This is a genomic window from Propioniciclava sp. LT294 (assembly GCF_059516005.1).
In genome coordinates this window covers 1-452,571 of record NZ_JCAKNG010000002.1, presented here as the reverse complement: position 1 = coordinate 452,571, position 452,571 = coordinate 1, and the positions used below count along the sequence as shown (strand labels likewise).

At 70.2% G+C, this 452,571-nt stretch carries 424 protein-coding genes, 8 tRNA genes, 1 other RNA gene, 1 pseudogene and 1 riboswitch (1 of these 435 only partly in view); of the genes and pseudogenes, 203 read left to right on the top strand and 231 right to left on the bottom strand.

Annotated elements, in window-relative coordinates; translation table 11 throughout:
• From AC5YDA_RS04790 to AC5YDA_RS04780, 3 genes are all read left to right on the top strand, one after another.
• Positions 1–801, top strand: the 3' portion of a protein-coding gene (locus AC5YDA_RS04790) for a nucleotidyltransferase family protein (RefSeq protein WP_496192812.1). The gene continues 126 nt to the left of window position 1, outside the view; 801 of the gene's 927 nt are visible here — the last part of the coding sequence; its start codon lies off the left edge, out of view; the stop codon is at positions 799–801.
• 74 nt (positions 802–875) lie between these two features.
• On the top strand, positions 876–1,073 hold the full coding sequence (locus tag AC5YDA_RS04785) for a hypothetical protein (protein ID WP_496192811.1): 198 nt from the start codon (positions 876–878) through the stop codon (positions 1,071–1,073).
• A complete protein-coding gene (locus AC5YDA_RS04780) occupies positions 1,070–1,726 on the top strand; it encodes an arsenate-mycothiol transferase ArsC (RefSeq protein ID WP_496192810.1) in 657 nt (218 codons plus the stop codon). Before AC5YDA_RS04785 ends, AC5YDA_RS04780 begins: the two co-directional genes overlap by 4 nt.
• A gap of 3 nt (positions 1,727–1,729) precedes the next feature.
• On the opposite strand, the gene AC5YDA_RS04775 is transcribed toward AC5YDA_RS04780, so the two are convergent.
• Positions 1,730–2,458, bottom strand: a complete 729-nt coding sequence (locus AC5YDA_RS04775) for an IclR family transcriptional regulator (protein ID WP_496192809.1) — start codon at positions 2,456–2,458, stop codon at positions 1,730–1,732.
• A 119-nt stretch (positions 2,459–2,577) separates the two neighbouring features.
• On the opposite strand from AC5YDA_RS04775, the gene leuC reads away from it, so the two are divergent.
• The 3 genes from leuC to AC5YDA_RS04760 all read left to right on the top strand — a co-directional run bounded on the left by leuC (position 2,578) and on the right by AC5YDA_RS04760 (position 5,272).
• Complete coding sequence (leuC, locus tag AC5YDA_RS04770) at positions 2,578–3,975, top strand: 3-isopropylmalate dehydratase large subunit (RefSeq protein WP_496192808.1); 1,398 nt, start codon at positions 2,578–2,580, stop codon at positions 3,973–3,975.
• A gap of 15 nt (positions 3,976–3,990) precedes the next feature.
• Positions 3,991–4,596, top strand: a complete 606-nt coding sequence (gene leuD / locus AC5YDA_RS04765) for a 3-isopropylmalate dehydratase small subunit (protein WP_496192807.1) — start codon at positions 3,991–3,993, stop codon at positions 4,594–4,596.
• A gap of 109 nt (positions 4,597–4,705) precedes the next feature.
• Entirely contained in the window at positions 4,706–5,272 is a 567-nt protein-coding gene (locus AC5YDA_RS04760; protein WP_496192806.1) for a hypothetical protein, read from the top strand.
• 161 nt (positions 5,273–5,433) lie between these two features.
• Here AC5YDA_RS04760 and AC5YDA_RS04755 read toward each other — a convergent pair whose 3' ends face one another.
• Positions 5,434–5,616: a hypothetical protein gene (locus AC5YDA_RS04755; protein WP_496192805.1), complete on the bottom strand. Its 183-nt coding sequence runs from the start codon at positions 5,614–5,616 to the stop codon at positions 5,434–5,436.
• A 163-nt stretch (positions 5,617–5,779) separates the two neighbouring features.
• On the opposite strand from AC5YDA_RS04755, the gene AC5YDA_RS04750 reads away from it, so the two are divergent.
• Both AC5YDA_RS04750 and AC5YDA_RS04745 read left to right on the top strand, forming a co-directional pair.
• The gene (locus AC5YDA_RS04750) at positions 5,780–6,892 is read left to right on the top strand and encodes a D-alanine--D-alanine ligase family protein (RefSeq protein WP_496192804.1); all 1,113 of its coding nucleotides are present in this window, start codon (positions 5,780–5,782) and stop codon (positions 6,890–6,892) included.
• Positions 6,892–7,851: a thiamine-phosphate kinase gene (locus tag AC5YDA_RS04745; RefSeq protein ID WP_496192803.1), complete on the top strand. Its 960-nt coding sequence runs from the start codon at positions 6,892–6,894 to the stop codon at positions 7,849–7,851. The genes AC5YDA_RS04750 and AC5YDA_RS04745 overlap by 1 nt, the downstream gene beginning before the upstream one ends.
• A 46-nt stretch (positions 7,852–7,897) precedes the next feature.
• Here AC5YDA_RS04745 and AC5YDA_RS04740 read toward each other — a convergent pair whose 3' ends face one another.
• The 3 genes from AC5YDA_RS04740 to AC5YDA_RS04730 are packed head-to-tail and all read right to left on the bottom strand — an operon-like array spanning position 7,898 to position 12,542.
• On the bottom strand, positions 7,898–8,863 hold the full coding sequence (locus AC5YDA_RS04740; RefSeq protein ID WP_496192802.1) for an MvdC/MvdD family ATP grasp protein: 966 nt from the start codon (positions 8,861–8,863) through the stop codon (positions 7,898–7,900).
• Between the two features lies 1 nt (position 8,864).
• Complete coding sequence (locus AC5YDA_RS04735) at positions 8,865–10,328, bottom strand: trypsin-like serine peptidase (protein ID WP_496192801.1); 1,464 nt, start codon at positions 10,326–10,328, stop codon at positions 8,865–8,867.
• Positions 10,329–10,364: 36 nt separating this feature from the next.
• Complete coding sequence (locus AC5YDA_RS04730; RefSeq protein WP_496192800.1) at positions 10,365–12,542, bottom strand: DNA/RNA non-specific endonuclease; 2,178 nt, start codon at positions 12,540–12,542, stop codon at positions 10,365–10,367.
• A gap of 203 nt (positions 12,543–12,745) precedes the next feature.
• On the opposite strand from AC5YDA_RS04730, the gene AC5YDA_RS04725 reads away from it, so the two are divergent.
• From AC5YDA_RS04725 to AC5YDA_RS04645, 17 genes are all read left to right on the top strand, one after another.
• The gene (locus AC5YDA_RS04725) at positions 12,746–15,289 is read left to right on the top strand and encodes an FtsK/SpoIIIE family DNA translocase (RefSeq protein WP_496192799.1); all 2,544 of its coding nucleotides are present in this window, start codon (positions 12,746–12,748) and stop codon (positions 15,287–15,289) included.
• Entirely contained in the window at positions 15,289–16,011 is a 723-nt protein-coding gene (locus AC5YDA_RS04720) for an SDR family oxidoreductase (RefSeq protein WP_496192798.1), read from the top strand. Before AC5YDA_RS04725 ends, AC5YDA_RS04720 begins: the two co-directional genes overlap by 1 nt.
• 133 nt (positions 16,012–16,144) lie before the next feature.
• On the top strand, positions 16,145–17,026 hold the full coding sequence (locus tag AC5YDA_RS04715; RefSeq protein WP_496192797.1) for an aldo/keto reductase: 882 nt from the start codon (positions 16,145–16,147) through the stop codon (positions 17,024–17,026).
• Positions 17,027–17,087: 61 nt separating this feature from the next.
• Positions 17,088–18,527 carry a 30S ribosomal protein S12 methylthiotransferase RimO gene (gene rimO / locus AC5YDA_RS04710; protein WP_496192796.1) on the top strand — a complete coding sequence of 480 codons (1,440 nt, stop codon included), beginning with the start codon at positions 17,088–17,090 and terminating at the stop codon, positions 18,525–18,527.
• The gene (gene pgsA, locus AC5YDA_RS04705; RefSeq protein ID WP_496192795.1) at positions 18,524–19,117 is read left to right on the top strand and encodes a CDP-diacylglycerol--glycerol-3-phosphate 3-phosphatidyltransferase; all 594 of its coding nucleotides are present in this window, start codon (positions 18,524–18,526) and stop codon (positions 19,115–19,117) included. Before rimO ends, pgsA begins: the two co-directional genes overlap by 4 nt.
• Complete coding sequence (locus AC5YDA_RS04700; protein ID WP_496192794.1) at positions 19,114–19,605, top strand: CinA family protein; 492 nt, start codon at positions 19,114–19,116, stop codon at positions 19,603–19,605. Before pgsA ends, AC5YDA_RS04700 begins: the two co-directional genes overlap by 4 nt.
• 63 nt (positions 19,606–19,668) lie before the next feature.
• Positions 19,669–19,956, top strand: coding sequence for a helix-turn-helix domain-containing protein (locus tag AC5YDA_RS04695; RefSeq protein WP_496192793.1), 288 nt, complete (start codon positions 19,669–19,671; stop codon positions 19,954–19,956).
• 3 nt (positions 19,957–19,959) lie between these two features.
• Entirely contained in the window at positions 19,960–20,154 is a 195-nt protein-coding gene (locus AC5YDA_RS04690) for a DUF3046 domain-containing protein (protein ID WP_496192792.1), read from the top strand.
• A gap of 211 nt (positions 20,155–20,365) precedes the next feature.
• Positions 20,366–21,439, top strand: a complete 1,074-nt coding sequence (gene recA, locus AC5YDA_RS04685; RefSeq protein ID WP_496192791.1) for a recombinase RecA — start codon at positions 20,366–20,368, stop codon at positions 21,437–21,439.
• Positions 21,436–22,035 (top strand): regulatory protein RecX, encoded by a 600-nt coding sequence (locus AC5YDA_RS04680; protein ID WP_496192823.1) that lies wholly within the window; start codon positions 21,436–21,438, stop codon positions 22,033–22,035. The genes recA and AC5YDA_RS04680 overlap by 4 nt, the downstream gene beginning before the upstream one ends.
• A 38-nt stretch (positions 22,036–22,073) precedes the next feature.
• A complete protein-coding gene (gene miaB / locus AC5YDA_RS04675; RefSeq protein WP_496189463.1) occupies positions 22,074–23,567 on the top strand; it encodes a tRNA (N6-isopentenyl adenosine(37)-C2)-methylthiotransferase MiaB in 1,494 nt (497 codons plus the stop codon).
• 48 nt (positions 23,568–23,615) lie between these two features.
• The gene (gene miaA, locus AC5YDA_RS04670; RefSeq protein WP_496189462.1) at positions 23,616–24,590 is read left to right on the top strand and encodes a tRNA (adenosine(37)-N6)-dimethylallyltransferase MiaA; all 975 of its coding nucleotides are present in this window, start codon (positions 23,616–23,618) and stop codon (positions 24,588–24,590) included.
• Between the two features lie 4 nt (positions 24,591–24,594).
• Positions 24,595–25,629 (top strand): YeiH family protein, encoded by a 1,035-nt coding sequence (locus AC5YDA_RS04665; protein ID WP_496189461.1) that lies wholly within the window; start codon positions 24,595–24,597, stop codon positions 25,627–25,629.
• 89 nt (positions 25,630–25,718) lie between these two features.
• Positions 25,719–26,561: a diaminopimelate epimerase gene (gene dapF, locus AC5YDA_RS04660; protein WP_496189460.1), complete on the top strand. Its 843-nt coding sequence runs from the start codon at positions 25,719–25,721 to the stop codon at positions 26,559–26,561.
• A complete protein-coding gene (hflX, locus tag AC5YDA_RS04655; RefSeq protein ID WP_496189459.1) occupies positions 26,554–27,990 on the top strand; it encodes a GTPase HflX in 1,437 nt (478 codons plus the stop codon). Before dapF ends, hflX begins: the two co-directional genes overlap by 8 nt.
• Positions 27,987–28,415 (top strand): DUF952 domain-containing protein, encoded by a 429-nt coding sequence (locus AC5YDA_RS04650; protein WP_496189458.1) that lies wholly within the window; start codon positions 27,987–27,989, stop codon positions 28,413–28,415. Before hflX ends, AC5YDA_RS04650 begins: the two co-directional genes overlap by 4 nt.
• A gap of 14 nt (positions 28,416–28,429) precedes the next feature.
• Complete coding sequence (locus AC5YDA_RS04645; protein WP_496192790.1) at positions 28,430–30,418, top strand: ATP-dependent DNA helicase; 1,989 nt, start codon at positions 28,430–28,432, stop codon at positions 30,416–30,418.
• A gap of 88 nt (positions 30,419–30,506) precedes the next feature.
• Here AC5YDA_RS04645 and lexA read toward each other — a convergent pair whose 3' ends face one another.
• Positions 30,507–31,322: a transcriptional repressor LexA gene (gene lexA / locus AC5YDA_RS04640; protein WP_496189457.1), complete on the bottom strand. Its 816-nt coding sequence runs from the start codon at positions 31,320–31,322 to the stop codon at positions 30,507–30,509.
• A 232-nt stretch (positions 31,323–31,554) separates the two neighbouring features.
• Between lexA and AC5YDA_RS04635 the strand changes: the two genes are divergently transcribed.
• The 3 genes from AC5YDA_RS04635 (at position 31,555) to AC5YDA_RS04625 (ending at position 35,619) form a co-directional block, all read left to right on the top strand.
• Positions 31,555–31,932 (top strand): hypothetical protein, encoded by a 378-nt coding sequence (locus tag AC5YDA_RS04635; RefSeq protein ID WP_496189456.1) that lies wholly within the window; start codon positions 31,555–31,557, stop codon positions 31,930–31,932.
• Between the two features lie 276 nt (positions 31,933–32,208).
• A complete protein-coding gene (gene nrdR, locus AC5YDA_RS04630) occupies positions 32,209–32,709 on the top strand; it encodes a transcriptional regulator NrdR (RefSeq protein ID WP_496189605.1) in 501 nt (166 codons plus the stop codon).
• A gap of 54 nt (positions 32,710–32,763) precedes the next feature.
• Positions 32,764–35,619, top strand: a complete 2,856-nt coding sequence (locus AC5YDA_RS04625) for a vitamin B12-dependent ribonucleotide reductase (protein ID WP_496189455.1) — start codon at positions 32,764–32,766, stop codon at positions 35,617–35,619.
• A gap of 133 nt (positions 35,620–35,752) precedes the next feature.
• Here the strand turns inward: AC5YDA_RS04625 and AC5YDA_RS04620 are convergent, their stop codons facing one another.
• On the bottom strand, positions 35,753–36,589 hold the full coding sequence (locus AC5YDA_RS04620) for an inositol monophosphatase family protein (RefSeq protein WP_496189454.1): 837 nt from the start codon (positions 36,587–36,589) through the stop codon (positions 35,753–35,755).
• A 132-nt stretch (positions 36,590–36,721) separates the two neighbouring features.
• On the opposite strand from AC5YDA_RS04620, the gene AC5YDA_RS04615 reads away from it, so the two are divergent.
• From AC5YDA_RS04615 to AC5YDA_RS04605, 3 genes are all read left to right on the top strand, one after another.
• On the top strand, positions 36,722–37,552 hold the full coding sequence (locus tag AC5YDA_RS04615) for an ABC transporter substrate-binding protein (protein WP_496189453.1): 831 nt from the start codon (positions 36,722–36,724) through the stop codon (positions 37,550–37,552).
• A gap of 93 nt (positions 37,553–37,645) precedes the next feature.
• Positions 37,646–38,473, top strand: coding sequence for an amino acid ABC transporter permease (locus AC5YDA_RS04610; RefSeq protein ID WP_496189452.1), 828 nt, complete (start codon positions 37,646–37,648; stop codon positions 38,471–38,473).
• Between the two features lie 5 nt (positions 38,474–38,478).
• Positions 38,479–39,381 carry an amino acid ABC transporter ATP-binding protein gene (locus AC5YDA_RS04605; protein ID WP_496189451.1) on the top strand — a complete coding sequence of 301 codons (903 nt, stop codon included), beginning with the start codon at positions 38,479–38,481 and terminating at the stop codon, positions 39,379–39,381.
• 28 nt (positions 39,382–39,409) lie between these two features.
• Here the strand turns inward: AC5YDA_RS04605 and AC5YDA_RS04600 are convergent, their stop codons facing one another.
• Both AC5YDA_RS04600 and AC5YDA_RS04595 read right to left on the bottom strand, forming a co-directional pair.
• Positions 39,410–39,907 (bottom strand): DedA family protein, encoded by a 498-nt coding sequence (locus AC5YDA_RS04600; protein WP_496189450.1) that lies wholly within the window; start codon positions 39,905–39,907, stop codon positions 39,410–39,412.
• Between the two features lie 42 nt (positions 39,908–39,949).
• Complete coding sequence (locus AC5YDA_RS04595) at positions 39,950–41,224, bottom strand: acyltransferase family protein (protein WP_496189449.1); 1,275 nt, start codon at positions 41,222–41,224, stop codon at positions 39,950–39,952.
• 34 nt (positions 41,225–41,258) lie between these two features.
• Between AC5YDA_RS04595 and AC5YDA_RS04590 the strand changes: the two genes are divergently transcribed.
• The 9 genes from AC5YDA_RS04590 (at position 41,259) to AC5YDA_RS04550 (ending at position 55,400) form a co-directional block, all read left to right on the top strand.
• Complete coding sequence (locus tag AC5YDA_RS04590; protein WP_496189448.1) at positions 41,259–42,188, top strand: AEC family transporter; 930 nt, start codon at positions 41,259–41,261, stop codon at positions 42,186–42,188.
• Positions 42,189–42,204: 16 nt separating this feature from the next.
• A complete protein-coding gene (locus AC5YDA_RS04585; RefSeq protein ID WP_496189447.1) occupies positions 42,205–43,125 on the top strand; it encodes a T3SS (YopN, CesT) and YbjN peptide-binding chaperone 1 in 921 nt (306 codons plus the stop codon).
• Between the two features lie 114 nt (positions 43,126–43,239).
• Positions 43,240–45,615, top strand: coding sequence for a phosphoketolase family protein (locus AC5YDA_RS04580; protein ID WP_496189446.1), 2,376 nt, complete (start codon positions 43,240–43,242; stop codon positions 45,613–45,615).
• A gap of 10 nt (positions 45,616–45,625) precedes the next feature.
• Entirely contained in the window at positions 45,626–46,024 is a 399-nt protein-coding gene (locus AC5YDA_RS04575; protein ID WP_496189445.1) for a pyridoxamine 5'-phosphate oxidase family protein, read from the top strand.
• Between the two features lie 109 nt (positions 46,025–46,133).
• Positions 46,134–48,251, top strand: coding sequence for a prolyl oligopeptidase family serine peptidase (locus AC5YDA_RS04570; protein ID WP_496189444.1), 2,118 nt, complete (start codon positions 46,134–46,136; stop codon positions 48,249–48,251).
• A 43-nt stretch (positions 48,252–48,294) separates the two neighbouring features.
• A complete protein-coding gene (gene hrpA / locus AC5YDA_RS04565; RefSeq protein ID WP_496189443.1) occupies positions 48,295–52,149 on the top strand; it encodes an ATP-dependent RNA helicase HrpA in 3,855 nt (1,284 codons plus the stop codon).
• 12 nt (positions 52,150–52,161) lie between these two features.
• Positions 52,162–53,586, top strand: coding sequence for a DUF2079 domain-containing protein (locus AC5YDA_RS04560; protein WP_496189442.1), 1,425 nt, complete (start codon positions 52,162–52,164; stop codon positions 53,584–53,586).
• Positions 53,587–53,635: 49 nt separating this feature from the next.
• Entirely contained in the window at positions 53,636–54,550 is a 915-nt protein-coding gene (locus AC5YDA_RS04555) for a PAC2 family protein (protein ID WP_496189441.1), read from the top strand.
• The gene (locus tag AC5YDA_RS04550; protein WP_496189440.1) at positions 54,534–55,400 is read left to right on the top strand and encodes an acyl-CoA thioesterase; all 867 of its coding nucleotides are present in this window, start codon (positions 54,534–54,536) and stop codon (positions 55,398–55,400) included. The genes AC5YDA_RS04555 and AC5YDA_RS04550 overlap by 17 nt, the downstream gene beginning before the upstream one ends.
• A gap of 68 nt (positions 55,401–55,468) precedes the next feature.
• Here AC5YDA_RS04550 and AC5YDA_RS04545 read toward each other — a convergent pair whose 3' ends face one another.
• Together AC5YDA_RS04545 and AC5YDA_RS04540 are read right to left on the bottom strand one after the other, a co-directional pair.
• On the bottom strand, positions 55,469–56,419 hold the full coding sequence (locus tag AC5YDA_RS04545) for a sigma-70 family RNA polymerase sigma factor (protein ID WP_496189604.1): 951 nt from the start codon (positions 56,417–56,419) through the stop codon (positions 55,469–55,471).
• A gap of 188 nt (positions 56,420–56,607) precedes the next feature.
• Positions 56,608–58,737 carry a S9 family peptidase gene (locus AC5YDA_RS04540; protein ID WP_496189439.1) on the bottom strand — a complete coding sequence of 710 codons (2,130 nt, stop codon included), beginning with the start codon at positions 58,735–58,737 and terminating at the stop codon, positions 56,608–56,610.
• A gap of 136 nt (positions 58,738–58,873) precedes the next feature.
• Here AC5YDA_RS04540 and AC5YDA_RS04535 point away from each other — a divergent pair, with 136 nt between their 5' ends.
• The 17 genes and pseudogenes from AC5YDA_RS04535 to AC5YDA_RS04455 all read left to right on the top strand — a co-directional run bounded on the left by AC5YDA_RS04535 (position 58,874) and on the right by AC5YDA_RS04455 (position 67,638).
• Entirely contained in the window at positions 58,874–60,364 is a 1,491-nt protein-coding gene (locus AC5YDA_RS04535; RefSeq protein WP_496189438.1) for an RNA polymerase sigma factor, read from the top strand.
• A 116-nt stretch (positions 60,365–60,480) separates the two neighbouring features.
• Positions 60,481–61,401, top strand: coding sequence for a tyrosine-type recombinase/integrase (locus AC5YDA_RS04530; RefSeq protein WP_496192789.1), 921 nt, complete (start codon positions 60,481–60,483; stop codon positions 61,399–61,401).
• Positions 61,401–61,832, top strand: coding sequence for a hypothetical protein (locus AC5YDA_RS04525; RefSeq protein ID WP_496192788.1), 432 nt, complete (start codon positions 61,401–61,403; stop codon positions 61,830–61,832). Before AC5YDA_RS04530 ends, AC5YDA_RS04525 begins: the two co-directional genes overlap by 1 nt.
• A gap of 88 nt (positions 61,833–61,920) precedes the next feature.
• On the top strand, positions 61,921–62,208 hold the full coding sequence (locus AC5YDA_RS04520; protein ID WP_496192787.1) for a hypothetical protein: 288 nt from the start codon (positions 61,921–61,923) through the stop codon (positions 62,206–62,208).
• 77 nt (positions 62,209–62,285) lie between these two features.
• Positions 62,286–62,483 (top strand): hypothetical protein, encoded by a 198-nt coding sequence (locus AC5YDA_RS04515; RefSeq protein WP_496192786.1) that lies wholly within the window; start codon positions 62,286–62,288, stop codon positions 62,481–62,483.
• Positions 62,480–62,632: pseudogene (locus AC5YDA_RS04510) on the top strand (DUF6011 domain-containing protein); the annotation flags it as partial. The gene AC5YDA_RS04515 and the pseudogene AC5YDA_RS04510, both read left to right, overlap by 4 nt.
• Before the next feature lie 3 nt (positions 62,633–62,635).
• The gene (locus AC5YDA_RS04505; protein WP_496192824.1) at positions 62,636–62,788 is read left to right on the top strand and encodes a hypothetical protein; all 153 of its coding nucleotides are present in this window, start codon (positions 62,636–62,638) and stop codon (positions 62,786–62,788) included.
• Entirely contained in the window at positions 62,782–63,069 is a 288-nt protein-coding gene (locus AC5YDA_RS04500) for a hypothetical protein (RefSeq protein ID WP_496192785.1), read from the top strand. Before AC5YDA_RS04505 ends, AC5YDA_RS04500 begins: the two co-directional genes overlap by 7 nt.
• 804 nt (positions 63,070–63,873) lie before the next feature.
• Positions 63,874–64,185 (top strand): hypothetical protein, encoded by a 312-nt coding sequence (locus AC5YDA_RS04495; protein WP_496192784.1) that lies wholly within the window; start codon positions 63,874–63,876, stop codon positions 64,183–64,185.
• A gap of 88 nt (positions 64,186–64,273) precedes the next feature.
• Positions 64,274–64,510, top strand: a complete 237-nt coding sequence (locus tag AC5YDA_RS04490) for a hypothetical protein (RefSeq protein WP_496192783.1) — start codon at positions 64,274–64,276, stop codon at positions 64,508–64,510.
• A complete protein-coding gene (locus AC5YDA_RS04485) occupies positions 64,507–64,980 on the top strand; it encodes a hypothetical protein (RefSeq protein ID WP_496192782.1) in 474 nt (157 codons plus the stop codon). The genes AC5YDA_RS04490 and AC5YDA_RS04485 overlap by 4 nt, the downstream gene beginning before the upstream one ends.
• Before the next feature lie 549 nt (positions 64,981–65,529).
• Positions 65,530–65,661 (top strand): hypothetical protein, encoded by a 132-nt coding sequence (locus tag AC5YDA_RS04480; RefSeq protein ID WP_496192781.1) that lies wholly within the window; start codon positions 65,530–65,532, stop codon positions 65,659–65,661.
• Entirely contained in the window at positions 65,658–66,038 is a 381-nt protein-coding gene (locus tag AC5YDA_RS04475; protein WP_496192780.1) for a hypothetical protein, read from the top strand. The genes AC5YDA_RS04480 and AC5YDA_RS04475 overlap by 4 nt, the downstream gene beginning before the upstream one ends.
• Positions 66,035–66,238, top strand: coding sequence for a hypothetical protein (locus AC5YDA_RS04470; protein WP_496192779.1), 204 nt, complete (start codon positions 66,035–66,037; stop codon positions 66,236–66,238). The genes AC5YDA_RS04475 and AC5YDA_RS04470 overlap by 4 nt, the downstream gene beginning before the upstream one ends.
• Before the next feature lies 1 nt (position 66,239).
• Entirely contained in the window at positions 66,240–67,001 is a 762-nt protein-coding gene (locus tag AC5YDA_RS04465) for a hypothetical protein (RefSeq protein WP_496192778.1), read from the top strand.
• A 74-nt stretch (positions 67,002–67,075) separates the two neighbouring features.
• Positions 67,076–67,417, top strand: a complete 342-nt coding sequence (locus tag AC5YDA_RS04460) for a hypothetical protein (RefSeq protein ID WP_496192777.1) — start codon at positions 67,076–67,078, stop codon at positions 67,415–67,417.
• On the top strand, positions 67,414–67,638 hold the full coding sequence (locus tag AC5YDA_RS04455; RefSeq protein WP_496192776.1) for a hypothetical protein: 225 nt from the start codon (positions 67,414–67,416) through the stop codon (positions 67,636–67,638). Before AC5YDA_RS04460 ends, AC5YDA_RS04455 begins: the two co-directional genes overlap by 4 nt.
• Positions 67,639–67,953: 315 nt before the next feature.
• On the opposite strand, the gene AC5YDA_RS04450 is transcribed toward AC5YDA_RS04455, so the two are convergent.
• The 5 genes from AC5YDA_RS04450 to AC5YDA_RS04430 all read right to left on the bottom strand — a co-directional run bounded on the left by AC5YDA_RS04450 (position 67,954) and on the right by AC5YDA_RS04430 (position 70,016).
• Positions 67,954–68,085, bottom strand: coding sequence for a hypothetical protein (locus AC5YDA_RS04450; RefSeq protein ID WP_496192775.1), 132 nt, complete (start codon positions 68,083–68,085; stop codon positions 67,954–67,956).
• Positions 68,085–68,306, bottom strand: coding sequence for a hypothetical protein (locus AC5YDA_RS04445; RefSeq protein WP_496192774.1), 222 nt, complete (start codon positions 68,304–68,306; stop codon positions 68,085–68,087). The genes AC5YDA_RS04450 and AC5YDA_RS04445 overlap by 1 nt, the downstream gene beginning before the upstream one ends.
• The gene (locus AC5YDA_RS04440) at positions 68,303–68,611 is read right to left on the bottom strand and encodes a DUF6907 domain-containing protein (RefSeq protein WP_496192773.1); all 309 of its coding nucleotides are present in this window, start codon (positions 68,609–68,611) and stop codon (positions 68,303–68,305) included. Before AC5YDA_RS04440 ends, AC5YDA_RS04445 begins: the two co-directional genes overlap by 4 nt.
• Before the next feature lie 276 nt (positions 68,612–68,887).
• On the bottom strand, positions 68,888–69,508 hold the full coding sequence (locus tag AC5YDA_RS04435; RefSeq protein ID WP_496189437.1) for a LysR family transcriptional regulator substrate-binding protein: 621 nt from the start codon (positions 69,506–69,508) through the stop codon (positions 68,888–68,890).
• The gene (locus AC5YDA_RS04430; RefSeq protein ID WP_496189436.1) at positions 69,501–70,016 is read right to left on the bottom strand and encodes an O-acetyl-ADP-ribose deacetylase; all 516 of its coding nucleotides are present in this window, start codon (positions 70,014–70,016) and stop codon (positions 69,501–69,503) included. The genes AC5YDA_RS04435 and AC5YDA_RS04430 overlap by 8 nt, the downstream gene beginning before the upstream one ends.
• Positions 70,017–70,065: 49 nt before the next feature.
• Between AC5YDA_RS04430 and AC5YDA_RS04425 the strand changes: the two genes are divergently transcribed.
• Entirely contained in the window at positions 70,066–71,046 is a 981-nt protein-coding gene (locus AC5YDA_RS04425) for an LLM class flavin-dependent oxidoreductase (protein ID WP_496189435.1), read from the top strand.
• An 85-nt stretch (positions 71,047–71,131) separates the two neighbouring features.
• On the opposite strand, the gene AC5YDA_RS04420 is transcribed toward AC5YDA_RS04425, so the two are convergent.
• Positions 71,132–71,323 carry a DUF7455 domain-containing protein gene (locus tag AC5YDA_RS04420; RefSeq protein ID WP_496188565.1) on the bottom strand — a complete coding sequence of 64 codons (192 nt, stop codon included), beginning with the start codon at positions 71,321–71,323 and terminating at the stop codon, positions 71,132–71,134.
• A 187-nt stretch (positions 71,324–71,510) separates the two neighbouring features.
• Here AC5YDA_RS04420 and AC5YDA_RS04415 point away from each other — a divergent pair, with 187 nt between their 5' ends.
• The 3 genes from AC5YDA_RS04415 to AC5YDA_RS04405 all read left to right on the top strand — a co-directional run bounded on the left by AC5YDA_RS04415 (position 71,511) and on the right by AC5YDA_RS04405 (position 74,934).
• On the top strand, positions 71,511–73,619 hold the full coding sequence (locus AC5YDA_RS04415; RefSeq protein WP_496188566.1) for a DNA gyrase/topoisomerase IV subunit B: 2,109 nt from the start codon (positions 71,511–71,513) through the stop codon (positions 73,617–73,619).
• A 27-nt stretch (positions 73,620–73,646) separates the two neighbouring features.
• Entirely contained in the window at positions 73,647–74,372 is a 726-nt protein-coding gene (locus AC5YDA_RS04410) for a GTP pyrophosphokinase (protein ID WP_496188567.1), read from the top strand.
• Between the two features lie 67 nt (positions 74,373–74,439).
• On the top strand, positions 74,440–74,934 hold the full coding sequence (locus tag AC5YDA_RS04405; protein WP_496188568.1) for a beta-class carbonic anhydrase: 495 nt from the start codon (positions 74,440–74,442) through the stop codon (positions 74,932–74,934).
• A gap of 10 nt (positions 74,935–74,944) precedes the next feature.
• Here AC5YDA_RS04405 and AC5YDA_RS04400 read toward each other — a convergent pair whose 3' ends face one another.
• From AC5YDA_RS04400 to AC5YDA_RS04390, 3 genes are all read right to left on the bottom strand, one after another.
• Positions 74,945–75,418 carry a hypothetical protein gene (locus AC5YDA_RS04400; protein WP_496188569.1) on the bottom strand — a complete coding sequence of 158 codons (474 nt, stop codon included), beginning with the start codon at positions 75,416–75,418 and terminating at the stop codon, positions 74,945–74,947.
• Positions 75,419–75,424: 6 nt separating this feature from the next.
• Positions 75,425–78,004 carry a DNA gyrase/topoisomerase IV subunit A gene (locus AC5YDA_RS04395; protein ID WP_496192772.1) on the bottom strand — a complete coding sequence of 860 codons (2,580 nt, stop codon included), beginning with the start codon at positions 78,002–78,004 and terminating at the stop codon, positions 75,425–75,427.
• 87 nt (positions 78,005–78,091) lie between these two features.
• Positions 78,092–79,126 carry an App1 family protein phosphatidate phosphatase gene (locus tag AC5YDA_RS04390; protein ID WP_496188571.1) on the bottom strand — a complete coding sequence of 345 codons (1,035 nt, stop codon included), beginning with the start codon at positions 79,124–79,126 and terminating at the stop codon, positions 78,092–78,094.
• Between the two features lie 54 nt (positions 79,127–79,180).
• On the opposite strand from AC5YDA_RS04390, the gene AC5YDA_RS04385 reads away from it, so the two are divergent.
• Genes AC5YDA_RS04385 through AC5YDA_RS04375 form a run of 3 tightly spaced genes read left to right on the top strand, consistent with a single transcriptional unit; the run spans position 79,181 to position 81,518 of the window.
• On the top strand, positions 79,181–79,741 hold the full coding sequence (locus tag AC5YDA_RS04385) for a DUF5998 family protein (RefSeq protein WP_496188572.1): 561 nt from the start codon (positions 79,181–79,183) through the stop codon (positions 79,739–79,741).
• A gap of 2 nt (positions 79,742–79,743) precedes the next feature.
• Positions 79,744–80,871, top strand: coding sequence for an alkaline phosphatase family protein (locus AC5YDA_RS04380; protein ID WP_496188573.1), 1,128 nt, complete (start codon positions 79,744–79,746; stop codon positions 80,869–80,871).
• On the top strand, positions 80,871–81,518 hold the full coding sequence (locus tag AC5YDA_RS04375; protein WP_496188574.1) for a thymidine kinase: 648 nt from the start codon (positions 80,871–80,873) through the stop codon (positions 81,516–81,518). The genes AC5YDA_RS04380 and AC5YDA_RS04375 overlap by 1 nt, the downstream gene beginning before the upstream one ends.
• A 21-nt stretch (positions 81,519–81,539) precedes the next feature.
• On the opposite strand, the gene sepH is transcribed toward AC5YDA_RS04375, so the two are convergent.
• Positions 81,540–82,634 carry a septation protein SepH gene (gene sepH, locus AC5YDA_RS04370; RefSeq protein ID WP_496188575.1) on the bottom strand — a complete coding sequence of 365 codons (1,095 nt, stop codon included), beginning with the start codon at positions 82,632–82,634 and terminating at the stop codon, positions 81,540–81,542.
• A gap of 174 nt (positions 82,635–82,808) precedes the next feature.
• On the opposite strand from sepH, the gene AC5YDA_RS04365 reads away from it, so the two are divergent.
• Positions 82,809–83,102, top strand: coding sequence for a DUF4193 domain-containing protein (locus AC5YDA_RS04365; RefSeq protein WP_496188576.1), 294 nt, complete (start codon positions 82,809–82,811; stop codon positions 83,100–83,102).
• Between the two features lie 21 nt (positions 83,103–83,123).
• Here the strand turns inward: AC5YDA_RS04365 and AC5YDA_RS04360 are convergent, their stop codons facing one another.
• Positions 83,124–83,414, bottom strand: a complete 291-nt coding sequence (locus AC5YDA_RS04360) for a DUF4235 domain-containing protein (protein WP_496188577.1) — start codon at positions 83,412–83,414, stop codon at positions 83,124–83,126.
• A gap of 45 nt (positions 83,415–83,459) precedes the next feature.
• Between AC5YDA_RS04360 and AC5YDA_RS04355 the strand changes: the two genes are divergently transcribed.
• Genes AC5YDA_RS04355 through AC5YDA_RS04340 form a run of 4 tightly spaced genes read left to right on the top strand, consistent with a single transcriptional unit; the run spans position 83,460 to position 85,512 of the window.
• A complete protein-coding gene (locus tag AC5YDA_RS04355; RefSeq protein ID WP_496188578.1) occupies positions 83,460–83,915 on the top strand; it encodes a DUF3093 domain-containing protein in 456 nt (151 codons plus the stop codon).
• Positions 83,912–84,418: a dUTP diphosphatase gene (gene dut, locus AC5YDA_RS04350; protein WP_496188579.1), complete on the top strand. Its 507-nt coding sequence runs from the start codon at positions 83,912–83,914 to the stop codon at positions 84,416–84,418. The genes AC5YDA_RS04355 and dut overlap by 4 nt, the downstream gene beginning before the upstream one ends.
• Positions 84,415–85,152, top strand: coding sequence for a DUF3710 domain-containing protein (locus tag AC5YDA_RS04345; RefSeq protein ID WP_496188580.1), 738 nt, complete (start codon positions 84,415–84,417; stop codon positions 85,150–85,152). Before dut ends, AC5YDA_RS04345 begins: the two co-directional genes overlap by 4 nt.
• Before the next feature lie 9 nt (positions 85,153–85,161).
• Positions 85,162–85,512 (top strand): OB-fold nucleic acid binding domain-containing protein, encoded by a 351-nt coding sequence (locus AC5YDA_RS04340; RefSeq protein WP_496188581.1) that lies wholly within the window; start codon positions 85,162–85,164, stop codon positions 85,510–85,512.
• On the opposite strand, the gene AC5YDA_RS04335 is transcribed toward AC5YDA_RS04340, so the two are convergent.
• Positions 85,513–86,226 (bottom strand): potassium channel family protein, encoded by a 714-nt coding sequence (locus AC5YDA_RS04335; protein WP_496188582.1) that lies wholly within the window; start codon positions 86,224–86,226, stop codon positions 85,513–85,515.
• A gap of 11 nt (positions 86,227–86,237) precedes the next feature.
• Positions 86,238–86,948 carry a potassium channel family protein gene (locus tag AC5YDA_RS04330; protein ID WP_496192771.1) on the bottom strand — a complete coding sequence of 237 codons (711 nt, stop codon included), beginning with the start codon at positions 86,946–86,948 and terminating at the stop codon, positions 86,238–86,240.
• A 30-nt stretch (positions 86,949–86,978) separates the two neighbouring features.
• Here AC5YDA_RS04330 and AC5YDA_RS04325 point away from each other — a divergent pair, with 30 nt between their 5' ends.
• The 7 genes from AC5YDA_RS04325 (at position 86,979) to dxs (ending at position 96,250) form a co-directional block, all read left to right on the top strand.
• Positions 86,979–89,009: an APC family permease gene (locus tag AC5YDA_RS04325; RefSeq protein WP_496188583.1), complete on the top strand. Its 2,031-nt coding sequence runs from the start codon at positions 86,979–86,981 to the stop codon at positions 89,007–89,009.
• Between the two features lie 4 nt (positions 89,010–89,013).
• Complete coding sequence (locus tag AC5YDA_RS04320) at positions 89,014–90,144, top strand: class I SAM-dependent RNA methyltransferase (RefSeq protein WP_496188584.1); 1,131 nt, start codon at positions 89,014–89,016, stop codon at positions 90,142–90,144.
• 72 nt (positions 90,145–90,216) lie between these two features.
• Entirely contained in the window at positions 90,217–90,399 is a 183-nt protein-coding gene (locus AC5YDA_RS04315; RefSeq protein ID WP_496188585.1) for a DUF6767 domain-containing protein, read from the top strand.
• 93 nt (positions 90,400–90,492) lie between these two features.
• A complete protein-coding gene (gene acnA / locus AC5YDA_RS04310; protein ID WP_496188586.1) occupies positions 90,493–93,168 on the top strand; it encodes an aconitate hydratase AcnA in 2,676 nt (891 codons plus the stop codon).
• Positions 93,169–93,245: 77 nt separating this feature from the next.
• Entirely contained in the window at positions 93,246–93,728 is a 483-nt protein-coding gene (locus tag AC5YDA_RS04305; protein WP_496188587.1) for a hypothetical protein, read from the top strand.
• Between the two features lie 69 nt (positions 93,729–93,797).
• The gene (locus AC5YDA_RS04300) at positions 93,798–94,268 is read left to right on the top strand and encodes a hypothetical protein (protein ID WP_496188588.1); all 471 of its coding nucleotides are present in this window, start codon (positions 93,798–93,800) and stop codon (positions 94,266–94,268) included.
• 71 nt (positions 94,269–94,339) lie between these two features.
• Positions 94,340–96,250 (top strand): 1-deoxy-D-xylulose-5-phosphate synthase, encoded by a 1,911-nt coding sequence (dxs, locus tag AC5YDA_RS04295; protein WP_496188589.1) that lies wholly within the window; start codon positions 94,340–94,342, stop codon positions 96,248–96,250.
• A gap of 38 nt (positions 96,251–96,288) precedes the next feature.
• On the opposite strand, the gene AC5YDA_RS04290 is transcribed toward dxs, so the two are convergent.
• From AC5YDA_RS04290 to AC5YDA_RS04270, 5 genes are all read right to left on the bottom strand, one after another.
• Positions 96,289–97,548 (bottom strand): HRDC domain-containing protein, encoded by a 1,260-nt coding sequence (locus AC5YDA_RS04290; protein WP_496188590.1) that lies wholly within the window; start codon positions 97,546–97,548, stop codon positions 96,289–96,291.
• Positions 97,545–98,135 carry a DUF3000 domain-containing protein gene (locus tag AC5YDA_RS04285; RefSeq protein WP_496188591.1) on the bottom strand — a complete coding sequence of 197 codons (591 nt, stop codon included), beginning with the start codon at positions 98,133–98,135 and terminating at the stop codon, positions 97,545–97,547. The genes AC5YDA_RS04290 and AC5YDA_RS04285 overlap by 4 nt, the downstream gene beginning before the upstream one ends.
• 55 nt (positions 98,136–98,190) lie before the next feature.
• Entirely contained in the window at positions 98,191–98,613 is a 423-nt protein-coding gene (gene msrB / locus AC5YDA_RS04280; RefSeq protein WP_496188592.1) for a peptide-methionine (R)-S-oxide reductase MsrB, read from the bottom strand.
• Between the two features lie 53 nt (positions 98,614–98,666).
• Complete coding sequence (locus AC5YDA_RS04275; RefSeq protein ID WP_496188593.1) at positions 98,667–99,479, bottom strand: sirohydrochlorin chelatase; 813 nt, start codon at positions 99,477–99,479, stop codon at positions 98,667–98,669.
• A gap of 235 nt (positions 99,480–99,714) precedes the next feature.
• Positions 99,715–99,787: transfer RNA gene (locus AC5YDA_RS04270), tRNA-Val, on the bottom strand.
• Positions 99,788–99,942: 155 nt separating this feature from the next.
• Here AC5YDA_RS04270 and AC5YDA_RS04265 point away from each other — a divergent pair.
• The 16 genes from AC5YDA_RS04265 to AC5YDA_RS04190 all read left to right on the top strand — a co-directional run bounded on the left by AC5YDA_RS04265 (position 99,943) and on the right by AC5YDA_RS04190 (position 113,414).
• Positions 99,943–100,015: transfer RNA gene (locus AC5YDA_RS04265), tRNA-Gly, on the top strand.
• A gap of 41 nt (positions 100,016–100,056) precedes the next feature.
• A tRNA-Cys gene (locus tag AC5YDA_RS04260) sits at positions 100,057–100,127 on the top strand.
• Between the two features lies 1 nt (position 100,128).
• Positions 100,129–100,204 (top strand) — tRNA-Val (locus tag AC5YDA_RS04255).
• Between the two features lie 44 nt (positions 100,205–100,248).
• The gene (locus AC5YDA_RS04250; RefSeq protein WP_496192770.1) at positions 100,249–101,730 is read left to right on the top strand and encodes a glutamate-cysteine ligase family protein; all 1,482 of its coding nucleotides are present in this window, start codon (positions 100,249–100,251) and stop codon (positions 101,728–101,730) included.
• A 67-nt stretch (positions 101,731–101,797) separates the two neighbouring features.
• Positions 101,798–103,852 (top strand): threonine--tRNA ligase, encoded by a 2,055-nt coding sequence (gene thrS, locus AC5YDA_RS04245; protein ID WP_496188595.1) that lies wholly within the window; start codon positions 101,798–101,800, stop codon positions 103,850–103,852.
• Positions 103,852–104,397, top strand: coding sequence for an HIT family protein (locus AC5YDA_RS04240; protein ID WP_496188596.1), 546 nt, complete (start codon positions 103,852–103,854; stop codon positions 104,395–104,397). Before thrS ends, AC5YDA_RS04240 begins: the two co-directional genes overlap by 1 nt.
• Positions 104,398–104,401: 4 nt before the next feature.
• A complete protein-coding gene (locus tag AC5YDA_RS04235; protein ID WP_496188597.1) occupies positions 104,402–105,226 on the top strand; it encodes a DUF881 domain-containing protein in 825 nt (274 codons plus the stop codon).
• A 12-nt stretch (positions 105,227–105,238) separates the two neighbouring features.
• On the top strand, positions 105,239–105,571 hold the full coding sequence (locus AC5YDA_RS04230) for a small basic family protein (protein WP_496188598.1): 333 nt from the start codon (positions 105,239–105,241) through the stop codon (positions 105,569–105,571).
• Entirely contained in the window at positions 105,564–106,313 is a 750-nt protein-coding gene (locus AC5YDA_RS04225; protein ID WP_496188599.1) for a DUF881 domain-containing protein, read from the top strand. Before AC5YDA_RS04230 ends, AC5YDA_RS04225 begins: the two co-directional genes overlap by 8 nt.
• A gap of 90 nt (positions 106,314–106,403) precedes the next feature.
• A complete protein-coding gene (gcvH, locus tag AC5YDA_RS04220; RefSeq protein ID WP_496188600.1) occupies positions 106,404–106,784 on the top strand; it encodes a glycine cleavage system protein GcvH in 381 nt (126 codons plus the stop codon).
• Between the two features lie 63 nt (positions 106,785–106,847).
• Entirely contained in the window at positions 106,848–107,345 is a 498-nt protein-coding gene (locus AC5YDA_RS04215) for an FHA domain-containing protein (RefSeq protein ID WP_496188601.1), read from the top strand.
• Positions 107,346–108,056 carry a transcriptional regulator FtsR gene (ftsR, locus tag AC5YDA_RS04210; RefSeq protein WP_496188602.1) on the top strand — a complete coding sequence of 237 codons (711 nt, stop codon included), beginning with the start codon at positions 107,346–107,348 and terminating at the stop codon, positions 108,054–108,056.
• Positions 108,057–108,108: 52 nt separating this feature from the next.
• Positions 108,109–108,582 (top strand): bifunctional nuclease family protein, encoded by a 474-nt coding sequence (locus AC5YDA_RS04205; protein WP_496188603.1) that lies wholly within the window; start codon positions 108,109–108,111, stop codon positions 108,580–108,582.
• Between the two features lie 112 nt (positions 108,583–108,694).
• On the top strand, positions 108,695–109,276 hold the full coding sequence (locus AC5YDA_RS04200; RefSeq protein WP_496188604.1) for a MerR family transcriptional regulator: 582 nt from the start codon (positions 108,695–108,697) through the stop codon (positions 109,274–109,276).
• Positions 109,277–109,380: 104 nt separating this feature from the next.
• Entirely contained in the window at positions 109,381–112,227 is a 2,847-nt protein-coding gene (gene gcvP / locus AC5YDA_RS04195; RefSeq protein WP_496188605.1) for an aminomethyl-transferring glycine dehydrogenase, read from the top strand.
• Positions 112,228–112,304: 77 nt separating this feature from the next.
• Positions 112,305–113,414: a YhjD/YihY/BrkB family envelope integrity protein gene (locus AC5YDA_RS04190; protein WP_496188606.1), complete on the top strand. Its 1,110-nt coding sequence runs from the start codon at positions 112,305–112,307 to the stop codon at positions 113,412–113,414.
• A gap of 95 nt (positions 113,415–113,509) precedes the next feature.
• On the opposite strand, the gene AC5YDA_RS04185 is transcribed toward AC5YDA_RS04190, so the two are convergent.
• A complete protein-coding gene (locus tag AC5YDA_RS04185; protein ID WP_496188607.1) occupies positions 113,510–114,736 on the bottom strand; it encodes a pyrophosphate--fructose-6-phosphate 1-phosphotransferase in 1,227 nt (408 codons plus the stop codon).
• A gap of 174 nt (positions 114,737–114,910) precedes the next feature.
• Here AC5YDA_RS04185 and AC5YDA_RS04180 point away from each other — a divergent pair, with 174 nt between their 5' ends.
• Positions 114,911–115,318: a hypothetical protein gene (locus tag AC5YDA_RS04180; protein ID WP_496188608.1), complete on the top strand. Its 408-nt coding sequence runs from the start codon at positions 114,911–114,913 to the stop codon at positions 115,316–115,318.
• A 10-nt stretch (positions 115,319–115,328) separates the two neighbouring features.
• Here the strand turns inward: AC5YDA_RS04180 and AC5YDA_RS04175 are convergent, their stop codons facing one another.
• Positions 115,329–116,456: a MalY/PatB family protein gene (locus AC5YDA_RS04175; protein ID WP_496188609.1), complete on the bottom strand. Its 1,128-nt coding sequence runs from the start codon at positions 116,454–116,456 to the stop codon at positions 115,329–115,331.
• A gap of 38 nt (positions 116,457–116,494) precedes the next feature.
• On the opposite strand from AC5YDA_RS04175, the gene AC5YDA_RS04170 reads away from it, so the two are divergent.
• Positions 116,495–117,118 (top strand): L-threonylcarbamoyladenylate synthase, encoded by a 624-nt coding sequence (locus AC5YDA_RS04170; RefSeq protein ID WP_496188610.1) that lies wholly within the window; start codon positions 116,495–116,497, stop codon positions 117,116–117,118.
• 13 nt (positions 117,119–117,131) lie between these two features.
• Here AC5YDA_RS04170 and AC5YDA_RS04165 read toward each other — a convergent pair whose 3' ends face one another.
• From AC5YDA_RS04165 to AC5YDA_RS04130, 8 genes are all read right to left on the bottom strand, one after another.
• Positions 117,132–118,634, bottom strand: a complete 1,503-nt coding sequence (locus AC5YDA_RS04165; protein ID WP_496188611.1) for an Hsp70 family protein — start codon at positions 118,632–118,634, stop codon at positions 117,132–117,134.
• 48 nt (positions 118,635–118,682) lie between these two features.
• Positions 118,683–119,633 (bottom strand): PAC2 family protein, encoded by a 951-nt coding sequence (locus AC5YDA_RS04160; RefSeq protein ID WP_496188612.1) that lies wholly within the window; start codon positions 119,631–119,633, stop codon positions 118,683–118,685.
• A 64-nt stretch (positions 119,634–119,697) separates the two neighbouring features.
• On the bottom strand, positions 119,698–120,396 hold the full coding sequence (locus AC5YDA_RS04155) for a DoxX family protein (RefSeq protein WP_496188613.1): 699 nt from the start codon (positions 120,394–120,396) through the stop codon (positions 119,698–119,700).
• Complete coding sequence (locus AC5YDA_RS04150; protein ID WP_496188614.1) at positions 120,393–121,316, bottom strand: transglutaminase family protein; 924 nt, start codon at positions 121,314–121,316, stop codon at positions 120,393–120,395. The genes AC5YDA_RS04155 and AC5YDA_RS04150 overlap by 4 nt, the downstream gene beginning before the upstream one ends.
• Entirely contained in the window at positions 121,313–123,895 is a 2,583-nt protein-coding gene (locus AC5YDA_RS04145; RefSeq protein WP_496188615.1) for a circularly permuted type 2 ATP-grasp protein, read from the bottom strand. Before AC5YDA_RS04145 ends, AC5YDA_RS04150 begins: the two co-directional genes overlap by 4 nt.
• A 13-nt stretch (positions 123,896–123,908) precedes the next feature.
• A complete protein-coding gene (locus AC5YDA_RS04140; RefSeq protein ID WP_496188616.1) occupies positions 123,909–127,379 on the bottom strand; it encodes a transglutaminase family protein in 3,471 nt (1,156 codons plus the stop codon).
• Between the two features lie 128 nt (positions 127,380–127,507).
• Positions 127,508–129,757 carry a maltose alpha-D-glucosyltransferase gene (gene treS, locus AC5YDA_RS04135; RefSeq protein ID WP_496188617.1) on the bottom strand — a complete coding sequence of 750 codons (2,250 nt, stop codon included), beginning with the start codon at positions 129,755–129,757 and terminating at the stop codon, positions 127,508–127,510.
• Between the two features lie 48 nt (positions 129,758–129,805).
• The gene (locus AC5YDA_RS04130) at positions 129,806–130,789 is read right to left on the bottom strand and encodes a metallophosphoesterase (RefSeq protein ID WP_496188618.1); all 984 of its coding nucleotides are present in this window, start codon (positions 130,787–130,789) and stop codon (positions 129,806–129,808) included.
• Between the two features lie 171 nt (positions 130,790–130,960).
• On the opposite strand from AC5YDA_RS04130, the gene AC5YDA_RS04125 reads away from it, so the two are divergent.
• The 4 genes from AC5YDA_RS04125 to AC5YDA_RS04110 all read left to right on the top strand — a co-directional run bounded on the left by AC5YDA_RS04125 (position 130,961) and on the right by AC5YDA_RS04110 (position 134,658).
• Entirely contained in the window at positions 130,961–132,451 is a 1,491-nt protein-coding gene (locus AC5YDA_RS04125; RefSeq protein WP_496188619.1) for a DUF1846 domain-containing protein, read from the top strand.
• Between the two features lie 101 nt (positions 132,452–132,552).
• Positions 132,553–132,810, top strand: a complete 258-nt coding sequence (locus AC5YDA_RS04120) for a DUF6458 family protein (RefSeq protein WP_496188620.1) — start codon at positions 132,553–132,555, stop codon at positions 132,808–132,810.
• Between the two features lie 83 nt (positions 132,811–132,893).
• On the top strand, positions 132,894–133,397 hold the full coding sequence (locus AC5YDA_RS04115) for a DUF2127 domain-containing protein (RefSeq protein WP_496188621.1): 504 nt from the start codon (positions 132,894–132,896) through the stop codon (positions 133,395–133,397).
• Positions 133,398–133,698: 301 nt separating this feature from the next.
• Positions 133,699–134,658 (top strand): peptidoglycan DD-metalloendopeptidase family protein, encoded by a 960-nt coding sequence (locus tag AC5YDA_RS04110; RefSeq protein WP_496188622.1) that lies wholly within the window; start codon positions 133,699–133,701, stop codon positions 134,656–134,658.
• A 70-nt stretch (positions 134,659–134,728) separates the two neighbouring features.
• On the opposite strand, the gene lpdA is transcribed toward AC5YDA_RS04110, so the two are convergent.
• Positions 134,729–136,126: a dihydrolipoyl dehydrogenase gene (lpdA, locus tag AC5YDA_RS04105; protein ID WP_496188623.1), complete on the bottom strand. Its 1,398-nt coding sequence runs from the start codon at positions 136,124–136,126 to the stop codon at positions 134,729–134,731.
• Positions 136,127–136,193: 67 nt separating this feature from the next.
• Here lpdA and AC5YDA_RS04100 point away from each other — a divergent pair, with 67 nt between their 5' ends.
• Positions 136,194–137,717 carry a UDP-N-acetylglucosamine 1-carboxyvinyltransferase gene (locus AC5YDA_RS04100; RefSeq protein ID WP_496188624.1) on the top strand — a complete coding sequence of 508 codons (1,524 nt, stop codon included), beginning with the start codon at positions 136,194–136,196 and terminating at the stop codon, positions 137,715–137,717.
• 65 nt (positions 137,718–137,782) lie between these two features.
• On the opposite strand, the gene AC5YDA_RS04095 is transcribed toward AC5YDA_RS04100, so the two are convergent.
• Together AC5YDA_RS04095 and pdxY are read right to left on the bottom strand one after the other, a co-directional pair.
• Positions 137,783–138,406 carry an alpha/beta hydrolase gene (locus tag AC5YDA_RS04095; RefSeq protein ID WP_496188625.1) on the bottom strand — a complete coding sequence of 208 codons (624 nt, stop codon included), beginning with the start codon at positions 138,404–138,406 and terminating at the stop codon, positions 137,783–137,785.
• A 48-nt stretch (positions 138,407–138,454) separates the two neighbouring features.
• The gene (pdxY, locus tag AC5YDA_RS04090; RefSeq protein WP_496188626.1) at positions 138,455–139,312 is read right to left on the bottom strand and encodes a pyridoxal kinase PdxY; all 858 of its coding nucleotides are present in this window, start codon (positions 139,310–139,312) and stop codon (positions 138,455–138,457) included.
• A gap of 127 nt (positions 139,313–139,439) precedes the next feature.
• Here pdxY and AC5YDA_RS04085 point away from each other — a divergent pair, with 127 nt between their 5' ends.
• From AC5YDA_RS04085 to AC5YDA_RS04075, 3 genes are all read left to right on the top strand, one after another.
• Positions 139,440–140,234 (top strand): glycerophosphodiester phosphodiesterase family protein, encoded by a 795-nt coding sequence (locus tag AC5YDA_RS04085; RefSeq protein WP_496188627.1) that lies wholly within the window; start codon positions 139,440–139,442, stop codon positions 140,232–140,234.
• On the top strand, positions 140,231–141,577 hold the full coding sequence (locus AC5YDA_RS04080) for an MFS transporter (protein ID WP_496188628.1): 1,347 nt from the start codon (positions 140,231–140,233) through the stop codon (positions 141,575–141,577). The genes AC5YDA_RS04085 and AC5YDA_RS04080 overlap by 4 nt, the downstream gene beginning before the upstream one ends.
• Before the next feature lie 72 nt (positions 141,578–141,649).
• The gene (locus AC5YDA_RS04075) at positions 141,650–141,982 is read left to right on the top strand and encodes an RNA polymerase-binding protein RbpA (protein WP_496188629.1); all 333 of its coding nucleotides are present in this window, start codon (positions 141,650–141,652) and stop codon (positions 141,980–141,982) included.
• A gap of 44 nt (positions 141,983–142,026) precedes the next feature.
• On the opposite strand, the gene AC5YDA_RS04070 is transcribed toward AC5YDA_RS04075, so the two are convergent.
• From AC5YDA_RS04070 to lnt, 3 genes are read right to left on the bottom strand one after another with little or no spacing between them, the layout of a single operon-like run.
• Positions 142,027–142,542, bottom strand: coding sequence for an FxsA family protein (locus AC5YDA_RS04070; RefSeq protein WP_496188630.1), 516 nt, complete (start codon positions 142,540–142,542; stop codon positions 142,027–142,029).
• Positions 142,539–143,405 (bottom strand): polyprenol monophosphomannose synthase, encoded by an 867-nt coding sequence (locus tag AC5YDA_RS04065; RefSeq protein ID WP_496188631.1) that lies wholly within the window; start codon positions 143,403–143,405, stop codon positions 142,539–142,541. The genes AC5YDA_RS04070 and AC5YDA_RS04065 overlap by 4 nt, the downstream gene beginning before the upstream one ends.
• 14 nt (positions 143,406–143,419) lie before the next feature.
• The gene (gene lnt / locus AC5YDA_RS04060) at positions 143,420–144,994 is read right to left on the bottom strand and encodes an apolipoprotein N-acyltransferase (protein ID WP_496188632.1); all 1,575 of its coding nucleotides are present in this window, start codon (positions 144,992–144,994) and stop codon (positions 143,420–143,422) included.
• A gap of 30 nt (positions 144,995–145,024) precedes the next feature.
• On the opposite strand from lnt, the gene AC5YDA_RS04055 reads away from it, so the two are divergent.
• A complete protein-coding gene (locus AC5YDA_RS04055; protein ID WP_496188633.1) occupies positions 145,025–146,362 on the top strand; it encodes a dipeptidase in 1,338 nt (445 codons plus the stop codon).
• Positions 146,363–146,368: 6 nt separating this feature from the next.
• On the opposite strand, the gene AC5YDA_RS04050 is transcribed toward AC5YDA_RS04055, so the two are convergent.
• Positions 146,369–146,815 carry an Lrp/AsnC family transcriptional regulator gene (locus tag AC5YDA_RS04050; protein ID WP_496192769.1) on the bottom strand — a complete coding sequence of 149 codons (447 nt, stop codon included), beginning with the start codon at positions 146,813–146,815 and terminating at the stop codon, positions 146,369–146,371.
• A 19-nt stretch (positions 146,816–146,834) separates the two neighbouring features.
• Between AC5YDA_RS04050 and AC5YDA_RS04045 the strand changes: the two genes are divergently transcribed.
• Positions 146,835–147,764 (top strand): 5'-3' exonuclease, encoded by a 930-nt coding sequence (locus AC5YDA_RS04045; protein ID WP_496188635.1) that lies wholly within the window; start codon positions 146,835–146,837, stop codon positions 147,762–147,764.
• Here the strand turns inward: AC5YDA_RS04045 and metW are convergent.
• From metW to thpR, 4 genes are read right to left on the bottom strand one after another with little or no spacing between them, the layout of a single operon-like run.
• Positions 147,740–148,351, bottom strand: coding sequence for a methionine biosynthesis protein MetW (gene metW, locus AC5YDA_RS04040; protein WP_496188636.1), 612 nt, complete (start codon positions 148,349–148,351; stop codon positions 147,740–147,742). The two genes, AC5YDA_RS04045 and metW, sit on opposite strands and share 25 nt — an antisense overlap.
• A complete protein-coding gene (gene metX, locus AC5YDA_RS04035; protein WP_496188637.1) occupies positions 148,348–149,511 on the bottom strand; it encodes a homoserine O-acetyltransferase MetX in 1,164 nt (387 codons plus the stop codon). Before metX ends, metW begins: the two co-directional genes overlap by 4 nt.
• Complete coding sequence (locus AC5YDA_RS04030) at positions 149,508–150,791, bottom strand: O-acetylhomoserine aminocarboxypropyltransferase/cysteine synthase family protein (RefSeq protein WP_496188638.1); 1,284 nt, start codon at positions 150,789–150,791, stop codon at positions 149,508–149,510. The genes metX and AC5YDA_RS04030 overlap by 4 nt, the downstream gene beginning before the upstream one ends.
• A 36-nt stretch (positions 150,792–150,827) precedes the next feature.
• Positions 150,828–151,424 carry an RNA 2',3'-cyclic phosphodiesterase gene (thpR, locus tag AC5YDA_RS04025; RefSeq protein ID WP_496188639.1) on the bottom strand — a complete coding sequence of 199 codons (597 nt, stop codon included), beginning with the start codon at positions 151,422–151,424 and terminating at the stop codon, positions 150,828–150,830.
• Between the two features lie 192 nt (positions 151,425–151,616).
• Here thpR and AC5YDA_RS04020 point away from each other — a divergent pair, with 192 nt between their 5' ends.
• From AC5YDA_RS04020 to AC5YDA_RS04005, 4 genes are all read left to right on the top strand, one after another.
• Positions 151,617–152,927 carry an ABC transporter substrate-binding protein gene (locus tag AC5YDA_RS04020; RefSeq protein WP_496188640.1) on the top strand — a complete coding sequence of 437 codons (1,311 nt, stop codon included), beginning with the start codon at positions 151,617–151,619 and terminating at the stop codon, positions 152,925–152,927.
• 120 nt (positions 152,928–153,047) lie between these two features.
• A complete protein-coding gene (locus tag AC5YDA_RS04015; protein WP_496188813.1) occupies positions 153,048–153,929 on the top strand; it encodes a carbohydrate ABC transporter permease in 882 nt (293 codons plus the stop codon).
• Positions 153,926–154,825, top strand: coding sequence for a carbohydrate ABC transporter permease (locus AC5YDA_RS04010; RefSeq protein WP_496188641.1), 900 nt, complete (start codon positions 153,926–153,928; stop codon positions 154,823–154,825). Before AC5YDA_RS04015 ends, AC5YDA_RS04010 begins: the two co-directional genes overlap by 4 nt.
• Before the next feature lie 39 nt (positions 154,826–154,864).
• Positions 154,865–155,329, top strand: a complete 465-nt coding sequence (locus AC5YDA_RS04005; RefSeq protein WP_496188642.1) for a GatB/YqeY domain-containing protein — start codon at positions 154,865–154,867, stop codon at positions 155,327–155,329.
• 72 nt (positions 155,330–155,401) lie between these two features.
• Here the strand turns inward: AC5YDA_RS04005 and AC5YDA_RS04000 are convergent, their stop codons facing one another.
• A complete protein-coding gene (locus tag AC5YDA_RS04000) occupies positions 155,402–155,542 on the bottom strand; it encodes a hypothetical protein (RefSeq protein WP_496188643.1) in 141 nt (46 codons plus the stop codon).
• 178 nt (positions 155,543–155,720) lie between these two features.
• Positions 155,721–156,647 (bottom strand): Gfo/Idh/MocA family protein, encoded by a 927-nt coding sequence (locus tag AC5YDA_RS03995; RefSeq protein ID WP_496188644.1) that lies wholly within the window; start codon positions 156,645–156,647, stop codon positions 155,721–155,723.
• Between the two features lie 91 nt (positions 156,648–156,738).
• Here AC5YDA_RS03995 and AC5YDA_RS03990 point away from each other — a divergent pair, with 91 nt between their 5' ends.
• Entirely contained in the window at positions 156,739–157,293 is a 555-nt protein-coding gene (locus AC5YDA_RS03990) for a dihydrofolate reductase family protein (protein WP_496188645.1), read from the top strand.
• Positions 157,294–157,387: 94 nt separating this feature from the next.
• Positions 157,388–157,903, top strand: coding sequence for a thermonuclease family protein (locus AC5YDA_RS03985; RefSeq protein WP_496188646.1), 516 nt, complete (start codon positions 157,388–157,390; stop codon positions 157,901–157,903).
• Positions 157,904–158,030: 127 nt separating this feature from the next.
• Here AC5YDA_RS03985 and thiD read toward each other — a convergent pair whose 3' ends face one another.
• Positions 158,031–158,936, bottom strand: a complete 906-nt coding sequence (thiD, locus tag AC5YDA_RS03980; RefSeq protein ID WP_496188647.1) for a bifunctional hydroxymethylpyrimidine kinase/phosphomethylpyrimidine kinase — start codon at positions 158,934–158,936, stop codon at positions 158,031–158,033.
• Positions 158,937–159,001: 65 nt separating this feature from the next.
• Positions 159,002–159,108, top strand: a riboswitch (TPP riboswitch).
• On the opposite strand from thiD, the gene thiC reads away from it, so the two are divergent.
• From thiC to AC5YDA_RS03895, 17 genes are all read left to right on the top strand, one after another.
• Positions 159,103–160,815 (top strand): phosphomethylpyrimidine synthase ThiC, encoded by a 1,713-nt coding sequence (gene thiC, locus AC5YDA_RS03975; protein ID WP_496192822.1) that lies wholly within the window; start codon positions 159,103–159,105, stop codon positions 160,813–160,815. It overlaps the preceding riboswitch by 6 nt.
• Positions 160,812–162,152, top strand: a complete 1,341-nt coding sequence (locus tag AC5YDA_RS03970; RefSeq protein ID WP_496188648.1) for an MFS transporter — start codon at positions 160,812–160,814, stop codon at positions 162,150–162,152. Before thiC ends, AC5YDA_RS03970 begins: the two co-directional genes overlap by 4 nt.
• On the top strand, positions 162,149–162,952 hold the full coding sequence (thiM, locus tag AC5YDA_RS03965; protein WP_496188649.1) for a hydroxyethylthiazole kinase: 804 nt from the start codon (positions 162,149–162,151) through the stop codon (positions 162,950–162,952). The genes AC5YDA_RS03970 and thiM overlap by 4 nt, the downstream gene beginning before the upstream one ends.
• Complete coding sequence (locus AC5YDA_RS03960; RefSeq protein ID WP_496188650.1) at positions 162,949–163,626, top strand: thiamine phosphate synthase; 678 nt, start codon at positions 162,949–162,951, stop codon at positions 163,624–163,626. Before thiM ends, AC5YDA_RS03960 begins: the two co-directional genes overlap by 4 nt.
• A 308-nt stretch (positions 163,627–163,934) precedes the next feature.
• Positions 163,935–165,113: a tyrosine-type recombinase/integrase gene (locus AC5YDA_RS03955; protein ID WP_496192768.1), complete on the top strand. Its 1,179-nt coding sequence runs from the start codon at positions 163,935–163,937 to the stop codon at positions 165,111–165,113.
• A 266-nt stretch (positions 165,114–165,379) separates the two neighbouring features.
• Positions 165,380–165,628 (top strand): helix-turn-helix domain-containing protein, encoded by a 249-nt coding sequence (locus AC5YDA_RS03950; protein WP_496192767.1) that lies wholly within the window; start codon positions 165,380–165,382, stop codon positions 165,626–165,628.
• A 5-nt stretch (positions 165,629–165,633) separates the two neighbouring features.
• A complete protein-coding gene (locus AC5YDA_RS03945; protein ID WP_496192766.1) occupies positions 165,634–165,912 on the top strand; it encodes a hypothetical protein in 279 nt (92 codons plus the stop codon).
• A complete protein-coding gene (locus AC5YDA_RS03940; RefSeq protein ID WP_496192765.1) occupies positions 165,909–166,256 on the top strand; it encodes a DUF6011 domain-containing protein in 348 nt (115 codons plus the stop codon). The genes AC5YDA_RS03945 and AC5YDA_RS03940 overlap by 4 nt, the downstream gene beginning before the upstream one ends.
• A complete protein-coding gene (locus tag AC5YDA_RS03935; RefSeq protein ID WP_496192764.1) occupies positions 166,253–168,244 on the top strand; it encodes an AAA family ATPase in 1,992 nt (663 codons plus the stop codon). Before AC5YDA_RS03940 ends, AC5YDA_RS03935 begins: the two co-directional genes overlap by 4 nt.
• Entirely contained in the window at positions 168,241–168,498 is a 258-nt protein-coding gene (locus tag AC5YDA_RS03930) for a hypothetical protein (protein WP_496192763.1), read from the top strand. Before AC5YDA_RS03935 ends, AC5YDA_RS03930 begins: the two co-directional genes overlap by 4 nt.
• Positions 168,495–168,665, top strand: coding sequence for a hypothetical protein (locus AC5YDA_RS03925; RefSeq protein WP_496192762.1), 171 nt, complete (start codon positions 168,495–168,497; stop codon positions 168,663–168,665). The genes AC5YDA_RS03930 and AC5YDA_RS03925 overlap by 4 nt, the downstream gene beginning before the upstream one ends.
• On the top strand, positions 168,662–169,018 hold the full coding sequence (locus AC5YDA_RS03920) for a hypothetical protein (RefSeq protein WP_496192761.1): 357 nt from the start codon (positions 168,662–168,664) through the stop codon (positions 169,016–169,018). The genes AC5YDA_RS03925 and AC5YDA_RS03920 overlap by 4 nt, the downstream gene beginning before the upstream one ends.
• Before the next feature lie 2 nt (positions 169,019–169,020).
• Entirely contained in the window at positions 169,021–169,392 is a 372-nt protein-coding gene (locus AC5YDA_RS03915) for a hypothetical protein (protein WP_496192760.1), read from the top strand.
• The gene (locus AC5YDA_RS03910) at positions 169,389–169,592 is read left to right on the top strand and encodes a hypothetical protein (protein WP_496192759.1); all 204 of its coding nucleotides are present in this window, start codon (positions 169,389–169,391) and stop codon (positions 169,590–169,592) included. The genes AC5YDA_RS03915 and AC5YDA_RS03910 overlap by 4 nt, the downstream gene beginning before the upstream one ends.
• A 2-nt stretch (positions 169,593–169,594) precedes the next feature.
• The gene (locus AC5YDA_RS03905) at positions 169,595–170,356 is read left to right on the top strand and encodes a hypothetical protein (RefSeq protein ID WP_496192758.1); all 762 of its coding nucleotides are present in this window, start codon (positions 169,595–169,597) and stop codon (positions 170,354–170,356) included.
• A gap of 73 nt (positions 170,357–170,429) precedes the next feature.
• Entirely contained in the window at positions 170,430–170,771 is a 342-nt protein-coding gene (locus tag AC5YDA_RS03900; RefSeq protein WP_496192757.1) for a hypothetical protein, read from the top strand.
• Positions 170,768–170,989 (top strand): hypothetical protein, encoded by a 222-nt coding sequence (locus AC5YDA_RS03895; protein ID WP_496192756.1) that lies wholly within the window; start codon positions 170,768–170,770, stop codon positions 170,987–170,989. Before AC5YDA_RS03900 ends, AC5YDA_RS03895 begins: the two co-directional genes overlap by 4 nt.
• A gap of 289 nt (positions 170,990–171,278) precedes the next feature.
• On the opposite strand, the gene AC5YDA_RS03890 is transcribed toward AC5YDA_RS03895, so the two are convergent.
• From AC5YDA_RS03890 to AC5YDA_RS03880, 3 genes are all read right to left on the bottom strand, one after another.
• Positions 171,279–171,887: a hypothetical protein gene (locus AC5YDA_RS03890; protein WP_496192755.1), complete on the bottom strand. Its 609-nt coding sequence runs from the start codon at positions 171,885–171,887 to the stop codon at positions 171,279–171,281.
• Between the two features lie 29 nt (positions 171,888–171,916).
• Entirely contained in the window at positions 171,917–172,213 is a 297-nt protein-coding gene (locus AC5YDA_RS03885; RefSeq protein WP_496192754.1) for a DUF6907 domain-containing protein, read from the bottom strand.
• Positions 172,214–172,315: 102 nt separating this feature from the next.
• A tRNA-Pro gene (locus AC5YDA_RS03880) sits at positions 172,316–172,389 on the bottom strand.
• A 193-nt stretch (positions 172,390–172,582) separates the two neighbouring features.
• Between AC5YDA_RS03880 and AC5YDA_RS03875 the strand changes: the two genes are divergently transcribed.
• Positions 172,583–172,804 (top strand): hypothetical protein, encoded by a 222-nt coding sequence (locus tag AC5YDA_RS03875; RefSeq protein ID WP_496188651.1) that lies wholly within the window; start codon positions 172,583–172,585, stop codon positions 172,802–172,804.
• A gap of 61 nt (positions 172,805–172,865) precedes the next feature.
• Entirely contained in the window at positions 172,866–173,480 is a 615-nt protein-coding gene (locus tag AC5YDA_RS03870; protein ID WP_496188652.1) for a class I SAM-dependent methyltransferase, read from the top strand.
• A gap of 2 nt (positions 173,481–173,482) precedes the next feature.
• Here AC5YDA_RS03870 and AC5YDA_RS03865 read toward each other — a convergent pair whose 3' ends face one another.
• From AC5YDA_RS03865 to AC5YDA_RS03830, 8 genes are read right to left on the bottom strand one after another with little or no spacing between them, the layout of a single operon-like run.
• On the bottom strand, positions 173,483–174,457 hold the full coding sequence (locus AC5YDA_RS03865; protein WP_496188653.1) for an EamA family transporter: 975 nt from the start codon (positions 174,455–174,457) through the stop codon (positions 173,483–173,485).
• Positions 174,457–175,509, bottom strand: a complete 1,053-nt coding sequence (locus AC5YDA_RS03860; protein WP_496188654.1) for an alanine racemase — start codon at positions 175,507–175,509, stop codon at positions 174,457–174,459. Before AC5YDA_RS03860 ends, AC5YDA_RS03865 begins: the two co-directional genes overlap by 1 nt.
• 16 nt (positions 175,510–175,525) lie before the next feature.
• Positions 175,526–176,812: an MFS transporter gene (locus AC5YDA_RS03855; protein WP_496188655.1), complete on the bottom strand. Its 1,287-nt coding sequence runs from the start codon at positions 176,810–176,812 to the stop codon at positions 175,526–175,528.
• Positions 176,812–178,134, bottom strand: a complete 1,323-nt coding sequence (gene der, locus AC5YDA_RS03850; RefSeq protein WP_496188656.1) for a ribosome biogenesis GTPase Der — start codon at positions 178,132–178,134, stop codon at positions 176,812–176,814. The genes AC5YDA_RS03855 and der overlap by 1 nt, the downstream gene beginning before the upstream one ends.
• Entirely contained in the window at positions 178,131–178,799 is a 669-nt protein-coding gene (cmk, locus tag AC5YDA_RS03845; protein ID WP_496188657.1) for a (d)CMP kinase, read from the bottom strand. Before cmk ends, der begins: the two co-directional genes overlap by 4 nt.
• Before the next feature lie 37 nt (positions 178,800–178,836).
• The gene (locus tag AC5YDA_RS03840) at positions 178,837–179,910 is read right to left on the bottom strand and encodes a prephenate dehydrogenase (protein WP_496188658.1); all 1,074 of its coding nucleotides are present in this window, start codon (positions 179,908–179,910) and stop codon (positions 178,837–178,839) included.
• Positions 179,907–180,089, bottom strand: coding sequence for a ubiquitin-like protein Pup (locus AC5YDA_RS03835; protein ID WP_496188659.1), 183 nt, complete (start codon positions 180,087–180,089; stop codon positions 179,907–179,909). Before AC5YDA_RS03835 ends, AC5YDA_RS03840 begins: the two co-directional genes overlap by 4 nt.
• 42 nt (positions 180,090–180,131) lie before the next feature.
• A complete protein-coding gene (locus tag AC5YDA_RS03830; protein WP_496188660.1) occupies positions 180,132–181,490 on the bottom strand; it encodes a proteasome accessory factor PafA2 family protein in 1,359 nt (452 codons plus the stop codon).
• 61 nt (positions 181,491–181,551) lie between these two features.
• Here AC5YDA_RS03830 and AC5YDA_RS03825 point away from each other — a divergent pair, with 61 nt between their 5' ends.
• Positions 181,552–181,971: a DUF3054 domain-containing protein gene (locus AC5YDA_RS03825; RefSeq protein WP_496188661.1), complete on the top strand. Its 420-nt coding sequence runs from the start codon at positions 181,552–181,554 to the stop codon at positions 181,969–181,971.
• A gap of 39 nt (positions 181,972–182,010) precedes the next feature.
• Here the strand turns inward: AC5YDA_RS03825 and arc are convergent, their stop codons facing one another.
• The 5 genes from arc to metH are packed head-to-tail and all read right to left on the bottom strand — an operon-like array spanning position 182,011 to position 190,239.
• Positions 182,011–183,606 carry a proteasome ATPase gene (gene arc / locus AC5YDA_RS03820; protein ID WP_496188662.1) on the bottom strand — a complete coding sequence of 532 codons (1,596 nt, stop codon included), beginning with the start codon at positions 183,604–183,606 and terminating at the stop codon, positions 182,011–182,013.
• A 33-nt stretch (positions 183,607–183,639) separates the two neighbouring features.
• Positions 183,640–184,575, bottom strand: a complete 936-nt coding sequence (locus AC5YDA_RS03815; RefSeq protein WP_496188663.1) for a tRNA (adenine-N1)-methyltransferase — start codon at positions 184,573–184,575, stop codon at positions 183,640–183,642.
• Positions 184,568–186,064 (bottom strand): ABC transporter substrate-binding protein, encoded by a 1,497-nt coding sequence (locus AC5YDA_RS03810; RefSeq protein ID WP_496188664.1) that lies wholly within the window; start codon positions 186,062–186,064, stop codon positions 184,568–184,570. The genes AC5YDA_RS03815 and AC5YDA_RS03810 overlap by 8 nt, the downstream gene beginning before the upstream one ends.
• Positions 186,057–186,752, bottom strand: a complete 696-nt coding sequence (locus AC5YDA_RS03805) for an HAD family hydrolase (RefSeq protein ID WP_496188665.1) — start codon at positions 186,750–186,752, stop codon at positions 186,057–186,059. The genes AC5YDA_RS03810 and AC5YDA_RS03805 overlap by 8 nt, the downstream gene beginning before the upstream one ends.
• On the bottom strand, positions 186,742–190,239 hold the full coding sequence (metH, locus tag AC5YDA_RS03800) for a methionine synthase (protein WP_496188666.1): 3,498 nt from the start codon (positions 190,237–190,239) through the stop codon (positions 186,742–186,744). The genes AC5YDA_RS03805 and metH overlap by 11 nt, the downstream gene beginning before the upstream one ends.
• Positions 190,240–190,324: 85 nt before the next feature.
• Here metH and AC5YDA_RS03795 point away from each other — a divergent pair, with 85 nt between their 5' ends.
• A complete protein-coding gene (locus AC5YDA_RS03795; protein ID WP_496188667.1) occupies positions 190,325–191,110 on the top strand; it encodes a PAC2 family protein in 786 nt (261 codons plus the stop codon).
• 58 nt (positions 191,111–191,168) lie between these two features.
• The gene (locus AC5YDA_RS03790) at positions 191,169–192,665 is read left to right on the top strand and encodes a carboxyl transferase domain-containing protein (protein WP_496192753.1); all 1,497 of its coding nucleotides are present in this window, start codon (positions 191,169–191,171) and stop codon (positions 192,663–192,665) included.
• Between the two features lie 213 nt (positions 192,666–192,878).
• On the opposite strand, the gene AC5YDA_RS03785 is transcribed toward AC5YDA_RS03790, so the two are convergent.
• The 24 genes from AC5YDA_RS03785 to AC5YDA_RS03670 all read right to left on the bottom strand — a co-directional run bounded on the left by AC5YDA_RS03785 (position 192,879) and on the right by AC5YDA_RS03670 (position 219,261).
• Positions 192,879–193,652: a lysophospholipid acyltransferase family protein gene (locus AC5YDA_RS03785; RefSeq protein ID WP_496188669.1), complete on the bottom strand. Its 774-nt coding sequence runs from the start codon at positions 193,650–193,652 to the stop codon at positions 192,879–192,881.
• A 7-nt stretch (positions 193,653–193,659) separates the two neighbouring features.
• Complete coding sequence (rpe, locus tag AC5YDA_RS03780; protein ID WP_496188670.1) at positions 193,660–194,331, bottom strand: ribulose-phosphate 3-epimerase; 672 nt, start codon at positions 194,329–194,331, stop codon at positions 193,660–193,662.
• A 22-nt stretch (positions 194,332–194,353) separates the two neighbouring features.
• Positions 194,354–195,718: an RsmB/NOP family class I SAM-dependent RNA methyltransferase gene (locus AC5YDA_RS03775; protein WP_496188671.1), complete on the bottom strand. Its 1,365-nt coding sequence runs from the start codon at positions 195,716–195,718 to the stop codon at positions 194,354–194,356.
• Positions 195,718–196,650 carry a methionyl-tRNA formyltransferase gene (fmt, locus tag AC5YDA_RS03770; protein ID WP_496192752.1) on the bottom strand — a complete coding sequence of 311 codons (933 nt, stop codon included), beginning with the start codon at positions 196,648–196,650 and terminating at the stop codon, positions 195,718–195,720. Before fmt ends, AC5YDA_RS03775 begins: the two co-directional genes overlap by 1 nt.
• Before the next feature lie 40 nt (positions 196,651–196,690).
• Positions 196,691–198,664 carry a primosomal protein N' family DNA-binding protein gene (locus tag AC5YDA_RS03765; RefSeq protein ID WP_496188673.1) on the bottom strand — a complete coding sequence of 658 codons (1,974 nt, stop codon included), beginning with the start codon at positions 198,662–198,664 and terminating at the stop codon, positions 196,691–196,693.
• Positions 198,665–198,711: 47 nt separating this feature from the next.
• Positions 198,712–199,902, bottom strand: a complete 1,191-nt coding sequence (metK, locus tag AC5YDA_RS03760; RefSeq protein WP_496188674.1) for a methionine adenosyltransferase — start codon at positions 199,900–199,902, stop codon at positions 198,712–198,714.
• Complete coding sequence (gene coaBC / locus AC5YDA_RS03755) at positions 199,899–201,119, bottom strand: bifunctional phosphopantothenoylcysteine decarboxylase/phosphopantothenate--cysteine ligase CoaBC (protein WP_496192751.1); 1,221 nt, start codon at positions 201,117–201,119, stop codon at positions 199,899–199,901. The genes metK and coaBC overlap by 4 nt, the downstream gene beginning before the upstream one ends.
• Before the next feature lie 18 nt (positions 201,120–201,137).
• A complete protein-coding gene (gene rpoZ, locus AC5YDA_RS03750) occupies positions 201,138–201,476 on the bottom strand; it encodes a DNA-directed RNA polymerase subunit omega (protein ID WP_496188676.1) in 339 nt (112 codons plus the stop codon).
• Between the two features lie 29 nt (positions 201,477–201,505).
• Positions 201,506–202,057 carry a guanylate kinase gene (gene gmk / locus AC5YDA_RS03745; protein WP_496188677.1) on the bottom strand — a complete coding sequence of 184 codons (552 nt, stop codon included), beginning with the start codon at positions 202,055–202,057 and terminating at the stop codon, positions 201,506–201,508.
• Complete coding sequence (mihF, locus tag AC5YDA_RS03740; protein ID WP_496188678.1) at positions 202,054–202,365, bottom strand: integration host factor, actinobacterial type; 312 nt, start codon at positions 202,363–202,365, stop codon at positions 202,054–202,056. The genes gmk and mihF overlap by 4 nt, the downstream gene beginning before the upstream one ends.
• 87 nt (positions 202,366–202,452) lie before the next feature.
• Positions 202,453–203,259 (bottom strand): orotidine-5'-phosphate decarboxylase, encoded by an 807-nt coding sequence (gene pyrF / locus AC5YDA_RS03735; protein WP_496188679.1) that lies wholly within the window; start codon positions 203,257–203,259, stop codon positions 202,453–202,455.
• Positions 203,256–204,326 (bottom strand): quinone-dependent dihydroorotate dehydrogenase, encoded by a 1,071-nt coding sequence (locus AC5YDA_RS03730; RefSeq protein WP_496188680.1) that lies wholly within the window; start codon positions 204,324–204,326, stop codon positions 203,256–203,258. Before AC5YDA_RS03730 ends, pyrF begins: the two co-directional genes overlap by 4 nt.
• Positions 204,323–207,691, bottom strand: coding sequence for a carbamoyl-phosphate synthase large subunit (carB, locus tag AC5YDA_RS03725; RefSeq protein ID WP_496192750.1), 3,369 nt, complete (start codon positions 207,689–207,691; stop codon positions 204,323–204,325). Before carB ends, AC5YDA_RS03730 begins: the two co-directional genes overlap by 4 nt.
• Entirely contained in the window at positions 207,691–208,830 is a 1,140-nt protein-coding gene (gene carA, locus AC5YDA_RS03720) for a glutamine-hydrolyzing carbamoyl-phosphate synthase small subunit (RefSeq protein ID WP_496188682.1), read from the bottom strand. The genes carB and carA overlap by 1 nt, the downstream gene beginning before the upstream one ends.
• A 14-nt stretch (positions 208,831–208,844) precedes the next feature.
• A complete protein-coding gene (gene nusB, locus AC5YDA_RS03715) occupies positions 208,845–209,291 on the bottom strand; it encodes a transcription antitermination factor NusB (RefSeq protein WP_496188683.1) in 447 nt (148 codons plus the stop codon).
• The gene (efp, locus tag AC5YDA_RS03710; protein ID WP_496188684.1) at positions 209,288–209,857 is read right to left on the bottom strand and encodes an elongation factor P; all 570 of its coding nucleotides are present in this window, start codon (positions 209,855–209,857) and stop codon (positions 209,288–209,290) included. Before efp ends, nusB begins: the two co-directional genes overlap by 4 nt.
• A 73-nt stretch (positions 209,858–209,930) precedes the next feature.
• On the bottom strand, positions 209,931–210,611 hold the full coding sequence (locus tag AC5YDA_RS03705; RefSeq protein ID WP_496192749.1) for an FMN-binding negative transcriptional regulator: 681 nt from the start codon (positions 210,609–210,611) through the stop codon (positions 209,931–209,933).
• Positions 210,611–211,690, bottom strand: coding sequence for a 3-dehydroquinate synthase (aroB, locus tag AC5YDA_RS03700; RefSeq protein ID WP_496188686.1), 1,080 nt, complete (start codon positions 211,688–211,690; stop codon positions 210,611–210,613). Before aroB ends, AC5YDA_RS03705 begins: the two co-directional genes overlap by 1 nt.
• Positions 211,687–212,196: a shikimate kinase gene (locus AC5YDA_RS03695; RefSeq protein ID WP_496188687.1), complete on the bottom strand. Its 510-nt coding sequence runs from the start codon at positions 212,194–212,196 to the stop codon at positions 211,687–211,689. Before AC5YDA_RS03695 ends, aroB begins: the two co-directional genes overlap by 4 nt.
• Positions 212,193–213,380 carry a chorismate synthase gene (gene aroC, locus AC5YDA_RS03690; protein WP_496188688.1) on the bottom strand — a complete coding sequence of 396 codons (1,188 nt, stop codon included), beginning with the start codon at positions 213,378–213,380 and terminating at the stop codon, positions 212,193–212,195. Before aroC ends, AC5YDA_RS03695 begins: the two co-directional genes overlap by 4 nt.
• 64 nt (positions 213,381–213,444) lie before the next feature.
• The gene (gene mltG, locus AC5YDA_RS03685; protein ID WP_496188689.1) at positions 213,445–214,623 is read right to left on the bottom strand and encodes an endolytic transglycosylase MltG; all 1,179 of its coding nucleotides are present in this window, start codon (positions 214,621–214,623) and stop codon (positions 213,445–213,447) included.
• Position 214,624: 1 nt separating this feature from the next.
• The gene (ruvX, locus tag AC5YDA_RS03680; protein ID WP_496188690.1) at positions 214,625–215,104 is read right to left on the bottom strand and encodes a Holliday junction resolvase RuvX; all 480 of its coding nucleotides are present in this window, start codon (positions 215,102–215,104) and stop codon (positions 214,625–214,627) included.
• Positions 215,101–217,776 (bottom strand): alanine--tRNA ligase, encoded by a 2,676-nt coding sequence (gene alaS / locus AC5YDA_RS03675; RefSeq protein WP_496192748.1) that lies wholly within the window; start codon positions 217,774–217,776, stop codon positions 215,101–215,103. Before alaS ends, ruvX begins: the two co-directional genes overlap by 4 nt.
• A gap of 114 nt (positions 217,777–217,890) precedes the next feature.
• Positions 217,891–219,261, bottom strand: coding sequence for a replication-associated recombination protein A (locus AC5YDA_RS03670; RefSeq protein WP_496188815.1), 1,371 nt, complete (start codon positions 219,259–219,261; stop codon positions 217,891–217,893).
• A gap of 190 nt (positions 219,262–219,451) precedes the next feature.
• Here AC5YDA_RS03670 and AC5YDA_RS03665 point away from each other — a divergent pair, with 190 nt between their 5' ends.
• Genes AC5YDA_RS03665 through AC5YDA_RS03655 form a run of 3 tightly spaced genes read left to right on the top strand, consistent with a single transcriptional unit; the run spans position 219,452 to position 223,067 of the window.
• Positions 219,452–220,510 carry an iron ABC transporter substrate-binding protein gene (locus AC5YDA_RS03665; protein WP_496188692.1) on the top strand — a complete coding sequence of 353 codons (1,059 nt, stop codon included), beginning with the start codon at positions 219,452–219,454 and terminating at the stop codon, positions 220,508–220,510.
• Positions 220,511–220,560: 50 nt separating this feature from the next.
• Positions 220,561–222,042 (top strand): ABC transporter permease, encoded by a 1,482-nt coding sequence (locus AC5YDA_RS03660; protein ID WP_496188693.1) that lies wholly within the window; start codon positions 220,561–220,563, stop codon positions 222,040–222,042.
• Positions 222,039–223,067, top strand: a complete 1,029-nt coding sequence (locus AC5YDA_RS03655) for an ABC transporter ATP-binding protein (RefSeq protein ID WP_496188694.1) — start codon at positions 222,039–222,041, stop codon at positions 223,065–223,067. Before AC5YDA_RS03660 ends, AC5YDA_RS03655 begins: the two co-directional genes overlap by 4 nt.
• 87 nt (positions 223,068–223,154) lie before the next feature.
• Here the strand turns inward: AC5YDA_RS03655 and aspS are convergent, their stop codons facing one another.
• The 4 genes from aspS to AC5YDA_RS03635 all read right to left on the bottom strand — a co-directional run bounded on the left by aspS (position 223,155) and on the right by AC5YDA_RS03635 (position 228,327).
• Positions 223,155–224,990, bottom strand: a complete 1,836-nt coding sequence (gene aspS, locus AC5YDA_RS03650) for an aspartate--tRNA ligase (protein WP_496188695.1) — start codon at positions 224,988–224,990, stop codon at positions 223,155–223,157.
• A 126-nt stretch (positions 224,991–225,116) separates the two neighbouring features.
• Positions 225,117–226,313, bottom strand: a complete 1,197-nt coding sequence (locus tag AC5YDA_RS03645) for an MFS transporter (RefSeq protein ID WP_496188696.1) — start codon at positions 226,311–226,313, stop codon at positions 225,117–225,119.
• Between the two features lie 2 nt (positions 226,314–226,315).
• The gene (hisS, locus tag AC5YDA_RS03640) at positions 226,316–227,638 is read right to left on the bottom strand and encodes a histidine--tRNA ligase (RefSeq protein WP_496188697.1); all 1,323 of its coding nucleotides are present in this window, start codon (positions 227,636–227,638) and stop codon (positions 226,316–226,318) included.
• A 2-nt stretch (positions 227,639–227,640) separates the two neighbouring features.
• Positions 227,641–228,327 carry an MBL fold metallo-hydrolase gene (locus AC5YDA_RS03635; RefSeq protein WP_496188698.1) on the bottom strand — a complete coding sequence of 229 codons (687 nt, stop codon included), beginning with the start codon at positions 228,325–228,327 and terminating at the stop codon, positions 227,641–227,643.
• Positions 228,328–228,392: 65 nt separating this feature from the next.
• Here AC5YDA_RS03635 and AC5YDA_RS03630 point away from each other — a divergent pair, with 65 nt between their 5' ends.
• Positions 228,393–229,637, top strand: coding sequence for a DUF349 domain-containing protein (locus tag AC5YDA_RS03630; RefSeq protein ID WP_496188699.1), 1,245 nt, complete (start codon positions 228,393–228,395; stop codon positions 229,635–229,637).
• A 95-nt stretch (positions 229,638–229,732) separates the two neighbouring features.
• On the opposite strand, the gene AC5YDA_RS03625 is transcribed toward AC5YDA_RS03630, so the two are convergent.
• From AC5YDA_RS03625 to hisD, 15 genes are all read right to left on the bottom strand, one after another.
• Complete coding sequence (locus AC5YDA_RS03625) at positions 229,733–231,922, bottom strand: RelA/SpoT family protein (RefSeq protein WP_496188816.1); 2,190 nt, start codon at positions 231,920–231,922, stop codon at positions 229,733–229,735.
• Between the two features lie 153 nt (positions 231,923–232,075).
• Positions 232,076–233,161 (bottom strand): potassium channel family protein, encoded by a 1,086-nt coding sequence (locus AC5YDA_RS03620; protein WP_496188700.1) that lies wholly within the window; start codon positions 233,159–233,161, stop codon positions 232,076–232,078.
• 10 nt (positions 233,162–233,171) lie between these two features.
• A complete protein-coding gene (locus AC5YDA_RS03615; RefSeq protein WP_496188701.1) occupies positions 233,172–233,705 on the bottom strand; it encodes an adenine phosphoribosyltransferase in 534 nt (177 codons plus the stop codon).
• A complete protein-coding gene (gene secF / locus AC5YDA_RS03610; protein ID WP_496188702.1) occupies positions 233,702–234,877 on the bottom strand; it encodes a protein translocase subunit SecF in 1,176 nt (391 codons plus the stop codon). Before secF ends, AC5YDA_RS03615 begins: the two co-directional genes overlap by 4 nt.
• Positions 234,877–236,439 carry a protein translocase subunit SecD gene (gene secD / locus AC5YDA_RS03605; RefSeq protein ID WP_496188703.1) on the bottom strand — a complete coding sequence of 521 codons (1,563 nt, stop codon included), beginning with the start codon at positions 236,437–236,439 and terminating at the stop codon, positions 234,877–234,879. The genes secF and secD overlap by 1 nt, the downstream gene beginning before the upstream one ends.
• A gap of 32 nt (positions 236,440–236,471) precedes the next feature.
• Entirely contained in the window at positions 236,472–236,888 is a 417-nt protein-coding gene (gene yajC / locus AC5YDA_RS03600) for a preprotein translocase subunit YajC (RefSeq protein WP_496188704.1), read from the bottom strand.
• A 78-nt stretch (positions 236,889–236,966) separates the two neighbouring features.
• Complete coding sequence (gene ruvB / locus AC5YDA_RS03595) at positions 236,967–238,004, bottom strand: Holliday junction branch migration DNA helicase RuvB (RefSeq protein WP_496188705.1); 1,038 nt, start codon at positions 238,002–238,004, stop codon at positions 236,967–236,969.
• A complete protein-coding gene (gene ruvA, locus AC5YDA_RS03590) occupies positions 238,004–238,612 on the bottom strand; it encodes a Holliday junction branch migration protein RuvA (RefSeq protein ID WP_496188706.1) in 609 nt (202 codons plus the stop codon). The genes ruvB and ruvA overlap by 1 nt, the downstream gene beginning before the upstream one ends.
• A gap of 13 nt (positions 238,613–238,625) precedes the next feature.
• Positions 238,626–239,192, bottom strand: a complete 567-nt coding sequence (ruvC, locus tag AC5YDA_RS03585) for a crossover junction endodeoxyribonuclease RuvC (protein ID WP_496188707.1) — start codon at positions 239,190–239,192, stop codon at positions 238,626–238,628.
• A 57-nt stretch (positions 239,193–239,249) separates the two neighbouring features.
• Positions 239,250–240,038, bottom strand: a complete 789-nt coding sequence (locus tag AC5YDA_RS03580) for a YebC/PmpR family DNA-binding transcriptional regulator (protein ID WP_496188708.1) — start codon at positions 240,036–240,038, stop codon at positions 239,250–239,252.
• 136 nt (positions 240,039–240,174) lie between these two features.
• Entirely contained in the window at positions 240,175–240,903 is a 729-nt protein-coding gene (gene priA, locus AC5YDA_RS03575; protein WP_496188709.1) for a bifunctional 1-(5-phosphoribosyl)-5-((5-phosphoribosylamino)methylideneamino)imidazole-4-carboxamide isomerase/phosphoribosylanthranilate isomerase PriA, read from the bottom strand.
• A 43-nt stretch (positions 240,904–240,946) separates the two neighbouring features.
• Positions 240,947–241,561, bottom strand: a complete 615-nt coding sequence (hisH, locus tag AC5YDA_RS03570) for an imidazole glycerol phosphate synthase subunit HisH (protein WP_496188710.1) — start codon at positions 241,559–241,561, stop codon at positions 240,947–240,949.
• Entirely contained in the window at positions 241,558–242,169 is a 612-nt protein-coding gene (hisB, locus tag AC5YDA_RS03565) for an imidazoleglycerol-phosphate dehydratase HisB (protein ID WP_496188711.1), read from the bottom strand. Before hisB ends, hisH begins: the two co-directional genes overlap by 4 nt.
• On the bottom strand, positions 242,169–243,266 hold the full coding sequence (locus tag AC5YDA_RS03560; protein WP_496188817.1) for a histidinol-phosphate transaminase: 1,098 nt from the start codon (positions 243,264–243,266) through the stop codon (positions 242,169–242,171). Before AC5YDA_RS03560 ends, hisB begins: the two co-directional genes overlap by 1 nt.
• Positions 243,260–244,579 carry a histidinol dehydrogenase gene (gene hisD, locus AC5YDA_RS03555; RefSeq protein ID WP_496188712.1) on the bottom strand — a complete coding sequence of 440 codons (1,320 nt, stop codon included), beginning with the start codon at positions 244,577–244,579 and terminating at the stop codon, positions 243,260–243,262. Before hisD ends, AC5YDA_RS03560 begins: the two co-directional genes overlap by 7 nt.
• A gap of 21 nt (positions 244,580–244,600) precedes the next feature.
• On the opposite strand from hisD, the gene AC5YDA_RS03550 reads away from it, so the two are divergent.
• Genes AC5YDA_RS03550 through AC5YDA_RS03540 form a run of 3 tightly spaced genes read left to right on the top strand, consistent with a single transcriptional unit; the run spans position 244,601 to position 245,828 of the window.
• Positions 244,601–245,338 (top strand): DUF554 domain-containing protein, encoded by a 738-nt coding sequence (locus tag AC5YDA_RS03550; protein WP_496188713.1) that lies wholly within the window; start codon positions 244,601–244,603, stop codon positions 245,336–245,338.
• Positions 245,338–245,511, top strand: coding sequence for a hypothetical protein (locus AC5YDA_RS03545; RefSeq protein WP_496188714.1), 174 nt, complete (start codon positions 245,338–245,340; stop codon positions 245,509–245,511). The genes AC5YDA_RS03550 and AC5YDA_RS03545 overlap by 1 nt, the downstream gene beginning before the upstream one ends.
• Positions 245,508–245,828 (top strand): aminoacyl-tRNA deacylase, encoded by a 321-nt coding sequence (locus tag AC5YDA_RS03540; protein WP_496188715.1) that lies wholly within the window; start codon positions 245,508–245,510, stop codon positions 245,826–245,828. The genes AC5YDA_RS03545 and AC5YDA_RS03540 overlap by 4 nt, the downstream gene beginning before the upstream one ends.
• Before the next feature lies 1 nt (position 245,829).
• Here AC5YDA_RS03540 and AC5YDA_RS03535 read toward each other — a convergent pair whose 3' ends face one another.
• The 3 genes from AC5YDA_RS03535 to dnaE are packed head-to-tail and all read right to left on the bottom strand — an operon-like array spanning position 245,830 to position 251,357.
• A complete protein-coding gene (locus tag AC5YDA_RS03535) occupies positions 245,830–247,275 on the bottom strand; it encodes a CYTH and CHAD domain-containing protein (RefSeq protein ID WP_496188716.1) in 1,446 nt (481 codons plus the stop codon).
• Positions 247,268–247,816, bottom strand: coding sequence for a hypothetical protein (locus AC5YDA_RS03530; RefSeq protein ID WP_496188717.1), 549 nt, complete (start codon positions 247,814–247,816; stop codon positions 247,268–247,270). Before AC5YDA_RS03530 ends, AC5YDA_RS03535 begins: the two co-directional genes overlap by 8 nt.
• Positions 247,817–247,826: 10 nt before the next feature.
• Entirely contained in the window at positions 247,827–251,357 is a 3,531-nt protein-coding gene (gene dnaE / locus AC5YDA_RS03525) for a DNA polymerase III subunit alpha (RefSeq protein WP_496188718.1), read from the bottom strand.
• Positions 251,358–251,523: 166 nt separating this feature from the next.
• On the opposite strand from dnaE, the gene rocF reads away from it, so the two are divergent.
• Positions 251,524–252,459, top strand: a complete 936-nt coding sequence (rocF, locus tag AC5YDA_RS03520) for an arginase (RefSeq protein WP_496188719.1) — start codon at positions 251,524–251,526, stop codon at positions 252,457–252,459.
• Here the strand turns inward: rocF and AC5YDA_RS03515 are convergent.
• The 12 genes from AC5YDA_RS03515 to hisI all read right to left on the bottom strand — a co-directional run bounded on the left by AC5YDA_RS03515 (position 252,428) and on the right by hisI (position 267,753).
• A complete protein-coding gene (locus AC5YDA_RS03515) occupies positions 252,428–253,825 on the bottom strand; it encodes a ferredoxin--NADP reductase domain-containing protein (protein WP_496188720.1) in 1,398 nt (465 codons plus the stop codon). The two genes, rocF and AC5YDA_RS03515, sit on opposite strands and share 32 nt — an antisense overlap.
• Before the next feature lie 31 nt (positions 253,826–253,856).
• Positions 253,857–254,969, bottom strand: coding sequence for an FUSC family protein (locus tag AC5YDA_RS03510; protein ID WP_496188721.1), 1,113 nt, complete (start codon positions 254,967–254,969; stop codon positions 253,857–253,859).
• 120 nt (positions 254,970–255,089) lie between these two features.
• Positions 255,090–256,556, bottom strand: a complete 1,467-nt coding sequence (locus AC5YDA_RS03505) for a glutamate synthase subunit beta (RefSeq protein WP_496188722.1) — start codon at positions 256,554–256,556, stop codon at positions 255,090–255,092.
• The gene (gltB, locus tag AC5YDA_RS03500; RefSeq protein WP_496188723.1) at positions 256,549–261,066 is read right to left on the bottom strand and encodes a glutamate synthase large subunit; all 4,518 of its coding nucleotides are present in this window, start codon (positions 261,064–261,066) and stop codon (positions 256,549–256,551) included. Before gltB ends, AC5YDA_RS03505 begins: the two co-directional genes overlap by 8 nt.
• Positions 261,067–261,280: 214 nt before the next feature.
• Positions 261,281–262,159 (bottom strand): prolipoprotein diacylglyceryl transferase, encoded by an 879-nt coding sequence (gene lgt, locus AC5YDA_RS03495; protein ID WP_496188724.1) that lies wholly within the window; start codon positions 262,157–262,159, stop codon positions 261,281–261,283.
• A gap of 15 nt (positions 262,160–262,174) precedes the next feature.
• Entirely contained in the window at positions 262,175–263,011 is an 837-nt protein-coding gene (trpA, locus tag AC5YDA_RS03490; RefSeq protein ID WP_496188725.1) for a tryptophan synthase subunit alpha, read from the bottom strand.
• Positions 263,011–264,255 (bottom strand): tryptophan synthase subunit beta, encoded by a 1,245-nt coding sequence (gene trpB / locus AC5YDA_RS03485; RefSeq protein ID WP_496188726.1) that lies wholly within the window; start codon positions 264,253–264,255, stop codon positions 263,011–263,013. Before trpB ends, trpA begins: the two co-directional genes overlap by 1 nt.
• A 46-nt stretch (positions 264,256–264,301) precedes the next feature.
• On the bottom strand, positions 264,302–265,099 hold the full coding sequence (gene trpC / locus AC5YDA_RS03480; RefSeq protein WP_496188727.1) for an indole-3-glycerol phosphate synthase TrpC: 798 nt from the start codon (positions 265,097–265,099) through the stop codon (positions 264,302–264,304).
• Positions 265,100–265,101: 2 nt separating this feature from the next.
• Positions 265,102–265,329, bottom strand: a complete 228-nt coding sequence (locus AC5YDA_RS03475; RefSeq protein WP_496188728.1) for an HGxxPAAW family protein — start codon at positions 265,327–265,329, stop codon at positions 265,102–265,104.
• Complete coding sequence (locus AC5YDA_RS03470; protein ID WP_496188729.1) at positions 265,326–265,874, bottom strand: Trp biosynthesis-associated membrane protein; 549 nt, start codon at positions 265,872–265,874, stop codon at positions 265,326–265,328. The genes AC5YDA_RS03475 and AC5YDA_RS03470 overlap by 4 nt, the downstream gene beginning before the upstream one ends.
• Positions 265,871–267,400 (bottom strand): anthranilate synthase component I, encoded by a 1,530-nt coding sequence (locus AC5YDA_RS03465; RefSeq protein ID WP_496188730.1) that lies wholly within the window; start codon positions 267,398–267,400, stop codon positions 265,871–265,873. The genes AC5YDA_RS03470 and AC5YDA_RS03465 overlap by 4 nt, the downstream gene beginning before the upstream one ends.
• Entirely contained in the window at positions 267,400–267,753 is a 354-nt protein-coding gene (hisI, locus tag AC5YDA_RS03460; protein WP_496188731.1) for a phosphoribosyl-AMP cyclohydrolase, read from the bottom strand. The genes AC5YDA_RS03465 and hisI overlap by 1 nt, the downstream gene beginning before the upstream one ends.
• 63 nt (positions 267,754–267,816) lie before the next feature.
• Here hisI and AC5YDA_RS03455 point away from each other — a divergent pair, with 63 nt between their 5' ends.
• A complete protein-coding gene (locus tag AC5YDA_RS03455) occupies positions 267,817–268,449 on the top strand; it encodes a TIGR03085 family metal-binding protein (RefSeq protein ID WP_496188732.1) in 633 nt (210 codons plus the stop codon).
• 133 nt (positions 268,450–268,582) lie between these two features.
• Here the strand turns inward: AC5YDA_RS03455 and AC5YDA_RS03450 are convergent, their stop codons facing one another.
• The 6 genes from AC5YDA_RS03450 to AC5YDA_RS03425 form a co-directional block, all read right to left on the bottom strand.
• Positions 268,583–269,656, bottom strand: coding sequence for a PfkB family carbohydrate kinase (locus AC5YDA_RS03450; RefSeq protein ID WP_496188733.1), 1,074 nt, complete (start codon positions 269,654–269,656; stop codon positions 268,583–268,585).
• A 35-nt stretch (positions 269,657–269,691) separates the two neighbouring features.
• Positions 269,692–270,093 (bottom strand): VanZ family protein, encoded by a 402-nt coding sequence (locus AC5YDA_RS03445; RefSeq protein ID WP_496188734.1) that lies wholly within the window; start codon positions 270,091–270,093, stop codon positions 269,692–269,694.
• Positions 270,090–271,577, bottom strand: coding sequence for an Asp-tRNA(Asn)/Glu-tRNA(Gln) amidotransferase subunit GatB (gene gatB / locus AC5YDA_RS03440; RefSeq protein WP_496188735.1), 1,488 nt, complete (start codon positions 271,575–271,577; stop codon positions 270,090–270,092). The genes AC5YDA_RS03445 and gatB overlap by 4 nt, the downstream gene beginning before the upstream one ends.
• A gap of 1 nt (position 271,578) precedes the next feature.
• Positions 271,579–273,096 (bottom strand): Asp-tRNA(Asn)/Glu-tRNA(Gln) amidotransferase subunit GatA, encoded by a 1,518-nt coding sequence (gene gatA, locus AC5YDA_RS03435; RefSeq protein WP_496188736.1) that lies wholly within the window; start codon positions 273,094–273,096, stop codon positions 271,579–271,581.
• Positions 273,093–273,389: an Asp-tRNA(Asn)/Glu-tRNA(Gln) amidotransferase subunit GatC gene (gene gatC / locus AC5YDA_RS03430; RefSeq protein ID WP_496188737.1), complete on the bottom strand. Its 297-nt coding sequence runs from the start codon at positions 273,387–273,389 to the stop codon at positions 273,093–273,095. Before gatC ends, gatA begins: the two co-directional genes overlap by 4 nt.
• A 72-nt stretch (positions 273,390–273,461) precedes the next feature.
• A complete protein-coding gene (locus AC5YDA_RS03425) occupies positions 273,462–273,890 on the bottom strand; it encodes an OsmC family peroxiredoxin (RefSeq protein ID WP_496188738.1) in 429 nt (142 codons plus the stop codon).
• A gap of 106 nt (positions 273,891–273,996) precedes the next feature.
• Between AC5YDA_RS03425 and AC5YDA_RS03420 the strand changes: the two genes are divergently transcribed.
• Complete coding sequence (locus AC5YDA_RS03420) at positions 273,997–274,635, top strand: ACT domain-containing protein (RefSeq protein ID WP_496188739.1); 639 nt, start codon at positions 273,997–273,999, stop codon at positions 274,633–274,635.
• 23 nt (positions 274,636–274,658) lie between these two features.
• Here the strand turns inward: AC5YDA_RS03420 and AC5YDA_RS03415 are convergent, their stop codons facing one another.
• Positions 274,659–274,865 carry a hypothetical protein gene (locus AC5YDA_RS03415; protein ID WP_496188740.1) on the bottom strand — a complete coding sequence of 69 codons (207 nt, stop codon included), beginning with the start codon at positions 274,863–274,865 and terminating at the stop codon, positions 274,659–274,661.
• Positions 274,866–274,982: 117 nt separating this feature from the next.
• On the opposite strand from AC5YDA_RS03415, the gene nhaA reads away from it, so the two are divergent.
• Entirely contained in the window at positions 274,983–276,329 is a 1,347-nt protein-coding gene (nhaA, locus tag AC5YDA_RS03410) for a Na+/H+ antiporter NhaA (RefSeq protein WP_496188741.1), read from the top strand.
• A gap of 4 nt (positions 276,330–276,333) precedes the next feature.
• Here nhaA and AC5YDA_RS03405 read toward each other — a convergent pair whose 3' ends face one another.
• The 4 genes from AC5YDA_RS03405 to AC5YDA_RS03390 all read right to left on the bottom strand — a co-directional run bounded on the left by AC5YDA_RS03405 (position 276,334) and on the right by AC5YDA_RS03390 (position 281,499).
• Positions 276,334–277,008, bottom strand: a complete 675-nt coding sequence (locus tag AC5YDA_RS03405) for a potassium channel family protein (RefSeq protein ID WP_496192747.1) — start codon at positions 277,006–277,008, stop codon at positions 276,334–276,336.
• The gene (locus AC5YDA_RS03400) at positions 277,001–278,341 is read right to left on the bottom strand and encodes a TrkH family potassium uptake protein (protein ID WP_496188743.1); all 1,341 of its coding nucleotides are present in this window, start codon (positions 278,339–278,341) and stop codon (positions 277,001–277,003) included. The genes AC5YDA_RS03405 and AC5YDA_RS03400 overlap by 8 nt, the downstream gene beginning before the upstream one ends.
• A 115-nt stretch (positions 278,342–278,456) precedes the next feature.
• Positions 278,457–280,520, bottom strand: a complete 2,064-nt coding sequence (ligA, locus tag AC5YDA_RS03395; protein ID WP_496188744.1) for an NAD-dependent DNA ligase LigA — start codon at positions 280,518–280,520, stop codon at positions 278,457–278,459.
• A gap of 10 nt (positions 280,521–280,530) precedes the next feature.
• Positions 280,531–281,499, bottom strand: a complete 969-nt coding sequence (locus AC5YDA_RS03390) for a uroporphyrinogen decarboxylase/cobalamine-independent methonine synthase family protein (protein WP_496188745.1) — start codon at positions 281,497–281,499, stop codon at positions 280,531–280,533.
• A gap of 130 nt (positions 281,500–281,629) precedes the next feature.
• Between AC5YDA_RS03390 and AC5YDA_RS03385 the strand changes: the two genes are divergently transcribed.
• From AC5YDA_RS03385 to AC5YDA_RS03375, 3 genes are all read left to right on the top strand, one after another.
• Positions 281,630–282,022: a DUF302 domain-containing protein gene (locus AC5YDA_RS03385; RefSeq protein ID WP_496188746.1), complete on the top strand. Its 393-nt coding sequence runs from the start codon at positions 281,630–281,632 to the stop codon at positions 282,020–282,022.
• Between the two features lie 70 nt (positions 282,023–282,092).
• Positions 282,093–282,761: a TRM11 family SAM-dependent methyltransferase gene (locus AC5YDA_RS03380; RefSeq protein WP_496188747.1), complete on the top strand. Its 669-nt coding sequence runs from the start codon at positions 282,093–282,095 to the stop codon at positions 282,759–282,761.
• A 123-nt stretch (positions 282,762–282,884) separates the two neighbouring features.
• The gene (locus tag AC5YDA_RS03375) at positions 282,885–283,442 is read left to right on the top strand and encodes an NYN domain-containing protein (protein WP_496188748.1); all 558 of its coding nucleotides are present in this window, start codon (positions 282,885–282,887) and stop codon (positions 283,440–283,442) included.
• A gap of 2 nt (positions 283,443–283,444) precedes the next feature.
• Here AC5YDA_RS03375 and mnmA read toward each other — a convergent pair whose 3' ends face one another.
• Together mnmA and AC5YDA_RS03365 are read right to left on the bottom strand one after the other, a co-directional pair.
• A complete protein-coding gene (gene mnmA / locus AC5YDA_RS03370) occupies positions 283,445–284,518 on the bottom strand; it encodes a tRNA 2-thiouridine(34) synthase MnmA (protein WP_496188749.1) in 1,074 nt (357 codons plus the stop codon).
• Between the two features lie 11 nt (positions 284,519–284,529).
• Positions 284,530–285,663: a cysteine desulfurase family protein gene (locus tag AC5YDA_RS03365; protein WP_496188750.1), complete on the bottom strand. Its 1,134-nt coding sequence runs from the start codon at positions 285,661–285,663 to the stop codon at positions 284,530–284,532.
• Between the two features lie 138 nt (positions 285,664–285,801).
• Between AC5YDA_RS03365 and glgX the strand changes: the two genes are divergently transcribed.
• From glgX to ppc, 6 genes are read left to right on the top strand one after another with little or no spacing between them, the layout of a single operon-like run.
• Positions 285,802–287,922 carry a glycogen debranching protein GlgX gene (gene glgX, locus AC5YDA_RS03360; RefSeq protein WP_496188751.1) on the top strand — a complete coding sequence of 707 codons (2,121 nt, stop codon included), beginning with the start codon at positions 285,802–285,804 and terminating at the stop codon, positions 287,920–287,922.
• A 27-nt stretch (positions 287,923–287,949) separates the two neighbouring features.
• Positions 287,950–290,034, top strand: coding sequence for an alpha-1,4-glucan--maltose-1-phosphate maltosyltransferase (locus AC5YDA_RS03355; protein ID WP_496188752.1), 2,085 nt, complete (start codon positions 287,950–287,952; stop codon positions 290,032–290,034).
• Positions 290,035–290,041: 7 nt separating this feature from the next.
• Positions 290,042–291,322, top strand: a complete 1,281-nt coding sequence (locus AC5YDA_RS03350; RefSeq protein WP_496192746.1) for a phosphotransferase — start codon at positions 290,042–290,044, stop codon at positions 291,320–291,322.
• Between the two features lie 2 nt (positions 291,323–291,324).
• The gene (gene glgB, locus AC5YDA_RS03345; protein WP_496188754.1) at positions 291,325–293,385 is read left to right on the top strand and encodes a 1,4-alpha-glucan branching protein GlgB; all 2,061 of its coding nucleotides are present in this window, start codon (positions 291,325–291,327) and stop codon (positions 293,383–293,385) included.
• Complete coding sequence (locus AC5YDA_RS03340; RefSeq protein WP_496188755.1) at positions 293,386–294,150, top strand: NUDIX domain-containing protein; 765 nt, start codon at positions 293,386–293,388, stop codon at positions 294,148–294,150.
• Positions 294,151–294,164: 14 nt separating this feature from the next.
• Positions 294,165–296,945: a phosphoenolpyruvate carboxylase gene (gene ppc / locus AC5YDA_RS03335; protein ID WP_496188756.1), complete on the top strand. Its 2,781-nt coding sequence runs from the start codon at positions 294,165–294,167 to the stop codon at positions 296,943–296,945.
• Between the two features lie 44 nt (positions 296,946–296,989).
• On the opposite strand, the gene AC5YDA_RS03330 is transcribed toward ppc, so the two are convergent.
• Positions 296,990–297,874: a tetratricopeptide repeat protein gene (locus tag AC5YDA_RS03330; protein ID WP_496188757.1), complete on the bottom strand. Its 885-nt coding sequence runs from the start codon at positions 297,872–297,874 to the stop codon at positions 296,990–296,992.
• 74 nt (positions 297,875–297,948) lie between these two features.
• Between AC5YDA_RS03330 and pgm the strand changes: the two genes are divergently transcribed.
• Entirely contained in the window at positions 297,949–299,577 is a 1,629-nt protein-coding gene (gene pgm, locus AC5YDA_RS03325) for a phosphoglucomutase (alpha-D-glucose-1,6-bisphosphate-dependent) (protein WP_496188758.1), read from the top strand.
• Positions 299,578–299,703: 126 nt separating this feature from the next.
• On the opposite strand, the gene AC5YDA_RS03320 is transcribed toward pgm, so the two are convergent.
• Together AC5YDA_RS03320 and AC5YDA_RS03315 are read right to left on the bottom strand one after the other, a co-directional pair.
• Positions 299,704–300,243, bottom strand: a complete 540-nt coding sequence (locus tag AC5YDA_RS03320; RefSeq protein WP_496188759.1) for a PH domain-containing protein — start codon at positions 300,241–300,243, stop codon at positions 299,704–299,706.
• Between the two features lies 1 nt (position 300,244).
• Positions 300,245–300,403, bottom strand: coding sequence for a hypothetical protein (locus tag AC5YDA_RS03315; RefSeq protein ID WP_496188760.1), 159 nt, complete (start codon positions 300,401–300,403; stop codon positions 300,245–300,247).
• Between the two features lie 144 nt (positions 300,404–300,547).
• Here AC5YDA_RS03315 and mce point away from each other — a divergent pair, with 144 nt between their 5' ends.
• From mce to AC5YDA_RS03300, 3 genes are all read left to right on the top strand, one after another.
• Complete coding sequence (mce, locus tag AC5YDA_RS03310; protein ID WP_496188761.1) at positions 300,548–301,000, top strand: methylmalonyl-CoA epimerase; 453 nt, start codon at positions 300,548–300,550, stop codon at positions 300,998–301,000.
• A gap of 133 nt (positions 301,001–301,133) precedes the next feature.
• Positions 301,134–302,297 (top strand): DivIVA domain-containing protein, encoded by a 1,164-nt coding sequence (locus AC5YDA_RS03305; protein WP_496188762.1) that lies wholly within the window; start codon positions 301,134–301,136, stop codon positions 302,295–302,297.
• The gene (locus tag AC5YDA_RS03300) at positions 302,294–303,571 is read left to right on the top strand and encodes an AI-2E family transporter (protein ID WP_496188763.1); all 1,278 of its coding nucleotides are present in this window, start codon (positions 302,294–302,296) and stop codon (positions 303,569–303,571) included. The genes AC5YDA_RS03305 and AC5YDA_RS03300 overlap by 4 nt, the downstream gene beginning before the upstream one ends.
• Positions 303,572–303,632: 61 nt before the next feature.
• On the opposite strand, the gene nucS is transcribed toward AC5YDA_RS03300, so the two are convergent.
• Complete coding sequence (gene nucS / locus AC5YDA_RS03295; RefSeq protein WP_496188818.1) at positions 303,633–304,319, bottom strand: endonuclease NucS; 687 nt, start codon at positions 304,317–304,319, stop codon at positions 303,633–303,635.
• Between the two features lie 39 nt (positions 304,320–304,358).
• Between nucS and AC5YDA_RS03290 the strand changes: the two genes are divergently transcribed.
• Both AC5YDA_RS03290 and AC5YDA_RS03285 read left to right on the top strand, forming a co-directional pair.
• Positions 304,359–304,631, top strand: a complete 273-nt coding sequence (locus tag AC5YDA_RS03290; RefSeq protein ID WP_496188764.1) for an Rv1322 family protein — start codon at positions 304,359–304,361, stop codon at positions 304,629–304,631.
• Positions 304,632–305,432 (top strand): alpha/beta fold hydrolase, encoded by an 801-nt coding sequence (locus AC5YDA_RS03285; protein ID WP_496188765.1) that lies wholly within the window; start codon positions 304,632–304,634, stop codon positions 305,430–305,432.
• Between the two features lie 15 nt (positions 305,433–305,447).
• Here the strand turns inward: AC5YDA_RS03285 and AC5YDA_RS03280 are convergent, their stop codons facing one another.
• Positions 305,448–306,155 carry a peptidylprolyl isomerase gene (locus tag AC5YDA_RS03280; RefSeq protein ID WP_496188766.1) on the bottom strand — a complete coding sequence of 236 codons (708 nt, stop codon included), beginning with the start codon at positions 306,153–306,155 and terminating at the stop codon, positions 305,448–305,450.
• A gap of 28 nt (positions 306,156–306,183) precedes the next feature.
• Between AC5YDA_RS03280 and AC5YDA_RS03275 the strand changes: the two genes are divergently transcribed.
• The gene (locus AC5YDA_RS03275; protein ID WP_496188767.1) at positions 306,184–306,852 is read left to right on the top strand and encodes a cob(I)yrinic acid a,c-diamide adenosyltransferase; all 669 of its coding nucleotides are present in this window, start codon (positions 306,184–306,186) and stop codon (positions 306,850–306,852) included.
• Here the strand turns inward: AC5YDA_RS03275 and AC5YDA_RS03270 are convergent.
• The 21 genes from AC5YDA_RS03270 to lysA all read right to left on the bottom strand — a co-directional run bounded on the left by AC5YDA_RS03270 (position 306,849) and on the right by lysA (position 327,473).
• Positions 306,849–307,292, bottom strand: a complete 444-nt coding sequence (locus AC5YDA_RS03270) for a DUF2550 domain-containing protein (protein ID WP_496188768.1) — start codon at positions 307,290–307,292, stop codon at positions 306,849–306,851. The two genes, AC5YDA_RS03275 and AC5YDA_RS03270, sit on opposite strands and share 4 nt — an antisense overlap.
• Before the next feature lie 18 nt (positions 307,293–307,310).
• Complete coding sequence (locus AC5YDA_RS03265) at positions 307,311–307,730, bottom strand: F0F1 ATP synthase subunit epsilon (RefSeq protein WP_496188769.1); 420 nt, start codon at positions 307,728–307,730, stop codon at positions 307,311–307,313.
• Positions 307,731–307,732: 2 nt separating this feature from the next.
• Positions 307,733–309,181 carry a F0F1 ATP synthase subunit beta gene (gene atpD / locus AC5YDA_RS03260; protein ID WP_496188770.1) on the bottom strand — a complete coding sequence of 483 codons (1,449 nt, stop codon included), beginning with the start codon at positions 309,179–309,181 and terminating at the stop codon, positions 307,733–307,735.
• 16 nt (positions 309,182–309,197) lie between these two features.
• Positions 309,198–310,109, bottom strand: coding sequence for a F0F1 ATP synthase subunit gamma (locus AC5YDA_RS03255; protein ID WP_496188771.1), 912 nt, complete (start codon positions 310,107–310,109; stop codon positions 309,198–309,200).
• A gap of 2 nt (positions 310,110–310,111) precedes the next feature.
• On the bottom strand, positions 310,112–311,749 hold the full coding sequence (atpA, locus tag AC5YDA_RS03250) for a F0F1 ATP synthase subunit alpha (protein WP_496188772.1): 1,638 nt from the start codon (positions 311,747–311,749) through the stop codon (positions 310,112–310,114).
• A 58-nt stretch (positions 311,750–311,807) separates the two neighbouring features.
• Entirely contained in the window at positions 311,808–312,602 is a 795-nt protein-coding gene (locus AC5YDA_RS03245; protein ID WP_496188773.1) for a F0F1 ATP synthase subunit delta, read from the bottom strand.
• A complete protein-coding gene (locus tag AC5YDA_RS03240; protein ID WP_496188774.1) occupies positions 312,599–313,138 on the bottom strand; it encodes a F0F1 ATP synthase subunit B in 540 nt (179 codons plus the stop codon). Before AC5YDA_RS03240 ends, AC5YDA_RS03245 begins: the two co-directional genes overlap by 4 nt.
• A gap of 13 nt (positions 313,139–313,151) precedes the next feature.
• Positions 313,152–313,382 (bottom strand): ATP synthase subunit C-like protein, encoded by a 231-nt coding sequence (locus tag AC5YDA_RS03235; RefSeq protein ID WP_496188775.1) that lies wholly within the window; start codon positions 313,380–313,382, stop codon positions 313,152–313,154.
• A 47-nt stretch (positions 313,383–313,429) separates the two neighbouring features.
• Complete coding sequence (gene atpB, locus AC5YDA_RS03230) at positions 313,430–314,254, bottom strand: F0F1 ATP synthase subunit A (protein ID WP_496188776.1); 825 nt, start codon at positions 314,252–314,254, stop codon at positions 313,430–313,432.
• 123 nt (positions 314,255–314,377) lie between these two features.
• Positions 314,378–314,827: a Cg1360 family ATP-synthase-associated protein gene (locus AC5YDA_RS03225; protein WP_496188777.1), complete on the bottom strand. Its 450-nt coding sequence runs from the start codon at positions 314,825–314,827 to the stop codon at positions 314,378–314,380.
• Positions 314,820–315,920, bottom strand: a complete 1,101-nt coding sequence (locus AC5YDA_RS03220) for a glycosyltransferase family 4 protein (RefSeq protein WP_496192745.1) — start codon at positions 315,918–315,920, stop codon at positions 314,820–314,822. The genes AC5YDA_RS03225 and AC5YDA_RS03220 overlap by 8 nt, the downstream gene beginning before the upstream one ends.
• A gap of 1 nt (position 315,921) precedes the next feature.
• On the bottom strand, positions 315,922–316,578 hold the full coding sequence (locus tag AC5YDA_RS03215) for an L-threonylcarbamoyladenylate synthase (RefSeq protein WP_496188779.1): 657 nt from the start codon (positions 316,576–316,578) through the stop codon (positions 315,922–315,924).
• Positions 316,575–317,423 (bottom strand): peptide chain release factor N(5)-glutamine methyltransferase, encoded by an 849-nt coding sequence (gene prmC / locus AC5YDA_RS03210; protein ID WP_496188780.1) that lies wholly within the window; start codon positions 317,421–317,423, stop codon positions 316,575–316,577. Before prmC ends, AC5YDA_RS03215 begins: the two co-directional genes overlap by 4 nt.
• Positions 317,416–318,492, bottom strand: a complete 1,077-nt coding sequence (prfA, locus tag AC5YDA_RS03205; RefSeq protein WP_496188781.1) for a peptide chain release factor 1 — start codon at positions 318,490–318,492, stop codon at positions 317,416–317,418. Before prfA ends, prmC begins: the two co-directional genes overlap by 8 nt.
• 74 nt (positions 318,493–318,566) lie before the next feature.
• On the bottom strand, positions 318,567–318,782 hold the full coding sequence (gene rpmE / locus AC5YDA_RS03200) for a 50S ribosomal protein L31 (protein WP_496188782.1): 216 nt from the start codon (positions 318,780–318,782) through the stop codon (positions 318,567–318,569).
• Positions 318,783–318,946: 164 nt separating this feature from the next.
• Positions 318,947–320,800, bottom strand: a complete 1,854-nt coding sequence (locus AC5YDA_RS03195) for a hypothetical protein (protein ID WP_496188783.1) — start codon at positions 320,798–320,800, stop codon at positions 318,947–318,949.
• A gap of 102 nt (positions 320,801–320,902) precedes the next feature.
• Positions 320,903–322,753 carry a transcription termination factor Rho gene (gene rho, locus AC5YDA_RS03190; RefSeq protein WP_496188784.1) on the bottom strand — a complete coding sequence of 617 codons (1,851 nt, stop codon included), beginning with the start codon at positions 322,751–322,753 and terminating at the stop codon, positions 320,903–320,905.
• 158 nt (positions 322,754–322,911) lie between these two features.
• Positions 322,912–324,144, bottom strand: a complete 1,233-nt coding sequence (locus tag AC5YDA_RS03185) for a glycosyltransferase 87 family protein (RefSeq protein ID WP_496188785.1) — start codon at positions 324,142–324,144, stop codon at positions 322,912–322,914.
• Positions 324,128–324,742 carry a bifunctional phosphoserine phosphatase/homoserine phosphotransferase ThrH gene (gene thrH / locus AC5YDA_RS03180; protein WP_496188786.1) on the bottom strand — a complete coding sequence of 205 codons (615 nt, stop codon included), beginning with the start codon at positions 324,740–324,742 and terminating at the stop codon, positions 324,128–324,130. Before thrH ends, AC5YDA_RS03185 begins: the two co-directional genes overlap by 17 nt.
• Position 324,743: 1 nt before the next feature.
• A complete protein-coding gene (locus AC5YDA_RS03175) occupies positions 324,744–326,045 on the bottom strand; it encodes a homoserine dehydrogenase (RefSeq protein ID WP_496188787.1) in 1,302 nt (433 codons plus the stop codon).
• A 6-nt stretch (positions 326,046–326,051) separates the two neighbouring features.
• Positions 326,052–327,473, bottom strand: coding sequence for a diaminopimelate decarboxylase (lysA, locus tag AC5YDA_RS03170; RefSeq protein ID WP_496188788.1), 1,422 nt, complete (start codon positions 327,471–327,473; stop codon positions 326,052–326,054).
• Between the two features lie 307 nt (positions 327,474–327,780).
• Between lysA and AC5YDA_RS03165 the strand changes: the two genes are divergently transcribed.
• Positions 327,781–328,653, top strand: coding sequence for an endonuclease domain-containing protein (locus AC5YDA_RS03165; protein WP_496188789.1), 873 nt, complete (start codon positions 327,781–327,783; stop codon positions 328,651–328,653).
• Positions 328,654–328,891: 238 nt separating this feature from the next.
• Positions 328,892–328,966 (top strand) — tRNA-Arg (locus AC5YDA_RS03160).
• A 53-nt stretch (positions 328,967–329,019) separates the two neighbouring features.
• On the opposite strand, the gene AC5YDA_RS03155 is transcribed toward AC5YDA_RS03160, so the two are convergent.
• On the bottom strand, positions 329,020–329,955 hold the full coding sequence (locus AC5YDA_RS03155) for a lytic transglycosylase domain-containing protein (RefSeq protein ID WP_496188790.1): 936 nt from the start codon (positions 329,953–329,955) through the stop codon (positions 329,020–329,022).
• 173 nt (positions 329,956–330,128) lie between these two features.
• Here AC5YDA_RS03155 and AC5YDA_RS03150 point away from each other — a divergent pair, with 173 nt between their 5' ends.
• Genes AC5YDA_RS03150 through galK form a run of 3 tightly spaced genes read left to right on the top strand, consistent with a single transcriptional unit; the run spans position 330,129 to position 335,242 of the window.
• A complete protein-coding gene (locus AC5YDA_RS03150) occupies positions 330,129–333,956 on the top strand; it encodes a multifunctional oxoglutarate decarboxylase/oxoglutarate dehydrogenase thiamine pyrophosphate-binding subunit/dihydrolipoyllysine-residue succinyltransferase subunit (protein WP_496188819.1) in 3,828 nt (1,275 codons plus the stop codon).
• A gap of 7 nt (positions 333,957–333,963) precedes the next feature.
• Positions 333,964–334,149 (top strand): DUF6104 family protein, encoded by a 186-nt coding sequence (locus AC5YDA_RS03145; RefSeq protein ID WP_496188791.1) that lies wholly within the window; start codon positions 333,964–333,966, stop codon positions 334,147–334,149.
• Positions 334,133–335,242 (top strand): galactokinase, encoded by a 1,110-nt coding sequence (gene galK / locus AC5YDA_RS03140; protein ID WP_496188792.1) that lies wholly within the window; start codon positions 334,133–334,135, stop codon positions 335,240–335,242. Before AC5YDA_RS03145 ends, galK begins: the two co-directional genes overlap by 17 nt.
• On the opposite strand, the gene AC5YDA_RS03135 is transcribed toward galK, so the two are convergent.
• Positions 335,226–335,597, bottom strand: a complete 372-nt coding sequence (locus AC5YDA_RS03135; RefSeq protein ID WP_496188793.1) for a hypothetical protein — start codon at positions 335,595–335,597, stop codon at positions 335,226–335,228. The two genes, galK and AC5YDA_RS03135, sit on opposite strands and share 17 nt — an antisense overlap.
• 154 nt (positions 335,598–335,751) lie before the next feature.
• Here AC5YDA_RS03135 and AC5YDA_RS03130 point away from each other — a divergent pair, with 154 nt between their 5' ends.
• Both AC5YDA_RS03130 and AC5YDA_RS03125 read left to right on the top strand, forming a co-directional pair.
• The gene (locus tag AC5YDA_RS03130) at positions 335,752–336,000 is read left to right on the top strand and encodes a WhiB family transcriptional regulator (protein ID WP_496188794.1); all 249 of its coding nucleotides are present in this window, start codon (positions 335,752–335,754) and stop codon (positions 335,998–336,000) included.
• A gap of 59 nt (positions 336,001–336,059) precedes the next feature.
• The gene (locus tag AC5YDA_RS03125) at positions 336,060–337,178 is read left to right on the top strand and encodes an ROK family protein (protein ID WP_496188795.1); all 1,119 of its coding nucleotides are present in this window, start codon (positions 336,060–336,062) and stop codon (positions 337,176–337,178) included.
• A 22-nt stretch (positions 337,179–337,200) separates the two neighbouring features.
• On the opposite strand, the gene AC5YDA_RS03120 is transcribed toward AC5YDA_RS03125, so the two are convergent.
• From AC5YDA_RS03120 to AC5YDA_RS03105, 4 genes are all read right to left on the bottom strand, one after another.
• Positions 337,201–338,676, bottom strand: a complete 1,476-nt coding sequence (locus AC5YDA_RS03120) for a sensor histidine kinase (protein ID WP_496188796.1) — start codon at positions 338,674–338,676, stop codon at positions 337,201–337,203.
• A 109-nt stretch (positions 338,677–338,785) separates the two neighbouring features.
• Positions 338,786–338,860, bottom strand: a complete 75-nt coding sequence (locus AC5YDA_RS03115; protein WP_372727394.1) for a 50S ribosomal protein bL37 — start codon at positions 338,858–338,860, stop codon at positions 338,786–338,788.
• A gap of 83 nt (positions 338,861–338,943) precedes the next feature.
• On the bottom strand, positions 338,944–339,216 hold the full coding sequence (rsrA, locus tag AC5YDA_RS03110) for a mycothiol system anti-sigma-R factor (RefSeq protein WP_496188797.1): 273 nt from the start codon (positions 339,214–339,216) through the stop codon (positions 338,944–338,946).
• Positions 339,209–339,835, bottom strand: a complete 627-nt coding sequence (locus tag AC5YDA_RS03105) for a sigma-70 family RNA polymerase sigma factor (RefSeq protein WP_496188798.1) — start codon at positions 339,833–339,835, stop codon at positions 339,209–339,211. Before AC5YDA_RS03105 ends, rsrA begins: the two co-directional genes overlap by 8 nt.
• Before the next feature lie 143 nt (positions 339,836–339,978).
• On the opposite strand from AC5YDA_RS03105, the gene AC5YDA_RS03100 reads away from it, so the two are divergent.
• From AC5YDA_RS03100 to AC5YDA_RS03080, 5 genes are read left to right on the top strand one after another with little or no spacing between them, the layout of a single operon-like run.
• Complete coding sequence (locus AC5YDA_RS03100) at positions 339,979–340,623, top strand: DoxX family protein (protein WP_496188799.1); 645 nt, start codon at positions 339,979–339,981, stop codon at positions 340,621–340,623.
• Positions 340,610–341,896: a 3-phosphoshikimate 1-carboxyvinyltransferase gene (gene aroA, locus AC5YDA_RS03095; RefSeq protein ID WP_496188800.1), complete on the top strand. Its 1,287-nt coding sequence runs from the start codon at positions 340,610–340,612 to the stop codon at positions 341,894–341,896. Before AC5YDA_RS03100 ends, aroA begins: the two co-directional genes overlap by 14 nt.
• Complete coding sequence (gene rsgA / locus AC5YDA_RS03090; protein ID WP_496188801.1) at positions 341,893–342,903, top strand: ribosome small subunit-dependent GTPase A; 1,011 nt, start codon at positions 341,893–341,895, stop codon at positions 342,901–342,903. Before aroA ends, rsgA begins: the two co-directional genes overlap by 4 nt.
• Positions 342,904–342,946: 43 nt before the next feature.
• Positions 342,947–343,768, top strand: coding sequence for an inositol monophosphatase family protein (locus AC5YDA_RS03085; protein ID WP_496188802.1), 822 nt, complete (start codon positions 342,947–342,949; stop codon positions 343,766–343,768).
• 8 nt (positions 343,769–343,776) lie between these two features.
• A complete protein-coding gene (locus tag AC5YDA_RS03080) occupies positions 343,777–344,634 on the top strand; it encodes a hypothetical protein (protein WP_496188803.1) in 858 nt (285 codons plus the stop codon).
• An 8-nt stretch (positions 344,635–344,642) separates the two neighbouring features.
• Here the strand turns inward: AC5YDA_RS03080 and serA are convergent, their stop codons facing one another.
• Genes serA through AC5YDA_RS03050 form a run of 6 tightly spaced genes read right to left on the bottom strand, consistent with a single transcriptional unit; the run spans position 344,643 to position 350,835 of the window.
• Positions 344,643–345,833 (bottom strand): phosphoglycerate dehydrogenase, encoded by a 1,191-nt coding sequence (gene serA, locus AC5YDA_RS03075; protein ID WP_496188804.1) that lies wholly within the window; start codon positions 345,831–345,833, stop codon positions 344,643–344,645.
• Between the two features lie 10 nt (positions 345,834–345,843).
• Entirely contained in the window at positions 345,844–346,638 is a 795-nt protein-coding gene (locus AC5YDA_RS03070) for an ABC transporter ATP-binding protein (RefSeq protein ID WP_496188805.1), read from the bottom strand.
• On the bottom strand, positions 346,635–347,465 hold the full coding sequence (locus AC5YDA_RS03065) for an ABC transporter ATP-binding protein (protein WP_496188806.1): 831 nt from the start codon (positions 347,463–347,465) through the stop codon (positions 346,635–346,637). Before AC5YDA_RS03065 ends, AC5YDA_RS03070 begins: the two co-directional genes overlap by 4 nt.
• On the bottom strand, positions 347,462–348,274 hold the full coding sequence (locus AC5YDA_RS03060) for an ABC transporter permease (protein ID WP_496188807.1): 813 nt from the start codon (positions 348,272–348,274) through the stop codon (positions 347,462–347,464). The genes AC5YDA_RS03065 and AC5YDA_RS03060 overlap by 4 nt, the downstream gene beginning before the upstream one ends.
• The gene (locus tag AC5YDA_RS03055; RefSeq protein ID WP_496188808.1) at positions 348,271–349,224 is read right to left on the bottom strand and encodes an ABC transporter permease; all 954 of its coding nucleotides are present in this window, start codon (positions 349,222–349,224) and stop codon (positions 348,271–348,273) included. The genes AC5YDA_RS03060 and AC5YDA_RS03055 overlap by 4 nt, the downstream gene beginning before the upstream one ends.
• A 6-nt stretch (positions 349,225–349,230) precedes the next feature.
• Positions 349,231–350,835 (bottom strand): ABC transporter substrate-binding protein, encoded by a 1,605-nt coding sequence (locus AC5YDA_RS03050; RefSeq protein WP_496188809.1) that lies wholly within the window; start codon positions 350,833–350,835, stop codon positions 349,231–349,233.
• Positions 350,836–350,950: 115 nt separating this feature from the next.
• Here AC5YDA_RS03050 and AC5YDA_RS03045 point away from each other — a divergent pair.
• From AC5YDA_RS03045 to AC5YDA_RS03035, 3 genes are all read left to right on the top strand, one after another.
• Positions 350,951–351,027: transfer RNA gene (locus AC5YDA_RS03045), tRNA-Met, on the top strand.
• Between the two features lie 88 nt (positions 351,028–351,115).
• Complete coding sequence (locus AC5YDA_RS03040) at positions 351,116–352,408, top strand: M16 family metallopeptidase (protein ID WP_496188810.1); 1,293 nt, start codon at positions 351,116–351,118, stop codon at positions 352,406–352,408.
• Positions 352,408–353,760 carry a M16 family metallopeptidase gene (locus AC5YDA_RS03035; RefSeq protein WP_496188811.1) on the top strand — a complete coding sequence of 451 codons (1,353 nt, stop codon included), beginning with the start codon at positions 352,408–352,410 and terminating at the stop codon, positions 353,758–353,760. Before AC5YDA_RS03040 ends, AC5YDA_RS03035 begins: the two co-directional genes overlap by 1 nt.
• A gap of 42 nt (positions 353,761–353,802) precedes the next feature.
• Here AC5YDA_RS03035 and AC5YDA_RS03030 read toward each other — a convergent pair whose 3' ends face one another.
• The 3 genes from AC5YDA_RS03030 to AC5YDA_RS03020 form a co-directional block, all read right to left on the bottom strand.
• Positions 353,803–356,679: a UPF0182 family membrane protein gene (locus tag AC5YDA_RS03030; RefSeq protein ID WP_496188820.1), complete on the bottom strand. Its 2,877-nt coding sequence runs from the start codon at positions 356,677–356,679 to the stop codon at positions 353,803–353,805.
• Positions 356,680–356,765: 86 nt separating this feature from the next.
• Entirely contained in the window at positions 356,766–357,284 is a 519-nt protein-coding gene (locus AC5YDA_RS03025) for a PPA1309 family protein (RefSeq protein WP_496188821.1), read from the bottom strand.
• Positions 357,281–358,330, bottom strand: a complete 1,050-nt coding sequence (locus tag AC5YDA_RS03020) for a YlbL family protein (protein ID WP_496188822.1) — start codon at positions 358,328–358,330, stop codon at positions 357,281–357,283. The genes AC5YDA_RS03025 and AC5YDA_RS03020 overlap by 4 nt, the downstream gene beginning before the upstream one ends.
• Positions 358,331–358,409: 79 nt before the next feature.
• Between AC5YDA_RS03020 and AC5YDA_RS03015 the strand changes: the two genes are divergently transcribed.
• On the top strand, positions 358,410–359,762 hold the full coding sequence (locus AC5YDA_RS03015; protein WP_496188823.1) for a zinc-dependent metalloprotease: 1,353 nt from the start codon (positions 358,410–358,412) through the stop codon (positions 359,760–359,762).
• A 9-nt stretch (positions 359,763–359,771) separates the two neighbouring features.
• Here AC5YDA_RS03015 and AC5YDA_RS03010 read toward each other — a convergent pair whose 3' ends face one another.
• Complete coding sequence (locus AC5YDA_RS03010; protein ID WP_496188824.1) at positions 359,772–360,299, bottom strand: SprT-like domain-containing protein; 528 nt, start codon at positions 360,297–360,299, stop codon at positions 359,772–359,774.
• A gap of 246 nt (positions 360,300–360,545) precedes the next feature.
• Here AC5YDA_RS03010 and AC5YDA_RS03005 point away from each other — a divergent pair, with 246 nt between their 5' ends.
• The gene (locus AC5YDA_RS03005; protein ID WP_496184151.1) at positions 360,546–360,707 is read left to right on the top strand and encodes a DUF5679 domain-containing protein; all 162 of its coding nucleotides are present in this window, start codon (positions 360,546–360,548) and stop codon (positions 360,705–360,707) included.
• Between the two features lie 460 nt (positions 360,708–361,167).
• Here the strand turns inward: AC5YDA_RS03005 and AC5YDA_RS03000 are convergent, their stop codons facing one another.
• From AC5YDA_RS03000 to AC5YDA_RS02990, 3 genes are read right to left on the bottom strand one after another with little or no spacing between them, the layout of a single operon-like run.
• Positions 361,168–361,980, bottom strand: a complete 813-nt coding sequence (locus tag AC5YDA_RS03000) for an AAA family ATPase (RefSeq protein WP_214514730.1) — start codon at positions 361,978–361,980, stop codon at positions 361,168–361,170.
• Positions 361,980–363,365 carry a TnsB C-terminal domain-containing protein gene (locus AC5YDA_RS02995; protein ID WP_214514731.1) on the bottom strand — a complete coding sequence of 462 codons (1,386 nt, stop codon included), beginning with the start codon at positions 363,363–363,365 and terminating at the stop codon, positions 361,980–361,982. The genes AC5YDA_RS03000 and AC5YDA_RS02995 overlap by 1 nt, the downstream gene beginning before the upstream one ends.
• 7 nt (positions 363,366–363,372) lie before the next feature.
• Positions 363,373–363,969 carry a recombinase family protein gene (locus tag AC5YDA_RS02990; protein WP_496192744.1) on the bottom strand — a complete coding sequence of 199 codons (597 nt, stop codon included), beginning with the start codon at positions 363,967–363,969 and terminating at the stop codon, positions 363,373–363,375.
• Between the two features lie 791 nt (positions 363,970–364,760).
• Here AC5YDA_RS02990 and AC5YDA_RS02985 point away from each other — a divergent pair.
• The 9 genes from AC5YDA_RS02985 (at position 364,761) to AC5YDA_RS02945 (ending at position 374,750) form a co-directional block, all read left to right on the top strand.
• Complete coding sequence (locus AC5YDA_RS02985) at positions 364,761–365,816, top strand: IS1595 family transposase (RefSeq protein ID WP_496192743.1); 1,056 nt, start codon at positions 364,761–364,763, stop codon at positions 365,814–365,816.
• Positions 365,817–365,957: 141 nt separating this feature from the next.
• Complete coding sequence (locus AC5YDA_RS02980; protein ID WP_158505502.1) at positions 365,958–366,836, top strand: MurR/RpiR family transcriptional regulator; 879 nt, start codon at positions 365,958–365,960, stop codon at positions 366,834–366,836.
• A gap of 27 nt (positions 366,837–366,863) precedes the next feature.
• Positions 366,864–368,981, top strand: a complete 2,118-nt coding sequence (locus AC5YDA_RS02975; protein ID WP_084603745.1) for an outer membrane protein assembly factor BamB family protein — start codon at positions 366,864–366,866, stop codon at positions 368,979–368,981.
• Complete coding sequence (locus AC5YDA_RS02970) at positions 368,978–369,847, top strand: carbohydrate ABC transporter permease (RefSeq protein ID WP_045245719.1); 870 nt, start codon at positions 368,978–368,980, stop codon at positions 369,845–369,847. Before AC5YDA_RS02975 ends, AC5YDA_RS02970 begins: the two co-directional genes overlap by 4 nt.
• Positions 369,847–370,689 (top strand): carbohydrate ABC transporter permease, encoded by an 843-nt coding sequence (locus AC5YDA_RS02965; RefSeq protein WP_158505497.1) that lies wholly within the window; start codon positions 369,847–369,849, stop codon positions 370,687–370,689. Before AC5YDA_RS02970 ends, AC5YDA_RS02965 begins: the two co-directional genes overlap by 1 nt.
• 81 nt (positions 370,690–370,770) lie before the next feature.
• On the top strand, positions 370,771–372,060 hold the full coding sequence (locus tag AC5YDA_RS02960) for an ABC transporter substrate-binding protein (protein WP_158505496.1): 1,290 nt from the start codon (positions 370,771–370,773) through the stop codon (positions 372,058–372,060).
• A 20-nt stretch (positions 372,061–372,080) separates the two neighbouring features.
• Positions 372,081–373,154, top strand: coding sequence for an ABC transporter ATP-binding protein (locus tag AC5YDA_RS02955; RefSeq protein ID WP_045245710.1), 1,074 nt, complete (start codon positions 372,081–372,083; stop codon positions 373,152–373,154).
• Positions 373,144–373,809, top strand: a complete 666-nt coding sequence (locus tag AC5YDA_RS02950; protein ID WP_045245711.1) for an HAD family hydrolase — start codon at positions 373,144–373,146, stop codon at positions 373,807–373,809. The genes AC5YDA_RS02955 and AC5YDA_RS02950 overlap by 11 nt, the downstream gene beginning before the upstream one ends.
• A gap of 401 nt (positions 373,810–374,210) precedes the next feature.
• Positions 374,211–374,750: a hypothetical protein gene (locus AC5YDA_RS02945; protein WP_496192742.1), complete on the top strand. Its 540-nt coding sequence runs from the start codon at positions 374,211–374,213 to the stop codon at positions 374,748–374,750.
• A 3-nt stretch (positions 374,751–374,753) separates the two neighbouring features.
• Here the strand turns inward: AC5YDA_RS02945 and AC5YDA_RS02940 are convergent, their stop codons facing one another.
• A complete protein-coding gene (locus AC5YDA_RS02940) occupies positions 374,754–376,805 on the bottom strand; it encodes an ATP-dependent DNA helicase UvrD2 (protein ID WP_496188826.1) in 2,052 nt (683 codons plus the stop codon).
• 30 nt (positions 376,806–376,835) lie between these two features.
• Positions 376,836–377,417: a nitroreductase family protein gene (locus tag AC5YDA_RS02935; protein WP_496188827.1), complete on the bottom strand. Its 582-nt coding sequence runs from the start codon at positions 377,415–377,417 to the stop codon at positions 376,836–376,838.
• Between the two features lie 103 nt (positions 377,418–377,520).
• On the opposite strand from AC5YDA_RS02935, the gene AC5YDA_RS02930 reads away from it, so the two are divergent.
• The 4 genes from AC5YDA_RS02930 to AC5YDA_RS02915 all read left to right on the top strand — a co-directional run bounded on the left by AC5YDA_RS02930 (position 377,521) and on the right by AC5YDA_RS02915 (position 386,225).
• Positions 377,521–380,631 (top strand): exodeoxyribonuclease V subunit gamma, encoded by a 3,111-nt coding sequence (locus AC5YDA_RS02930; protein WP_496188828.1) that lies wholly within the window; start codon positions 377,521–377,523, stop codon positions 380,629–380,631.
• Positions 380,628–383,939 (top strand): UvrD-helicase domain-containing protein, encoded by a 3,312-nt coding sequence (locus AC5YDA_RS02925; RefSeq protein WP_496192741.1) that lies wholly within the window; start codon positions 380,628–380,630, stop codon positions 383,937–383,939. Before AC5YDA_RS02930 ends, AC5YDA_RS02925 begins: the two co-directional genes overlap by 4 nt.
• The gene (gene recD, locus AC5YDA_RS02920; protein WP_496188830.1) at positions 383,936–385,594 is read left to right on the top strand and encodes an exodeoxyribonuclease V subunit alpha; all 1,659 of its coding nucleotides are present in this window, start codon (positions 383,936–383,938) and stop codon (positions 385,592–385,594) included. Before AC5YDA_RS02925 ends, recD begins: the two co-directional genes overlap by 4 nt.
• 103 nt (positions 385,595–385,697) lie before the next feature.
• Positions 385,698–386,225 (top strand): CarD family transcriptional regulator, encoded by a 528-nt coding sequence (locus tag AC5YDA_RS02915; RefSeq protein WP_496188831.1) that lies wholly within the window; start codon positions 385,698–385,700, stop codon positions 386,223–386,225.
• A 112-nt stretch (positions 386,226–386,337) separates the two neighbouring features.
• Here AC5YDA_RS02915 and nudC read toward each other — a convergent pair whose 3' ends face one another.
• From nudC to AC5YDA_RS02900, 3 genes are read right to left on the bottom strand one after another with little or no spacing between them, the layout of a single operon-like run.
• The gene (gene nudC / locus AC5YDA_RS02910; RefSeq protein ID WP_496188832.1) at positions 386,338–387,204 is read right to left on the bottom strand and encodes an NAD(+) diphosphatase; all 867 of its coding nucleotides are present in this window, start codon (positions 387,202–387,204) and stop codon (positions 386,338–386,340) included.
• A 10-nt stretch (positions 387,205–387,214) separates the two neighbouring features.
• Complete coding sequence (locus AC5YDA_RS02905) at positions 387,215–390,355, bottom strand: ATP-dependent DNA helicase (protein ID WP_496188833.1); 3,141 nt, start codon at positions 390,353–390,355, stop codon at positions 387,215–387,217.
• Between the two features lies 1 nt (position 390,356).
• The gene (locus tag AC5YDA_RS02900; RefSeq protein WP_496192740.1) at positions 390,357–393,428 is read right to left on the bottom strand and encodes an ATP-dependent helicase; all 3,072 of its coding nucleotides are present in this window, start codon (positions 393,426–393,428) and stop codon (positions 390,357–390,359) included.
• Between the two features lie 60 nt (positions 393,429–393,488).
• On the opposite strand from AC5YDA_RS02900, the gene ligD reads away from it, so the two are divergent.
• From ligD to AC5YDA_RS02885, 3 genes are all read left to right on the top strand, one after another.
• Positions 393,489–394,400: a non-homologous end-joining DNA ligase gene (ligD, locus tag AC5YDA_RS02895; protein WP_496188835.1), complete on the top strand. Its 912-nt coding sequence runs from the start codon at positions 393,489–393,491 to the stop codon at positions 394,398–394,400.
• A gap of 106 nt (positions 394,401–394,506) precedes the next feature.
• The gene (locus AC5YDA_RS02890) at positions 394,507–394,737 is read left to right on the top strand and encodes a DUF3107 domain-containing protein (protein WP_496188836.1); all 231 of its coding nucleotides are present in this window, start codon (positions 394,507–394,509) and stop codon (positions 394,735–394,737) included.
• Positions 394,738–394,888: 151 nt separating this feature from the next.
• A complete protein-coding gene (locus AC5YDA_RS02885; RefSeq protein ID WP_496188837.1) occupies positions 394,889–396,424 on the top strand; it encodes a DEAD/DEAH box helicase in 1,536 nt (511 codons plus the stop codon).
• A gap of 66 nt (positions 396,425–396,490) precedes the next feature.
• On the opposite strand, the gene AC5YDA_RS02880 is transcribed toward AC5YDA_RS02885, so the two are convergent.
• The 4 genes from AC5YDA_RS02880 to AC5YDA_RS02865 all read right to left on the bottom strand — a co-directional run bounded on the left by AC5YDA_RS02880 (position 396,491) and on the right by AC5YDA_RS02865 (position 404,288).
• A complete protein-coding gene (locus tag AC5YDA_RS02880; protein WP_496188838.1) occupies positions 396,491–397,369 on the bottom strand; it encodes a hypothetical protein in 879 nt (292 codons plus the stop codon).
• On the bottom strand, positions 397,369–398,514 hold the full coding sequence (trpS, locus tag AC5YDA_RS02875; RefSeq protein WP_496188839.1) for a tryptophan--tRNA ligase: 1,146 nt from the start codon (positions 398,512–398,514) through the stop codon (positions 397,369–397,371). The genes AC5YDA_RS02880 and trpS overlap by 1 nt, the downstream gene beginning before the upstream one ends.
• 152 nt (positions 398,515–398,666) lie before the next feature.
• On the bottom strand, positions 398,667–399,515 hold the full coding sequence (locus AC5YDA_RS02870; protein ID WP_496188840.1) for a PHP domain-containing protein: 849 nt from the start codon (positions 399,513–399,515) through the stop codon (positions 398,667–398,669).
• Positions 399,516–399,527: 12 nt separating this feature from the next.
• Positions 399,528–404,288: an NAD-glutamate dehydrogenase gene (locus AC5YDA_RS02865; RefSeq protein ID WP_496188841.1), complete on the bottom strand. Its 4,761-nt coding sequence runs from the start codon at positions 404,286–404,288 to the stop codon at positions 399,528–399,530.
• Positions 404,289–404,402: 114 nt separating this feature from the next.
• Between AC5YDA_RS02865 and AC5YDA_RS02860 the strand changes: the two genes are divergently transcribed.
• The gene (locus AC5YDA_RS02860) at positions 404,403–404,873 is read left to right on the top strand and encodes a DUF2505 domain-containing protein (protein WP_496188842.1); all 471 of its coding nucleotides are present in this window, start codon (positions 404,403–404,405) and stop codon (positions 404,871–404,873) included.
• Positions 404,874–404,889: 16 nt separating this feature from the next.
• Here the strand turns inward: AC5YDA_RS02860 and pruA are convergent, their stop codons facing one another.
• The 3 genes from pruA to AC5YDA_RS02845 form a co-directional block, all read right to left on the bottom strand.
• Positions 404,890–406,521, bottom strand: a complete 1,632-nt coding sequence (gene pruA, locus AC5YDA_RS02855; protein ID WP_496188843.1) for an L-glutamate gamma-semialdehyde dehydrogenase — start codon at positions 406,519–406,521, stop codon at positions 404,890–404,892.
• A gap of 122 nt (positions 406,522–406,643) precedes the next feature.
• Complete coding sequence (ku, locus tag AC5YDA_RS02850; protein ID WP_496188844.1) at positions 406,644–407,483, bottom strand: non-homologous end joining protein Ku; 840 nt, start codon at positions 407,481–407,483, stop codon at positions 406,644–406,646.
• A 5-nt stretch (positions 407,484–407,488) separates the two neighbouring features.
• Positions 407,489–407,947, bottom strand: coding sequence for a DUF6912 family protein (locus tag AC5YDA_RS02845; RefSeq protein WP_496188845.1), 459 nt, complete (start codon positions 407,945–407,947; stop codon positions 407,489–407,491).
• 82 nt (positions 407,948–408,029) lie between these two features.
• Here AC5YDA_RS02845 and AC5YDA_RS02840 point away from each other — a divergent pair, with 82 nt between their 5' ends.
• A complete protein-coding gene (locus AC5YDA_RS02840) occupies positions 408,030–408,515 on the top strand; it encodes an Rv3235 family protein (RefSeq protein WP_496188846.1) in 486 nt (161 codons plus the stop codon).
• A 25-nt stretch (positions 408,516–408,540) separates the two neighbouring features.
• On the opposite strand, the gene secA is transcribed toward AC5YDA_RS02840, so the two are convergent.
• From secA to hpf, 3 genes are all read right to left on the bottom strand, one after another.
• On the bottom strand, positions 408,541–411,210 hold the full coding sequence (gene secA, locus AC5YDA_RS02835) for a preprotein translocase subunit SecA (protein ID WP_496188847.1): 2,670 nt from the start codon (positions 411,208–411,210) through the stop codon (positions 408,541–408,543).
• A 79-nt stretch (positions 411,211–411,289) separates the two neighbouring features.
• Positions 411,290–412,492, bottom strand: a complete 1,203-nt coding sequence (locus AC5YDA_RS02830; RefSeq protein ID WP_496188848.1) for a winged helix-turn-helix domain-containing protein — start codon at positions 412,490–412,492, stop codon at positions 411,290–411,292.
• Positions 412,493–412,532: 40 nt separating this feature from the next.
• Positions 412,533–413,138: a ribosome hibernation-promoting factor, HPF/YfiA family gene (gene hpf / locus AC5YDA_RS02825; RefSeq protein WP_496188849.1), complete on the bottom strand. Its 606-nt coding sequence runs from the start codon at positions 413,136–413,138 to the stop codon at positions 412,533–412,535.
• A gap of 283 nt (positions 413,139–413,421) precedes the next feature.
• Here hpf and AC5YDA_RS02820 point away from each other — a divergent pair, with 283 nt between their 5' ends.
• A complete protein-coding gene (locus AC5YDA_RS02820) occupies positions 413,422–414,780 on the top strand; it encodes an ammonium transporter (protein WP_496188850.1) in 1,359 nt (452 codons plus the stop codon).
• A complete protein-coding gene (locus AC5YDA_RS02815) occupies positions 414,777–415,115 on the top strand; it encodes a P-II family nitrogen regulator (protein ID WP_496188851.1) in 339 nt (112 codons plus the stop codon). The genes AC5YDA_RS02820 and AC5YDA_RS02815 overlap by 4 nt, the downstream gene beginning before the upstream one ends.
• A 23-nt stretch (positions 415,116–415,138) precedes the next feature.
• On the opposite strand, the gene AC5YDA_RS02810 is transcribed toward AC5YDA_RS02815, so the two are convergent.
• The 7 genes from AC5YDA_RS02810 to AC5YDA_RS02780 form a co-directional block, all read right to left on the bottom strand.
• Positions 415,139–415,834 (bottom strand): ComF family protein, encoded by a 696-nt coding sequence (locus AC5YDA_RS02810; RefSeq protein WP_496188852.1) that lies wholly within the window; start codon positions 415,832–415,834, stop codon positions 415,139–415,141.
• A gap of 24 nt (positions 415,835–415,858) precedes the next feature.
• Positions 415,859–417,562, bottom strand: coding sequence for an LpqB family beta-propeller domain-containing protein (locus AC5YDA_RS02805; RefSeq protein ID WP_496188853.1), 1,704 nt, complete (start codon positions 417,560–417,562; stop codon positions 415,859–415,861).
• Positions 417,559–419,112, bottom strand: a complete 1,554-nt coding sequence (gene mtrB, locus AC5YDA_RS02800; RefSeq protein ID WP_496188854.1) for an MtrAB system histidine kinase MtrB — start codon at positions 419,110–419,112, stop codon at positions 417,559–417,561. Before mtrB ends, AC5YDA_RS02805 begins: the two co-directional genes overlap by 4 nt.
• On the bottom strand, positions 419,109–419,810 hold the full coding sequence (mtrA, locus tag AC5YDA_RS02795) for an MtrAB system response regulator MtrA (protein ID WP_496188855.1): 702 nt from the start codon (positions 419,808–419,810) through the stop codon (positions 419,109–419,111). Before mtrA ends, mtrB begins: the two co-directional genes overlap by 4 nt.
• Before the next feature lie 10 nt (positions 419,811–419,820).
• On the bottom strand, positions 419,821–420,396 hold the full coding sequence (locus AC5YDA_RS02790; protein WP_496188856.1) for a YqgE/AlgH family protein: 576 nt from the start codon (positions 420,394–420,396) through the stop codon (positions 419,821–419,823).
• Between the two features lie 66 nt (positions 420,397–420,462).
• Positions 420,463–420,833, bottom strand: a transfer-messenger RNA (tmRNA) gene (ssrA, locus tag AC5YDA_RS02785).
• 66 nt (positions 420,834–420,899) lie between these two features.
• Positions 420,900–421,469, bottom strand: a complete 570-nt coding sequence (locus AC5YDA_RS02780; RefSeq protein ID WP_496188857.1) for a DUF1707 domain-containing protein — start codon at positions 421,467–421,469, stop codon at positions 420,900–420,902.
• A 79-nt stretch (positions 421,470–421,548) separates the two neighbouring features.
• Between AC5YDA_RS02780 and AC5YDA_RS02775 the strand changes: the two genes are divergently transcribed.
• Positions 421,549–421,917 carry an FKBP-type peptidyl-prolyl cis-trans isomerase gene (locus AC5YDA_RS02775; RefSeq protein WP_496188858.1) on the top strand — a complete coding sequence of 123 codons (369 nt, stop codon included), beginning with the start codon at positions 421,549–421,551 and terminating at the stop codon, positions 421,915–421,917.
• A gap of 154 nt (positions 421,918–422,071) precedes the next feature.
• On the opposite strand, the gene AC5YDA_RS02770 is transcribed toward AC5YDA_RS02775, so the two are convergent.
• From AC5YDA_RS02770 to AC5YDA_RS02715, 12 genes are all read right to left on the bottom strand, one after another.
• Positions 422,072–423,928: a DUF2207 domain-containing protein gene (locus AC5YDA_RS02770; RefSeq protein WP_496188859.1), complete on the bottom strand. Its 1,857-nt coding sequence runs from the start codon at positions 423,926–423,928 to the stop codon at positions 422,072–422,074.
• A gap of 1 nt (position 423,929) precedes the next feature.
• A complete protein-coding gene (gene smpB, locus AC5YDA_RS02765; RefSeq protein WP_496188860.1) occupies positions 423,930–424,403 on the bottom strand; it encodes an SsrA-binding protein SmpB in 474 nt (157 codons plus the stop codon).
• Between the two features lie 75 nt (positions 424,404–424,478).
• Complete coding sequence (locus AC5YDA_RS02760) at positions 424,479–426,029, bottom strand: peptidoglycan DD-metalloendopeptidase family protein (RefSeq protein WP_496188861.1); 1,551 nt, start codon at positions 426,027–426,029, stop codon at positions 424,479–424,481.
• Positions 426,030–426,072: 43 nt separating this feature from the next.
• Positions 426,073–426,975, bottom strand: coding sequence for a permease-like cell division protein FtsX (gene ftsX, locus AC5YDA_RS02755; RefSeq protein ID WP_496188862.1), 903 nt, complete (start codon positions 426,973–426,975; stop codon positions 426,073–426,075).
• A gap of 22 nt (positions 426,976–426,997) precedes the next feature.
• Positions 426,998–427,684: a cell division ATP-binding protein FtsE gene (gene ftsE / locus AC5YDA_RS02750; protein ID WP_496188863.1), complete on the bottom strand. Its 687-nt coding sequence runs from the start codon at positions 427,682–427,684 to the stop codon at positions 426,998–427,000.
• 110 nt (positions 427,685–427,794) lie between these two features.
• Positions 427,795–428,913, bottom strand: a complete 1,119-nt coding sequence (gene prfB / locus AC5YDA_RS02745; RefSeq protein ID WP_496188864.1) for a peptide chain release factor 2 — start codon at positions 428,911–428,913, stop codon at positions 427,795–427,797.
• Between the two features lie 76 nt (positions 428,914–428,989).
• A tRNA-Val gene (locus tag AC5YDA_RS02740) sits at positions 428,990–429,062 on the bottom strand.
• 63 nt (positions 429,063–429,125) lie between these two features.
• Positions 429,126–430,352, bottom strand: a complete 1,227-nt coding sequence (locus AC5YDA_RS02735) for an MFS transporter (protein ID WP_496188865.1) — start codon at positions 430,350–430,352, stop codon at positions 429,126–429,128.
• 54 nt (positions 430,353–430,406) lie between these two features.
• Entirely contained in the window at positions 430,407–431,585 is a 1,179-nt protein-coding gene (locus AC5YDA_RS02730) for a Gfo/Idh/MocA family protein (RefSeq protein ID WP_496188866.1), read from the bottom strand.
• Positions 431,585–431,962: a DUF3052 domain-containing protein gene (locus AC5YDA_RS02725; RefSeq protein ID WP_496188885.1), complete on the bottom strand. Its 378-nt coding sequence runs from the start codon at positions 431,960–431,962 to the stop codon at positions 431,585–431,587. The genes AC5YDA_RS02730 and AC5YDA_RS02725 overlap by 1 nt, the downstream gene beginning before the upstream one ends.
• A gap of 186 nt (positions 431,963–432,148) precedes the next feature.
• Positions 432,149–434,911 (bottom strand): pyruvate dehydrogenase (acetyl-transferring), homodimeric type, encoded by a 2,763-nt coding sequence (gene aceE, locus AC5YDA_RS02720; RefSeq protein ID WP_496188867.1) that lies wholly within the window; start codon positions 434,909–434,911, stop codon positions 432,149–432,151.
• 99 nt (positions 434,912–435,010) lie between these two features.
• Positions 435,011–436,048, bottom strand: coding sequence for a PHP domain-containing protein (locus AC5YDA_RS02715; RefSeq protein WP_496188868.1), 1,038 nt, complete (start codon positions 436,046–436,048; stop codon positions 435,011–435,013).
• A 55-nt stretch (positions 436,049–436,103) separates the two neighbouring features.
• Between AC5YDA_RS02715 and AC5YDA_RS02710 the strand changes: the two genes are divergently transcribed.
• The 5 genes from AC5YDA_RS02710 to fabF all read left to right on the top strand — a co-directional run bounded on the left by AC5YDA_RS02710 (position 436,104) and on the right by fabF (position 441,004).
• Positions 436,104–437,285, top strand: a complete 1,182-nt coding sequence (locus AC5YDA_RS02710; protein ID WP_496188869.1) for a PucR family transcriptional regulator — start codon at positions 436,104–436,106, stop codon at positions 437,283–437,285.
• 111 nt (positions 437,286–437,396) lie between these two features.
• The gene (locus tag AC5YDA_RS02705) at positions 437,397–438,341 is read left to right on the top strand and encodes an ACP S-malonyltransferase (RefSeq protein ID WP_496188870.1); all 945 of its coding nucleotides are present in this window, start codon (positions 437,397–437,399) and stop codon (positions 438,339–438,341) included.
• Position 438,342: 1 nt separating this feature from the next.
• Positions 438,343–439,335 carry a beta-ketoacyl-ACP synthase III gene (locus AC5YDA_RS02700; RefSeq protein WP_496188871.1) on the top strand — a complete coding sequence of 331 codons (993 nt, stop codon included), beginning with the start codon at positions 438,343–438,345 and terminating at the stop codon, positions 439,333–439,335.
• Between the two features lie 74 nt (positions 439,336–439,409).
• The gene (locus AC5YDA_RS02695; protein WP_496188872.1) at positions 439,410–439,652 is read left to right on the top strand and encodes an acyl carrier protein; all 243 of its coding nucleotides are present in this window, start codon (positions 439,410–439,412) and stop codon (positions 439,650–439,652) included.
• Between the two features lie 95 nt (positions 439,653–439,747).
• Positions 439,748–441,004, top strand: a complete 1,257-nt coding sequence (gene fabF / locus AC5YDA_RS02690; RefSeq protein ID WP_496188886.1) for a beta-ketoacyl-ACP synthase II — start codon at positions 439,748–439,750, stop codon at positions 441,002–441,004.
• 9 nt (positions 441,005–441,013) lie between these two features.
• Here fabF and AC5YDA_RS02685 read toward each other — a convergent pair whose 3' ends face one another.
• The 11 genes from AC5YDA_RS02685 to AC5YDA_RS02635 all read right to left on the bottom strand — a co-directional run bounded on the left by AC5YDA_RS02685 (position 441,014) and on the right by AC5YDA_RS02635 (position 450,030).
• Positions 441,014–441,838, bottom strand: coding sequence for a PfkB family carbohydrate kinase (locus AC5YDA_RS02685; protein WP_496188873.1), 825 nt, complete (start codon positions 441,836–441,838; stop codon positions 441,014–441,016).
• A gap of 87 nt (positions 441,839–441,925) precedes the next feature.
• The gene (locus tag AC5YDA_RS02680; RefSeq protein WP_496188874.1) at positions 441,926–442,423 is read right to left on the bottom strand and encodes a DUF3145 domain-containing protein; all 498 of its coding nucleotides are present in this window, start codon (positions 442,421–442,423) and stop codon (positions 441,926–441,928) included.
• Positions 442,424–442,590: 167 nt separating this feature from the next.
• Complete coding sequence (gene recN / locus AC5YDA_RS02675) at positions 442,591–444,276, bottom strand: DNA repair protein RecN (protein WP_496188875.1); 1,686 nt, start codon at positions 444,274–444,276, stop codon at positions 442,591–442,593.
• Positions 444,266–445,219 (bottom strand): NAD kinase, encoded by a 954-nt coding sequence (locus AC5YDA_RS02670; RefSeq protein WP_496188876.1) that lies wholly within the window; start codon positions 445,217–445,219, stop codon positions 444,266–444,268. The genes recN and AC5YDA_RS02670 overlap by 11 nt, the downstream gene beginning before the upstream one ends.
• A 9-nt stretch (positions 445,220–445,228) precedes the next feature.
• Positions 445,229–445,981 carry a TlyA family RNA methyltransferase gene (locus tag AC5YDA_RS02665; protein ID WP_496188877.1) on the bottom strand — a complete coding sequence of 251 codons (753 nt, stop codon included), beginning with the start codon at positions 445,979–445,981 and terminating at the stop codon, positions 445,229–445,231.
• 1 nt (position 445,982) lies between these two features.
• Positions 445,983–446,198: a hypothetical protein gene (locus tag AC5YDA_RS02660; RefSeq protein ID WP_496188878.1), complete on the bottom strand. Its 216-nt coding sequence runs from the start codon at positions 446,196–446,198 to the stop codon at positions 445,983–445,985.
• Positions 446,199–446,207: 9 nt separating this feature from the next.
• The gene (locus AC5YDA_RS02655; protein ID WP_496188879.1) at positions 446,208–446,831 is read right to left on the bottom strand and encodes a CbiQ family ECF transporter T component; all 624 of its coding nucleotides are present in this window, start codon (positions 446,829–446,831) and stop codon (positions 446,208–446,210) included.
• A complete protein-coding gene (locus AC5YDA_RS02650) occupies positions 446,828–447,532 on the bottom strand; it encodes an energy-coupling factor ABC transporter ATP-binding protein (RefSeq protein ID WP_496188880.1) in 705 nt (234 codons plus the stop codon). The genes AC5YDA_RS02655 and AC5YDA_RS02650 overlap by 4 nt, the downstream gene beginning before the upstream one ends.
• Positions 447,529–448,155: a biotin transporter BioY gene (locus tag AC5YDA_RS02645; protein ID WP_496188881.1), complete on the bottom strand. Its 627-nt coding sequence runs from the start codon at positions 448,153–448,155 to the stop codon at positions 447,529–447,531. Before AC5YDA_RS02645 ends, AC5YDA_RS02650 begins: the two co-directional genes overlap by 4 nt.
• 37 nt (positions 448,156–448,192) lie before the next feature.
• Positions 448,193–449,185 carry an HAD-IIA family hydrolase gene (locus AC5YDA_RS02640; RefSeq protein WP_496188882.1) on the bottom strand — a complete coding sequence of 331 codons (993 nt, stop codon included), beginning with the start codon at positions 449,183–449,185 and terminating at the stop codon, positions 448,193–448,195.
• Positions 449,182–450,030 (bottom strand): tetratricopeptide repeat protein, encoded by an 849-nt coding sequence (locus tag AC5YDA_RS02635; RefSeq protein ID WP_496188883.1) that lies wholly within the window; start codon positions 450,028–450,030, stop codon positions 449,182–449,184. The genes AC5YDA_RS02640 and AC5YDA_RS02635 overlap by 4 nt, the downstream gene beginning before the upstream one ends.
• Before the next feature lie 6 nt (positions 450,031–450,036).
• Between AC5YDA_RS02635 and AC5YDA_RS02630 the strand changes: the two genes are divergently transcribed.
• Complete coding sequence (locus AC5YDA_RS02630; RefSeq protein ID WP_496192739.1) at positions 450,037–451,278, top strand: hypothetical protein; 1,242 nt, start codon at positions 450,037–450,039, stop codon at positions 451,276–451,278.
• An 11-nt stretch (positions 451,279–451,289) separates the two neighbouring features.
• Here AC5YDA_RS02630 and AC5YDA_RS02625 read toward each other — a convergent pair.
• Positions 451,290–452,571, bottom strand: a 1,282-nt coding sequence (locus AC5YDA_RS02625; RefSeq protein ID WP_496192738.1) for an IS1634 family transposase, incomplete at its 5' end; no start/stop codon positions are given.

Below are 452,571 nucleotides of genomic sequence, written 5' to 3'. Positions count from 1 at the left end.
CTGCTCGGGCGCCGGAGGGTCCTTGATCCCGCCACGGGTCAGCGGGAGTCGATCGTGGTGCCGCGCGCCAGTGTGGACGCGGATGTGCTCGTCAGGCCGAGCCACGTGAAGCGCTTCTTCGCGGCCATGGCCGCGCACCGGTGGACGATGGTCTACCGCTTCGAGGACGGCTCCGCCTTCGAGCACGCGTCGACTTGGATCCGCCCGGGGGTGTGCCACGCCGACATCCACCGGGCCTTCCCCGGCATCGAACTGCCGCCCGAGCCAGCCTTCGACCTGCTGTGGGCCGATCGGCGGATGATCCGCCTCGCCGGCCAGCCGTGCGCGGTGCCGAACCTTCCTGCCCAGCGCCTCATCCTCATTCTGCACGCCGTTCGCGGGGGAGACCTCGACAGCCCGGACATCGACCGCGCTTGGCGGGAGGCGTCCGCCGACGAACGCGCTGAGGTGGACGCGCTCGCGGCCAGCCTCCGCGCCGACGTGGCGCTCGCTGCCGGCACAGGACGGCTCGAGGGGCATCGGCGGCATCGGTCGTACACGCTGTGGCGCGCACTGGCGAGCCAGGAGACGTCCCGCACGACGTTGTGGTGGGCGCGGGTGCGAGCCCAGCCGGATCCTTGGCACGCGCTGCGGACGGCCCTCCACCTCGTGTCGCCCAAACCCGATCGGCTCGAGCGCGAACTGGGTCACAAGCCGGGACTCCTGCAGTGGGGCCGCGCCTGGGGGCACCAGGCGGGGTTGGTGGCGTCCGAGATCGGGCGCTTGGCCGGCCGCGCGGTTCGCAACGGGAGGACGCGTTGACGTATCGCATCCCAGCTCGACTGGGTCATGTCACCCTCCCCCCGGCGGAGGGCCGTCCGGTTTCGGTCTACCTGATGCAGTTGCCCGACGGCGACGCGCTGGCACTCCAGGAGACCTCGGCCCTCATCTGGAGCATCGCGGCCGAGGGCGAGCCGGATGTCCCGGGGGCTCTGGCCGAGCTGTTGGACGTTCCCGTCGAGGCCATCGCGGAGGAGACCCGGGCCCACTTGGGGTTCCTCGTGTCCCAGGGCCTGCTTGACTGGGTGCCATGACCGAACCCCCGAAGGGTCACCGCAGCCTGGGCATCCTCGCGCCGCTGAGGGTTCTCTTCGTCTGCACGGCCAACATCTCGCGGTCGCCCTACGCGGAACGCCGGACGCGCCAGGCCGTGGGCGAGGGGTTGGCCGTGTCCAGTGCGGGGATCCCGGGATTCCCCGGGCGCGGCATGGACGAGGCGATGGAACACCTGCTCCTCGAACGCGGTGGCGATGGCTCAGGCCACGTGAGCCGCGCGGTCGACCAGGACATGGTGGAGGACGTCGACCTGGTGGTCGTCTTCGAGTTCGCCCACTACGTGCGGTTGCTGGAGATGGACGCGGGGAACCGCACCAAGGCCGTCAGTCTCGGCCAGGTCGCCGCGGCGGCGGTGCGGCCGAGCACCCCCTCCGACGACTGGTCGATGATGGATGGCCCCGAGATCGTGGCCGCCGTGGTCGGGGCGGTCGGCCCCCATTCGATGAGCTTCGACGTCGAGGACCCGTACCGGCGTGGACCCGCGATCGCACGCCAGTGTGCGAACGAGATCGATGCATGCCTGGCGGTGCTCCTGCCGCGGCTGACGGGGCGGCCCCTGGTGCATCCGTTGGTGGGGCGACGGGTCGAGCCCGATCCTCGTGGACCGCTCGCCTGGTTCAGGAGGTCCTGAGGGTCAGGCGTCGCCGCTGCGGCGCAGAACCTCGGAGAGTCGCTCGGCGGCAGCCATGACGGCGGGGGCGTGCAGGCGTCCGGGCTGGCGAGTCAGGCGTTCGATGGGTCCCGACACGCTGACGGCTGCGATGACCTTGCCGTTGGGCGAGCGGACCGGTGCGGACACCGAAGCCACGCCGGCCTCGCGTTCGGCCACCGACTGGGCCCAGCCGCGGCGGCGGACGGTCGACAGCGCCACGGCGGAGAAGGTCGCGTTGGTGAGGCCCCGCTGGATCCGCTCGGGATCCTCCCACGCCAGCAGCACCTGGGCGGCGGAGCCGGCGTTCATGGTGAGCTGGGTCCCGACGGGTACTGTGTCTCGCAGGCCTGAGGGGCGCTCGGCGGACGCGGCGCAGATGCGGAAATCGCCCTGACGGCGGAACAATTGGGCGGACTCGCCGGTGATGTCGCGCAGCCGGGCCAGCACGGGGCCGGCGGTCGCGAGCAGGCGGTCCTCGCCGGCGGCAGAGGCCAACTCGGTCAGTCGCGGGCCGAGCACGAACCGTCCCTGGAGGTCACGGCTGACGAGGCGGTGGTGCTCGAGGGCGACCGCCAGCCGGTGGGCGGTCGGACGGGCCAGTCCGGTCGAGGTGACCAAGCCGGCGAGCGTGGTCGGGCCCTGCTCGAGGGCGGTGAGAACCTGGGCGGCCTTGTCGAGGACGCCGACTCCCGAAGAACTGGAACTGTCCATAATCTGATATTGCCGTCTCACGGGTTGATATGCAAGTTGTACGGTGGTGTCATTGGGCCCGAGAGTCGTGCAGAGCAGCCGGCTTGACTGGCTCAGCCGCCGAGTTCGGGAGGAAACCAATGGGCAAGACCCTGAGTGACAAGGTCTGGGAGGACCACGTTGTCCGCAGCGCCGCAGGCGAGCCGGACCTGCTGTACATCGATCTCCACCTCGTGCACGAGGTGACGAGCCCCCAGGCCTTCGACGGGCTCCGCCTCGCCGGCCGGCCGGTGCGACGTCCGGACCTCACCCTCGCGACGGAGGACCACAACACTCCCACCGAGAACATCACCCTGCCGATCGCCGACCCGGTGTCGCGCCTGCAGGTCGACACGCTGCGCAGGAACGCCCAGGAGTTCGGCATCCGCCTGCACTCGCTGGGTGACAAGGACCAGGGCATCGTCCACATCATCGGCCCGCAGTTGGGTGCCACCCAGCCCGGCATGACCATCGTCTGTGGCGACTCGCACACCGCGACCCACGGTGCGTTCGGGGCCCTCGCCTTCGGCATCGGCACCTCGGAGGTCGAGCACGTGCTCGCCACCCAGACCCTGAACCAGGCCCCCGCCAAGCGCATGGCCGTCACCATCGACGGCGAACTGCCGGAGGGTGTCACCCCGAAGGACGTCGTCCTGGCGCTCATCGCCAAGGTCGGCACCGGCGGCGGCCAAGGCTACATCGTCGAGTACCGCGGCTCCACCATCGAGAACATGTCGATGGAGGGGCGCATGACGATCTGCAACATGTCGATCGAGTGGGGCGCCAAGGCCGGCATGGTCGCCCCCGACGACACCACGTTCGCCTACCTCAAGGGCCGTCCCCACGCCCCCGAGGGCGCCGAGTGGGACGCCGCCGTCGAGTACTGGCGCACGCTGCGCACCGATGACGACGCGGTCTTCGACGCCGAGGTCGTCATCGACGCCACCCAGCTGACGCCCTTCGTGACCTGGGGCACCAACCCGGGCCAGGGTGTGGGCCTGGGCGACGCGATCCCGTCGCCGGAGGACTTCACCGATCCGGTCGGTCGTTCCGCCGCCGAACGCGCGCTGGAGTACATGGGGCTGACCGCCGGCACCCCGATGAAGGACATCAAGGTCGACACCGTCTTCCTCGGGTCCTGCACCAACGGCCGCATCGAGGACCTGCGCCTCGCGGCGTCCGTGCTGGAGGGCCGGAAGGTCGCCGACGGCGTCCGCATGATGGTGGTCCCCGGTTCGGCACGCGTCCGCCTGCAGGCCATGCAGGAGGGGCTGGACGCCGTGTTCACCGCGGCCGGCGCCGAGTGGCGCGAGGCCGGGTGCTCGATGTGCCTGGGCATGAACCCGGACCAGCTGAAGCCGGGGGAGCGCTCGGCTTCCACCTCGAACCGCAACTTCGAGGGACGCCAGGGCAAGGGGGGCCGCACCCACCTGGTCTCCCCGGCCGTCGCGGCCGCCACTGCCGTGCGCGGCACCCTCTCGTCCCCCGCCGACCTCTGAGCAGGAGTAGCTGACATGGAGAAGTTCACCTCGCACACCGGCGTCGGCGTCCCGCTGCGTCGCTCGAACGTCGACACCGACCAGATCATCCCCGCGGTCTACCTCAAGCGCGTGACCCGCTCGGGCTTCGAGGACGGGCTGTTCGCCGCCTGGCGCAGCGACCCCGAGTTCGTGCTCAACCAGGATGCCTACAAGGCCGGTTCCGTCCTCGTGGCCGGCCCCGACTTCGGTACGGGCTCCTCGCGTGAGCACGCGGTGTGGGCCCTGCAGAACTACGGCTTCAAGGTCGTCATCGGCTCGCGCTTCGGAGACATCTTCCGCGGCAACTCCGGCAAGTCCGGCCTGCTGGTCGCGCTGGTGGAGCAGGACGTCGTGGAGGCGCTCTGGGACCACCTGGACGCCAACCCGGGCGCGGAGATCACCGTCGACCTGGTCGCCAAGTCGATCGTCGCCGGCGACGCGCGCCACGAGTTCACCATCGATGACTACACGCGGCACCGCCTGCTGAACGGTTTGGACGACATCGGCATCACGCTGCAGAAGGACGCCGACATCGCGGCCTACGAGGCCAAGCGTCCGTCGTGGAAGGTGCGGACCATCCCCGCGAAGGTCGCCAACTGACCAACTGGTCCTCCCTGCCGGATCCCCCGGGAAACGCCGCCAGCAAGCGGTGTTCCTCGGGGGATCCGGCGTATGGGCGCCGTGACAGACCATGCTTGGTGTCAGGAGCGTGACGGCTCCGATCTTGCGCACGACGGCTCCGTTGCCCGCCGAGGAGGTGATCGACGTGGACGGCCTGCGCGTCACCTCCCTTGCCCGGACGGCCGCCGATCTGGCCCGAACGGCCGAGTTCACGTGGGCCGTCGTCGCGGCCGACCAGGCGCTGCGACGCGGCGTCCGGACGGAGGAACTGCTCGCCGGGGTCGACGCCGGTCCCAAGAGGAAGGGGAACGCTGCGCTCCGTGCTGTCGCCGCCTTCGCCGACGGGCGGTCCGGGTCGGTGGCGGAATCGGTCAGCCGCGTGACCATGGAGCGCGCCGGGCTCCCGAAACCGGTCCTGCAGTTCGCGGTGACCGGAGCCGAGGGGTGGAAGGGGTGCTCCGACTTCGGGCGGCCCGAGCACGGGATGGTCGGCGAGATGGACGGTGAGGCCAAGTACAAGGATCGACTCGAAGCGAAGAGACAGTCGCCGGGAAGGTGTTCGGCGCCGAGCGCGTCCGCGATGACGGGATCCGTCGTGCCAACTGGTGGGTCGTCCACTGGGGGTGGCGGACGGCATGGGACACGCGGGCCCTGAGCAACAAGATCCGCGAAGGTTTCGAGGACGCCCGCCGCTTCCGCCGCGACGGTGGACGTCGCTCCACCGGTTGAGGCCACCAAGGTGCCGGATGTCCCAGGAAACGCCGCTGGCAACCGGCGCTTCTGCGGGTATCGGGCGCCCGGTGCCCGGTGCCCGGATCAGGACAACGTGGCCCGATGGGGGACGCCGTCGACGGACTCCACGCGCAGGCGCTGACCCACGCGCAACTCGCGAAGGGTGGGGTCGATGACTCCCACCGGCAGGACGACGCGGCGTCCGTGGTCGTCGACGCACTCCCAGCCGTCGTCGACGCGACGCGCCACGGTCACTCCTGAGTGCATGGGTCGAAGCCTAGTCACCCATCCGCCCGTCGACCTGCATCTGCGCGCTGGTTCGACAGCGACGCAACGGGATTGCCCGCGCGATCGCGGCTCGGCCCCGGGCGTCCGTGACGCCGGTAGGGTGATCCCCGCACCCAGGCACGTTCGAAAGAGGGAACCCAGCATGGCCGAACGCATCCGCGTCGCGATCATCTTCGGCGGAGTCAGCTCCGAGCACGACGTGAGTTGCTTGACGGCGGGCGGCGTCACCCGCGCGATCGACACCGACCGGTTCGAGGTGATCGGCGTCGGCATCACGCCCAGCGGACGCTGGGTGCAGGTCGCTCCCGAGGACATGGCTGCGATGCAGGTCGTCGACGGCACGTTGCCCCGGCTCGACGAGGACCGTCCCGAGGCACTGTTGATGCGCCGCGACGGTGGGGGGCGCATCGCCACCCTCGACAACGACCGGCTCATCGACGCCCGCGACTTCGACGTTGCGTTCGCGCTCCTGCACGGCCCGTTCGGCGAGGACGGCACCATCCAGGGGATGTTCGAGATGCTGGGCATCCGCTACGTGGGGTCGGGCGTCGCGGCGTCCGCGAACGGCATGGACAAGGACCTCATGAAGACCGCCCTGGCGGGTGCCGGCCTGCCGGTCGCGCCGTGGGTGACCATCCACCGTCGCCAGTGGGAGTCCGAACGCGAGCACTTCCTGACCAAGGCCGAGGCCGACCTGCGGTTCCCGGTCTTCGTGAAGCCGGCGCGAGGCGGCTCGAGCCTGGGCATCACCCGGGCCAACACCCCCGCAGACCTGGTGCCCAGCATCGAGGAGGCCTTCGCCTTCGACGCGAAGATCATCGTCGAGGAGGGCGTCATGGGTGCGCGCGAGGTCGAGGTGGCCGTCCTCGACAACCTCGACGGCCCCCCGCGCGTCTCCCTGGCCGGCGAGATCCGCATGCACGGCGAGGGCACGTTCTACGACTTCGAGGCGAAGTACACGCCGGGCAACCAGGTGAGCCTGGACGTCCCGGCCGCCATCGACGGCCCGCTGTTGGCCCGCCTCCAGCGGATCGGTGCCCGGACGTTCCGGGCCATGGGTGCCGAGGGGCTGTCCCGGGTCGACATGTTCGTGACCGAGGACGAGGAGATCTTCGTCAACGAGCTGAACACCATGCCGGGCTTCACCTACATCTCCATGTACCCGCAGCTGTTCGAGGCGTCCGGGCTGAGCTACGCCGACCTCATCGCGGAGCTCGTCCGGCTCGCCCTGGAACGCCCCATGGGGCTGCGCTGATGGGTGGCCGTACCCTCGCCGACGAGGGGGAATTCGGGCTCATCTCCGCCATCACCGCCGGGCTCACCATGCCGGACGCGGTGACCGTCGGCCCCGGCGACGACTGCGCGGTCTTCGCGCCGCGGGGGCAGGTCGTGGTCTCGACCGACGCGATGTACGAGGAGGTCCACTTCAGGAAGGCCTGGTCGGGCCCGCGCGACGTGGGCCGCAAGGCCATCGCCTCGGCGTTGGCGGACGTCGAGGCCATGGGTGCCACGCCGCTGGGCGTGGTCGTGGCCCTCTCAGCACCGCCCGAGACCCCGACCGACTGGGCATTGGACTTCACCAAGGGCGTCCGTGAGGAGTGCGAACGGGGTGGCGCCGTGCTGATGGGCGGCGACGTCACTCGCGGCCAGGCGATCGGAATCGTCGTCACCGCCTTCGGTGACCTCGAGGGACGCGCGCCCCTGCTCCGATCCGGCGCGCGGGCCGGCGACGTGGTGGCCTACGTCGGACGCCTCGGCATGGCCGCCGCCGGGCTTGCGGTCCTGGCCCGCGGCTTCCGGTCGCCGGGCGCGGTCGTCCGGGCCCACCGTGTCCCGGAGGTGGCGTACGGCCAAGGTCGTGTCGCGGCGGAGGCCGGGGCATCCGCCCTGATCGACTGCTCCGACGGCCTGCTCGCCGACCTCGGCCACGTGGCCCGGGCGTCCGGGATGGCCATCGACCTGAACTCGGCCTCGCTCGACGTGGACGAGGCGCAGAAGACGGTCGCCGCGGCGATCGGCGGGGGAGACCCCCTCAACTACATCCTGACCGGAGGGGACGACCACGCCCTGCTGGGCACGTTCGCCGAGGGTGACGTCCCCGACGGGTGGACCGTCATCGGTCACGTGCGGGCACCCGAGCCGGACGCCGTGGCGTCCGTCACCGTCGACGGGGTCGCGTGGTCGGACGGCGCCGGGGGCTGGCGCCACTTCTGAGCGAGCGCGGTCGGGGAACCCGGCGGCCCTCGTGCCGGGGAGTGGGTCACGCCCGGGTGCCGGCTGCGTCCAGGTCGTGGAGCAGCCGTGCCATCGACGCCGTGATCGGCTGCCCGGTCGCGAGCTCGACGAACAACCACTGCCCGGCCGGGTTGACTTCGAGGAAGACGTAGTCACCGTCGGGGGCCCGCCGCAGGTCGATCGCGCCGTAGCGGAGGTCGACATGGTCCATGAGCGCGTGGAGGCGTCCCACCACCTCGTCCGGCAGCGTGTGCGGCAGGATCGGTGCGTTGGCGGTGTCCATCCGGAAGTCGTACGGGTAGGACGACTCGTGCGCGCGGATCTCGGCGGCGTGCACGTCCCGCCCGACGATCGTCACGCGGATGTCGATCCCACCGGGGATCAGCTCCTGGAAGATCACCGGCGCCAGCCGGACGTGGTCGAGCAGGTCGAGGTCGGACGCCTCGACCAGACGGGTCTCGGCCCACGCCTCCTCGAGGCCACCGAACGGCTTGAAGATCGCCCCCTCCGTCTCGCCGGCCAGGAACTCCCGGGCCTGGGCCGGATCGGTCGTGACGCACGTGCGGGGGATCCGCAGCCCCAGGGTTGAGGCGACCTTGAGCTGCCACAGCTTCCGGGACGCCGCGAGGTCGCGGTCCGGATCGTTGACCCACGTGGCGTCCGTGCACGACCACAAACCCCGGACTGCGGCGTCCACCTCGCCGTAGGCGAACCGCCGGTCGGTCGCTGTGCCCAGCTCGGCGTGCAACTCGTGGGGGAGTGGCCGGCGCCACCACATCGCGCGGAGCGCGGTGAGGTCCACCTCGACGCCGGTGGCCTCCTCGACCCAGGTGGCGGCCCACGGGGTCCGCGGTGAGTGGCGGCTGGTGATGCGCGCACGGGTGGGGACCGCCGCCGTGTCCAGGAACACTGCGGCGGACCCGAGTTCACCGAGGCGGGCGGCCACACCCTGGGCGTGGACGTCCGCCTCGCTCGCGACGATGCCGATCACGTCAGGCTTGCGGCCCGAAGGTCTCGGCGTAGCGGGCGTACACCTCCGTGTACTCCTCCTTCAACGCCTCCCAGTGCTCCTGGGCCGCGAGCAGGGCGGCTTCGTACTGCTCGAGGATCGCCTCGAACTCCTCCCGGTCGGGTTCCTGGGATCCCGTGCCCTCCGGCCCGAAGCGGTGGCCGCCCTGCAGCACGAACGGACGCAACCCCTCGGCGACCACCGGATCGCGCACGACCGCGGGGTTCACCACGGGATCGATCCAGCCCGGGTCGATGTGCTCCCGCAGCGAGTCGGCGACCGCGCCGGTGCCGACCGGTGGACGGTCCCCGAGGGGGCTGGTGGCGTTGTCGCGGAGGGGCTGGGTGACGATGGAGTCCCAGAGTCGGTTGGTGTCCAGCCAGGCCAGCGTGGCCAGGTCGTCGCGGGGGCTAGTGCGGAGCTGGTCGGCGACCACGCTGGTGTCGCGGAAGGCGGCTGTGCTGACGAGGTCGTCCCGCGGAGAGGTGGCGATCCGGTCAGGGATCGGAGCGGTGGCGGTGTTGAGGCCCTGCAGGGTGGGCGAGACGTTGCGGATCGTCATGATCGGCACGCCGAAGTTCGACCCGGTCCCCTGCGCGTTGCAGCCGCCATTGGTGTGGACGCCCACGAGGCTGCCGGCCGGACCGAGGATGCCGGAGCCGGAGTTGCCGCCGAGGGTGTCGATGTCGTTGTAGAGCAGCCGACCCGGTGCCAGTCCGGTGGCCGGACCGGCCTCGATGCGCTTGGGCCGTCCCGCCGGATGCCCGATGATGGCGATCATGGCGTTGAGAGCCACGTCCGCCGTGGCCACCTGCGTCCAGCCGTAGGTGTTGCCCGGCGACCCGCCGATGCGGCACACCGCCATGTCGACCCCGCCGAGGCGGTACTCGAGGAGGTGCGTGATCGGGAAGCTCGCCTCGGTCCTGAGGGTGCCCGAGGCGTCCACCTGGTAGTTGAAGTTCAGGTGCATGCGGGTGGCGATCTCCTGCGGGGAGATCGTCGTCGACGTCCCGTTGACCTGCGGCCGCGTCCAGCCGTTGCCCGTCTGGTCGAACAGGTGGCCGCACGTGAGGAAGAGGTCGGGGCTGATCATCGTGCCCGAACCCCAGCGCGCGCCGTTGACGTTGCCGGGGTTCGTGTAGTGGCTGGCCAGGTCGTCGTTCCACTGCACCTGGGCGACTGCTGACTGGTGCGCGTCGACGAAGGCCCTCGTCACACCGAGGGTGCCGTCGTACTGCTCGACAGCCTGGCTGTCGTCGGCCAGGCCACAGATGGTCTCGAGCAGGAGCGAGTACTCGTCGCCCCCGGCCTCGAGGCCGACCAGCTCCGGGAGGAGTTCGGGCGGCGCGGGGAACATCGCGTCGTACACGCGGGGGTCCAAACGGTCCTGGGCGGGGGTGGCCTCGTCTGATGCGGACTTGGTGGTGCGGCTCTTGCTCTCAGGCATGATGCCTCCTTCGAAGGGCGTTGCCCGGTGGGGGTGTCAGGTCACGATCTCGTCGAGGGAGTGCAGGGGGATCACGGTGCGGCCGTCCACCTCGAGGCTGCCGGGCGCACCGCCCGCCGCGAGGTGGTCGTTGTCCCGCAGGACACCGAACCTGAGTCCCGTCTGCTTCTCGACGTTCTCGATGGTTGTCTGGACGGCCCCGACGTCGAGGAACGCCTCGTCGAAGCCGGCCAGCGCGGTGATGTCGGCCTGTCCCAGGATGAAGGCGGTGGCCGACAACGTCCCGTCCTGCCGCACGAGCGCGCAGACCTTCCAGAACCCCAGGGGGATCCGGACGGGGGCGTCCATGAACTCGTTGCGGTACAGCGGGTCCGTGTCGCGGAACAGCGGCCCGGTCATCACGCTGATGCGGCGTGACTCCTGGGCGGCCTTCCGCTCGAGCAGGAACTGCTCGATGCCCTGCCAGCGCTCGGTTCGTTGGTTGAAGCCGTCCAGCTGCAGGCAGGCGTTGGTGAAGTGGAACGTGTCGGCGGCGGCGTCCCGGGCGGCCTCCGGTGTGCCCCAGGCGACATCCGCATACCGGGTGAGGTGGCCGCGATCGGTGCGCGTGGCCGCGTACAGGGCCTCCCCGAGCTGGACCTTGGGTGACCGTGGGTCATCGATCCGCGCATCGATGAACCACGCGTCCCTGCGCTTGGCGAGCTTGGGGCGCTCGCGACCGTCGATGTTCGCCGCGCTGTACCAGGCGAACCGGCGGTCGCGGTTCATCACCAACGAGTAGTGGTGGTAGGCGAGTTCGTACTTGTCACCGTGCACGCGATACTCCTCGGGCACCTCCGCCGACCGGCTCCTCATCGACCGCGACAGGGTCGGCAGGGGCACTTCGATACCGAGGAACTGCGGGTCGTAGCCCTGGCGCGTCGACCAGTCCGGGTCGATCCGGGTGCGTTCGACCACCAGCCCGCCCGCCGCAGCGGTCACGTCCGGCGCGGCGTCGGGCCCGCTGGTGGACGCGGACCGGAGGACGGGCAGGGCTCCCTGGCCCAGCGTGACCGTGATCGTGAGGGGCACCTGGAAGCTGACGTCGCCCCCGTCCGGCGGAGTGCTCAGGCCGACGGCGGGCACCGGGATGCCCGCGGGGGCGGGGGCCACGACAGCCTCCTCCGCGGTGCGGGCGAGGGTGACCGGGTTCGGCGGCGTCCCGGCGAGGGCTGTGTCGCGGAGCGCGGCGGCCGCTCCGTCGAGGGGGAACTTCTTGAGGGAGGCGACCATCGCCGAGACGCGGGCGCCCTCGTTGGCGATCCAGTCGACGAGGGCCGGGTCGTCGGTGGCCTCGTTCCAGGGCGTGCCGTCCTTCTTGAGGATGGTGTCCCCCTCCATCCGGGGCACGCCGGAGTGGTGGAGCGCGATGATCTCCCACTGGTCGTTGAAGCAGGGGGAGCCCGAGGAGCCCGGTTCGGTGTCGGTCGTGTAGTAGAGGAAGTCCGGCTTGCCGTTGGGGATCACGATGACCTCGTTGTTGCGCAGGGCCACCTGCTTCAGTCCACCGCGGGGGTGCTGGATGATGTTGATCGGGTCGCCCGCCTCGGCCTTGCCGAGGGTGGGGTTCAGGCGGGTCCACGGATAGCGGTCGAGCGGATGTCCCTTGGACGACGTCGGGGCCAGGGCGACGACCGTGAAGTCGAGCAGCCTGTCGGTGACGAAGAACGTGCTGGGCTCGAAGGCGAAGGCCTGAACCGGGAGCAGTTCTCCGGACGCGTTCTCCTGGTAGTCGAACTGGGCCTCGGCGCCCAGGGCCTGTTCCGGCGTCCGGAGCACATGGTTGTTGGTGAGCAGCAACCGCGGCCCGACCAGGACGCCGGTGCCCGCCCCCCGGCCGATCCGGATGCGGCAGACGGCCCGGGCGACCGCCACGGCCAGTTCGAGGTAGTTGATGTCACGCAGGTCGCTGGAGCCGATGATGCGCTCCTGGGCGAGCCCCGCCAGGGTGTCCGCGGCCGACCGGACTGCGCCCCGGGCCTCCGCGTCGGCGACGACGGCGCGGGCCTTCTCCTGGGTCAGGGACGCCTTGAGGTAGGCCTTGCGCCGGTCCTCCCCCTCGGGCGGTTCGATCTCGGCCCCCGACGGTGCAGGCCTCTCCTTCTCGTAGCGCTGCGCGGCCGTGCGCGCCTCGTGGGCGTCCAGCAGTTCGTCGCCGGGGTACGGGCTTCTCATAGCGGGTCCTTGCGGTGGGGGTGGTCGCGTGCGTCGACCGCGCTGCGCCCATCGTGCGCCCGTGGCCATCGACGGGTCAAGGGCCCCTGCGTGGCATTTCCGGGTGGAAGAACCCCAAGGATCCTTGGGGTTCTTCCACCCGGAAATGCAGTCGGCGGCGTGGTTGCTTGGGCCCGCCCGCACGGCTTGTTATGGTCAGCCTCATGGCGACCCGCGCGTCTTCCCCCTCGCGGAGCCGATCGAACGCGTCCAGCTCGCGTTCGTCGACTTCTCGTGGCGGAAGCTCATCCAGGAACTCACGGCGGGCCCCCGCGAAGAAGTCCGGGGGTCTCGGCGCCCTACTCGCTGCCCTCGGCGGGGGGCTCGCGTCGATCTGGCGCGCCCTCGCCGGGCTGCTGGGTGGGATCGTGCGCAGCTTGGGCAGCGGGGTCCGCGACCTCGACCCCGAGCAGCGACGCGACGGCACCGGGCTCCTGCTCGTCGTGCTGGGCATCCTGACCGCGGCGGCGTTCTGGTTCGTCATGCCCGGCCAGGTGGGGGACTGGCTGCGCATCGGCTTCACCACCATCGTCGGTGCCGCGAGCGTCGCGCTGCCACTGGCCTTCTTCGGCATGGCCTGGCGGACGCTGCGCGACCCCGCTGCGAATGGTCCGGCCGGACGCCAGCCGGTCGGCTGGCTGGTCTTCTCCCTCGGCGTGCTGGGTCTGGTGTCCGTCGCGAAGGGCATCCCCAGCCCGAGCCGTCCCGAGGAGATGCGCCAGGCAGGAGGCGCGCTCGGTTTCATCCCCAGTTCGTTCCTGACCGATCTGGGCACCGTGTGGGTGGCGGTCCCGGTGCTGGTCGGCATGGCACTGTTCGGTGCGGTGGTCATCACCGGCATCCCCCTGTACGAGGTCGGCCCGCGCTTGTCCGCGTGGCGTGGGAAGTACCGGCGCGAGGAGTCGCAGGACGCGTTGACCTACGGTGTCGACGAGGCCTACGACACGCCGCTGGTGCAGGAGGAGGAGCCGTCGCGCCGCGGCAGGCGGAACCGGGACGAGGAGGTCATCGACTTCTTCGCCGACACCGACACCGACGCCGCCGACGGCCCGGACGAGGAGATGATCGACCCGTTCACCGGCGAGGTCCACGGGGCCGCGCACCGTCCCCCCGTCACCGCCGGCAAGGCACCCGGCGCGCTCGAAGCGGGCGGCGCCCCGGTGCCCGTCGACCCGCCGAGGGACCTCCAACCGCCGACGCACTCCAACGAGCCGCTGCGGGCTGAGCAGACCGTGCTCACGGGCGACATCCAGTACCTGCTCCCCGAGCACCAGATCCTGAAGCCGGGGTCCGCCCCGAAGAGTCGTACCGAGGCGTCCGACGCGGTGGTGCACCGGCTCGCCGAGGTGTTCCGCGACTTCGACATCGACGCGACCGTGACGGGCTACACGCGCGGGCCGACGGTGACCCGGTACGAGGTGGAACTCGGTACCGGGGTGAAGGTCGAGAAGGTCACGGCGCTGGGCAGGAACATCGCCTACGCCGTGGCATCGGCGGACGTCCGCATCCTCAGCCCGATCCCGGGCAAGTCGGCGATCGGTGTGGAGATCCCGAACACCGACAAGGAGATCGTGTCGCTGGGCGACGTCCTGCGCTCCAACCGTGCGCGCGGGGACCACCACCCCATGACCGTGGGCCTGGGCAAGGACGTCGAGGGCGGCTACGTCGTGGCCAACATGGCGAAGATGCCCCACCTGCTGGTCGCCGGCGCGACCGGTTCGGGCAAGTCGAGCTTCGTGAACTCGATGATCACGTCGATCATGATGCGCGCGACGCCCGACGAGGTGCGGATGATGCTGGTCGACCCCAAGCGGGTGGAGCTGACAAACTACGAGGGCATTCCGCACCTGGTCACGCCGATCATCACCAACCCCAAGAAGGCCGCCGAGGCTCTGCAGTGGGTGTGCAAGGAGATGGACACCCGCTACGACGACCTGGCCGCCTTCGGCTTCCGGCACGTGGACGACTTCAACAAGGCCGTCCGCGCCGGTCAGGTGAAGCTCCCGCCCGGGTCCGAGCGCGTGTTGGCGCCCTACCCGTACCTGCTGGTGATCGTCGACGAGCTCGCCGACCTCATGATGGTCGCCCCCCGCGACGTCGAGGACTCCATCGTCCGCATCACCCAGCTCGCGCGTGCCGCCGGCATCCACCTGGTGCTGGCCACGCAGCGTCCCTCGACCGACGTGGTGACGGGGCTGATCAAGGCCAACGTGCCGAGCCGTCTCGCGTTCGCGACCTCGTCGATGACCGACTCCCGTGTCATCCTCGACCAGCCGGGCGCCGAGAAGCTGGTCGGCCAGGGCGATGGCCTGTTCCTGCCGATGGGCGCGTCCAAGCCGGTCCGCGTCCAGGGGGCCTGGGTCACCGAGGCCGAGATCCGCGAGGTGGTCAAGCACGTCTCCACCCAGCTCGGCCCGCAGTACCGCGAGGACGTGGCGGCGCCCCAGGAGGCCGCGAAGGTCGCCGAGGACATCGGGGACGACCTCGAGCTCGTGCTCGAGGCCGCGCAGCTGGTGGTCAACCTCCAACTGGGCTCGACGTCGATGCTGCAGCGCAAGCTGCGCGTCGGCTTCGCGAAGGCCGGACGGCTGATGGACATCCTCGAGACGCGCAGTATCGTCGGTCCGTCGGAGGGATCCAAGCCCCGTGAGGTGCTCGTGAAACCCGACGACCTCGACGACGTTCTCACCAATCTCTCGGAGGGCTGATGGCCAACCCGCGTGACCCGCGCCTGCGGCGGGCGATGCCCCGGCGCACCGTGCTCGTGACAGGGGGCACCAGGGGGATCGGCCGCGAGGTCGTGCGACAGCTGTGCGAGTCGTGGCGCGTCATCGTGGGTGGCACCTCGGCCGAGGCGGTGCAGGCGGTCGTCGACGACTGCCCGGCCGCCGAGGGCTTCGTCTGCGACCTCACCGACGCGGACGCCGTGGCCGCGGCCGTGGCGTCCATCGGCGCGTTGGACGCCGTGGTGCACTCCGCGGGGGTGGTCGGCTACGGGAGCGTGGAGGACACCACCCGCGAGGACTGGCGCCGTGTCCTCGAACTCAATGTCATCGCCGTGGCCGACCTGACCCGCCTGCTGCTGCCCCTGTTGCGCGCCTCCCGCGGGACCGTCGTCGTGATCAACTCCGGCTCGGGGTTCTCCGCCGGGCCCAACGGGGCCGTGTACGCCGCGTCCAAGTTCGCCGTGCGCGCGTGGGCGGACGCCCTGCGTGCCGAGGAGCGTGGCGTGGTGCGAGTGTCGTCGGTCCACCCCGGACGTGTCGACACGGACATGCAGCGCGAACTCCAGGCCGCCGAGGGGCGCGCGTACGACGCGTCCCTCGCGATGGGGGCAGCCTCGGTCGCCAAGGCCGTCGAGTTCGTCCTCGAGGCCGACCCGGACGCCTCGGTCGAGGTCGTCTCGGTGCGTCCGTCAGGTCGCCGCTGAGCATCGCCCGGGGGCGCTGTGGCTTGTGGCCCTTCGATGCATTTCCGGGTGGAAGAACCCCAAGGATCCTTGGGGTTCTTCCACCCGGAAATGCATCCGACCCACACGGACAACCGCCACGTAGGGTGATCCCATGACACGCACGATTGGACAGTTCACCGTCTCAGACCTGGGCCTCGGGGCCATGCCGTTCTCGCTCGGGGGTGACCGGGTCGTGTCCCGCGAGCAGGGCATCGCCACCGTGCACGCGGCCCTGGACGCCGGGATCACGCTCATCGACACCGCCGACATCTACGCCCCGGCGTGGAACCAGATGGGCCACAACGAGCGCATCGTCGCCGAGGGCGTCCGGACGTGGGGCGGTGATTCCAGCAAGGTCGTGGTGGCGACCAAGGGCGGCATCACGCGCCACGAGGGGGAGGGCTGGGGGCGCAACAGCTCCCCGGAGTACCTGCGCGGCGCGGCGAAGGCCTCCCGCGACCGGCTCGGCGTCGAGAGGATCGACCTCTGCTACCTGCACCGCCCCGATCGGACGCGGCGCTACGCCGACGCCGTCGAGGTGCTCGCCGGGCTGAAGTCGGAGGGCGTGATCGCCGAGATCGGCATCTCGAACGCCAATGTCGAGGAGATCCAGATCGCGATCGACGTCCTCGGGGAAGGTGGCCTCGCGGCCGTCCAGAACGAGTTCTCCCCGAAGTTCAACCACACCTCCTGGCAGGAACTGGTCTTCTGCGGCGAGCATGGCATCGCCTTCGTCCCGTGGTCGCCCCTGGGCGGTGTCGGGGCCGTCGCCGACCTCGGCGGCCGGTTCCCGGTGATCGTCGAGGTGGCGGACGCCCACGGGGTGAGCCCCCAGCAGGTCGTCCTGGCGTGGCAATTGGGCCTCGGGGGGCATGTCATCCCGATCCCGGGCGCGTCGCGTCCGGCCTCGATCACGGACTCGGCCAAGGCCATGTCCCTCCAACTCCACCCCGACGAGCAGGAGCGGCTCAGCGCGGGGCTGTTGCAGCGCTGACCGGCGGCGGCCGACGGTGGCGCCCGACGCGTCACGGTGCCGTCCCGGATAGGGTTGAGCGGTGACCACTCCAACCACCGTGCACATCGTCTCGCTGGGCTGCGCCCGCAACGACGTCGACTCCGAGGAACTCGCCGGACGCCTCGAGGCCGGCGGGTTCACCCTCGTCGACGAGCCCACGGAAGCCGAGGCCGTCGTGGTCAACACGTGCGGGTTCATCGAGTCCGCGAAGAAGGACTCCATCGACACCCTGCTCGCGGCGTCCGACCTGAAGGGGCACGGCCCCACCCAGCGCGTGGTGGCGGTCGGGTGCATGGCGGAGCGGTACGGCCGTGAGCTCGCGGACGCGCTGCCCGAGGCGGACGCGGTCCTGGGCTTCGACGACTACGCGGACATCGACGCCAAGCTGCGCCTCATCATGGCCGGCGGCCACCTCGAGGCGCACACGCCATCGGACCGGCGACGGCTGCTCCCGCTGGCTCCCGCGCAGCGGCAGGCGGCGGCGTCCGGGGTCGTGATCCCGGGGCTGCAGACGGCGGACCTCCCCCAGGGGGTGGCGCCGGCGTCCGGACCGCGTGTGGTGCGCAAGCGGCGCGGCAACGCACCCAGCGCCCCGATCAAGATCGCCAGCGGCTGTGACCGCCGGTGCGCGTTCTGCGCGATCCCGAGCTTCCGGGGCAGCTTCGTCAGCCGTCCCGCCGCCGACATCGTCGAGGAGGTGACCTGGCTGGCCGACCATGGCGTCCGCGAGGCGTTCCTGGTCAGCGAGAACACCTCGTCCTACGGCAAGGATCTCGGTGAGCTCGGCGCCCTGGAGACCCTGCTCGAACGGCTCAACGGCATCGACAACCTGGATTGGATCCGCGTCAGCTACCTCCAGCCCGCAGAGATCCGCCCGGGGCTGATCGAGGCCATCTGCTCGATCGACAAGGTGGTGCCGTACTTCGACCTGAGCTTCCAGCACGCCGCCCCGTCCGTGCTGCGGCGCATGCGGCGCTTCGGGGATCCGGACAGCTTCCTGGCGCTCCTCGAGCGGATCCGCACCCTCAAGCCGCAGGCGGGCGTCCGCAGCAACGTGATCGTCGGCTTCCCGGGCGAGACGGACGCCGACGTGCGGACCCTCGTCGACTTCGTCAGCGAGGCCCGCCTGGACGCACTCGGGGTCTTCTCCTACTCGGACGAGGAGGGAACCGAGGGGGCCACCCTGGGCGACCACGTGCCCCAGGAGGTCATCGACCAGCGTTACGCGGAGGTCAGCGACCTGGCCACCGACCTCGTGGACCAGCGGGCGCTGGAGCGTGTCGGCGAGCGGGTGCGTGTGCTGGTCGAGAGCCACGACGGGAACGTCGCCGTCGGGCGCGCCGAGCACCAGGGCCCGGAGGTGGACGGGACGACGAGCTTCGCTTCCGGCGCGCACCTGCGGGTGGGTGACCTCGTCTGGGGTAGGGTCACGTCCACCGACGGTGTCGACCTGATCGCGCGCGAGGATGGTGCTGCATGACCGATGCGAAGCCCAACAACTGGAACGTCCCCAACGTCCTGACCGCGGTCCGGATGGTGCTGGTCCCGGTCTTCGCATGGGTGCTCCTCGCCCACGCGCAGGACCCGCTGATGCGGTGGGTCGCCACCGTCATCTTCGTCGTCGCGATCGCCACGGACGCCGTGGACGGCCGCATCGCCCGCAAGTACGACCTGGTCACCAACTTCGGCAAGCTCTGGGATCCGATCGCCGACAAGGCCCTCACCGGCATGGCGTTCGTCGGCCTGTCGATCCTGGCCGAGTTGCCGTGGTGGATCACCATCATCATCCTCGTCCGCGAGTGGGGCATCACGGTCCTGCGCTGGGCGATCATGAAGTACGGCGTCATGGCCGCCAACCGCGGCGGGAAGCTGAAGACCGTCCTGCAGTCGGTCGCGCTCATCATGTTCCTCCCCGGCCTGCAGTTCATGCCCGCTCCGTGGGGGTGGGTCGCCTGGGCCGCGATGGTCGTCGCCTTCGCCCTGACCGTGCTCACCGGCCTCGACTACCTGCGCGAGGCCAACAGGATGAGGGCGTCCTGGCTCGCCGAACACCCGGAGGAGGCTCGATGAACGAACTCGCCGCCAAGGTCATCGCCACGTTGCGCGACCGGTCGGTGAACCTAGCCGTCGCCGAGTCGCTCACCGGGGGGCTGCTGAGCGCGACGCTGACCACGGTGCCCGGGGCGTCCCAGGTGTTCCTCGGTGGGGTGATCTCGTACGCCACCAGGCTGAAGACCGAACTGCTCGACATCCCCGCCCGGACCATCGCGGACCACACCGTCATCAGCGAGGAGGTCGCCATCGGCATGGCCGTCGGGCTGCAGCGCCGCGCCAACGCCGACTGGGTCATCGCGGCGACCGGCGTCGCGGGGCCGGACGGCCAGGACGGCCATGAGCCCGGCGAGGTCTGGATCTGCGTGCTCGGGCCCAGCATCGCGTCCACGCCGCAGTTCTGCCAGGTCGAACGGTTCGACTTCGAGGGCGACCGCGACGCGGTCCGCGTGCAGACGGTGGACGCGGCGTGCCGCATGCTGCTGCGCGTCGTGTCTCCCGTGTAGGTTGGGGGAACAAATCGTCCGCGCCGCTGCGTTGGGGATCATGATCTGAAGGAGGTGCTGGCCATGGCCATCGTGCTGATGCGCGAGATGGTGGGGGAGACCCTGCGCGAACTCCGTGTTTCCTCGGGCAAGACGCTGCGCGAGGTCTCCGGCGCGGCACGCGTGAGCCTCGGCTACCTCTCCGAGGTCGAGCGTGGCCACAAGGAGGCGTCCTCCGAACTGCTGAACGCCATCTGCGGAGCGCTCGGGGCCGACCTGTCCGAGGTCCTGTGGCTCACGAGCGCCCGCGTCCGGGCCCACGAGAACGTCACGCACCTGCCGATTCGGACGCCCCACGCGGCGGTCGCCTGATCCGTGCGCGAGCAGGAACTCTGGCGGCGGCTGAACGCCCACATCGGTTCTTCCCTGGTCACCATGTGGTCGCGCGATGTGGTGCTCACCGACCTGGGCGATCGCAGCGTCCGCGAGGCGTTGGACGCCGGCGTCCCGGCCCAGCAGGTGTGGCGCGCGGTGTGGGCCTTCCTGGATCTCCCCGCATCCGAACGCTGAGGCACGCCGAGGCGGCGTGTCGCGTGGCGCTTCGAACACGTGTTCGGTAATGTCTGGGGTGCCGTGAAGGTTGCGGGTCGGTTCTCCACAGGTCGCGAAGCTGCGTGACACTTTGTCGGAGGCGACGCCTAACGTGATCGGTGTCGGGGCCATCCAGCGCCCCACCACGCAGAACCACACGGCACGAGGCGTTCGAGAAGGAGTCACCACCATGGCGGTTGCAGATCGCGACAAGGCGCTGGCAGCAGCGCTGGCGCAGATCGAGAAGGCCCACGGCAAGGGGTCGGTCATGCGGCTGGGCGAGGAGACCCGGCAGCCGATCGAGGTGATCCCCACCGGGTCCATCGCGCTCGACGTCGCGCTCGGCATCGGGGGGCTGCCCCGAGGCCGTGTCGTCGAGATCTATGGCCCGGAGTCCTCGGGCAAGACGACGGTGGCACTCCACGCCATCGCCAATGCCCAGGCCGCCGGCGGCATCTGCGCGTTCATCGACGCCGAGCACGCTCTGGATCCCGACTACGCGGCCAAGCTCGGCGTCAACACCGATGCCCTTCTGGTCTCCCAGCCCGACAACGGCGAGCAGGCCCTCGAGATCGCCGACATGCTGGTCCGCTCCGGCGCCTTGGCGCTCATCGTCATCGACTCGGTCGCCGCGCTGACCCCGCGGGCCGAGATCGAGGGCGAGATGGGCGACAGCCACGTCGGCCTGCAGGCCCGCCTCATGAGCCAGGCGCTCCGCAAGATGACGGGCGCCCTCTCTGCCTCCAGCACCACGGCCATCTTCATCAACCAGCTGCGCGAGAAGATCGGCGTCATGTTCGGCTCGCCCGAGACGACGACCGGTGGCCGGGCCCTGAAGTTCTACTCGTCGGTCCGCCTCGACGTGCGTCGCATCGAGACGCTGAAGGACGGCACGGACGCCGTGGGCAACCGCACGCGTGTCAAGGTCGTCAAGAACAAGGTCGCCCCGCCGTTCAAGCAGGCCGAGTTCGACATCGTCTACGGCCAGGGCATCAGCCGCGAGGGCAGCCTGATCGACCTGGGTGTCGAGCACGGCATCATCCGCAAGGCCGGCGCCTGGTTCACCTACGAGGGTGACCAGCTCGGCCAGGGCAAGGAGAACGCGCGCAATTACCTGAGGAACAACCCCGACACGGCGAACGAGATCGAGCAGCGCATCAAGACCAAGCTCGGCATCGGCGTGAAGCCCGGCGAGGCCGCCACGGCCGCGAAGGCCGATGTGGCCGAAGACATCGATCCTGTCACCGGTGAGGTCAAGTTCTGAGCGGGTTCGGTGCCTCGGGGCCGCGGCGCAGGCCGCGGCCCCGCCCCGGTCGTGAGGAGCCGGATGACCGGGACGAGGAGCTCTCGCCCGCTGACCACGAGGCATTCGCCCGTGAGATCGCCCTGCGCCTGCTCGAGTCGCGTGCGCGTTCGCGGGCTGAACTCGCCCAGGCCATGGCGAAGAGGGCCGTGCCCGAGGAGATCATCGAGTCCGTCCTGGACCGGTTCGAGGAGGTCGGGCTCGTCGACGACGCCCAGTTCGCGGGGCTGTGGGTCGAGGGCCAGCAGCGGCGCCTGAAGTCGTCCCGGGCACTGCGGGAGGAGCTGCGGCTCAAGGGAGTGGACGCCGAGGTCATCGACGAGGCGCTCGCCGAGACCGCGGACGATGCCGACTACCGGGCGGCCCTGGCGCTGGCGCAGAAGAAGGCGCGTTCCATGGGCGACCTCGAGCCCCAGGTGCGTTACCGGCGGCTCGCCGGGGCGCTGGTGCGGCGGGGATTCGCACCGGGCCTGTGCCACCGCGTCGTGTCCGAGGTCACGATTGGCCCGGGTGACGGGGGCGACGAGGCCGGCGAGACGTGGGAGGGCAACAGCTGACCCCGGGTTGATGTTCCGTGACGTAGACTCATCCGGCCATGACTACGCACGCAGCGCCACGCACCTACGAGGTCATCACCTACGGGTGCCAGATGAACGTCCACGACTCCGAGCGCATCTCCGGGTTGCTCGAAGAGGCGGGCCACGTCCGCGCACCGGAAGGGGAGCGGGGCGACATCATCGTGTTCAACACGTGCGCCGTCCGTGAGAATGCCGACAACCGCCTGTACGGCAACCTCGGCCACCTGGCGCCCGAGAAGTCGAAGAACCCGAACATGCAGATCGCGGTCGGCGGATGCATGGCCCAGAAGGACCGCGACACCGTGGTGAAGAAGGCGCCCTGGGTCGACGTCGTGTTCGGAACCCACAACATCGGTTCGCTGCCGGTCCTGCTGGAGCGTGCGCGCGTGGAGCAGGCCAGCCAGGTCGAGATCGAGGAGGCGCTCACCCGCTTCCCGTCCACCCTGCCGACCCGCCGCGAGTCGCCCTACGCCGCGTGGGTGTCCATCAGTGTGGGTTGCAACAACACCTGCACGTTCTGCATCGTCCCGGCGCTGCGCGGCAAGGAGCAGGACCGCCGGCCCGGTGACATCCTCGCCGAGGTCCGCGCGCTCGTCGACCAGGGGGTCCAGGAGATCACGCTGCTGGGCCAGAACGTCAACAGCTACGGCGTCGAGTTCGGCGACCGGTTGGCGTTCGGCAAGCTGCTGCGGGCGTGCGGTGAGGTCGACGGGCTGGAGCGCGTCCGCTTCACCAGCCCGCACCCGGCGGCCTTCACCGACGACGTCATCGCCGCCATGGCCGAGACGCCCAACGTCATGCCGAGCCTGCACATGCCGTTGCAGTCCGGGTCGGACGCCATCCTCAAGACGATGCGCCGCTCCTACCGGAGCGAGAAGTACCTGGGCATCCTCGATCGGGTCCGGGCCGCGATGCCGGACGCCGCCATCACGACCGACATCATCGTCGGTTTCCCCGGCGAGACCGAGGAGGACTTCCAGGCCACCCTGGACGTGGTCGCCGCTTCCCGGTTCAGCGCCGCCTTCACGTTCCAGTACTCGATCCGCCCCGGGACGCCGGCGGCGACGATGGCGGACCAGGTGCCCAAGAAGGTCGTCCAGGAACGCTACGAGCGCCTGATCGACCTGGTCGGCGAGGTGGCCTGGGAGGAGAACAAGAAGTTCGTGGGCAAGACCGTCGAGGTCATGTTCGCCACCGGTGAGGGCCGGAAGGACGACGAGACCAGCCGCCTCTCGGGCCGTGCCCGCGACAACCGGCTCGTGCACGTCACGATCCCCGAAGGCATGGAGCGGCCGCGTCCGGGCGACGTCGCCGACGTGGAGGTCACCTACGCGGCCCCGCACCACCTGAACGCCGACGGTGCCGTCACCCATCTCCGGCGTACCGCCGGGGGCGACGCGTGGGCACGCTGGAACGACGCCCCGACGGCCCCGGCGGGTGTCGGCCTCGGCATGCCGCTGCGCCGGCCCGAGCCGATGGCCCCGGCTTCCGACGGGTGCGACAAGGCCTGACATCACCGTGGCGGGGCGGAGCGGCCCCCGACCCGGCAGAATGGACGGGTGCAGCAGATCCTCGCCCTGAACGGCCCCACGGCCAGCGGCAAGTCGACCCTCGCGGTCGACGTGGCCGTCGCGCTGGCGTGGCGTGGCCGGCCGGCGGAGATCGTGAACGCCGACTCGATGCTCGTCTACCGCGGGATGGACATCGGCACCGCCAAGCCGACCGCCGCCGAGCGTCGGGGCGTCCGGCACCACCTGGTCGACATCCTGGACGTCACCGAGACCGCCACGGTTGCGCAGTTCCAGGCCAGGGCGCGGGCGGCGATCGCCGACTGCAGGGCCCGTGGGATCCTTCCCATCGTGGTCGGGGGGTCGGCCCTCTACATGCGGGCGATCCTCGACCACTTCGAGTTCCCGGGGACGGACGCGGACGTCCGCGCCCGGTGGGAGGCCGAGCTCGAGCGCGTCGGCCCTGAGGCCCTGCACGCGCTGTTGGCCACCCGTGCTCCGGGCACCGCCGCGGAGATCCAGCCCAACAACGGACGCCGCACCGTCCGCGCGCTGGAGGTGCTCGACCTGACCGGCGGGCACGCACCCAACCTCCCGGAGTGGACGTATGCCCTCGAAGGGGTCACCAGCATCGGGCTCGACCTGGACCGCGCCACCATGGACGCCCGGATCCACCAGCGCGTCGACGCCATGTGGGCTGCGGGGCTGGTCGACGAGGTCCGCGCGCTGGAGCGGCGGGGCCTGCGGCAGGGTGTCACCGCCGTCAAGGCGATCGGGTACCGGCAGGTCCTGCAGTACCTCGACGGTGAACTGACCGAGGACGAGGCCCGCGCGGCCATCGTGAAGGCCACCAAGCGGTTCGCGCGCCGGCAGTTGTCGTGGTTCCGCCGGGACCACCGCATCGACTGGAGGGACGCCACCGAGCCCGATCTTGCCCAGTCCCTTGCGGACCAGTTGACGGGGCGGACGTCCGCGCCCGCGATGGGGCGTGCCGTCAAGCACACCCCGCCGACGATGGAACCATAGGGCTGTGAAATCCTCCGCTTGGGGCTACGCCCTGCCCTTCGTCGTCGGCATCGTCGCATGGCTGCTCGGCCAGCAGGTTCCCGTGATCGGGGCTCCCGTCCTGGGCATCCTGTTCGGGCTCCTCATCGGCCAGTTCGCCGGACAGCGCCCGGGGTGGAGGAAAGGCGTCCAGTTCAACGCCAAGCGCGTCCTGCAGGGCTCGATCGTGCTGCTGGGCGCCGGCATGTCCCTCACGGAGGTCGTGTCCATCGGCGGCGCCGGGCTCCCCGTGATGCTCGGCACGATCGTCGTGGCCGTCGCCGCAGGGATCCCGCTCACCCGGGCACTCAAGGTGGATCGTGAGACCGGCATCCTCGTGACCTATGGCACCACGATCTGTGGCGCGTCCGCGATCGCGACGATGAGCCAGGTCATCAAGGCGCGCGCCACCGCGATCGCCATGTCGATCGCCGTCATCGTCATGTACAACGTGCTCGCCGCGTTGGTCTTCCCCTCGCTGGGGATGGCGTTCGGGTTCACTCCGACCACCTTCGGGCTCTGGGCCGGGACAGCGGTCAACGACACCTCGTCGGTCGTGGCAGCCGCCACCTCGTTCGACGCGCAACTGATCGCCGCTGGGGTCGTCGTGGGCGGCATGTCGGCGTCCGCGTACGCGGTGGTGGTGAAGCTGGTCCGCACGCTGATGCTGGTGCCGCTGGCGCTGTTCCAGCAGTGGTTCGGCAACCGGGCCGTGGCCGAGTCCGATCGCACCCGGACCGTCTGGTGGAAGATGGTGCCCGGGTTCCTCGTGCTGTTCGTCCTGGCCGCCGGGCTGCGGACCATCGGCGCGATCCCCGAGGCGTTCGTCGGATGGCTGACGCTCGCGGCGCACTTCGGCACGACCGTTGCGATGACGGCTGTCGGCATGTCGAGCTCGCTGAGCGCCATCAAGGATGCCGGCTGGCGTCCGCTCGCGCTGGGAGGCATCCTCTGGGTCTTGGTGGCGACGGCGAGCCTCGCCATCCAGGCCGTCACGGGTCAGTTGACGTTCCTTCCCTGACGCCGGACGGCGCAGCCGGGTGGAGGCGTTCATCGGCTGCGGTGAGGGGCCATGATGCGCCGGTTGCCGACCGTGGGACAATGGGCGACGTGCTGCACTTCGCCAAGGGACACGGGACCCGCAATGACTTCGTCCTGGTGACGGACGCCGAGGACGCGCGCCCGCTCACCGAGGACGCGGTGCGCTTCCTCACCGATCGACGTTCCGGCATCGGCGGGGACGGCATCCTGCGCGCGGTGAGGGCCCGCCACATCCCCGGCTGGGACGGCGACCCTGACCTGTGGTTCATGGACTACCGCAACGCCGATGGTTCCATCGCCGAGATGTGCGGCAACGGCGTCCGCGTGTTCGCTCGTTACCTCGTCGAGGAGGGACTGGTGCCCCCGGGCACCACCGAGATCCCCATCGGCACCCGTGCGGGTCTTCGTGCCGCCGCGTTGCTCGATGACGGCCGCGTGCGCGTCTGGATGGGGCGCCCCCGGACGACGGATGCCGGCACGACCGTCCAGGTGGGCGAGGACAGCTGGGCGGCCACCAACGTCGACGTCGGCAATCCGCACGCCGTCGTCCTGCTGGGGCAGGGCGACGAGCTGAACCGGGTCGACCTGAGCCGGGCGCCGAGCTGGTTCCCGCTGGACGCCTTCCCGACCGGCGTCAACGTGGAGTTCGTGGAGCAGTTGGGCCGAGGCCACGTCCGCATGCGCGTGTTCGAGCGCGGCGTGGGGGAGACCGAGTCGTGTGGGACGGGGACGGTGGCCGTAGCGTCCGCCGTCGCCCGCGCCCACGGGGAGACGGACGGCCGCTGGACCGTCGATGTGCCCGGCGGGCAGGTCGAGGTCGACCTGCGCGGGGGAGAGGCCTGGCTGACCGGCCCGGCCGAGATCGTGGCCCGTGGCAGCGTTCGGCTGCCGGGCGAGGAGATTGATGACTGACACCTACGACGCCACCGTGGACCCCGAGCAGGGCGACCCCGAGTACGGCGACCACGACTACGACGGCGACCAGCTCGAGCTGGCCGAGCGCCTGAGCCTCCGCCGCGTCGCGGGCATGTCGACCCAGCTGACCGACATCAGTGAGGTCGAGTACCGCGAGCTGCAGTTGGAGCGCGTGGTGCTCGTCGGCGTGTGGACGTCCGGCAGCCAGACCGACCACGACAACGCGATGGCTGAGCTGAAGTTGCTCGCCGAGACGGCGGGCTCCGAGGTTCTCGATGGGCTGGTCCAGCGACGTTCGCATCCCGACCCGGCCACCTACATCGGCCGCGGCAAGGTCGACGAGGTGCGCGAGGTCGTCATCGCGACCGGCGCCGACACGGTGATCGCCGACGGCGAGCTCGAGCCGGCCCAGCTGCGCAACCTGGAGGACCGGATCGGCGTCAAGGTCATCGACCGGACGGCGCTCATCCTCGACATCTTCGCGCAGCACGCCAAGTCGGTCGAGGGCAAGGCCCAGGTCGAGCTGGCACAGCTCCAGTACCTCCGCCAGCGCCTGCGCGGCTGGGGTGGCAACCTGTCCCGCCAGGCCGGTGGCCGGGCGGCCGGTGGTGCCGGCATCGGTGGCCGTGGTCCCGGCGAGACGAAGATCGAGACCGACCGGCGGCGCATCCGCACGCGCATCGCGCAACTGCGCAAGCGCCTGCGCGACCTGGACGCCGTGCGTGACACCAAGCGGTCGGAGCGCAAGCGGAACCAGGTTCCGTCGGTGGCGATCGTCGGCTACACGAACGCCGGCAAGAGCTCGCTGCTCAACCGCCTCACCGGCGCCGGCGTGCTGGTGGAGAACGCGTTGTTCGCCACCTTGGACCCGACGACGCGTCGCACCCACACGTCCGACGGTCGCGTGTTCACGCTGACCGACACGGTGGGCTTCGTCCGGCACCTGCCCCACGACCTGGTCGAGGCGTTCCGGTCGACGCTGGAGGAGTCCGCGGACGCCGACCTGCTCGTGCACGTCGTGGACGCCTCCGACCCGGATCCCGCGGGCCAGATCACCGCCGTCCGGGCCGTCCTGAACGAGATCGGCGCACACGACATCGCCGAGCAGATCGCGTTCAACAAGATCGACCTCGTCGACGAGGCCACCCTGATCCCGCTGCGCACCCTCGCCCCGGACGCCGTCTTCCTCTCCGCCCGCACCGGGGCCGGTGTCTCCGACCTGCGCGACCGGATCGAGGCGCGCCTGCCGCGTCCGGCCGTCGACGTGGACGTGCTCATCCCGTACGCCCGGCACGACCTGGTCGACCGCATCCACAGGACGGGCGAGATCCTCAGCAGTGAACACACCGCGGAGGGGACGCGCGTCACGGCGCGGGTCAACCCCAACCTGGCCGGCGAGCTCGTCGAGTTCGGGGCGTCGACATGACGGACGCCGAGGGCGAGGCGGTCGACGGCCCGGACGGCCGGCCCGAGGCCGCGCTGCTGCCGTTGTGGCACATCGCCCGCCGCTCGGAGTGGGCGGAGGCCCGCGAGGTCGGGGTGTACCTGCACTCGACGCGCGGGCGCACGCTGGGTGAGGAGGGGTTCATCCACTGTTCGTACCCGCACCAGGTGGGGCTCGTGGCGCGTTCGTTCTACGCCGACGACCCGGAGCCCCTGGTCATCCTCGAGATCGACCGCGCCCGGCTGGGTCGCACCCGGGTGCGCCTCGAGAAGGTTCCCGGGGGCGATCAGGCGTACCCGCACCTGTACGGCCCGCTGCCGACCGCGGCGGTCGCGACGATCCGGGCGCTCGCGTTCGACGACGACGGTGCGCTCCTCCTCGGCGAGCCGGAGCGCCCCGAGGAGTGACCAGCCTCGGACGGGTGCCCAGCCGAACCGACCAGATCCTCGACGCGGCCGTCGAGGCGATCGGCGGTGCCCCGCGCGAGGGGCAGGTGGCCATGGCCCGCGCCATCGACCACGCGTTCGTCGAGAGGGAGCACCTGCTCGTCCAGGCCGGCACGGGCACCGGAAAGTCGCTGGGTTACCTCGCGCCGTCGCTCGCCTACCTGAAGGAGAACCCGAAGGGACGCGTCGTCGTCGCCACGGCGACCCTGGCCCTGCAGGCGCAGTTGGCGAGCAGCGACATCCCCGCTGCGGTCAAGGCGGCGGGCAAGGTGACCGGTGGCGAGGTCACGCACGCGATCCTGAAGGGCCGGACCAACTACGCCTGCCTCCACCGGGCGCTCGACGGCATCGGGAGGGAGCAGGAATCCCTGCTCGGCGGGGAGGACCTCGTCGAGGGCCTCCGTGCCGGTCGGGCGGACGCGGCCTCGGTGCTGGGCGCGGAGGTGCTCGCGCTGCGTGCGTGGGTCGAGGAGGAGCTCGAGGCCGAGGGCAGCGGCGATCGGGACGAGGCGCCCTCCCACACGGCCGCCGCTTGGGCGCAGGTCTCGATCCCCGTGCGTGAGTGCCTCGGTCCCACGTGCGGCTTCTTCACCCAGTGCTTCGTCGAGCGCTCCCGCGAGACCGCGCGCAGGTCGCAGCTGGTGGTCACGAACCACGCCCTGCTCGCGATCGACGCCATGCACGGCAACACCGTCCTCCCCGAGCACGACTTCCTGGTCATCGACGAGGCGCACGAACTGACGGCACGGGTGACGGGCGCCGCTTCGAACGAACTCAGCCCCCAGCAACTGGAGCGGGTCTCCCGCCGCTGCACGACGCACCTGACCGATGACGATCTCGCCCTCGAGTTCGCCGACCTGGGCGACGCGCTGGAGAAGGCACTGGCCGACGCGCCGCTGGAACGCATCGAGGACCCCGACTCACCGGTCCTCGCCGTCCTGGCCCGCGTCCGGGACGTGGCCCGCCAGGTCGTGAGCGCGCTCAAGTCGGACGACCCCGACACCAAGCAGGCGGCCGCCGCGGCCAAGGAGGTCTTCGACATCGCCGAGGCGATGGCGGCCCTCAAGGACACGGACGTCCTGTGGGTCAGCGAACGCGAGCGCCTCGGTCGCTGGCTGGTCGTCGCCCCCTTGAACGTCGCGGGCCTCCTGCGCGAGAAGGTCCTGTCGAACACCACGACGATCCTCACCTCGGCGACCCTGAAGCTGGGGGGCGACTTCGAGGCGGCCGCGGCCTCCGTCGGGTTGCGCCGCAACGAGCGCGTCCTCGACACCGAGCCCGAGGAACGCACCGGCCTGGAGTGGCGCGCCCTGGACGTGGGATCACCGTTCGACTACGCCCGTCAGGGCATCCTCTACGTCGCGCAGCACCTGCCCAACCCGGGCCGTGACGGCATCGGCCCCGAGGCGCTGGCCGAGGTCGCCGAACTGGTCTGGGCCGCAGGAGGGCGGACGCTGGGCCTGTTCGCATCCCAGCGCAACGCCGAGGCCGCCGCCCGGCACTGTCGCGCCGAACTGCCGAAGATGACCATCCTGTGCCAGGGCGATGCGCAACTCTCGGAGCTGACGAGGCGGTTCATCGAGGAGCCCGCCACCTCGCTGTTCGGCACGCTCAGCCTCTGGCAGGGCGTGGACGTGCCCGGCGAGACCTGCCAGCTGGTCATCATCGACAAGATCCCGTTCCCGCGGCCCGACGAGCCGCTCATGCAGGCCAGGCAGAAGGCCGTGGCCCAGGCGGGCGGCAACGGCTTCATGGCCGTCGCCGCCACGCACGCAGCCCTGTTGTTGGCCCAGGGATCGGGACGCCTCATCCGCCGGTTGTCCGACCGCGGCCTCGTGGCGATCCTGGACCCGCGGCTGCGGACAGCTCGCTACGGATCGTTCCTGCGCGCCTCGATGCCCGGGTTCTGGTCGACCAGCGACCGAGAGGTCGCGGTCAACGCGTTGCGCCGCCTCGCCGGCTGATCACCCACCTCGCGCGGCCGACTCCTGTCGCCGTTCGTGCACCGGCGGCCCTACCGACGTGGACAGGTGCCGCGGCCACGCTCTGGGATCAGAGGCGACGCAGGACGGCGGTGACCTTGCCCAGAATCGTCGCCTCGTTGCCGTCGATGGGCTCGTAAGCGGGGTTGTGGGGGAGCAGCCAGACCTGACCGGGCGTGCGCTTGAACGTCTTGACGGTGGCCTCCCCGTCGATCATCGCCGCGACGATGTCGCCGTTGTTGGCATCGGGCTGCTGGCGCACCACCACGTAGTCACCCTCGCAGATGGCCGCGTCGATCATCGAGTCGCCCCTGACCTCGAGCAGGAACAGCGTGCCCTCGCCCACCAGGTCGCGCGGCAGCGGCAGGATCTCTTCGACGCGCTCCTCGGCCAGGATCGGGCCGCCGGCCGCGATCCGACCCACCATGGGAACGTTGACCGACCGCGAGACGTGCACGTCGTCGCCGAAGTCGGACACCGCCGGCGCCGCCTCCTGCGTGGGGGCGGGGGGCTCGTGGGTGGCGGGCCTCGACGAGCCGGGCAGGTGCACCATGAGGGCGCGGGGGCGCTTGGGATCGCGCGTGAGGAAGCCCTTGCCCTCCAGGACCTTCAACTGGTGGGTGACGCTCGAGGGGGAGGACAGGCCGACGGCCTCTCCCATCTCGCGGATGGTGGGCGGGTAGCCGCGGGTCTCGATCGCCTCGCGGATCGTCTCGAGGATGAGCCGCTGGCGGATCGTCAGGCCCTGCGAGTCCTCCGGCCCGTCGGGGAGTTGGCGGACCTTGCCGATGTGCGCGATCTCGTCATCGGTCGGGCGTCCGCGCCGGGTCTGCTTGGGGATCGCGGGGCGCTTGCCGCCCCGCCGCTCGTCGTCCGTTGTCGCCATGCGTTCACGCTAGGGCAATCGAACGCAGCATTCAAACACCTGTTCGGGTGTGTTCGGAGGCGGCGGAGGCCCCGCCGCGGGGCGGGCGGGCTTCGTCCCAGAAAGTGTCGGAGGCGGCTGGGACGGTTCCTGGTGTCGCGGAAAGCGCCGCGAACATCGGTGCGAAGGGTGCTTGCAATCGCAGAGATGTTCGATAATACTGATCGAACAGACGTTCGAAGAAGGGGTCATCATGACTGCTGAGCTGCTGGAGTACACCTCCGACTCCGATGTGGTCGTGCGCCGCATCCGGGCGGCCCACTCCGCCGCTTCGGCGGTGGTCGAGCCCCGCCGCCCTGCTGCTGCCCGCGCCGAGGAGCGGTGGGTGGGTACGGACGTGCGCTCCCGCGAGGTCTCCCGCCCCCCGGTCGTCACGTACGCAGCCGGCCCGACGTCACGTCTGGAGTGGACGCCCCGGGGCCTCGCCGTGATGGTGGTCCTCGTCGCCCTCATCGCCGGCGTGATGCTGTCCACCCTGGTGGGCGCCTTCCTGTCGGTGAGTGATGAGCCGATCGATGTCGGCGCATCCCCGACCGTCCTGGCGATGGGGGTCGCGCAGCCCGGCCGCTGAGGGCTGTGGAGGTCTGCAGAGGGCCCCGGTGCCGCCTCGGGCGGTCGCCGGGGCCCTCGCTGCCCCCAAAGGTGCCTGCTGGGTGGCCCTGTCGGCGGCGACCCGCGGGCGGGGCTTGCATTGCGGCGGCGAGGCTCCTAACCTCTACATGTAGTAGTTACATCAGTGTGTTTCGTCCACAGATTGTGGTCAAGGACTCACAAGATGTGCACGGCTCATCCACATGTTCCTCCACAGCGGGGGAGCAGCACCACATCAGACGAGGAGGTGGGATCGTTGCACTGCCCTTATTGCCGCTTCACCGACTCCCGCGTCCTCGACTCGCGCGTCGCCGAGGATGGTAGCTCCATCCGCCGTCGCCGCGAGTGCCGCTCCTGTGCCAAGAGATTCACCACCCTGGAGCAGATGCAACTCGTGGTGGTCAAGCGCTCCGGCGTCGTCGAGCCGTTCTCGCGGGAGAAGGTCGTCAACGGCGTCCGGAAGGCCTGCAAGGGCCGCCCGGTCACCGAGGCCGATCTGGCCAAGCTCGGCCAGAAGGTCGAGGAGACCCTTCGCGCGAGCGGTTGCGCCGAGATTCCCGCCGACGACGTCGGCGTCGCGATCCTCGGCCCGCTCCGCGACCTGGACCCCATCGCGTACCTCCGGTTCGCATCCGTCTACCAGCACTACGAGTCGGTGGAGGACTTCGAGGCCGAGATCGCACGCCTCCGCGCCGTCGCGATCCGCGACGAGGAGCCGGCCGCCGTGTCGACCGCCACCGCCGACCAGCTGTTCTGAACCATTCCCGCCGGCGCGATCCGTGCCGACGACCATCACCTCAGGAGGAGAGAAGTGACCGAGACCAAGCAGGCCCCCCGCCGCTCGACGGCCAAGGCCAAGGGGTTGAGCGTCGACCGCGTCTACACCACCCAGGGTGTGCACCCGTATGACGAGGTCACCTGGGAGCGGCGCGACGTCGTCCAGACCAACTGGAAGACCGGCGAGAACGTCTTCGAGCAGCGGGGCGTCGAGTTCCCCGACTTCTGGAGCCTGAACGCGTCCACGATCGTCACCACCAAGTACTTCCGCGGTGCCCTCGGCACCGCCCAGCGCGAGAACAGCCTGCGGCAACTCATCGACCGCGTGGTCGGCAAGTACGCCGAGGCCGGACGCGAGAACGGCTACTTCGCCACGGACGCCGACGCCGAGATCTTCGAGCACGAGCTCACCTGGATGCTCCTCCACCAGGTGTTCAGCTTCAACTCCCCGGTGTGGTTCAACGTCGGCACGAAGAGCCCCCAGCAGGTCAGCGCCTGCTTCATCCTGAGCGTCGACGACTCGATGCAGTCGATCCTGAACTGGTACAAGGAGGAGGGCTTCATCTTCAAGGGCGGCTCCGGTGCCGGCCTGAACCTCTCCCGCATCCGGTCGAGCAAGGAGCTGCTGTCCTCCGGCGGCACCGCGTCCGGCCCGGTCTCCTTCATGCGTGGTGCGGACGCCTCGGCCGGCACCATCAAGTCGGGCGGCGCCACGCGCCGCGCGGCCAAGATGGTCGTCCTCGACGTCGACCACCCCGACATCGAGGAGTTCATCGAGACGAAGGCGCGTGAAGAGGACAAGATCCGCGCCCTGCGCGACGCCGGCTTCGACATGGACCTGGGCGGCAAGGACATCGTCTCCGTGCAGTACCAGAACGCCAACAACTCGGTCCGCGTGAACGACGAGTTCATGAAGGCCGTCGAGGACGGCACCGACTTCGGCCTGCGTGCCCGCATGACCGGTGAGGTCATCGAGACCGTCGACGCCCGCGAGCTGTTCAACAAGATGGCCAAGGCGGCGTGGGAGTGCGCCGACCCGGGCATCCAGTACGACGACATGATCAACGCCTGGCACACCAACCCCGAAACCGGACGCATCACCGCGTCCAACCCGTGCTCGGAGTACATGAGCCTCGACAACAGCTCGTGCAACCTGGCATCGCTGAACCTGCTCAAGTTCCTCAACGAGGACGACACGTTCGACGTGGAGAAGTTCGTGAAGGCCTCCGAGCTGATCATCACCGCGATGGACATCTCGATCACGTTCGCCGACTTCCCCACCGAGGCGATCACCCAGACCACCAAGGACTACCGTCAGCTGGGCATCGGCTACGCCAACCTCGGCGCGCTGCTGATGGCCATGGGCCGCGGCTACGACTCCGAGGGGGGCCGGTCGCTGGCCGCCGCCATCACGTCCCTGATGACCGGCGCCGCCTACCGCCGCTCCGCCGAGCTGGCCGCCGTCGTCGGCCCCTACAACGGCTACGCCCGCAACGCGAGCGCACACCAGAAGGTGATGCGCAAGCACCAGGCGGCCAACGACGAGCTCAGGATCGTGGAGGCGGCCGACACGCCGGTCCACGAGGCCGCGACCGAGCAGTGGGCCCAGGTCGTCGAGCTGGGTGCGAAGAACGGTTTCCGCAACGCGCAGGCGTCCCTGCTCGCGCCGACCGGCACCATCGGCTTCATGATGGACTGCGACACCACCGGCATCGAGCCCGACTTCTCGCTGGTGAAGTTCAAGAAGCTGGTCGGCGGCGGCTCGATGCAGATCGTCAACCAGACGATCCCGCGGGCGCTCAAGCGCCTGGGCTACCGCGACGAGGTCGCCGAGGCGATCGTCGCCTACATCGCCGAGCACGGCCACGTCGTGGGTGCGCCCGGGCTGAAGTCCGACCACTACGACGTCTTCGACACCGCCATGGGTGAGCGCTCCATCAAGCCGATGGGTCACGTCCGCATGATGGCCGCCGTCCAGCCCTACCTGTCCGGCGCCATCTCCAAGACGGTCAACCTGCCCGAGACGGCGACGGTCGAGGACATCGCCGACGTCTACATGCAGGGGTGGAAGCTCGGCCTCAAGGCGCTCGCCGTCTACCGCGACAACTGCAAGGTCGGGCAGCCCCTGTCCGACGGCAAGAAGAAGGGGGAGCCGAAGGCCGAGGAGGCGCCGAAGCCCGAGGTGCGTGTCGAGTACCGCCCGCGTCGCCAGCGCCTGCCGAAGACGCGCAACTCGCGCACGACGTCGTTCACCGTCGGCGGGGCGGAGGGCTACCTGACCTCCAGCCAGTACGACGACGGGCGGCTCGGGGAGCTGTTCCTGAAGCTCGGCAAGCAGGGGTCGACCCTGGCCGGCGTGATGGATGCCTTCTCGATCGCGATCTCCATCGCCCTCCAGTACGGCGTGCCGCTGGAGACGTACGTCCAGAAGTTCACCAACCTCAAGTTCGAGCCGGCCGGCATGACGGACGACCCGGACCTGCGGATGTCGCAGTCGATCATCGACTACGTCTTCAAGCGTTTGGCGCTGGACTACCTCACCTACGACGAGCGCGCGGAGCTCGGCATCTACACGGCCGCCGAGCGTGCCCGCTACGTCGAGACCGGCTCCTACATCTCGGAGGAGGACGAGGCGCAGCTGATCGAGTCCGACTCGCTGAGGAACGACCCCATCGACGACATGCGCTTCGATGAGTCGGGCCCGAACCAGCCCAGCCTGATCACCGCCACGCCCGACCTGTCGACCGCGCACACCACGGCCGAGCTGATGGAGCGCATCTCCGGGGTGTCGGTCGACGCGCCGCTGTGCTTCACCTGCGGCACCAAGATGCGCCCGTCCGGCAGCTGCTACGTCTGCGAGGGCTGCGGCTCGACCAGCGGCTGCAGCTGATCGACTCAGCGGTACCAGGCACGTGGGCCCCGGAACCTCGGTTCCGGGGCCCACGGCTTCCCTATGATGCTGGTCGGGTTGGGTTACGGAGCCCCAGGACGCGCTCAGCGGCGGCGGCCACGGGGCGAACCCCTCAGCCGACCTGGATCAGCGCTTCCACCTGGTCCAGGGTCGCCGGCCGTCCCGCCAGTGTGAGCGTGCGTGTGGGACGCCCCCCGTTCGGGCCCCGCACGACCAGCCCGGCCTCCTCGACGACGACCCAGGCGGCCGCGTGGTCCCACGGGTTGAGGCCGGACTCGTAGTAGGCGTCCAGCCGCCCTGCCGCGACCGCGCACAGGTCGAGAGAGGCGGCGCCGTGTCGGCGGATGTCCCGTATGTGGGGGAGGAGCCTGGCCACGGCCTCACCCTGGCGCGCGCGCACGGCGGCGTCGTAGCCGAAACCCGTGCCCACCAGCGATCCGGAGAGCTGTTCGGCGGGGGAGGCGCGCAGGACCCGCGACTCCTCGCCCCGCACGAGGTGAGCCCCTCCGCCCCTCCGGGCCGAGAACAGCTCCCCGCTGGCTGGATTGAAGACGGCACCGACCACGGGCCAGAACCCGCCGTCGTCCCGGGCATCGCCGAGCACGGCGGCCACGCTCACCGCGTACTCGCCGTTGTCGTAGAGGTAGTTCACCGTGCCGTCGATGGGATCCACGAGCCACGTGATGCCGGTCGTCCCCCGGCGGTCGGCGCCCTCCTCACCGACCACCCCGTCGTGAGGGCGCAGGTCGGCCAGCAGGCGGCGTGCGAGGTCCTCGCTGCGGCGGTCCATCTCGGTGACGATGTCGACGGCGCTGGTCTTGGTCCCGGCCACCTCCACGTGCGCGGGCCGTGCCTCGACCACCAGGCGCCCGCATGACTCGGCCACCTCGATGGCGACGGCGAGGAGGGCTTCGAGCTCGGAATCCGTGGGTGCCAGAAGTGGGTCCATGACGCCAACCTTGCCACGCGGTTGCATCGATCTGGTCACGTCTGCGTGTCGTCTTGGCGGGAACGCTGTGCAGCATGCCGGGACAGTGCAAAGATTCCCCATCGCTCCACCCGCACTGAAAGAGGATTTCGCGTGTCCAAGCTACGCACTGTCGTCCTGGCCGTCGCTGCCGGCGCCACCGCACTCACGCTGACTGCCTGCGCCAACAACTCCGCCCAGCCCGCGCCCGGCTCCAGTGCCGGTGGCGGCGCGAGCGAGTACTCGCTCATCACCCCGGGCAAGCTGACGGTCTGCACGCACCTGGCGTTCAAGCCCTTCCAGTACAAGGACTCGTCCGGCAAGATCGTCGGCTACGACGTGGACCTCATGGACCTCGTGGCCAAGGACCTGGGCGTCACCCAGGAGATCGTCGACATCTCCTTCGACCAGATCACCTCCGGGTCGGTCTTCGCGGCCAAGAAGTGCGATGCCGGAGCCGCCGCCATCACGATCAAGCCGGAACGCGCCAAGTCCGCCACCTTCTCCCAGCCGTACTTCGACTCGACGCTGGCCCTGTTGGTCAAGGCCGACTCGGGGATCACCAAGGCCGAGGACCTCAAGGGCAAGGTCGTCGCCGTCCAGACCGACACCACCGGCAAGGACTGGGCCGACGAGAACAAGGACAAGTACGGCTTCGAGCCGCGCGTCTTCGACGACATGCCCACCGGCACCAACTCGGTGCTGGGTGGTGTGACCGCCGGCACCGTCAATGACAACGGCGTGCTCTACGACTTCGCCAAGGACAACCCGAGCACGACGGTCGTGCAGGAGTTCGCCACCGGTGAGCAGTACGGCTTCAACGTCGGCAACGACAACAAGGCGCTGGCCAAGAAGATCGACGAGGTGCTGGACAAGGCCCGGGCCTCCGGCGAGTTCAACACGATCTACAAGAAGTGGTTCGGCGTCGACGCCCCCAAGAAGTAGCCTGATGCGCGCGGCGTCCGGATGGCCGACCCGCCATCCGGACGCTGTGGCGCGGGCGTGCCCGCATTCGAGCCTTTCCCCGACAGGAGCACCATGACGACCACGACGACGAGCCCGGCCAAGCCGCGCAAGAAGTTGTCTCCGCGCAAGCGTGCCCAGCGCATCCGCTGGGTCCAGTACGCGGTGCTGGCCGCCGTCCTGCTCATGGTGATCCTCACCGTCGACGGACGTCAGGTCCAGTCGGTGTTCTTCCGTACCGACCTGGTGCAGGTGACCCTGACGTCCGGCCTGCCACGCGCCCTGCTGAACACGGTGTTCTACACCGCCGGCGCCTTCGTGTTCGGTCTGACCCTGGGCACGCTGTTGGCCCTGATGCGCCTGTCGCAGGTCGCCCCCTACCGGTGGTTGGCCTCCATCTACATCGAGTTCTTCCGCGGCGTCCCCGCCCTGATCGTGCTCCTCGCCTTCGGTCTGCTGTCGGTCGCCTTCCCGGGCTTGCGCTTCCCCCTCGACCCGTACGGCACCGTCTGGACGGCGCTGGGCATGGTCAGCGCCGCCTACATGGCCGAGACCATCCGCGCCGGCATCCAGGCCGTGCCCAAGGGGCAGGTCGAGGCCGCCCGCAGCCTGGGCATGTCCTCGGGCATGGCCATGCGCCGCATCGTCCTTCCGCAGGCCTTCCGCATCATCACCCCTCCGCTGACCAACGAGTTGATCCTCCTGACCAAGGACTCCTCGCTCGTGTACGTGCTGGGCCTCACGGCGTCCGCGTTCGAGTTGACCAAGTTCGGCCGTGACATCTCCAACTCGAACGGGAACCTGACCCCGCTCGTCATCGCCGGCCTCTGCTACCTGCTCATCACCCTCCCGCTCACCTTCCTGGTGCAGCGCATGGAGGCCAAGTCGAAGAAGGCACGGTGACCGCGATGGCGACCCCCGCCCAGACCCCGGAGAAGATCCCGACCGGTGACCGCCGCGACGAGATCCAGATCTACGACCTGCACAAGAGCTTCGGCGACGTCGAGGTGCTCAAGGGCATCTCGTTGACCGTCCACACCGGTGAGGTGGTCTGCGTCATCGGGCCGTCCGGTTCGGGCAAGTCCACCCTGCTGCGGTGCGTGAACCTGCTCGAGCAGCCCACGGCCGGGCGCATCTTCATCCTGAACGAGGAGATCACCGACCCGGACGCCGATGTGGACGCCATCCGCACGATGATGGGCATGGTCTTCCAGTCGTTCAACCTGTTCCCGCACCTGACCGTGCTGCAGAACTGCACGATCGGCCCGATCCGGGTGAAGAAGGTCGCGAAGGCGGACGCCGAGAAGACGGCGCTGGAGTACCTCGACCGGGTGGGGCTCAAGCACCGCGCCGACGCCTACCCGGCCCAGCTGTCGGGTGGCCAGCAGCAGCGTGTGGCGATCGCCCGGGCGCTCTGCATGGACGTCGAGATGGTGCTGTTCGACGAGCCGACGTCGGCGCTTGACCCGGAGTTGGTCGGGGACGTGCTCGATGTCATGCGCCGACTGGCCGAGAGCGGCATGACGATGATGGTCGTCACCCATGAAATGGCGTTCGCCCGCGAGGTCGCCGACCGTGTCATGTTCATGGACGGCGGAGTCGTGGTCGAGCAGGGACACCCCGACCAGGTCATCGGGAACCCGCAGCACGAGCGAACCCGCGAGTTCCTGGACCGGGTCCTGAACCCGGTCCACGTGAACACCGGCGCCGAGGACTCCGCCTACGCGGCGCGTCATGCCGGCGAAGTCGTGGGGGAGCCCGGGGATGGGGACGGGCCGGAGATCCCCCAGCGGACGCGGGGCCTGCTGTAGGCCCGTCGAGGACCTCGAGCGTCCCAGGTCAGGCGACCGGCTCCGGACGCCGACGCTTGGACTCGCGGACCCGCCACGCGATGAAGAACGCCAGGGCGGCCACCGTGACCACGCCCAGGACCACGGCGAGGGCAGGATTGCGTTCCCACACCATCCCCAGCGCCTCGGCGCCGGCGGTGCCGGCCGTGCCGTAGAGGAAGGCCCACAGCCCGCTGCCCACCGTGACAGCCGGCAGGTAGCGGGTCATCGGCATGCGCATCGCACCCGCGGCGAGGTTGACCAGCGTCTGGAATCCGATCGTCAGGAACGACGCCGCCAAGATGGGTGGCCCCCACTGGTTGAGCTGCTGCACGGCCCGCTGGTAGCCGGGCGTGGACATCATCTTCGACGCACGCGTCCGCTCAGCGCCGCGGTTGATGAGGAGCCCGAGCCAGTAGGTGGCGCTCGCGCGCAGGAAGACTATGACGAACAGGGCCCCGACGATGGCGAGGTAGGGAGCGTCCCAGGTCATGGGGTTGAGGTTCACGCGGTTCCTTCCTGGTCGTGGCCAGCGGCGCGACGACGGCTGTCATTCCCGGACGGCAGCCTGCGAGGCGTCCGCCGCCCGCGTCATGAGCCAGGCTCCCAGGAGCACCGTCACGACGCCCAGGGTGGAAGCGGGACGTTCCCAGTGCACCACGCTACCCGTCTGCCAGACCAAGAGGGTGCCGAAACCCAACACGGCCATCGCCAGAACGGACAGGGTGAGGTCCTGGCGAGGACCCAGCGGCGGGATGAGCCGCAACTCCAGTTGCCCGAGCAGGGGGATCGCTCCCGCGACGACGGCCAGCGACGCGAGCGCCAGGACGGCGGGGGAGAGGAGCACCGGTGCCGCCGCCGGCCACGCCTGGGACACCAGGGCGAGCCCGCCGCCGGCGAGGGCGATGCACGGGATGTGCCACAGGTAGACGCTCACCATCACCACGTTGAGGATGCCGAGGACGCGCTCCACACGAGGAGGCAGGGTCGCCAGCGCGCCGGAGCGCTCGACCAACCCGAGGATGCCGCACTGGGCCAGGGCCAGTGCCGCCATGGCCAGCGTCGGGGGTTGGATGTTCGCGATCGGGAGGTCGGCGAAGCCGACCGATGTCGGAGGGTAGCCGAGGATGAAGACCATGGCGGCGACCGACAGGGCCCCGACGGCGAGGGACGCCCACGCGACCCGGACCGGACCCCGCCGCCACCAGCCCCGCTGGTACGCGATGCCGAATTGGTGCACCAGCGGCCACACCAGCGCCATGTTGAGGTTGCGCAGTTCCCACCGACCGCTCGCGAAGGACCAGGCGTCCACGCCGGCGGCCAGCAGCGCCAACACGACCATCGGCCAGGCTCCGTATCGGTCGTGCAGGCGGACGGCCGTGGGGGCGGCGACCATGATGCCGAGGTAGACGGTGATGAACCAGAGCAACTGCATGAGCAGCCGGGTGAGCTCGGACGCCTCGGCCAACCACCCGGCCCACGCGGCCAGGGAGGCCACCACCGCCCAGAACGACACGAACACCACCAGGGGTCCGACGAGGCGACGTCCACGGCTGGCGAGGTAGTGCGCCCGGCTGGTGCCCTCCCGCCGCATCCGGTCGATCGTGAGCGCGTGGGCGAAGCCGCCGGACACGAAGAACAGCGGCATGATCATGAACACCCAGGTCCACGGGTAGAGCCACGTCGGAGCGGCCCACGGCACCAGGGTGGGGCCGGCATCGGTCAGGACGATGCGGTACAGCAGTGTGTGGAACACCACCACCACGAGCACGGAGCAAGCTCGTGCCACGTCGATCACGTGGTTCCGCGCGGCACCCGACTTCACCGCGCCATGGTAGCGACGACTAGGCTGCTCGACTGTGCAGGGCGCGATCAGTGGCATCTCCACCATCTGGGTGGTCATCGCGGTGGGCTGGTTCATCGCCCACCGCGGCCTGGTCACCCAGCAGGGGCGCAAGCTCATGTCGATGCTCGCCTTCACCGTCGGTTCGCCGGCCCTGCTGTTCTCCCTGATGGTGCAGGCCGACCTCGCCCACGTCTTCTCCCGCACCGTCGTCGTCTCGATCCTGGCCGTGGTGGTGGCGGGTGGGCTCTACCTGGTGGTGGCCGTTCCGGCCTTCCGGCAGTCACCGGGTGAGGGGGTGATCGGGTTCATGTCGGCGAGTTACACCAACGCGGCCAACTTCGGTCTTCCGGTGGCCGTGGCGCTGCTCAACGACGGCACGTGGGTGGCACCGATCCTGCTCCTCCAGTTGGCGATCATCATGCCGATCTGCCTGACCGTCCTCGATGCGGCCAACGGCCGGAGGTCGGGCGTCCGCACCTCCCCCTGGCGCTACCTGCTGCTGCCCGTCCGCAACCCCATCACCATCGGCATCCTCGCCGGGCTCGCCCTCAACCTGGCCGGGGTGTCGGTGCCCGACTTCGTCATGCGCCCCATCGACATGATCGGCGGCATCGCGCTGCCGCTCATGCTGTTGGCGTTCGGCGTCTCGATGCGTCTGGACCCGCTGCCCGGGCGCGGCCCGCACCGCGCGCCCATGTGGTTCGCCACGCTCATCAAGGTGGTCGTGCACCCGTTCGCGGCCTGGGCGATCGGCGCGGCCATGGGGTTGAGGGGCATCGAGCTGTACGCCGTCACCGTCCTGGGTGCGCTCCCGGCCGCCCAGAACGTCTACGTGACCGCCAGCCGTTACGACCAGGGTGAGTTGCTCGCCCGCGACGCGGTCTTCTGGACGACCATCCTGTCGGTCGGATCGCTCCTGCTCATCGCCGCGTCGCTCGGCTGAGGCTAGGTTGGGCGTCGTGAGCGACGACCCCAGCCTGTCCTCCGACGTGTCCGACTTCGATTTCGACCGCTCGACCCTCGAGTCCTGGCGGCGGTTCAGCGACCGCCTCGCCGAGGTGCTGTCGGTGATGGACCCCGATGCCACCCTCGCCATCGGGTCGTTGGCCGAGGGCGGCGGGACCGCCCCCCACGTGCGGTTCCGCTGCGGAGAAGGTGGTGTCCTGGTGGCCCGGGCCACGACGGACGGGCTGGGGGAGGGCGCCGGGGTCGAGCTCACGGCGTCCGGCTGGACGGCCGTGGCGGACCGACCCGGGACCTACGAGCGGGTGGGGACGCAGGAGGATGCGGACGGCCTGGCGGCGGCGACCTCGGCGGCGCTGCGGGAGGTCCACGGGGTCCAGCACCCGGCGCTGCTGGCGCCCGACCACCTCGCGGAGATCCTCAACCCGGCACCGGTGGAGGGCCGACCCGGGGTGGTGGAGCCGCGACGCACCGAGCCGATCCTGGCGCGGACCGCCGAGGAACTGGACGCCGCCGTGGAGCGGGAACTCACCCGGGTTCTCGGCTTCGAACCCCTGCGGGACAACGCGGGCGACCTCGCCCTGCGCGTCGGCTCGACGATGGTGCTGGTGCGCGCCTCCCCGGACGCCCAGGAGGTCCTCGTCTTCTCCCCGTTGGTCCACGACGTGGAGGGGCGGACGCGGGCGATGGAGCTGCTCAGCGACCTGAACACCGAAGCGCGCTGGGTGCGCTTCCAGCTGATCCGCGACCGCGTCTACGTGAGCATGTCCGTGGCGGCCGATCCGCTGATCCCCGCACACCTGCAACGGGCGTTGCGGATCGTCTCCCTGATCAGTGACAACATCGACGAGGTGCTGGCCGAAAAGCTGCGCGGGCGGACGACGTTCGAGAGCGACGACGAGACGGGAAGCCCGTAGTCACGCCGCCCTTGTCGCTCGCCGTCGAGATACTCGACGGCGAGACTATTAGTCCTCATGACAAAATGTGGCAACACGCTCTGTGGCCCCGCCCGCTCGATTAGCGTTGGACTCATGGCAGAGCTACTCCCCAAGTTGGATGACTCCGAACTTGCTTCGATCGATGCGTGGTGGCGCGCGAACAACTACCTCACGGTGGGCATGATCTACCTCCAGGCGAACCCGCTCCTGCGTGAGCCCCTGAAGGCCGAGCACATCAAGCCCCGTCTGCTGGGCCACTGGGGGACCTCCCCGGGCCTGGCGTTCATCTGGGCGCACACGTCCCGCTTGATCAAGCGCACTGGTCAGCAGTGCCTCTACATCACCGGCCCGGGCCACGGAGGCCCCTCGATCGTCGGCGCCTCCTACCTTGAGGGCACCTACACCCCCGCGTTCCCGTACGCCACGCAGGACACCGAGGGCATGCTCAAGCTGTTCCGCACCTTCTCCGCGCCGGGCGGCATCCCCTCCCACGCGTCGGTGACGACCCCGGGCTCGATCCACGAGGGCGGCGAGCTCGGCTACGCACTCATCCACGCGTTCGGCTCCGTCTTCGACAACCCCGACCTGCTGACGGTCGCGGTCGTGGGTGACGGCGAGGCCGAGACGGGTCCGCTCGAGGGCTCGTGGAAGGGCGTCTCGTTCCTGAACCCCGAGCACGACGGCGCCGTTCTGCCCGTCCTGCACCTCAACGGCGGCAAGATCGCCGCCCCGACCGTCCTGTCGCGCAAGCCGCGCGAAGAGGTCAAGAAGATCTTCGAGGGCCACGGCTATGAGGTCATCGAGGTCGAGGGCCAGGACACGCCGGGCATGCACTACCGCTTCGCCGAGGCCATGGCCCAGGCCTACGCCAAGATCAAGGCCATCCAGGAGGAGGCCCGCAGCGGCAACTGGGACGGCGCGCGTCCGGTCTGGCCGATGATCATCCTGCGCACCCCGAAGGGCTGGACGGGCCCCGAGAAGCACAACGGGAAGCAGATGGAGGGCACCTGGCGTTCGCACCAGGTCCCGCTGTCGAACGTCAAGGCCAACGCGGACTCCCTCGCCGAGCTGGAGGGGTGGCTGCGCTCCTACAACATCGACGAGCTCTTCAACGAGGACGGCTCGCCGTCCGACTTGGTCCTCGCCGCGAACCCCGACGACCTCAACCTGACGATGTCGGGCACGCCCTACGCCAACGGTGGTCGGCTCATGAAGCCGCTCACCCTGCCGGATTACCGCTCCATGGCCGTCGAGGTCGCGGCGCGCGCCACCGACAAGGTCGAGTCCACCCGCAAGCTCGGCGAGTTCATGCGCGAGCTCTACCGGAACAACCCGGACAACTTCCGCCTGTTCTGCCCGGATGAGACGAACTCCAACCGCCTCGGTGACGTCTTCGAGGTCTCCGACCGCACGTGGATGGAGGCGGTCACGGCCGACGACGAGAAGCTGAGCCGCAGCGGCCGCGTCATGGAGGTCCTGTCCGAGCACCTCACCCACGGCTGGCTCGAGGCCTACAACCTCACCGGTCGTCACGGCCTGTTCGCCACCTACGAGGCCTTCGCCATGGTGTCGGCGTCGCAGACGATCCAGCACGGCAAGTGGCTGCAGGAGGCCGACGAGCTCTCCTGGCGCGAGTCCATCCCGAGCCTGAACATCCTCGTCAGCTCGACCGCGTGGCGCAACGACCACAACGGCTTCAGCCACCAGGGCCCGGGCATGCTCCAGCTGCTGCTCAACATGGGTCCCAAGGCCGCCCGCGTGTACCTGCCGCCGGACGCGAACTCGCTGCTGGTCACGGCCAACCACGTGTTCCAGTCCACCGACAAGGTGAACCTGATCGTCCAGGACAAGCAGCCGCAGCCGCAGTGGATGTCCATGGAGGAGGCCGAGGCCCACTTCGCCCAGGGCGCTTCCGTCTGGGACTGGGCGGGCAACGACGACGGCTCGTCGGATCCCGACATCGTCCTGGCCTGTGCCGGCGACATCATGACCATGGAGACCGTGGCCGCCGCCGAGATCCTGAAGCAGAGGCTGCCGGCCCTCAAGACCCGCGTGGTCAACGTGGTGAACCTGATGACGCTGCGCCGTCCGAAGGACCACCCGGAGGGCATGTCGCCCACGATGTTCCGGGAGCTCTTCACCGACACCCAGGACGTGGTCTTCGCGTTCCACGGCTACCCGGGTGGCATCCACCAGCTCGTGCACGGGCGTCCGAACCCCGACCGCTTCCGCGTGCGTGGCTTCATCGAGCAGGGCACGACGACCACGCCGTTCGACATGGTCGTCAAGAACCGGGCCTCCCGCTACCACCTCGTGATGGACGCCATCAACAACGCCAAGCGGCTCCCGCGCGGCGCTGAGGAGCTCAAGATGTGGTGTGAGTCGCAGCTCGAGCGTCACGAGGCTTACATCCGTGAGCACCTCGAGGACATGCCCGAGGTGCGCAACTGGCAGCTCGGGGAACTGTAAGCTCCCGTCCGTGACATCTCTTGGCTACATCGTGACGATCGACCCCGACGAGTGTCGCCGGCTCCTCGGCGACTCCGTCGTGGGTCGGGTGTCCTGGGTCTCGAACAAACAGGGCATCCAGATCCTCCCGGTGAACTACTCACTCGTGGGTGATCGGATCGTCTTCCGCGTGGCAGAGGGTGGTGTCCTGGAGGAGCTGACCAAACCCGTGGAGGTCGCGTTCCAGGTCGACGACCTGGATCCGGACACTGCCACGGGCTGGGCCGTCCTCGTCCAGGGCACGTCCGGCCCGTGGTCCGGTGAGGTTCCCGAGCTTTCGCCGTGGGCCCCCGGCTACCGTGACCTCGCGGTCGCCATCGAACCGAAGCGTTGGTCGGGCCGATCCGTCTCGGCCGACGACGAGGACTGACGACTTCCACTGCATTTCCGGGTGGAGAAACCCCTAGGATCGTGGGGGTTCCTCCACCCGGAAATGTGCTTGGGGGGCGCCGCACACCGCCTCTCCTAGAATCGGGTGCGTGCCCTACCCTGAGACCCGCCGCGATGACCTCGTGGAGACCCTGCACGGCATCGACGTGCCCGATCCGTACCGCTGGCTCGAGGGTGCCGACGATCCCGCGGTGACCGCTTGGGTCGGCGAACAGCAGGGGTACGCCGAGGCGGTGCTGTCCGAACTCCCCGGCCGGGCCTGGTTCTCGGACCTGATGGCGCGCATCGTGGCTCGGCCACGCGCCGGCGTCCCGGTCAAGCGGGGCGGACGCTGGTTCGTCAGCCGCAACGACGGCACCACGCCCCAAGATGTCTGGTCCACGGCTCCCACGCTCGACGAACTCGTCACCGGCGGAGAGGTCGTCCTCGACCCCAACACCTGGAGCGCCGACGGCACGGCGTCCCTCTCGACCTTCTCGGTGGCCCGCGACGGATCCCTGATGGCCTACGCACGCAGCGAGGGCGGCTCGGACTGGCAGCGCTTCCGCGTCCGGGACCTGTCCACCGGTGCGGACCTGGACGACGAGCTCACCGCCAAGTTCTCCTCGCCGGCCTGGCTGCCCGACCACCGCAGCTTCCTGTACACGACGTTCGACCAGGCCGCGGACGCCCGGGGCACGTCCACCGAGGGCCTCGGCACCGCACGCCTCATGGTGCACCGCCTGGACGGTGCCGACGAATTGCTCCTGAGCTTCCCCGACGAGCCGAACACCCTGGCGTACGGGCAGGTCAGCCACGACGAGGCGTGGCTGGTCGTGACGATCGTCAAGGGCACCGAGAACGTCAATCGCCTCTGGGCCTACCCGATCACCACCGAGGACGGTCGTTCCACGTTCGGCGAACCCGTCAAGGTCGTCGACGACCCGGACGCCGAATACGGCTTCGTCCGGACCGACGGGGATGACCTCTACCTGCAGACCGATCTGGACGCGCCGCTCGGCCGGGTCGTCAAGGTCGATCTGGCGTGGGCGGCTCGCGGCGACGTCCAATTCGCGGAGGTCGTGCCCGAGCGGCGCGCCACGCTCAGCGCCGTGGAGGCCGCCGGTCCCGGCCTGCTGCTGGCCTACCTCGACGACGCCCAGCCCGTCGTGGTCCACTGTTCCCTCGACGGCTCCGACGAGGAGCCGCTCGACCTGCCGGCCGGCACGCTGGTGGCACTGGACTCCTCCCCGCTGCGGGACGAGGCCTTCGTCGGCCTCAGCACCCTCGACACGCCCACGGCTGCGTTCCACGTCCGGCTCCCCGCCGCGGGCGAGCACGCCACGTTCGAGCGGGTCGAGCTGACGCCGCCCGACGCCGGGGGCTTCGCGCCCGCCCACACCATCACGCGCCGGCGCGCGCGCAGCGCGGACGGCACCGAGGTGCCCTACTTCCTCGTCGTCCCCGATGACGGGGGCAGCGGCCCCCGGCCGACGCTGGTGTGGGGGTACGGCGGTTTCAAGATCCCGATCCTGGCCGACTACCGTCCGGGTTGGTCGGCGTGGCTGGCGGCCGGGGGAGCGCTCGTGCTCGCCAACCTCAGGGGCGGCGGCGAGTTCGGGACGAGTTGGTACGACGCCGGCAGGCTGAGCCGCAAGCAGAACGTGTTCGACGACGTGATCGCCGTGGCGGAGCATCTGGTCGCCACCGGTGTCACCACCTCCGCCCAGCTCGGTCTCTACGGACGCTCCAACGGGGGCCTGCTGGCCGGCGCGGCCATGACCCAGCGTCCTGACCTGTTCGGCGCGGTCGTCCCGGGTGTCGGTGTCCTGGACCTGCTGCGCTTCCACAGGTTCACCATCGGAGCGGCCTGGATGAGCGACTACGGCGACCCGGACACCCCCGAGGGGTTCGCGGCCGCGTACGCGTACTCGCCGCTGCACCATGTCCGCGAGGGCACGCACTACCCGCCCACCCTCGTCCTGACCGCCGACCACGACGACCGGGTGGTCCCGCTGCACAGCTTCAAGTTCGCGGCTGCGCTGCAGCACGCCCAAGCGGCGGACGCCCCGGTCCTGCTCCGCGTGGAGTCGTCGGCCGGTCACGGGGCGGGGAAGTCGCTGGCGATGGTCGCGGCCGAATGGGCGGACGTCCTGGCCTTCCTCGCCCACCACACGGGTCTGGAACAGGCTGCCCGGCGCCCCGGGACGACGACGATCCCGGGCTGACCGACTCGGGTCCGCCGAGCCGTCCGAGTAGCATGGGCGGGCCATGCGCACTGCCGAACCGAACCTCGTCTTCGACCCCGCCCTCCCCATCACCGCGGCGGTGGACGACATCCGCGCGCTCATCGACGCCCACCAGGTCGTCGTGGTCGCCGGTGAGACCGGTTCGGGCAAGACGACCCAGCTTCCCAAGATCGCGCTGCTCGCCGGCCGGAAGCGCATCGCCCACACCCAGCCCCGTCGTCTCGCGGCCCGTACCGTCGCCGACCGCATCGCCCACGAGATGGGTGTCGAGCTGGGGGAGACCGTCGGTTACCAGGTGCGGTTCACGCGCAAGGCGACCCGGCAGACCCGGGTCAAGCTGATGACCGACGGCATCCTGCTCGCCGAGATCTCCCACGACCGGGACCTGCGCGCCTACGACACGATCATCATCGACGAGGCGCACGAGCGGTCCCTCAACATCGACTTCCTGCTGGGCTACCTCAAGCAACTGTTGCCGCGGCGCCCGGACCTCAAGGTGATCATCACCTCGGCCACCATCGACACCGCGCGCTTCTCCGAGCACTTCGGCGGCGCGCCCGTCGTGGAGGTCTCGGGCCGCACCTTCCCCGTCGAGGTCATCCACGAACCGCTGGACAACGAGAACGACCTCGTCGACGGCATGGCCCGTGCGGTCACCCGGCTGCACGCCCTCGGCGAGGGCGACATCCTCGTGTTCTGCTCCGGCGAGCGCGACATCCGCGACGCCGCCGACGCCATCAGCGCCCTGAAGCTCCGCAACACGGAGATCCTGCCGCTGTACGCGCGCCTGTCCGCCGCCGAGCAGGACCGCGTGTTCACGCCGCACCCCGGCACCATGCGCGTCGTGCTGGCCACCAACGTGGCCGAGACCTCGCTGACGGTGCCCGGCATCCGCTACGTCGTCGACCCCGGCTACGCCCGCATCAGCCGCTACTCCGCGCGCACCAAGGTGCAGCGCCTGCCGATCGAGGAGATCAGCCAGGCGAGCGCCAACCAGCGCGCCGGACGCTGTGGACGGCTGGGGCCCGGTATCGCGATCCGCCTCTACTCCGAGGAGAACTTCCTCGCGCGACCCGAGTTCACCGAGCCGGAGATCCTGCGCACCAACCTCGCGAGCGTCATCCTGCAGATGGCGGACGCCCGGCTGGGCGCCATCGAGGACTTCCCGTTCGTCGAACCGCCGGACCGCTCGCAGGTGCGCGACGGTGTCCGCCTGCTGCGCGAACTCGGGGCCCTGGAGGAGGAGAGCAAGGACCACCCGGGCCAGCGCCTGACCCGCACCGGCCGCATGCTCGCGCGCCTGCCCATCGACCCGCGCCTGGGCCGCATGCTCGTCGAGGCCGGACGCCGCGGTGTCCTGTGGGACGTCCTGCCGATCGTCGCGGCCCTCGCCATCCCGGACGTCCGCGAGCGGCCGAGTGAGAAGCAGGCCGAGGCGGATGCGCTGCACCGCCGGTTCTGGAGCGAGGACGGCGCCGCGAATGCCGCCCGGGGCGAGGCCCACGGCGACCGCGACCCCTCCGACGTCGCCGCTCTCTGGCGTCTGTGGGACCACCTGCGGCACCAGCGCAACGAACTCTCCGGCAACGCCTTCCGGCGGATGTGCCGCGACGAGTACCTGAACTTCCTGCGCATCCGGGAGTGGCAGGACCTGGTCTCCCAGCTGCGCGAGGTGGTCGGCGAGCTCGACCTCGACTCCAGCGCACCCGATCAGGACGCCGACAACCGCCGCCGCCGCGCCAAGGAGCCGCGCACGGCGTCCGGGCACACGCCGAACTGGGAGGCCGTGCACACCTCGGTCCTGTCCGGCCTGCTGTCCCACGTCGGCCTGAAGGACGAGAAAAGCCTCGCCAAGGCCCAGCCGGCGGCCAAGCGCGGCCGGCGTCCGCTGGCCGAGTACCTGGGTGCCCGCGGCGCCAGGTTCGCCATCCAGCCGGGCAGCGCGTCCGCCAAGGCCGAGCCACCGCTGGTGATGGCGGTCGAGCTCGTCGAGACCACCCGGCTGTGGGCGCGCACGGTCGCGCCGGTCACCGCCGAGCAGGTCGAGTCGGTGGGGGAGCACCTCATCACGCGCCAGTACTCGGAGCCGCGCTGGTCGGTCGCGGGCGGCCAGTGCGTCGCCGACGAGCGGGTCAGCCTGCTCGGCGTCCCGATCATCGCCGGACGCACCGTCAGCTACGGGAAGCTCGACCCGGTCGTCGCCCGTCAGGTGTTCATCCAGTCAGCGCTGGTGGAGGGGCAATGGCGCACCCGCCATCACTTCTTCGCGCGCAACGAGAAGGTCCGCGCCGAGGCGGAGGAACTCGAGGAGCGCACCCGGCGCCGCGACATCGTCGTCGACGACGCCGCGATCCACGCGTTCTACGACGAGCGCATCCCCGCCGGGATCACGTCCGTCGCCCACTTCGACCGCTGGTGGCGCGACAAACGACGCCAACAGGACGACTACCTCGACCTCGCCCTGGACGACCTCGTCGACGACACCGAGGCGGTGGACGCCGACGCGTTCCCCGACACCTGGACCATCGGGCCCGCCGACCTGCCCGTCAGCTATGTCTTCGAGCCGGGCGCCCACCGCGACGGCGTGTCCGTCGACGTGGACGTCAGCGTCCTCAACCAGGTCGACGCCGCCCCCTTCACGTGGCAGGTCCCCGGACTCCGCGACGAGTTGGCCACCGAGCTGATCCGGTCCCTGCCCAAGGCCGTCCGGACGCGCTTCGTGCCGGCCCCCGACTGGGGCCGCCGGGCGCTGACCTGGCTGGAGGAGAACCCGGCGGGTGCCCGCGGGGACGAGGAGGCGTTCCCGGACGCCCTCGCTCGCGCCCTCACGGCACTCACGGGGGACCCGTTGGACCCGGGTCTGTTCAACACCGGCACCCTGCCCGACCACCTCACCGTCCGCTACGTGATCACCGACGGACGCCGCGAACTCGGCGCCGGCAAGGACTTCGAGAGCCTCCGCAAGCAATTCGCCCCGCGCCTCAACAAGCGGCTCAACGCGGCGGCGTCCGATGTGGCGCACCCGGGCGCGACGACGTGGCAGTTCGGCACGATCCCCGCCACCAGGGTGGTCGACCGCGACCCGACGCCGCTGGTCGGCTACCCGGCGCTCGTCGACCAGGGCTCGAACGTGGGCGTCCGGATCGCCAACACGGCCGAGAAGGCGAGCCGCTGGCAGGCGCGCGGCCTGCGCCGCCTCGTGCTGCTCGGATCGCCCGATCCGACGCGCAGCGTCTTCATCCACCTGTCGAACACCGAGAAGATCGCGCTGGCCGCCGGCCCGTACGCGAACCTGAACGCACTGCTGGCCGACACCCGGCTCAAGGCCACCGGCGACCTGATCACCAGCCACCGGATCGAGCCCGACACGATCCGCGACGAGGCCGCCTTCCGCCGGGTGGTCGACACCGTCCGTCCGGACGCGGCGGATCGGATGCAGGCCATCACCCGCACCGCGGCACGCATCCTGACCCGGTGGGCCGAGGTCCGTGCCGAGCTGGCCCGCCGGGCCGACTCCGCCACCAAGGACGACATCACCGCGCAGCTGGGAAACCTGGTCTTCGACGGGTTCATCTCGGCGACGCCCGACCCGCACTTCACGCGTCTGGACAAGTACGTCCACGCGATCGACGTCCGGCTGCGCGGCTGGGCGACCAACCCGGCGCGCGAGGCGCAGAACCTCGACGTCATCACCGAACTCGAGGACACCTACGCCGCCGCCATCGCCAGGTACGAGGTGGGCGAACTGCCCCGGGCGGCCGTCGAGGTCGGCTGGCTGCTCGAGGAGTTGCGCGTCAGCCTGTTCGCCCAGTCGCTGGGGACCGCCCAGCCCGTGTCGGCCAAACGCGTCCGCAGTGCGTTGGCCCGGCTGGCCTGACGGGATCCCCGCATGCCGCCGTCGACAGCCAGCCGCCCGGACGCCGGCTTCAGGCGTCCGCGGCCGGCGGATCTCGGCGCGGCACCGTGGGCGGTCGGCCTGCTGTCGACGGCGGCCCACCTGCTGCTCTCCATGCTCCAGTGGTTCCGGCACGAGTCGCCGTCGTGGGACCTCGCCATCTTCACCCAGATCCTCCAGCGGTACGCCGCGCTGGAGGCGCCGATCGTCCACATCAAGGGTGCCGAGTACAACATCCTGGGGGACCACTTCCACCCGATCCTCGTGTTGCTCGCCCCGGTGTACGCGGCGTTCCCGTCCGCCTCCACGCTCCTGGTCGTGCAGGCCATCCTGCTGGGCGTGTCCGCGTTCTTCGTCGCGGCGTCCGCCCACCACCTGCTCGGACGCTCCGCTGCGTGGTTGGTCGGGCTGGCGTACGCGTTCAGCTGGGGAGTCCAGAACGCGGCGGCCGTCCAGTTCCACGAGGTCGCGATCGGGGCCCCGATCCTGACGGTGGGCCTCTGGTTCCTGGTCCGGGAGCGCTGGGTGGCGGCGACGGCCTGGCTCGGCCTGCTCGTGTTCGTGAAGGAGGACCTCGGCGCGACGGTGTTCGTCCTCGGCCTGATCGTGGCGTGGCGATCCCGCCGTTGGCTGCTGGGTGGGGGGCTCGCCCTGTGGGGGGTGCTGTGGTTGTTCCTCGCCCTGCGCGTGATCCTCCCGGCGATGAACCCGAAGGGACGATACGACTACGCCGGACACCTCGACCTGGCGGCTGCCCTCGCAGACCCGCTCGGAACCGTGGCCGAGATCCTCACCAATGAGCAGAAGGTGCTCACCCTGTTCATGCTGCTGGCCTGCACCGGCCTGCTGGCCCTGCGGTCCAACCTGGCCTTCGCGCTGCTGCCCACCCTGGGCTGGCGCTTCCTGTCGACGCTGAGTGGGCACTGGGGACCCACGTGGCACTACAGCCTGGTGCTGATGCCGATCGCGTACGTGGCCGCCGCCGAGGGGGCGCACCTCCTCGCCGCGTCGCGCCGCGCCGCATTCCGCGGCTGGGCGCGGAGCGGTCCGGCGATCCTGCTCACGTTCACCTTGGCGGTGTTGCCCCACCAGCCCCTGTGGCAACTGACCAGGGGCACGACGTGGGAGGTCGACGGCGCCCGCCAGCGCGCCGCCGTGGCGCTCCTGGACCGGGTGCCGCGCGGTGCCGTGGTGTCGGCCGACATCTCGCTGATGAACCAGTTGGTCGATCGTGCCGACGTGTACTTCATCGCCAACCAGGGCAACCCCCTCCCGGACTTCCTGGTCATCGACAACCTCGCGGGCGGGTGGAGCACCCGCGTCGAGGGCGTCCGCCACGGAGCGACGCTGTATCCCGGCACCCACTGGCGCCTGTCCTTCGACGAACAGTCCTACCAACTCGTGGAGCGCGTCGGCTGACCGTGTCTGGACGGCCTCCCCGACTGGGCGGCCCGGTAGTGTGGCGTCCATGTTGGATCCGGGCGCGCTGTACACGGTGGAGCAGGACGTCTGGGACAGCCTCGCCGGCACCCGGCCCGTGCTCATCCACCTCCTGGAGGGGTACGTCGACGCGGGTCAGGTCGCGCGCCAGTTGAGCGAACACCTCTTGGCCAGCCTCGACGGCGAGTTGCTGGTCCGGTTCGACCACGACCAGCTGCACGACTATCGCTCACGGCGTCCGCAGATGGTGTTCGACACCAACACGTGGGCGGCGCTGACCGACTACCGGCTCGCCATCCACAAGGTGATGGACGCGTCCGGGCAGCCGTTCCTGTTGTTGAGCGGCCCCGAGCCGGACACCCAGTGGAACCGCGCCTGCGCCGCCATCCTCGGCATCGCGGACGCACTGGACGTGTCGGTGCTGGTCACGGCCCAAGGCGTGCCGATGGGGGTGCCGCACACCCGGCCGATCCTGGTGACCGCCCACGCGAGCGACCCCTCGCTCGTCACCGACAATCCCGTGTGGATCGACCGGGTCACCGTGCCGGGGAGCTTCGCCTCGATGCTCGAGTACCGCTCCGGCCAGGCCGGACGCCTCGCTCGCGGCTTCGTCGCCCACGTGCCGCACTACCTGGCACCCGGATCGTACGTCCCCGGCGCCCTCGCGGTGCTGGAACGCATCCGTGCCGCCACCGGACTGGACCTGCCACCGGGGGAGTTGGCGACGTTGGCGCTGCAGACCCTGTCGCAGCTGGAGGGCGAACTCGAGTCCGATGGCGAACTGGGTCCGCTCGTCCAGGCTCTCGAGCAGCAGTACGACGAACTCCAGGCAACGGGCCGCCACAAAGTCCCCTCGGCCGACGAGATCGGGGCGGCCGTCGAGCAGTTCCTCGCCGAACAGGACGGCGACGACCCGGAGGCACCCGATGCAGCACATCAGTGAAGTCCTGGCCCTGCTCGAGCTCGAGCGGCACGGTGAACTCTTCGTCGGCGAGCACCCGGACACGGAACTGCAGCGCACCTTCGGTGGGCAGGTCATGGCGCAGGCGCTGGCTGCGATGTACCGGACCGTTCCCGACGACCGCTTGTGCCACTCCCTGAAGGGCTACTTCCTGCGCGCCGGATCCACCTCCAGCAGCATCGTCTACGAGGTGGAACGCATCCGGGACGGCGGGTCGTTCACGACGCGGCGGGTGAAGGCATCGCAGAACGGCCGGGAGATCTTCATGATGTCGGCGTCCTTCAAGACCTCGGAGGATGGGTTCGAGCACGCCGCGGTTCCGTTCAAGCCGCCTGCCCCGCCCCAGGAGTGCCCGCGGCTCGTCGACGTGCTGGCGGAACGCTCACCGCGCACCAAGGACGTCTGGGCGCGTGAGTGGGCCGCCCTCGACACCCGGTTCGTGGGTTTCAGCAACCGTGAGCTCACCCAGGGGCCACGCCTCCAGATCTGGCTGCGCGCCGTGGGGGACATGCCCGACGATCCGCGCCTGCACCAGATGGTGCTCGCCTACGCGTCGGACCTGACCCTGCTGTCGGTCTCCACGCTGGCCCATCCGGACGGCTTCGGGTCGCCGCGCCTGCAGATGGCGACCATCGACCATTCGATGTGGTTCCACCGGCACGTCCGCGCCGACCAGTGGGTCCTGTACGACCAGTCTTCGCCGAACGCCGCGAACGCGCTGGGATTGTCCTTCGGCAAGCTGTTCGACGCCGATGGCCAACTCGGGGCGCACGCGGTCCAGGAGGGCCTCATCCGGAAGGCCGACGATCGCGAGCGCCGCGGCCTGGTGTAGGACACCCGTGAACCAGCGCGCCCCCGAGCCGAGCTCGGGGGCGCGCCGCTGGGGTGCCGTCCTGGACGTCAGGCAGCGAGGGTGGTGTCCCGCAGCTTGGCGATGGCCTGGCGCTCGATCTGGCGGACGCGCTCGGCGGTGATGCCCCACACGCTCGCGATGTCGGCGAGCTTGGCCTGGCGTCCGTCCACGAGCCCGTAGCGGCGCCGCACCACGTCGGCGGAGCGTTCGTCGAGGCTGTCGAGGAGGTTGTCCAGACGGGCACGGTCCTCGGCGTCCAGCACGACCTCGTCGGGGCCTGGGGCGGTGTCGCGGGCGAGCAGGTCACCCAGGGCGGTGTCGCCGTCCTCCTCGACCGGGGCGTCCAGTGAGACGTGCTCACGGGCCAGACGGATCAATTCGACGACGCGTTCCTCCTCCAGGCCGAGCTCGTCGGCGATCTCGATGATCTCGGGCTCGCGACCGAGCTTGCGTTCGAGGTTGCGCCGGGTCGCCGACACCTGGTTGATCTGCTCGGCGACGTGGACCGGGAGACGCACGATGCGGCCCTGTTGGGCGATGCCGCGGCTGATCGACTGCCGGACCCACCACGTGGCGTACGTGGAGAACTTGAAGCCCTTCGTGTAGTCGAACTTCTCCACGGCGCGGATCAGCCCGGTGTTGCCCTCCTGGACCAGGTCGAGCAGCGGCATCTGCGAGCGGCCGTACTTGCGTGCGACCGACACCACCAGGCGCAGGTTCGCGGTCACGAAACGCTTCATGGCGGACCGCCCGTGCTCGGCCAGCAGCTCAAGCTCCTCGGTGGTCGCCTTCTTCGCCTTCCGGCCTCCGCGTTCCTTCGTGGTCACGGTGCCGCCGAGGATCTGTTCGGCGTACAGCCCGGCCTCGATCTGACGGGCGAGCTGCACCTCCTCCTCAGCGGTCAGCAGGGGGGTCTTGGCGATGCCATCCAAGTACAGCCCGACGGAATCCTTGCCGTCGATGCCATCGGTGGAGCGAGTGCGGTGCGAGGTCGAGATCATTCGTCGTCCTTTCGTCGTCAACCAGTACAACGCGAAAGTCGCCCGATTTGTTCGGTGCGCACCCCGATCGGGCCCTGAGACGGGCTCCCCCTTCGCAAATCAAGACCGTGGTCGTACACCCGTCATGCACGGCAGGAGGATGCGGTGCGAGCACCGAGCGCGACCGACCGTGCCCGGCCATTCCCTCAGGCGGCGCCCGCCTGGTCGATCAGCCAAGCCAACTCGAACGCGCGCTCCCGCCACGCCTTGTACCGGCCCGACACGCCGCCGTGCCCGGCCACCATCTCCGTCTTGAGCAGGATCGGGCGGTCCGGGGAGTTGGTGACCTCGTCGCGCAGGCGGGCCACCCACTTGGCGGGCTCCGTCACCTCGACCCGGGTGTCGTTGAGGCTCGTCGTGGCCAGGATCGCCGGATACCGGGTCGCCCTGATGTTCTCGTAGGGCGAGTAGGCCTTCATGCAGGCGTACACCTCGGCGTCCACCAACGGGTTGCCCCACTCCTCCCACTCCATGACCGTCAGCGGCAGTTCAGGATTCAGGATGGTGGTCAGCGGGTCGACGAACGGCACCGACGCGTGGACCGCCCGGAACAGCTCAGGCGCGAGGTTGACGGCCGCCCCGATGAGGAGGCCGCCCGCGGACCCGCCCTCGGCGAGGAGGCGGTCGCGGGCGACATGGCCCTCGTCCACGAGCACGCGCCCGCACGCGACGAAGTCGGAGAAGGTGTTCGGCTTGTCGAGCAACTTGCCGCCGTCGTACCACGGGCGTCCCAGTTCGCCGCCGCCGCGTACGTGCGCGATGGCGAACACGAAGCCGCGGTCCAAAAGGCTGATCCGACTCATGGCGAAGTAGGGCATCGTCGCGGCCTCGTAGGCCCCATAGCCGTACAGCAATCCGGGCGCCGTGCCGTCCACCGGGGTGTCCCGGTGCCGGACGAGGGAGACGGGGACGCGTGTGCCGTCGTGCCCGGTCGCCCACAGGCGTTCGCTGACGTAGGCGGTGGGGTCGTAGGCACCGTGGGTCGGGTGGTCCAGGACCGGGGTCTGCTTGAGCAGTCGGCGCGCCCCGGTGTCGAGGCGGTACTCCCACACGCTGGGCGGGGTGACCAGCGATTCGTACCCGAAGCGGATCCGGTCGGTGTCGAAGTCGGGGGCGTCCTCCGCTCCGACGTCGTAGAGGGCCTCGTCGAAGGTGAGTTCCGTGAGGACGCCGAGGGTTCCGTCCGCTTCGCGAGGCAGGATGCTGATGCCGGACAGTCCGTTGGTGCGGTGGTCGATGACCACGGCACCGGCGTACACGCTGACGTCGAGGAGGCGGGTCTCGGGGCGCTCCTCGATCACGGTCTCCCAGTGCTCGATGCCCGGCGTGGCCAGCGGGGCACGGCTCAGCTTGAACTGCGGAGCCCCGTCGTTGTGCAGGATCCAGATGCTGTCCGGCGCGATCTCGACGCCGTACTCGAGCCCCGGACGCCGCGGCTGCACCACCCTCAAGTCACCGGTGGGGTCGGACGTGCGGAGCAGGTGGGACTCGGTCGTGGTCTTGGAGGCCACGTCGACGAACAGCCACTCGTGGTCGCGGGAGTTGCCCACGCCCACCCAGAAGCGGTCGTCAGGCTCCTCGAAGGCGAGCGTGTCGGTCGCGGCGTCCGCCCCGACCTGGTGCCGCCACACCTGGTGCGGGCGCCAGGCGGCGTCCACGCGGAGGTAGAAGATCCAGTCCGGTCCGGCCCACGCGCCGCCGGCACCGATACCGGTCAGGGGACCGTCGATGGTCTCGCCCGTGGCCAACTCCACCACGTACAGGTCGTAGCGCTCGTCGCCGGAGGTGTCGACCGAGTACGCGATGCGGCGGCCGTCCGGGGAGACCTGGGCCTGGCCCAGGGAGAAGTACTCGTGCCCCTCGGCCAGTGCTTGGACGTCGAGGATGACCTCCTCCTCGGGTGCCGGCACCGTCACGTCGGGGATCTCATCCCTGGAAGTGGCGGGAAGACGACAGGACCTCCCGTAGTCGTGACCTTCCGTGGTGCGCCCGTAGTACCAGTAGCTGCTGCCATCGGTGTGGGTGACGTGCAAGGGCACGGACATGTCCGTCTGCTGGGTACGGGCCTTGAGGTCGCCGTACAGGTCCTCCACCAGCGGGTCGAGGTGCGCGGTGTGCTGCTTCGTCCAGTCGTTCTCGGCCTCGAGGTAGGCGATCAGTTCAGGATCGGACTTGTCAGCCATCCACCGGTAGGGGTCCGACACCTCATCACCGTGGACGGTGCGGGTGAAGGGGCGCTGGGGGGCGTCGGGAGGGCTCTGCAGGGCATCGGGCACGGCGGTCAGCGTAGCCGCGGTTGCCAAGCGCCCGTTTGGGTACGGCGAGTTGGCGTGCAAGAATGTGCGGTGCGCCGGACGTTGACAAGGCCCGGCTGCCGCACGCCCAGAAACCGGACGAGACGAGAGGGCCCACGTGACTCAGAGCTCCAGCGCTGCCAGCGCGTCCGACACGCCGAAAGCCACGACCAGCCGCACGCGCACCCGCAAGGCTGCCGCGCCCGGTGCGTCGGAGCAGTCGGCTGAGGAGACCAGGACCACCCGCGCTCCGCGACGCACCTCGGCAGCCGCCAAGGCGCCCGCCGACCCCGCCAAGGCACCGGCACGCTCGCGTGCGAAGGCGAAGCCGGAGCCCGAGGTGGACGAGGTCGAGGACGTCGAGGACGTCGAGGTCGAGGACGTCGAGGACGTCGAGGTGGAGGACGCGCCCGAGGAACTCGAGGACGAGGACATCGAGCTGGACGACGCCGAGGACGACACCCCCACGGTGGCCGAGGTGCTGGCACCCGAGAAGCTCAAAGAGGTCAAGTTCGAGCGCGACGGTGACGACGTGGTCCTGACCGTCGGCGGCAAGAAGCGTTCCTTGGACGAGGTCGACGAGGGCCAGTTCAACGAGGGTGAGACGGCCAAGGAGGAGAAGGAGCTCGTCGAGGACGGGGGCTTCGTCGTCTCCGATGCCGACGACACCGACGAGCCCGAGCAGCAGGTCATGGCCGCGGGCGCCACCGCCGATCCGGTCAAGGACTACCTCAAGCAGATCGGCAAGGTCGCCCTGCTGAACGCGGAGCAGGAGGTGACGCTCGCCAAGCGCATCGAGGCCGGGCTGTTCGCCGACGAGTCGATTGCCGAGGGCCACGTCAAGCCGTCCGACCTGGAGGACTACGAGTGGATCGCGGAGGACGGCAAGCGCGCCAAGAACCACCTCCTCGAGGCCAACCTGCGCCTCGTGGTGTCCCTGGCCAAGCGCTACACCGGGCGCGGCATGCTCTTCCTGGACCTGATCCAGGAGGGCAACCTGGGCCTGATCCGGGCGGTCGAGAAGTTCGACTACTCCAAGGGCTACAAGTTCTCCACCTACGCAACCTGGTGGATCAAGCAGGCCATCACGCGCGCCATGGCCGACCAGGCCCGCACCATCCGCATCCCGGTGCACATGGTCGAGGTCATCAACAAGCTCGCCCGCGTCCAGCGCCAGATGTTGCAGGACCTCGGCCGCGAACCAACCCCGGAAGAGCTCGCCAAGGAGCTCGACATGACGCCCGAGAAGGTCGTCGAGGTGCAGAAGTACGGCCGCGAGCCGATCTCCCTGCACACCCCGCTGGGTGAGGACGGCGACTCCGAGTTCGGCGACCTGATCGAGGACTCCGAGGCCGTCGTGCCCGCCGAGGCCGTCAACTTCACGCTGCTGCAGGAGCAGTTGCACGACGTGCTCGACACGTTGAGCGAGCGCGAGGCCGGCGTGGTGTCGATGCGTTTCGGCTTGACGGACGGCCAGCCGAAGACGCTGGACGAGATCGGCAAGGTGTACGGCGTCACGCGCGAGCGGATCCGCCAGATCGAGTCCAAGACGATGAGCAAGCTGCGCCACCCGTCGCGGTCGCAGGTCCTGCGCGACTACCTCGACTGAGCCCTACCGCTGTCCCAACACGAAACCCGCTGTCAAAGGCGGGTTTCGTGTTGTCGTGGGCAACACGCTACCCGTGCACAACGCTCTAGTCAAGAATATTTGCTACCCTAGTGGGCATGGCGAGAGCGAGGAAGCGGCCGGCACTTGACCTGCCCGGGCTGCTGGAGAGCTGGGAACTGCACCTGCGCGCCGAGCGCAAGAGCCCCCAGACGGTCAAGACGTACGGCGACGGCGTTCGCGCCTACCTGCGGTTCTGTGACGCCGAGGGGCACACCCCGGCCATCGACCGGGACCTGCTGAAGGCGTTCACGGTTTCGCTGCTGGACGACGGCGCCAAACCGGCCACCGCGACGAGCCGCCACCTGGCCATGCGCCGGTTCTCGGCCTGGCTCACAGACGAGGGCGAGCAGGACACCGACCCCCTGTTGGGCGTCAAGGCCCCCAAGCTCGACCAGCCCGTGGTGGAGCCGCTGACCGACGACGAGCTGCGCCGGCTGCTGGCCGCGTGCAAGGGCACCGACATGCGCGACCTGCGGGACGCCGCCATCATCCGGCTGATGTACACCACCGGCGCCCGAGCGGGGGAGGTGGCCGCGCTCACCCTGGACAACGTCAAGCCCAAGGGCAACCCGCCCACGGTCACCATCGTCCGCGGCAAGGGCGGCAAGGGCCGAACCGTCCCACTGGCCCCAGAGGTGGCCGTGGCGATCGACCGCTACCTGCGCAAGGGTCGCGCCGGGCACCGGCTGGCCGGCACGCCCGCGCTCTGGTTGGGCGACCGGGGGAAGCCGTTCACCTATGACGGGCTGCACAAGACGTTGAAGTGGCGCGCCGAGCTGGCAGGGGTCGAGGGATTCCACCCACACCGCCTGCGCCACACCGCCGCCCACCGCTGGCTGTCCAAGGGGGGCAGCGAGGGCGGCCTGATGGCCGTTGCCGGCTGGAGCCGCCCCGACATGCTGCTGCGCTACACCCGCGCCCGGGCCTCGGAGCGTGCCGCCGAGGAGGCCCAACGCCTCGACCTGGGGGCACTGTGATGGCCGAGAGGGTGGAAAGCATCATCCGGTGCCCGCACGACGGGCGGACGATGGCACGGGTGATCGTGGAGGATGGCGGCCTGCGCATGGTCGACGTGACCGGCGGGCGGACGGGGCACGCGCGCGAGGAGCACGCCGATCTTGCCGCCTCCTACGCCGATGCTGCGGCTACCGGAGTGCTCCCCCCGGCTGCTGTGGCCAACATCGGGCGGGCGCTGGCCGACTACCCCGACGAGGTGGTGGCGATGCGCATCCCCATCCCGCGCGAGTTGGACGAGTTGGTGGCCGAGGCCCGCACCCTTCCGGGCGTGCCCACCGATTCGGCCGCACACAAGCCGCACACCATCGGCGTCGTCTGCCCCCGATGCCACCGGCCCGCACAACTCGCCGTGGTGCGTCGCGGGGGCACTTGGGGCGCTGTGCTAGCATGACTGGCATACCGCCCGTTGTGATTGGCGACGAACCTTAGTTCGTGAGTTTGGGCCCCTCGCGAGTGAACCCGAATAGGGGTTGCTCGTCATGCCATCACCGGCTGAGCGTTCACTCAACGCATCCATCGCCGCCCACGAGAGTTGGGCCAACACCACCGACCGCACCGCCCGCACGGCCAAGGCCCGCGAGGCGCTGCACCAGAAGTTCCTCGACGCCGCGGACGGTGACCCCGTGCGCGCCGAAAGCCTGCGCAAGGCCTACTTCAAGCGTCTCGCGCTGAAGTCTGCCCAAGCCCGGCGGCGCGCACGGGAAGCCACCGAGGCCGCCCTCGCGGCAGAGGCCGAGCTCGACGCGCTCGGGGGTGAGGCGTCGTGATCCGCCACGCCGCCCAGGTGGCGGCCACACCGACCGGAACCCGGCCCGAGGACAGCCGAGGAAACCATGGGACATCCATGTCCCGGGACGCCCTGGTGGACCTCGCGGTCTCAACGATGGGATGGCGTCCGCGTGACGCGCGCCGGTTCATCGACCATCACCTGAGCTACGCCGATTCGGGAGCCGTGCTCACGCTGCTGCGCCGCGGTGACGTGGTGCGCTCGGTGCCCGTTGACACCGAGATCGAGCGCTACCTCTCGGGGGGTGCCCGGTGACTCACCAAGACGAGGAACGCCGCCCCGCTGGGAACGGAGCGGCGATCGAAGCACACACAAGCACCTGCTCCGATTCTATCAGGTGCGCCTGCTGTGGCCGCCTCATCCGCGCCGAAGTCTCGGTGCGTCGTGGGGTCGGTCCTGAGTGCTGGGTGCGCCTGCTGACGGCCCAGCGCCACGAGCGCCACGAGGCCGTCCACGCCCGCCTGCGCGGGCTGCTGCGCCGCCTGGGTGACCTCGACGTGGTGGAGCTCGCCTTGGTCATGGCGACGCTGGACGACCTCGAGGAGGCGCTGGGATGCTGACCGCCGAGGAGCGCGCGCACTTCAACGCGCGCGTGCTGGCTGACTGCCTGTCGGAGGCCACCGCCACGTTCTGGCGCCGACGCGCTGAGGCGTTCCTGGAGGCCGCGCCGAGGCCGGGCGACTACCACGGTAGGGCGACCCCTGCGGAGCTCTCAGCGGCGCGTCAGCGCTGTCTGGACGCTGCTGCCGCCTGCCGTGCCCGCGCATCGCTCGAAGGGCCTTCGCTGCCCGTTCCGCCGCTCGTGGTGGCCGCGCTGTCCGAGGGGGTGGCGGGGTGGTGATGCGCAACGTCCCTAAGTGGCTCGACCCCATCACCGGCAACCCACGCCCGAGGCCCGAGGCCGGCCCACGCCGACTGCCCGCCAACCCGTGCACTTGGTGCGGACACGCCCGTCACGCCGGCGAGTGCTCGCGATCCATCACCGCGCGAGTCAGTCGGTTTGATTCCGCCGAGGCCGGGACGCCGTGCCCCTGCGCGTCGGGGGTGCGCTCGTGAGCACCGACCGACGTATCGACTTCGATGGCAGGTACTGGACCGCCAAGCCTCAGAGCGACTGGCTCGAATGGGCCGGGAACCCCAACTTTCCCGACTACCTGCGCGTCACCTTCGTGGCACACGGCCGGCAGAGGGCCAACGGTCACGCACCGATGCAGCGAGGCGAGTTGGCGCGGTACTTGGTCCGCAAGTCTGGGGTGATCCCTGACCGTCGCGCCGTGTGGGCCGCCGTGGACGCTGCGGTGAAGCTCGGCTACCTCTCGCCCGAGTCGCGCGCACTGTGCTTGGTCCTAGATCGGACCCGTTCACAGATGTTGGTGGGCAGTGATCCCGACGAAGTGTGTCGCCGCGTCCACTCCCGAGGCCGCGCCCGATCCGGCGTGGAGCTCGACGCCGAAACGGGCCGGTTCGAGTCAAAAGGACGGTGCTGAACATGGTCGTTTCACCCAAAAGGACGGTGCTGAACACCGTCGTTTCACCCAAAAGGACGGTGCTGAACACCGTCGTTTTACGCTCAGCCCCTTCTCTCTCCTCTCCCCCTCAAGCGACGCGCCAACCGTCAGGTTGTCCGCTCAGTAAGGAACCGACGATGCATGCATCCTCGACACCCCACGACCTCCTGGTGAAGCTCCGGACCTACCTCGACGCCTACCTCCTGAACGGTGCCGCCCTCGACCGTCTGATTGCTTCGTGCGACCGCTGCGACAGTCGAGGCTTCAGCAACGACGACAACGGCGACTGCGAAGACCGCCACCCGGCCGAGGCCGACCGACTGCACCCGCTCCCACCGAGACCGACATGGTGCGACCCGACCGACTACGGCGCCCCGGACGACCTGCTGCGCGCACTGGCCGACTGCCTGCCGACCCACGCGAGCGCCGATCACGGAAAGACGCGATGAAGGACAAGCGAGTCGGACGCCCAGCCGCGCCGCCGTCTCACCTTCCCGTCACTGCTGCTTTCAACCCCACCACGAGAGGAATGCTCCCATGACCGAGCCCACGCCCCCCACGCTCGCCCGTCACCTGTCCCAGCTACTCATGCACGCCAGCGACCCGCGCCCCATCGCGCCCGACCTGGTGACCTTCGAGGGTCCGCACGGTGGCTATGGGGTCGCCGTGGTGGTGGACGGCTACTACTCCGCCGAGGACGCTGCCGACATGGTCGAGTTCTGGCGCGGCTGTCTACGTCGCACGCTCGACGCCTTGCCGGAGTCCGACCGATGACCACGATCACGACCGACCACCGCCACGAGGCGCACGCCCTCGCCCTCGACGCCCTACACGAGGCCCTGGGCGCCGCTGTGGCGTCCGGGGAGCGCATCCCCTGCCGGACGCCCGGACGGACCGCCCCATGGACGTCTGAGGCCCACGAGGAACGCGCCGAAGCGGCCGAGGCCTGCCGAGCCTGCCCGATCCTCGACCCCTGCCGGGCCGCTGGCAGGTTCGAGCGGTTCGGGACATGGGGAGGCCGCGACGTGACCGCGAAGCCCGGCAAGAAGCTGCCGCCCAGGCCGACGACCACCACCAAGCCGAGGCCCGCCCTCGACCCCATCGCTTGCCACGGCTGCGGGGGGATGTTCACCCCGAGCCGCGCCGGACACGCGTACTGCCGCCAAGCCTGCCGGACCCGCCTTGCATCCGCAGAGCGCCGGCGCAAGGCCCGCAAGAACACCGAGAAGGAGACCACCGCATGACCGACCTGCCCACACCCGTTCACCCTCATCCACGGCGGTGCCCGATGACCACCGACACGAGTCGCCCGACGATCCTGCACGCCGCACGCTGCGGACGCCGTAGCGCGCCCATCCTGCGCGCCTCGTGGAAGGGAGCACCCGAGGCGTGGTGCCCCGACTGCGGCCGCTACGCCCCAGCGCCCGACACCCGAGAGGACAGCAACCGATGATTCACCACGAGCGCGACTGCAAGAGCCCCGATGACAGCAACGTCCATCCGACCACGGGCCGACTCGGTGACGCCATGCGCCGATGCCGCGACTGTGGGCGGTTTGAGCTGGGCGCGGAGCCACGCCCGAGGATGATCCGCCCGAGGCCCCAGCCGGCCCCCGTGGCGGTCGTGGAGGAACCCGAGCCTGTCCCGGTACCTGTCGTCGCGCCCGCTGGCCGCTACGTCTGCCGGGAGCACGGTAACCGGGTGAACTGGCGGGGTCGGGGGTGTCGTCGCTGCACCGAGTTCCTGGCCATGACGGCGGACGAACGGCGCCGCGCGCGACAGGGGGCCGACCGATGAAGCCCACCCGGAACCGCCGCGTCTGGCAGACCCACGCCCGGAAGCGCCTGAACCGCCACGGACGCCGAGCCCGCGCCCTGCGTGCCATCGGGGTGCTGCGGGCCGTGGAGGAGGTGACCCGGGCGTGAGCGTGCATCGCATCACGGACGGGGTCCTGCTGACCGGTGCCGCGCTGGACGCCGCGCGCTACTGCGTGGAGGTGGCCCAGCGTGCCCGCGCCCGGAACGGCTTGCCGCGGTCGGTGTCGCTGGCTGCCCTGGCTGCCGCGCTGGCCCCCACGGGACAGGGGGACACCCCCGAAGACGACGGGGAGCAGTCTGGTTGTGGGCCGGTTGGGTCCCTTCAGGAAGTGGTGGGCACACGTGAAGCTGCGGACCTGCTCGGGTGCTCACCACGCCAAGCCCGCCGCCTGGCCCCCCTGCTCGGGGGGCGCCTGATCGGTGGCCGGCTGGCCCTCGACCGGCAATCCATCTCCGACCACCTGGAAGGCAAGACAACAGCATGACGAACGACCAATACCGGGCCGCCCTGGACCTTGTGGCCGCCCTCGACGACAACGAGATGTCGGCGTTCCTGACCGAGGCGCGCAAGCCCTCCCAGCTCACGCGCGAGGACGTCGAAAACCTCGCCCGCAACGGACGCCACGCCGACATCGAAGCCGCCCGCACGGCCGGCCGTCTGGACAACCTGCTGAAGGGAAACTGACATGGAGCACCGTCCTGCCATGCGCCTGTTGAGCCTGACCCAGCGCACCGGCCGCCCCCACGTGGCACCCGGCACCATCCTGCCGCCCCGCGACCTGTTCACCGGTCACGCCGCCCTACTGGACGCCTACGACGGGTGGACCAACACCGAGGGCGCCCGCGTCCATCACGAGGCCGAAGCGCACCGCCTGGAGCACGAAGCCGCGCAAGCTGCCAACGCCTACGCCGAGGCCCTGCGCGCCGCCCTGCGGGCCGGTGAGGACGTGGCCACCGTGACCAACGGGGAAGCCGCCCTGAGGGCACAAGCGGCCGCACACCTCCAGTTGGCCACCGAGGCCAAGCGCGAGAGCATTGCCTACGGCTACACGCTGGCCGATGAACTCGTGACCGTCGCGCCGATGGTGTACCCCATCGTGGAGAAGCAGTTGACCGACGCCGCCGAGAAGATCGGCAAGGCCATCGCCGCGCTGAGGGACGCCTATAGCACGTGGGCGGCCGCCTGGCACCTGCGCCGGACGCTGGGCGTTCTGGTGCTCACCGGGAACGCGCTGGGCGGCTACCGCGCGTCGGTTCCCCTGCCGCTGAACGTCCGTGGCGCCCTGGACGCCCTCGACGCCGAGACCAAGCAGTTGCCCCAGCTCATCACGGAGGAGGCATACCTGACGAAGTGGCGGGCGGAGGAGGACGCGCGCGCCGCCGCGAACCTACGCCGCGCCCAACAGTCGGCCGCTGAGGTGACCGCCGCCCGGGCTCGCACCGCCTGACCCATCCGGCCGGACGCCCCGCCTCGACCACGGGGTGGGGCGTCCACCGTTTCACCGAGGAAAGGAGACACCGAATGACCAAGCCCACGACACCGGGCGGACTCGGGACGGCCGGCGCCACACTGTGGAAGGCCATCACCGCCGATTTCGAGCTGGCCGAACACGAGTTGGCCCAGCTCGAGGAAGCCTGTCGGACACGTGACCTGCTGGGCCGCTTGCGCGCCGAGCTGGACGCCGCCCCCGTCATGCTTGAGAGCTCCCAAGGCCTCCGGCTGCATCCGGCCATCGCCGAGGTGCGACAGCAACGCCTGACCCTGGCCCGACTGCTGGCGACCCTCGGTGTCCCGGGGCTGGAGGAGGACAGCCTGCCCGCCTCGCGGGGCGTCCGTGGCGTCTACACGGGCGGCCGAGTATGAGACGCCGCCCACGCGAGGACCCCGAGGCCCAACGGGTCCCGAGGAAGCTCCGCCGGTTCAGCCCCGACGACTGGCCCGGCCCCCTAACCGTCTTGCGGAAGTGGGAGGCCTGGAGCGCGGCCGTCGACGACTTCGCCGAAGCGCACCCCGAGATGGACGTGCAAGCCCACGTCGAGAACCCCGGAGAACTGCCCTGGAACCCCGAGCTGGACCCGCCCTGACCCCTCAAAGGGTCCGTCTGTTGGGCTCAACGGACGTGTGGGCCCAGCGCCGGGTATGAGCCTGTCCCCCCGGGGGCAGGGGGTGGGTGCCAGGGGTGCCAGCGCGCCGCACACGAGCCAACGAGCGACGACGAGACAGAGGGCTGGTCCGGTGGTGCGTCTGCTGCTGAGCGTCCGTCTGCGCGCCGCGTAGAGCGCCGAGCGTGAATAGCGTTACGGCACGACCTCGTTGTCGTGGATCGCTTCGGTGCAACACTTGGACAGCGTGAGGCCCCGACCACTAGCTCTGGTCGGGGCCTCGCCTTGTCGTTGCTGCTACTTGCGTCGTCGTCCGGTCACCACGTCATCGAGCATCACGAGGAACGTGATCGTCCCGACCGCTGCCATGAGCAACACCATGCTCACCGCCTGGACGAGGACGGACGCCACGAGGCCGAGCGCGCCCATCACGAGCCCATCACATGGACCCGGGGAGGGGTGACGTCCTGGAGCCGCTGCGCCAACTGTAGGAGGGTCGCCGCTGCCTCTCGGAGTGCTTCGGGATCGGTGTAGCGCCCGTCCACCCCCGAGACCTCGACCTGGGCCGGCACGAGCACGGCCACGGCTGACGACAGGGGCGGCCGCCATGCATCGCGCCGCGCATTGTAGGTCCGCTGCTGCACGGTCATGCCGTCACCGCCTGCGCGCGCGCGATCATGTCCTGAGCTGCATCCAGCGCGAGGATGAGCGCTTGCAGGTCCGTGGGATCGGTCATGCCGTCCGTCATCGCCACGTGCACGTCGGCCGGCGTCCCGTCGTCGCACTGGCTGATCGTGACCCGCCAAATGGGGTCGGTGCGCCTCCAGTCGGAGTGCGTCCGGGTGAACGTGCGCGCGTGCATCCGGGCATCGCCGGGGAGCGCGGCCGGGGACTGGTGCTCTTCCTCGGTGCGCGTGCACCACGAGGGGCACTTGGTGGTGGTGTTGGTGGTCATTTCGCGCTGTCTCCAATCAAGGATATTTCGACCCACAACGCTCTGTTGTGTGCCGCGTGACAACGGAAGATGCACAGTGTTGAAGCGTCCCTAATGCGCGACTACCTGGACTGAGCGTTTCCGGCTCGACCCCCACGAAACCCGCTGTCAGAGGCGGGTTTCGTGCTGTCTGTGCCACCTGTCGAAGAGGCCACCCGGCGTGCCGCGTGCAAACGGGAATGCATGGAGTTCAGCGGTCTCCCATGCGCAACCACCTCGACTGACGGCGACGTCGCCTCAACGCCGTCTCGGGGGACGACCTGCGCGCGGCGGGCGCTTGGTCTCACGCGCGGGCTGGCGCGCCGGGCGCGGCTTCGGCGGAGTCGCCGAGCGGGAACTGTTCACCGTCCGCCCTCGGACGATCCCCACGAACTCCTGCATGGTCTCCGAATCGGACGCCACGGGCCAGGCCAGGGCGATCTGGGTGGTGGGGGCGTCCGTGATCGGGACGACCACGAAATCGCGTCGGCCGTGCGAGCGGGCCACCGACATGGGCACGACGAACACCCCGTCGCCGAAGACGGCCTCCAGCAGCGTGGCGTCAGTGACCTCGGTCCACGTCTGCTCGCCCTCGAGGTCGGCGAGGGTGAGTTCGTCGTAGAGCGCGATCCCGTGGTCCTTGGCCGCCCACGCCACGGTGACCTCCGTGTACAGCGGGACCACGTGCAGCCCCTCGTGGTCGATCGGCAGCCGGACGAAGCAGGCGTCCACCGTGCCCTCGTCCAGCACCCGGCGCTGGGCGGCATCCGCGACTTCGGTGACCTCCAGCGCGATCTCGGGGAACCGCGCCTCCCAACGACCGATCCACTTGGTGAGCGTCACGCCGAAGACGTGCCCGACCCGCAGGGTTTCAGCCACGCACGGCCGCCTCGAACGCGCCCAGCAGGCGATCGGAGAACAGCACGAACCTGATCTCGTCGATCGCGGGCGCCGGGTGGGCCCGCACGGCCTCGAGGGCGACACGCGCCACCTCGTCGGGTTGCCAGCCGTAGACCCCCGCGCTCACGGCCGGGAAGCTGATCGTCCGCGCCCCGACGTCGGTGGCCACGTCCAGCGACCGGGTGAAGCAGGACGCCAGGAGCGCTGGATCGGTCTCACCGGCGTGCCGGTTGGGACCGACCGTGTGGATCACCCAGCGAGCGGGCAGGTCGAACCCGGGCGTCGCGACGGCATCCCCGACGGGCAGGCCGTCCGGCAGGGCCGTCGCGCGGAGTTCGCGGCAGGCGGCCAGGAGTTGCGGGCCGGCCGCACGGTGGATCGCCCCGTCCACGCCGCCCCCGCCCAGCAGCGAGGAGTTGGCCGCGTTCACGATCGCGTCCGTGGTCTCCCGGGTGATGTCGCCGAGCACGCAGGTGATGGTCGCCATGGCCCCATCCTGCCAGCGACCAGGTCCCGGGGACGGGTACGGTCGGGGCATGGTTTCCGTGCCCGTCTCCGTCCTCGACCTCGCGACCGTCCGCCAGGGATGGTCCAGCAGGGACGCCTTCGCGGCCACGATGGAGTTCGCCCAGGCCGCGGACAGGCTGGGGGCCCACCGGTTCTGGATCGCCGAGCACCACAACATGCCCTCGGTCGCGGCGACGACGCCGCCCGTGATCATCTCCTCGGTGGCGGCCCGGACGGAGCGCATCCGCGTCGGATCGGGCGGTGTGATGCTGCCGAACCACTCGCCCTACGTCGTGGCCGAGCAGTTCGCGGCGTTGGAGGCGCTGTACCCCGGCCGCATCGACCTCGGCATCGGCCGGGCCCCGGGTGCCGACCAGGTCACCGCTTGGGCGCTCCGCCGTTCCCAGGAGGGCCTGGGACACGAGGACTTCGTCGAGCACGTCCAACTCGTGTCGGCGTGGCTGAGCCCGCACGGTGTCCGGGTCGGGATGGGCATGACGCTCACGGCGACACCCGCGGCGTCCGGCTACCCCGAGATCTGGCTGCTCGGCTCGTCGGACTACTCGGCGCGGTTGGCGGCCAGGCTGGGCATCCGCTACGCCTACGCGGGTCACTTCGGCGGGCTCGACCCGGCCGCCGTCTTCGGGCTGTACCGCTCCGCGTTCGAACCCAGCGAGACGCTCGCCGCTCCGCACGCGATGCTGGCCACCTCCGTCCTGGTGGGCGCGACGGGGCAGGAGGCCGCCCACCTCGCCGGCCCCTCGACGATCCAGTGGCTCAACATCAGGCGTGACACCCGCGAGCCTCTGCCGTCCCCCGACGAATCCGCCCGGCGGATCGCGGCGATGGGTGGGGTGGATTTCTCCGGCACCAAGATCGTCGGGACCGCCGAGGACGTGCGTGCGCGCCTGGACGCCCTCGTCGCGGCCTGCCAGGTCCAGGAGTTGATGGTGTTGACCACCGCGTACGACACGCAGACCCGGATCGACACGCTCGAGGCGCTGGTCTGAGCCGCCCCGGTGGCGTGTCCGTGAGGGCGAAGACGCACCGCGGCCCCGACAGGATCTGTCGGGGCCGCGGTGGGTGGCTCGCGGGTCAGGAGAGACGGGCCGTCTCGTCCTGGATGTTCAGGGCGACCTGCTTGAGCTTGTCGGAGTGCGCGCGCCCATGGTGGGCACAGAACAGAAGCTCGCCGCCGGAATTGAGGGTGACCCGGAAGTACGCCTGCGCACCGCAACGATCGCAGCGGTCCGCAGCGTTCAGGGATTCCATCACCGTTGTGCTCATGGGCCGTTTTCCTTCCTGTCGGCTCGGGGCACCTGTTCCAACGCGGCAGTTGACCGGTTTGTTCCCCTGCTTCGACGTTACCCGAGGAAGACAAGCACGGTGGGCGACTCGCTGGTTTGCCTCGCCACTCGGCCCCGTCCACGAGTCGGTGCCGGGAACCACCGGTGGCCGCGGGTAGTCTGCGGAGGTGACCTCCAGCAGTGCCAAGACACCCGCGAAGCCGAAGACCGACAGCCGTGACTACGAGGCGCGCCACCTGCTCGTCCTCGAGGGCCTCGAGGCTGTCCGCAAGCGTCCCGCCATGTACATCGGTTCCACCGACACGCGTGGCCTCATGCACTGCATGTGGGAGATCATCGACAACTCAGTGGACGAGGCGTTGGCGGGCCACGGCAAGCACATCATGGTCATCCTCCACGCGGACGGCTCGGTCGAGGTGCGCGACGAGGCGCGCGGCATGCCGGTCGACATCGAGCCGCGCACCGGCCTGTCGGGTGTCGAGGTCATCCACACCAAGCTGCACGCCGGCGGCAAGTTCGGCGGCGGCTCCTACAACGCCACCGGTGGCCTGCACGGTGTCGGTGCCTCGGTCGTCAACGCCCTGAGCAGCCGGATGGACGTGGAGGTGGATCGCAACGGCGCCACTTGGGCGATGTCCTTCCGGCGCGGCGTCCCCGGCGTCTTCGACGGGCCCGGTCCGGACGCGAACTTCACCCCCGACAACTCGCTGCGCAAGGTCGGCAAGGTGGCCCGGGCCCGGACCGGCTCGCGGACGCGTTACTGGCCCGACCGCCAGATCTTCCTGAAGGACGCGAAGCTGTCCGGCACCCAACTGGCCGCCCGCGCGCGTCAGACCTCGTTCCTGGTGCCGGGGCTCCGCATCACCGTCGACGACCGGCGCATCGCCGGTGACGAGCACGTCGACGTGCACCTCCACGAGGGCGGCATCTCCGAGTTCGCCGACTACCTGTCCGAGGGGGAGCCGATCACCGACGTCCTGCGCCTCCAGGGCAGCGACAAGTTCACCGAGACGGTCCCGATGCTGGACGCCGCCGGCGCCATGACGCCGACCGATGTCGAGCGCGACCTGGACGTCGACATCGCGCTGCGCTGGGGCAACGCCTACGACAGCAAGGTCGTGTCGTTCGTGAACATCATCGCCACACCCAAGGGCGGCACCCACGTCCAAGGCTTCGAGCGGGGGCTCGTACGCGCCTTCGGCAAGGCCTTCGAGGGCACGCGCGGCCTGCTCAAGGCCGGGGAGGAGGTCATCAAGGAGGACATCCTCGAGGGCCTCACCGCGGTGGTCACGGTGCGGCTCGCGGAGCCGCAGTTCGAGGGCCAGACCAAGGAGGTGCTGGGCACCCCGCCGGTCACCCGGCTGGTCACCCGCATCGTTGAACAGGAACTGCTGGAGTTCCTCACCACGACCAAGCAGAACCTGCGGCCGATGGCCCGCGCTGTGCTGGAGAAGGCGGTCGGGGCCTCGCGCACCCGCGTCGCCGCACGCACCCACAAGGAGAACCAGCGCCGCAAGAACGCGCTGGAGTCCAGCTCGCTACCCCCGAAGTTGGCCGACTGCCGCAGCGCCGACACGGAGCGCACCGAACTGTTCATCGTCGAGGGCGACTCGGCCATGGGGACCGCCAAGCTGGCCCGAAACTCGGAGTTCCAGGCGCTGCTGCCGATCCGCGGCAAGATCCTGAACGTCCAGAAGGCGTCGGTCGCGGACATGCTCAAGAACGCCGAGTGCGCCGCGATCCTGCAGGTCGTCGGCGCGGGCTCGGGGCGCACCTGCGACCCCGACCAGTCGCGGTACGGCAAGATCATCTTCATGGCGGACGCCGACTCGGACGGCGCCCACATCCGCACCCTGCTGACCACCCTGTTCTTCACCTACATGCGGCCGATGATCGAGGCGGGCCGGGTCTACACAGCCGTCCCGCCGCTGCACCGCTTCGAGTTGACCAACCCCAAGCGTGGTCAGGAGAAGTACATCTACACCTACTCCGAGGCCGAGTACCAGCGGAAGCTGGCCGAGCTGACCAAGCGCAACGTCGGGTTCAAGGAGCCGCAGCGCTACAAGGGCCTCGGCGAGATGGATGCGGACCAGCTCAAGGAGACCACGATGGATCCGCGGCACCGCCAGCTGCGGCGCATCACGGTCGAGGAGGGCGAGTCACTCGAACAGGCGGTGGCCACGTTCGAGAAGCTGATGGGCAACGAGGTCGCGCCGCGCAAGGAGTTCATCGTCGAGGGCGCCTACGCCCTCAGCATGGAGCGCATCGACGCCTGAGCCCCGGGCACCTCCTAGGATCGAAGCATGGCCGAGGTCGATGCCCGAGACGTGCTCGAACGTTTCGCGAGGGTTCGGACGGACGCCGCTCGGTTCCTGATGGCGTACCGGTTCGCGATCCAGGAGGTCGAGACGAAGATCTCGATCCTGCGGCAGGAGCTGCAGCACATCCAACGCTACAGCCCCATCGAGCACGTCACGAGCCGCCTGAAGACCCCCGAGAGCATCATCGCGAAGGTGCGCCGCCGCGGCCTGGTGCCCGACCTCGACGTGCTGCGGGCCGAGGTCCACGACATCGCGGGTGTTCGCGTCGTGTGCAGCTTCGAGGCCGACGTCTTCATGGTCCAGCGGATGCTCTGCTCGCAGGCCGACCTCACACTGCTCGAGCTGAAGGACTACATCTCCCGGCCGAAGGCCTCCGGGTACCGGTCGCTGCACGCGATCGTCGCGGTTCCGGTGTTCCTGTCCGAGGAGACGATCCAGGTTCCGGTCGAGTTGCAGTTCCGGACGATCGCCCAGGACTTCTGGGCGTCGCTGGAGCACAAGATCTACTACAAGTACGAGCGCGAGGTTCCCGAGGCGCTGCGCCGGGAGTTGCGTGCGGCGGCGGACACGGCCGCTGAGCTCGACGCCGAGATGGCGCGACTGAGGAACGAGATCCGGGGGGCGAACGCCGTGGCCGCCGACGCTCCGGGGGTCTCCGATGAACTGGTTTCGGCCTTCGTCGCATTCTTCCCGGGGGAGCAGCGCTGAGGCATGGTCCCCGACCTTGGACACCCGGTTGCGGACGAGGGTGTCCACTGCAGTAACGTCTGGCCTCGTGGATGACACCTTCAACGACCTGATCGCAGCCAACCAGCGCTACGCCCGCTCGGCGCCGCGCGAGTTCGATGGCATCGCCCACCGGGGCATCCTGATGCTGACCTGCATGGACAGTCGCATCGAGCCCTTGGAGATGGTCGGCCTCATGATCGGTGAGGCCAAGATCCTCCGCACGGCCGGCGCACGCCTGACGGACGCCGCCCTGGCCGCCATGGTGATGGGCGTGCACAAGTTGAACGTCGACCGCATCCTGATCGTGCCGCACACCAAGTGCGCCGCAGCTTCGATGACCGAGGAGCAGATGAAGGCCGCCATCGAGGAGCTCGCGGGCGTCCCCGTCGGCGACTTCGAGTTCGGTGTGGACCCCGACCAGGTGGGCAACCTGACCAAGGACGTCGAGGCGATCCGTGCGCATCCCCTCGTCGGTCCGTTCGCCGCCGTCGGTGGCTTCATCTACGACGTCGACACGGGCCTGATCCACCAGGAGGTCTGAGTCGGCAGGCTCACCCGGGCAGGTACTCCGTGAGGGTCCAGGACTGCCCGGGCAGTTCGAGCGCGGTGCACAGCCACCGCCGCGCGTCCACGTGCAGGGTGCCGACATGTCCCTGCGTCCTGGACGGGCCCAGCACCACTTGGGCAGGCCCGGCCATGCCGTCGATGATGCCGACGGGACGGTAGAGGTCCGACTCCCGACCCCAGATGGGCAGCAGGGCCGGCCACAGGAGGCCCACCACCGGGTGGACCCAGCCAGGCGGACGCCCGTGGGGTACCTTCGCCGCCCCGCCGGCCGGGACGACCTCCCAGCAGGTCAGACCGTCCGGACCGAAGGACCACTCGGTCGCCCAGGACCGGACCACCCAGCGGCCGTCCGAGCCCACCCACACCTCGAGGGTGTGCTCCGGGTCGGCGATCAGTGCCGACGCCGTCCGCAGCGCCGCAACCTCGGTGAGGCGGCCGAGCAGGGTGACGGTGTCCATGGCGTCCTAGAAGAGGGTTCCGTCGCCCTCGGCCTCACCGGCCGCTTCCTCGCCGGGGGTCTCGTCGACCCCCGCGGCGGCCTGGGACGCCGCCGAAGGGCCCGACGGGGCGCCGTGGGTGCGACTCCCGGCAGCCCCGAGCGGCTGGGTCAGTGGCGTGCCGGAGCCGTCGCGTCGCCCCTCATGGACGCTGGTGAACTCCATCGGCGCACCGCTGGGGGCAGCCCCGATCACGGGATCGGGGCCCGCGTAGGCGGTCAGCAGCGTCGTCTCGCCCTTCAGGAACCGGTGGCAGCGCACGCCGCCGGTGGCGCGGCCCTTGCCGGGGTACTCGCTGAACGGCGTCACCTTCGCCGCACCGGCCTCGGTGCCGGGCAGGCCCGCACCGGTTCCCGAGACGGTCACCACCGTGGCGTCACCGTCCCGGACGTGCCCGAAGAAGACCACGGAGGCACCCTCGGTGAGCTTCATGCCGGCCACGCCGCCCCCCGCGCGGCCCTGCGGGCGCACCGTGTCGGCGGGGAAGTGGAGCAGCTGGGCGTCCGAGGAGATGAAGCAGAGTTCGCCCGAGTCGTCCGTCAACTCGACCGCGCCGACGACCTCGTCGCCCGCTTCGAGGCGGATCACCTCCCACGAGTCCTTGCCGAGGAGCTCGGGGTTGGTCCGCTTGACGACGCCCCGCCGGGTACCGAACGCCCACCCGAAGGTGTCGTCCGACAGGGTCGTCAGGGCCAGGATCCGTTCGCCCTTGTCGAGGTCGATGAGCTCGGTCGCGAGGGTGCCGCCCTGCAGGGTGGGGGCGTCCGCCGTGATGGCGATCGAGGGGAGCTCGATCGCCTGGGCCCGGACCACGCGCCCGTGCGAGGTGAGGACGCCGTACTCGCCGCGAGCGGTCGTCCGGATGGCCGAGGTGATGAGGTCGTGTTGAGCGCGGCGTCCGGACGTGGGCATGGGCAGCGAGGTGTCGGCTCGGGCCAGCAGCCCGGTCGAGGACAGCATCACCCAGCAGGGGTCGTCGGCGATCTCCAGCGGGGTGGCCTTCGCCGCGGTCACGGTGGCCCCTCCGCCCGCCAGCAGGACGGTGCGCCGAGGCGTGCCGTGCACCCGGGCGACCTCGTCGAGCTCGCGGGCCACGAGGGCGCGCAGCTCCTCATCGTTGTCGATGATCAGGGAGAGGTCCTCGAGGCGCTTCTCGAGATCGTCGCGCTCCTTCTCCAACTCGATCCGGCTGAACTTGGTCAGGCGCCGCAGCTGGAGTTCCAGGATGTAGTTGGCCTGGATCTCGTCGAGCTCGAAGGCCTCCATCAGCTTGGCGCGCGCCTGGGGAACGTCGTCGGAGCCGCGGATGATGGCGATGACGTCGTCGATGTCGACGATCGCGAGCAGCATGCCCCGGACGAGGTGGAGTCGGTCGGCGGCCTTCTTGTACTGGAAGCGCGTCCGGCGCAGGGTGACGTCGAGGCGGTGGTCGGTGTACACCACGAGGGCGTCGCGCAGCGTGAGCGTCTGCGGCTGGCCGTCGACGAGAGCGACCATGTTGATGCCGAAGGAGTCCTCGAGCTTGGTCGCCTTGTAGAGCTGCTCCAGCATGGCGTCGGGGTTGATGCCGTTCTTGACCTCGATCACCAGGCGCAGGCCGTTGGTGAGGTCCGTGAGGTCCTTCATGTCGGCGATGCCGGTGATCTTCTTGTTCCGGACCAGCGCCGACACCTGCTCCATGATGCGCTCCGGACCGACCATGTAGGGCAGTTCGGTGATGACGATGCCCTTGCGGCGCGGGCTCGTCTGTTCGATCCGGGCGGTCGCGCGGATCCTGAACGTACCGCGTCCGTTCGTGTAGGCGTCGGCGATGCCCTCCAGCCCGACGATCTTGCCGCCGGTGGGCAGGTCGGGCCCCGGGACGAAGCGCATGAGCTCCTCGACCGGCGCCTCGGGGTGCCTGAGCAGGTGCTTGATGGCCTGCACGCATTCGACGAGGTTGTGGGGCGGGATGTTGGTCGCCATGCCGACGGCGATCCCCGTCGACCCGTTCACCAACAGGTTCGGGAAGGACGCGGGCAGCACGACCGGCTCGGTCATCTTGCCGTCGTAGTTGGGCTTGAAGTCGACGGTGTCCTGGTCGATCTCGTCGGTCATGGCCAGCGCGGCCGGGGCCATGCGGCACTCGGTGTACCGCATCGCGGCGGGGCCGGCGTCCAGCGAGCCGAAGTTGCCGTGGCCGTCGACGACGGGCAGGCGCATGGCCCAGCCCTGGCCCAGGCGGACGAGCGCGTCGTAGATCGCGGAGTCACCGTGGGGGTGCAACTTGCCCATGACGTCGCCGACGACGCGGGCGCACTTGACGTGGCCCCGGTCGGGGCGCAGGCCCATGTCGTCCATCGAGTACAGGATGCGACGCTGGACGGGTTTCAGCCCGTCCCTGGCGTCGGGAATGGCGCGCGCATAGATCACCGAGTAGGCGTACTCGAGGAAGCTCGTCTCCATCTCCTCGGTGACGTCGATGTCGGTGATCTTCTCGATCACGTCCTCGTCAACCGGCGGCTTCGCTACCACGTGCTCCCTCTTCCGCTCTGTGCCACCCGCCATTGTGCCCAACCGCGACCGGGCGCCGTGGGTGCCACTCCGGAGTGGGTGCGGGCGGCCCCGGGCGCGGGGGCCCTGCGACCCGCTGCATCAGCTCAGCGCGAGGAACTCCCGCGTGATCCGACGCAGTCCCCGCCCGTCGGGTGCCTTGAACACGGGGATGTCGCGGGGGAGCGGCTCTGCGCTCGTGAGCGGCTCGGTCGTGCCGTGGGCCAGGATCTGCTCGGCGGGAGTCAGCTCGCGGATGGCGATGGCCACGACCCTGTCGGGGTTGGCCGTGGCGAACTCGCTGTAGATGCCGAGGTCGTGCTGGCCGTCGTCACCCACCAGCAACCACTGGATGTCCGGGAAGTCGACGCTCAGTTGCAGCAACGCGTGGCGCTTGTGCTCCTGGCCGGACCGGAACCACCCTGTGTTGGTGGGGCCCCAGTCGGTGAGGAGCATGGCTCCCTCGGGGTAGCGGTGGCGACGCATGAATCGCTTGAGGAAGCCGTGGGTGTTCCACGCGCCCGTGGACAGGTACATGACGGCCGCACCCGGGTGCCGTGCCAGGACGTCGTCGTAGAACAGGGCCATGCCCGGGATGGCCTGCCGGGCGGCCTCGGTGCGGAAGAACGAGTTCCACGCCGCGATCAGCGGACGGGGGAGCATCGTGGACAGGATCGTGTCGTCGATGTCGGAGACCAGGCCGAAGGTGGCCTCGCGCGGGACCACCTGGGCGTGGAAGGGCTGCTCCTCCGACACAGCGGACGCCACCGATCCGGTCTGCCAGCCCGGCCCGAGCCGGTGGTCCCGGACCCGGTGGTCGATGTACCCGCCGCGGTCCGTGGTGCCGGTGACCCGGGCGTCACCGATCCTGATGGTGTAGCGGGCGTGGACGCAGGGCGCGGTGATGAAGTTGCGCCAGCCGCGGCGGTTCAGGAACTGCTCGGTCACCCGCCCGAGGTGGGTGTCGGCGAACGCGGGGGACAGGACGATGCGGCCGAGCACGCGGACGAACCGGTCGTTGCCGTACGCGGTGTACGGGATGACGCGTTCTCGCCAGCCGAGGGCACGGAACACCTGCTCGAGGCGCTTGTCGAGGAAGAACTCGAGGCGTGCGGCGATGAACGGCCGATTGCTCATGGGGATCACCGTAATGGTTTTCGGGGAGCGCCCGGGCCATGGGAGAATGATGGAATGACCGCCCTTCCGACCGAACTGCGTGATGCCATCGTGGCATCGGGCTACTTCCCGGACTTCGTGGCGACGACCGTCGCACAGGCCATCGGGGATGAGGAGGTCGTCGACGCCCTCGTCCACCACGAGGCCACCTTCAACGCGACCGAACTCCATCGGCACGTCACGGTGCTGGTGCTGACGCCCACCCGATTCATCGCCGCCCACACCGACGACGGTGAGCACCCCCACGTGCAACAGGCGTTGACCACCGTGGAGACGGTCGGCCTGCGACACATCCGCTCGGTCGCCCTGACGCAGGTGGCCGCCCACCCCGAGAAGTTCGGGCGTGGACGCCACGGCGCCACCGAGACGTGGCTCGTCGTGAACTGGGGCGCCGTTCGCCGCCAGGAGGTCGAGCCGGCCAGCTGTGGGGACCCGAACTGCGACGCCGAGCACGGTTGGACTGTCCAGGACGTCGCCGACGACCTCACGGTGCGCATCAGTGCCGCCGCCGATGGCGAGGCCGCGGTGGCCAACCTCGTCCGCTTCGCCGGACGACTCCAGCGGGTGGCGGTCTGAGCGTGGAGGCTCCCCTCGTCCCCGTGTACGGGGAGTCCACCCTGGCCGACGTGGTCGGGTCGCTGGCCACCTCGATGGGCGTCGACGGGTGGGCGGACGCGCTGGCCCTGCCGGCGTCCGATCGTTGGGTCATCATGCTCGTGGACGGCCTCGGCGCGCTGAACCTCGCCGCGGCCGCCGAGGAGGCGCCCTTCCTGATGTCGCTGGTGGGCGGCGATGCCTCGACGACCGTGACGTCCGGCGTCCCCAGCACCACCGCGACGAGCATCACGTCCCTGGGCACCGGGCTGGCACCCGGCCAGCACGGGATGGTCGGCTACGCCTTCCGGAACCCTGTCGAAGGTGGCTACCTCAACGCGCTGACCTGGGCGCCGGGACTGTCCGCCCTGGACGTCCAGCCCCGCCTGACCGCCTTCGAGCGACTGGTGCGCCAGGGCGTCTCGATCACGTCCGTCAGCCCGGCACGGTTCGCCGGCACCGGCCTCACCGAGGCCGCGCTCCGCGGCGCGCGCTTCCAGCCGGTCCCGGACGAGGACGACCTGCCGTCCCGGATCGACTGGACCGTCGACGGCGCCAGGACCGGGGACAAGGCGCTCGTCTACCTCTACGAGCGGTCCTTGGACCACACCGGCCACGGCATGGGCTGGCAGACCGAGCACTGGCGGGAGGCGCTGCGGCGCATCGACGGGTTCGCCCGTGACCTCCGCGCCGCGCTGCCCGGCGACGTGAGGCTCCTGGTCACCGGCGACCACGGCATGATCGATTCGCCCGTGGATCGCTGGGTCATCGCCGAGGACATCCCCGGTCTCACCGACGATCTCACCCTGCTCGCCGGGGAGGGACGCTTCCGGCAGCTGTACTGCCAGCCCCGCCACGTGAACGCCGTCGCCAAGCGCTGGCGCTCGGTGCTGGGGGAACGGGCGTTGGTGGTGACGCGTGAGGAGGCGGTCGCGTCGGGTTGGTTCGGCCCGGTCGACCGCCGGATGGCCGATCGCTACGGCGACGTGCTCGCGGTGTGTCGCGACGACTGGGCGATCATGACGAGAACCCAACCCAAGGAGTTCGGCCTGGTCGGCATGCACGGCTCGCTGACCGAGTTCGAGATGCGCGTCCCGGTCCTGGTCGGCTGATGGCGACCCTCACCTACTTCACGGGGCCGATGAACTGCGGCAAGTCCACCCTCGCCCTGCAGGTCGACTACACCAACGCCTCGGCCGGACGCCGCGGGTTGCGGTTCACCAGCCAGGACCGCGGCGGGGAGGCGCGCATCAGCTCGCGCATCGGATTGGTGGCCAGCGCGATCGAGGTCGACCCGGAGTTCGACTTCTGGGCAGCCGTGACCGCCGAACTGACGGCGGGACACCGCGTCGACTACCTCATCGGTGACGAGGCGCAGTTCTACACCGCCCGGCAGATCGAGGACCTGACGCGGATCGTGGACGAGCTGGGCATCGACGTCTCGTGCTTCGGCATCCTGACGGATTTCCGTACGGAGTTGTTCCCCGGCTCGCGGCGGCTGGTGGAACTGGCTGACCGGATCGAACTCCTGCAGGCGCGGCCGCGCTGCTGGTGCGGTGAGCCCGCCACCCACAATGCCCGTCTCGTCGACGGCGTGATGGTGGTCGAGGGCGAGCAGATCGCGGTGGGGGACACCGACGGCGGTGGCGCCGGCGAGGTCTCCTACGAGGTGCTGTGCCGCGCCCACCACCGCGCGCAGCAGCCCTCCGTGGGGCGGGGCGTGGACCTCACGCCCGAGCCGCTCCCGTTCGCCGAGTGAGGCGTCACACCGGCCGGTGACTCACTCGCTGGGCTTGGTCGGGTGCGGCGCGCCGAACATGATCTCGTCCCAGCTGGGCACGGAGGCACGCTTGCGTCGGGTCCGCGGCTTCGGCCTGGGGGTGGGCTCCTCGAGGTCGTCGATCAGCGACAGTTGCTCGGGCTCGTCGAGGGCGGGCCCCGGAGCGACCGGGCCGGCCCCGGCCTGCTCCTCCTGGACAGGTGGGCGGATCGGCTCCACGCGCGGGACCAGTCCGGTCATGTCCTCGTCCGCGGCGGACGCGAGGGACTCCTCCGCCTCGTCGTCGACCGGTTCGTCCCCGTCATCCTCGAGGTGGGACTCGGACGACACGGCGGCCAGGTTCACGGACCGCTCGACGACCTCGACCACCACGGGGGAGTCCGGCTCGGGGGTCGCCTCCTTCGGGTGGACCAGCCCGGCGTAGATCTTCACCGAGTCCTCGTCGAAGCTGGAGAGCATGTCGTAGAGGACGTCCATGTCGCCGCGCTCCGGGGGGACGATGTCGTAGACCCCGTCCACCTCGGTCAGGTCGCCCTCGTGGAACGCGTCCTCGGCGTCGAAGGCGTCGTCATCGTTGGGACGCGGCTCCTCGACCTCCGCCGCCTCGTCCTCCACCACCGGATCCTGCGTCGCGCGGACCAGGGCCAGCTGGTCCACGACGTCGTCGCCGATGAGCGTGCGCGCCTCGTCGTTGGCCGACACCGAGAAACGACCCATGGGATCGAAGACGAACAGGCCCTCGCGGCGCTCACCGTCCACCTCGAACCCGACGCGGACCTGCCAGCGGCGGTCCTCGAGCTTCCAGGCGTCCCAGTCGGCGGCGTCGGCGTCCACACCGCGGGCCGCGAGCGAGTCGATCACGGCGTTGCGAAGGGTGCGGTGCGAGGTCGTCTCGCCCCGCCGTCGGACCGGGTTGGTGCGGGCGAGGCCGGCGATGTAGTCACGCTCGGCGATCACCGGAGCAGCGAAGGCGCCGATGCGCTCGAGGGGGACGCCTGCAGCCTGCGCGACTTCCTCGGGGGACGCCCCAGCGCGGATCCGCGCTTGGATGTCGCGCGGTCTGAGGGCACTCTCCATCTTCAACTCCCGGGTCAACGTTCGTTGTCGCAGCGTAACCTACCCCGCCCGCACCGATGCGGAGGCCCTCCGGGGGGATGCCAACCGCGCCGCGTTGTTGCCGAGACTTGTTGGGTGGTCTTGACGCGTGTGATATATGTGCGTCTGCGCCCCGGCAGATGCCGCGGGTGCACCATCCCTCTGAAAGGCATCATGGCGACTGATTACGACGCCCCTCGCAAGAACGACGAGGAGAACGAGGACTCCATTGAGGAGCTCAAGAGCCGTCGCAACGACAAGAACTCGGGCAAGGTCGATGAGGACGAGGTCGAGGCGGCCGAGTCCTTCGAGTTGCCGGGTGCGGACCTGTCCCACGAGGAGCTGACCGTTCGCGTCCTGCCGCGGCAGGCCGACGAGTTCACGTGTGCCAGCTGCTTCCTGGTGAAGCACCGCGCGCAGGCTGCCGAGGAGAAGGACGGCCTCATCTACTGCGTCGACTGCGCCTGAGCGCAGCCGACGCAGTCGGGATCAGAAGCGCAGGTTGACGTGACGCAGGGCGCCTCGTCCACCGACGAAGTGCTCGAATCGACGCGCCGCGAACCGGTTGATGAGGATCTGGGACAGGCCGACACCCAGAGCCATCGCCAGCACCCAGATCGCGGCGTGCGAGGTGGGCGTGTCGGGGTCGTTCGGCTCCGGCGGCTCCTCGCCCGTCACGAAGCTCCAGGCGCCGTCGACGGCCTTCTTGGTCACGATGGCGGCCACGGCGCCCACGAGCGTGGAGTAGCCGTTCCACACGATCTTCTGGGACATGTCCATGGACCTCATCCTAGGGCCCATCCCGTCGGCCGCTAGGTTGGATGGGTGGACTATCACGAACGCCTCACCGCCCCGGCCTGGTACTGGTTGCTGGCCATCGTCTTCGGGGTCTCGACCGTCGTCGCGGTCGGCTTCTGGTACGGCCCCTGGGTCGCGGTCGGGGGCGCACTCGTCGTGACGGCGATGGTCACCGTGGCCCTGTCCTGGGCGGGCCGCACCGACGTCGCCGTGGAGGCCCACGGGCTCCGGGTCGGGCCGTCCGTCCTGGAGTGGCCCTACGTCGGCGAGGTCGAGGTGCTGGACGCCGACGCCACCCGCGCGCGCCTCGGCGTGGACGCCGACGCGCGGGCCTTCGTCATCCAGCGAGCCTGGCTCGACGAATCGGTGGTCGTGGCCGTGAACGACCCGGCCGATCCCCACCCCTACTGGCTGATCGGCAGTCGCCGTCCCGCCCAGCTGGCCGCCGCGATCAGGCGCCGCAGGGCCGAGGTGGGCGCGTGACCGGGGCGGAGCGCGTCCACGTCGCGGTGCGGAGGCTGGACGCCGGCGTCCCGCTCCCGCGTTACGCGCACGAGGGGGACGCGGGAGCCGACGTGGCCACCGCCGAGGACGTGGAACTCGCACCGGGGGAGCGCAGGCTCGTCCGGACCGGCATCGCCCTCGCCGTGCCGGACGGTTGGGCGTGCTTCGTGCACCCCCGCTCGGGGCTGGCCGCCCGCGAGGGATTGACCATCGTGAACGCCCCCGGCACCGTCGACGCCGGATATCGCGGCGAGGTGCTGGTCTGCCTGCTGAACACGGACATGCACCGAACCGTGATACTGCGACGGGGTGACTTGATCGCGCAGCTAGTCTTCCAACGCGTCGGGTCGGCAGCCTTTGCCGAGGTCGACACACTGCCCGCCGGCGCGCGCGGCACCGGAGGCCATGGATCCACCGGCGGCATCGCCGGATGGGCTGACGAGACGATCCCCTCGGGGGAAGGCGGAGGTAGGAACCAGTGATCTTTGGGCGAAAGGCTCGCGACAACAGCGAGGACGCCGTCGAGATCGAGGCCGTCGATGAGGACTTCCTCGACGACGGACCCGCCCCTGATGACCTGGACGACGAGGTCGGTGCTCCGGGCGACACCGTCGAGGAGGAGGGCGAGTCCGCCGCGAGCGCTGCGTCCGACCCGCGTGCTGACGGTCCGTTCGACATCGACGAGGTGGACCTGAGCGCCGACGACATCGAGCGCGTCGAGTTCGGACCGCTCATCATCACGCCGTTCGACGGTCTCGGGCTTCAACTGCACGGCGACCCCGAGAGCGGGGCCGTGCACGCCCTGCTGGCCGCCTACGAGGATTCGGGCCTCGAACTCGCGCTCTTCGCCGCGCCCCGCACGGAGGGCCTGGCTGCGGAACTCCGCGAGGAGACCATCGAGGAGGCCACCCAGGCCGGCGGCCACGCCGGCGTGGCGGACGGTCCGTTCGGCCCCGAGGTGCAGCGTGTGCTGCCCATGGAGGGCCCCGAGGGTGAGCAACTCTTCCACGTGTCCCGCATCTGGCTCGTCGAGGGGCCGCGCTGGCTCCTGCGCGGCACCCTGATGGGGCGTGCGGGCATGGTCGAGGGCGAGAACGCGCCCGCGGACGTGTTCGTCGAGTTCTTCCGCAACGTCGTGGTCAAGCGGGACGAGCACCCGCGCGTCCCGGGCGAGCTGATCCACCTGGCCATGCCGAGCGGGACGGCCCAGGACTGAGCCGCCGCCATGTCCTGGCTCGACCGGATGCGCGGGCTGCTGCGCTCCAATGACGAACTGGCCTCGGCCGACCGGCAGCGGTTGGCCGAGGACTACGGCTGCGACGCGATCGGTGACTGCACCGACCGGTGCCGTGTGGTGCTCCGCGGCACGATCGACACGCTGACCATCCGCCCCCGCCAGGACACCCCGTGGCTGGAGGCGGACCTCTCCGACGGCACCGGGAAGGTGACGCTCATCTGGATGGGGCGCCACGAGATCCCCGGTATCCAGGCCGGGCGCGAGTTGCTCGTCCGTGGGCGGATCTCCATCGCCGACGGCGTGCGGCGCATCTACAACCCGCACTACGAGCTGCTCTGATCAACCGACCCTCTCGGCCTCCACATCGTCCTCGTTCGCGACCCGTTCCCGTTGGACGCCCGGAGCCAGGTAGTCCGCGAGCAGGAGTTCGGCGTCCGGGTTGACGACGAAGAGCAACTCGTCGTCACCCTCGAGGGCGGCGTCCGGCTGGGGTGCATTCGCCACCCCGTCGCGGATGATCGCCACCAGCACCGCGTCCCCGGCGAAGCGGAGGTCGCCGACACGACGTCCGACGATCGGGCTCTCACCCGGCAGGCGCATCTCGACGAGGTTGGTCTTGCCGCCGCGGAAGGAGAAGAGCCGGACGAGGTCGCCGACGGTGACGGCCTCCTCGACCAGCGCGCACATCAGGCGCGGGGTGGACACCGCGACGTCCACGCCCCAGACGTCGTCGAACATCCACTCGTTGCTCGGGTGGTTGACACGGGCGACCGTGCGGGGCACCGCGAACTCCGTCTTGGCCAACAGGCTGTGGACGAGGTTCACCTTGTCGTCCCCGGTGGCCGCGATGGCCACGTCGTAGCGGTCCATGCGGGCCTCCTCGAGGGAGTCGACCTCGCAGGCGTCCGCCAGCAACCATTCGGCACCCGGGACGCTGTCGGGCTTGATCGCACCCGGGTCCCGGTCGATGAGGAGGATCTTGTGGCCGTTGGCGATCAACTCACGGGCGATGGAACGGCCGACGTTGCCGGCCCCGGCGATGGCGACACGCATGGGTCGGCCTTTCAGATCTTGGCGGGCGGTTGGGCGAGCAGGCCCTCGATGCGGGGCACGTCCTCGTTCGCGGCGGCGATGTACAGCATGTCGCCGTCCTGCAGGATGGTGGACTCCGTCGGGACCAGGCCCTGACCGAAGCGTGACAGGAACGGGACGCGGGCGCGGATGGCGGCCTCCAAGGCCGTGATGCGCAGCCCGACCCAGGCGTCGTCGGCGGCGACCTGGATCAGGCGCACCTGACCGGACGGGTCGCGCCACTGCGGCTCGGATCCCTCCGGCAGGAGGCGGCGCAACACTTGGTCGGAGGCCCACCGGACGGTCGCCACGGACGGGATGCCGAGACGCTCGTAGATCTCGGCGCGGCCCTGGTCGTAGATGCGCGCGACGACGTTGTGGATGCCGTAGGTCTCGCGGACGACCCGTGCCGAGAGGATGTTGGAGTTGTCACCGGACGACACAGCGGCGAAGCCGTCGGCGTGCCTGATGCCGGCCGCGACCAGGACCCGACGGTCGAAGCCGATGCCCTTCACGGTCTGGCCGTGGAAGTCCGGACCCAGGCGCCGGAACGCGTCCGCGTCCTGGTCGATGACCGCGACGGAGTGGCCCCGTCGCTCGAGTGCCCGCGCTAGCGAGGAACCCACCCGGCCGCAGCCCATGATGACGATGTGCACGCGGAGATCCTCCTCGGCCAGGAGCCCTTTGGCAACCGGGCACGGCATGTTGTCGCAGCAGGTCTAGAGTCTACCCACGTGAATCTCACGGACGCCGTCAAGCGGCTCCTCGTTGGTCGCAAGCTCGCGAGCAACCAACTGGGGGAGACCCTCCTTCCCAAACGCATCGCCCTGCCGGTGTTCGCCTCCGACGCCCTCTCGTCGGTCGCCTACGCCCCCGACGAGATCCTCCTGACCCTGAGCCTTGCCGGTGTGGCCGGCTTCGTCTTCTCCTGGCCGATCGCCCTCGCGGTGGCCCTGGTCATGTTCGTCGTCGTGTTGTCCTATCGACAGACCGTGCATGCCTACCCCTCCGGCGGGGGCGACTACGAGGTCGCGACCGCCAACCTCGGCCCGACCGCCGGCCTGACGGTGGCGTCCGCCCTGTTGGTCGACTACATCCTGACCGTGGCCGTGTCGGTGAGCTCGGGCGTCCAGAACGCCAAGGCCCTCTTCCCGATCTTCATCGGGCACGAGGGGACCGTCGCCGCCCTGCTCATCCTGGTGCTGATGGCCATCAACCTGCGCGGTGTGCGTGAGTCGGGGACCGTGTTCGCGATCCCCACCTATGCCTTCATGTTCGCCGTGCTCGGGATGATCGGGTTCGGCCTGGTGCGCATCCTGGTGCTGGGCGAGCCGCTCCGGGCGCCCACCGCGGGGTACGACGTGATCGGTGACCCCTTCTACTCGCAACTGGAGGGTTTCGCGCTCGTCGCCCTGCTGGCGCGCTCGTTCTCGTCCGGCTCGGCCGCGCTGACCGGCGTGGAGGCGATCAGCAACGGCGTCCCGGCGTTCCGGGAGCCGAAGTCGAAGAACGCCGCCACGACCCTGGGACTGCTGGGCATCGTCGCGATCTCGATGCTCGGTGGGATCATCGCCCTGGCCAACCTGACCGGGGCCAAGATGGTGGATGAGCACGCGGGTGTGACGTTCGCCTCCGGCGGCGTCGAGGTGACCGAGCACCAGGAGACCGTCATGGCGCAACTGGCCATGACCGTGTTCAACGACTTCCGGCCGGGGTTCGTGTTCGTCATCATCACCACGATGGTCATCCTGTTCCTGGCGGCGAACACGGCCTTCAACGGCTTCCCGGTGCTGGGCTCGATCCTCGCCCGCGACGGCTACCTGCCGCGCGCGCTCCACACCCGGGGCGACCGCCTCGCCTACAGCAACGGCATCATCCTGCTGGCGATGGCCGCCGCCGGTCTGGTTCTGGCGTTCAACGCGAGCGTGACCGCGCTCATCCAGCTCTACGTGGTGGGCGTGTTCGTGTCGTTCACCGTCAGCCAACTCGGCATGTTGCGCCACTGGACCCGCCACCTCGCGGTCGAGACCGATCCCGCCGCGCGCCGACGCATGCAGCGGTCCCGCGCGATCAACGCCGTGGGCCTGACCTTCACGGGGACGGTGCTCGTCATCGTGCTGGCCAGCAAGTTCATCTACGGTGCCTACTTGGCCGTGCTCGCCATGGCGGCCGTGTTCGCCGGGATGAAGGCGATCCGCCGCCACTACGCCAAGGTCACGCGCGAGACCTCGCTCGACGTGGACGAGGCGCACACGCTGCCCAGCCGCGTGCGGGCGGTCATCCTGCTCCTGGACCTGAACAAACCCGCCATGCGGGCGGTGAACTTCGCACGCGCCACCCGTGCCAGCAGCATCGAGGCCGTGACGATCGCCGACGACGAGGACCACGTCCGGGCGATCCGGTCCGGGTGGGACGAACTCGAGACCGGCGTCCCGCTCATCGTGCTGGCCTCCCCGTTCCGCGAGATCGTCGCTCCGTTCGTGAACCACGTGCGTGAGATGCGCTCGGGCAACCCCCGCGAAGTGGTGATGGTCTACATCCCCGAACTCGTGGTGGGCCACTGGTGGGAACGCCTCCTGCACAACCAGACCGCCCTGTTCATCAAGACCCGCCTCGCGTTCCTGCCGGGCGTCATCACCACCGCCGTGCCGTACCAGCTGGCCTCCTCGCGGTTCGCCATCGAGCGGGCCGAGCGCAGCGACACCGCCGAGTGGCGGCGCCCGGGCACCGGTACCGTGCACTCGGGGGCGTCGATCGAGGAGTGAGCACATGAGTGACTGGGCCGTGGGGGACCGCATCGACGGCGTCCGGATCGGGCCGATCGCCCACGGAGGGCACTGGGTGGCCCGCGTGGACGGACGGGTGCTGTTCGTCCGGCACGCGCTGGAGGGGGAGTTGGTCGACGTCGTCGTGACCGGGCTGGCCAAGCGCCACGGTTTCGCGGACGCCGTCGCCGTCCGTGAACCGAGCCCGAGCCGGGTCGCCGCACCCTGCCCGATCGCCGCGGCGTGTGGCGGCTGCGACTTCCAGCACATCGAGGTCACCCACCAGCGCGAGCTCAAGCGGCAGGTCGTCGCCGAGCAACTGCGCCGCCTGGCCGGGATCACGTGGGACGGCGGTGTGGAGTCCGTCGACCCCGATGGGCTCGGCTGGCGGCGCCGCATGCGCTACCACCGGGGTGGGGGCGGCTGGGGCCTGCGAACCAAGGGCTCGCACGACGTCGTCCCGTTGCCCGAGCAGGGCTGCCTCATCGCCGCGCCGTCCCTGGCCCACCCCGGGGACGTCGACGGGGACACCCTCATCGGCGCCGTGACGACCGACGGCCCCGTCTGGGTGGCGCCCGGCGAGGACGTCGTCGTGGGCGAGCAGGCGGCGGGACGCCGTTGGCGCGTCCGCGCGGACGGCTTCTGGCAGGTCCACCCCGACGCCCCCGACGTGCTCGTGTCGGCGGTGCTGGACGGCGTCGCCCCTCAGCCGGGGGAGCGGGCGCTCGACCTCTACTGCGGCGTGGGCCTGTTCTCCGGTGCGTTGGTGGACGCCGGCGTCAGCGTCACCGGCGTCGAGGGCGGGAAGGACGCCGTGGCACTGGCGCGCCGCAACGTGCCGGAGGCGGCCTTCCACGCCGGCTCGGTGGACAGGGTGCTGCGCCGGCTGCGCGAGCCGGTCGACCTCGTGGTGCTCGACCCACCGCGGGTGGGTGCCGGACGCACGGTGATGGAGGACGTGTGCGCACGGCGTCCGCGCGCCGTCGCCTACGTCGCGTGCGACCCGGCCGCGCTGGCCCGTGACCTGGCCACGGCGTCCGGGCTCGGCTACGAGCCGGTGTCGATCCGGGCGTTCGACCTGTTCGGCATGACCCACCACATCGAGTGCGTGGCGATCCTCCACCCCGTCGACTGAGCGGCAAACGACGCCAACCGCCCGGGGTCGTGGACGGCCCCGACCTACGATGGGCCCCAGGAGGAGGCTGCTGTGAGTCGCTACATCGAGGCCAAGTGCCCGCTGCGTCCGGCGGACAAGTGTTCCCTGTGTTTCCCGGGGGCCGATGGTCCAGCCAACTGTGGTCTGGTCTACCTGATGCGCGACGACCCCGACCTGCAGGAGCTGTACGCCGAAGGACGCCGTCGCGCACGTGAGGAGCGGCTCGGGGCGTAGGCTCCCCTTGGAGACATCCAGACATGGTGGACCACCATGGTGTAGTATCTCGATGTCGAGATAATCTGCTGGACAACGTCGAACAGGAGAAGCATGAGCGTCAACAGTTTCGGGGCCAAGGCCACTCTGCAGTCGGGTGGCAAGGACTACGAAATCTTCCGCGTCGACGCCGTCGAGGGCTCGGATTCGCTGCCCTACAGCCTCAAGGTGCTGCTGGAGAACCTGCTGCGCACCGAGGACGGCGCCAACATCACCGCTGACCACATCAGGAAGCTGGGCGCCTGGGTCGCCGACTCGGAGCCGTCCGAGGAGATCCAGTTCACGCCGGCTCGCGTGATCATGCAGGACTTCACCGGCGTGGCGTGCGTCGTGGACCTGGCCACCATGCGCCAGGCCGTGGCCGACCTCGGCGGCGACCCCGCGACGATCAACCCGCTGGCGCCGGCCGAGCTGGTCATCGACCACTCCGTCATCGCCGAGTACTTCGGCAGTTCGGACGCCCTCAAGCTCAACGTGGACGTCGAGTACCAGCGCAACAACGAGCGCTACAAGCTGCTCCGCTGGGCGCAGGGCGCCTTCGACGAGTTCAAGGTCGTGCCCCCGGGCACCGGCATCGTCCACCAGGTCAACATCGAGAACCTCGCCCGCGTGATCTTCCCGCGCGAGGTCAACGGCGTCCTGCAGGCCTACCCCGACACCTGTGTCGGCACCGACTCCCACACCACCATGGTCAACGGCCTCGGAGTCGTCGGCTGGGGTGTGGGCGGCATCGAGGCCGAGGCGGCGATGCTCGGCCAGCCGATCTCCATGCTGATCCCGCGCGTCGTGGGCTTCAAGCTGTCCGGCAAGCTCAACGACGGCGTCACCGCCACCGACCTCGTCCTCACGATCACCGACATGCTGCGCAAGCACGGCGTGGTGGGCAAGTTCGTCGAGTTCTACGGCCCCGGCGTCTCCCAGGTGCCGCTGGCCAACCGCGCCACCATCGCCAACATGTCCCCGGAGTTCGGCTCGACCATCGCGGTCTTCCCGATCGACTCCAAGACCACGGACTACCTCCGCATGACCGGTCGCACGGAGGATCAGATCGAGCTGGTCGAGGCCTACGCCCAGGCCCAGGGGCTGTGGCACGACGACGACCGCGAGCCGCGCTACTCGGAGTACATGGAGCTCGACCTGTCCACGGTCGTGCCGAGCATCGCGGGCCCCAAGCGTCCGCAGGACCGCATCGCGCTGTCCCAGTCGAAGCAGAGCTTCGCCGCATCGCTGCCGAGCTACTCGTCCAACCCGACCGCCTCCATCCCGGTCACGCTGGCCGACGGCCGCGAGTTCGAGCTGAAGAACGGCGCCGTCACCGTGGCGTCCATCACCTCGTGCACCAACACGTCCAACCCGTCGGTCATGCTCGGCGCCGCCCTCGTGGCCAAGAAGGCCTACGAGAAGGGGCTGCGCCCCAAGCCGTGGGTCAAGACCACCGTCGCCCCGGGGTCGCAGGTCGTCACCGACTACTACGAGAAGTCGGGTCTGCAGCAGTACCTGGACGCGCTCGGCTTCAACACGGTCGGCTACGGCTGCGTGACCTGCATCGGCAACACCGGCCCGCTCATCCCCGAGGTCTCCAAGGCCGTCAACGAGCACGACCTCGCCGTCACGGCTGTCCTCTCGGGCAACCGCAACTTCGAGGGTCGCATCAGCCCCGACGTGAAGATGAACTACCTCGCGTCCCCGCCGCTGGTCATCGTGTACGGCCTCGCCGGCACCATGGACATCGACCTCGAGAACGACCCCCTGGGTCAGGACGAGCAGGGCAACGACGTGTACATGGCGGACATCTGGCCGACCCAGGCCGAGATCGACGAGGTCATCAACTCCTCGATCAGCGCCGAGATGTTCGCCCGGCGCTACGCCGACGTCTTCAAGGGAGACGAGCGCTGGGCCAACCTCGAGACGCCCGAGGGCAACCTCTTCGACTGGGACGAGGCTTCCACCTACATCCGCCGCGCGCCGTACTTCGACGGCATGCCGGCCGAGCCCGAGGCCGTCACCGACGTCACCGGCGCCCGTGCGCTGCTGAAGCTCGGCGACTCCATCACCACGGACCACATCTCCCCGGCCGGCTCGATCAAGTCCGACACCCCCGCGGGTGCCTACCTGACCGGCCACGGCGTGGAGCGTCGCGACTACAACAGCCTCGGCTCGCGTCGCGGCAACCACGAGGTGATGATCCGCGGCACGTTCGCCAACGTCCGCCTGCGCAACCAGATCGCGCCGGGCACCGAGGGCGGCTACACCCGCAACTTCACCAAGGAGGGCGGCCCCGTCGAGTTCGTCTACGACGCCTCGATGGACTACCAGGAGGCGGGCATCCCGCTGGTCGTCCTGGCCGGCAAGGAGTACGGCTCCGGTTCCTCCCGCGACTGGGCGGCCAAGGGCACGACCCTGCTGGGCGTGAAGGTCGTCATCGCCGAGAGCTACGAGCGCATCCACCGCTCCAACCTCATCGGCATGGGCGTCCTCCCGCTGCAGTTCCCGGCCGGCCAGAGCGCCGACTCGCTGGGCCTGGACGGCACCGAGACCTACGACTTCACCGGCATCGAGGCCCTCAACGAGGGCACCACGCCGAAGACGGTCCGTGTGGTGGCCACCAAGGTGAACGGCGAGAAGGTCGAGTTCGACGGCGTCGTCCGTATCGACACGCCGGGAGAGGCCGACTACTACCGCAACGGCGGCATCCTGCAGTACGTGCTGCGCTCGCTGCTGAAGAAGTAGTCCCCGAAGCACGCTCGCCCCTGTCGCCCCGTGCGACAGGGGCGAGCGGCGTTCAGGACGGCACTAGGCTCGCTCGCATGGGGGGATCGGACGCGCTGCGCACGACGCGGCTTCGGGTCGGCGACGGTGCCGGGCGGGGGGAGTGGATCGCCTACTCGTTCCTGGGGGTGGTACTCGGCGGTGTCGCCGCCGGGTTGCTCTGGACCATCTCCAACCTGGTCAGTGGCGCGCTGTGCGCGGGTGAGGAGTGTCGGCTCGGCTGGCTCCTCCTGGGCGGGATGGGATCGCTGGTGGTGGGGATGCTGGCGCCGATGCTGCTCGTGGGGCTCGGGTGGGTCTGGTGGGCGGTGCTGGCCGCCTCCGTGGTGTCGACGCCGCTGTGGTTCCACCTCCCCCCACTGTGGGTCGGTGCCGTGCTGATGGTCGTCGTGACGCCGGTGCTGGCCGGGCTGACGGGTCACTGGGCCCGGCGAGGTCCCGCGTGGCGCACGTGGCTGCTCCTCGGCATCGCCGCGGTGGTGCTGGTGGCGACGGCGGTCTTCGTGCTCGTGGTTCCCTGACACGGGCGGGTTGTCCCCACCCTCCCGACGACCTAGAATCGAACATGAGTTCGATCCAAGGGGGTTGGGATGACCGCGCTGAGCTGGACGCCCACGGCGGCACAGGGATTCAACCGGTACGCGGGGGAGTCCGGTCGTCGACCGGTGGGCCGCACCAAGTTCCCGGAGAAGACGGCGATCCACACGCCGCCGGGCTGGCCCGAGGGCGTCCGCCCGCCACACAGCCCGGAGTGGGAGGACACCGCGACGAATTTCCTGCTCGACTGCTGCCCGGCGGAGTATCGGGGTTATCCGGTCCTGCGGCGGCACCCGGTTGTCCTGGCCCGGTTCGCCGCCGAGCACGTCGAATCCCAGGTCAACGCCTGCCGGGACGGCATCGGTGGGGTCCGGGCGAGCCTGGGCCGGTTCGTCGCCCCCGAGGTGCTCGAGGAGGCGCTCTCGGCGTGGCACGAACAGGCCGCACTGCTGCGTCGGCGCAGGCGCGAGGTGGCCCTGGTCGAGGAGGCGCTGCGCGGCAAGGTCTTCCTCCAGAGACTCTGACCGGGTGCCGGGCATACGGGTGAGCCCGCCCTGACTGGGCTGGCGGGGCAGGTGGGCCTAGACTCGTCCTCATGTCGTTTCTCGAGGCGGTGCATGGCCCGCGCGACCTGCGGTCGCTGAGTGCACCGCAGGTGGCCGATCTGGCCGACGAGATCCGCACCTTCCTGGTCCGGAGCGTGAGCCGCACCGGCGGACACCTCGGCCCGAACCTCGGCGTCGTCGAGTTGACCATCGCCCTGCACCGCGTGTTCGACTCACCGCACGACCCGATCGTGTTCGACACCGGGCACCAGTCCTACGTCCACAAGATACTGACCGGGCGCCAGGCCGGTTTCGACCGCCTCCGGCAGAAGGGCGGCCTCACCGGCTACCCGTGCCGCGCCGAGAGCCCGCACGACTGGGTGGAGAACTCCCACGCCACGACCAGCCTCTCCTGGGCCGAGGGCCTGGCGAAGGCGTACCGCCTGCGGGGGGAGGACCGCACGGTCGTCGCCGTCATCGGTGACGGCGCCCTGACGGGCGGCATGGCCTGGGAGGCGCTCAACAACATCGCCGTCGGCGAGGACCTCAAGCTCATCATCGTCGTCAACGACAACGGGCGCTCCTACACACCGACGGTGGGCGGCATCGCCTCGCACCTGTCCACACTGCGCACCGACCGGCGCTACGAGCCGACCCTGCAGCAGATCAAGCAGCGTGTCCGGTCGGCCCCCATCGTGGGTGGGCCGCTGTACGACCTGCTCCATGGCTTCAAGACCGGCATCAAGGACATCCTCGCCCCGCAGGGCATGTTCTCCGACCTCGGCATCAAGTACGTCGGCCCCATCGACGGCCACGACGTCGCCATGATGGAACGCGCCTTCGAGTCGGCGAAGCACTTCGGCGGGCCGGTCATCGTGCACTGCATGACGGTCAAGGGCAAGGGCTTTCGCGCAGCGGAGGAGGACGAGGCCGACCGCTTCCACGCCGTGGGGCTGATCGACTCCGAGACGGGTGAGCCACTCACGGCGAGCCCCAAGCGAACCTGGACCGACGCGTTCCGTGAGGCCATGGTCGACGTCGCCCGCACGGACGCCGACGTCGTCGGCATCACTGCGGCCATGCTCCACCCGGTGGGGCTGGACGCGATGGCCATCGAGTTCCCTGACCGCGTGTTCGACGTCGGCATCGCCGAACAACACGCCGTGACGTCGGCCGCGGGCCTCAGCAAGGGTGGCCTGCACCCCGTGGTCGCCCTCTACGCGACGTTCCTCAACCGCGCGTTCGACCAGTTGCTGATGGACGTGGCGCTGCACAGGCAGGGCGTCACCTTCGTCCTCGACCGCGCAGGCGTCACCGGCCCGGACGGCGCGAGCCACCATGGCATGTGGGACCTCTCGCTCATGGGCCTCGTCCCCGGCCTGCGCCTGGCGGTCCCGCGCGACGAGCGCCGCCTCGTGGACACCCTGCGCACCGCGGTCGGCATCCACGACGCGCCCACGGTGATCCGTTACTCCAAGGATCCGCTGCCGCCCGAACTGCCCGCGGTCCGTTCCCACGGCGGAGTGGACGTGCTCACCTGGCCGGCGGACGCCCGCGTCCTGCTCGTCGCTCACGGTCCCTTCGCCCACCTCGCGGTGGACGCCGCCGAGCGCATGGGGCGTCAAGGCATCCCGTGCGCGGTCGTGGACCCCGTGTGGGCCCTTCCGGTCAATCCGGCGCTGGTCGAGTTGTGCGGTTCCGCCGACCTCGTCGTCACCCTCGAGGACGGCGGGATCGCCGGTGGCCTCGGTTCGGTCCTGGCGCTGGCCTGCCAGCAGGCGGGCGTCTGGACCCCGCTGCGCCACCTCGCTATCCCACAGCAGTTCCTCGAGCACGCGAGCCGTTCGGAGATCCTGGACGAACTGCGCCTCACGCCGCAGGACATCGCGCGCACCATCGTGGAGTGGGCACTGGACTGCCCGGTGGTCGAGGATCGGAAGGCGGCCAAGCCGGTCGTCTGACGGCCTTCGGCACAGTCGCCGATCAGGGCGCAGGGCACCTAGAGCAGGGGCGCCACGACGGGGACGACGAGTTCGCGCTGCCACGGGCGCACGCCCTCCATGCTCCAGAACGCATCCACGGACGATTCCGAGAGCGGCTGTGGGGGCTCCCAGGCCAGCTTTCGGACGGCGTCCGGCGGGATCAGGTTCTCCACGGGCAGCCCCAGCGTCTCCGCGAGCTCCTGCGTGGCCGGACGGATGCGGGACCACCGGTCAGCAGCGTCCGGGAAGCGGGTCGGCCAGCCCTTCGGGTGCGGGATCCCGTCGGATGGCGGCCGCTTCATCGGCAGCGCTGACTTCGGCAACTCCAGCGCTCGTTCCAGGGCGGCCAGCCAGTTGGTCTCGTACCGGGCGGCCTGGCGCCACTTGAAGCCGTCCACCGACCGCAGGGCCTCTCGGGAGGGGGAGAAGCCGGGCTTCTCGGCCTCCTGTGCGAGCCCGCTGATGGCGCGGTCCACCAGGACGCGGCCGGGAGCCTTGTCGAGTCGCTCCGCCAAGGCGTCCCGCTCCTGCCACAACTCGCGGACGACGGCCAGGCCCCGTGGCGTCCGGACGTCGTGGGTGCCGGACACGCGCCGCCAGGGTTCGGCGCGCACCGGCGCCGGGTCACCTGCGTGCGCGACGAGGTGGGCGAACTCCTGGGCGGCCCATTCGGCCTTGCCCGCCTGCTCGAGTTGGTCGGCCACCCAGTCGCGGAGCGGGATGAGGAGTTCGACGTCGAGGGCGGCGTAGGAGAGCCACTCCTGGGGGAGCGGGCGCCGCGACCAGTCTGCTGCCGAGTGTTCCTTCGCCAGTGTCTTGCCCAGCGCGCGCTCGAGCAGCGAACCCAGGGCGACCCGCGGCAGGCCGAGCAGGCGACCGGCCAACTCGGTGTCGAACAGGCGCTGTGGACGCATGTTCACCTCCACGAGGCACGGCAGGTCCTGGGTGGCGGCGTGCAGGATCCACTCGGCGTCGCCCACGGCGTCCGCGACCGCCGACAGGTCGGCCCGCTCGCTGTCCTTGGCGAACGCGATCGGGTCGATCAGGTGGGTACCGGCACCCTCGCGGCGCAGTTGGATCAGGTAGGCCCGTCCGGTGTAGCGGAAGCCGTGCGCCCGCTCGGTGTCGACGGCCAGGGGGCCCGTCCCCCCGGAGAGCGCGCTGATGGTCGCGCGAAGGGCGTCCGGGGTGCGGACGACGTCGGGTACGCCCTCGGCGGGCACCTTGACCAGTTCGTAGGTCGGCTCGACCTCGTCGGGACGCGTCTCCTCGGTCACCGGCGTCGCCGCCCGGGTCGCAGTCCGGCGATCGGGACCACACCGTTCGGGAGCAGGGGGAGCCCCGAGACCATGCACAGCAGGTCCTGCCAGGCCTCGACGTGGCTCAGGATCCCCGCGCCGGTCGCCAGGACCGGCGTCCACGACGCACGGATCTCGACCTCGGCCCTGTCGGGGTCGCCCTCCATCGCGCCGAAGGATTTCGAGGACACGGACGTCACCGTGCCACTGGGTGCCGCGTAGCTGGCCCCGCGGCGCTCCAGGGCGTCCTGCAGCCACGACCAGCCCACCTCGGCCAGCAGCGGGTCGGCCACCATCTCGGGATCGACGGACGCCCGCGCAAAGGTCACGCAGCGGAAGGTGCCGTCCCAGGCCGGGTTGCCGTCAGGGTCGTGCAGCAGGACCAGGCGCCCGTTGCCGACCTCCTGGCCGTCGGAGTCGACGTCGGCCGCAATGGCCGCGGCGAACGGTGCGATGCGTTGCGGGGCGGGGATCTCCTCGACCGTCAGTTCGGCTCGCCAGACCATGCCGAGCAGCGAAGCGGCCGCTTCGTCGAACATGCTTGCCTGCGGAATCTCCTGAGCCACGTCCTCAGGCTAGGGCTGCCCGGGCCCCGGGCAGGGTTGCCGCGCCGGGGAGGGGTCAGGCGTCCGCCGGCGGGGTGTGCACGAGGCTGACGGAGTTGATGCAGTACCGCAGGTCGGTCGGGGTCTCGTACCCCTCCCCCTCGAACACGTGGCCGAGGTGGCCGTCACAGGCGGCACACCGGACCTCGATGCGCGGCCGCCCCGGCAGCGATTCGTCCTTGAGGTAGCGGATCCGGTCGTCGTCGGCGGGCGAGAAGAAGCTGGGCCACCCGCAGTGGGAGGCGAACTTCGTCTCACTCGTGAAGAGTTCGGCGCCACAGCCCTTGCAGGAGTAGGTGCCGGGTTCCGAGAACTCGTCGTACTCACCCGTGCCCGGACGTTCGGTCGCCCCTTCGCGGAGGACGGCGAACTCGAACGGGGTGAGCACCTCACGCCACTGCTCGGGCGTCTTGTTCACCGTCGGCATCCACTCGGACATGCGGGACCTCCTGCATCGATCGGAGGCCCAGCGTACCCCGGTGCCCGAAGGCCTCAGGCGCCGAAGGCGAGCGTCTCCATCGGGATCATCTCGGGCTCAGGAGCCTCGAACTTTCCGTCGGCGTCGAAGGGGAGCAGGTCCATGGCGGCGAATGCGTACCGGGCGAGGACCAGTTCGCCGACCTCGGCGGCCGAACCGAGTGGATCCGACACCGCGACAGCACCGACGCGTCGCGCCTGGTCGGCCTGGGCCGCCCAGCGCTCGTCCGCAGCCAGGAAGAAGGAGCCCACCGCAATGTGGCGGCGACCCTGGCTGCGCAGGCCCTGCATGGCCTGGGTGACGGATGGCCCGGAGCCATCGGCAACGGCGGTGAGGCAGGGGAGCCGGTGATGGGTCGACCATTGACGGGCGCGACGCGCCAGGAGCGCGGCGCCGCGGACGTCCCCCGTGGTCGAGGAGCTGAGGATCAAGCCGTCCAACTCGAGGACGCGTGCCGCGGCGAGCGAGCTGCGGAGGCGGGCATCGAGCAGTGTCAGCAGCGAGGCCTCCGGGCCGATCGGTCGGGCGATGCACACACGCAGGGCGGGGTGCGCGTGTGCGGCCTTGGCGACGAGGCCGGCGATGCGGGGGTCGACCTCGACCGCGTGGGTCAGGTCAAGGGGCACGACGACGACTTCGCCGGCCCCCGCGTGCGCCACCCGGTCCAGGACCTGGGACAGGGAGGGGACGCACGAGTCCAGGAAGGAGATGTGGACCTTCACCTCGGGTCGCATTCGAGTCAGCTCGGACTTGAGTGCCTGCGCGGTACGCGCGACACGCTGGTCTCGGCTGCCTCGGGCAGCCATCACGAGGGTGGGGGCGGTCATAGCCGTGTCCTCCGTCGTCTAGCTGTGGGACGGCGTCCTTGCCGCATGACATGAGTCATACTGACTGAAAAGTTGAGCCCTTGCCAATCCGAGTGTCCCACACCGTGAACACTGCGTCCGCAGAATGAGACGACCCTGACTGACAAGGGAGGACGATCCCGAGCCGCCCTGGCAACCAGCGCCAACTCCCGTACAAGCAGAACATCCCGCCCTGGTGGGGGCGGGATGTGCGCGGTGGGCGATACCAGACTTGAACTGATGACCTCTTCGGTGTGAACGAAGCGCGCTACCAACTGCGCCAATCGCCCGCGGTGGAACATGCTAGCCGACGTCGGCCCCGGGTGGGAAATCGACCGCCCCTCGACCGCCGATCTGGACTCGTTTTGCAAAGGCGCGTCGGATCCGTATATGGTGTTCCACGCCCCGAACGGCTCCGGCAGTTCGAAAGGCAGAAGCAAGAATTGCGGACGTGGCTCAGCTGGTAGAGCATCACCTTGCCAAGGTGAGGGTCGCGGGTTCGAATCCCGTCGTCCGCTCGGAGAGGGCCTGAGCCTCGTGCAGGCCGGCTTTCTACCCCGGTGGAGTGGCCGAGAGGCGAGGCAACGGACTGCAAATCCGTGTACACGGGTTCAAATCCCGTCTCCACCTCGGGCGGTTGGCGCAGTTGGTAGCGCGCTTCCCTGACACGGAAGAGGTCATCAGTTCAAGTCTGGTACCGCCCACCACAGGCAAGGCCCCGGCAGTTGCCGGGGCCTTTACTGTTGTGCGCATGGGAAGCGAGATCGGCCAGCGACACTTCACCCGCGAGGAGCGCCAGGCCTACCGACGCAAGGTGCTCGCGTGCCTGGACGTGCTGGAGGAGATGTTGCACGCCGGCGCGTTCAGCAAGGACGCCCATCGCATCGGACTGGAGATCGAGCTCAACCTGGTGGACCGTGACCAGCAGCCGAGCTTCGCCAACGCCGAGGTGCTGGAGGCGATCGCGAGCCCCCTCTTCCAGACCGAGCTCGGAAAGTTCAACATCGAGTTCAACGTTCCGCCCGGCGACATCGCCGGTACGGAGTTGCTGTCGTTGGAGGAGTTCCTGCGGGATTCCCTGAACGAGGCTCAGCGCCGCAGCGCCGCTCTGGGACACGACGTCGTGATGACCGGCATCCTCCCCACGGTGGGCCTCCACCACTTCGACCACCCGTGGATGACCGAGAACACCCGGTTCCAGGTCCTGAACGACGCCATGCTGGCGGCACGCGGCGAGGACGTGCACCTCGACATCGAGGGCGCGTCCGGAGAACACCTCGACGCCCAGGTGGGATCCCTGGCTCCCGAATCGGTGTGCACGTCCACCCAACTCCACCTGCTCGTGGCCCCACGCGAGTTCGCTCGCGCGTGGAACGCCGCCCAGGTGCTGGCCGGCCCCCAGCTGGCCCTGGGCGCCAACGCGCCCTACGCGTTCGGCCACAGGCTGGAGGCTGAGAGCCGCATCACGGTCTTCAGCCAGGCGGCCGACACCCGCCCGATCGAGTACGCCAACCAGGGCGTCCGGCCGCGCGTGTTCTTCGGGGAGCGCTGGATCACGTCCATCTTCGACCTGTTCGAGGAGAACTCGCGCTGGTTCCCGGCGCTGCTGCCCGAGACCACCGAGGAGGACCCGCGTGCCGTCTTCGCGGCGGGCGGCACCCCCGAGCTGGCCGAGTTGGCGCTGCACAACGGGACGATCTACCGCTGGAACCGTCCCGTCTACGGCGTTGTCGGGAACCGCGCGCACGTCCGACTGGAGAATCGGGTGCTCCCCGCCGGCCCGACCGTCGTGGACACGGTCGCGAACGCGGCCTTCTACTACGGGGCGCTGGCCCGGATGGCGAGGGACGACCGTCCCGTGTGGACGCGCATGGCGTTCCGCAGCGCCCACGACAACTTCGATGCCGCCGCCCGCCACGGCATCGACGCCGAATTGTTCTGGCCGGGGCTGGGGGAGACGCCCGCCAGCGAACTCGTCCTGCGGCACGTCCTGCCGCTGGCCCAGACCGGGCTGGAGGAGTGGGGCGTCGACGGCACCGCGATCGACCGCTACCTCGGCATCATCGAGGCGCGTTGTCTCGCCGGTGTCAACGGTGCTGACTGGCAGGTGCGTTGCGTGGAGGCGTTCGAGTCGCGCGGCATGAGGCGTCCGGAGGCCCTGGCGGCCATGACCTCCGCCTACGTCGAGCGGATGCACACCAACGAGCCGGTCCACACCTGGGACCTGCCCTGAGTCCTCACCCGGGGGGCGCTTCCGATGCGGCAGAATGGGGAGCAGTCCGTCCACGAAAGGAACGAAGTTGTCTGCCTCGATCACCATCCTGCGACCCGACGCGCGCGAGGAGAGGGCCATCGAGACCACGACGACCGGCCTCGACCTGTTCGGTGACGACCGCTCGGTCGTGGCCATGCGCGTGAACGGCGAGATCCTCGACCTGCACCGTGGCGTGAGGGCCGGGGACGAGGTCGAGCCCGTCCTCATCAGCGAGCCCGACGGCCTCTACATCCTCCGCCACTCCGCCGCCCACGTCGCTGCGCAGGCCGTTCAGAACCTGCGCGCGGAAGCCAAGCTCGGCATCGGCCCGCCCGTCACGGACGGCTTCTACTACGACTTCCTCACCGAGCCGCTCACGCCGGAGGATCTCAAGGTCCTCGAGAAGGACATGGGCCGGATCGTCAAGGAGCGCCAGCGGTTCGTCCGTCGCGCCGTCGCCGACGACGACGCCCGTGTCGAGTTGGCATCCGAGCCGTTCAAGCTCGAGCTGATCGGGCTGAAGGGCAACAGCACGGACGCCGAAGGCGCATCCGTCGAGGTCGGCGCCGGCGAGCTGACGATCTACGACAACGTGAAGCGCGACGGCACGGTCGCCTGGAAGGACCTGTGCCGCGGCCCGCACGTCCCCCACACCGGCTACCTCGGCAACGGCTGGGCGCTCACCCGCACGGCCGCCGCCTACTGGCGAGGCGATCAGGCCAACGCCCAGCTCCAGCGCCTCTACGGCACGGCATGGGCGACCAAGGACGACCTCGTCGCCCACCAGCACCGCCTCGAGGAGGCCGCCAAGCGCGACCACCGCAAGCTCGGCACCGAACTCGACCTGTTCAGCTTCCACGAGCTCGTCGGCTCCGGCCTCCCGCTGTTCCACCCGCGCGGTGGCGTCATCAAGCGCGCGATGGAGGACTACGTGCGCCAGGCCCACATCGACAACGGCTTCGACTACGTCGGCACGCCGCACATCGCGAAGGAGGACCTGTTCTACACGTCGGGTCACCTCCCGTACTACGCCGACGGCATGTTCCCCCCGCTCCTGGAGGACGCCGAGCGCGACGAGCAGGGCAATGTCGTCAAGGGTGGCCAGGCCTACCGGCTGAAGGCCATGAACTGCCCGATGCACAACCTGATCTTCGACTCCCGCGGGCGCTCCTACCGTGAGCTGCCGCTGCGCTTCTTCGAATTCGGCACGGTGTACCGCGACGAGAAGTCGGGCGTCGTCCAGGGGCTCACGCGCGTCCGCTCCATCACGCAGGACGACTCGCACTCCTACTGCACGAAGGAGCAGGCGCCGGACGAGGTGAGGCACCTGCTGAGGTTCATCCTCGGCCTGCTGCACGACTTCGGGCTGACCGACGTCGCCCTCGAGGTGTCCACCCGCGACGAGGACGGCAAGAAGAAGGACAAGTTCATCGGCTCGGACGAGCAGTGGGCGGAGGCGACGGCGATCCTCGAGGGCATCGCGCACGAGTCCGGCCTGCCGGTCGTCGCCGACCCGGGCGGTGCCGCGTACTACGGCCCGAAGATCTCGATCCAGGCCAAGGACGCGATCGGTCGCACGTGGCAGATGTCGACGATCCAGTACGACTTCAACCAGCCCGAGCGCTTCGGCCTGGAGTACGTCGCCTCCGATGGCACGCGTCAGCGTCCGGTCATGATCCACTCGGCGAAGTTCGGGTCGATCGAGCGCTTCATGGGCGTCCTCATCGAGCACTACGCCGGCGCCTTCCCGGCGTGGCTCAGCCCCGTGCAGGTGATCGCCGTGCCGGTGGCCGAGGCCTTCAACGAGTACCTGGCCGGCGTGGTCGACCAGTTGCGCGCGGCGGGCGTCCGAGTCGAGTTCGACGACAGCCACGACCGCTTCGCGAAGAAGATCCGCAATGCGGCCAAGGAGCGGGCGCCGTTCGTGCTGATCGCCGGCGGTGAGGACGCCGAGGCCGGTGCGGTCTCGTTCCGGTTCCGCGACGGCAGCCAGCGCAACCAGGTCCCGGTCCGCGAGGCCATCGCCGAGATCACCGCTTGGGTAGCCGCGCGACGCAACGACAGCCCGTCGGCTGCCGTCACGTCGGCTGACGAGAGCTGATGGACGTGGAGTCCCCGTTCGAGTTCGCCGGGGTTCCGGACGCCTTCCAGCGCCTGTGGACCCCGCACCGGATGGTCTACATCGACGGCGAGAACAAGCCGGCCGATCCGCACGAGGAGTCCTGTCCCTTCTGTCGCGCCCCCGGCAAGTCGGACGCCGACGGGCTGGTCGTGCACCGCGGGGACACCTGCTATGTGGTGATGAACCTGTACCCGTACAACCCGGGCCACCTGCTCGTCTGCCCGTACCGGCACGTCTCGCTGTACTCCGACCTGAACGCGGCCGAGACCGGGGAGTTCGCCGCGTTGACGCAGCAGGCGATGCGGGTCCTGGGTGTCGTGTCGAAGGCCCAGGGCTTCAACATCGGCATGAACCAGGGCGAGGTGTCCGGGGCCGGCATCGCCGCGCACCTGCACCAGCACGTCGTTCCCCGGTGGCAGGGGGACTCCAACTTCATGCCGGTGATCGGCCAGACCAAGGCGCTGCCGCAGCTGCTGGAGGACGCCCGCGCCCTGCTCGCCGCCGGTTGGGCCGCCGGAGCCTGACGCCGTGGCTGACCCCCAGCAGCGTCCCGACGACGTCGACGAGCCGCCGAGACGGCCCGACGCGTCCATGGACCTGCTCAACCAGTTGCGGGACACGGCCCTGGACCCCTCCTACCCGGCGGCTGTCGCCGAGCACGACGGCCAGCGGCGGCGCCACCGCGTCCTCCTGCCCACCCTGCTGGTCGTCGGGCTGTTCTTCGGAATCGCCCTGGGCAGCCAGTGGCGAGCCGCGCCGGTGCTGGCCCAGGAGCGCGCCGACCTCATCGCTCGCATCGCGGCCGCGGAGGCCACCATCGATGATCTCCAGGCGCAGAGCGTGGCCCTCGCCGATGAGCTGCGCGAGCTGCGCCGGACGTCCGGTGCGCTGAGGGCGTCCGAACAGAGGCTCGCCGACACCCTGGGCAGGAGCGTGGGCACCGAAGGGGTCCGTGGCCCGGGCGTCCGGGTCGCCGTCGATGACGGGGCCGACTCGGCGGTCCAGGGGAGCCAGGTGGTCGACACGGATCTGCGCATGGTCGCGAACAGCCTCTGGGCGGCCGGCGCCGAGGCGATCGCCATCAACGGGCGCCGGCTCTCCTCGCGCACCGCGATCCGCAACGCCGGTGATGCGGTCACCGTCGACTACCGTTCCCTGAGCAGGCCCTACGTCATCGAGGCGATCGGGGAACCGCGTTCGTTGGAGGACGGCTTCCGCTCCTCGGAGGGCGGCCGCTGGCTCGAGGGTCTGGCCCAACACTACGGTGTCGTGTGGTCCATCGGGCGGGTCGAGGAGCTGACCCTGCAGGCTGATCCGGGCCTGGGCGTGGGGCGCGCCCGCAAGGTCCGCTGACAAGGAGGAAACGTGTACGCGATCATCGGGCTCGTCCTCGGCATCGCCTTGGGCATCTTCCTGCAGCCGGCGCTGCCACCCCAGCTGGAGCCCTACCTGCCCATCGCGATCGTGGCCGCACTGGACGCCGTCTTCGGCGGCTTCCGCGCCTACCTGGACGCCGTGTTCGACGACAAGGTGTTCGTCGTCTCGTTCGTCTCGAACGTGCTCATCGCCGCCCTCATCGTGTGGGTCGGAGACCTCATCGGTGTGGGAACACAGTTGTCCACGGCGGTCGTGGTCGTCCTCGGTATCCGCATCTTCACCAACGTGGCCCACATCCGACGGAAGCTGTTCCATGCCTGACCGGGAGCAGGAACAGCAGCGGGCCGGGACGAGCGTGTGGCGTCGCATGGCGTCCGACCTGGTCAGGCCGAGCCGCTCGCAACTGATCGTGGCGGTCGTCCTGTTGACCATCGGACTGGCGGTGACCATGCAGGTCACCGGGCAGCGCGACCAGCGCTACACGACCCTGCGCCAGGACGAACTGGTGTCCATGCTCGACGACGTGACCGCCGAGTCCCACCGGCTCGAGGCCGAGGTCACCGAGCTGCAAGGGACGCGCGAGCGGCTCCGGTCGGGAGCGGACGCCACTGCCGTGGCCCGCGACGAAGCACTCCGTCGCTTGGACGCCCTCGAACTCCTGGGGGGGACCGCACGCGCCTCCGGCCCCGGGATCCGGGTGACGATCATCGACAGGAACAGCAGGCTGACCCCCGAGATCATGCTCAACACCATCGAGGAACTCCGCGACGCCGGCGCCGAGGTCATGGAGATCGACGACCGCATCCGGCTGGTGACGACGAGTTGGGTCGGTGGGACGGCCGGGAACCTCGAGGTCGACGGGGTCCCGCTCGGGGACACGATCATCATCGAGGCCATCGGGGCACCCTCCACACTGGCCGAGGCGACGCGCTTCCGGGGCGGGCTGGTGAGCACCATCGAGGGGGAACGCGTGGGCGGCATGGCCCGCGTCGCGGAGGTCGCCGAACTGCGGATCGACTCGGTGGTCACTCCCGCAACACCCCGTTTCGCCGGCCCCGCCTGATGTTCCGCGCCCCTGTACGCTCTGTTCTCCATTAGGCTGATCACCGTCCGGTCCGGGGGGTCCGGGGTCAGCCGAGACAGAGGAGAAGTCGTGTTCCCTGAGGATCTTCGCTACACCGACAAGCACGAGTGGGTCCGCGCCGGTAACGGCTCGACGGTGCGCGTGGGCATCACGAGCTACGCCGCCGATGCCCTCGGTGACGTCGTGTACGTGTCCCTGCCCCAGGTGGGTGAGGAGGTCGCGACAGACGACGCCTGCGCCGAGGTCGAGTCCACCAAGAGCGTGAGCGACGTGTACGCGCCGCTGTCCGGCGTCATCACGGCCGTCAACGAGCAGCTGTCCGACACACCGGACACGATCAACAGCGACCCCTACGGGGACGGCTGGCTCTTCGAGATCGAGCTGTCGGACCCCAGCGAGCTGGAGGACCTGATGGATTCGGACGGCTACGCCGAGGTCGCGGGCGAGTAGGGTGTGTCGGTCGCCGGTACCTCCGGCGACCAGAGGGGTCACCCGGCCCAGGGGAGGAGTTCCATGTTCACGTGCCCGGAATGCGGCCAGGAGGTCGCAGCAGGAGTCAACTTCTGCTCGAACTGCGGCGCGCCGTTGCGCACGAACACCGGCGACACCACCCGGGTGATCCCGGTGGTGAAGCATCCGGCGGCGGACGTCCCGGTCGAGGTGACCGACCCCAAGCTGCCGGCCCTCCCCGACGTGCCGCCCGGGGCGTCCGCGCTCGTCGTCGTGCGCGGACCCAACGTGGGTGGCATCTTCCTGCTCGACCAGGACACGGTGACGACCGGTCGCCACCCCCAGTCGGACATCTTCCTCGACGACGTCACCGTGTCGCGTCACCACGCGAAGTTCACCGAGCGAGGTGGCCACATCTGGCTCTCGGACCTGAACAGCCTGAACGGCACGTACGTGAACCGCACCCTCATCGATGGCGAGGTGGCGCTGCGCAGCGGTGACGAGGTGCAGATCGGCAAGTTCCGGCTCGTCTACATGGTGGCGCCCAGCGGACGGAGCTAGATGCCCCCTGCCACCAAGAGCATCGGGCAGGTCCTCAAGGTCCTGAAGGAGGACTTCCCGGACATCACGATCAGCAAGATCCGGTTCCTCGAGGGTGAGGGCCTGATCTCGCCTGAGCGCGCCCCGTCCGGGTACCGACGATATTCCTCGGTCGACATCAAGCGCCTTCACTACATCCTCGACGTCCAGAAGAACCACTACCTGCCGCTGAAGGTCATCCGGGAGAACCTCGAGGCGATGGACGCCGGCGAGGAGCCGCCCAGCCCGGTGGCCCAGGCCAACCCGGGCACCCCCGGGGTGGCGGAGGTGTCCGACGACCTGCCCCCGGCCCTGCCGCCGGCGAAAGGTCCCCAGCCGAAACGGGCGATCCACGTCAACCGCAAGGAGCTGCTGCAGATCTCGGGGCTCTCGGAGGCGATGCTGAGCGAGTTGGAGGAGCACCGCCTGGTGCTGCCCCGCCACGGCACCGTTTACTACGGCCGCGATGCGCTCACGATCGCGGTCGCCGCGCGCAAGCTGGGGGAGTACGGGATGGACGCCCGCCACCTCCGTGCCATCAAGCAGGTGGCCGAGCGGGAGGCCGCGCTCATCGAGCAGGCGGTCCACGCGCACAGCCGGCGGCGCTCGGCGACCCGTGAGACGATCGCCGAGGTCATGAAACTGGTCATGTACGCCCATGCGGCGCTGCTGCGCTCGTCCATCAGGTCCTGAACCGGAGGTGACCATGATCCCGATGCTGTTCAGTGAGGTGAGGGTGACCGGAGTGGCTGACACTCCCGTCCTCCTCCTGCGCGAGGCCCAGGGAGTGCGCCACCTGGCGGTGTGGATCACCGCGGCCGGAGGCAATGCGATCCTGTCGGCACTGGAGGACGCCGACGACGAGCACCCGGGAACCCACGACCTCATGATCGAGGCCCTGTCCGTCCTGGAGGCGGTGGTCGATTCCGTGCACATCACCGACGTGGTCGAGGGTGTGTACTCGGCCCACATCGTGGTCGGGGGCAGCAACGTCACCGCTCGGGTGTCGGACGCCGTGGCCCTGGCCCTGCGCTGCGGCGCGACGATCCTGGCCGACGAGGACCTCCTGGACGAGGCGGGCGTCGGTGGCTCGGACACCGAGGTCCCCCCCGCCGGGACCCTCGGTGAGGGCGGGGGCGACGAACAACTGGAGGAGTTCCGGGCGTTCCTCGACATGATCAACCCCGAGGACTTCGGCCCCTCGCCGCAACAACCCTGACGCATCGCTTGAGGGTTTGGTGAAGTGCCGGCCACCCATGGGCGTGTCGAGGTCCCTCCCGGATCCCGGGCGCTACCGTCATACTGGTAGGACGACGAACGACGCAGGAGGCATGGTGAACGCACCGCAGGAGAAGGCCCCGCGGCCCACGGCTGGGTTGCAGGACGTCCTCTTCGAGGGCGACTTCTCGCCCATGCCGGAGGACATCGGCTTTCGCGGTCCGGTGGCCTGCAGCGCCGCAGGCATCACGTACCGTCAGCTCGACTACTGGGCCCGCACCGGCCTCGTGGTGCCCGAGGTCCGCGCGGCCGAGGGTTCCGGCACGCAGCGCCTGTACTCGTTCCGCGACATCCTGATGCTCAAGGTCGTCAAGCGCCTGCTCGATGCCGGCATCTCCCTGCAGCAGATCCGGATCGCCATCGACCACCTGCGTGCCCGGGGTGTGGAGGACCTGTCCAGCGTCACGCTGATGAGCGACGGCGTCTCCGTGTACGAGGCGGTGTCGGACTCCGAGATCATCGACCTCGTCCATGGCGGGCAGGGCATCTTCGCGATCGCCCTGGGCCGGGTGTGGCACGACCTCGAGGGCAGCCTTGCATCCCTGCCCACCGAGCGGGCCGAGCCGGGCGTCGCCGCTGAGCCGGTCCTCACGGACGAACTCGCCGCTCGGCGCGCTGCCCGCAACGCGGTCTAGGAGCCTGCGCGGCGGTTGCCCGGTTTAGTAGGCTGGGAACCCGTGCAGCGCCAGTCCGGGTGAGCGTCTCCCGGAGGTCAACGGCGCGGCAGAGGGAGTGCGTCATGGAACCGTTCGGCATCCGTCACCTCGGGCCCACCGAGCAGGATCGGGCCGCGATGCTCGATGCCCTCGGCGTGGCATCGTTGGACGCCCTGACGGACGAGGCGGTCCCCGCCGACATCCGGACCACCGCTCCGATCGATCTGCCGGCCGCCGTCAGCGAGGCGCAGGTGCAGACCGACCTCGCGCGCATGGCCGCCCGCAACAACCCGCTCCGCGCGATGATCGGGCAGGGGTACCACGGCACCGTGACGCCCCCGGTGATCCGTCGCGGCATCCTGGAGAACCCGGCCTGGTACACCGCCTACACGCCCTACCAGCCCGAGATCAGCCAGGGCCGACTCGAGATGCTGCTCACCTTCCAGACCATGGTCGCCGACCTGACCGGGTTGCCCTCGGCCGGAGCCTCGCTGCTCGACGAGGCCACCGCCGTCGCCGAGGCCGTGGCCGTTGCCCGCCGCCAGCAGCGCAAGGGCTCGGTCGTCCTGGTGGATGCCGGGATCCTGCCCCAGTCACTGGCCGTCGTGCGGACGCGCGCGTTCGCCCTCGACGCCGAGGTCGTCGTGGTGGACGACCTCGTCTCCGGGCTGCAGCGCCACGACGCGTTCGCCGTCGTGGTCCAGACCCCCGCCGCCGACGGATCGCTCCGGACGATCGACGAGCTGCGCACGATCGCCGCCAAGGCCCACGAGAACAACGCGCTCGTCATCGCGGCAGCGGACCTGCTCGCCCTCACCCTGCTGCCGGCCCCGGCCGAGTGGGGCGCCGACCTCGCGGCCGGCACGACGCAGCGCTTCGGCGTCCCGCTGTTCTACGGCGGTCCGCACGCCGGGTACATCGCCGTCGGCGCCGGCATGGAGCGCCAGCTGCCCGGACGCCTCGTCGGGTTGTCCAAGGACCGTCACGGCACCCCCGCCCTGCGGCTGGCGCTGCAGACCCGTGAGCAACACATCCGCCGTGAGAAGGCGACCTCCAACATCTGCACCGCTCAGGTCCTGCTCGCCGTCACGGCTGCGGCGTACGCCGTGTACCACGGGCCCGAGGGGCTGCAGGGCATCGCGCGCGACGTCCACACCGGGGCTCGTCGGCTGGCGGCGGCCATCTCCGCCGCCGGGGGAGAGCTGGTCTCGGACTCCTTCTTCGACACCATCACGATCCGGGTTCCGGCTGATTCGGCGCGGATCGTGGCCGCGGCCCGCGAGGTCGGCGTCCACCTCTGGGCGCTGGACGAGGACCGCGTCAGCATCTCCGTCGGCGAGGACGTGACCGAGACCGAACTGGCGGCTGTGGCGTCCCTGTTCGGTGGCACCCTCTCGGACGCCGTGGCCGGCGGTCTGGGCCAGCCCGCACGCGGGACCAGCTTCCTGACACACCCGGTGTTCCACTCGTACCGGTCCGAGACGGAGATGATGCGCTACCTCCGCGCGCTGGGGGACCGCGACTTCGCGCTCGACCGCGGCATGATCCCGCTCGGGTCCTGCACGATGAAGCTGAACCCGGCGGCAGCGATGGAGCCCATCAGCTACCCCGGTTTCGCCAACCTGCACCCGTTCGTCCCGGCGCAGGACGCGCTGGGGTACGCCGAACTGGTGTCCGCCGTCGAGGCCCAATTGGTCGCCGTGACCGGGTATGACCGCGTGTCGCTGCAACCCAACGCCGGGAGCCAGGGTGAGTTCGCGGGTCTGATGGCGGTGCGTTCCTACCACCGGGCGCGCGGTGAGGAGCACCGGACCATCTGCCTCATCCCCGCGTCCGCGCACGGCACGAACGCCGCGTCCGCAGCCATGGCCGGGATGGACGTGGTCGTGGTGAAGACCGCCTCGGACGGCTCGATCGACTTCCACGATCTCGAGGCCAAGATCGCCAAGCACGCCGAGCGGCTCGCCGTGATCATGATCACCTACCCGTCGACGCACGGCGTGTACGAGACGCGCGTCGCCGAGCTCTGCGACAAGGTGCACGAGGCGGGCGGCCAGGTCTACGTCGACGGTGCCAACCTCAACGCGCTCATGGGCCTCGCCCAGCCCGGCAAGTTCGGCGCGGACGTGTCCCACTTGAACCTCCACAAGACGTTCTCGATCCCGCACGGCGGCGGTGGTCCGGGCGTGGGACCCGTGGCGGTGCGCGAGCACCTCGCGCCGTACCTGCCCAACCACCCGGTGGTGGCCGAGGCCGGTCCGGCCACCTCGTACGGCCCGGTGGCGGCCTCGCCGTTCGGCTCTGCGGGGGTCCTGCCGATCACCTACGGCTTCATCGCCCTGATGGGCCCCGACCTGCGCCTGGCCTCGCAGACGGCGGTGCTGTCGGCGAACTACCTGGCCAAGCGCCTGTCGGAGCGGTTCCCCATCCTGTACACCGGTGCCGGTGGCTGGGTCGCCCATGAGTGCATCGTCGACCTGCGGCCGCTGACCAAGGACACCGGCGTGACGGTGGACGACGTCGCCAAGCGCCTGATCGACTACGGCTTCCACGCGCCGACGATGAGTTTCCCGGTCGCGGGAACGCTGATGGTCGAGCCCACCGAGTCGGAGTCGCTCGCTGAGCTGGACCGCTTCGTGGAGGCCATGCACGCGATCGCGGACGAGGCCGCGCGTGTGAAGGCCGGGGAGTGGCCGGCGGACGACAACCCGCTGTCCAACGCTCCCCACACGCTGGCCGAGGTCGCCGCCGATGAGTGGAGGCACCCCTACCCGCGCAGCGCCGGTGGCTTCCCCGCCGGGCAGAGGCTGGGCGGTGTCTCCACCGGGGCCCGCGACAAGTACTGGCCCGCCGTCGCCCGCATCGACCAGGCCTACGGCGATCGCCACCTCGTCTGCTCCTGCCCGCCGATGGAGGCCTACGAGGACTGACCTCCCGACGGCTTGTGGGGGAGACACCCACCCCCACCCCTTGTCGCGGGGGTGGGGGCCTTGGTTAGGGTGAAGTCATGCCGAAGTGGATCGAGGACCTCAAGGCCAAGCCGTGGGCGGTGCACGTCCGCCAGGCGTTCGCACGATTCGGAGAGCGACTGGGGGGCCAGTTCGCGGCGGCGATCACCTACTTCTCGGTGCTCTCGATGGTGCCGGTGCTCATGGTCACCTTCGCGGCCCTGGGGCTCACGATCACCGTTTTCCTGCCGGACATCCTCGACCGGGTCAACGCCTGGATCCAGGAGGTCGTGTCCGGGCAGGGTGATCTGGGGGACCAACTCAACGCCGCCGTCGACCAGGCCTTCAACAGCTGGCAGACCGTCGGCGCCATCGGCCTCGTGTCGGCGGTGTGGTCGGGCGCTCACTGGGTGAAGAACATCCGTTCAGCCGTCCGGGCGATGATCCGCCCCGCCTTCGACGTCTCGGAGGCCAAGACGAACGTCGTCCTCGACACCCTGAAGAACGCGGGGATTCTCCTGTGCCTGCTCGTTCTGGTGGCACTCTCGATGGCCATGACCACGGTCGCGACGGCAGCGCGCGACCTGGTGGGGACGTTGCTCGGGCTCGATCGAGTGCCGGGTGGGCAATACCTGCTCTCCTTCGTGCCGCTCGCCGGCACGCTGCTGGCCGGCTTCGTGCTGTTCGCGTTCCTGCTGAAGGTCTTCCCGGAGACGCGCCTCCCCGCCGCCGTCCTCCTGAAGGGTGCCGGGATCGGCGCCGCGGGCATGGCGATCCTGCAGTACCTCGCCGGGCTGCTCATCGGCCTGTTCTCCGGCAACGCCGCCTATGCGGTGTTCGGCAGCGTCATCGTCGTCATGCTGTTCTTCAACCTCTTCGCCACGCTCATCCTCCTCGTGGCAGCGTGGGTGGGGACCCATCCGGAGGTCACCGGCCACGACGTGACGCTCACCGACTCCGTGCCTGCCCACCCGACCGACTACGCCACCAAGAAGATGGCTGCCGAACTCGCCGCCGCGCGCAGGCGCGAGGAGACCGACCAGATCCCGGTCGACGTGGCCCAACGCCGCGCCGCGGCGAGCCGGGGCGCGGGTGCAGCCGCCGGAGCACTCGTCACCGGACTCGTGGCAGCCATCGCTGCGATCCTCTCCGGCCTCAACCGACGCTGACGCCCCCGGCCCATGTGCATTTCCGGGTGGAAGGACCCCAAGGATTCTCGGGGTTCTTCCACCCGGAAATGCACACCGGGGGCGCGCAGCAGCGATCAGTGCGCGGCCGGGGGAGCCGCGACCGGGGCGTCCTGACCGATCTCGGACAGCAGGTCGAGGTACCACTGCTGCGTGATGTCGAACGGCTTGCCCCCGGCGATGCGGGCGAACTCGATGGGTCGCAACTCGTCGCCGCGCTCCTCGTCGTGGCCGATCACGCCGGGCTCGCCCCGGAGGGCGGCATCCACGGCGAGGTCGACCATGGAGCCGATGAGCTCCAGATCGTACTCGTTCGAGGCGGCGGACCGGGAGTAGTAGCCCGACTTCTGCACGAGGGTCTTCTCGGCACCCAGCATCTGGGCGAACTGCTCGCCGAACCATGCGCCGGGATTCACCTTGTCGAGGCGGATGTGGCCGAACGCGTCGCGCGGGACGTCCTGGCCGGCGGCCTCCATCTCGGCGACGATCGCCTCGACACCCGCACCCTCGGAGATGAAGATCGTCACGTTGCCGACCTCGTCCATGACCGTCCGCAGGCGCGCCGCCTCGGCCTTGAGGTCGATGACGGCCTCGGGCAGGTAGATGCCGTGGACGTCCCACGCCTTCTGCGACAGTCCGATGCTGGGCAGCCACTGCTGCGCGGTGAGCCACTCGCGGTACTTGCGGGCGGTCGCGGCGGTCAGCCAGCCACAGTTGCGACCCATGACCTCGTGGACGATGAGCATGCGCGCGTTGGCGTTGTGCTCGGCGACGACGTTCTGGGCGAAGCGCGAGCCCATCTCGGCGGCCGTGTCAGCGCCCAGGCTCTGGCGGATCGGGATGACGTCGTTGTCGATCGTCTTGGGCAGGCCGACGACGGTGAGTTCGTAATCGTGCTCGTGCAGGTACTGCGCCAGGTCCGCGGCGGTGGTGTTGGTGTCGTCGCCCCCGATGGTGTGCAGGATGGTGACCCCGTCCTCGATGAGGCGGTCCGCGGCGAACTTGAGCGGGTCCACGCCCTCGGCGACCAGACCGCGCTTGACGAGGTCCTTGGTGTTGGTGAGCTTCACCCGGCTGTTGCCGATCGGCGACCCACCGAAATTCTTCAGGAGCGCTGCGTTCGCGCGCGCCTCGTCGTCGACCTTCAGGTGGTCACCCGACAGGAGGCCCTGATAGCCGTTCCTGTACGCGATGATCTCGATCTCAGGCGCAACCCGGGTGTAGCGCTCGATGAGTCCTCCCACCGCGGTGGACAGGCACGGGGCGAACCCGCCGGCGGTGAGCAGTGCGACCTTCTTCGTCATGGATGACCTCTCGCGTGGGGAACAACAGCAGCCTCGTGGGCGTCAGCGTCAAGCCTAGGGGGTGTCGGGCGCCCTGGGTCAGGGTTGTCCCGTTGGCCCGACCTGTGGATGACGGCCCCCCTTCAGCAGGAGGCGGGTGGCAGGATGGGGGCGCACCCCACCGCAGGAGCACCCATGATTCCCGTTCACCCCCGGCCCGGTCGCGATCAGCGCGGCCAGGCCGTGTCGTCCTTCGTCGCGGTCGTCCTCGTGGCGATCTTCGGTGTCGCCGGCCTGGTGGTCGACGGCGGGGCGCGTTCAGCGGCCAAGGCCGACGCGGAGGCCGCCGCGGCGCACGCCGCCCGGGCGGCCGTGGACGCGAGCGCCCGCCACCGGGCCGCCGGGCGGCCCGTGGACCTCGGCACCGTCCGCGCCGCCGGTCAGGCTGTGCTGGCAGAACGGGGCCTCACGGGCACGATCAGCGTGGTGGGCGGATCCGTCCATGTCTCGACCAGCACGTCGGTGCGCACGGTCTTCCTAGGCCTGATCGGCATCACCACGCTCTCGGCCTCCGGCGACGCGACGGCGGCCCTGGCGGCCTGATCGCCGATGGTCAGGCGAGGCTGGCCGCCATCCGCTCGACCGCCTCGGTGATGATGTCCGGCGAGGTCGCGAGGTTCATCCGGACGAACTGCCCGTGGTCGGGGCCGAAGTCCGCGCCATGGTTCAGGGCGACCCGTGCCCGGGTGAGGAAGTGGTCGCGCGGGCTCCCCAGACCGAGCTCCGAGCAGTCCAGCCACGCGAGGTAGGTACCGGGAGCGGGGTCGTAGCGGACACCCGGCAGCTTCTCGGCGACCAACTTCGCCAACAGCGCCTTGTTGTCGGTCACCTCGACCATGACCTCGTCCACCCACCCCTGTGCGTGGCGCAGGGCGGCCGTGTGGGCGATGGTGCCCATCTGGCTGGTGGACTGGTTGGCCAGGGGAGGCAGGTTGTCGAACGCCTCCTGGGCCCGGGTCCCACGGATGAACAGGCCCGCCTTGAATGCGGCGAGGTTCCACCCCTTCCCCGCCGAGAACGCCACCACGGCCCGCTGGCCCTCGTCCAGGGTCAGGATCGGAGTGAAGCGGACGCCGGGATCGACGAGGACGGCGTGGATCTCGTCGACGACGAGGAGGACGCCGTGCTCGTCGCAGAGTCGTCCGACCGCGGCCAGTTCCTCGGCCGTGTGGACCGTCCCGGTCGGGTTGTGGGGGGAGCACAGCAGGTAGGCGGTGGGGGAGTCCGGGCCGGTGAAGGCGTCCTCCAGCGCGCCGAGGTCGAGGCGTCCCTCGGGGGTGAAGGGAACGGGGGTGACGTGGCGGCCGTAGCCCTGGATGACCTGCCAGAACGGCTGGTAGACCGGCGGGTTGAGCACCACGTGGTCACCCACGGCCGTGTTGCCGATCAGGAGGGCCAGGATGGCGTTCATCACGTCGCCCGAGCGACGCAGCTGCTCGGGGGCGGGACGCCAGCCCCAGCGGGACTCCGCCATGTCGGCGTAGGCGTCGGCGTAGCGCGTCCCCCACGGGTACCCGGTGTCGCCGACCTGCATCGCCGAGACCACCGCGTCGACGACCGCCCGGTGCAGGTTCAGGTCCATCTCGGCGACCCACAGGGGCAACACGTCGGGCTCGAAGACCTGCCACTTCAGTGATGTGCGTCGGCGCAGTTCGGACTCGGTGAGGGAGAACAGTGACATGCAGGAGATTGTGGCACCTGCCGACTAGGGTGATGTCCATGGCCCGGTACTTCGACGTGCACCCCGCCAACCCGCAGCCGCGGTCGATCCACCAGGTGGTCGACATCCTGCGCTCGGGGGGGCTGATCGTCTACCCCACGGATTCCGGCTTCGCGCTGGGGTGCACGCTGGGCAATGCCGAGGGGCTGGAGCGCATGCGGTCGATCCGCAAGCTCGACCGCCATCACCACTTCACGCTCGTGTGCTCGACGTTCGCCCAGCTGGGCCGGTACGTGGAGATGGGCAACGACGTGTTCCGAGCGATCAAGTCGGCCACGCCCGGTCCCTACACGTTCATCCTCCACGCGACGCGGGAGGCGCCCAAGGCCATGCTGCACGACAAGAAGAAGACCGTGGGTGTCCGCATCCCAGACCACGTCACGGCCCAGGCCTTGCTGGACGCGCTGGGGGAGCCGCTCATGTCGAGCACGCTGATCCTGCCGGACCGGACCGAGCCGATGCTGGACGGGTGGACCATCAAGGAGACGCTCGAACACGTGGTCGACGCGGTGCTGGACTCGGGCGACGTGGGGGTGGGCCCCACGACCGTCGTGGACTTCACCGACGAGGAGATCGGCATCGTGCGTGCCGGAGCCGGTGACACGGCCCCGTTCGAGGGGTAGCCCGCGGGACGCGTCAGGCCAGTTCGGCCGTCAGCGTGTACCCGTCCTCGACGTCGGTGATGCGCGCGGTGACGATGCCGTGCTTGTCGATCGTGTAGGTCTCCTCGATCGTGGGGCCCTCCCACGTCCGTTCGACCGGGATCCCGGTCAGGTCCCGTCCGTCGCGCAGGGCACGATCGTAGGGGAACAACACTTCGCAGTAGGGCACGACGTCGCCGGTCGGCTGGCCGGTGGGGCCGAGTGAGGTGTACTCCACGAAGCGGAACGCGCCGATGTTGTGGACCGGCCGGTAGCGCCGGGTGACCACGACGTCGCCGTCCGGGCTGGTGTGCAGGTCGCTGTCGAGAATCGCGTCGAAGGCCAGTTGGCTGCCCCCGTCCCACTCGCGGAACACCCCGAAGCCGCGCGAGAGGCGGTCGGTGAGGTGGAAGCCGGACGTGGCGTCCGCGGCGATGGCCAGACCGATGGCGGTGGACGCCGCGGGGTACGGGGAGCGGTGGACGCGGCGTCCGAAGCGCTCGCGGAGCACCCGGGCCACGTGCGGCAGCCCCGACGCGCCACCCACCAGGTAGAGGCCGGCCACCTCGGCGGCCCCCAGGTTGTCTCCGTCGAGTCCGCCCAAGAGGGGCTCCAGCACGTCGAGGGTGGCCTCCACCAGCGGGGTCGCGGCCTCGTAGAACTGATCCACGGTCACGACGACGGGCGTGCTGCCGACCTCCAGGGCGATCCTCTTGGACTGGGGGGAGAGGTTCTCCTTGGCCGTGCGGCAGTCGTCCAGCAGGGACGCCCGCTCACGGTCGGTGAGCTCGACCGGGGCACCCACTTCGCGCAGCGCGCACGCGGCCAACACCTCGTCGAAGTCGTCGCCGCCCAGACGGTTGAGGCCGACCGACCCCACGACCTCGTGGGACAGGTCGTCGACGCGGACCAAGGAGGCATCGAAGGTGCCGCCGCCCAGGTCGTACACGACGACCCGGGTACGGCGACTGTTGATGCTGCGGGGCTGGCGATGGGTGAACTCGAAGCCGGCGGCCGACGGCTCGTTCAGCATCCCCACGACGTTGAAGCCCGCGGACCGGAAGGCCGCGAGGGTCAGGAAACGCTGGGCGGAGTGGGCGTGCGCCGGCACGGCGACGACCGCCTCGAGTTCCTCCCCCTCCGCGATCAGCGGGGTCAGGTTCGAGGCGGTCCGCAGGGCATGCCCCAGCGCGGTGAGGAATCCGGTGACGAGGTCGACGAGCCGAATCCGGAGGCCCTCGACGTCCACGGTCGTGTCGCTGATGATGCTGCCCGAGGCGAGTTCCCGCTTGAAGGAGCGGACCAGGAACGCGCCCGCGGCCGCGGCCTGCAGGGCCTCGAAGCCGTACACGAGCTGGTCGCCCCTGCGCGCGACGACGGAGGGGAAGTGGTCGACGGTGTCGCCGTTGGGGTCGGTGAAGCTGACGACGGGGTAATTGCCCCGGTCGACGACGGCGACGATCGTGCGGGTGGTGCCGAAATCAATGCCAAGCTTCATGACGGTCACGCTACCCGGACGACGTCCGCCCTCCGGAACGTGTCCCGCTCAGGGGACGGGGCCGACCGGAGGCTCCGATCCGTGCTCGCCCTTGTCGTCCGCGTCGCCACCGAGCTCTGCGAGGAACTGTTCGAACTGCTCACCGATCTCGTCGGCCGATGGCAACTGGGCCTTCTCGGCGTTGCGGAGGTCGCGCTCCTGGACGAAGTGGTCGTAGCCCCGCTCGAGGGCGGCCACCATGCCGGTGAGTTCCTCGCTCTCGCGGACCTGATGGTCGATCTGGGCACGGACGATGCCGGCCGCGAGGTCGAACCCGTCCGTGGGGACCGCCAAGGACGACGCCTCCCGCAACGCTGACATCAGGGCGCGCGCGGCGTCCGGGTAGTCGTTCTCGGCGATGTAGTGCGGCACGTGCGCCACCAGTCCCAGGACGTCGTGGCCGGCTTCTCCCAACCGGAGTGTCAGGACGCCGGTGAAGGACGCGCTGAGCTGGAACGTGCCGAGGACCGGCACCTCGTCCTCGAGCAGGGCGGGGTCGGACGCGAAGCGCGTGACCGCAACCGGCCGCGTGTGCGGGGCGGGTGCCGGCATGGACTGGACCAGAACCGTCCTGTGGACACCCAACTGGTCGATCACGTGCTGGACGCCGGCGGACATCCGCTCCCACTGGAGGGACGGCTCCGGGCCGTTGAGCAGCAGGAAGTCCCGACCGTCGTGGTCGGTCAGCAGGTGGAGGTTGATCTCGGGCTTGTCGTACTCGCCGAAGTGGTCGCGGTCGAACACGATCGTCGGGCGACGGCCCGCGTAGTCGATCAGCTGGTCGGCGTCGAAGCGCCCGATGACCCGGTTGGGCAGGTGCTCCAGGAGCTCGGCGTCCACGAGGCGCTGGGTGTGCCCGGCATCGACGTAGCTGCCGAGGGTCACCACGAGGGTGTCGGCGTGCAGCGTCCGCTGGTCGACGTGGGATTCCCACGAGAACAGCGAAGTCGGTTCGAGCATGACGTCCTCCTGCCTTACTGGTTCGACAGCCCCATCAACGCCGACGATCCCGCGCGCATTCCCGTCAGCGCTCCAGGCGCTTGGTCACCCGCCGTTCGACCCGCCGCTCACGTCCGGACGCGGTCACGGCGTGGTCGAGGGAGACGCGACCCGGTCCGGTGAGCACGAGCGGCAGCGCCAGGGCGGCGTAGGCCAGGAGCCCCTCCCCGGCCACCGTGCGCGTGACGGGATCGAGCAGCGGGGCGCCATCGAGCACCTCCAGGGCGTGGAGGCCACCGATGACCAGCACCTGGGCCAACGCGGCCAGCCGCGTCCCGAAGCCCACGGCGAGCAGGATCGGCAGGCCGAGTTGCCCGGCCACGGCCAGCCCACCGGCCAGCTCGGGGGCCGCGGAGAGCACGGCGTGCTCCCGGAGCCTGTCGGTGAGCGCGAAGAAGTTGAAGGCGTTGCCAATGCCGTGCAGGACGAGGGGGAGCGACAGCAGCCGCAGGACCAGCAGGCCGAGGTCGGTCGACGGCCGGTTGTTGAGGCGCGAGACCTGGAGCTCCCAATCAAGGGTGCTCCGCGGGTCGGGTCGCTCCTCCTCGCTGGTCGGGCTGGGCACGCGGATCGGTCCGACGTGGGGGGTTTCGACCGTCGGGATCACGCGGGTCCTCTCGGACTCGGGCGTGGTGGGCGGCACACCGAAGGCGATCGTGCGCTCGGCGTCAGGGTCGCCCCCCGTGTCCCGCGACCAGGGGGAGCCCTGGGGTTCCTGTGTCATGTTTCCTCCTCCACTCGGATCACGTCGACGGCCACCGACAGGGTGCTGGACGCTCCCTCGGTGAAGATGACTCCCTTCAACGGTGACACGTCACGGAAATCTCGCCCCCAAGCCGTCATCAGGTAGCGGCTGTCGGCCAGGTGGTTGTTGGTGGGGTCGAGGTCGACCCAGGTCCCGCCCGGTACCATGACGGCCGCCCAGGCGTGCGTCGCGTCCGAGCCTGCCAGCTTGACCCGACCCGGCGGCGGGCTGGTCTCGATGTATCCGCTGACGTAGCGCGCGGGGAGCCCGACGGCGCGGAACACCCCGACGGCCAGGTGCGCGAAGTCCTGGCAGACGCCGGCGCGGGTGGCGAGCAGTTGCGGCAGGGTCGTCCTCGTCGTCGTGGCTCCCTTGGTGTAGGCGAAGTCGCGGAAGATGCCGCCCGTGACCGCGACGATCGCCTCCCCCAGGGGCCGATCGGGTGGGGCGAGCGTCTCGGCGAAGGCTCGCACCTCGGGGCCGAGGGCGACCAGCGGTGATGCCAGGAGCAGGGTGGCGCGCTCCAACGGGTTGACGCCGGCCTCCGCGCTGAGGGCCGCCGCTGCCTCGGCGACCGTCCAGCGGTTCAGCGCGTCGAGGTCGACCTTCGGGTACGCCACCTCGATGAGACTGGTCTTGGTCACGGTGAGGGCACGGTGGGGGGTGCTGATCTCCAGGTAGTGGCTGAAGTTGCCGAACGCGTCCACGTGCTCGTCGAGGACGTCCGGGGTCGGCGAGACCTCGATCGCGTGGGACAGGACCCGCTGGTTCGCTGTGTCGCGTGGCCGCAGGCACGCGCGGCCGAAGGAGCTCGTGACGTCCGCCTCGTAGGTGTAGGCGGTGACGTGGCGGACCTCGTAGCGGCGGGGACCGAGGTGTCCGAGGGCCTGCGCGCTCATCGCGCACCCCGGGTGTGCTCGGCCACGGCGAAGCTGCTCTGCGGTGCCTGGGTGGAGAAGTGGGCGGCCTCCACGGCGTCCGAGAACGTGCGCAGGCCCTCCTCCAGACCGATGAGGCTCTCGACGAGGTCGAGGCGCTGTCCGGCGGCCAGCGCCACCGCGTCCAGGCCGAACACGGTGCCGTGGAGTCCGCGGAGTCGCTCCGCCAGCCGCACGTCGGGGGCGTGCCCGAGCGCCACGGCCAGCTGTTCCACCTGGAACGCCACGGAACGGGGGTTGGTGGCGTCGCAGACCAAGAGTTGCAGGGCGGACGCCGCGGGCTGCGCCGGGCCGACGCCGGCGGACTGCCTGCGTCGGTGGGTGATCAGGCTGTCGCCGACCCGCAGGACGGCCTCCACGACCTGGCCCTCGACGACCGGGGAGCGGGGGAGTGCGATCGTGTTGCGCAGGAGGCGGACGGTGGACTGCGCACGTTCCATGCGGCGGCCCGCCTCGATGAAGGCCCACGTGGGGTCCCGGACGAGGCTCTCGGTCACCAGACCGGACAGGGCCAGCAGTGAGTCGAGGATGCGCTCACTGGTCAACTGCACGGGGATCGAGTCCTCCCCGCGCGCCTCGGCCAGGATGCGCTGCAACCGGCTCAACACGCTCGGAGTGCTCAGCGAGAGCACCTCGCGCACCTGCAGGGCGGTCGCGGCGGCGCGATGGACGGAATGGGCGACGCCCCCGACCACCTGCTCGTCGACCAGGAGTTGCTCCAGCACGGGGAGGGGATCATCGAGGTGCTGGGGGGACTGCGGGCCGGTGAACGAGGGGCATGCCATCGTGACGGCGCTCAGGGCCTCCAGCATCGCGCGCATCGCGGCGTTTCCCGGGGTGCCGGCGCGCCGGTGGTGGTCCTCGACGAGGTTGTCGGCGACGAGCAACAGCCGGGCGGCCATCTCGGCGCGCTCCGCATAGCGGCCCGACCAATACAGGTTGCTGCCCGTGCGGGGGGTGAGGCCCGGCAGGCGCGTCTCCCTGGGGAGCGAGCGCGTCCGGCCGTGGGAGCCGAGGTCGAGCGCCGCCGGACGAGGGTCGCCGCCGTCCAGGACCCAGACGTCCTTGGAAGCGGCACCGGTCGCGTTGGTGATGGTGAAGGTGTCCGCCGTGGACGCGATGCGTGCCAGGCCGCCGGGAAGGAAGTGGTACTGGCCGGCGACCGCGACGCCGAACGTGCGCAGGACGACGCCGCGCGGCTGGAGGCCGTGGGCGGTGACGAAGGGCGCGGTCGACGTGCTGATCGGTTCCTGGCCGACGAAGGCCCAGGGATCGGCCTCGATCCTCGCGGCCAGGGACGCGAGCTGCTCCCGGGATCGCTGCCAGCCCAGCACGTTCCCCCCGCCGCTCCCGCGGGCAATGGGCTTGACGATGAGTCGGTCAAGGTTCGCGAGCACGTGCCGGCGCGACGTCGCGTCCCCGCACCACCAGGTCGGGGGGGTCGGGAGGAGCAGGTCCTCGCCCAGCAGTTCGCGGGCGATGGCGGCCTGGAACGGGAACAGGCCCGGGTTCTCCAGGACCGCGGCGCGGAGCGGGTTGACCACCGCGACACTCCCACGTCGGGCCGCCGCGACCAGTCCGGCGACCCCGAGGCGGGAGGACCCACGCAGGTCGAGCGAGTCGCACCAGTCGGCGTCGACGCGACGCAGGACCACGTCGACGGCCTCCAGACGCCCCATCGTGCGGAGCCAGAGGCGGCCGCCGCGCATGACGAGATCATCGGACTGGGCCAGCGGATGGCCCAGCAACGTCGAGAGCATCGCTTGATCGAAGGCCGTCTCGCTCCCGGGTCCGGGGGTCAGCAGGACGACGTGGGGAACGTCCGACTCCGACGGCGGCGCCGCTTCGGCCAGCCCGAGTTGGAGCAGGTCGAACCAACCGCGCAGCCGGCGCAGGTTGGCCTGTCGATGCACCCGGTCCAGCGCCCGGGCGATGACGCGGCGGTTCGCCATCGCGTAGCCGGCCCCCGACGGCGCCTGCGTCCGGTCGGAGACGACCGTCCAACCCTCCTGGGTCCGGGCGATGTCGGTGGCGGTCATCGGGACGGACCGCGTGCCCCGTTGGGGGGTGCCGTGGGCCGCGGGAAGGAACCCGGGATGCCCGGCGACGACCTCGGCGGGAACGATCCCACGGCGGACCAGGCCGTTGTCCCCGGTGACATCCCGGAACACCGCATCCAGCAGGCGAGCCCGCTGCTCCAGTCCGCGTTCGAGCGCCTGCCACTCGTCGGCGCCCAGCACCAAGGGCAGGGGATCGAGCAGCCAGGGCCGAGGCCCGCCCTCCTCCGTCGCGGGGCCGTAGGTGACGCCGTCGTCCGCGAGCAGCCGCTCGACCCTGCGACGCCGAGCCTGCAGCCCGATCGTCCCGAAACGGGTCAGCGCCTCCTCGACCAGGGCCGCCCTCGGCCGGACGCCACCGGCCTCGATCAGTTCGTCCGGACCACGCCGCAGGCCCGGGGGAAGATCCGCGTCGGGGGAGTCCAGCCGCTCGGCGTACTGGAGTGCCAGGGGACTCGCCCCGTCGAGCAGTTCAGCGGACATGGCACCTCCCCGATCAGCCGCGCCCGCGGTCGTGCCGTCGCAGGTCGAGTGTCACAGGGTACTCACCGGGCTGGCTGGGGAGCAGGGAGGAGGTGACCGCCCAGCTGGAGCGGTCCACCCGTCCGCTCGTGCGGTTCGGCACGAACCGGCTGGCGCGCCTCGTCTCGGCGGCGGCCGCGTTCACCGGGCGGTCCTCGTACGAACGTCCTCCCGGATGGACGATGTGGTGGGTGAAGCCTCCGAGCGACTGCTCGTTCCACGTGTCGACGAGGTCGAAGTCCAGCGGGGCATGGACACCGATGCTCGGGTGGAGCGCCGACGGGGGAGCCCACGCGCGGAACCGCACCCCTCCGACGAGGGCGCCGGCGTCCGGCGCGGTGGAGAAGCCGCCGGTCGAACCGGGCGACACCAGGGGAACGGGCACGCCGTTGCAGGTCAGCACGTGGCGTCCCGGCACGAGGCCGGTCGCGGCGACCTGGACCCGCTCGAGGCTGGAGTCCACGTAACGTGAGGTGCCCTGTCGGGTGACCTCCTCCCCGAGGACGTGCCAGGGCTCCAGCGCGGCGCGCAGCTCCAGGTGCACGCCGTCGACGTCGACCTCCCCCAGGCGCGGGAAGCGGAACTCGAGGAACGGCTCCAGCCACGCGATGTCGAAGGCCGGTCCGTCGAGGTGCGCGTTGAGGTCCTCCACCACGGCGCGCAGGTCGGCCGCCGCGAAGCTCGGCAACAGGAAGCGGTCGTGCAGCCGGGTGCCCCAGCGCACGAGCGGCGCAGTGTGGGGCTCGTTCCAGAAGCGGAGCACCAAGGCCCGGACCAGCAGCTGTTGGACCAGGGCCATCCGCTCGTGGGGCGGCATCTCGAAGGCGCGCATCTCGAGCAAACCGAGGCGTCCCGCCGCACCCCGATCGGGGTTGTACAGCTTGTCGATGCAGAACTCGGCACGGTGCGTGTTGCCGGTGACGTCGGTCAGCAGGTGGCGCAGGAGCCGGTCGGTGAGCCACACCCGGGAGTGGCGCTGGCGCTCGAGCCGCTCCTCGTCGGGCTGGTCCCGCAGCTCGCGGTCCGCCCGCATCGACGCCCGGACATCGTGCTCGACGGCCGGGTCGGACGCCATGGCTGTCAGCTCGGCGAAGGCGATCTCGAGTTCGTACAGGGACTCGTGGCGCGCCTCGTCGACCCGGGGGGCCTGGCTGGTGGGGCCGATGAAGCGACCGCTGAAGACGTAGGACAGCGCGGGGTGGTTCTGCCAGAACGTGATGAGCGAGCGCAGCAGGTCCGGGCGCCTCAGCAGGGGGGAATCCCACGGGGTCGGACCGCCGAGCGTGATGTGGTTGCCCCCGCCGGTGCCCGTGTGGGTGCCGTCGACGTCGAACTTCTCGGTCGCCAGCCCGACCTGGCGCGCGTCCTCGTACAGGGTTTCGGTGAGGGCCACCTGGTCGGCCCAGGTGTCGGTGGGGTGGACGTTGACCTCGATCACGCCGGGGTCGGGGGTGATGGTGATGGTCCGCAGACGCGGGTCGACCGGCAGCGGGTAACCCTCCAGGACGATCGCGGTGCCGAGGTCCGCGGCCGTCCCCTCCACGGCGGCGAGGAGCGTCACGGCGTCGTCCAGGGCGTCCAGCGGGGGGAGGAAGACGCGCAGGTGGCCCTCGCGCTCCTCGAGCGCGAGGGCGGTGCGCGGGGAGTCCTCGATCGGGAGCTCGCGGGCCCGCGGGGCACGACCGTCGGGATGTCCGTGGGGGAGCCGCCGTTCCGGATCCTCGTGGTGCGTGATGTCGGGCCGCTCGCCCCAGGAGATCGAGTCCAACGGGAGCCGCAGGCCCAACGGCGACAGGCCGGGGACGAGGAACAGGTGGCGTCGCCGCACACGCCAGCGCGTCGTGGCCCAACCGCCGTGCTCGGGGTCGACGAACAGGGGGACGACCCAGCCCGCGGGCCGTCCGGCCAAGGCGTCGAGACGCTCGACCTGTGCTGCGCGGGAGGCCTCGCTGAGGAGGGAGCCCTCGGCAGGGTCAACCTCCAGCGCGGGGGGTGCACCCAACGGACGCCGCGCCTCGGCCAGGGCGGCCTCGACCGGGTCCTCGAAGGCCGGCAACACCAGGTCGTCCGCGATCCCGAGCCGGTCGGCCAGCTCGCGTGCGAACCGTTCGACCATCGCGGCGCGCTCGTCGGGGCTGCGCTCGGACGCCGGCGTCCACGGGTCGGCGAGCAGGGACCGATCACGCCACAGGGCCTGACCATCGGTCCGCCAGGCCAGCGCCATCTGCCAGCGGGGGAGCGGCTCACCCGGGTACCACTTCCCCTGGCCGTGCTGCGTGACCCCCTGGGCGGCCCACCGGTCGCGCAGCCGGGCCGTGAGTTCGCCGGCGAGACGGTGCTTCTCCTCGCCGTCGGCGCCGGTCGTCCACTCGGGCTGGCTCGTGTCGCCGGCCGAGACGAACGTCGGCTCGCCGCCCATCGTGAGGCGTACGTCGGCATCCACCAGCCGGCGGTCGACCCAGCCGCCCAGTTCCATGACGGCGGCCCACTGCCCGTCGGTGTACGGCTTGGTGACGCGCACGTCCTCATGGATGCGGCGGACGGTGTTCTCGAAGCGGAAGTCCACCTCGGTGATCCCGGTCGCACCCGAGATCGGGGCGGAGTTGGCGGGGTGGGGGGTGGCCGACAGTGGGATGTGCCCCTCACCCGCGAGCAACCCGCTGGTGGCGTCGAGGCCGATCCAGCCGGCGCCGGGGATGAAGACCTCCGCCCAGGCGTGCAGGTCGGTGAAGTCGGCGTGGGGGCCCGCGGGGCCGTCGACGGGTGCGCGGTCGGCGGCCAGTTGGACCAGGTACCCCGACACGAACCGGGCGGCCAGCCCGAACCGGCGCAGGGCGGCGACGAGCAGCCACGCACTGTCGCGACAGGAGCCCAGGGCCGCCGACAGCGTGTGGGCGGGCGTCTGGACTCCGGGCTCCATCCGGACGCTGTACGCGATGTCTGCCTGCACGGCCCGGTTCACGGCCACCAGGAAGTCGACGATCGGGGTCTCGGAGGTCGTGATGCCGAGGGGGGCGATGCGGCGCTCGATCCACGCGTCGACCGCGTCACGCTCGACCCCCGCCGACTCGGGGTCGGCGTCCACGCGCGCCAGGTAGGGCGCGAGGTCGGTGGCCAACTGGGGCCGGTAGACGAACGGGAACGTCTCCGCGTAGTCCTCGACGAAGAAGTCGAAGGGGTTGACCACCGTCATGTCCGCCACCAGGTCGACGGTGATCGACAGGTGGTCGGACGGTTCGGGGAAGACCAGCCGGGCGACGTGGTTGCCGAAGGGGTCCTGCTGCCAGTTGACGAAGTGATGGGCGGGCGAGACCGTCAGCGAGTACGCGGTGACCGGCGTCCGGGTGTGCGGCGCCGGGCGCAGACGAACGGTGTGGGGATGGATCGCCACCTCGCGGTCGAACGTGTACTCGGTTTCGTGGTGCAGGGCCACCCGGATCGTCACGCGTCCACCCTAGAGGCCACCGCCCGCGATCCACCCCCGGTTCGGCGCAACGCGCCGCGTCATCAGGCCTTGCCGAGCGGGGCGTCCAGGTCGGCCACTCCCTCGATGAGGCCGGCGTCGCACCGGGCTCAGTGCCCCTCGGCCTCCGGGGCGTCCTCATCCTGCTCCCGGATGGCCAGCGCCAAGCCGCCGAACGGACCGAGCTCGATGGAGAAGCCACCCAGGTTGTCCACCACCCCGAGCGGGCTGAGCGTCGCCAGGTCGACCACGCGTCCCGAGGGGATGTGTTCGCTCTGGACATGGGCCGACAGTTCCTCCTCGGAGAAGTTGAGCACGGTCACCTGGGTCGTCCCGTCCACGAGACGGTTGACCAGGACGAGCAGGCTGCTGAACGGCACGTCGGGGACGTCGACCAGCGTGCCCGTGGCCAAGCCGGCGCGCGTCCGGACCTCGAGGATGCGCGAGAGTCTGCGCGCGAAGGAATCGGGGTCACCGAGTTGCTGGGGGAGTGAGCCGTACAGCGCCGTGGCCCGCGGCATCCCGGAGGGCGACTTGACCGCCTCGGGGGCCACGTCCATCAGGTCGTAGGCGCCGCGCTCGATCCAGCGGGTGTCGCCGGTCCTGATGAGGCTCCGCACCTGGCCGCGGTCCAGCGGGAGTGCCCCGACGAGGTCCCAGCCCGACAGTGCGAACACCCCGGGCTGCCAGGCGTTGTACAGGCACAGCAGCAGGTGCGCGTCCATGATGCGCCGGGTGTCCTCGGGGGAGATGTCGGTGAGGTCCGTGATGCCCAGCGTCGCCGTGATGATGGACGCCGTGGTGCAGGCGATGCCGTTCTGGACGAAGGTCGCGTTGTACGGTCCGGCCTCGCCGGTGAGCTTGTCGCGCATGGTCTGGCGGATGTGCTCGGCCAACTCCGAACCGTTCATCTCCTCACCGCCCAGGGTGTACGTGTCCTGCGCGTGCATGGTGGCGAAGTGGACGAGCTCATAGGTGAGCTCGTCGTGGTTCTGCAGGGCGTGGACGAGAGAGGCCTGGTCGATGCCCAGGGCGATCGCCTCGCGGAGCGTGAGGCGCAGGAACTCGGTGTCGCCCGTCGCGAGCGCCACGTGGTAGGCCGGGCGGGTGATGAAGTCGTAGCTGAGGTCGGGGCCGACGGACCCCGTGTCCTTGATGTCGTCGATGGTGAGGTTGAGCTCCTGGAACGTGAAGCCACCCACCTTCCGCACCATCGACCCGATCAGCTGGTTGGCGGCCTGCGACAACGGGTGGCCCTCGGACCACGCGGGCGCCGTCTCGACCGACTTCTCCACACCCAGGAACCCGTTGGCGTCCAGCCGGAGCCCGCCCGAGCCGAGGTCGAGCAGGGAGTGCAGGGCGTCCCCCATCACCAGGCGCATGCCGGCGAACGTGGGGTCGAGCCAGTTGATCGACGGCTGGCCCTCCTTGAAGTAGTGCAGGTACACCCAACGCCGCTCAACGCCCTGGTGATCGCGGATCGGCGGAGTGGCCGACCAGTTGGTCTCCTTGACGCCCGGCTCGTAGAAGATGACGCGCTGGAGTGCGCCGATGATGTACCCCTCGTCGGCCAGGGCCTTCTCGGTGGCCGGGGAGAGGTTGACCGAGTCAGCACCCTCCGGCACGTCGGGCAGCAGGTGCCACGCCTCGCGGGGGATGTCGACCATGTGGTAGATGCCGGGGTAGTCCTTGTAGTTCAGCTCGGCGAGGCGGAAGTCAGCGCCCTTGCCGGTGTGTCCCGGCACGATGTCGTCGATGATCGTGCCGCCGTGGGCAGCGGCGTTCTCGCACATGTCGCGGTACTCCTGCTCGGTCCCGAACATGGGATCGATCGCCATGCTGATGCGGTCGAAGTGGCCGTCGACGGAGGGAGTGGGGTCCCACCCCGAGATGCCGCCGGCGAGCTTGACCGGGCCGGTGTGGATGGCGTCGATGCCGATCTCCTCGAAGGCCTCCCACAGTTCGTCGGCGCCGAGGGCACCGAGGAAGGACTGGCCCGGGGCGGTCATCTGCGACAGGGGATACGCGGTGTACCAGACGGAGGCCTGTTCGAGCGCCGCCCGCGGGTTCGGGGCCGCGAAGGCGTTCGCCCACATGAGGTGGTGGCCGGCGAGCTGGCGGGCCAGGGTCACGGCGTCCGCCAGCATCGACTGGTCGACCAACCATTCCACATAGGCCCGGTTGCGGCCGTCCGCCTCGAAGGGTCGCGCCCATCGTTCCTCGGGCTTGGGCAGGTGTCGGCGTGCGCGGGGCCGCAGGCGGGCCGGGCGCGCGGCGAAGCGTTGCTGTTCGTAGCTGATCTCCGGGGTGACCTCCTCGGTCACCTGGTCGGGACTCGGCTGCTCTGGCGTGGTGGACACCTCCCCAACGTTACTCACCCCGGACGCGCTGCGTCAGGCCGACACCCGTCAGGCTTCCGAAGCCACCCCTTCACCGCTGCGCCCCTCGGGCGAACCCTCGGAGCCCGGGTCCAGGTCCTCCGTCGGCTCGATGTCCGCCTCCGGGTCGACGTAGAGCGTGTTGATGTGCCGGGGGCCGAACAGGGTCCGCTTGGTGATGTGCAGGTAGTTGTTGGCGTCCGGCTCGACCCGCCAGCCGACCAGGGACAGGGCGCCGTCCACCAACTCGAGGCCGGTGATGTAGTGGGGGAACACACACGACCCCGTGTTGAAGTAGGGCAGGTCGTCCCCGCGCGGGAAGCGCTCACGGTGGGTGTGCCCGCAGATCAACGGCACACGGTTGTGCTTGATCCACCTGTTGTAGTTGCGCTCGACCTTGTGCCGCTTGAAGCTGTTCTGGATGGGGCTGGAGGGGCTCTTGATGCCGAGCATGTGCATCCGCCGCCAGAAGAGCCGGAAGGTGAAGCGGGTGAAGCGCCAGTTCTGGTCGTTGCTGAAGTCGCCCTGATGGCCGTGGACGGTGAGCAGTTCGCGTCCCGACTCCTTGTGGCGCAGCAGGATCGCCTCGTGCACGACCAGCCCCGGCAGGAACGGCTCGACCTCGCCCGTGACCGGGTTCGGCGCCTGTTCGTAGTTCGCGCGGACGAACTCGGGGTCGGCCATGTCGAAGTCGTGGTTGCCGAACATGCGGTAGAGGCGACCCTCGTCGTGGAACTTCTTGATCTCGCTGAAGACGATGCCGTTCGCCTTGATGATGTGCCGCGCGCTGTACTCCCACAGCTCGTCGCTGTCTCCGGCCTCGATCAGGGTGAAACCCTCGTCGTAGTAGTGCCGGACGGCCGTCACGAAGATGTTCTTGTTCTTGATGAACTCATCGGTCATGCTGCCGTCTCCACGGTGGCTGTCGGACAGCCAGACGAACTTCGAACTGTCGTCGAACTCCACCACCGTGGCATCCCGATAGGCACCGTTGAGGCGCTGCATCGTCTTCATCGAACCTCCGTCGCAAGACTTTTCTCAACAGTAACCGCCTCCCTGCGCTGCTGTCCGCAAGGACGTGGTCGTCCGCCCGGCACGGGGACCTGCAGCGGTTCGGAGCCGATCGGGGCCCCCGAGTGGTTCAGCAGGGATAGGATTCCGCGCGTTGTCCAGGACAGGGGAGAGATGCGCACGATCGGGTTCGACCGCGAGAAGTACCTGGCCCTCCAGTCGGAGCACATCGAGGCGCGCCGCCAGCAGTTCGGCGGCAAGCTCTACCTCGAGTTCGGTGGCAAGCTCTTCGACGACATGCACGCCTCGCGCGTGCTGCCCGGGTTCACGCCCGACAACAAGATCGAGATGCTGACCCAACTGGTCGACGACATCGAGATCGTGATCGTCGTCAGCGCCGGGGACCTGTCCCGCAACAAGGTGCGCGCTGATCTGGGCATCGGTTACGACGCGGACACGCTGCGCCTGATCGATGAGTTCCGGAACCGGGGCTTCCTCGTCGGAAGCGTGGTGATGACCCAGTGGTCGGACGACAACCGCCCGGCGAAGGCGTTCCGTCGCAAGCTCGAACGGCTGGGCGTCCGGGTGTTCCGGCACTTCCCGATCAAGGGCTACCCGCACGACGTCGGCGGAATCGTCAGCGAGTCGGGCTACGGCCGCAACGAGTACGTGGAGACGTCCCGCGACCTGGTGGTGATCACCGCGCCGGGACCGGGCAGCGGCAAGATGGCCACCTGCCTCTCGCAGGTCTACCACGACCATCAGCGGGGCATCGCGTCCGGGTACGCCAAGTTCGAGACGTTCCCGATCTGGAACCTGCCGCTGGCCCACCCGGTCAACGTCGCCTACGAGGCCGCCACGGTCGACCTCGACGACGTGAACATGATCGACCCGTTCCATCTGGCCGCCTACGGTGAGCAGGTCGTGAACTACAACCGCGACGTCGAGGTCTTTCCCGTCCTCAAGGCTCTGTTCGAGCGGGTGCTGGGGGAGTCGCCCTACCGGTCTCCCACCGACATGGGCGTCAACATGGCCGGGCTCTGCATCAGTGACGACGAGGTGTGCCGCCACGCGTCCGAGCAAGAGGTCATCCGCCGGTACTTCAAGGCGCTGGTGCACGAGAAGCGCGAAGAGCTGGAGCCGACGCAGTCCGATCGTGTCGCACTGCTGATGGGACAGCTCGGCATCGCCAAGGAGGACCGGCCCACCGTCCTCCCCGCCCTCGAGCTGGAGAGGCGGACGAAGGGGCCGGCGTCCGCCATCGAACTGCCCAACGGCACGATCGTGACCGGCAAGACGTCGGCCCTGCTGGGGAACTGCGCGGCGATGCTGCTGGACGCGCTCAAGGCGCTCGCCGGCATCGATCCCGAGGTGAAGTTGCTGGCCACGGAAACGATCGAGGCGATCCAGACCCTCAAGACCGATCACCTCGGCAGCCGGAACCCCCGCCTACACACCGACGAGGTGCTGATCGCCTTGTCGGTCAGCGCGAACACCGACGACAACGCGCGCCGCGCCCGTGCGGAACTGCACAGGCTCCGTGGTTGCGATGTGCACACCACCACGATCCTGGGCCCCGTGGACGAGGGGATCTTCCGCAACCTGGGCGTCAATGTGACGTCGGAACCCGTCTACCAGCACGCCCGGCTGTATCGGAAAAACTAGGGTTCCCCCGGGGGGTCACCCGGATCCTCTGCCCTTCGCGGCCTCACTAGCCTGAGGGCAAAAGGGGTCACCCGGATCCCTGGCCCGGAAGGACCAACATCATGCGAGTCGTCAATATCGGTGGACCAGTGGCCCTCGGCGTCGTCGGAGCCATTCTCTACCTTGCGATGTCGGACTTGATCAAGGGAGTGGACACCAAGATGATCGGCCTGATCCTCTTGGTCGCTGCGGCCATCTGGCTGGTCGTGGGCCTCATCGCCAACCGTCCGCGCTCGGCCGTCACCACCGAGCGCACCAACGTTCAGGGTGCGCAGGGCGCCGAGACCGTGGAGCGTGAGGTCCGCCACGACGAGATGTGAGTGCGCGGTATGGAGCGAGGGCCCCGGGGTTGCAGACCCGGGGCCCTCGCTCTGGTCCGGGGTCGCCCGGTAGCCTCGGCCCCGTGAGCACCGCCAACGGGGACGGGCTGTTGGACCGTACCTTCTTCGTCAGCCTGGTCCTGAAGGTGGCCGATGGACTCCTCGAGACGATCGGGGGAGCGCTGCTGCTCCTGGTCGCTCCGGACCAGATCCGCGCGGCCGTCCGAGCGGCCACCCGCGGCGAGCTCGCCGAGGACCCCGGCGACCTCATCGCGAACCTGCTCGTCCGCTACACCGCCGAACTGAACGTGGCGACCACGCAGTTCGGTGCGCTCTATCTCTTGGCGCACGGGTTGGTCAAGGTGGTGCTGGCCGGGGCTGTGCTGCGCGACAAGCTCTGGGCGTATCCCTGGCTGATCGCGTTCCTGGTCGCCTTCACGGGCTGGCAGGTGTACCTGCTCGCGATGAACGTGACCCTCGGGTTGCTGTTGCTCACCGGGTTCGACGTCTTCATCATCATCCTCACCGCGCGCGAGTACGCCCGGCACCGTGCCCTGCGGGCGGGGAGGGCACGCGACGAGGCCTGAGCCACGGAGGAGTGCGCGCCGGCTCCGAACGGTGGACCCCAGCAGCGTAATGTCATAATGTGCATTATCGGACAACCAGGGAGGGGCTGGTGGGGCCCGCCCCACGCGGTGGACGTCCGGCCGACCCCGGGACGGTCCCGGCCGCGACCCAGGCATCCCTCAGCCGCTGGTCGAGACTTGGCGACCGATCTGGCGGCTCGGCTTGAAAGCGCCGAGGGCACGACGAAACCATGCTGACAGGCCCGTTCACCCCGGCGGTCCCTTGCTGTCACCCGTCCGTCCACGAGGAGTGAGTTCCGCCGTGCGCCCTTATGCCCGCCTTCTCTCAGGCTTCCTGACCGCCATGCTGGCCGCCGTCGGCGTCCTCGTGATCGCGCCGACGGACGCCGCGGCCGCGGAGGCGCGCGTCATCTGCAACTACGACTGGGTCCGCGTCCGCTCGGCCGCCACCACATCCTCGCGTGAGCTCGGACGCCTCACCCGCGGCACCGCCGTCTCGGGTGAGCAGCAGGGCACCTGGTTCCGCCTCGTCGATGGCCGGTTCGTGGCCGCCTACTACACGTGCGCGGCCCCAGCCGCGGCCGCCGCCCCGTCGACCCGGGTGGCGGCACCGTCGGCCGGTGGGGCCACCTTCCAGGTCTGCCGGACCGCGTCCGTCCGGGTGCGCGAGCGCGCGACGACCCAGTCGGCCGAGCTCCGTCGGCTCGCCCAGGGCACGACCATGACCGGGGCGATGCAGGGAACCTGGCTGCGGCTCGGCGACGGCTCCGGTTACGTCGCCGGCTACTACGCGTGCCCCGACGCGGCGCCGGCCGTCCCGGTGCCGACGGCCTCCGCTCCCCTGCTCCAGCCCACGGGAACCCTCGGGAGCCCCACCAGCCCGTTCGGCACGCGCTTCCACCCCGTCCTCCGTGCGTGGAGGCTGCACAACGGCATCGACATCGGCAACCGCGCCGGCGAGCCGGTGTACGCCGCAGAGACGGGGATCGTGGGCACGGTGGCGTGGGATCCCTCCGCAGGCCTCCACCTCAAGATCGATCACGGCACCCTCGGCGACACACCCGCCGTCGGGACGGGCTACCTGCATCTGGAGTCGGTCGCAGTCGAGGTCGGCCAGCACGTCAACCGGGGCCAGCTCATCGGCCGCGTCGGGTCCACCGGCTTGTCGACCAAGCCGCACCTGCACTTCATCACGTACGAGTCCGGCCAGCCGGTCGACCCCGAGAAGTACCTCGGCCCCCTGGACTCGCTGCGAGCCTGACCCTCCACAGCGAAGGGGACGCCACGCCAAGCGGCGTGGCGTCCCCTTCGCTGTTGCGGGACGGCCGTGATCAGAAGTTGATCATGTGCCCGACGGAGCCCTCGACGGCCTCCTTGATCGCCTCGGACAGGGTCGGGTGCGCGTGAACGGCGCGGCCGACCTCGTGGGCGGTGAGGTCCCACTGCTGGGCGAGGACCAGCTCCGGCAGGAGCTCGGTCACGTCCGGCCCGATCATGTGCGCACCGAGGAACTCGCCGTGCTCGGCGTCCACCACGACCTTGACGAAGCCCGTGGCATCCCCCAGGCCCCAGGCCTTGCCGTTGGCCGAGAACGGGAACTTGCCGACCTTGACGTCGTAGCCCTTCTCCTTGGCCTGGGCCTCGGTGTAGCCGAACGAGGCGACCTGCGGCTGGCAGTAGGTGGCGCGCGGGATCATGACGTAGTCGAGCGGCATGGTCTCCACACCGGCGATGGTCTCCGCCGCGATGACGCCCTGGGCCTCGGCGGTGTGGGCCAGCATGAGCTTGCCGGTGCAGTCGCCGATGGCGTAGACGCCCTCGACGTTGGTGCGCATGTAGTCGTCGACGACGATCGCACCGCGGTCGGTGGCGACGCCGGTGTTCTCCAGGCCGTAGCCCTCCAGGCGCGCGGCGAAGCCCATGGCCTGCAGCATCTTGTCGGCCTCGAGCACCTTCGCCTCGCCGCCCTTGGCGGGCTCGACGGTGACGCGGACGCCGGAGCCGGTGTCCTCGACCTGCGTGACGGCGGTGCTCGTCAGCACCTTGATGCCGAGCTTCTTGTACGCCTTGGCGAGCTCTGCCGAGACGTCGGCGTCCTCGTTGGGGACCATGCGGTCGAGGTACTCCACGATGGTGACGTCGACCCCGTAGGAGTTCAGCACGTAGGCGAACTCGGTGCCGATCGCGCCGGAGCCGCCGATGATGATCGACTTGGGCAGGTTGTCGGCGAGGATCTGCTCCTTGTACGAGATGACGTTCTCGCTCCACTGGGTGCCACGCAGCAACTTGGTGGTGGCACCGACGCCGATGATCACGCTGTCGAAGGTGACCGTCTCGGTGGCACCCTCGTTGGTGGCGACCTCGATGGTCTTGGCGTCCTTGAACGTGCCCCAGCCGTGGATCTCCTGAATCTTGTTCTTCTTCATCAGGTAGTGGATGCCACCGACCATGCGCTCGGACACCTTGCGGGAGCGCGAGAACGCGACACCGTAGTCGAGCGAGATGTCGCCGCTGATACCGAAGGTCTTCGCCTCCTTCGTGACGATGTGCGCGAGTTCGGCGTTGCGCAGGAGCGACTTGGTGGGAATGCAGCCCACGTTCAGGCAGACTCCACCCCAGTACTCCTTCTCGATGATGGCAACCTTCTTGCCCAACTGAGCGGCGCGGATGGCGGCGACATACCCGCCGGGGCCGGCTCCGAGGACAACGACGTCGTAGTGAGAGCTCATGGCCGACACTCTATTACTGGCAACCGCCGTCGAGGGAAAGCGCCCGCCCGCGCTAGACTCGGCCGGCGTGACCCAGAACAGTTCCGAGAGCCTCGGCCGACTCATTCGAGACGCGCGCATGCAGCGCGGGTTGTCCCCCGAACAGGTGGCGACGGCGCTGGACATCGACACCGCGGACCTGCGTGCGATCGAGACGGGGGCGCGCGAGCTCGACCTGACGCGGTTGACCAGCATCGCCACGACCCTGCAGGACCCGTCACTCGCGCCGACGGCGCGGACGATGCACCTGCGCATCAAGGGCGGCACCCAGCTCGCCGGCAGCATCGACGTCCGCTCCTCCAAGAACGCCGCCGTGGCGCTGCTGTGTGCCTCGCTGCTCAACAAGGGCCGGACCGTTCTGGAGGGCATCGCGCAGATCGAGGAGGTCAACCGCATCCTCGAGGTGCTGTCCTCCATCGGCGTCCAGGTCACCTGGTCGGACGACAAGTCCAGGCTTGAGCTGATCCGCCCCGAGGTCCTCGACCTCTCCTCGATGGACATCGAGGCCGCGCGCCGGACGCGCTCGGTGATCATGTTCCTCGGCCCCCTCCTCCACCTGCTGCCCGAGTTCCAACTCCCCTACGCCGGCGGGTGCAACCTCGGCACCCGTACCGTCACCCCGCACCTCCAGGCCCTGCAGTACTTCGGCCTCGAGGTGACGGCCACCGACGGCTGGTACCACGCCAACGTCCGCGAGACCGAGGAGGGTGTCCGACACATCACCCTCACCGAACGCGGCGACACCGTCACCGAGAACGTCCTGATGGCCGCTGCCCTCTACCCGGGCACCACGGTCATCCGCAACGCCTCCCCCAACTACATGGTCCAGGACGTGTGCTTCTTCCTGGAGGCCCTCGGCGTCCGGATCGAGGGCATCGGCTCGACCACCCTGACCGTGACCGGGGTCGAGGAGATCGCCGCCGACGTGAGCGTCGCCCCCTCGGAGGACCCGATCGAGGCCATGAGCCTGATCACCGCCGCCGTGGTGACCAAGTCGGAGCTGACGATCCGCCGCGCGCCGATCGAGTTCCTCGAGATCGAGCTCGCGATCCTGGTGGACATGGGCCTGAAGGTCGAGCTGTCGCAGGAGTACGCCGCGGCCAACGGCAAGACCCGCCTGGTCGACATCACCGTCTACCCCAGCGAGTTGCACGCCGCGGTGGACAAGATCCACCCGATGCCCTTCCCGGGACTGAACATCGACAACCTGCCGTTCTTCGCCGTCATCGCGGCCGAGGCGGAAGGGCGGACGCTGATCCACGACTGGGTGTACGAGAACCGGGCGATCCACCTCCTGGAGCTCAACAAGCTGGGGGCCAACACGCAGCTGCTCGACCCCCACCGCCTCGTGGTGAACGGTCCGACCCGCTGGCGCAGTCAGGAGCTCGTCTGCCCGCCGGCACTCCGTCCGGCCGTCTGCCTGTTGCTCGCCTCGATGGCCGCCCGGGGCATCACGATCCTGCGGGACGTGTACGTCATCAACCGCGGCTACGAGGACCTCGCCAACCGCCTCAACCGGCTCGGTGCCGACATCCAGGTCTTCTTCGACTGATTCCGACTCGACGGGGACCCCTCAGCTCACGCGAGCCGAGGGGTTCCTTCGTCTGCGGCGGTCACTCAATCCCGGGTCACGAATCGGACCACGTCGCCCAGCAGTTGGGCATTGATGCCGTGGCCCATCCCGGGGTAGGTGTGCTCCGCGAAGTCCGCACCCGACTCCTCGCGGAGCCACTGCAGCGAGCGCGCGATCAGGGGCGCCGGGATGACCGCGTCGGCCGGATCGTGGCCGTAGAACACGTGTCGTCCCGCCAGGCGTCCGGCGGACGTGTCGAAGCCGGCATCCCAAGGCAGGGTGCCCGACAGCAGGACGGACCCGGCGAACCGGTCCGGCTCGGTCAGGAGCAGTCCGCCAGCCATCGCCGTCCCCCCGGAGAACCCCAGCAGGTGCACGGACGAGAAGTCGCCGGCCACGTGGTCCAGCCAGCCGAACACCTCGGCGGCGGACTGCTTGATGGACGCCTCCACCGGTCGCCCGATGCCACGGTTCTCGAACCACGTGTAGGCGCCGCCGCCCAGTGGGACGGGGCCGCGCACGGCCGCCATCGTCACCCCATCACCGAAGTAGGGCGCGAGGGGGGCCATCGACTGTTCGTCGGCACCCCGTCCGTGGAGGGCCACCACCAGGCGTGTCCCTGCTCGCTCATCCTCCGGCCTGGACCATGACACGGTCAGTTCACTCATGGGAACCATCCTACATGGTAGTTGAAACGTCAAGTGATCCGGTGCTCGTCAGCGCATCCGGATGACGTCGAAGTGGTGACGCGGGGCGACCAGGTCGTCCTGCGCCGCCACCAGGGCCAGCTCGCGCCGGTCGAGTTGAGTGGTCCGCTCCAGCACCGAATAGACGACGTCGGCGGTGCGACCCACGGCATCGGAAACGGAGCCGGACTCGAACAGCGCCGCCAGGAAAATGGACGTGGTCAGGTCGCCCGAGCCGGTGAAGGTGCGGCCCAGCAGCGGCGTGGTCACCGACCAGGCACCCTCGCTGTTGACCGCGACCATGGTCACGGTGTCGGGCGCGGCCTCCTCGGTGACGACGGACGTCACGAGGACGACCTCCGGGCCGACCTCACGCAGGTCATGGGCCGCCTCGATCACCTCGTCGACCGTCTTGGTCGCATCGCGGCCGGTCAGGAAGTTCAGCTCGTAGTGGTTCGGGGTGAGGATGTCCGCCACGGCCACGACGTTGTCGCGCACGAACTCGGGGATACCCGGCAGCACGTACATGCCACGGCCGACATCGCCCATCACCGGGTCGCAGCAGTAGACGGCGCGCGGGCTGCGCTGCTTCACCAGGTCGACCATCTTGAGGATCTCCGCGCCCATCGCCGGGGCCCCTTGGTACCCGGTGAGCACGGCGTCCACCGCCGGCAGCACGCCGAGGGTGTCGATGCCCACCACCACGTCGTGTACGTCCTCGGGGCGCAGCAGCGGCCCCTTCCACTGCGGGTAGGACGTGTTGTTGCTGAAGTGGACGGTCAGGACCGGCCAGACCTCGAAGCCCATGCGCATGAGCGGGAACGTGGCGGCACTGTTCCCCACATGCCCGTAGGCGACGGAGGACTGGATGGAGAGAATCGTGGTCACGGGGGTCCATTGTGCACCCCCGGCGCCCGGCTCTGCGCGGGGCCTGCGCGCTGGGGTGCGGGTGCAGGAGTGAGTGTCGCCGCCGACGTTCACGCACGCGACACCTGAGGTGCCTAAGGTGATCAGCATGCGGGAGAGACGGGCTGCGGTCTACGAGTACTTCACGTCGCCGTTCATCGCCATGGCCCACCGCGGCGGCTTCACCGAGACCACACCAGCGGCGGTCGAGAACAGCCTGCGCGGGTTCCGGGCGGCTTGGGACCTCGGCTTCACGCACCTGGAGACGGACGTCCACGTGACGTCCGACGGGACACTGGTCGCCTTCCACGACGACGTCCTCGACCGCGTCACGGACGCCGGGGGCCGCATCGCCGACCTGCCGTGGGCGGAGGTCCGCCGGGCCCGAATCGGCGGCTCCGAGCCGATCCCCACGCTGGACGAGCTCCTGGACAGCCTGCCCTTGGCACGCTTCAACATCGACATCAAGGCGCCGGGTGCGATCGAGCCGCTGGTGGACACCCTTGACCGCCACGCCGCCCACGCGCGCGTGTGCGTCGGGAGCTTCCGCACGGCCAGCCTCACGCGTTTCCGGACCCTCACCGGTGGCAGGGTCGCCACGTCCGCCTCCCCCGTCGAGGTGGGCGTCTTCTCGCTGCTCCCGGGCGTCCGGGACCTCTTCCCGCTGGGTGGGCAGGCGTTCCAGATGCCGACGAACGAGCCGCGGACCGGCGTCCGACTCCTCACGCGCGGGATGATCGAGGCCGCCCACCGCCGGGGCGCCGTCGTCCACGTGTGGACGATCAACGAACGCCCCGAGATGGAGCGCCTCATCGACCTCGGCGTCGACGGCCTCGTCTCCGACGACCTCGCCACGCTCAAGGCCGTCCTGGTCGAGCGCGACCTCTGGGAAGGACACGCATGACCGACAACACCGCGCTCCCCGCGGAGGGCTCCGCGCTCGAGGACAACCCACCCAGCAGCCGCCGCAAGGTCTGGGGTTGGGCGATGTGGGACTGGGGCACGCAACCCCTCAACACGGTCATCATCACGTTCGTGTTCAGCGTCTACATCACCGGCAAGGCGTTCGGCCCCCAGAACGAGACCGCCTCGGCGCTGGCGCTGTCGACCGGCCTGGCCGGTCTGGTGGTCGCGCTGATCGCCCCCGTGCTGGGCCAGCGGTCCGACCGGACCGGCCGCACCGTCCGCAACCTGAAGTGGCAGACGTGGCTCATCGCCGCCCTGGCCGCGTCGCTCTTCTTCGTCCGTCCCGACCCGGCGTTCCTGTGGCTGGGCCTGGGCATCCTGGCCGTGGCGTCCATCATCGGCGAGATCGCCAACGTGAACTACTACTCCCTCATCGACGAGGTCTCCACCAAGGACAATGTCGGCCGGATCTCCGGCTTCGGCTGGGGGCTGGGCTACCTCGGAGGCATCGTGGCCCTGCTGGTGCTCTACTTCGGGTTCATCTCCCCCGAGGTCGGCCTGTTCGGCGTGACGAACACGGACGCGCTGGACATCCGCGCCTCGATGATCGTCTGCGGCGTCTGGATCCTGCTCTTCACGATCCCCACCTTTGTGACCCTGAAGGACCCACCGCGCGCCGAGGAGCCCGTCAAGGTCGGCATCGTCGCGTCCTACCGCCTGCTCGGCCACTCGATCGCCAGGCTGTGGCGCTCCAGCCCACACACGGTGTTCTTCCTGGCGGCCTCGGCCCTGTTCCGCGACGGCCTCTCCGGCGTGTTCGCCTTCGGGGCCGTCCTGGCCGCGCTCACGTTCGGCTTCGCGCCGGGCGACGTGATCATCTTCGGTGCCGTCGCCAACATCATCGCGGGAATCTCGACCATGCTGTTCGGGCTCCTGGACGACAGGATCGGCCCCAAGAAGGTCATCCTGATCTCGCTGGTGGCGCTGGTCGTGCTCGGCCTGGGCATCTTCTTCCTCCACGACCAGGGAAAGATCGTGTTCTGGACCCTCGGCATGGGCATGACGGCCTTCGTCGGTCCCGCCCAGTCGGCGTCCCGCTCGTTCCTGGCGCGGCTCATCCCCGAGGGCAAGGCGGGTGAGATCTTCGGGCTGTACGCCACCACCGGACGCGCGATCTCGTTCCTCTCCCCTGCCGCGTTCGGCGTCGCGGTGACCCTCGGCGCCACCGTCACCGGTGAGCAGAACACCGCCTACTGGGGGATCCTCGGCATCGTGCTGATCCTGCTCGCCGGCCTGATCGTGCTCATCCCGGTCCGGGAGCACGGCCACAGCTTCGCCTGAGATTCCCCCCGTCCGCCGCTGGGGGAACATTGACCACCCCGGTAGCGTTGGGCTCGATGAAGGGAGGACGCCATGGCAGACAAGGCACTCAGGGGTCAGGGCCTGGGCTCGAAGAGCCTCGCCGATCCCGCAGGAGTTGAACTGGCCCCGCGCCAGCAGACCGGATTCGACTGCCCCCACGGGCACCACTTCTCCATTCCGTTCGCCGCCGAGGCCGAGCTCCCCACCGAGTGGGAGTGTCCCAAGTGCGGCCAGATGGCACGGCGTTCGGACGGTGTCGAGCCGGAGCCCAAGGAGGTCAAGCCCGCGCGCACCCACTGGGACATGCTGCGTGAGCGCCGCTCCATCGAGGAGTTGGAGGACATCCTGGCCGAGCGGCTCGAGGAGATCCGCAAGGAACCCTGATCGACCACACGGTCCTCGGGGAGGGAGACCCTCGCCGGAGGCGGCTACTCCTCGATCGCCCCACGGATCACCGTGGGGTCACCGGGGCGTGGCCCGCTCCCGGGCGCCTTCCCGGGGTCGACCGTCTCGCCGGGGACGACCGTGTCGGGGCGCAACATCGTGTCCACCAGGTCGGCGCGGTCGCGATGACGCTGCGTCGCGGCGCTGAGCACGGCTTGGACGCCTCGGCGCGCCAGCGGACGCGTCACGGGGACGAGGCAGATGATGCCGAGGACGTCGGTCACGAAGCCCGGGAGCATCAGCAGCAGGCCACCCACCAGGACGAGGGCGGCGTCCGAGATCGTGCGGCCCACAGCAGCCGGGTCGGTCCGTGCCTCGCGCAGGGATGCCCACGCCCGACTGCCCTCGCGGCGCAGCAGGAATCCGCCGACCGCGGCCAGCGCGAGCAGCACGAGGAGCGTCCAGCCGATGCCGATCTCGCCCGCCACCCACACCAAGAGGGCGATCTCGGCGATCGCGAGGACACCGAGGCCGACCAGCACCCAGGCAGCCTTCCTCATCTGTTGCTCCCCCCGCGCCGGCGGGCGTCACGCGCGGCGTCGCCGGCCGCTCGGGAAACCGCTCCCACGAAGCGTCCGGCGTTCCGGCCGAGGTCGTGCGCACGCCCGAGTCCGCGGCGCACCGCGTCGCTGACCTGGCCGCCCCGATGCTTCAGGCCCAGCTCGGTCGTGCGGATCATCGCCTCCTTGACGACGGTGCCGCTCATCTTCGACTCCCCCGCGGTCCGCTCGATGAACTCGATCGGGACCTCCTTGATGCGGAAGCCGCGCTTGTACGCGTTCCACGTCAGGTCGCGCTGGATGCCGTAGCCCTGCCCGTCGATCGGGTCGTCCAGGATCGCCCGCAGGGTGTCGGCCCTGAAGGCATTGAGGCCGCCGGTGATGTCCTTGACCGGCAGGCCGAGCATGAGCCGGGTGTAGAGCGAGCCGCCGCGGCTGAGCAACTCGCGGCTCAGCGGCCAGTTGACGACCGAGCCGCCGGGCACCCAGCGCGAGCCCTTGACCATGTCCGCCTCGCGCAGGCCGGCCAGGACCCGCGGGAGTTGCTCGGGCTGGTGGGAGCCGTCTGCATCGAACTCGACGATGACGTCGTGGTCGCGCTCGAGCCCCCAGGCGAAGCCGGCCTTGTAGGCGGCGCCCAGGCCCTCCTTGCCGACACGGTGCAGTACGTGGACGTGGTCGTCCTCGGCGGCCAACTCGTCGGCGCGGCGTCCGGTGCCATCGGGAGAGTTGTCGTCCACGATCAGGATGTGGGCCTCGGGCACGGAGGCACGGAGACGTCCGGTGATCATGTCGACGTTCTCGATCTCGTTGTACGTCGGGATGATGACCAGGATCGACCCGAGATCGGCGTACTGCGGCATGTGCTTCAAGCTCCTCACTGGCCGGCTGTGACCGGCACACCCTCCAGTCTCCCACTTCGGCGATGACGTTTCCGGGCGACGAGCCCGAGGCAGACCCCGATCAGTCCCTGAACGGCGAGGACGTACTCCACCCACCGGGACAGGGTCATGGCGGGGGTGGTGGTCGTCCGCAGCGGCAGGGTGTGGACGCCGTGGGCCCCCACCGAGTCGGGCGCCCTTTCCAGCACCTCGCCGCGCTGCCCGATCAGGCCGGAGATGCCGGATGTCGTCACGACCAGGATCTCCCGGCGCGTCTCGGCGGCCCGGACGCGGGTTGCCGCGAACTGCTGGTCGATCTGGATCGTGCCCTGGTACATCGCATTGCTGGACTGGACGATCATGAGTTCCGCCCGGCGCGCCGCCTCGAACACGGTCTCGGGATAGATCACCTCGTAGCAGATGGCCACCCCGACCTGGATGCGGCGACCGTCGGGCAGGGTCGCCGCGAAGGCGCCGGGCGTGGTGCCGGGCACGGACTGGTAGCCGACGTACTCCAGTTGCGGGATCAGGGGCAGGAAGAAGTCACGGAACGGGATCCACTCACCGAAGGGCACGAGGTTGCGCTTGGCATAGACGAGTGCCGGGCTGAAGGCGTCGCCCCACCACACTGCGACGGTCTGGCGCTCCTCACGGGCATCGTCGGTGTGGATGGAGCCGACGAGGATCGGTACGCCGGCGTCCCGGACCGCGCTCTCGACGGCGAAGCGGGTGGGAGCGTCCTGGCGGGGGTCCATGTCGGTGGAGTTCTCGGGCCAGGCGATGAAGTCGGGTCGAGGCCACGTGCCGGACCTGACCTCGTCCATGAGAAGAGCGGTCTGGTCGCGGGAGTTGAAGGTCACGGTTCGGGCCGGGCCCAGGCCGTAGACGCCACCCCCGGGGGCGCCGGGCTGCACCCAGCCGACCTCGACACTCCCCTCGCCCCGAGCCGCCGGCAGCCAAGCGGCACCGGCCAGACCGACCGCCACGGTGGCGACGGCCGCGGTGAGGAGCGCAGCGGCCCGGGCCACGCCGGGCCCGGCCAGGACGTGCGCCAGGAGGTGGCCCAGCAGGGCGACCAGGAACGTCACCGACGCCGCGCCGGTGAGCGGGTAGAAGCCGGCCAGCCAGGAGTCGAGTTGGGTGTAGCCGAGGCGCATCCAGGCGAACCCGTCGAAGGGGAGGACCGAGGTGCCCCACTCCATGAGGGTCCACGCTCCCGCGCCCCACAGGGGGTACCAGCGGTGCTTCGACGCCACCTGGAGGGCGCCCCCCAGCGCGGCGTAGAAAAGGCTCATGACCGTCGACAGGCCCGCGTAGGACAGCACCATGATCGAGGTCTGCCAGATGAGCGAGGTGAACATGAAGGTCAGGCCGAACACCCAGCCCACCGCGACCCCCCCGCGGACGTCGCCGGCCCGGGACGCCGCCCACGCGAGCAGTGCCACGGAGACGAAGGCGAGCGGCCAGGCGTTGAACGGCATGAATGAGGCGGACGCCAGGAGGCCACCGATGCCGGCGACGGGGGCGAGGACCCACCAGGGGAACCCGGGATGGATGGCGCGCGACGTCACTCGCCAACCCTACCGGGCTAGTGTTCTCGCATGACCGACCTGCGTGACCGCGTGAAGTCCCTGATCCCCGGTGTCCTGGCGGACCTGGCCCACCTGGTGGCGATCCCGTCGGTGAGTTCGCTCCCGGCCCACCACAGCGACGTGCAGCGCACGGCCGAGGCGGTCGCCCGGTTCGCACGTGACCTGGGCTGCCCGGACGTCCGGATCGTCGCCGAGGGCGGGCAGCCCGCGGTCATCGCGCGGTTCCCCGCGCCCGAGGGCGCACCGACGCTCTGCCTCTACGCCCACCACGACGTGCAGCCCACCGGCGACCGCGCCCTGTGGACGTCCGACCCCTTCACCGTCACCGAGCGCGACGGGCGCCTCTACGCCCGCGGCGTCGTCGACGACAAGGCCGGCATCGCCGTGCACCTCGCCGCGCTGCGCGCCTTCGACGGCAAGCCGCCGGTCGGGGTGACCCTGTTCATCGAGGGCGAGGAGGAGGTCGGGTCCCCGTCGCTGGCCACCGTCATGGAGCGGCACTCCGACCTGCTGGCCGCCGACGTCTACGTCATCTGCGACTCCGCCAACTGGGAGGTCGGGACGCCGGCGTTCACCACCGCATTGCGTGGCCTGGCCGACGTGGTGGTCCAGGTGGACACCCTCGACCACGCCCTGCACTCGGGACAGTACGGCGGCGTCGCCCCCGATGCCCTGACGACGCTCGTCCGTATGCTGGCCACCCTGCACGACGCGGACGGCAACGTCGCGATCGAGGGGCTCGTCTCGGAGGAGCCCTTCGCCCTCGAGTACCCCGAGGACCGGCTGCGGGAGGAGACGGGCCTGCTGGAAGGCGTCCGCTTCACCGGCACCGGGCCCGCCGCCGACCGCATGTGGGGCCGGCCGTCGGTGACGATCCTCGCCATCGACTGCACCCGCGTCGCCGACGCCTCGAACACGTTGGCCCCCACCGCGCGGGCCAAGGTGAGCATGCGCCTTGCCCCGAGCCAGGACGCCGATGCCGCCCTCGCGGCCCTCGAGCAGCACCTGCGCGACCATGCCCCGGACGGCGCGCGGGTCACCTTCGGACACTCCGAGGCGGCCGACGGCTCGCTCGTCACCCTGTCGGGGAAGGTCGCCGCGGCTGCGCGGATCGCCTACTCCGAGGCCTTCGGGACCGGCGTGGTCGAGGTGGGCCAAGGTGGTTCGATCCCACTGGTGGGGGCTTTCCAGAAGGCGTTCCCCGAAGCCGCCGTGCTCGTCACCGGCGTGGTGGATCCCGACTCACGCATGCACGGCATCGACGAGTCCTTCGACCTGTCCGACTTCACCAGCGCGTGCATCGCGGAGGCGGACCTGCTGCGGCGGCTGGGCGACGCGCCCCGGTGATGCGCGTCAGACCAGGGGACGGTCGGCGAACGGAACGCTGAGCACCAACTGGGTCTCGGTGCTCGCGTGGCCCCGCGTGCGGATCTCGGAGAGCACCCGCTCGAGGTCGGAGGGCGTCTCGACCTGGGCGATCACCACGTAGGAGGCCCGCCCCGCCACCGAGTAGCAGGAGGTGACCTCGGGGAGATCCGACAGCCGTTGGGGCAACTCCGCATCCTTGAGGGGGTCACTGGTGGTGACGGAGATGAACGCCGTCAACAACTTGCCGAGGGCGGCCGGGTCGATGACGGCCTTGTAGCCGGTGATCACCCCGCGCTGCTCCAGACGACGCACCCGCTGCTGCGCGGCGGACGTCGACAACCCGGTGGCCTTGCCGATGTCGGTGTAGGACATGCGCCCGTCCCGCGCCAGCAGGGCGAGGATGTGGGTGTCGAGGTCTTCCATGGCGACCATGCTGACACACTGGTGACCCATGGAAGCCCGGAGAACGCTCCTTGTCGATTCTGCGTCCTTGTACTTCCGGGCCTTCTTCGGCCTCCCCGACTCGATGCGGTCGAGGTCCGGGGATCCCGTCAACGCCGTGAAGGGACTCCTCGACTTCCTGGCCAGGTTCATCACCGACTACTCCCCCACCCACGTCGCCTGCTGCTGGGACGACGCTTGGCGCCCCGCGTGGCGGGTGGCGCTGGTGCCCAGCTACAAGGCGCACCGGGTCGTCCGGGCGGACCCGAACGGGGGTTGGGTCGAGGAGGTGCCCCCGGCGCTGACGCACCAGGTCCCGTGGATCCGCGCGACGCTCGAGGCCCTGGGGCTCCCGATCGTCGGCTCCGCCGACCATGAGGCCGACGACGTGATCGCCACCCTCGCCACACGGTCGCCATGGCCCGTCGACGTGGTCACCGGCGACCGGGACCTGTTCCAACTCGTGGACGACGCGCGGGGCGTCCGGGTGCTGTACGTCGGGCGCGGCATGGCGAGGCACGACCGCATCGACGACGCCTGGCTGCAGGCGAAGTACGGCATCACCGGAGCCGGCTACGTCGACTTCGCGGTCCTGCGCGGCGATCCGTCCGACGGCCTCCCCGGCGTGAAGGGCATCGGCGAGAAGACCGCCGCGACGCTGATCGGCAAGTACGGCGACCTGGACGGGATCGTCGCCGCCGCTGCGAACCTCTCCCCCGGCGTCCAGCGGTCGCTCGCGGCGTCGCTGGACTACCTCGGCCCCGCCCGCGAGGTCGTGGCGGCGGCGCGAACGCTGTCGCTCCCGGACGTCGACCTCACGCTTCCCGCCGAACCGAGGGATCCCGACCTCTTCGCCGCCCTGGCCGAGGAACTCAACCTCGGCGGCAGCGCCGACCGGATCGTCGCGGCGATGGCTCAGCGCGCGGGACGCAGCACGTAGACAGCGGCCCCCGCCAGCAGGTTCGGCAGCTTGCCGTACATGCGCAGACGGCGTCCGGTCTGGGAGTACGTGTAGCGGCGCTCGACCACCAGGGCGAGCTTGTCGAAGAGGTCCTCCAGGTCGGCCAGCGTGGTGAAGCGGAGGTTGGGGGTGTCGTACCACTCGTACGGCAGTTCCTTGCTGACCGGCATGCGTCCGCCGAGGAGGCGGAGACGGTTGGGCAGGTAGCCGAAGTTCGGCACCGAGACGACCATCCGCTCCGCGACGCGTCCCATCTGGGACAGGACGAACTCCGGCCGCAGCATCGTCTGGAGGGTCCGGGACAGGACGACGACGTCGTAGCTGCCATCCTCGATGTCGACCAGGGCCTCGTCGACGTCGCGCTCCAGCACCGGGACGCCGCTCCGGATCGCGGCCAGCACCTGGTCCGGGTCGATCTCGATGCCGGTCGCCGCGCAGCCCTTGGTGGCCATCAGGTGGGCCAGCAGGGTTCCGGAACCACACCCGATGTCGAGCACCCTCGAACCCGGCTTCACCTGGCCGGCAATGAGTTCGAGGTCGAGACGGAGTCCGTCCGGGCGGATCATGCGTCCTCCAGCGCTCGGTCGAAGTAGGCCCGCAACGTGGCGTGGTAGCTCGCGTCCGCGAGCAGGAAGGAGTCGTGTCCGTACGCGGACTTCAGCTCACGGAACGTCACCGGCAACCGGTTGGATTCCAGGTGCCGGACGATGCGCAACGAGTGCTCGGTCGAGAAGCGCCAGTCGGTGTCGAACGACAACACGAGGAACTTCACCGGGTCCTCGCGGACGCGGTCGAAGGCCTGCGGGTCCGCGAAGGGATCGAAGTAGTCCATGACCCGCGTGAGGTACAGGTAGCTCAGCGCGTCGAACCGCTCGAGGAACGTGGTGCCCTGGTGGTCGAGGTAGCTCTCCACGGCGAAGTCGATGCCGAAGCCGCGCCGTGAGGTCTCGAACTGGGGGTCCCGGCCGAACTTCTCGGTGAAGGCGTCCTCGGACAAGTAGGTGATGTGGGCCATCATCCGCGCGATGGAGAGGCCCACGGCCGGCATGGTGCCCTCCGCCGCGTACTGGCCGTTCTTGAACTGGCGGTCGGCCATGATCGCCCGGCGGGCAACAGCCGAGAAGGCGATGTTCTGCGCGGTCAGGCGGCTCGAGGACGCCACCACCAGCGCGTGCTGCAGGTCACCCGGGAAGGCGAGTGACCAGTGCAGCGCCTGCATCCCGCCCAGCGACCCGCCCAGCACGGCGAGCAGCCGGTCGATGCCGAGGTGGGCGACCAGGGCCCGGTGCACGGTGACGAAGTCGGCGACCTCGAGCAACGGGAAGTCGAGCCCGTACGCCTCCCCGGTCTCGGGATTGGTGCTGGACGGCCCGGTGGTGCCCTGGCAGCCGCCGATCAGGTTCGCGGAGATGACGAAGAAGCGGTCGGTGTCCAGCGGCTTGCCGGGCCCGATCAGGTTGTCCCACCAGCCGGGACGCTGGGCCCCCTCGTGGAAACCGGCGGCGTGGGCATCACCGGTCAGGGCATGACAGATGAAGACCGCGTTGCTGCGGTCCGCATTCAGGGTGCCGTAGGTCTCGTAGGCGACATCGACCGGGCCGAGCGTGGCTCCACCGGCCAATTCGAGCGGCTCGGCGTCCGTGAACAGCCGGACGATCGACGTCTCGACGACACCGACCGATCCGGGCTGCTCGGAAAAGCCCCCTGAGCCTGATGGAGGGGTCACGCAGAGAGCGCCTTGTCAAGGTCCGCGATGATGTCGTCGACGTTCTCGATGCCGATCGAGAGTCGGACACCCTCCGGCGCCACACCGGCGTCCACGAGCTCGGACTCGGAGAGCTGGCTGTGCGTCGTGGTCGCGTTGTGGATCGCGAGGCTCTTGGCGTCCCCGATGTTGGCCAGGTGGCTGAAGAGCTCCAGGGACTCGATGAAGCGCGAGCCGCCCTCACGGCCCGTCTTCAGGCCGAAGGACACCAGGCCGCCGAAGCCACGACCGTCCAGCACGCGGGTCGCCGTCTCGTGGTACGGGTCGGAATCCAGCCCCGGGTAGCGCACCCAGGCGACGCGGTCGTCCGCCTCGAGGAACTGCGCGACCTTGAGTGCGTTCTCACTGTGGCGCTCCATGCGCAGGTGGAGGGTCTCCATGCCCAGGAGGGTCTGGAAGGCGTTGAACGGCGAGATGGCCGCACCCGTGTTGCGCAGCAGCACCGTGCGCGCACGGATGATGAAGGCGGCGGGCCCGGCGGCCTCGGTCCAGATGACGCCGTGATAGGCGCCGTCCGGCGAGGTCAGGTTCGGGAAGCGGTCGGGGTGGGCTGCCCAGTCGAACCTGCCGGAGTCGACGATGACGCCGCCCATCGAGGTGCCGTTGCCGGTCAGGTACTTCGTGGTGGAGTGGACGGCGATGTCGGCACCGTGCTCGAACACGCGACACAGGTACGGCGTCGCGGCGGTGTTGTCGATGATGAGCGGCAATCCCTGCGCGTGGGCCGCCTCGGACCAAGCCTGGATGTCGAGGACGTTGAGCGCCGGGTTGCCGAGGCTCTCCCCGAAGACGAGCTTCGTCCGGTCATCGACCACAGCGGCGAGGGCGGAGGGGTCGTCGGGGTCCACGAAGCGGGTCTCGACGCCGAACTGCGGCAGCGTGTGGGCGAACAGCGCGTAGGTTCCGCCGTACAGCTTGGAGCTCGCGACGATGTTGTCGCCGGCGCCGGCCAGCGTCAGCACCGCGTAGGTGATCGCCGCCGCACCGGATGCCGTGGCGAGCGAGGCCAGACCACCCTCGAGCGCGGTGATCCGCTCCTCCAGGACGTTCTGGGTCGGGTTCATGATGCGCGTGTAGATGTTGCCCGACCTGCGCAGGGCAAAGAGGTCCGCGGCGTGCTGCGTGTCATCGAAGACGTAGCTGGTCGTCTGGTAGATCGGGACGGCGCGGGCGTTGGTGGCCGAGTCAGCCTGCTCCTGTCCGGCGTGGACGGCGAGAGTCTCGATGCGGCGATCGCTCATGGGTGGTCCTTCGTCTCGGCGCTGCGTTGCCCCACCCTAGTTCCGTGACAGCGGGGCCGGCGGGTCGATCTCGGTGCTCGAACCGAGCATCCAGCGTCCCACCACCTCGTAGCGGTTGCCCCGGTCGTGCAGGTGCGAGTGGACGAGCACCAACTCCGTGGCCTCCCAGCCGTCGGCCTCGAACGCGTCGAGCACGCGGACGACGCGCGTCGTGTCGATCGCGCGGTTGGCCCGGGCCAGGGTCAGGTGGGGCACGAAGCGTGCACCGTCGACGCGGATGCCCGCGCGCGTCGCCGCGTGGCGGCAGCGCCCGGCCAGTGCCGTGAGCTCCTGCCCCCCTTCCGGGACGCCCAACCACAGGACCTTCGTCTCCAGCGGCCACGGGAACGCTCCGCCGCCACCCAGCCGGAGCCGGAACGCCGGCGTCCGTGCTGCGACTTGCGCCAGGTTCTCGGTGAGGCGCTCCAGGGAGGGGTCCGGGACGTCCGCCATGAAGGCGGTCGTCAGGTGCCAACCCTCCGGACGGGTCCAACGCAGGCGCGCCTCGGCCGGACGCCGTGGCGTGAGGAAGTCGTCGAGTTCCTCGACCAGACTCGCGGGGGGCAGGATCGCGGTGAACATGCGAGCACCCATGGCGTCACGCTACACAACCGTGGTGCGCGCCGGCCTGAACGGGCCCGCCGGCCCCTCCGCCCCCCACAGCGACGTGTTTGATCGCATCGTGAACGAACTGTAACCGGTTTGCTTGAGAAAGCGTCTGTTTGTTTGAGAACATGAAGCGTGGAGGACATGTTTGTGTCCGTCCCACCGAACGAGGAGGTTTGGATGCGATTCAAGACAGCCATCGCGGTCGGCCTGGCCGGCATGCTGGCACTGGCGGGATGCTCCGCTCAGGCGCCCTCTGCCACCGCCCCCGCCACGGGTGCCCCGGCGGGGACTGCGGCGGCCGGTGGGTCCGGGGGCGCCGGCGGCGACGTGGGTGTTTTCACCTGGTGGGCCGAGGGCTCCGAGAAGCTGGGTCTGGCCGAGTTCGAGAAGCTCTTCAAGGAGAAGTACCCCAAGGACAAGTTCGTCAACCTCGCCGTCGCGGGTGGGGCCGGCTCGAACGCCAAGGCGAAGCTCGCCGCCGACCTTCAGAACAACAACCCGCCCGACTCGTTCCAGGGCCACGCGGGTGCCGAACTGTTCGACTACATCAGCGCCGGCCAGCTCGAGCCCGTCAATGACGTCATCGACGGCCTGGGTGGTGCCAAGGTCTTCCCCCAGAGCCTCCTGGACCTGCTCACCGTGGATGGAAAGATCTACTCGGTTCCCTCCAACGTCCACCGCTCCAACGTCGTGTGGTCGAACCCGGCGGTCCTGGCGAAGGCCTCGATCAGCAAGGAGGCCCCGGCGGACCTCGACGCATGGCTCGCCGACATGCAGAAGCTGAAGGATGCCGGCGTGGCGACCCCGCTGGCCGTGGGCACCGCTCCGTGGACCCAGCTGCACCTGTTCGAGAGCGTCCTGCTCTCGGAGCTGGGCACCGACGGCTACAACGCCCTGTTCACCACCGGTGACTGGTCCGACGCCAAGGTCGCCTCGGCCGTGTCGAAGTACGGCAAGCTCCTCTCCTTCGCCAACACCGGTGGAGCCGACGACTGGCCGCAGGCCACCGACATGGTCATCGACGGCAAGGCCGCCTACAACGTGATGGGCGACTGGGCGGTGGCGCAGTTCGCCGAGAAGGGCAAGAAGGAGGGGACGGACTACCTCTACTGGCCGACCCCGGGCACGAACGGCACCTTCCTGTTCCTCGCCGACTCCTTCACCCTGCCCAAGGGAGCCAAGAACCCCGGCGGCGCCAAGGACTGGCTGAACCTCGTCGGCTCCGCGGACGGCCAGAAGGCGTTCAACCTCGCCAAGGGTTCGATCCCCGCACGCACGGACGTCGCTGCGACCGACTTCCCGCCCTACCAGCAGTCGGCGATGGCGTCGTTCAAGGGAGACAAGATCGCCAGCTCGATCGCCCACGGCGCGGCGACGCAGATGGCCTGGAGCGCGGACATCACGACGGCCCTCAGCAAGTACGTCTCCGACAAGGACCAAGCTGCCTTCGTCAAGAGCCTGGCCGACGCGGCGGGCAAGTACCGCTGACGCACAGCAGCGGCATGGCCTGATCGACAATCGGGGAGGCGCCGGGGCCGACGCTCCGGCGCCTCCCCCGTACGACACGGAGGAGACCTACCCGTGGTGAAGAAGTGGCAGGGGTTGCTGATGGTGGCGCCCTCGATCGTGCTCGTGATCGTCTTCGTGTATGGCCTGATCGGGCAGAACATCGCGACGTCCCTGGAGCGGGTGACGACCAAGACGTTCTCCGGCAACGAGCGGGTCGTCAGCGAAGGCGGCATCGCCAACTACCAGTTGTTGCTGGCTGATGAGCGGTACCAGCACGCCCTGTGGAACCTGCTGGTCCTGACCGTGGTGTTCGTCGGCGGCACGATGATCTTCGGCGTTCTGTGGGCGCTCCTGCTCGAGAAGGGCGTCCGCGGGGAGGGCTTCTTCCGGTCGGTCTACCTGTTCCCCATGGCGGTGTCGTTCATCGCTTCGGGCACGGTGTGGAAGTGGCTGCTCTCCCCCGGCATCGGCGACCATGAGGCGATCGGCCTGAACCGCCTGTTCCTGCTGGTCGGCCTCCCGGAACTCCAGAGCCGTTGGTGGTCCGACCCCGGCCCCTTCAACATGGCCGCGATGGCCATGCCGGCCGTCTGGCAGCTGTCCGGTTACGTGATGGCGTTGTTCCTGGCCGGCTTCCGTGGCATCTCGCTGGACCAGCGTGAGGCTGCGCGCGTCGACGGCGCCTCCGAGTGGCAGGTCTACCGCCACGTCCTGTTCCCGCAGCTCTCCCCCATCGCGCTGTCGGCGCTCATCATCATCGGCCACATGTCGATGAAGACCTTCGACCTGATCTACGCGATCGCCGGCCAGAACAACTACGTCGCGGACGTGCCCGCCACGCTCATGTGGGTGCAGCTCTTCCAGCAGCGCAACGCGCCGACGGCTGCGGCCAACGCGACCATCCTGCTGCTGATCGTGGCGGTGGTCGTCGTGCCCTACCTGATCTACACCAACCGCACCGAGAGGGTGGCCAAGCGATGACGACCGCCCTTCCCACGCTGGAGCCCACGGCGACCGTGGTCCTCCCGCGCCGCAAGCAGTCCACGCCCGGTCAGGTGACCTGGCGAAGCATCCGCATGGCCCTGCTGATCACCTTCGTGGCAGCCGTCCTCATGCCCATCTACGTCGTGCTGGTGACGAGCTTCAAGTCGCCTGCCGACTTCTCCGTGGCCGGCGCGTGGGACATCCCGACCCGCCTGAGCTTCGAAGGCTGGAAGGCCGCCTGGGATGCCCTCGCCCCCGCCGTCGGGCGCTCCCTCGCGCTCGGTGTCGCCGCGGCCGGCATCTCCTCGTTCCTCGGTGCCATGAACGGGTTCGTGTTCTCCAAGTGGAAGTTCCCGGGTGCCGACCTCCTGTTCACGATGTTCCTGTTCGGCATGTTCATTCCGTACCAGGCGGTGATGATCCCGCTGCAGCAGTTGATGATCGCCCTGAACGATTCGATGCCGGTCCTGACCGGCATTCCCACTCTGGTGATCGCCCACGTCATCTACGGCATCCCGATCTGCACGCTGATCTTCCGCAACTACTACGCCACGGCGGTGCCCGACGAGATCCTCGAGGCGGCCCGTGTCGACGGTGCCGGCATGTGGCGCATCTTCACGTCGATCGTGCTGCCCGTGTCTGCGCCCGCCTTCGTCGTGACCCTCATCTGGCAGTTCACCAGCGCATGGAACGACTTCCTCTTCGCCCTGTTCCTGACCGACCGCAACACCGGTCCCGTGACGTATGCACTGCAGGAGCTGGCGTCCGCCCAGAACCCCGACTACTCCCGCATGATGGCCGGAGTTCTCGTGGCATCCCTGCCGACGCTGCTGGTCTACATCTTCCTGGGGCGCTACTTCGTGAGCGGCCTGATGAGCGGTTCCGTGAAGTAGCACGTGTGGGATGATGCAGCCCGACGAAAGGACTACCCGATGACGCTCGAGCAGACGCTGCACACCGACATGGTCGCTGCCATGAAGGCCCGTGACCCAGAGCTGGTGACCACCCTGCGCATGGCGATCGGGGCCCTGAAGAACGAGAAGGTCGCCGGAAAGGAAGCTCGCGAGCTCTCCGAGACCGAGGAGATCGCCGTCCTGCAACGGGAGGTGCGCACGCGCAGGGACTCCGCGCAGGCCTACACCGACGGCAACCGCCCGGAGCTCGCGGCCAAGGAGTTGGCGGAGGCCGACATCCTGGGGCGCTACCTGCCCACCATGTTGTCCGACGACGAGTTGGACGCCATCGTGGCCGAGGAGGTCACCGCCGCCGCGGCGTCCACCGGGGAGAAGCCGACGATGCGCCAGATGGGGGCCCTCATCAAGGCCGTCAACGGTCGCGTCGCGGGTCGCGCGGAGGGAGCCGCCGTGGCGGCCAAGGTCAAGGCCGCCCTCGCCTGAGCGGGAGGACGGCACCGAACGGAAACGCCGCCCGCCCAGGACAATCTGGGCGAGCGGCGTCGAAGGTCGTGCTCAGGCGGCCAGGGCGAGCACGCTCACGCTCTGGGCACACCACGAGCAGTACGCCGACACCTCCCCGCTGCGGACGGCCAGCGTGTGGCCGCAAGACAGGTTCGCCTCCGAAAGGCGCCAGCGCGCCGTGTGATCTCTCATGTGTTTCTCCTTGCAGTTGTCCGGCCGCGGCGCATGAGGCTGCCAGCAGCACGGCTTTTCTTGGTTCGAATCTCGTAGCGCGAGGTTGCGCCGGCGAGCGATCAGGGCCTGCGGACCGTTCCGCACCCGAATTGCATTAGTCTACACGACTACTATCTGGGTTGCCAGTCCGTGACAATCACGCCGTCCAGCCGCCCAGGATCGCGTCGGACAATTCGGCGGTCTGCAGGGCGGTGCGTCCGGTGCTGGGGCATTCCGCCACCCCGCGCAACTCGTCGAGGATGGTGGCGACGAGGGGCCCGTGCACGTGGGGCGGGTCCGACACCTCGACGGACCGGGAGCCGTCCGCCGTGACCAGGCGGATCGGGCTGGGTGCGAACGTCGCGAAACTCAGCACCCCGCGTGTCCCGGCCACGACCGTCTCGTCGAGTGCGTCCGGTGAACCGAACGCCCAGGAACCCGTGGCCAGGACATCCCCGAAGCGCCAGGTGGCGGCGACGGCGTGGTCACCGCCCGAGGTGGCGCCCGCGGCGTCCGATGAAGGACCCAACAGCCAGTGCAGGATGTCGAGCGCGTGGCAGGCCGTCTCGAAGAACTCGCCGCCGCGGTTGAGTGCCGGGTCCCAGCGCCAGCCGTCCACCAGGGTCGGCTTGCGCCACGTGGTGTGGACGGTGAGGGGCTGCCCCACCTCGGCCAGCAACGCGCGCACCTGCGCGAAGCGCGGGAGCGCGCGACGGTAGTAGGCCACCCAGAGCCGGACGCCGTGCGCGTCGGCCGCCTCGACCATGGCGCGTCCCTCCTGGGCCGACATGGCCATGGGCTTCTCCACCAGCACGTGTTTTCCTGCTTCGGCCGCCGCCATGACGTACTCGGCGTGGTGGGCGGTCGGGGTGGCGATGTAGACGGCCGTCACGTCGGGATCCTCGATGACCGCCCGTGCATCGGTTGACCAGCGGCGCACGCCGTGGCGGGCGGCGAAGTCCTCGGCCCGGGCGCCGTCGCGGCGCATCACGTGGACCACGTCGGAGTCGTCGGCACGGAACACGCTCGGCGCCGCCTTCACCTCGGTCACGTCTCCGACACCGATGATCCCCCATCCCGTCATGGGGCGATCCTTCCAGATCGCCAGCGCGCCTGTGTCCTGAAAGCCACGCCATCATGGACGCCCACTGAGGCCGTCGGTCACCATGGCAGGCATGGACGCCAGCCCCGCACGCACGCGCTACTACACGGCCAGCAGCGTGGACGGGTTCCTCGCCACGACGGACCACTCGCTCGACTGGCTGCTCAGCCGCACGATCGACCAGGACGGCCCCTACGGGTACCAGCCCTTCATCCGCGAGATCGGGGCACTCGCCATGGGGGCGTCGACGTACCAGTGGATCATGGACCACAACGCCTCCACCGGAGAGCCGTGGGCCTACGACATCCCGGCGTGGGTCTTCACCCACCGCACGCTGACGCCGCCACCCGCAGGCGCCGACGTGCGCTTCACCCACGCGCCCGTTCCGGACGTGCACGCGGCCATGGTCCAGGAGGCCGCAGCGCGCGATGTCTGGCTCATGGGCGGCGGGGACCTGGTCGGCCAGTTCGCCGACCATGGGCTGCTCGACGAGGTGATCGTCAGCTATGCCCCCGTCACGCTCGGGGCGGGGGCTCCCCTGCTGCCACGCCGGCTGGAGCTCCGCCTCACCGACACCGCTCGCAACGGCGACTTCGTGTGCGCCCGGTTCGACGTCGCGCGAGGATGAACGAGCGTCCCGAAGGGCCCGGGCCCCTCGCGTTGGCTCGAGCGCACGGGCACGCAGGGCGACAGCCGAGCCTGCCAGACTCTCCGTTGTGTGGATGCGTGCGTTGATCACCGTCGCGGCGATGGTGGGGCTGGCCGGTTGTACGTGGCCGGGCGCGGACCCGTCGAGCGTCACGGCGGTGGCCGAAACGGTGCAGGTGACCTCGGTGTCGGACGGAGACACCTTCACCGCGGTCACCGCGGATGGCGAACGGGTCCGGATCCGGCTGCTCGGTATCGACGCCCCCGAAACGGCCCGCGATGGCCAGCCGGCCGAGTGCGGCGCGAAGCAGGCGGCCGACGAGCTGCGCAGCCTCATCGCTGGACGCTCGGTGACCGTGACCAGCGACCCCGTGGGGGACGAGGTCGATCGCTTCGGGCGGCGGCTCGCCTACGTCACCGTCGACGGCCGGGACGTCGCCCTCGCCCTCACCCATGCAGGCATGGCCGAGGCCTGGTACCCAGCCAGCGCACCCGAACCCACCCGGTACGGCGACTACCGGAAAGCCGAGCGAACCGCCCGCGCGGCCAACACCGGCCTCTGGGCGACGTGCGCAACGGTGGGCCGCTGACGCTGCCCCCAGCCACCGGGGATCCCTGCCGTGATCAGGACGCCATCTGCTCGCGACAAGCGGGAAGGGTGATCGTTGGTGATCGAGTCCCGTCCCAACGGCCGCAGATCGCTCCTGGGGCTCGCTCTCAGCCCAGTTCCCTTCGAAGGGGCCGTCCATGAGTTCCCTGGTCGGGGGGCCAGGTGTGGCGGGTCTCGGTGATGGTCGGCGTGACGAGGTGGTCGACCGGTCCGTGTCCCACGTCAGGTTGCCGGCTGAGCCGCCAGTTGGCGGCGCCACGCAACGCCGCCTGCAGGTAGGCCCGTCCCTGCTCGACACTGGCGATCCCGATGCCTGACGCGGGGACCTCGCCGAACACGGCCGCGGACGCCGCAATGGCAGACGAGAGTGTGCAGCCGGTTCCATGGGTGTTGCGGGTCGCGATGCGAGGAGCCCTCAGCTCGACAATCGCCCCGGGTCGAGCGAACACGTCCAGAACCGTGTCACCATCCATGTGGCCACCCTTGACCAGCACGGAGCGCGCCCCGGCCGCCACGAGCGCCGCGGCCTGATCGACCGCTTCGTCCTCGTCGGCTGCCGCCGCTCGTCCGAGAAGCGCTGCAGCTTCGGGCAGGTTCGGCGTGACAAGGTCTGCCCAGGGGATCAGGTGATCCCGAACGAGCGCCACAGCATCCTCGGCGAGCAGCCGGTCGCCGGATGTGGCGAGCATCACGGGATCCAGGACGAGGATCCCGAACTCGCTACGCCGGGCGACGATGAGGTCGGTGATCGCGGCGACCGTGTCAGCGTCTGAGAGCATTCCGACCTTGGTCGCGGCGACGTGGAAGTCGTCGAGCACTGCGGCCACCTGGTCGACGACGAGGTCCGAGGGCACCGGATGCGCTCGTCGTACTCCCTGGGTGTTCTGGACGGTGAGCCCCGAGACGGCCGCACAGCCGTAGACGCCGAATGCGGAGAAGGTCTTGAGGTCGGCTTGGATCCCGGCCCCTCCGCTGGGATCCGAGCCCGCGATGCTGAGACAGACAGGGCGCATGCGCGTCATCCTGCCACCCCATTCGCGGAGTGAGTCGCCTTCGGGAGCAAAACGTGCTTGGATGTGGCACATCCCACGGGTGCCCGAGCACGGGCTGAGATCAGGCTGACGCTGCCTGGACCGTCGAACCTGCCTGGGTAATACCGGCGAAGGAAGAGAGATGTCGATGGAGAACCATCCGCAGCACCATGCCGTCCTGCTCACCGACGGGGACCTGTCCGTCCCGGTCACCGCCGTGAGACTGGCGGACTCACCCGGGGGCCGCCCCAACGAGGATGTCCTGTGCTACAGGACACGCGGTCCGGGCGGTGACCCCACCGCCGGGCTTCCCACGCTGCGTCAGGCGTGGATCGACGCCCGCGGAGACACCGAGCCACACACCGCTCGACCCCGCAACCTCGCAGACGACGGGCGCTCGGCTCTGCGGCGTGGCGCGGCCTCGGACAGCTGGACCGGCCGCATCCACCTGCCGGTCCGTGCGATACCGGGGCGCACGGTCACCCAACTGCACTACGCCCGCAAGGGCGTCATCACGCCCGAGATGCGCTATGTGGCGCTTCGCGAGGGGATGCCGGTGGAGCAGGTGCTCACCGAGGTGGCTGCGGGCCGGGCGATCATCCCGGCGAACGTCAACCACCCCGAGTCCGAGCCGATGATCATCGGACGCGCCTTCCTGACCAAGGTGAACGCGAACATCGGCAACTCGGCGGTGACGAGCTCGATCTCCGAGGAGGTCGAGAAGCTGACGTGGGCCACCCAGTGGGGCGCGGACACCGTCATGGACCTCTCGACCGGTGACGACATCCACACCACGCGCGAGTGGATCATTCGCAACTCCCCCGTTCCGATCGGCACCGTGCCCCTTTACCAGGCGCTGGAGAAGGTGGGCGGGCACGCGGAGGACCTCACGTGGGAGGTCTACCGCGACACCGTCATCGAGCAGGCTGAGCAGGGCGTCGACTACATGACCGTGCACGCGGGCGTGCTGCTGCGCTACGTCCCCATGACCGCCGACCGGGTCACGGGGATCGTGAGCCGCGGGGGCTCGATCATGGCGGGCTGGATGCTCGCACACCATCGGGAGTCGTTCCTGTACGAGCATTTCGACGAGTTGTGCGAGATCTTCGCCGCCTACGACATCGCCTTCAGCCTCGGCGACGGCCTGCGTCCGGGCAGCCTCGCCGACGCGAACGACGAAGCTCAGCTGGCAGAACTCCGGACCCTCGCCGAGCTGACCGAGCGAGCGTGGGCCCACGACGTACAGGTCATGGTCGAGGGCCCCGGGCACGTCCCGCTGAACCTGGTCGAGGAGAACGTCCGGCTGGAGCAGGACTGGTGCCACGGGGCTCCGTTCTACACGCTGGGGCCGCTGGTCACCGACATCGCGCCCGGCTACGACCACATCACGTCGGCGATCGGTGCAGCCGTCATCGCCATGCACGGGACGGCCATGCTCTGCTACGTCACACCCAAGGAGCACCTGGGCCTGCCCAACCGGGACGACGTCAAGACGGGCGTCATCACGTACAAGATCGCGGCTCACGCGGCCGACGTCGCCAAGGGCCACCCCGGTGCGCGGGTACGCGACGACGCGCTCAGCAAGGCACGGTTCGAGTTCCGCTGGCACGACCAGTTCGCGCTCTCCCTCGACCCCGAGACCGCAATCGCCTTCCACGACGAGACTCTGCCCGCAGAGCCCGCCAAGACGGCCCACTTCTGTTCGATGTGCGGGCCGAAGTTCTGCTCCATGCGCATCAGCGCTGACATCCGAACCCGGTTCGGCGAGGGGGCTGCAGCGTCCGGGATGGAGGCGAAGTCCCGCGAGTTCCGCGAACACGGCGCGTCGGTCTACCTTCAGGTCACCGAGGTGGAGAGGTGACGGCCACCCAGACGTCGACCACGCGACGGAGCCTGGTCCCCGAGCTCCCCCCGGACGGCCAGGCCGCAGTTAGGGGTGGGATCTGGGGCAACTTCGTCGACATGCTCCACATCTTCCTGCCGGTCATCGCACTGGCGCCGGCCCTACCCGCCCTGGCCGGCCCCCACGCGAATGCGACCACCGCGGCGATCATCATCATGGCGACGCTGGTGGGCCGCCCCCTGGGCGCGATGATCTTCGGGCAGGTCTCGGACCGCATCGGTCGCACCCGGACGACCAAGATAGCGATCGCCGGCACGGCCGCCTCCACGCTGGGCATCGCTCTCATGCCCGACCACCACCTGCTCGGGCCGACCACCATCACGGCCGTGATCGCGCTGCGCTTCCTCGGCGGCGTGTTCCTGGCCGGCGAGTACACGTCAGCCATCCCGCTCGCCATGGAGTGGTCGACACCGCGCCGGCGGGGACTCGTGTCGGGTCGCATCATGTCGATGGCGCCGTGGGCGCAGGGGGCCATCGCGTTCGCGACGCTGGCGCTGCTCGCCGCGCTGGGCCCGCAGGCGTACGGAACCTGGGGCTGGCGCTGCTTGTTCGCAGCGGGTGCGGCAGCGTCGGCGCTGATGCTCGTGTACTACTCACGGCGCGTCGCAGATGCTCCGGTGTTCGTTCGTCGACCACCGGAGCACGCGGCGCGGTCGCGCTTGGCCGACGTCCTTGTCGGGCAGTACGCGCGGGCCTTCTGGCAGGTCTTCGGTCTGATGACGGGCCTGTGGTTCTGCACCAACATGGTCGTGATCGTCGTCGCCTCCCAACTGCCCGGGTTGGGACTCTCCGCGCTGCAGGTCGCTCTGGTCATGGGGGTCGCTTCGGTCGCCCAAGCGCTGGTGATGGGCATCACCGGCCATTTCTCCACTGTCGTCGGCCGCCGTCGGTTCTTCGTCGTCGGTGGTATCACGGCCGCAGTCGGAGGGCCCCTCCTGTGGTGGGCGCTCCTCCTCCGCCCCCCGACGGGGAACGCGGGAGTCACCGCGCTGGCCTTGGCCCTTGTGGTGGTGCCCCTGCTCCAGGTCCTGACGGTGACGCAGTACGGACCGATCGGCGCCTACCTCACGGAACGGTTCCCGACCCACGTGCGCGCCACCGCGTACGGCACGGCGTACTCGCTCTCCATCGTGGCTCCCGCCCTCTACCCGTTCTACCTTCCGGCCCTGATGGAGTGGTGGGGACCCGTGACGCCGGCCTCGTTGCTCGCCCTGGGTGGCGTGCTGGTCGCCGTGTGCGGGGCGGTCGGCCCTGCACTCGCGGGCGACGATCTCGAGGGAGCGCTGTCATCGTGACACGGACCTCCTTCGATCTGGCGCACGTCGTGTCGGAGGTGCGCGACCGCGCTCCCCTGGTCCACTGCATCACCGCCGCGGTCTCGATGAACCTGGTCGCCGACGCCCTCCTGGCGACCGGCGCGCGGCCCATGATGACCGAAACGGCGGCGGAAGCGCCGGCGATGGATGCGGTGGCGGATGCGCTTCTCGTCAACCTCGGGTCGCTGAGCGTTGATGGTGCCGAGGGGATCGTGCCGACGGTCGCCGTGGCTCGCGCCGCTGCCCGGCCGTGGGTGCTCGACCCGGCGGCCGTCGGTGTTGCCCCCGTTCGTACGAGGCTCGCCGCCCGGGTGCTCCCAGATCGTCCGGCCGTGGTGCGAGGCAACGCATCCGAGGTGCTGGCCCTGGCCGGCGCGGGCACAGGCGGGCGCGGCGCCGACGCCACCGACCAAACCGAGACCGCCTTGGACGCGGCTCTCTCCCTGGCACGCGAGCACGGCAGCGTGGTCGCCGTCTCGGGAGCGGTCGACCTCATCACCGACGGCGCCCGTGTCATCCGGGTACGCAACGGGGATCCCCTCCTCACCAAGGTCACGGGGACCGGCTGCTCGCTGGGCGCACTCGTGGCGGCCTGCGCCTCCGTCTGCGACCCCTTGGCTGCGGCGGTCGCGGCGACCGTCTGGCTCGGTGTGGCCGGGGAGCGCGCGGCCGCACGGGCGAGATTTCCCGGATCCTTCCGGGTCGCGATGCTCGACGAACTCGCGGCGCTCTCTCCGACCGACGTCGCGATGGCCGCCCGGCTGGAGGAGACAGCGTGACGCCGGTCGACTATCGCGTCTACGTCGTGACGACCGGCACGGGCCACCGGACGGTCGACACCGCCGCGGCCGCAGCTGCTGCCGGCGCCGGCGTCGTCCAGATCCGGGCCAAAGAGGCCACCACCCGCGAGTTGCTCGCCCTGACCGAGGCGGTGGCTGCCGCATGCTCTGCGGCGAACCCGACCACCCGCGTGCTGGTCGACGACCGCGCCGATGTCGCGTTCGCGGCGCGGGGAGCCGGCTGGGCAGTCCACGGGGTGCACCTGGGCACGGACGACCTCCCCGTGCGGGCCGCTCGCGCACTCCTGGGCCCGGACGCGATCATCGGTCTCACCACGGGCACCCTGGAACTGGTCCGGAGCGCCGGCGCCCTCGCGGATGTGGTCGACTACCTCGGCTCCGGGCCATTCCGCCCCACCCCGACGAAGGCCACCGGACGCCCACCACTCGGCCTCGCGGGCTACCCGCCCCTCGTGGCCGAGACCCCGCTGCCCATCGTCGCCATCGGCGGCGTGCGCGTCTGCGACGTCCCGGCGCTGTCGAGGACCGGCATCGCAGGGGTCGCGATGGTTCGAGAGATCGCCGACGCCCCCGATCCGGCAGCGGTCGTCACCCGGGCCCTTGCTGCCTGGGACGGCCCTCACCCGGGCCCCGCAGGGCGATCGCACCCATAACAGGAGGGGCGCGATGCGGTGCAGACCGATGCACCCAGTACGTGCGTCGTGCCGGATCAGTGAAAGAGCCGCCTCCGGAATCTCTCCGAAGGCGGCTCTCTCACCATCATCCAACGGTCGGGCTGACAGGATTTGAACCTGTCTCCCACACCAAAGGCGAAACGCTGTCTGGTTAGGTGTTCCGGTCTCAACCCTGACTTGGCTAGGCGTTTCGCCCTTCCCCGTCCGTTGACTGGTTGCGACTGACAGTGACTCTAGCGTACACTCCCTACTGTGCACAAGCCGTGCACGGTAACGAAGGGACGCCCATGAATGCCAACGTGGTGCAATTTCGGCCGCGCCCGGAAAGCGAGCCCGAGAAGAAGAAGCGCCGCGCCCGACGCGGTTTCGGGCAAGTGGCCGAAATGCGCTCCGGACGCTTTCAGGCGTCCTACATCGGCCCGGACGGAGGGCGACACCTGGCGCCCGTCACGTTCCCCACCCGCACGGACGCCGGCACCTGGCTGGACATGCGCCACGCCGAGATCGTGGAGCACCGTTGGAAGCCGCCCGCTCCCCCGGTGGAGTCTGTGGAGAAGTTCGAGACCTACGCGCGGTCGTGGCTGGCCCGACGAGAGTTGAAGCCACGGACCCGCGCCGAGTACACCCGCACACTAGAGGCCAAGCTCCTGCCGACGTTCGGACGCCGCACGCTGCGAAGCATCACCGCCGCCGACGTCCGGGAATGGTACGACGCCCTCGACCCCAACCTGAAGACCGCCCGGACGCACGCCTACGCGCTACTGCGGACCATCATGGGCGCGGCCGCGTCCGATGGACTGGTGGACGCCAACCCGGTGCAGATCAGCGGGGCCGGCTCGACCAAGCGCGCCAAGCGCATCCGGCCCGCGACCCTGGCCGAGCTTCGCACCATCACCGAGGCCATGCCGCCCCGGTATCGCGCCATGGTGCTGCTGGCCTCGTGGGGTGCCCTCCGGTTCGGGGAGCTGACCGAGCTACGCCGCCGAGACGTGACGCTACCGGCCGAGGACGACGACGCGCCCGGCATCATCCGGGTTACCCGCGCGGTCACGTGGCCGGACGGGAAGCCGGTAGTAGGCACTCCCAAGAGTGAGGCCGGCGTCCGTGACGTGTACGTTCCCCCGCACATCGTGCCCGCACTGCGCGCGCACCTGCTCGAGCACGCCGCCCCCGGCCCGGATGGGTTGCTGTTCCCGAACACCGAGGGCAATCACATGCACCACGGCAGTCTGTACAAGGTGTTCAAGCCCGCACGGCTGGCCGCTGGACGCCCTGACTTGTCCTGGCATGGGTTGCGCCACACCGGCGCCACCATGGCCGCCCAGCAAGGGGCCACGCTGGCCGAGCTCATGGAACGGCTCGGGCATTCCACTGTGGGAGCCGCGCTGAAGTACCAGCACGCGGCCAGCGATCGGCAGGCCGACCTAGCACGCCGCCTGTCCGCCATGGTGGAGGGCCAGAAGTGAGCGACACGCCGATGGGACGACTCAGGTTGACTGGAATGACACCGGTGTGATTCACTGGCCTCACAACAGAAGACCAGCAAGCTAGCTGCGGTGCTGGGGCGCAAGGGGGAATGCCCCCCATGCGGGCTGCATAGCGTTCCCCGGTGGCAAGGCGTGCGGCGTGACACCCCGGCGGGGTGCCCCGAAACGGGAAGCCGAGCGGCACAGACCTTACAAGATAGGTCCGTGCGCTCGGCTTCGTGTTTCCCGAGAGGACGCACCGCCACATGCCCCGCACCACCACCGAAGCGGCCCACGAGGGCGCCACTGCCTGGGTCCCTCTGTCCATCGCCGCCGAACGGCTCGACCTGCACCCCCGCACCATCCGCCGCGCCATCTCGGCCGGTGAGCTGACGGGCTACAAGTTTGGCAAGGCGCTGCGCGTCCGCCTGGACGAGCTCGACGCCTGGGCCATGAGCAAGGCCATGCCGAATCCGCGCACTCTGCGCCCGGTCAAGGCCGGGGGTGCCCGGTGAGAGCCATGGCGAATACTCACCGGACAGGGGACCGGATCAACACCCCGGATGCATCGGGAGAGCTGCGCCCCGACGAGCTGGAGCGCATCCAAGCCGCGCGTGAGTTGCTGGCCGCGTCCGGCGTCCGGATGAGCCTGCGAAACGCCGTTCGGCAGTACCGGCGCGGCCTCCTCGACCTCGACGCGGCGCCCGTGCTCACGGTGTTGAACCATCGCGGGGAGTCGGTCGCCGTTGACCCCGAGGCCGAGGCCCTGGCGCATCGGATGAGCGGGGGGGCCCGATGACCCTCGACATGCAAAGCGGCCCCCAGAGGGTCACCCTGGAGGCCGAAGCGTTTGCCCGCGCTACGGAGATTGTACCGGACGCCGCCACGACTGAGGAGGCCGCGCGCTGCCTACTCTGCGCCCGTCGCATCACCGCACCCGAGAGCATCGCGCACGGTTTCGGGCCGGTCTGCTGGACCCGGGTAGCGACCCGCCAGCGACACGAGCGGGCCGAGGCGCTGCATGGCCGTCTGTGGGGCCTACTGCGCCGTCTGCCGTCCCTCGACGTGGCCGGGCTGGCCCTGGTCTCTGCCGCCCTCGATGACGCCGTGGACGCCCTCGACGCACTGGGGGTGACGCCATGACGGGACCCGCGTTTGGCCGCATCCTCGACGCCCTGCGCGCCGCCGGTCGCCCAGTCACGATGGACGGGCCGAACCGAGCGCGCTCATCCTGCCCAGCTCACGACGGGGACAACAAGACCGCCCTATCCATCCTCGACACCGCCGACCGCGTCAACCTGCACTGCTTCACGCGCGACTGTGACGGAGCCGACGTGCTGGCCGCCCTCGGGCTGGGCGTCCGGGACCTCTACCACGAGCCACGCGGGGACCGGCTGGCCGCCTACGACTACGGCAACGGCTACCGGGTCGAACGTATGCCCGGGAAGCAGTTCCGACAGACCACGGGCTGGGCTGGGCGTCCGCGTCCCCTGTACCGCGCCGAGCGGATCCCGGACGCCGTGGCAGTCGGCCGCCCGGTCTACCTGGTGGAAGGTGAAGAGGACGTGCACGCCTTGGAGGCAGTCGCCCCGGACGCCGTGGCCGTCACTGCCCCCCAAGGTGCTGGCAACTTCCGTCACGCCGACGTGGAGCCGCTGCGCGGCGCGTCCGTGGTGGCCGTCGTGGACCGGGACGCCGCCGGGGACGGTTGGGCCACAGCGGTCCGCGACGGGCTGGCCGGGGTCGCCGCGTCCGTCGGGTTCGTCCGGGCGGCCGCCGGGAAGGACCTGGGGGACCACCTGACCGCCGGGCTGCCACTTGACGCGCTGGAGCCCTACAGCACCGCCGGGGACGCCGTGGAGGCCCCTACGGCGTCCGGGACCACGTGGACGCGCGTGGACCTCGGGGCGACTGTTGCGGGCCTCGTGGCGGGCACCCTGCACCGCGCTGCGCCCACCGTGGCGCCCATCCGTGGTGGGACCGCCCTGTTCTACCCCGGGAAGGTCAACGGGCTGGCCGGGGAGAGTGGCGCGGGCAAGACATGGACCCTTCTACACGCGGCCGCCGGCATCCTCGAGGACGCTGGCCATGTCGTCTACGTGGACCACGAGGACGACGCCGCCGGCATCGTCGGCCGGTTGCTCGACCTGGGGGTGACCCCGGACGCCGTCCGCGCCCGGTTCGTCTACCTGAACCCTAGCGAGAAGCCCACCGCCAGCGACCTGCAAGCCCTGGCCGGCCTCGTGGCCGAGTTGCGCCCGGTGCTCGTGGTCGTGGACTCCACCGGCGAAGGGCTGGCGCTGGAAGGTGCGAACCCGAACGCCGACGAGGAAGTGGCCGCCTGGTTCCTGCGCGTCCCCCGCCGCCTGTCCCTGGTCACCTACGACGACCAACCCGGCCCGGCCGTCGTGGTGCTCGACCACGTCACCAAGGCCGACGACGGTGGATTGTGGCCCATCGGGTCACAACGCAAGCGCGCGGCCATCTCGGGAGCCCAGTACATGCAACGCCTCGTGAAGCCGTTCGACATGGACACCGCCGGGCACGCCCTGTTGGTGTGCGCCAAGGACCGCCACGGCCACTACCGCGCCGGCCAACGCGTGGCAGAACTGCACGTGACCCCGGGCCCGTCCATCGCCCTGGACACCGTGGAGGACGCCACGGCATCCGGTGGCACCTTCCGCCCGACCGGCTACATGGAGAGGGTGAGCCGGGCACTAGAGGGCTCACCCGACCCCCTGAGCCTCAACGGCGTCCGGGACGCCGTGGGCGGCAAGCGTGAGCACGTCACGCGGGCACTGTCCGCGCTCGTGGCCGACGGATACGTGACCACGGCGGCCGGCCCCCGTGGCGCGACCCTGCACACCCTGGTGCGACCGTTCCGAGAGGGTGACGACCGTTCCCCCGAGGACATGCCCGAAAGCGAGCCCGGAACCACTGTTGACCGTGCCCCGTTCCTAAGGGAGGGGAACGGGGCACAGTCACTTGACCGTGCCCCGGGGAACGGTGGGGGAACGGTGGGGCATGGTCACCACGAGGCCCCCGAACTGTGCCCGTTGCATGGCGACAACGCGCACCCGGACGCCTGCTACACGTGCGCCGAGCTGGCCGGCCGGGGGTGGGACCAGTGACCGCCGCCGACCGCCTGACTGCTGCCCTGCTGGCCACCCTCGAAGCCAACGTGGAGCCGCCGTGCTGCGAAGTTGGCCCCAATCTCTGGCTCTCGGAGGATCACCGCGAGCGCGCCGAGGCCATCGCCCACTGTGACGGGTGCGTGATCTGGGCCGAGTGCCGAGACGCCGCCGAGGTGGCCGGCCTGACCGGTGGCCCGGCCACGTTCGGTGTCTATGCCGGATGGGACTACGCGAAGGGGAAGCGCCCATGAGCGACGACGCACGCCCCATGCTCGACCATCACGCGCGCTGCCGGCGCCGTGGTGCGCCGATCCTGCTGGCCCCGTGGCGGTCCGGCCCGCCCTTGATCGCCTGCCCCGACTGCGGAGCGCGTACCCCCTACACCGACACCCGATCCGAGAAGGAGAGCAACCGATGACCATCCGCCACGAACCCGAGTGCACGACCCGCGACGACTCAACCGTCTACCTCACCGTTGGGTCACGCGGCGACGCCATGCGCCGATGCCGCGACTGTGGACGGTTCGAGCTTGGCGAGGCGCCACGGCCGACCCGAGCCCACACGCCCCGCACGAGGCCCACCGCTCCCGCTGTGACGGTGCCGGACGCCCCCGAGCCCGCCCCGGTGCCCGCCGTCGCGGTCGCCCGCTACCGGTGCCGGGACCACGACAAGCCCGTGAACTGGCGCGGCCGTGGCTGCAAGGAGTGCACGCGGTTCCTGGCCATGACCCCCGCCAAGCGCCGCGAGGCACGACGACGGGCCGAGTCGTGAGCGTGCATCGCATCACAGACGGGGTGCTGCTCACGGGTGGCGCCCTGGACGCCGCCCGCTACTGCGTGGAAGTGGCCCAGCGTGCCCGCGCCCGCAACGGGTTGCCGCCCTCGGTGACCATCGCCCGGTTGGCTGCTGCGCTGGCCCCCACGGGACAGGGGGACGCCCCCGACGATGCCGGGGAGCAGTCTGGTTCTGGGCCAGTTGGTGCCCTTCAGGAAGTGGTGAGCACCCGCGAGGCTGCGGGGCTGCTCGGGTGCTCACCACGCCAAGCCCGCCGGCTGGCCCCCCTGCTGGGCGGTCGCCTGATCGGTGGCCGGCTGGCCCTCGACCGGCAGAGCATCCTCGACCACCTGGAAGGCAAGACAGCATGACCAACGACCAGTACCGGGCCGCCCTCGACCTTGTGGCCGCCCTCGACGACAACGAGATGAAGCAGTTCCTCACCGAGGCGCGCAAGCCCTCCCAACTCACCCGCGACGACGTGCAAGCCCTCGCCCGGGCCGGACGCCACGCCGACATCGAAGCCGCCCGCGAGGCCGGACGCCTCGACAACCTACTGAAGGGAATCTGACCGTGGAGCACCGCCCCGCCATGCGCCTGCTGAGCCTGACCCGACGCACCGGCCGCCCCAACGTGGCGCCGGGGACCATCCTGCCGCCCCGCGACCTGTTCACCGGTCACCCGACGCTGCTGGACGCCTACGACGCCTGGACCAACACCGAGCGCGCCCGCGTCCACCACGAGGCCGAATCCCACCGCCTCGAGCAGCAAGCCGCCCAAGCCGCCACCGCCTACGCCGAGGCCCTCCGCGCCGCCCTGCGGGCCGGGGAGGACGTGGCCACGGTCACCAGCGAGGAGGCCACCCTGAGGGCACAGGCGACCGCCCACCGCGAGTTGGCCACCGAAGCCAAGCGCGAGAGCATCGCCTACGGCTACACGCTCGCCGATGAACTCTTGGCCGTCGCGCCGATGGTGTACCCGCTGATCGAGAAGCAGTTGACCGACGCCGCCGAGAAGATCGGCAAGGCCGTCGCCGCCCTGAGGGATGCCTACAGCACGTGGGCGACCGCCTGGCACCTGCGCCGCACGCTGGGCGCCCTGGTGCTCACCGGCAACGCGCTGGGCGGCTACCGCGCGTCGGTGCCCCTGCCGTTGAACGTCCGCGGCGCCCTGGACGCCCTCGACGCCGAGACCAAGCAGTTGCCCCAGCTCATCGCGGAAGAGGCCTACCTGACCAAGTGGCGGGCCGAGGAGGACGAGCGCGCCGCCGCGAACCTGCGCCGCGCCCAGCAGTCAGCCGCCGAGGTGGCCGCCGCACGAGCTCGCACCGCCTGACCCAATCCCGCCGGACGCCCCGCCTCGACCACGGGGGTGGGGCGTCTGGCGTTCACCGAGGAAGGAAGCACCGATGACGAAGTCCAAGACACCGGGCGGACTCGGGACGGCCGGCGCCACACTGTGGAAGGCCATCACCGCCGATTTCGAGCTGGCCGAGCACGAGTTGGCCCAGCTCGAGGAAGCCTGCCGGACACGTGACCTGCTGGGCCGCCTGCGCGCCGAGCTGGACGCCTCGCCCGTCATGCTGGAGAGCTCGCAAGGCATGCGGCTGCACCCGGCCGTTGCCGAGCTGCGACAGCAACGCCTGACCCTAGCCCGCCTGCTCGCCACGCTCGGTGTCCCGGGTCTGGAGGAGGACAGCTTGCCCGCATCCCGTGGCGTCCGGGGCGTCTACACGGGCGGCCGGGTATGAGGCGCCGCCCCCGAGAGGACCCCGAGGCCCAGCGCGTCCCGATCAAGCTGCGCCGGTTCACCCCCGACGACTGGCCCGGGGCGACCGTCATGCGGCAATGCTGGGCGTGGAGCGCAGCAGTGGACGCCTACGCCGAAGCTCACCCCGAGGTGGACGTCCAAGCCCACATCGAGAACCCCGGAGAACTGCCATGGAACCCCGAGGTCGACCCGCCCTGACCCGTCAAGGGTCCGTCTGTTGGGTTCAACGGACGTATAGGCGTAGCGCCGGGTAGGTGCCTGATGCCCGGGGGCAGGGGGTCCCTGCCAGGGGTGCCAGCGCGCCGCACGCGAGACCACGAGCGACGACCGGAGCGCGGGCCGGTGCGTGGTGCTGTCCACTGTTGCGCGTCCGTCTGCGCTGACCTCCTCGGGCACACTGGACAGCGAGACGCCCCGACCCACTTGCTTTGGGTCGGGGCGTCGTCGTCTGGCCTCAGTAGTGCTTAGGGCATCGTCCTTGAGGCCGTCAGGCTGGCCGAATGTCTACGAGTCCATCGACGCTGACCACGTACTCAGCTTCCTGCCGACCCCCGACGCTGGCCAACAGGTACCACGGGTCAACCGTCGCCACCCATACGCGGGAGTCGAGACCGTACATGTCCCGGTTCCTGGTGTTGAACCACTCGGCCACATCACGGGAGCCTGTCCACGACATGCACTCCCGGTACTCGACGGGCGCCCCCCGATACAAGGTCAACGGCGCCTTGGGCCGCGACGCCGGTTCCCCATCGTGCCGGTACCCCGACCAATCAAACAGCTGTTCCCACTCCCAAGAATCGAGCATCCGGGATGGGTACTCCGCCATCGACCACACGTCACCCACGAGCCCCGCGGCATCGTCGGGGAGTAGGTCGAGCTCGAACAGCTGCATGAACACGTTCACGGCCGGGACGCGCCCCACCGTCACGAGGAGAGACAGCGTTTCGTCCTTGTCCGTGAGCCCGTGCGCCCGCACCCACTCGACCGCCCCGGCAACCTTGGCATCCTGCGCGGCCAAATGCTGCTCGACAGACTGCTCCTGCGTCATGGCGCCCGCGGTGAGCTTGGGCACGTCTTGGAACACGTGTTCAGCCATGCTGTCTAACCTCAAGTCCCTCTCGTTCGTCATGGGTTCATACTCTGGTTGACCAGCGCCGCGGCCTCGACCAGCGCCGCCGCGAACGCGCGTGCCTGGGCCGGCGTCAGGTTGTCCGCGTTCGGGGACTCGACGTAGACCCCCGCTGACACCTCGCCCTCGCCCTGCCAGACTTCGGCCGCGACCCAGTACGGGGCATCGGCGTCCGTGGTGACGTGACGGTGGACGGTGACGACGCTGGCGTCGTCGTCGCCGAGGATCGTGTGGTGGTCGCCCATGCACCAGGGAGGGCACGTGGTGGTGGTGGTGAGTGTGTTGGTGTTCATCGGTGCGTTCCCTTCGTTGGGAGCGTCACGCCTACTGTGCGGTTACCGTGCAAGGCCCGGCCTGCCGGGAGCGATTCACGCTCCCACTAGGCCGAACACCCGTCGGGCTGACAGGATTTGAACCTGCGACCCCTTGACCCCCAGTCAAGTGCGCTACCAAGCTGCGCTACAGCCCGCCTGTGGCCCGCTTTGGGAGCTCGGCCACGGCGATGAACATTACACCAAGGGCCGCCCTGTTGCGGAATCGTCCAGGGTGTGGCGCACCGGGCCCGAGGCCCTTGCCGCCCCAACGAGTCCTTGACAAGCAGAGACGTCGAAACCATGCTGAATCTCATCGGACCTTGGCGTCCGCCATGGAGGAGGGAGACGATGACAGACCGCACTCTGGACCCTCGAGACGACCGTCTCGACGACGACGCTCCGCGCGACCCGGTCACGGACGTGGCCGAGCCGGTGGTCGATCTCGACGCACTCACCCACGAGGAGGCCGAAGGCGAGGAATCCTCTGACGACAAGTACATCCAAGTGATCGACGGACGCCCCGAGACCCTGGGCTTCGAGAAGAAGGGCTCCCCTGCCGGCGAGTCCTGACCGGCGCCGACCAACAACCGAACGGCACCCCAACCGATCCGGGCGGTGGCACGATGGCCCCATGGCAACTGACTTCGATGCCGCCGCCCGGATGTGGGACACCCCGGACAAGATCGCGCGTTCCGCACGGATCGCCGATGCGATCGCCGAGGCCGTCCCCCTCGACCCGACATGGAGCGGCTTCGAGTTCGGCTGCGGCACCGGACAGTTGACGTGGCAGCTCGGCGACCGCGTGGGTCACGTGACGCTCGCCGACGTGTCCGAGGCCATGCTCCAGGTGGCACGGGAGCACACCGCCAGCGATCCCGACCGGTACGTGGTCGTCCACCACGACCTCTCCGGGGCCCCTCTTCCCTACGCGGTGGACCTGGCCTACTCAGCCATGACACTCCACCACATCCCTGACACGCATGCCGTGCTCCGCAACCTGACGCAGACGGTCAAGCCGGGCGGCTGGGTCGCTCTGGCCGACCTGGACTCCGACCCCGCCAACCACTTCCACGACGACGACTTCGACGGACACCACGGTGTCGACCGCCACGCGGTGGTCGCTGCCCTGGCGGAGCTCGGCTATGCGGACGTGAGCGAACGAACCGCCGCCCGCATCAGCAAGGACAAGCACGGCGAGACCCACGAGTTCGACGTCTTCCTCGTCACCGGCCGCCGCGGCGCCTGACCTCAGGTCTTCTGCGCCGCCGCTTCCTGGGGCACCTCCACGATGGTCGTGGGACGCGCGCGCGTGGTGTCGCGGAGGTTGCCCGCCTGCACCGCCGCGACGCCGCCCAGCAACACCGTGCCCCCGAGCAACTGCACCGGGCCGGGCAGTTCACCCAGCAGCAGCCACGCCCACAGGACGGCGAACACCACCTCGGTGAGCCCCACGAAGCTGGCCACGGTCGGCCCGAGCCTGCGCGCGGCCACGAACCCCGAGACGTACGCCAGGGCAGCGGCGAACACCGCCAACTCCAGCAGGGGGACCCACCACGACAGGGACGTCCCGAAGATGAGGACGTCCTGGGTCGTGGCGTGCAGCGGGACGAGACCGACCAGCCCGGCGAGCAGGAGCGCCAGCGCGCCCACCGCCAGCCCCGCGGCGACGAATGCCACCGGGGGAATGTCCGCGGTCTGCGCGGAGACGATGAAGTAGACGGCCATGCCGGTCGCGGCGAAGAGCCCCCAGGCCACGCCGCGGAGGTCGGCGGAGGCGAGGTGGGCCGGGTTCAGGATGACCGCCAGTCCGACGACGGCCACGACCATGCCGGTGAGCGTCATCGGGCCGGGCCGCCGCTTGGTCCTGGCCCACACGTACAGCACGACGATCACGACCCCGAGGTATTCCAACAGGAGCGCGACGCCGACCTCGATGTAGGTGATCGCGTTGAAGTAGGCCACCTGGACGGCCGCGCCGCCCAGGAGACCGTACGCCATGATCGGACGCCACTTGTCCCTCAGCAGGTGCCAGCGCCCGCGCAGGGCCAGGGCGCCCGGGAAGGCGAGCAGACTCGCCGCGAGCCCCAGCCGCACGATGACGGCCGCCGCCGGTGACCAGCCCGCCTCGAGCAGCGGACGGGCGAACGACCCCGACGTGGCGAAGAGCGCCGCCGAGACGAGCGCGACCGCCAGCCCGACCGCGCGGTTGCCGGGCCGGTCCATCAGGCGTTCATTCCCCGCGCTGCGACCGCCCAGCGATCCACGAAGCGCCCACCCTCCAACACCGCGTACTCGTCCACCAGGTTCACCGCGTTGCAGGCGTGGTTCGGCACGACCCGCACGGTGGAACCGAGTGGGGGCAACGGCGCTCCGCCCAGGTCGGCGACGGCGTGGTGTTCGGACAGGATGACGATCCTCGCGTCGGGGTGGTCGAGCAGCCGCCCGAAGCCGGACGCCCAAGGCGGACGATCCGCCCCCAGCACCTTCGAGCCGGAGTCGAGCACCAGGCGCCCGCCCGCGTGGCTGACGACGGTCGCGTGGCAGGTCAGCGCGATCTGCTCGGGTGTGCAGGCCCCCAGCTCCCACTGCTGGGCATCGTTGAACACGTAGACGCCGGGGCGGGTCTCGGTGAGGCCCTCCCCCGTCGCGGCGAGGCTGGGGCTCGAGCCACCGGAGACGACCTCGGCGACCAGCCCGGCAGCCTCGACCGAGGCCGCGGCGGACGCCAGCGCCTCGGCCTCCTGCGCAGCGGCCGCCGCGCGCCCGGACGGGGCGTAGCTGTGGCCCGGGAAGGTGAAGACGCCCACGACGTCCAGCCCCGCCTCTGCGGCACGGGCGGCCAGGACCCCGGCGTCCGTGGGCGCCACCCCGGAGCGGTGGTGCCCCGAGTCGACCTCGACCAGCGCGGTGGCTCCGGTTCCGACCAGCAGCCGAGCTGCCTCCCAGGAGTCGAAACCGACCCGGACGGTGGCGCGCTCGGTCAGCCGCTGGAGGCGCCTCCTGCGATCCTCGTCGAGCCACACCGGATAGGCGATGAACAGGTCGTCGAAGCCGGACTGGGCGAAGACCTCCGCCTCGCCGACCGTGGCGACGGTGACACCGGCGACCCCGGCGTCCTCCTGACGGTGGGCGATCTCAGGACTCTTGTGGGTCTTGACGTGCGGTCGCAGTCGGAGCCCACGATCGTCCGCCCACGCGGCCACCCGTTCGATGTTGGCCTCGAGCACGGTGGCGTCGATGGCCAGGAAGGGCGTGGACGGCAGGGACGACGGCATGCGCCCACCGTAGCCCTCAGGCCGAGGCCGGCGCTGCTGCAGACGGCAGGCGGTAACGGCCGAAGGCCGGGTGGGCGATCGCGGCGATGGCGAGGCCGGCCAGGACGAGGACGCCCCCACCGATGGTGGCGCCGGCCGTGCCGACGATGGCGGCGGCACCACCGTGCGCCACATCGGCGATGCGCGGCCCCCCGACCACCACGATGATGAAGATCCCCTGCAGCCGACCTCGTACCGCGTCGTCGGCCGCGGCCAGCAGGATCGACTGGCGGAACGCGGCCGAGGCCATGTCGGCGGCACCCGCGGCAGCCAGTGCCGCCACACCCAGGGCCAACATGACCGGGATGTTGAGGTGGGCCAGGCCGACGGCCACGCCGAAGACCACGATCGCGACACCCCAGGCGGCGATGCACCACAGGACGGCCGCGCCGGTGCGCCTGACGCGGGAGACCCACCCGCTGAACACCCCGCCCACGACAGCGCCGGCCGGGATCGCCGCGTAGAGCAGGGCGAACGCCAGGCCGCCCTCGGTCGGTCCGCCGAAGTCGAGGTTCGCGATCTGTGGGAACAGCGCCCGTGGCATGCCGAACACCATGGCGATGAGGTCGACCACGAAGGACATCATCAGGATCGGGTGGAACCGCAGGTAGGCCAGCCCGTCGACGATGCTGCGCAGGCCCGGGGGCTTCGTGGCCGCCCCCCGGACGGGCAGCGGGGGCAGTGCCAGCACGGCCCACAACGTCGCGAACAGGAAGAGCGTGTCGATCCCGTACAGCCAGGCGAAGCCGAGCACGGGAATCAGCGCACCACCCACCAGGGGGCCGGCGATCGCTCCGGCCGACAGGACCGTCATGCTCAGGGCGTTGGCCGAGGCGAGCTGGTTGGCCGGCAGGAGGGCGGGCAGGATCGCCTGGCGTGCCGGCTGGTTGATGGCGAAGAAGGCCTGCTGCAGGGCGAAGACCGTCAGCAACGCCCAGACGTTGGTGTCCGCCCGCGCCGCCAGCACCGTGAAGAGTCCCGAGGTCACGATGAGCCCGGTCGTCGTGCCGATGAGCAGGGTGCGGCGGTCCATGTGGTCGGCCAGCGCCCCACCCCACAGCCCGAACACGACCAGCGGCACGAGGCCGAACAGGCCGGTGAGGCCGACCATCGCCGAGGAGTGCGTGAGCGACCAGATCTGTGCCGGGACGGCGACCACGGTCAACTGGGCGCCGACCACGGTGATGATGTTCGCCACCCACAGCCGTCGGAACGCCGGTGTCCGCAGTGGGCGGGTGTCGGCGAAGAGGGACCTCAGCTGCACTAGCGGCTGCGCTTCTCTCGGGCTCGGACCTCCACGTTGACGGGCGTGCCCACGAAGCCGAACTCCTCGCGCAGGCGACGCTCCACGAAGCGCTCGTACTGGGGGTCGAACTTGCCCGAGGTGAACAGCACGAAGGTCGGCGGGCAGTTCTGGGCCTGGGTCCCGAAGAGGATGCGGGGCTGTTTGCCGGAGCGCACCGGATGCGGGTGGGCGGCGGCGACGCGTCCCAGGAAGGAGTTGAGGTTGCCGGTCGACACACGGGTCTCCCAACCCTCGAGGGCGGCGTCCACCGCCTTCTTGAGCTTGTCGACGTTGCGGCCGGTCAGCGCCGAGATGTTGACGTGCGGCGCCCACCCGAAGGCGTGGATGTCCCGCTCGATCTCCCGCTCGAGGTAGCGTCGCCGCTCGTCGTCGGTGAGGTCCCACTTGTTGTAGGCGATCACCATCGCCTTGCCGGCGTCCTCGACCATCGACAGGATCTTGAGGTCCTGGTCCGAGATGGTCTCCGAGGCGTCGATGACCACGATGCAGACCTCGGCCCGCTCGACGGCCTGTTGCGTGCGCAACGAGGCGTAGTACTCGTGGCCCGACGCCTCCTTGACGCGGCGGCGCAGGCCGGCCGTGTCGATGAACCGGTACACCTCGCCACCCAGCTCGACGAGCTCGTCCACCGGGTCGACGGTCGTGCCGGATGCGTTGTCCACCACGGAGCGCTGGTGGCCGGACAGCTTGTTCAGCAGGGAACTCTTCCCGACGTTGGGCTTGCCCACGATCGCGATCCGTCGGGGTCCACCGACCTCGTCGTACGTGGCGGCGGGGGCCTCGGGCAGGGCGGCGAGGACGGCGTCCAGCAGGTCACCCGAGCCGCGTCCGTGCAGCGCGGAGACGGGGAACGGCTCACCCAGTCCGAGGTTCCACATCGCGGCGGCCTCGGCCTCGAGGCGCTGGTCGTCCACCTTGTTCGCGGCGAGGACGACCGGCTTGCCCGAACGGCGCAGGACGCGGACCACGGCCTCGTCCTCGTCGGTGACGCCGACGGTGGCGTCCACGACGAAGAGGACGGCGTCCGCCGCCCCGATCGCCAACTCGGCCTGCTCGGCGATACGCGCCGCCATGCCTTCCGCGTCACTGACCCAGCCGCCGGTGTCGACGATGATGAAGTCGCGCCCGTTCCAGGACGCGTCGTAGCTCACCCGGTCGCGGGTCACGCCGGGCAGGTCCTGCACGACGGCCTCACGGCGTCCGATGATGCGGTTCACCATCTGGGACTTGCCCACGTTGGGGCGCCCCACGACGGCGAGGACTGGCTTGATCTGGGTCACTTGATCTCCTTGGCGAGGGCGACGATGGTGTCGACGACCTCGTCGAACGACAGGTCGGAGGTGTCGAGGTGTTGGACGCCCTCGGCTGCGGTCTGGAAGTCCACCAGCTTGGAGTCGTCGGCGTCCCGGCGCAGCACCTGGTCGCGCAACTGGTCCTGGTCGACGCGCCCGCCCATCTCACCGCCGCGCCGGGCCAACCGCACCTCGGGGGCGGCGGTCAGCAGCAGGCGCAGGTCGGCGTCCGGGTAGACGACGGTGGTGATGTCACGGCCCTCGGCGACGCAGCCGCGGGGATCGGCGTCCATGAGGGCACGCTGGCGCCGGACGAGGTCGGCCCGGCACTCGGGGATGGTCGAGACCGCCGACACGTTCCGTGCCGTGCGCGGCTCGCGGATGTCGCGCGTGACATCCCGCCCGTTGACCCGCACCCACGGGTCGTCGGGATCGAGGCTGATCTCGATGGCGGCACCGGTGGTGGCGGCGATGACGCCCGGCCCGTCCTCCGGGCTCACCCCCGCATCGAGGAACGCCACGGCGACGGCCCGGTACATGGCACCCGTGTCGAGGTACGACAGGTCCAGTCGCCGTGCGACCTCGCGGGCGGTCGACGACTTCCCGGACCCACTGGGCCCATCGATGGCGATCACGAGGCGGTCGGCTGGCACCGGGGCAGTCTACCGGCCGGTGGGCCACTGGTTCGCCTCAAGCGGTGGGTCGCACCGTCCAGCCGGCCGCGACCATGGCGTCCGTGAGGGGGGCGGCAGCCGCACGCTCGACGTGCAGGGCCAACCAGCCGCGCTCGGCGTGGGTGTCGTGGGCGATGTTCACGTCCTCGACGTTGACGCCGGCCGCCTCGACGTCCGCGAACAGGCGCGCGAGCGATCCCGGGGCGTCCGGGATCTCGACGACCACCTCGGCCCAGTCCGCCGGCACGGAGCCGTGCTTGCCGGGCAGCGTGCGGGTGCCCTCACGCCCACGGGCGAGGAAGGCCTCCACCGCATCCGGGTCGTCGATCACGTCGATCAGCCGTCCCAGGCCGGCGTGCAACTCCTGCAACTCGATGCGCAGGGCACGGTGGTTGGCGGAGATGATCTGCCGCCACAGCTTGGGATCGCCGCCCGCGATGCGGGTGACGTCGCGCAGCCCCTGGCCGGCGAGCCGGAGATGCTCGGCGGGCAGGTCGAGCAGTGCACCGGCGACCAGCGCGCTCATCAGCTGCGGCACGTGGGACACCTGTCCGACGGCCTCGTCGTGGTGTTGCGCCGCCATCGTGGCGAGACGGGCGCCGCAGAGTTCGGCGAGCTTGCGGACCACCAGGACCGATTGCGCCGCCGAGGTGTCGTGCGGGGTGATCACCCACGTGCGGTTCTCGAAGAGGTCGGCGCGCGCGGTGAGGGGGCCGTCCTTCTGGGAGCCGGCCATCGGGTGCGAGCCGCAGTAGCGGGCCAGATCGGCACCCGTCGCGCGCAGCGCGGACAGCACGACGCCCTTGACCGAACCCACATCGGTGATCGTGGCGTCCGGGAAGCGTTGGAGCGACTCGAAGATCACCCCGGCCAGGGCCTGGGGCGGCGTCGCGACCACGATCAGGCGGACGGCGTCCGGGTCCACGGGTTCCACCGTCCCCGCACCGCGGGAGGCGGCCACGAGGGCGTGGGAGCGGTGCTTGTCCTCCAGGTGGACCTCGACCCCGGCCCGGGTGAGCGCCATGGCGACGGAGGCGCCGACGAGCCCGGATCCGATCACGAGGGCCGGGCTGAGGTTGACTTCGATCACTGGCCACCCTTTTGGACGAATCCCCTGACGTACTCCTCGGCGTCCGACTCCAGGACGAGGTCGATCTCGTCGAGCAGGGCGTCGAGCTCCTCGACCTGGTGCTGCGCCGTCGTGAGGGGCTCGGTCACGTCCTCACGCTGCGTGGACGTGCCGCGTTGACGCTGGATGCGCTCGCTCATCGGTCCCTCCCGGTCGTGGCCTCGGACAAGTCTACCGGCGTGTCAGCCGCGGGAGTGCCACCGGACGAGGCCATCGACCCCCAGACCGCGAGGAGGGTCGCTGTGGCCGAAGGGATCCGGCATCCGCAGCGGATGGAGAGAGCCCCCCGTGTCGCGCACGAGGAGGGAGTCCCAGCCGGCCGCCACGACGTGGTGGCCATGGTCGGTGATCCACCGGCCGCGCGTGACCGCGCGGGTTCCCGCGGGCGGGGCCAGCATGGCGGACGCCACCGCTTCCTGGTCCGGGCCGGGTCGGAGGCGTCCGGCCCGCTGGAGCCTGGCCACGATGGAGGACTCCCCCAGTTCGGCCCAGGCCAGGTCCACCTGGGCCAGCTTGGGATGGTCCCAGGCGAGGCCGTCACGCCTCCGGTACCCCGCCAGCAAAGCCTGCTTGGCCGCCCAGTCGACCCGGTCGGCGAGCCTGTCCGGCGAGTCGAGGTCGTCGAGTACCGAGGCCCATGCAGCCAGGATCGCCACCGCCTCGGGGAACTCCACACGCTCGGCGAACGCGCCCGCCGCGGCCCACACCTCACCTTGCACCTCCCGGGCCGTGGCAGTGCGGCCGTCCGCCAGCGGCAGCGGGGTCGCCAGGGTCAGGTCGCGGCTGACCGTGCGGAACGCTGCCACCGGGTCGGCCAGCCCGACCGTCGGGAGCATCCCTTCCTCCAGAGCGGCGAGGCTGAGCCCGAGCACCCCGAGCTTGAGCCAGGTGGCGAACGGGGAACGGGTGGCATCCCCGGCGATGACGTGCAGCCGACGCCAGTCGCGCGGTAGCGCGTGCGGTTCGTCACGGGTGTTGACGATCCCCCGGCGCTGGGTCGTGTCCAGGCCGACGACGCGTTCGAAGAAGTCGGCACGCTGGGACAGTTGGTATCCCGGCCGCTCCGAGGCCGGCCCCAGCCCGACGCGTCCGGCCCCACCGAGGACGACCCGCGTCACCAACAGGGCGGGCAACGCGGCCGCGACGTCCTCCCACGCGGTCGAGCGGCGCAGCAGGTAGTTCTCGTGATAGCCGTAGCTCTGGCCCTTGCCGTCGGTGTTGTTCTTGAAGACGCGGACCGGCGTCCCCAGGGCGTCCGACACGGACGCCGCGGCCTCGGCCACGATGCGGTCGCCCGCCAACTCGTACGTCAGGGCGTCGCTGGGCGAGGTCGTCTCGGGCGTGCAGTACTCAGGGTGCGCGTGGTCGACGTAGAAGCGCGCGCCGTTGCCCAGCATGCGGTGACGGGAGTCCTCGACCACCGGCGTGGCCGCCACCCCGCAGGCCTCGACGACGAGCGCCGACAGCGCGTGGGCGTCGAGATCAGGCCGTCCGGGCGCCGCGATGCCGTACTCGGTCTCGGTCCCCAGGAGCAACGGCATGCGGGCATTGTGTCAGCCGGCCGCTACGCTGACCGGCATCGAGCTACCTGTAAGGGGTGTCATGGGCCGCATCGTTGCGATCATCGCCGACCTGCTCCTGGTTCTGGCGTTCGCCATCATCGGACGCGCCTCACACGCGGAGGCACTCGACCTCGACGGCATCCAGCGCACCGCGCTGCCCTTCCTGGCGGGCACCCTGATGGCGTGGATCGGCTTCCTGCTCAAGCGGCACCGGGGCACGACGGTGCTCAACGGCGTCTTCGTCTGGGCCATGACCGTGGTGCTCGGCATCCTCTTCCGCCTGCTGTTGGGCGACACCGCGGAGTTCGCGTTCATTGTCGTGACCATGCTCGTCCTGGCGGTCTTCCTCATCGGGTGGCGCGCCGTCCTCCACCTCGTGCGCCGCAGCCGGCCGGCACGGGCCAGGGCGAAGGATCCGCGTCGTTCCGGGAACCCCGCCAAGCGCAGCGCCGGGAAGTAGCCGACGACCTCGGCCGGCCCGCCCCGTGCACCGCTCACCTCACGTGTCGAGGGCCCTGATCCCCTGGGACGACCCGCCGCCGAGGGTCCGCATGAAGACGATCCGCTCCCCTCGGCGCCCGGACAACTTCGCCCAGTCGTCGGGATTGGTCGTGTTCGGCAGGTCCTCGTTCTGGGTGACCTCCGCCCTGACCGCGGCGAGCACGTGGGATCTCCGGACGCCGCGCTGCCCGCCCTCCAGCAGCTCCTTGATGGCCGCCTTCTTCGCCCGCGCAGCGATGTTGGCGAGCATGGCGCCGGAGGCGAAGTCGCCGACGTAGAGCACTTCGTGCTGGCCGCTGGCATAGGTGACCTCGACGAACCGGTTGTCGTCGCTCTCGGCATAGAGCTCGGCGACGGCGTCCTCGATGACGGAGGCGCGCAGGGCCTGGGTACCGCCCGCCCGCTCAGACTCCTCCCCGTTCCATGGCGTCTCATCGGTCAGCGAGAGCCCCAAGATCTCTGACGCGCCCGCTCGGGAGGGACGGTCGAGGCGGATCTTCACGTCGAGGCGACCGGGCCGCAGGATGGCCGGGTCGATGAGGTCCTCCCGGTTGGTGGCGCCGATCACGATGACGTTGGCCAGGGACTCCACCCCGTCGATCTCCGCCAGCAGCTGGGGGACGATGGTGGATTCGACGTCCGAGCTCACGCCCGAGCCGCGCGTGCGGAAGAGCGAATCCATCTCGTCGAAGAACACGATGACCGGACGCCCGGCCTCGGCGACCTCACGGGCCCGGGCGAACGTGAGCCGGATCTGCCGCTCGGTCTCCCCGACGTACTTGTTGAGCAGCTCGGGGCCCTTGATGTTCAGGAACGACGAACCCACCGAGTTCGCCACCGCCTTGGCCACCATCGTCTTGCCACAGCCCGGCGGACCGTACAACAGGACGCCCTTCGGCGCGGCCAGCCCGAACTCGGTGAACAGTTCCCGGTGCCGGAACGGCAGCTCCACCGCGTCACGGACTTGGGCGATCTGCCCCTCGAGGCCGCCGATGTCGGACCACTGGACGTCCGGCACCTCCTCCAGGGTGAGTTCCTCCACATCGGTGCGGTCGACGCGCCCCCAGGCGACCAACGCGCGCCGATCGGCCAGGAGGGACTCCCCCGGTGTGAGTTCGGCACCGGCCAGACCGGAGGCCAGCGCCACGACGATCTCCTCGTCGTTGGCTCCCGTGACGAGGGCGGATGCGCCATCGAGCTGTTCGCGCACCCGGACGACCTCGCCGGCCGGCCGGTGCTCGGCCAGCCCGACGACCACGTGGGCCTCGTTCACCAGGACGCCCGCGCCCACGGCCAGGCGCTCGAGGTCGACGACCTCGGGGGCCACTGCGGCGCGCAGCCACCGGCCCCCCACGTGGACGTCCGCCAACCCGGCCTCGGGGAGCCCCACCACGAGGCCGAACTGCTGGGGCGGGAGCGCCAGCACGGCCACCTGCTCGCGCAGGGCGAGCAACTGATCCCGCGCCTCACGCAGCGTGGCATTCAGCTTGTCGTTGTGCTGGGCCAGCGCCCGAGCATCGGAGCGCGCCTGCGCGAGGCGCCGCTCGGCCATCTCGAGCCGGCGCTCGGCGTCGGGGCTGACGACTCCATCCATGCTCGCAGCCTAGCCACCGGCGCTGACACAGGCTCAGGCTTCGGGTGTCTCCGGCTCCGCCGGCTCCGACAGGGGCAGGCCCAACCCGGCGGGACGCGGCCCGGTGTAGTCGGCGCCGTACGCGCCCGGTGCCGGCCGCCGCTTCTTGCGGGGGGCCTGGTGCCCCGGCGCGAGGCGGCGGCTGAACATCAGGAACCCGGTGTGCCCGGACGTGGCGTGCCCCGGCCGGATCGCCAGGCCCTCGGCGTGCCAGTCACGCGCGGTGTACTCCTTCAGGACCGGTTCGGTGAAGCCGCCGTGGGTGCGGAGCGTGTCGGCGGTCCGGCCCAACTGCGTGGCGGTCGCCACGTAGCAGCACAGGACCCCACCCGGGACGAGCCGCTCGGACACGGCGTCGATGCAATCCCAGGGTGCGAGCATGTCGAGGATCACGCGATCCACCTCCTCGGGCCCGATCACCTCGGCGAGGTCCCCCAGCCGGACCTCCCACGTCTCCGGCTCCTCGCCGTAGAAGGTGCGAACGTTCCGGCGCGCGACCTCGGCGAACTCGGGACGGCGCTCATAGCTCCAGAGGCGTCCGGTGGGACCCAGCGCACGCAACAGCGCCAGCGACAGGGCGCCCGAGCCGACGCCCGCCTCGAGGACGCGGGCGCCCGGGAAGATGTCGGTCTGCATGAGGATGTGCGCGGCGTCCTTGGGGTAGATGACCGCGGCTTGGCGGGGCATCGACACCATCACGTCGTGGAGCAGCGGTCGGAACACCAGGAACTCCGCCCCGCCGACCGAGACGGCCACGACGCCCTCCGGCCCGCCGATGAGGTCATCGTGGGGGATGCCGCCCTTGGTCGTGTGGAACACACCCCCCGCACGCAACTTGACGGTGTGCCGCTTGCCCTTGGCGTCGCTCAGCACCACGCGCTCGCCCTCCGCGAGGGGACCGGTGGTGTTCGGGTGGACGGGATCAATCACGCAGGCTCCAGAGTCCGAGTTGCCAGGCGGGGCCGAAGGGTTGGCCCTGCAGGGTGGTGCCGGGTCCGAGCAGCATCGTCTCGGGCCCGACCGAGAGGGGGAGGATGGTGAGGTCGACCGCGGCCTGTTGCTGGATCTCCGCGAGGAGCGCGAGGCGCGTGGCGGGATCCGGCGTCTCGCGGGCACTCTGCACGAGGCCGTCGATCTTGGCCTGCGAGCCCGGCAGCGCATCGTCGACGTAGAGCTGCAGCCACCCGTAGGCGGTGTTCACCCAGGCCGGGCGGTCGGTGAGCAGGAGGTCGGTGTCGGAGGCGTCCGGTACCAGCTGGACCGACATGCCCGCGCTCACCTCCAACCGATCCCGCAGCACCGCCGCACGGTCGCGCGCGCCGGGGGCCCGGGACGGGTAGCCGAGCGTCAGCCGCAACCGCTGGCCCCCCAGGTCCGGCATGGCGCCCGAGCCGCCTGCGGGGAAGGAGTCCACCGAGCCCTCCACCTCGGGGGGCACGATGGACGTCAGCGTGCGGTCCGGCTGCAGGGCCACGGCCACGGCCGAACGCACCGCCGGGTCGTCGCGGAACCGCGAGGAGGGCTGGAACACCAGCCTCTGGACTCGCGCACCGGGCAGGTCGGTGCGCGTGAAACCGGACTGGGTGCGTCCCTGGTTCGCGTTCATCTCGGACCTGAGTCGTTCGAGGGCGGACGGCGACAGGCTGCGCCACACCACGTCCGTCGTCCCGTCGGCCACGGCCTTCTCCGCGGCGGCCGAGTCCGCGGCGTAGGACAGGCGAATCTCCTCGATGACACCGGTCAGCGCGCCCCGGTAATCCTGGAACCGCTCGAAGACGAGGTGGTCGGGCGCGGTGGTGACGAGCTCATAGGGGCCCGACCCGACGACCTGCGCCTCGGTGGGGCGCACCGCGTCCGGGTCGTACAGTTCCTCGTCCACGATGCTCGCCGCGGGCGTGGCCAGGGCGTGTCCGAACTGCGTGTCGGCGTACTTGAGCACGAACCTGACGGTCTGGTCGTCGACCAACTCCACCCGCTCCAGGGAGTCGAACAGCTGGATCGAGCTCCCGGGCACGCTGAGGCGGTAGGCCCGTTCGATGCTGAACTTCACGTCCGACGCGGTGAGCGCGTGGCCGTTGTGAAAGGTCAGGCCGGGTGGGAGATCGCACTCGTACGTGGTCGCGGAGGTGTAGAGGCAGTCGCGGGCCAGGTCGGGCTTGAGCTCGGCGACCCGGGGGTGCACGACCATGAGGCGGCTGAACGCGTTGAGCGCGACGATCGCGTCCGCGCCGGTGGTCGCGGCGGCCGGATCGAAGGTCGTCGGGGCCTCCGTGGTGGTCACGGTGAACGGCCTCGGCTGGGGCGTGGGCGACGCCGACGCGAGGGGGGCGTCGGCGGCAGGCGCGGGGTCCCGTGGCGGCAGGCCGGTGCAGCCCACCAGCACGCCGGCGGCAGCGAGGAGGGCCAGGACCCTACGCATCGCGCAACTCGCGCCAGTGGTCCCCCACCTCGGCCAGCGTCAGGCCCGACAGGGTCGACACGAGCCGGCGCCGGGTCGCCGGGGCGATCTCCTGCTCGAACGGGATGCCCAGGGTCGCCAGCCCGGCGCGCTCCGCCGAGGTGGTACCGGGGATGGAGTCCTCCAGCGCCAGGCAGTCACGAACCTCGAGACCCAGCCGCCCCACCGCCACCAGGTACGGCTCGGGTCCCGGCTTGCCCTCGGTCACCATGTCGCCGCCGACCACCACCTCGTAGGGATGGCTGTCCAGACCCGCGAGGATGGTCTCGAGCACGCTGACGAACGTGGCTGAGACCAACGCCTGACGGACGCCGGCCGCCGCGGCCGCGTCCAGCAACGCGCGTGCGCCGGGACGGAACTCGACGCCCTGACGTTGCATGTCCTCCAGGGCGTAGTCGTTCAGGACCTGGGCGTACTCGTCCGGATCGGCGTCGGTCCTCCCCGCGATCCGCATCAGGGTGAGCGCACTGTCGCGCAGCGACAGGCCCGTCATCGACTTCTGGTCCGCGGGGGTGAGGGTCGCCCCCCACTCGGTGGCCAGGCGGCGTTCGGCCGCGTGCCAGGACTTCTCGGAGTCGACGAGGGTTCCGTCGAAGTCCCACAGGAGGGCGACCGGCAGGTCGACGCCGGGGGTGAGGTCAGCGGGCATTGAAGTACTTGGCCTCCGGGTGGTGGACGACGAGTGCGTCGGTGGATTGCTCGGGGTGCAGCTGCAACTCCTCGCTCAGCACCACGCCGATGCGCTCGGGCTCCAGCAGCGCCACCAGCTTGGCACGATCCGTCAGGTCGGGGCAGGCCGGGTAACCGAAGCTGTACCGGGAGCCCCGGTAGGCCTGGTCGCGGATCATGGCGTCCACATCGGCGTCGCCCTGGCCGGTCAGCCCGAGATCCTCCCGGACCCGGGCGTGCCACATCTCCGCGAGCGCCTCGGTGAGCTGCACCGACAACCCGTGCAGTTCGAGGTAGTCGCGGTAGGCGTGCTCGGCGAAGAGCCGGGAGGTCTCCTCCGCCACGCGGGATCCCATGGTCACCAACTGGAACGAGATGACGTCCGGGCCGAGCTCGGCGGCCTCCTCGGCATCCCGGAAGAAGTCGGCCAGGCAGAGGCGCTTGTCGCGCGACTGCCGCGGGAACAGGAACCGGGTGAGCTCGCGGGACGGGTCGTCCGGGTCCCCGATGATGAGGGTGTTGCCCTCGGAGTGGCACGGCCAGTACCCGTAGGTCACCGCGAACTCCGCCAGGCCGTCCGTGGCGATCCGGTCGAGCCAGGCGCGCAGGCGCGGCAGCCCTTCGGTCTCGACGAGCTCCTCGTACGTGGTGCCCTCGCCACCGGCGCTGCCGCGCGTCCCGCGCAGGCCCCACTGGCCCATGAAGGTGGCCCGGTGGTCGAGCCAGCCGGTCACGTCGGCCAACTTGATGCCCTTGACGACGCGGCTGCCCCAGAACGGCGGGGTGGGCACGTCGATGCGCCGGGCAACGTCCGAGCGGGCGGTGTCGGCGTACAGGTCGGGGTCGACCTCCTCCTGGCGGGTCCGGGCCTTCACCTTGCGCTCGCGGGGCGCGGGCAGCGCCTCCTGCTCACCGCGCTTGACGGCCATGACCTGGTCCATGAGGGTGAGGCCCTCGAACGCGTCGCGGGCGTACCGGACCTCGCCCTCGAAGAGGGAGTTGAGATCCTGCTCGACGTACGCCCGGGTGAGCGCGGCGCCACCCAACAGGACGGGCTTGTCGATGAGGCCCTTGGCGTTCAGCTCGAGAAGGTTGTCCTTCATCACGACGGTCGACTTCACCAGCAGCCCGGACATGCCGATGGCGTCCGCGTTGTGCGCGACGGCAGCCTCGATGATGGTGCCGACGGGCTGCTTGATGCCCAGGTTGACCACGGTGTAGCCGTTGTTGGTGAGGATGATGTCGACGAGGTTCTTGCCGATGTCGTGGACGTCGCCCTTGACCGTGGCCAGGACGATGGTGCCCTTGCCCTCGGTGTCGGACTTCTCCATGTGCGGCTCGAGGTGGGCGACCGACTTCTTCATCACCTCGGCCGAGGCGAGGACGAACGGCAACTGCATCTGCCCGGAACCGAAGAGCTCGCCGACCGTCTTCATGCCGGCCAGGAGGTCGTCGTTGACGATGTCGAGGGCGGGCTTGGACGCCAGGGCTTCGTCCAGGTCCTCGACCAGGCCCTTGTCGTCGGCGTCCACGATGCGGCGCTGGAGTCGCTCCGACAACGGCAGGGCGGCCAGTTCGGCGGCGCGCGTCTCCTTGGCGTCGGCGGTCGTCACGCCCTCGAACAACTCGAGGAAGGTGGAGAGCGGGTCGTAGCCCTCCCGACGACGGTCGTAGACCATGTCGAGGGCGACCTCGCGCTGCTCCTCGGGGATCCGCGCCATCGGCAGGATCTTGGACGGGTGCACGATCGCCGAGCTCAGGCCGGCCTCGACGCACTCGTTGAGGAACACCGAGTTCAGCACGATGCGGGCGGCCGGGTTGAGACCGAAGCTCACGTTGCTGACGCCCAGGGTGGTCTGCACGTCGGGATACGTCGTGGTGATGCGACGGATCGCCTCGATCGTCTCCAACGCGTCGCGGCGCGTCTCCTCCTGGCCGGTGCCGATGGGGAAGGTCAGGCAGTCGACGATGATGTCGGACGTCCGCAGGCCCCAGTTCTCGGTGAGGTCCGTGATGAGTCGCTCGGCGACCCGGACCTTCCAGTCGGCGGTGCGGGCCTGGCCCTCCTCGTCGATGGTCAGGGCGACCACCGCGGCACCGTGCTCCTTGACGACCGGCATGACGCGGGCGAAGCGGCTGGTGGGTCCGTCGCCGTCCTCGTAGTTGACCGAGTTGATGACGCAGCGGCCACCGAGGGATTCCAGGCCGGCCTCGATGACCTCCGGCTCGGTCGAGTCGAGCATGATCGGCAGCGGCACGGCCGTGTTCAGGCGGGTCGCCAGCTCACGCATGTCAACGGTGCCGTCGCGACCGACGTAGTCGGTGCACAGGTCCAGCAGGTGGGCGCCCTCACGGGACTGCCCCTTGGCGATGTCGACGCATTCGTCCCACTTGCCGGCGAGCATCGCCTCCCGGAAGGCCTTGGAACCGTTCGCGTTGGTGCGCTCACCGACGCTCAGGTAGGAGGTGTCCTGCCGCAGCGGGGTCTCGGCGTACAGGCTCGAGACGGACGCCACACCCTCCGGCCGGCGGGGTGAGAGCGGTCGACCGCCCACGGACTCGGCGAGTTGGCGGATGTGCTCGGGCGTGGTGCCGCAGCAGCCACCGACGAGCGCCAGCCCGAACTCACCCACGTACTGCGTGAGGGTGGCGGTGAACTCCTCCGGGCCGAGCGGGTAGTGGGCGCCATCCTTCGTGAGCTCCGGAAGGCCGGCGTTGGGCATGCACGCGACGCCGATCCTCGCGAACCGGGACAGGTGCCGCAGGTGCTCGCTCATCTCGGTGGGCCCGGTGGCGCAGTTCAGCCCGATGACGTCGACGCCGAGCGGCTCCAACGCGGTGAGCGCCGCACCGATCTCGGAACCCATCAGCATCGTGCCGGTGGTCTCCACCGTCACGTTGACCAGGATCGGCAGGTCGACACCGGCTTCGGCCATGGCACGCTTGGCGCCCACGATCGCCGCCTTGGACTGCAGCAGGTCCTGGCAGGTCTCGACCTGGAAGGCATCCACGCCGCCGCGGATCATCGCCGCGGCCTGGGTCTGGTAGCCGTCGCGGATCGTCGCGTACGGGAGGTGCCCGAGGCTGGGCAGCTTCGTGCCGGGGCCCATCGAGCCCAGGACCCAACGCGGCCGGTCAGGGGTGGACGCCGCATCCGCGGCCCTGCGGGCGATGCGCGCGCCGGCCTCGGACAGCTCGGCGATGCGCTCGGGGATGTCGTACTCCCCCAGAGCGGCGAGGTTGGCCCCGAAGGTGTTGGTCTCGACGGCGTCGGCGCCGGCGTCGAGGTAGGCGGCGTGGATGGCCTCGACCACATCGGGGCGGGTGACGTTGAGGATCTCGTTGCAGCCCTCGAGGCCGGCGAAGTCACCCTCGACGGAGAGGTCGTAGCCCTGCAGCATCGTCCCCATGCCCCCGTCGGCGACGACGACGCGGGTGGACAGTGCTGTTCTCAGGTCTAGGGTCACCGAGACAGAATAGGCGACCCTTCACCACCGCCCGGAACGGGCCCGCCTCCTGAGCGGGAGACGACGGCGCGCTAGGGTGGCACGCATGGTTACGACGCGCCTGACAGACCTGCGTCGTCCGGTCGTGTTGTTCGCCTTCAGCGGCTGGAACGACGCCGGTGACGCCGCCACCGGCGTCATCGACCATCTGACCGACAGCTACGAGACCGAGTTCGCCTTCCAGCTCGATCCGGACGACTACTACGTGCTGACCGAGAACAGGCCCGTGCTCGTGCGCCAGGACAACGGCGAGCGGTCAGTCCAGTGGGCCACCACGGAGGTCCTCGTCGCCCACCTGCCCGAGCAGGACCTGGTGCTGGTCAACGGCCCCGAACCGAACCTCCGGTGGAAGGCCTTCTGCACGGCGCTGGTCTCGGCCTTCCGGTCGATCCGCCCCGAGCGCGTGATCGCCATGGGCGCCATGCTGGCGGACGCCCCGCACAGCCGGGGGGTCCCGGTGTCGGAGGACGGGACGGACTACGAGGGGCCGACCGGAATCGTGGGCGCACTCGCGCAGGCATGTCGGGACGCCGGCCTGACGACGACCAGCCTGTGGGCGTCCGTCCCCCACTACGTGGCCGAGCCACCCAACCCGAAGGCGACGCTGGCCCTGCTGCGCCGCGTGGGCGAGTTCCTCGACGCTCCGCTGGACGAGCACGACCTGCCGCAGATGGCGGCGACCTGGGAGACCCGGGTCAACGAGCTCGTCGGCGACGACCCCGACATCGTGGAGTACGTCGCCGGCCTCGAGCAGCGTTACGACACCGCCGAGGCCACCGGCGACGAGATCGCCTACGAGTTCGAGCGCTACCTGCGCCGGCGCGGCCGCTGAGGGTCGCCCGTCCCCGCCGAGCGGGCTACCCTCGGGGCAAACGACCCCTGGGGGACCGATGGCACGCCTGTCCGTTGTCGACCTGCTGTCGACCGTCTTCGACCACGTGGTGCACTGGGAGTTGCCGGTCGACGACCCCGCCATCACCGCCGGCTACCGAGCCGAGTTGGAGTCGGCCCGCGCGCGGACCGGCCGCGACGAGTCCATCCTCGCCGGCGAGGGGATGCTCCGTGGACGCCGTGTCGCCTGGGTCGCGGGCGACCCGGCCTTCCTGCTCGGCTCGATCGGCATCGCCGCCGGCGTCCGCCTCACCGCCGCCCTCGAACGAGCCACGGCCGAGCGCCTGCCCGTCATCGGGTTCCCGGTGGGCGGCGGCACCCGCATGCAGGAAGGCACCGTCGCGTTCCTGCAGATGGTGAAGATCACGGGCGCCGTCATGGCGCACAAGGCCGAGGACCTCCCCTACCTGGTCTACCTGCGCCACCCCACGATGGGCGGCGTCTTCGCCTCCTGGGGGTCGCTCGGCCACGTGACGCTGGCGGAGCCGGGCGCCCTGGTCGGCTTCCTGGGGCCGCGCGTCTACGAGGCGTTGTACGGGGAGGCGTTCCCCACCGGGGTGCAGTTGTCGGACAACCTCGCCGAGCGCGGCGTCATCGACGCGATCTGCCCGCCGGAGGCGCTGGGCGAGGCCCTCGATCGCCTGCTGACCGTGCTGTTGGCCCGCACCGAGACCGGGCTCACGTCCGAAGCGAACGCGGTCGCACCCGCCGACGCAGCCCCCGTCCTCCTGCCGGACGTGCCCGCCTGGGAGTCGGTGCTCCGGACCCGGCGGGGCGACCGACCGGGCGTCCGTGAGCTGCTTGCGATGGCGGCCACGGACGTGACCATGCTGAACGGCACGGGCGACGGTGAGTCGGACCCGGGCTCGGTGCTGGCGCTGGCCCGCTTCGGTGAGGCCCCGTGCGTCGTCGTCGGCCAGGACCGCTTGCGGCAGGACGAGCCCCTCGGCCCGGCCGCCCTGCGCGAGGTGCGGCGCGGGATCCGGCTGGCCCGCGAGCTGCGACTGCCCCTGGTGAGCGTGATCGACACCCCTGGTGCCGCCTTGTCGAAGGAGGCCGAGGAACGCGGCATCGCGCCCGAGATCGCCCGCACGCTCAGCGAACTGTTGACTCTGCCGACCCCGACCGTGAGCCTGCTCATGGGCCAGGGGGCCGGCGGCATCGCTTTGGCCCTCAACCCCGCCGACCGGGTCCTGGCCAGCCAGCACGCCTGGTTGGCGCCTCTCCCGCCCGAGGGGGCGTCCGCGATCATGCACAGGACCACCGAGCGCGCCGCCGAGGTGGCCACGCTGCAGGGGATCCGTTCCGTCGATCTGCTGGCGGCCGGGATCGTTGACCGTGTCGTCCCGGAGCCGGACGATCCGGCGTCCGATGCCGAGGCCTTCTGCGGCGCGCTCGGCGCGGCCCTGCGCGAGGAACTGCTCCGGGTGATGGCGGTGCCCCGCGAGGAGCGTCGGGCCGCACGGGCCCGGCGCTACCGCGAACTGGGCACCTGAGGCGGCAGGCGACCCGGACCGATCGGCTCCGCACCCGCTGGCTGGCTCGATCTGCTGCTCACTTCGCCGGCAGTCACGCACTCCACTGGCGAGAATGCACTCGACCAGCGTCGCAACGCTGGCCGAGTGGCAGAGCCCCGGTCAGGTGGCCCCGTGCTGGGCGAGGGCCGGCTCGGTGACCCGCCCCGATCCGAGTGCCGAGTGCCCGCCCCGTCAGCGCACGGGCCGGCGCGGAACGCGCTCGCCCTTGCGGGGATCCCAGACCCCGTCGGGGCGCTGCTCGCCGCGCAACTGCTCGACGAGCGAGGTGATGGCGTCCATGATGCGCTCGGTCGCGATGCGCATGGCCTCGACGTCGGTGCGCCCGGCGAGATCGGCCAGATCCACCGGGTCGCCCATGATGACCCGGACCGGCTTGCGCGGGAAGAACCGAGGGATGCTCAGCTTGCGACCGGGCATGATCGCATCCGTGCCCCAGTTGGCGGTGGGGATGACCGGCACCTGGGTGGCCAGGGCCAACCGGGCGACACCCGTCCGGGCCATCATGGGCCACAGGTCGGGGTCCCGGGTACGACCGCCCTCGGGATAGATGCCGACGCACTCCCCTCGTTCCAACGCGGCCTGCGCGGGCGCCAGGGCGTCGCTGGCCTGCACGGAGTTGCGCACGACGGGGATCTGCCCACACTTGCGGGTGAACCACCCCACGACGGGGATCCCCCAGAGTTCGGCCTTCCCGAGGTAGCGGGGCCAGCGCCCGGACCAGATGATGTACCGGCCCACGGCCAGCACATCCGCGTAGGAGACGTGATTGCTCACCAGCAACATGCCGCCGTTCGGCGGGAGCGCGCGGGCGTCGTCCCACACCTCACGGCTGGTGGCGCGCAGCACCCAACCGGCCAAGATGGCCAACCTCCGGTAGACGGGTCCGTCCCCGGGCGCACTCGGCGTCCGCAGGGGACGCTGGCTGCGGTTGGCGAGCTTGCCCACGATGGCCTCAGTGACCCGAGCAGCGGGCGTCGGCGATCTCGGCCAGCGAGCGGACCATGGCGTCCGGGTCGTCCGCCCTGAAGACCGCCGAGCCGGCGACGAAGACGTCGGCGCCGGCGTCCACCGCGCGCTCGATCGTGGATTCGGAAACGCCCCCGTCGACCTGGATCCAGATCTCCTGGCCGGAGTTCCTGACGATCTCGCGCGTGCGACGAATCTTGCCGAGCATCCCGTCGAGGAACGTCTGCCCCCCGAAGCCCGGGTCGACGGTCATGATCAGGACCATGTCGAACTCGGTGATGATGTCGGCCAGCGGCTCGATGGGCGTCTGGGGCCGCAGTCCGATGGACGCCCGCGACCCGAGCGAGCGGATCTGGCGCGCGGTTCGGATCGGGGCGTTGGAGGCCTCCAGGTGGAAGGTCACCGACTCACAGCCGAGCTCCGCGTAGGCGGGTGCGTGGACGTCGGCGTTCTCGATCATCAGGTGGATGTCGAGGAACGCGTCCTTGTGGTTGTTCCGCAGGCACTCGACCACGGGCAGGCCCAGGGTCAGGTTGGGCACGAAGTGGTTGTCCATCACGTCCACGTGGATGCCGTGCGAACTGGGGATCCGGCGGATCTCGTCGTCCAGGCCGGCCAGGTTCGCGTTCAGGATGCTGGGATGGATTCGGTTCGCCACGCGTCGACTCTAGCGGCGCAGGTCAGACCCGACGCAGGGTTGCCAGGAACATGGCGTCCGTTCCATGCCGGTGCGGCCACAGCTGGACGTAGGGGCCCAAGGACGCGGCCGGGACCCCCGGCAACGCGGCCGGTGCGTCCAGTACCTCGGTGTCGTCGCGCTCCGCCAGCACCGCCTCCAGGACGCCGCGGGTCTCGGCCACGTGCGGCGAACAGGTCACGTAGGCCACGACCCCGCCGGGAGCCACCGAATCCAGCGCCGAGTTCAACAGCCGCCGCTGGAGCGGGACGAGGGCCGCGAGGTCGTCCGGACTCCGCCGCCAGCGCGATTCCGGACGCCGCCGCAGCGCCCCCAGGCCGGTGCAGGGCACGTCGGCCATGACGCGGGCGAAGCGGGCGACCGCCCAGGCCGGGCGGGTGCCGTCCGCCGCGATCACCACCGGCACGTGCTCGCCCTCGTAGGCACGCAGGGCGTTCGCGACCAGCTGGGCGCGGTGCGGCTGCAGCTCGGAGGCCAGCAGGGTCTGGCCCGCCCCACGCGCGAGACCGGCGAGCAGGGCCGCCTTGCCTCCGGGGCCGGCGCAGAGGTCGAGCCAAGGACCGTCCGGCGCGTCGGTCCGGGCCAGGGCCCAGGCGACCAACTGGCTGCCCTCGTCCTGGACGCCGGCTCGCCCCGCACGGACGGCGGGGACGTCACCGGGGTTGCCCGCGCGGCGGGCGCCGAAGGGCGAGTACCTCGTCGGCTCGCCGTCCAGGTCGGCGACCTCGGCCAGACCGGGCCGGATGACGAGCGTGGCCACCGGCGGCACGTTGTTGGCGGCGAGCGCGGCTTCCGCCTCGTCGCCCAGGAGGTCGACGTACGCCGCGGCGATCCAGCGCGGATGGTGGGTGCGCAGGGCGAGCGCACCCAGGTCATCCTCGTCCCGGGACAGGTCCGCCACCCAACCGTCGAGGTCGTGCGCCGCCACCTTCCGCAGGACGGCGTTGGTCAGCCCGGCGACCTTCTCCCCCACCTCGGCTGCAGCGAGGTCGACCGTGGCGGCGATCGCCGCGTGCGGGGGCACCCGCATGGAGAGGAGCTGGTGGGCGCCCAGACGCAGCGCGTCCGCCAGGGTCGGGTCGAAGCCGTCCCGGCCGGACGCCGCGGCCAGGATCCGGTCGTAGGTGCCGAGCAGCCGACAGGTCCCCGAGACGAGCTCGGTGACGAAGCCGGCGTCGCGGGCCTCCAGGTTCGCCTCACCGAGCACGCGGGCGGTCTCGAGGTTCGCGTAGGCGCCCTGCTGCGTGACCGCACCGAGGATGCGGTGCGCGAGCAGCCGCGGCCGGTCCGGACGCCGACGCCGGAGCTTGCGGTTGCCCCCGCTCCCGGAGCCTGGTGCAGGGCTCATCAGACGAACCGGACGGTGCTGTGCAGGCCCCGGCCCCAGTCGGCGGCGGCCATCTCCTTCTTGCCCTGCGGCTGCACGCGGACGAGCTCCAGGGCGTCCGTGCCGGTGCCGACCAGGACGCGGCGCCTCTCGACCCGCACCTCGCCCGGCGTGAGACCTTCCTCCAGCGTGGGGGCGGCCAGTCCCACCTTGAACCGCTCCTCGTCGCCACCGTCGAGGGACGCCATCGTCCAGGCCATGGGGTCGGGCGAGCACCCGCGGATCCGGCGGTCCAGCTCGATCGCGGGGCGCGTCCAGTCCAGCCGGGCTTCCTCCACGATGACCTTCGGTGCCACCGTGAGGCGCTCGAGGTCGATCTGGGGGGCCGGCTCGGCCCCGGCGGCGATGTCGTCGAGGGTGTCCAGCAGCAGCCGGGCACCGGCGTGGGCCAGGCTGTCGAGGAGGGCGCCGGCGGTCTCGGTGCCCTCGAGCGTGCGGGTGAGGGTCCGATACACCGGGCCGGCGTCCAGTTCCTGCACGAGGCGGAACGTGGTGGCTCCCGTCACCTCGTCCCCGGCCATGATCGCCCGCTGCACCGGTGCGGCGCCGCGCCAGCGCGGCAACAGCGAGAAGTGCAGGTTGACCCAGCCGTGCCTGGGGATGTCGAGGACGGTCTGCGGGACCAGCGCGCCGTAGGCGACGACGGGACACGCGTCCGGGGCGAGGTCCGAGAGCGAGTCCGCGAACGCGGGGTCGCGCGGGTGCGCCGGCTTGAGCACCGGGATCCCCCGCTCCTGGGCCCAGGCTCCCACGTCGCTGGGCACCAGCTTCTTGCTGCGGCCGCGGGCGGCATCGGGACGGGTCACCACCGCCACCACCTCGTGGTCAGAGGCGACCAGCGCCTCCAAGGAGGGCAGGGCGACGGCAGGGGTTCCGGCAAAGACGAGGCGCACCCCGACAGCTTACGATGCCCGCCCCCCGCGGCAGTGGCCGTCACCAGGGGTCGACCTGGAGCCTCATCGCGCCGGGGGCCTTGCGGGAGAGCCGGTCGGCGACGATGGCGCGCAGGCCGGCGACGAGTCGGTCGCCGTGGACGGGCGGGCATCGGACGGTCAGTCGCCAGGTCTCGCCGTCGCCCACCGTCTCCAGCGGCACGGGACCGAACGGCTCCGCCCCCGGCACCGGACGCCATGCCGCCTCGGCCTCGGCCAGGGCGCCCTCCGGTCCGTCGAACTGGACCAGGCGGGCCGCCGGCGGGAACCGCGTCTCGACCCGCTCGGCGTACTCGCGGGCGGCGAAGCCGGCGACGTCAAGGCGGACCAGTGCCTGCAGCGCGCGGGCGTCGCGCTCCCCCACGGCCATGACCGTCCCTCCGCGGGTGGCCGGACGGACGAGGGCGCAGACGGTCAACCAGCGGCGGAGCGCCTCCTCGGCCGCGCGCAGGTCGGGACGCCCGAGCAGCAGCCCGGTGTCCATCAGGATCGCGGCCGCGTAGCCGCCCTCGGCCCGCGGCTCGGCGCCGGGCGTCGCCAGGACCAGAGCGGGTTCGCCGTCGACGGCGTCCAGCAGGTGCCCGGACCACGACTGGAGCACGCGCACCCGGGGGAAGGCCCGGCCCAGTTCCTCCGCCGTCCTGCGGACGCCGACGCGCGGCGCCCGCAGGTGGGTGTCCCCACACTCCGGGCATCGCCACGCTCCCTCCAGTGGGCCGCAGGTGGCACACACCAGGGTCACGCCATCGCCCTCGCGCGCACGCTCGCCGCGCAACGGGTGGGCGCATCGTGGGCAGCGTGCCGGCGTGCGGCAGGCCTGACAGGCCATGCCGGGGGCGTATCCGGCTCGGGGAACCTGCAGCAGCACCGGCCCCGACGTCAGTCCCGTCCGGATGGCGGCGAAGACGTCGCGCGGCAGGCGCGCCGCGCGGGCGGCCGGGTCGCGATCCTCCGCGCGCTCGTCGGCCGAGGCGATGCGGACGGCCGGGGCGAGGCGGCGCACCTCACGGGCCTCATGGGCGAGGGAGACCAGCCAACCACGCTCCACGAGCGCCTGGACCTCGGCCGACCGGCCGTACCCGGCCAGCAACAGACCGCACTGTTCCCGGCTCGCCCGCAGCGCGGCGACCTCACGCGCATGCGGGTAGGGGGCGCGCGGTTCGGCGAGGGAGTCGTTCCCCTCGTCCCACACGACCACCAGGCCGAGGTCGTGCACCGGCGCGAAGACGGCAGCGCGCGTCCCCAGGACGAGACGCACGTCGCCCCGGGCCACGGCCAGGAAGTTCCGGTAGCGCGCGGCGGGGCCGAGGTCGGCCGACAGCGTCGTGAAGCTGCCGCCGCCGAAGATCTCCGTGCAGCGCGCCTCCAGGACGGCCAGGGCCTCGGCGTCCGGCACGACGACCAGCACACCGCGACCGGCACCCAGCACGGCGGCCACCGCGTCGAGGACTCCGCCCGCCCAGTCGCCCGGGCCGTCGGCCACGGGCACCGGGCTCCAGGCGGCACGGAGCGCTTCGCCGCCCGCCAGCCCGGCGAGGTAGCGCTCCCCGCCGGGGAAGCCCGCCAGGACGCCGGGAGAGGACTCCGCAGCGGGGCCGGGCCGCTCGGGGCGGGCGGCGGCCTCCGATGCCGCGTGCCGGGGCGGGATGGCCAGGCGGGCGACGTCGGAGAACGTGCCGCCCCAGTGGTCGGCCACGGCGCGCACCAGGCCGGCGACGGGTTCGGTGAGGACGACCTCGGAGGACGTCACCCGTTCCAGGGGTGCCAGTCGATCGAGCTCGCTGCTGTCGGCGACCTCCAGCACCCAGCCGTCGCGCAGCTTGCCGGCGAAGCGCACGCGGACGCGCACGCCGGGACGCACGGCCTCCGCCTGGGCGTCGGTGACCGCGTAGTCGAAGACGCGATCCAGGTGCGGGAGGGGCACATCCACCGCGACACGAGCGACGCGCGGCGGCGTCGGCTCGGGTGCGGTCATGGGGCGATCCTAGGGCGGGGCGCAGACAGTCCCCGCCCGCGGGCGCGTCAGCCGCGGACGGCTGCCTGCAACGCTGCGGCGCGGTCCGTGCGCTCCCAGGTCATCTCGGCCAGCTCACGGCCGAAGTGGCCGTAGTTGGTGATGCGCGAGTAGATCGGGCGCAGCAGGTCGAGGTCATGGATGATCGCGGCGGGCCGGAGGTCGAAGACCTGCTTGATCGCGTCGTTGATCTGCTCGACCGGCACGGTCTCGGTGCCGAAGCACTGCGTGTACAGACCCACCGGGTGTGCGCGTCCGATGGCGTAGGCCACCTGCACCTCACACCGGGTCGCCAGCCCCGCGGCCACCACGTTCTTGGCCACCCACCGCATCGCGTACGCCGCGGAGCGGTCGACCTTGGAGGGGTCCTTGCCGGAGAAGGCGCCACCGCCGTGGCGGGCCATGCCGCCGTAGGTGTCGACGATGATCTTGCGACCCGTGACGCCGGCGTCCCCCATGGGGCCGCCGATGACGAACTTGCCGGTGGGGTTGGTGTAGGTCTTGCGGCCCTCGTGCGAGATGTCGTAGCGGGCGAGCACCGGGTCGATGACGTGGCGGACGAGGGCATCCCGGACGACACCGTCGCGCCAGGCGGCCTCGGTGTGCTGGGTGGACACCACGACCGTGTCGACCCTGACCGCGCGGTCACCCTCGTACTCGATGGTCACCTGGGTCTTGCCGTCGGGCAGCACCCAATCCAGCTCCCCCGACTTGCGCACCTCGGCGAGGCGCTCGGCCAGTCGGTGGGCGATGTCGATGGGCAGCGGCATCAGGGTCGGGGTGTCGGTGCAGGCATAGCCGAACATGAGGCCCTGGTCGCCGGCGCCCTGACGGTCGAAGGCGTCGACGGCCACCCCGTCGCGCACCTCCTCGGCCGTGTCCACGCCTTGGGCGATGTCGGGGCTCTGCGAGCCCAGCGACACCAGCACGCCGCAGCTCTTGCCGTCGAAGGACGCGGCCGCACGGTCGTAGCCCGTGGCCAGGATGCGCTCGCGCGCGATGCTCGAGATGTCGACGTACGCCGAGGTGGAGACCTCGCCAGCGACCACGACGGTGCCGGTGGTCACGAGGGTCTCGACCGCGACACGGCTGTTGACGTCCTGCGCCAGCAGGGCATCGAGGACGGCATCGCTGACGGAGTCCGCCAGTTTGTCCGGGTGCCCCTCGGTGACGGATTCCGACGTGAACAGACGGCTCACAGATCCCCCTTCGACGCCACGACGGCGTCCCAGATTCGGTGTGCGATGACGGCCTTGTCGCCGCTCGCGCTCGCCACCGGTCCGGTGGCGTCGATGATGGTGACGGCGTTGGTCTCCTGGCCGAAGACCGCACCACCGCTCACATTGTTGAGGACGAGCAGGTCGCAGCCCTTGCGCGCCAGCTTGCTCCGCCCCAGGTCCAGGAGTTCGGCGTCGTCAGCGGCGGTCTCGGCGGCGAACCCGACGATGACCTGTTCACGCCGACGGTCGTGGCTCATCGTGGCCAGCACGTCGGTGGTCTGCCGCAGCTCCAGCGTCAGGCCCCCGTCGCCGTGCTTCTTGATCTTGCCGTCGGCAGGGGCCACCGGCGTGAAGTCGGCCGGGGCGGCTGCCATGACGATGGCATCGGCGTCCGGCTGCAGGCGCCGCATGGCCTCGGCGAGATCGCCGGTGGAGGTGACGCGCACCACGTCGACCCCGCTCGGGATCGCCAGCGCCACGTTCGCGGCCACCAGCGTCACGCGGGCCCCGCGCAGCGAAGCCGCCTGGGCCAGGGCGAGGCCCTGACGCCCCGACGAGGCGTTGCCGAGGAAGCGGACGGGATCGAGCGCCTCGTGGGTGCCGCCGGCCGACACCACCACGTGGTGCCCCGACAGGTCGCGGCTGCGGACGGCGGCGACGGTCTCGGGCGAGTCCAGGAGCGAGGTGGCGACACCGGCGATGTCGAAGGCCTCGGGCAGGCGACCCGGGCCGGTGTCGGCGCCGGTGAGGCGGCCCGAGGCGGGATCCATCACCACGACACCGCGCTCGCGGAGGGTCGCGACGTTCGCCCGCGTGGCCGCGTGCTCCCACATCTCGGTGTGCATCGCCGGCACCATCAGCACCGGACAGCGCGCGGTGAGCAGGACGTTGGTCAGGAGGTCGTCCGCCCGGCCGGACGCCGCTCGCGCGAGCAGGTCGGCGGTGGCGGGGGCGACGACGACGAGGTCGGCGGATTGTCCGATCCGGACGTGCGGCACCTCGGTGACGGCGTCGAACACGCCGGTGTGGACGGGACGGCCCGACAGGGCGGCCCAGGTGGTCTCCCCCACGAACTGCAGCGCGTTCGGTGTGGGGACGACCGTGATCTCGTGGCCGGACTCGCGAAGACGCCGGAGGACCTCACACGCCTTGTAGGCGGCGATTCCTCCGGCGACTCCCAGGACGATGTGGCTCACGACCGCGTGGACGTCGGCTCAGGCGAGGTCGTCGGGATCGAACGGGCCGAGCCCGAAGTCGGGGTCGGCCTCCGCCTCGGCACGCGCGGCGGCCTCGGCCTCGGGATCGATCTCGGTGACCTCGAGCACGTCGGCGGCGATCTCGCGCAGCGCGATCGTGAGGGGCTTCTCCTGCACCGAGGTGTCGACGAGCGGGCCGACGTTCTCGAGCAGGCCCTCACCGAGCTGGCTGTAGTAGGCGTTGATCTGGCGCGCGCGCTTGGCGGCGAACAGGACCAGACGGTACTTGGAATCGACCTTGCTCAGAAGGTCGTCGATCGGGGGGTTGGTGATGCCCTCAGGGATGTTGGTGCTCAACGTCAACCTTCTCCACTTGTGTGATGGGTCTACAAACCCAAGGAGCTTACCAGTTTCTCGACCGTCTCGCCCAACTCGTCGTTCACGATGACCTCGTCGAACTCCTCCGCCGCCGCCATCTCGACGCGGGCCGTCTCCAAGCGGCGCGCCACCTGGTCGGGCGACTCGGTGCCACGTCCCTCGAGCCGACCCACCAGTGTGGACCAGTCCGGGGGCGCGAGGAACACGAAGTGGGCCTCCGGCAGCGTCTCCCGCACCTGTCGCGCGCCTTGCAGGTCGATCTCCAGGATGACCGCACGGCCCTGGGCCGCCGCCTCACGCACGGGGGCCGCCGGGGTGCCGTAGCGGTGGCGGCCGTGCACGACGGCCCACTCGAGCAGCCCGTCCGATGCGACGAGTTCGTCGAACTCGGCCTCGGACGTGAACCAGTAGTGGACGCCGTTCTGCTCGCCGGGTCGCGGCGGGCGGGTCGTCGCCGAGATGGACACCCAGACCTCGGGGTGGGCCTTCCTCAACCGCTGCACCACGGTGCCCTTGCCGACCCCTGCGGGCCCGGAGATGACCGTGATGCCGTGCCTCACTTGAATTCGGCCTTGAGGCCCGCCACCTGGTGACGCCCCAGACCGCGGATGCGGCGGTTCGAGGCGATGTCCAGCTTGCCCATGACGGCGGACGCACGCTTCTCGCCGACGCGCGGCAGGGACTTGAGCAGGTCGACGACCTTGATGTGCGCCAGGACGTCGTCCCCGGCGGCGACGTCGAGTGCCTTGGTGAGGGACAACTCGCCGGTACGGACCTGGGCCTTCAGGTCGGCGCGGGCACGACGGGCCTGCGTGGCCGCGGCGCGGGCGGCCTGCAACTGCTCGGTCGTCAGCTGGGGAATGGACACACTCTGCTCCCAACAATCGTTCTCCAGGGGGCGTCGTCCGGGGATCCCTTCACGCCCTCACTGCGGGTTTCGGTGAAATGCTAGCAATCAGCGGGCCACAATGGCCGCAACCTTGTCCCGAAGAGACACTGCATCCGGTCCTGCTTGCAGGATGCCGCGCCCGACCATCGGCAGCACATTCTCGATCGCCGGTCCGAACAGGTTCGGCAGGTTCTCGATCCGCCCACCCTGGGCACCGATACCGGGCACCAGGATCGAGCCGTTGAAGTCGCCCACGTCGATGCCGAGGGTGCCGTGGGTGCCGCCCACGACCAGCCCGATCGCGCGCGTGCGCGCCCGCGTGTTGAGCTCCTTGGCCGCGTCCACGATCTCTTGGGCGACCGAGCCGTCCTGGCCCAGCGCCAGCTGGACCCGACCGCCCTCGGGGTTCGAGGTACGGGCCAGCACGTAGACGCCCTTGTCGAAGGCGATGGCCCGCTCGAAGGCGGGCGTCAGGGAGTCGAAGCCGAGGTAGGGCGAGAGCGTCACGGCGTCGCCGGACAGGGGTGAGCCGGGGGCCAGGTACGCCTCGGCGTACGCCTCCATCGTCGAGCCGATGTCCCCGCGCTTGGCGTCCACGATCGACAGGGCACCGGCGGCACGGATGTCGGCCAGGACGCGCTCGAGCACGGCGATGCCGGCCGAGCCGTACACCTCGAAGAAGGCGACCTGCGGCTTGAACACCGCGACCTGCTCCCCCAGCGCGTCCACGACGGTGCGGCAGTACTGCTCCAGGCCGGACGCCGTCAGCGGCAGCCCCCAGGCGGTCAGGAGGCTCGCGTGCGGATCGATGCCCACGCACAGGTTGCCGCGGTCGGCGACGGCAGCCTTCAGTCGCTGGCGGTAGGTGCTCATCGAACCTCCTCGTTGATGTCCGCGATCAGGGCCGGCCCTGCGTAGATGAAGCCAGTGTAGAGCTGGACGAGGCTCGCGCCGACGTCGAACAGGGCACGCGCGTCGGCCGCCGTCATCACGCCGCCGGAACCGATCACGGGCAGGTCGGTGTGGGAGGCGACGTAGGCCACCACCTCGCGGGCGCGTACGGTCAACGGACGCCCGGACAGGCCACCCGCCTCCCCGGCCAGGTGGGCGTCGGCGGGGGCGAGCCCGTCGCGTCCGAGTGTGGTGTTGGTGGCGATGATGCCGGCCACCCCGGCGTCCGTCGCGGCGGCCAGCACCTCGTCGACCTGCGGCCAGGTGAGGTCGGGTGCGATCTTCACGAACAGCGGCACCGGGGACGCCGGGGTCGCCGCGCGAGCCCGCTGCGTCAGGGCACCGAGCAGTTCGACCAGCGCCCCCCCGTCCTGGAGCGAACGCAGGCCCGGGGTGTTGGGGCTCGAGACGTTCACCGCGACGTAGTCGGCGTGCGGGTGGACCGCGTCGAAGGAGGTCAGGTAGTCCGCGACCGCGTCCTCGACGGCGACGACCTTGGTCTTGCCCAGGCTGATGCCGAGCGGAATGCCCGCGGCACCGTTGCCCCGATGGATCCCGGCCGCGGCCAGCCGGACGGCCAGCGCACGGGCCCCGTGGTTGTTGAAGCCCATCCGGTTGACCAGGCCCCCGGATGCCCGAGCGCGGAACACCCGTGGCTTCGGGTTTCCCGGCTGCGCGTGGGCCGTCACGGTGCCGAGCTCGGCGAAGGCGAAGCCGAGGCGCTGCCACGCCAGCGCCGCCAGGCCGTCCTTGTCCATGCCCGCGGCGAGACCGACGCGGCCGGGGAAGCGGACGCCGGCCACCTCGATGGGCGTCGCCTCGGTCCGGGTGAGGGCGCCCAGCAGCGAACGGGCCCCCGGCACCCGGGCCAGCCCCGCGAGGGCGTGGATCATGTCCTCGTGGACGCGCTCCGGGTCACCGCCGCGCGCCGCGAACAGGATCGGACGCAGCACCCGCCGGTAACCGCTTCCGACCAGCGCGCGCCTCAACGCCCCACCTCGAGGTCGTCCGCCGCCCGGGACGCGGCCGCGAGTTCGGCCAGCTCGGCGGCGATGTCGGCGTTCCACGCCTGGATCGGCCGGACGCCGACCTCTCCCGCCTGGGCGGCCTCGATGCCCTGCACGGCCGCGGACAGCCCCTGCACGGTGGTGATGATCGGGATGTCCCGGAGGATCGCGGCCGAGCGGATGGACCATCCGTCGCGGCGTGGCTGCCCGTCGGCGCTCGCCCCCTGCGGGGTGTTGAAGATCAGGTCGACGTCACCACCCAGGATGGCGTCCACGACCGTCGGCTCCCCGTCGGCGCCGCGACCCTGGTGGGCCTTGCGGAGCACCTCGACGGGGATGCCGTTGCGGCGCAGCACCTGCGCGGTGCCCGCGGTGGCGACGATGCGGAAGCCCAGGTCGGCGAGCCGCTTGACCGGGAAGATCGCGTGCCGCTTGTCCCGGTTGGCGATCGACACGAACGCCGTCCCCGAGGTCGGGAGGCCTCCGTAGCTGCCGGTCTGGCTCTTCGCGAAGGCCGTCCCGAAGCGCTTGTCGAGGCCCATCACCTCGCCGGTGGACTTCATCTCCGGGCCGAGCAGGGAGTCGACCGAGAAGCCCTCGTTCGTGCGGAACCGGTTGAACGGCATCACGGCCTCCTTGACCGCGATGGGCGCCGACTCCAGCAGGCGCGCGCCGTCACCCTCGGCACGCAGCACCCCCGCGGTGCGCAGCTCGGCGATGGACTCCCCCAGCATCAGCCGCGCACAGGCCTTGGCCAGCTGGGTGCCGGTCGCCTTGGAGACGAACGGGACGGTGCGCGATGCGCGCGGGTTCGCCTCGAGGACGTACAGGGTGTCGCCCTGCAGCGCGAACTGGATGTTCACCAGGCCGCGGACGCCGACGCCGCGTGCGATCGCCTCGGTCGCCGTGCGGATCCGGTCGATGGCGTCGTCACCCAGCGTGATCGGCGGCAGCGTGCAGGCCGAGTCGCCGGAGTGGATGCCGGCCTCCTCGATGTGTTCCATGACGCCGCCGAGGTAGAGCTCGGTGCCGTCGTAGAGCGCGTCCACGTCGATCTCGATCGCGTCGTCCAGGAAGCGGTCGACCAGCACCGGCTGCTGCGGGGTGATGAAGGTGGCTCGTTCGATGTACCCGACCAGCGCCGCGTCGTCGTAGACGATCTCCATGCCCCGGCCGCCGAGGACGTAGCTGGGGCGGACGAGCACGGGGTAGCCGATGCGGTTGGCGATCTCCACGGCCTGTTCAGCGCTCTGGGCCATGCCGTACTTGGGTGCCGGCAGCCCGGCCGCGGTGAGGACGTCGCCGAAGGCGCCGCGCTCCTCGGCCAGGTTGATCGCCTCCGGGGTCGTGCCGACGATCGGCACGCCGTTGTCCTTCAGCGCCTGGGCCAGCTTCAGGGGGGTCTGCCCGCCGAGCTGCACGACGACGCCCGCGACAGGGCCCTGGTCGGCCTCGGCGTGGTAGACCTCCAGGACGTCCTCCAGCGTCAGCGGCTCGAAGTAGAGCCTGTCGGACGTGTCGTAGTCGGTCGAGACCGTCTCAGGGTTGCAGTTGACCATCACGGTCTCGTACCCGGCCTCGCGCAGGGCCATCGCCGCATGGACGCAGGAGTAGTCGAACTCGATGCCCTGACCGATCCGGTTGGGCCCCGAGCCGAGGATCAGGACCGCCGGCTTCGTGCGGGGCTGGACCTCGGTCTCCTCGTCGTAGGAGCTGTAGTGGTACGGCGTCCTGGCCGCGAACTCGGCCGCGCAGGTGTCCACGGTCTTGTAGACGGGGTTGACGCCCAGGGCCCACCGGACGCCGCGGACCACCTCGTCCGAGGTGTTCCGCAGCTGCGCGATCTGGTGGTCCGACAGCCCCGTCCGCTTGGCGCGCCGGAGCACCTCGGGGGCGAGATTGTAGTGGTCGCGCACGAGCTGGGCGACCTCCCACACCGACAGGATCTGGTCGAGGAACCAGGGGTCGATGCCCGTCGTAGCGTGGAGCTGCTCGACGGTCGCGCCCGCCCGGAAGGCCCGCATGACGAGCTGGAGGCGTCCGTCGTGGGGGCGCGCCACGCGCGCCAGGATGTCCTCGAGCGGCTCGTCGACCGGGGAGGTGAAGTCGAAGGGCGCCTTCGGGTCCTCGAGCGATCGGAGCGCCTTGTTGAGCGCCTCGGTGAAGTTCCGGCCGATCGCCATCGCCTCGCCCACCGACTTCATGTGGGTGGTCAGGGTGTCGTCCGCGGTGGGGAACTTCTCGAACGCGAACCGCGGCACCTTGACCACGACGTAGTCCAGCGTCGGCTCGAAGGACGCCGGGGTCTCGGCCGTGATGTCGTTGGGGATCTCGTCGAGCGTGTAGCCGACGGCGACCTTCGCCGCGATCTTGGCGATCGGGAACCCCGTCGCCTTCGACGCCAGCGCCGAGGACCGGGAGACGCGCGGGTTCATCTCGATGACGACCATGCGCCCGTCGGCCGGGTTGACCGCGAACTGGATGTTGCAGCCGCCGGTGTCCACGCCGACCTCGCGGATGATGGCGATGGCGACGTCGCGCATGGCCTGGTACTCGCGGTCGGTGAGGGTCATGGCCGGGGCGACGGTGATGGAGTCGCCGGTGTGGACACCCATGGGGTCCAGGTTCTCGATCGAGCAGATGATGACGACGTTGTCCGCCTTGTCGCGCATCACCTCCAGCTCGTACTCCTTCCAGCCGAGGATCGACTCCTCCGCGAGCACCTCGGTGACCGGCGAGGCGGCCAGGCCGATGGCGGCCATCTCGCGCAGTTGCTCCTCGTTGTGGGCGAAGCCCGAGCCGACGCCACCCATGGTGAACGACGGGCGCAGCACGAGCGGGTAGCCCAGTTCGGACGCCGCGGCCAGGACCTCGTCGAGGGTGTGGCAGATGAACGAGCGGGCCGACTCCGGCGCGGCGCCCGGGACGTCCAGCCCCGAGACGATCGCCTTGAACTTCTCCCGGTCCTCACCGCGCTGGATCGCGTCGAAGTTGGCGCCGATCATCTCGACGCCGTACTTGGCCAGCACGCCGTTCTCGTGCAACGCGACGGCGGTGTTGAGGGCCGTCTGGCCCCCCAGGGTCGGCAGGATGGCGTCCGGTCGCTCGGCGGCGATGACCTTCTCGACCATCTCGGGGGTGATGGGCTCGATGTAGGTCGCGTCGGCGAACTCCGGGTCGGTCATGATCGTCGCCGGGTTGGAGTTCACCAGGACGACCCGGTACCCCTCCTCGCGCAGGACGCGGCAGGCCTGGGTGCCCGAGTAGTCGAACTCGCAGGCCTGGCCGATGACGATCGGACCCGAACCGATCACGAGGATCGACGAGATGTCGGTGCGCTTGGGCATCAGTTCTCCTTCGCTGCCGTGAGGACGTCGACGAACCGGTCGAACAGGTGGGCGGAGTCGTGCGGTCCGGCCGCGGCCTCCGGGTGGTACTGGACGCTGAAGCCGCGGACGCGACCCGCGGCGTCCGTCAGTTCCAGCCCCTCGACGACGTCGTCGTTCAGGCAGACGTGGCTGACACGCGCGGTGCCCCACCGGGTCGCGGTGTCGGCGTCCAGCGGCGCGTCGACGGCGAAGCCGTGGTTCTGGGCCGTGATCTCCACCAGGCCGGTGGCCCGGTCGAGGACGGGCACGTTGATGCCGCGGTGGCCGTACTTGAGCTTGTAGGTGCCGAACCCGAGGGTGCGCCCGAAGATCTGGTTGCCGAAGCAGATGCCGAAGTAGGGCAACTCGGCGTCGAGCACGTCGGCGAGGAGCGCCACCGCGTCGTCGGCCGTGGCCGGATCGCCGGGGCCGTTGCTGAAGAAGACCCCGTCCGCACCGGTGGCACGGATGTCGTCCAGCGTGCTGGTGGCGGGGAGGACGTGCACCTCGATCCCGCGGCGGGCCATGAGCTCGGGCGTCATCTCCTTGATGCCGAGGTCGATCGCGGCCACGGTGAAGCGCCGCTCCCCCTCGGCCGGCACGACGACGGGCGCGGCGACGGTGACGTCCCCGACGAGGTTGGCGCCGGTCATCGACGGCTGCTCGAGCACGCGGGCGAGCAGAGCGTCGGCGTCCAGTTCCGTGGTGGAGATGCCGACGCGCATCGCGCCCCGCTCGCGCAGGTGACGGGTCAGGGCGCGGGTGTCGACCTCGGCGATGCCGACGACACCCTGGGCGCGCAGCACCTCGTCCAGCGAGCGGTTCGAACGCCAGTTGGAACGGATGCGGCTGGCGTCCCGGACGACGTAGCCGGACACCCAGATGCGCCGGGACTCGTCGTCCTCGTCGTTCCAGCCGGTGTTGCCGATGTGCGGCGCGGTGGCCACCACGACCTGTCGACGGTAGGAGGGATCGGTCAGCGTCTCCTGGTAGCCGGTCATGCCGGTCGAGAAGACCGCCTCACCGAAGGTTTCGCCGGTGGCCCCGAAGGACACTCCACGAAACGATCGGCCATCTTCGAGGACCAACAGGGCTGGTACATCGTCTCGAGGTTCCATGGAGGTGTCCTTCCTCACGTGTCCTGGTCGTCCCCCGGGTTCGCGACAGCGAGCCGTTCGGCAGCCGCGGAGAGCACGCCGCTCAGGAACGACGGCGAGCTCGGGGTGGAAAGCTCGGCGGCCAGGTCGACCGCCTCATTGATGGCCACCTTCGGCGGCGTGTCGGTGTGCGCGATCTCGTACAGCGCGATGCGGGCGAGGTTGCGGTCCACATGGGCCAGCCGGTCCAGCGTCCAGTCATCGGTCAGGACGGCCGCGATGGCGGCATCCACCTCGTCCAGGTGCGCGACCACGCCGTTGACGAGTTCGATGGTGAAGGGCCGCACGGGCGGCTCACCCAGGCCGATGCGCTCGGCCAGGGTGTCGGTCGCGGGACGGTCCCGGAGCTCGCTCTCGTACAGGATGTCGAGGGCGCGCTTGCGGGCCTTGGTCCGCGTCGAGTTGTCGCGGTTCTGGGTCACCCGTTGACCCGGCCGAGGTAGCTGCCGTCGCGGGTGTCGACCTTGACCTTCGTACCCGACTCGATGAAGAGGGGGACCTGGATCTCCTTGCCGGTCTCCAGGGTGGCGGGCTTGGTGCCGGCCGAGCTGCGGTCGCCCTGCAGGCCGGGCTCGGTGTAGGTGATCTCGAGTTCGACCGAGGCGGGGAGGTCGATGTAGAGCGGGTTGCCCTCGTGGGTGGCCACGATCGCGTTCTGGTTCTCGAGCATGTAGTCCTTGGCGTCGCCGACCGTCTCCTCGGAGATGTTCAGCTGCTCGTAGGTGTCGGTGTCCATGAACACGAAGGCCTCGCCGTCGTGGTACAGGTACTGCATCTCCCGGCGGTCGACGGTGGCGCTCTCGACCTTGGTGTCGGAGTTGAACGTCTTGTCGATGATCTTCCCGCTGGTGACGTTCTTGAGCTTGCTCCGGACGACGGTGTTGCCCTTGCCCGGCTTGTGGTGCTGGAACCACTGCACCTGCCACAGCTGGCCGTCGATGACCAGGACGGTCCCGTTCTTGAGGTCGTTCGTGGAGATCGTGGGCATGGGTGTTCCTTCCGGCGTCGCGTTACCGACGGGCTACTCTACCGGTGCGGACGGATTGCCGCGAACCGGGTTCTCATCGTGGCGCGACGCCCCCGAGGCGACGTCCCTGCCTGACGTCCGCCATCAGCTGGTGGCGGGCCTCGGCGTGGGGCAGGCTGACCTCCTCCATCTCGGCTGCCAGCGCGTCCGACCCGACGTCGCGCAATCCGTCGATGACGTCAGCGATGTCCTCGGGCGTCCTGTTCTGGTTCAGCTTCGCCTTGGCCTCCACGCGGGTGATCGCCAGTTCGACCCCCACGATCGCCCGCAGCATCCGGTCGATGGCCTCGGGGTCGACGCGACCGGAGTCGTAGCCGAACCGATCCGACAGGGTGAAGGCCGCCTCGCGCGCCCAAGCGGGGTCGTCGTGGACGACCAGCGGCCCGTACGCGTGGACGGTGACGTAGTTCCAGGTCGGGACGCCGGGGGACACGGCGTTGGAGGCGCACCAGTCGGGCTGGATGAACCCGTCGGGACCGGACAGGATCGCCAGGGCCTCCCCCAGGTGGGGCACCTTCCACACGGGGTTCACCCGCGTGACGTGCACGACCAGTGATCCCCAGCCCTCACCCGACGGCGCCGGCCTCCAGACGACGGGCAACAGGGTGGCGACCGGCCCCGTCTCGTGCGCCGTCACGAGCTGGGCGGTCCCGGCGGATGCGAGGAGCGAACGGACGTGCTCATCCGTCATCGAGAAGTGCTTGGGCGTGTACATCAGGCGGTCAGTTCCTCGTAGGTGGTGCGCAGCACGGCCTCGTCCGGCGCCTCGGCGATGAACGGCCGCGCGACACCGTCCAGGAGGACGAAGCGCAGGCTGCCGCCTCGCGACTTCTTGTCGAGGTTCATCGTGGCGCGCAGCTCGTCCCAGACTCCCGCCCGGTAGGTGAGCGGCAGGCCGACACCACCGAACACGGTGCGGTGGCGCTCCACGAAGGCGTCGTCGGCGTGCCCGAGGTTGCGCGAGAGCATCGCGGCGAACTGCGAGCCGATCGAGACCGCGTGCCCGTGCGGCATCGTGTAGTTCTCGCGGCGCTCGATCGCGTGGGCCAGCGTGTGCCCGTAGTTCAACAGTTCGCGGCCGACGGAGTCGCTCGAACTCGTGCGCTCGCGCAGGTCGCCGGCCACGACGGAGGCCTTCACCTCCATCGAGCGCACGACCGCCTCCTCCAGCTCGTCACTGCCGGCCGTCAACAGGGCCTCGGGGGCGGTCTCGAACAGTTCGAGGGTGCGCTCGTCGGCGATGAAGCCGTGCTTGGCCATCTCGGCGAGCCCCCCGCGCAGGTCGGCCACCGGCAGCGAGGTGAGGAAGTCGAGGTCGGCCAGTACGGCCGCGGGCTCCCAGAAGGCACCCACCAGGTTCTTGCCCGCCGGCAGGTTGATGCCGGTCTTGCCGCCGACCGCGGCGTCCACCATCGCCAGCAGGGTGGTCGGCACCGACACGTACCGGACGCCGCGCAGCCAGGTGCCGGCGACGAAACCGGCGAGGTCCGTCGTCGCTCCCCCGCCCAGGCCCACCACGGCGTCGGTGCGGCTGAAGCCCTCCTCGGCCAGCAACTGCCAGCAGGAGTCGAGGACCTCGGTGGTCTTCGCCCGCTCGCCCTCGGGCAACTCGACCAAGGTGACGTCCGCCCCCAGGGAGGCCCCCAGTTCGGACGCCCGGCGCCGCAGCACCTCGGGGTGCAGGATCGCGACCTTGGCAGCATCGCCGACGGCCGCCGCGAGGCCGGACACCGCCCCGTGGCCGACCACGACGTCGTACGGATGGGCTGTCGCCACACGAATGGTCTCGGTCATGACGCGGACTCCTGGAGCAGGGCGACGATCTCGTCGACGACCTCACCCGGGTCGCGCCCACTGGTGTCGACGTGGTGGCGGCCGACGGCCGCGTAGACCGGGGTGCGGGCGCGCAGCATCTTGATGAGCGTGCCGCGGATGCCACCGCCGGCCAGCAGCGGACGGCTGTCGTCCAGGCCGATCCGCCTGAAGGCGTCGTGCGCATCCACCTTGAGCCACACGGTCTCGACGTCGGCGAGGGCCGCCGCGATCGCGGGCGTCAAGGGCGCCCCGCCGCCCAGGCTGACCACGCCGCCACCGACCAGCAGGGACAGGGTGGCGTCCTTCTCGATCTCGCGGAACGCCTCCTCGCCGTCGTCGGCGAAGATCTCGCGGACGAGCTTGCCGTGCATGCGCTCGATCTCGTGGTCGACATCGAAGAAGGGGAGGCGCAGCCGCTCGGCGAGAAGGGCACCGACGGTCGACTTCCCCGAACCGGGCGCGCCGATGATGGCGATGGTGGTCACGCGAGGCCCCGCTCGGCCAGTCGGTCGAGGTAGGCACGGTGGTTCCGGGCGGTCTCGGACAGCGAGTCGCCGCCGAACTTGTCCAGCATCAGCTCGGCCAGGACCAGCGCGACCATGGCCTCGGCCACCACGCCGGCGGCGGGCACCGCGCACACGTCGGAGCGCTGATGGTGGGCCTGGGCGGGCTCCAGCGTGGTCGTGTCGACGGTGCGCAGGGCGCGCGGCACGGTCGCGATCGGCTTCATGGCGGCCCGGACGCGCAGCACCTCGCCGGTGCTCATGCCGCCCTCGGTGCCGCCGGACCGGTTGCCGGTACGCGTGATGTGCTGACCCTCCAGCACCATCTCGTCGTGCGCCAGCGAGCCGCGGGTCCGGGCCAGCTCGAAGCCGTCCCCGACCTCGACGCCCTTGATCGCCTGGATGCCCATCAGGGCACCGGCCAGGCGTGCGTCCAGGCGACGGTCACCCTGGATGTGCGAGCCGATGCCGGCCGGAAGACCGGTCACGACCACCTCGACGACCCCGCCGAGCGTGTCCCCGTCGGACTTGGCGGCGTCGATCTCGGCGAGCATGCGGGCCGACGACTCGGCATCGAAGCAGCGCACCGGGTCCTCGTCGATGGCGTCCCGATCGGCGGCTGTCGGCAGGCGGCCCCCGGTCGAGGCGACCGATCCGATCTCGACGACGTGGCTGACGATGCCGACGCCGTAGGCCTGGTCGAGGAAGTTCGAGGCGACCCGGCCCAGCGCCACCCGCGCGGCCGTCTCGCGGGCGGAGGCGCGCTCGAGGATCGGGCGGGCCTCGTCCCAGTCGTACTTCTGCATACCGGCCAGGTCGGCGTGGCCCGGACGCGGGCGGGTCAGGGCGGCGTTGCGGGCCTGCGCGGCGAGCACCTCCGGGTCGACCTGGTCGGGCGACATGACGGTCTCCCACTTGGGCCACTCGGTGTTGCCGACCATGATCGCGATCGGCGAGCCGAGGGTCTCACCGTGGCGGACGCCGGCCAGCACCGTCACCTCGTCGACCTCGAACTTCATCCGGGCACCGCGCCCGACCCCGAGCCGACGGCGGCGCAGGGCGTCCGCCAGGTCGTCGGAGGTCACGCGGACGTGGGACGGGATCCCCTCGATCGTCGCCACCAGGGCTCGGCCGTGGGATTCACCGGCGGTCAACCAACGCAACATGCGGACCAGTCTCCCACGCACCGGCCGGAAGGTCGGTGCGTGGCCCCGCGGGCGGACGCCGGCCTCAGCCGGTGCACTTCTTCTGGTTCTCGGGCGAGGCCGCGCACCAAGCGCGGAGCTTGGCCACGGACTGGTTGTGGGCCTCCAGCGTGTCGTTGAACTCCGTCTCACCCGTGTCCAGGTTCACGGTCACGAAGAACAGCCAGCTCCCCTCGGCGGGAGCCAGCGCCGCCTCGAGCGCGGTCGCCTCGGGCGAGCTGATCGGCCCCGGGGGCAGCTTGCCGGCCGTGGACGGGTGGTACGTGTTGTACGGGCTGTTCAGGTCACGTTCGGCCTGGGTCGTCGCCGCCCGCCCGGTCGAGCCGTTGGCGTAGGCCGTCGTGGCGTCGGACTGCAGTGCCATGCCCTTCTCGAGCCGGTTGTAGAAGACGCGCGCGACCTGGGCACGCTCCTCGGGGGACCTCGCCTCGCGTTCGACGATGCTGGCGAGGATCAACGCCCGGTACGGATCTCCGGCGGGCGACTGCCGGGACCGCTCCTCGAACTTGAGGTCGGCAGCCACCTTCTTGAAGTGCGCCACGGGGATCTGCAGCACCGAGAGGGCGGACGGCCGGTCACCGATCTCGTAGGTGTCGGGGTAGAGGAAGCCCTCGGCATTGCCGTTCGACCACTCCGGCAGGGCCAGTGCACCCGGTTGGGCGATGACCGCCTGCAGTTCCTCCTGGGGAATCTTGGTGCGCTCGGCGACCTGCGCCAGCGCCTCCTCGAGCCGAAGGCCTTCGGGGATTCGTAGCATGTTGCGCACCAGGTAGTTCGGGCTCACGAGGCGGTCGAAGGCCGCCTGGGCCGAGAGCTGCGTCCGCATCTGGTACGTGCCGGCCTGGATCTTGGCAGCCTCCTCCGGTCGGCTCCGGGCGTACTGGCGGAAGGTGTCCCGCGAACGGACGACGTCGGCCTCCTCCAGGAGCAGCCCGATCTGTGCCATCGACGCGCCGGACGGAACGGTCACGACGACGTCCGCGACGCCCTCGGCCCCGATGTAGTCGTCCGAAGTGCGGAAGTCCATGAACGCGCTCCAGGCGCGGCTGCCCACGAACCAGCCACCGCCCACGATGACAGCGACGGCGACCAGCACGGCCGTCCACCCCTTCAGCCGGTGCTTGAGCTCCTCGGAGTCCCATTCACCGGTCTCGGGGTCGCGCAAGGTGTCGCGTCGGCGGCGTGCCCGGCGAGGCTCGGTCATGTCATCCCTTTCCGTCGATCCGCTCCCCGGCACGAGCGCCCGTGAGGCGCTCCGTGTCAAGGGCGTGGTTCAAGATTGCCACGGCCGCGGCTTGGTCGATCACGGCCTTCTGGGTCCTGGCCGACCTGCCCGCCTCCTGCAGCTGGCGGGTGGCCGACACGGTGGTCATGCGCTCGTCGACCAGGTGGACGGCCATGTCGGGGAAGGCGGTCGCCAACCAGCGGGCCTGACCCCGTGCCCGGGCGGCCGACTCACCCTCGGCCCCCTTCAGGTGTCGGGGCAGGCCGAGATAGGCCACGACCGGCTCGTACTCGGCCACGATCGCCGTGAAGCGCTCCCGCACGACGCGCGCATCGGCGGCCGGCGCGATCGTCTCGACCGGGTACGCCAGCACCCCCGCGGCGTCGCAGGCCGCGACACCGATGCGCGCCCGGCCCCAGTCGATCCCGAGCCGGACACCGCGCAGCGCGTCGTCCGTCATCCGGCCAGCGACGCGCGGATCGCGGCCAGCGCGGCGGCCGCACCCGCGGCGTCCGACCCCCCGCCCTGGGCGAGGTCGTCCTTGCCGCCACCCTTGCCACCGAGGTGGGGTGCGGCCACACCGACGAGCTGGCCCGCCCTCGCGCCGGCCTCGCGGGCCGACGGGGTGGTCGCGACGATGACGACGGGCTTGGCCTCTCCACCGATGAGCGCGATGACGGCGGCCTGGTTGGACAGCTTGTCGCGCAGGCCCATCGCCAGGGTGCGCAGGTCCCCACCGCCCACGCCGGGCAGTTCGCGAGCGACCAGCTTGACCGCACCGGCGTCCGTCGCCGTCGCGGCGAGCTCGTCGAGGTTGCCGAGCAGTTGGGCGGCCCGGAGATCCGCCACCTCCTTCTCGGCCTGCTTCAGCTGGGCGAGCAGCTTCTCGACACGGTCGACCAGCTGGTCGGGTTGGGTCTTGAGCGTCTCGGACAGTGTGCCGACCAGCGCACGCTCCGCGGCGAAGCGGTTGAACGCGTCGCCACTCACGAGCGCCTCGACGCGACGGATGCCGGAGCCGACGGACCCCTCACCGAGGAGGTTGACCAGACCGATCTGGGCGGTCGAACCCACGTGGGTGCCACCGCACAGCTCGCGACTCCAGGCCCCGTTCAGCTCGACGACGCGCACGACGTTGCCGTACTTCTCCCCGAACATCGCCTGGGCGCCGAGCGCCTTGGCCTGGTCGAATGGCATCTCACGGTCCGTTACCGCGAAGTTGTCCCGCACCGCCTGGTTCACGATGCCCTCGAGCTCCTGCTTCGCGTCGAGGGAGAGCCCCGAGGTCGCGTTGAAGTCGAAGCGCAGGTACCCGGGCTTGTTGTACGAGCCGGCCTGGTGGGTCGCATCACCCAGCATCTGACGCAGGGCCGCGTTCACGATGTGCGTGGCGGTGTGGGCCTGGCATGCGCCGAGCCGGGCCGCGGCGTCCACCTGGGCCAACACCTCGGAGCCGATACTGAGCTCCCCCTCGGTGACGAGCGCCTTGTGGACGGTCAGGCCCTGCACCGGGCGCTGGACGTCCAGCACCTCGAGGGCGAGACCCGGGGCGATGAGGACACCGGAGTCGGCGTCCTGGCCACCGGACTCGGCGTAGAACGGGGTCTCTGCGAGCACGACCTCGACGACGTCGCCGGGCTGGGCCGCCGGGACGATCGCGCCGTCGCGGACGATGCCGCGCACGCGACTCGGCACGGCGAGCTCGGTGTAGCCCAGGAACGGCGTCTCGCCGGCCTCACGGAGGGTCCGGTACGCCTCGGTGCTGACCGCGCCACCCTTCTTGGCGCGCGCGTCCGCCTTCGCACGGTCCTTCTGCTCCTGCATCAGGCGCTTGAACTCGCCCTGGTCCACGCTCAGGCCGGCCTCCCCGGCCATCTCCAGCGTCAGGTCGATCGGGAAGCCGTAGGTGTCGTGGAGTTGGAACGCCTCGTCGCCCGGGATCACCCGGGCACCGGCGTCCTGGGCACGCTTCACGGCCACGTCGAAGATCTGGGTCCCGGCGGTCAGGGTGCGGCGGAAGGCCTCCTCCTCGGCGTAGGCCGTGGTCGAGACGCGCGCCCACTCCGTGGTGACATCGGGGTAGGACTCCTCCATCAGGCCCTTGCTGATCGGCAGCAACTCCGGCAGCACGGGGTCGTGGACGCCGAGCAGGCGCATCGCGCGGACACTGCGACGCAGCAGGCGGCGCAGCACGTAGCCGCGGGCCTCGTTGCCGGGGGTGACCCCGTCGGTCATGAGCATCAGGCCGGAACGCACGTGGTCGGCGACGACACGCATGCGGATGTCGTCCTCGTGGTTCGCGCCGTAACGCTTGCCCGAGAGCTCGGCGGCCTTCTCGATCACCGGGAAGATCTGGTCGATCTCGTACATGTTGTCCTTGCCCTGCAGCAGGTAGGCGACCCGCTCCAGGCCCATGCCGGTGTCGATGTTCGGACGCGGCAGGGGGCGCAGGACGTCGAAGTCGTCCTTGGCCCGGACGGCCGACAGTTCCTGCTGCATGAACACGAGGTTCCAGATCTCGAGGAACCGGTCCTCGTCCACCACCGGGCCGCCGTCGGGGCCGAACTGGGGGCCGCGGTCGACGTAGATCTCCGAACAGGGACCCCCGGGACCGGGAACGCCCATGTTCCAGTAGTTGTCCTTGAGGTCGCGTCGCTGGATCCGCTCGTCCGGCAGCCCGACCTTCCTCCACAGGGCGACAGCCTCGGCGTCGCCGTCCGGGAAGTCCGGGTGGTGGCCGGGACCGAGCACGGTCACCCAGATCTTGTCGGGGTCGAACCCGAGCCCGCCGTCCTCCACGGAGCCGGTGACCAACGACCAGGCGTGGTTGATCGCGCCTTCCTTGAAGTAGTCACCGAAGCTGAAGTTGCCGTTCATCTGGAAGAAGGTGCCGTGGCGCGTCGTCTTGCCGACCTCCTCGATGTCGAGGGTGCGCACGCACTTCTGGCAGCTCGTGGCGGTGTCGTAGGGCGCGTCCTCCGCGCCGGTGAAGTAGGACTTGAAGGGCACCATGCCCGCGTTGACGAACAGCAGTGTGGGGTCGTTGTAGACCAGCGATGCCGACGGCACCAGCGTGTGCCCGGCCTGGACGAAGTGGTCCAGGAACCGACGTCGGATCTCCGCGGTCTTCATGTGTGATGCAACCCCTCACGCGACGAGTGCGCCCGCGCGGTGCGGACGGCCGCCCCATGATACGACGTGCGGACGACGGTCGGCCCGGCATCCCTCTCCGGCGACCCCTCCCCCTCAGCCCTCACGGCCCAACAGGGACCGGAGGGCAGCGAGCCGCTCGGAGATCTGTGCCTCGTGCCCGTGGGTGGTGGGTTCGTAGTAGCGCGCCTGCGCCAGGTCGTCGGGCAGGTACTGCTGCGCCGCCACCCCGTGGGGTGCGTCGTGGGCGTACTGGTAGCCCTTGCCGTGGCCCAGCGCCTTGGCGCCGGTGTAGTGGGCGTCGCGCAGGTGCAGGGGCACCGGACCACCCAATCCCCGCGCCACGTCCTCCTGCGCCGCGTTGATCGCCACGTAGCTCGCATTCGACTTGGGCGCCGTCGCGCACGCCACCACCGCTTGGGCGAGCACCAGGCGTCCCTCGGGCATGCCGATCAGCTGGACGGCCTGGGCCGCGGCCACGCACGTCTGCAGCACGGACGGGGCGGCCATGCCGATGTCCTCGCTGGCGAGGATGATCAGGCGCCGTGCGATGAAGCGAGGGTCCTCACCGCCCGCGAGCATCCGGGCGAGGTAGTGCAAGCCGGCGTCCACGTCGGAGCCGCGGATCGACTTGATGAACGCGCTGATGACGTCGTAGTGCTGGTCGCCGTCCCGGTCGTACCGCACCGCCGCCTTGTCGACGGCGAGTTCGACCGCATCGGGCGTGATCACGGCCGAGTCCAGGGCGGACGCCGATGCGGCGGCCTCCTCGAGGTACGTGAGCGAACGCCGCGCGTCGCCCCCGGCCAGCCGGACGAGGGTGGCGCGGGCGTCCGGGTCGAGCTCGTACGGTTCCCCCTCGTGGGTCCGCAGACCGCGCTCATCGGTGAGCGCACGGTCGAGCAGGTCGTTGATGTCGGCGTCCGACAGGGGCTTGAGCGTGAGGAGCAGGGAGCGCGACAGGAGCGGGGAGATCACCGAGAAGGACGGGTTCTCGGTCGTGGCGGCGATCAGGGTGACGAGGCGGTTCTCGACGGCGGGAAGGAGGACGTCCTGCTGGGCCTTGTTGAAGCGGTGCACCTCGTCCACGAACAGCACCGTGCCACGGCCCCGGGCGAGTTCACGCTTGGCCGTGTCCAACTCGGCGCGGACCTCCTTGACGCCCGCGGTCACACCCGACAACTCGACGAAGCGCCGGTTCGTCGCCTGGGAGACCACCGAGGCGATGGTGGTCTTCCCCACGCCGGGAGGCCCCCACAGGAACACCGACATGGGCTGGCCGTCCGCGAGCCGGCGCAGCGGGGAGCCCGGACCCAGCAGGTGCTGCTGGCCGACGATCTCCTCCAGCGTGCGGGGGCGCAGCCGCACGGCCAGGGGCACATCCGCGTGGTCGGCCCCCGACAACGACCCCCCGGGCCGGGCGGGCGCCTGTTGCTCCGCGGGGTCTGGGTTGCCGAACAGGTCCATCACCCGCACGACGCTACACCGCACCAACCCCAGCTCCGGCCGGTGGGGCGTCCGGGAAGTCACGGGCGGAGTGATCTTGGCGCTGCCGATGGTGGCCGTCCGGGCCACGCCGAGCGGTGCGCGACCACATCGCGGGATTTGGTCAGCCCGAAGTTGCCTAATTGCCATCAGTTAGGCAAGCCTTACCTACATGAACCACGGCCTGACCCGACGCGCCCTCCTCGGCGCCGCAGCTGCCCTGACCGCCGCCACGCTCGCCGCGTGCTCGTCCGGACCGCAGGGGACGCCTGCCACGAGCGCCCCCGGCGCCTCAGCAGGCACAGCTGCCCTCACCGTCTACAACGCCCAGCACGAGTCCCTCACGAAGGAGTGGATCGAGGGCTTCACCAAGCAGACCGGCATCCAGGTCACGTACCGGCAGGGCTCCGACACCGAGATGGGCAACCAGCTCGTCGCCGAGGGTGCCAACTCCCCCGCCGACGTCTTCCTCACCGAGAACTCCCCCGCGATGACGCTGGTCGAGAACGCCGGGCTCCTGGCCCCGGTCGATGCCGCCACCACCGAGCAGGTCCCCGCGCAGTACCGTCCCGGGACCAACGCCTGGACCGGCATCGCAGCCCGCTCCACCGTCTTCGTGTACAACACCGACAAGCTCACCGAGGCCCAGCTCCCCACCTCCCTGATGGACCTGGCCGATCCCGAGTGGAAGGGACGCTGGGCCGCCTCGCCCTCCGGCGCCGACTTCCAGGCGATCGTGTCCGCCGTCCTGCAGCTGAAGGGTGAGGAGGAGACGCTGGCCTGGCTGAAGGCCATGAAGGAGAACTCCACCGCCATCAAGGGGAACTCGGCCGTGATGAAGGCCGTCAACGCCGGCGAATTCGACGGCGGCGTGATCTACCACTACTACTACTACGGTGACCAGGCCAAGGGCGGACAGAACAGCGGCAAGATCGGGAGCCACTACTTCGGCAACCAGGATCCCGGCGCGTTCGTCTCGATCTCGGGTGGTGGCGTCCTGAAGAGCTCCAAGAACCAGGAGGCCGCGCAGAAGTTCCTGGCCTACATCACCGGCAAGGAGGGCCAGGCCGTGCTGCGCGACGGCGGATCCTTCGAGTACCCGGTCGGCTCGGGCGTGGAGGCCAACGCCGAGCTCAAGCCGCTCAAGGACCTGGATGCCCCCACGGTCGACCCCGCCACCCTCAACAGCCCCAAGGTTGTCGAGCTGATGCAGCAGGCGGGGCTGCTCTGACCACCTCGGCCCGACCCCGACGCGCCACCCGGTCGCGCGGCCACCTCCCGGTGACCGTCTCGGCCGCGGTGGCCGTCGTCGTCCTCACGCTGGTGCCCATCGGGTTCATCGTGGTGGCGACCGTGGACGCGGGCCCCGCCCTGGTGGCCCAGCTCGTGTTCCGGCCCCGCGTCGCGGAGTTGATCGCCAACACGGTCGCGATCCAACTGGTGGTCGTGCCCGCCACCGTCCTGATCGGCACCGGGACCGCCCTGCTCGTGGAGCGGACGCGAGTCCCCCGCTGGCTGTCGGCGGCGTTCGTCGCACCGCTCGCCGTGCCTGCCTTCGTGATGAGCTACGCGTGGGCCACGGTGTGGCCGTCCATCTCGGGCCTGGCCGGCGCCTCGCTCATCGCGACGATCAGCTACTTCCCGTTCGTCTACCTGCCGGTGCTGGCGACGCTGCGTCGCATGGACCCGGCCCTGGAGGAGTCGGGGGCCGCACTCGGCCTCACTCCCCGGGAGATCCTGCGCCGGGTGACCCTGCCGCAGTTGCGGCTGCCCGTCCTGGGCGGCACGCTGCTGGTGTCGCTGCACCTGCTGGCCGAGTACGGCGCCTTCGCGTTCGTGCGGTTCGACACCTTCACCACGGCGATCTACGACCAGTTCCGCTCGACGTTCGCCGCGCCCGCGGCGTCCATGTTGGCCGGCGTCCTCGTCCTGCTCTGCCTCGTCGTCCTGGGGGGCGAGGCCGCGGTGCGCGGACGCCGTCGCCATGCCCGGCTGGGTGCGGGCGTCGCCAGGCGTGGACGCCGCGTGCCCCTCGGCCCGTGGACGCTGCCCGTGCTCCTGGCGGTCACCACCCTGATGGTCGCCTCGCTCGGCGTCCCGGCCTGGTCGCTCGTTCACTGGCTGTCGGTCGGGGTCGAGATCGACTCCAGCCTGGCCCCCGCGCTGCTGAGCACCCTGGGCATGGCCACCATCGGTGCTCTGGCGACGTGCCTGGCCGCCGGCCCCATCGCCTGGCTGTCGGTTCGGCGCCCGACCCGGTGGTCCCGCGCGCTGGAGGGACTCGCGTTCATGTCGTCCTCGCTGCCCGGCATCGTCATCGGTCTGGCCTTCGTCACGGTCTCCATCCGTTGGGTTCCGGCGGTGTACCAGACCAGCGCGCTCCTGCTCGCGGCCTACGTCGTGCTCTTCCTGCCGCGCGCGGTGGCGAGCCTGCGCTCGGGCATCGCGCAGGTACCCACCTCCCTGGGTGAGGCATCCTCCTCCCTGGGCCAGTCGCCCCTCAGCACGCTCCTGCGCGTCACCGTCCCGGTGCTGGCACCGGCGTTCGGCGCCGGGGCCTCGATGGCCTTCCTGGGGATCGCGGGCGAGCTCACGGCCACGCTCCTGCTGGCCCCGACCGGCACGACCACCCTGGCGACCCGGTTCTGGTCGCTGTCCAGCGAGCTGGACTACCCCGCCTCGGCGCCCTACGCGCTGCTGCTCATCGCCCTGTCGGTGCCGATGACGATCATCCTGTTCCGCCAATCCCGAGGAGACCGATGAACGACGCGCTCGTGGTCAAAGGAGTGCGCGCCAGCTACGGCCACAACGAGGTGCTGCACGGGATCGACCTCAGCGTCCCGGCAGCGGCGGTGCTCGCGGTCGTGGGCCCGTCCGGCAGCGGCAAGACCACGCTGCTGCGGTGCATCGGGGGGTTCGAGTACCCGACGGCCGGTGAGGTCTTCATCGGCGGCGTTCCCGTCACCGGCTCCGCCTGGGTGCCGCCGCACAAGCGTTCCATCGGGTACGTGTCACAGGACGGGGCGCTGTTCCCCCACCTGTCGGTGGGGGCGAACGTCGGCTTCGGGCTGCCCCGGGCCGAGCGGACGACGAAGCGGATCGCCGAACTCCTGGCCACCGTCAACCTCGACCCGTGCCTGGCGAAGCGGCGTCCCGACCAGCTGTCGGGTGGCCAGCAACAGCGTGTCTCGCTGGCCCGCGCGCTGGCGCGGCGTCCCGCGGTGATGTTGCTGGACGAGCCGTTCTCGGCCCTCGACACGCACCTGCGCGAGTCGACCCGTGAGCTGGTCGGCGAGGTCCTGCGCGGCGCCGGCGTCACGACGCTGCTCGTCACGCACGACCAGGAGGAGGCGCTCGCGTTCGCGGACCTCGTCGCGGTGCTGGAGGGCGGCGAACTGCGTCAGGTGGGCCCACCCCAGGTGGTCTACGAGCGTCCGACCGACCTGGCGACGGCACGCCTGCTGGGATCAACGCTGGAACTGGACGCCCTCGTCACCCAGGGCGTCGCGCAGACGATCATCGGTCCCATCTCGGCGCTGGGAACCCCCGACGGCAGGGCCACGGTCATCGCCCGCCCCCACCAGGTCTCGGCGAAGCTGGCCGTGGACGCGGATTGGGTCGTCCGTGCGCTGGCCTTCCACGGGGATCACCGGCGCCTCACGCTGGGTTCGGCGGACGCCCCGGGTGGGCCGACCTTCCGGGTGTCCACGGACCAGCCCGTGCGTGTGGGCGACCGCATGAGCATCTCGCTCATCGGTCGGGCCCTGGTGGTCCCGGCCGACGAGTGAGGGCGGTCCGCACCGCGGGCCCTCGGCAGGCGGTCCCTTACCGCTGACTTCGTTCCCCACGGCGGACCGTGGGGAACGAAACCTGGCTCAGGCGCTGGTCGCGGGCTGAGTGTCCGCCTTCGTCGGAGCTCCACCGTCCTTGGCGTCGGCCTTGGGGGTCGGCTTGAAGTCCACGCCGGCCTCCTTGCGCTGCTGGGGCGTGATCGTCGTCGGCGCCTCGGTCAGCGGGTCGAAGCCACCGCCCGACTTGGGGAAGGCGATGACGTCCCGGATCGTCTCGAAGCCGCCGAGCAGCATGACCAGGCGGTCAAGACCGAACGCGATGCCACCGTGCGGCGGGGCGCCGTAGGAGAAGGCGTCCAGCAGGAAGCCGAACTTCTCCTCCGCCTCCTCCTGGGAGATGCCCATGACCCTGAACACGCGCTCCTGCACGTCCCGGCGGTGGATACGGATCGAGCCGCCTCCGACCTCGTTGCCGTTGGCGACGAAGTCGTAGCCGTACGACAGGGCCGTGCCGGGGTCGGTGTCGAAGGTGTCCAGCGACTCGGGCTTCGGCGAGGTGAAGGCATGGTGGACGGCGGTCCACTTGCCGCCGCCGACCGCGACGTCGCCGGAGGCCACGGCGTCCGCCGCGCTCTTGAACATCGGCGCGTCCACGACCCACAGGAACGACCAGGCGCCCTCGTCGATCAGGTTGCAACGGCGGCCGATCTCCAGGCGCGCCGCACCCAGGAGCTCCTGCGTGGTCTCGCGGGCACCCGCACCGAAGAAGATGGCGTCGCCGGGCTGGGCGCCCATGGCCGCGGCGAGTCCGTCACGCTCCTGCTCGGTGATGTTCTTGGCGACGGGGCCACCCAGGGTGCCGTCCTCGGCGATGGTGACGTAGGCGAGACCCTTGGCCCCGCGCTGCTTGGCCCACTCCTGCCAGGCGTCGAACTGGCGACGCGGCTGGGAGGCACCACCCGGCATGACGACCCCACCCACGTACGGCGCCTGGAACACGCGGAACGGCGTCTCGGCGAAGTAGTCGGTCAGCTCGCGGATCTTGTTGTCGAAACGGAGGTCGGGCTTGTCGGAGCCGTAGTCGTCCATCGCGTCGTGCCAACTCATCCGCTGCAGCGGCAGCTGCATCTCGACGCCGATCAGCTTCCAGCACGCGGCCATGACCTCCTCGGCGAGGGTGATCACGTCGTCCTGGTCGACGAAGCTCATCTCGATGTCCAGCTGGGTGAACTCGGGCTGGCGGTCGGCGCGGAAGTCTTCGTCGCGGTAGCAGCGGGCGATCTGGTAGTACCGCTCCATGCCGGCGACCATCAACAACTGCTTGAACAGCTGGGGGCTCTGCGGCAGCGCGTACCACTTGCCGGGATGCAGGCGGGCCGGCACGAGGAAGTCACGGGCGCCCTCGGGGGTGGAGCGCGTCAGCGTCGGGGTCTCGACGTCGTAGAAGTCGTGCCGGTCCATCACCTCACGGATGGTGTGGGTGACCTTCGACCGCAGCACGAGCGCGTCGTGCTGGCGCGGACGCCGCAGGTCCAGGTAGCGGTGGCGCAGACGGGCGTCCTCACCGACGGTGGTGCGCTCGTCGATCTGGAACGGCAGCGGCGCGGCCGGGTTCAGGACCACGAGCTCACGGATCGCCACCTCGACCTCGCCGGTGGCGATGTTGGGGTTGACGTTCTCGGGGGTGCGTGCGTCGACGACGCCGGTGACCTGGATGCAGAACTCGTTGCGGAGGTCGTGGATGCCCGCCTGCTCGAGGTACTCGTCACGGACGACCACCTGGCAGATACCGGACGCGTCACGGAGGTCGATGAAGGCCACCCCACCATGGTCGCGCCGCTTGGCGACCCATCCGGCAAGGGTGACGGTCTGGCCGACGTCGCTCGCGCGGAGCTGACCTGCCTGGTGCGTGCGCAGCATGCTCTTCTTGTTCCCTTCTTGCCCCCGCATGGACGGTACGGGGCGCGTGGGGACGAGTCTAGGCCCACCCCGTGGGGGACGCTGAACGGTTGCCCGCCAGGCAGCCACGGTTGCTCAACGCCGGAGTCACGAGGACGCTCCCCAGCGGGCGGGCCCGAGGCGTCCCAGCGCCCACGGCAGGAGTGCCCCGACGAGCCCGACGGCCCCCAGCACACCGAACGCCAGCGCGTAGCCGGACGACCCGACCAGCGCGGAGCCGAGGAGCGGACCGGCGACCCCGGCCAAGGACCAGCCGACCAGCATCAGGCCGTAGATCGCGCCTGCGTGCGTGAGGCCGAAGGTGGAGCCGGCGGCGGACGGCAGCGTTCCGAAGGCCCCGCCGTAGCAGAGGTAGACCAGGGCTGCCAGGCCCAGCAGCAGCGGACCGGGCACGTGCGGCAGCACCATGAGCGCCAGGCCCTCCAGCACGAGGATCGCTCCGAGCACGGGCACGTGCCCGACCCGTTGGGCCAGGGCGGCCCACACGATGCGGCCGCCACCGTTGAACAGGGCCAGCACCCCGACCGCTCCCGCAGCCGCCACCGGCGTGAGCCCGGCGACCTCGACGGAGACCGACGCCATCATCGAGATCAGGGCGATGCCGGCCGTCACCGAGACGGCCAAGGTGCCGGCCAGGAGATACCAGTGCGGCGTCCGCAACGCTTGGGACACGGTCAAGCCGGCCGCGCCCCCGGTCGGACCCGGAACCGCCACCGGCGGCCTGGCCAGCAGGCTCGCACCGAGCGCACCGACGGCGAGGTAGGCCAGCCCGAGCGCCCGGAACGCCACCGCCGGCTCAGCCGGGGTGAGTGCGACGAGGTGGTGGGCCGCCGGAGCGGTCACCATCGCGCCGAAGCCGAAGCCGCCCACGGCGAGCCCTGTCACCAGCGCACGCTGGTCGGGGAACCACTTCTGCAACAACGCGACCGGCACGATGTAGGCCATCCCGAGACCGAAGCCCCCGACCACGCCGTAGCCGACGACCAGCCACCCCAGGGCGCCCGGCCCCGTGCCGAACGACGCGACGAGGTGACCGACCGCGAACAGCACCACGCCCGCCAGCGCCACCACACGCGGGCTGCTGCGGTCCTGCAGGCGTCCGCCGATCGACGACCCGACGAAGATCATGCCGATGGCCACCTCGAACGGTACGGCCGCCTCGACCCGACTGAGGCCCAGGGCACCCGGGGCGGACAGGGCCCGCCCGAAGATGCTCCAGGCGTAGAGGCCGCCGATGACCAACTGGACGAGGACACCGCCGACCAGCGCACCCCAGCGCGCCATCCTCAGTGGGCGCGGTGCACCGTGGGGTGGAGGTCCTCCGCGGGGGGTGCCCACGTGGCGGCGTCGGCCGGCACCTGCTCACCCGAGCGGATGTCCTTCACCGAACCGTCCGAGAACCACACGTACGGGATGCCCCGGCGGTCCGCGTAGCGGATCTGCTTGCCGAACTTGTCCGCCTTCGGGGCGACCTCGGTCGGGATGCCGCGGGCCCGCAGCCGCTGCGCGGTGGCCACCGCGGCGTCGCGGGCCTCCTCGCTGTCGACGGCCACCAGCACGCACGTCGGCACCGACCGGGACGCCGTGAGCGCGCCCTGGCCGATCAGCACCCCGAGGATGCGCGTGACACCGACCGAGATGCCGACGCCCGGGAACGTCCGCTTCCCGTCGGTGGCCAACGCGTCGTAGCGGCCGCCGGAGCAGATCGAACCGAGCTTTTCGTAGCCCTCGAGCACCGACTCGTACACGGTGCCGGTGTAGTAGTCGAGGCCGCGGGCGATCTTCATGTCGGCCACCACCGCGCCGGGGGCCGCCGCGTTGACGGTACGGACGACGGACGCCAGGGCTTCGAGGCCCTCGTCCAGCAGGTCGTGCTCCACGCCCAGGGCCCGGACCTGCTCGACGAACGACTCGTCGGCGCTCCGGATCGTGGCCAGCGCGAGGCACTTGTCGGCCGCATCGACGCTCAGTCCGAGTTCGTCGACGAGCAGCGTGCGAACAGCGTCCGGCCCGATCTTGTCCAGTTTGTCGACGCGTTGGAGCACCGCCAGGTGGTCCTCGACGCCCAGGCCGCGGTAGAAGCCCTCGGCGAGCTTGCGGTTGTTGATGTGGAAGGTGACCTTCGGCACACCGAACCCACCCAGGCGTCCGAGCGCCTCGACCATGACCAGCAGCACCTCGGCGTCGTGGTGGTCGGCCAGCGCGCCATCCCCCACCACGTCGATGTCGGCCTGCAGGAACTCGCGGTAGCGGCCCTCCTGGGGGCGTTCACCGCGCCACACCTTCTGGATCTGGTAGCGGCGGAAGGGGAAGGCGAGGTGCCCCGCGTTCTCCACGACGTAGCGCGCGAACGGGACGGTCAGGTCGAAGTGGAGGCCCAGGTCGTCCCCGGTCTCCCCCTCGGCGGCGTGCAGCCGCCGCACGACGTAGACCTCCTTGGTGATCTCGCCCTTGCGCGTGAGCGACTCCATGGTCTCGACGGCGCGGGTCTCGATGGACGCGAACCCGTGCAGTTCGAACGTCTGCCGCAACGAATCGAGGACGGACTGCTCGACGATCCGGCCGGTGGGCAGGAACTCGGGGAAGCCGGAAAGGGGCTTGGGTCGCATGGTCACCTCAGGTACGAGTCTTGGAGATAGGGGTTGGTGGTGCGCTCATGCGCCATCGTGGTCTCGGGGCCGTGGCCGGGCAGCAGGGCGGCCGTGTCCGGCAGGGCGAGGACGATGTCGCGCAGCGTCGCGCGCATCACGTCGTCGTCGCCGCCGTACAGATCGGTCCGGCCGATGGACCCGGCGAAGACGACGTCACCGGTGAAGATGAGCTCGGTCAGTTCCGGGGCCTGGGGCAGGGACTCGGCCAGCGGCGTCCGCCACAGGAGGCAGCCGGGGCGGTGGCCCGGTGCCACCTCGGTGGTGAAGGGGATGCCGGCCAACTCGAGGGTCTCACCCCCGACCAGCTCACGCAGGTCCTCGGGCTCGACGTGGTTCACCTGGAACCGCTCGATGATCTGGACGGCCATCTCCGACAGGAGGCTGGTGTCGAACAGTTCGCGGTCGTCGGCGTGCACGTAGGCCGGGACGCCGTAGTGGTCGGCGACGTCCGCGGCTCCCCCGACATGATCGGGGTGACCGTGGGTGAGGAGGACGGCCTCGACGCTCAACGCCTTGTCATCCAGGATCTTCTTCACGTCGTCGAAGGCGTTGACGCCCGGGTCGACGACCACACAGCGGCTCCCGTCGACCGAGTAGACGTAGCAATTCGCCTGGAACGGACCGGCGGCAAATGAGGTCAGGAACACCCCGACACCTTATCGAGAGGCGACATGCGCGCGCCGCACCCATGTTTTCGGGCAAGATGGGATCCATGACTGACTCCGCAGGTCCGGCCAGCTTCGGTCGTGTCGATCCCGATGGCACCGTCTACGTGACAACGGGTGAGGGCGAACGTGCTGTCGGTCAGGTCCCCGATGTGTCCCCCGAGGACGCCCTTGCCTTCTTCGTCCGTCGCTTCGAGGCGCTCGACCTGGAGGTCACGCTGCTCGAGCAGCGGCTGAATTCTGGGGCTGTCACGCCGGACGACGCACGCCATACCATCAAGAACCTCCACAAGTCCGTCACCGAGGCCAACGCCGTCGGTGACCTGGCCGCCCTCGAGGCCCGGCTGGATGCGCTCCAGCCCCTGTTGGCCGAGGCGTCCGAGGCGCGGAAGGCCGAGCGCGCGAAGCAGCACGAAGCGACCCGGGAGGCCAAGGAGGCCATGGTCGCCGAGGCCGAGACGCTGGCCGCCGGCAACGACTGGCGCGGCGGCGTGAACCGCTTCCGCCAGCTGCTCGAGGATTGGAAGGCCCTCCCCCGCATCGACCGCGCCACCGACGACGAGCTCTGGCACCGGTTCAGCTCCGCCCGCACGACCTACACGCGTCGCCGCAAGGCGCAGTTCGCCGAGCAGTCGGCGAAGTGGGGCGAGGCGAAGCAGCTGAAGCAGCAGATCATCGAGGAGGCTCGCGAGCTGGCCGACTCCACCGACTGGGGCCCCACCTCGGGCGCGTTCCGCGACCTGATGAGCCGGTGGAAGGCCGCCGGCTCCGCGGCCCGCGACGACGACAACAAGCTGTGGGCCGAGTTCCGCGGTCTCCAGGACCGGTTCTTCGACGCACGTACCTCCGCACAGTCCGCGCAGGACGAGGAGTTCTCCGGCAACCTCGTCGCCAAGGAGGAACTGCTCGCCAAGGCCGAGGCCGAGATCCTGCCCGTCACCGACCATGAGGTGGCGCGCACCCAGTTCCGCACGTTCCTCGAGGAGTACCACGCCCTGGGCAAGGTCCCCCGCGATGCGATGCGCGGGCTCGACAACCGCGTCCGCACCATCGAGCAGGCCGTCAAGAAGGCCGAGGATGACGAGTGGAAGCGCACCGATCCCGAGGCGCGCCAGCGTGCCGAGGAGACGGTCGCCATGCTGACCGCCGAGATCGGGAAGCTGGAGGCCAAGGCCGCCAAGGCCGACGCGCGCGGTGACAAGCAGGCCTCGAAGAAGGCCCAGGACTCCATCGCGACCTACACCACCTGGCTCGACCAGGCCAAGGCCACGCTGGCCGACTTCACGCGCTGACCCGACGCACGGATGCCGGACGCCCGGGCCGCAGCCACCGCTGCGGCCCGGGCGTTCCTGTGCGTTGCTCGAGGTGAAACGGGGACGAGCTCGCGTCAGCCCGGCTTGACCCGACTCACCTCATAGACCCCCGGGACGCGTCGCAGCGAGTTCAGCACGGTGTCCAGGTGCCGCGGATCGGGGGTCTGGAAGGTCAGGCGCATGGTGAACACGTGGTCCTTGGACGCGTTCGCCGACACCGACACGATGCTCATGTGCAGGTCGGTGAGCGCCCGCGTGACATCGCTCAGCATCCCGGCGCGGTCGATGCCCTCGAGTTGCACCGCGACCAGGAATGCGGCGTCCGCGCTCGGCGCCCACGAGACCGGCACGATCCGTTCGGGGTAGCGCTTCAGCGACTCCACGTTCGTGCAGTCCTCCCGGTGCACCGAGATGCCCTCGCTCCGCGTGACGAACCCGATGATGGGGTCACCCGGGACGGGGAGGCAGCACTTGGCGAGCTTGGTGTACATGTCGGGGTCGCCGTCCACGACGACGCCGGAGTGGTCACGCGGCAGCTTGCGCATCGGGCGGACGAGGAGCGCCTGGTCGACGAGGGACGCCTCGGCGGCGGCCTCGTCACCACCGATCGTCCTGATCAGCTGGGTCACCACCGACTGCGGGCTCACCGTACCCTCCCCGATGGCCGCCCACAGGCTCGGGACGTCCGACACGTGGAAGTGCTGCACCAGGCCGGCGAGCACCTCCGGCGTCAGCAGGCGCGACGCGAGGTGGGCTCGGCGCATCTGCTTGGTCAGCAGTTCCTTGCCCTGTTCGATGGCCTCGTCGCGGCGCTCGCGGGTGAAGTGCTGCCGAATCTTCGAGCGGGCCCTCGGCGTCTTGACGAAGCTCAGCCAGTCACGGCTCGGGCCCGCGTTCTGGGCCTTGGACGTGATGATGTCCACGACCATGCCCATCTCGAGGGGCGAGTCGAGCGGGACGAGCTTGCCGTTGACCCGCGCGCCGATGCAGCGGTGTCCGACCTCGGTGTGGATGGCGTAGGCGAAGTCGACCGGCGTCGACCCGGCGGGCAGGGAGATGACGTCACCCTTGGGCGAGAAGACGAAGACCTCGTTCTTGGCGATCTCCTGGGTGAAGGTGTCGAGGAACTCCCCGGAGTCCTCGGTCTCCTTCTGCCATTCCGAGATCGACTGCACCCAGTTGATCTGGTCGCCGGAGGTCTTGCCCTCCTTGTAGCGCCAGTGCGCGGCCACGCCGAACTCGGCCTGGCGGTGCATGTCGTGGGTGCGGATCTGCAGTTCCACCGGCTTGCCGCCCGGCCCCAGCACCGTCGTGTGCAACGACTGGTAGAGGTTGAACTTGGGCATGGCGATGTAGTCCTTGAACCGCCCCGGCAACGGACGCCAACGTGCGTGCAGGACACCGAGCACGTCGTAGCACTCACGCTTGGTGTCGACGAGGACCCGCAGGCCCACGAGGTCGTAGATGTCGTAGAAGTCGCGGCCGCGCACCATCATCTTCTGGTAGATCGAGTAGTAGTGCTTGGGCCTGCCGTAGACCGTGGCCTTGATCTTCTCCGCGGCCAGGTCCTCCCGCACCTGGTTGATCACCGTGTTGAGGTACTGGTCGCGCAACGGGGCGCGCTCGGCGACGAGCTTCACGATCTCCGAGTAGATCTTCGGCTCCAGCACGCTGAACGACAGATCCTCCAGTTCCCACTTGACGGCACTCATGCCGAGGCGGTGGGCCAGCGGGGCGTAGATCTCGAGGGTGTCCCGCGCGATGCGCGCCTGCTTGTCCTGCCGCAGCGAACTGATGGTCCGCATGTTGTGCAGGCGGTCTGCCAGCTTGATGACCAGGACGCGGATGTCACGCGCCATGGCCACGACCATCTTGCGGATCGTCTCCGCCTTGGCGGACTCGCCGTAGACCACCTTGTCCAGCTTCGTGACGCCGTCGACCATCGTGGCGACTTCCTCACCGAAGTCGGCCGTCAGCTGGGCGAGCGTGTAGCCGGTGTCCTCCACCGTGTCGTGCAGCAGCGCCGCACAGATCGTGGACTCGGTCAGGCCCAGTCCCGCGAGGATGGTCGCCACGGCGAGCGGGTGGGTGATGTAGGAGTCACCGCTCTTGCGGGTCTGGCCGCTGTGGTAGTGCTCAGCCGTGCGGAAGGCCCGTTCGATGACGGCCGTGTCCACCTTGGCGTGGTGCTGGCGCATCGCGGCGAACAGCGGGTCCAGCGCCGATGTCGTGGACACCTTCTGGGACCCGAGCAGGGCGAGCATCCGTCGGACGCTGCGGCGCGGCTGGTCGGGAACGGCAGGAAGGGCACCGGGGGTGTCCGGCACTGCGGGGACGCGCGGGTCGTACTCCTGCGCGTCGGAGGGCCTGCTGGCGGTTTCGCTCATGGTCTCACCTCCCGACGTGGTGGACCGAGTCTAGCGCTGGCCGAGCCCCGACTGGTCGCCTCCGGCCCGTGGACGCGGTTTGCGGCTGGGCCGCACCACCACCAGTTCGTCGCCCGTCTTCAGGGTCGCGACGCTCGGATCGAAGAAGCGGCGCAGCAGTCCGCCACGGACGACCCCGATGACGCGCTCCCCCGCGATGTCCTGGGTGCTGTGGCCCACCTCGTCCGGAGCGACGAGTCGCTGGGCGATGTCGAGGCCTTCCCCATAGCTGAGCAGGTCCTCCATGGTGGCACCCAGGTCGGGGCTCACGGCGGACAGCCCGACGAGGCGACCCACGGCGTCCGAGCTCGTGACGACGCCGTCGGCACCCGACTGGCGCAGCAGCGACACGTTCTCGGCCGCCCGGACGGCCACCACGATGTGCGCGTGCGGATTCAGCTGGCGCGCGGTGAGGGTGGCGAGGATGGCGGTGTCATCGCGGTTGACGGTGATGACGATGTGCTTGGCCTTGGGCACCTCGGCGCGGCGCAGCAGTTCCCGGGAGGTCGCGTCACCGAGGAACGCCGCGAGCCCGTTGCGGTTGGCCTCGTCGACGGCGGCCTGGCTGCCGTCCACGATGACGATGCGATCCTGCTCGGCGCCGTTGCGCAGGAGCGTGCTCAGCGCGCTGCGGCCCATGGTGCCGTAGCCCAGGACGACGGTGTGGTTGCGCATCTTCTTCCTCCAGCGGGTGTCGACCATGGCACGACGTCCCTCGTTGGCGAGCACCTCGAGGGTGGTGCCGACCAACAGGATCAGGAACGCGATGCGCAAAGGGGTGACGAGCAGGGCGTTCAACAGCCGGGCGTGGTCGGAGACGGGGGTGATGTCGCCGTACCCGGTGGTGGTCACCGTGACGGTGGCGTAGTACAGGGCGTCGATGAAGCTGACACCGTCGCCGTTGACATTGTCGGCGTAGCTGTCGTGGTCCAACCACACGATCATCGTGTTGATCAGGACGATGCTCAGCGCGAGGAGGGTGCGGCGGACGAGCTCCTTGAACGGGTTCTCGGTGACGGTCGGCAGCCTGACGAGGGCTTGGTAGCCCCACAGCGACTGCGACGACCGGTCGGTCACGACTGGCCCCTCAGACCGTGAGGACGGCGGACAGGGCGTCCGCTCCCAGTTCGGTCAGGTGCGCGCGGCCCTTGAGGAAGCCCAGCTCCATCAGGACGGCGACGTGCACGAGCTCCGCACCTTGCCGCTTGATCAGCGCCGCGGTCGCACCGACCGTCCCACCGGTGGCGAGGACGTCGTCGATGACCATGACGCGGGCACCGGGCCAGAGCGCGTCGGTGTGCATCGCCAGGGTCTCGTGGCCGTACTCCAGCGTGAAGCTCTGCTCGTCCACGGTGCCCGGCAGCTTGCCGGGCTTGCGGACGGGCACGAAGCCGGCCCCCAGCTTCAACGCGACGGGCGCGGCGAAGATGAAGCCACGCGCCTCCATCCCCACGACGATGTCGATCTGCCCCGGCGCGAGGGACACCAGTTCGTCGACGGCGGCCCCGAAACCCTGGGCGCTGGCCAGCAGCGGCGTGATGTCCTTGAAGATCACGCCCGGCTTCGGCCAGTCCGGGACGTCGCGGATCAGGTCGCGGATCAGCTCTCGGTTGGCGTTCATTGCGTGTCCTTCTTGCGGTCGGCCCGCGTCGTGCGCCGGTGCTGCTGCCGTGTGCCGAGCTGCTCGGGCCGGACGGCGCCGAGGGCGGCCGGGTCGATGATGGTCTGGTGCGGGCTCGAGACGAGGGGCGTACCCGTCGCCACCGCCACCGGAGCGGCCTCGGCGGCTTCAGCCACGGCGGTCGCCTCGGCCTTGCGGGCTCGCTTCAGCACGCGCTTGTCGTGGGCCCGGACCTCGGGCTCACGCTCCTTCATCTGGACGAACAGAGGCGCGGCGAGGAACAAGGAGGAGTACGCGCCGGCGATCATGCCGACGAACATGGCCAGGCCGAGGTCCTTCAACGGGCCGGTGCCGAGGATGAACACGCCGGTGATCAGCAGGGCCGCCACGGGGAGCACGCCGATGATCGTCGTGTTGATCGAGCGGACGAGCACCTGGTTGATCGCGAAGTTCGCCAAGTGGCCGAAGGTGGCGTTCTGCTTCGGCAGGTCGGTGGTGTTGTCACGGACCTTGTCGAACACGACCACCGTGTCGTACAGCGAGTAGCCGAGGATCGTCAGCACGCCGATCAGGGTGGCCGGGGTGAACGTGAACTGGAGGATGGCGTAGACGCCGACCGTCACGACCAGGTCGTGCAGGAGCGCGATCAGGGCCGCGACGGACATCTTCCAGTTGCGGAAGTACACCGCGATCATGAGCGCCACGAGCACCAGGAACACGACCAGGGCGATGATGCCCTGCTGCGTGATCTGTTGGCCCCAGTACGGACCGATGAGGTTGTTGGTCACCTCGTCGGTGGGGAGCCCCGCCTTCTGGGCGAGGTGGGCCGTCATGGTGTTGATCTCCTCGGCCGACAGGGCACGCACCTGGATGCGGACCTGGTTGTCGCCGATGGTGCTGACCTTGATCTCACCGAGGTCGGGCACCCCGCTGTCCGCAGCGGCGTCACGGTAGTCGTCGATCGAGGCGCTCGTGACCTGAGTGGGTACGGAGAACTCCGAGCCACCGGTGAAGTCGATCGACAGGTTCAGCCCGCGGATGCCCAGCGTCAGGATGCAGATCGCCATGATCACGGCGGAGACGGTGTACCAGCGCTTGCGCCGGCCGACGAAGTCGTAGGACAGGTCACCGGTGTAGAGGCGATGCGCCAGGCTCGGCTTCTTGCTGCTCATCAGGCCTCCTTCGGGGCGGTCGCGCGCAGGCGGCGGATCGGGGATCGGCGCTGGACGCCCATGTGCTCGGCCTCGAAGCCGGAGAAGCGGCGTCCCTCACCGAAGTACTTCGTGCGGCCCAGCAGGGTGACCAACGGCTTGGTGAAGAAGAACACGATGGCGATGTCGAGCAGGGTCGTCAGGCCCAGGGTGAACGCGAAGCCCTTCACCGACCCGATCGCGAGCAGGAACAGCACCGCCGCGGACAGCAGGGACACTGCGTCGGCGATGAGGATGGTCTTGCGCGAGCCGATCCAGCCCGTTTCGATGGCGGTCCTCAACGAACGGCCCTCGCGCATCTCGTCGCGGATCCGTTCGAAGAAGATGATGAAGGAGTCGGCCGTCAGGCCGATGGCGACGATCGCGCCGGCGATACCGGGCAGGTTGAGGGCGAAGCCCATGCCCTCACCGAGCAGCACCATGATCTGGTAGGTCATCACGGCAGCCAGCGCCAGCGAGGCGATGACGACGATCGACAACGCCCGGTAATAGGCGACGGAGTACACCACCACGAGCGCCAGACCGATCAGACCCGCGATGATGCCCGCACGAAGCTGCTCACCACCCAGCGTCGGGGACACGTTCGAGACCTCGGAGAGGTCGAACGCCAACGGCAGGGAACCGTACTTGAGCACGTTGGCCAGGTCGGACGCCGTCTGCTGGGTGAAGCTGCCCGTGATCTGCGCCTGCCCACCCGGGATCGAACCCGACACGCTCGGGTACGTGATCACGTCACCGTCGAGGACGATGGCGAACGTGTTCTGCGGGGACTGCTTCTGGGCGAGGGTGCCCGTCACCTTCTCGAAGATCCCGGCGCCCTCGGAGTTGAGGGACAGCTGGACGATCCAGTTGACGCCTCCCTGCGGGATGCCGGAACTGGCGTTGGTCAGCATGTCGCCGTCGATGACGGCGGGGTACAACAGGAACTTGGTGGTCCGCTCGCGGTCGCAGGTGATCAGCGGCTGGTCGTCGACGTCCGGGAACGGGTCGCCGCACTGGTAGGCCTCGAAGTCGGCCATGTCGCGCGCGGACGGCTGCCACGCGAGCGCCTGGTCGACCGTCGGCGCGACCGCCGCCGGGGTGGTGGGACGCGGGTCCGGCGGAGGCAGCGGCAGGCCGGACGGCCGGCCGGGCGTCGCGGGCTGGGCGGCGTACGTCGGACGGAACCTCAGCTGCGCGGTCTGGCCGACCATCTCCTGGAGTTGGGCGGGAGCCACGTTCGGGACGGAGACGGTGATCTGGTCGTTGCCGACGATGGCCACCTCGGACTCGCCGACACCGATGGCATCGACACGCTGCGTGATGATCATGCGGGCCTGCTCCAGGCTCGCCGGATCGACCGTGCCCGTGCCCGTCGTGTTGCGCGCGGTCAGGGTGATGGTCGTACCGCCCCGCAGGTCGAGGCCCAGCTTGGGTGCCCACGAGTTGGCCAGCGCCATGATGGCGAACAGGGCCAGAACGAAGGCGAAAAGGGTGACGAGCGTGCGCCCCGGGCGCTGCTTGGTCCTGCTCTCGGTTGCCACTGGCTTTCAGTTCTTCCGCAAGGAGGGTGGGGTCAGTTGGACTTCTGGTCGGGGTCGACGGGGCGCTCCGGGTCGAAGACCTCGGGTGCGTCGGTGCCCTCCACGAGGTCGCCGTCGGTGAACCCGCCCGCCGACGGCGCATCCAGCTCGTCGTCGGCGTACTCGAACTCCTCCTCGGCGGGTTCGACGGTCCGCATGATCGCCTGCTTCAGGATCGTCATCTCGACGCCGGGGGAGATCTCGATGATGGCGGTGCGCTCCCCCACCTCGCGAATGGTGGCGACGACGCCGGCGGTCGTCATGATGCGCGCACCGGGATCGAGCTTGCTCACGAGTTCGCGCTGGGCCTTCTGCTTGCGCTGCGCCGGTCGGATCAGCAGCAGCCAGAAGGCCAGGCCCATGACGGCGAGCATGAGCAGCGTGGACAGCGTTTGGTTGTCGGCAGGCATGTCTTGTACGAATCCTCTTGTCGTTGAGCGAGGAGGCACCGTGCGATGCCTCCGCCAAGAGCAGAGACTAGCGGGTCCTCACTCAGAATCCGTGAACAGGTCCGTTCGACTGGCAGGAACGGCCAACCCCAAGTGGCGCCACGCACGCGGTGTGGCGACCCGTCCGCGGGGCGTGCGCATCAGGAAACCCTGCCGGATCAGGTACGGCTCGGCGACCTCTTCGACCGTCTCGGCTTCCTCACCGACGCTCATGGCGAGCGTGGACAGGCCCACGGGGCCCCCGGCGAATCGGACGCAGACGGCCTCCAGCACGGAGCGGTCGAGGCGGTCCAGGCCCAGCTCGTCCACCTCGTACAGCTCCAGTGCGGCCGAGGCCACCTCGGGCGTGATCCGCCCGGACGCCTTGACCAGCGCGAAGTCCCGGACACGACGGAGCAGGCGGTTGGCGATCCGGGGCGTGCCACGGCTCCGGGTCGCGATGACCTCGGCGGACTGCTGGTCGACGTCCAGCCCGAGCAGCTTCGCGCTGCGCCGGACGATGCCGACGAGGTCGCGCGCGTCGTAGTAGTCGAGCTGGCCGGTGAACCCGAAGCGGTCCCGCAGCGGGCCCGGCAGCAGGCCCGCACGCGTGGTCGCCCCCACGAGGGTGAAGCGCGGGATCTCCAGGGGGATCTCGGTGGCCCCGGGCCCCTTGCCGACGATCACGTCGACGCGGAAGTCCTCCATGGCGAGGTAGAGCATCTCCTCGGCGGGACGGCTCATCCGGTGGATCTCGTCGAGGAAGAACACCTCTCCCTCGGTCAACCCGGACAGGATCGCCGCCAGGTCCCCCGCGTGCTGGATCGCCGGGCCGGAACTGATCCGCAGGGGCGCCCCCACCTCAGCGGCGATGATCATCGCCAGCGTGGTCTTGCCGAGCCCCGGGGGCCCGGACAGGAGCACGTGGTCGGGAACCGCGCCCCGGTGCTGGGCCGCCGCGAGGACGAGGCCGAGCTGTTCGGCCACGCGTGGCTGGCCACGGAACTCCCCCAGCGTGGGCGGGCGCAGCGCTCCGTCCACCACCTGGTCGTCGCCGTGCTGGTGCGGGTCGAGCGGGTCCTCCGCCAGCTTCGCCATCAGCGGGCCAAGCTCTTCAGGGCGGCGCGCATGATCTCACCGATGCCCACCGCGGGATCGGCCTCGCGGAGGTGGGCGACCTTCTCGACGGCGACCTGCGCGTCCTTGCTGCCCCAGCCGAGCGACTCCAGGCCGGACGCCACCTGTTCGCGCCAATCCTCCGGCTGCGCGGCGCGGGCGCCACCGGACAGGTTCGGGGTCGCGCCGAGCGCGTTCACCTTGTCCTTGAGCTCGATGATCATCTTCTGCGCGCCCTTCGGGCCGATGCCCGGGACGCGGGTGAGCGCCGCCACGTTGCCCTCGCTGATCGCGACGCGCAACTCGTCCGGGGGCAGGAGCGAGACGATCGCCTGCGCGATCTTGGGGCCGACGCCGGAGGCGGTCTGCACCAATTCGAACGCATCGCGCTCGTCAGCCTCGGTGAACCCGTACAGGGTCAGGGAGTCCTCACGGACCACGAGCGAGGTGTGGAGGGTCGTGGGCTCACCCACCCGTGCGGCTGCCACCGTGGCGGGCGAGCACAGTGCGCGCACCCCGAAGCCGGCCAGGTCGAGCACCACCCAGGTGCCGCCCATCGAGGTCACCGTGCCGGTCAACTGCGCGATCATGCCAACGTCTCCTTCATCCCCGTCGTCTCTCCGCGGCCCGTGCCCGTGCGAGCGCCTGCCCCATGGCCAGGTCACGACGCACCTGCGCCTGCTGGATCCGCGCGACCGCCGGCGCCCGCCAGAGGTGACAGACGGCCAGGGCCACGGCGTCCGCGGCGTCGGCGGGCCTGGGCGGTGCGTCCAGCCGGAGGATGCGCATCACCATCTGCCCGACCTGCGCCTTGTCCGCGCGGCCGTTGCCGGTGATGGACGCCTTGACCTCGCTGGGGGTGTGCTGCGCGACCTGCAGGCCGGCGCGGGTGCCGACGAGCAGCACCACCCCGGACGCCTGTGCCGTGCCGATGATCGTGCTCACATCGCGGCGGGCGAAGACCCGCTCCACCGCGATGGCGTCAGGACGGTACTCGGCCAGGTACTGGACGAGGCTGCGCTCCAGGATCGCCAGGCGCTGCCCCACCTCCATGTCGGCGGGTGTGCGGACGACGTCCGCGAGGAGGAGGTCCGGTTTGCGGCCGGGATCGCCTTCGATGATGCCCACCCCACAACGGGTCAGGCCGGGGTCGATCCCGAGCACGCGCATTGCATCACCGGTTCCTTGGTCTGATCGAGGTGCCGAACGTATGTTCGGATCCTAGCGTCAGTCCTCCAAGGACTCGAGGATCTCGTCCGGCACGTCCTCGTTGCTCCACACGGCTTCGACGTCGTCCACGTCCTCGATCGCGTCGAGCAGCTTGAACAGCTTCTCGGCCGCCTCCTTGGAGTCGATCGCCTGCTCGAACTGCGGGCGGAACTCCAGATCGGCGGACTCATAGTCGATGCCGGCGTCCTGGACGGCCCTGCGGACGGCGACCAGGTTGGCCGGGTCGGCGACGACCTTGAAGGTGTCGCCCTCGTCGACGATGTCCTCGGGGCCGGCCTCGAGGGTGGCCTCCATGAGGTCGTCCTCGGTGACCACCTTGTCGGCAGCCTTCTTGTCGGTGGCCGGCTGCACCTTCTTGACCTCGACCACGCCCATGCGGTCGAACACCCGAGCGACCGAGCCCATGTCGGCGACCGTGCCGCCGTTGCGGGTGATGGCCACCTTGACGTCGGACGCCGACCGGTTGCGGTTGTCGGTCAGGCACTGGATGAGGATGGCCACGCCCGCCGGGCCGTACGCCTCGTAGGTGATCTCGTCGTAGGAGACGGAGTCGTTGCCCTCACCGCCGCCGCGCTTGACGGCGCGGTCGATGTTGTCGTTGGGGACCGAGTTCTTCTTCGCCTTCTGGATGGCGTCGTACAGGGTCGGGTTGCCAGCCGGGTCAGGGCCCCCCAGTCGCGCAGCCACCTCGATCTTCTTGATCAGGTTGGCGAACAGCTTGCCGCGCTTGGCGTCAATGGCTGCCTTCTTGTGCTTCGTGGTGGCCCACTTGGAATGCCCGGACATGGGACTCCTTCGCTCGTCTCGTCTGGTCCGCCGTCCATCTTATCGCTGACGGGCGGCACGCCCCCACCGACGGCTGGACCGTGACCCGCGACGCTCCGCACCCGTTCCGGCGCCCGAGTCGCGGTCGCGGGATGCGTCAGCCCTCGGCCACCTGCAGGGCGTCCTCGAGGGTGAAGTTCCCCACGTAGAGGGCGGTCCCGATGATGGCTCCGGTCACACCGTGGGGAACCAGCGTGCGCAGCGCCCGCAGGTCGTCCAGCGAGCTGATGCCACCCGAGGCGATGACCTCGGCGTCCGTCATGGAGGCCACCTCCTCGAGCAGTCCGAGGTTGGGGCCCGTCAGCATCCCGTCGGAGTTCACGTCCGTCACCACGAAGGTCCGGCAGCCGGCGTCGCTGAGCCTGGCGACGGCCTCCCGCCACGAACCGCCCTCGCGGACCCAGCCGCGCGCTGCCAGGTTGTCGCCCTTCACGTCGATGGCGACACCGATCTGGTCGCCGTGGCGGGCGATGATGCGCTCCACCCACTCCGGGTTCTCCAGCGCGGCGGTGCCGACGTTGATCCGCCGGCAGCCGGTGCCCAGGGCGCGCTCGAGGTCGGCGTCCGTGCGGAGGCCGCCGGACAGCTCGACGTCGAGGTGGAGCTGGCCGATGATGCCGGCCAGCAGTTCGGCGTTGGAACCGTGGCCGAAGGCGGCGTCGAGGTCGACCAGGTGCAGCCACGACGCGCCCGCGTCCTGCCAGCGCTTCGCGGCGGCCAGCGGATCCCCGAACTTCTTCTCGGTCCCGGCCACCCCCTGGGTCAGCTGGACGGCCTGGCCGCCCTGGACGTCGACGGCGGGCAACAGGTGGAGCTTCTCGTTCACGGGGGTGAGGGTACCGGGGTCTGCCCCCCGCCGTCGCCGACGATCAGAGCGTGGCGACCCAGTTCCGCAGCAACCGGGCACCGGCGTCGCCGGACTTCTCCGGGTGGAACTGCGTGGAGCTGAGTGGTCCCTGCTCCACGGCGGCCACGAATCGGTCCCCCTCGTGCTCGGCCCACGTGGTGCGCACACCGTCGGGCCACTCGGCCGCGTGCGCGGCATAGCTGTGCACGAAGTAGAAGCGCTCGCCGTCCACGCCGTCGAACAGGGTTGAGCCGGCCGGGGCCTCGACGGTGTTCCAACCCATGTGCGGCAGCCGTGCGGCCTCCACCTGACCGACGATGCCCGGCAGGACACCCACACCGGCGGTCTCCACGCCGTGCTCCACGCCCGCGTCGAACATGATCTGGTGGCCGACGCAGATGCCGAGCACCGGACGTCCGGCCTCGAGGCGCTCCCGGATGATCCGGGGACCGTCGACGGCCACGAGTCCCGCCATGCAGGCGGCGAAGGCACCCACCCCCGGCACCACGAGCCCGTCGGCGGCCAGCGCCTCCTCGGGGTCCGCGGTCAGGACGACGTCGACCCCCGTCGCCGCCAGGGCGCGGGTGACCGAGTGCAGGTTGCCCGAACCGTAGTCCAGGACGGCGACCAGGGTCACAGCGCGCCCTTCGTGGAGGGCACGATCCCCTCGATCCGAGGATCCGGCTCGACCGCCGTGCGCAGTGCGCGGGCGAATGCCTTGAACTGCGCCTCCACGATGTGGTGGGGATCCCGTCCGCGAATGAGGTCCAGGTGGACGCAGAGGCCGGCGTTCAGGGCCAGCGACTCCACGACGTGGTAGGTCATCGAACCCTGATAGGGCACGCCGGACCCGCCGATGCGGGCGTGGACCTGGGCGTCCGGCTCGCCGGTGCACACCGCGTACGGACGTCCGGCGACGTCGACGACGCACCGGGCCAGTGCCTCGTCCAGCGGGACGATGGCGTCGCCGAAGCGGCGGATGCCCTTCTTGTCCCCCAGCGCCTCGCGGAGCGCCTGTCCGATGACGATCGCGGTGTCCTCGACCACGTGGTGGCCGTCGATGTGGACGTCACCCACGGCGTCCACGCGCAGGTCGACCAGGGAGTGCTTGCTCAGCGCGGTCAGCATGTGGTCGTAGAAGCCGACCCCGGTGCTGATCTCGGAGCTTCCGGTGCCGTCGAGGTCCAACTCGACGGTGATCGTGCTCTCGCTGGTCGTGCGCTCGATGCGGGCGGTCCTTGCCATCACTGCTCCATCCTCGGGGCGTCCACGGCCGCCAGGGCCGTGTGGAACGCCGCCATCTCCTCGGGTGTCCCCGCGCTCACGCGCAGGTAGCCGCTCGGCCCAGTCTCCCGGACGAGCACCCCCTGGGCCAACAGCTGCTCCCAGGCCAGGTGCCGGTCGGCCCATCGCCCGACCAGGGCGAAGTTGGCGTCGGACTCGACCACCTCGAAGCCCATCGCGCGGCACCGGGCGACCATGTCGTCGCGGGCGACGCGGAGGTCCTCGACCCGGGCGAGCATCTCGTCCGCGTGCCGCAGGGCGACGGACGCCACCGCCTGGGTCTGGGCGGAGAGGTGGTACGGCAACCGGACGATCCGGCAGGCGTCCACGACGGCCGGGGCTGCCGCGAGGTAGCCCAGTCGTCCCCCCGCGAAGGCGAACGCCTTGCTCATGGTGCGGCTCACCACGAGGTTGCCGAACCGCGGCAGCAGCGTGAGGGCCGTGGCCTCGGGCGTCCGGCTGAACTCCTGGTAGGCCTCATCCACCACGACGATCGCGTCCGTGCCGGCGAGCACCTCCTCGATCACCGCCAGCGGCGTCGAGGTGCCCGTGGGGTTGTTCGGGGTGGTGATCAGCACCACGGTGGGTTCGTGCTCGGCGATCGCGTCCAGGACGAGACGGGCGTCGAGCGTGAAGTCGGGGTGGCGGGGCACCGTGACGTACGCGGTGTGCGTGTTGCGCGCGTACTCCGGGTACATCGAGTAGGTCGGCGTGAACGTGAGGACGCGGCGTCCGGGGCCCCCGAAGGCCCCGAGCACGTGCGTCATCACCTCGTTGGACCCGTTCGCCGCCCAGACGTTCTCCACGCCGAGGCCGTGCCCCAGGTAATCGGCCAACTGCCGCCGCAGTGCCGTGAACTCGCGGTCGGGGTAGCGGTGGTACGCCGCGGCACGGATGGCCTCGGCCATGTCGTCGAGCGTCGCCGCGGACGGGGCGTAGGGGTTCTCGTTGACGTTCAGGCAGACCGGAACGTCCAACTGGGGAGCCCCGTAGGGCTCCTCGCCGACGAGTTCGGGCCGCAACGGCAGGTCGGCGAGCGTGGGGTCGGCCTTCACCAGCGATCAGCCTCCTCGGCGGACGTCCGCACGGTGATGGCCGCCCGGTGGCCGGGCAGGTGCTCGGCGGTGGCGAAGACCTCGACGGTCGGCCCGACCTCACGGAGGGCGGCCTCCTCGTAGTGGATCAGGTGCACGGTCTTGGTGAACGAGCGCACCGTCAACCCGGACTGGAAGCGAGCGGCCCCGGCGGTCGGCAGGACGTGTGTCGAGCCGGCCGAGTAGTCACCCAGGGGCACCGGCGACCACGGGCCGATGAAGATCGCGCCGGCGTTCTTCACCCGGTGTGCCACCTCGTAGGCGTCGCGGGTGTGGATCTCCAGGTGCTCGGCGGCGTAGGCGTCGACCACCGCCAGTCCCTGCTCCAGGTCGTCTACCAGCACCACGGCCGACTGGGGGCCGGAGAGCGCCGTCTCGATCCGCTCGATGTTGTCGAGCTGGGCGATCCGCCCGGCGAGCAGCCGGTTCACGGACGCAGCCAGCTGCTCGGAGTCGGTGACCAGCACCGAACCCGCCATCGGGTCGTGCTCGGCCTGGCTGATCAGGTCGGCCGCCACGAACGCCGGTTCGGCGGTGTCGTCGGCGAGGACGGCGATCTCGGTCGGGCCCGCCTCGGAGTCGATGCCCACGATCCCGCGCAGGTAACGCTTGGCGGCGACGACGTAGATGTTCCCCGGGCCGGTGACGAGGTCGACCGGCTCGCACAGCCCCTCGACACCGTGCGCGAACATCGCGATCGCCTGCGCGCCCCCCACGGCGTAGACCTCGTCGACCCCCAACAGGTGGCACAGCGCGAGGATCGTCGGACTGGGCAACCCCCCGTGATCCTTGCTCGGCGGGGTCGCGACGGCGAGGCTGCCGACGCCGGCCTCCTGGGCGGGCACGGCGTTCATCAACACACTGGAAGCAAGCGGTGCCAGCCCCCCGGGCACGTAGAGCCCGACCCGCGACACCGGGACGGTCTTGGTCTCGACCACGGCCCCCGGGGCGACCTCGGCGCGCACCAACCGGGGGGTTCCCTCGGTCGCGGCGACCTCGCGGCGGCGGCGGATGCTCTCGACGAGTGCGGCCCGGACGTCGGCGTCGAGCTCGTCGGCGCAGCGGGCGAGCTCGGCGACCGGCACGCGGAGGTGCTCGGGCACGACCCCGTCGAAACGCTTGGCGAACGCGCGCAGGGCGTCCTCACCCTGCTCGGCGACCGCATCGCAGATCGGCTTCACGACCTCGACCGCATGCTCGACGTCGAACGCCCCTCGCGGCACGACCGTACGGTAGTCGGGGTTCGTTCCTCGGACATCGATCAGGCGGAGTTCCACGGGAGTGATTCTATGACGTCCATGTTCATCGGTATCGGGACGGTCGCCAACGTGGTCACCGTGGCCCTCGGGGCGATCATCGGACGCCTGCTCGGCGATCGCATCCCCGAGCGGACGAGCCACACGATCACCGATGTCCTCGGCCTCATCACCCTGGTGCTCGGGGTCTCGTCGGCCCTGACCATGTCCTCCCCGGCCCTGGCACAGGCCCTGCCCCCGGGCGCCCCGATGCTCATCGTGCTCGGGTCGCTGCTGTTCGGAGCGGTGGTGGGCTCGGCGCTGAAGATCGAGGAGAAGCTCGAGTGGGGCGCGGCCTGGTTGCGCCGGCGCTTCGCCGGCACGGGCGACGCCGGGACCTTCGTGGACGCGATCGTCACGCCCACCCTGCTGTTCTGCATCGGCCCCCTCACGATCCTCGGGTCGCTGTCGGACGGCTTGGGCCGGGGCGCCGACCAGCTCCTGGTCAAGGCCGTCCTGGACGGCTTCGCCGCGATCGCCTTCGCGAGCACCCTCGGCTGGGGGGTGCTGTTCTCCGCCGTCGCCGTGGGCCTGCTCCAGGGCTCCTTGACCCTGGCGGCGTACCTGCTCGGTGACCTGTTCACGATGGCCCAGATCGACGCCCTGACCGCGACGGGTGGCCTCATGCTCATGGCGCTCGGCGTCCGGCTGCTCAAGCTGAAGAACATCCCGGTCGGCGACATCCTGCCGGCGCTGGTGTTCGCGCCCGTGCTGGTCGTGCTGGTGGGGGCGTTCAGCTGATGGTGCGACGTGCGGCCGGCGGCGGCACGCCCGCGACGGATGCCCTCACCGCGGCCGGGATCGCGTTCGAGGCCGTCGAGTACGCACACCACGCCGACGCCACCGACTTCGGGGCCGAGGCAGCCCGCGAGACGGGCATCGACCCCACCCACCTCTTCAAGACCTCGTCGTGAGCACGGGCCCTCGCCAGCTGGCGGTGGGGGTCGTCCCCGTCTCCGGACGCCTGGACCTCAAGGCCATCGCCTCGGCGCTCGGCGCCAAGAAGGCCGAGATGGCCGACCCGAGGGCCGCAGAGCGCTCGAGCGGCTACGTGGTCGGCGGCCTCTCCCCCATCGGGCAGCGCACGTCGCTGCGCACCGTCATCGACTCCTCCGCCCAGCAATGGGCGACGATCTACGTCTCCGGCGGCAAGCGCGGCCTGCAGCTGGGACTGGCGCCCGCCGACCTGGCCACCGCCACCGGCGCGACCTTCGCGCCGATCGCCCGCTGACCTACGCCTTGCCCAGCGCGACGGCCAGGGCCTCGCGGCCGGCGGCCAGGGCTGCCGCACGCCGATCCACCTGCGCGTCACGCAGCACACGCCACACCCCGGTGTCCGGGTCGGCCGAGGCCTTGCGTGCCACCGTCACGATCAGGTCGCTCGCCACCGACGTGTCCTGCAGTTCACCCAGGGCCTCCGTGACGTCCTCCCAGACCGTCACCTCGGCGTCCATCCCCGGCAGGGCGTCCGCCATCGCCTCCGTCGCGTAGCGCACGGCCTTGGCCGCCTTGCGGATCTCGTGCCAGGTCTCCAGGTCGTCCGGGTGGGCCTCGGCGCGCCGACGCAGCTTCCTGACCTCCCGAATGCCCTTCTCCCGCTCCCGCGGCAGCACCGAACCGGCCTCCCGGTCCGCGCGGCGGCGCAGCGGCGGATTGACCAGCAGGTCGAGCAGCGCGCCACGCAACGCCTGCGCCCGCGGGCTCGCGAGCGCCGCGACGAGGGCGGCGTGGGCACGGGCGTGTTCGGAGTCCAGGTGACCCAGGATGGCGGCCCGGACCTCCCCGGGGACGTCCTCACCCAACTCGGCCAGCAGGTCGCCGAACTCCTCGCGCAGCACCTCGGCGTCGCGTGGTTCCCCCAGCGCCTCCCCCAGCCAGCGCAGCTCGGTGCGCAGCGGCTCGACGCGGTCGCCGTCGAAGAGGTCGGCGAACGTCTTGAGCAGGCTGCGCAGCCGCCGGGTGGCCACCCGCGACTTGTGCACGTGGTCGGGTGCATCGACGCGGACGCCCGCCTGCAGGGCCTGCAGCACCCCGACCTGCCGCGAGGCCCACGTGAGCAGGACGTCCCGGGCCGGGGCACCGGGATCCGTCGGCGTGCGGAGCCGCGGCACCGAGGCGAGGCCGCGCGCGATCTTGGACGTGTGCGGGGCAGGTCGGGCACCCGCGGCCACCAGCCGCTCCACCAGCGCATCGAGGAGCTCCGCGGGAGCGCCCTTCTCGAGCTCGAGTTCGACCTCGGACCAGCTGTCGGTTCCGGCGGACGTGGTGGCACTCACCATGTCGCTGGCCAGCGCGGCGACGGGGACGCCATCCCGGGTCAGGCTGGTCTCGACGCGCTCGGTCTTCACCAAGGCGATCGGGACGATCGCCGCCAGCCCCGTCACCTCGCGAACCTCCTGGCGCATCGGCTCCGGAACCTCAGGTTCGTCCGGGGCCCACACCTCCGTGCGACCGGTGCCGGAGGCGGGCCGCTTGAGGTGCCAACCATCGTCCTTGCCCCCGACCCGGCGACGCAGGGACCACCCGGTGTCGGCGAGCAGGCACGCCAATGAGTCGTGGTAGGTCGCCTCGAGGAAGAACCGCCGGCTCCCCGCCACCTCCACGAGCCCGCTGAAGTCGGGAGAGAAATCAACCGGCGCGGTGAACTTCCGCTCCAGCTCGATCGTGCGCTCAGTCATCCTCGGTCACCCTTTCCGGTGTCGGCAGTGCCTGCTGGTGCGGAGCTTCGGACTTGTCCATCTCGGGGCCGAGGGACGCTGCGAACAACGGCACCGCGATCGCCCCGAACACCCAGATCGCCAGGGCCGAGGGAGCCTGGAGCCGGAGTGCCACCGGCACCCGGTCACCGGGCTGGGCGGCGGCGAGGCGTTCGGCGAAGGGGCCGGGGCCGAAGACCTCCCCGAGCCACCAACAGGTCAGCCCGGCGACGAGAGCCAAACCGGCGGTGATCACGGCGACCGGCCAGCCGAGGCGTCGCAGTCGGACCCAGGAGGCCACCCCGATGGCCAAGCCCCCGGCCAAGGCCAGGACGGAGTACCAGAACGTCGCGGAGAACACCTCGGTGCGCTCCAGGTCCGTCATCTCGGCATGCCCGTCGGGATGGACGGTCCACCGCGGCAACACCGACAGGTTGGCCCACAGCAGGGCCCCGACGGCGCCCACCAACAGCGCCAGCGCGGTGAGCACGAGCGTACGAGTCAACGTGCTGCGGAAGCCCATGACCGGAATGCTAGGCGCTGACACAGGACGGTCCCAACAGCGCCTTGAGGTCGGCGATCAGCGATCCGCTCTGCTGGACGCGCAGGCGGTCGTCCAGCTTCCACACGGTGGCCCGTTGCGGGCTGACCAGCCTCACCCGCACCTCCTGCGTGCCCGGGTGCTGGCGCAGCGTGAACCGGAGCTGCTCCACCACCTCGGGGGTGCAGCGCGAGGTCGGCAGGGAAATGGTCACCGGGCCCGTGGGGCCGGCGCTGACGTCCGGGAAGCTCACGTCGGACGCCGTGAGTTCCACGGATTCGTCCCGCTCACGCAGGCGCCCCTTGATGCGCACGATGACGTCGGTACCCAACGACATCGCCACGGGCATGTACGCCTTGTTGAACACCATGACCTCGATCGAGGCGTCCAGATCCTCCACCGTGATGATCGCCCAGACCTTGCCGTCCTTCGTCTGCTTGCGCTGGATGCCGGTGATCATCCCGCAGATCGTCACGATGCCCTCGCGCGGGCCGTCCTCAGCGGTCAGCTGCTGGATGCCGAGGTCCCGGTTGGCCGCCAGGACGTGCTCCAGCCCGTACAGCGGGTGGTCGCTCACGTACAGGCCGAGCATCTCGCGCTCGAACGCGAGCTTGGTCATCTTCTCCCACTCCGGCAGGTCCGGGACCGGGCTGGACGCCAGCGCTCCGGCCCCTTCCTCCTCGGCACCGAAGAACTCGCCGAACAGGTCGTCCTGGCCCAGCGCCTGGTTGCGCTTGAGCGAGACCACCTCGTCGACCTTCTGCTCGAAGACCTCCATGAGCCCGCGTCGAGTGTGGCCGAGCGAGTCGAATGCGCCGGCCTTGACCAAGGACTCGATCACCCGCTTGTTGCACACCACGGCGGGCACCTTGTCGAGGAAGTCGTTGAAGTCGCGGGCGGCCGTTCGCCCGGCGCGCGCCTCCATGATGCCGTCGACCACGTTGTTGCCGACGTTGCGGATCGCACCCAGGCCGAAGCGGATGTCGGTCCCGACCGGGGTGAACCGTCCCTGGGACTCGTTCACGTCCGGCGGCAGCACCTTGATGCCCATGTGGCGGCACTCGGCCAGGTAGATGGCCGACTTGTCCTTGTCGTCGCGGACCGACTCCAGCAGGGCGGCCATGTACTCGGCCGGGTAGTGGGCCTTGAGGTAGGCCGTCCAGTAGGACACCACGCCGTAGGCGGCCGCGTGGGACTTGTTGAAGCCGTACGCGGAGAACGGCACCATCGTCTCCCACAACGCGTTGATGGCCGCCGAGGAGTAGCCGTTGGCCTTCATGCCCGCCTCGAAGTTCACGAACTCCGCGTCCAGCACCGACTTCTTCTTCTTGCCCATGGCCCGGCGCAGCAGGTCTGCGGCACCCAGGCTGTACCCGGCCAACTCCTGCGCGATCTGCATGACCTGCTCCTGGTACACCAACAGGCCGTACGTCTCGCCCAGCAGCTTGTCGAGCTCCTCCGCCAACTCCGGGTGGATGTGGGTGACGGGCTGTTGACCGTTCTTGCGCATCGCGTAGTTGACGTGCGTGTTCGTGCCCATCGGACCCGGACGGTAGAGCGCACCCAGCGCCGTGATGTCGGCGAACTTGTCCGGACGCATGAGCCGGCACAGGGCCCGGTAGCCCGACCCATCGAACTGGAACACACCGAGCGTGTCGCCTCGGGCCAGCAGCTCGTAGGTCTCGGTGTCGTTCGGATCGCGGGCCAGCGCGTCCAGGTCGAGGTCGACGCCGGCGTTGATCTTCACGTTCTTGACGGCGTCGTCCAGGATCGTGAGGTTGCGCAGGCCCAAGAAGTCCATCTTGACCAGGCCGAGGCTCTCGCAGCTCGGGTAGTCGAACTGGGTGATGATCTGGCCGTCCTGCTCCCGCTTCATGATCGGGATCACGTCCAGCAGAGGTTTGCTCGACATGATGACGCCGGCAGCATGGACGCCCCACTGGCGCTTCAGGCCCTCGATGCCGCGGGCGGTGTCGACGACCTCCTTCACGTCGGGGTCGGCGTTGTAGAGCTCCCGGAACTCGGTGCCCTCGCCGTAACGCTCGTGCTCGGGGTTGAAGACGTCGGCGATCGAGACGTCGTTGCCCTGCTGGGCCGGCGTGTACACCTTCGTGATCTGGTCCCCCAGGGCGTACGGCTTGCCGAGGACGCGCCCGGCGTCCTTGATGGCCTGCTTGGCCTTGATGGTGCCGTAGGTGACGATCTGGCAGACCCGGTCGTCGCCGTACTTGTCGGTGACGTACTGGATCACCTCGCCCCGGCGACGCTCGTCGAAGTCGACGTCGAAGTCGGGCATCGAGGGGCGTTCCGGATTCAAGAACCGTTCGAAGATCAGCCCGTGGGGAACGGGGTCGAGGTCGGTGATCCGCATCGCGAAGGCGCACATCGACCCGGCGCCGGACCCACGGCCCGGGCCGACCCGGATGCCGTTCTCCTTGGCCCACTTGATGTAGTCGGCCACGACGAGGAAGTACCCGCAGTAGCCCTTCTGGGCGATGACCTTCTCCTCGAACTCCGCCTGTTGGATGGCGTAGTCGGGAACCCCGTCGGGAAAGCGGGCCTCGAGGCCGCGACGCACCTCCTTGTGGAACCAGGACTCCTCGGTCTCCCCCTGGGGCACCGGGAACTCGGGCATGAACGTGCCGGTGCCCTCGTCGAAGGTCACCTCGCACTGCTCGGCGATGGCCAAGGTGTTGTCGCAGGCCTGGGGCAGGTTGCTGAACAGTTGCCGCATCTCGGCGGGGCTCTTCAGGTAGTAGCCCGACCCGTCGAACTTGAACCGGCCCGGCGTGTCCTTGTTGGCACCGGCGCTGACGCACAGGAGCGTGTCGTGGTCCTCGGCGTCGGACGCGTGCACGTAGTGCAGGTCGTTGGTGGCCACCAGGGGCAGCGCCAGCTCCTTGGCGAGGCGCAGCAGGTCCTGTCGGACGCGGGTCTCGATGTCGAGCCCGTGATCCATCAGCTCGACGTAGAAGTTGCCCTGGCCGAAGATGTCGCGGAACTCGGCCGCCGACGCGACCGCCTGCTCGTACTGGCCGAGACGGAGGTAGGTCTGCACCTCACCCGACGGGCACCCCGTGGTCGCGATGAGGCCCTTGCCGTAGCGGTGCAGCAGTTCGCGGTCCGCGCGCGGCTTGTAGAAGAAGCCCTCCAGCGAGCTCAGCGAGCTCAGGCGGAACAGGTTGTGCATGCCCTCGTTGTTGGACGCCCACATGGTCATGTGGGTGTAGGCGCCCTTGGATGCGACGTCGTCGCCGGTGCCGTCCCCGAACTGGACGCGCTTGCGCTCGCTGCGGTGCGTCTTCGGCGTCAGGTAGGCCTCCAGGCCGATGATCGGCTTCACCGAACTGCCCTTGGCCGTCCGGTACCACTCGTACGCCCCGAACACGTTGCCGTGGTCGGTGACGGCCAGAGCGGGCATGCCCATCTGTTCGGCGCCCTTGACGAGCTCCTTCAGGCGCGCGGCGCCGTCGAGCATCGAGAACTCTGAGTGGCAGTGCAGGTGAACGAATTCGTCGCCCATGTGTGTGGTCAACCTCCCGGGTGCCCCACCCTAGCTTGGGCACCCGACAGTCCGGTGGTCCGGCTCACCCGGGGGCGCGTGAAGCCGTTGACCCAGCGCGTCCGGACCGCGAGACTCTGCGGGGGCCCAAGAGGCCCGACCCCACAGGAACGAAGGAGCGCCACCCATGCCACTGTCCCTGATCGGAGCGCCCACCGACGTGGGCGCGAGTGTCGCCGGCTGCCGCCTCGGCCCGGGCGCCCTGCGCGTCGCCGGCATCGGCGCTGCGTTGGAGGCCCTGGGCCAGGACGTCCGCCGGGTCGGCGACATCGACGGGCCCCCGAACCCCCAGACACCGCCCGTGGACGGCTACCGCCACCTCCCCGAGGTCATCGCCTGGAACGTGGCCCTGCGCGATGCCGTGGCCGCCGAACTCGCCGAGGGGCGCACGCCGATCGTGCTGGGCGGGGACCACTCGCTGGCGATCGGCTCCATCAGCGCCGTGGCCGCGCACTGCCGCCGGGTCGGCAAGAAGCTCCTCATCATCTGGGTGGACGCCCACGCCGACATCAACACCAACGAGATGACGCCGTCGGGCAACATCCACGGCATGCCGGTCGCCTGTCTCCTGGGCCGGGGCCCGGACGAACTCACCGGCCTGTCCGACCAGGTGCCGGCCATCACCTCCGACCAGATCCATCAGGTCGGGCTGCGCAGCGTCGACCCCGGCGAGAAGCGGGTCCTGGCCGAATCCGGCATGGCCGTCTACGACATGCGGTTCCTCGACGAGGTCGGCATGCGCCGGGCGATGACGCGCGCGCTGGCCTCCGTGGACGCCGACACGCACCTCCATCTCTCCCTCGACCTCGACTTCGTCGACCCTAGCGTCGCTCCCGGGGTGGGGACGCCGGTGGTCGGCGGCCCGACCTATCGCGAGGCCCACCTGGTGATGGAGATGATCTCCGACACCGGGCGCCTCGGTTCGCTCGACATCGTCGAGGTCAACCCCGCGCTCGACGTCCGCAACGCCACGGCCGAGCTCGCCGTGGACCTCGTCGGGTCGCTGTTCGGCAAGTCGACCCTGTTGCGCGTCACCGACCGGACGGACCCTCCACGGGGCTGACCTGGTCATCGACGGATTCCCGCTCCAGCGGGCCTCCGGCGCGCCCGTGGCGGACCAGTTCGGTGAGCGCGTGCCACGTCGCGACCTTGACGCGTGGGCGGCCGAACCGGGCGCCCACGGCCTGCTCGGCCTCGTCGATCCGCTCCCAGTCGGCGAAGGTCGACGCGGTGAGGCCGCGCGAGGCCAGCACCTCCCCGGCGTCCGGCCCCGTCGGGGAGTGGAGCACCCCGGCTGCGAGGTCCTCGAGGAGCCCGGCGACGGTGGCCGCGGCGTCCGACTTGTTCGTGCCGATCACACCGAGGGGGCCGCGCTTGATCCAGCCGACCACGTACTCACCGGGGCGGGCGCCGGCGGCGTCCAGCACGCGGCCGCCCTCGTTGGGGATCACGCCGGTCTCGGGGTCGAAGGGAACCCCGGGCAACGGCTTCCCGCGGTAGCCGATGGCGCGCAGGACGAGCTGGGCCGGCACCACCTCGCGCTCCCCCGTCCCGACCACACGACCAGCCGGGTCCAGCCCCGTTCGTTCAAGCACCACGGCCCTGACACCCGTCGCACCGACCAGCTCGACCGGGCGGCGCCAGAACGCCAGGTGCAGCCGGCCGCGTGGCTCCTCGACCACACGATGGGCCGCCGCACGCAGCGCTTCGAGGTTGTTCCGGACGCGGCGGTCCGCGTCGGCGGGATCCGCGGGCACAGGATCGTGCAGCACCGGCTGGACGCCGTCCAGGGTCAACAGCTCCCGCAGTTCGGTGGTGGTGAAGGTGGCGTGCTCGGGACCACGGCGTCCGATCACCCACACGTCGGCGATGCGGTGCGCGGCCAACTCGGCGAGCACCTCCTCGGGCATGTCGGTCGCCCCCAACCGGGTCTGGTCGGCGAGCAGGACGCGCGCGACATCGATGGCGACGTTCCCGACGCCGAAGGTCACGGCCGTCTCGACACCCGCCAGCGGCTGTGGCTGGGCGTCCGGGTGACCGCAGTACCACGCGACGAACTCGCGGGCCGAGCGGCTCCCCGGCAGGTCCTCCCCCCGGACGTCGAGGCGACGGTCCTCTGCGGCGCCGGCGGCGTAGATGACCGCGTCATAGCCGGCGCGCAGGTCATCGGCGGTGATGTCGGCGCCCAGCTCCACGAGGCCGAAGAACCGGACGCGCTCCGACCCGAACGGCTCGGCGAGCACGCGCTGGATGCCCTGCAGGCTGGTGTGGTCGGGGGCGACGCCGTAGCGGAGCAGTCCGTAGGGGGTCGGCAGCCGGTCGAGGATGTCGATCAGGACCTCATCGGATCCCTTCAACAGAGCGGCGGCGGCGTACAGCCCCGAGGGGCCCGAGCCGACGATGGCGACGCGCGGAGTGCTGGAGGGCATGGCCCATCGTGGCACGGGCCGCGGGCGAAGGCTAGGATTCCTCGACCTCCGGGTCGGCCTCGCGCACCTGGGCCAACCTCCGGCGGATCAGCGTGATGGTGATCACCGCACCGATCCCCACGGCCGAACCGACGGCCGTCTCGATGACGCGGTCCCGGAACAGGTCGAAGCCGAGGCCTCCGGCGATCGAGGTCCCCAGCAGTGCCAACGGTGTGACGAACGACTGACCGATGAAGTAGTTCCGGGCGATGAACATCTCGGCACCGAACTGACACAGGCCCATCACCACGACGACCACCCACAGCGGCGGCTGCCACCAGACCATCAGCGCCAGGATGAGCAGGCCGCCGAAGGTGCCCAGCACGCGGTGGACACCGCGCGCCACCCGCTCCCGGGTCGAGTGGCCGACCAACGGCACGACGGCCGCCACCATCGCCCAGTAGTAGTGGCTCAGGTGCAACGCCTGGGCGATCGGGATGATCAGGAGCCCCGCCACGAATGCTGCGAGGAGGTGAATGCCCGCCTCCAGCAGGGCGGCGCGCCGGCCCGCAGCGTCCAGGACACGGACCGGGGTCGCGACCCGCGGCGTCCGGCGCTGCGGCCACAGCCGTCCCAGTTGGCCCAGCACCAGGGCCAGCCCGATGGTGGCGGTGGCGGCGAACATGCCGTCACCCAGGGGAGCGGTCGGTGGCGTCGAGACGATCGCGGCGAAGGCGAAGACGTGGAACAGCGAGCCGGCGGGCCGGATCTCCTGCCAGGCGGCCCACAGGGCGGCCCCGCCGGCGACCACGCTGGTGAGGGCGAGCTTGGCCGCCAGGCCCGGCGTCGTGCCGTGCGGCAGGACGCCCGAGACGACGGTGCCCGCCACCATCAGGACCCAGAACGTGCCGCCGGCCTTGAGCTGCGCGAGCAGGCGGTCCAGGTGGTTGGGAACGCGTCCGAAGACATTGGTGAACGCGCCGAAGATGACGAAGACGGCCACGTCGATCCGGCCCAGCAGGAGCAGGGTGGCCAGGGGGAGGAGCACACCCACACCACAGCGCAGGCCGATCCAGTGGTCGTCCCGGCTGGGACCGAGGGTGAACAGCTGGCGCAGGTGCAGGGGGTCGTCACGCCCGATCCTCACCGACCATGCAGAAGGCATCCCGCACCACCCCCCGTCCCTCGTCCAGTGACGCCGACCATCTTGGCACGCCGGTCCGCCCGGGGAGAGCCCCCGGCTGACGCCCGGACGCCGGGGGCGCTGGGCCCCCGGCGTCCGCGCTCAGACGGTCAGCGGACGATCGGTCGGGTTGATGGGCCGGGGCAGGCTGGAGCTGCCCTGGAGGAACGCGTCCACTTCGTGGGCCGCGGAGCGGCCCTCCGCGATCGCCCAGACGATGAGCGACTGGCCGCGGCCCGCGTCGCCGGCGACGAACACGCCCGGCACGGAGGTCTGGAAGGAGGCGTCGCGGGCGATGTTCCCGCGGGCGTCCAGCTCCAGGCCCAGCTCGCGCACCACGCCGTTCGGCTCCGGACCCACGAAGCCCATGGCGAGCAGCACCAGGTCGGCCGGGATCTCCTGTTCGGTCCCCTCGACCGGCTGGAAGCCGCCGTCGCGGAAGGCGACCTCCGTCAGGCGAAGCGCGGTCACCCGTCCGTCCGTGCCGACGAACTCGCTCGTCGAGACCGAGAAGACGCGGCCGACCTCACCCTCCTCGTGGGAGGTGCTGACCCGGAAGATCATCGGGTACGTGGGCCACGGCTGGCCACCCGGACGCCCCTGCGGCGGGGTCGGCATGATCTCCAGCTGGGTGACGGACGCCGCCCCCTGCCGCAGCGAGGTGCCGATGCAGTCGGATCCGGTGTCACCGCCGCCGATGACCACGACGTGCTTGCCGGTCGCGGTGATCTGGTCGACCACCGTCTTGCCCAGGGCCGCCCTGTTGGCCTGGGGCAGGAACTCCATGGCCTGGTGGATGCCGGCGAGGTCGCGTCCGGGGATCGGCAGGTCGCGCGGGACCGTCGAGCCGATGGCCAGCACGACGGCGTCGAACCGCTCGGTCAGTTGTTCGCCGGTGATGTCGATGCCGATGGTGGTGTTCGGCCTGAACACCGTCCCCTCCTGGCGCATCTGCTTCAGGCGCCGGTTGAGGACCTTCTTCTCCATCTTGAACTCGGGGATGCCGTTGCGCAGGAGGCCGCCGATGTCCTCGGCACGCTCGTACACGACGACCGTGTGTCCCGAGCGGGTCAACTGCTGGGCCGCGGCCAGCCCGGCCGGGCCGGAGCCGACGACGGCCACGGTCTTGTTGGTGTGCCACTCCGGCACGACCGGGATCACGCGGCGGTCGTCCCACGCCTTGTCCGCGATGGCGACCTCGATGTTCTTGATCGTCACCGGCTCCCGGTTGATCCCGACCACGCACGCCGTCTCGCAGGGCGCAGGACAGAGGCGACCGGTGAACTCGGGGAAGTTGTTGGTTGCGTGCAGCCGGTCCGTGGCCTCCCGCCACTGGTCGTGGTAGATGAGGTCGTTCCACTCAGGGATGAGGTTGCCCAGCGGGCAGCCCTGGTGGCAGAACGGGATGCCGCAGTCCATGCACCGGGACGCCTGCTTGCGAATGATCGGCAGGACGGCCCGTCCGGGCGAGCCCGGGTACACCTCGTCCCAGTCCTGGACGCGTTCGGCGGGGTCGCGGCGGTCGGCGACCTGGCGCGCGACCTTCATGAAGCCCTTCGGATCAGCCATGAGCGGCCTCCATCATCTTGGCGACCGTCTCGTCGGCCGAGAGGCCGGCGGTCTCAGCGTCTTCCCGGGCGGCCAGCACCCGGGCGTAGTCGCGCGGCAGCAGCTTGGTGAAGCGCCCGCGCCAGGCCGACACCCCGGCGTCCAGCAGGCGCTGGGCGACGGCGGAGCCGGTCATGTCCACGTGCCGCGCGAGGAGGGTCTCGATGCGGTCCACGTCGGAGTCGGTGATGTCGACGACGTCGACGAGTTCGGGGTTCACCCGGTCGCGGACGAGGTCGAGCACCCACGCCAGGCCGCCCGACATGCCGGCGGCGACGTTGCGCCCGGTCGGGCCGAGGATGAGGGCCTCGCCGCCGGTCATGTACTCACAGGCGTGGTCACCCACGCCCTCGACGACGGCGGTGGCACCGGAGTTGCGGACGCAGAACCGCTCCCCCACCTGGCCGCGGATGAACAGTTCGCCCGAGGTCGCACCGTAGGCGATGACGTTGCCCGCCACGATCTGCTCCTCGGCGACGAACGGGGCGTCCTCGGCGGGACGGACGGACAGCCGCCCGCCGGAGAGTCCCTTGCCGAAGTAGTCGTTGCTGTCACCGACGAGGCGCAGCGTGACGCCCGCCGGGAGGAACGCCCCGAAGCTCTGACCGCCGGTCCCGGTCATCGTGACGTCGATCGTGTCGGCCGGCAGACCCTTGCCGCCGGTCGCCTTCGTGACCTCGTTGCCGAGCATGGTGCCCACCGTCCGGTCGACGTTGGTGACGCCGACGGCGAACCGGACGCGCTCGCCCCTCTCCAGGGCGGGGCGAGCCTTCTCGATGAGCTCGTTGTCCAGCTTGCCCGCCAGCCCGTGGTCCTGCGTCGTGACGCAATGCAGGGGTCCGTCGGTCTCGACGCGGTGCAGGATCGGCGCCAGGTCGAGGCCGGACGCCTTCCAGTGCTCCACCGCCTCCTTGGTGCGCAGCACCTCGACGTGGCCGACGGCCTCCTCGATGGAACGGAACCCGAGCGCCGCCAGGTGCTCGCGGACCTCCTGGGCGATGAACTCGAAGAAGTTCACGATGTAGTCGGCGTGGCCGGAGAACTTCGCACGCAACTCCGGGTTCTGGGTCGCGACGCCGACCGGGCACGTGTCGAGGTGACAGACGCGCATCATGATGCAGCCGTTCACCACGAGCGGGGCCGTGGCGAAGCCGAACTCCTCGGCACCCAGCAGCGCGCCGATGACGACGTCGCGGCCGGTCTTCAGCTGCCCGTCCACCTGGACGACGATGCGGTCACGCAGGCCGTTCAGCAGCAGGGTCTGCTGGGTCTCGGCCAGACCGAGCTCCCACGGGCCGCCCGCGTGCTTGAGCGAGGTGAGCGGCGCCGCGCCGGTGCCACCGTCGTGCCCCGAGATGAGCACGACGTCCGCCTTGGCCTTGCTGACGCCCGCCGCGACCGTTCCCACACCGACCTCGGCGACCAGCTTCACGTGGATGCGGGCGACCGGGTTGGCGCACTTGAGGTCGTGGATGAGCTGCTTGAGGTCCTCGATCGAGTAGATGTCGTGGTGCGGCGGCGGCGAGATGAGGCCGACCCCGGGCGTCGAGTGCCGGGTGCTGGCGACCCACGGGTACACCTTCTGGCCCGGCAGCTGGCCGCCCTCCCCCGGCTTGGCGCCCTGGGCCATCTTGATCTGGATGTCGTCGGCGTTGGTCAGGTAGTCGCTCGTGACCCCGAAGCGGCCGGACGCCACCTGCTTGATCGCGGAACGACGCGCGGGGTCGTGGAGCCGCTCGTGGTCCTCGCCGCCCTCGCCGGTGTTGGACTTCCCGCCGAGACGGTTCATCGCGACGGCGAGGGTCTCGTGGGCCTCCTGGCTGATGGATCCGTAGCTCATCGCCCCCGTGGAGAACCGCTTGACGATCTCGCTGACCGGCTCGACCTCATCGATGCTGATCGGCTCGCGCGCGCCGGTGTCGAACTCGAGCAGCCCGCGCAGCGTCATGAGGCGCTTGGCCTGGTCGTCGACGCGGGAGGTGTACTGCTTGAAGATGTCGTACCGCTTCTCGCGTGTCGCGTGCTGCAGGCGGAACACGGTCTCCGGGTCGAACAGGTGGGGCGGGCCCTCCCGGCGCCACTTGTATTCACCGCCCACGTCGAGGGTGCGGTGTGCGAGCGTACGGCGGTCGACCGGGTAGCCGATGTCGTGCCGGGCCTGGATCTCGCGGGCGATCTCGGTCAGGCCGATGCCCTCGACGCGGCTGGTGGTGCCGGTGAAGTACCGCTCGACGAAGTCGGACGCCAGGCCCAGCGCCTCATAGATCTGCGCCCCGGTGTAGGAGGCGATCGTGGAGACGCCCATCTTGCTCATCACCTTGAGCACGCCCTTGCCGAGCGCCTTGCGGACGTTCTTGAGCGCCTTCTCGGGGTCGACCGTCACGTACATGTCGCGGCGGGCGAGGTCCTCGGCGGACTCGAACACGAGGTAGGGGTTGACCGCCGCCGCGCCGTAGCCGATGAGCAGCGCGACGTGGTGCACCTCGCGGACATCGCCGGCCTCGACCACCAGGCCGACCTGCGTGCGGGTCTTCTCGCGGACGAGGTGGTGGTGGACGGCCGAGGTCAGCAGCAGCGACGGGATCGGCGCGAAGTCGATGTTGCTGTGCCGGTCACTCAGGATGATGATCCGGGCACCGTCGGCGATCGCGCGACTCACCTCGGCGCAGATCTCGTCGATGCGCCGCGCCAGGCCGTCGGCCCCGTCCAGCAACCGGTAGAGGCCGCGGACGACGTGGGAGGCGTAGTCGGGCATCGTGCCGTCCCTGTTGATGCGGACGAGCTTGGCCAGCTCGTCGCTGTCCAGGACGGGGTAGGGGATGACGATCTGGCGGCAGGAGTCCGGTCCGGCGGTGAGCAGGTTGGCCTCCGGGCCGACCGAGCCGGACAGTGAGGTGACGAGCTCCTCACGGATGGCGTCCAGCGGCGGGTTCGTCACCTGGGCGAACAGTTGGCTGAAGTAGTCGAAGAGCATGCGCGGACGTTCGCTCAGCACGGCGACGGGCGTGTCGGTCCCCATGGAACCGATGGCCTCGGCGCCGGTCTGCGCCATCGGCCCGATGATCGTCTTCAGCTCCTCGTGGGTGTAGCCGAACACCTGCTGGCGGCGGGTGACGGACGCGTGGCTGTGCACCACGTGCTGGCGGTCGGGCAGGTCGGCGAGGCTGAGGCGCTCGCTCACCCAGTCGCCGTACGGCTGCTCGGCCGCGAGGCCGGCCTTGACCTCGTCGTCGCCGATGAGGCGGTGCTGGTCGAGGTCGACCAACAGCATGCGGCCGGGCTGCAGGCGACCCTTCTGGACCACCTTCGCCTGCTCGATGGGCAGCACGCCCGCCTCGGAGGCGAACACCACCAGCCCGTCGTCGGTCACCCAGTACCGGCCCGGACGCAGCCCGTTGCGATCCAGCGTGGCACCGATCAGGGTGCCGTCGGTGAAGCAGACCGCGGCCGGTCCGTCCCAGGGCTCCATGACGGAGCTGTGGAACGAGTAGAAGTCGCGCCGGGCGGGGTCCATCTCGGCGTGGTTCTCCCAGGCCTCGGGAATCATCATGAGCACCGCGTGCGGCAGCGAGCGACCCCCCAGGTGCAGCAGTTCGAGCACCTCGTCGAAGGAGGCGGAGTCGGAGCCGTCGGGTGAGCAGATCGGGAACAGGCGGTTCAGGTCGCCGGGGATCAGGTCGGTCTCCAGCAGTGCCTCACGGGCGCGCATCCAGTTGCGGTTGCCCTTGACCGTGTTGATCTCACCGTTGTGGGCGATGTAGCGGAACGGGTGGGCGAGCTCCCAGCTCGGGAAGGTGTTCGTCGAGAAGCGGCTGTGCACCAGTGCGAGCGCGCTCTCGGTGCGCTCGTCGAGCAGGTCGGGGAAGGTCTCCCCCAGCTGCTGGGTGGTCAGCATGCCCTTGTAGACGGTGGTCCTGGCGCTGAGCGAGGCGAAGTAGACACCCACCTCGTTCCGCACGCGCTTGTTGAGGGGGTAGACACGGCGGTCGAGTTGGATGCCCGACGCCCTGCCGGCGGTCAGGAACAGCTGTTCCATGTGCGGCATGACGGCCAGCGTCACGGGGCTGAGGGTGTCGCCGCTCATCGGGACCTCGCGCCACCCCAGGACGCGGAGTCCCTCCTCGATGGCCAGGTGCTCGATGCGGAGCTTGGCGGTGAGTCGTTCGGACGCCTCGGCCGGCAGGAACGCCATGCCCACGGCGTAGTGGCCCTGCGGGGGCAGCACGAAGTCGACGGTCTCGCGGAAGAGTCGGTCGGGAACCTGGAGCAACATGCCGGCGCCGTCACCGGCGGCCTCATCGGCGCCGGTGGCGCCGCGGTGGTCCAGGTTCGCCAAGGCCAGCAGGCCCTGGGCGACGATGTCATGGCTGGCTTGGCCGCTCAAGTGGGCGACGAAGCTGACGCCACACGCGTCGTGTTCGAAATCAGGTCGGTACAGGCCCTGGGCAGGCCTGTGCGTCGATGTGTTCACTTGTGTCTCCTGCGCCAACGGGCTCTGTGACAGCCACTCCTGGAGGAGCAACTTCCTGGCCACCACCGCATGCCGCAGGAAAAAGATAACGCGCACCATGTTTCACGCGCGTTACACGCCCCGGAACTGCTCGGGATCCGGTCGCGGAGCTGGTCCCCGATGCCACCGGGTGTCCGGGAGTGTCACGGGCGCGACCCGCGCGACCTCGACGCCGTCACGGCGTCGCCTCCTCCTCGGCGGCCTCGCGGTCGGGGCCACCGACGCCGCGACGCTCGACCCACGGCTCGCGGCCCTGCTTGACGATCGAGGCGACGACGACATAGACCAAACCCGCGAGCGCGATCAGCAGGGCGGTGAACTGGTTCGTGCGCAGGGGGCCGACGTAGTAGCTGAAGTCGGTGCGGATGCCCTCGACCCAGAAGCGTCCGGTGCCGTAGACCAGGCCGTACAGGGCGAAGAGCTTGCCCCACCCGAGCTTGAACCTCCGGTCGATCGCGAGCAGGACCAGACCCCCGACGAGGTTCCAGCTGAGCTCGTAGAGGAACGTGGGCTGGAACGTGGGCACGTCGGCGTACTCGGCCGGCCGGTGCTGGGGGGCGATCTCCAAGCCGAGCGGCCCGTCGTCGGGGCCCCCGAACAGTTCCTGGTTGAACCAGTTGCCGAGTCGCCCGATCGCCTGGGCGATGATGAGGCCGGGGGCCAGCACGTCCGCGAAGGCCGTCATCCGCGCCCCCAGCATGCGCGCCGTCACCGCTGCGCCGATGGCTCCGCCGATCAGCGACCCGAAGATCGCGATGCCACCCTCCCAGATGAACAACGCGCTCCACGGGTTGCGGCCGGGGGCGAAGTAGTCCTCCCAGTGGGTGGCCACGTGGTAGATGCGCGCGCCGACGATGCCGGTCGGGATGGCCACCAGCACCATCGTCTCGAAGGTCTCGGCGAGGCCGCCGCGCTCCTTCCAGCGACGCGAGCCGAGCCACCAGGCGAACACCATGCCGGCCATCAGGCACAACGCGTAGATGTGGATGGTCACCGGCCCGATCTGGAACTTGCTGATGTCCGGGCTGGGGATCGACAGGATCGTGGAGAGCACGACGCCCATCATGCCCTACGCGCCACGCACCCCCGCGGCCAGGTCTGCCACCACGCCCCGAAGACCGGTGAGGTCGCCGGGCGTCCCGGCGTCCTCCGCGGCCAGCAGCGGCTTGATCAGCGCCGAGCCCACGATGACGGCGTCCGCGAAGGAACCCACCTCGGCCGCCTGCGCGCCGTTGCTGACGCCCAGGCCGACCCCGACGAGGGTGTCGGGGGCGAGCCTGCGCAGTCGGGCGACGAGTTCCGGTGCGAGCGACGACGTCTGCTGACGCGCCCCCGTCACGCCCATCACGGCGGTCGCGTACACCCAGCCACGGCAGGCGCGGGTGGTGGAGATGATGCGCTCGTCGGTGGTGCTCGGGGAGACCAGGAAGATGCGGTCCAAGTCGTGGGCCTCGGACGCGACCATCCACTCCTCGGCCTCGTCGGGGGTGAGGTCCGGAGTGATGAGTCCGACCCCGCCGGCGTTGGCGAAGTCGCGGGCGAAGGAGTCGACGCCGTAGCGGTCGACCAGGTTCCAGTACGTCATGCACAGCGGGGTCTTCCCGGCGGAGACCACCGCCTCGACAGCCTTGAAGAGGTCGTGGGTGCGGACACCACGCCGCAGCGCCAGCGTGCCCGCACGCTGGATGACGGGGCCGTCCAGGATCGGGTCGGAGTAGGGCATGCCGATCTCGACGATGTCCGCCCCGGGGGTGTCGGCGTCGCCGCAGAGCGCGCGCATGGCCTCCAACGAACCCGGGACGTCGGGGTAACCGACGGGCAGGTATCCGACGAGGGCGGCGCGGCCCTCGGCCTTGGCCTTCAGGATCGTCTGGCCGGAGCGCCCGGCGTTGGTGTACTGGTCCATCAGAAGCCTCCCACCGTCTGGTCCGGCGTGCCGTCCAGCCCGAACCACGTCAGGGCCGTGGCCACGTCCTTGTCGCCGCGGCCGGACAGGCAGATGCAGATCAGCGGGGACAGGTCGGGCTGCTCCTCGGCGAGGCGGCGACCGAGCCGGAGCGCCCCGGCAATGCCGTGCGCGGACTCGATGGCGGGCATGATCCCCTCGGTCCGGGTGATCAGCTGGAAGGCGTCCATCGCCTCGACATCGGTGACGGGCTCGTACGTACCGCGTCCGGTCGCGGCCAGCCAGGCGTGCTCGGGGCCCACGCCCGGGTAGTCCAGGCCGGCGGAGATGGAGTGGGATTCGACGGTCTGGCCGTCCTCGTCCTGCAGCACGTAGGTGCGCATGCCGTGCAGGACGCCGACCGATCCGCCCGTGATGGACGCCGCGTGCCGCCCGGTGGCGATGCCGTCACCCTCGGCCTCGAAGCCGTAGAGCTTGACCTCGGGGTCGTCGATGAAGTCCGCGAACATGCCCATGGCGTTCGACCCACCACCGAGGCAGGCGGCCACGGCGTACGGCAGCTCGCCGTAGCGCTCGAGGAGCTGGGCACGCGCCTCGGTGGAGATCACACGCTGGAACTCCTTGACCATCCGGGGGAACGGGTGCGGGCCGGCGACGGTGCCGATGAGGTAGTGCGTGGTGTCCACCGTGGCCACCCAGTCGCGCATGGCCTCGTTCATGGAGTCCTTCAGGGTCGCCGACCCCGACTCCACGGCAACGACCTCGGCCCCCAGCAGCTGCATGCGCGCGACGTTGAGGGCCTGCCGGTCGGTGTCCACCTTGCCCATGTACACGCGGCATTCCAGGCCGAGCAGGGCGGCGGCCGTCGCGGTCGCGACACCGTGCTGGCCGGCGCCGGTCTCGGCGATCACGCGCGTCTTGCCCATGCGCTTGGCGAGCAGGGCCTGCCCGAGCACGTTGTTGATCTTGTGCGACCCCGTGTGGTTCAGGTCCTCACGCTTGACGACGAGGCGGGCGTTGCCGGCCTCCTTGCTCAGCCGCGGCAGCTCGGTGATCGGCGTCGGACGCCCCGAGTACTCCACGCGCAACCTCGTGAGCTCCCGGACGAAGTCGGGGTCGGCCATCGCGAGGTCGAACTCACGGTCGAGCTGGGTGAGTGCGGCGTTCAGGGCCTCGGGGACGTACTGGCCCCCGAAGACCCCGTAATGGCCGCCCTTGTCGGGCAAGGAGATGGGTTCGGTCACCCGCACAACTCTAGTCCCGACCGCCGGCGACCCCGGGGTCGCCGTCTCACTTCTGCTGAGCGGCCGTCCCGGCCTCGATGAACGCGGCCACGGACGACCGGGGGTCCCCGTGCCGGACCAGCGCCTCACCCACCAGGATCACGTCCGCACCGGCAGCCGCGACGCGCTCCACGTCGGCGATGGACAGGATCCCCGACTCGGCGACGCGCACGCGGTCGACCGGGATCAGGTCGACCAGCGACTCGAACTGGGCGATGTCGACCTCGAGGGTCTGCAGGTTGCGGTTGTTGATCCCGACCACCACAGCGCCGAGGTCGACCGCGCGGCGCGCCTCCTCCTCGGTGTGCACCTCGACGAGCGGGGTGAGGCCGAGGTCGAGCGCCAGCGCGTACAGGCGGTGCAGGTCGGTGTCGTCCAGGGCCGAGCACATCAGCAGGGCGAGGTCGGCACCGGCGGCGCGGGCCTCCCAGAGCTGGTAGTCGGTGACGATGAAGTCCTTGCGCAGGATGGGGGTCTCGACCGCCTTGCGAACGGCCACCAGGTCTTCCAGGGACCCACCGAAGCGGCGCCTCTCGGTCAGGACCGAGATGGCGGCAGCGCCCCCGGCACTGTACTCGGAGGCCAGCGCGGCCGGGTCCGGGATCGCGGCCAGGGCGCCCTTGGACGGCGAGCTCCGCTTGACCTCGGCGATCACGGACAGGCCCGGAGCAGCGAACGCCCCCACGACGGGACGGGTCGGCGGCATCGCCGCGACCGCGTCCATCAGGTCGGCCAGGCTGCGACGAGCCTGCCGCTCGGCGAGATCCTCCCGGACACCGGCCACGATGTCATCGAGGACACCCACGGCTAGTGCTGCTCCTCGATGAGTTCCTGACCGAAGCCGACCTTGGTCATGATGCCGCCCACGATGGGGGCGGCCACCATGACGGCCAGGCCGATCCAGACCACGGTCCAGTTGATGTTCAGAAAGAAGCCGACCGTCGCGATGAGCGCACCGATGGCGGCGATGACCGTCCCGGTCCACGCGGCGGGGGTCTTGCCGTGGTGGTACTTCTCCTTGAGCGTGCTGCTCATCGCGACTCCTCTTCGTCGGTGGGATCCAGTCCTGCGTCCATAGCTTTCCAAGAAGCCACCGGATCTGTCACGTTTCCCGACGTCGCCGGGAGGTGTCGTGACCTCCGCTCCGGTGGGTGGACGAACCACCGCGTGGCGGCCGCGATCAACAGGACTCCGAGGACACCGTAGGCCACGGGCATCATCGTGGCCTCCAGCGTCCAGCCGCCGCCGAGCACCGCCAGTGCGGCGCGCTGTTCGACGACCCCGTCCGTGGGGGGCGGCCCCGCGAACCCGAGGACGGCCATGCCCACCCCGGCGACCAGTGCCACCACGGACATGATGCGCCGCCCGGTCCGGGCCAGCGAGAGGGTCGTCAGCGCCGCGACCAGGACCACCGTGGGGACCAGCGCGGCCGACCCGCCCGTCCCGGCGCCGCCGCTGATGCCCACGCGGCCAGCCGCGGCCGTGCCCTCGTCCCAGTTCACGGTCCACCAGTCGGCGAGGGTGAGCCCGAGCGCCGCCAGCGCCGCCAGCGCGGCGAGGACGCGTCCGTCCAGCCTCACCCGAACCGCCGCATGCGGGACGCCGTGGCCACCGCCCGCAGCGCCGCCGCGGCCTTGTTGCGCGACTCCAGGTCCTCTGACGCCGGGTCGGAATCGGCGACGATGCCGCCGCCCGCCTGCACGAAGGCACGCCCGTCCTTGAGCACCGCGGTCCTGATGGCGATGGCCACGTCGGAGTTGCCCGCGAAGTCGAAGTAGCCCACGACGCCGCCGTAGAGCCCGCGGCGGGACACCTCGAGGCGGTCGATGATCTCCATCGCCCGCACCTTGGGCGCGCCGGAGAGGGTGCCGGCCGGGAAGCAGGACAGCGTGGCATCGAGCGCCGTACGCCCCGGGGACAGCGTCCCGACCACCGTCGACTCCAGGTGCATGATGTGGCTGTACCGGCGCACCTGCATGAACTCCACGACGCCCACCGTCCCGGGGACGCAGACGCGGCCCAGGTCGTTCCGGCCCAGGTCGACGAGCATCAGGTGCTCGGCGCGCTCCTTGGGGTCGGCCACCAGGCGGGCCTCGTTCGCGGCGTCCTGCTCGGGGGTCGCGCCGCGGGGCTGCGAGCCCGCGATCGGGTGCGTGAGGACGTGGCGGTCGTTGACCGTGACCAGGGCCTCGGGGCTCGACCCCACGATGTCGAGGCCCTCCAGGCGCAGCAGGTACAGGTACGGGCTCGGATTGCTGCGGCGCAGCACGCGGTAGACGTCCAGGGCGTCCGCCGTGCAGGGCACCTCGAAGCGCTGGCTGACCACGATCTGGAACGCCTCGCCGGCCCTGATGTCCTCGACGGCCTCGAGCACGGCGGACTCGAACTCCGGCTGCGTGCGCTGCCGGGTGATGTCGACCTCGTCGGGCTCCACCGAGGGGAACGCGAGCAGGGGCTCCGCCGGTTCGAGGAGGCGGGCCACCATGGCCTCGACGCGGGCGACGGCGTCGGCGTACGCCTCGTCGACACGCTCGGGGGTGTCGTCGTAGTTGATGGCGTTGGCGACCAGCCACACCTCACCGGTGTGGTGGTCGAGGACGGCCACGTCGGCCGCCAGCATCATCACGACCTCGGGGATCCGGAGGTCGTCCGGGTTGGAGTCCGGGAGTCGCTCCAGGCGGCGGACGACGTCGTACCCGAGGTAGCCGACCATGCCCGAGGTCATCGGGGGCAGTTCCGTGTCCCGGGGGGTGTGCAGCTTCTCGAGGGTCTCGGCCAGGACGGCGAGGGGGTCACCCCCGGTCGGCAGGTTGGTCAACTCGCGACCCGACCAGGTCGCCTCGCCGTCGTGCTCGGTCAGCACAGCGGCGGCGTTGACGCCGACGATCGAGTAGCGCGCCCACACGCCCTGCTCGGCCGACTCGAACAAGAACGTGTTCGTGCGCTTTCGGCACAGGTGGTGGTAGAGCCCGACCGGCGTGATGTCGTCGGCGAGCAGACGTGTGTGGACGGACACGACCCGGCGTCCCTGCTCGGACGCCTGGTCGCGGAAGCCCGCCAGGTCAGGCGTGATGGGGACCTCGGGGATGTTTCGCTCCTCCGGCATCAGGACTCCTCCCCCAGCAACTCCCGTGCGTCGAAGCAGGTGGTGTCGCCGGTGTGGCAGGCGCCGCCGACCTGGTCGACCGTCAGCAGGACGGTGTCGCCGTCGCAGTCGAGGCGGACGGTGCGGACGTGCTGCGTGTGCCCGCTCGTCAACCCCTTGATCCACTGCTCGTTGCGGGATCGCGACCAGTAGGTCGCCTCGCGGGTGGCCAAGGTGCGCGCCAGTGCCTCGTCGTTCATCCAGGCCTGCATGAGGACGGCGCCGGTCGTCGCGTCCTGGACGACCGCCGAGACGAGGCCGTCGGGGGTGCGCTTCAGGGACTGCGCGATGCCGGGATCAAGGGCGTAGGACATGGCCGCCATTGTTCCACGCGCTCGGGGGCATGCCCCCTCGCGCCCGCCACTAGGGTGGGCCGCATGGGATTCGCTGCGCAGGAACGGGCCGCACTGTGTGACGCACTCCTGGAGGTGGGTCCCGACTCGCCCACCCTGTGTGAGGGGTGGACGTCCCACGACCTCGCGGCCCATGTCTGGGTGCGTGAGAACGACCCCTCCGCGATGCCCGGTCTCATCCTGGGCGCGCTGGCGGAGGTGACGACCTCCCGCATGGAGGCCACCAAGCGGCGTTGGCTCTACCCCGAGCTCGTCGAGCAGATCCGGCGCGGCCCACGTCCGATCTCGCCCTTCGCCGTCCCCATGCTGGACGAACTGGCCAACACCACGGAGTTCTTCGTGCACACCGAGGATGTCCGCCGCCCCGCGGGGCTACCGCGGCGCGCGACCACCCAGGAGTTCGAGGACCACGCGGCCAAGGGCCTCAACCACTCCGCGAAGCAGCTCTTCCGCAAGGCAACCACCGGCATCGTCCTGGAGCGGACCGATCGCCCGCAGCGGCTCCGGGCGAAGGCGGGCGAGACCACCCTGAGCGTGATCGGCAAGCCGTCCGAACTGCTCCTCTTCGCGTTCGGCCGCATGGCGGACGCCGACGTGCGGCTCATCGGCCCGGACGAGGTCGTCGAGCAGATCCTGGCCGAGCACAAGGGTTTCTGATCGCGGGACCGGAGTGGCCCCGGGCAGCCTCAGCCGCGTTCGCGTTCCCCGCGCCGAGAAGCACCCCGGGCGCGGGTGGCGTCCGCACGGGACGCCGCCCGCGCCCGGAGGTCGGCGCAGCGGTGGGGCCGGGTCAGCGCTGGACGCGCGCGTTGCCCTTCCAGAAGTCCCAGACCTGCTTCTCGTCCGCGGGCATGCCGTAGTCGTAGAACGAGGTCGCCGCGAGCGCACCCGTGGCCCACCCGAACTGGGCGCACTGCTCGACGTTCCAGCCCTGGAGGATGCCGTACAGGACGCCGCCCACGGAGCCGTCGCCGCCGCCGATGCGGTCCATGACGTCGATCGCGCGGAGGGGGGCGAGGTAGAACTCCCCGTCGTTCCACAGCAGGATCCCCCACTGGTGACGGTTCGCGGACTCGACCTCACGCAGCGAGGTACCGATCCAGTGGGCGTCCGGGTAGGTCTCCTTGATGCGCCCGATCATCTTCTTGAACTCCTCGATCTTCTCGTCGATCGAGTCGCCACCCGCCTCCGGGCCCTCGATGCCGAGGCAGAGCTGGAAGTCCTCCTCGTTGCCGTAGAGGATGTCGCAGTTCTTCGCGATCTCGTCGAACGCGGCGCTCAACTCCTCCTCGCGCCCCTTCCAGAAGGTGGCGCGGTAGTTGAGGTCCATCGCGACGAGGGTGCCGTTGGCGCGGGCCCTCTTGGCCAGCTCGACGCAGAACTTCGAGGTCGAGGGGCTGAGCGCGGCGATGAGGCCGGACAGGTGGAGGATCTTCACGCCCTCCTCGACGAAGAGCTTGTCGAGGTCGAACTGGTCCACCGCCAGCTCGCGGCCGACCTCACCGGCCCGGTCGTTCCACACGCGGGGAGCGCGGCCGCCGAAGCCGGAGTCGGCGATGTTGAACTGGTGACGCAGCCCCCACGCGTCACCCTGCGGCAGGTCGGGGCCCTCGTAGCTCATGTTGCGCTTGCGGAGGTCGGCCTTGATCAGCGCCGAGATCGGGGATCCCTCGATGAAGGCGGTCAGCACCTTGGTGGGCTCGCCGAGGTAGGACACCACGGTCGCAACGTTCGTCTCGGCGCTGGTGGCCTGGAGGAAGAACCGGTCCGCGACGTGCACCGGGGCGCGGTTCTCGGGCGTGATGCGCACACCCATCGAGGTCGGGACGACCAGGGACCACTTCGCGTTCTCGCGGAGTTGCATTGCTACCTCCATGTTGTCGACAAGTGCTGTCGATCCTAGGGAGCATCAGCCTTCGCTGCCGGAAGTTGCCGCAACGGGTCAGCACGGACGGCGGTCCACCAGCCCACGGCGATTCCCACGAGGTCGGCCAGGGCGTCCAGCCACTCGCCCCCGCGGGAGCCCGCCAGGAAGGTGGCCTGGACGACCTCGCTGACCGGCACGTGGATGACCATCGCGACGATGCCCATCCACGCCTTCGGCAGCGCCTTGACCAGGGCCCACGTGGGCACCGCGAACAGGACGACGTGGGCGAGCTTGTCGATCCCGGGGAACGACAGGGCACCCGGGTCCGGCGGGTCGGGGGTGTACAGACCCCACAGGTGCAACCCGAGCGCGAGGACGACCAGGATCCAGGGCACGGTGGCCCTGGCCCGGGGATCGGCGGGTTCGCCGATCACGCCAGCTTCTCCAGCAGGATCTCGCGGACGCGGGCGGCGTCGGCCTTGCCCTTCATGGCCTTCATGACCTGCCCGATCAGCGCGCCGGCCGCCTGCACCTTGCCGTCGCGGATCTTCTGCGCCACATCCGGGTGGGCGGCGATGACCTCGTCCACGGCAGCGGTGAGTGCGCCGTCGTCCGACACCACCGCCAGACCGCGTGCCCGGACGACCCCGGCGGGGTCTCCCTCCCCTGCCAGCACGCCGTCGAACACCTGCCGAGCCAGCTTGTCGTTGACGGTGCCGGCGTCCACGAGCGCCTGCACCGCGGCGACCTGGGCCGGCGTCACGCCGACGTCGGCGAGATCGACGCCGGCCTCGTTGGCGCGACGGGCGAGTTCACCCAGCCACCACTTGCGGGCGGACGCCGGGGAGGCCCCGGCCGCCACGGTCGCGTCGATGAGGTCGAGTGAGCCCTCGTTGCCGAGCACGTCGCGCATCTCGAGGTCGGTGAAGCCCCAGGCCTCCTGCAAGCGCACGCGCCGCTGGGCCGGATCCTCCGGCAGGGTGGCGCGGAGCTGCTCCACCCACGCGCGGCTGGGTGCCACGGGGACGAGGTCGGGCTCGGGGAAGTACCGGTAGTCCTCGGCCTGCTCCTTGGAACGGCCCGGCGAGGTCCAGCCCTCCTCGTGCCAGTGCCGGGTCTCCTGGTGCACACGCCCACCGGCCGCCAGGATCGCGCCCTGGCGCTGGATCTCGAAGCGCAGCGCACCCTCGACCGAACGCAACGAGTTCACGTTCTTGGTCTCGGTACGGGTGCCCAGCACGTCCGACCCCTTGGGCATGAGCGAGACGTTCGCGTCGCACCGCATGTTGCCCGCTTCCATGCGTGCGTCCGAGACGCCCAGGGCCAGCATGAGTTGGCGCAGGTGCGCCATGTACGCCCGTCCGACGGCGGGGGCGTGCTCACCCAGCCCGCGGATGGGCTTGGTGACGATCTCCATCAGCGGCGTGCCGGCGCGGTTGTAGTCGACGAGGCTGTACTCGGCACCGTGGATGCGGCCGGACGACCCGGCGTGCGTGAGCTTGCCGGCGTCCTCCTCCATGTGGACGCGCTCGATCTCGATCCGATACATCCGGCCGTCCACCTCGAGGTCGAGGTGGCCGTCGAAGCAGATCGGCTCGTCGTACTGGGACGTCTGGAAGTTCTTGGTCATGTCCGGGTAGAAGTAGTTCTTCCGGGCGAACCGGCACCACTCGGCGACCTGGCAGTTGAGCGCCAGGCCGATGCGGATGGCCGACTCGACCGCCTTGCCGTTCACCACCGGCAGGGAGCCGGGCAGGCCCAGGCAGACCGGGCAGGTCGTCGTGTTCGGCTCCCCGCCGGGGGTGTTGTCGCACCCGCAGAACATCTTCGACTTCGTGTTCAGTTCGACGTGGACCTCCATGCCCAGCACGGGGTCGTAGGCGGCCATGACGTCGTCGTAGTTCATGAGGTCGTCCATGTCACTCACCCTTCCCGGTGACCCAGGTCCCGGCGATCCGGTCGGTCAGGAGGCCACCGTCGCGCTCGGCGAAGAGCCGCTCCAGCGCGGCGCCGACGCGGTACACCCGGTCGTCCGCCAGCGGAGGCGCCATCACCTGCAGGCCGACGGGCAGGCCGTCATCGGAGGACAGCCCGCACGGGAACGACCCCGCGGCGTTGCCCGCCATGTTGCTGGGGATGGTGCACAGGTCGGACTTGTACATGGCGAGGGGGTCCTCGAGCTTCTCGCCGATCCTGAACGCGGTGAACGGCGTCGAGGGCGAGACCAGCACGTCCACCTGCTCGAACGCCGCATCGAAGTCGCGGCGGATCAGGGTGCGAACCTTCTGGGCCGAGCCGTAGTAGGCGTCGTAGTAACCCGAGCTCAGCGCATAGGTGCCGAGGATGATGCGGCGCTTCACCTCGTCACCCAGACCGGCGGCGCGGGTGGTGGCCATCACCTCATCCGTGCCACGGGTGCCGTCGTCACCGACCCGCAGGCCGTAGCGCATCGCGTCGTAGCGGGCCATGTTCGAGGACACCTCGGACGGCATGATCAGGTAGTAGGCGCCCAGACCGTACGTGAAGTGCGGGCAGGAGACCTCGACGATCTCCGCCCCGGCCCCGCGCAGCAGGTCCAGCGCCTCGCCGAAGGCCCGCTCGACGCCCGGCTCGTAGCCCTCGCCACCGAGTTCCCTCACCACACCGATGCGCAGCCCCTTCACGTCACCGGAACGCGCGGCCTCCACGACCGCCGGCACGGGCGCGTCGATGGAGGTGGAGTCCATCGGGTCGTGACCACAGATCACCTCGTGCAGCAGGGCCGCGTCGAGGACGTTGCGGGCGCACGGGCCGGGCTGGTCCAGGCTGGACGCCATGGCGATGACCCCGTAGCGGGACGCCGACCCGTACGTGGGCTTGACGCCGACGGTGCCGGTCACGGACGCCGGCTGACGGATGGAGCCCCCGGTGTCGGTGCCCAGCGCCAGCGGGGCCTGGAAGGAGGCCAGCGAGGCCGCTGAGCCACCGCCCGAACCGCCCGGGATCCGGTCGAGGTCCCACGGGTTGCGGGTGGGTCCGTACGCCGAGGTCTCGGTCGAGGAACCCATGGCGAACTCGTCCAGGTTGGTCTTGCCGAGCAGGACCAGCCCGGCGTCCAGCATGCGCTGCACGACGGTGGCGCTGTAGGGCGGGCGCCACCCCTCGAGGATCTTCGAGGACGCGGTGGTGGGGACACCGTCCTGGCAGAAGAGGTCCTTCACCGAGACGGGCACGCCGGCCAGGGGGCCGAGCTCCTCCCCGGCGTCGAGCCGCGCGTCCACCGCGGCCGCCTGGGCCAGCGCGCCCTCGGTGTCGACGTACAGGAAGGAGTTGACCTGCTCGTTCGTTCTCGCGATCTGGTCGAGGAAGGCCCGGGTCACCTGGACGGAGGTCACCTCGCGAGCGGCGATGCGGCGGCCGAGGTCGGACGCCGTGGCGGTCAGGATGTCGTGGCTCACTGCTCCTCCCCCAGGATCCGGGGGACGCGGAAACGCTCGTCCTCGACGGAGGGGGCGCCGGCCAGGACCGCTTCGGTGGGAAGGCTGGGGCGCACCTCATCGGCACGGAACACGTTGGTCAGCGGCAGGGCGTGCGAGGTGGGCGGCACGTCGGCGTCGGCGACCTGGGAGACCGATGCGACGGCCTCCAGGATGAGGTCGAGCTGGGGCGCCAGGCGCTCCAAGTCGGCCGGGGACAGCTCGATGCGCGCCAGGCCGGCGAGCCGGGCGACGTCGTCGGTGGTCAGGGCCACGGTGCGACTCCTCGTGGACGGGTCAGGGACCTGCCCATCCTAGGGGTCGCACCGTGGCGTCCGCCCGTGGGGTCAGCCGGCGAACTCGACCTCGAGGGTCTTCTCGACGCCGGACAGCGCCTGGCTGACGGGGCAGTTCTGCTTGGTGTCCTCGGCGAACTTGCCGAACTCCTCCGCCGTCAGGCCGGGGACGTCGGCCTTCACCCTGATGGTGGCGCCGGTGATGCCGGTGCCGGGGACGAAGTCGACGCCCACCTCGGTGTCCAGGCTGGTCGGCGCCGTGCCGTTCTTGGCCAGGCCGTTGGACAGCGCCATCGAGTAGCAGGTCGCCAGGGCGGCGGCGACGAGCTCCTCGGGATTGGTCGTCCCGGCGCCCGACTCGGCCCGCTTGGACCACGCGACGTCGAAGGTGGCGACCCCGGACGTGACGAGCTCGGTGGTGCCGGCGCCCTCCAGGAGGGAGCCCTCCCAGTGGGTGCGTGCGGTGCTGGTGGTGGCCATGTCGTTCCTTTCCTCGGTTTCTTCGTTGTTTCAATCACGCTACAAGGTGACCGCCGCCCTGCCCAGACCCTTGGGTGCCGCCGACCGATGAGGTATCAAGTGGGGCATGTACCTGCTCCGCGTCGCCCTGCCCGACCGTCCGGGCTCCCTCGGCGCCGTGGCGTCCGCCCTGGGTTCGGTCCAGGCCGACATCAGCGCCGTCGAGATCGTCGAGAAGGGCGCCGGGCGCGTCATCGACGACTTCATGCTGGACATCCCCGGTGACGTCCGACCCGATGCCCTGATCACCGCCTGCACGCGTGTGCCGGGGGTCGAGGTGTTGTGGGTGTCCTTCTACCCGGAGAACTGGGGTCTGAACTCGGACCTCGACATGCTCGAGGCCATGGCGGAGGATCCACGTCACGCCGAGCAGGTCCTGGCCGATTCCGCGCCGACGACCTTCCACTGCTCCTGGGGGCTCGTGCTCGAGCACGCGAGCGGCGTGGTGCACCACCGCAGTGCCCTCGCCCCCCAGCAGGCCACGATCCCGGACGGCGTGTTCGGTGACCTCCGCACGCCCCACGTGGGCGAGCTCGACTCGGGATGGCTCGACGGCTGGAGCGCCCACTCCGTCGCGGTGACCCCCTGCTGCTCCGACCACACCGTGGTGGTCGGACGACCCGGGCCGGAATTCCGTGCATCCGAGCTGGCGCGGTTGCGCCACCTCGCTCAGATCGCGGGCGAGCACCTCGCCGGCCGAACCTGAGCCGGCGGGCCGGCGGGCCCCCGTCAGTACCCGCGGAGCGCGAGGTAGGCGACGTACCCGAACGCCACCACGGCGACCAGGGCGACGGCGGCCACGGTGATCGTCCACCACCGCTGGTTGCGCTTCTGGCGCGTCGAGGGGACGTCGGGCAAGGGCCACTCCCCCACGCGTGGACGGACGCGCGGGGACGTGCCGCCGTTCAGGTCCAGGTCGGTGTTGAGTCCCTCCACGTCCGTCAGCGTACGCGAGGTGGTGGCCTGCTTCCTCGCCGCGATTGGCTAGAATGTCCTGCGGTGTGCCGGGAAGTCTGGTCGGCGATCTTGTCCCCCGTAACCCCTGGAGGTCCCATGAGCACGCCCCCGAACGTCCGTCCTCGCCGCATCCTGTCCCCGGGCAGTTGGTCCGAACACCTGCGCGTCGGCGCACTCCTGCGCAAGGAGACCACCGGTGGGATCCTGCTCGTGGTCGCGGCGTTGGTCGCGATCGTGTGGGCCAACTCCCCGGCGGCTGACGCCTACTTCGCCCTGCGTGACTTCCGCATCGGGCCCGAGTCGCTCCACCTCGACCTCACCCTGGGTGCCTGGGCCGCCGATGGGCTGCTCGCGATCTTCTTCTTCCTCGTGGGCCTGGAACTCAAGCACGAATTCGTCGCCGGCGACCTGCGTGACCCTCGTCGGGCGCTGGTGCCGGTCGTGGCCGCCTTCGGTGGAGTGGCGATCCCCGCCCTGATCTACGTCGCCCTCAACTGGGGCCAGGCCGAGACGCTGCGCGGCTGGGCCGTCCCGACGGCGACCGACATCGCGTTCGCCGTGGCGGTTCTCGCGCTCATCGGCTCCCACCTGCCCTCACCCCTGCGGATCTTCCTGCTCACGCTGGCCGTGGTCGACGACCTCATCGCGATCACCATCATCGCCGTCTTCTACACCGAGTCGGTCGACCCGCTGGCCCTGGGCCTGTTCGTCATCCCCGTGGCCCTGTACGGCTTCCTCGTCCAGTCCCGCTCCCGCTGGTTCGCCGAGCACCCGTGGGCCGCCTGGCTCATCCTGCTCCCGATCGCGGCCATCGCGTGGGCCCTGCTGCACCAGGCGGGCATCCACGCCACCATCGCCGGGGTGGTCCTCGGGTTCCTGGTGCCCGTGCGCCGCAAGGACCCGACCGCTGGCGAGGGACCCGGGTTGGCCAGGACGTTCGAGCACACCTACCGCCCGCTGTCCACGGGATTCGCGGTCCCGGTGTTCGCCTTCTTCTCGGCAGGGGTGGCCGTCGGCGGGCTCGATGGGCTGCTCGGCTCCCTCACCTCCCCGGTGGCATTGGGGATCATCGCAGGCCTGGTGCTCGGGAAGCCGATCGGGATCGTCGCGTCGACCTACCTGCTCACCCGCTTCACCCGTGCCTCACTCGACCCCGCGTTGCGGTGGGGCGACATGGCGGGCGTCGGAGTGCTCGCGGGCATCGGGTTCACCGTGTCACTCCTGGTCGGCGAACTCAGCTTCGGACTCGGCAGCGAGCACAACGACGCATCGAAGGTGGGGATCCTGGCCGCATCGGCGCTGGCGGCACTGGTGGCCGCCGTGATCCTCGTGCCGAGCAACCGCCGGCACCGCGCCATCATGGCGGCCGAGACCCGGGACACCGACGCGGACGGCGTCCCCGACGCCTTCGACACCGCGCCCGACGACCCGACCAGGGCCTGACGCGTCAGCGGAGCCTGCAGAAGGCGTCGACGTAGGTGGTGCGACCCGAGACGATGAGTTCGTCCCCGGGTTGGATCACGGTCTCGGGCACCGCGTACACGAAGTCCTCGCCCGTCCGCTTGACGCCGACGATCGTCACCCGGTTGTGGGTGCGGACCAGGGTCTCCCGGAGCGGCTTCTCCCAGGTCAGGCGTGGGGCACGCGTCCGGGCGATGGCGAAGCCGTCCTCGAACTCGAAGTAGTCGATCATGAAGCCGGCGGCGGCGTGCGCCACCCGACGCCCGGTGGATGCCTCGGAGTAGACGACGTGGTGGGCGCCGATGCGCTCCAAAATCGCCCCGTGCTCCCTGGTCGCTGCTCGGGCCCAGATCTCCTCCACACCCAGTTCCGCCAGCGCCAGCACGGTCATGATGGACAGTTCCACCTTGCTCAGCGCCACAATGGCCTTGCGGATCTGGCGGATGCCGATCTGCTCCAGTGCCTCCCGGTCCGAGGGATTCATCTCGATGACGTGGGTGAGCTCGTCGGCGTACTGGACGACCTGCGCGTGATCGTCCGTGACGGCGATCACCGGGACATTCATCTCGGTCAGTTCACGGGCCGTGGCGGAGCCGAACAGCCCCAGCCCGACGACGAGCACCGTCTCGTCGTTCAACCGCCGGTCACGTGGTCTACCCAACAATTGGCTGCTCCTCCGGGAGTTGGTAATGGCGGTGCCGTGCGCGGACGGCGAGGGCGGTGGCCACCGAGATGGTCCCCACTCGTCCCAAGTACATCAGGAGCATGAGCACGACCAGGGATTCCGGGCGCAAGTGGGGCGTGATCCCCATCGACAGGCCCACCGTCCCGAAGGCGGAGATGGCCTCGAACATGACCTGCTGCAGCGTGAACCGCTCGACGCTGACGATGAAGGAAGTGCCCACGACGACCGTGACGATGCCCAGCATGACCACGGTGAGGGCGGAGCGCTGGACCGGCGCGGGGATGGCCCGGTGGGCGACGACCACCTGGCTCTCGCCGCGCAGTTCGGCCAGCACCGTGACCACGATGATGACGATCGTGCCGACCTTCACGCCACCGGCGGTCCCCGCCGATCCCCCACCGATGAACATCAGCAGGGAGTAGAGCACCAGCGTCGGCTCACTCGCCACCCCGTAGTCGATGGAGTTGAAACCGGCCGTCCGGGGGAAGACCCCGCCCGCGAGGCTGGCCCAGAGGCGCCCCTCCACGGTCATCGGACCCAGGGTCTGGGGGTTGTCCCACTCGGCGAGCGCGAAGATGACCATGCCGCCGACCAGCAGGACCGCGGTCCCGTACAGGGTGAGCCGCGTATGGGTGGACCAGGTCCAGCGGCCACCCTTCCGCCAGCGGCGCCCCATCTCGAGCAGGACGGGGAAACCCAGGCCTCCGGCCACGACAGCCACGCAGATGGGCACGATGACGACGGGATCACCGGCGAACCCGATCAGGTTGTCGCTGAACAGGGCGAACCCTGCGTTGTTGAACGCCGACACCGAGTGGAAGACCCCGAACCAGACAGCCGCACCCCAGGAATCCACATGGGGCCGGAAACCGAACGTCAGCACGGCGGCGACCACCACCTCGAACCCGAGCATCACCGCCGCGATGCGGGCGGGCAACGCCAGGGTCTTCGACAGGCTCCGCTGGTGGAGCTCCTCGCTGGCCAGCAGGGACCCCTGGAGCGAGATGCGTCCGGTGGTGACCAGGGTCAGGACGGTGGCGAGCGTGACGATGCCGAAGCCACCGATCTGGATCAGCAACAGGATGATGGACTGACCGAAGGTGCTCCAATAGGTGGGGGTGTCGACGGTGACCAGCCCGGTGATGCAGATGGCCGACACCGCCGTGAAGGCCGCGTCCAGGACGCGTGGGGACCGTCCGTCGACGGTCGCGGCGGGCAGCATGAGCAGCCCCGTCCCGAACGCGATCGCGCCCAGGTACACCGCGGGGATGACCCTCGCGGGATGACCGAGCCATCGCCCCCACTGCACAAGGCGATGCTAGTGGGCGCGCCTGGAATTTTGACCGGCCGCCGGCCTTCTTGAGCACGGGGCCTGCGCCGGCGCCTTCGTCCTGCGCGGCTTGGGGAGCGGGCGACCCACGCGGCTACTGGAGTTCGGCCACGAGGTCCGCGCCGCGCTCCAGCAACTCCTCGAAGCGGTCCGCCTCCAGGATCGGGACGCCGAGGGTCTCGGCCTTGGCAAACTTCGAGCCGGAGGACTCCCCTGCCACGAGCACGGACGTCTTCTTCGAGACCGAACCCGACGTCTTGCCCCCGCGCACCTCGATGGCCTGCTGTGCGGTGTCACGGGTGTAGCCGGGAACCGCGCCGGTGACGACGACCGTCAGGCCCGCCAACACCTGCTCCGCCTCCTCGGACGCCACGGCCTCCGCCGGGTCGTCCGTGCCCATCACGGCCCCGGCCGCCACCCACTTCTCGACGATGGCGCGGTGCCAGTCGACCGTGAACCAGTCGCTGATGGACGCCGCCAAGGTGGGGCCGATGCCGTCCACGGCCGCCAACTCCTCCACCGTGGCCTCCGCCAGCTTCTGCACGCTCGGGAAGGCACGCGCCACGTCGGGGGCCACCCCTTTGCTCACGTGCCGGATCGAGAGCGCGACGAGGAACTTCGCCCAAGGTCGGGTCTTCGCCTCCTCCAGGTTGGCCAGCAGCTTGCGGGCGTTCGCGGTGAGGACGCGTTCCTTCGTCTTCGGGTCGACCCGCGTGAAGAACGGCACCTGCATGAGCTGGGCGGCGTCCAGGTCGAACAGGTCGCCCTCGTCCGTCAGCAGGCCCGCCGAGAGGAGGGCGTCCGCCGCCTTCGCACCGAGCACCTCGATGTCCAGCGCGGCCCGGGAGGCGAGGAAGAACAGGCGTTCGCGCAGTTGCGCGGGGCAGGAGCGGGTGTTGGGGCAGCGCAGGTCCTTGTCCCCCTCGCGCATCTCGACCAGCGCGGTGCCGCAGCTGGGGCACGCCGTGGGCATGACCCACTCCGGCAGGCCCTCGGGGCGCAGTGCGAGCACCGGGCCGACGATCTCCGGGATCACGTCGCCCGCCTTGCGGAGGATGATCGTGTCGCCGGGACGGACGTCCTTGCGCTTCACCTCATGGGCGTTGTGGAGCGTGGCCATCTCGACGGTGGACCCGGCCACCAGGACGGGCTCCATGACGCCGTAGGGGGTCACACGCCCGGTGCGGCCGGTGTTGACCTCGATGCGGAGCAGCTTCGTGTTCACCTCTTCGGGGGGGTACTTGAACGCGATGGCCCACCGCGGAGCCCGTGAGGTGTGGCCGAGTTCCGCCTGTCGGGCGCGCTCGTCGACCTTGAGGACGACGCCGTCCATCTCGTGCTCCAGGTCGTGGCGGTGCGTCGCCATCTCGTCGATGTAGGCGAGGGCCGAGGCGAGGTCGGGCACCACCCTGGTGTGCGTGCTGACGGGGAGCCCCCACTCGCGGAGTCGGACGTAGGCGTCCGACAACCGCTCGATGTCGGTCCCGCTCGTGGCGCCGAGGCCGTGGCTGAGGAAGCGGAGCTGACGTGACGCCGTGACGCGCGGGTCCTTCTGCCGCAACGAGCCGGCTGCGGAGTTGCGCGGGTTGGCGAAGCGTGGGCGTCCCGCCTCGTCGAGGGAGTCGTTCAGCGCGGCGAAGTCCCGCGGCCTCATGAAGACCTCACCCCGCACCTCGACGAGGTCGGGAGCGCCGGCAGCGAGGGTGAGCGGGATGTCCCGGATGGTGCGGACGTTGGCGGTGACGTCCTCCCCGACCCGGCCATCCCCCCGGGTGGCGGCCGTGACGAGCCGCCCGCTGCGGTACACCAGGTCGAGGGCGAGCCCGTCGATCTTCACCTCGCACACCAGCGGCGTCTCACCGCCGAGCCGGGCGTACCAGCGCTCGACCTCCTCGGTGGAGAAGGCGTTGTCGAGGCTCATCATCGGCTGCACGTGCTCCACCGGCGCGAACGTGGTCGACACCGCGCCCCCGACCTGCTGGGTCGGTGACTCGGGCGTGACCAGTTCGGGGTGGGCCTCCTCCAACGCCGTCAGCTCGGCCATCAACGCGTCGAAGGTGGCATCGGTCAGGTCGGGCGAGTCCAGCACGTAGTACTGGAACCGCGCATCGTTGATCTGCTGCGCGAGCTCGGCGTGGCGGGTGCGGGGATCGGTCACGGCGAGAAACCTACTGGAGTTCGTCCGTGGCCCGTTCGGCGGTCGTGGCCAGGGCGCGCAGGACCTTCGAGACCTCGGATGCGCCCCACCCCGCCAGACCGCACGCCGGCGTCAGGACGACGCGATCGACGAGCACCGGGCCGAGGTCGAGGGGCCGGAGGGCGCCGAGGACCCTGCGGGTCAGCGCGTCCGCCCCGATCGCCACGCCGGACGCGGTCGGCGCGGCGCCCAGCCACAGCTCCTTGCCGTCCTCCAGCAGCGGACCGAGGGTGTCCCAGTCGGCGCGTGTCATCAGGTCCTGGTCGAGTGAGACGCCGGTGAAGCCGGCGCCGTGGCGTCCGATCGCGACCTCGGCGTCGAGGCCGGGCGCGCAGCAGTGCAGGACGTGCCCACCCACCTCCCGCAGCATCTCCACGGCCTCGGGTCGATCCACCGAGCGGTGCCGGAAGTAGCCGCCCTCGGTCGGCACCGAGCCGGCCAGGACCGACGGCAGGCCGGGCTCGTCCACCTGGAGGAGGACCTCGACCCCGGGGAGGCGCCGCTCGATGTCGGCCACCAGCTCGTGGACGCCCTCCGCCAGGGACTGCGCGAGGTCGCGGCGGGCACCACGGTCCCCGAGCACGCGCCCGCCGAGCGGACGGAAGGTGGCGGCCGCGAGCGTCCAAGGGCCGGCCACCGAGACCTTCAGGGGGCCCGTGAGACCCTGCGCGTTCTCCTCCAACACGTCGAGTTGGTCGCGCAGCGCGGCCCGGGCGCGACGCTGGTCGATCCCGGGGACTGCGGCGAGCTTCCACTCCCCCGCGTCACGTTCCGCCCCCAGGCCGTCCAGGATGCCCAGAGCCCGCCCGACCATGCCGGCCCAGGGGCCGAGCGCCGGGAACTCGGGCAGCCAGGGGATGGACGTGGCCTCCAATGCCAGACGGACGCCGGCACCCAGGTCGGTGCCGGGCAGCGAGCCCAGCGCAGAGGTCCTCATCACGGCGTCGAACCTATCGTGCATCCGGCCCGGTGGCGCGAGGTCGCCCCACCGCGGGGCATCCGGTGGGGGCCTCCATCTGCGCGGGGGAAGCGACTAGGGTTGGCACACCAACACGCCAGAGGAGAAGCACATGAGTTACGCACTCAGCACGCTCGTTCAGGGCGAATTCGCCGAAGTCCTGGATCGCACCAGGAAGGCTCTCGCGGACCACGGGTTCGGGGTCCTGACCGAGATCGACATGGCCGCCACCCTCAAGAAGAAGTTGGACGTCGACGTCCCCGACCAGGTCATCCTGGGCGCCTGCAATCCACCCAGCGCCTTCGAGGCCCTCCAGGCGGAGGCGTCGATCGGGCTGCTGCTGCCGTGCAACGTCGTCGTCCGCTCAGCCGGTGAGGGCATGACCCTCGTGGAGGCGATCGACCCCGGCTCCCTGCACCAAATGACCGGCAACGACGGTCTCCGACCGGTCGCCGACCGGGTCAAGGGCATGTTGCAGGGTGCCCTGGACAGCCTGACCAGCTGATCCCGGCCCGTCAGCCACCGGCGGGGATCGAGGACGGCCGTGGCGCCGAGCCCACGGCTACGATGCCGGTGTGCGCCTGCGTCCCCACCTGTTCGTCGAGCACGATCGCGTCCTGGCCGAGCGGAACCCGCTCGCGGAGGAGGACGTGCACTTCTCGCGCGACATGGTGGCGGCGGTCCTCGAGGACCTGACGCGCCCCGGTGATCGCGTCCTCGATCCCTTCGCCGGCTTCGGGACCACGCTGGAGGTCGCCGAAGCCATGGGGAGGCGGGCCGTGGGGGTCGAGCTCCTGCCCGAGCGGTGCAGGATCGCGGCTGAGGCGGCGCCGGCGTCCGTCGTGCTCCGGGGCGAAGCACGCCGCCTGGCCGCACTGGTCGACGGGCCCTTCGACCTCATCCTGACCTCGCCGCCCTACATGGCCGCCGATGACGGACCCGAGGACCCACTGTCGGGGTACACCGGCGCAACCTCCTACGAGCACTACCTGGGCGAGCTCCGCGGGATCTGGGCGCAGTGCCTGGACCTCCTCACGCCCGACGGCCACCTGGTGGTCAACGTCGCCAACATCGACAGCGGGTCGTGCTTCACCCCGCTGGCGTGGGACGTCGGGGACATGCTCGGCGAGGTGGGGCGCCTGACGCAGGACGTCTTCGTCTGCTGGGACCGCTCGTGGCACGATCTGGCGGGCGACTACCTGCTGGTCGCCCGTCCGCGACCCGCCTCGGGCGTCTCGGCCTGAACCCGGAGCGCCCACGGGCGCCCTGCGGCCCGCCCCACGAGCGCCGGTGTCCTCGCGCGGCGCGCTACCGTGGGGAGGGGCGGGACGTCGTCGTCCCGTTGACCACATCGAAGGCGGGGAGCCATGGACGAACGCGTCACGTACTTGCTGGTGGACGGGGAGAACATCGACGCCACCCTGGGCAACTCCATCCTGCAGCGGCGTCCGGCCCCCAGCGAGCGGCCGCGCTGGGAGCGGCCACTCCAGCACCTGCGGACCGAGTGGGACCAACCCGTCACCGGCCTGTTCTTCCTGGCCGCCAGTGACGGCGAACTCCCCCTTCCCTTCGTCCAGGCGCTCACCGCCATCGGCTACCGGATCATCCCCCTGTCGGGCACGCCGGACCAGAAGGTCGTCGACATCGCCATCCAGCGCACGCTCGTGGCCCTGCGCGGCCGGAACGCCGACGTCGTCCTCGCCTCCCACGACCGGGACTTCCTCGTCGACCTGGAAGCGCTGATCGACGGGCGACGCGTGGGCCTGATCGGCTTCGAGGAGTTCATGAGCGCCGGCCTGCGCGACCTGCGGGCACGCGGCGTCCAGTTCTTCGACCTGGAGTCCCACGTCGGCGCCTTCAACGAGAGGCTGCCGCGGCTGCGGATCATCCCGATCGACGACTTCGATCCCGAGGACTACCTCTGAGGTCAGGAGGCCGCCGCAATCGTCGCCGAGCCCACCACGAGGTCGCCGTCGTACAGGACGGCGGCCTGGCCGGGCGCGATACCGAAGGCGGGTTGGTCCAAAACGATCCGGACGCCGTGGCTCCCGGCCTCGATGCTGGCCGGCATCGGGGTCCCGTGGGCACGCACCTGGACCAGGCCGCGCCAGGCACCCAACCGCGGCGAAGCGACCGCCCAGGTGGGCCGGATCCCCTCGATCCGCGCCACCGCCAGGGCGTCGTGGGGGCCGACGGTCACCGTGTTGGTGACGGGTGAGATGTCGAGCACGTAGCGGGGCCGGCCGTCCGCCGACGGCACGCCCAACCGGAGGCCCTTGCGCTGACCGACGGTGAACTGGTGGTGCCCGCTGTGCGTTCCGACGACCGCGCCCGAGGCGTCCACGATCGCGCCCTCGCGCTCGCCGAGCGCGCGGTTGAGGAAGCCGGCGGTGTCACCGTCGGCGATGAAGCAGATGTCGTGGGAGTCCGGCTTGCCCGCCACGCGCAGCCCGAGCGCCCCCGCCTCGGCGCGGACGTCCGACTTGACGGTCCCGTACAGGGGGAAGAGTGAACGCCGCAGTTGTGCCTGGGTCAGGACCCCCAGCACGTAGCTCTGGTCCTTCGCCTCGTCGGCGGCCCGATACAGCGACGCGTCCTCACCATCGAACTCCAGGCGCGCGTAGTGCCCCGTCGCGACCGCGTCGAACCCCAACGCCACCCCGCGTTCGAGCACGGCGGCGAACTTGATCTTCTCGTTGCATCGCAGGCACGGGTTGGGCGTCCGGCCTGCGGCGTACTCGGCGACGAAGTCCTCCACGACCGCGGAGTGGAAGCGGTCGGAGAAGTCCCACACGTAGAAGGGGATGCCGAGCGTGTCGGCCACGCGCCGTGCGTCGTTGGAGTCCTCCAGCGAGCAGCAGCCGCGCGAACCCGAGCGGTACAACGCCGGGTTCCGGTTGAGGGCCAGGTGCACCCCTGTCACCGTGTGGCCCTCGGCGACGAGGCGCGCGGCGGCGACGGAGGAGTCCACTCCCCCCGACATCGCCACGAGTACCTTCACGTCGGGCGAGTCTACGCGGCGCCGACACCCCTGGCCCGGGCGACGGCGTCCGGCCACGCGGCCAGGAGTGCGTCGACGTCGGCGTCGGTGGTGGTGTACCCCAGCGAGAAACGGACCGAGGACACCGCAGCGTCCTCCCCCATCCCCATCGCGAGGACGACCTCGCTGGGCTGGTGGACCCCCGCCGTGCAGGCCGAGCCCGTGGAGCAGTCGACACCCACGGCGTCCAGCAGCAGCAGGATGTCGTCGGCACGGGCACCATCGACGGTGACGTGGCAGATCGCGGGGCTGGTGTGCTGCCCGCCGTTGACCCGGACACCGTGGACCGCCGTCACACCGGCGACCAGGCGTCGACGCAGCGCGTGCAGCCGCCGCGCCTCGGATTCCAGGGCGGCCACGGACGCGGCGGCTGCCGCGGCGAACCCCACCGCCAGCGCCACGGGGACGGTCCCGGAGCGCAGCCGGCGCTCCTGCCCGCCCCCGTGGCTGACGACGGCCAACGGCGCGTCACGCCGGACGACGAGCGCACCGATCCCGACCGGGCCGCCGAGCTTGTGCGCCGACAGGCTCAGCGCATCCAGGCCGGACCGGGCGAAGGAACAGCGCACGTGCCCGAACGCCTGCACGGCGTCGCTGTGCGCCCGGACGCCGATGCGCCGGCAGGCGGCGACGAAGGCGTCGATCGGCTGGATCGTCCCGGTCTCGTTGTTGACCCACAGGAGCGAGGCCCACGCCACGTCGTGCGGCAACTCGGCCAGGGCCTCGGCCTGCACCACACCGTCGGCATCCACCGGGAGTCGGACACCCCGCCCACCCAGAGCTCGGACGGCGTGGGACACCGCCGGGTGCTCGACGGCCGAGGCCGCCACACGCGGGCGTCCGTTCGCGGCCCCCCAGCCGGCACCTCCGTCCACGACGAGGTGGTCGGCCTCCGTTCCCCCGCTCGTGAACACGACCTCGGTGGGGTGTGCGTCGACGGCGTCGGCCACCTGTTCCCGGGCGTCCTCCAGCAGGGCGCGGGCCCTGCGCCCGCTCCCGTGCAGCGAACTGGGGTTGCCGGCCGTCCGCCAAGCGGCGATCATCGCCTGCTCGGCCTCCGGCCGGAGCGGGGCGGATGCCGCATGGTCGAGGTAGTGGCGTGGCAAGGGGGCACCTCCTGATCCCGTGCAGTCTACGAGGCGGGGAATGGACCCGTCAGGGGGGATGAGGCAGAATGGGGCGCCCGGTGATCATGGTGCCGTCCTCACGGCCGACCGGGATTCGCCTCATGGAAAGTGGTCTTCGTGCGCCCAACCCTGCCACGGCCGGTGGACTCCTCGGTGCTCGGTGCCCGTGTCGTCGACGGCGGCACCCGCTTCGCCCTGTGGGCTCCCCGGGCGACCCGCGTGGAGCTGGCGTTGGTCGACACCGACCGCAAGCAGACCAACCACGACCTGACGCACAACGGCGACGGCGTCTGGGAGGTCCACGTCCCCGGGGTCGGCCCGGGACAGCGTTACGGGTACCGCGTCCACGGCCCGTGGAGCCCCGAGACCGGCCAGCGGTTCAACGCCGCGAAGCTCCTGGTCGACCCGTACGCCCGCGCCATCACCGGTGGCGTCGACTACGCCGGTCCGATCAGCGACCACACCCCCGAGTCCAACTACCTCCCCGACCCGCGGGATTCCTTCGCCTCGGTTCCACTGAGCGTCGTGGTGGCCGACAGCCCGCCGCCGCGCCCCCTCGCCCGGCCCGCGCGCGCCGAGGACCTCGTGGTCTACGAGACGCACCTGAAGGGCTACACGCAGCTGCATCCGGCCGTCCCGGAGCACCTGCGCGGCACCTATGCGGGAATGGCCTACCCCGCGGTCATCGAGCACATCAAGAAGCTGGGCGTGAACGCGGTCGAGTTCCTGCCGCTGCACCACTTCGTGTCCGAGCCCTTCGCGATCGGGAAGGGCCTGGTCAACTACTGGGGCTACAACACGCTGGGCTTCTTCGCCCCGCACGCGCCCTACTCCAGCTCCGGCACGCTGGGCCAGCAGGTGACCGAGTTCAAGGAGATGGTCTCGGCGCTCCACGACGCCGGCATCGCGGTCATCCTCGACGTCGTCTACAACCACACCGCCGAGGGCGGCCACGAGGGCCCGACGCTCTGCTTCCGTGGCATCGACCACGCCGGCTACTACCGGCTCACGTCCGACATGCGCAACGACTATGACGTGTCCGGCACCGGCAACGCGGTGGACACCTCGGTGGGCGGCGTCCTCGACCTGGTGCTCGACTCCCTGCGCTACTGGGTCACCGAGATGGGCGTGGACGGCTTCCGTTTCGACCTGTGCACCACGCTCATCCGCGATGAGCACCACCACGTCCGTCAGGACCACGCGTTCAAGCAGGCCATCGCCGATGATCCCGTCCTGTCCCGGGCCGTCTTGATCGCCGAGCCGTGGGACCTCGGCCCCTACGGGTATCAGGTCGGCCGCTGGGGCAAGGGCTGGAGCGAGTGGAACGACCGCTTCCGCGGGTTCACGCGCGACTTCTGGCGCGGCGCCGTCCACGGCGTCGAGGAGCTCGCGACCCGGCTGGCCGGCTCGGCCGACATGTTCGACCAGGACGGGCGGCCCGCCACCAGTTCGGTGAACTTCGTCACCGCCCACGACGGCTTCACGCTCCGCGACCTCGTGACGTACGACCTCAAGCACAACGAGGCCAACGGCGAACGCAACCGCGACGGCGCGGACGACAACCGGTCGTGGAACCACGGGTACGAAGGCGAGACCGAGGACGAGTCCATCAACTCCGCCCGCCGCCGGACGATGCGGAACATGATGGCCACGCTGCTGCTGTCCACCGGCACGCCGATGGTGCTGGCCGGCGACGAGATGGGCCGCACCCAGCAGGGCAACAACAACGCCTACTGCCAGGACTCGCCCCTGTCGTGGCTGCACTGGACCGTGGGCGAGGAGTGGGACGACCAGTTCGAGCTGACCCGCACCCTGCTGGCCCTCCGCGCGAAGCACCCCGTGCTGCGGCCGCGCGCGTTCCGCACGCGCCAGGAGTGCATCGGGGACCGTGGCGAGGGGCTGGGACGGACCGAGTCCGCCTGGTTCAACGACCACGGCACCGAGATGACCATCGCGAACTGGCACGACGGCACCCGCCGGAGCCTCGGCTTCTACGTGTCGGACCAGACGGAGGCGTTCTACATCTTCTTCCACGCGGGTCAGGAGCCTCTGGACATCACGCTCCCGGGTGAGCCCTGGTCCAGCGGCTACCGGATCGTCGCCCACACCGGGACGCCCGACGAACTGACCCAGCGCTCCTTCGCTCCCGGCCGCCAGATCGAGGTGCCGGGACGCACCGTCGTCGTCATGAGGGCGACCGTGGCCCGTCGGCGGCGGGCGGCGGAACTGCGACGGTGACGCTGTCGTTGCAGTAGCGTGGTCGGCGTGACGCAGCGCAACGTGCCCCAGTCCCAGACCACTGCCGCCACGGCACCGAAGAAGGCCGACGCCCCCGCGAAGGCCCCCCGGACGCCCGCCGCCGTGCCGGTCGACCTGTCGCCGACGAAGACCGTCGTGCGCGGCATCGGGCGTATTCCCGTGACCAAGGTGTCGCCCGTCATCGAAGGCGGCGCGTACCCCGCCAAGGCGACGGTCGGCGAACTCGTCCCGATCCGGGCCAAGGTGTTCCGCGAAGGACACGACGCCGTGAACGCCTCGGTGATCGTGACCGACCCGTCGGGCCGCGAGACGCGCCACGACATGACCCCGGTTCAGCCCCGCGGCCTCGACCCGTGGGAGGCGTGGGTCCGTTTCGACACCGAGGGTGAGTGGACGTTCCGCGTGGAGGGCTGGTCCGACCCGTGGGGCACGTGGCTCCACAACGCCGAGGCGAAGCTGCCGGCCGGCGTGGACATCGAACTCGTCTGCCTCGAGGGGCGGGACCTCTTCGAGCGCACCGCGCTGGCCGCCGACGCGGCGGGCGACCCGATCGAGGCCTCCATCCTGCGCGCCACCGCCCAGTTGCTCATCCCCCAGCGCCCGGCCGAGGACCTCCTCGACGTCGCCTCCGGTTCCGGCCTGGCGAAGGCCATGCGCAAGTACGGTCCGCGCGAGCTGGTGTCCCCCACCGCCGACTTCCCGATCTTCGTCGACCGCAAGCGGGCCCTGTTCGCCAGCTGGTACGAGTTCTTCCCGCGGTCGGAGGGCGCCACCTACGACGAGGCGACCGACACGTGGACGTCCGGAACCTTCGACTCGAGCCATGCGCGGCTGGAGGCGGCGGCGGCGATGGGCTTCGACGTCATCTACTTCCCCCCGATCCATCCGATCGGCACCGCGTTCAAGAAGGGCAAGAACAACAGCCTCGACGCGAGCGAGAAGGACCCGGGCTCCCCGTGGGCCGTCGGCTCACCCGAGGGTGGGCACGACGCGATCCACCCCGAGCTGGGCGACTGGGATTCCTTCGACCGCCTCGTGGCCCGGGCCAAGGAGCTGGGCGTCGAGATCGCCCTCGACTTCGCCCTGCAGGCCAGCCCCGACCACCCGTGGGTGAAGGAGCACCCCGAGTGGTTCACCACGCGTCTGGACGGCACGATCGCGTACGCGGAGAACCCGCCGAAGAAGTACCAGGACATCTACCCGATCAACTTCGACAACGACCCCGAGGGCATCTACAACGAGGTCCTGCGCGTCCTGCGCCTGTGGATGAGCCACGGCGTCCGGATCTTCCGCGTCGACAACCCCCACACCAAGCCCGTGCAGTTCTGGGCCTGGATCTTCGACCAGATCCGCGCCACCGACCCGGATGTGCTGTTCTTCGCCGAGGCCTTCACCAAGCCCGAGATGATGCACATGCTCGGCAAGGTCGGCTTCCACACCAGCTACACGTACTTCACCTGGCGCGTGACCAAGGCCGAGATCACCGAGTACATGCAGGAGCTCTCGCGGGAGATGGACTCGTTCTACCGCCCGAACTTCTTCGTGAACACGCCCGACATCAACCCCTTCCACCTGCAGACGGGCAACCCGGCGATCTTCTCGATCCGCGCTGTCCTGGCGTCGATGCTGTCGCCCGCGTGGGGCGTCTACTCGGGGTTCGAGCTCTTCGAGCACGAGCCGAACGCGCCCGGGCGCGAGGAGTACCTCGACTCCGAGAAGTACGAGTTCCGCCCGCGCGACTACGACGCGCAGCCGAACCTGAACATGCTCCTCGGCACGCTGAACTCGGTCCGTCGCCGGCACCCCGCCCTGCAGCAGCTGCGCCGGATCGACTTCCACACCGCCCCGCACGACAAGATGCTCGCGTTCTCCAAGCGCGACGGTGACGACCGGGTGCTGGTCATCGTGTCGCTCGACCCGGACAACACCATCGAGTCCGAGGTGCACGTCGACATGGCGAAGCTCGGGCTGTCCGCCGATGCTCCGCTGCGCGTCCGTGACGAGCTGACCGGGGCGGAGTTCACGTGGGGTGCACGCAACTTCGTGCGCCTGACACCGGCCCAACCTGCCCACATCCTGGCGGTGCTCTGATCCCATCGTGACGAGCAGCCTTGACGGCGCCTGGATGCGCCACCTGGAAACCGTCCGCTGGTTCGGGGGCAAGGGCGCCGGTGCACGCATCGTGCGCCGAGAGCCCCTGCCTGCGTACACGCCGCGGGACGCCCACCCGGCGGTCCGGAGCGAGGTCGCCGAACTGGCCTACCCGGACGGCCACACGGAGCACTACCACCTCCTGGTGGCCCACTATCCGGCCGACGCCGTGGCGTCCGGGACGGTGCTGGGCACCGAGGAGGTGGACGGACGAACCGTCCAGGTCGTCGACGCCACGACGGACCCGGCCGCCCTCGCCGCCTTCGTGGCGGCGACCGAGCCGGCCTTCGCGGACCGTGCGGTGAAGGTCTGGCCGGGCGAGCAGTCCAACACGACGCTCACGCTGGGCAACTCCGACCTCTACAAGCTGTTCCGCCGCATCGAACCCGGCCCGAACCTGGACGCCGAGGTTCTGGTCGCCCTCGGCGGCGGCAGCGTTCCGGAGCTCCGCGGGCGCCTGCTGGCGCAGTGGCCCGAGGGCGAGGCCACCGATCTGGGCATCGTGATCGAGAGGGTCCCCGCTGCCACGGACGGCTGGGAGTTGGCCACCGCCGCCTGCGCCGCGAGCGAGGACTTCACCGATCGGGCCCGCGCCCTCGGGGCGGCCCTGCGCGACGTCCACACCCGGCTCGCGCTGGCGTTCGGCACCCGGACGCAGTCCGGGGACGCCGTGGCCGACACCATGGGCGCCCGGCTGGGTGCTGCGGTGCAGTCCGCCCCCGAACTCGCCCCCTACGCGGACGCGCTGCGCTCCGCGTTCGACGTGCTGCGCGGGCGGAGGCTGCTGGTCCAGCGGGTGCACGGCGACTTCCACCTCGGGCAGACCCTGTGGAGCCCCGCCACCAACGCGGGCGGGGGCGGCTGGACGATCATCGACTTCGAGGGGGAACCGGCGAAGACGGCCGCGGAACGTCGTGCCCTCGACTCGCCCTGGCGGGACGTCGCCGGCATGGTCCGCTCGTTCGACTACGTCCGCAGCGCGCACCCCGAGCCGGGATCGGCGGCCGCGACGAAGTGGGCTGATGAGGCGCGAGAGGCCTTCCTGATTGGCTACTGTGGAGCGACCACCACGGACGACGTCCTGGGTGGATACGTCATCGACAAAGCCGTGTACGAAGTGTTGTACGAACTGCGCAACCGTCCCGACTGGGTGCACATCCCCATGCGCGCCATCCGGGCGGCCACGCACGGGGATGACCCCCAGCAGACCCTCACTGAGAAGGAGTAACGATGGCACACGATCCGTTCGGCGGCTTGACCGGGTGGGACCTGGAGGGATTCCACAACGGTGGGGACACCGAGGTGTGGAAGCGCCTCGGCGCCCACGTGGTGACGATCAATGACGACGAGCGTGGCCCCGTCACCGGCATCCGCTTCGCCGTGTGGGCACCGAACGCCCGTGAGGTCCGCATCAACGCCGACTTCAACTGGTGGACCGGTGACCAGATGCACCTCGTCCCGGGCTCCGGCGTCTGGGCCCTCTTCGTCGAGGGCGTCGGCGACGGGACGCTGTACAAGTACAACATCCTCGGCGCGGACGGCGTGTGGCGCGAGAAGGTCGACCCGATGGCGTTCTTCGCCGAGCAGGCACCGGCCAACAGTTCGATCGTCTACACCTCCAAGATGGGCTGGGGCGACGACGAGTGGATGGCGAATCGCGCCACCAAGAACATGCAGGTCGAGCCGATGTCCGTCTACGAGGTCCACCTCGGCAGCTGGCGCAAGGGCAAGACCTACCTCGAGCTGGCCGAAGAGCTCGTCGAGTACGTCACGTGGCAGGGCTACACGCACGTGGAGTTCATGCCGGTCACCGAGCACCCGTTCGAGCCGAGCTGGGGCTACCAGGTCACCAACTACTTCGCGCCGCAGAGCCGCCTCGGCAAGCCGGACGAGTTCCGCTACCTCGTCGATCGCCTGCACCAGGCCGGCATCGGGGTCATCCTCGACTGGGTGCCCGGTCACTTCCCGAAGGACGAGTGGGCGCTGGGCCGCTTCGACGGCACCGCGCTGTACGAGCACTCCGACCCTCGTCAGGGCGAGCACACCGAGTGGGGCACCTACATCTTCAACTACGGTCGCAACGAGGTGAAGAGCTTCCTGGTCTCCAACGCCCTGTACTGGGTGCAGGAGTTCCACATCGACGCCCTGCGCGTCGACGCCGTGGCGTCCATGCTCTACCTCGACTACAGCCGTGAGCCGGGCCAGTGGGTGCCCAACGAGTTCGGCGGCAACCACAACCTCGAGGCGATCGACTTCCTGCGCTACGTCAACCGCCACCTCTACGAGCGCGTCCCCGGGGTCACCCTGATCGCCGAGGAGTCGACGAGCTTCGGCGGCGTCACCCAGCCCACCAACCTGGGCGGCCTCGGCTTCGGCTTCAAGTGGAACATGGGCTGGATGAACGACAGCCTGCGCTACCTCGCGCTGGAGCCGATCTACCGCCAGTGGCACCACCACGAGATGACCTTCGCGATGGTCTACCAGTACAGCGAGAACTTCATCCTGCCGATCTCCCACGACGAGGTCGTGCACGGCAAGGGTTCCATGATCAACAAGATCCCGCAGGACGCGTGGCGCCAGTTCGCCACCCTGCGCGCGTTCTACTCGTTCATGTGGGCCTTCCCGGGCAAGCAGCTGCTGTTCATGGGCCAGGAGTTCGGCCAGCGCAGCGAGTTCAACGAGGCCGTCAGCCTGGAGTGGTGGGTCTCGGACCTGTGGGGCCACCACGGGCTGCAGCGCATGGTCAAGGACCTCAACGAGCTCTACCGGTCGCACCCCGCGTTCTGGAAGCTGGACAACGACCCGCACGGGTTCCAGTGGATCAACGCCGACGACGCCGGGCGCAACGCCTACAGCTGGGTCCGCCGCGACGGCGAGGGCGAGCAGATCGCCGTCGTGGTGAACTTCAGCTCCGAGCCCTGGTACGACTACGAGATCGGCCTGCCCCAAGCCGGTCGGTGGAGCGAGATCTTCAACTCCGACGCGGCCATCTACGACGGTTCCGGCATCGGCAACTTCGGCGGGGTGGACGCCCATGAGGGCCCGTGGGGCGGGTACCCGGCCCGGGCGACGGTCCAGGTGCCCCCACTGGGTGCGGTCTTCTTCCGTCTCGAGGCCGACGAGTCCGTCGCGGAGGCGGAGGCGGAGTCCGAGGCGGAGCCGCGCCGTGCGATCGTGAACGCCGAGGGCAGCCCGGAGGGCGCCGTCCTCTCCGACGTCGTCGAGGTGGACGCTGATGCGATCGACGTGACCACGCCGGTCGTCGTCGAGGACGTCGAGGCGTCCGAGTAGGTGCGACTGCACGTCGACCCCGGGTCCGGGATCCTCTCCTTCGAGGGGGTCCCGGACCCTTCTGCGCTCACGGCCGCGGCATCCGCCGCCTTCTCCGACGGACTCGCCCGCGTCGAGGCGCACGTCCCGATGTCGCCCGAGACGCTTCCCGTCCGGCGGGCCTTCTACCGGGCCGGCTTCCACCGCGAGGGCATCCGGCGCGGCGAGGACGTCGCCGTCTTCTCCCTCCTCGTCACCGACACCGGGGACGACCAGTACACCTTCACCTCCGTGATGAACTCGGTCACGCCACGCAAGCGCCTCATCGCCCATGCCCTGCTGGTGGACGGCGCGGGTCGCATCGCCCTGTGCCGGACGTCCTTCAAGGAGGACTGGGAATTCCCCGGCGGCATCGTCGAACCGGGCGAGTCGCCGCGCGTCGGGTGCGAGCGCGAGATCGTCGAGGAGATGGGCATCGAGGTGGTGCTTGACCGGGTGCTCGCCATCGACTGGCTGCGCCCCCACCTCGGCTGGGAGGACGCCACCGAACTCATCTTCGGTGCTCCCCCGCTGACGGACGCCCAAGTCGCGGCCGTTCGGGCCGACGGCCAGGAGATCCTGGCGATCCACTGGCTGGAGCCGAGCGAGGCCGAGCGACACCTCGCCCCGTTCGCCGTGGGCCGCCTGCGCGGAGCGCTGGCGGGCCTGGCGGACGGTCGGACGCGCTACCTGGAGGGCGGTTCCCCCGTCCCGGTGGGACGCCGCGTCACCCAGCCCGAGGTGTGACAAGCTGTGGCACCGTGAACGACCGCGATACGCACGAGAGCTCCATCGATCCCGCCCTGCGCTCCGACGTCCGGCGGGTCTCCACCCTGCTGGGCGAGAGCCTCGTCCGGCAGGGTGGCCAGCGGCTGCTGGACCTCGTCGAACAGGTCCGCGTCCAGATCAAGGAGGCGCGCACCCAGTCCTCCCCCGACGCGGCGGCGTCCGCGCGTGACACCCTCACCGGGTTGGACCTCGACGAGGCGACCGCGCTGGTCAGGGCCTTCGCCACCTACTTCCAGCTCGCCAACACCGCAGAGCAGGTGCACCGCGTGCGCTCCATCGATGCCGCAGAAGCCGCCAGTGGGTGGCTGGAGCGTGCCGTCGCGGCCATCGTGGCCGAGGGTGGCTCCGCACTGCTGGCGCGCACGATCGCCGCCACCGACCTGCGGCCGGTCTTCACCGCCCACCCGACCGAGGCGTCCCGTCGGTCGGTGCTGCTCAAGCTCAAGGACGTCGCGGACGTCCTGGCCGTCGCCACCGAGGAGGGCTCGGCCGGCCGCCGCCGGCAGGACGCGCGCCTGGCCGAGACCATCGACCTGTTGTGGCAGACCGACGAGCTGCGGCTGGCCTCCCCCACCCCGGTGGACGAGGCCCGGAACGCGCTGTACTACCTGGACGCCCTGACCGCCGAGGCGCTCCCGGCCGTCCTCGAGGACCTGACCGCGCTCTGCAACGACCACGGCGTCGACCTGGACCCTGCCGGTACACCGGTCCGCTTCGGTTCGTGGATCGGCGGCGACCGTGACGGCAACCCCTTCGTCACCCCCGAGGTGACCCGCGACGTGCTGCGCCTGCAGCACGAGCACGCGATCACCCATGCGCTCGCCGTGGTGGACGCCCTCGCGACGGACCTCTCCGTGTCGACGCGGCACGCCGCCATCAGTGAGGCGCTCGCCGAGTCCCTGCGGGCGGACCTCGACAACCTGCCCGGACTGGACCGCCACATCCTGGCGATCAACGCCGAGGAGCCCTACCGCCTGAAGCTGACCTGCGTCCGCGCCAAGCTGCTCAACACCCGGGCACGCACCCGGTCCGGCTCGGCACACGAGCCCGGCCGGGACTACGCCGACGGCGAGGAACTGCTGGCCGACCTCGCGCTGGTCGCCGAGTCGTTGGAGGCGCACCACGCCGGCCTGGCCGGGCACGGCCGCGTCCGGGGCGCCATGCAGGCCGTGGCGGCGACCGGCCTGCACCTGGCCACGCTCGACGTGCGCGAGCACGCCGATGCCCACCACGAGGCGCTGGGGGCGCTCATCGACCACGTCGGTGAGGTGGCCGTGCCCTACGCGGACCTCTCCCGGCAGCAGCGCCGCAGGGTGTTGTCGGCCGAGTTGGCCGCACGGCGCCCGCTCACCGGGCCGAACCCGCCGCTGACCGGGCGTGCCGCCAAGACCTTCGGCGTGTTCGGCGCGATCCGCGAGGCGCAGGCACGATACGGCTCCTCGGTCATCGAGACCTACATCGTCTCGATGACCCAGGGCGTCGACGACATCCTCGCCGCCGTGATCCTCGCGCGTGAGGCCGGTCTGGTCGAACTGCACGGTGGCGCGGACGGCGCCGGCGCCCACGCCGACATCGGCTTCGTGGCGCTGCTGGAGACGGTCGCGGAACTGCGCGCTTCCGCGGAGCTCATCGACGACCTGCTGTCCGACCCGTCCTTCCGTCGGCTGGTGGAACTGCGCGGGAACCGACTCGAGGTCATGCTCGGTTACTCGGACTCCAACAAGCAGGCCGGCGTGCTCACCTCCCAGTGGGAGATCCACCAGACCCAGCGCAAGCTCCGCGACGTCACTCGTCGCCACGGCGTCCAGCTGCGGCTGTTCCACGGACGCGGCGGCTCGGTCGGACGCGGTGGCGGGCCGACGTACGACGCGATCCTCGCCCAGCCGTACGGCGTGCTGGACGGCACCATCAAGTTCACCGAACAGGGCGAGGTCATCTCCGACAAGTACGCGCTGCCGGCGCTGGCCCGCGACAACCTGGCCCTCGCCCTGGCTGCGGTGCTCGAGAGCACGGCCCTGCACACCGCCCCCCGCCAGTCGGCCGAAACGCTCCGCCGTTGGGACGGCGTGCTCCAGCTGGCCTCGGACGCCGCCTTCGAGGCGTACCGGGGCCTCGTCGACGATCCCGACCTGCCCGCCTACTTCCTCGCCAGCACGCCGGTGGACCAGCTGGGCGCGCTCAAGATCGGCTCGCGGCCCTCCAAGCGGCCCGACTCCGGCGGCGGCATCGAAGGCCTCCGGGCCATCCCGTGGGTGTTCGGCTGGACGCAGTCGCGCCAGATCATCCCGGGCTGGTTCGGCGTGGGGTCGGGGCTCAGGGCCGCCCGCGACGCCGGGCACGAGGAGGACCTCGTCGAGATGCTGCGCAGCTGGCACTTCTTCGCGGCTGTGGTCTCGAACGTCTCGATGACGCTGGCGAAGACCGACCTCGACGTCGCGGCGCACTACGTCGAATCCCTGGTGCCCGAGAACCTGCGGCACGTCTTCGACGCGATCCGTGCCGAGTTCGAGCTGACGGTGGCCGAGGTCACCCGGCTCACCGGCGAGACGACGCTGCTCGACCGCCAGCCGCGGTTGCAGCGGACGCTGGCCGTCCGGGACCAGTACCTCGACCCGATCAGCTACCTGCAGGTGGAGTTGCTCCGGCGCGTCCGGGAGCTGGACGCAGCCGGAGCCGACGTGTCGGACGTTCTCCAGCGTGCGCTGCTGGTCACCGTCAACGGCGTGGCCGCCGGATTGCGGAACACGGGTTAGGGCGGGCCGCGCCGGGGAGGTCGATCAGACTCGGCGGGGCCGGGTCAGAAGAGCGCACTCATCAGGTCGCGGCGGGCCTTGAGCACGGCGGGCTCAGACCCGCCGACCATCTCGAAGAGTTCCAGCAGCCGGGTGCGGATCCGGTCGCGCTCGGCACCGCCGGTCAGCCGGACGGCCTCGACCAGCCGCGCGAAGGCGGGCTCGAGGCGTCCGCTGGCGACCTCGAGGTCGGCCATGGCCAGCTGGGCGTCCACGTCGGCGGGGTCGGCCTCGGCAGCGGCCACGGTCGCGGCGGCGTCCGTGCCCTGGAGACGCACCATCAGGCTGGCCTGCGCCTTGCCGGCGGACGCCTCGGCATCGGCCGGGTTCGCGGCCAGCAGCTTCTCGAACTCGGCCACCGCAGCGGTGAAGTCGCCGCGCTCGAGCGCGGCGTCGGCGGCCTCGAAGCGGGGGTCGGGACCGGCAGCGGCCGCGACGTCCGCGACGATCGGCTTCGCACGCCCCGACAGTCCGTTCTGCTGGGCCAGCATGACGAGCTGGTCGATGACCGCCTTGGCCTGCGCCTTCTCGGTGGTGCCCTGGAACATCGGTGCCAACTGGCCGGCGACCACGCCGACGACCATCGGCACGGCGGTGACCTGGAGGGCCTGGGCGACATTGGGCGCCTCGTCGACGTTCACCCGGACCAGGAGGTAGGCGCCGGCCGCCTCGTTGGCGAGCGACTTCAGGTCCGCCGACAGCTGGGCCCCGCTGGGCGCGCGCGGAGACCAGAACTCCACCACCAGCGGGTGCTGCATGGACAGGGCGAGGTGGGACTCGAAGGTCTGGTCGTCCGCCTCGACCCACCACACGGCACCCGCGGGCGCGGGTGGGGCGGGCTTGAGCGCGGACAGGTCGATGGCTCCACCACGGAACGGCACAGAAGTCATGGCCCCATTCTTCCACCGCCCCGAAATCGTTGGGACGCGGCCCGCTCACGCCGGACCGCGGGCAAGATGGAGCCATGGTTCATGCTCGCGCTGGGCAGCTCGCGCTGCCGGAAGATCTCATCAACGTCGACGACGTCGTTTCGGCGTACTACGACCTCGTCCCCGATCCGGCCGACCCGGACCAGATGGTCGTGTTCGGCACGTCCGGCCACCGGGGCTCCTCGCTGAAGACCGCCTTCAACGAGGCGCACATCGCGGCGACCACTCAGGCCATCGTCGAGTACCGCGCGTCCCAAGGCATCACGGGCCCGCTGTTCATCGCCAAGGACACCCACGGGCTCTCCCTGCCGGCGTGGAAGACCGCGCTCGAGGTGTTGCACGCCAACGGCGTCGACGTCCGCGCCGAACGTGAGGACGAGTACACGCCGACCCCGGCGCTGTCCCGCGCGATCATCGTCCACAACCGCGACAACGACGGCCCCCGCGCGGACGGCATCGTGGTCACCCCGTCCCACAACCCGCCGGCCGACGGCGGCTTCAAGTACAACCCGCCGCACGGCGGCCCGGCCGACTCCGACGCCACCAAGGTGATCGCCGCCCGCGCCAACGAGCTGATGGCCGACTGGAGGTCGATCAAGCGGACGCCCTACGAGCGGGCCGCCGCCGAGATCACGCGCCACGACTACCGGACGCCCTACTGCGAGGACCTCGTCAACATCATCAACCTGGACGCCATCCGTGGCGCGGGGCTGAACATCGGGGCCGACCCCATGGGCGGGGCCTCCGTCCAGTACTGGGAGTACATCGCCGACACCATGAACCTCGGCCTGACCGTCATCAACCGCGTGGTCGATCCGGCGTGGCCGTTCATGACGCTCGACTGGGACGGCAAGATCCGGATGGACTGCTCCAGCCCGTACGCCATGGCGTCCCTGATCAACAATCGCGACCGGTTCGACCTGTCGACGGGCAACGACGCGGACGCCGACCGCCACGGCATCGTGACGCCGGACGCCGGCCTGATGAACCCGAACCACTACCTCGCGGTCGCGATCCAGTACCTGTTCAGCCACCGGGACGGCTGGAACCCCGCGGCCGGCATCGGCAAGACCTTGGTGTCCAGCTCAATGATCGACAACGTGGCCCGCAAGCTGGGCAAGAACCTCGTCGAGGTCCCGGTCGGCTTCAAGTGGTTCGTTCCCGGCCTGTCGGACGGCTCGATCGGTTTCGGCGGGGAGGAGTCGGCGGGAGCATCGTTCCTCACGCTCGACGGCAAGGCCTGGACGACCGACAAGGACGGGATCATCCTCGACCTGCTGGCCTCGGAGATCCTCGCGGTGACGGGCAAGACCCCGTCCCAGCACTACGCGGAGCTCGAGGCCGAGTTCGGCACGACCGCCTACGCCCGCATCGACGCCCCGGCCAACCGGGAGCAGAAGGCCAAGCTGGGCCGGCTCTCCCCCGCCGACGTCGCGGCGACCGAGCTGGCCGGCGAGGCGATCGTGGCGAAGATGACCGAGGCGCCCGGCAACGGGGCGGCCATCGGTGGTCTCAAGGTCGTCACCGAGAGCGCCTGGTTCGCGGCGCGCCCGTCCGGCACCGAGGACGTCTACAAGATCTACGCGGAATCCTTCAAGGGCGCCGACCACCTGGCCCAGGTCCAGAAGGAGGCCAAGGAGGTCGTCGACGGGGTCCTGCGGTGAGGGTGGCGGTAGACCGCTGAACTGCATTTCCGGGTGGCAGATCCCCGAGGATTCTTGGGGATCTGCCACCCGGAAATGCGCTTGGGGGGGCGTCAACGACCCCCGACAGCCCGCGGGACGGACGCGTCAGACGCCGTCGTACTCCTCCACCGGTTCCATGCGGGCGCGAAGGCCGGCCCGCTGGATGACCCGCTGGATGGTGAGGTCGCGCCGCTCGATGTCGGGCACGAAGTTGATCTGCTTCAGGCCCTGGTCCTGGGCGGCCGACTCGAACACGAAGTGCCCGTAGCCCAGCAGCTGCCCCAGGAAGGTCTGGCGCACCGAGATGTCCAGGATGCGCGCAATGGGCATCGTCGCCATGTGCTGGTCGACGACGCCGTTCACGCGGAAGACGCGCATGTTGGTGATGACGAAGCGATCCATGAACTCGAGGTGGATCCGGTAGAACCCGTAGCCCCCGAGCCCGAGCCCGACGAACAGCCCGACCCACCAGGCCGCACGGAGCCACGGCATGGCGGCGAAGCAGAGCATGCCCGCCACGACGACCAGGACGGGCACCGCCCGCGTGACCCAGTGGCGGCTCACCTCGTCGACGATGAACTCGCCCTCGTCGACGAGCATCCGGCGCGACGCCTCGGGGTGGAGGAATCGCGACAGACCCGCCATGTCAGCCTCGGGCCAGCGAGTCGAAGAATCGTCCGATCGAGTCGAACGTGCCGACGATGATCTTCACGAACTCCGCGGCCGACTCGGGCCGCGTGTAGAGGTAGAAGATGGCGAACATGACAAGAAGGGCGAGCAGGACCGTGCGGATCCATTTACCCATGGCGGCCTCCAGGGGGAAGTCTGGTCGATCGATGGTTACCCGTGAAGTCTGCCGTACATCCGACCCGTTCCCCTGCACAACGCGCCGGGGTGGGCAGCGGCAACCGCCACCCGGGGCGTCGAGCTTGGTGGAAGGATGGTGTCCATGGACAACTCCGACCTGTTTGTTTGCATCGACCACGTCGGCCTCGCCGTCCCCAACCTGGACGAGGCCATCAAGCTCCACACCGAGGTCTTCGGGTGGCGCGTGCTCCACCGTGAGACCAACGAGGAGCAGGGCGTCGAGGAGGCGATGCTGGGTACGGGTGACCAGCACGCCGAGAACGCCCAGATCCAGTTGCTCGGCCCCCTGTCGGAGGACTCGACGATCGGCAAGTGGCTGGCCAAGAACGGCGGACGCGGTGGCATCCAGCAACTCGCCTACCGCGTCAAGGACATCGACGCCGTGAGCGCGACCCTCCGCGAGCGTGGCGTGACCCTGCTGTACGACGAGCCGAAGATCGGCACCGGGGGCTCGCGCATCCAGTTCGCGCACCCCAAGAGCACCGGCGGCGTGCTGCTGGAGCTCGTCGAGCCGGCGGCGCAAGCCGCGCACTGATCGACCTTTCCCGCACCAGGGGGCGGGCCCGCCGGCTGACACGTCGGCGGGCCTGTCGCCGCCCGCAAGGCATGATCCCCGGGGTAGCATCGGGACATCTCCACACCCTGTCGGAGCCCTGAGAGGACGTACCGTGACCAACGAGCAAGAGCAGCACGGGCTCGACCTGTTCGACCAGAACGCCAGCGCTGTGCGCGGATTCCCCAACGCGATGCTCGGGTACGACAAGAAGGCCGTGGACGAGTACATCCGCGACCTGGAGCGCCAGCTGTCCGTCGCCAAGCACCAGATGCGCGAGGTCCAGCGGGAGCTGACCGCTGCCAACCTGCGCGTGGACGACACCGACTTCAGCAAGCTCGGTGCCCACACCGCCCACCTCCTGAAGGTCGCCGAGGCGCAGGCCGGCGAACTCCTCCAGAGGGCTCAGGGCCGGGCCCGCGCCATCCTCGCGGACGCCCAGGCCGAGGCCGAGCGCACCCGGGCGGACGCGGCCCAGACCGCCGAGGCCGCTCGCCAGGAGGGCATCGCCTCCATCAAGGTGCTCCGCGACGACCTGGAGCGCCAGACGGCCCAGGAACTGGAGGCCGCCCGCACCGAGGCCCAGGGCCTCCGTGAGGCTGCGGACTCCCACCACGCCACCGTCCTCAAGGACGCCGAGCAACAGGCCGCCGCGTTGCTCGAGGGCGCGCGGCGCGAGGCCGAGATGCTCCGTGAGGCCGCCTCACGCGAAGTCGCCGACGCCCGCGCCGCCTACGCCGCCGAGCGCGAACAGCTCGTGTCCTCACTCCACGCCGAGCAGGCCCAACTGAGCGAGAGGCTGACCGCCGCCACGGCCGAGGCCCGCGCCCGCTCCGAGGAGCTGATGGCCGCGCTGACCAAGGCCTCGGAGGATCTGAGAGGGCGCCAGCACGCCTCGTACGCCGAGGCGGAGGACATCAAGTCCGGCGCCATCACCGAGGCGGCCGGCATCGTCGCCCAGGCCAGGGCGGACGCCGAGGCCAGGCTCGCCGAGGTGGACTCCGAGCTCGTGGCCCGGAACGACCAACTCAAGCGGGAGAACCGCCACCTCCGCCAGCGCAAGCAGGCGCTGCTGACCCAGCTCGCGCAGCTGTCGACCTTCGCCACGGAAACCGCCAGCGAGTTCCCGGAGGACGAGATGACGGGACCCATCCCCGACTCCCTGACCCAGGAGCCCCAGTTCGGCGCCGACGCGAGCGTCGACGAGCCGCTCGAGGCCGCGGAACAACAGTCCGATGGGCCCCGCGCCGACGAACACGAGGGTCAGGACGGTCGGTGACGCCCGGCACCCATCCCGAGCCGTCCGAGGAGGCCCGGGACGACGCGCCTGAACCCGCGGCGTCCGGCACGCCGGTCCCCACCGAAGAGGTGACCCCCCCGTCCGGAACCGGCACCCCGCCCCCGTCCGTCGAGGGCCCACCCCCGCGCCGGTGGTGGCGACGCCTGCGCCGGGCGAGCCAGCTGACGCCGGGCGACCCCGAGCGCGAGCTCGGACTCGCGACCACGGCACCCGGGCCGACCAGCCTGCTGTATCGCAACCCGTTCCAGATCGGATTCCTCCTCACCCTGGGCGGCCTCGTCGCCTTCGGCCTGGTCGGGGCCGTGGTGGCGCTGCAGTCCGTGCTGATCCTCGTCGTGCTGTCGCTGTTCCTCGCGCTCGGTCTCAACCCCCTGGTCGAGGCGTTGCACCGACACGGCACCGCCCGCGGGCTGGCCGTGGCCGTGGTGGCGCTGGCGCTGGTCGTGGCGATGGCCCTGGGCGCCTGGGCCGTGCTGCCGCTGCTGACCGATCAGGTGAACATCCTGATCCAGAACGCGCCGGGCTACCTCCAGGGCCTGCGCGAGAACCCCCAGGTCGCCGAGCTGGATCGTCAGTACGACGTGATCAACCGGGTGAGTCTGGTGTTGACGTCAGGCGCGTGGGTGGAGGGCCTGTTCGGCGGCATCCTCGGCGCGAGTGCCGCGATCGCGAACGTCGTGTTCAGCCTCATCGTCACCCTGGTGCTCACGCTGTGGTTCCTCGCCTCGCTGCCGTCCATCAAGCAGACGATCTACCAGCTCGCGCCGGCGTCGCGGCGTCCGCGGGTGAGGTACCTGGCCGGGGAGATGTTCCGCCGGATCGGTGGTTACATGTCCGGGCTCTTCACCGTGGTGTTGCTGGCGAGCGGTTCCGCGTTCGTGTTCCTGAACGCGGTGGGCCTGGGTTCGCTGTCGCTGGCGCTCTCGGTCGTGGTGGCGATCTTCGCGTTCATCCCGCTCGTCGGCCCGACGATCTCGATGCTGATCGTGTCGCTGGTGGCCTTCTCCAACAACACGACCACCGGCGTCATCGCGCTCGTGTTCTTCATCCTGTACCAGCAGATCGACGCGTACCTCCTGCAGCCGCGGATCTTCTCCAAATCGGTCAACGTGCCCGGCCCGCTGGTCGTCCTGGCGGCCATCTCCGGCGGCATCCTGTTCGGCATCCCCGGTGCGCTGTTGGCGATCCCGACCGTGGCGTCCCTGCTGCTGTTGTACCGCGAGGTCGTGGTCCCGGCACTCGACCGTGCGTAGCAGCTGCCCGGCAGCGCGTCCACACGGCCTCGCCGGCCCGCGGCCCCCGCGGTGACAACCGCTAGAAGAGCCGGTCCTCCGCATCGTCCAACCCGCGCAGCGCGTCGTAGTCGACCGTCACGCACGCGATACCGCGGGCCGCCGCGACGACCTTGGCCTGCGGCTTGATCTGTTGGGCCGCGAACACGCCCTGGACGGGTCGTAGGTGCGGGTCGGCGTTCAACAACTCGAGGTAGCGCGCCAATTGCTCCACGCCGTCGATCTCACCGCGCCGCTTCACCTCGACCGCGACGTGGGCGCCGTCGGCATCCCGGAATAGGATGTCCACCGGCCCGATCGCTGTCATGTGTTCGCGCCGGACGAGCGTCCAACCGTCCCCGAACGTGGCCGGGTTGTCGGCGAGAAGCGCCTGCAGGTGGGCCTCCACGCCGTCCTTGACCAGACCCGGGTCGACGCCCAACTCGTGGCTGGAGTCGTGCAGCACCTCGGCGATCGAGATGACGAGCTTGTCGGAGTCCTTGTTCTGGACCTCCCACACCTGCTCCAGCTCCGCCTCGTCCTCGACGTCCGGGGCGGCCTCGCGCATGACGATCGTGCAGGGCGGGTTCATCCAGTTGAGGGGCTTGTAGGCCCGGTCGTCGGCATGGATCGAGATCGACCCGTCCGCCTTGAGCAGGATGAGCCGCTTCGCCATCGGCAGGTGCGCCGACAAACGGCCGGCGTAGTCGACCTGGCAGCGGGCAATCATGAGACGCACCACGCGAGCCTACCGTCTACGATCGAAAGCATGGCCCGACGTCCCAGCAAGCACCTGCGCCCTGCGCGTCCGCTGTCGACGTCGTTCGCCAGGGCCGAGACCAAGCGCGACGGGGGCTGGGTCGTCCAAGCCCTGGCCGCGGGCCGGTCGGAGAAGGCCTACACGTGCCCCGACTGCCACCGGACCATCCCGGTCGGCGCGGCCCACGTCGTGGCGTGGCCGAGCACCCCCCACGTCGGGAGTTCGTCGGCCGTCGACGCCCGGCGGCACTGGCACACCGCCTGTTGGAACCGGAGGGGTTGAGTGGAACTGCACGCCACGACCATCGGCAAGGGGACGCCGCGGGTCGCCTACCTGCACGGACTGCTCGGGCAGGGCAAGAACCTGGCCACCATCGCCAAGGCGGTCGCCGACACGGAACCGGGGCTCCTGTACGACCTGCCCAACCACGGACGCAGCCCGTGGACGGACGACTTCGGCTACGTGACCATGGCGGACGCCGTGGCCGCCGACCTGCGCGACCGACTCGGCCCCCGAGCCGCGGTGACCCTGGTGGGCCACTCGATGGGGGGCAAGACCGCGATGGCCATCGCCCTGCGGCACCCCTCCTTGGTGCGCGGCTTGGCCGTCCTCGACATCGCACCGGACGACTCCTCCCACGGCTACGGCTTCCATCGCCTGATCGGAGCCCTGAAGGCCCTCGACGTCCCCTCGTTCGACACCCGAGCGGAGGCCGACGCCGCACTGGCCGGCGCCGTCACGGACGCCGGCGTCCGCGCGTTCCTGTTGCAGAACCTGCACCGGTCACCCGGCGGATGGCGGTGGCTGCCCAACCTGGACCTGCTCGACCGCGCGCTGCCGTTGATCAGCGGCTGGCCCCTCGGTGTCCGCGGCACCTACGACGGCCCGGTCCTGTGGCTGCGCGGCAGCGAGTCGGGCTATGTCACCGAGGAGCACATGCCGGCGATGAAGGCGTTGTTCCCCCGCACGAGGCTCGTGACGATCAAGAACGCCGGGCACTGGCTGCACGCGGAGCAGCCGCAGGCCGTCGCCCAGTCGCTGGCCATGTTCCTGGCCAGCCTCCGCCCCGAACTGGGGAGCTGAACTCCCCCACCGTCCCTAGCCGCTGGTGATCGACTTGATCACGGTCGGCAGGTTGGGGCGCCCCGTGCCGTCACCGTTGCTCGAGTCGTGGCCCTGGAACGCCCGGTCGCTGATCGCCTGGGTCCCGGCCTCGTCCATCGTGCCGAACACCGTGTAGTTCGGGGACAGCGGGGTGTCCTGGTACACGAAGAAGAACTGCGAACCGTTGGTGTTCGGTCCGGCGTTCGCCATCGCGAGCACGCCGGCCGGATACCCCGTCGTGTGCTCGAGCTCGTCGTCGAAGCTGTAGCCGGGACGTCCGGTGCCGGTTCCGGTCGGATCCCCGCACTGCAGGATGAACATGCCCTGGGTGGACAACCGGTGGCACTCGGTGCCGTTGTAGTAGCCCTGCGCGACGAGGCTCTCGAAGGAGTGCACCGTGCACGGCGCGACCGCGCGGTCGAGCGTGACGTTGACCTTCGCGTCACCGAAGTCGATGACGACCGAGGACGTCCCCGTGGCCGGAACGTCCTTGCCGTCGGGCGCGTCGACGGGCTTCGCGGGCTGCCCACCGGGGCGATACTCACAGTTCACGGTGCCGAGCGCGGCGGACTCAGGGGTCCTGGCGGCCACCGAGGAACCGGGCGGCTGGGGCGCGCGCGTGGACTGCGGGGACTGGGCGCAGCCGGCGACAGCGAGGAGGACGGCGGCCGCGGACGCGGCGGCGAGGAGACGTGGAGTCACCCTCCCAACTTCACATTAGGGTGGGTGCATGGTCAACTTGACGCGCATCTACACCCGCACGGGCGACGGGGGCAGCACACGACTCTCCGACCTGTCCGAGACGAGGAAGACGGACCCGCGGGTGGAGGCCTATGGGGACGTGGACGAGGCCAACGCGGTCCTCGGCCTGGCCACCACGCTCGGCGGACTGCCCGACGGCGTCGTGGAGGTACTGCGCGAGGTGCAGAACGAGTTGTTCGACCTGGGCGCGGACCTCTCCAACCCGGTCGTCGCAGAGCCCAAGTGGGAGCCGCTGCGCATCGACCAGGCCAGCATCGACCGGCTCGAGGCCTGGTGTGACGAGTTCGGTGCCGCTCTTCCGAACCTGGTCAGCTTCATCCTCCCCGGCGGATCGCCCGGCGCGGCGTACCTGCACCTCGCACGGACGGTCGTCCGTCGGGCGGAGCGTACCGGCTGGGCCGCGGCCGAGGCCTACGGGTTCGAGGTCGCCCGCGGAGAGGAGCCCGGTGGCATCAACCCCTTGGCCCTGACCTACCTGAACCGGCTCTCGGACCTGCTGTTCATCTTGGGTCGGGTGGCCAACACCGACGCCGGCGACGTGCTGTGGGTGCCGGGCAAGGACCGCGCCCCGGTCGGCGACCGGGCCAGGCGCCAGCGGGAGAAGATCGCGGCCGCCCAGGCCGACCTCGACGCCTAGCTGAACGGGTCACCGCCGGACGAGCGCCCGGGAGCACCCGCCTCCGTCCAGCTGGAGAAGGCGGTGAGGTCCGGTCGGGACATGGCCAGGAGATAACCGGCATTGTGCCCGGCGAGTTCGGTGACAAGGTGCCCGTCGTACAGTTCCGTCGACTCGGACGCCGTGGGCTTCCGCACCGTCAGGACGCGCGTCTCGTGCCGGTGGAACGTCACGCGCGGACGCAGCGACAGGGAGAAGACGCGATACCACTCGAGGTCATTGCCACGGAAGCGGGCGACACCGAGGGTCCAGCCCGCTCCGGGACGCTTGAGGGAGCACTCGAAGATGCGCCCCTTGCCCGCCAACCAGCGCCGGCGGACGATCAACCAGATGACGGGGATGAGGGCACCCGCGGCCAGTAGGCCAACCGCCAGCGCGGTCCAGCTCCACCAGTCAGGCACCCACACCCCCGTCCATCGTCAGCGCCGACCGGCCGCCTTCTCGGCGGCCCGTACCTGCGCGGTGGCACGATGGTACATCTGCATCGTCTCCGTGCTGACATCACCCTTCTCCAACGCCAACTGGGCGTTGTTGAGCTGGTGCGCGGCCTCCGCCTGGTCGATCTCACGCGCGAGGCGCGCGTAGGCGTTCAGCAGGGAGACGCGGTTCTCGGCGACCGAGATGAAGCCACCGTCGACGGCGACGATCTCACGGTTGCCGTCGTTCGTGATGATCTCCACGGCCGACGGGACCAGGACGCCGAAGAACGGCTCGTGGTGGGCCAGGATGCCCAGGTCACCCTCGGTCGTCCGAGCGATGACCTGGACGGCCTCACCTTCCCAGATGAGCCCATCGGCGCTGACCACCTCGACCCGGAGCGGGCTGGAGTCGAACGCCATGCTCAGCCTTCCTTCTGGATGCGGTCCCAGTTCTCCATGACCATGTCCATGCCACCGACGTTGAAGAAGGCCTGCTCGGCGATGTGGTCGACCTCGCCGTTGCAGATCATCTTGAAGGCCTCGATGGTGTCCGCCAGCGGCACCGTCGATCCCTCGATCTGGGTGAACTTGGTGGCCATGTAGGTGTTCTGGGAGAGGAACTGCTGAATGCGGCGGGCACGGCCCACGACGATCTTGTCCTCTTCGCCCAGCTCGTCGATACCGAGGATCGCGATGATGTCCTGCAGTTCCTTGTTGCGCTGCAGGATCTGCTTCACGCGGGTGGCGGTGTCGTAGTGCTCCCGACCGACGTACTGCGGGTCGAGGATGCGCGAGGTGGAGGTCAGCGGATCCACGGCCGGGTAGAGACCACGCGAGGCGATGTCACGCGAGAGCTCGGTCGTGGCGTCCAGGTGCGCGAACGTCGTGGCCGGGGCCGGGTCGGTGTAGTCGTCGGCGGGGACGTAGATGGCCTGCATCGAGGTGATGGAGTGACCGCGGGTGGAGGTGATCCGCTCCTGCAGCTGGCCCATCTCGTCGGCGAGGTTCGGCTGGTAACCCACGGCGGACGGCATGCGGCCGAGCAGCGTGGACACCTCGGAGCCGGCCTGGGTGAACCGGAAGATGTTGTCGATGAAGAGCAGCACGTCCTGGTTCTGCACATCGCGGAAGTACTCCGCCATGGTCAGGGCCGACAGCGCGACGCGGAGGCGGGTGCCCGGCGGCTCGTCCATCTGGCCGAACACGAGGGCGGTGTCCTTCATGACGCCGGCCTCGATCATCTCGTTGATGAGGTCGTTGCCCTCGCGCGTGCGCTCACCCACGCCGGCGAACACGGAGGTGCCACCGAAGTTGTGGGCGATGCGGAAGATCATCTCCTGGATGAGGACGGTCTTGCCGACGCCGGCGCCGCCGAACAGGCCGATCTTGCCACCCTTGACGTACGGGGTCAGCAGGTCGAGCACCTTGATGCCGGTCTCCAGCATCTCGGTCTTCGGCTCGAGGTCCTCGAACTTCGGGGCCGAGCGGTGGATCGGCCAGCGCTCGTTGATCTCGACGCCGGACGCGACGAGGTCCTCGTTGAGGCAGTCGCCGATCACGTTCCAGACGCGGCCCTTGGTCACGTCACCGACCGGCACGGAGATCGGGGCGCCGGTGTCGACCACCTCGGTGCCGCGGCGCATGCCGTCGGTCGGCTTCAGGGAGATGGCGCGGACGATGTTGTCGCCGACGTGCAGCGCGACCTCGGCCGTGATCTCACGGGAGAGCTCGCCGGCGTCGATCTTGATCTTCAGCGCGTTCATGATGTCGGGCATCTGGTCGGCGGGGAACTCGACGTCCACCACCGGGCCGATGACACGCGCAACGCGGCCGACGCCGGTCGTGGTGGGGTTCTCAGCAGTCAGGGTCATGGTTGCCTCTCTCGCCTCAGTCCTGGGCGCTCGACTCGGCGAGCGCGCTGGCGCCACCGACGATCTCGGTGATTTCCTGGGTGATCTCCGCCTGGCGCGCCTGGTTGGCCTCACGCGTCAGGGATTCGATCAGTTGGTTCGCGTTGTCGGTGGCCGACTTCATGGCCCGCTGTTGGCTGGCCAGGATGGACGCCGCCGACTGCAGCAGGTAGAACCAGACGCGGCTCCGGACGTAGACCGGCATCACGGCGTCCAGCACCGTCTCGACGTCGGGCTCGAACTCGTACTGGGGGACGTGGTCGTGCTCCCCCAACTCGGTCACGCCCTCGACGACTTCCAGCGGCAACAGCCTCCGAACACGCGGGGACTGGGTCAGCATCGACTCCATGCGGGTGTAGACCGCGTGGATCTCGTCGACGCCGCCCTCCTCGTACGGGGTCAGGAAGTCCTTGATCAGGACGTCGGCGATCTCGTGCGCGTGGGCAAAGGTCGGTGCATCGCTGAAACCGTCCCACGACTGGGTCACGGAGATCTGGCGGAACTTCATGTACCCGATGCCCTTGCGGCCCACGACGTAGCGCTTGACCTCCATCCCCTGCTCCTCGAGGCGGGCCCGCATGCGGGCTCCGGCCTTGTGGACGTTGGAGTTGAAGGCGCCGTTCATGCCACGGTCGGACGTCAGGATCAGCAGCGCCGCACGGCGCGGCCGCTCGATGCGCGTGGTCAGCGGGTGCTCGAGTTGGGGCGAGCGCGTCGCCAGGGCGGAGACCGCCCGGTTCAACTCCCGCGTGTACGGCAAGGCCTTGGTGGCCGCCTGCTGCGCCCGGATGACCTTGGACGCAGCGATGAGCTCCATCGCCTTGGTGATCTTCTTGGTGGCCGACACCGACTTTCGTCGCTGCCGGAGCTCCCGCAGACTGGACGCCATGCTCAGCCCTTCTTGACCACGATCTTCTCGGCGTCGACCTCGTCGTCACCGAGCGCCTTCACGCCGGGCTGGTCGGCCGCCGGGGCGCCCTTGTCGCTGGCCTTGAAGCCCTCCTTGATCTTGTTGATCTCGGCAAGGACCGCACGCGCGGTGTCGTCGTCCCACTTCTTCGTCTCGGCGATGGTGGCCAGGATCGAGGTGTTGCGACGCAGGTGCTCCAGCAGCTCGGCCTCGAAGCGCAGGACGTCCTCGACGGCGATGTCGTCGAAGTGACCGTTGGTGCCGGCCCAGACCGAGACGACCTGATCCTCGACCGGGTACGGGCGGTACTGGCCCTGGCGCAGCAGCTCGGTGAGGCGGGCGCCCCGGTCCAGCTGACGGCGCGACGCGGCGTCCAGGTCGGAGGCGAACATGGCGAACGCCTGCATGTCACGGTACTGGGCCAGGCTGATCTTCAGCGTGCCGGCGACACCCTTCATGGCCTTGATCTGCGCGGCGCCACCGACACGGGACACCGAGATGCCGACGTCGATCGCGGGACGCTGGTTGGCGTTGAACAGGTCGGACTGCAGGAAGATCTGGCCATCGGTGATCGAGATCACGTTGGTCGGGATGTAGGCCGACACGTCGTTGGCCTTGGTCTCGATGATCGGCAGACCGGTCATCGACCCGCCACCCAGCTCGTCCGACAGCTTGGCGCAGCGCTCGAGCAGGCGGGAGTGGAGGTAGAAGACGTCACCGGGGTACGCCTCGCGGCCCGGCGGGCGGCGGAGGAGCAGCGACATGGCACGGTAGGCCTCGGCCTGCTTGGTCAGGTCGTCGAAGATGATCAGGACGTGCTTGCCCTGGTACATCCAGTGCTGGCCGATGGCCGAGCCCGCGTAGGGCGCGATGTACTTGAAGCCGGCCGGGTCGGACGCCGGGGCGTGGACGATGGTGGTGTACTCCAGCGCACCGGCCTCCTCCAGCGTCTTGCGGAGGGCTGCGATCGTCGAGCCCTTCTGACCGACGGCGACATAGATGCAGCGGACCTGCTGCTTGGGGTCACCGGTCGCCCAGTTGGCCTTCTGGTTGATGATCGTGTCGATCGCGATCGCGGTCTTGCCGGTCTTGCGGTCGCCGATGATCAGCTGACGCTGGCCACGGCCGATCGGGATCATGGCGTCGATCGCCTTGATGCCCGTCTGCAGCGGCTCACGCACCTCCTGGCGGTCCATGACGCCGGCGGCCTGGAGCTCGAGCGTCCGGCGCTCGTTGGTGTCCACGAGCTCGCCGAGGCCATCGATGGGGTTGCCCATCGCGTCCACGGTCCGGCCGAGGTAGCCGTCGCCGACGGGCACGGAGAGCACCTCGCCGGTGCGACGCACCTGCGAGCCCTCCTCGATGCCCTCGGAGTCGCCGAGCACGACGACACCGATCTCACGGACGTCGAGGTTGAGGGCGATGCCGAGAGTGCCGTTGGCGAACTCCAGCAGCTCGTTCGCCATCGCCGAGGGCAGGCCCTCGACGCGGGCGATGCCGTCACCGGACGTCACGACGGTGCCGACCTCCTCACGGGTGGAGGTGTCCGGAGTGTAGTTGGAGACAAACCGGTCGAGGGCATCCCGAATCTCGTCGGGACGAATGGTCAGATCCGCCATGTCGAATGCGTTCCTTCGCTGCGTCGCTGCTTGCTTGTAATCAGGTCTGGGTTGGCCGTCAGGCCAGCTTGCGCTGCGCGTCGGTCAGACGCCCAGCCACGGTTCCTTCGATGACCTCGTCACCCAGGGACACGTGCACACCGCCGATGACCCCCGGATCGAGGACCACGCGCAGGTTCACGTCACGACCCACCTGGCGCTGGAGGGCCGCCTTCAGGCGTGCCTCCTGCTCCGCGGTGAGCGGTCGGGCCACCCTCACGGTGGCCACCGCGCGCTCGCGCAGCTCGGCGGCCGACTTCAGGTAGTCCTCGACGGTGAGGTCGAAGGTGCGCTTCCGTGCCGCAACCGCCCTACGGGCGAGGCGGACGACGGGCGGGAGCACCTTGCCCTCGAGGAGGTCACCGAGCAGGCCCTGACGGGCCTCGACCGGCGTCCGGCGATCACCGAGCGTGCTGCGCAGCTCGGGGTTTCCGTCGACGAGGCGCTCGACCTTGAAGAGCTGGTCCTCCAGCTCATCGAGCTGCCCGGCGTCCTGGGCGGTGCGGAGCAGGGCGCGGACGCCCTGACGCTCCAGCGCCGACACGAAAGCCCCGGAACTCCCCCAACGGGCACGCGCGGCCTCGGACAGAACGGCCACCGTCGCCCCGCTGACACGACCCCCGAACAGCGACTGCGTGAGCTGGGAACGCACCACGTCCGGCGTGGACGGGTCGGTCAGCGCACGGCGGAGGGTGGGCTGGGCGCCCAGGGCCTCCACGACGGCGAACAGCTCGTCGGCCAGGGCCTCGGAAGCCGGCAGTCCGTCCAGGACGGCGTCCAGGGCCTTAAGGCGGGACTCGGCGGCTGCGCTCATGCCCGCTCCACCGGCTGGGACTCGAGGTCGGCGATGAAGCGATCCACCGTGCGGCGGGCGCGTTCGTCGTCGTCCAGCGACTCACCGACGATGCGACCGGCGAGGGTGGTCGCCAGCCCGCCGATCTCGCTGCGGAGCGAGCCGACGGCCGCGGCGCGCTCGGCCTCGATCTGGGCCTTGGCATTGGCGAGCAGTCGGCTGCTCTCCTCCGTGGCCTGCTGGCGCATGTCCGCCACGATGGCGGCCCCCTGCGTCTTGGCCTCCTCGCGGATGCGCGAGGCCTCCTCGCGAGCGGTGGCCAACTGGGCCTTGTACTCCTCGAGCGCCGCAGCGGCTTCGGCCTGGGCGGCCTCGGCCTTCTGGATGCCGCCCTGGATGGCGGCCGTGCGCTCGGCGTATGTCTTCTCGAACATCGGCACGACCACCTTCCACATCACCGCGAGGATGATCAGGAAGAGTGCGATGCCGACGAGGAGCTCCTCCGGGTGCTCCGGGAGGAGCGGGCCCAGGGGCGATTCCACGGCAAAGGGCAGCATGTGTGGCCTCAGATCAGCCGAGGACGAACGCGAGCGCGATGCCGATGATGGCGAGCGCCTCGACCACGGCGAAGCCGATCCACGCGGTGCCCATCATGGCGCCACGGGCCTCGGGCTGACGCGCGGTGCCGTTGATGACCGACGCGAAGATCCAGGCCACACCGAGGGCCGGGCCGAGGGTCGCCAGCGCGTAGCCGATCATGTTGATCGAGCCGTTGATCTCCAAGAGGGAGGAGAGGAGCATGGTTCGTTCCTTTCGGATGGTTTCTTTCTGACGAAAGCTCTACGGGTTTAGTGATCTTCGGCGATCGCCGAGGACACGTACTGGGCGGTCAGGACGGTGAAGATGTAGGCCTGGATCGCGCCGACCAGCAGCTCCAGGGCGAAGATCGCGAAGCTGAACAGGATCGACACGACGCCGGCGACGTTCAGCACCGGGACCGGGAAGTTGGTGCCCATCTGGTCCGCCGCGGTGAGCAGCATCGTGCCACCGACGACGAACACCACGATGACGAGGTGGCCGGCGAACAGGTTGGCGAAGAGACGCAGGCCGAGCGTGAGGGGCCGGACGATGATGTTGGAGAGGAATTCCAGCGGGATGATCAGCGGCCACAGGAACTTCGGCACCCCGGCGGGGAGCGTCGCGTGCTTGAGGTATCCGAACAGGCCGTGCTTCTTGATGCCCGCCCCGTTGTAGACGAGCCAGGACACCAGGGCCAGGCCCCACGCGAACCCGATCTTGGAGAACGTCGGGAACATGAACAGCGCGAACTCACCGAACAGGTTGTTCACCAGGATGAAGGAGAACAACGTCAGCAGCAGGGGGAGGTACTTGCGGAACTCCGGCCCGAGGATGTCGCGAGCGATGCCGTTGCGGACGAAGTCGTAGATCAGTTCGCCGAGCGTCTGCTTCTTGCCCGGGACGACGGACTGGCCGCGAGCCATCCAGATCCAGAACAGGACGACGAGCAGGGCGCCGATGACGGCCTGGGCCACATGGTTGTTCACCCAGTCGGGAGCAAGACCCGGGAACAGCGGACGAGAGGTGAAGCTGTGTTCGCCCGGGGGCCAAGCGCCGACCTCCAGCGGAAGGATCAGCCCATTGAGCCCACCCATAGTGCCTCCTTGCAGTACCTTCCGGACATTGGCCCGGGCCGCCTGCCAAGGCTTCAACCGGGTGCGGGACTAGACATTAGCAACGGGTTGGTCACCCCGTCACATCGAGTTTCGCCCGCCCGACTACGACGGATCGTCGTAGACGGGGACCCGCATCCGGGAGTAGACCCACAGCTCCAGTCCGAGCCAGCCCATGACCGTGCCGACGACGGAGACGAACAGGGCGACCGGGTCGAGCCACGCCCAGCGGTCGGCATGTGCCAGGACCGCGGCCAGGCCCAGGCCCAACAGGCTCACCCGGGTCACGTAGGAGGCGAACCAGGCGAACAGCACGACCTTGGGTGAGGCGTCAGCCACGACCACCTGAACCGCCAGTGCGATCGTGTAGAAAGCGACCGTCACGGCCGCCCCGATCGCGGCGGTGGCCGCCGCGTCGGTGCCGGACAGCGCGAGGAACAGGCCCACGATCGGGAAGGCCGCCACGTGCGCGCCGACCAGTCCCGCCTGCAACAGGTGCTGGGCGCGGCGCACGTTCGGGCTCAGGGCACGGCGGGACACGGTCTTCTCAGGCATGCCGAGCCCTCCATTGGGGCAGGAAGGTGAGCGTCGCCGCGAGGGCGACCCCGACGGGCAGCACGAGGGTGGACCACCAGGCGTCCGAGATACCGATGATGACCACGCCGAAGGCGATGGCGCCCGCCCACAGCCAGAGCAGCGCCACCGCGACGCGGTGGGGGTGCCCGAGTTCGAGCATCCGGTGGTGCAGGTGCTGCTTGTCGGCCTGGTACCAGAGGCGTCCGGCCGCGGTGCGGCGGATGTAGGCGGAGAGCAGGTCGAGGAACGGCAGCGCCATCACCGCCAGTGGCAGCAGCAGCGGTAGGTAGGACGAGATGAGCGCTCCCCAGCTGGCGTTGATGCGGGAGGGATCCAGCTGGCCCGTCAGGCTGATCATCGACGTCGCGAACAGGAAGCCCAGCAGCATCGAGCCGGAGTCACCCATGAACATGCGCGCCCGGTGGACGTTGTGCGGGAGGAAGCCCAGGCACACTCCCACGACCACGACCGTCAGCAGCGAACTGGTGGTGGCGCGGACGAGGTCCTGCACGTAGCTGAGCAGGTAGGCGTAGACGAAGAACGCTGCCGCGCCGATCCCGACCACCCCGGCCGCGAGGCCGTCCAGCCCGTCCATGAAGTTGATGGCATTGACGCAGACGAGGATCACGAACACCGCCAGTGCGATCGCTGCCACGTTGTCGAGCGCGATGATGCGGTCCGGCAGGGGGATCCAGTAGAACTTCACCCCGTTCAGGACCACGATGCCGGCGGCCAGGGTCTGGCCGGCCAGTTTGGCCAGGGCCCCCAACTCGAAGAGGTCGTCGACCACCCCGACGGCGCAGATCAGCAGCCCCGCCCAGAAGACGGCCCAGGCGTCGCGTTGGACCAGCTCGAAACGCCCCAGCCAGGGCAGGTTCGTCGCGAGGAGGAGCGCTGCCGTGGTGCCGGCGAGCATGGCCACTCCCCCGAAGTAGGGAATGGGGGTGGTGTGGACGTCCCGCTCGCGCACCAGCGCCACCGCGTTCCAGCGGAAGGCCAACCGGCGCGCGAGGCTGGCGCCGACGTACGTGACGCCGGCGGCCACCAGCAGCACCAGCAGGTATTCGCGCACCTCAGGCCTCGGACTCCTCGGCGATCTCCACGAGATCCGGCACCGCCTCGTTCAGCTGCTCCGCGGTGATGCGCCCCTCACGCAGGATCCGCGCCCGCGCAGTGGTCAGGTCCACGATCGTGGACGGGATGGGTCCGGCCATCGCCCCGGCGTCCAGGTAGACGGAGCAGGAGTCGCCGAGTTGGGCCTCGGCGTCCGCGATCGTCAGGGCGGCGTCCTGCCCGTGGACATTGGCGCTGCTCACGGCCAGCGGGCCGGTGCGACGCAGCAGTTCGCGCGTGAAGTCGTGGTCGGGGACGCGGACCGCGATGGTGTCGCCACGGTCCCCCAGGTCCATGCGCAGGGAATCCCGCGCGCGCAGGACGACGGTCAGCGCCCCGGGCCAGAAGGCCTCGGCCAGCCGGTGGAGGCGGTCGTCGATGCCCGCGGCGAGCGCTCCCACCATGCCGACCTCGGCGACCAGCACGGGCGGGGGGAAGTCCCGGCCGCGCTGCTTCGCGTCCAGGAGACGCTGGACGGCGGCACCCGAGGTCGCCTGGGCACCGACGCCGTAGACCGTGTCCGTCGGCAGCACGATGACCTCGCCCGCCGCGATGGCTTCCGCCGACGCGCCGAGGGCGGCCTCCGCATCAGCGATGTCGATGACGATGTGGTTCACGGAGCCATCCTGCCACCACGGCGCGCCGTCACGAACCGCGGCCGGTCCGTGAGGTCGCGGCTGTCGACGACCTGGGTGAACGAGCCCTGGCGGACGAAGACCTCGGGTGCGGATTCCTCCTGCACCTCGGCGTGCTCGGCGCCGGCCCAGCCGCCGGGCCGTAGGAGGCGGGCCGCCACGTCCGCGACCACGCGCATCGCGTCCAGGCCGTCCGGGCCCGACACCAGCGCCAGCGCCGGGTCGAAGTCGCGCACCTCGGCCGGGACGTCCGACCAGTGGTCCAGCGGGACGTAGGGCGGGTTGGCCACGACGAGGTCCACCGTGCCGTCCAGTTCGGTCAACGCGTCAGCCATGTCGCCGAGCCGGATGTCCACGTCGAGGCCCGCGAGATTGCGCACCAGGTAGGCGTGGGCGTCCGGCGACAGCTCGACGCAGTGGTAGTCGGCGTCCGGGTGCTCGGTGGCGAGCGCCTTGGTGATGGCGCCCGATCCCGCACAGAGCTCGACGACGACGGGCCGTCCCCCGGCTGCACCTCGCTCGGCGAGCCGCTCGAGCGCCCACCCCGTCATGACCTCGGTCTCCGGGCGCGGGATGAACACCCCGGGCCCGACCTCGAGTTCGACGGTCCGGAACCAGGCCCGTCCGGTCACGTGCTGCAGGGGCTCCCCCGCCACGCGGCGATCCACGAGGGCGTCCAGCGTGGCCAGCGCCGCGGCGTCCGGTGCCGGGGCCAGCAGGAGGCGCCCCGGCTCGACGCCGAGCACGTGAGCGAGCAGGATGCGGGCCTCGTGCACGGGGATCCGCCCCCCGAGGCGCGCGACCAGGGCCGAGTTGGACTCAGGCACCGGCGGACGCCAGCCGCTCGGCCAGGTCGGCGGCCTGCAGGGCCTCGATGATCCCGGACATGTCCCCGCCGAGCACGGCGTCGAGGTTGTGCGCCTTGTAGCCGATCCGGTGGTCGGCGATCCGGTTCTCCGGGAAGTTGTAGGTGCGGATGCGCTCCGAGCGGTCGACGGTGCGCACCTGCGACTTGCGGGCACTGGACGCCTCGGCCGCGGCCTGCTCGTCGGCCAGGGCCGCCAGTCGCGCCTTGAGGATGCGCAGTGCCGAGGCCTTGTTCTGCAGCTGGCTCCGCTCGTTCTGGCACGTCACGACCGTGCCGGTCGGCAGGTGCGTCAGGCGGACGGCGGAGTCGGTGGTGTTGACGCCCTGCCCGCCCTTGCCGGAACTGCGATAGACGTCCACGCGCAGGTCGTCCTCGTTGATCTCGATGTCGCTGTCGTCCTCGACGTCCGGCATCACGAGGACCCCGGCGGCCGACGTGTGGATGCGGCCCTGCGTCTCGGTCACCGGCACGCGCTGGACGCGGTGCACACCACCCTCGAACTTCAGGACGCCGTACGGCGAGGCGTCGGGGCCGGCACTGGCGGCACCGTGGACGGCCATCGTCAGCGACTTGATGCCGCCGAGGTCGGTCTCCGTGGAGTCCAGGACCTCGACCTTCCAGCCACGGGTCTCGGCGTACTTGCTGTACATGCGGAAGAGGTCGCCGGCGAACAGGGCCGACTCCTCGCCGCCCTCACCGGACTTGATCTCCAGCAGAGCGTCCATCGAGTCGTGGGGGTCACGGGGGGCGAGCAGTTCGGCGAGCTTCTCCGACGCCACGGCCAACTGCGCCTCGAGGGCGTCGGCCTCCTCGGCGAACTCGGGGTCGTCGGCGGCGAGCTCCCGGGCCGCGGCGAGGTCGGCGACCAGCGCCTCGTGCTCGCTGAGCGCCCGCACCACGCCGGTCAACTCGGAGTAGCGGCGTCCGACCTTGCGCGACAACGCCATGTCGGCGTGCGTCGCGGGGTCGGACATCCGCTGCTCGAGTTCTGCATACTCCGCGCGCAGCGCGTCCGTGTTGGTGAACATCCGACCTCGGTTCTCGGCGGGGAATGAGCAACGCCGGGTGCCAGCGACCTGCTGGCACCCGGCGTGCGGAGAAGTTACTTGGCCTTCTTGGCGCCGTAGCGCTTCTCGAAGCGGGCGACGCGGCCGCCGGTGTCGAGAATCTTCTGCTTGCCGGTGTAGAACGGGTGGCACGCCGCGCAGACCTCGGCGCGGATCTGGCCGCCCTTGGCGGTCGAGAAGGTGGTGAACGTGTTGCCACAGGTGCACGTGACCTGGGTCTCCACGTAGTCCGGGTGGATGCCCTGCTTCATGAAAGTCTCCTTGAGATGGGACGTTTCCGGGTCGCCGAAATCGAAATGGCGGGTCATGGGGCCCAAGGCGTGAACCGGAACCGACGACCCATTCTGCCGCAAGCGGGCGCAGAACCCAAACCGGGGCGGAGGCGCACTGCCGCGACGGCGACCCAGCGGCCCGCTCAGAGGATCGGCACCCGCCTCATGACGGTCGACGGCCGGGGAGCCGACATCATGTCCGCCTTGGCCCGTGCGCGTTCGGGGTCGTCGACGAGCGCCGCCGCCCGCACGAGTGCAGCGTCCAGGTCGGCGGCGAGCCGGCGCTGTTCGCTGCTGCGCAGGGGGTAGCTGGGCGGGTCGGTCGGATCGAGGTCACCCATCGCGCCGCGCCCGAGCGCGTAGCCGGACAGGAAGCGCGGCAGCGTCTCCAGCATCGCCCGGTACCGCACCCAACGGTGGTTGTCCCAGCCGGTCGCCTCCCCGAAGGTCTTGGTGGTGAACTTCTCGACCATCACCTCGGCGGCCACGCGCCCGCGCTCGGCGAGCCCCTCGATGGTCCGGGTGTCCATGAACAGGTTGAGCCCACCCTCGGACCCGGACTGCAGGACCCGCACCACCCTGTCCCGCATGCCGGGGGTGCCGAGCTGGCTGGCGTCGGCCCACTCCCGGGAGGTGGCCAGGGCCGCGGAGAAGAAGCTGGCCAGCGCCCCGAAACCCGAGTCCTCGATCGTGCGGTGGGTCGGTTGGACGGCGCGGTTGTCACGCGCCCAACGCAGGTTCTGCCGTTGGTCGGTCGAGGGCTCGGCGCCGTCCGCGAAGCCGCCGAGGTCGATGCAGAAGGTGGGCCGGGTCGGGAGCGGGGCATCGAACAGGTGGACCGGGAAGTTGCTGCAGAAGCCGCCGTCGGTGAACCACACGCGCCGGAACTCGGGGGTCTCGGTCTGTTCGCCGCCGCGGCGGATCGTCCAGAGTGGCACCGCCGAGATGAGCAGCGGGAAGCTCAGCGACATGCGCACCGACACGATGACCGGCAGCAGGTGCGGCTCGGGAAGACGGCGAAGGTGGCGTGGGTGGGCCGCGGCCGCGGCGTCCTCCTCCGACCACGCCTGCTCCTCCCCCGCGACTTCGGGACGCGCGGGCGCCGCCGCCGCCAGGGCGTCCATCACGTGCGCGGGGAAGAGCCGACGCCAGGCGGCCGGCTCGTAGAAGAACACGCGCGTGTCCCACGGCATCTCGTAGGGACGCGCCTGGGTGAGGCAGGTGCTGACCATCCGCAGGTCGATCCGCCGATCGGCGATGGGCACCGGACGCGCCTCGTCCGAGCCGGTCCACAGGTGGCCGTACAGCAGGGGCCCGGTGCCCCGGCCGGGCCCGGCGAGCTGGTCGATCTGGTCCGACAGCCAATCGGTGAACCCCGGGCCCCGGCCGGTGGACAGCCCGGTGCAGATGCCGAACAGGTTGTCGGGGACGTCCCGGCCCACCGTCCGCCAGACCCCGCCGGCCACGCCGATCGCGACACCGAGGACGAGGATCACCAGGCCCGCGAGCACGAATGCGATGCCGAGCCCGAGGCGTCCGGATGCCAGGGCGGCGACGATCAGGGCGAGGCCGGGCAGGCCACCCACGAGGGCCCGCACCGGGTAGCCGCGCAGCAGCGCTCCCCCGACGGCCAGCAGGCGGGCGGCCCCCTGCTTGGCGGCACCCGGCGCATCGTGCCCCGTCGCCGTCAGCAGGACGCCGAGCAGGGGCTCGGTCGAGGGCTGGGCCTGGAACAACGCGGCCAGGCGGCCGTCCGACAGCGTGCCGGGGATCGCGTCCAGACGGTCGAAGCCGCCGCCGGCACGCCCGAACTCCGCCGCCGCGCCGAGCGCTGCACCGATGGCACCGGCCGACGCACCACCCAGGCTGCGGAGCCGGTAGTGACGGCTGAACTCGGTGAGGGCCCGCGGGTACACCACCCCGCTGGTGATGCCACCCTTCATGACGACGTCACACTGGGGCATGGCGTCAGGTTCGAACGCGCGGGTCTGGGACACCTGAGTCTCCTTCGGGGGGGGCCACACTCGTACGCCAAGCGTGAGCGGGCGCGCCCCCCGGTGACAAGGGGCAGGCCGCCCCCTGCGTCGGGAGAAGGAGGGTCAGTCGTTGCTGGGTGTCGTCCGGCTGATCAGGTGCAGGAACTCGAGGTTGGTCTGCGTCTTCTTCAGGCGGTTGATCAGCATCTCGAGCGCGGCCTGGTCGTCGAGGCCGGACAGGACGCGACGGAGCTTCCACATGATCGCGAGCTCCTCGCGGGTCATGAGCTGCTCCTCGCGGCGGGTGCCGGATGCCACGGCGTCGATCGCCGGGAAGATGCGCTTGTCGGCCAGGTCGCGGCGCAGGCGCAGCTCCATGTTGCCGGTGCCCTTGAACTCCTCGAAGATCACCTCGTCCATCTTGGAGCCGGTCTCGACCAGCGCCGTGGCCAGGATCGTGAGCGAGCCGCCGTTCTCGACGTTGCGGGCCGCGCCGAAGAACTTCTTCGGCGGGTACAGCGCCGCGGAGTCGACACCGCCGGACAGGATGCGGCCGGACGCCGGCGCCGCGAGGTTGTAGGCGCGGGAGAGGCGGGTGATGCCGTCCAGCAGCACGACGACGTCGTGGCCGAGCTCCACCAGGCGCTTGGCCCGCTCGATCGCCAGCTCCGCGACCGTGGTGTGGTCGTCGGCCGGACGGTCGAACGTGGACGCGATGACCTCGCCCTTGACCGAGCGCTGGAAGTCGGTGACCTCCTCGGGACGCTCGTCGACCAGGACCACCATGAGGTGCACCTCGGGGTTGTTGGTCACGATCGAGTTCGCGATGGACTGCATGACCATCGTCTTGCCAGCCTTGGGCGGCGACACGATGAGGCCACGCTGGCCCTTGCCGATGGGCGCGACCAAGTCGATGATGCGCCCGGTCATGTTGGTCGGGATCGTCTCGAGGCGGAAGCGCTCCTGCGGGTAGAGCGGCGTGAGCTTGTTGAACTCCGGACGCCCCTTGGCCTGCTCGGGATCCGTCCCGTTGATGGTCTCCACCCGGACGAGCGGGTTGTACTTCTGGCGCTCCCCCTCGCGCTGGGCGCGCATGACGCCGGTGACGACGTCACCCTTGCGGAGGTTCCACTTCTTGACCATCGACAGCGACACGTAGGCGTCGTTGGTCGAGGGAAGGTATCCGGTCGTGCGGACGAACGCGTAGCTGTCGAGCACGTCGAGGATGCCGGAGATCGGCGTCAGGACATCGTCATCGGAGACGGTGGGCTCTGCCTCCATGCGCGACAGGTCAGGGCCCTGCGGACCCCGACCGCTGCGCTGGCGCTGGTTGCGGTCGCGGCTCCGGCGCCGGCGGTTGCGGCGTCCGCCCTGGCCGTCGTCGTCGTAGTCGTTGCGGTGCTGCTGCTGTTGCTGCTGGGGCGGGCGCGCCTCCTGCTGCTCGGCACGGGGCTGCTGGTCACCGCCCTGAGCCTCAGCCTGGGCGTTGTCGCCGCCGTCCCGGTTGCGGTTCCGGTTGCGGCTGCGGCGGCCGGGCTCGGCGGCCAGGGCCTCCAGTCGCGCGGCCACGTCATCCTGGCCGGCGGGCGTCTCGACGGAGTCGCCGCCCGTCTCGCCGCGCTGCTCGCGCTGCTCGCGCTGCTCGCGGCGCTCGGCCGGAGCCGCTGCCGCGGTCTCCGACGTGGTCAGGGCGGGCTGCGCTTCGGGAGCACCCTCGGGACGACCCGCGCGTCGACGCGAGCGCTGCACGGCCACACCCTCGGTCGGGGCGCCCCGGTCCGGCGCGGGCTGCGTGGCCTGCACCGGAGCGGCCTGGGTGGCGGGCGCCGCATGCTGGGCGGCAGGGGCCGCACCCCCCTGGGCTTGACGAATGGCTGAGACGAGTTCCGCCTTGCGCAGTCCGGCGGACTTCACGCCGAGTGAACTGGCGACCTTCTTCAGGTCGGGCAGGAGCATCGAGTCGATGTTGGTCACGAAGGTCCTCTCGTGGTCCCCGCGCGGCACCGTGCCTGACGGGGTTCGGCGCGGTGCAGGCCCGAAGGGCTCGGCAGGACGCCGTAGGTGAAGGAGCAGGTCATCGCCGGTACCCGGCCGCCCGACCTGTGCAGGCGATCGCACCTGTTGTGCGCTGATCAGCCTAGCACGCCCTCGGGGGCGTGCGAGCGCAGCCCCTTGCGGCGCGCCGCGAGGATGCCGCACAGGAGCAAGAAGGCGATCCCTGCGACGACGCCCGCGTTGACGACGACCTGCTGGCCCACCGTGTAGGTGAGTTCGACGCCGTCACCGCCGGGCAGTTGCTTGAAGGGGGCGTGGAGCGTCCACACCGCGTAGAAGAGCCCCAGCACCCGGACCGACACCGCGAGGTGGCGATCCAGCACCAGCACGGCCGTCAGCGGCACGATCCAGACGTAGTGGTGGGACCAACTGATCGGAGAGGCCAACAGGCTCGTCAGGCCGGCGATGCAGATGCCCAGTCGCTGCTCCCCCGCGCGCTGCACGAGCACGGCCGCCGCGATGCCGAGCACGACCACGACCACGCTCAGCACGAGCCCGCCCCGGGACAACTCTCCGAACAGCCGGGCCCACATCCCCATCACGGACTGGTTGGTCTTGAACACGATGCCCGCGTTGATGCCCGAGTCACCCGACATCAGCCCGCCCCAGTAGTGGAGGGACCCCTGCGGCATGAGGAGGAAGCCCAGCCCGGTGGCGGCGACGAAGGTGAAGAAGGCGACCAGCCCGGGACGCCGACGCCCGGCGAAGAACTGCTGGGCCGCCACGGTGGCCGGAGTCAGCTTCACGGCCGTGACGAGACCGATCCAGAACCCCTCGGGCAGAAGGCGCCGCGGGAGGACCCGGCGCCCCGGCATGGAGTCCAGGACCGCCGCGGCCGCGAGGAGGACCCCCAACTGTCCGAAGCCCAGCGTCTCCCGGACCGGTTCGGCCAGCCACACCGCGGCCATCGTCACGACCGACAGCACCCACCCGGACAAGCCCAACCGGTACAGCATGGCCATGAGCAGGGCGACCGTGAGGGCGATCCAACCGACCTGCGCGACGCCGAGGTCGATCCACGCCAGCGGTCCGGTGAACAGCGCGGCGAACGGCGGGTAGATCCAGGGCAGGCCCTCGGCGATGTAGAAGTCCTGGCCGGCGAGCATCATCTGGCCGGTGCGCCGGTAGACGTCGAGGTCGATCATCGCCGGACGCCACGGGTCGAACGAGCCGCCCGTGATGGTGGTCGCCCCCGCCCACAGGCCCGCGAAGAGCGGGGGCAGGAACAGCACCAGCGCCCAGAGGACCGATCCGAGGGTGAGGTGGTGGCGTTGCGTGGGGACCGCTACGGGATCAACCAGCCGTGACACGGTCGGCCGCCTCGAGGAACTCGGCGCGCAGTTGGTCGTAGTCGCGGGCGACGGGGTACTGCGGGAACTCGGCCACGACGCTGTCGGGCGGGCTGAACAGGATGCCCGCGTCGGCCTGACCGAGCATGCCGGTGTCGTTGTAGGAGTCACCGGTGGCGACGACCTGCAGGTTCAGCGACTGGAAGGCCGCGACCGCCTTCGTCTTCTGGTCCTGCTGGCGCAGCCGGTAGGCGACGATGCGGTCGTCGACGATCTCCAGGTTGTGGCACAGCAGCGTCGGGTGGCCGAGTTGGGCCATCAGCGGCATGCCGAACTGGTAGAAGGTGTCGGACAGGATGACGACCTGGAAGCGCTCGCGCAGCCAGTCGAGGAACTCCGCCGCACCGGGCAGCGGGCCGAGGCCCGCGATGACCTCCTGGATCTGCGACAGCGAGATGCCGTGCTCGTCCAGCACCTTCAAGCGGTGGGTCATCAACTCGTCGTAGTCGGCGATGTCGCGCGTGGTCAGGCGCAGGGCGTCGATGCCGGTGCGCTCGGCGACGTTGATCCAGATCTCGGGGACGAGGACGCCCTCGAGGTCGAGGCAGGCCACCAGCATGTCAGGCTCCTTCCACACGCAGCACGCGCACGTCACCCAGGACGTCGCCGCCCTGCAGCAGTTCGTCGACGACGGCCCGGATGTTGCCGTCCGGGGCCCGGTGGGTCGTGATGCCGAGGCGGGCGGAGGCGTACGAGCCGTACGTCTGCTCCTGGCGGACCGCCGCGATGGACACGTTGCGGCGGGCCATGGCGTCCGCGACCCGGGAGAGGACGCCGGGCTCGTCCCGGACCGTCATGGCCACGTAGTAGGCCGACACGACGAGCGAGGGGTCGGTGATGCCGGGCGAGGTGTAGGCCGACTCCCCGTGCCCCGCCACGCCGCGGACACGGTTGCGGGCGGCGGTGACGACGTCGCCGAGCACGGCGGACGCCGTGGGAGAACCGCCCGCGCCCGGGCCCATGAACATGAGGCGTCCGGCGTTCACCGACTCGATGAACACGGCGTTGTAGGCGCCGCGGATCCCGGCCAGCGGGTGCTCCTGCGGCACCAACGTCGGGTGGACGCCGACCGCGACCGTTCCGTCGGCGGAGATCGAGCACTGGGCCAACAGCTTGATGACGCACCCGAGCGACTCTGCCGCCCGGACGTCCTCGGCCGTCACCGAGGAGATGCCCTCGGTGTCGACGTCGTCCAGCGTCACGCGCGTGTGGAAGGCGAGCGAGGCCAGGATGGCCGCCTTCGCAGCAGCGTCGTGGCCCTCGACGTCGGCGGTGGGGTCGGCCTCGGCGAAGCCCAGGCGCTGGGCGTCCGCCAGGGCGTCGCCGAAGGAGACACCGTGGGTGTGCATCTGGTCGAGGATGTAGTTGGTCGTGCCGTTCACGATGCCCTTGACCGCGGTGACGGCGTCGCCGACCAGCGATTCACGCAGGGGCCGGATGATCGGGATGGCGCCGGCGACGGCGGCCTCGTAGTACACGTCGACCTCGGCCTTGGCCGCCGCCTCGTAGATCTCCGCCCCGTGCTGGGCCAGCAGCGCCTTGTTCGCGGTGACGACCGACTTGCCGGCCTCGATCGCGGCGAGGACGTACTCGCGCGCCGGACTGATGCCACCGATGAGCTCGATGACGAGGTCGACGTCCGGCCTGGTCACGAGGCCCTGCACGTCGTTGGTGAGCAGCGACGGGTCGATGCCGGGGCGCTCGGTCGCCCGACGGACGCCGATGCCGACGAGTTCCAGCGGGCGCCCGACGCGCGCACGGAGGTCGTCGGCCTGCTCGAGCAGGATGCGGGCCACCTGCGAGCCCACCACACCGCAGCCCAGGAGGGCCACCCGCACGGGGGCATCACCGAGGGTCATCATGGGAAGTCAGTCCTCAATCTTGGGGTCGAGGCCGGCGTCCAGCGCCAGCAGGTCGTCCAGCGTCTCCCGCCGGATCATCGTCGTGATCCTACCGTCCCGCACCGACACGACCGGCGGGCGGGGCGTGTGGTTGTAGTTGCTGGCCATGGAGCGACTGTAGGCACCCGACGCGGGCACCGCGAGGATGTCGCCGATGCCGGTGTCGGCCGGCAGGAAGACGTCCCGGACGAGGATGTCTCCACCCTCGCAGTGCAGGCCGACCACGCGCGACAGCAGGGGCGTGGCCGGGCTCACCCGGTTGGCCAGGATGGCCGAGTACTCCGCGGCGTACAGGGCGGGGCGGATGTTGTCGCTCATGCCGCCGTCGACCGAGACGTAGCGGCGCTGCTGTCCCCCGCCGACCTCGACGCTCTTGGTCGTGCCGACGGTGTACAGCGCGGTGCCCGCGGGACCGGAGATCGCGCGGCCCGGCTCGATGGACAAGATGGGCTTGTCGAGACCGAAGGCTCGGCACTCGTGGGCGATGATCTCGTCGAGCCCCTTGGCCAGGTCGTGCGGCGTCGCCGGGGAGTCGTCGATGGTGTAGGCGATGCCGAAGCCGCCGCCCAGGTTGAGCTCCGGGAGCGTGACGCCGGTGGCCTCCTTGAACTGGCTCATCAGTCGCAGCGTGCGGCGGGCGGCCACCTCGAAGCCGTTGGTGTCGAAGATCTGGCTGCCGATGTGGGAGTGGATGCCCCGCAGTTCGATGTTCGCCGACCCGTGGCAGCGCACCAGCGCCACGAGCGCCTGCCCCCCGGAGATGGAGAAGCCGAACTTCTGGTCCTCGTGGGCGGTGGCGATGTACTCGTGGGTGTGCGCCTCGACGCCCGTGGTCACGCGGACCTGGACTACCGCCTTGGTGCCGAGCTCCTCGGTCAGGCGCTCGAGGCGGCTGATCTCGTCGGGGGAATCCACCACGATGCGCCCCACGCCCTCGGTGAGCGCGAGCCGCAGGAGGGCGTCCGACTTGTTGTTGCCGTGCAGGCCGATGCGGGCCGGGTCGAAGCCCGCGCGCAGGGCCAACGTGAGCTCACCCAGGCTGGCGACGTCCAGGTTGAGGCCGGACTCCGCGATCCATCGGGCGACGGTGCCGGACAGGAAACTCTTGGAGGCGTAGTAGACCTTCCACTCGTGGAAGGCCTCGCGCCACGTCAGCGCCCGGCCGCGGAAGTCGACCTCGTCGATCACGTACACCGGGGAACCGACCTGCTCGACGATCTCGCTCACGGTGAGCCCGCCGATCCGGAGCGCGCCGTCGTCGTGGCGTGAGACCGTGCCGCTCCACAGGCCGTCGACCAGCGCGTTGGCGTCCGTGGGCTTGACCAGCCAGTTCGGGGCCGCGGAGACCGCGTCCGCGTGAATGGCGCCGGCGACGTGCATGTGGGTCATGCGGCCATTTTTCCATGATCGCCGCTCCCCTCCCAGCCCGCGCCAGCGGTCGGACGGGGTGCGCCGGGTCGGGTGCAGGCGATCCGCGCCGGGGAGGCCCCGTCGCGGGTCCGGCGCGCATCCTGTCACGCTCGCTCCCCTCAGGAGTGCCAAGATCCCTTGTCGTGGTGATCCCACACCCGGGAAAGCACTGGCGACGGTGACCGAATGCGCGTCTGTCCACATCCGTGGCCGGGCGAGGGACGCCCCGTCCACACCCGCGAGGACTCGGTGACCGAACCGGGGAGGGACCGCCCATGGTCCGTGCATGAACGAACGCATCGAGGCCGCATTCGACGGGCCCTTCCTGGTGGCCGCGCAGCACCCCGCGCTGAGGCATGCCATCCGGCGAGCGGTGGGCCGCCGGGAGATCGAGCGGTTCCTGCCGGGCCTCTACATCCGGCCGGGCACGACCCTGGCGTGGCGCGAGCGCGTCACCGCCCTCCGCCTGGCAGTGCCGGACGCCGTCATCACCGGGGTCGCCGCCGCCAAACTCACCTTCTGGCCCGAATTGGACGATCCCCAGGTCGTGGAAGCCGTCGCCGAACTTCGCCCGCGAGAGGGGTACGCGTTCTCCCGCCGCCGCGTACCACGGAGCCACAGGCGGACACTCGACGACGGCACGTGGGTCACGTCCCGGCCGCGCACCGCGCTGGATCTGGTCGCGACGCTGGGTGGGTCCGCCATCGACCGCGCCCTCCGCTCCGGCATGGACCTGGCCGACCTGCGTCGCGTCACCCGCGACCTGGCCGGCGGCCGTGGCGGGCGGAAGCGGACGCGCCTGGTCGAGGAATCCCGCGACAGGCCCTGGTCCCCGGCCGAGCGCGCGGGCCATGCGGCCCTGCACGCGGCGACGATCGAGGGTTGGAAGGCCAACCTGAAGCTCTCCTTCGGGTCGAGCACCTACGCGCTCGACATCGCGTTCCCGGCTCTCCGGCTGGCCGTCGAGATCGACGGACGGAGCTACCACGAGAACGACGGCTCCTTCGCACGCGATCGCCGGCGGGACCGGGTGCTGGCCGAGCACGGCTGGCAGACCATTCGCTTCACCGCCGCGGAGGTGTTGGGAGACCCGGTCGAATTCGTGCGGTCGGTGTGTGCGGTGCTGGACGCCCGGGCACGACTGCTCGGACTCACGTGAGGGCGCGCGCCCTGGCGCGTCTGGGGCGTCCGCGCACCCTGTCACGCTCGCGACGCGTGGCGAGCACCACCAGGACCCGTTGACCTGCCGCGATGCAGACCGGGCGCCCGCGCCGGCGTGACGGCATGCGCAGCGCTCCGCCGCCTCCCGCGAGTGAGGCAGCATGCCGGGAACCCGCCCACGACGCACTGCCCGCGAGTCCCGTGCTACAGTCGTCGTCGGCCCTTTCGGGCCATGGGCCCCCTTAGCTCAGGGGATAGAGCACCGCCCTCCGGAGGCGGGAGCGCAGGTTCGAATCCTGCAGGGGGCGCCAAGGATTCCGATCCGCAAGGATTGCCATCCGTCACCGTGGCCGGACACCGCCGGTCAGCGCGGCACGCGCCTGGCGTACTCGTTGGCGATGCCGGCGACCTCGGCCAGGTACTGCTCGGACCGGTTGTAGCCGATGACCGCGTTGCGCCAGCCGCCCGCCGACTCCATGCCACCGGACGCGCACAGGTAGCGTCCCGCCGCCAGCGCCGCGTCGTCGATGTTGTGCGGGTCCTTCACGCCGTCCCCATTGCCGTCGGCGCCGTGCGACGCCCACGTGGAGGGGATGAACTGCATCGGCCCGACCGCCCTGTCCCACGTGCCGTCGCCGTCGAGGGCGCCGCCGTCGGTGTCGGGGATCGAGGCGAACCCCTTGCCGTCGAGAGCGGGACCGATGATGTGCGGTCGCGTGGTGCCGTCCGCCGCCAGCACCGCGCCGCCGTACGAACCGTGGCGCGACTCGACCTGGCCGATGGCCGCCAGGGTGTTCCACCCGAGCGAGCAACTGGCCCGCTCACGCTGCAGCGTCAGGGTGGCCAGTGCGTACGCCTCGAGGGCCCGCCGCGGCACTCCGGTGGCGGCGACCACGTCGTCCAGCCAGCGCGGATCCGGCCGACTCCCCGGCCGGGGGGCGGAGGCGGTCTGACTCCTCGCCGGTCGCGCCGTGGGGGTCGGCACCGGCTCCGCGGACGCCGCGGGCTCGGCCCACGGAGGTGTCGGGGTCGGGGTCGGCCCGGGATGCGGAAGAGTCGTCGGCTCGGGTGAGGGTTCCCCGCCCGGTGGAGCCGACGCCGGTTCGGCGGGTGCGACGGTGGCGGCGTCCACCACGGCGGGGGGCCCGGGCATGGCGTGGGACGTGGGCGCCTGCCGGGTCGCGAGGGCACCTGCCACGATGCCGCCGACCAGCACCACGACCAGGCCGCCACCGGTCGCCGCGACCCAACCGCTCGATCGGTTCGACGTCGTCGGGACGTCGGGGGTGTCGGTCTCCACGCACCCAGTGTGCGTCAGCGCTGACGCCAGAGCGATCCGGCCCTCCCCGGTGGGGGCCCGCGGAGTGACCCGCCGCACGGCATCGGCAGTTATGGCACGCCGCGTTTCCTCGCTACGATCGCCTCGGGGGCGACGTCGACGGGTCGTCCCGTGCGATCTGATGGAAGAAGGCGATTGTGGCGACGGCGCCCGGCAACAACTCCAACGACGACCTCTCGAACTTCGGAGCCAATGACTGGCTGATCGAGGAGATGTTCGAGGCCTACACCAAGGATCCCGGTTCGGTGGATCCCTCCTGGCGTGACTTCTTCGCCAGTCGTGCAGGCACGACCCCCCCGGCCCCGGCCACGCCTGCGGCGCAGCCCGTTCCCCAGACCCAGGCCGTCCCGGAAGCCCAGCCCGCCGCTCAGCAGGCAGCCCCGGCCGCCCCCGCTCCGGCACCGAAGGCCGCCGAGGCCCCGGCCCAGAAGCCCGCCACCGAGCCGGCTGCGGCCAAGCCCGCCCCGGCCACCACGTCGCCCGCGCCGCAGGCGCGCCAGGAGTCGGCGACCGGCCCCAAGAACCCCGGCTCGGCCGGTGGCCTCTCGGCGAACCGCCCCTCGGCGCGTCGCAAGATCGAGGAGGCCGAGGCGCCCACGCGCACCGTGATGCGCGGCGCCCCCATGCGCACGGCCAAGAACATGGACCTCTCGCTGTCCATGCCGACGGCCACGTCCGTCCGCAACGTGCCGATGAAGCTCATCATCGAGCAGCGCGACATCGTCAACAAGCACCTGGCCCGCACCACCGGCGGCAAGGTCTCGTTCACGCACCTGCTGGGCTACGCGATGGTCAGGGCCATCGCGATGATCCAGGACATGAACGTGGGCTACGACGAGGAGAACGGCAAGCCCGTCCTCATCACCAACCACCAGGTCAACCTGGGCCTGGCGATCGACATGCCCCGGCCGGACGGCAGCCGCACCCTGATCGTGCCGAACATCAAGGCCGCCGACCAGATGAACTTCCGTGAGTTCTGGCAGGCCTACGAGGCGATGGTCAAGAAGGCTCGGAACAACGAGCTCACCGTCGACGACTTCGCCGGCACCACCGCGTCGCTCACCAACCCCGGCGGCATCGGGACGTCGCACTCCGTGCCGCGCCTCATGCCCGGCCAGGGCGTCATCCTCGGCGTCGGCTCGATCGACTACCCGCCGGAGTTCCAGGCTGCGTCCGACCAGCGCATCAAGGAACTGGGCGTCAGCAAGATCACGACGCTCACCAGCACCTACGACCACCGTGTCATCCAGGGCGCCACGTCGGGCGAGTTCCTGAAGGTGATGCACGAGCTGATCATCGGCAAGCACGACTTCTACGACGAGATCTACCTGTCGCTGCGCGTGCCGTACGTCCCGCTCCGCTGGGCATCCGACGACTCCGCGCACCGTCCCTACGAGCTCTCCAAGGGCGCGCGCGTCGTCCAGCTCATCGACGCGTACCGCAGCTGGGGCCACCTCATGGCCGACATCGACCCGCTCGAGTACCAGCAGCGCAGCCACCCCGAGCTCGAGCTCGAGGCGCACGGCCTCTCCATCTGGGACCTCGACCGCGAGTTTCCCGTGGGCGTCTTCGGCGGCCACGAGAAGGACACCATGACGCTGAAGGACGTGCTGGTCCAGCTCCGCACGGCCTACTGCGGCCACGTCGGCGTCGAGTACATGCACATCGCCCACACCGAGCAGCGCCGCTGGGTGGAGTCGCACTTCGAGAGCCCGAGCATCCGCTGGGGCCGCGAGGAGCACCTGCGCATCCTCGACAAGCTCAACGAGGCCGAGATCTTCGAGACCTTCCTGCAGACGAAGTTCGTGGGCCAGAAGCGCTTCTCCCTCGAGGGTGCCGAGGGCACCATCGTCATGCTCGACGAGATCTGCGACATGGCCGCCAACGAGGGCCTCGACGAGGTCGCGATCGGTATGCCGCACCGCGGCCGCCTGAACGTCCTGGCCAACATCGTCGGCAAGAGCTACGGGCAGATCTTCCGTGAGTTCGAGGGCTCCATCGACCCCAACCAGGTCATGGGCACCGGCGACGTGAAGTACCACCTGGGCGCCGAGGGCAAGTTCACCTCGCTGAGCGGCAAGACCATCCGGACGTCCGTGGCCGCCAACCCGAGCCACCTGGAGGCCGTCAACCCGGTCCTGGAGGGCATCGCACGCGCCAAGATGGACGCCGCGGGCACCCTCGAGCAGGGCGCCGTCCTGCCCGTCCTGCTGCACGGCGACGCGTCGTTCTCCGGCCAGGGCGTCGTCTACGAGACGCTGCAGATGAGCCAGCTCCGCGGCTACAAGACCGGCGGCACCATTCACGTCGTCGTCAACAACCAGGTCGGCTTCACCACCGCCCCGTCCGAGTCGCGGACATCGACCTACTGCACCGACGTGGGCAAGGCGATCGGCGCCCCGATCTTCCACGTCAACGGTGACGACCCCGAGGCCGTGGCCCGCGTCGGACGCCTCGCGTTCGAGTACCGCCAGCGCTTCCAGGCCGACGTCATCATCGACCTCGTCGCGTACCGCCGTCGTGGCCACAACGAGGGCGACGACCCGAGCTTCACCCAGCCGAAGATGTACGACCTCATCGAGCAGAAGCGCTCCGTGCGCCGCCTCTACACCGAGGCGCTCATCGGCCGTGGCGACATCTCGACCGAGGACGCCGAGGGCGTGATGGAGAAGTTCCGCGCCCGTCTCGAGGGCGTGTTCAAGGAGGTCAAGTCCGCCGACGAGGAGGACGACTCCTACCGCAAGGTGCCGTTCTACCCCGCCAAGCTGGGCCAGGAGCAGGGCACCGCGATCTCACGCGAGGTCATGCAGCGCATCGCGGACGCCCAGGTGACGTTCCCCGAGGGGTTCAACGTCCACCCGAAGGTGCTGCCGCAGATGCAGCGTCGCGCCGACTCGATCGCCACCGGCCCCATCGACTGGGCCACGGCGGAGTTGCTGGCCTTCGGCTCGCTGCTGATGGAGGGCCGGACGGTCCGCCTCACCGGCCAGGACAGCCGCCGCGGCACGTTCTCCCAGCGCTTCGCCGCGGTCGTCGACCGGGACACGAACGAGGAGTACGTCCCGCTCAAGCACCTGACCGATGACCAGGGCCAGTTCCACGTGTTCGACTCGCTGCTGAGCGAGTACGCGGTCATGGGCTTCGAGTACGGCTACTCGGTGGCGTCGCCGCAGTCGCTCGTGCTCTGGGAGGGCCAGTTCGGTGACTTCGCCAACGGTGCGCAGACCATCGCCGATGAGTTCATCTCCTCCGGCGACGCGAAGTGGACCCAGAAGTCCGGCGTGACCCTGCTGCTGCCCCACGGCTACGAGGGCCAGGGCCCCGACCACAGCTCGGCACGCATCGAGCGCTGGTTGCAGCTGTGCTCCGAGGGGGCGCTGGCGGTCTGCCAGCCGTCGACGCCGGCGTCGCACTTCCACCTGCTCCGCACCCACACCTATGTGAACTGGCACCGTCCGCTGGTGATCATGACCCCGAAGTCGATGCTGCGCAGCAAGGCAGCGGCCTCCCCGGTCGAGGAGTTCACCCACGGCAGGTGGCGTCCGGCCATCGGCGACGAGTCGATCACCGACGACTCGGCGGTGCAGGCGGTCATCCTCTGCTCGGGCAAGATCCGTTGGGAGCTCGTGACCCAGCGCGCCAAGCGCGGGCTGGACGGCAAGGTCGCGATCGTGTCGCTGGAGCGTCTCTACCCGCTGCCCACCGACGACCTGGTCGAGGAGCTGTCCCGTTACCCGCACGTCACGGACATCCGCTTCGTGCAGGACGAGCCGCTCAACCAGGGTTCGTGGCCGTTCATGGCGCTGCACCTGCCCGAGGCCCTCTCACCGCGTCTGGGGGGCCGCGAGATCAAGCTCGCGCCGGTGGCGCGCCCCGAGTCGTCCTCGCCGTCGGTGGGCCTGCTCAAGGTGCACCAGGCTCAGGAGAAGCTCCTGATGGACCGGGCGTTCGAAGGGATCTGATCGAACGGTGTACTTCACCGACCGCGGCATCGAGGAACTCGAGGCCAGGCGCGGCGACACTGAGGTGACGCTCGCCTGGCTCGCCGAACAACTGCGCACATTCGTCGACCTGAACCCCGAGTTCGAGGTACCGGTCGAGCGCCTCGCCACGTGGCTGGCACGACTGGAGGATGACGATGACGAGTTCGAATGACGGAGCACTCGGTGTCTCACCGGGCCGGGTCAACCTGATCGGCGAGCACACCGACTACAACGACGGCTTCGTCCTTCCCATCGCCTTGGGGCAGGTCGCGCGCGTGCGCGCCGTTCCGGCCGCCGGCGGCGGCGTCCGTGTCTCGTCGGCCCAACTGGGCGAGTCCGTCGACCTCGCCGACCTCTCCCCCGGGCCTCGTGCCTGGTGGGGGTACGTGGCCGGCGTGGTGTGGGCCCTGCGCGAGCGCGGACACGACGTCGGCGGGGTGGATCTCACCCTCGACAGCGCCGTCCCCCTCGGCGGGGGCCTCTCCAGCTCCGCGGCCATCGAGTGCGCCACGACACTGGCGTTGGACGCGCTGGGTGGCTTCGGGCTGTCGCCCCAGGAACTCGCCGAGGTCGCCCAGTCCGCCGAGAACGGTTTCCTGGGCATCCCCACCGGCCCCATGGACCAGCGGGCCAGCCTGTGGTGCACCACCGACCACGCCCTCCTCCTGGACTGCCGCACGCTGGAGACCCGACAGGTGCCGTTCGCGCTGCCGGATGACCTCGTCCTGGCGCTGGTCGACACCCGCAGCCCGCACGTCCTGGCGGACGGCCACTACGCCCAGCGCCGCTCCGCCTGCACCCGGGCGGTGGACGCCCTCGGCGTCCGTGCCCTGCGGGACATCGACGAACGCGACCTGCCGAGCGCCCTGGCACGGCTCGACGACGACGAACTCGTTCGCCGCGTCCGGCACGTCGTGACCGAGAACGCGCGCGTCCTCGCGGCCGTGGACGCCCTGGCCGCCGGCGACTGGACGACCTTCGGCGCGTTGCTCACCTCCTCCCACGCGTCGATGCGCGACGACTACGAGATCACCGTGCCCACGGTCGACCTGGCGGTGGAGGTCGCACTGTCCGAAGGTGCCCTCGGCTCGCGCATGACGGGTGGCGGCTTCGGCGGGACCGTCATCGCACTGCTGCCGGCGGCCCGCCTGGAAGCCTTCACGGAGTCGCTGGAGCGGGCCTACGCGGACCGCGGGTTCACGTCGCCGGGGATCAGCACGACGCGTGCCTCCGCCGGTGGGATCGAGCTCAGCGCCGCCCGGTGAGCCACGCGGTGCTCGCGGGCAGCACGAGTCCGATGACCGCGACGAGCCCGGCCGCGGCGCCGAGCCAGGCCAGCGGGGCGTTGTTCATCGCGAGTTGGCCGTAGGCGAACACGTGCAGGAGCCCGGCGGCCACCACCGGGCCGCGCGCCCAACGGGACCCGCGCAGCAGGAAGAACGCGCCCGCGCCGACCAGCAGCCCCCACAGCCCCAGGGCGAGCCCCACCCCACCGCTGAACGATCCGTGGCCCTCGGCCAGGGACAATCCGGCCATCACGATGGAGAAGAGGGCCAGACCCGACGTGGCGAGGGCAGCCAGGAGGACACCGACCGGACGAGTGGGAGCAGACTCTGACACGGCCGCGATTCTAGAGGCTCGCACCAATTCGGCCCACCTCCGGCCGCGCCCCCTTGTTTTCGGACCGACAAGTTGGCAAGGTAGACGGGCATGCCCGGTCACGTGACGGGCTGCGGCCAAACGTCATTTTCCCATCACAAGGAGTGGTTGCCGCATGGACTGGCGCCATCGGGCTGCATGCCTGACCGAGGACCCGGAATTGTTCTTCCCCGTGGGGAACACTGGCCCGGCCATCATGCAGATCGCTGAGGCCAAGAAGGTCTGCGCGCGCTGCGAGGTGCGCACGGATTGCCTTCAGTGGGCTCTCGAAGCGGGCCAGGACCACGGTGTCTGGGGTGGTCTTTCCGAGGACGAGCGCCGCGCGATGAAGCGGCGCAACGCGCGGGCGCGCGTTCGTAGCTGACGCACGCGCCAGATCAACGCCTCAGGGGGCCGGGGCGGTGGATTGGGGGTTCAGGGCACATGCCCCATCGGTGGTCGCTCGACCCGACCAGCCAGCGAGTGGCACTCACCGTCCTGAGACGGGGGCCCATCTCGCGGTCCGACCTCGGACGTGACCTCGGCCTGTCCTCGGCCAGCGTGACCCGTCTCACCAAGCCCATGGTCCAGGCCGGGTTGCTGGTGGAGCGTGAGCCGGTCGAGCGCAGTACGGGGCGTCCCGCCCTCCCCCTCGACATCGCCGCTGACAGCGCGACCTTCGTGGGCCTGAAGATCTCCCACGAGGGCATGCACGCCGTCCTCACCGACCTGCGCGGCACGATCCTGGCCAAGACCTCCTGCACGGGGGACCACCTCTCGCCGCAGGACGTGACGGCGGCCGCGAGCACCTTGATCGACGAGCTGACCGCGGGTCGTGTCCGTCCCAATGCGCTGGGCGTCGCACTCGGCGCCACCGTGGGCCGGGACGGCCTGGTCCGGGGGGCCCGGTTCCTCGGCTGGGAGGACCCGGTCGACCTCGCCGCGCTCCTCGAGGCCGAGACCGGCCTGGCCACCACCATCGACAACGACGTGAACGCCTTCACCGTGTCCGAACACTGGTTCGGGGTCGGGCGCGAGGCGACGGAGTTCGCCGTCGTCACGATCGGGGCCGGCGTCGGGGTCGGGCTGGTCGCCCGGGACGGCCTCGTCCGCGGACGGGCCGGGGCTGCGGGCATGGTCGGCCCCCTCTTCCTCGCCGGCGGGCGCCAGGTGGGCGAGGTCCTCCACGGCGAGGTGCTGGCCCACCGACTCGCAGCCCTGCTCGGCCATCGCGTGGCTCTGGCGGAGTTCGCCGAGCTCCCGGGCAGCGCCGAGCACGACGAGGCCCTCGCCCAGCTGCTCGACGAGGTCGCGGACGCGGTGGGCCAGGTCGCCGGCACCGTGGCGGCCATCACCGCGCCGGAGGTCCTGCTGGTGGCCGGTGAGGGCGCTCCCCTGCTGGCCGGACGGGAGGACCGGATCGTGCGGGCCGTGGCCAGCATGGTGCCGGACCACCTGCCGGCACCGGCCGTGGTCGTGGACGCCGTCGGCGATGACGAGTGGGCCCGGGGGGCGGCGGCGCTGGCCATCCGCAACCACATGGGCGTGCCGCGCCCTCACTGACTGATCGCCGTGGGGCCCGCGCTCAGCGCTCGGCCGCCGGTGCGAGCGGGATGGTGATCTTGGCGCGCGTCCCGCCGCCCTCCTCGCGGGGCTCCATCTCGAACGTGCCGTCCAGGTCGGCGACGAGGGTCGTCACGATGGACAGCCCGAGCGAGCGGGACTGCTCGAGCGTGAAGTGGGCCGGGAGGTCCTCACCGTCGTTCTCCACGTCGACCCGCAGGACGCCGTCACGCTGGGACGGGCGCACGATCACCTCGCCCGGGGCGTCCGCGAGGCCGTGCTCGAGTGCGTTCTGGACGACCTCGGTGAAGACGAGCGAGAGGTTCGTGGCGACGTCGGCGGGGATGCTGCCGAAGCTCCCCACGCGGGTCATGGCGACCTTGCTGCGGGAGGTGGCGACGTCCCGCACCATCGTCATCAGCCGGTCTGCGACCTCGTCGAAACGGACGGCCTCGTCGAACCCCTTCGAGAGGATCTCGTGGACGACGGCGATGGCCCCGACGCGCTTCTGGGCATCGGCCAGGGCGCTGGACGCCTCGGTGGAGGTCGTGCGTCGGGCCTGCAGTCGCAGGAGCGCGGCAACCGTCTGAAGGTTGTTCTTGACGCGGTGGTGGATCTCACGGATGGTCGCGTCCTTCGTGACCAGTTCCCGCTCGCGGTTGCGCAGGTCGGTGATGTCGCGACAGGTCACGAGCCAGCCGACGTTCTCGCCCTCGCGGTGCAGCGGCTGTGAGCGCAGGCGCACCGTCCCCTGACGGGTCTCCAGCGCGTGCTCACGGGCCCGGTTGGCCACCAGCAGGGGAGCCGCGACCTGGTCGACCGGTTCGCGCCGCACCTCGGCCAGACCGTTGGCGATCACCCTCAGATCCTCTCCCAGGAGGTCGCCGGCCCACCCCAGCCGCCGGAAGGCGCTCATCGCATTGGGGCTCGCCCAGGTGATGATGCCGTTGCGATCGAGACGGAGGGAGCCATCGCCCACGCGCGGGCTCTCCCACGGGACGGGCTTGTCACCGGGCATCGGGAACGTCGCCGTGAGCAGCATGTCCATGATGATCTGGGCGGTCTCGAGGTAGGTGTCCTCCAAGGCGCCCGGCGCACGGATGCCCATCCGGTTGGTGTGCATCTCGACGACGCCGATCACGGTGCCGTGACGCACGATCGGGACGGCGTGGATGTCCACCGGGATCCCCGCGTGGAGCTTGTTGCCGCTGGTCTCGCAGATCTCGCGCGAGAGGTACGCCTCGGTGACGAGGCTCTCCGGGTCGTAGGCGATCTCCTCGCCCACCACGTCGTCCTCGAGCGCGGTCGGCCCCGTCGTGGGACGGAACTGCGCAGCCGCCCAGAAGACGTTGGGGTCCTGGTCCGGCACCCACAGGATCAGGTCGCTGAACGAGAGGTCGGCCAGCACGTCCCACTGGTCCACGAGCCCGGACAGCCACAACGTGTCGTCGGCCGACAGGTCGCTGTGCTGGGCCACCACCTCGGTCAACATGAGCATGTCCGCCATCGTATTCTTCCCATGCACGGAACGGGCGCTCGGGGGCCCACGCACGGCAAACGAAAAGCCCCCACCGCGTGGTGGAGGCTCTCGGTGCTGGTCGAAGGACTCAGGCGTTGGGGCGCTTGCCGTGGTTCGCCTTGTTCTTCTTGCGCGCGCGGCGCTTGCGACCGGTCTTACCCATGATGGATCTCCTCTGCGTCGGTGCGCCGGGCGGCGCGACGGTCCATTCTGCCACGGACGCCGTGCGCGGCCCAATCGAGAACCCTACGCCTGCCCGGGAGCCGGGTCATGGATGATCGTGTAGCGCACCGTGTGGATCTGGGTCACGACACGCAGGCGCAGGGTCTCCGGCGCGGGCGGGCAGGCGCAGGCACGACGGATCAGCCGCTTCAGGGCGTCCAGGAGGTCGGTCTCGTCCAAACAGTGGGCGCACACGTCGATGTGGTGGCGGAGCTCGTCCGCCTCGCGCTCGCTCAGCTCACCGTCCAGGAACTGGTTCACCCGCTCCGCCACGAAGCGGCAGTCGACCTCACGCATCGCGCCCCTCCGTCCCGATGCCGAGCGAGGCGGCGTGGTCGGCGAGCTTGGCCCGCAGCTGCGTCCGGCCGCGGTTGAGGCGCGACATGACGGTGCCGATGGGGGTCCCCATGATCTCGGCGATCTCCTTGTAGGAGAAGCCTTCGACGTCGGCGAGGTAGACCGCCATGCGGAAGTCGGGTGCGAGCTCGTTCATCGCCTCGGTGACCACCGAGTCGGGCATCCGGTCCAGCGCCTCCATCTCGGCGGACCGCAGGCCCGTCGAGGTGTGCTTCTCGGCCGCCGCCAGCTGCCAGTCCTCGACGTCGTCCCCGAAGCCCTCCTTCGGCTGGCGCTGCTTCTTCCGGTAGCTGTTGATGTAGGTGTTCGTGAGGATGCGGTACAGCCACGCCTTCAGGTTGGTGCCCGGCTTGAACTGGTGGAAGGACGCGAACGCCTTCGCGTACGCCTCCTGGACCACGTCCTCGGCATCGGCGGGGTTGCGGGCCATCCGCAGCGCGGCTCCGTACAACTGGTCGATGAAGGGCAGCGCGTCTCGCTCGAAGCGGGCGGCACGCTCCTCGGATGTCTCGGTGGCGACGTCGACCTCAGGGGTCGCATCGATTCTCGGCAGGTTCATCACGTACGAGAGTACCGCCGCCCCGACGGGCGGGTGGAGGCGCTTTACCGGGAGAGTCGGTGTCTCGGTGCTGGCCATACCGGGACAACACCGCGTCGCCGGGCTTTGTTCCCGTGGCCCGGCCGCCGTGGTAGGAATGATGCATGAATGTCGTGCGCGGAATCGGTCGTCTGCTGCTGGGCGGCTACTTCATCGTCCAAGGCGCCAAGGCGGTGAGGGATCCGGCCCAGTTCGCCCCCGTTGCCGAGCCCATCGCGCAGCGCTTCGTCCCGCTGGCCCAGCGATCGCTCCCTCCCGAGGCGGCCGCCTACATGCCCGAGGATCCCGACACGCTCATCCGCCTCAACGGCGCCGCCTCCGTGCTCGGCGGTCTCGGCATGGCGACCGGCATCGGACGCCGCGGCGCCGGCTACCTGGCCGCCGCCTCGTTGCTGCCGCACGTGATGGCGGCCAACCCCGGTGGTGCCTCCGAGAACGAGAGGAATGCCGTGCGCAGCCAGCTCCTGCGCAACCTCGCCCTCCTGGGTGCCGCACTCGTCGTGTCGCAGGACACCGCCGGCCAGCCGAGCCTCCTGTGGCGCGTGGCCGACAGCCGCAAGCGCCTGGCCCGCGAGGCCGAGCGCGCGCAGCGGACCGTCGCCCGTGGGGCGGGCCGTGCATCCAAGGTCGTCTCCCACGAGACGGGGCACGCCGCCAAGCTCCTCACGAAAGACGTGAAGCGCCTCAGGCGGGAAGCCCAACTGCAGGCAAGGGCCGCCCGCAGGAGCATCGAGGGTGCCCTCGCGTGATGTGCGCGGTCGTCGCGTGATCGCCTGGGTCGCTCCCACCCCGGACCGTCCGGTGCGTGGCTCCGTGGTCGTACCGGGTTCCAAGTCGGCCACGGCGCGCGCCCACGTGCTCGCGGCGCTGGCCGATGGTCCGTCGCGCCTGGTCGGGGCGCTGGATGCCCGGGACACCCGCCTCATGAGGACGGCGTTGGCGTCCCTCGGCGTGACGTACACCGACCACGAGGACGGCTCGGTCACCGTCACTCCCCCGGAACGGTTCTCCGCCGGAGCCGTGGACGTGGGGCTCGCCGGCACCATCATGCGCTTCGTCCCGCCCCTGGCCGCACTGGCCGACGGCCCGACCCCCTTCACCGGCGACCCCGAGGCCGAGGCCCGGCCCGTCGCCCCGCTGCTGGACGGCCTGGCGCAGGCCGGCGTCCGCATCGACGGCCGGTCGCTGCCGTTCACCGTCCACGGCACCGGGTCGGTCCGGGGCGGAGAGGCGACCATCGACGCGTCCGGTTCGAGCCAGTTCGTGTCGGGCCTCGTGCTGTCGGCCGCCCGGTTCGAGGAGGGCCTCACGCTCCACCACCGCGGCCTGACCGTCCCGTCCCGACCCCACATCGGCCTCACCCTGGCCATGCTGCGCGATCGCGGTGTGGACGCCGAAGAGGTGGGCCAGACATCGTGGCGCGTGCGCCCCGGCACCATCGCCGCCCGGGACGAGACGATCGAGCCCGACCTGGTGAACGCGGCGGTGTTCCTGGCCGCGGCCCTCCCGACCAACGGTGCGGTCACGGTGGCGTGGCCGCAGCACACGCTCCAGGCCGGCGAGACCATCCTCGGCGTGCTGGACGCATTGGGTGGCATCGTCACGCGCACCGACGGCTTCGTCACGGTCTCGGGCACCGGACGGGTCAGGGGCGCCGACCTCGACCTCACCGACGCCAGCGAGCTCACCTGCATCGCCGCCGCGCTGCTGGCGATCGCCGACGGCCCCGGGAGCATCCGCGGCGTCGCCCACGTGCGCGGTCACGAGACCGATCGCCTGGCTGCGCTGGAGACCGAGCTTTCCGCGCGCGGCGCCGGCGTCCGGCAGACCGCGGACGGGCTGGCCATCGCACCGCGCCCGCTGGCGGGGGGCCTGTGGCGCACATACGCCGACCACCGGATGGCGCACGCCGGGGCCGTCCTGGGGCTGGCCGTGCCGGGCGTCGAACTCGACGACGTGGGGGCGACCACCAAGACCATGGCGGACTTCGCGGCCCTGTGGGCGGATCTGGTGCAACCGTGAGCCGTCGCGCGCTCGAGCGTGACGAACACTACGGTTTCGGGCGGCCGCAGCGCCGGACACGCCCCCGCACCAAGGACCGCCCCGACTACTCCGACGCCGAGGTCGGCCTCGTCATCACCGTCGACCGGGGGCGCTACTCGGTCGACCTCGACAACGGGGACGGCCACCGGCGGGTGCTGGCCACCAAGTCACGCCAGCTCGGCCGCAAGGGCGTGATCGTCGGCGACCGCGTCCGCGTCGTGGGCGACACCTCCGGCATGCAGGGCACCCTGGCGCGCATCGTCGAGGTCCTGGAGCGGGAGACGGTCCTGCGGCGCACGGCCGACGACAACGACCCGTTCGAGCGGCCCATCGTGGCCAACGCCGACCAGCTCGCGATCGTCACCGCGCTGGCCGACCCCCCGCCCCGGATGGGCATGATCGACCGCATCCTCGTGGGTGCCTTCGACGCCGGCCTGGCGCCGATCCTCGTGCTGACCAAGGCCGACCTCGCTTCCCCCGACGACCTCCTGGCCGCCTACGACGGTCTGGACGTGGACGCGATCGTCGTCCAGCCGGGCGCCGACCTCACCCGTCTGCGGCAACTGCTGGCCGGCCATCGCACCGTCTTCGTCGGGCACTCCGGAGTCGGCAAGTCCACGCTGGTCAACGCGCTCATCCCCGACGCCCACCGCGCCACGGGCCTGGTGAACGAGGTCACGGGCCGCGGACGCCACACGTCGACCTCGGCCATCGCCCTGGAGCTGCCCGAGCCCGGTGGCTGGGTGATCGACACCCCCGGCGTCCGGTCGTTCGGGCTGTCGCACGTGACAACGGAGTCGATCCTCGCCGCGTTCGACGACCTCGCCGCGATCGTCGAGGCCTGCCCGCGCGGGTGTCGCCACGAGTCGACCGCACCCGAGTGCGCCTTGGACGCCGCCGTCGCCGAGGGCCGCCTGCGCCTCGAGCGGTTGGAGTCCTTCCGCCGCATGGAGAAGGTCTGGACCAGCCCGGCCTCCTGGGAATGAGCCGTTCGAGCCCTGCTCGGCGCTGACTACTAGGGTGGGAGACATGCCGGACGCCTCCTACGTCGACGACGTGCGCCTCGCCCACGTCCTTGCCGACACCGCCGACACGATCACCCTGAGCCGCTTCAAGGCCCAGGACCTGACCGTGACCAGCAAGCCCGACCTCACGGAGGTGACGGACGCCGACCTCGCCGTCGAGGACGCCCTGCGCGCCACCCTCAAGCGGGCCCGGCCACGCGACGCCGTGCACGGTGAGGAGCGCGAGGACACCGGCTGGGGGCCGCGCCGCTGGGTGATCGACCCGATCGACGGCACCCGCAACTTCGTCCGCGGTGTCCCCGTGTGGGCCACCCTCATCGCCCTGATGGAGGGCGACCGCGTCGTGGTCGGCCTCGTCTCGGCGCCCGCGCTGCAGCGCCGCTGGTGGGCCTCCGAGGGCGGAGGCGCCTACACCGGCAAGTCCCTCTCCAGCGCGCAGCGCCTGCAGGTCTCGGCGGTGGACGATGTCGAGGACGCGTCCCTGTCCTACTCATCGATCCACGGCTGGGTCGACTCCGGTCGCGGACAGGGTTTCGTCGACCTCATGCGCGAGTGCTGGCGCACCCGGGCCTACGGGGACTTCTGGAGCTACATGCTCGTCGCCGAGGGTGCCGTCGACATCGCCACCGAGCCCGACCTGGCCCTGCACGACATGGCCGCCCTCGACGTGATCGTCCGCGAGGCCGGTGGCCGGTTCACCAACATCGACGGCGTCGACGGCGTCGCCGGGCCCGGTGCACTGGCCACCAACGGCCGTCTGCACGAGGCGGTCGCCGGCGCGCTGGCGCCCATCGAGCCCACCACCGAGTTGGACACACTCCCCTGACCCCGCGGATGTCCGGGCGGACGCCGGTGCCGGTGGTCGCCGCGCAGGTCCTCAGCCACCCCGACGCGCTCCCGGCGACGGCGGCGTTCGTCAGGACGGTCCTCACCGAGTTCTTCGCGCTCCAGTTCTCGGTGCGCCTCGGGTTCCGGACGGTGCCCGTCGTGGACGTCGACCACCCGCTGGACGAGCGCGTCCCGTTCGTGCCCGACCGGATCGGTGCGTACCTGGACTTCATCGCCTTCTGGATCCGCCCGCTCGGTGACATCCGCCGCCGGTACGGCGGGCGGGCCCAGCGACGCGTCGCCGTGGAGTTCCTCGGGCTGATCAGGCAGTGCTACCAGGAGTCCTCCGGCGTCTACTCCCGGACCATGTCCACCACCAGGCGTCCGCGCTACCTCAAGGGCCGATTCCTGGCGATCCACGCGTTCGACCCGCACCTGCTCTGCGTGCCCAGCCTGCACATCATGATCGTCGTGCTCACCTGGACGTTCTACCGGCGCACGCACCGGGAACTGGGGGCCGACCCGGCCACCGCGTCCGCGCTCGATGCCCCACTCTTCGCGGGCGCGGTCGAGATCGCCGAGACCGTCCTGTACATCAAGCAGCACAGCGTGAACTGCATCCCGGCAGCGCTGTACGCGATGGGGCGCATCACACCCGGGGACGTCACCGAGACGGACGTGCTGGAGTTCACCGCCGCGCTGTTCGCCGATTCTCCGGTGGTCGCGCCCGAGGCGGTCGTCGAGATCCAGGCACACGTGCTGGCCACCTGGCGTGAGCTCGTCGCCGACGGCGCCGCGGACGCCACGTGGCAGCCTGCCGTGCTGCGCTTCCTGGCGCGGATCGACGCCACCACGCACGCCTGACCCGTGGTTCAGCGCACCTCGACGCGGATGGCCTCGGGCATCGCCTTGAGCGCCTCCATGACGGCGTCCGACACCTCGCCCGCGATGTCGAGCACGACGTAACCGGTCTGGCCGCGGGTGGCCAGCGTCTGGCCCTCGATGTTGGTGCCGTGCTCGGCCAGGATCGTGTTGATCGTGGCCAGCACGCCCGGGACGTTCCGGTGCAGGTGCATGATCCGTCGCGCGTGGGGTTGCTGGGCCTGGACGGCCGGGAGGTTCACCGACAGCACGGTGGACCCGTTCTCGACGAAGTCGGCCAGCTTGTTGGCCACGAAGTGCCCGATGTTCTCCTGGGCCTCCTCGGTCGAACCGGCGACGTGCGGGGTGAGGATGACGTTCGGGGTGCCGCGCAGCGGGTGCTCCCAGCCCGGCCCGTTCTTCTTGGGCTCGCTCTCGAACACGTCGATCGCCGCGCCGGCGATGTGACCCGAGTCGAGGTGCCGCTTGAGCGCGTGCGTGTCGACGACGAAGCCGCGCGAGAGGTTCAGGAAGAGCGACCGGGGGCGCATCATGCCGAACTCGCGGTCGCCCCAGATGCCGCGGTTGGCGGCCCGGCCGTCCACGTGGAGCGTGATGGTCTCGGCCTCGGCCAGCAGTTGCTCCAGCGAGCCCATGCGACGGGCGTTGCCCAGGGCGAGCCGGTCGACGATGTCGTAGAAGAACACGCGCATGCCGAGCGACTCGGCCACCACCGACAGCTGCGAACCGATGTTGCCGTACCCCACGATGCCGAGCGAGCGCCCCCGGACCTCGTGCGACCCCTTGGCCGACTTCACCCACTCCCCGGCGTGCATGCGGGCGTTGTGGTCGGTGAGGTGGCGCGCCATGGCGATGATCTCGCCGATCGCCAGCTCCACCACCGAGCGGGTGTTGCTGTAGGGGGCGTTGAACACGGCCAGCCCGCGCTGGGTCGCGTCGTCCAGGGCGATCTGGTTGGTGCCGATGCAGAACGCTCCGACCGCACGCAGCTGCGGGGCGGAGTCGATGACCTTCGCGGTGAGCTGCGTGTTGGAACGGATCCCGAGCAGGTCGACACCGTCGAGGGCGGCGATGAGGTCGTCCTCACCCAGCGCGCTCGACACCGCCTCAACCTCGTAACCACGCTCTTGGAGGAGCCGGATGCCGGAGGGGTGGATGTTCTCGAGGAGGAGCGCCTTCACCCGGGGCATTCTACGTTCTGATGCGGATCGTGGGGATCGCGGCCACCAGTCGGGCGGTGTAGGGGTGTTCCGGTGCCGTGAACAGCTGGGCGGTGGTGCCCGCCTCGACGATTTTCCCCCCCTGCAGGACGACGGCGTCCGGGCAGACGTGGCGGACGACGGACAGATCGTGGCTGACGAACAGCAGGGTGAGGCCGAGGTCGTCGACCAGGCCCATGAGGAGGTTCAGGACGGTCGCGCGGACGGAGACGTCCAGGGCGGAGACCGCCTCGTCGGCGATCAGGACACGCGGGTTGGGGGCCAGGGCGCGGGCGATGGCGATGCGCTGCCGTTGGCCGCCGGAGAACTCGTGCGGGAAACGGCCGGCGGCGTCCGCGGGCAGGCCCACGGCGTCCAGCACCTGCGCCACACGCCTGCGTTGGTCGACCGCGCCGAGTTCGCGTCGGACGCGGGGGCTGCGCAGTGGCTCGGCGACGATGTCGCCCACCCTCATGCGTGGGTTGAGCGAGCTGCGTGGGTCCTGGAAGACGAACTGGACGGCGGCGCGGAGGAAGCCGAGGTCGCGCTCCGGAACACCGGACACGGGGCGTCCGTCGAACCGGACGGTGCCCGAGGTCGGCCTGTCGAGGCCCGCCATGAGGCGGACGAGGGTGGACTTGCCGGAGCCGGACTCCCCCACGATGCCGAGCCGCTGCCCGGGAGCGACCGTGAGGCTGACGGCGTCCAGCGCGACGACCTTGCGGCGTCCCGTCGTGTGGACGCGCGTGAGGTGGTCGACCTCGAAGATGGGTCCCGAGGCGGTCATCGGGCCCCCCGCATGTACTCCGCCACCGTGGGCAGGCGCGTGCCGGGCTCCAGCAGGTCGAGGCGCGCGGTGGCCACGAGCCCCGCAGCGTACGGGTGGTGGGGTCGGGCGAAGACCTGCTCGACGCTCCCCCGCTCGACCACCTCGCCGTCGAGCATCACCAGCACGTCGGAGCACAGCTGGGAGACCACCGCCAGGTCGTGGCTGATGAACAGGCAACTGGCGCCCACGGCGTCCAGCGCCTCGTCAAGGACTCGGAGGACGGTGGCCTGCACGGTGACGTCCAGGGCGGTGGTGGGCTCGTCGCAGATCACCAGGTCCGGGCGGTTGACCAGCGCCATCGCGGTGACCACCCGTTGGCGCTGTCCGCCGGAGAGTTGGTGGGGATAGCTGTCGGCGACGCGCGCGGGGTCGGTGAACCCCACGGCTTCCAGCACCGCGAGGACGGCCGTGCGTGCGCGCCCGGCATTGGGGTCCCGGTGGAGGCGGAACGCCTCGGCGATCTGGCGTCCGGCCATCATGGTCGGGTCGAGCGCGGTCATGGGCTCCTGGAAGATCATGCCCATCCGGTCGCCCCGCAGCGGGGCCAGCTCGCGGTCGGTCAGGCCGATGAGCTCCTGGCCCGAGAGCTTGATCGAGCCGCTCACCCGTGCGTTGTCGGGCAGGAGCCCCATCACGGCGAGGGCCGTCACGGTCTTGCCGGAGCCGGACTCCCCGATGATGCCGAGCCTCTGCCCGGCGCCGAGGTCGAGGTCCAGCCCCTTCACCACGGGCGGCTTCTTGCCGAACGCGATCGTGAGGTCGCGGACCTGCAGGAGCTCGCTCACGAGACCTCCTGCAGCTTCGGATCCAGGAAGTCACGCAACCCGTCGCCGACGAGGTTGAACCCGAGCACCGCCACGGCGATCGCCAGACCGGGCCACAGGGCCTGGAGCGGCTGGCTGAACAGGTATGTCTGCGCGTCGCCGAGCATGCGCCCCCACGAAGGGACGGTCGGGGGGGTGCCCAGACCCAGGTAGGAGAGCGCCGCCTCGGCCAGGATCGCCATGGCGAAGCTGACCGACGCCTGCACGCCGATCAGGTGGCCGATGTTCGGCAGGACGTGGCGCACGGCAATGGCCGGCAGGGGCGTGCCGGACGCCCGCGCCGCCAGCACGTAGTCCGAGGCCAGGACGGACAGGGTGCCCGCCCTCGTGACGCGGATGAACGCCGGGATCGTGGCGATGCCGATCGCGATCATCGCCGTCTCGGTGGAGGCCCCGAACACCCCGGCCAACAGGATCGCCAGCAGCAGCGCCGGGAACGCGTAGGCCACGTCCACGGCGCGCATCGCGGCCTCCGCGGGCCACCGGGGCAACCAGGCGGCGAGGATCCCGAGCGGGACGCCGCCCAGCGCCGCGATCCCGACCGCGATGATGCCGACGTAGAGGGCCGAACGAGCGCCGACGAGGATGCGGCTGAGGATGTCGATGCCCATGTGGTCGGTGCCCAGCAGGTGCGGCCACCCCGGCGGCAGCAGGCGGGGGGCCGATCCCACGGCGGTCGCGTTGAACGGCGTCCAGGCGAACGACAGCAGTGCCAGCCCCACGACGCCGGCGACGAGGACCAGCCCGACCCAGAGTTCGGCCCGCTTCACGACGCCTCCCGGGTTCGCAGGCGCGGATCGATGAACACGTAGCTGATGTCCACCAGCGCGTTGATGGCCAACACGGCCAGCACCAACAGCATGACCACGCCACGGACCACCGCGAGGTCGTTCTGGCTCACCATGTCGAGGAGCAGGGATCCCAGTCCGGGGAGGACGAACACCCGTTCGATGACGATCGCGCCGACGATGAGGGCCGCCAACTGCAGCCCGAGGACGGTCACGAGGGAGAGTGCGGCGTTCCGGACGCCATGGCGCGCGAGCGCCCGCCAGCGCGTCCACCCGATGGAGCGGGCGGTGCGGTAGTAGTCCTCGGCGAGGACCTCGAGGAAGGCCGAGCGGACGTAGCGGATGAGCACGGCCGCCTGGACCATGCCCAGCGCGAGAACCGGCAGGACGAGGTGGCTCGCCCACTGCAGTGGATCACGCCCCAGCGGGACGTACCCGTTGGCCGGCAACCAGCCCAGGGTGACGCTGAACACGAACACCAACAGGATGCCGGCCCAGAACGCGGGGACCGCCATCCCCATCTGGGCGGCGGCGGACGTGGCGAAGCCGGGCCACCGGCGACGCTTCAGCGCTGCGATCGCGCCGAGGGGCAGGGCGATCAGCACGGCCAGCAGGAGCCCGCCCACGACCAGCGAGACGGTGACCCCGATGCGGGGCTCGATCAGTGTGCGGACGGGCAGCCCCGACAGCCACGAGCGACCGAAGTCGCCGGTGAGCATGCCCGTCACCCAGTCCACGTACTGGATGGGGAAGGGCCGGTCGGTCCCCAGCTGGGCCCGCTTGGCGGCCAACTGCTCCGGCGTCGCGCCCCGGCCCAGGATGACGGCGGCCACGTCCCCCGGCAGCGCTTGGGTGATCAGGAAGATCACCCCGGAGGCGAGGGCCAGGCTCAGCGCGAAGATGCCCAGCCGCGCCAGCACTTGGCGGGCCACCGACGACTAGGCCTTGGCGATCGTCGTGACGTCGAACGCGAGCGCGCTGTTGGCGTTCTTCGGCACACCGGTGACCCCGGCCTTGGTGACGACGAGGTTCGGCAGGCTGAACAGCCACACGGCCGCGGCGTCCTCGGCGATGAGCCTCGCGGCAGTCCGCAGGTGCGCCGGGTACCCCTCCAGCGTGCTCGCCGCCGCCGCGGCCACCTCCTGCTGCACCGCGGGGTTGTTGTAGCGCCAGTAGTAGGCCGGGTTGGCGAAGGTCGCGACGTCGCGCGGCTCGACGTGGGCGACGATCGTGAGGTCGTAGTCGGCCTTGGTCAACACCGTGTCCACCCAGCGCGCCGGGAACTGGAGCTCCTCGACCTGCGCGTTGATGCCCACCGCGCCGAGTTGGGAGGCGACGAACTGGGCGGCCTTGCTCGCGTACGGGAGCGCGGCGGGCTGCAGCCGGAGGGTCAGGGTGGGGTGCCCCGCCTCGGCGAGCAGGCGCTTGGACTCCTCCGGGTTGTACGGGTACAGGCCGGTCAGGTCCTCGTAATAGGAGTTCAAGGGAGTCGCCATCGACCCGATGGGGGTTCCCTTGCCACCCCACACGGTCTCGACCAGCGCCTTCTTGTCGATGGCCTGCGTGATCGCGCGCCGCACCCGGACGTCCTGCAGCGCGGGGTTGCCGGTACCTTGCACGTAGCCGGCCGACGGATCGGGCATCACGTACCCGTTGTTGATCCCCATCGTCACCTCGCCCTCGGTGAGACCCTCGATCACCGTGAAGCGGGAGGGGTCGGAGAACTGGGCCACCGTCTCCGGGGCCTGCAGGTTCGAGATGATGTCGAGCTGGTCGGTCAGCATGGCCGCCGTCATCGCGTTCGGGTCGCGGAAGTAGCGGAACGTGACCTCGTCGAAACGGACGGGGGTACCCCAGTAGGCGGTGTTGCGCGCCAGGGTGATGCTGTCGCCGGGCAGCCATGCGCGAAGGACGAGCGGCCCGGAACCCGCCGTCCTCGACCCCGCGTCGGTGAAGCCCGCGGGATTCATCACGATGCCGGCCGCACCGGCCATGTCGTAGAGCCAGAACACGTTCGGCTTGGCGAGCGTGATGGCCACCGTGGCGGGATCGAGGGCCTCCGCCTTCACGACGTCCGCCATCTGCCGCTTGAGCTTGGGCGCGGTCTCCCCCGTCCGGATCCGGTCGACGTTCTTGACCACCGCGTCAGCCGTGATGGGCGAGCCGTCCGCGAACTTCGCCAAGGGGTTGAGGGTGAAGGTGTAGGTCAGTCCGTCGTCCGTGACGTTCCAGGCCTGGGCGAGCAGAGGCTTGAGCTGCCCCTCGGCGTCCAGCCTCACCAGCGTCTCGTAGGCGTTGTAGAGCAGCGCCTGCGCCGGGGCCGCGGCGTCCGTGGCCGTGGGATCCAGGGTGGCCGGCTCGGCCGTCGCACCGATCACCAGCGTGCGCACCGCTCCGGCGGGCTGACTGGCCGGCGCCTGCGGCGTGGCTGGGGATTGCGTGGCACCGCCACCGGTGCACGCCGTGAGCACGACTGCCATCGCAGCCACCACCGCTCCGAGCGCACGACGTCGGGGCGTCCGCCCGAACACTGACTTGGCCATTTGCTTCCTCCGGATCGCCGCCACCTGCGAGCGCGGCAAGCCTACTGCACCGCACACACAGACCCGGATTTGGGATTGGCCGAGGGTTGCGGTAATCTAGTCCAAGCAACAACGACGCGGGGTGGAGCAGCTCGGTAGCTCGCTAGGCTCATAACCTAGAGGTCAGGGGTTCAAATCCCCTCCCCGCTACCACGTGAAGGCCCGGTCCCCGATGGGGGCCGGGCCCTTTCCTTGCCCGGCAGAACCCGGACGGATCGCTCCCTTGTGCTTGGATGGGCTGGTGACCACTGCTGTTCCACTCGGGTACCCGATCCACGCCGAAACGCTCGCCAACGGGCTGCGCGTGATCGTGAACCCTGACCACGCCGTCCCCTTCGTGGCGGTGAACCTCTGGTACGACGTCGGCTCCCGCGACGAGGAGCCCGGCCGCACGGGCCTGGCCCACCTGTTCGAGCACGTGATGTTCCAGGGGTCGGAGCACGTGGCGTCCGGCGAGCACTTCGACACGCTGCAGGCGTCGGGGGCCACCGGCAACGCGACGACCTGGTTCGACCGGACCAACTACTTCGAGGCCGTGCCGACCGGCGTCCTCGACCTCGCCCTGTGGTTGGAGGCCGACCGCATGGCCAACCTGCTGCCTGCGCTCACCCAGGAGAACTTCGACACGCAACGCGAGGTCGTCAAGGAGGAGAAGCGCCAGCGTTACGACAACGCCCCTTACGGCGACACCATCGACCACCTGCTGGCGCTGGCGTTCCCCTCCGGTCACCCGTACGGGCACACGGTCATCGGGTCGATGGACGACCTGGACGCCGCCTCCCTCGCCGACGCCCACCGGTTCTTCGCCACGTGGTACTCCCCCGGCAACGCCGTCCTGACCCTGGTGGGGGACGTGACGCCCGAGGACGGGGTCGCCAAGGCCCGGAAGTACTTCGGCAAGCTCCGCGGCCGGCCCGTTCCCGAGCGGGTCGACGTCGCCGCCCTGCCCCCGCACGAGGGTCTCCCGCGTCGGGTCACCTCGGCCCCGGTGCCGGCCGACATGGTCTACGTCCAGTGGCGGACGCCGGCGCGCGGATCGCGCGAGGCCGACGCGGTCGACATCGCCCTCACCGTGCTCGGTGGCAGCGAGACGTCACGGCTCTACCACCGCCTCGTGCGCACCGATGCCACCTGTTCGGGCGCCGGCTCCTCATCGATCCCCCTGCTCCGCGGCAACTCGCTCGCCATGGCGTACGCACGCGCGCTCGAGGGCCAGGACCTCGCCGCGATCGAGGCCGCCCTGTGCGAGGAGGTCGCCCGCTTCTGCGAGGAGGGCCCGACCGAGCCCGAACTGCAGCGCGTCCGCGTCCAGTTCGAGCGGGAGTGGCTGGGTGAGTGCTCACGTCTGGAGTCGCGGGCGGACCTGCTGAGCGGCCATGCCACCATGTTCGACGACCCGGCCCGGGTCAACATGCGCATCGTCGACTACACCAGCATCGGCGCCGACGAGGTCCGCGAGGCCGCCCAGCAGTGGCTGGACCCCGACGCGCGGGCCGTACTGGAGTACCGACGCGGACCGTTGGGAGGCGAGTAGTGGTCACGCTGCCGAAGCGTCCGAGGATCCGGCGCCCCGGCCCTTGGTCGTTCCCGCGAGGGCGCACCTTCCTGCTCAACAACGGGCTCCGCGTCATCCTGCACCACCTGCCCGGCCAGTACGTCGTATCCGTCGGCCTGCTGCTGGACGTGCCGCTGAGCAGTGAGCCGGACGACCGGGAGGGTGTGTCCATGCTCACGGCCAGCACGCTCGCCGAGGGCACGCTCACACACCCGGGCACCTCCTTCGCCGAAGCCGTGGAGGCGTCCGGCGCCGTGCTGGAGGCCACCGTCGGCTACAGCCACGTCCACGTCCTGGTCGACGTCCCCGGCGCGCACCTGCGCACCGCGATCCGGCTGCTGGCCGAAGCCGTGATGGAACCCCGATTGGCCGACGCGGACGTCGAGCGGCACCGCCGGCTCCAGGCGGCCCAATTGGAGCAGCAACTCGCGACGGGCTCCGGTCGGGCCAACCACGCCCTGCGCCGGGCGCTGATCGACGAGTCCTTCCGGGCATCGCGCAGCAGGGTCGGGATGCCCGGGGTCCTCGGCGAGGTGACGGGAGCGGATGTCCGGGCCTACCACCACGCGACCAACGGCCCACAAGGTGCCGTCCTGGTCATGTCGGGTGACTACGACCACGGCGTCCTCGACGACGTCATCGACATCTTCAGCGCCTGGGAGTGCCCCGCCCAGGAACGCAGCACCCACGAGGTACCCACGGCCCGCGCCGGAGCGGCGTGGCTCATCGACCGGCCGGGGTCGGTGCAGGCCGACATTCGTCGCGGCTGGTTCACCATCGACCGGCGTGACCCCCGCTGGGCGGACCTCCAGATCGCGACGAACGCGCTCGGCGGGGCCTACCTCAGCCGCCTCAACCGTGTCCTGCGTGAGGAGAAGGGTTTCACCTACGGCGTCAGCCTGCTCAACTCCCCCATGCGCAGCGGTGGTTACTCCTACACCCACGGCTCGTTCCGCAACGAGGTGGTGGGCGAGGCGCTGTCCCTGATGCCGTCGTTGCTGGACGTGGCGGCCAATCCCATCACGAAGGACGAGGTGGACCGCGCCCGCGACTACATCGTCGGGACCACTCCCCTGCGGTACGCCACGGCGACGGGGGTGACCCTGGGTGTCCTGAGCCTGCTCGGTGCCGGAATGGGCGCGGACGCCATCGACTCCCAGCTCGCGGCCTACCGCAAGGTCACGCCGGCCAGCGCATCGGCGGCGGCCGCCGACCTCTTCGACGCCAACGGCGGAGCGCTCGTGGTCGTCGGCGACGCAGGGATCCTGGAGGGACCGGTACGGTCGGCCGGCTGGGACCCGATCATCGTGCCCGTCGGCAGCTGGATCTGATGGACCGGGCCCCGCGCCGGCCGGCGCGGGGCACCACGGGGGTCAGCGGCCCAGAGCCCGCATGGCCTCCTCGGTTGCGGCCTTGGCCTGGTCCAGGTGCGTCTGGTAGCCCGCGAGGTCGCCCCTGCGCAGCGCGGCATCGGCCGCGTCGAACGCCTCGTCGGCCCTCGTGAGCGCGGCGATGGCCGCGGCCTCGTCGACCACTCCGGTCGGGGTCGTGGGCTCGCCCGGGGCCGGGGTCTGGCCGGGCGCCGGGGTCCCCCCGGGCGCCGGAGCCTGGCCGGGGGCTGGGGCCTGACCCGGGGTGGGCTCGGTCACCGGGAGTTCGCCGGTGTCCGCGCCTGCATCGCCCACGAAGACACGATCGAGGGCCTCCTGGAGCGTGCTGCCGATGCCGACGTGCTCACCGAAACGGACCACGACGAACGTCAGCGCCGGGTAGGCACCCGCGTTGCCGGTCCGCTCGGTGTAGATGGGCTCCACGTACAGGAGGCCGTTGCCCATGGGGAGCGTCAGCAGGTTGCCGTACTTGATGGATGCCGACCCTCGGGTCTGCGTGTAGGGCAGCAGGCGCTCGGCGACGTCCGGGTTCTGGGTGATCGCGTTCTGGGTCTGGCCGGGGCCGTCGATCTGGCGGCGGTCGGACATGCGCAGGATCCGCAGCTTGCCGTAGTCAGGGCTCGCGGCGTCCGCGTTGACGGCCAGGTAACCGGCCAGGTTCTGACGGTTCTGCGGCACGAAGACAGCCGTCTGGCTGAAGATCGGGTGGGGATCGCCGGGCCACTTGATCGACAGGTAATAGGTCGGTTCCTTCTGCCGCTCGTTGCTCTGCACCGGGTCGACCGGCACCTGCCACAGGTCGGTGCCGTTGTACCAGACGCGGGGGTTGCCGACGTGGTAGCGACCCAGGATCTCGCGCTGCACCTTGAAGAGGTCCTCGGGGTAGCGGAGGTGGTCCATCAGGTCCTCGCTGATCTGGGACCGCGGGGTCACCGCGCCCGGGAAGGCCGTCTCCCAGGTGCGCAGCAGCGGGTCCGACTCGTCCCAGGCGTACAGCTTCACGGTGCCGTCGTAGGCGTCCACGACCGCCTTGACGGAGTTGCGCATGTAGTTGATCGGCTGGTCGAGCTGGGCACCGAGTGCCGTCGTCTGCGTCGTGGACGTCGCGTCGCGCAACAGGACGCGCTGGCTGTTGGGGTACGTGGCGGACGTGGTGTACGCATCCACGATCCAGACCAGGCGTCCCTCGACGATGGCCGGATAGGTGTTGCTGTCGACCGTCAGCCAGGGGGCCACCTTCTCGACGCGCTCCTTGGGCGTCCGGTCGTACAGGATCTTCGAGTTCGCGTTGACGCGGTCCGACAACAGGATGTTGATGTCGGCGAAGCGGGTCGCGTACAGCAGGCGTCGCACCGGATCGCCCATGGGCACGCCACCCGAGCCGTCGTACTCGTTGTACTGCTCGCCGCCACCCTGGGCGCCACCGGGAGAATCCAGCTCGATGGGTGCCTGGTCCGGCAGGCGCCCGACGATCGCGAAGTTGTTGGACTGCTCACCGTAGTAGATGCGGGACTGCGCCTCCTCGATCTTGCCGATCGGGGGGATGTCACGGGTGATCCAGACGGGCTCGCCGTTGCCCTGGCGGCGGTTGCCGTAGGACGACACGAAGCCGTGCCCGTGCGTGTAGACCGTGTGGAGGTTGTTCCAGTTCGGATCCGGGATGTTGGCCTGGTTCAGCTCGCGGGCCGCCACCACGACGTCCGTCTCCTGGCCGTCGATCGTGTACCGGTCGATGTCCAGGATCCCCGGGAACGCGTAGTAGCCGCGCACCTGTTGGAGCTGGTCGAACGTCGGGCCGATCACCTGCGGATCCATCAGGCGGATGCCGGGCAGGGCCGCGGCATCCTCCTTGAGCTGGCCCGGCGCCACCTGGGTGACCGCCTCGTACTCGGTGATCTCGGTCCCGGCGATGCCGTAGGCCGCCTTGGTGGCCTCCAGGTGGGCGGCGATGTAGTCGTTCTCACGGTCCGGCTCGTTCGGGCGCACCTGGAACGTCTGCACGATCCACGGGTAGATCATCGACAGGACGAGGCTGGACACCAGCATCAGCACCACCCCGGTGCCGGGCACGATCGTCCGCCGCCAGAAGATGTTGACCACGAACAGCGCCGCCACGAGGAACGCGATGACGGCGACGACGAGCTTGGCGTCCATCCGCGCATTCGCATCGGTGAAGTGGAGACCGGTGTAGAGCGTGCCCTGTTCCAGCACGAGCGCGTACCGGTCGAGCAGGTTCTGCAGTCCGTAGATGACGAGTGCCACAGCGCCCAGGATCGAGAGGTGCACGACGGCAGGCTGGGTGGCCCTGCGTCCGTCGCCCTGCCCCGGAGCCAGGTTGCCGACGGCGAAGTGGACGGCGGCCGCCGCGATGAAGGCGAAGACCAGTCCGCTCATCAGCAGGGACGTGACGAGGCGCCAGACGGGGTACTCCAGCATGAAGAACGTGATGTCCAGGCCGAAGGTGGGCTCGATCACCCCTGAGGTCTGCCGGTTCAGCCAGGCCAGGACCGGCAGGGTCTGGGTCGCGGTCGACAGGCCCGCCATGAAGCCGAACATCACCGCCGGGACGACCATCGCCAAGACGGCGTTCTGCTCCAGCATGTCGCGGTAGCGATCGAGGACCGCCGACGTCCCCCTGCGGCGGTGGGGCGGGCGCGAGCGGAAGGCCAGCGCCATGTTGCCCCACAGCAGGCCGCCGACGACGAGCGCGCCGATGACGAACAGGACGGCCTGGACGACCAGTTGCGTCCAGAACACCCCGGTGAAGCCGATGGAGTCGAACCAGAGCTTCTCGGTCCACAGGCTCGCGGCGAGCATGAACACCCCGATGGCAACAGCCAGGATGACGACTGTCACCATGAGGGGACTGCGGCGGGGAGAGGTGGGTGCTTGCACGTCGGCGGGCTCCTAGGTCGGTGTCGTCGGGTGACGTTCGGGTCTGGCGGTCACTGGGGGGCGAGGGTACGCGCCAACGCGTCACCCAGCCCGGGAACGAGGTCGTCCGCGGCCAGCAGGTCGTCGGGGTTGTTCCTGAGGCGGGCGACCCCGTAGCGGCTGCCGTCGCGTGTCACGCCCACGACCACGCGGACGTCCTGGCGCTCGGGGTGGGCCGCGACGAAGGTCGCGGCCTCCTCGGGATCGTCGGGGATCGTGGCCTCGACGTGCGGGGGGACGAAGAGCCGCTCGACGGTCAGCGCACACCCGTGGACCGTGTCGGGCCACATGATGCGCTCGAGGTCCTCCAGCAGGTCCTCCCCCGTGTGGAAGTCGTCCTGCTCGATCGAGCTGAGCGCACCCTCCGGCAGCCCGTCGGGCCGGGGCAACTGGCCCGCCAAGGAGGGCTCGGCAGCCAGAAGTTCTGCCGTCGGCACGAGGGCGAAGAGCCGTGCCGGCTGGTCCCAGCCCCCGTGCGTGACGTGGCGCTCGATCTCGAGCAGTGCCGCCGCCAGGGCGTCGTTGGTCATGCGCATCCCTTCACGAGTCCTTCGGTGGCCGGGTCGGCCAACATTTCGAGGGAGTTGATGGTGTCCTCCAGGGTGGAAACGCTCACCAGCCGCGTCGAGGTCCTGACGTTGTTCAGGTCCGCGCAGTTGGCGGCGGGGACGAAGAACACGTCCGCCCCGTCACGCTCGGCACCGGACAGCTTCTCGCGAACGCCGCTGACGCCGGAGATCATGCCTGCCCCGTCGATGTCGCCGGTGCCGGCGATGATGCGACCCCCCACGAGGTCACCGGGTGTGATGGTGTCGAAGATGGCCAGGGCCATCATCAGGCCCGCGCTCGGCCCACCCAGGGAGGGGTCCAGCGCCAGGTGCACGCGCGGGGTGTAGCTGTACCCCATGACCAGGTTGCCGCCCCACACGGGCACGCCCACGTTGGTCTTGGACGGTGCGGTGTCCACCTTGACGACCAACACCTCGCGATCCCGCAGGATACGGAACAGGACCTCTTGACCGATCGCCCGGCTCTCGATGGCAGCCCGCGCATCCGCAACCGTGGGCGTCGGCACGTCGTCGACGGCCAGCACGAAGTCGCCGGGGAACAGCTTGTCGGCGGCCGGTCCGGTACTGGAGACCGACTGCACCATGGGGATCTGCTCGACCTGGTTGCCGGCGGCCCGCAGGGCGGCTGCCGCGGCGCCCGACTGGGATGCAGCCATCTGCTGCGCCTCGCGCGCCCGGAGCTCGGCCTCGGAGGTGCGGGTGGGGTAGACCTGCTCGCGCTGGTAGACGTCACGATCGGGCACCCAATGGGCGTAGAGGACCTCGGGGAGGCTGACCGGTGCGTCGGGCCTCGTCATCGAGGCGGTGGTGACCAGGATCCTGCCGTCGGACGGAAAGGTCTCCACGCCCTCCACCGAGACCACCGGCACGCCCTCGCGTTCGCCCAGGAGGTTGTGGGTGGCCCCCGGGGAAACCGTCACGAAGTCCACGGGCCACATCGCCACGAAGGCAGCTGCGATGACGAACAGCAGAGCGGACACCGCGGCGGTCCACGTCTGCTTGGTCATGCGGTGATCCTACAGGGGCGTACGCGCGCCTCAGCTTGCCCGATGCCCCACAATGGACGGGTCGAGAAGGGAGCACGACATGGCAGACGAGGAACAGCCGAACCCGATGGAGGAATTCCTCCGCCAGTTCGGGATTCAGCCCGGGCCGGACGGAACCTTCGACCTCAACCAACTCATCGGCCCGCTCCAGCAGGCGATGCAGCAGTTCAGCCGGCAGATGTCCGCGATGGGCTCCGGCTCCGGGGAGAGCTTGAACTGGACGTTCGTCAAGGACATCGCGCGCAAGGTCACCGCCGCCGCCGGCCCGGATCCGAGCCCCTCGGCGTCGGAGGCCGTCGCCATCCGGGACACCGTCGCCTTGGCGGATCTCTGGCTCGACCAGCACACGGCCTTCGACCGGACGAGCGCGCCCGCCGCGACGTGGAGCCGCGCCGAGTGGGTCGAGGGCACCATCGGGACCTGGGAGCAACTCGTCGGCAGTGTCTCGACCTCGCTCGCCGGCGCGGTCGGCACGCTCCTGCACCGCGCCGAGCCCGAGGCTGCCGGGATGATGGCGATGATGGAACCGATGATGAAGATGGCGGCCACCGGCATGCTGTCCGCCCAGGTGGGCCAAGGCATCGGTCAGCTCGCCACGGATGTGCTGAGCGGCTCCGACCTGGGTCTGCCGTTGACGAGCAGGCCCGTCGTCGCCCTTCTCCCGACCAACATCGCCCGCTTCGCCGACGGGCTCGACATACCTGCGTCGGATGTCCGCCTGTACATCGCCCTGCGGGAGGCGGCCCGGCAGCGTCTGTTCGCCAACGTGGCGTGGCTTGGCCCGCAAATGCTGGCGCTCATCGAGCACTACGCGCGGCACATCACGATCGACGCCAGCGCCTTCGAGGAGGCGATGGAGGCCCAGATGCAGGGGGGACTCACCCCCGAGCGCATGGAGGAGTTCGGCCAGCAGATGGCCGGACGCCTCTTCCAGCCGGCGCTCACCTCCGAGCAGGTCGAGATCCTCGGTCGGTTGGAGACGTTGGTCGCCAACGTCGAGGGTTGGGTGGACGACGTCGTCACGCAGACGACCACCACCCTCATGTCCCGCTCCGACGCCCTGCTTGAACTCGTCCGGCGCCGGCGCGCCTCGGCGGGCCCGTCCGAGGCCGCCCTGAAGACCCTGCTCAACCTCGAGTTGCGCCCTCGACGCGTGCGGGATGCCGCGAACCTGTGGGCGGCGGTTCGGTCCGCCAAGGGCATCGAGGCGCGCGAGGCCGTCTGGTCGCACCCCGACCTGGTGCCGACCGGCGCCGACCTGGACGATCCGCTCGGCTTCGCCGCCCATGGCCACGTGGCCGATGCCGCGCCGACTGGTTTGGACGACTTGGATGCCCAACTCGCCCGGCTGATCGAGGAGGAGCGCGGCGGCACCGGAAACGGGAAGGACTGAGGCTCGGGGTCACACCCCGGGGTGCCGGCGGGCGAAGTCGACCCCCTCGAGGAAGCCGCGGGCGCGGGTGGACTCCGCCTGCGCGTTCACCAGGCGCCAGAAGCGCGCGCTGTGCTGCCGCTCCTCCAAGTGGGCGACCTCGTGCAGGAGCACGTAGTCGACCACCCAGGCCGGCATCGTACGCAGCCGGTCGCTGAGACGGATCTCGCCGGTCTCGACCGTGCAGGACCCCCAGCGGGAGGCCATGTTGTCGACCCACCGGACGCCGATGGCCGGTTCAGGGCCGGCGGCGTGCGGTGCGATCCACGTGCGGTACAACGCCACGGCCCAGTCGGTCAGCTCCGAATCGGCACGCGGCGGCCTCTGCTTGGCCTCCTTCGTCAGGAACCGCTCGACGAGCCCGGGCACCAGTTCCCGTCGTTGACGGGCGCTCAGGTCTTCAGGCACCACGACCACCAGGCTTCCGCCCTCCCGGAAGGCCGTCATCGTCCGCCTCCGGCGCGCTGAGGAGCGCACCTCGTAGTTCTCCACCGCCATGCCCTGAAGCGTAGAACCCCGCCCCGACAGTTCGTCGGCGCACGTTTGACCCCGGCCCTCCAGCCCACTAGTTTGTCCGCAGGACCCCCGGGTGGGGTCGGATACCCGCAGGGGAAGGCAGGTGTCCGACACACCGGGGGTCTTGCCTTGTCGCCACAGATGAAGCGGGGCCCTCTGCACTATGCTGGACGGGTCAGTCCCAGCGGGCGTGTTCCGGTGGGGAACCGAACAGCCAGGAGGAAACCCGTGTCGAACGACACCTACAGCGGCAAGTTCTACTGCGTCAAGTGCAAGGACCACCGCGAGGCGGAAGGCGCGATCTCGGTCAACGAGAAGGGCACCCGCATTGCCAAGGCCAAGTGCCCCGTGTGCGGCACCAACCTCACCCGCTTCCTGCCCAAGGCCTGACCAGCGGCACAGGAACTCGCCGAAGGGCACCGGGACATGTCCCGGTGCCCTTCGCGCGTCCGGACGGTGTTGTCCGAATGTTGTCCATGAGCCCGCACCGGCGCGTCGGTGGCGGGCGCACACCCATGCTGGGTGGGTGTCCTCCCCCCTGTTCGTGCTGACCCGTCCCCTGAGCGTGCTGACCCGACCGGACGACTCCCTCCAGGTCGGGCTGGACACCGACGGCGCGCTGCTGATCCCGTCTCCTCCGCCGGGTGCGGAGGCCGCCGTGCGCGCGCTGCGCCGGCCGCGCACCCTCCTGGAGGTCAGCCGACTCGTCCCGGCCGTCCCACACACGTGGTTGCGGGAACTCGTGACCCTGCTCGTGGACGCGGGCCTGTTGCACCCGGTTGAGCCGTCGATGGCCCACACCTGTGGAGTTTGCCGCTCTTTGGCGGTTTTCTTTGATCGCTCCGTGTCGTTAGTTGCCGATGACGAGGATGCTGGCCGCAGCCTCAATGACGTCGTCCGTGATGGTGTCGAGCTGGTTGATCTTCAATACCCGGTTGATCTGAGGGAAAAGTCGCTCGAGAAGGCGGAAATTGCCGCGGGTGATGCGCTCGATGGCGGCAATCGCTTGCGCGTCGGTGAAGTCTTCCGGGTCGAGAGTCTTGCCGAGTCGTTTCCAGTGGCGATCGAGGACGAAGAGGAGTTCGTCGCGTCCGAGAGCGCGGTAATGGTGTGAGAATCCGAGGCGGCTGTAGAGCTGCGGGTAGTGGCGGAATCGCTCGTCGATGCCCGGCATGCCGATCAAGATCATCGCGAGGTGGGTGCGATCGTGCTGGTCGCGGAGCAGCTCGAGGGCGGTGGGGGTGAGCCGTTCCGCTTCGTCAACGATGAGGAGTTCCACAAGGCGGGTGACATCGTTCTGCCTGACCCTTTCCGACTCCGGCATGAGGGAGCGGAGGTGCTCGTCGGCGCAAATCCCAACTTTCACCTGCCAATGATCGATGTCGTGCATAAGGTCTTTAGGGCGGCAGAGCACTTCCGGTGTGTAGAAGACGGTGCGGGATCGGTTCGCGAGGGCGTAATGCTTCGCATCGTGATCACCCCTGGGACCCCATTCGTTGATGTAGGGCTCGAGCGCTTCCCAGTTCGCGTACCGACGGGCGGAGTTCGTCTTCCCGACGCCGGCAGCGCCGTGACAGATGCCGATGGTCTTTTCTTTCCGCACGGCGTTGGCGAACTCGGTGAAGCGTCGGTGTTCTTTGGTGACGATGAATGCCTGGTTCATCACTCGTCCTCTTCGTAGGTGCGCAGCTTCGGCCGCCGCTTTGTCGGTTCAGGGGCGCGAGGTTCCTCGCGGGTGGCAACGGTCGGGATGCGATCGTTGATCGCGCGGCGCAGTTGCTTGCGGCGGGCGCGACGAGCGGTTTCGATGTCGCGGAGACTGAGACGCAGGTTGGGGTGGGCCTCGTCGATTGCGGTGCAGATAAAATTGTCCCGGTCGTACACGCGGATCTCGGAGATGTCGCGGGGGTCGTACCGGATCGTGATGGTGTGCCCCACAAACGGAGCGAGCGTTGGGGCCAGGTAGCGCTGGCCTTGGAAGTGGATGCCGTCACGTTGCACCACTCGGTTCTTCGGAACAGTAAGGAGCAGTCCGTCGAGTTCTTGAAGACTGTCGGGCATTCGCGGCAGCCAACCGTCAGCGACCCAGGCGTCACGCGGTGAGATCCCCAACTCGCGATGGGTCCGGTCGTTATAGGTGCCGATGAATTCGCCGATCGCACGGTCGAGCCCGGCAAGGTCGAGGACGGGAGTTGGTGCCCGGCTACCCGGCCCGAGGTGGCCGGGGAGCGCGCTCACGAGTTCCGTGTTGACGGTGCCGAAGAACCGCTCGATCTTGCCGCGACCCTGTGGCCTGCCGACGGTCGAGTGGATGATCCTGATGTGCAGAGCTATAGCTGTTCGTTCGAGGTGGTGGCTGATGAAGTCGGAGCCGTGGTCGACGTGCAGGATGTCGGGGATGCCGCACATTGCCCATGTCGGGTCGGTTTTCCGCCAGATCGCCTGCCGGAGGGCGAGGGCGGTGTTAATAGCTGACGGGGCTCCGCTGAACACCATGTATCCGCAGATCGCACGGGAGTAGTCGTCCATCACGGTCGTCAGCCACGGTCGGTCAGGTTTTCCGTCAGCGCCGACGATGAGGATGTCGAGTTCAGTGTGGTCGGACTGCCACGTCTGGTTGGGGTGTTCCGCGCGGCGCCGGAAGACGAGCTCGTGCTTGTCTCGGTACGAGACTGGCCCCTCCAGCGCCAAAGTGACAAGTGCCGGATCGAGGGCCTGGACGATTTGCCTCACTGTCGCATAGCTCGGCGGCGGCAGCTCACGCGCCTGAGCATCGGTGATGGCGAGACGATGCAGCGTGGCGAGACTCGGGCGCGGCCGACTGAGCGCCAGTCGTTCGATGAACGCGACCGTCTCTGCTGAGGTTCGTCGGGCACCTTTGTCTATACGCGCATGAGCGTCAAGTGATGCGATGCCGCCTGCGCGGTAGAGCTGGTGCCAGCGCTGCAGAGTTCGAGCGGAGATCCCGGTTTCCCGGGCAAGGACCGCGAGCGGAATCTGGTCTTCGACATGCAGCCGAAGAACACGCCACCGCTCGGCCGCGTCCACAAGTCACCTACACAGTGGAGCTTTCGCGGGCCGCTAAGGCCTGCTGATGCCGGTACAAAGTGGCACGACTCCACCCGACGAGCTTTGCCGCATCCTCCGCGGTCCGGCCCTTCGCCCGGGCCTCGGTTACGAGCTTGAGTTTGTCGGCTACGACCGCGGGATCGGACAAGGGCCTACCAAACTTGGTGCCGCTATTTCGGGCGGCGGTGATTCCTGCGTTCACACGCTCGGTGATCAGCTCGCGTTCGTACTCGGCCAAGGTGGCGAGCATGTTCAGCATCAGCCGGCCCGACGTTGTCGACGGGTCGATCCCGTCCGAGATGCTCTTCACTTGGATGTCCTGCTCTCGGAGCAGCTTCACCGTGTTGAGTACATCGATGAGGGACCGGCCGAGGCGATCGGCCCTCCACACCACGACGGTGTCTCCGGGCTGGGCGTACTCGAGCAGCTTCTTTATCCCAGGACGTGAAATAGCGGTCCGACTGCCCGAGGTGACGTCAGCAAAAATGTCCCGCTCCTGCACGCCCGACTTGACCAGGGCGTCGACCTGCAACTTCGCGTCTTGGCTTCTTGTGCTGACCCGCGTATACCCGAGATATCTCACCCGGCCATTCTGCCTCAGAAACTGCTAGAAGTGGCGCGTGAAAGACATTTCACGGTAAGACATCTTTCCAAGACAAATGGCGCCCCGGAAATCCGCCACCTCCTACAGAGGCGCGCAAGAGGTAACTCGTGTCTCGAAAAGCTTTAGATTCCCGAGGCAGAGTGTCGGCCGGAAAAGTCGCCTTGCGCTTAGCGTGGCTGAAGGCGACCAATTTCGACGCTGAGTCAGGGTTCGCATCACGGAAGTTGTGCACCCTGACATTTAGGGCTTCCACACGTACGCCCATACGGTCAGACGCGCGGAGATCGCTACGATCACGGCGACGTCGGTAAGGGCCAGCCAGATATCGCTCGCGAACTTGCCGTCGTGATCATGCGACCGACCGCGCTGACTTTGACGAAACCGCTCAACCAACTGTGCAGCGTGTCGATCAGCACAAAGGTGTTTAGAAGGAACGTCAGCTGGAAGAGGATCAAGAATGAAATGCCCTGGGCGCTCGGTTCCGGGGTCTCGGTGTGTTGGGCGTGGCTGCGTTTTCGGAGCCCAGGACGGCTGCCTGGCCCCTCGGTACGGTGATCTTCACGGCCGGGTGACCAAAGATTTTGAATGTTCCTGCGCGACTACTGGCAACTCTGCGTTGGGATGATCAGAGGGGTGTCTCTGGAGTTTCTTTCCATGAATGGGGTATCCATCTTGTGAACGGGTTGGGGGCTAGGCTCGTGTCGTAGAGAGTGCTCCCGCGCTGCGTCAACAGCCGGGAGCGTGGACTACACCGCTGAGAGGTGTTCGTCGTGATTGACCCTACCCTTGCTGTCTCTGCGTCGGAACTGGTCGCAGGCAGGGACTATCCGTCGGATCTGGTCGAGTTGCGGGCGTGGTTCGGTGATGATGCTGCGTGTTTGGACTACTTGGAGTGGTTGCGTTGGCCCCAAGGTGTGCGATGCCCGCGTTGTGGGACTTCGGTGGTGTGGCGGCAGTCGGGAGTGCGCTACCGCTGCCGTGAGTGCTGGTACACGTTCTCTCTGACCTCGGGCACGATCTTCGCCAAGACGCGCACCCCGCTGACGGTCTGGTTCGAGGTGGCGTGGCTGATGAGTGCCGACAAGGGTGGCGTCTCGGCGGCGCACCTGCACCGGGTGCTGCCGATCAACTCCTACCAGACGGCGTGGGCGATGCTGGCGAGGTTGCGGCAGGTGATGAGTAGCGGAGGGGAGCCACTGAGGGGCCGTGTCGAGGTTGACGAGAGTTTCTTCGGTGGGCACCGTCCTGGGGTGCGGGGTCGCGGGGCGCTGGGCAAGACTCTGGTCGCCGGGGCAGTCGAGCTCACCGATCACGGGTGGGGGCGAGCCCGCCTGGCCGTGATCCCTGACGCCTCGACCCAGTCGTTGAGAGCATTCATCACCGCCAACATCGCCCAGGGCTCCACGATCCTCAGCGACGGGCTCTCCTCCTACCCTGGAGCGCTGCGTGGGTATCTGCATGAACCAATCAATGTGTCGGCCTCAGGCAAGCGCGCCCACGAGGTCCTGCCTGCAGTGCACCGGATCTTCTCACTCGCCAAGCGCATGATCGAGGGCACCTACCAGGGGTGTGCTGGGACCGGCCACCTCCAGGAGTACCTCGACGAGTTCATCTTCCGGTTCAACAGGCGACACAGTCATCACCGCGGACTGGTGTTCAGGCGACTCCTCGAACGCGCCGTCGCGTCAGAGCCTGTCACCTACCGCCAACTTGTCCGTGACCCGAAATCGAAAGCTGACCACCCACGCGGAGTGCACGGCCCACGATCCTCACCAGGCTCCCTCGACACAGGACACACAGACAGACCATGGAGAGCCAACAGCTGAGAACAACACCACCGGGCCACGCCAACGCCTCGTTCACAAGATGGATACCCCATTTTCATGAACAGCGAGTATCTGGAAAGTTCATCCGCCGTTTGATTGGGTGTCACTGACCGGTCACGCGCGATTCTTAGCGTGAGCACCATGAATAGACAGCCTGAGACAGTGTCGAGGCTCTGGCGCTCTGATGAGCAGCCGATCCTCGAGCAGATCCGTCGCGATTCGGCTGCGTTTTCGCCATCCGAGGCGCAGATCGCGCGAGTGGTGCGTGCTGACCCTCATTCGGTTATGACCTATTCGGTGACCGAACTGGCTCAGGTCTCTAGCACGTCCGTCGGCTCGGTAGTGCGGTTCTGCCAGCGCTTCGGCCTGCACGGATTTCAGGAATTCAAGCTGCTTCTCTCCCGCGAGACCGTCCTTCCCCAGCGCCCGGCCGCGACACACGACGACGATCCGGTTACCGCGACCGTGTTGGGGACCTTGCGCGAGAGTAGTGCTGCGCTTGAGGATGCTGCGGCGCATCTTGACCCGAGCACAGTCGTAGCTATTGTCACTGCGCTGGTGAAGGCACGTCGCGTGCGCTTCGCCGCGGTGGGCACTTCGGCCCCGCTCGCTTCAGACGCTGCCTACCGTTTCACGACACTTGGGCTCGACGCCGCGTTCACCCCTGACTTCATTGCCCAAGAGGTGATCGCCCGCGGCCTTGATGAGCGCGACGTCTGTTTCGTGATCAGCCACACGGGGTCAACGACGTCGACGCTGGACGTCGCCCGCACGGCCGTCAGGTCAAAGGCGGTCGTTGTCGGAATCACCAGCTTCCTCAGCTCACCGTTGGCTGAGTTCGCTGACCTCTTGCTCGTCGCGGGTAGCTCGGAGACACGCTATCGGGTCGAGGCCATGACTAGTCGAATCGTCCACCTGTCACTGATCGACGCCATTTACAGCGTCCTGGCTATGCAGCTCGAAGGCGCGCCCGAAGCGCGCGCCGCATCCGAGGCAGTCGTTAACTCTCACCGCATCTAACGGCCGAGAGACGCAGAGAGGGAAATTATGCAAGGCACCGTACTAAGTGATGCAGGCTCACCGATGCCAGGAGTCGTCGTCAGCGACGGCTTACGGGTCACTCGCACCGACGAGGATGGGCGATTTCGGATTGACCAGGTCCGCGGACCCGTGTTCATTACCCGGCCGGCTGGATGGCGGGTCGACCGATGGTACGTCGGCGCAAGCGCGATCGACCCGGTATTCACCCTCAGCCCAGCTCCGGTGCAGCTGCCCGTCCGTTTTGCACATCTCACAGACACCCACCTCGGCACGGGAGCCGGCTATCCCCAACCGGCCGAAATCGGGACCGGCGAACGCCTGTCGCAGGCCTTCCGCGAGATCGCCGCGGCTCATCCGGGACTCGAGGCCTTCGTCGTCACGGGAGACCTGACCGACCGTGGTCTGCCCGAAGAATTCGCAGCTTTCGTCGCTGCGACCGCAACGACCGAGTTGGCTGTCTACGCGATCCCGGGAAACCACGACCATCTCGTTCCGGATCCGACGGATCTGGTTAGCCGCAACGGCTATGCCATCCATTCCGGGGAGCCCAGGCATTACGAAGACTACCTGGGGCCCAGGTGGTATTCGTTTGATCTACCTGGCCTCCACGTCGTTGCCGTGGACTGGTTCACGCATGAACTCGGTCTAGACCACGAGACCCAGGACACCTGGCTACGCGCCGACCTTGAGATGCTCGCGACCGGGACTCCGTGGATCATGCTCTGTCACGACCAGCCGTGGCGCTCCATTCTCGACGGGCTGCCCAGTGCCCCGATCGCGACGTTCTCCGGCCACCGGCACACCTCCCGGGTCGTCGCGAGCGGCCCCACGCTGCACGTGAACACCCCTCCGGCCATGTTCGGCGGTGTAGACAACTCTCCGGCCACATATCGCATCGTTGTGTGGGACGGCGAGCGGATCACCACAGGGTCACACCAAACCTATCCTCCACAATCCGACACCCGTTCAGGTTGGGCCCGCACCACACAGGCACTCTGGAGCACATCGACCCCGGCGATTGGACAGCGCACACCTTTCATCGTTGCTGACGGTCGGGTGCTCGTACCGCTCGCGCTCGATGATGAGGCCCGCGGCGCGCTGGCCGCATACGACGCCTGCTCGGGAAAGCCCCTGTGGCAGGCCAGTCTTGACGCTCCGCTGCGTAGCGCGCCCGCGGGTGCCGGGACCGCGGCTATCATCAGCTCGACTGTGTCTGGAACGACGTGGGCGCACGACCCGAGCACGGGTGAGATGTTGTGGCAGCGGCCGACATCGGACCCGCTTCGGCGCTTTGGCTTCTACCCACCGACACTCGTCGACGGACTCGTTTTGGTTGGCGACCAGGCTGCACTCCGAGCCCTCGACCAGAGCACAGGCGAGATCGTGTGGGAGCGATCGGACATCGCCGCGTATCAGATCTTCATCACCCTCAGCGCCCCGGTAGTCGACCGATCGGGAGCGAACGGCAGCCTGACGACGGTGCTCTGGGCGGGGTTTCCCGAGCCGAGCACGCCCGTACGACTTGACCCGAAAACGGGCGAGACGATCGCGAACTCTAACGAGGTGGTGGCTGAAGGCTTGTTCGATGTCTTGACGAGCGGCGCCGGCCTGCCGATACGCACCCCCAGCGTTGACCCTGCAACGGGCGACCTGATCGCCACTGGACTGACGAATGTCTTCCGGCGTTCGGCGTCCGGTTCCGCAATACGCTGGTCGTACCCGACCTCAGTGCCGTGGAACCCTGTCGGGGTCAATCTCGGCAGCCACGGCGTGTTAGTCGTCGACGCCGGCGGCGCTGTCGCGATGCTCGACCCCGTCTCGGGCGAGCAGCTTTGGCGCACGGAAATTGCGGCCGACTCCGACGAGTGCTTCCTGACCTACCGGCGCAGTCCTCATCCGCTCTTCGCCCAGGCGACCACGGTGGGCGACCGGCTGCTGATCCCGGCGCTCGACGGTGACATCGTCACGCTAGACGCGCGCACGGGTGACGAGCTGGGCCGCTTCGCCACCGGAGTTCCGATCCTGGCTCCGCTGGTCGTGCACGACGGCACGGCCGTCGCGCTGCATCGTGACGGTCTTCTCGCGGCCTACCCGCTCGCCACGCTCGCGGGGGAACGCTTGTGAGGGGCATACGAATCGGCGGCTGGGCGCTTGCCCTGCCAGCGCTGATCCTGATCGGGCTCTTTCTGCTACTGCCCGGCGTTCTTGCGCTCGTGGGAAGCCTGTTCCAAATCGACCTCGGCGACCGAACTGTGTGGCGCTGGGCTGGGCTGCAGAACTACACGGCTCTCTTCTCCGACCCCGCGGTTGTCGAGTCGATCTGGAATACCGTGCTGTATTCAGCGATGACGATCATCCCGAGCCTGGTCCTCGGACTGGGCCTGGCCCTTCTGGTTGCCTCGTTTCGGCGGGCCAGGCCACTTCTTCAGGTGCTCCTATTCCTGCCCTTCGCCACCAACATGGTCGCGATGGCCGTGGTGTTCCGCTGGATTTTCGCTAACCGTGGCGGTTTTGTAAACGAGGCACTTGCGCTGGTCGGCCTAGCCCCGATCAACTTTCTTGGTGACTCCAGGTACGCGTTGATCACCGTGGCACTGGTTGGAATCTGGCGGCTGACGTCGTTTGTCATGATTTTCTATTTGGCAGGCTTGACGAGCATCCCGACGGCGCTCTACGAGGCATCCGCCGCCGATGGCCTCGGCCCGTGGTCGACGTTTCGTCGCGTAACACTGCCCCTGCTTCGACCGACGACCGTGTTTGCAACAGTCATGGCCGTTCTGCAGGCGGTGCAGGTGTTCGACACAGTCAACGTCCTCACCGGCGGGGGACCGCTCGGGGCTACGGAAACCATCCTGACCATGACCTGGCGACTCGGCTTTGTCTACTTCGACCTCGGTCAAGCGGCTGCAGTGTCAACACTGCTACTGGTCGTTCTCGTGCTCATTGGCGTGCTTCGCCGTCGAGCCTTCCTCGGAGACAAGGAACTCTAATGCGCACCACACACCGCACCCGACGTTTGATAGGCAGGAGCATTCAGATTGTGGCGGTCACCGTATTCGCCGCGATCTCGGTATTTCCCGTCGTCTGGATGTTTCGCATGTCGGTCTCTCCTGCCGACGAGGCCGTGCTCGATGGCTTGCAGCTGCTTCCCGAATCCCTAGACCTCGGCAACTTCACCCGCGCTTGGGACCAAGCGAACCTGGGCCAAGCCATGCTCAACGGCGCACTCGTCACCCTTGGCATCCTGGCCGCACAGCTCGTGACGGTCATACCCGCGGCATACGCCTTTGCCAAGCTGCGCTTCCGTGGCCGCGATGCTGCCTTCGCGATCGTGCTCGCGTGCCTCCTGATCCCCACCCAGGCCATCGCGCTTCCGCTCTATCTCGGAATCGGCTCGGTGGGGCTCGCAAACACCTTCGCCGCCCTCGTCCTGCCCTTCACAACGAGCGCCATCGGGATCTTCATGCTCAGGCAATACATGGTCACGATCCCCGACGCACTGCTCGAGGCCGCGAAGGCCGACGGCCTCGGCGTGTTCTCCACCCTGCTGCGTGTCGTCGTCCCGACGTCGATGCCATCGATCGCGGCCTTCTCGGTGCTGTCGATTTTTACGCACTGGAACGACTATCTGTGGCCCTTGTTGGTAGCGCGCGACAGCTCGCTCTACACACCTCCTCTCGCACTATCAGTGTTCCAACAGGCCGAGACAGGCACCTCCTACGGCGAACTTGCCGCGGCAGCCCTGCTCGTGACCCTGCCGATAGTGGTGCTGTTCATCGTGGCCCAACGCAAGTTCGTCAGCGGCATAGCCGGCGGCGAACTCCCGGGCTGACGTCCAACGCCTCGCAAATACCTCCCGTTATCCACCTCCTCACCACCTCTTCATTCCTCCGCACAGATTGTGAGTATCCCCATGCCCGTACCCAGAAGAGCTCTCGCCTTTGGCGCTGGCCTCATTGCCTCCACACTCGCCCTGACCGGCTGCTCGGCCGCCCAGGAGACCGCTCCGAGCGCGCAGGTCGACGTCAGCTCCTGCGATCCGAGCGGCGTCACCATTTCCGCCCAATACGCCAGCCAAGGTCAAGCCGCCGCCGAGCTTGGCAAGGAGACGCTGGAGAAGAAGTACTCAGGCCTAACCGTCAACCTCAAGGCTGCTCCCGAGGGCACCAGCTACGACGAACTCACGCAGCAGGTCGTCGCTGACATCGCCGCTGGATCCCGTCCCGACGTGATCATGCTTGGCCTGGACCAACTCAAATTCTGGGTGGAGAAATACAGCCCACAGGCGATTGACACTGATTCGCTCCGCGACAGTTACGACCGGGACTATCTCAGCGTCGGCACGGTCGACGGTACGACTTACGTCGCTCCTTTCCAGATCTCGGTGCCCGTGCTCTACACGAACACCACCCTCGCCGAGTCCGCTGGCATCGACGCACTGCCGACCACCCACTCTGAAGTCCTCGAGGACGCGCGTGCCATCCAGGAAAAGACGGACGTCTCCACCCCGATCCAGATCCCTCGTGACAACATCGCCTGGTGGTTTGTCCAGGCCTTCGTCGGCAGTGGTGGCGGCACGTTCGTAAACAAGGACGGCACCGCGGGCTTCGACAGCGAGGAAGGGCGGGCAGCGCTCAAGATTTATCAGACCATCGGCGACGAAAAGCTCGAAGACCAGGTGAGCTGGCAAGACTCGATCGCCCAGTTCACGCAGGGAAACGTGGCCTACTTCTTTGCCACGCCCGCCGTGGGCGCGAGCGTGGCTGCCAGCATCGGCGACTCGTTCGACTGGACTATCTCGGACATGCCGATCCCTGACGGCGGCACCGCGAAGCTCCCCGCGGGTGGTAACGGCTGGATGGTGCTCTCCGACGATGCCTGCCGGGCTGCGTTCAGCAACGAGCTGATCGGCGCCATGCTCGACCCTGAGGTCATCCTGACGAGCTCGCTGGCCAATAGCTACATCCCGGTCGACACCGAGGCCAAAGCCGAACTGCTCCAGCGCCCCGAGGCCGACGGCCCGCTCGGCTACGCCTGGCGATACGAGGGCACCCCGGTTGCCGGATCTGGCTGGGCTGGCGAAAACCTTGGACGCACCAACCAGTACCTGCAGGACATGGTGCAGTCGATGGTCGACCAGGGCGAAGACGTCAACGACGTCGTTCCCAGCACCGCCGATCGCATCAGCGCACTCACGAAGTAAACAAACAAAGGAGCACGAACATGTCTGCTGAGGTTTCCCTTCGCCATCTAGTCAAACAATTCGGCGGCGTAACCGCGGTCAACGACGTCTCAATCGAGGTCGCCGCCGGTGAATCCCTCGTCATCCTCGGGCCCTCTGGATCGGGGAAGTCCACCCTGCTTCGCATTGTGGCTGGACTCGAGGCGCTTGACTCCGGCGACGTGCTAATCGGAGGGAAACCCCAGCAGAATCTCCCGCCCCACGAACGCGATGTAGCCATCGTCTTCCAGCACTTCGCGCTCTACCCCCACATGAGCGCGCTCGAGAACATCACCCTCGGCCTTCGGCACGGCCTGGGTCTGGATCGTGCCGCGGCGCGTCAGCGAGGTCTGGAGTTCGCGAAGCGGATGGATATCGAGGATCTACTCGACCGTAAACCCCGGCAAATGTCGGGGGGCCAGCGGCAGCGAGTCGCCCTCGCCCGAGCTCTCGCCCGGCAGGCTCGCTTGGTGCTACTCGACGAGCCCCTGTCCGGGCTCGATGCCCAGCTGCACATCGCGCTGCGCCAGGAAATCGCCGATCTGATGCGGACGACGGGGGCGACGTCGATCCACGTCACGCATGACCAGAGCGATGCCATGGCCTTGGCCGACCGGATTGCCGTGATCAACAAGGGATGCTTCGAGCAGATTGGCACGCCCGATGAAATCTATAACGAGCCGGCGACGGTGTTCGTTGCGGGCTTCATAGGGTCTCCTCCGATGAATCTTCTCCCTGGAACGGCAGTCGATGGCGGCTACCGCACTATCTTCGGTGACGTTGAGGAGCGCACCACCGCCCGAGAGGTGAGGGTCGGAGTGCGTCCGGAGCACGTGCGAATCGACAGCACGGGCCGGTACCATGCGACTGCCATTGTGCACACCACTATCTTCGAAGGTTCCACCCGGATCCTGGAGGTCACGGTCGGCGATGTCAGACTCGCAGTCCGTACCGACCAGAGCGTGCGCGTGCGTCGAGGCGACTCCGTGTCGCTGAGCTTCGGCGACGAGGACGCGCAGCTCTTCGACGCTGAGACCGGCCGCCGCATCGAGCGATCGCTATCGCGTGTCCGCTGAGTCCGGAGGCGCCCTGCTCTGGGACCTCGACGGGACCCTGATCGACAGCGAGCAACGATGGGCGGCCGTCTGCTGGGAGATCGCTGAGGAATCGGGTATTAAAGAGTGGAGGCCGTCACCGGTGGATATCTCCGGTCGTGCTATCCCGATGCTGGCAGGCATGCTGAGGGAACGCGGAGCGGCAGGCACGCTAGGCTCGCTCACCTCGGCACTTACTGAACGGATGCGAACCCTGAATCGCCAGGACGGAGTCCTGTGGCGGCCTGGGGCTCTAGAAATGCTCGAGACTGCGCACCAGAATGGCGTCCGGCAGGCTCTGGTGACGATGTCGCTCGAGATGAATGTCATCGACATCCTGGAACAGCTACCACGACCCTATTTCGCTCAAATCGTGACGGCGAACATGGTGACCAGGCACAAGCCAGCCCCCGATCCGTACGTGCTCGCCCTCAAACGGCTGGATCTGCCCACATCCGGCTCGGTCGCCATCGAGGATTCTCCCGCCGGGCTGCGCAGCGCCTGCGATGCGGGTTTGAACGTGATAGCTGTACCCTGCTCTGGCGCGATCGCGCCGAGTGACGACTACCAAATCTGGGAAACGCTTGCCGCGCGCGGCCTGCCCGACCTCGTGGCCGCGGGACTCGCCGTAGGCTGAGTAGCCACAGCGGAAGCAGATTCCAACATCGGCCCTGCTTTGCTCCACCAGTTCCCGTCGTGCTGAAGAGATGCCTGCTCGTAAATCGACCTTCGGTCGTTCATGTCGTTCGAATTCCAAAAGCAGTGTCAGCGTTCGTCTCGAACTAATTTATCAAGATAGATGATTCTCGGCGCTCGACGCGCTCGCCCGCGAATCATCACCGAAAGCCCAATACGCAATGCCCGAAGCCTCATGCACAGCGAACAGACAGCGGCCGAGGTCTTACGCAGCCTCGGAAGATTCAGAGCGACGTTCTATCGCCCGGCGCCTTGGCTGGGACTTCTGCCGGGTTCAGTCGCGGTTGATGACTCCCTGGTAGCCGATGACGCCAAATAGCGATCACAGAACGCCGCCAATTATTGTTCAAGTCCACAGCCCACACCGTCACGGTCGTCGGAGCCGGAGCCCTTCGCGACGGCCTCGCCCACCTGCTCGATGCTGACGGATGGTCCGTGCGGGACGACGACGGCCGGGCCGGGGGCGGCCTCGTGGTGCTGTGCACTCCCACGGCCGAACCCGATCGCGTCCTCACCCGCGACCTGACGTCCTCCGGCATCCCGCACCTGGTCGTGCGCGCCGAGCCGGAGCGGGCCGTCGTGGGGCCGTTCGTGACCCCGGGGTCCAGCCCGTGTGTGGGGTGCAGCGACCTGGTGCGCAGGGACCTCGATCCGGGGTTCCCCCACCTGCTGGCCCAGCTCTGCCGGTCCGAGCACGTCCCCGCCCCACGCCAGGCCGCCTGGGCCGCGGCGATGGCGTCCGCCCAGTTGGGGGCATGGCGGGCGGGCCACCGCCCTGAGGCCGTCGGCGCCACCTTGGAGTTGGACGCACACTCCGGCTCCCTGGGGGTGCGCCGCTGGCCACGGCACCCCGACTGCGGCTGCCTGCTGGCGGCTGTCTGACTCTCAGGCCTGCTCGGCGAGGATGCCGAGGACCGCCTCCCCGTAGCGCTCGAGCTTGGTGCGCCCCACCCCGCTGATCCCGGACAACTCGGTCAGGTTCGTGGGCCGCTCCTCCGCGATCGCCATGAGGGTCGCGTCGGTGAAGATGACGAAGGCGGGCATGCTGGCGGCGTCCGCCTCCGCCTTCCGCCACGCACGGAGGGCCTCCCACGTCGCCTCGTCGTAGGTCGACGGGCAGTCGGCGTGGCGCTTGAGCTTGCGCTCCGCCCCGCTGGTGAGCCCACGCCCGCAGGCGCGGCAGGTGGCCTCCAGCGCGCTCGTCCGGCCTCCCCTGCGCCGCCCGGACGCCGTGGGCGCCGCCTGCTGCGCCCCCACCACGCCGTTGAGGAAGCGACTCGGGGAGCGCCGCTGCCCTCCTCCGTTGCGGGTCAGGGACCACGACAGGCGCAGGTGCTCCCGAGCGCGGGTGATGCCGACGTAGAAGAGGCGCCGCTCCTCGGCGATGGCCTCGGCCGAAGTGGCCAGGACGAACGGGAGGCTCCCCTCGTGGACGCCGACGATGGCGACCGCATCCCACTCCAAGCCCTTCGCGGCGTGCAACGTCGACAGCGTGACGCCCTGTCCGGTCGGGGCGTGCTGGGCCCGGGCGCGGTGGTCCAACTCGGCGACGAGCGCCGCGACGTCGGCCTCCGGGTGGGTGCGCGCGAACTCGTCACCGACCGCCGCCAGCGCGGACCAGGATTCCCAGCGCTCGCGCGCGGTGCCCTGCCCGGACGGCGGTTCGGTGGTGTGGCCCAACCCCGCCAACGCCGCACCGAGGACAGCGTTCGGGGCCTCATCCGGGGTGGCCTTCGCCGCCGCCGTGAGTGCGCGCAGGGCCGCCCGTACCTCGGCCCGTTCGAAGAAGCCCGCGCTGCCGCGGGTCGAGAAGGGGATGCCGGCGTCGGCCAGGGCGGCCTCCAGCGCCGGCGCCTGGGCATGGATGCGGTAGAGCACCGCCATCTCCGACCACGGCACCCCGGCCCGGTTGCGTTCGGCGAGCCACGCGGCCACGCCACCCGCCTCTGCTCCCTCACTCGGGGCCCCGGCGTACAGCGGCTCCGGCCCGGACGGACGCTGGGCCCGCAGTTCGACGCCGGGGCCATGACCCTTCATCACCGCGTTCGCCAGGGCGACCACCTGCGGCGTCGACCGGTAGTCGCGGACGAGTTCGACCACCGTCGCGTTCGGGTGCCGCCCCGTGAAACCGGTGAGGAACCCGGCCTGGGCGCCCGCGAACGAGTGGATCGTCTGGGCCGGGTCACCCACGACGCAGATCTCCTCGGAGTCGCCGCGCCACAGGTCGAGCAACGCCTGCTGCAGGGGGCTCACGTCCTGGTACTCGTCGACGATGAAGTGCCGGTAGGTGCGCCGCACCTCGCCGGCGACGTCCGCGTCCTCGGCGAGCAGGCCGGCCGTGCACAACAAGATGTCGTCGAAGTCGATCACCCCCCGGGCGGCCTTGACCGCCTCGTAGTGGGCCAGCACCCGCCCCACCTGGTCGGGAGCCAGTCCGTTGACCTCCCGGCCCCGTTGGCCGGACAGCGCGGCGTACTCGCCGGGGGCGACGTTGCTGACCTTGGCCCAACTGATCTCGCCGGCCACGTCCCGCAGCGTCCCGGTGTCGGGCGTGAGCCGCTCCCGGCGCAGGGCGTCCGCCACCAGGCCGACCTTGTTGTCCGCGACCGGCGGCAACTCGGCGCCGTAGGCGCGCGGCCAGAAGTACTGCGCCTGGCGCAGGGCGGCGGAGTGGAACGTGCGTGCCTGCACGCGGTGGACGCCGAGGGCGCGGAGACGCTCGCGCAACTCCCCCGCCGCCCTGGTCGTGAAGGTCAGGGCCAGCACCGCCGTCGGGTCGAACGCCCCGGCGGCCACACCGTAGGCGATGCGGTGGGTCATGGCCCTCGTCTTGCCCGTGCCCGCCCCGGCGAGCACCGCGACAGGACCCTCGAGCGCGGTTGCGGCGCGCCGCTGCTCGGGGTCGAGTCCTGCGAGGATGCTGTCGGGATCGATCACGCCCAGCACCCTACGCGGGACCGCCGACAGTCACTGCACGAGGACCAGGACGTCGTCCAGGGCGAGACGGGTGCGGGCAGCGGCGTCGCGCTCGCGGATCTCGGGCGCGACGGCGTCGGAGTCGTCGTGGCGGCCGATCGCCATCACCGTCACCGGCTGGACGCCCTCGGGGAGGGACAGCGCCGCGTGCAGGGCGTCGCGGTCGAAGCCGCCCATCTGGTGGGCGTTGAGTCCGAGGTGCTCCACCTGCACGGTGGCGTGGGCGGCGGCCTGGCCGAGGTCGTAGGCGCTGAACGCCTGCATCCGGCCGGCCCGCTCGGGCACCACGGCGAAGACCAGCAGGGCGGATGCCGCAGGCGCCCAGATCTGGTTGAAGCCGGCCAGCGCACCCTGGATCGCCTCGAAGGCAGGGGTGCCGCGGCGGGCGGCGACGAAGGCCCACGGCTGGGTGTTGCCGGCCGACGGGGCCCACCGGGCCGCCTCGACGACGCTGAGCAGGTCCTCGCGCTCGATCGTGTGGGTGGCGTCGAAGCCGCGGGGACTCCACCGCTCGGCCAGCTGCGGGGCGATGGTCGTGTCGGTGGCGTTGCGCACGGATGTCGCAGTGGGCATGGTGGGTCCTCTCGTCGCGGTTGTCGAACCTTCAACCATTCCCGTCGCCGATCTGTTCCGGGGCGACAGGGATTGTCCGGGCCGACCTCTAGGGTGAACAGCGATGAACGAGATGCACCTCCACACCGCGGACGATCTGGCCACGTTGGCCCAGGTGTTCGTCGTGGCGTCGGCCAGTGCCGGCGACCCCTTCGCCCGGCCCTTGCTCCTCGTGCCGGGGGCAGGCCTCCAGCGGTGGCTCGGACAACAGGTGGCCCGCTCCAGCGCGCCGGACGGCGAGGGCATCTTCGCCGGTTTCGAGGTGCACCGCCTCGGTCCCCTCGAGCAGCTCCTGCTCGGGGAGTGCCACGAGGACGCGTGGGAGCCGGACCGGCTCGTGTGGCACGTCCTGGGCGCGGTCCGCAGCGGCGCCGCGGGCCTCGAACCGCTGGCCGCCCACCTGGACGCCAACGACCAGCGGTACGCCAACGCACTCCGCATCGCCCGCCTGTTCCGGCGCTACGCCGACCACCGCCCCGCCATGCTGGCGGCTTGGTCGGCCGATCCCGAAGCGGCCGCGGCCGCCCTGGGGGTCGACGGGTGGCAGGTGCACCTGTGGTCTGCCCTGCACCAGCGGATCGTCGCCGATGACCCGGTCGTGCGGCGGCGCCGGCTCGCCGAGGGGGTCGCGTCCGGACGTGTTGCGGTGCCGTGGCCGGCCGTGCACGTCTTCGCGCCGCGACGCTCCACGGCAAGCCAGCGAGGCCTGCTCCGCGCCCTGGCCGGCCGGGTACCCGTGCACGTGTGGCTGGCATCGCCGGGCCCCGCCGACACGGAGAACGCGCTCGCCCGCACCCTGGGCCGGGCGGCACGCGAGTCGCACGCCGCGTGGCTGGAGGGCGAACCGCGAGTCACGCACCACGACGGCGCTGGACGCCGCGGGTCGGCGTTGGGCAGGCTGCAGCAGTCGGTGCTGGCCGGCTCCCCGCTCCCGGCCGCCGTCGCGGACGGAACCATCACCATCCACTCCAGCCACGGCCCGGGCCGCCAGGTGGAGGTGCTGCGCGAGGCCCTCACCGGCCTGTTCGCGGACGACCCCACCCTCGAGCCGCGCCACGTCGTCGTGGCGTGCCCCGACCCCACCACCCTGGGCCCCCACCTGGCGGCCGCGTTCACCGACCCCGGCGCCGGCTCCCCCCGGGCGTGGCGACACCCGGCCACGGGGCTCCGCCTCCAGGTCGTCGAAGCCGATGCATCCCGGGCCAACCAGCTGTTCGCCCTGCTGGGGGAGCTGCTCACGCTGGGGGCGAGCCGGGCCACGGCGTCCCAGCTGCTCGGCCTGGCCGCCCACCCGTTCGTGGCCCGTCGATTCGGGTTCGGCGGCGACCAGCTCGAGCGTCTCGAGGAGTTGGCCGCCTCGGCCGCCATCCGCTGGGGCATCAACCCCGAGCACCGGGCCAGGTTCGGGATCGGTGACGTGCAGCAGAACACGTGGCAACTGGGTGTCCAACGGCTCGTGATGGGCGAGGCGTTCAGTGACGACCACCTCGCCAGCGTGGGCGTGGTGTCCACCGTCGATGACGTCGCCTCGACCGACACCGCGCTCATCGGCGCCCTGGCCGAGCTCGTCAGCCGCGTGTCGCGGTTGGTGCGTTCCCTGTCCGGGGAGGCCTCCGTCACCGAATGGGTGGCCCGGTTGCGGCAGGCGATCGACCTCCTCGCCGACGTCCCCTTCGCCGACAGCTGGCAGTTGTCCCAGGTGTGGTCCGTCCTCGAGGCCATCGAATCGCGCGGCGCGGCGTCCGGGGCCCGGCTCGCACCCGCGGACGCCCTGGCCCTGCTGGCGGACGCCATCGCCGAGCGTGGGGTCCGTCCCGCCTTCGGCAGCGGGGCGCTCGTCGTGTGCTCGCTGGAGGCGTTGGCCCGGGTACCCCACCGCGTCGTCTGCCTGGTGGGTCTGGACGAGCGCAGCTTCCCCCGCCGGGGGTTGGGTGACGGTGACGACCTGATGGTGCGCGATCCCCTCCCCGGCGATCCCGATCCCGGCGCGGAGGACCGGCAGTGCGTGCTGGACGCCGTCCTCGCTGCCGGGGACCACCTGGTCGTCGTCTACCAGGGGCAGTCCTCGCTCACGCCTGAACCACACCACCCGCCGGCCGGGGTGCAGGAGCTCATCGAAGCCGCCGGCGGCAAGGACGCCGTGCAGCAGGCGACGCTCCAGGCCTTCGCCTGGACCAACTTCACCGGCGACCGGCCGTCGTTCGACACCGGCGCCCTGGGCGGAGCGCGCGCGCTGGTCTCCGAGCGACTGGCAGGGCCTGACCGGTGGGCGGTCGGCCACCTGCACCGGACCGAGCCCCTGACCGCCTTGGGGGTGGATCGACTCGCGGCGATGCTCAAGCACCCCGGCCGGTTCCTGCTCAAGGAGCGGGCCGACGTCACCCTCGGCGACGACGATCCGCTCCGGGAGAGCATCCCGCTGGAACTCGGCCACCTCGAGGCATGGGCCGTGGGTGACGCGATGCTCACCTCCCTGAGGGCCGGCCACCCGCTGGACGCGGTGACCACCGCCCAGTGGCTCAGCGGCGACCTGCCGCCGCGGAGGCTCGGCGCCGAGGCCATCCGCGGGATCGCCGAGAAGGCCCAGACCGTCCACCGGGCGTTCCTGAAGGTCGCGGACGCAGCACCCGACGTGCGGGAGATCGACCTCGACATCGAAGGGGTGCGCCTGACCGGCCGGCTCACCCTCCGGGGCGGACTCCTGGCCGAGTCCCACTTCGGCAGCGTCAACGCCAAGCACCTGGGGGAGGCGTGGGTCCGACTCCTCGCCGGCTCCGTGCAATCCGGCCGCCGCGTCGACGCCGCGCTGGTCGGCAGCCGAGGGACGTTCCGTCTCATCGGCCCGCCGGTCGAGATGGCGCACCAGTTCCTGGCCGACCTGGTGGCCCTGGCCGGCCATGCGACGCAGCTCGCCCTCCCGCTGCCACCGAGGGTGGGCGAGTTCTGGGCCCAGGAACGCGCGAAGGGCCGTGATCCCAAGGATCGCAAGGACCTGCTCGAGAAGATCTGGCGCTGGGATCGGGACGAGGTCTGGCGCCTCTGGTACGCCGGTGAGCAGACCCCGTGGGCGCTGCGCCGAACCCCGGACGACCCATGGGGTCATCCGGAGGAGGAGACCCAGCTGGGGGCGCTCGCGATGCGGGTGTGGGAACCGATCAGGAAGGCCACAGCGTGAACACGACCCTGTTCGACCTGACCGGTCCGCTGCCGGCGGGCACCACGGTGCTGGAGGCATCGGCGGGGACGGGCAAGACCTTCGCCATCGCGGCACTGGCCACCCGCTACATCGCGGAGGGCGTCGCCGACATGGACGACCTCCTGCTCATCACCTTCTCGCGCGCGGCGACCGCAGAACTGCGCTCGCGGGTTCGGGAGCGCATCCGAGACACCGCCAACGGGCTCGCGGAAGCGATCCGAGGCATCCCCCCGACCGAAGCGGTCACCGCCCACCTGGCCGATGCGACCCCTGAGGTCGTCACCGAGCGGATCGCGCGGCTGGAGCAGGCCTTCGGGCTCTTCGACCGCGCGGCCATCATGACCACCCATGAGTTCTGCCACGGCATGCTCGCCGGGCTGGGCATCCTGGCCCCACAGACGCCGCAGTTGACCCTGGTGGAGGACCTGCGGCCCCTCGCGGACGAAGCCGCCGAGGACGTCTACATCCGCATGTTCGCGGACGAGCCCCACGGGGCCCCGTTCGGCTTCGGAAAACAGTGGGACGCCGATCCGGGTGCGCGCGACATCGCCCGCGGGGCGGTCACGGAGGTCGCCGATCTGGTGGGCGCGGGCAGCCCGGGCGCCGCGGGAGCCCGCGTGGCGTTCGCCGAGTCCGTCCGACACACGGTCGAGGAGCGCAAGCGCGACCGGCGCCTGTTCTCGTTCGACGACCAACTGACGAGGCTCGAGGCGGCCTTGGCGCATCCCGTGACCGGCGCACAGGCCCGCGCACGGCTGGCGGGCCGGTTCCCCGTGGTGCTCGTGGACGAGTTCCAGGACACGGATCCCACCCAGTGGAACGTCCTGCGCCGGGCCTTCGCGGGAGCGGCGTCGCTGGTGCTGATCGGCGATCCGAAGCAGGCGATCTACGGGTTCCGCGGCGGGGACGTGCACACCTACTCGATGGCGGTGGCGAAGGCCGACACCCACACCACTTTGAGCGTCAACCACCGGTCCGACCCGGAGGTCGTCGAGGGGGTGGCCACCTTGTTCCGCGGGGTGCTCCTGGGCACCGGCATCGGCGTTCCCCCCGTGACCCCGGCACACCAGCCGCGCGTGGTGGCCGCGCCGGACGGCCCGTGGGCGCGGGGCGTCCACGTCCGCGCCCTCGCGGCTGAGAAGGCCATTCACCCTTCCACGGCGCGGAAGGCGATCATCGAGGACCTCGTCGCCGTGGTCGGTGACCTCCTGGGTGCGGAATCCCCTCTGCGGAAGGTCGACGGGCCACTGGCCCCCTCCGACATCGCGGTGCTGGTCCGTTCCAACGAGCGGGGGCAGGAGATCGCGACGGCTCTGGTCGCCGCCGGGTCGCCCGCCACGTTCAACGGTTCCAACAGCGTCCTCAACACGTCGGCGGCCGGCGACTGGCTGACCCTGCTGCGTGCGCTGGACCAGCCGCGCCGCCCCTACCTGCGGCGCGCCTTCCTGACCGACTTCGTGGGGGCGACCATCGCCGACCTGGCGTCCGCCGACGAGGACCGCCTGGGCGATTGGTCACTGCTCATCCACACGTGGGCGCGGGTGCTCGAGCGGCACGGGGTACCCGCCCTGTTCGCCGCCTTCGACGCCGACACGGACTTCCGCTCCCGGCTGCTGTCCCGGCCCGACGGCGAGCGGCTCATCACCGACCACCGCCACCTCGCGGAACTGTTGCACCACCAGGTCAGGGCGGGGCGGGCCGGACGGGCGCGCGACCTGGCCGCCTGGCTCGTGAACGAGCGCGACGGCTCTTCGCCGGGTGCCGACAGCGCCCGGCGCCGGGACACCGACGCCGATGCGGTCCAGGTGATGACCATCCACCGAGCCAAGGGATTGCAGTGGCCGGTGGTCCTGCTGCCCGAGGTCACCCACCAGCGCGAGGCCGACAAGGACACCGGTCGCCAGCTCGTCCTGCCGGGCGGCGACGGCCGCCTGCTCGACGTGGCCGGACGCGGTACTCCCGCCCGCGCCGACCGCTGGGAGCGATGGCGCACCGAGGAGGGCGACGAGGCCCTCCGTGCCCTGTACGTGGGGCTGACACGGGCCCAGTCCCGGGTCGTGACCTGGTGGGCCCACCACTGGGAAACGTCCGCCGCGCCCTTGCACCGCCTGCTGCACGCCCCCCACGATCCGGCCCAGCCCGGACGCCCGGCGCTCAGCTACCCGACGGGGGCTCTCCCCGGTGGCGGCTCCCCCGTCGGCCTGGCCTGGCTCGCGGGCTCACAGGTGGCCTGCGTCGCTGTGCCCCAGCCCGCAGCCCCCGGCGGTGGCGGCTACGCCGTGGCACTCCCCGCGCCCAACGAGTTGCGCGCGCGTGCATGGTCGCGCACCATCGACCGGGACTGGCGTCGGACGTCGTACTCCGGCCTCACCGCAGCCGCCCACGAGTTCGCGGCCGTGGCCGACAGCCCCCTCGTCGCCGACGAGCTGTTCGAGGATCTCGGGGTGGTCGTCGATGCGGCCTGGTCCCAACCGTCGCCGATGGCGGGGCTTCCCGCGGGCGCCGCGTTCGGCACGCTCGTGCACTCCGTCTATGAACACACGGACGCGACCGGCGACGACTGGCGTGCCGCGCTGGCCGGGGCCGTCGCCGACGCTCTGCGCCGGTGGCCCATCGGCGACGTCGGCGCGGCGGAGCTGGCCCCCGCCCTGGAGCCGAGCTTCACCACCCCGTTGGGTGCGCTCGCTCCCGGCCGGACGCTGCGGAGCTTCGCTCCGGCGGACCGGCTGTCCGAGATGGACTTCGAGTTCGCCCTGGACAACCCCGCAGCGACGCTCGCCGACATCGCCGCCCTGCTGAACGAACACCTACCCGCTGACGACCCGTTGGCCGGCTATCCGGCCCGGCTCGACCACCCCGGCCTGGCGGACCAGGTGCTGCACGGCTTCCTGACCGGCTCCGTCGACTCGGTGCTCAGGCTGGGGACCGCGTCCGCGACCGAAGGCTTCCTGGTCGTCGACTACAAGACGAACCGGCTGTCCGCCCCGGACGAGGCGCTCACCCTCGGTCACTACGCGCCGGCGGCCATGGCGGAGGCCATGATGGCGAGCCACTACCCCCTGCAGGCCCTGCTCTACTGCGTCGCACTGCACCGCTTCCTCCGCCTGCGCATGGCCGGGTACATCCCTGAGCGTCACCTGGCCGGCGTCCTGTACCTGTTCGTACGCGGGATGGCGGGCCCCGACACGCCCGTCGTGGACGGAACACCTCTGGGGGTCTTCGCCTGGAAGCCCCCGACCGCGCTGGTGCTCGCCACCTCGCGCCTGCTGGCCGGAGGCAACGCATGACCGAGCCCCACGTCGCCGTCAGCGCGACCGGCCTGCTCGCCGACTTCAACCGGGCCGGCGCACTCAGCTGGGCGGATGTCCATCCGGCCCAGCAGTTGTGCCACCTGTTCGGCGAGAAGGACCAACGCGTCCAGCTCGCCCTCGCACTCACCGTCCGCGCCCTGCGCTCGGGCTCCATCTGCCTGGAGTGGGACCGCATCCGCAACCTCGACCTGGCCGAGGAAGCGGCGGTCATTCCCGACGCGTGGTGGCCCGAGGAGAACGGCTGGACGACGGCCCTGCGTGCCAGTCCCGCCGTGACCGTCGGGGACGGCCCCAACGGTGGCCGTCCACTGCGTCTGGTGGATGGTGCCCTGTACCTCGAGCGCCACTTCGCGGACCAGGAATCCGTCCAGCGCGCGCTGTTGGCCCGCCTCACCACGGCCCCGACGGCGGGCGTGCCCGAGGGGCAGGACGCCGCCGTGGCCCTGGCGCTCACCAGCCCCGTGACGGTGGTGGCCGGTGGACCCGGCGTGGGCAAGACCTACACCATCAGGCGGATCATCACTCGCCTCCGCGAAGAGCAGCCCGACGCGCTGGTCGCACTGGCCGCCCCCACGGGGAAGGCGGCCGCGCGGATGACGGAATCGCTCGGGGACGGGTCCCTCACGGCCCTCACGCTGCACGCCCTGCTGGGTTGGAAGCCCGGTTCCCGCAACCGTTTCCGGCACCACGCCGAGACCCCACTACCCCACGACGTGGTGATCGTGGACGAGATGTCGATGGTCTCGATGGTGATGATGAGTCGCCTCCTGGCCGCCCTCAAGCCATCGGCCCGCTTGGTGATGGTGGGCGACCCGGACCAGCTCAGCTCCGTGGATGCGGGCAGCGTGCTCGCCGACATCACCCGGGCACCGGCGACCGCCGGCGTGGTCGCCCGCCTGACCCACAACTATCGGTTCGCCGGCGAGATCGCCACGCTGGCCACGGCGATCCGCGACGGGAACGCCTCGACGGCCCTCGAGGTGCTGCAGGGCAGCGACGCGAGCGTGCGATTGGCGGCGCTCGCCGAGGGCACGGACGTGCTTCGCCATCGGGTCGTCCAGGCCGGCACCCACGTGTTCGAGGCGGCCTCCGGTGGGAGACCCGGGCCTGCGCTGGAGGCGTTGGACGAGCACCGACTGCTCTGTGGGCACCGACGTGGTCCGTTCGGTGTCTCCCATTGGACGCGGCAGGTCCAGACCTGGTTGCTCGACGCAGTGCCGGGCTACTCGGTCGACGGCGAGTTCCACCCCGGACGCCCGGTCATGGTGACGTCCAACCGACCGGAGTTCAAGCTGTACAACGGGGACACCGGCGTGATCCTGTCCGACGGTCAACGAGCCCAGGCGTGGTTCTCCTCCGGGGGGACCCTCCGGGCATACTCCCCGTTCCAACTCGACGGCCTGGCAACCGTCCATGCCATGACGGTGCACAAGGCCCAGGGCAGCCAGTTCTCCCACGTCAGCGTGGTGCTCCCCCCACCCGGGTCCCCCCTGCTGACCCGCGAGCTGCTCTACACCGCGGTCTCCCGGGCACGGGACAGCGTGCTGCTGCTCGGCGACCCGGAGGCCGTGGCCCAAGCCATCGACAACCCTGCTCGCCGCATGAGCGGGTTGGCCCACCGCTTGGCGTAACAGCGTCACCACACCCTCGTGACTAGGGAATTTGTCACTCATTCGGGTGCCCACGACCTCCAAGGTGCGCTAGAGTGGAGGTTCGAGCGGAAACGAGGAAGCAGTGCAGTTCAGCGTTGGTCAGACCGTCATCCACCCCCACCACGGACCGGCGAAGGTCACCGGGTTGGTGAGCAGAACGATCAAGGGCAACGTCATCGAGTACGTGAATCTCGAGGTGAAGGCGAGCGGCATGGGTGTCTCGGTGCCGCTGGCCACGGCCGGCGAGGTCGGCATCCGCGAGGTCGCCGAGGCGTGCGACCTGGTCAGGCTGACGGATGTGCTCCGCGCCGAGTCCGGCCCCGAGGAGACGAAGTGGGCGCGCCGCGTCAAGAACCAGCGCATCGAGTTGGCCACGGGGGATCCCGTCCGCATCGCGGCCGTCGTCCGTGACTTGGTGCGCCGCCGGGAGGGCAAGGGCCTCTCCCTGGCCGAGAAGGAGATGCTCCGCGAGGGGGCCGAGCCGCTGGTCGCCGAGATCGCCCTGGCCGTGAACTCATCCGAGGAACAGGCACAGGAGGTCCTCGAGACCATCGTCATGGAACGCAGCGACGAGGTCCTCCGCCGCCTCGGGCTCCTGAGCGCAGCCTGACGTCTTCACCCGACGGCCGAGCAGGGGCGGCGGTCACCGACAGCAGGACCCGTGGAGCCCCACCGTCGGCTCGGCGAGCCCTTGCCCGAGCCCGACGCGCCGGTGAAGACCCTCACACGTCGAGCGTTCCCTCACGCCACGAGCTGATGATGCGGGAAGCGATCGACGACGTCATGGGAAGGGTGAGTTCGCCGGCGTCCACCAGGCTCTCGAGTTCACTCGGCGTGTAGAAGTTCGCCCACTCGATCTCGGTGCCGTCCACGCGTACCTCGGAGCCGATGGCCCGCGCGACGAAGCCGAGCATCAGCGAACGCGGGAACGGCCACGATTGGCTCCCGACATAGCGCAGGGACGAGAGTTCGAGGCCGGACTCCTCGCGCATCTCCCGGTGAACGGCCATCTCCAAGGACTCCCCCACCTCAACGAAGCCGGCCAGGATCGACACGCGGGTCGGGTCCCATCCGGCGTGGTGGCCGAGCAGCAGGCGGTTCCGGCCGTCGAGGATCGCCACGATGACAGCCGGGTCGGTGCGCGGGAACCGCTGCCGTTCACACCCCGGGCACCAGCGCATGTGGCCCCCCTCCCGCACCTGGGTGCGCGTGCCGCACTGCCCGCAGTACGGCGCCACCCGGTGCCAGTTCACCAGCGCGACGGCCGTGGTGGCGATGTCCGCCTCGGTCTCGGGGAGGACGGCGCCGAGTCGGCGCAGCGAAGCCGAAGGACCCTCCGGCGTCGCGGCGACGGCGAACCACGGCTCTCCGTCGACCGCGCCGATCAGGTAGTGGTGCTCGGGGTCGTAGTCGCCCCCCGGTGCGATCGTGCGCAGGAGGTCGCCCGCCGCATCGGACGAGACGTTCGACCGGTCGTCGACGCCGATCACGCGGGCCGAGGGGTGGCGCCAGAGCCCGCCGACCCACGCCTCGTCCAGACGCTCGTCCGCGACTCGATCCAGCCGGCTGTGCGACACCCAGGGCTCCATGTGCTTCAACCTAGCGATCCGGGGCCAGCCTGCCCACCACTGATTCCAGTCCCTCTCGGTCGGGCAGCCCCACCGGACGGATCACCTTCCCGGTCAACACGTCGTGGAACGCCGCGTCCACCTCCTCGAGCGGCACACCGGCCAACTCGGACCACGCCAGCCGGTAGACGGCCAACTGCAGCGGGTTGGGGCGACCGCGGCCGGTCTTCCAGTCGACGACCTCGGGGCGACCGCCGTCGGTGAAGACCGCGTCGATGCGTCCCCGTACCACCTGCCCGGCGAGGAACAAGGAGAAGGGCACCTCGGTGGCGTGGGGCGTGCGGTGGGCGAACGGACCCGATTCGAAGGCGGAGACCAATCGTGCGAGTTCGGCGTCGGACTCCACCTCGTCGTCCGGCTCGGCCAGCAGCGTGGGCGCGGCGGTGAACCGGCGTTCCAGCCAGGCGTGGAACAACTCACCGACCCGGGCCGCCCGGCGGGGTGGGGTGGGCATGGGACGGGCCAACCCGGCGAGGTAGTGCTCGGCGTCCGTCTCCAGGGCGATGAGGGCGGTCGCCGACAAGTAGGGCGGCATGGCCAGCCCGGCCTCGGCCCTCCGAAGGGACGCCTCGGCGAGGAGTTGGTCCGCCGCTGCGTCCCACGTCGCGGCTGTCGCAGCCTCATCCAGCAGCAGGGACGCGTCCTGCGGGTGCGCTCCACGCGCTCGCTGCACGGCGTCTGCGGCCTCCTGACGTCGGGCGCGCGCCGCCGCGTCCCCAGGTGCGGGCCACGGGAAGCCGCGGTCGTCCGCGAGCAGCGGGTTCTCGCCGGAGACCTCCTCGTGGGCGACCTCCGCCGCGAAGCGCTCCAGCGTGCGCAGGTAGGGCGAGGCCGCGCGGGGCTTCTTCAGGTCGCTCCACGCGTGGGTGGTGGCGACGAGGTGCTGGCGGGCGCGCGTGACGGCGACGTAGGCCAGCCGGTCATCGCCGCGGCGCGCCTCGCTCCTGAGCGCCTCGGCGTACTGCTTGGTGGCCGCGTCCGTCACGTCGGCCAACTGCGGCACGTTGGCAGCGTCACCGCGGAGGTCGGCCGGCAGGACGGCGGAGGCGCTGAGCCAGTTGCCCTGGATCCGATCCGACGGGAACACCTTGTCGGCCAGCGCGGGTAGGTACACGTGCTCCCACTCCAGCCCCTTGGACTTGTGGATCGTCAACAACTTCACCGAATCGGACGCCGTGGGCACGGCCTGCTCGAGGCCCATCCCGCGGTCCTCCTCCGCGGCCAGCCACGCCAGCAGGCCCGTGAGGGAGCCGTCACCGTCCACGTCCGAGTAGCCCGCGACCTGCGCGACGAAGGCGTCCAGCTGGCGTGTGCCGTCCGGACCGCGCAGGGCGAGTTCCACCTCGAGGCCGAGCATCGTGATCACCCGGCGGACCAAGTCGTTGACCGGACCGCCGGCATGCGGGCGCAGCGCCGCGAACTCAGCTGCGCACGCGGTCATCCGGCGGCGCCCCTCGACCGTGTACGGCCCCTCCCCCGGATCGGCCAGGGCCTCGGCGAGGCTGGGGGCGTGCGCGGCCTCGGTGGTGTCGATGATGCGGGCGATCTCCTCCGCGGCGGGCAGCTCGTCCCGACCGGGCACACCCGCGAGTTCGCGGGCACGGCGTCCGAGCGCAGCCAGGTCGGCGGGGCCGATCGCCCAGCGCGGCCCGGTGAGCACGCGCACCAGGTCGGGGTTGGCGGTAGCGTCGCCCAACACCCGTAGGACCGCGACGACGTCGGCCACCTCGGGGACCGCGAGCAGTCCGTCGAGACCGACGATCTCGACCGGGATGCCACGGGCGGACAGTTCGGCGTACAGCGGCCGGATGTGCGCGTTGCGGCGCGCCAACACCGCGATGTCCGACCAACGACGGGCACGGCCCGAGTCGTGGACGGCTGCGATGTCGTCGGCGACGCAGGTGACCTCGCCCGGCCAGGTGTCGAAGGTGGCGACGCGGATGTCGCCCCGCGGCGTGCCCACGGGCGCGACCAGGTCGGTGTCGATGCCATCCCACTGCAGTTCCTCGTCGGCGCGCAGCGGCGCCGACAGCTCGTTCGCCGCGTCGAGGATCTGCTGGCCCGACCGCCGGTTCACCGTGAGCGCGAACGGCGTCGCCGGGCGGCCGTCCGCGAGGGGGAACTGGTCGGCGAACGTGATGATGTTGGCCGCGGCGGCCCCCCGCCAGCCGTAGATGGCCTGACAGGGATCCCCGACCGCCGTGACGGGGTGCCCGCGGCCCGAGGCGGCGTCCGGCCCGGAGAACAGCGCGCGCAGGAGCTCTGCCTGCGCGCTCGAGGTGTCCTGGTACTCGTCGAGCAGCACGACCGCGAACTGCTCGCGCAGCAGGCGCGGCACGGCGGGGACCCGGCGCGCCAACGCGGCGGCCACGCCCATCTGGTCGGCGAACTCGACCGCGCCCAACGTGCGCTTGAGTCGCTGGTAGCCCTCGACCAGCCCGGCCACCTCCACCCGCTCGGCGGCGGCGGCGGCGGCGCGCTTGAGCGAGGCGTAGAGATGCTTGGTGCGCGAGCGCGGCGACTGCTCCACCTCCGAGAGGAACTCCTCGGTGTGCTCGACGATCGCATCGGTACCGACCAGGTGCAAGGCGAGGTCACCGTCGAGGGACAGCACCTTCTCCGTCACGGAGTCCGGTCGCAGGCGTGCGAGGTGCTCGAACGGCCCGGGTGCCGCAGCCACCACGCGCGAGGCGAGGCGGAACCGGGCGGCCCCGGTGAGCATGCGTGCGTCACCCTCCACGCCGATGCGCAGGCCGTGGTCGGCCACGAGCCGGGCCGCGAAGGCGTCGTAGGTCATGATCAGTTGCTCACCGGCGTCGTCGAAGCCATCGGTGTCGACCACACCCGCCTTGGCCAGCGCCTCCCGGACGCGGGCGCTCAGTTCGGCGGCGGCCTTGCGGGTGAACGTCAGGCCGAGCACCTGCTCGGGCCGCACCTGTCCGGAGCCGACCAGCCACACCACCCGGGCCGCCATGACCGTCGTCTTGCCCGACCCTGCGCCGGCGATGATGACCCCCGGCTCCAACGGCGCGGTGATGGCCGTGAGCTGCTGCTCCGAGAACGGGATACCCAACGCAGCCGAGACCTGCGCCGGAGCGGTGAAGAGCGCCATGTCAGACCACCTGGCTGCTGCGCGCCGGGCAACTCGACCGGACACCGCACCATTGGCAGTGGCCGCCCGGTCGAGCCTGGAATGAGCCGCTGGCCAGCACCCGCCGCGCCTGGGCGACCCGGTGGTGCACCCAAGTGGGGTACTCCTGCTCGGCGGGGTCGTCGCCGAGGTGCGGCTTCTCGGTCAGCGACGGTTGTCGGAATTCCTTGGGCCAGCCGGGCGTCGCGTCGTGACGCAGGTACACGAGGCCGGCGCCGGCCGAGTGGGCGCCGGGAGCGAGCTCGTCGAAGCCACCCGCCTCGATCGCCAGCTGGTACACCCCCAACTGCGGCGAGGCCGCGGCGTCCGCCTGGGTCGGCAGGGAGCGCCCGGTCTTGAAGTCGACGACGCGGAGGTCGCCGGTGGGCGTCCGCTCCAGCCGATCGACCGTACCGGACAGGATGACCGCCTCGCCGTCGACCTCCACCCGCGCCCGGAACGGAACCTCGACGCCCACCACGTCCGCGTGTTCGTGACCCGCCTGCCAGGCGACGAACCGCTCCACCGCGGCGTCCGCCTCAGCGCGCTCCGAACCCGACAGCCAAGCCGCGGGGAACGGGATGTCCGCCCACACCTGATCCAGGAGATCGGATGCCGTGACCCCCGTCAGCTCGCCGGTCGCCGCACGCTCCGCGACCGCGTGGATGACCGACCCGAGGATCGTCGTGGTACTTCGCGGTGGCTCCGCCTTGACCTCGCGGTTGAGGAAGTACTGGCGCGGACAGGTGAGGACCGACTCCAGTTGGCTGGGGCTGAGCCGGATGACGTCATCCGGTGGCGGGGCGGCCAGGCCGGTCGGCTCCTGCAGCCCCCACCAGCGGGCCGGATCCGCGTCGGGCGCCAAGGGGCGCCCCTGGACATCCGTGGCGTCCGCCAGGCGCGCCAGCCGTGAGGCGGCGGCCTCACGCAGCCCGGGAGACGCCTCGGGGTCCTGCGCGGTGCGGCGGAGCTCCGCAACCAGGGCCCGCAGCGTATGGAGTCGGACCGGTGACTCCAGGATGTGCCGGACGGGCAGGCCCAGTTCGGTGAGGAACCGCGACGGGCGGTCCTCCTCGCCCTCGGTGCCCTCGACGGCGGTCACCAGCAGGCGCCCGTGGGCCCGGGAACAGGCCAGCAGGAAGAGCCGACGCTCACTCGCGACGAGTTCACGTGTGACCACCCCCTGCCCCAACCCGTCCGACGTCAACCGCTGCGCGTCGAACACCGACCCACGACGCCGCACGTCGGGCCACACCCCCTCCTGCACCCCCGCGACAACGGTGAAGGCCCAGTGCCGGCCCTTCGCCCGGTGCGCCGTCAGCACCCGGACGCCCCGCCCCGCGACCGCCGACTCACGCTGGCTGTCGGCGGGGATCTGCTGCTGTGCCACCTCGGCGAGGAACCACCGGATGCCCTCGGCCCCACCCGGTGCGGCCGACTCGTGCGCGAGCTGGAACAGGGCCACGATGGCGTCCAGATCGCGGTTCGCGCGCGCGGAGCCGTCGCCCGGGCGCAGCGCCTCGGAGCGGAGCCGGGCCGGCCACTCGGTGCCCGACCACAACTCCCAGAGCACGTCGTCGGGCCGGGCGCCATCCTCCACCTTCGCCGTCGCCGAGGCGAGCAGGTCGCGGCGCCGGGCCAGGGCGTCCATGCCCTCGGGGACCTCGCGCAGGCCCGCCAAGGCCTCGGCGACCAAGGTGGGCGCCGGCGTCCCGCCGGTGGCGGCGTCAGCCCCGCGCAGGATCCGGCCGAGCGTGCGGATGGAGACCGCGTCGAACCCACCCCACCCCGACAGGAGCAGGCGGTGGGCCTCGTCGGCGTCCGGGACCCCGCCCCGACCGGCCACGTCGAGCGCGAGCAGCAGGGGGCGGACGGACAGTTCGGACGCCAGCCCGATCTCGTCGCCGGCCACCTCGACGGGGATGCCCGCGTCGGCCAGCGCCCGAGCCAGCGGCGGGATCTGCCGACGCCCGGAGCGCACCAGCACCGCCATCTCGCCCCAGGGCACACCGTCGTCGAGGTGGGCGGCCCGCAGCTCACCGACGATGCGCCGCGCCTGGGCCACCTCGTCCGGGAACGTGCACACCTGCACGCGCCCCGGCCCGGCCGCCTTCGGCGAGCGGTAGGCCTGGGCGTCGGTCGCGTGGACCGAGGGTGCGCCCAGGCGACGGGCGACGGAGGCCAGGGCTGCGGCCTGCGCCTCCCCGTGCCCCCAGGCGACCTCCAGGACCTCCACGGTCGGGGTCACGCCCGGGCCGGTGAACAGGCGGATGAACTCGGCGGCCGCCCGCGGATGTGCGCCCCGGAACCGGTAGATCGAGGTGTCGGGGTCGCCCAGCGCCACGACCGGCATGCCGTCGGGGACCAGCCCGCGCACGAGTGCGATCTGGGCCGGGTCGAGCTCGCACCAGTCATCGACGTACACGGCCCCGAACTGGCGCCGCACCGAGCTGACCACCTCGTCGCGCGCCAGCAGGATGCGTGCGCGGTGGACGAGTTCGGCGTAGTCGAGGGCGCCCTCGGCGTCCAGCACGTCCAGGTATTCAGCCAGGAACGCCCCCAACGACACCCAGCCCGGCTCACCGGCCGCTGCGCCGGCGTCCGCAACCTGGTCGGGATCGAGCCCCAGCTGCCTGGCCCTGGCCAGGACCGCGCGCACCTGCTGCGCGAAGGAGCGGGTGCCGACCGCGGCCTCCAGCTCCTCGGGCCAGGAACCGCGCCAGCCGCGGAGCAGTTCGCGGATCCGGAACTCCTGCTCCGGCGCGGTCAGCAGGGTGGGCAGGGCGTCCTCCGCGTCCGCCCACCGCCGCAGCAGGGCGAGACAGAAGGCGTGGATCGTCATCACCTGCGGCGCCAGGGTCGTCCGGCCGCCGAGCCGCACGATGCGGTCGCGCAGTTCGGACGCCGCCTGGCGCGTCGCCGCGAACACCAGCGCCGGCGCGAAGCCGGACGCGATGCGTTCGGCGACGGCCTCGGCCAGCAGCGTCGTCTTGCCCGTGCCCGCAGCCCCCAGGACGAGCACGGGACCGGTCGCCCCGGCCACCACGTTTCCCATGCGCCCCATCCCAGCACACCGCCCCGACACTCCTCGATCCGTGGCCGCTACCGTGGCCGCATGGCCGACGTGATGACCGACGTGGACGGGCGCGCACTCAAGCTCTCCAACCTCGACAAGGTGCTGTACCCCAGCGGCTTCACCAAGGGCGAGGTCATCGCCTACTACCACGCGATCGCGCCCGTCATGCTCCCCCACCTGGCCGGGCGGCCGGTCACGCGCATCCGCTTCCCCGACGGCACGGACGAGCCGGGCTTCTTCGAGAAGAACGTCCCCCACGGAACACCGGACTGGGTCCACACCCACCACGTCGTCGGTTCCAGCGAGAACATCGTCTTCCCGATCGTGGACGACCTGCCCACCCTGGTCTGGCTGGCGAACCTCGCCGCCCTGGAGTTGCACACGCACCAGTGGCGGGTCGCCGACGGCAGCGACCAGACGGCCATCGGGGACGACCTCCCGGTCGACCAGCTCGTCATCGACCTCGACCCGGGCCCCGGCGTCGCCATGCCCCTGATCGCCACCGCGGCCCTCCTCATCGCGGGCGAGCTGGGCGATGCGGGCCTGGTCGCGTACCCCAAGACCTCCGGCAGCAAGGGTCTCCAGCTGTACGCGCCCCTCGAGCCGACGCCCGTCGGCCCGGTGCTGGCGTGGGTGCGCGCCTTCGGTGACCGGCTGGTCGAGCTGCACCCCGAGGTGTTCGTCACCGAGATCGCCAAGGCCGCCCGGAGCGGCAGGATCCTCATCGACGTCAACCAGAACCTGCCCGGCCGGACGACGGTCACCCCCTACTCGTTGCGCGCCAAGGAGGAGCCGACGGTTTCCACCCCGCTGGAGTGGGAGGAGGTCGAGGACGCCGCGGGCGGCAGCCCGCTGCGCTTCACCTCGGCGGACGTCCTGGCCCGGGTCGAGCAGCACGGCGACCTGTTCGGACCGCTCCTGTCCGGACGCCGCGGGCACCTGCCCGCCTGACCCCTGCGGCCACGCGCGGGCATCCGTTCGCCCCGCGCGAAGCCTCGCGGTTTCGTCAGGGGCCGCGGGTAGGGTGACGAACGCACCAACAGACAAGGGGACCCAGATGGAAGTCAAGGTCGGCATCCGCAACGTCGCGCGCGAGGTGAGCGTCGAGACCCACGCCACGGCGGGCGAACTCGAGGCCGCTCTCGCCGAGGCGCTCGGCAGCAACGGCGTGTTCGCGATCACCGACGACAAGGGACGCAAGGTCCTCATCCCGGCCGCGCAGGTGGCCTACGTCGATCTGGGCACCGAGAGCCCTCGCACCGTCGGTTTCGGCGCGCTCAACAGCTGATTGCTACCATGGGCGGGTACGCACGGCACCTGTGCGTCCCCGCCGCTTGAGCGCACCCATGCGCGTCGCGCGTGTGCAGCGGGTGATGATGCCCGGCCTCGCGGCCGGAAAGTAGTGAGGCACGACGCTGACCGAGACAACTGACCTGCTCGTGCAGGTTGACGACACCACCAACGAGACCACCACCAAGCCGACGTTCGCCGACCTCGGCGTCCGCCCGGAGATCGTGGAGTCCCTCGCCCGCAAGGGCATCACCCACCCCTTCCCGATCCAGGCGATGAGCCTCCCGATCGCGATGAGCGGCACCGACATGATCGGGCAGGCCCGCACCGGCACGGGCAAGACGCTGGCCTTCGGCATCAGCCTGTTGGAGCGCATCGTCGTCCCCACGGACGCGGGTTACGCCGACCTGGCCCACCCCGGCAAGCCGCAGGCCCTGGTCATGACCCCGACCCGTGAGCTGGCACTCCAGATCACCGGCGACCTCGAGGACGCCTCGCAGGTCCGCAAGGCGCGCATCCTGACCGTCTACGGCGGCGTCGGCTACGAGCCGCAGCTGGAGGCGCTGGAGAGGGGCGTCGACGTGGTCGTCGGGACGCCGGGCCGCCTGCTCGACCTGGCCAGCCGACGCAGCCTGGACCTCTCCTTCGTGAAGGTCCTTGTCCTGGACGAGGCCGACGAGATGCTCGACCTGGGCTTCCTGCCCGACGTGGAGCGCCTCATCTCCCGCACCCCCGCCTCGCGCCAGACCCTGCTGTTCTCGGCGACGATGCCGTCGGCGATCATGGGCCTGTCGCGGAGCCACCTGACCCAGCCGGTCAACATCCGGGCCGAGGCGCACGACGCCGAGATGACCGTGCCCAACACGACCCAGTTCGTGTACCAGGCCCACGACCTCGACAAGCCCGAGATCGTCGCGCGCATCATCCAGGCCGACCACGCCGGCAAGGTGATGATCTTCACCCGCACGAAGCGTGCCGCCCAGCGCCTGGCCGACGACCTCGAGGAGCGCGGCTTCTCCGCGACCAGCATCCACGGCGACCTGTCGCAGGTGCTGCGCGAGAAGGCCCTGAACAAGTTCCGCGAGGACCGGGTCAAGATTCTCGTCGCCACCGACGTGGCGGCGCGCGGCATCGATGTGTCCGACATCACCCACGTGGTCAACTACGAGTGCCCCGACGACGACAAGACCTACGTGCACCGCATCGGCCGCACCGGCCGCGCCGGCGCGAAGGGCGTTGCCGTGACGCTCGTCGACTGGCAGGACGCCACCCGCTGGAAGGTCATCAACAAGACCCTCGACCTGGGCCACCCCGAACCGCCGGAGACCTATTCGACCAGCCCGCACCTGTTCAGCGACCTGCACATCCCCGAGGGCACCAAGAGCCGCCTCCGCGACCCGCGGCCGCGGGAAGAGGCTCCGCGCGAGCGTGCGCCTCGGCAGCCCCGCGAGGATCGTCCTCGCCGGCAACGTACCCGCCGCCGCCTCGTCAACGGGCAGCTCGTCGACGGCGCCGCAGACACGTCCGCCCCGACCGAGACACCTGTGGCGGCCGCCCGCGAGCAATCCGCCGCGGACCGGGTCACCGACTCGGACGGGCAGGGCGGCACGCGCCGCCGGCGTCGGCGCGGTGGCCGCGGTCGTGGCGAGGTCGGGGCCGAGTCGAGCGCCCCGACCCAGGAGTGACGCAGAGCCGGGCCGCCAGCCCGGCTCCTCGCCACCACCCACGGTCCGGCTGCCCGGCCGCGCGCCTCAGAACCGGTCCGGCTCCTCGGCGTTGAACACCAGCGAACGCCGGCCCGCCCCGGAGACGACGAGTCGGTCGAACCCGGTGCCGGTCGAAGGCTTCATCGTGGTCGTGTGCGGGGCGAAAAGTGCCTCCACCTGCGTGGCGGGATCGGCCGACCGCTTGCGGTCCTGTCGCAGCCAGCGACGCCCGGAGGCCACCACCGCCAGGGTCGCGGACTCCCGCACGAGCAGTTCCACCCGCTCCCCGGCGTCGTTGGTGCCGTAGTCGAGGCGGATCGCGCTGGGCAGGCCCGGATACCCGAACTCGACGCGCTCCCGGCCGGTCGGCTGCCGGCCGGACGCCTCCGCCGCGATGGACGCCGCCCGGGCGGCCTCCGCCTCGACGCGTGCCCAGTAGTCCTCACCCAGGGTGACCTCGGCGAAGCCCGCGGGCTGGACCCGGTCACGCAGGGCTCCCACGAGCCGGTCCGCGTCCGCCTCGGCGAAGCCGGGGAAGGCGTCCTGCTCGGGCTCTCGGCCCGCGGCGCGCACCGCGACCACCGGGACCCGCCGGCCGTCGACCTGACCGACGCCCACGCCCAGGACGTGCGTCCAGGAACGGCGCACCCCCATGATGGTGCGATAGCCGTCCGCATCGACACGCACCAGCCCTTGGCCTGGGCCCTCGACCGCGAGCACGAGGGCCATGACGAAGAACGGCGCGGCGATGGCCACGAGCACCCCCGAGTCGACGTGCGGGGCACGCACGAAGCCCACCACCGCGGCCACCGTCAGTGCTCCGAAGACCAGGACCCCGACGACCCCCCAGAAGCCACGCCGCCCGGTGCTGTGCGACACGATCCACGTGGCGTCCGAGCCGGCCCGCGCGGTCGGGGCCATCATCAGTAGACCATTCCCATCGCTTGGCGCACCTCGGACAGTGTGGCGTCGGCCACGGCGTCGGCCCGCTCGTTCCCCTCGCGCAGGATGGCCTCGATGTGGCCCTGGTCGGCCTCCAGCTCCTTGCGACGGGCCCGCACCGGGGCCAACTTCTCGTTCAGGACCTCGGTCAGGTACTTCTTCAGGCCGCCCCCGCCGCCATTGCCGATCTCCTCGGCGATCGCCACAGGGTCACGGTCGGCGCACAACCCGGCGAGCGTCAGCAGGTTCGAGACCTCCGGGCGGTTGACCGGGTCGAAGGTGATGTGGCGATCGGAGTCGGTGACGGCACGCTTGATGACCTTCGCGGTCTCGTCGGCCGTCATCCGCAACTCGATCGTGTTGCCCTTCGACTTCGACATCTTCGTGCCGTCCATGCCGAGGATCAGCGACCCGGAGCTGAGCAGCGCCTCCGCCTGCGGGAAGACCGGGCGCGCCGGGTCGACGCGGCCGTAACGCTCGTCGAAACGGCGTGCGACGACACGCGTCTGCTCCAGGTGCGGCAACTGGTCCTTGCCGACCGGGACGAGGTTGGCCTTGCAGAACAGGATGTCGGCCGCCTGGTGGACCGGGTAGGTGAGCAGCAGGCCCGACATCGGACGCCCACCGGTGGCGTCGTGCTCCGCCTTCACGGTCGGGTTCCGGTAGAGCTCGGAGTCCGACACCAGCGACAGGAACGGCAGCATGAGCTGGTTCAGCGCCGGAATGGCCGAGTGGGTGAAGATCGTCGTCCGCTCGGGGTCGAGACCGACGGACAGGTAGTCGGTCACGAGCGAGTGGACGCGCTCGCGGATGGGCCCGGTGCCGTCGCGGTCGGTGATGACCTGGTAGTCCGCGATGAGGACGAACGTCTCCACGCCGGCATCCTGCAGGCGGACGCGGTTGAGGATCGACCCGAAGTAGTGGCCGATGTGCAGGTGACCCGTCGGCCGGTCACCCGTGAGCATGCGGAACTCGGAGGGGTCCTTCGCGATCTGCGCCTCGATGGCCCGGCTTCGTTCCTCCGAGCGGCGCAGGGAGGCCTCCGACGTGGACTCCGCGAGAGCGTCCGCTGCCGTGGCGTCGTCGACCTCGGTGCTTGCGACCTCCGGGGTGGCCGGCTCGGTCATGGGCTTTCTCCTTCTGTGTTCGGTCCCACGGGCACGCAAAACGGCCGTCCGCAGGACGGCCGTGTGGGTGAGCAGGGGTTCGGGGCCGTCGTTACGGCCGCCACCAAAGCCTCTGCTCCATGGAGCGCATCCTATCGCGCCGCAGGGAGTGCTCAGGGACGTCCACCACGGGCTTCGATGCGGTGGAGGATCTCGGAGTACACGTCCGGGTCGGTCAACCCCACACCGAGCGGATTGCGGCTCTTGCCCAGCCCGTGGTGGTCCGACGACCCCGTCGTGAGCAGCCCGAGTCTCGCCGCCACCCTGCGCAGGTCGGCCCGGGTCGCCTCGTCATGGTCGGGGTGGTCGACCTCGACCCCGTCCAGCCGGTACTCGTGGACGAGCTCGGCCAGATACGGCTCGGGGAGGTCGGCGCGCCGCCCACGCCCCCAGGGGTGGGCCAGCACCACGACTCCCTTGGCGCGCTGCACGAGTTCGATCGCCCGGGTGAGCTCGGTGCTGTACCGGTCGACGTAGGCGGGCCCACCGTCGTACAACCAGCGCCGGAACGCCTCGTCGCGCGTCGCGACGTAACCCTTGGCGACCAGCGCGTCCGCGATGTGCGGCCGACCCAGTGACGTCCCGGCGGCGTGCTCGAGGACCTCCTCGACGGTCAGCGGCATGCCGAGAGCGGTGAGCCTGGCCACCATGCCGGGCACGCGGTCCGAGCGGCCCACCCGGACGCGGGCGAGTTCGTCGAGGAGCGCCTCGTCGTGCGGATCGCACCCGTAGGCCACCAGGTGCACCGACCTGCCGTCCTTCTGCGTGGAGAACTCCATGCCCCCCAACACGCTGATGCCGACGGTCTCCGCTGCCAGCTTCGCCTCACGCAACCCGTCGAAGGTGTCGTGGTCGGTGAGCCCGATCACGTCCAGCCCCGCCTCGGCAGCCTTGCGGACGAGCTGCGTGGGCGTGTCGGTGCCGTCGGAGACGAGCGTGTGGGTGTGGAGGTCGATCCTCATCACCCCATTCAACTACACCCGCAGTGCGCGGATCGTGCGCAGCGCGACCGACATGCGCGCCAGCGAGCTCTCCTCCCCCATGATCTCCTCCAACTGCGCGGCCTCCCGGTCGAGCCCACCCGCGGCGTCCGCCCATGCGGTCAACGCCGCATGACCGTCCGCTCCGGCGGGGGCACCCTCCAGGACCGAGGCCACCAGGTCGGAGTGCAACGTGCTGAGGTCGTCCCGGAGCGCGGCTCGGGCCATGGTGTCCCACTCGCTGGTGCGCGGCAGTTTGTTGACCCGTTCGACGATCCGATCCAGGCCGAGCCTGCCGGCGAGGCCGAAGTACGCCTGCTCGACCACCTCCAGCGGACGCCCCAGCCGCGTGGACAGGTCGACGATGCTCAGCGCCAGGTGGAGGAAGGGGGCGAGGGCGGTCGTGCGGGCCAGGTCCTCGGGGACGCCGGCGCCGGCCAGGGCGACGGCCTGCTCCTCGACCTGCTCCCTCTGCCGCTCGGTCGCGTACCGACCGAAGTTCACGCTGACCTCGGCCACGGCGTCGGTGAACGCCGCAGCCTCACCCTTGATGTCGAGGTCACCGCGCCGGTTGTGCAACAGCCAGCGGGTGGCACGCTCCACCAACTGCTGCAGGGCCACGCGGATCCCCAACTCCACGTCGGCGGGGATGCCCAGCCCGGGCAGCGCGAGCTCGTGGCGGGCGATGCCGAAGATCGTGCGCGCCGCCAGCTGTGCCCGGACGATCTGGGTGGAGGTCGACGAGGTCTCCCTCGCGAGCCGGCTGAACGCCGTGATGCCCTGGGAGTTCACGAACCGGTTGACCGTCACCATCGTCACGATCTCCCGCTTCAGGGGATGGGCCTGCAGGGCCTCGGCGAGTGCCTCGGTGCGCAGCGGCTTGGGGAAGTACGTGACGAGCCGGTCCGCCAGGTAGGGGTCGTCCGGTAGCGTTGACTGGAGGATCAGCTGCTCCAGGTGGATCTTGGTCCAGGCCAGGAGCGAGCACAGTTCCGGCCTGCTCAGTGCCCCACCCTGTTCGATGCGGGCAGCCATCTCCTTGCGGCTCGGCAGCGACTCCAGTCGCCGGTCGAGCAACCCGACCTCCTCCAGGCTCCGCATCCAGACCTCGTGCGCGGCGACCATCCCGTCGGGCTGGGCCTGCTCGGTCGACAGCGCCCGGTTCTGGTCCACGTTGTGGCTGATCACCAACTGGGCGACTTCCTCCGTCATCGAGGCGAGGAGGTCGACCCGCTCCTGGTCACCCAGGCGCCCGGCCGCCACCTCGGGCTGGAGCAGGATCTTGATGTTCACCTCGTGGTCAGAGGTGTCGACACCGGCGGAGTTGTCGATGAAGTCGGTGTTCAGGCGTCCGCCCTTCTCGGCGAACTCGATACGGCCGAGCTGTGTCCAGCCCAGGTTGCCGCCCTCGCCGGCCACCCTGGCCCGGACTTCGGCCCCGTCGACACGGACGGAGTCGTTGGCCTTGTCCCCCACCTGGGCGTGGGCCTCGCCGGTCCCCTTGACGTAGGTGCCGATGCCCCCGTTCCACAGCAGGTCGACGGGGGCCTGCAGGATCGCCCGGATCAGTTCGGCCGGGGTGAGGGCGCGGACGCCGGCGTCCAACCCCAGCGCCTCCCGGACCTGCGGGGTGATCGTGACCGACTTCGCCGACCGCGGATGGACGCCGCCCCCCTCGGAGATCAGCGTCCGGTCGTAGTCGGCCCACGTCGACCGGGGAAGGTCGAACAGCCGCTTGCGCTCGGCCCAGGACGTGGCGGGGTCGGGGTTCGGGTCGAGGAACACGTGCTGGTGGTTGAACGCCGCGACCAGGCGCGTGTGCTGCGACAGGAGCATGCCGTTGCCGAACACGTCGCCTGCCATGTCGCCGATGCCCACGCAGGTGAAGTCCTCGCTCTGGCAGTCGATGCCCAACTCGTAGAAGTGCCGCTTGACCGATTCCCAGGCGCCGCGGGCGGTGATGCCCATGCCCTTGTGGTCGTAGCCGACCGAGCCGCCGGACGCGAAGGCGTCACCCAGCCAGAAGCCCCGCTCGACCGAGATCCGGTTGGCGATGTCGGAGAACGAGGCCGTGCCCTTGTCTGCGGCCACGACGAGGTAGGTGTCGTCGCCGTCGTGGCGGACGACGTCCGGCGGGGGGACCACCTGGCCGTCCACCAGGTTGTCGGTCAACGACAGCAACGACGAGATGAAGATCTCGTAGCAGGCGATGCCCTCGGCCTGCCAGGCGGCACGGTCGACGCGAGGGTCGGGCAGGTCCTGCGGGACGAAGCCGCCCTTGGCGCCGACCGGGACGATGACCGTGTTCTTCACCATCTGCGCCTTGACCAGGCCCAGTACCTCGGTGCGGAAGTCCTCGGCGCGGTCCGACCAGCGCAGGCCGCCCCGGGCCACCTTCCCGTAGCGCAGGTGGACACCTTGGACGCGGGGGCTGTAGACGAAGATCTCGTGGGCCGGCCGCGGATGCGGCAGCAGGTCCAGTTCGGTGGGGGCGATCTTGAAGGCCAACGCCGGGCGGTCCGCGGCGAACGCGTTGGTGCGCTTGATGGCCTGGAGGACCGCCACGAACATGCGCAGGATCCGATCCTGGTCCAGGCTCTCGACGGCGTCCAGGGCCTCGAGGATGCCCGAGATCTCCTGGTCGAAGTCCTCCTGCCGAGCCTGGGTGCTCAACTCATCGTCGGGCCGGAACCGGGACTCGAAGGCGGTCACCAGAGCACCAGCGATCACGGGGTTGGCGTTCAGCGCCGCCGCGACGTAGGGCTGGCTGTACGGGATGCCGGCCTGCTGCAGGTAGCGGCCGATGCCGCGCAGCCAGGTCACCTGCTCCCAGGTCAACCCGGCGGTCATCACGAGCCGGTTGAGCTTCCCGGCGTGGGCACGGCCGGTGTAGGAGGCCTCGAACGCCTGGGCGAAGCGGGCACGGTCGGGGAGCTCCCAGTCGGCCAGCGTCTGCCCCGACGGCAGGTTGAACCCGAAGTCGTAGACGAAGACCGGCTTGCCGCGCAGGTCCCACACGAACGGACGCTCGTCGATGACCGTGACGCCGAGCGCGTCCAGGTGCGGCATGACGCGGGAGAGCGACATCGTCGACAGGGAGATGACCTTGAAGCGCAGGTCGGCGTCGTCCATGTCGGCGCCGGGCTTGAACAGGGCGAAGCGCAGGTCGTCCGGCCCGGCCAGTTCGTTGGCGAGGTGGAGGTCGGCCAACGCCTGCTTGGCGGTGTAGGCCGCCTCGTACGCCTCACCGAACTCGACGCCCCGCTGTTCCGCCGGCAGGGCGTCCGCCACGTCGTTGAAGTCGTCGTCCCAGTTGCGGCTGGCACGGACGACCTCCGCCTCGAGCCCCGCCCAGTCGACGTCCGGCTCGGCCCCGTCGGGGAAGCGGATGATGAGCAACAGGCGCGCCATCTGGCTCTCGTTGACCAGCGCACGGTACTCCACGGCCTCGGCCGAGAGCCGCTCCCGCAACAGGCTCGTGATGCGCTCGCGGGTGATCGTGCGGTAACGATCGCGGGGCACGTAGACGAAGCACGACCAGAAGCGGCCGTGCGGGGCCCGCTGGATGATCAACCGGGTGTGGCGCTGCTCCTGGACCCCCGCGATGCGGCGGACCAGCCCGGCCAGGTCCGCGACGGTGTCGGCGAACCAGTTGTCCCGGGGCAGGGACGCCATCGCCTCGCGGGCGAGTTCCCCGTTGTGGGAGGCTGGTTCAAGGTCGAGCGCCTCCCAGACCCACGTGGCCTTGTCCTTGACCAGCGGGATCGACTCGACGGGTTCGGAATAGGCGCGCGAGGACCACAGGCCCAGGAAGCGTCGCTCCCCCACCAGGACGCCGTCGGGCGTGTAGTCGCGCACGGACACGTAGTCGAGGTTGCCCGCCCGGTGGACCGGCGAGGGCCGGGAGTCCTTGGTGACGACCATCACCTCGGGGTCCGGGGTGATCTGGGTGGCGTGGAAGGGGTCCTCACCGGCCCCACGCAGCAGGCCCAGGCCCGTGCCCGGCACCACGGTGAAGGTGTCACCGTCCACGGTGTACTCGCGGTAACCGACGAGCTCGAAGTGGTCGTCGTACATCCAGCGCAGCAGGGCGGCGATGCGCTGGATCCAGGCGTCCTCGACCGGCGCCGGCGCGTTCAGGACGTGCTCGATGGCGGCGGCGAGACGGTCGCGCATGGCCTCGGCATCGCGGTGGACGTCCCGGCCGACGACCAACCCGGCCACCACGGCCTCCCGCGTGGCCTCTGTCAGGTCCTCGGCGGACGTCCCGAGCGGGGGGTACGCCTCGACGGTCAGCCACGACTCCAGCCTCCCCGGCTCGGTGTGCGGGCCCACGCCCCCCAGGACGCCGTCGGCGTCGCGCTGCACGGCGAGGACCGGGTGCCGTGTCGTCCGTACGGTCCACCCCAGTTCGGCGAGGTCCATGAGGACGGTGTCGACGATGAACGGACGGTCATCCGTGACCACCTGGATGACGGTCGACCCCCCGGCGCTCCAACCATCGGTGTCCTCCTGCGGCGTGGAGATGCCGATGAGATCGTCGCCCGGCAGGCGGACACGCCCCAGCGCCCAGTGGGAAGCGGCCAGGTGGGGTGCGTGGGCGAGCGGCGCGACATCGTCCACACCGACCGTGTCCTGGCCGTAGTAGGCCGCGACGAACTGCGCTGTCGGGACGGCCCGGTCGGGGAGCTGGATGCTGCTGAGTGCCTCCGCCACGCTCGAGAGGTACCGGGTCATCGTGACGTCGCGTGCCATGCGTGCCGCTCCTTTGCGTAGCCTCCGACCAGCGTAGCCACGAAGCCGCCGAGATCCGAGAGCCCGCGGGGGAACATGTCGGCCCTGACCGGTGAGAGCCGCAATAATCGACGCATGCAGCTCACCAGCCGTCACGATTTCCCGGCTCCCGCGGAGTCCGTGTTCGCCATGTTGACCGACGAGGAGTTCCTTCGCCACGCGGCCGTGCGCATGGGCTCGCCGGACGCACGCGTCGCCTCCTCGGGCACCCGCACGGCCGTCGAGGCCACCCTCGAGTCGCCGGCCGAGGTGAAGGCGTTCATCGGCCCCAGCCTGCGGATCGTCCTGGACGTCGACTGGGGCCGGGAGGGCGCGGACGGTTCACGGGCGGGCACCTTCACGATGACGGTTCCCGGAACCCCGGTGAGCGTGGCGGGCACGACGTCGCTGGCGCCCACGGCGTCCGGCAGCGCGTTGGTCTACGAGGGTGACCTGACGGCCAAGCTGCCCCTCATCGGGGGGCGCATCGAGCAGGCGGCCGCCCCCGCGATCCTCGAGGCACTGGACGACCAGGCCGCCGTGGGCCGGGAGTGGCTCGCCCACTGACTCCACCGGCGCCGGGTCAGAGCATGTGGGGGTAGCCCGTGGAGGTCGGCGGGACCAGGGTCTCCTTGATCGCCCGCGGCGAAGCCCACCGGATCAGGTTCCACATCGAACCGGCCTTGTCGTTCGTCCCCGACGCCCGCGCCCCACCGAACGGCTGCTGGCCCACCACCGCACCGGTCGGCTTGTCGTTGATGTAGAAGTTGCCGGCCGTGAACCGCAACCCGTTCAACGCCGCCTGCACCGCGGCCCGGTCGGTCGCGAAGATCGACCCCGTCAACGCGTACGGGGCGGCGGTGTCGACCAGCCCGATCACCTTCTCGAAGTCGGCGTCGTCGTACACGTGCACACCCAGGATCGGACCGAAGTACTCGGTGCAGAAGATGTCCGACAACGGGTCGGTCCCCACCACGATCGTCGGCCGCACAAACCACCCGGTGGAGTCGTCGTAGGTACCACCGGCGATGACCTCCATCGTGGGATCGGCATGGCAGGCATCGATCACGCGGGCCAACTTGTCGAAGGCCCGCTTGTCGATCACCGCCGAGGTGAAGTTCGACAGGTCCCGCACGTCCCCCACCGCCAACGCCTCGGTCTGCCGGACCAACACGTCCTCGATCTCCTCCCACACCGACCGGGGGATGTACGCCCGCGACGCCGCCGAGCACTTCTGGCCCGAGTACTCGAACGCCCCCCGCACCAGCGCCGTGACCAGGGCCTCCCGGTCCGCACTCGGGTGCGCCAGCACGAAATCCTTGCCCCCGGTCTCCCCCACCAGCCGCGGGTACCCGCGATAACCGGCGATGTTCGCACCCACCTGCTGCCACAAGCCCTGGAACACCGGCGTCGACCCCGTGAAGTGGATCCCCGCCAAATGCGGATCGGCCAGAGCCACACCGGAGATCTCCCTGCCATGCCCCGGCAACATGTTGATCACACCCGCGGGCATGCCCGCCTTGAGGAGCACCTCGGCGAAGACGTGCGCCGCGAACGACTGCGTCAACGCCGGCTTCCACAACACGGGATTGCCCATCAACGCCGCCGACGTCGGCAGGTTGCCCGCGATCGCGGTGAAGTTGAACGGCGTGATCGCGTACACGAACCCCTCCAGGGGCCGGTACTCCATCCGGTTCCACACCCCCGGCGTGCTCCTGGGCTGGTCGGACATGATCTGCTGGGCATACGCCACGTTGAACCGCAGGAAGTCGATCAGCTCACAAGCCGAATCGATCTCGGCCTGCTGCACCGTCTTGCCCTGGCCCAGCATCGTCGCCGCGTTCAACGTCGCCCGGTACGGCCCCGCGATCAGATCCGCCGCCCGCAGGAAGATCGCCGCACGCTCGTCGAACGGCAACCCCGCCCACGCCGGAGCCGCGGCCAGCGCCGCATCGATCGCCGCCCGCGCGTCCTCGGCACCGGCCTGCTGCACCCTCCCCAGCACGTGCCCGTGATCCGAGGGCATCGTCACCTCGAAGGAGTCCTCGCCCGTCCCCGGACGCCACTCCCCACCGATCATCGCGTCCAGCGCCACCGGCGCGGCCCCCGACAACTCGGCCAGACGCACCTCCAACGCAGCACGCTCGGGCGAGCCGGGCGCGTACCCCAGAACAGGCTCGTTCACGGGCTGGGGAACCGAGGTCTGTGCATCCATGCCCGGAAGGATAGCCGCAGCGACCGACGCGCAGGAGGAAACGCACGGCAGAAGTTCGCGACCCTCGACCTCCGCGCATGCAATCCTGCCGCCGGAAACTCGACCGGCGATGAAAACGGGGGTCAGCTCGCCTTCTTGGCCTTCTTCGTCGGCGCCTCGGCGCCCTTGGCCGCCGCCTCGCGCCGCTTCTTGGCCGCTTCGACGGACGCCTTCAGCGCGGCCACCAGGTCGACGACGTCGCCGGTGCCCTCGGCCCGCTCCACCGACTCCGTGGGTGCCGGGGCCTCGCCCAGCTTGGTGGCGACCACGGCCTCCAGCGCCTCCCGGTAGGAGTCGGTGAACTGGGTCGGGTCGTAGGGTGCCGTCAGCTGGTCGATGAACATGCTCGCCATGTCGACCTCTCCCTTGGAGGCCTTGATCTCCCCCGAAGGGGCCGCGAAGGCGCCGTCGCGCAGTTCGTCCGGCCAGAGCAACGTGTGCATCACCAACAACTCGTCCGCGGCCCGGATCAGGGCGAGCGACTCCCGCGAGCGGAGCGCGACCTTCACGACCGCCACCTTGCCGGCCTTCTTCAGGGCCTCACGCAGCAGCACGTACGGCTTGGCACCCGGCCCCTCGGCCTCCAGGAAGTACGACTTGTTGTACGCGGTGGGGTCGATCTCGCCCAACTCGACGAACTGCACGATCTCGACCTGCTTGGTCGTGGGCAGCGGCAGGTCATCGAAGTCGGACGCCTCGAGGATGACCATGCGGCCGTCGGCGGCCTCGTACCCCTTGGCGATCTCGGCGTACGGGATCTCCTCACCGCACACCTCACAGACACGTCTGTACTTGATGCGTCCCCCGTCGGCCGGGTGCACCTGCCGGAACGTGACGTCCTTCTCCTCGGTGGCCGAGTACAGCTTCACCGGGATCGTGACGAGGCCGAAGGAGACGGCGCCCTTCCACAGGCTACGAGGCATGTGCCCTAGTGTGACAGGCGCGCCCACTCAGAGGAACCGTGCCACAGCAGCTCGGTGCCCCGCAGGAGGTCGCTGACGGCGTCGGACTCCCAGGCTTCGTCGAGCGTGCACGCCCCGATCTCGTCCCGCGCGGCGGACGCGCGCCGGGCGCCGTCCTCGTCATCGGCGAACAGGCTCTCGACGGTGCTCCAGCGGACGCCCTCGGCCACGACGGCCCCGAACTCGGCCGGTTCCGCACCCGCGGCGTCCGTCTCGCAGACCGCGACCAGGCGGACGCCGTGGGCCAGCAGGCCGGCGATCCCCGCCACCTCGAGGAGGGTCAGGTCGGCGTCCTCGGTGTCAGGGGCGGTCAGGCCGAAGGACTCCAGGAAGACGGGGGTGGCGGCGAAGCCGGACACGTCACGCTTCCCGGTCGTGGCCCAGTCGGCCAGGTCGGTCTGGGCAAGGGGGACGAACACGAGCATGTCCCCAGCATCGCATGAGTTGTCCACACGGTGACCCTCGGCCTGCTGGTCCCGGACACCCGCCGGGCCGCACAGTGGTCCCATGTCCCCCTCCGTCCAGGCCCGTCCCGCGCCTCTCACCCGTCCGCGCCCGGTCACGTTGTCGCTACCCGTGACGGACGTCGTCGGCCCCCAACCCGCCCTGCCGGACGGAGACGTCGCCGACCTGTCCGGACCCGTTCACGACGTCGGCCCAGACGCGGAACGCGTCGCGCGGACCGTGACCCGGGCCGTCGCGGAGACGCTGGCGGGACACCGTCCCCTCGCCCAGCTGCGGCCCCTGCTGACACCCCGCGTCGCCGTGCTGCTGGAGCACCTCGTGCGCTCGGGCGCCGCGGGCGGCATGCGGTTGGCCGGACTGCGCCTGCAGAGTCCCAGAGACGGCGTGGTCGAGGCGTCCGCCCGGCTCGCGTCCACAACACGCTGCGTCGCGCTGGCGGTACGCATCGAGCGGCGAACCGTCCGCTGGGTGGTCACCACGCTCGAAGCCGGCCTGGCCCCGGACGGTCGCATGCCCGCCCGCTCGTGAGCGGACGGGCCTGTGAGACGAAGACCTACTTGCGCTTCCGGTTGGAGCGGCGCTGCTTGCGGTTGGCCGGCTCAGCGGCCTCGGGCTCCGCGGGCTCCTCGTCACCGTGCACCTCGACGCCGCCGGCGTCCGTGGGGCCCGAGTACGTGAGCTGGTGGGCCGCCGCGGCCACGTCGACCGGCGCGCCCGCGGCGTCCCGGACGACCCCGACCTGCGGCTGCACGTTGACCTCGAGGTTGAACACGTAGCCGATGGATTCCTCCAGGAAGGCGCCCATCATCGCGTTGAACATGTCGCCCCCCTCGCGCTGGTACTCCACGAGCGGGTCGCGCTGGGCCATCGACCGCAGGCCGATGCCCTCGCGCAGGTAGTCCATCTCGTAGAGGTGCTCGCGCCACTTGCGGTCCAGCACGCTGAGCACGACCCGGCGCTCCACCTCGCGCATGACCTCGGGGCTGAGCTGCTCCTCACGGGCGTCGTAGGCGCGCGAGACGTCGGCCACGAAGTCCGCGGCCAGTTCGTCTGCGGTCGCCTGGCCGTCCTCGTAGTCGGCCATGTCGAGGCCGACCGGGTAGAGGGTGCGGAGCTGCGACCACAGCGGCTCGAGGTCCCAGTCCTCCGCGAAGCCCTGTGTGTGCTCCCGGACGACCTGCTCGACGACCTTCGCCGCGGCGGCGCGGAGCTGCTCGTCCACGTCGGCACCCTCGAGCACCCGACGGCGGTCCCCGTAGATCGTGTGTCGCTGGCGGTTCATCACGTCGTCGTACTTGAGGACGTTCTTGCGCATCTCGAAGTTCTGGCTCTCCACCATCTCCTGCGCGCTCGCCACCGAGTTGGTGACCTGCTTGTTCTCGATCGGCACGTCGTCCGGCACGTTCAGCACCAGGAGGACACGCTCGATGAGGTCGGCCTTGAACAGGCGCATGAGGTCGTCCTGCAACGACAGGTAGAACCGCGACTCGCCCGGGTCGCCCTGGCGGCCGGAACGACCACGCAACTGGTTGTCGATGCGGCGGCTCTCGTGGCGCTCGGAACCGACCACGTAGAGGCCACCGAGCTCGACGACCTGCTCGTGCTCGGCGTTGCACTGCTCCTCGACCTGGGGGTAGAGCTCGGCCCAGGCCGCCTCGTACTCGTCCGGAGTCTCGACCGGGTCCAGGCCCTTGTCACGCAGGACCGCGTCGGTGAGGAACTCCGGGTTGCCGCCGAGGATGATGTCGGTGCCGCGGCCGGCCATGTTGGTGGCGACGGTGACGGCGCCCTTGCGGCCGGCCAGCGCGACGATCGCTGCCTCCCGTGCGTGGTTCTTCGCGTTCAGCACCTCGTGCGGGACGCCCGCCCGAAGGAGCCTCTTGCTCAACAGTTCCGACTTCGCGACGGAGGCGGTGCCCAGCAGCACCGGCTGTCCCGCGGCGTGACGCTCGACCACGTCGGCCACCACGGCGTCGAACTTGGCGTCCTCGGTGCGGTAGATGAGGTCGGCCTGGTCCACGCGGATCATGGGCCGGTTCGTCGCGATCGGCAGCACGCCGAGGCCGTAGATCTTCTGGAACTCGCTCTCCTCGGTCTTCGCCGTGCCGGTCATGCCGGAGAGCTTCTCGTACATGCGGAAGTAGTTCTGGAGCGTGATCGTGGCGAGGGTCTGGAACTCCTCCTTGATCTCCACGCCCTCCTTGGCCTCCAGCGCCTGGTGGAGGCCCTCCGAGTAGCGTCGTCCCACCAGCGTCCGGCCGGTGAACTCGTCGACGATGACGACCTCGCCCTCGGCGGTGACCATGTAGTCCTTGTCGCGCTTGAACAGTTCCTTGGCGCGGATCGCGTTGTTGAGGTAGCTGATCAAGGGCGTGTTGGCCGACTCGTAGAGGTTGTCGATGCCCAGGCGGTCCTCGACGAGCGCGATGCCGGGCTCCATCACCGAAATGGTCTTCTTCTTCTCGTCGACCTCATAGTGCGTGTCGCGGATCATCCGCAGCGCGAGCCGTGAGAAGACCGGGTACCACCGCTTGTTGTCCTCGGCGGGGCCCGAGATGATGAGCGGCGTGCGGGCCTCGTCGACGAGGATCGAGTCGACCTCGTCCACGATCGCGAAGTGGTGGCCGCGCTGCACGCAGTCCTCCAGCGAGAGGGCCATGTTGTCGCGCAGGTAGTCGAAGCCGAACTCGTTGTTGGTGCCGTAGGTGATGTCGGCGGCGTAGGCCTCGCGGCGCTCGACGGGGTTCATGTGCTGCAGGATCACGCCGGTGCTCAGGCCGAGGAAGTGGTGGATGCGGCCCATCTGCGCGGACTGGTACTTCGCCAGGTAGTCGTTGACCGTGACCACGTGGACGCCCTTGCCCGTCAGCGCGTTCAGGTAGGACGGCAGGGTCGCAGTCAGCGTCTTGCCCTCACCGGTCTTCATCTCGGCGATGTTGCCCAGGTGCAGGGCGACACCACCCATGAGCTGCACGTCGAAGTGCCGCTTGCCCAGGACGCGCCTGCTGGCCTCACGCACGGTGGCGAACGCCTCGGGGAGCAACTGGTCCAGCGTCTCCCCGTTGGCCAGCCGCTCCTTGAAGTCGGCCGTCTGCGCGCGGAGCTCCTCGTCCGTCATCGCCTCGAAGTCCGGCTCGATGGAGTTCACCTGCTTGGCGATCGTCTCCAGGCGCTTGATCTGGCGCCCCTCACCCAGGTGCATCAGCTTGTCCAGCAGGCCCACGTGTCTGTGCTTCCTCGTCGTCCGGTCGGCGCCGGCGCGGCACCTTTCCCCATCGTAGGGGGTCCACCGACGGAAGGCCTCACACCGCGGACGCCAACGCCGTGGCCAACGTGCCCCGGGGAGCCACCGCCACATCGGCCAGCCCGAGCCAGCCGGCCATCAGGTGCAGTTCGGATGCCAGCGCCGGGGCCACCCCGGCGGCCACCCGGCCCTCCTCCAGCCACGCCGACCGCACCACCAGGACGCCGCGGGTCCGGTCCGCCTTCAGGTCGACCCGCGCGGCCGGGGAGTCGCCGAGCCAGAACAGGTACACGTAGTAGCCGTACTCGCGCTGGGGCTCAGGGACGTAGATCTCGATGCGGTAGCGCGTGCCGAACATCGCCTCCAGACGTCGCCGTTCGAACACGGACGAGTCGAAGGGGCTGACCAGCGCGTGCGCGTGCAGCGAACGCGGCATCCGGGCCTCGTGCCACAGCCAGTGCTGTCCGGGGACGCCGGCCACCTCGACGGCCTCCAACTCACCGCGGGCCACGAGCCGCTGCACGGACGCGGACGTCTCGGCCCTGCGCAGGTAGAAGTACTCGCTGAGCGCGGTGAGGTCCGCCACACCGAGCGCCCGGGCGGCCCGCGCGACGAGTTGGTCGCGGCAGGTGTCGTCGTCGGGGTCGGGGGTGGCGAGCACGGCGGGCGCGAGCACCCGCTCGGTGAGGTCGTACAGCCGTTCGAACGCCGCGTTCCGGCCCGCGATGGACAACGTCCCGACGTTGAACAGGTGCTCCAGGACGTACTTGGCCTCCGACCAGTTCCAACCCCAGTGCTCCTTGCGGCGCACCTCGTCGTTCTCGATCTGGCGCGGCGTCAGCGGGCCGCGCTCGGCCACGTCGGCGAGAATGCGGTCCGCCAGATCCGGCTTGTCGGCCAGGATGGCCGAGAACCTCGCGCGCTCCCGGGTCGCGAGGGAGCGCTTGCGCAGGCGCAGGGCCGGTTCCAGCTCCACGTCGATCAGGCAGGCGGCATGCCCCCAGTACTCGAACGCGTGGCGCGGCGCTCGCTGCCAGGCGCGGTCGAGCAAGGTGGGGTCGTAGGGGCCCAGCCGGGCGAACAACGGCATGAGGTGGGCGCGGACCGCCACGTTGACCGAGTCGATCTGGAACTGGCCGACCCGACGGATCTCGGCCTGCACGTGACGCATGGTGACGGTGGCAGGACGCGGGCGTCCGAACCCTTGGGCGGCGAGCGCCACCCGGCGGGCCTGGGCGTGGGACAGACGACGGCCGGGCATCAGGGTCGCCCCCGATGCCCGGCCGTGCGGAGCGGGTCGGTCACTCGTCCGCGTTGACGTCCAAGTGGATGACGCCGTAGTCGTACGCCTTGCGGCGGTAGACCACGCTCGGCGCCGAGGTCTCGGCGTCGACGTACAGGAAGAAGTCGTGCCCGACGAGTTCCATCTCGTCCAGCGCCTGCGCCAGCGTGAGCGGCGTGGCGGGGAAGATCTTCTCGCGGACGACCAAGGGGCCGTCACCGGTCACCTCGAGCCCGGCGATGCGCCGCACGGGCGGCGTCTCCTGGGACGAGGCCGACTCGGGCGCGGGCGGAACCTCAAGGGTGTCCGAGACCCGCAGGCCGCGGTGCACCTTGCGGCGGTCCTGGGCACGGCGCAGCTGGGACTTCATCTTGTCCAGGGCGTACTCGAAGGCAATGGTCTTGTCATCGGCCGACGCCACGGACCGGACGACCGGCCCCTTCCCGATCAGGGTGATCTCGACCTGAGTCGCCTGGTCGGGCCGCTTGTGCTGGTTCGCGGAGACCTGCACCTCGACCCGCTGGACACGATCTCGGAACCTCTCGATCCCGGACATCCGCTCGGCGACCTTTTCCCGGAAGTCGTCGTTGATGCTGATGCGACGACCGGTGACGATGACGTCCATGTCAACCTCCTTGTTCGGGTAACAAAAAAGCACCCACGCCCACCACCCCTGACGGGTCAGGGGCCGGCGGTTGGTGCCATGACCACAACCTAGCGCGGAACAGCCCGACATTCACGCGTTCGCGTGGGTTCACTTTCCGTACCCCTGCTCGTCACCTCCCCCCCGCGCGGCTCAGGCCACCCGGCTCCCGCCACCGGCCCCGGAAACACGCTCGTAACCCCGGGTAACCAAGTCGGAACCCGGGCAACACGGAGGTGAAACACGCGAGCCCGAGAGTGGACCCATGGTCAACGACATCAGCACCGGCGACACCGCCTGGGTCCTCATCAGCGCAGCGCTCGTGCTGCTGATGACACCGGGCCTCGCCTTCTTCTACGGCGGCATGGTCCGCGCCAAGGGCGTCCTCAACATGATCATGATGAGCTTCGTCACCATGGGCACGGTGGGGGTCCTCTGGATCCTCTACGGCTACTCGATGTCCTTCGGCAACAGCGTCAACGGCCTCGTCGGCAACCCCGCGCAGTTCGCCGGCCTCGCCGGCCTGATGGGCGGGGACGCCGTGGTCGGCACCGTCCCGGCCCTCGCGTTCGCCGGCTTCCAGGCCTGCTTCGCGATCATCGCGGTGGCCCTGGTCTCGGGCGCGATAGCCGACCGGGCCACGTTCACCGGCTGGACGCTGTTCACCGTGGTGTGGGCCACCCTCGTCTACTTCCCGGCAGCGCACTGGGTCTTCGCGTTCGACGGGCTCACGGCCGGCTCGGGCGGGTTCATCGCCAACTCGATCAAGGCCATCGACTTCGCCGGGGGTACCGCGATCCACATCAACGCGGGCGCGGCCGCCCTGGCCCTGGCGCTGGTCGTCGGCAAGCGGGTCGAGTTCGGGCACCGCCCCATGCGTCCCCACAACATGACGCTGGTGATGCTGGGCGCAGCCTTGTTGTGGTTCGGGTGGTTCGGGTTCAACGCCGGTTCGGCACTGGGGGCGAACACGACCGCGGCCGTCGCCTGGGTGAACACCCTGGCCGCCACCGCGGCAGCCATGCTCGCCTGGCTCGCGGTCGAGAAGCTCCGCGACGGCCATCCCACTTCACTGGGGGCAGCCTCGGGTGTCGTGGCGGGCCTGGTCGGCATCACCCCGGCGGCCGGATCGGTCAGCCCGCTGGGCGCCCTCGCCATCGGTGCCGTCGCCGCGGTCGCCTGCGCCTACGCCGTCGGGCTCAAGAACGCCCTCGGGTACGACGACTCGCTGGACGTCGTGGGCATCCACCTCGTCGGCGGGCTGGTCGGCACGCTGCTCATCGGGCTGTTCGCCGACCCGTCCTCGCCCGCCGGGGTCGCCGGGTTGTTCCACGGTGGCGGCGTGGACCAACTCTGGCGCCAGTTCATCGGGGCCACCGTGGTCCTGGCCTACTCCTTCGTCGTCACGTGGTTGATCGGGACGGCGATCCACCGCACCGTCGGCTTCCGCGTCAGCAAGGCCGAGGAACTGCGCGGCATCGATCTGGGCCAGCACTCCGAGGTCGGCTACGACCTGTCCCCCGTCTACTACTCCGCCCTGGCCGGCACGGGCGTCCGTCGCTCGCTGCTGCTGGACGCCGACGACCTGCCGGCGTCGGAACTCACCGAGGAGGCCTCGTCATGAAGCTCGTCACCGCCATCATCCAGCCCGACAGCCTGGACGACGTCCAGCGCGCCCTCGTCCGCTACGGCGTCAAGGGCATGACCGTCTCGGAGGTCTCCGGCTATGCCCGCCAGCGTGGGCACACGGAGGTCTACCGGGGCGAGACCCTCACGATCGACTTCATCCTCAAGGTGAAGCTCGAGATCCTCTGTGAGGACGAGGAGGCCGACCCCCTCGTGTCCGTGATCGCCGACGCCGCCCGTACCGGACAGGTGGGCGACGGCAAGGTCTGGGTGACCGACGTGCAGTCGGTCGTCCGCGTCCGGACCGGTGAGGTGGGGATCGCCGCCATCTGAGCGGCGGAGGCGGTGGGTCGCCCTCATGCGCCCCACCGCCTCGGCGTCGCCGCCACCACCGCGCAGGCGGACGCCGGTGTCCCGGCCCGGTCGAGCGCCCGGCAGGCCTCGGCCAGACTGGCGCCGGTGGTGGTCAGGTCGTCGACCACGAGGCGGAGGTCCCCAGGACCCGCGTCCCCCATCGACAGGGGCCGGGCCACCAGCGCGCCGGCCAGGTTGGTGAGGCGGTGGGCCACCCCCAGGGACGACTGGTCCGCCACGGCCCGGACGTGGCGGAGCGTGGGCTCGACGCGCGCGGGCAACCCCGCCCTGGCCAGGGAGCGTGCGGCCACCCTCGCCAAGGTCAGCGTCGTGTCGAGCCCGCGCTCGCGCACCGAGCGTGGCTGGGAGGGCAGGGGCACGAGCGTGAGGCCTCCGTCCGGTCGCCCGACCGCACGCACCGCCTCCACCGCCGCGAGGGCCAGCGACTCCCCCAGGGGCCCACCCAGCCACCAGCCGGTGCGCTCCTTGTAGGCGACGATGCAGCGCTGCCACACGTCCGCGTACGCAGCGGCGGCGACGACCGGAACACCGCACCGGGCATCCGGCACCGTGAAGGGCTCCGCGGCCCGCACCTGCGTGCTGCAGGTGGCGCAGAGGCCGGCGCACGGCGTCCGGCAGCCGGGGCACGCCGCCCCCAGCAGCAGTGAGGCTGCGGCGTCCACCAACCGTCCCGGCACGACCCGGACACTAGGCGGCCCCTGTCAGGGGTAGAACACCGAGGTCAGGTCGACGTCGTGCTGGGACCAGCGCAGGTCGCTGTTGTAGCGCCACACCCGGCCGTCGGACGCCCGGACCATCGGCGGCGCCCCCGGGGCGACGGCGAGTTCGACGAGGCCGTCGGCCTCCGTGGGACCGATGGGCACGATGGTCGCACCGTCCTGGGCGACGGCCTGCACCGTGCTCGTCCGCCCGTCGTTGACCAGGACGAGGAGGGAATCCGCGGCCCGCCACCCCACGTCGAGCGGGGCCAGCTTGGCGACGGACGTCGTGCTCACCCGTAGTTCGCGCCAGTCCCGGACCGAGACGCCATCGCGGCCGCGGACGACCACGGCCACGCCCACGGCCTGCTGCCCGCCCGGGCGTTCGACGAGGAGCGCGATCCGGACGCCGTCCGGCGCCAGCCGGAAGGTCCCCACCCGGGCGTCCCCCAGCCCGTCCACGGAAACGGGCGTGAAGGTCCCGGTTTCGGGGACGCGACCCAGTTCGCCGGCATCGTTGTTGACCCAGATGTCGCCGAAGCGGTCGAACTGCGGGCGCCGCAGCCCAATCCCCGTCCCCACCGGCGTGACGACCGACTCCCCCAGCGGCGTGAGTTCCAAGGTGCTGCGGTCGGAGGTGACGACGGCCACCGCGACGAGCGCATCCGGGCGGACCGCCGCATGGCTCACTCCCGTGGCGCCGGGAGCGACGGGGAGGTGCTCGATCCCGCGGGTCCCCTCCACGACCCGAACGATCTGCCCGTCCGCCAGCGCGAACAGCTGCCGGCTCCCCTGGCGCGCGGTCGGGTCCGCCTCGGGGAACCCGCTCACGGGGATCGTCGTGCCGTAGGGCTCGATCGACCACGGGTCCTCACCGGCCCAGCCCAGGCTGATGGCGACGACCGACTCGAAGGATCGGTAGCTCCAGGCGAGCTGGGTGGCCAGCGCGGTCTGCTCCGGGGGCGTCAGGGCTCGCGACCCCTGACGCAGAGAGACCTGCGCGACACCGGTGGACGAAACCTCCACCCGCTCGAGGGCGACGTCCGCCAACGGTGGCTCGACGGCCCGGGCCAGCCAGTCCGTCGCACCGCCGATGACCGCCTCGGCCGCACCCTCGTACGCCCCCAGCCCCCGGGGGAAGTAGCGCGGGTCCGGCACCAACCAGCGCGCTCCCGGCCCCCAGAAGTAGGGGGTGACCCGGGTGAAGGCGCTGGAGAACAGGTACTCCGAGATGAGGAGGCCCTCCGGTGGGTGGCCGATGCGCCATTGGCCGTCGGCGTCGCGGAGGAGCCCGAAGTCGTGGTCGATCGTCTCCACGGACTGCCGGTAGGCGCCCGACGGGTCGAGGCTCCCCACGACGGGCGCCCGGAGGACCGCACCCTCGTCCGTGGCCACCACCGGGTTTCCCTCGGCATAGATCCGGACGCCGGCCCCCGGATCCCAGCGCCCCGCCGCGTCGGCGGTCAGGTAGGTCCGCGCCACGCGGTAGTCCGGCTGGGAGGACGCCATGGCGTGCAGGAAGCCCTCGACGACCGTGATCGGGGTGGCGTTCCGCCCGGGTGGGGCCGGCGCGATCATCACGCCGGGATTGAGCCGGCCGGGCGTCGCCTGCACCCGCTCGACGGGGCCGCTCGTGGGGACGCCGCTGCACCCGGCCGCGGCGACGGCCAGGACGACGAGCAGGAGGAGGAGCCGGGTCCGGGTCATGACGCCCTCCACTCCGCCGGCACGACGGGCAGCGGCGACACCTGGACCGTCGCGCCCGGCTCGATCGGCAGGGTGAGCCGGAACTGGGCGCCGTGCCCGGGACGTCCCCAGGCGTTGAGCCAGCCGCCGTGCAGCTGAGCGTCCTCCAGCGCGATCGACAGGCCCAGCCCCGAGCCGCCCACCGTGCGTTGCCGCGACGCATCCGCCCGCCAGAAGCGCGTGAACACCTGGTGGGCCTGCGCCGCGCTGAAACCCACGCCGTGGTCGCGGACCGTGATGGCCACGGCGTCCTCGTTCGCGGCCACCGAGAGGACGACGTCGTGTCCCTCCCCGTGCTCGATGGCGTTGGTGAGCAGGTTGCTGACGATCCGGCGGACGCGCCGGGGGTCGACGCGGCAGCGCGCCGTCCCCGGGGCGTGCAGGACGAGCTTGGTGTCGTACGCGTCCGCCAGGGGCTGCTGGGCGGCGATCTCCGTCGCGACCAACTCGGTCAGGTCGACGTCGTCGATCTGGAGTTCCGCGGCGCCGGCATCGAACCGGCTGATCTCCAGCAGCTCGGTCAGCAGGTGCTCGAAGCGGTCGAGCTCGCCCTTGAGGAGTTCCGTCGAGCGGCGGGTGAGCACGTCGAACCCGTCGCGGCCGTCGTACAGCACGTCGGCGGCCATGCGGACGGTCGTCAGCGGCGTCCGCAGCTCGTGGCTCACGTCGGAGACGAACTGGCGCTGGACGAGCGAGAGGTTCTCCAGTTCCTGGATCTTGCGACCCAGTTCGTCGGCCATGTGGTTCATGGATCGCCCCAGGCCCGCCAGGTCGTCCGAACCACGGATCATCATGCGCTCGTCCAGGTGACCGGCGGCGATGCGCTCGGAGGTCTCGCGGGCCGCCCGGATCGGCTGCAGCGCCTGGAGGGAGATCAGGTACATCAGCCCCGTCATGAGGGGGAGGAACACGACCGCGGCCAGGAGCGCCGCCCGCTGCACGACTTCGAGGGTCTTCTGCTCCTGCTCCATCCCGAACAGGAAGTACACCGGGTAGCGCCCCGACCCGGGGGCCAACAGCGCGCCGCCGACGACGAGGCCGGCGCGCGGCGTCCGACCGTCGGTGAACGAGATGGACGTGGGGGTCGTGAACAGGTCCTGGCCACCCGCGGCGACCGCTTCCCGGATCGCCACCGGAACCGAGGAGACGGAGACCCCGGCCGAGGTGATGTCCGAGACCGGCCCCGAGATGATCAGGTCGTACTGGTCACCGACGTTGCCGCGGCTCGCGACATCGCGGGCCAGGCGCGTGAGGTGCTCGTTGACGGTGGACGTCCGCAGATCGGCGTCCCGCAGCGAGGCCTGCATGCCATCCAGCACCGCTGACGCCTCGGACACCGACTGGTCGTTCTTGGCCACGAGGATGCCGCGGGTGGACTGGTCGACCAGCAGCCACCCCGTGATCCCGAACACGACCAGGGCTGCCAGCACACTGTTGGTGACCACACGGAACGACAGCGACCGGGACCACCACCGGACCGGGGCACCGAGCACGCGGCCCAGCCGGCTCATGGCGCGCTGGGCGTCCCCGCGCGGTAACCGATGCCCCGGACCGTCACGATGATCTCGGGGTGCTCGGGGTCGCGCTCGATCTTGCTGCGGAGCCGCTGCACATGGACGTTCACCAAGCGGGTGTCACCCGGGTGGCGGTAACCCCAGACCTCCTGGAGCAGGAGTTCGCGCGTGAAGGCCTGACGGGGCTTGCGGGCGAGGGCGAGGAGCAGGTCGAACTCGAGCGGGGTGAGCGCGATGGGCTCCTCGCCGCGGTGGACGGTGTGGGCATCCACGTCGATCATGATGTCGCCGATGCGCAGGACGACCGGGTCCTCCCCCGGAGGTGCCGAGCGGCGCAGGCGGGTCTTCACCCGGGCCAGGAGTTCTTGGGTCTTGAACGGCTTGGCCACGTAGTCGTCGGCACCGGCCTCGAGCCCCTCCACCACGTCGGACGTGTCGGACTTCGCGGTCAGCATGACGATGGCGACATCGGACTCGGCACGGAGGTCGCGGCACACGTCCACCCCGTCACGTCCGGGGAGCATCAGGTCGAGCAGGACCAGATCCGGGCGGAACCGTCGGAACTCGTCCACCGCCTCATCGCCCCGTCCCACCCAGGCCGTCTCGAAACCCGATGCCTGCAGCACGATCTGGAGCATCTCCGCCAGGGCCACGTCGTCGTCAACCACGAGGACCTTGCTGCCCGTCACAGTCACCAATACCCCCTCAGTTCAGCTCCGGCGTGGGCGTCCACGTTGACAGCCAGCCTAGTTGCCCGCCCTGACGGGCCAGCACGCGGCGCCACAGGGATTCCGGATCCGGATCGAAGACGTCGGCGTGGCGCCCGTGGACGGGGTGCCACATGCCTTGGGCGACCTCGCCCTGCAGCTGTCCCGGGGCCCAGCCCGCATAGCCGGCGAAGATCCGCAGGTCGCGGTAGGCCCCCGCAGCCAGTTCGATCGGCGTCTCCAGGTGCAACAACCCCACCCGGTCGAACAGGTTCCGCCACCCCGGCGGCTCCTCGGTGGGGTGCACGGGCGCGGCCAGGCAGATGGCGCCCTCCTGGGAGACCGGTCCCCCGTCGAACAGCCGGTGGGGCCACGTGGTCAGGGCGTCCCACCCGGGCAGGACGCTGGCGAGGTCGACCTCGGTGTAGGAATTGAGCACGACGCCGAGCGCGCCCGAGGCATCCACGTCGAGCAGCAGGATGACGGCGCCGTCGAAGATGCCGTCCGACAGTTCGACACCGGCGACCAGCAACGTGCCGGGCTGCAACGGCGCGCTCACGATGTCCGGGTCCACCCCAGCATCATGGCACGGAAACGCAACGGTCCCGGCTCGTTCGAGCCGGGACCGTTGCGGGTCAAGGGGTGGAGGTGGCGGGAGTCGAACCCGCGTCCTCGAGAGGCGAACCAGGTCTTCTCCGGGCGCAGCCGATGGTGTCGTTCTACTCGGCCCCCGTGCTCGGCATCGGCACGTCACGGACAGGCCCAGCCCTGGTTGAGTCCCGGTCGTCCGCCACGGCGTCAAACGACCAGCAAGCCTTCTAGATGAGGCCAGGAACCGGGTCGAAGGCTAAACCCGGGCTGACCCTTCGATCACTGATCAGGCAGCGAGAGCGAAGTCTGCGCGATGGTTGTCGGCAGTTGTTGGTTCCCAGCGTTCGTTAACGAGATGTCGCTGGCTCCTCGGCCCGCTTCTCCTGGGACTACCGTCCCAAGTCGAAACCAGTCACCCCCTGTTGAGTTGTCCTCCCGGGAGACCGGGAGCTCTCCAGCATAGGCGATGCGAACACCGCCACACAATCAACGCCCGTCGGTGCGCAGAGCTTCCAGCCGGATGAGGCGCGTCACGGGATTGCTGAACGGCTGGCCGGACAGCGCACGTGCCCCGCCCGTGATGGTCAGCACCAGCCAGCCGAGCCAGCCCAGCCCCATGAGCGGGCCCATGACCCCTTCGGGGAGGAGGACGCCTCCGACGATGGCGGTGGCGAGGAGCAGCAACCCGGCGATGAGCTGGAAGTTGAACGCCTTGGCGGCTTCGCGGCGCGCCGGCGTCCCGGGCGTGGCGACGGCGTAGAAGAACAGCGGCCCGAAGATCCAGGTGAACAAGGACGAGAGGTGCGCGACGGCCCCCAGGCCCGTGGCCCGAGGGTGGTGCGCGACGCGCGGCTGCGGCGCCATGATGCGGGGCGGCAGGCCGGCGAGGCTGGCGTTCAGGTCCCGGCGCGTCTGTGCCGTCATCACCATCCCCAACCGCTCGTCGAGCTCGACCTCATCGAGTCGCCCGGCGGAGTAGGCGTCCTGGAGCGCGGACTCGGCACTCGACCGTTCGACATCGCCGACGCGGAGATCCAGGGAGTGGTGGTTGATCATGGACCCATGCTGCCCGCCTAAGGGCCGTCGGCCATCCGGCGTTCCCCGGATCGGCCCCTCTCCCCCCTACGCTGGGACCATGGACAAGCCCATCATTGAGATCCCCGACACCGACGCCCCGACCGAGCTCGTGCTCGACGACCTCGAGGTCGGCACCGGCCCCGAAGCCGTGCCCGGCCAGCAGGTCGCCGTCCACTACACCGGCGTCGCCTGGTCGAACGGGGCCGAGTTCGACAACAGCTACGACCGCGGCGAACCGCTCGTGTTCGGCCTCGGTGCCGGCCAGGTCATCCAGGGTTGGGACACCGGTATCGCGGGCATGAGGGTCGGCGGACGCCGTCGCATCACCATCCCCCCGCACCTGGGCTACGGGGCCCGCGGCGCCGGCGGCGTCATCAAGCCCAACGAGACCCTGGTGTTCGTCTGCGACCTCGTGGGCGTTCGCTGATCCTGTTCCATCGCGCTGCAGCGCCGACACTCAGGGATGCCACGTCGTGAGCGGGATTGCCACGCGCGCAGACGTGACATCCCTGAGTGTCGAGCCCACCAGCCGGCGCGAGTGAGACATTCCTGAGTGTCGGCTCCCCACCAGGAGTCGCCCCCTACCAGGAGCCGCCACCCCCACCGCCGCCACCGCCGCCGGAGAAGCCGCCACCACCGAACGCCGAGCCGCCCCCGCCGAAACCGATGTCGTTGCTGAAGCTCGGCCCGTGCGAGGCGACCGATGGCGCCGTGGAGGTCGGGATCGAGTGGTTCAGCGCGTTGAGCTGCCACAGCAGCAGGTTCGCGTCGAAGACGGAGGCGCCGTACCAGGAGGCGTCGGGCCGCGCGATCCGGCCCAGTGCGATCGCCTCGTCACAGACCCGCACCCAGCGATCCGCCAGGCCGAACAGCACGGCCCAGGGCAGGTACTTCGTGAAGATGTCCTCGCCCTCCTCGAATGTCAGCTGGTCGGCCTCGGCGGTGGCGATGTAGGTGCGGAACCCCTCGACCTGATCCGTCCAGGCCCGGCCCAGTGCTGTGCGCTGGCCGCGCGCCATCTTGGTCCTCACCACGATCAGGGTGACCACCAGCGCGATCGTGGCGGGCACCAGGAACCAGCCCATGCCGGCCAACAGCCGCACGTCGAAGAAGAAGACGGCGAAGAACATGGCCACCCACAACAAGCCCATGGTGGATCCGCTCTTGCGCCCACGTGCCACCTGCCGGAACCACTGGTTGCCGAGGGCGACCGAACGCGCGTCACGCTCGAGCGCGTCGGAGGCGTCCGCCAACTGGCCGGCACGGTCGAGGCGGACGGTCCGCTCGCGGCCCTCGAAGAGCTCGCCGAGCAGCAGGGCGCTCGGGTCATCGGGCACGCCGCGGGGGTCCCGGAGCTCCGCGCGGGGGTTGCCCTCGGACGAAAGGGTGATGGCCCCGTGCGTGGCGAGCCCGACCAGTGTTGCCGTCAGGTGCTCGGTTCTGTAGCGCCCGTCCATCAGGAAGCCCGCATACGTCAGGGGCAGCTTGGGCGGTGCGAAGGCGACGGGGATCTGGATGTCCGGGTCGTTGCGCTCGACCCTGCCCGGCTCCCCCGCCAGCGGGACGGTGCCCGGGGGCACGCCCGCGTACCGCTCGTCGTGCCCCCGGCGCCGGTAGTAGAGGAAACCCGCCACCGGGATGGCGACGGCTGCCACCGCGCCGGCGCCCTGCATGACGCGGGTGGCGCGCATCTCGGCGGCATCGCCACGCTCGACGCGGATCGGAGTCGCGTTGGCCACCGCAGCGCCGTCCAGCTGGACGCCGATGGTCATCAGGCTTCCCGCGGGGATCCCGTCGTCGTTGCTGAACGTGACCGTGTCCCCGGACACGGCGGCGCGGCTGCACTCGGTGGTCGAGCGGGGCGGACCCATGAAGCAGGTGGCTCCCTGGACGCCGCCGGGCACGGCCACCGTGACCGTCGAGGAGCGGATGGCGCCCATCGTCGAGCCGGTCACGTCCCAGTACAGCTCGGGAACCCCCGTCTGGTCCGGCGTCCGCAGTGCACCCCGGACGTCGTAGGAGATGACGTACGTCGCCGTCGGCGCCTGGATGGTTCGGTTGGCATCACCGATGCGGATCCGGGTGACCGCCTCGCGCCCGGTGGTGGAGTACCTCGACACCTGGCTCGCGGTCGACACGTTGCTGGGACTGCTGACCGTGATGTTGCTGATCTCGTAGACCATGTCCTGCTGGTCGTCGAACGGCTCACGCGTGACGAGGTAGCGCTCGTAGCCGTGGCGCCCCGAGTCGGACCCGAAGCGCAGGACGATCGTCTCGGTGACCTTCAGGACGCCCTCGGGCGTGACGGTGTACGCCGCGTCGAAGCGATCGTAGGTGTCCCCTGCAGCGTGCGCCGGCGTAGCGACCCCGAGCGTCCACGCCAACGCGAGGATCAGGCCCGCGACGGCCGACAGGGAGCGGCGTACGCCGCCGGGCACCTCAACGTCCCCTCTTGTTGCGGGTCGCCAGCGCACGCTGGGCCTCGCGGTTGGCGTCGCGCTCGGCGATGGTCTGGCGCTTGTCCCAGTCCTTCTTGCCGGTGGCGACCGCGATCTCGACCTTGGCGTACCCGTCGCTGAAGTAGATCGACAGCGGAACCAGGGTGCGGCCCGAGTTGGCGACCTCCTTCTCCAGCTTCGTGATCTCGCGACGGTTCAACAGCAGCTTGCGGGTGCGCAGGGGGCCATGGTGGTGGGTCCCGAACTTGTACTCGGGGATGTTCACGCCGCGCAGCCAGACCTCGCCATCGTCGATCGTGGCGAACCCGTCGACGAGGGACGCCCGACCGGCGCGCAGCGACTTCACCTCCGTGCCGAGCAGCACGATGCCGGCCTCCACACGGTCACCGATGTGGTAGTCGTGACGGGCCTTCTTGTTCTGGGCGACCAGGACTCGCCCTTCGGGTCGCGGCATCGGCAGCGGGCTCCTTCCAGACGCGAAGTGCCGCCCAGCATATAGCCGGACGGCACTCGTGCCATGGCGGGCGGGTCAGGCCACGTAGCGGACCGGGTTGACCGGGGTGCCGTTCAGCCGCAGTTCGAAGTGCAGGTGCGGGGTGGTCGACAAGCCGGTGTTGCCGACGTAGCCGATGAGTTGGCCCCGCTCGACCTTCTCCCCGGCACCCACGACGATGCGCGACTGGTGCGCATAGCCGGTGGTCACGTACTTGCCGTCGATCAGGTTGCCGTGGCCGATCAGGACGAAGTTGCCGAAGCCTCCGTTGGGGCCGGCCTGCATCACCGTGCCGGACTGGGCGGCATAGATCGGCGTGCCCGTGGGTGCACCCAGGTCGACGCCGTTGTGGGGGCGCCAGTACTGCAGGATCGGGTGGAAGCGGAGCCCGAAGGCCGAGCCGTAGCTGGCGTCCACCGGGCGCTGGAATCCATAGGCGGACATGCGCGGCCCCGAGCGGGAGGGCTGGACGGCCGGCGTGTCGCGCGGCGGTTGGGCCGCAGACCGTTGCTGCGCCTGCTCCGCCGCGCGGGCGGCCTCGTCGGCGGCCCGCTGCTTGGCGGCCGCATCCGCTGCACGACGTCGCTCGGCCGCATCCGCTGCACGACGTCGCTCGGCCGCCTCCGCCTCCTGCTGGAGCCTGCGGGCCTCGGCCGCCTTGCGTGCGGCCTCTTCCGCGGCCTTGCGACGCGCCTCCTCCTCAGCCTTGCGACGGGCCTCCTCCTCGGCGCGGATCCGCTCGATCTCCGCCTGGATCTGAGCCTGCAGCCGCTGCTCGTCCGCCTGTAGGGAGCGGAAGTTCGCCTCGTCCGCGTCGAGCTCCGACTGGGCGGCGGCGCGGGCGGCCTCGTTCGCCGACACCAGCGCGGCCACCGTGCCGCGTTGCGCCTCGGCCTGTCGTTCGAGTCGTGCGATGCGCGCGACCGACTCCTCCGATGCGGCCTTCTCGGCGGCGATGCGCGCCTCGATCTCGGCCTGCAAACGGCGGGCCGCCTCGAGCTCGGCGCGGACGGCATCGAGTCGCGCCTTCTCGGCGGCCTGGGTGTCGAAGACGGTCGTGTTCCACTGGAGGCGCTGGCTCATCTCCGCCGGGGTCTCGGAGCCGAACACCACCGCCAGCCCCCGCAGGTCCGTCTGCTGCTGGAACGACTCGCGCGCGGCCTGACCGATGAGCGCGACCTGGGCCGCCACCTCTGCCTCGGCCTTGGCGACCCGCCGCTTCGCGGCCTTCAACTCGGCCCGGGCCTCAGCCAATTCCTTGGCGATCCGGGAGTCATTCTCGCGCGCCATTTCGAGTTTGACCGCGATGTCGGCAAGAACGGCCTGGGCGTGCGCCAATCTTTGGTGGGAATCAATGAGCGCCTGGGTCGCCGAACTCACATTCTGCTGCGATTGCTCGACGATTCCGCGCTGAGAATTCTGCTGGGCCCGGTTGTCCCGCAGGCCACCGCGCAGGTCGGACAGGGTGTCGGCACTGGACAGCGGCGCGACGAGCGCGACCGACAGGGTCGCAGCGGCACACGCGGCCGCCACTCGACGCGCCACCGATCCCGTGGACCTGCGCTTGTCTGCGTGGACGTGACTCACTTCTTGCTCCCAACGATCGCCTGTGCGACCGCCGGGAGGAGGGCTACACCCTCAGGAACCGACGCGTCGCAACCAACGTGGGGATCATAGAGAGGGCGATGGCCACCGCCACAAGCCAAACCATCGCTATTCCGACGTGATCCCAGCCGATCCACGTGAATCCCTGAAGGGCAGGTTTAGCCTTTTCGACGATGGCGAACTGCTGGATCGCGGCCAGGGTGCCGCACGCCAGGGCGGCCCCGCCGAGCGCGACGAGGAGACTCTCGAGGAGGAACGGCAGCATGATGTAGGTGTTCGAGGCGCCCACCAGACGCATGATCCCGATCTCGCGCCGCCGGGTGAACACCGCCATCCGGATGGTGTTGCCGATCTGCAGCGCCGCGGCCACGAGGAGCAGACCCGAGGCCCCGATGGCCAGCCATCGACCCCAGTTCAGCCACTCGAACAACGGGTCGAGGAATTGGCGCAGGTCCTGCACATTCTGGACGCCGGACATCATGCTCGTCTCGGCGACGACCTTCTGGTATTGCTCAGGATTCACCAGCTTGATCCTGAAGAGGTCCTGCATGTCCTCAGCATTCATGGACGCGAGGACGGGCGAATCGGCGTAGGTCTGCCGGAACTCGGAGAAGACCTCTTCCTGACTCTGGTAATACACCTCGGCGACTTCCGGGTTCGTCGTCAGGGCGGCCCGGATGCGGTCACGCTCGGCGTCGGTCGTGCCCTGCCCCGGCGTGCAGTTCTCCCCCTGGGTGGCTGCGGTGCAGAGGAACACGTTCAGCTCGATGCGGTCGTACCAGCGCCCCTTGATCAGGTCGACCTGCTGCGTCACGAGGACGCCGACGCCGAACAGCGAGAGGGAGACCCACATGGTGACGAGGACCGCGAAATTCATGCTCGCATTGCGGCGGAGGCCCGAGACGAGTTCTGTCAGTGCGTGACGCATGGTGTTGATTCCCTCTTCCCGATCACTGGTACCCGTAGACGCCCTGCGCCTGGTCGCGGATGAGCTCGCCATTGCTGAGCTCGATCACGCGCCGGCGCATCTGGTCGACGATCGTCGCGTCGTGGGTCGCCATCAGGACGGTCGTGCCGTCGCGGTTGATCTGGTCGAGGAGCTTCATGATGCCCACCGAGGTGGTCGGGTCCAGGTTGCCGGTCGGCTCGTCGGCCAACAGGATCTTGGGTCGGTTCACCACCGCGCGGGCCAGTGCCGCTCGCTGCTGTTCGCCGCCCGACAACTCCTCGGGCAGTCGGTCGGCCTTGTCCGCCAGACCCACCAGCTCGAGGGTCGCCGGGACGGCGCGCCGGATCTCGCGGCCCGAACGTCCGATGACCTGCAGGGCGAAGGCGACGTTCTCATGGACGGTCTTGCCCGGGAGCAGCCGGAAGTCCTGGAAGACGGTGCCGATGCCGCGCCGCAGCTTCGGAATGCGCCAGCGCCCCATGCGACCGACATCGCGCCCGTTGACGACGACCTGACCGGACGTGGCGCGCGACTCGCGCAGCACGAGCCGAAGGAAGGTGGACTTGCCGGAGCCGGACGGGCCCACGAGGAAGACGAACTCGCCGTCCTCGATGGTCGCCGAGACGGCGCTCAGCGCGGGCGACTTCTGCCCCGGATAGGCCTTGGTGACGTCGGTGAAGGTGATCACAGCTTGTTCCCGGCCGGGTTCGACGATGGGGAAGTTTCCTGAGAGTTCTCAGGCCGACCGTGTTTCAGAGTAGGCGAAGCGGACGCCCCGGGCGCGGCACCACGCCGCCGTCAGGCGTCCGGGTTGGCCTCCATCTGCTTGCGCCAGCGGATGCCGGCGTCGATGAATCCATCGATGTCCCCGTCGAACACGGCGTCGGGGTTGCCGACCTCGTGGCTGGTGCGGAGGTCCTTGACCATCTGGTACGGGTTCAGGACGTACGAGCGCATCTGGTCACCCCACGACGCCTTGACGTCACCGGCGAGTTCCTTCTTCCTCGCGTCCTCCTCCTGCTTCTTCAGCAGCAGCAGGCGCGACTGGAGCACCCGCATGGCGGCGGCGCGGTTCTGGATCTGGCTCTTCTCGTCCTGCATCGAGACCACCAGTCCCGTCGGGAGGTGGGTGATGCGCACGGCCGAGTCCGTGGTGTTGACCGACTGGCCGCCGGGCCCGGACGAACGGAACACGTCGACCCGGATGTCCGACTCCGGGACGTCGACGTGGTCGGTCGACTCGATCAGCGGAATGACCTCGACCGCCGCGAACGACGTCTGCCTGCGCCCCTGGTTGTCGAAGGGGCTGATGCGGACGAGTCGGTGCGTGCCGCCCTCGACCGACAGCGTGCCGTAGGCGAAGGGGGCGCTGACCTCGAAGGTGACCGACTTCAGCCCGGCCTCCTCGGCGTAGCTCGTGTCCATGACCTTGGTCGAGTAGCCGTGGCGCTCGGCCCAGCGCAGGTACATGCGCAGCAACATCTCGGCGAAGTCCGCGGCATCGACGCCACCGGCGCCGGCGCGGATGGTGACGACGGCGTCCCGCTCGTCGTAGTCACCCGAGAGCAGGGTGCGGACCTCGAGGGCCTCGATCTCCCCACGGAGGGAACCCAACTCGGCCATCGCTTCCGCCTGGGCCCCGGCGTCGCCCTCCTCCGCCGCCAGCTCCACGAGTACCCCGAGGTCGTCCAGTCGGGAGCGCAGCGCGCCGACGCGGTCGAGTTCGCTGTTCAGCGCCGAGAGGCGGGAGGTGACCTTCTGTGCGTTGTCGGGGTCGTCCCACAGGTCGGGTGCGGCGACCTTCTCGGAGAGTTCGGCGATCTCGGCTCGCTTGGCGTCCGGATCGACGACGGCCTCGATGCTGCTCAGGGCGCGGTCGAGGTCGGCGATCTCCGCGGGAATGTCAATGGCTGCCACGAAGAGCCACTCTACCGCCTGCGTCGCCCGCCACGGACAGGGCCGGGCCGGGCCACCACGGCGTGCGGCCCACGGGTGGGCGCAGAGGGACTCGAACCCCCGACAACTTCCTTGTAAGGGAAGGGCTCTACCAACTGAGCTATGCGCCCGGCGCAGGGATCCATTGTGGCAGGCTCGACGGCCCTTGCGCTGCCGTGGCCCGCCCAGCGGCCTCAGCGGACCGGGTCGAGGTCGCCCGCCGCGCGCCGCGCCGTCCGTGCGATCCAGCCGAGGGCGGCCGCGGGCACGATCAGAAGCCCGGCAGCCATGGCCAGACCGCCGTACCCGAGGGCGGCCAGCACCACACCCGCCAGCAGCGCCGCCGCCGCCCCGCCGTAGTTCATGAGCGCGTCGGTGGCACCTTGCAGCGGGATGCGCACCTCCCCGGAGTCGACCCCCGCCAACAGGACCGAGGCAGCGATGATGGAGGCGGACCAGCCCAGCCCCAACACGACCAACGCCACCAGTACGGCCGGGAGGGACCCGGGAGCGACGAAGGCGACCACGGCAGCCACCCCGAGACCCATGAGCCCACCGAGCGCGACGCGCATCGGCCCCACGCGGTCGGCCAGGGCACCGAAGACGGGGCTGAGGGCGTACATGCCGAGGATGTGCAGGCTGATCGCCAGCCCGATGACCTCGAGCCCGTGCCCGACCCCACCCAGGTGCACCGGGGTCATCGACATGATGCCGACCATCACCGCGTGCGCGACGACGATCAACGCCACGGCGAAGCGGGCCACCGGATGCGCGGCGGCCCATCGCAGCGCCTGCGTCGCCGAGATGGGCGAGGCCTGTCGACCCGCCGCGGGCGACTCACCGGCACGCCGATCGAGCAGCAGCAGGATCGAGGCACCGGCCAGCAGGAAACCGAGCAGGGAGAACAGGTAGGGGCCCGCCAGCCGGGGCAGCCCCAGCGAAGCGCCCAGCGCGCCTCCGGCGGCGCTCAGATTGGGTCCGGTGGCCGAGCCGATCGTCGTGGCCCACATCACGATCGACATCCAGGTACCGCGCCGCTCGGGCCCCGCCAGTTCGGACGCCGCGTAGCGGGTCTGCAGGTTGGTGGCCTGGGCCGCGCCGAAGGCCAGGAGCCCGAGGAACAGGACCGGGAGCGACCCGAGCGCCGCCCCCGTGATGACGACCGCGGCCCCGGCCAGGGCGATGCCGTACCCCAGCGCCAGGGCCGGACGGCGGCCGCGGCGTGCGGCGAGCGTGGCCAGCGGCACGGCGAGCATGCCGGCACCCAGCACGCTCAGTGCCTGCCCGACGCCCGCCCAGGCGGTGGAGCTCAGGCTGACCACGAGGAGGGAACCGACGGCGATGCCGGACGCCACGCCCACGCCACCCAGGACATTGGAGGCGATGAGCGCCGCGAAGGAGCGACGGGAGGCTGTCAACACGAGCACCAGGGTACCGCATATACCCCCAGGGGTATGGACGGACCGCCTGCGAACTCACCTGCGCTCGGGGTACCGCCCCTCGTCCCGGATATGCCGGTTGAGTTCGTCCAGGAACAGGTCCTCGTCGAAGTCCACGGGCACCTCGCGGCCCAACCAGCCCGACAGGATGATCGCGTTGGACAGCCGGACGGCGTTCATCCCGTCCGCGACGGGGGCGAGCAGGGGCTCACCGTACAGGATCGCGCGCGCGAAGTTCTCCAGCACCTCGACATGGTTGACGCCGTAGGTGGGCGTCCCCTGGACGAGCTCGGTCGTGGCGAACTCGCCCCAGTCGACGTCGCCGTGGATGATGCGCCCGATGGTCTCATCGTCCATGGCGCTCGAGTACTCGCGCATCGGCTTGTGCAGCCGCGTGATGGTGGCCCGCTGGGAGTCCTCCACCAGGATCTTGCCCTGCTCACCCAGGATCTCGAGCCGGTCGACGCCCATCATGTCGTGGGTGGCCGTGATGAAGACGCCGGTCCCCTCCCGCCCGTAGTTGAGGACGGCGGTGACGTCGTCGTCCACGTCGATGTCGTGCGCGAAGCCGAACGGCACCTTGGCGAACACGCTCGCGGGCATGCCGCACAGCCACTGCCACAGGTCCATCTGGTGAGCGGCCTGGTTGATGAGGACGCCGCCGCCCTCGCCACCCCAGGTGCCGCGCCAGGCGTCCTTGTCGTAGTACCGCTGCGGGCGGTACCAGGTGGTGATGATCCAGGTGCCCCGGCGGAGGCGTCCGATCTCGCCGCTGTCGATCACCCGCTTGAGCCGCGACCACAGTGGGTTCGCCCGCATGTTGAACATGGCGCCCACGACGACCTCGGGACGAGCGGCGGCCGCGCTCAGGAGGCGGGAGACCTGCTGGGTGTAGACGCCCAACGGCTTCTCCACCAGGACGTGGATGCCGCGCTCGATGGCGGCCTGGGCCACCTCCGCGTGCAGGTAGTGCGGGACCGTCGTGACCACGGCATCGACGTCACCCGAGTCCAGCAGCCCCTCGACGTTGTCGTGGAACGGCACGTGGGGAAACCGCTCGTGCGCGAACCCCGCGGTCGCCTCACGACCGCTGAGGGCCCCCAGCGTCATGTGGGGGACGCGTCCCCGTTCGATGAGCCCGGCGTAGAAGCCGCCCTGGCCCCGCGCTCCGATGACGCCCAGGCGGACGGTCCGTCTGCCCGGGCCGCCCGGCATCAGCGCTTGCCCGCGCGCGGACGAACGATCCGCTGGGCCTGCCACTCCTTCGACACCGAGGCCGGGCTGGCGAGGACCAGGCCCGCCGTGGCGGTGCCCTCCGCGATGTCGGCCGGGTCGACATAGCCCTCGCGGCCGATCTTCGGGGTCATCAGCCAGATGTGGCCCGTGCTGGAGAGGTCACGCAGGGCGTCGACGAGTCCGTCGCCGACGTCACCGTCCTCGTCACGCCACCACAGCAGCACGGCGTCGACCGCCTCGATGGCCTCCTCGACCAGGTCCGCGTCGATCGCGTCCATGATCTCTTCGCGCAGGGCCTCGTCCACATCGGAGTCCCAGCCCAGTTCCTGGACGACCTGACCGGGATCCAGGCCCATGGCCGTCCCCGTGACACCACCCTGCTTACCGGGCACCGGCGTGCTGCCCAACGTAGGACACCCCCTCTTGGATCGAATGACAGGCTCTAGCGTGCCAGACGGCGGCGAAGCGCGCGAGGCACCACGTCGAATCGTGGTCCCCCGCGCGCTTCGCGTGCTGACACTCCCGGAAGGATCCCGGCGCGATCAGGACTCGCCGCCGGCATTGCCGGACGTACCGGCGGTGACGTCGAGCAGGCGGTACTTCTCGGCCGCCCGGCCGGGCCAGGTCGGATCGACCTCACCGCGCGCGGCGAGCATCTGCAGCGCCTTCACGACCATCGACGGTCCGTCGATGTGGAAGAACCGACGGGCGGCCGCGCGGGTGTCGGAGAAGCCGAAGCCGTCCGCCCCCAGCGAACCGAAGTCACCGGGCACCCACTGGGCGATCTGGTCCTGGACCGCCCGCATGTAGTCGGAGGTGGCGACGACGGGGCCGGCGGCGTCCTTCAGCTTCTGGACGATCCACGGCTCGGCGTGCTGCTCGTTCGGGTACAGGAACTTCGCCTCGTCGACGGCCAGCGCGTCGCGACGCAGCTCCGTCCAGGACGTGACCGACCAGACGTCCGCCACGATGCCCCAGTCGTCGTGCAGGAGCTGCTGTGCCTCGAGTGCCCACGGCACCCCGACGCCCGACGCGAGCAGCTGGACCTGGCGGGCGTCGCTGTTGACGCCCTCCCAGCTGCCCTTGGCCAGCAGGTACATGCCCTTCTTGATGCCCTCGGCGTCCACACCCTCCGGCTCGGCGGGCTGCACGAGCGGCTCGTTGTAGACCGTCAGGTAGTAGATGACGTCCTCGGGGTTCTCGCCGTACATGCGCTCGAGGCCGTCCTGCATGATGTGGGCGATCTCGTAGCTGTAGGCAGGGTCGTAGTGGACGATCGCCGGGTTGGTCGAGGCCAGCAGCGGGCTGTGCCCGTCCATGTGCTGGGTGCCCTCACCGGTCAGCGTCGTGCGCCCGGCGGTCGCGCCGATCATGAAGCCACGGGTCAGCTGGTCGGCCGCCGCCCAGACGGCGTCGCCGGTGCGCTGGAAGCCGAACATCGAGTAGAAGATGTAGATCGGCACCATGTGGATGCCGTGGGTCGCGTAGCTGCTGCCCACGGCCGTGAAGGACGCCATCGAGCCGGCCTCGTTGATGCCGGTGTGGATGATCTGGCCCTGCTTGGACTCGCGGTAGGACAGCATCAGGTCGTGGTCCACCGGCGTGTAGTTCTGGCCGTGCGGGTTGTAGATCTTGATGGTCGGGAACAGCGAGTCCATGCCGAAGGTGCGTGCCTCGTCCGGGATGATCGGGACGACGTGCGCGCCGAACTCCTTGTCGCGCAGCAGGTCCTTCAGCAGGCGGACCCACGCCATGGTGGTGGCGACCTCCTGCCGGCCCGAGCCCTTCTTCACCGAGTCGTACGCCTTGGCGTCCGGCAGCTTGAGCGGCTTGGGGGCGTTGCGCCGCTGCGGCACCGGCCCACCGAGGGCGCGGCGACGCTCCATCGCGTACGCGATGCGCTCGTCGGAGGCGTCCGGGCGGACGTAGGGCGGCTGGTACGGATCGGCCTCGAGCTGGGCGTCCGAGACCGGCATGTCCAGGCGATCGCGGAACTGCTTGAGGTCGTCCAGCGCCAGCTTCTTCATCTGGTGCGTCGCGTTGCGGCCTGCGAAGTGCTGGCCGAGGAAGTAGCCCTTGATGGTGTGGGCGAGGATGACCGTGGGTGCGCCGGTGAACTTCGTCGCGGCGTCGTAGGCCGCATACACCTTCTGGTAGTCGTGGCCGCCGCGGGTCAGGTTCCAGATGCGCTCCGGCTCCCAACCCTCGATCATCTTGGCGGTGCGCGGGTCGCGGGCGAAGAAGTGGTCGCGGACGTAGGCGCCGTCGTTGGCCTTGAACGTCTGGTAGTCACCGTCGGAGGTGGCGTTCATGACGTTGACCAGGGCGCCGTCCTTGTCGGCGGCGAGCAGCGGATCCCAGCCGCGGCCCCAGACGACCTTGATGACGTTCCAGCCGGCGCCACGGAAGAAGCTCTCCAACTCCTGCATGATCTTGCCGTTGCCACGGACCGGGCCATCGAGGCGCTGCAGGTTGCAGTTCACGACGAAGGTCAGGTTGTCGAGTTCCTCGTAGGAGGCCAGCTGCAGGGCACCGCGGCTCTCGACCTCGTCCATCTCACCGTCACCGAGGAAGGCCCACACGCGCTGCTGCGAGGTGTCCTTGATGCCACGGTTGTGCAGGTACTTGTTGAACTGCGCCTGCCAGATCGCGTTGATCGGCCCCAGACCCATCGAGACGGTCGGGAACTCCCAGAAGTCGGGCATCTGGCGCGGGTGCGGGTAGGAGGGCAGGGCGCGGACGCGGCCGTCGACGATGTGGCTCTTCTCCTGGCGGAAGCCGTCCAGGTCGGCCTCCTCCAGACGCCCCTCGAGGAACGCGCGGGCGTAGGGACCGGGGCTGGCATGGCCCTGGAAGAAGATCTGGTCGCCGCCGCCCGGGTGGTCCTTGCCACGGAAGAAGTGGTTGTACCCCACCTCGTAGAGGGTCGCCGAGGAGGCGAACGTCGAGATGTGACCGCCGACGCCGACCCCGGGACGCTGGGCCCGGTGCACCATGACCGCGGCGTTCCAACGGAGCAGGCGACGGAACTTGCGCTCCAGCTCGTTGTCGCCGGGGTACCACGGCTCGGCCTCGGCCGGAATGGTGTTGATGTAGTCGGTCGACGTCAGGGACGGGACGCCGAGGTGACGCTCACGGGAGCGCTCGAGCAACTTGAGCATGATGTAGCGCGCACGGTTCCTGCCCTGCTCATCGATGAGCCCGTCGAGCGACTCCAGCCACTCAGCGGTCTCTTCGGAGTCGATGTCCGGCAGGTTCGTGGGCAGCCCGTTCAGGATCGGGCCCGCGTTGTCGCGAGTTGGCACGAAAGGTGTCCTTTCTCAGACCGTCAAGGCGGCGGGGCATGCGTCGCTCCGCCGGGACTCGTCCACCGATCCTAGCCGCCCGCGATGACACCCGACACGTCAGGTCCCCGTGCTGGTCCACTCCAGGACGCGTCCGACCGGCCAGCAGGTGACGATCCGCTCCGGCGCCAGCCCGACGGACGCGGCCCGCGCCGCCCCGTATTCGCTGAATCCGAGCTGTCCCGGCGCGTGCGCGTCGGTGTTGATCGCGAAGAGGCAGCCCATCTCGGCGGCCAGCGCCAGCAGGTCGTCGGGCGGGTCCTGCCGCTCCGGGCGCGCGTTGATCTCAACGGCCACGTCGAACTGCCGGCAGGCCTCGAAGACGATCTCGGCATCGAAGGTGCTCCGCTTCCTGACGCCGCGGTCGCCCTGGACGAGGCGTCCCGTGCAGTGACCCAGGACATTGGTACGGGGATTGGCGATGGCCGCGACCATCCGGACGGTCATGGCGTCGGCGTCCATCGCGAGCTTGGAGTGGACGCTGGCCACCACGACGTCGAGCGGATCGAGCGCCTCGCGGTCGCCGTCCAGGGAGCCGTCGTCCAGGATGTCGACCTCGGCGCCGGCCAGCACGCGGAACGCCTCCCTTCCCGGAACCTGGCGGAGGGCCTCGTTCAGCGCGACGATGTGCGCGCGCTGCTCGCGGCGGCGCTCGGTGGACAGCCCGTTGGCCACGCGCAGGCGGGGGCTGTGGTCGGTGATGGCCACCCACTCCCGGCCCAGACGGGAGGCCTCGAGCACCATCTCCTCCAAGGGGCTGGAGCCGTCCGACCACGCGGTGTGGGTGTGCAGGTCTCCCCTGATGTGGGCGAGCAGCGGGTTGGGGCCGTCGACGAGCGGCCCGTCGGAGGCCTCGAGTTCGGCGAGGTAGTCGGGGGTGAGTCCGGCATGCGACTGCGCGATGACGGTCGCCGACGTCGCCCCGATCCCCGGCAGGGTTGCCCAGGTGCGCGTGGCGTCCACCCGCGCGCGTTGCTCGGGGGTCAACCCGGCCAGCGCGTCCGCCGCCTTGCGGAACGCCTGGGCACGCCGGCCCTGGCCGCCGTGGCGGTCCAGCAGCCGGGCGATCTCGCGCAGGTCGACGACGGGGTCACGCATGCGGGGCACCCTACGCCGCCACCGACGGTAGGGTCGTGGCGATCAGGAGGTGCCGATGCGCGAGGAAGCGCCCGACTGGATGCCCGGGCCACGGACCCGGGCGGCCATGGCCAAGCGGCTCGCCGGGGCGTCCGCCACGATGACCACCGCGGCGCTGGCCGAGATCACGCGTCGCTACCCCTGGTTCTCCGACCTGGACGCAGACAACCGGTCCTCGGTGACGCTGGTCGTGCGGGCGGGCGTGGACGGCTTCGTCAACTGGTTCGCCGGCACCGCGACGTCGGCGGAGCAGCGCAACATCTTCGCGGCGGCTCCGCGCTCCCTGACGACACGGTTGGCCCTCCAGCAGACCGTCGACCTCATCCGCACCACCGTGGAGACCGTCGAGACCCAGATCAACACCGAACTCCCCCGCTCCGATCGCCAGGTGCTGACCGTCGCGGTCCTGGCCTACAGCCGCGAGATCGCCTTCGACGCCGCCGAGGTGTACGCCCGCGCCGCGGAGACCCGCGGCGCATGGGACGCCCGCCTCGAGGCCCTCGTCATGGACGCCGTCGTCCGGGGCGACGCCGACGAGTCGGTCGTGTCACGGGCCTCCACGCTGGGCTGGCACTCCCCCGCCGGGCTCTGCGTGGTCATCGGGGACCTGCCGGCCATGGACACGCCCCTGCGTGAGCTTCGCGCGAGGGCCGGCAGGGCCGGGCTGGACGTGCTCGCGTCGGCCCAGGGGCCACGCCTGGTCGTCCTCCTCGGTGGTGACTTCCACGACGAGAAACAGGCCCTGGCCCACGTCGCCGACCTGGTCGACGGGTTCGGCCCGGGCCCGGTGGTGGTCGGCCCCGTGGTCAGCGACCTGGTCGAAGCGGTCGTCAGCGCCCGCGCCGCCACGTCCGGGCGCCGCGCCGCCCCCGCCTGGGTGGACGCACCGCGTCCGGTGTCGGCACGCGCCCTGCTGCCCGAGCGCGCGCTGGCCGGCGACGGCCACGCCCGACGGGAACTCGCCCACGACATCTTCGGTCCGCTCGCGGCCCACTCCGGAGACCTCATCGCCACGCTGGAGGCCTACTGGGCCTCGGGCACCTCCATCGAGGCCACGGCGCGCCGTTTGTTCATCCACCCCAACACGGTCCGCTACCGACTCGCGCGGATCGAGGACCTCACCGGCTACGCCCCCAACGATCCCCGCGGCGCATACGCGCTGAGGCTGGCCGGGACGCTGGGCCGCCTGCTCGACTGACCGCGATCGGATCGCCGCGGCCCGCTTTTGTGGGATCCCCACAAAAGCCCTCCGAAAACACTGTGTGGCAATGGGAGGCCCCGGACGGGCCGCACCGACAAGATGGAACACGTGCTAGCAATCGTCGCGCCCGGTCAGGGCGCACAGACCCCCGGCTTCCTCGCAGCCTGGCTCGAGGACACCCACTTCGCCGCCCGCCTGCGGGAGCTGTCGGACGTCGTGGGCCTCGACCTCGTCCTCCACGGCACCGAGTCGGACGCAGAGACCATCAAGGACACCGCCGTGGCCCAGCCACTGCTGGTGGCCGCCGGCCTGCTCGCCGGCGAGGCGCTGACCGGCGACGTGCCGTTCGTGGGCGCCGACGTGCTGGCGGGCCACAGCGTCGGCGAGGTGACCGCCGCGGCGGCCGCCGGGGTCCTGACCGGGAGCGACGCCCTCGTGTTCGTGCGGGAGCGCGCCAACGGCATGGCCGAGGCGTCGGCACTGCGCCCCACCACCATGGCCGCGGTCGTCCGCGGTGAGCGCGACGAGGTCCTGACCGCCATCCAGGCCGTCGGGGCGACCGCCGCGAACAACAACGGTGCCGGGCAGATCGTCGCCGCCGGCACCGTCGAGCAGATCGACGCCCTGAAGGAGAACCCGCCGGCGAAGGCACGTGTCATCGGCCTCTCGGTGGCAGGCGCCTTCCACACCGAGCACATGGAGCCCGGGCGCGCCCGCGTCGAGGCCGTGGCGTCCGGCATGACCGCGCAGGACCCGAGCACGATCCTGCTGTCGAACCGCGACGGCGCAGCCGTCGCGAGCGGCGCGGAGTACCTGGATCGGCTCGTCTCGCAGGTGACCTCGCCGGTGCGCTGGGACCTGTGCATGGAAACCCTGACCGAGCTGGGTGTGACCGGCATCCTGGAGTTGCCGCCGGCCGGCACCCTGACCGGCATCGCCAAGCGCAACATGCCCGGTGTTGAGCTCTTCAACCTCAACACGCCCGACCAACTGGACGAAGCACGCGCGTTCTGCGCCCGCCACGCCGGTACCCGCCCGACCGAGGAGAACTGACATGCCGATCAAGGCCAGCACCGGACCCGCGTACTCGCGCATCGAGGGGATCGGCGCAGCCGTCCCATCCCGCGTCGTCGACAACCACGAGATGACCAAGTTCATCGAGACCTCCGATGAGTGGATCCAGCAGCGCACGGGCATCGTGGAGCGGCGCTGGGTCGCCGAGGGCGAGAGCGTCGAGTCGCTGTCGCTGGAGGCGTCCCGCAAGGCGATGGAGCACGCCGGCGTGGGGCCCGGGGACATCGACGGTGTGATCGTCGCGACGTCCAGCCACAAGCTCCAGACCCCGTCGCTGGCCGTGATCATGGCGGGCAAGCTCGGCATCAAGGACGCGGCGGCCTTCGACACCTCGGCGGCGTGTGCCGGGTTCGCCTACGGACTGGCCCAGGCCGACGCCCTGGTCCGTACGGGTGCGGCCCACCGCGTGCTGGTGGTCGGCTCCGACACGCTGAGCACGATCACCGACCTGACCGACCGTGCGACAGCGTTCCTCTTCGCCGACGGCGCCGGCGCCGTGGTCGTCGGCCCTTCGGACGTGCCCTCCATCGGCCCCGTCGTGTGGGGGTCCGACGCCGAGCAGAACGACGCCATCAACATGAACCGGGACTGGGACCAGGCCGTCGCCGAGGGCAAGCCCAGCCAGCTCACGATGAACGGCCCGGCCGTCTTCCGCTGGGCAACCACGTTCATCGCGGACGCCACCCGCCGCGCTCTCGAGGTCTCCGGACTGACCCCCGAGGAGCTCGACCTGTTCGTGCCCCACCAGGCCAACAACCGCATCATCGATGCGATGCTGCGCCACCTGAAGCTGCCCGAGAACGTGACCGTCGCCCGCACGATCCGCAAGTACGGCAACAGCTCGGCCGCCTCGATCCCCGTCGCGATCGCCGAGATGGTCGAGTCGGGCGAGGCCAAGTCGGGCGACACCTGCCTGATCATGGGGTTCGGGGCCGGGCTGGTGTACGCCGGTCAGGTCATCACGATCCCCTGACCGCACCCACCACCCAACCACCTGAGTTTCCGGTCGAACCCGGCCGGTGCGAACCAACAAGAAGGAGAAGGAACATGGCCACCACCGAAGAGATCCGCGCCCAGCTCGCCGAGCTCGTCAACGAGGTCGCGGGCGTGCCCGCCGAGGACGTGCAGCTCGACAAGTCGTTCGTCGACGATCTCGACGTCGACAGCCTCGCGATGGTCGAGATCATCGTCGGCTGCGAGGAGAAGTTCGGCGTGACGATCCCCGACGAGGAGAGCAAGAACCTCAAGACCGTCGGCGACGCCGTCGCCTACATCGAGCAGCACAGCTGACTTCGAGGGACGCCCCGCGCGCCCTCCCGGGCGCCGGGGCATCCTCCCCCACCCGTCACCACCACCGTTAGGACAACACCGTGAAGGCAGCACCGCTGAAGGACATCGTCATCACTGGCATGGGTGCCACGACCCCTCTGGGTGGCGACCTCGCCAGCACCTGGGAGGCCATGCTCGCCGGTCGGTCCGGGGTGGTTCAGATCACCGAGGAGTGGGCCCAAGACCTCCCCGTGCGCATCGCCGGCTACGTCAAGGTCGACCCCTCGGAGAAGATCGACCGCGTCAAGGCGCGGCGCCTCGACCGCAACACCCAACTCGCCCTCATCGCCGCCGAGGAGGCCTGGCTCGACGCCGGCCTGGCCCTCGGCGAGGACAACACCATCGACCCCCAGACCCTGGCCGTGTGCCTGGGCACCGGCATCGGCGGCCTCCACACGCTGCTCGGCCAGTGGGACGCCTACAAGGAGCGCGGCCCCCGCCGGGTCAGCCCCTTCACGATCCCCATGCTCATGGCGAACGCCTCGGCCGCCAATGTGGGACTCCTCGTCAACGCCGCCGCCGCCGTCCACGCCCCGGTCTCGGCCTGCGCGTCGTCGAACGAGGCGATCTCCCTGGCCGTGGACCAGATCCGCCTGGGCCGCGCCGACATCATCGTGGCCGGTGGCACCGAGGCCACCATCCACCCGCTCCCGATCGGCGCCTTCTCCCAGATGCAGGCCCTCAGCAAGCGCAACGACGACCCCGCCAGCGCCTCCCGTCCGTGGGACAAGGGACGCGACGGCTTCGTCCTGTCCGAGGGGTCAGCGGTCCTGGTGCTCGAGTCGCTCGAGCATGCCCTGGCCCGCGGCGCCAAGATCTACGGCACCATCGCCGGCGCCGGCATCTCCGACGACAACCACGACATCGTGCAGCCGGAGCCGACCGGTAGCGGCCAGGCCTCGGCCATGATCAAGGCCCTGCGCAACGCGAACCTGGACCCGTCCGACATCGTCCACGTGAACGCCCACGGCACCTCCACGCCGCAGGGCGACATGACCGAGGCGGGTTCGATCCGCAAGGCCCTGGGCTCGGCCACCGACCAGGTCGTCGTGACCTCGACCAAGTCGATGACCGGTCACCTGCTGGGTGCTGCGGGTGCGCTGGAGACCGTCGCCACGGTGCTGGCGCTCAAGGAGCGTCGGGTGCCGCCGACCATCAACCTCAGTGACCCCGCGGACGGCCTGGACATCGACGTGGCCGCCAACGTGGTCCGCGAACTGCCCGACGGTCCCCTCGCCGCGCTGAACAACTCGTTCGGCTTCGGCGGGCACAACGTGGCGGTCGCCGTCACGAACGCCAACATCACGGACTGACGCAGCGGCTCACAGGCGCGGGTCGGGCTGGGCCCCGGCGTGGCGGACACTCTCCGCCGCGGCGGCCAGCGCGGCCCGCGCCGCCGTCTGCTTGTCCGCACCCCGCACGAGGGCGGACGCCAACGTCCCGATCAGCGCGTCGGTCGCTCCGAGGGCGTCGACCACCTCCTCGTCGGGGACCACCGTCCCGGTGAAGGACTCGCCGTCCCATTCCAGGCCGTCCCTGCCCCGCAACACGAGCAGCGACTTCGGATTCTTGCCGGACGCCTGCAGCCGGGGCAGGTCCGTCGCGGGGATCACGAGCGGGTCCGCCGCCTCGATGACGTCCGCCGGCAGATCGGCCCAAGGGGCCAGGTTCACCACGACGCGCGCGCCGTACTTGCGGGCGTAGCGGACCGCCTCGGCCACACTCTCGGCGGGGGTCTCCAGCTGGGTCAGGAGCAGGTCACCCGGCCCCAGGCCGCGGATCGGGCGCAGGACGTGGGTGCCCACCTTGGCGTTCGCGCCGGGCAGCACCACGATGGCGTTGGTCTGGCCGTCCGAGAAGATGATGGCGTGCCCCGTCGGCACCTGCGGGATGCGTTCGACCTGCAGCTTGATGCCCTGGGCGAAGAGGCGGTTCAGGGAGGCACGGCCGGCGTCGTCGTCGCCGACGGCCCCGACCATGATGACCTCGGTACCGGCCCGGCGTGCCGCGACCGCTTGGTTCGCCCCCTTGCCGCCGGCGTAGCGCGACAGCGAGTGCCCGACGACCTTCTCACCGGGCCGTGGGAACGAGTCGACGGTGGTCTCCAGGTCGACGTTGATGGAACCGAGAACGATGACGCGGCCCATGGTCAGGTGCCTCCTTCGGCGGGTGTGGCACCCATCTCACCACCAATCCGACCTCGCCGCGGGAACTCCACGACAACGCGTCGTGGATCAGCCCACTTCCGTGAGCCAGCGCACCGGCTCGCCGTCGGCAGCCTGCCGGAAGACATCCAACTCGGCATCCCAGGCGGTCCCCAACAGGTCATCCAGCGTGGCGCGGAGGGCCCGGTCATCGCCTCGGGAAATCATCAGGGCGTGCCGGATCCGGTCCTCGGGGACCAACACGTCCCCGTGCAGGCCCATGGTGGCGTGGAAGATCCCGAGCGTCGGGGTGAAGCAGTACCGCTCCCCCTCGGAGTCCGCCGTGGCGTGCTCGGTCACCTCGAAGCGCAGCCGGGGCCAGCGCTTCAGCGCGCTCGCGATCCCGGTGGCGGCGCCGACGGGGCCGCGCCACAGGTACTCGGTGCGGTAGGCCGCCCGTTCGGCGGGCTGGGGCTGCCAGTCGAAAGAAACAGGCACGCCGAGAACGCCGCCCACCGCCCACTCCACGTGCGGGCACATCGGCGACGGCGCTGACAGGATCTCGAGGACCCCGTTCGTCGTTGTCATGGCGCTCCCCCTCCTGGTCTGAAGTGCTGCCTTCCCCTGCATCACCTCGAACCAGCGCGGAATCACGCCGTTGTGGTTCATTGTGCACCCTCGGTCAAGGGGGCGCGCCGCCGTCCGGCCCTCGGCCACACGAACTCGTGCTCAATCGTGGGGGCGGGATCCGACCCTCACGGCCGGGACGCCTCGGCCAGCAGCTCGGCCGCGTGGGCACGGGCCGCGCTCGTGCCCTCGAGACCGGCCATCATGCGCGCCAACTCGTCCACACGTTCGTCTGCTGCCACCTCATGGACGCCCGACGTGGTCACCTGGCCGTCGTCGGCCTTGTGCACCACGTAGTGGCGGTCGGCGAAGGCAGCGACCTGGGCGAGATGGGTGACCACAATGACCTGGGCGTGCTCCGCCAGGCGTGCCAACCGCCGTCCGATCTCGAGCGCGACGGAGCCGCCGACCCCGGCGTCCACCTCGTCGAAGACGAAGGTGTGCCCTTGGGTGCCGGCGGCCAGGACCACCTCCAGGGCGAGCCGGACGCGGGACAGCTCACCACCGGAAGCCACCTTTGCCAACGGGGCGGGCGCAGAACCGGGGTTCGCAGAGAACAGCAGAGTCACGGCGTCCGCACCATGGGGGCCGAGTTCACCCAACGGGGCGACCTCGAACGCCAAGCGGGCGCGCGGCATGGCCAGCGCCGCGAGCTCGGCCTCGACGAGACGGGCCAGTTCGGACGCCGCGGCCATGCGGGCGGCCGTGATCCGCTGTGCCAACGCCTCGAGTTCGCCACGCCCGGCGGCCAGGAGTCCCCGGAGTTCGCCGATCCGGTCGTCCGAGCCGGTCAGGCGCCCGACGTCGGCGGCGGCGCGCTGTGCCCAGGCGAGCACCTCGTCGATCGTCGCGCCGTACTTGCGGGTCAGCCCCTGCAGGTCGGAGAGCCGTCCGGCGATCCACTCCAATCGCCCGGGATCGGCGTCCAGACCGGCGGCGTAGGACGCGAGGTCGGCCGCGGCGTCCGACAGCAGGAACGACGCCTCCTCGACGCGGCGGGCGAGAGCGGCGGCGACCGGGTCGTCCGCGGCGATCCCGGCCAGGGCCTTGCGGGCACCGCCGAGGAGCCCGAGCGCACTCGGGTCGTCGGTGTTGGCCTCGTCATCCCCGGCCAGCGCGACGAGGGCCGTGCGGGCTGCCAGCCGCAGGTCGTCGACCGACTGCAGACGGCGCTGCTCCGCCAGCAGCACCTCGTCCTCCCCCGGCCGCGGATCGACCTTCTCGACCTCACCGAGCCCGAACTCCAGCAGCGCCAGTTCACGGGCGCGCGCCTGGGCCTGCGAGGTCAGGTCGGCCAGCTCGGCCGACCACTGGCGCTGGTGGGCCCAGCGGGTCCGGTAGTCGGCGAGGTCGGCGGCCAGGGCCGCCCCTGCGAAGGCGTCCAGGACCTCGCGCTGGCGCTCGGTCGATCCCAGGCGGATCTGCTCACTCTGCCCGTGGATCGTGATGCGCTCGCCCACGGCGTCCGCCAACGCCGGTGCGGTGACTTGCGCGCCGCCGAGCAGGGCGCGGGATCGTGACCGGAGGAGGACGCGGGAGAGGAGGGCCTCGCCGTCCTCGACCTGTCCGCCGGCGGCGTCGACGGCCGCGGCCAGTTCGGGGTCCACGGCGAGCCGTCCCTCCACCAGCGCACGGTCGGCCCCGTGGCGGATGAGGCGGCTCTCCGCCTTGCCCCCCGTCAGGAGGCCCAACCCGGAGACCACCATCGTCTTGCCCGCACCGGTCTCGCCGGTCACCGCCGTGAAGCCGGGCCCCAGTTCGAGGGTGGCATCGTCGATGACCCCGAGGCGGGCGATGCGGAGCTCAGTCAGCATCCCCGGCCCCGCGCGCGGACCTGCGAACCTGGGCCTCACGCTCCGCCTGACCCCGCCAACCGTGGATCGGCAGGTCGAACTTCTTGACCAGGCGCTGGACGAACGGCTGCTCCGACGTCCGCGCGAGGCGCAGCTTGTACGGGCTGCGGCGGACGGTGATCTCAGTCAGCGGCGACACATCGGTGCCGCGGCGGCCGTCGCACCACAGGACGCCGCCCGACGGCGGGTTCTCCAGCATCCGGATCACCACCGTGGAGGTGGGGCTCAGCACCATCGGACGCGCGAACAGTGCGTGGGCGAGCAGGGGGACGACCAGCAGCGCGTCCAGGTCGGGCCACAGGACCGGACCCTGGGCGGAGAAGGCGTAGGCGGTCGAACCGGTGGGCGTGGAGACGAGGACGCCGTCGGTGCCCCAGCGCGACAGCGGGTGACCGTCGATGTCGACCAGCACCTCGATCATGCGCTCGCGGGCCGCCTTCTCGAGGGAGACCTCGTTGATCGCGAAGCTCGACCAGAGCACGTCGCCGCCGGGGCAGGACCGCAACTCGACCTCGAGGCAGAGCCGCTCCTCGACCCGGTAGTCGCGGTGGACGACACGGTCGATCAACGTGTGTGCCTCACTGGGCTCGAGCTCGGCGAGGAACCCGACGTGCCCGAGGTTGACCCCGAGCACCGGGTATCCCAACGGGACCGCCCACTCGGCGGCGCGCAGGATCGTGCCGTCGCCACCGAAGACGACCACCAGCTCGACGTCGACGTCGGGGCGCTCGTCGAACACACGGATGAGCGCCTGCGGGAGGCGCTCCAACATGGCCTCGTGCGCGCTCTCACGGACCCAGCACACGATGCCGTGGTCGGTCAGTCGCTCGATGAAGTCGCAGGCCGCCACCACCGCCTCCGGGCGCTGGTGGTGGATGCCCAGCGCGATGTGTCGTTGCGTCACGCCGTCAGCCTAGCCTCCGGCGACCACCACCCCCGGGACGGCGACCAGCTTCAGGAACACCTCCCGGTTGCCCGACTCCCCGGCCAACGGGCTCATCCCACGCCAGACCTCACGCCACCCTGCGCGCTCCGCCGCCGCCGCGACGAGGTCGGCTGCCTCAGGGATGCGCGCCTGGTCGGCCACCACGCCGCGGGAATCGAGCGCAGCGCGTCCGAGTTCGAACTGGGGCTTGACCATGAGCAGGGCGACGGCACCGTCGCGGACGACCGATCGCAGGGGGGCGACCAGCAAGGTCAACGAGATGAAGGACACGTCGGCCACCACCAGGTCGACCGGCTGGGCGACGTGCCGTGGGGTGAGCTCACGCAGGTTCAGGCCCTCATGCGACGTCACGCGCGGATCGGACGCCACGGGTTCGGCCAACTGCCCGTGCCCGACATCCACGGCGGTGACGTGGGCGGCTCCGCGGGCCAGCAGGACCTGGGTGAAGCCACCCGTGGAAGCGCCCGCGTCGAGGGCCCGGACGCCGTCGACAGGGGTGTCCGAGTCATCCAGTGCGCCGATGAGCTTGTGCGCCGCCCGCGACACCCAGGGATCCGCCTCGGCGGTGACGACGTCATCGGCCGCCACGGGGGCGGACGCCTTGCGTGCGACCCTGCCGTTGACGGTGACGCGCCCCGCGGCGATCAGGTCGGACGCCTGCCCTCGAGAGCGGGCCAGGCCACGCGCGACGAGGGCGGCATCCAGTCGGTCGTGGGCCATGTCAGGGACGCGGCAGCGGCGGCTGCCGGGTCGCGTTGAGCGCCTGCTGGACCACCTCGAGGACGGCGGCGATCTCATCGTGGTGGGTGTGGACGTCGTCGGTGAGGTGGAAGTCCGCCAGGGCGGCGTCGATGGACGCATGGCTGGTGACCGGCAGGGCCGCGACGGGAACGGGCGGCTCAGCTGCGTCGGGGGCCTCGAAGTCGGTCTCGCTCACCCTTCCACCCTAGTTCGTGTCGTCGTCGCCGAGCCCGCGCGCCATGAGCGCGTCGCCGGTGGTGCGGGCGTAGGCGACGGCCTGCACGACGACGGGCGTGACGGACGCCAAGGGGTTGCGGTCCACCCCACGTGCGCGCGCCGCGTCCCGGACCTCGCCGAACGACGCGATGACGTACGGGATCGAGCGCACGAGCACCGCGACGGCCAAGCCGAACCGCTCCGGGCTGGCACCCAGCCGCTTCAGCGGCGTCATGGCCGCGACGAGCGCGTCGATGAGGACGGGCATGGGCGTCGTGATGAGGATGATCCGGCTCGCGTACAGGGCGACCAGCGTCGTGCCGACGACCTTGATCGCCATCACCGGCTCACCGAAGAAGACGTGGTAGCCGGCCACGAAGGCGAAGAGGACGACCAGTCCCGGTGGCATCCCCCAGACCAGACGCAGGGGTGCGCCGGTGGTGGCCACCAGCAGCAGCGTGAGCGCCAATGCCGCGACGACGACTGTGGGCGGCCCGAACACCGCCGGGACCGTCAACCCGAGGAAGGCCAGGTACTTCCAGCCGACGCCCATGCGGTGCCACAGGGTGGTGCCGGGGACGTGGATGCCGAGCAGGGCGCGGGCGGCGTTCACGCCATCATCGCCTGGTAGTGGCTGAGTGTCTCGGCCGGCGTTCCGTCGGCCACGATCCGCCCTTCGTCGACGACGAGGACGCGTTCGGCGTCGCTGGCGAGGTCGAGGTCATGCGTGGCGACGATGACCTGTTGGTCGAGTTCGGCGAAGGCACGCCGCAGGGCGAGCCGGTTCCGCAGGTCGAGCAGCGTGGTGGGTTCATCCGCCACGAGGATGGCGGGCTCGACGGCCAGCACGGCCGTGAGGGCGACCATCTGCCGCTCGCCGCCCGAGAGGTCGTAGATGCTCTGCTCGGCCACGTGGCCGAGGCCACGTGCGTCCAGAAGAGCACGCGCTGCGTCCCGGCGCCTCGTGCGGTCACGCACCGTGCGTCGGAGGCTCAGCTCGACGTCCTCCAGCGGGGTCGGCATCACCAGCTGGCTCAGCGGGTCGGTGAACACGAACCCCACCCGGCTCCGGACGCGCCTCCCGTCGCTCGCCGGATCGAGCCCATCGACGGTGACGCGCCCGCCGGAGGCGAGAACGAGCCCGTTCAACAGGCGCAACAGTGTGGACTTGCCCGAGCCGTTCGCGCCGACGAAGGCCACGCGCCGCTCGGGCAAGGTGAGATTGATGCCGTCCAACAAGGTCCGGGTGCCCCAGCCCTGCCCCGGGCCCAAGGGCGCCGGGACACGGACCGAGACTGACTCCAGGACGATCATCCGAGGCGCACGGGCTCCTGCGCCTGGTCGCGCTGGACGGTCGGGTGGACGAGGAGGCTCGGGAAGGCACGGTGCACGGCCAGGGCCACGAACGCGGCCAGGACGTTCTTGATGACATCGCCGGGCCAGTAGACGAGGTCGGCCATGACTGCCTTCCCCAACGGGATCTTGGCGTTGAGCGCGATGCCGGCGATGCCCATCGGGTGCACGAAGACGAACGAGCCCGCCACCCCCGCAAGAACCAGCAGCACCCAGCGCACACCGTTGCGGCCCTCAGTGCGCTTCAGCACGATGCGCGCCAGGTAGCCGATCAACAGCGCGGCCAGCGGGAACGCCAGCAGGTAGCCGGCCGACGGCTTGGCCAGGACCCCCAGGCCGGACGCGCCCCCCGCGAAGACGGGGAGACCGGCGAGGCCCACGATGACGTAGAGGGCCGTGGCCGCGAAACCGCGCCACGGGCCGAGGATCATCGCGGTGAGCGCGACCGCCAGCGTCTGCAGGGTGATCGGCACCCCGACCGGGCCGACCGGAATCGCGGGCGCGAGCGTCGCCGCCGAGATCACCCCGGCGAAGACGGCGACCAGCGCGAGGTCGGTCGTGGTGGACTGGCGACGCTTCGTCATGTGTTCATCTCCTTTTGAACGGTGTTCAAAACGGAGTCTAGGGCAGGAGGTCGAGTTGGGAGAAGACACCCTCGCCCGTGGACACTCGTCCTGCCCAGAAGAGCTGGGCGAGCGCCCATGCGGCGTCCAACTGGGCCTCTCGGGAGCTCAGGCCCCCCTCGACTGTGGCCATGCCGCCCGGCGCCGTCACGCGGACGGCCCCGCAGGTGGCACCCTCATCGTCGATCTCCGCCGTGCGGCGCGGCTCCAGCAGGGACTCGACGTTCCAGCCGATGGCCGTGGGGCGTCCGTCCGGGCCGGCTGCGCACAGGTCGCGGACGCCGTGCGCCCCGGTGAAGACCATCATCGAGTCGATGCCCACGCCGACGGCACCCATGATGTCGGTGTCGATGCGGTCCCCGACGAAGACGGGACGCCGTGCCCCCGAGCGAGCCAGCGCCTCGTCCAGGAGCGGGCGGTGGGGCTTGCCGATGACCTCTGGTGCGCGGTCGACGGTGTTGCCGACGGCCTGGACCGCTGCTCCCGCCCCGGGGACGAGGCCGTGCTCCGTCGGACGGGTGGAGTCGGTGTTGGTGGCGAACCAGCGCGCGCCCCGCTGGACGGCGATGGCCGCCTGGTCCAGGCGGGGCCAGGTCATCGCCGGGTCATATCCCTGGATGACGGCGACCGGCTCGTCTGCGAACTCCGTGACCGGGACCATGCCGGCACGCTTCACCTGCTCGACGAGGTTGGCGGTGCCGGCGACCAGCACCTTCGATCCAGCGGGGAGCTCCCGACGCAGCAACCCGGATGCGGCCTGCGCGCTGGAGACGACCTCGCTCTCCTGGGCGTTGAAGCCCAGCTCACTGAGGTGGTCAGCCACCTTGGCCGTGCTCCGCGCGGCGTTGTTGGTGACGTAGACCGTCTTCACGCCCGCCTCGTGCAGGCGGCGGACCCCGTCCACCGCACCCTCCACGGCCAAGGGGCCGAGGTACAGGACCCCGTCGAGGTCGAAGAAGGCCGCGTCGTACGGATCGATGAACCTGCTCACTTGACCTGTTGCTCCTCGGCGTCGCCCTCGTCAGAGTCCTCGACCTCGGCGTCGTCCTCGTCAGAGTCCTCGACCTCGGCGTCGTCCTCGTCAGAGTCCTCGACCTCGGCGTCGCCCTCGTCAGAGTCCTCGACCTCGGCGTCGCCCTCGTCAGAGTCCTCGACCTCGGCGTCGTCCTCGTCAGAGTCCTCGACCTCGGCGTCGCCCTCGGCGTCGTCGGCACCGGGCTCGACATCCCCGGCTTCGGGCTCCGGCTCGCCGACGAGCGATTCCTCGTCCACCTCGAGCACGAGGCCCTGGAGGGCTGCGACGCGGTCGTCAGCGTCCGTCTCACCGTCGGTGTCCAGGGCCGCGGCAGCAGCGAACCACTTCTCGGCCGTCGCGGCGTCACCGGTCTGTTCGAGCAGGTCCGCATAGCCGTATCGAAGGCGTGCGCGCGCCCCGCGCGAGCCGCGCCCGGCGGAGGCCTCGATCTCGTTCTTGAGCAGCCGGAGCGCCTCGGGAGTCTGTCCGAGATCAACGCGGGCACCTGCCTCGACCAGGCGGAGCTCGACACGCTGGTTGAAGTCGGGTTGCGCGTCGATGCCCTCGCGCACCAGCTTGAGCGCCTTGTCCGGACGCCCCAGGGCACGCTCGCAGTCGGCCATGGCCGCCAGGAACTCGTTGGCCCCGTTCATGCGGCGCAGCGCACGGAACTCGTGCAGCGCGACTTGGTACTCTCCTGCCGCGTAGGCGGCCTCACCGGTGGCCTCGCGGGTGACCGCCAGGCGTGCTGCGCGCCGACGTGCGGCCTCCGCGTGTCGGTAGGCCAGCTTGGGGTCGGTCCCGATGAGTTGTCCTGCCATGAGCAGATGCGCGCCGACGACCTCGGCAAGCTCCGGCGTCAGGCCGCGGAGCTCGGCGCGGATCGCACGGGGCAGTTCGCGGAGGTCGACATCCCGGGGGGTTTCCGGCTCATCATCCTTGGGGGCCAGACCCGGGCGCGGCACGAACGGCTCGCGCTCCTCGTCAGCGACGTGGTCCTCACGCGGGCCCCGGTCCGCTCGGGGGCCACGGCGATCGTCCCGGTCCTCCCGACGCGCACGGTCGTCCCGCTGCCAAGGCTTCGCGTCCTCGCGCTGGTTCTGCCAGTTCGCGCGTTCGCCCCGGTACTGAGGCCGGCCCCCGTCCTGCTGTGCACGATGCCCCTCCCCATGGGCGGGGCGGTCGTCGTTGCGACGGAATCCTCCGCGGTCACCCGACGGACGCTCACCGTCGCGACGGGATGCGGGGCGGTCGCTGTCGCGGCGGGGACGGTCGTCACCGGAGCGGAAGCCGCCCCGACGGTCATCGCTGCCACGGAATCCTCCGCGGTCACCGGTGGGACGGTCGTCGTTGCGACGGAATCCTCCGCGGTCACCGGTGGGACGGTCGTCGTTGCGACGGAATCCTCCGCGGTCACCCGACGGACGCTCACCGTCGCGACGGAATGCGGGGCGGTCGCCTTCGCGGCGGGGACGGTCGTCACCGGAGCGGAAGCCGCCCCGACGGTCATCGCTGCCACGGAATCCTCCGCGGTCACCGGTGGGACGGTCGTCGTTGCGACGGAATCCTCCGCGGTCACCGGTGGGACGGTCGTCGTTGCGACGGAATCCTCCGCGGTCACCGGTGGGACGGTCGTCGTTGCGACGGAATCCTCCGCGGTCACCCGACGGACGCTCACCGTCGCGACGGAATGCGGGGCGGTCGCCTTCGCGGCGGGGACGGTCGTCACCGGAGCGGAAGCCGCCCCGACGATCATCGTTGCGCCGATCACCGAAGGACCTGCCCCGATCCGAGCCGCCCCCTCGCGACCCTCCCTGCGGACGATCCTGGCCTCCACGCCCACGCGGAGCCTTGTCACGGTTCTCTTCGATCACCGGACAAGTCTGCCGTTGTCTCGTTCACAAGGCAAAGAAAAGCAGCAACTCGGCCTTCTCGCCTCAGCAACTGGGCCCCAGGTCCTGGCTGAACGCTCCCCGAGCCGCCTACGGGAGCGGTCGATGCGCCCGTCCAACCAGGGCTGTGCGTCGAGAGACCGCAGCTTGATGCCGAGGCCGCCCCGTCCGACCTGACTTGCACACGTTTAGTGACCCAAACGGGCGAGCACTTGGGCGATGTCGTCGGGGATTCGGGGTTCGGCTTGGAGTTGTTGACCTCCGAGTTGGATGGTGACCTGCTGCAACGGGCGTAGTCCGCGGACGATCTTCTTCAGCGACCAGCCGCTGCGGGCTTGCAGGTCGCGGGCGATCGCGAGTGCGGTGAACACGATGGTGAGGTGGGCCTCGATCGAATCCTTCAAGTAGTGGTAGATGGGACGCGCGGCCAGGTCGCTCTTGGACATCCGGAACGACTGCTCGACGTGCCACAGGTCGTGGTAGCTGGCAATGATTTCGGTGGCGGGCATGACGCTGCTGGTGATGTTGGTGACGTAGCCCTTCAAGCCGACCAGCGCTTGGGCGCGGGCGAGGGACGACTCATCGAGGCTCGCCTGCTGGCCGGTGGTTTTCACGAACCGGACCTTCTTGGCCGGCTTGTCACCGTCGACGACCGCTTGGGCACGGTCGCGTTGCAGGGTCAGGGTGCGGGTGTCCCGGGCTGCCCGCTTGGCTGAGTACTGCCACACGGCCCGCCACGCCGTGGGATGCGCCACGGGATCCCACACGGGTTCGGCGCGCGTCTTCACCCGGTCGGGGTCGGGGGCGGTGGACCGCATCGTGATCGTGTCGATGACCTGGCCATCGGTGAACGCGGTGCCGTGCCAGCGGAAGTGCTTGGCCAGATCATGGGGAGCCTTGGTCATCCTGGAGCCGACGATGAACCGCAGGCCAGCCTCGTCGATCGTCTTCAGGTTGCTCGCCGACAACATGCCCGCATCAGCGACCACCACCATGTCCGCCACCTGGTGGCGCTGTTGGAAGGCTTTGATGACCGGGATGAGCGTGTGGGTCTCGGGCTTGTTCCCTTCGAAGCAGGCGATCTCCAACGGGTGGCCCGACCGGTCCACGAGCAGGCCGACCACAATCTGGGGGTCGACCCGACGTTCCTTGCTGAATCCGACCTTGCGGAGGTCGTCCTCGGTGTCGGTCTCGAAGTACAACGTCGTCACGTCGTACAACAGCAGCGACACGTCACCACCCCGCTCGGCCCACACGTGTTGGAAGCACGCCTGCGCGATCTGGTCGCGGTAGTCCTTGTCAGCGCATCGTCGCAGCGCCTTGGTGAACGTGTTGCGGTGCGCGGCAACCAGCCCGAGCTCCTCGATCACCCGGACGCTGTCCAGCTTCGAGGTGGGTTCCACCAAGCGGGCGAGCACGAGTTGGAAGAACGCCTCATCGTCGATGGTGTCGAACCCGAGCCGTTCCCAC

What these genes read in the sequence shown, in the direction of transcription:
- AC5YDA_RS03535 (WP_496188716.1), bottom strand. Translation starts at nt 247,275, where the DNA reads ATGACTGAGCGCACGATCGAGCTGGAGCGGAAGTTCACCGCGCCGGTT.
- AC5YDA_RS04320 (WP_496188584.1), top strand. Translation starts at nt 89,014, where the DNA reads ATGAGTGACTGGGCCGTGGGGGACCGCATCGACGGCGTCCGGATCGGG.
- AC5YDA_RS04525 (WP_496192788.1), top strand. Translation starts at nt 61,401, where the DNA reads ATGGCCGAGAGGGTGGAAAGCATCATCCGGTGCCCGCACGACGGGCGG.
- AC5YDA_RS04055 (WP_496188633.1), top strand. Translation starts at nt 145,025, where the DNA reads ATGACCGACCTGCGTGACCGCGTGAAGTCCCTGATCCCCGGTGTCCTG.
- rsrA (WP_496188797.1), bottom strand. Translation starts at nt 339,216, where the DNA reads ATGCGTGAGGTCGACTGCCGCTTCGTGGCGGAGCGGGTGAACCAGTTC.
- AC5YDA_RS03265 (WP_496188769.1), bottom strand. Translation starts at nt 307,730, where the DNA reads ATGGCGTTCGACTCCAGCCCGCTCCGGGTCGAGGTGGTCAGCGCCGAT.
- alaS (WP_496192748.1), bottom strand. Translation starts at nt 217,776, where the DNA reads ATGAAGACCGCGGAGATCCGACGTCGGTTCCTGGACCACTTCGTCCAG.
- AC5YDA_RS04580 (WP_496189446.1), top strand. Translation starts at nt 43,240, where the DNA reads ATGGCAGAGCTACTCCCCAAGTTGGATGACTCCGAACTTGCTTCGATC.
- nhaA (WP_496188741.1), top strand. Translation starts at nt 274,983, where the DNA reads ATGAGCACGCCCCCGAACGTCCGTCCTCGCCGCATCCTGTCCCCGGGC.
- AC5YDA_RS02780 (WP_496188857.1), bottom strand. Translation starts at nt 421,469, where the DNA reads ATGATCAACCACCACTCCCTGGATCTCCGCGTCGGCGATGTCGAACGG.
- ftsR (WP_496188602.1), top strand. Translation starts at nt 107,346, where the DNA reads ATGCCCCCTGCCACCAAGAGCATCGGGCAGGTCCTCAAGGTCCTGAAG.
- AC5YDA_RS04130 (WP_496188618.1), bottom strand. Translation starts at nt 130,789, where the DNA reads ATGAAGACGATGCAGCGCCTCAACGGTGCCTATCGGGATGCCACGGTG.
- pyrF (WP_496188679.1), bottom strand. Translation starts at nt 203,259, where the DNA reads ATGAGCACCTACCGCCAGCGACTGAAGGCTGCCGTCGCCGACCGCGGC.
- AC5YDA_RS03705 (WP_496192749.1), bottom strand. Translation starts at nt 210,611, where the DNA reads ATGTACACGCCCAAGCACTTCTCGATGACGGATGAGCACGTCCGTTCG.
- thrH (WP_496188786.1), bottom strand. Translation starts at nt 324,742, where the DNA reads ATGCTGGTGGCCTGCCTCGACCTCGAGGGCGTCCTCGTCCCCGAGATC.
- AC5YDA_RS02870 (WP_496188840.1), bottom strand. Translation starts at nt 399,515, where the DNA reads ATGAGGATCGACCTCCACACCCACACGCTCGTCTCCGACGGCACCGAC.
- AC5YDA_RS03885 (WP_496192754.1), bottom strand. Translation starts at nt 172,213, where the DNA reads ATGAACACCAACACACTCACCACCACCACCACGTGCCCTCCCTGGTGC.
- AC5YDA_RS04360 (WP_496188577.1), bottom strand. Translation starts at nt 83,414, where the DNA reads ATGGACATGTCCCAGAAGATCGTGTGGAACGGCTACTCCACGCTCGTG.
- prfA (WP_496188781.1), bottom strand. Translation starts at nt 318,492, where the DNA reads ATGTTCACCAACACGGACGCGCTGCGCGCGGAGTATGCAGAACTCGAG.
- AC5YDA_RS03175 (WP_496188787.1), bottom strand. Translation starts at nt 326,045, where the DNA reads ATGATGACCCTCGGTGATGCCCCCGTGCGGGTGGCCCTCCTGGGCTGC.
- AC5YDA_RS04605 (WP_496189451.1), top strand. Translation starts at nt 38,479, where the DNA reads ATGGCGACCCCCGCCCAGACCCCGGAGAAGATCCCGACCGGTGACCGC.
- AC5YDA_RS03235 (WP_496188775.1), bottom strand. Translation starts at nt 313,382, where the DNA reads ATGCTCCTCTCCTCCCTCTTGGAGATCAACGGCTCGATCAACATGATC.
- AC5YDA_RS04365 (WP_496188576.1), top strand. Translation starts at nt 82,809, where the DNA reads ATGGCGACTGATTACGACGCCCCTCGCAAGAACGACGAGGAGAACGAG.
- AC5YDA_RS04455 (WP_496192776.1), top strand. Translation starts at nt 67,414, where the DNA reads ATGAGACGCCGCCCACGCGAGGACCCCGAGGCCCAACGGGTCCCGAGG.
- AC5YDA_RS03530 (WP_496188717.1), bottom strand. Translation starts at nt 247,816, where the DNA reads ATGGGCTTCCGCAGCACGTTGACTCGTACGCTCGTGCTCACCGCGCTG.
- AC5YDA_RS03015 (WP_496188823.1), top strand. Translation starts at nt 358,410, where the DNA reads ATGGCAGACGAGGAACAGCCGAACCCGATGGAGGAATTCCTCCGCCAG.
- AC5YDA_RS04550 (WP_496189440.1), top strand. Translation starts at nt 54,534, where the DNA reads ATGCAGCACATCAGTGAAGTCCTGGCCCTGCTCGAGCTCGAGCGGCAC.
- AC5YDA_RS04515 (WP_496192786.1), top strand. Translation starts at nt 62,286, where the DNA reads ATGTCCCGGGACGCCCTGGTGGACCTCGCGGTCTCAACGATGGGATGG.
- leuD (WP_496192807.1), top strand. Translation starts at nt 3,991, where the DNA reads ATGGAGAAGTTCACCTCGCACACCGGCGTCGGCGTCCCGCTGCGTCGC.
- AC5YDA_RS04460 (WP_496192777.1), top strand. Translation starts at nt 67,076, where the DNA reads ATGACCAAGCCCACGACACCGGGCGGACTCGGGACGGCCGGCGCCACA.
- AC5YDA_RS03225 (WP_496188777.1), bottom strand. Translation starts at nt 314,827, where the DNA reads ATGCCTGAGAAGACCGTGTCCCGCCGTGCCCTGAGCCCGAACGTGCGC.
- AC5YDA_RS04425 (WP_496189435.1), top strand. Translation starts at nt 70,066, where the DNA reads ATGGTTTCCGTGCCCGTCTCCGTCCTCGACCTCGCGACCGTCCGCCAG.
- AC5YDA_RS02880 (WP_496188838.1), bottom strand. Translation starts at nt 397,369, where the DNA reads ATGATGGCCCCGACCGCGCGGGCCGGCTCGGACGCCACGTGGATCGTG.
- recN (WP_496188875.1), bottom strand. Translation starts at nt 444,276, where the DNA reads ATGCTGACTGAGCTCCGCATCGCCCGCCTCGGGGTCATCGACGATGCC.
- ftsX (WP_496188862.1), bottom strand. Translation starts at nt 426,975, where the DNA reads ATGCGTCACGCACTGACAGAACTCGTCTCGGGCCTCCGCCGCAATGCG.
- AC5YDA_RS04250 (WP_496192770.1), top strand. Translation starts at nt 100,249, where the DNA reads ATGGGAAGCGAGATCGGCCAGCGACACTTCACCCGCGAGGAGCGCCAG.
- AC5YDA_RS03810 (WP_496188664.1), bottom strand. Translation starts at nt 186,064, where the DNA reads ATGCGTAGGGTCCTGGCCCTCCTCGCTGCCGCCGGCGTGCTGGTGGGC.
- AC5YDA_RS04465 (WP_496192778.1), top strand. Translation starts at nt 66,240, where the DNA reads ATGGAGCACCGTCCTGCCATGCGCCTGTTGAGCCTGACCCAGCGCACC.
- AC5YDA_RS02805 (WP_496188853.1), bottom strand. Translation starts at nt 417,562, where the DNA reads ATGACCCGGACCCGGCTCCTCCTCCTGCTCGTCGTCCTGGCCGTCGCC.
- recD (WP_496188830.1), top strand. Translation starts at nt 383,936, where the DNA reads ATGACCGAGCCCCACGTCGCCGTCAGCGCGACCGGCCTGCTCGCCGAC.
- AC5YDA_RS03910 (WP_496192759.1), top strand. Translation starts at nt 169,389, where the DNA reads ATGACCAACGACCAGTACCGGGCCGCCCTCGACCTTGTGGCCGCCCTC.
- pgsA (WP_496192795.1), top strand. Translation starts at nt 18,524, where the DNA reads ATGACCGATGCGAAGCCCAACAACTGGAACGTCCCCAACGTCCTGACC.
- AC5YDA_RS04065 (WP_496188631.1), bottom strand. Translation starts at nt 143,405, where the DNA reads ATGCCGCAGTACGCCGATCTCGGGTCGATCCTGGTCATCATCCCGACG.
- AC5YDA_RS04180 (WP_496188608.1), top strand. Translation starts at nt 114,911, where the DNA reads ATGATTCCCGTTCACCCCCGGCCCGGTCGCGATCAGCGCGGCCAGGCC.
- AC5YDA_RS04445 (WP_496192774.1), bottom strand. Translation starts at nt 68,306, where the DNA reads ATGACCGTGCAGCAGCGGACCTACAATGCGCGGCGCGATGCATGGCGG.
- AC5YDA_RS04480 (WP_496192781.1), top strand. Translation starts at nt 65,530, where the DNA reads ATGAAGCCCACCCGGAACCGCCGCGTCTGGCAGACCCACGCCCGGAAG.
- AC5YDA_RS02905 (WP_496188833.1), bottom strand. Translation starts at nt 390,355, where the DNA reads ATGGCGCTCTTCACCGCTCCGGCGCAGGTCTCGGCTGCGTTGGGTATC.
- AC5YDA_RS02685 (WP_496188873.1), bottom strand. Translation starts at nt 441,838, where the DNA reads ATGGGCCGCGTCATCGTTCTCGGTTCCATCAACGTCGACCTGGAGACC.
- AC5YDA_RS03625 (WP_496188816.1), bottom strand. Translation starts at nt 231,922, where the DNA reads ATGCTCGCCCTGCTCGGGTCCCAGAAGGTGTCCACGACATCGGCGCTG.
- AC5YDA_RS03830 (WP_496188660.1), bottom strand. Translation starts at nt 181,490, where the DNA reads ATGCCGTTGCTCCTGGGGACCGAGACCGAGTACGGCATCGCGGCGCCC.
- AC5YDA_RS03100 (WP_496188799.1), top strand. Translation starts at nt 339,979, where the DNA reads ATGAATGTCGTGCGCGGAATCGGTCGTCTGCTGCTGGGCGGCTACTTC.
- AC5YDA_RS02830 (WP_496188848.1), bottom strand. Translation starts at nt 412,492, where the DNA reads ATGCCCGGCCGTCGTCTGTCCCACGCCCAGGCCCGCCGGGTGGCGCTC.
- secF (WP_496188702.1), bottom strand. Translation starts at nt 234,877, where the DNA reads ATGAGCAGCAAGAAGCCGAGCCTGGCGCATCGCCTCTACACCGGTGAC.
- AC5YDA_RS03455 (WP_496188732.1), top strand. Translation starts at nt 267,817, where the DNA reads ATGGGATTCGCTGCGCAGGAACGGGCCGCACTGTGTGACGCACTCCTG.
- AC5YDA_RS02980 (WP_158505502.1), top strand. Translation starts at nt 365,958, where the DNA reads ATGAATAGACAGCCTGAGACAGTGTCGAGGCTCTGGCGCTCTGATGAG.
- AC5YDA_RS03990 (WP_496188645.1), top strand. Translation starts at nt 156,739, where the DNA reads ATGGACGCCAGCCCCGCACGCACGCGCTACTACACGGCCAGCAGCGTG.
- ruvA (WP_496188706.1), bottom strand. Translation starts at nt 238,612, where the DNA reads ATGATCGCGCAGTTGACCGGCACGGTGACCTCGATGGGCGGCACCTGG.
- AC5YDA_RS04020 (WP_496188640.1), top strand. Translation starts at nt 151,617, where the DNA reads ATGCGATTCAAGACAGCCATCGCGGTCGGCCTGGCCGGCATGCTGGCA.
- AC5YDA_RS03510 (WP_496188721.1), bottom strand. Translation starts at nt 254,969, where the DNA reads ATGCCTTCTGCATGGTCGGTGAGGATCGGGCGTGACGACCCCCTGCAC.
- AC5YDA_RS04390 (WP_496188571.1), bottom strand. Translation starts at nt 79,126, where the DNA reads ATGAGCAATCGGCCGTTCATCGCCGCACGCCTCGAGTTCTTCCTCGAC.
- mce (WP_496188761.1), top strand. Translation starts at nt 300,548, where the DNA reads ATGGACAACTCCGACCTGTTTGTTTGCATCGACCACGTCGGCCTCGCC.
- leuC (WP_496192808.1), top strand. Translation starts at nt 2,578, where the DNA reads ATGGGCAAGACCCTGAGTGACAAGGTCTGGGAGGACCACGTTGTCCGC.
- dnaE (WP_496188718.1), bottom strand. Translation starts at nt 251,357, where the DNA reads ATGGGCGACGAATTCGTTCACCTGCACTGCCACTCAGAGTTCTCGATG.
- AC5YDA_RS04070 (WP_496188630.1), bottom strand. Translation starts at nt 142,542, where the DNA reads ATGAGGAAGGCTGCCTGGGTGCTGGTCGGCCTCGGTGTCCTCGCGATC.
- AC5YDA_RS03765 (WP_496188673.1), bottom strand. Translation starts at nt 198,664, where the DNA reads ATGACCGCACCCGAGCCGACGCCGCCGCGCGTCGCTCGTGTCGCGGTG.
- AC5YDA_RS03120 (WP_496188796.1), bottom strand. Translation starts at nt 338,676, where the DNA reads ATGCTCATGTTGACCGAGGTGGTGGCCCAGCACAGCGACCTGTCGGCC.
- AC5YDA_RS03125 (WP_496188795.1), top strand. Translation starts at nt 336,060, where the DNA reads ATGCCCCATCGGTGGTCGCTCGACCCGACCAGCCAGCGAGTGGCACTC.
- AC5YDA_RS02700 (WP_496188871.1), top strand. Translation starts at nt 438,343, where the DNA reads ATGCCGATCAAGGCCAGCACCGGACCCGCGTACTCGCGCATCGAGGGG.
- AC5YDA_RS04335 (WP_496188582.1), bottom strand. Translation starts at nt 86,226, where the DNA reads ATGCGTGTCGCCATCGCCGGGGCCGGCAACGTCGGCCGTTCCATCGCC.
- AC5YDA_RS03315 (WP_496188760.1), bottom strand. Translation starts at nt 300,403, where the DNA reads ATGGGTAAATGGATCCGCACGGTCCTGCTCGCCCTTCTTGTCATGTTC.
- AC5YDA_RS02680 (WP_496188874.1), bottom strand. Translation starts at nt 442,423, where the DNA reads ATGACAACGACGAACGGGGTCCTCGAGATCCTGTCAGCGCCGTCGCCG.
- AC5YDA_RS04560 (WP_496189442.1), top strand. Translation starts at nt 52,162, where the DNA reads ATGCCGCCGTCGACAGCCAGCCGCCCGGACGCCGGCTTCAGGCGTCCG.
- AC5YDA_RS04730 (WP_496192800.1), bottom strand. Translation starts at nt 12,542, where the DNA reads ATGAGAAGCCCGTACCCCGGCGACGAACTGCTGGACGCCCACGAGGCG.
- gatB (WP_496188735.1), bottom strand. Translation starts at nt 271,577, where the DNA reads ATGGACGACCTCATGAACTACGACGACGTCATGGCCGCCTACGACCCC.
- AC5YDA_RS03030 (WP_496188820.1), bottom strand. Translation starts at nt 356,679, where the DNA reads ATGGTGACAGTCGTCATCCTGGCTGTTGCCATCGGGGTGTTCATGCTC.
- AC5YDA_RS02665 (WP_496188877.1), bottom strand. Translation starts at nt 445,981, where the DNA reads ATGGCCCACGACCGACTGGATGCCGCCCTCGTCGCGCGTGGCCTGGCC.
- AC5YDA_RS04215 (WP_496188601.1), top strand. Translation starts at nt 106,848, where the DNA reads ATGTTCACGTGCCCGGAATGCGGCCAGGAGGTCGCAGCAGGAGTCAAC.
- AC5YDA_RS03420 (WP_496188739.1), top strand. Translation starts at nt 273,997, where the DNA reads ATGTACCTGCTCCGCGTCGCCCTGCCCGACCGTCCGGGCTCCCTCGGC.
- AC5YDA_RS03465 (WP_496188730.1), bottom strand. Translation starts at nt 267,400, where the DNA reads ATGCCGGAGGAGCGAAACATCCCCGAGGTCCCCATCACGCCTGACCTG.
- AC5YDA_RS04275 (WP_496188593.1), bottom strand. Translation starts at nt 99,479, where the DNA reads ATGACCGCCCCCACCCTCGTGATGGCTGCCCGAGGCAGCCGAGACCAG.
- lpdA (WP_496188623.1), bottom strand. Translation starts at nt 136,126, where the DNA reads ATGAGCTCTCACTACGACGTCGTTGTCCTCGGAGCCGGCCCCGGCGGG.
- AC5YDA_RS03450 (WP_496188733.1), bottom strand. Translation starts at nt 269,656, where the DNA reads ATGCAACTCCGCGAGAACGCGAAGTGGTCCCTGGTCGTCCCGACCTCG.
- AC5YDA_RS04125 (WP_496188619.1), top strand. Translation starts at nt 130,961, where the DNA reads ATGCGCACGATCGGGTTCGACCGCGAGAAGTACCTGGCCCTCCAGTCG.
- AC5YDA_RS04750 (WP_496192804.1), top strand. Translation starts at nt 5,780, where the DNA reads ATGGCCGAACGCATCCGCGTCGCGATCATCTTCGGCGGAGTCAGCTCC.
- miaB (WP_496189463.1), top strand. Translation starts at nt 22,074, where the DNA reads ATGACTACGCACGCAGCGCCACGCACCTACGAGGTCATCACCTACGGG.
- AC5YDA_RS04050 (WP_496192769.1), bottom strand. Translation starts at nt 146,815, where the DNA reads ATGGTCGCCATGGAAGACCTCGACACCCACATCCTCGCCCTGCTGGCG.
- AC5YDA_RS03955 (WP_496192768.1), top strand. Translation starts at nt 163,935, where the DNA reads ATGAATGCCAACGTGGTGCAATTTCGGCCGCGCCCGGAAAGCGAGCCC.
- AC5YDA_RS03070 (WP_496188805.1), bottom strand. Translation starts at nt 346,638, where the DNA reads ATGACCGCCTCGGGACCCATCTTCGAGGTCGACCACCTCACGCGCGTC.
- AC5YDA_RS04395 (WP_496192772.1), bottom strand. Translation starts at nt 78,004, where the DNA reads ATGGCGGGTGGCACAGAGCGGAAGAGGGAGCACGTGGTAGCGAAGCCG.
- AC5YDA_RS02840 (WP_496188846.1), top strand. Translation starts at nt 408,030, where the DNA reads ATGTCCCCCTCCGTCCAGGCCCGTCCCGCGCCTCTCACCCGTCCGCGC.
- AC5YDA_RS04305 (WP_496188587.1), top strand. Translation starts at nt 93,246, where the DNA reads ATGGGGGGATCGGACGCGCTGCGCACGACGCGGCTTCGGGTCGGCGAC.
- mltG (WP_496188689.1), bottom strand. Translation starts at nt 214,623, where the DNA reads ATGACCGAGCCTCGCCGGGCACGCCGCCGACGCGACACCTTGCGCGAC.
- atpB (WP_496188776.1), bottom strand. Translation starts at nt 314,254, where the DNA reads ATGGGTGGGCTCAATGGGCTGATCCTTCCGCTGGAGGTCGGCGCTTGG.
- hisI (WP_496188731.1), bottom strand. Translation starts at nt 267,753, where the DNA reads ATGTCCTACGCCCTTGATCCCGGCATCGCGCAGTCCCTGAAGCGCACC.
- AC5YDA_RS04440 (WP_496192773.1), bottom strand. Translation starts at nt 68,611, where the DNA reads ATGACCACCAACACCACCACCAAGTGCCCCTCGTGGTGCACGCGCACC.
- AC5YDA_RS03515 (WP_496188720.1), bottom strand. Translation starts at nt 253,825, where the DNA reads ATGCCCTCCAGCACTCCGCGCGTCGCCATCGTCGGCTCGGGCCCCTCG.
- galK (WP_496188792.1), top strand. Translation starts at nt 334,133, where the DNA reads ATGACGAGTTCGAATGACGGAGCACTCGGTGTCTCACCGGGCCGGGTC.
- AC5YDA_RS02645 (WP_496188881.1), bottom strand. Translation starts at nt 448,155, where the DNA reads ATGACGAAGCGTCGCCAGTCCACCACGACCGACCTCGCGCTGGTCGCC.
- AC5YDA_RS04170 (WP_496188610.1), top strand. Translation starts at nt 116,495, where the DNA reads ATGGCCCGGTACTTCGACGTGCACCCCGCCAACCCGCAGCCGCGGTCG.
- aspS (WP_496188695.1), bottom strand. Translation starts at nt 224,990, where the DNA reads ATGCTGCGCACGCACCAGGCAGGTCAGCTCCGCGCGAGCGACGTCGGC.
- AC5YDA_RS03890 (WP_496192755.1), bottom strand. Translation starts at nt 171,887, where the DNA reads ATGGCTGAACACGTGTTCCAAGACGTGCCCAAGCTCACCGCGGGCGCC.
- AC5YDA_RS03805 (WP_496188665.1), bottom strand. Translation starts at nt 186,752, where the DNA reads ATGCCCGCTGACCTCACCCCCGGCGTCGACCTGCCGGTCGCCCTCCTG.
- AC5YDA_RS04720 (WP_496192798.1), top strand. Translation starts at nt 15,289, where the DNA reads ATGGCCAACCCGCGTGACCCGCGCCTGCGGCGGGCGATGCCCCGGCGC.
- AC5YDA_RS04495 (WP_496192784.1), top strand. Translation starts at nt 63,874, where the DNA reads ATGCATGCATCCTCGACACCCCACGACCTCCTGGTGAAGCTCCGGACC.
- AC5YDA_RS03630 (WP_496188699.1), top strand. Translation starts at nt 228,393, where the DNA reads ATGACTGACTCCGCAGGTCCGGCCAGCTTCGGTCGTGTCGATCCCGAT.
- AC5YDA_RS03795 (WP_496188667.1), top strand. Translation starts at nt 190,325, where the DNA reads ATGGTTACGACGCGCCTGACAGACCTGCGTCGTCCGGTCGTGTTGTTC.
- trpA (WP_496188725.1), bottom strand. Translation starts at nt 263,011, where the DNA reads ATGGACCAGTACACCAACGCCGGGCGCTCCGGCCAGACGATCCTGAAG.
- msrB (WP_496188592.1), bottom strand. Translation starts at nt 98,613, where the DNA reads ATGTCCGAGTGGATGCCGACGGTGAACAAGACGCCCGAGCAGTGGCGT.
- AC5YDA_RS04165 (WP_496188611.1), bottom strand. Translation starts at nt 118,634, where the DNA reads ATGAAGCTTGGCATTGATTTCGGCACCACCCGCACGATCGTCGCCGTC.
- AC5YDA_RS04145 (WP_496188615.1), bottom strand. Translation starts at nt 123,895, where the DNA reads ATGTCCGCTGAACTGCTCGACGGGGCGAGTCCCCTGGCACTCCAGTAC.
- thpR (WP_496188639.1), bottom strand. Translation starts at nt 151,424, where the DNA reads ATGGGTGCTCGCATGTTCACCGCGATCCTGCCCCCCGCGAGTCTGGTC.
- AC5YDA_RS04745 (WP_496192803.1), top strand. Translation starts at nt 6,892, where the DNA reads ATGGGTGGCCGTACCCTCGCCGACGAGGGGGAATTCGGGCTCATCTCC.
- AC5YDA_RS04700 (WP_496192794.1), top strand. Translation starts at nt 19,114, where the DNA reads ATGAACGAACTCGCCGCCAAGGTCATCGCCACGTTGCGCGACCGGTCG.
- AC5YDA_RS02815 (WP_496188851.1), top strand. Translation starts at nt 414,777, where the DNA reads ATGAAGCTCGTCACCGCCATCATCCAGCCCGACAGCCTGGACGACGTC.
- AC5YDA_RS02900 (WP_496192740.1), bottom strand. Translation starts at nt 393,428, where the DNA reads ATGGGAAACGTGGTGGCCGGGGCGACCGGTCCCGTGCTCGTCCTGGGG.
- lysA (WP_496188788.1), bottom strand. Translation starts at nt 327,473, where the DNA reads ATGACCCACATGCACGTCGCCGGCGCCATTCACGCGGACGCGGTCTCC.
- AC5YDA_RS04385 (WP_496188572.1), top strand. Translation starts at nt 79,181, where the DNA reads ATGACCGCCCTTCCGACCGAACTGCGTGATGCCATCGTGGCATCGGGC.
- AC5YDA_RS04635 (WP_496189456.1), top strand. Translation starts at nt 31,555, where the DNA reads ATGACTGCTGAGCTGCTGGAGTACACCTCCGACTCCGATGTGGTCGTG.
- AC5YDA_RS04610 (WP_496189452.1), top strand. Translation starts at nt 37,646, where the DNA reads ATGACGACCACGACGACGAGCCCGGCCAAGCCGCGCAAGAAGTTGTCT.
- AC5YDA_RS03105 (WP_496188798.1), bottom strand. Translation starts at nt 339,835, where the DNA reads ATGAACCTGCCGAGAATCGATGCGACCCCTGAGGTCGACGTCGCCACC.
- AC5YDA_RS03925 (WP_496192762.1), top strand. Translation starts at nt 168,495, where the DNA reads ATGAGCGACGACGCACGCCCCATGCTCGACCATCACGCGCGCTGCCGG.
- AC5YDA_RS03665 (WP_496188692.1), top strand. Translation starts at nt 219,452, where the DNA reads ATGAACCACGGCCTGACCCGACGCGCCCTCCTCGGCGCCGCAGCTGCC.
- AC5YDA_RS04225 (WP_496188599.1), top strand. Translation starts at nt 105,564, where the DNA reads ATGCCTGACCGGGAGCAGGAACAGCAGCGGGCCGGGACGAGCGTGTGG.
- AC5YDA_RS03655 (WP_496188694.1), top strand. Translation starts at nt 222,039, where the DNA reads ATGAACGACGCGCTCGTGGTCAAAGGAGTGCGCGCCAGCTACGGCCAC.
- AC5YDA_RS03935 (WP_496192764.1), top strand. Translation starts at nt 166,253, where the DNA reads ATGACGGGACCCGCGTTTGGCCGCATCCTCGACGCCCTGCGCGCCGCC.
- AC5YDA_RS04485 (WP_496192782.1), top strand. Translation starts at nt 64,507, where the DNA reads ATGACCACGATCACGACCGACCACCGCCACGAGGCGCACGCCCTCGCC.
- AC5YDA_RS04120 (WP_496188620.1), top strand. Translation starts at nt 132,553, where the DNA reads ATGCGAGTCGTCAATATCGGTGGACCAGTGGCCCTCGGCGTCGTCGGA.
- gcvP (WP_496188605.1), top strand. Translation starts at nt 109,381, where the DNA reads ATGGAACCGTTCGGCATCCGTCACCTCGGGCCCACCGAGCAGGATCGG.
- AC5YDA_RS03670 (WP_496188815.1), bottom strand. Translation starts at nt 219,261, where the DNA reads ATGGACCTGTTCGGCAACCCAGACCCCGCGGAGCAACAGGCGCCCGCC.
- AC5YDA_RS03240 (WP_496188774.1), bottom strand. Translation starts at nt 313,138, where the DNA reads ATGCTGCCCTTTGCCGTGGAATCGCCCCTGGGCCCGCTCCTCCCGGAG.
- AC5YDA_RS02960 (WP_158505496.1), top strand. Translation starts at nt 370,771, where the DNA reads ATGCCCGTACCCAGAAGAGCTCTCGCCTTTGGCGCTGGCCTCATTGCC.
- AC5YDA_RS03790 (WP_496192753.1), top strand. Translation starts at nt 191,169, where the DNA reads ATGGCACGCCTGTCCGTTGTCGACCTGCTGTCGACCGTCTTCGACCAC.
- AC5YDA_RS03385 (WP_496188746.1), top strand. Translation starts at nt 281,630, where the DNA reads ATGAGTTACGCACTCAGCACGCTCGTTCAGGGCGAATTCGCCGAAGTC.
- AC5YDA_RS03865 (WP_496188653.1), bottom strand. Translation starts at nt 174,457, where the DNA reads ATGGACCGGCCCGGCAACCGCGCGGTCGGGCTGGCGGTCGCGCTCGTC.
- AC5YDA_RS04190 (WP_496188606.1), top strand. Translation starts at nt 112,305, where the DNA reads ATGCCGAAGTGGATCGAGGACCTCAAGGCCAAGCCGTGGGCGGTGCAC.
- AC5YDA_RS04755 (WP_496192805.1), bottom strand. Translation starts at nt 5,616, where the DNA reads ATGCACTCAGGAGTGACCGTGGCGCGTCGCGTCGACGACGGCTGGGAG.
- hpf (WP_496188849.1), bottom strand. Translation starts at nt 413,138, where the DNA reads ATGGACGTCATCGTCACCGGTCGTCGCATCAGCATCAACGACGACTTC.
- AC5YDA_RS04430 (WP_496189436.1), bottom strand. Translation starts at nt 70,016, where the DNA reads ATGGCGACCATCACCTGCGTGCTCGGCGACATCACCCGGGAGACCACG.
- yajC (WP_496188704.1), bottom strand. Translation starts at nt 236,888, where the DNA reads ATGCCTGCCGACAACCAAACGCTGTCCACGCTGCTCATGCTCGCCGTC.
- AC5YDA_RS03615 (WP_496188701.1), bottom strand. Translation starts at nt 233,705, where the DNA reads ATGAACGCCAACCGAGAGCTGATCCGCGACCTGATCCGCGACGTCCCG.
- AC5YDA_RS04375 (WP_496188574.1), top strand. Translation starts at nt 80,871, where the DNA reads ATGGCGACCCTCACCTACTTCACGGGGCCGATGAACTGCGGCAAGTCC.
- dxs (WP_496188589.1), top strand. Translation starts at nt 94,340, where the DNA reads ATGTCGTTTCTCGAGGCGGTGCATGGCCCGCGCGACCTGCGGTCGCTG.
- AC5YDA_RS03000 (WP_214514730.1), bottom strand. Translation starts at nt 361,980, where the DNA reads ATGAACCAGGCATTCATCGTCACCAAAGAACACCGACGCTTCACCGAG.
- atpD (WP_496188770.1), bottom strand. Translation starts at nt 309,181, where the DNA reads ATGACCCTGACTGCTGAGAACCCCACCACGACCGGCGTCGGCCGCGTT.
- ruvB (WP_496188705.1), bottom strand. Translation starts at nt 238,004, where the DNA reads ATGGCGAAGCTGGCGGAGGACCCGCTCGACCCGCACCAGCACGGCGAC.
- hisB (WP_496188711.1), bottom strand. Translation starts at nt 242,169, where the DNA reads ATGGCAAGGACCGCCCGCATCGAGCGCACGACCAGCGAGAGCACGATC.
- AC5YDA_RS03995 (WP_496188644.1), bottom strand. Translation starts at nt 156,647, where the DNA reads ATGACGGGATGGGGGATCATCGGTGTCGGAGACGTGACCGAGGTGAAG.
- AC5YDA_RS03895 (WP_496192756.1), top strand. Translation starts at nt 170,768, where the DNA reads ATGAGGCGCCGCCCCCGAGAGGACCCCGAGGCCCAGCGCGTCCCGATC.
- AC5YDA_RS03165 (WP_496188789.1), top strand. Translation starts at nt 327,781, where the DNA reads ATGAACGAACGCATCGAGGCCGCATTCGACGGGCCCTTCCTGGTGGCC.
- AC5YDA_RS02650 (WP_496188880.1), bottom strand. Translation starts at nt 447,532, where the DNA reads ATGATCGTCCTGGAGTCAGTCTCGGTCCGTGTCCCGGCGCCCTTGGGC.
- AC5YDA_RS03940 (WP_496192765.1), top strand. Translation starts at nt 165,909, where the DNA reads ATGACCCTCGACATGCAAAGCGGCCCCCAGAGGGTCACCCTGGAGGCC.
- AC5YDA_RS04075 (WP_496188629.1), top strand. Translation starts at nt 141,650, where the DNA reads ATGGCAGACAAGGCACTCAGGGGTCAGGGCCTGGGCTCGAAGAGCCTC.
- AC5YDA_RS03580 (WP_496188708.1), bottom strand. Translation starts at nt 240,038, where the DNA reads ATGTCCGGGCATTCCAAGTGGGCCACCACGAAGCACAAGAAGGCAGCC.
- aroB (WP_496188686.1), bottom strand. Translation starts at nt 211,690, where the DNA reads ATGACCGAGACCATTCGTGTGGCGACAGCCCATCCGTACGACGTCGTG.
- AC5YDA_RS02630 (WP_496192739.1), top strand. Translation starts at nt 450,037, where the DNA reads ATGCGCGCCGACGACCTCGGCAAGCTCCGGCGTCAGGCCGCGGAGCTC.
- AC5YDA_RS02955 (WP_045245710.1), top strand. Translation starts at nt 372,081, where the DNA reads ATGTCTGCTGAGGTTTCCCTTCGCCATCTAGTCAAACAATTCGGCGGC.
- AC5YDA_RS02860 (WP_496188842.1), top strand. Translation starts at nt 404,403, where the DNA reads ATGCAGCTCACCAGCCGTCACGATTTCCCGGCTCCCGCGGAGTCCGTG.
- AC5YDA_RS04555 (WP_496189441.1), top strand. Translation starts at nt 53,636, where the DNA reads ATGTTGGATCCGGGCGCGCTGTACACGGTGGAGCAGGACGTCTGGGAC.
- AC5YDA_RS04400 (WP_496188569.1), bottom strand. Translation starts at nt 75,418, where the DNA reads ATGGACACCGTCACCCTGCTCGGCCGCCTCACCGAGGTTGCGGCGCTG.
- AC5YDA_RS02890 (WP_496188836.1), top strand. Translation starts at nt 394,507, where the DNA reads ATGGAAGTCAAGGTCGGCATCCGCAACGTCGCGCGCGAGGTGAGCGTC.
- AC5YDA_RS03330 (WP_496188757.1), bottom strand. Translation starts at nt 297,874, where the DNA reads ATGACTTCTGTGCCGTTCCGTGGTGGAGCCATCGACCTGTCCGCGCTC.
- AC5YDA_RS04785 (WP_496192811.1), top strand. Translation starts at nt 876, where the DNA reads ATGCAGTTGCCCGACGGCGACGCGCTGGCACTCCAGGAGACCTCGGCC.
- trpS (WP_496188839.1), bottom strand. Translation starts at nt 398,514, where the DNA reads ATGACCGAGCCGGCCACCCCGGAGGTCGCAAGCACCGAGGTCGACGAC.
- AC5YDA_RS04735 (WP_496192801.1), bottom strand. Translation starts at nt 10,328, where the DNA reads ATGCCTGAGAGCAAGAGCCGCACCACCAAGTCCGCATCAGACGAGGCC.
- AC5YDA_RS03825 (WP_496188661.1), top strand. Translation starts at nt 181,552, where the DNA reads ATGGGCCGCATCGTTGCGATCATCGCCGACCTGCTCCTGGTTCTGGCG.
- AC5YDA_RS04500 (WP_496192785.1), top strand. Translation starts at nt 62,782, where the DNA reads ATGCTGACCGCCGAGGAGCGCGCGCACTTCAACGCGCGCGTGCTGGCT.
- thiD (WP_496188647.1), bottom strand. Translation starts at nt 158,936, where the DNA reads ATGCGCCCTGTCTGTCTCAGCATCGCGGGCTCGGATCCCAGCGGAGGG.
- AC5YDA_RS02695 (WP_496188872.1), top strand. Translation starts at nt 439,410, where the DNA reads ATGGCCACCACCGAAGAGATCCGCGCCCAGCTCGCCGAGCTCGTCAAC.
- AC5YDA_RS04450 (WP_496192775.1), bottom strand. Translation starts at nt 68,085, where the DNA reads ATGGGCGCGCTCGGCCTCGTGGCGTCCGTCCTCGTCCAGGCGGTGAGC.
- AC5YDA_RS03255 (WP_496188771.1), bottom strand. Translation starts at nt 310,109, where the DNA reads ATGGCGTCCAGTCTGCGGGAGCTCCGGCAGCGACGAAAGTCGGTGTCG.
- AC5YDA_RS02865 (WP_496188841.1), bottom strand. Translation starts at nt 404,288, where the DNA reads ATGGCACGCGACGTCACGATGACCCGGTACCTCTCGAGCGTGGCGGAG.
- AC5YDA_RS04490 (WP_496192783.1), top strand. Translation starts at nt 64,274, where the DNA reads ATGACCGAGCCCACGCCCCCCACGCTCGCCCGTCACCTGTCCCAGCTA.
- acnA (WP_496188586.1), top strand. Translation starts at nt 90,493, where the DNA reads ATGAGCGTCAACAGTTTCGGGGCCAAGGCCACTCTGCAGTCGGGTGGC.
- AC5YDA_RS04085 (WP_496188627.1), top strand. Translation starts at nt 139,440, where the DNA reads ATGCGGGAGAGACGGGCTGCGGTCTACGAGTACTTCACGTCGCCGTTC.
- AC5YDA_RS04080 (WP_496188628.1), top strand. Translation starts at nt 140,231, where the DNA reads ATGACCGACAACACCGCGCTCCCCGCGGAGGGCTCCGCGCTCGAGGAC.
- AC5YDA_RS04000 (WP_496188643.1), bottom strand. Translation starts at nt 155,542, where the DNA reads ATGAGAGATCACACGGCGCGCTGGCGCCTTTCGGAGGCGAACCTGTCT.
- AC5YDA_RS04410 (WP_496188567.1), top strand. Translation starts at nt 73,647, where the DNA reads ATGGCCGAGGTCGATGCCCGAGACGTGCTCGAACGTTTCGCGAGGGTT.
- AC5YDA_RS03020 (WP_496188822.1), bottom strand. Translation starts at nt 358,330, where the DNA reads ATGACCAAGCAGACGTGGACCGCCGCGGTGTCCGCTCTGCTGTTCGTC.
- ruvX (WP_496188690.1), bottom strand. Translation starts at nt 215,104, where the DNA reads ATGACGGACGACGCGCTGCGCGGTGTCCGGCTCGGGATCGACTGGGGC.
- AC5YDA_RS03425 (WP_496188738.1), bottom strand. Translation starts at nt 273,890, where the DNA reads ATGGCCACCACCAGCACCGCACGCACCCACTGGGAGGGCTCCCTCCTG.
- AC5YDA_RS02845 (WP_496188845.1), bottom strand. Translation starts at nt 407,947, where the DNA reads ATGCTCGTGTTCGTCCCCCTTGCCCAGACCGACCTGGCCGACTGGGCC.
- AC5YDA_RS03950 (WP_496192767.1), top strand. Translation starts at nt 165,380, where the DNA reads ATGCCCCGCACCACCACCGAAGCGGCCCACGAGGGCGCCACTGCCTGG.
- rpmE (WP_496188782.1), bottom strand. Translation starts at nt 318,782, where the DNA reads ATGAAGCAGGGCATCCACCCGGACTACGTGGAGACCCAGGTCACGTGC.
- AC5YDA_RS03275 (WP_496188767.1), top strand. Translation starts at nt 306,184, where the DNA reads ATGGTCAACTTGACGCGCATCTACACCCGCACGGGCGACGGGGGCAGC.
- efp (WP_496188684.1), bottom strand. Translation starts at nt 209,857, where the DNA reads ATGCCCACGATCTCCACGAACGACCTCAAGAACGGGACCGTCCTGGTC.
- mtrB (WP_496188854.1), bottom strand. Translation starts at nt 419,112, where the DNA reads ATGAGCCGGCTGGGCCGCGTGCTCGGTGCCCCGGTCCGGTGGTGGTCC.
- AC5YDA_RS03985 (WP_496188646.1), top strand. Translation starts at nt 157,388, where the DNA reads ATGCGTGCGTTGATCACCGTCGCGGCGATGGTGGGGCTGGCCGGTTGT.
- AC5YDA_RS03085 (WP_496188802.1), top strand. Translation starts at nt 342,947, where the DNA reads ATGCCGGACGCCTCCTACGTCGACGACGTGCGCCTCGCCCACGTCCTT.
- AC5YDA_RS04695 (WP_496192793.1), top strand. Translation starts at nt 19,669, where the DNA reads ATGGCCATCGTGCTGATGCGCGAGATGGTGGGGGAGACCCTGCGCGAA.
- carA (WP_496188682.1), bottom strand. Translation starts at nt 208,830, where the DNA reads ATGGAACCTCGAGACGATGTACCAGCCCTGTTGGTCCTCGAAGATGGC.
- nudC (WP_496188832.1), bottom strand. Translation starts at nt 387,204, where the DNA reads ATGGAGCCCTGGGTGTCGCACAGCCGGCTGGATCGAGTCGCGGACGAG.
- AC5YDA_RS04150 (WP_496188614.1), bottom strand. Translation starts at nt 121,316, where the DNA reads ATGAGCGCGCAGGCCCTCGGACACCTCGGTCCCCGCCGCTACGAGGTC.
- rocF (WP_496188719.1), top strand. Translation starts at nt 251,524, where the DNA reads ATGCCACTGTCCCTGATCGGAGCGCCCACCGACGTGGGCGCGAGTGTC.
- AC5YDA_RS04470 (WP_496192779.1), top strand. Translation starts at nt 66,035, where the DNA reads ATGACGAACGACCAATACCGGGCCGCCCTGGACCTTGTGGCCGCCCTC.
- nucS (WP_496188818.1), bottom strand. Translation starts at nt 304,319, where the DNA reads ATGATTGCCCGCTGCCAGGTCGACTACGCCGGCCGTTTGTCGGCGCAC.
- AC5YDA_RS04620 (WP_496189454.1), bottom strand. Translation starts at nt 36,589, where the DNA reads ATGGACCCACTTCTGGCACCCACGGATTCCGAGCTCGAAGCCCTCCTC.
- aroC (WP_496188688.1), bottom strand. Translation starts at nt 213,380, where the DNA reads ATGTTGCGTTGGTTGACCGCCGGTGAATCCCACGGCCGAGCCCTGGTG.
- AC5YDA_RS03080 (WP_496188803.1), top strand. Translation starts at nt 343,777, where the DNA reads ATGTCCGGGCGGACGCCGGTGCCGGTGGTCGCCGCGCAGGTCCTCAGC.
- AC5YDA_RS03645 (WP_496188696.1), bottom strand. Translation starts at nt 226,313, where the DNA reads ATGGCGCGCTGGGGTGCGCTGGTCGGCGGTGTCCTCGTCCAGTTGGTC.
- recA (WP_496192791.1), top strand. Translation starts at nt 20,366, where the DNA reads ATGGCGGTTGCAGATCGCGACAAGGCGCTGGCAGCAGCGCTGGCGCAG.
- glgB (WP_496188754.1), top strand. Translation starts at nt 291,325, where the DNA reads ATGGCACACGATCCGTTCGGCGGCTTGACCGGGTGGGACCTGGAGGGA.
- AC5YDA_RS04045 (WP_496188635.1), top strand. Translation starts at nt 146,835, where the DNA reads ATGGAAGCCCGGAGAACGCTCCTTGTCGATTCTGCGTCCTTGTACTTC.
- AC5YDA_RS02775 (WP_496188858.1), top strand. Translation starts at nt 421,549, where the DNA reads ATGGACAAGCCCATCATTGAGATCCCCGACACCGACGCCCCGACCGAG.
- AC5YDA_RS02635 (WP_496188883.1), bottom strand. Translation starts at nt 450,030, where the DNA reads ATGGCAGGACAACTCATCGGGACCGACCCCAAGCTGGCCTACCGACAC.
- AC5YDA_RS03010 (WP_496188824.1), bottom strand. Translation starts at nt 360,299, where the DNA reads ATGGCGGTGGAGAACTACGAGGTGCGCTCCTCAGCGCGCCGGAGGCGG.
- AC5YDA_RS03550 (WP_496188713.1), top strand. Translation starts at nt 244,601, where the DNA reads ATGTTCATCGGTATCGGGACGGTCGCCAACGTGGTCACCGTGGCCCTC.
- arc (WP_496188662.1), bottom strand. Translation starts at nt 183,606, where the DNA reads ATGGATGGAGTCGTCAGCCCCGACGCCGAGCGCCGGCTCGAGATGGCC.
- AC5YDA_RS04095 (WP_496188625.1), bottom strand. Translation starts at nt 138,406, where the DNA reads ATGAGTGAACTGACCGTGTCATGGTCCAGGCCGGAGGATGAGCGAGCA.
- AC5YDA_RS04330 (WP_496192771.1), bottom strand. Translation starts at nt 86,948, where the DNA reads ATGCCGTGCCCGGTTGCCAAAGGGCTCCTGGCCGAGGAGGATCTCCGC.
- AC5YDA_RS02975 (WP_084603745.1), top strand. Translation starts at nt 366,864, where the DNA reads ATGCAAGGCACCGTACTAAGTGATGCAGGCTCACCGATGCCAGGAGTC.
- pruA (WP_496188843.1), bottom strand. Translation starts at nt 406,521, where the DNA reads ATGGATGCACAGACCTCGGTTCCCCAGCCCGTGAACGAGCCTGTTCTG.
- AC5YDA_RS04010 (WP_496188641.1), top strand. Translation starts at nt 153,926, where the DNA reads ATGACGACCGCCCTTCCCACGCTGGAGCCCACGGCGACCGTGGTCCTC.
- metW (WP_496188636.1), bottom strand. Translation starts at nt 148,351, where the DNA reads ATGATCCGCCCGGACGGACTCCGTCTCGACCTCGAACTCATTGCCGGC.
- ligD (WP_496188835.1), top strand. Translation starts at nt 393,489, where the DNA reads ATGGCCGACGTGATGACCGACGTGGACGGGCGCGCACTCAAGCTCTCC.
- AC5YDA_RS03875 (WP_496188651.1), top strand. Translation starts at nt 172,583, where the DNA reads ATGACAGACCGCACTCTGGACCCTCGAGACGACCGTCTCGACGACGAC.
- AC5YDA_RS02715 (WP_496188868.1), bottom strand. Translation starts at nt 436,048, where the DNA reads ATGCGTGACCCCGTCGTCGACCTGCGCGAGATCGCCCGGCTGCTGGAC.
- AC5YDA_RS04240 (WP_496188596.1), top strand. Translation starts at nt 103,852, where the DNA reads ATGGACGTGGAGTCCCCGTTCGAGTTCGCCGGGGTTCCGGACGCCTTC.
- AC5YDA_RS02710 (WP_496188869.1), top strand. Translation starts at nt 436,104, where the DNA reads ATGCGCGAGGAAGCGCCCGACTGGATGCCCGGGCCACGGACCCGGGCG.
- AC5YDA_RS04185 (WP_496188607.1), bottom strand. Translation starts at nt 114,736, where the DNA reads ATGACGAAGAAGGTCGCACTGCTCACCGCCGGCGGGTTCGCCCCGTGC.
- carB (WP_496192750.1), bottom strand. Translation starts at nt 207,691, where the DNA reads ATGCCCAAGCGCACCGACATCTCGTCGATCCTCGTGATCGGTTCGGGT.
- smpB (WP_496188860.1), bottom strand. Translation starts at nt 424,403, where the DNA reads ATGCCGCGACCCGAAGGGCGAGTCCTGGTCGCCCAGAACAAGAAGGCC.
- pgm (WP_496188758.1), top strand. Translation starts at nt 297,949, where the DNA reads ATGGTTCATGCTCGCGCTGGGCAGCTCGCGCTGCCGGAAGATCTCATC.
- AC5YDA_RS04715 (WP_496192797.1), top strand. Translation starts at nt 16,145, where the DNA reads ATGACACGCACGATTGGACAGTTCACCGTCTCAGACCTGGGCCTCGGG.
- AC5YDA_RS03920 (WP_496192761.1), top strand. Translation starts at nt 168,662, where the DNA reads ATGACCATCCGCCACGAACCCGAGTGCACGACCCGCGACGACTCAACC.
- AC5YDA_RS03505 (WP_496188722.1), bottom strand. Translation starts at nt 256,556, where the DNA reads ATGGCTGATCCGAAGGGCTTCATGAAGGTCGCGCGCCAGGTCGCCGAC.
- atpA (WP_496188772.1), bottom strand. Translation starts at nt 311,749, where the DNA reads ATGGCGGATCTGACCATTCGTCCCGACGAGATTCGGGATGCCCTCGAC.
- ruvC (WP_496188707.1), bottom strand. Translation starts at nt 239,192, where the DNA reads ATGCGCGTGCTCGGGATCGACCCCGGCCTGACCCGTTGTGGGGTGGGC.
- AC5YDA_RS03375 (WP_496188748.1), top strand. Translation starts at nt 282,885, where the DNA reads ATGGACGAACGCGTCACGTACTTGCTGGTGGACGGGGAGAACATCGAC.
- AC5YDA_RS04005 (WP_496188642.1), top strand. Translation starts at nt 154,865, where the DNA reads ATGACGCTCGAGCAGACGCTGCACACCGACATGGTCGCTGCCATGAAG.
- ku (WP_496188844.1), bottom strand. Translation starts at nt 407,483, where the DNA reads ATGCCTCGTAGCCTGTGGAAGGGCGCCGTCTCCTTCGGCCTCGTCACG.
- AC5YDA_RS03835 (WP_496188659.1), bottom strand. Translation starts at nt 180,089, where the DNA reads ATGAGCGAGCGCATCCAGCGTCAACGCGGCACGTCCACGCAGCGTGAG.
- AC5YDA_RS02730 (WP_496188866.1), bottom strand. Translation starts at nt 431,585, where the DNA reads ATGCCGGGCGGCCCGGGCAGACGGACCGTCCGCCTGGGCGTCATCGGA.
- AC5YDA_RS03775 (WP_496188671.1), bottom strand. Translation starts at nt 195,718, where the DNA reads ATGAGCCCTGCACCAGGCTCCGGGAGCGGGGGCAACCGCAAGCTCCGG.
- AC5YDA_RS02935 (WP_496188827.1), bottom strand. Translation starts at nt 377,417, where the DNA reads ATGCCCACTGCGACATCCGTGCGCAACGCCACCGACACGACCATCGCC.
- AC5YDA_RS04420 (WP_496188565.1), bottom strand. Translation starts at nt 71,323, where the DNA reads ATGAGCACAACGGTGATGGAATCCCTGAACGCTGCGGACCGCTGCGAT.
- lexA (WP_496189457.1), bottom strand. Translation starts at nt 31,322, where the DNA reads ATGGCGACAACGGACGACGAGCGGCGGGGCGGCAAGCGCCCCGCGATC.
- AC5YDA_RS03870 (WP_496188652.1), top strand. Translation starts at nt 172,866, where the DNA reads ATGGCAACTGACTTCGATGCCGCCGCCCGGATGTGGGACACCCCGGAC.
- AC5YDA_RS04015 (WP_496188813.1), top strand. Translation starts at nt 153,048, where the DNA reads ATGGTGGCGCCCTCGATCGTGCTCGTGATCGTCTTCGTGTATGGCCTG.
- AC5YDA_RS03245 (WP_496188773.1), bottom strand. Translation starts at nt 312,602, where the DNA reads ATGAGCGCAGCCGCCGAGTCCCGCCTTAAGGCCCTGGACGCCGTCCTG.
- AC5YDA_RS02725 (WP_496188885.1), bottom strand. Translation starts at nt 431,962, where the DNA reads ATGGGCCTGGATCCCGGTCAGGTCGTCCAGGAACTGGGCTGGGACTCC.
- AC5YDA_RS04175 (WP_496188609.1), bottom strand. Translation starts at nt 116,456, where the DNA reads ATGTCACTGTTCTCCCTCACCGAGTCCGAACTGCGCCGACGCACATCA.
- AC5YDA_RS04780 (WP_496192810.1), top strand. Translation starts at nt 1,070, where the DNA reads ATGACCGAACCCCCGAAGGGTCACCGCAGCCTGGGCATCCTCGCGCCG.
- AC5YDA_RS02820 (WP_496188850.1), top strand. Translation starts at nt 413,422, where the DNA reads ATGGTCAACGACATCAGCACCGGCGACACCGCCTGGGTCCTCATCAGC.
- AC5YDA_RS03945 (WP_496192766.1), top strand. Translation starts at nt 165,634, where the DNA reads ATGGCGAATACTCACCGGACAGGGGACCGGATCAACACCCCGGATGCA.
- AC5YDA_RS04030 (WP_496188638.1), bottom strand. Translation starts at nt 150,791, where the DNA reads ATGAGCGATCGCCGCATCGAGACTCTCGCCGTCCACGCCGGACAGGAG.
- AC5YDA_RS03050 (WP_496188809.1), bottom strand. Translation starts at nt 350,835, where the DNA reads ATGGCCAAGTCAGTGTTCGGGCGGACGCCCCGACGTCGTGCGCTCGGA.
- AC5YDA_RS04160 (WP_496188612.1), bottom strand. Translation starts at nt 119,633, where the DNA reads ATGCTCGAACCGACTTCGCTGTTCTCGTGGGAATCCCACGTCGACCAG.
- AC5YDA_RS03320 (WP_496188759.1), bottom strand. Translation starts at nt 300,243, where the DNA reads ATGGCGGGTCTGTCGCGATTCCTCCACCCCGAGGCGTCGCGCCGGATG.
- AC5YDA_RS04775 (WP_496192809.1), bottom strand. Translation starts at nt 2,458, where the DNA reads ATGGACAGTTCCAGTTCTTCGGGAGTCGGCGTCCTCGACAAGGCCGCC.
- AC5YDA_RS03130 (WP_496188794.1), top strand. Translation starts at nt 335,752, where the DNA reads ATGGACTGGCGCCATCGGGCTGCATGCCTGACCGAGGACCCGGAATTG.
- AC5YDA_RS04530 (WP_496192789.1), top strand. Translation starts at nt 60,481, where the DNA reads ATGGCGAGAGCGAGGAAGCGGCCGGCACTTGACCTGCCCGGGCTGCTG.
- AC5YDA_RS04340 (WP_496188581.1), top strand. Translation starts at nt 85,162, where the DNA reads ATGTCCTGGCTCGACCGGATGCGCGGGCTGCTGCGCTCCAATGACGAA.
- hrpA (WP_496189443.1), top strand. Translation starts at nt 48,295, where the DNA reads ATGCGCACTGCCGAACCGAACCTCGTCTTCGACCCCGCCCTCCCCATC.
- AC5YDA_RS03025 (WP_496188821.1), bottom strand. Translation starts at nt 357,284, where the DNA reads ATGACCAACGACGCCCTGGCGGCGGCACTGCTCGAGATCGAGCGCCAC.
- thiC (WP_496192822.1), top strand. Translation starts at nt 159,103, where the DNA reads ATGGAGAACCATCCGCAGCACCATGCCGTCCTGCTCACCGACGGGGAC.
- AC5YDA_RS04200 (WP_496188604.1), top strand. Translation starts at nt 108,695, where the DNA reads ATGGTGAACGCACCGCAGGAGAAGGCCCCGCGGCCCACGGCTGGGTTG.
- AC5YDA_RS03860 (WP_496188654.1), bottom strand. Translation starts at nt 175,509, where the DNA reads ATGCCGTCGTCCCTGCCGTCCACGCCCTTCCTGGCCATCGACGCCACC.
- AC5YDA_RS03475 (WP_496188728.1), bottom strand. Translation starts at nt 265,329, where the DNA reads ATGAGCAGCACGCTCAAGGAGAAGTACCACCACGGCAAGACCCCCGCC.
- AC5YDA_RS04155 (WP_496188613.1), bottom strand. Translation starts at nt 120,396, where the DNA reads ATGACACAGGAACCCCAGGGCTCCCCCTGGTCGCGGGACACGGGGGGC.
- AC5YDA_RS04300 (WP_496188588.1), top strand. Translation starts at nt 93,798, where the DNA reads ATGACCGCGCTGAGCTGGACGCCCACGGCGGCACAGGGATTCAACCGG.
- AC5YDA_RS04725 (WP_496192799.1), top strand. Translation starts at nt 12,746, where the DNA reads ATGGCGACCCGCGCGTCTTCCCCCTCGCGGAGCCGATCGAACGCGTCC.
- AC5YDA_RS03290 (WP_496188764.1), top strand. Translation starts at nt 304,359, where the DNA reads ATGGCCCGACGTCCCAGCAAGCACCTGCGCCCTGCGCGTCCGCTGTCG.
- AC5YDA_RS03900 (WP_496192757.1), top strand. Translation starts at nt 170,430, where the DNA reads ATGACGAAGTCCAAGACACCGGGCGGACTCGGGACGGCCGGCGCCACA.
- AC5YDA_RS02965 (WP_158505497.1), top strand. Translation starts at nt 369,847, where the DNA reads ATGCGCACCACACACCGCACCCGACGTTTGATAGGCAGGAGCATTCAG.
- AC5YDA_RS02930 (WP_496188828.1), top strand. Translation starts at nt 377,521, where the DNA reads ATGAACGAGATGCACCTCCACACCGCGGACGATCTGGCCACGTTGGCC.
- AC5YDA_RS04520 (WP_496192787.1), top strand. Translation starts at nt 61,921, where the DNA reads ATGCCATCACCGGCTGAGCGTTCACTCAACGCATCCATCGCCGCCCAC.
- AC5YDA_RS04650 (WP_496189458.1), top strand. Translation starts at nt 27,987, where the DNA reads ATGACGGACGCCGAGGGCGAGGCGGTCGACGGCCCGGACGGCCGGCCC.
- hisS (WP_496188697.1), bottom strand. Translation starts at nt 227,638, where the DNA reads ATGCGACCCAAGCCCCTTTCCGGCTTCCCCGAGTTCCTGCCCACCGGC.
- hflX (WP_496189459.1), top strand. Translation starts at nt 26,554, where the DNA reads ATGACTGACACCTACGACGCCACCGTGGACCCCGAGCAGGGCGACCCC.
- AC5YDA_RS03545 (WP_496188714.1), top strand. Translation starts at nt 245,338, where the DNA reads ATGGTGCGACGTGCGGCCGGCGGCGGCACGCCCGCGACGGATGCCCTC.